Origin of the sequence: Streptomyces sp. NBC_00704, assembly GCF_036226605.1 — a bacterium.
Taxonomy (GTDB): domain Bacteria; phylum Actinomycetota; class Actinomycetes; order Streptomycetales; family Streptomycetaceae; genus Streptomyces.
Genome location: NZ_CP109000.1, coordinates 112,450 through 573,822, shown reverse-complemented (window position 1 = coordinate 573,822; position 461,373 = coordinate 112,450). Strand labels below are relative to the sequence as shown.

At 73.4% G+C, this 461,373-nt stretch carries 352 protein-coding genes and 3 pseudogenes (2 of these 355 cut by a window edge); 168 read left to right on the top strand and 187 right to left on the bottom strand.

Annotated elements, in window-relative coordinates; translation table 11 throughout:
• A protein-coding gene (locus tag OG802_RS02395) for a baeRF3 domain-containing protein (RefSeq protein WP_329406654.1) crosses the window boundary here: on the bottom strand, positions 1 to 218 show its start. It extends 877 nt beyond the left edge of the window; the window shows 218 of its 1,095 coding nt (coding positions 1-218); its start codon is at positions 216 to 218; its stop codon lies off the left edge, out of view.
• Positions 219 to 384: 166 nt separating this feature from the next.
• Between OG802_RS02395 and OG802_RS02390 the strand changes: the two genes are divergently transcribed.
• Positions 385 to 1,257, top strand: a complete 873-nt coding sequence (locus OG802_RS02390) for an alpha/beta fold hydrolase (protein WP_329406652.1) — start codon at positions 385 to 387, stop codon at positions 1,255 to 1,257.
• A gap of 85 nt (positions 1,258 to 1,342) precedes the next feature.
• On the opposite strand, the gene OG802_RS02385 is transcribed toward OG802_RS02390, so the two are convergent.
• Positions 1,343 to 2,959, bottom strand: a complete 1,617-nt coding sequence (locus OG802_RS02385) for an alpha/beta hydrolase (RefSeq protein WP_329406650.1) — start codon at positions 2,957 to 2,959, stop codon at positions 1,343 to 1,345.
• Between the two features lie 276 nt (positions 2,960 to 3,235).
• Here OG802_RS02385 and OG802_RS02380 point away from each other — a divergent pair, with 276 nt between their 5' ends.
• Together OG802_RS02380 and OG802_RS02375 are read left to right on the top strand one after the other, a co-directional pair.
• Complete coding sequence (locus tag OG802_RS02380) at positions 3,236 to 3,994, top strand: chaplin (protein ID WP_329406648.1); 759 nt, start codon at positions 3,236 to 3,238, stop codon at positions 3,992 to 3,994.
• Between the two features lie 280 nt (positions 3,995 to 4,274).
• Entirely contained in the window at positions 4,275 to 5,051 is a 777-nt protein-coding gene (locus tag OG802_RS02375; RefSeq protein WP_329406646.1) for a GNAT family N-acetyltransferase, read from the top strand.
• Positions 5,052 to 5,079: 28 nt separating this feature from the next.
• Here OG802_RS02375 and OG802_RS02370 read toward each other — a convergent pair whose 3' ends face one another.
• Together OG802_RS02370 and OG802_RS02365 are read right to left on the bottom strand one after the other, a co-directional pair.
• Positions 5,080 to 5,343: a GlsB/YeaQ/YmgE family stress response membrane protein gene (locus tag OG802_RS02370; protein ID WP_329406645.1), complete on the bottom strand. Its 264-nt coding sequence runs from the start codon at positions 5,341 to 5,343 to the stop codon at positions 5,080 to 5,082.
• Positions 5,344 to 5,548: 205 nt separating this feature from the next.
• Positions 5,549 to 6,001 (bottom strand): SPW repeat protein, encoded by a 453-nt coding sequence (locus tag OG802_RS02365; protein WP_329406643.1) that lies wholly within the window; start codon positions 5,999 to 6,001, stop codon positions 5,549 to 5,551.
• 215 nt (positions 6,002 to 6,216) lie between these two features.
• Between OG802_RS02365 and OG802_RS02360 the strand changes: the two genes are divergently transcribed.
• The gene (locus OG802_RS02360) at positions 6,217 to 7,242 is read left to right on the top strand and encodes a MerR family transcriptional regulator (RefSeq protein ID WP_329406640.1); all 1,026 of its coding nucleotides are present in this window, start codon (positions 6,217 to 6,219) and stop codon (positions 7,240 to 7,242) included.
• Between the two features lie 193 nt (positions 7,243 to 7,435).
• Here OG802_RS02360 and OG802_RS02355 read toward each other — a convergent pair whose 3' ends face one another.
• Positions 7,436 to 8,131: a type 1 glutamine amidotransferase domain-containing protein gene (locus OG802_RS02355; protein WP_329406638.1), complete on the bottom strand. Its 696-nt coding sequence runs from the start codon at positions 8,129 to 8,131 to the stop codon at positions 7,436 to 7,438.
• Between the two features lie 155 nt (positions 8,132 to 8,286).
• On the opposite strand from OG802_RS02355, the gene OG802_RS02350 reads away from it, so the two are divergent.
• Positions 8,287 to 9,216 carry a LysR family transcriptional regulator gene (locus OG802_RS02350; protein ID WP_329406636.1) on the top strand — a complete coding sequence of 310 codons (930 nt, stop codon included), beginning with the start codon at positions 8,287 to 8,289 and terminating at the stop codon, positions 9,214 to 9,216.
• Positions 9,217 to 9,421: 205 nt separating this feature from the next.
• On the opposite strand, the gene OG802_RS02345 is transcribed toward OG802_RS02350, so the two are convergent.
• A complete protein-coding gene (locus OG802_RS02345; protein WP_329406633.1) occupies positions 9,422 to 10,945 on the bottom strand; it encodes an SDR family oxidoreductase in 1,524 nt (507 codons plus the stop codon).
• 189 nt (positions 10,946 to 11,134) lie between these two features.
• Between OG802_RS02345 and OG802_RS02340 the strand changes: the two genes are divergently transcribed.
• The 5 genes from OG802_RS02340 to ssuE all read left to right on the top strand — a co-directional run bounded on the left by OG802_RS02340 (position 11,135) and on the right by ssuE (position 15,663).
• A complete protein-coding gene (locus OG802_RS02340) occupies positions 11,135 to 11,641 on the top strand; it encodes a MarR family winged helix-turn-helix transcriptional regulator (RefSeq protein ID WP_393348322.1) in 507 nt (168 codons plus the stop codon).
• A 265-nt stretch (positions 11,642 to 11,906) separates the two neighbouring features.
• The gene (locus tag OG802_RS02335) at positions 11,907 to 14,102 is read left to right on the top strand and encodes an MMPL family transporter (protein ID WP_329406630.1); all 2,196 of its coding nucleotides are present in this window, start codon (positions 11,907 to 11,909) and stop codon (positions 14,100 to 14,102) included.
• Between the two features lie 73 nt (positions 14,103 to 14,175).
• The gene (locus OG802_RS02330; protein ID WP_200729250.1) at positions 14,176 to 14,343 is read left to right on the top strand and encodes a hypothetical protein; all 168 of its coding nucleotides are present in this window, start codon (positions 14,176 to 14,178) and stop codon (positions 14,341 to 14,343) included.
• Positions 14,344 to 14,635: 292 nt separating this feature from the next.
• The gene (locus tag OG802_RS35910) at positions 14,636 to 14,719 is read left to right on the top strand and encodes a putative leader peptide (RefSeq protein WP_393349143.1); all 84 of its coding nucleotides are present in this window, start codon (positions 14,636 to 14,638) and stop codon (positions 14,717 to 14,719) included.
• A 389-nt stretch (positions 14,720 to 15,108) separates the two neighbouring features.
• Positions 15,109 to 15,663: an NADPH-dependent FMN reductase gene (ssuE, locus tag OG802_RS02325; RefSeq protein WP_329406627.1), complete on the top strand. Its 555-nt coding sequence runs from the start codon at positions 15,109 to 15,111 to the stop codon at positions 15,661 to 15,663.
• A 25-nt stretch (positions 15,664 to 15,688) separates the two neighbouring features.
• Here the strand turns inward: ssuE and OG802_RS02320 are convergent, their stop codons facing one another.
• Complete coding sequence (locus OG802_RS02320; RefSeq protein WP_329406626.1) at positions 15,689 to 16,717, bottom strand: acyl-CoA dehydrogenase family protein; 1,029 nt, start codon at positions 16,715 to 16,717, stop codon at positions 15,689 to 15,691.
• A gap of 186 nt (positions 16,718 to 16,903) precedes the next feature.
• Here OG802_RS02320 and OG802_RS02315 point away from each other — a divergent pair, with 186 nt between their 5' ends.
• From OG802_RS02315 to OG802_RS02280, 8 genes are all read left to right on the top strand, one after another.
• Positions 16,904 to 18,031: an RNA polymerase sigma factor gene (locus tag OG802_RS02315; RefSeq protein ID WP_443055433.1), complete on the top strand. Its 1,128-nt coding sequence runs from the start codon at positions 16,904 to 16,906 to the stop codon at positions 18,029 to 18,031.
• Between the two features lie 102 nt (positions 18,032 to 18,133).
• The gene (locus OG802_RS02310) at positions 18,134 to 19,459 is read left to right on the top strand and encodes an aldehyde dehydrogenase family protein (RefSeq protein WP_329406623.1); all 1,326 of its coding nucleotides are present in this window, start codon (positions 18,134 to 18,136) and stop codon (positions 19,457 to 19,459) included.
• Positions 19,460 to 19,809: 350 nt separating this feature from the next.
• Positions 19,810 to 19,974, top strand: a complete 165-nt coding sequence (locus OG802_RS02305) for a hypothetical protein (protein WP_329406621.1) — start codon at positions 19,810 to 19,812, stop codon at positions 19,972 to 19,974.
• Entirely contained in the window at positions 19,971 to 20,534 is a 564-nt protein-coding gene (locus OG802_RS02300) for a sigma-70 family RNA polymerase sigma factor (protein WP_329406620.1), read from the top strand. The genes OG802_RS02305 and OG802_RS02300 overlap by 4 nt, the downstream gene beginning before the upstream one ends.
• On the top strand, positions 20,531 to 21,397 hold the full coding sequence (locus OG802_RS02295; protein WP_329406619.1) for a hypothetical protein: 867 nt from the start codon (positions 20,531 to 20,533) through the stop codon (positions 21,395 to 21,397). Before OG802_RS02300 ends, OG802_RS02295 begins: the two co-directional genes overlap by 4 nt.
• Positions 21,398 to 21,436: 39 nt before the next feature.
• Positions 21,437 to 21,616, top strand: coding sequence for a hypothetical protein (locus tag OG802_RS02290; protein WP_443055168.1), 180 nt, complete (start codon positions 21,437 to 21,439; stop codon positions 21,614 to 21,616).
• A gap of 144 nt (positions 21,617 to 21,760) precedes the next feature.
• Positions 21,761 to 22,156 (top strand): VOC family protein, encoded by a 396-nt coding sequence (locus tag OG802_RS02285; RefSeq protein ID WP_329406618.1) that lies wholly within the window; start codon positions 21,761 to 21,763, stop codon positions 22,154 to 22,156.
• A gap of 37 nt (positions 22,157 to 22,193) precedes the next feature.
• Positions 22,194 to 23,264, top strand: a complete 1,071-nt coding sequence (locus tag OG802_RS02280) for an adenosine deaminase (protein WP_329406617.1) — start codon at positions 22,194 to 22,196, stop codon at positions 23,262 to 23,264.
• Here OG802_RS02280 and OG802_RS02275 read toward each other — a convergent pair.
• The gene (locus OG802_RS02275; RefSeq protein WP_329406615.1) at positions 23,246 to 23,761 is read right to left on the bottom strand and encodes a mycothiol transferase; all 516 of its coding nucleotides are present in this window, start codon (positions 23,759 to 23,761) and stop codon (positions 23,246 to 23,248) included. The genes OG802_RS02280 and OG802_RS02275 overlap by 19 nt on opposite strands.
• 25 nt (positions 23,762 to 23,786) lie before the next feature.
• Positions 23,787 to 24,671, bottom strand: coding sequence for a LysR family transcriptional regulator (locus OG802_RS02270; RefSeq protein WP_329406612.1), 885 nt, complete (start codon positions 24,669 to 24,671; stop codon positions 23,787 to 23,789).
• Positions 24,672 to 24,805: 134 nt separating this feature from the next.
• On the opposite strand from OG802_RS02270, the gene mgrA reads away from it, so the two are divergent.
• Entirely contained in the window at positions 24,806 to 25,798 is a 993-nt protein-coding gene (mgrA, locus tag OG802_RS02265) for an L-glyceraldehyde 3-phosphate reductase (protein ID WP_329406610.1), read from the top strand.
• A gap of 195 nt (positions 25,799 to 25,993) precedes the next feature.
• Here mgrA and OG802_RS02260 read toward each other — a convergent pair whose 3' ends face one another.
• The gene (locus OG802_RS02260; RefSeq protein WP_443055432.1) at positions 25,994 to 26,377 is read right to left on the bottom strand and encodes a nuclear transport factor 2 family protein; all 384 of its coding nucleotides are present in this window, start codon (positions 26,375 to 26,377) and stop codon (positions 25,994 to 25,996) included.
• Between the two features lie 309 nt (positions 26,378 to 26,686).
• Here OG802_RS02260 and OG802_RS02255 point away from each other — a divergent pair, with 309 nt between their 5' ends.
• Together OG802_RS02255 and OG802_RS02250 are read left to right on the top strand one after the other, a co-directional pair.
• Positions 26,687 to 27,097, top strand: coding sequence for a hypothetical protein (locus OG802_RS02255; protein WP_329406607.1), 411 nt, complete (start codon positions 26,687 to 26,689; stop codon positions 27,095 to 27,097).
• 213 nt (positions 27,098 to 27,310) lie between these two features.
• A complete protein-coding gene (locus OG802_RS02250; protein WP_329406606.1) occupies positions 27,311 to 27,772 on the top strand; it encodes an ATP-binding protein in 462 nt (153 codons plus the stop codon).
• Between the two features lie 298 nt (positions 27,773 to 28,070).
• Here the strand turns inward: OG802_RS02250 and OG802_RS02245 are convergent, their stop codons facing one another.
• The gene (locus tag OG802_RS02245; protein ID WP_329406605.1) at positions 28,071 to 28,958 is read right to left on the bottom strand and encodes an RNA polymerase sigma factor SigF; all 888 of its coding nucleotides are present in this window, start codon (positions 28,956 to 28,958) and stop codon (positions 28,071 to 28,073) included.
• Positions 28,959 to 29,257: 299 nt separating this feature from the next.
• On the opposite strand from OG802_RS02245, the gene OG802_RS02240 reads away from it, so the two are divergent.
• Complete coding sequence (locus OG802_RS02240) at positions 29,258 to 29,680, top strand: helix-turn-helix domain-containing protein (RefSeq protein ID WP_329416908.1); 423 nt, start codon at positions 29,258 to 29,260, stop codon at positions 29,678 to 29,680.
• A gap of 21 nt (positions 29,681 to 29,701) precedes the next feature.
• Here OG802_RS02240 and OG802_RS02235 read toward each other — a convergent pair whose 3' ends face one another.
• The gene (locus tag OG802_RS02235; protein ID WP_329406603.1) at positions 29,702 to 30,304 is read right to left on the bottom strand and encodes a ClpP family protease; all 603 of its coding nucleotides are present in this window, start codon (positions 30,302 to 30,304) and stop codon (positions 29,702 to 29,704) included.
• A 1-nt stretch (position 30,305) separates the two neighbouring features.
• Complete coding sequence (locus tag OG802_RS02230; RefSeq protein ID WP_329406602.1) at positions 30,306 to 30,944, bottom strand: ATP-dependent Clp protease proteolytic subunit; 639 nt, start codon at positions 30,942 to 30,944, stop codon at positions 30,306 to 30,308.
• A gap of 265 nt (positions 30,945 to 31,209) precedes the next feature.
• On the opposite strand from OG802_RS02230, the gene OG802_RS02225 reads away from it, so the two are divergent.
• The gene (locus tag OG802_RS02225) at positions 31,210 to 31,707 is read left to right on the top strand and encodes a VOC family protein (protein WP_329406601.1); all 498 of its coding nucleotides are present in this window, start codon (positions 31,210 to 31,212) and stop codon (positions 31,705 to 31,707) included.
• Here OG802_RS02225 and OG802_RS02220 read toward each other — a convergent pair.
• Positions 31,677 to 32,624: an aminoglycoside phosphotransferase family protein gene (locus OG802_RS02220; RefSeq protein WP_329406600.1), complete on the bottom strand. Its 948-nt coding sequence runs from the start codon at positions 32,622 to 32,624 to the stop codon at positions 31,677 to 31,679. The two genes, OG802_RS02225 and OG802_RS02220, sit on opposite strands and share 31 nt — an antisense overlap.
• Before the next feature lie 238 nt (positions 32,625 to 32,862).
• Here OG802_RS02220 and OG802_RS02215 point away from each other — a divergent pair, with 238 nt between their 5' ends.
• Entirely contained in the window at positions 32,863 to 33,663 is an 801-nt protein-coding gene (locus OG802_RS02215; protein ID WP_329406598.1) for a VOC family protein, read from the top strand.
• Between the two features lie 61 nt (positions 33,664 to 33,724).
• Entirely contained in the window at positions 33,725 to 34,435 is a 711-nt protein-coding gene (locus OG802_RS02210; protein ID WP_329406597.1) for a ribonuclease H family protein, read from the top strand.
• A 120-nt stretch (positions 34,436 to 34,555) separates the two neighbouring features.
• On the opposite strand, the gene melC2 is transcribed toward OG802_RS02210, so the two are convergent.
• Together melC2 and melC1 are read right to left on the bottom strand one after the other, a co-directional pair.
• Positions 34,556 to 35,413, bottom strand: a complete 858-nt coding sequence (gene melC2 / locus OG802_RS02205; RefSeq protein WP_329406596.1) for a tyrosinase MelC2 — start codon at positions 35,411 to 35,413, stop codon at positions 34,556 to 34,558.
• Positions 35,414 to 35,460: 47 nt separating this feature from the next.
• Positions 35,461 to 35,859: an apotyrosinase chaperone MelC1 gene (gene melC1 / locus OG802_RS02200; RefSeq protein WP_329406595.1), complete on the bottom strand. Its 399-nt coding sequence runs from the start codon at positions 35,857 to 35,859 to the stop codon at positions 35,461 to 35,463.
• 354 nt (positions 35,860 to 36,213) lie between these two features.
• Here melC1 and OG802_RS02195 point away from each other — a divergent pair, with 354 nt between their 5' ends.
• The 5 genes from OG802_RS02195 to OG802_RS02175 all read left to right on the top strand — a co-directional run bounded on the left by OG802_RS02195 (position 36,214) and on the right by OG802_RS02175 (position 41,389).
• Entirely contained in the window at positions 36,214 to 37,425 is a 1,212-nt protein-coding gene (locus OG802_RS02195; protein WP_329416907.1) for an FAD-dependent monooxygenase, read from the top strand.
• A gap of 195 nt (positions 37,426 to 37,620) precedes the next feature.
• Positions 37,621 to 39,105, top strand: a complete 1,485-nt coding sequence (locus OG802_RS02190) for an MFS transporter (RefSeq protein WP_329406594.1) — start codon at positions 37,621 to 37,623, stop codon at positions 39,103 to 39,105.
• Positions 39,102 to 39,740: a TetR/AcrR family transcriptional regulator gene (locus tag OG802_RS02185; RefSeq protein ID WP_329406593.1), complete on the top strand. Its 639-nt coding sequence runs from the start codon at positions 39,102 to 39,104 to the stop codon at positions 39,738 to 39,740. The genes OG802_RS02190 and OG802_RS02185 overlap by 4 nt, the downstream gene beginning before the upstream one ends.
• A 71-nt stretch (positions 39,741 to 39,811) precedes the next feature.
• On the top strand, positions 39,812 to 40,795 hold the full coding sequence (locus OG802_RS02180; RefSeq protein ID WP_329406591.1) for an aldo/keto reductase: 984 nt from the start codon (positions 39,812 to 39,814) through the stop codon (positions 40,793 to 40,795).
• A gap of 168 nt (positions 40,796 to 40,963) precedes the next feature.
• Positions 40,964 to 41,389: a DUF6328 family protein gene (locus OG802_RS02175; RefSeq protein ID WP_329416905.1), complete on the top strand. Its 426-nt coding sequence runs from the start codon at positions 40,964 to 40,966 to the stop codon at positions 41,387 to 41,389.
• Between the two features lie 76 nt (positions 41,390 to 41,465).
• Here the strand turns inward: OG802_RS02175 and OG802_RS02170 are convergent, their stop codons facing one another.
• Together OG802_RS02170 and OG802_RS02165 are read right to left on the bottom strand one after the other, a co-directional pair.
• On the bottom strand, positions 41,466 to 42,536 hold the full coding sequence (locus OG802_RS02170; RefSeq protein ID WP_443055431.1) for a hypothetical protein: 1,071 nt from the start codon (positions 42,534 to 42,536) through the stop codon (positions 41,466 to 41,468).
• Positions 42,537 to 42,734: 198 nt separating this feature from the next.
• Positions 42,735 to 43,706, bottom strand: coding sequence for an LLM class F420-dependent oxidoreductase (locus OG802_RS02165; protein ID WP_329406589.1), 972 nt, complete (start codon positions 43,704 to 43,706; stop codon positions 42,735 to 42,737).
• 94 nt (positions 43,707 to 43,800) lie between these two features.
• Between OG802_RS02165 and OG802_RS02160 the strand changes: the two genes are divergently transcribed.
• Positions 43,801 to 45,312, top strand: a complete 1,512-nt coding sequence (locus OG802_RS02160; RefSeq protein WP_329406588.1) for a serine hydrolase domain-containing protein — start codon at positions 43,801 to 43,803, stop codon at positions 45,310 to 45,312.
• On the opposite strand, the gene OG802_RS02155 is transcribed toward OG802_RS02160, so the two are convergent.
• The 9 genes from OG802_RS02155 to OG802_RS02115 form a co-directional block, all read right to left on the bottom strand.
• Positions 45,301 to 46,974 carry a serine/threonine-protein kinase gene (locus OG802_RS02155; protein WP_329406586.1) on the bottom strand — a complete coding sequence of 558 codons (1,674 nt, stop codon included), beginning with the start codon at positions 46,972 to 46,974 and terminating at the stop codon, positions 45,301 to 45,303. The two genes, OG802_RS02160 and OG802_RS02155, sit on opposite strands and share 12 nt — an antisense overlap.
• 375 nt (positions 46,975 to 47,349) lie before the next feature.
• A complete protein-coding gene (locus OG802_RS02150; protein WP_329406584.1) occupies positions 47,350 to 48,309 on the bottom strand; it encodes a pyridoxal-phosphate dependent enzyme in 960 nt (319 codons plus the stop codon).
• A 360-nt stretch (positions 48,310 to 48,669) separates the two neighbouring features.
• A complete protein-coding gene (locus OG802_RS02145) occupies positions 48,670 to 49,734 on the bottom strand; it encodes a polyprenyl synthetase family protein (protein ID WP_443055165.1) in 1,065 nt (354 codons plus the stop codon).
• Complete coding sequence (locus OG802_RS02140; RefSeq protein WP_329406582.1) at positions 49,731 to 50,831, bottom strand: tetratricopeptide repeat protein; 1,101 nt, start codon at positions 50,829 to 50,831, stop codon at positions 49,731 to 49,733. Before OG802_RS02140 ends, OG802_RS02145 begins: the two co-directional genes overlap by 4 nt.
• Positions 50,832 to 51,143: 312 nt before the next feature.
• A complete protein-coding gene (locus OG802_RS02135; protein ID WP_329406579.1) occupies positions 51,144 to 54,131 on the bottom strand; it encodes a helix-turn-helix transcriptional regulator in 2,988 nt (995 codons plus the stop codon).
• A 77-nt stretch (positions 54,132 to 54,208) separates the two neighbouring features.
• A complete protein-coding gene (locus tag OG802_RS02130) occupies positions 54,209 to 54,562 on the bottom strand; it encodes a UBP-type zinc finger domain-containing protein (protein ID WP_329406576.1) in 354 nt (117 codons plus the stop codon).
• Positions 54,559 to 56,064 (bottom strand): ATP-binding protein, encoded by a 1,506-nt coding sequence (locus OG802_RS02125; protein WP_329406574.1) that lies wholly within the window; start codon positions 56,062 to 56,064, stop codon positions 54,559 to 54,561. Before OG802_RS02125 ends, OG802_RS02130 begins: the two co-directional genes overlap by 4 nt.
• Complete coding sequence (locus OG802_RS02120) at positions 56,061 to 57,737, bottom strand: FAD-dependent oxidoreductase (RefSeq protein WP_329406572.1); 1,677 nt, start codon at positions 57,735 to 57,737, stop codon at positions 56,061 to 56,063. Before OG802_RS02120 ends, OG802_RS02125 begins: the two co-directional genes overlap by 4 nt.
• 145 nt (positions 57,738 to 57,882) lie before the next feature.
• On the bottom strand, positions 57,883 to 58,239 hold the full coding sequence (locus OG802_RS02115; protein WP_329406570.1) for a VOC family protein: 357 nt from the start codon (positions 58,237 to 58,239) through the stop codon (positions 57,883 to 57,885).
• 61 nt (positions 58,240 to 58,300) lie between these two features.
• Here OG802_RS02115 and OG802_RS02110 point away from each other — a divergent pair, with 61 nt between their 5' ends.
• A complete protein-coding gene (locus OG802_RS02110) occupies positions 58,301 to 59,173 on the top strand; it encodes a universal stress protein (protein WP_329406569.1) in 873 nt (290 codons plus the stop codon).
• A 57-nt stretch (positions 59,174 to 59,230) separates the two neighbouring features.
• Here the strand turns inward: OG802_RS02110 and OG802_RS02105 are convergent, their stop codons facing one another.
• From OG802_RS02105 to OG802_RS02095, 3 genes are all read right to left on the bottom strand, one after another.
• A complete protein-coding gene (locus OG802_RS02105) occupies positions 59,231 to 60,466 on the bottom strand; it encodes a DUF4032 domain-containing protein (protein ID WP_329406566.1) in 1,236 nt (411 codons plus the stop codon).
• A 9-nt stretch (positions 60,467 to 60,475) separates the two neighbouring features.
• Entirely contained in the window at positions 60,476 to 61,225 is a 750-nt protein-coding gene (locus tag OG802_RS02100) for an MBL fold metallo-hydrolase (protein ID WP_329406564.1), read from the bottom strand.
• 136 nt (positions 61,226 to 61,361) lie between these two features.
• Positions 61,362 to 61,991 (bottom strand): alpha-ketoglutarate-dependent dioxygenase AlkB, encoded by a 630-nt coding sequence (locus OG802_RS02095; RefSeq protein ID WP_329406561.1) that lies wholly within the window; start codon positions 61,989 to 61,991, stop codon positions 61,362 to 61,364.
• 133 nt (positions 61,992 to 62,124) lie between these two features.
• On the opposite strand from OG802_RS02095, the gene OG802_RS02090 reads away from it, so the two are divergent.
• The 6 genes from OG802_RS02090 (at position 62,125) to OG802_RS02065 (ending at position 69,464) form a co-directional block, all read left to right on the top strand.
• Positions 62,125 to 62,790 carry a TetR/AcrR family transcriptional regulator gene (locus OG802_RS02090; RefSeq protein ID WP_329406558.1) on the top strand — a complete coding sequence of 222 codons (666 nt, stop codon included), beginning with the start codon at positions 62,125 to 62,127 and terminating at the stop codon, positions 62,788 to 62,790.
• 17 nt (positions 62,791 to 62,807) lie between these two features.
• Positions 62,808 to 64,481, top strand: coding sequence for an FAD-binding dehydrogenase (locus OG802_RS02085; protein WP_329416902.1), 1,674 nt, complete (start codon positions 62,808 to 62,810; stop codon positions 64,479 to 64,481).
• Between the two features lie 205 nt (positions 64,482 to 64,686).
• The gene (locus OG802_RS02080) at positions 64,687 to 66,102 is read left to right on the top strand and encodes a M1 family metallopeptidase (RefSeq protein WP_329406556.1); all 1,416 of its coding nucleotides are present in this window, start codon (positions 64,687 to 64,689) and stop codon (positions 66,100 to 66,102) included.
• A gap of 64 nt (positions 66,103 to 66,166) precedes the next feature.
• A complete protein-coding gene (locus tag OG802_RS02075; RefSeq protein WP_329406554.1) occupies positions 66,167 to 66,910 on the top strand; it encodes a L,D-transpeptidase family protein in 744 nt (247 codons plus the stop codon).
• A 17-nt stretch (positions 66,911 to 66,927) separates the two neighbouring features.
• A complete protein-coding gene (locus OG802_RS02070; protein WP_329406552.1) occupies positions 66,928 to 67,626 on the top strand; it encodes a response regulator transcription factor in 699 nt (232 codons plus the stop codon).
• Complete coding sequence (locus tag OG802_RS02065) at positions 67,623 to 69,464, top strand: sensor histidine kinase (protein ID WP_329406550.1); 1,842 nt, start codon at positions 67,623 to 67,625, stop codon at positions 69,462 to 69,464. Before OG802_RS02070 ends, OG802_RS02065 begins: the two co-directional genes overlap by 4 nt.
• An 80-nt stretch (positions 69,465 to 69,544) precedes the next feature.
• Here the strand turns inward: OG802_RS02065 and OG802_RS02060 are convergent, their stop codons facing one another.
• Entirely contained in the window at positions 69,545 to 69,793 is a 249-nt protein-coding gene (locus OG802_RS02060; RefSeq protein WP_329406548.1) for a WhiB family transcriptional regulator, read from the bottom strand.
• A 103-nt stretch (positions 69,794 to 69,896) separates the two neighbouring features.
• A complete protein-coding gene (locus OG802_RS02055; RefSeq protein WP_329406546.1) occupies positions 69,897 to 71,114 on the bottom strand; it encodes a saccharopine dehydrogenase family protein in 1,218 nt (405 codons plus the stop codon).
• Between the two features lie 162 nt (positions 71,115 to 71,276).
• On the opposite strand from OG802_RS02055, the gene OG802_RS02050 reads away from it, so the two are divergent.
• Positions 71,277 to 71,999: a TetR/AcrR family transcriptional regulator gene (locus OG802_RS02050; RefSeq protein WP_329406544.1), complete on the top strand. Its 723-nt coding sequence runs from the start codon at positions 71,277 to 71,279 to the stop codon at positions 71,997 to 71,999.
• Here the strand turns inward: OG802_RS02050 and OG802_RS02045 are convergent.
• Positions 71,996 to 72,904: a LysR family transcriptional regulator ArgP gene (locus OG802_RS02045; protein WP_329406542.1), complete on the bottom strand. Its 909-nt coding sequence runs from the start codon at positions 72,902 to 72,904 to the stop codon at positions 71,996 to 71,998. The two genes, OG802_RS02050 and OG802_RS02045, sit on opposite strands and share 4 nt — an antisense overlap.
• Before the next feature lie 107 nt (positions 72,905 to 73,011).
• Here OG802_RS02045 and OG802_RS02040 point away from each other — a divergent pair, with 107 nt between their 5' ends.
• The gene (locus OG802_RS02040) at positions 73,012 to 73,629 is read left to right on the top strand and encodes a LysE/ArgO family amino acid transporter (protein ID WP_329406540.1); all 618 of its coding nucleotides are present in this window, start codon (positions 73,012 to 73,014) and stop codon (positions 73,627 to 73,629) included.
• Positions 73,630 to 73,729: 100 nt separating this feature from the next.
• Positions 73,730 to 75,040: an MFS transporter gene (locus tag OG802_RS02035; protein WP_443055164.1), complete on the top strand. Its 1,311-nt coding sequence runs from the start codon at positions 73,730 to 73,732 to the stop codon at positions 75,038 to 75,040.
• Between the two features lie 81 nt (positions 75,041 to 75,121).
• Here the strand turns inward: OG802_RS02035 and OG802_RS02030 are convergent, their stop codons facing one another.
• Together OG802_RS02030 and OG802_RS02025 are read right to left on the bottom strand one after the other, a co-directional pair.
• On the bottom strand, positions 75,122 to 75,577 hold the full coding sequence (locus OG802_RS02030) for a cyclic nucleotide-binding domain-containing protein (RefSeq protein ID WP_329406538.1): 456 nt from the start codon (positions 75,575 to 75,577) through the stop codon (positions 75,122 to 75,124).
• Positions 75,578 to 76,079: 502 nt separating this feature from the next.
• Positions 76,080 to 76,301 (bottom strand): hypothetical protein, encoded by a 222-nt coding sequence (locus OG802_RS02025; protein ID WP_329406536.1) that lies wholly within the window; start codon positions 76,299 to 76,301, stop codon positions 76,080 to 76,082.
• Positions 76,302 to 76,778: 477 nt separating this feature from the next.
• Between OG802_RS02025 and OG802_RS02020 the strand changes: the two genes are divergently transcribed.
• The 5 genes from OG802_RS02020 (at position 76,779) to OG802_RS02000 (ending at position 80,219) form a co-directional block, all read left to right on the top strand.
• The gene (locus OG802_RS02020) at positions 76,779 to 77,237 is read left to right on the top strand and encodes an ATP-binding protein (RefSeq protein WP_329406533.1); all 459 of its coding nucleotides are present in this window, start codon (positions 76,779 to 76,781) and stop codon (positions 77,235 to 77,237) included.
• Between the two features lie 224 nt (positions 77,238 to 77,461).
• Positions 77,462 to 78,277, top strand: coding sequence for a SigB/SigF/SigG family RNA polymerase sigma factor (locus OG802_RS02015; RefSeq protein WP_329406531.1), 816 nt, complete (start codon positions 77,462 to 77,464; stop codon positions 78,275 to 78,277).
• Positions 78,278 to 78,330: 53 nt separating this feature from the next.
• A complete protein-coding gene (locus OG802_RS02010) occupies positions 78,331 to 78,663 on the top strand; it encodes a DUF5133 domain-containing protein (protein WP_329406528.1) in 333 nt (110 codons plus the stop codon).
• Positions 78,664 to 78,922: 259 nt separating this feature from the next.
• Positions 78,923 to 79,759 carry a DUF1206 domain-containing protein gene (locus tag OG802_RS02005; protein WP_329406527.1) on the top strand — a complete coding sequence of 279 codons (837 nt, stop codon included), beginning with the start codon at positions 78,923 to 78,925 and terminating at the stop codon, positions 79,757 to 79,759.
• A 28-nt stretch (positions 79,760 to 79,787) separates the two neighbouring features.
• Positions 79,788 to 80,219 (top strand): hypothetical protein, encoded by a 432-nt coding sequence (locus OG802_RS02000; protein WP_069772077.1) that lies wholly within the window; start codon positions 79,788 to 79,790, stop codon positions 80,217 to 80,219.
• A gap of 34 nt (positions 80,220 to 80,253) precedes the next feature.
• On the opposite strand, the gene OG802_RS01995 is transcribed toward OG802_RS02000, so the two are convergent.
• The 8 genes from OG802_RS01995 to OG802_RS01960 all read right to left on the bottom strand — a co-directional run bounded on the left by OG802_RS01995 (position 80,254) and on the right by OG802_RS01960 (position 90,184).
• Positions 80,254 to 82,500, bottom strand: coding sequence for an FUSC family protein (locus tag OG802_RS01995; protein ID WP_329406522.1), 2,247 nt, complete (start codon positions 82,498 to 82,500; stop codon positions 80,254 to 80,256).
• A 46-nt stretch (positions 82,501 to 82,546) separates the two neighbouring features.
• Positions 82,547 to 83,941, bottom strand: a complete 1,395-nt coding sequence (locus tag OG802_RS01990) for an NAD(P)/FAD-dependent oxidoreductase (RefSeq protein WP_329406521.1) — start codon at positions 83,939 to 83,941, stop codon at positions 82,547 to 82,549.
• 290 nt (positions 83,942 to 84,231) lie between these two features.
• The gene (locus OG802_RS01985; RefSeq protein WP_329406518.1) at positions 84,232 to 86,037 is read right to left on the bottom strand and encodes a PP2C family protein-serine/threonine phosphatase; all 1,806 of its coding nucleotides are present in this window, start codon (positions 86,035 to 86,037) and stop codon (positions 84,232 to 84,234) included.
• Positions 86,034 to 87,137, bottom strand: coding sequence for an ATP-binding SpoIIE family protein phosphatase (locus tag OG802_RS01980; RefSeq protein WP_329406516.1), 1,104 nt, complete (start codon positions 87,135 to 87,137; stop codon positions 86,034 to 86,036). Before OG802_RS01980 ends, OG802_RS01985 begins: the two co-directional genes overlap by 4 nt.
• Entirely contained in the window at positions 87,134 to 87,583 is a 450-nt protein-coding gene (locus OG802_RS01975; RefSeq protein ID WP_329406513.1) for an anti-sigma regulatory factor, read from the bottom strand. Before OG802_RS01975 ends, OG802_RS01980 begins: the two co-directional genes overlap by 4 nt.
• Positions 87,580 to 87,984, bottom strand: a complete 405-nt coding sequence (locus OG802_RS01970) for an STAS domain-containing protein (RefSeq protein ID WP_329406510.1) — start codon at positions 87,982 to 87,984, stop codon at positions 87,580 to 87,582. The genes OG802_RS01975 and OG802_RS01970 overlap by 4 nt, the downstream gene beginning before the upstream one ends.
• Complete coding sequence (locus tag OG802_RS01965; RefSeq protein WP_443055163.1) at positions 87,981 to 88,886, bottom strand: STAS domain-containing protein; 906 nt, start codon at positions 88,884 to 88,886, stop codon at positions 87,981 to 87,983. Before OG802_RS01965 ends, OG802_RS01970 begins: the two co-directional genes overlap by 4 nt.
• Before the next feature lie 5 nt (positions 88,887 to 88,891).
• The gene (locus tag OG802_RS01960) at positions 88,892 to 90,184 is read right to left on the bottom strand and encodes a PP2C family protein-serine/threonine phosphatase (RefSeq protein ID WP_329406507.1); all 1,293 of its coding nucleotides are present in this window, start codon (positions 90,182 to 90,184) and stop codon (positions 88,892 to 88,894) included.
• Between the two features lie 126 nt (positions 90,185 to 90,310).
• On the opposite strand from OG802_RS01960, the gene OG802_RS01955 reads away from it, so the two are divergent.
• The gene (locus tag OG802_RS01955; protein WP_329406504.1) at positions 90,311 to 90,742 is read left to right on the top strand and encodes a MarR family winged helix-turn-helix transcriptional regulator; all 432 of its coding nucleotides are present in this window, start codon (positions 90,311 to 90,313) and stop codon (positions 90,740 to 90,742) included.
• Between the two features lie 254 nt (positions 90,743 to 90,996).
• On the opposite strand, the gene OG802_RS01950 is transcribed toward OG802_RS01955, so the two are convergent.
• The 3 genes from OG802_RS01950 to OG802_RS01940 all read right to left on the bottom strand — a co-directional run bounded on the left by OG802_RS01950 (position 90,997) and on the right by OG802_RS01940 (position 98,444).
• Positions 90,997 to 91,383 (bottom strand): STAS domain-containing protein, encoded by a 387-nt coding sequence (locus OG802_RS01950; protein WP_329406502.1) that lies wholly within the window; start codon positions 91,381 to 91,383, stop codon positions 90,997 to 90,999.
• A gap of 232 nt (positions 91,384 to 91,615) precedes the next feature.
• Positions 91,616 to 93,991: a SpoIIE family protein phosphatase gene (locus OG802_RS01945; protein WP_329416899.1), complete on the bottom strand. Its 2,376-nt coding sequence runs from the start codon at positions 93,989 to 93,991 to the stop codon at positions 91,616 to 91,618.
• 172 nt (positions 93,992 to 94,163) lie between these two features.
• On the bottom strand, positions 94,164 to 98,444 hold the full coding sequence (locus OG802_RS01940) for a HAMP domain-containing protein (RefSeq protein ID WP_329406500.1): 4,281 nt from the start codon (positions 98,442 to 98,444) through the stop codon (positions 94,164 to 94,166).
• Positions 98,445 to 98,970: 526 nt separating this feature from the next.
• Here OG802_RS01940 and OG802_RS01935 point away from each other — a divergent pair.
• Complete coding sequence (locus tag OG802_RS01935) at positions 98,971 to 99,342, top strand: PRC-barrel domain containing protein (protein ID WP_329406498.1); 372 nt, start codon at positions 98,971 to 98,973, stop codon at positions 99,340 to 99,342.
• A gap of 174 nt (positions 99,343 to 99,516) precedes the next feature.
• Here OG802_RS01935 and OG802_RS01930 read toward each other — a convergent pair whose 3' ends face one another.
• The 8 genes from OG802_RS01930 to OG802_RS01895 all read right to left on the bottom strand — a co-directional run bounded on the left by OG802_RS01930 (position 99,517) and on the right by OG802_RS01895 (position 111,066).
• A complete protein-coding gene (locus tag OG802_RS01930) occupies positions 99,517 to 99,963 on the bottom strand; it encodes an ATP-binding protein (protein WP_329406495.1) in 447 nt (148 codons plus the stop codon).
• A gap of 227 nt (positions 99,964 to 100,190) precedes the next feature.
• Positions 100,191 to 102,092 carry an AMP-dependent synthetase/ligase gene (locus OG802_RS01925; protein WP_329406493.1) on the bottom strand — a complete coding sequence of 634 codons (1,902 nt, stop codon included), beginning with the start codon at positions 102,090 to 102,092 and terminating at the stop codon, positions 100,191 to 100,193.
• A 144-nt stretch (positions 102,093 to 102,236) separates the two neighbouring features.
• Complete coding sequence (locus OG802_RS01920; RefSeq protein ID WP_329406491.1) at positions 102,237 to 103,325, bottom strand: glutamate--cysteine ligase 2; 1,089 nt, start codon at positions 103,323 to 103,325, stop codon at positions 102,237 to 102,239.
• A gap of 57 nt (positions 103,326 to 103,382) precedes the next feature.
• The gene (glgB, locus tag OG802_RS01915) at positions 103,383 to 105,587 is read right to left on the bottom strand and encodes a 1,4-alpha-glucan branching enzyme (protein WP_329406490.1); all 2,205 of its coding nucleotides are present in this window, start codon (positions 105,585 to 105,587) and stop codon (positions 103,383 to 103,385) included.
• A 5-nt stretch (positions 105,588 to 105,592) separates the two neighbouring features.
• Complete coding sequence (locus OG802_RS01910; RefSeq protein WP_443055162.1) at positions 105,593 to 106,954, bottom strand: maltokinase N-terminal cap-like domain-containing protein; 1,362 nt, start codon at positions 106,952 to 106,954, stop codon at positions 105,593 to 105,595.
• A gap of 28 nt (positions 106,955 to 106,982) precedes the next feature.
• Positions 106,983 to 108,701, bottom strand: a complete 1,719-nt coding sequence (gene treS / locus OG802_RS01905) for a maltose alpha-D-glucosyltransferase (RefSeq protein ID WP_329406487.1) — start codon at positions 108,699 to 108,701, stop codon at positions 106,983 to 106,985.
• 35 nt (positions 108,702 to 108,736) lie between these two features.
• On the bottom strand, positions 108,737 to 110,692 hold the full coding sequence (locus OG802_RS01900) for an alpha-1,4-glucan--maltose-1-phosphate maltosyltransferase (RefSeq protein ID WP_329406486.1): 1,956 nt from the start codon (positions 110,690 to 110,692) through the stop codon (positions 108,737 to 108,739).
• 74 nt (positions 110,693 to 110,766) lie between these two features.
• Positions 110,767 to 111,066: a DUF5133 domain-containing protein gene (locus tag OG802_RS01895; RefSeq protein WP_329406484.1), complete on the bottom strand. Its 300-nt coding sequence runs from the start codon at positions 111,064 to 111,066 to the stop codon at positions 110,767 to 110,769.
• A 294-nt stretch (positions 111,067 to 111,360) separates the two neighbouring features.
• Here OG802_RS01895 and OG802_RS01890 point away from each other — a divergent pair, with 294 nt between their 5' ends.
• Positions 111,361 to 111,870, top strand: coding sequence for a pep a2 (locus tag OG802_RS01890; protein WP_329406482.1), 510 nt, complete (start codon positions 111,361 to 111,363; stop codon positions 111,868 to 111,870).
• A 35-nt stretch (positions 111,871 to 111,905) separates the two neighbouring features.
• Positions 111,906 to 114,023 (top strand): glycogen debranching protein GlgX, encoded by a 2,118-nt coding sequence (gene glgX, locus OG802_RS01885; protein ID WP_329416897.1) that lies wholly within the window; start codon positions 111,906 to 111,908, stop codon positions 114,021 to 114,023.
• Between the two features lie 12 nt (positions 114,024 to 114,035).
• Here the strand turns inward: glgX and OG802_RS01880 are convergent, their stop codons facing one another.
• Together OG802_RS01880 and OG802_RS01875 are read right to left on the bottom strand one after the other, a co-directional pair.
• Entirely contained in the window at positions 114,036 to 114,839 is an 804-nt protein-coding gene (locus OG802_RS01880; RefSeq protein WP_329406480.1) for a VOC family protein, read from the bottom strand.
• 208 nt (positions 114,840 to 115,047) lie between these two features.
• Positions 115,048 to 115,932 carry a SigB/SigF/SigG family RNA polymerase sigma factor gene (locus tag OG802_RS01875; RefSeq protein WP_329416895.1) on the bottom strand — a complete coding sequence of 295 codons (885 nt, stop codon included), beginning with the start codon at positions 115,930 to 115,932 and terminating at the stop codon, positions 115,048 to 115,050.
• 429 nt (positions 115,933 to 116,361) lie between these two features.
• On the opposite strand from OG802_RS01875, the gene OG802_RS01870 reads away from it, so the two are divergent.
• From OG802_RS01870 to OG802_RS01855, 4 genes are all read left to right on the top strand, one after another.
• On the top strand, positions 116,362 to 116,817 hold the full coding sequence (locus OG802_RS01870; RefSeq protein WP_329416893.1) for a MarR family winged helix-turn-helix transcriptional regulator: 456 nt from the start codon (positions 116,362 to 116,364) through the stop codon (positions 116,815 to 116,817).
• On the top strand, positions 116,814 to 117,665 hold the full coding sequence (locus OG802_RS01865; RefSeq protein ID WP_329406479.1) for an ABC transporter ATP-binding protein: 852 nt from the start codon (positions 116,814 to 116,816) through the stop codon (positions 117,663 to 117,665). Before OG802_RS01870 ends, OG802_RS01865 begins: the two co-directional genes overlap by 4 nt.
• Positions 117,625 to 118,485: an ABC transporter permease gene (locus OG802_RS01860; RefSeq protein ID WP_329406477.1), complete on the top strand. Its 861-nt coding sequence runs from the start codon at positions 117,625 to 117,627 to the stop codon at positions 118,483 to 118,485. The genes OG802_RS01865 and OG802_RS01860 overlap by 41 nt, the downstream gene beginning before the upstream one ends.
• A 191-nt stretch (positions 118,486 to 118,676) precedes the next feature.
• Positions 118,677 to 119,198, top strand: coding sequence for a hypothetical protein (locus tag OG802_RS01855; protein WP_329406476.1), 522 nt, complete (start codon positions 118,677 to 118,679; stop codon positions 119,196 to 119,198).
• 82 nt (positions 119,199 to 119,280) lie between these two features.
• Here OG802_RS01855 and hemC read toward each other — a convergent pair whose 3' ends face one another.
• The 5 genes from hemC to OG802_RS01830 form a co-directional block, all read right to left on the bottom strand.
• Complete coding sequence (hemC, locus tag OG802_RS01850; protein WP_329406474.1) at positions 119,281 to 120,216, bottom strand: hydroxymethylbilane synthase; 936 nt, start codon at positions 120,214 to 120,216, stop codon at positions 119,281 to 119,283.
• 69 nt (positions 120,217 to 120,285) lie between these two features.
• The gene (locus OG802_RS01845) at positions 120,286 to 120,750 is read right to left on the bottom strand and encodes a GNAT family N-acetyltransferase (RefSeq protein WP_329406471.1); all 465 of its coding nucleotides are present in this window, start codon (positions 120,748 to 120,750) and stop codon (positions 120,286 to 120,288) included.
• Positions 120,751 to 120,923: 173 nt separating this feature from the next.
• Entirely contained in the window at positions 120,924 to 121,700 is a 777-nt protein-coding gene (locus OG802_RS01840; RefSeq protein WP_329406469.1) for an NPP1 family protein, read from the bottom strand.
• A gap of 146 nt (positions 121,701 to 121,846) precedes the next feature.
• Positions 121,847 to 122,827, bottom strand: a complete 981-nt coding sequence (gene ligD / locus OG802_RS01835) for a non-homologous end-joining DNA ligase (protein ID WP_329406468.1) — start codon at positions 122,825 to 122,827, stop codon at positions 121,847 to 121,849.
• A gap of 411 nt (positions 122,828 to 123,238) precedes the next feature.
• The gene (locus OG802_RS01830; RefSeq protein WP_329406467.1) at positions 123,239 to 123,511 is read right to left on the bottom strand and encodes a hypothetical protein; all 273 of its coding nucleotides are present in this window, start codon (positions 123,509 to 123,511) and stop codon (positions 123,239 to 123,241) included.
• A 139-nt stretch (positions 123,512 to 123,650) separates the two neighbouring features.
• On the opposite strand from OG802_RS01830, the gene OG802_RS01825 reads away from it, so the two are divergent.
• The 3 genes from OG802_RS01825 to OG802_RS01815 all read left to right on the top strand — a co-directional run bounded on the left by OG802_RS01825 (position 123,651) and on the right by OG802_RS01815 (position 126,919).
• On the top strand, positions 123,651 to 124,043 hold the full coding sequence (locus OG802_RS01825) for a DoxX family protein (protein WP_329406466.1): 393 nt from the start codon (positions 123,651 to 123,653) through the stop codon (positions 124,041 to 124,043).
• Positions 124,040 to 124,510, top strand: a complete 471-nt coding sequence (locus OG802_RS01820) for a peroxiredoxin (protein ID WP_329406465.1) — start codon at positions 124,040 to 124,042, stop codon at positions 124,508 to 124,510. Before OG802_RS01825 ends, OG802_RS01820 begins: the two co-directional genes overlap by 4 nt.
• A 66-nt stretch (positions 124,511 to 124,576) precedes the next feature.
• Positions 124,577 to 126,919, top strand: a complete 2,343-nt coding sequence (locus OG802_RS01815) for a SpoIIE family protein phosphatase (RefSeq protein ID WP_329406463.1) — start codon at positions 124,577 to 124,579, stop codon at positions 126,917 to 126,919.
• Here the strand turns inward: OG802_RS01815 and OG802_RS01810 are convergent, their stop codons facing one another.
• Together OG802_RS01810 and OG802_RS01805 are read right to left on the bottom strand one after the other, a co-directional pair.
• A complete protein-coding gene (locus tag OG802_RS01810) occupies positions 126,920 to 127,045 on the bottom strand; it encodes a hypothetical protein (RefSeq protein ID WP_329406460.1) in 126 nt (41 codons plus the stop codon).
• A 216-nt stretch (positions 127,046 to 127,261) separates the two neighbouring features.
• A complete protein-coding gene (locus OG802_RS01805; protein ID WP_329406459.1) occupies positions 127,262 to 128,092 on the bottom strand; it encodes an aldo/keto reductase in 831 nt (276 codons plus the stop codon).
• 241 nt (positions 128,093 to 128,333) lie between these two features.
• Between OG802_RS01805 and OG802_RS01800 the strand changes: the two genes are divergently transcribed.
• Positions 128,334 to 129,326 carry a TauD/TfdA dioxygenase family protein gene (locus tag OG802_RS01800; RefSeq protein WP_329406458.1) on the top strand — a complete coding sequence of 331 codons (993 nt, stop codon included), beginning with the start codon at positions 128,334 to 128,336 and terminating at the stop codon, positions 129,324 to 129,326.
• Positions 129,327 to 129,364: 38 nt separating this feature from the next.
• On the opposite strand, the gene OG802_RS01795 is transcribed toward OG802_RS01800, so the two are convergent.
• Positions 129,365 to 130,870 carry a metallophosphoesterase family protein gene (locus OG802_RS01795; RefSeq protein ID WP_329406457.1) on the bottom strand — a complete coding sequence of 502 codons (1,506 nt, stop codon included), beginning with the start codon at positions 130,868 to 130,870 and terminating at the stop codon, positions 129,365 to 129,367.
• 338 nt (positions 130,871 to 131,208) lie between these two features.
• On the opposite strand from OG802_RS01795, the gene OG802_RS01790 reads away from it, so the two are divergent.
• Positions 131,209 to 133,611, top strand: coding sequence for a M4 family metallopeptidase (locus OG802_RS01790; RefSeq protein WP_329406456.1), 2,403 nt, complete (start codon positions 131,209 to 131,211; stop codon positions 133,609 to 133,611).
• Positions 133,612 to 133,706: 95 nt separating this feature from the next.
• On the opposite strand, the gene OG802_RS01785 is transcribed toward OG802_RS01790, so the two are convergent.
• From OG802_RS01785 to OG802_RS01720, 14 genes and pseudogenes are all read right to left on the bottom strand, one after another.
• The gene (locus OG802_RS01785; RefSeq protein ID WP_329406454.1) at positions 133,707 to 134,897 is read right to left on the bottom strand and encodes a glycoside hydrolase family 64 protein; all 1,191 of its coding nucleotides are present in this window, start codon (positions 134,895 to 134,897) and stop codon (positions 133,707 to 133,709) included.
• Between the two features lie 205 nt (positions 134,898 to 135,102).
• A complete protein-coding gene (locus OG802_RS01780) occupies positions 135,103 to 135,858 on the bottom strand; it encodes a dienelactone hydrolase family protein (RefSeq protein WP_329406451.1) in 756 nt (251 codons plus the stop codon).
• A gap of 130 nt (positions 135,859 to 135,988) precedes the next feature.
• Positions 135,989 to 136,609, bottom strand: a complete 621-nt coding sequence (locus OG802_RS01775; protein ID WP_329406450.1) for an L-threonylcarbamoyladenylate synthase — start codon at positions 136,607 to 136,609, stop codon at positions 135,989 to 135,991.
• Positions 136,610 to 136,807: 198 nt separating this feature from the next.
• Positions 136,808 to 138,076, bottom strand: coding sequence for a cytochrome P450 family protein (locus OG802_RS01770; protein WP_329406449.1), 1,269 nt, complete (start codon positions 138,074 to 138,076; stop codon positions 136,808 to 136,810).
• Complete coding sequence (locus tag OG802_RS01765; protein WP_329406447.1) at positions 138,073 to 139,326, bottom strand: cytochrome P450; 1,254 nt, start codon at positions 139,324 to 139,326, stop codon at positions 138,073 to 138,075. The genes OG802_RS01770 and OG802_RS01765 overlap by 4 nt, the downstream gene beginning before the upstream one ends.
• Positions 139,323 to 139,949 carry a GTP-binding protein gene (locus OG802_RS01760; protein WP_329406444.1) on the bottom strand — a complete coding sequence of 209 codons (627 nt, stop codon included), beginning with the start codon at positions 139,947 to 139,949 and terminating at the stop codon, positions 139,323 to 139,325. Before OG802_RS01760 ends, OG802_RS01765 begins: the two co-directional genes overlap by 4 nt.
• Positions 139,918 to 140,283 carry a DUF742 domain-containing protein gene (locus OG802_RS01755; protein WP_329406443.1) on the bottom strand — a complete coding sequence of 122 codons (366 nt, stop codon included), beginning with the start codon at positions 140,281 to 140,283 and terminating at the stop codon, positions 139,918 to 139,920. Before OG802_RS01755 ends, OG802_RS01760 begins: the two co-directional genes overlap by 32 nt.
• On the bottom strand, positions 140,280 to 140,702 hold the full coding sequence (locus tag OG802_RS01750; RefSeq protein WP_256920740.1) for a roadblock/LC7 domain-containing protein: 423 nt from the start codon (positions 140,700 to 140,702) through the stop codon (positions 140,280 to 140,282). Before OG802_RS01750 ends, OG802_RS01755 begins: the two co-directional genes overlap by 4 nt.
• Positions 140,703 to 141,398: 696 nt before the next feature.
• Positions 141,399 to 141,815: pseudogene (locus tag OG802_RS01745) on the bottom strand (ATP-binding protein); the annotation flags it as partial.
• Between the two features lie 648 nt (positions 141,816 to 142,463).
• The gene (locus OG802_RS01740; RefSeq protein ID WP_329406441.1) at positions 142,464 to 142,931 is read right to left on the bottom strand and encodes a hypothetical protein; all 468 of its coding nucleotides are present in this window, start codon (positions 142,929 to 142,931) and stop codon (positions 142,464 to 142,466) included.
• A 250-nt stretch (positions 142,932 to 143,181) separates the two neighbouring features.
• Complete coding sequence (locus OG802_RS01735; protein WP_329416892.1) at positions 143,182 to 143,550, bottom strand: ArsR/SmtB family transcription factor; 369 nt, start codon at positions 143,548 to 143,550, stop codon at positions 143,182 to 143,184.
• A gap of 209 nt (positions 143,551 to 143,759) precedes the next feature.
• Positions 143,760 to 144,134 carry a hypothetical protein gene (locus OG802_RS01730; protein ID WP_329406440.1) on the bottom strand — a complete coding sequence of 125 codons (375 nt, stop codon included), beginning with the start codon at positions 144,132 to 144,134 and terminating at the stop codon, positions 143,760 to 143,762.
• Positions 144,135 to 144,349: 215 nt separating this feature from the next.
• Complete coding sequence (locus OG802_RS01725; RefSeq protein WP_329406438.1) at positions 144,350 to 145,414, bottom strand: LacI family DNA-binding transcriptional regulator; 1,065 nt, start codon at positions 145,412 to 145,414, stop codon at positions 144,350 to 144,352.
• Positions 145,415 to 145,534: 120 nt separating this feature from the next.
• Positions 145,535 to 146,134, bottom strand: coding sequence for a hypothetical protein (locus tag OG802_RS01720; protein WP_329406437.1), 600 nt, complete (start codon positions 146,132 to 146,134; stop codon positions 145,535 to 145,537).
• Between the two features lie 221 nt (positions 146,135 to 146,355).
• Between OG802_RS01720 and OG802_RS01715 the strand changes: the two genes are divergently transcribed.
• Positions 146,356 to 146,808, top strand: a complete 453-nt coding sequence (locus OG802_RS01715) for a flavodoxin family protein (RefSeq protein WP_329406435.1) — start codon at positions 146,356 to 146,358, stop codon at positions 146,806 to 146,808.
• 51 nt (positions 146,809 to 146,859) lie between these two features.
• On the opposite strand, the gene OG802_RS01710 is transcribed toward OG802_RS01715, so the two are convergent.
• The gene (locus tag OG802_RS01710) at positions 146,860 to 147,333 is read right to left on the bottom strand and encodes a hypothetical protein (RefSeq protein ID WP_443055161.1); all 474 of its coding nucleotides are present in this window, start codon (positions 147,331 to 147,333) and stop codon (positions 146,860 to 146,862) included.
• 511 nt (positions 147,334 to 147,844) lie between these two features.
• Between OG802_RS01710 and OG802_RS01705 the strand changes: the two genes are divergently transcribed.
• Positions 147,845 to 150,121 (top strand): M4 family metallopeptidase, encoded by a 2,277-nt coding sequence (locus tag OG802_RS01705; protein ID WP_329406433.1) that lies wholly within the window; start codon positions 147,845 to 147,847, stop codon positions 150,119 to 150,121.
• Between the two features lie 155 nt (positions 150,122 to 150,276).
• On the opposite strand, the gene OG802_RS01700 is transcribed toward OG802_RS01705, so the two are convergent.
• On the bottom strand, positions 150,277 to 150,981 hold the full coding sequence (locus OG802_RS01700) for a hypothetical protein (protein ID WP_329406432.1): 705 nt from the start codon (positions 150,979 to 150,981) through the stop codon (positions 150,277 to 150,279).
• A 213-nt stretch (positions 150,982 to 151,194) separates the two neighbouring features.
• On the opposite strand from OG802_RS01700, the gene OG802_RS01695 reads away from it, so the two are divergent.
• The 4 genes from OG802_RS01695 (at position 151,195) to OG802_RS01680 (ending at position 153,591) form a co-directional block, all read left to right on the top strand.
• A complete protein-coding gene (locus OG802_RS01695) occupies positions 151,195 to 151,467 on the top strand; it encodes a hypothetical protein (RefSeq protein ID WP_329406431.1) in 273 nt (90 codons plus the stop codon).
• Positions 151,468 to 151,541: 74 nt separating this feature from the next.
• Positions 151,542 to 151,874 (top strand): hypothetical protein, encoded by a 333-nt coding sequence (locus OG802_RS01690; protein WP_329406430.1) that lies wholly within the window; start codon positions 151,542 to 151,544, stop codon positions 151,872 to 151,874.
• A 200-nt stretch (positions 151,875 to 152,074) separates the two neighbouring features.
• Positions 152,075 to 152,911 (top strand): chitosanase, encoded by an 837-nt coding sequence (locus OG802_RS01685; protein ID WP_329406427.1) that lies wholly within the window; start codon positions 152,075 to 152,077, stop codon positions 152,909 to 152,911.
• A 230-nt stretch (positions 152,912 to 153,141) separates the two neighbouring features.
• Entirely contained in the window at positions 153,142 to 153,591 is a 450-nt protein-coding gene (locus OG802_RS01680) for an ATP-binding protein (protein ID WP_329406425.1), read from the top strand.
• A gap of 150 nt (positions 153,592 to 153,741) precedes the next feature.
• Here the strand turns inward: OG802_RS01680 and OG802_RS01675 are convergent, their stop codons facing one another.
• Positions 153,742 to 154,251, bottom strand: coding sequence for a molybdenum cofactor biosysynthesis protein (locus OG802_RS01675; RefSeq protein ID WP_329406423.1), 510 nt, complete (start codon positions 154,249 to 154,251; stop codon positions 153,742 to 153,744).
• Between the two features lie 123 nt (positions 154,252 to 154,374).
• Entirely contained in the window at positions 154,375 to 155,700 is a 1,326-nt protein-coding gene (locus OG802_RS01670) for an alpha/beta fold hydrolase (protein ID WP_329406422.1), read from the bottom strand.
• A gap of 339 nt (positions 155,701 to 156,039) precedes the next feature.
• On the opposite strand from OG802_RS01670, the gene OG802_RS01665 reads away from it, so the two are divergent.
• The 5 genes from OG802_RS01665 (at position 156,040) to OG802_RS01645 (ending at position 161,646) form a co-directional block, all read left to right on the top strand.
• Positions 156,040 to 156,684, top strand: coding sequence for a hypothetical protein (locus OG802_RS01665; protein WP_329406420.1), 645 nt, complete (start codon positions 156,040 to 156,042; stop codon positions 156,682 to 156,684).
• Positions 156,685 to 156,758: 74 nt separating this feature from the next.
• Positions 156,759 to 157,826 carry an AraC family transcriptional regulator gene (locus OG802_RS01660; RefSeq protein ID WP_329406417.1) on the top strand — a complete coding sequence of 356 codons (1,068 nt, stop codon included), beginning with the start codon at positions 156,759 to 156,761 and terminating at the stop codon, positions 157,824 to 157,826.
• Between the two features lie 214 nt (positions 157,827 to 158,040).
• The gene (locus tag OG802_RS01655) at positions 158,041 to 159,591 is read left to right on the top strand and encodes an MFS transporter (RefSeq protein WP_443055160.1); all 1,551 of its coding nucleotides are present in this window, start codon (positions 158,041 to 158,043) and stop codon (positions 159,589 to 159,591) included.
• Positions 159,592 to 159,792: 201 nt separating this feature from the next.
• Entirely contained in the window at positions 159,793 to 160,239 is a 447-nt protein-coding gene (locus tag OG802_RS01650) for a hypothetical protein (protein WP_329406415.1), read from the top strand.
• 363 nt (positions 160,240 to 160,602) lie between these two features.
• Positions 160,603 to 161,646 carry a YihY/virulence factor BrkB family protein gene (locus tag OG802_RS01645; RefSeq protein ID WP_329406413.1) on the top strand — a complete coding sequence of 348 codons (1,044 nt, stop codon included), beginning with the start codon at positions 160,603 to 160,605 and terminating at the stop codon, positions 161,644 to 161,646.
• A gap of 25 nt (positions 161,647 to 161,671) precedes the next feature.
• Here the strand turns inward: OG802_RS01645 and OG802_RS01640 are convergent, their stop codons facing one another.
• From OG802_RS01640 to OG802_RS01630, 3 genes are all read right to left on the bottom strand, one after another.
• Positions 161,672 to 162,457, bottom strand: coding sequence for a polysaccharide deacetylase family protein (locus OG802_RS01640; protein ID WP_329406412.1), 786 nt, complete (start codon positions 162,455 to 162,457; stop codon positions 161,672 to 161,674).
• A 226-nt stretch (positions 162,458 to 162,683) separates the two neighbouring features.
• Positions 162,684 to 163,259 carry an AMIN-like domain-containing (lipo)protein gene (locus OG802_RS01635; RefSeq protein WP_329406411.1) on the bottom strand — a complete coding sequence of 192 codons (576 nt, stop codon included), beginning with the start codon at positions 163,257 to 163,259 and terminating at the stop codon, positions 162,684 to 162,686.
• 146 nt (positions 163,260 to 163,405) lie between these two features.
• Positions 163,406 to 165,157: an RICIN domain-containing protein gene (locus OG802_RS01630; protein WP_329406409.1), complete on the bottom strand. Its 1,752-nt coding sequence runs from the start codon at positions 165,155 to 165,157 to the stop codon at positions 163,406 to 163,408.
• 306 nt (positions 165,158 to 165,463) lie between these two features.
• Here OG802_RS01630 and OG802_RS01625 point away from each other — a divergent pair, with 306 nt between their 5' ends.
• A complete protein-coding gene (locus OG802_RS01625; protein WP_329406407.1) occupies positions 165,464 to 166,483 on the top strand; it encodes a LacI family DNA-binding transcriptional regulator in 1,020 nt (339 codons plus the stop codon).
• Positions 166,484 to 166,829: 346 nt separating this feature from the next.
• On the opposite strand, the gene icmF is transcribed toward OG802_RS01625, so the two are convergent.
• The 4 genes from icmF to OG802_RS01605 all read right to left on the bottom strand — a co-directional run bounded on the left by icmF (position 166,830) and on the right by OG802_RS01605 (position 173,644).
• Positions 166,830 to 170,060: a fused isobutyryl-CoA mutase/GTPase IcmF gene (gene icmF, locus OG802_RS01620; RefSeq protein WP_329406406.1), complete on the bottom strand. Its 3,231-nt coding sequence runs from the start codon at positions 170,058 to 170,060 to the stop codon at positions 166,830 to 166,832.
• Positions 170,061 to 170,326: 266 nt separating this feature from the next.
• Positions 170,327 to 170,824, bottom strand: coding sequence for a peptidylprolyl isomerase (locus OG802_RS01615; RefSeq protein ID WP_329406404.1), 498 nt, complete (start codon positions 170,822 to 170,824; stop codon positions 170,327 to 170,329).
• A gap of 142 nt (positions 170,825 to 170,966) precedes the next feature.
• Positions 170,967 to 172,445: a glutamate--cysteine ligase gene (locus OG802_RS01610; protein ID WP_329406402.1), complete on the bottom strand. Its 1,479-nt coding sequence runs from the start codon at positions 172,443 to 172,445 to the stop codon at positions 170,967 to 170,969.
• Between the two features lie 134 nt (positions 172,446 to 172,579).
• Entirely contained in the window at positions 172,580 to 173,644 is a 1,065-nt protein-coding gene (locus OG802_RS01605) for a hypothetical protein (protein WP_329406400.1), read from the bottom strand.
• A 288-nt stretch (positions 173,645 to 173,932) separates the two neighbouring features.
• Here OG802_RS01605 and OG802_RS01600 point away from each other — a divergent pair, with 288 nt between their 5' ends.
• Positions 173,933 to 175,534 (top strand): MFS transporter, encoded by a 1,602-nt coding sequence (locus tag OG802_RS01600; protein ID WP_329416888.1) that lies wholly within the window; start codon positions 173,933 to 173,935, stop codon positions 175,532 to 175,534.
• 694 nt (positions 175,535 to 176,228) lie between these two features.
• Here the strand turns inward: OG802_RS01600 and OG802_RS01595 are convergent.
• Positions 176,229 to 177,419, bottom strand: a complete 1,191-nt coding sequence (locus OG802_RS01595; protein ID WP_329406398.1) for an MFS transporter — start codon at positions 177,417 to 177,419, stop codon at positions 176,229 to 176,231.
• Positions 177,420 to 177,827: 408 nt separating this feature from the next.
• On the opposite strand from OG802_RS01595, the gene OG802_RS01590 reads away from it, so the two are divergent.
• Complete coding sequence (locus OG802_RS01590) at positions 177,828 to 179,483, top strand: sigma-70 family RNA polymerase sigma factor (protein WP_329406396.1); 1,656 nt, start codon at positions 177,828 to 177,830, stop codon at positions 179,481 to 179,483.
• A 380-nt stretch (positions 179,484 to 179,863) separates the two neighbouring features.
• Here OG802_RS01590 and OG802_RS01585 read toward each other — a convergent pair whose 3' ends face one another.
• The gene (locus OG802_RS01585) at positions 179,864 to 180,553 is read right to left on the bottom strand and encodes a pectate lyase (protein ID WP_329406395.1); all 690 of its coding nucleotides are present in this window, start codon (positions 180,551 to 180,553) and stop codon (positions 179,864 to 179,866) included.
• 288 nt (positions 180,554 to 180,841) lie between these two features.
• Positions 180,842 to 182,059 carry a S1 family peptidase gene (locus OG802_RS01580; RefSeq protein WP_329406394.1) on the bottom strand — a complete coding sequence of 406 codons (1,218 nt, stop codon included), beginning with the start codon at positions 182,057 to 182,059 and terminating at the stop codon, positions 180,842 to 180,844.
• Between the two features lie 256 nt (positions 182,060 to 182,315).
• Here OG802_RS01580 and OG802_RS01575 point away from each other — a divergent pair, with 256 nt between their 5' ends.
• Together OG802_RS01575 and gap are read left to right on the top strand one after the other, a co-directional pair.
• Positions 182,316 to 183,272, top strand: a complete 957-nt coding sequence (locus OG802_RS01575; protein WP_329406393.1) for a GlxA family transcriptional regulator — start codon at positions 182,316 to 182,318, stop codon at positions 183,270 to 183,272.
• A 138-nt stretch (positions 183,273 to 183,410) separates the two neighbouring features.
• A complete protein-coding gene (gene gap / locus OG802_RS01570) occupies positions 183,411 to 184,409 on the top strand; it encodes a type I glyceraldehyde-3-phosphate dehydrogenase (RefSeq protein WP_329406391.1) in 999 nt (332 codons plus the stop codon).
• Positions 184,410 to 184,418: 9 nt separating this feature from the next.
• Here gap and OG802_RS01565 read toward each other — a convergent pair whose 3' ends face one another.
• Entirely contained in the window at positions 184,419 to 186,524 is a 2,106-nt protein-coding gene (locus OG802_RS01565; RefSeq protein WP_329406390.1) for an FUSC family protein, read from the bottom strand.
• 113 nt (positions 186,525 to 186,637) lie between these two features.
• Complete coding sequence (locus tag OG802_RS01560; RefSeq protein ID WP_329406389.1) at positions 186,638 to 187,597, bottom strand: helix-turn-helix transcriptional regulator; 960 nt, start codon at positions 187,595 to 187,597, stop codon at positions 186,638 to 186,640.
• Positions 187,598 to 187,848: 251 nt separating this feature from the next.
• On the opposite strand from OG802_RS01560, the gene OG802_RS01555 reads away from it, so the two are divergent.
• The 3 genes from OG802_RS01555 to OG802_RS01545 all read left to right on the top strand — a co-directional run bounded on the left by OG802_RS01555 (position 187,849) and on the right by OG802_RS01545 (position 189,531).
• Positions 187,849 to 188,265, top strand: a complete 417-nt coding sequence (locus OG802_RS01555) for an ANTAR domain-containing protein (RefSeq protein ID WP_329406387.1) — start codon at positions 187,849 to 187,851, stop codon at positions 188,263 to 188,265.
• Between the two features lie 154 nt (positions 188,266 to 188,419).
• Positions 188,420 to 189,124 (top strand): alpha/beta hydrolase, encoded by a 705-nt coding sequence (locus tag OG802_RS01550; RefSeq protein ID WP_329406385.1) that lies wholly within the window; start codon positions 188,420 to 188,422, stop codon positions 189,122 to 189,124.
• 227 nt (positions 189,125 to 189,351) lie between these two features.
• Positions 189,352 to 189,531 carry a hypothetical protein gene (locus tag OG802_RS01545; RefSeq protein WP_329406382.1) on the top strand — a complete coding sequence of 60 codons (180 nt, stop codon included), beginning with the start codon at positions 189,352 to 189,354 and terminating at the stop codon, positions 189,529 to 189,531.
• Positions 189,532 to 189,600: 69 nt separating this feature from the next.
• Here the strand turns inward: OG802_RS01545 and OG802_RS01540 are convergent, their stop codons facing one another.
• From OG802_RS01540 to OG802_RS01530, 3 genes are all read right to left on the bottom strand, one after another.
• The gene (locus tag OG802_RS01540) at positions 189,601 to 190,311 is read right to left on the bottom strand and encodes a LysE family translocator (protein ID WP_329406379.1); all 711 of its coding nucleotides are present in this window, start codon (positions 190,309 to 190,311) and stop codon (positions 189,601 to 189,603) included.
• A gap of 152 nt (positions 190,312 to 190,463) precedes the next feature.
• On the bottom strand, positions 190,464 to 191,360 hold the full coding sequence (locus OG802_RS01535) for an SDR family oxidoreductase (RefSeq protein ID WP_329406377.1): 897 nt from the start codon (positions 191,358 to 191,360) through the stop codon (positions 190,464 to 190,466).
• A 34-nt stretch (positions 191,361 to 191,394) separates the two neighbouring features.
• Positions 191,395 to 193,026 carry a phytoene desaturase family protein gene (locus OG802_RS01530; protein ID WP_329406375.1) on the bottom strand — a complete coding sequence of 544 codons (1,632 nt, stop codon included), beginning with the start codon at positions 193,024 to 193,026 and terminating at the stop codon, positions 191,395 to 191,397.
• Positions 193,027 to 193,348: 322 nt separating this feature from the next.
• Here OG802_RS01530 and OG802_RS01525 point away from each other — a divergent pair, with 322 nt between their 5' ends.
• Together OG802_RS01525 and OG802_RS01520 are read left to right on the top strand one after the other, a co-directional pair.
• Positions 193,349 to 193,867 (top strand): hypothetical protein, encoded by a 519-nt coding sequence (locus OG802_RS01525; protein ID WP_329406373.1) that lies wholly within the window; start codon positions 193,349 to 193,351, stop codon positions 193,865 to 193,867.
• A 128-nt stretch (positions 193,868 to 193,995) separates the two neighbouring features.
• A complete protein-coding gene (locus OG802_RS01520; protein WP_329406370.1) occupies positions 193,996 to 194,139 on the top strand; it encodes a hypothetical protein in 144 nt (47 codons plus the stop codon).
• A gap of 145 nt (positions 194,140 to 194,284) precedes the next feature.
• Here OG802_RS01520 and OG802_RS01515 read toward each other — a convergent pair whose 3' ends face one another.
• Positions 194,285 to 194,698 carry an ATP-binding protein gene (locus OG802_RS01515; protein WP_329406368.1) on the bottom strand — a complete coding sequence of 138 codons (414 nt, stop codon included), beginning with the start codon at positions 194,696 to 194,698 and terminating at the stop codon, positions 194,285 to 194,287.
• A 190-nt stretch (positions 194,699 to 194,888) separates the two neighbouring features.
• Between OG802_RS01515 and OG802_RS01510 the strand changes: the two genes are divergently transcribed.
• Positions 194,889 to 195,743: a DMT family transporter gene (locus OG802_RS01510; RefSeq protein WP_329406366.1), complete on the top strand. Its 855-nt coding sequence runs from the start codon at positions 194,889 to 194,891 to the stop codon at positions 195,741 to 195,743.
• 77 nt (positions 195,744 to 195,820) lie between these two features.
• Here the strand turns inward: OG802_RS01510 and OG802_RS01505 are convergent, their stop codons facing one another.
• Positions 195,821 to 196,156: a hypothetical protein gene (locus OG802_RS01505; protein WP_329406364.1), complete on the bottom strand. Its 336-nt coding sequence runs from the start codon at positions 196,154 to 196,156 to the stop codon at positions 195,821 to 195,823.
• 135 nt (positions 196,157 to 196,291) lie between these two features.
• On the opposite strand from OG802_RS01505, the gene OG802_RS01500 reads away from it, so the two are divergent.
• Positions 196,292 to 196,609, top strand: coding sequence for a hypothetical protein (locus tag OG802_RS01500; RefSeq protein WP_329406362.1), 318 nt, complete (start codon positions 196,292 to 196,294; stop codon positions 196,607 to 196,609).
• 67 nt (positions 196,610 to 196,676) lie between these two features.
• On the opposite strand, the gene OG802_RS01495 is transcribed toward OG802_RS01500, so the two are convergent.
• Positions 196,677 to 197,588, bottom strand: a complete 912-nt coding sequence (locus tag OG802_RS01495) for an SGNH/GDSL hydrolase family protein (protein WP_329406359.1) — start codon at positions 197,586 to 197,588, stop codon at positions 196,677 to 196,679.
• Positions 197,589 to 198,136: 548 nt separating this feature from the next.
• On the opposite strand from OG802_RS01495, the gene OG802_RS01490 reads away from it, so the two are divergent.
• The gene (locus tag OG802_RS01490) at positions 198,137 to 199,345 is read left to right on the top strand and encodes a GNAT family N-acetyltransferase (RefSeq protein ID WP_329416887.1); all 1,209 of its coding nucleotides are present in this window, start codon (positions 198,137 to 198,139) and stop codon (positions 199,343 to 199,345) included.
• Positions 199,346 to 199,861: 516 nt separating this feature from the next.
• Here the strand turns inward: OG802_RS01490 and OG802_RS01485 are convergent.
• Positions 199,862 to 200,815 carry an NAD(P)-dependent oxidoreductase gene (locus OG802_RS01485; protein WP_329416886.1) on the bottom strand — a complete coding sequence of 318 codons (954 nt, stop codon included), beginning with the start codon at positions 200,813 to 200,815 and terminating at the stop codon, positions 199,862 to 199,864.
• Positions 200,816 to 201,050: 235 nt separating this feature from the next.
• Here OG802_RS01485 and OG802_RS01480 point away from each other — a divergent pair, with 235 nt between their 5' ends.
• Entirely contained in the window at positions 201,051 to 201,647 is a 597-nt protein-coding gene (locus OG802_RS01480; RefSeq protein WP_329406357.1) for a TetR/AcrR family transcriptional regulator, read from the top strand.
• A 40-nt stretch (positions 201,648 to 201,687) separates the two neighbouring features.
• Here OG802_RS01480 and OG802_RS01475 read toward each other — a convergent pair whose 3' ends face one another.
• The 6 genes from OG802_RS01475 to OG802_RS01450 all read right to left on the bottom strand — a co-directional run bounded on the left by OG802_RS01475 (position 201,688) and on the right by OG802_RS01450 (position 208,646).
• Positions 201,688 to 202,872, bottom strand: a complete 1,185-nt coding sequence (locus tag OG802_RS01475; RefSeq protein WP_329406356.1) for a pyridoxal phosphate-dependent aminotransferase — start codon at positions 202,870 to 202,872, stop codon at positions 201,688 to 201,690.
• A gap of 106 nt (positions 202,873 to 202,978) precedes the next feature.
• Entirely contained in the window at positions 202,979 to 204,403 is a 1,425-nt protein-coding gene (locus OG802_RS01470; RefSeq protein WP_329406354.1) for an FAD-binding oxidoreductase, read from the bottom strand.
• A gap of 196 nt (positions 204,404 to 204,599) precedes the next feature.
• Entirely contained in the window at positions 204,600 to 205,766 is a 1,167-nt protein-coding gene (locus tag OG802_RS01465) for a sulfite oxidase (RefSeq protein WP_329406353.1), read from the bottom strand.
• A gap of 98 nt (positions 205,767 to 205,864) precedes the next feature.
• Positions 205,865 to 206,668 carry a polyphosphate kinase 2 gene (gene ppk2 / locus OG802_RS01460; protein ID WP_329406352.1) on the bottom strand — a complete coding sequence of 268 codons (804 nt, stop codon included), beginning with the start codon at positions 206,666 to 206,668 and terminating at the stop codon, positions 205,865 to 205,867.
• Between the two features lie 198 nt (positions 206,669 to 206,866).
• Positions 206,867 to 207,727: an oxygenase MpaB family protein gene (locus OG802_RS01455; protein WP_329406350.1), complete on the bottom strand. Its 861-nt coding sequence runs from the start codon at positions 207,725 to 207,727 to the stop codon at positions 206,867 to 206,869.
• Between the two features lie 211 nt (positions 207,728 to 207,938).
• Positions 207,939 to 208,646, bottom strand: a complete 708-nt coding sequence (locus OG802_RS01450; RefSeq protein WP_329406349.1) for a type III effector protein — start codon at positions 208,644 to 208,646, stop codon at positions 207,939 to 207,941.
• A 151-nt stretch (positions 208,647 to 208,797) separates the two neighbouring features.
• On the opposite strand from OG802_RS01450, the gene OG802_RS01445 reads away from it, so the two are divergent.
• Positions 208,798 to 209,232, top strand: a complete 435-nt coding sequence (locus tag OG802_RS01445; RefSeq protein WP_329406347.1) for an Hsp20/alpha crystallin family protein — start codon at positions 208,798 to 208,800, stop codon at positions 209,230 to 209,232.
• 120 nt (positions 209,233 to 209,352) lie between these two features.
• Entirely contained in the window at positions 209,353 to 209,784 is a 432-nt protein-coding gene (locus OG802_RS01440; RefSeq protein ID WP_329406344.1) for a DUF2267 domain-containing protein, read from the top strand.
• A 130-nt stretch (positions 209,785 to 209,914) separates the two neighbouring features.
• Here OG802_RS01440 and OG802_RS01435 read toward each other — a convergent pair whose 3' ends face one another.
• Together OG802_RS01435 and OG802_RS01430 are read right to left on the bottom strand one after the other, a co-directional pair.
• A complete protein-coding gene (locus OG802_RS01435) occupies positions 209,915 to 211,093 on the bottom strand; it encodes a spore photoproduct lyase family protein (protein ID WP_329406343.1) in 1,179 nt (392 codons plus the stop codon).
• A 282-nt stretch (positions 211,094 to 211,375) separates the two neighbouring features.
• Complete coding sequence (locus OG802_RS01430) at positions 211,376 to 211,858, bottom strand: SRPBCC family protein (protein ID WP_329406341.1); 483 nt, start codon at positions 211,856 to 211,858, stop codon at positions 211,376 to 211,378.
• Between the two features lie 275 nt (positions 211,859 to 212,133).
• Here OG802_RS01430 and OG802_RS01425 point away from each other — a divergent pair, with 275 nt between their 5' ends.
• Positions 212,134 to 212,559 (top strand): DUF6003 family protein, encoded by a 426-nt coding sequence (locus tag OG802_RS01425; protein WP_329406339.1) that lies wholly within the window; start codon positions 212,134 to 212,136, stop codon positions 212,557 to 212,559.
• 86 nt (positions 212,560 to 212,645) lie between these two features.
• Positions 212,646 to 212,981, top strand: a complete 336-nt coding sequence (locus tag OG802_RS01420; protein WP_329406337.1) for a YnfA family protein — start codon at positions 212,646 to 212,648, stop codon at positions 212,979 to 212,981.
• 110 nt (positions 212,982 to 213,091) lie between these two features.
• Here the strand turns inward: OG802_RS01420 and OG802_RS01415 are convergent, their stop codons facing one another.
• The 4 genes from OG802_RS01415 to OG802_RS01400 all read right to left on the bottom strand — a co-directional run bounded on the left by OG802_RS01415 (position 213,092) and on the right by OG802_RS01400 (position 218,381).
• Entirely contained in the window at positions 213,092 to 214,651 is a 1,560-nt protein-coding gene (locus OG802_RS01415) for a mucoidy inhibitor MuiA family protein (RefSeq protein ID WP_329406336.1), read from the bottom strand.
• A gap of 8 nt (positions 214,652 to 214,659) precedes the next feature.
• A complete protein-coding gene (locus OG802_RS01410; protein WP_329406334.1) occupies positions 214,660 to 216,876 on the bottom strand; it encodes a DUF4139 domain-containing protein in 2,217 nt (738 codons plus the stop codon).
• 112 nt (positions 216,877 to 216,988) lie between these two features.
• Positions 216,989 to 217,522, bottom strand: a complete 534-nt coding sequence (locus OG802_RS01405; protein WP_329416885.1) for a TetR/AcrR family transcriptional regulator — start codon at positions 217,520 to 217,522, stop codon at positions 216,989 to 216,991.
• Positions 217,523 to 217,544: 22 nt separating this feature from the next.
• Entirely contained in the window at positions 217,545 to 218,381 is an 837-nt protein-coding gene (locus tag OG802_RS01400; protein ID WP_329406332.1) for an alpha/beta fold hydrolase, read from the bottom strand.
• Between the two features lie 594 nt (positions 218,382 to 218,975).
• Between OG802_RS01400 and OG802_RS01395 the strand changes: the two genes are divergently transcribed.
• Positions 218,976 to 219,338, top strand: coding sequence for a MerR family transcriptional regulator (locus tag OG802_RS01395; RefSeq protein ID WP_329406330.1), 363 nt, complete (start codon positions 218,976 to 218,978; stop codon positions 219,336 to 219,338).
• 419 nt (positions 219,339 to 219,757) lie between these two features.
• Here OG802_RS01395 and OG802_RS01385 read toward each other — a convergent pair whose 3' ends face one another.
• The 5 genes from OG802_RS01385 to OG802_RS01365 form a co-directional block, all read right to left on the bottom strand.
• Positions 219,758 to 220,582: a methyltransferase domain-containing protein gene (locus OG802_RS01385; RefSeq protein WP_329406329.1), complete on the bottom strand. Its 825-nt coding sequence runs from the start codon at positions 220,580 to 220,582 to the stop codon at positions 219,758 to 219,760.
• Positions 220,583 to 220,937: 355 nt separating this feature from the next.
• Positions 220,938 to 222,074 carry a C40 family peptidase gene (locus OG802_RS01380; RefSeq protein WP_329406327.1) on the bottom strand — a complete coding sequence of 379 codons (1,137 nt, stop codon included), beginning with the start codon at positions 222,072 to 222,074 and terminating at the stop codon, positions 220,938 to 220,940.
• 208 nt (positions 222,075 to 222,282) lie between these two features.
• On the bottom strand, positions 222,283 to 222,765 hold the full coding sequence (locus OG802_RS01375) for an RNA polymerase sigma factor (RefSeq protein WP_443055430.1): 483 nt from the start codon (positions 222,763 to 222,765) through the stop codon (positions 222,283 to 222,285).
• 106 nt (positions 222,766 to 222,871) lie between these two features.
• Positions 222,872 to 223,543, bottom strand: a complete 672-nt coding sequence (locus OG802_RS01370) for a M15 family metallopeptidase (RefSeq protein WP_329406324.1) — start codon at positions 223,541 to 223,543, stop codon at positions 222,872 to 222,874.
• A 469-nt stretch (positions 223,544 to 224,012) separates the two neighbouring features.
• On the bottom strand, positions 224,013 to 227,135 hold the full coding sequence (locus OG802_RS01365; RefSeq protein WP_329406323.1) for an AfsR/SARP family transcriptional regulator: 3,123 nt from the start codon (positions 227,133 to 227,135) through the stop codon (positions 224,013 to 224,015).
• A gap of 582 nt (positions 227,136 to 227,717) precedes the next feature.
• Here OG802_RS01365 and OG802_RS01360 point away from each other — a divergent pair.
• From OG802_RS01360 to OG802_RS01350, 3 genes are all read left to right on the top strand, one after another.
• Positions 227,718 to 228,773, top strand: coding sequence for a hypothetical protein (locus tag OG802_RS01360; protein ID WP_329406320.1), 1,056 nt, complete (start codon positions 227,718 to 227,720; stop codon positions 228,771 to 228,773).
• 113 nt (positions 228,774 to 228,886) lie between these two features.
• The gene (locus OG802_RS01355) at positions 228,887 to 229,369 is read left to right on the top strand and encodes a hypothetical protein (protein ID WP_329406319.1); all 483 of its coding nucleotides are present in this window, start codon (positions 228,887 to 228,889) and stop codon (positions 229,367 to 229,369) included.
• 167 nt (positions 229,370 to 229,536) lie between these two features.
• Positions 229,537 to 230,004 (top strand): hypothetical protein, encoded by a 468-nt coding sequence (locus OG802_RS01350; protein ID WP_329406317.1) that lies wholly within the window; start codon positions 229,537 to 229,539, stop codon positions 230,002 to 230,004.
• Between the two features lie 106 nt (positions 230,005 to 230,110).
• On the opposite strand, the gene OG802_RS01345 is transcribed toward OG802_RS01350, so the two are convergent.
• From OG802_RS01345 to OG802_RS01315, 7 genes are all read right to left on the bottom strand, one after another.
• Entirely contained in the window at positions 230,111 to 231,529 is a 1,419-nt protein-coding gene (locus tag OG802_RS01345; protein WP_329406316.1) for a DEAD/DEAH box helicase, read from the bottom strand.
• 158 nt (positions 231,530 to 231,687) lie between these two features.
• Positions 231,688 to 232,602: a phosphatase domain-containing protein gene (locus OG802_RS01340; RefSeq protein WP_329406313.1), complete on the bottom strand. Its 915-nt coding sequence runs from the start codon at positions 232,600 to 232,602 to the stop codon at positions 231,688 to 231,690.
• A 2-nt stretch (positions 232,603 to 232,604) separates the two neighbouring features.
• Positions 232,605 to 233,813, bottom strand: coding sequence for an RNA ligase (locus tag OG802_RS01335; protein WP_329406312.1), 1,209 nt, complete (start codon positions 233,811 to 233,813; stop codon positions 232,605 to 232,607).
• A gap of 353 nt (positions 233,814 to 234,166) precedes the next feature.
• Positions 234,167 to 235,243 carry a DUF3533 domain-containing protein gene (locus OG802_RS01330; protein ID WP_329406311.1) on the bottom strand — a complete coding sequence of 359 codons (1,077 nt, stop codon included), beginning with the start codon at positions 235,241 to 235,243 and terminating at the stop codon, positions 234,167 to 234,169.
• A 177-nt stretch (positions 235,244 to 235,420) separates the two neighbouring features.
• Positions 235,421 to 235,699 (bottom strand): GlsB/YeaQ/YmgE family stress response membrane protein, encoded by a 279-nt coding sequence (locus tag OG802_RS01325; protein WP_329406309.1) that lies wholly within the window; start codon positions 235,697 to 235,699, stop codon positions 235,421 to 235,423.
• Positions 235,700 to 235,835: 136 nt separating this feature from the next.
• On the bottom strand, positions 235,836 to 236,873 hold the full coding sequence (locus OG802_RS01320; RefSeq protein WP_329406307.1) for an AI-2E family transporter: 1,038 nt from the start codon (positions 236,871 to 236,873) through the stop codon (positions 235,836 to 235,838).
• 290 nt (positions 236,874 to 237,163) lie between these two features.
• Complete coding sequence (locus tag OG802_RS01315; protein ID WP_329406306.1) at positions 237,164 to 238,156, bottom strand: ArsR/SmtB family transcription factor; 993 nt, start codon at positions 238,154 to 238,156, stop codon at positions 237,164 to 237,166.
• Between the two features lie 144 nt (positions 238,157 to 238,300).
• Between OG802_RS01315 and lxmK the strand changes: the two genes are divergently transcribed.
• The 6 genes from lxmK (at position 238,301) to OG802_RS01285 (ending at position 242,967) form a co-directional block, all read left to right on the top strand.
• On the top strand, positions 238,301 to 239,377 hold the full coding sequence (gene lxmK, locus OG802_RS01310) for a class V lanthionine synthetase subunit LxmK (protein WP_329406303.1): 1,077 nt from the start codon (positions 238,301 to 238,303) through the stop codon (positions 239,375 to 239,377).
• Positions 239,374 to 240,423, top strand: a complete 1,050-nt coding sequence (locus OG802_RS01305; protein WP_329406302.1) for a T3SS effector HopA1 family protein — start codon at positions 239,374 to 239,376, stop codon at positions 240,421 to 240,423. Before lxmK ends, OG802_RS01305 begins: the two co-directional genes overlap by 4 nt.
• Positions 240,420 to 240,584, top strand: a complete 165-nt coding sequence (locus OG802_RS01300; RefSeq protein ID WP_329406300.1) for a hypothetical protein — start codon at positions 240,420 to 240,422, stop codon at positions 240,582 to 240,584. The genes OG802_RS01305 and OG802_RS01300 overlap by 4 nt, the downstream gene beginning before the upstream one ends.
• Positions 240,585 to 240,652: 68 nt before the next feature.
• Entirely contained in the window at positions 240,653 to 241,636 is a 984-nt protein-coding gene (locus OG802_RS01295) for a hypothetical protein (protein WP_329406298.1), read from the top strand.
• Positions 241,624 to 242,364, top strand: coding sequence for an SDR family NAD(P)-dependent oxidoreductase (locus tag OG802_RS01290; protein ID WP_329406296.1), 741 nt, complete (start codon positions 241,624 to 241,626; stop codon positions 242,362 to 242,364). Before OG802_RS01295 ends, OG802_RS01290 begins: the two co-directional genes overlap by 13 nt.
• 141 nt (positions 242,365 to 242,505) lie before the next feature.
• Positions 242,506 to 242,967, top strand: coding sequence for a hypothetical protein (locus OG802_RS01285; protein ID WP_329406294.1), 462 nt, complete (start codon positions 242,506 to 242,508; stop codon positions 242,965 to 242,967).
• Positions 242,968 to 243,063: 96 nt separating this feature from the next.
• On the opposite strand, the gene OG802_RS01280 is transcribed toward OG802_RS01285, so the two are convergent.
• Positions 243,064 to 243,825, bottom strand: coding sequence for an alpha/beta fold hydrolase (locus OG802_RS01280; RefSeq protein WP_329406291.1), 762 nt, complete (start codon positions 243,823 to 243,825; stop codon positions 243,064 to 243,066).
• 63 nt (positions 243,826 to 243,888) lie between these two features.
• Here OG802_RS01280 and OG802_RS01275 point away from each other — a divergent pair, with 63 nt between their 5' ends.
• A complete protein-coding gene (locus tag OG802_RS01275) occupies positions 243,889 to 244,320 on the top strand; it encodes a MarR family winged helix-turn-helix transcriptional regulator (RefSeq protein WP_329406290.1) in 432 nt (143 codons plus the stop codon).
• Between the two features lie 126 nt (positions 244,321 to 244,446).
• Positions 244,447 to 245,670, top strand: a complete 1,224-nt coding sequence (locus OG802_RS01270; RefSeq protein ID WP_329406288.1) for a PP2C family protein-serine/threonine phosphatase — start codon at positions 244,447 to 244,449, stop codon at positions 245,668 to 245,670.
• A gap of 39 nt (positions 245,671 to 245,709) precedes the next feature.
• Here OG802_RS01270 and OG802_RS01265 read toward each other — a convergent pair whose 3' ends face one another.
• Positions 245,710 to 246,075 (bottom strand): STAS domain-containing protein, encoded by a 366-nt coding sequence (locus OG802_RS01265; protein WP_329406287.1) that lies wholly within the window; start codon positions 246,073 to 246,075, stop codon positions 245,710 to 245,712.
• A 168-nt stretch (positions 246,076 to 246,243) separates the two neighbouring features.
• Between OG802_RS01265 and OG802_RS01260 the strand changes: the two genes are divergently transcribed.
• Positions 246,244 to 246,726, top strand: a complete 483-nt coding sequence (locus OG802_RS01260) for an ATP-binding protein (RefSeq protein WP_329406285.1) — start codon at positions 246,244 to 246,246, stop codon at positions 246,724 to 246,726.
• A gap of 17 nt (positions 246,727 to 246,743) precedes the next feature.
• On the opposite strand, the gene OG802_RS01255 is transcribed toward OG802_RS01260, so the two are convergent.
• Positions 246,744 to 247,295: a phosphatase PAP2 family protein gene (locus OG802_RS01255; RefSeq protein ID WP_329406283.1), complete on the bottom strand. Its 552-nt coding sequence runs from the start codon at positions 247,293 to 247,295 to the stop codon at positions 246,744 to 246,746.
• Positions 247,296 to 247,563: 268 nt separating this feature from the next.
• Between OG802_RS01255 and OG802_RS01250 the strand changes: the two genes are divergently transcribed.
• From OG802_RS01250 to OG802_RS01210, 9 genes are all read left to right on the top strand, one after another.
• Positions 247,564 to 248,220, top strand: a complete 657-nt coding sequence (locus OG802_RS01250) for a hypothetical protein (protein ID WP_329406281.1) — start codon at positions 247,564 to 247,566, stop codon at positions 248,218 to 248,220.
• Positions 248,221 to 248,223: 3 nt separating this feature from the next.
• Positions 248,224 to 248,640, top strand: a complete 417-nt coding sequence (locus OG802_RS01245; RefSeq protein ID WP_329406279.1) for a phage holin family protein — start codon at positions 248,224 to 248,226, stop codon at positions 248,638 to 248,640.
• Entirely contained in the window at positions 248,616 to 249,293 is a 678-nt protein-coding gene (locus OG802_RS01240; RefSeq protein WP_329406278.1) for a DUF3618 domain-containing protein, read from the top strand. The genes OG802_RS01245 and OG802_RS01240 overlap by 25 nt, the downstream gene beginning before the upstream one ends.
• Before the next feature lie 221 nt (positions 249,294 to 249,514).
• The gene (locus OG802_RS01235; protein ID WP_329406277.1) at positions 249,515 to 250,333 is read left to right on the top strand and encodes a hypothetical protein; all 819 of its coding nucleotides are present in this window, start codon (positions 249,515 to 249,517) and stop codon (positions 250,331 to 250,333) included.
• Between the two features lie 306 nt (positions 250,334 to 250,639).
• Positions 250,640 to 251,287, top strand: a complete 648-nt coding sequence (locus OG802_RS01230) for a sigma-70 family RNA polymerase sigma factor (protein WP_443055157.1) — start codon at positions 250,640 to 250,642, stop codon at positions 251,285 to 251,287.
• Positions 251,288 to 251,481: 194 nt separating this feature from the next.
• Entirely contained in the window at positions 251,482 to 253,065 is a 1,584-nt protein-coding gene (locus OG802_RS01225; protein WP_329406275.1) for an FMN-binding glutamate synthase family protein, read from the top strand.
• 13 nt (positions 253,066 to 253,078) lie between these two features.
• Entirely contained in the window at positions 253,079 to 254,842 is a 1,764-nt protein-coding gene (locus OG802_RS01220; RefSeq protein WP_329406274.1) for a thiamine pyrophosphate-dependent enzyme, read from the top strand.
• 198 nt (positions 254,843 to 255,040) lie between these two features.
• Positions 255,041 to 255,883 carry an RNA polymerase sigma factor SigF gene (locus OG802_RS01215; RefSeq protein ID WP_329406272.1) on the top strand — a complete coding sequence of 281 codons (843 nt, stop codon included), beginning with the start codon at positions 255,041 to 255,043 and terminating at the stop codon, positions 255,881 to 255,883.
• 266 nt (positions 255,884 to 256,149) lie between these two features.
• A complete protein-coding gene (locus tag OG802_RS01210; RefSeq protein WP_329406271.1) occupies positions 256,150 to 256,725 on the top strand; it encodes a TerD family protein in 576 nt (191 codons plus the stop codon).
• Positions 256,726 to 256,831: 106 nt separating this feature from the next.
• Here OG802_RS01210 and OG802_RS01205 read toward each other — a convergent pair whose 3' ends face one another.
• Positions 256,832 to 258,178, bottom strand: a complete 1,347-nt coding sequence (locus tag OG802_RS01205) for a jacalin-like lectin (RefSeq protein ID WP_329406270.1) — start codon at positions 258,176 to 258,178, stop codon at positions 256,832 to 256,834.
• 267 nt (positions 258,179 to 258,445) lie between these two features.
• Positions 258,446 to 259,969, bottom strand: coding sequence for a glycoside hydrolase family 43 protein (locus tag OG802_RS01200; protein WP_329406269.1), 1,524 nt, complete (start codon positions 259,967 to 259,969; stop codon positions 258,446 to 258,448).
• A 448-nt stretch (positions 259,970 to 260,417) separates the two neighbouring features.
• On the opposite strand from OG802_RS01200, the gene yicI reads away from it, so the two are divergent.
• On the top strand, positions 260,418 to 262,748 hold the full coding sequence (yicI, locus tag OG802_RS01195) for an alpha-xylosidase (protein WP_329406268.1): 2,331 nt from the start codon (positions 260,418 to 260,420) through the stop codon (positions 262,746 to 262,748).
• 114 nt (positions 262,749 to 262,862) lie between these two features.
• Here yicI and OG802_RS01190 read toward each other — a convergent pair whose 3' ends face one another.
• A complete protein-coding gene (locus OG802_RS01190) occupies positions 262,863 to 265,637 on the bottom strand; it encodes a helix-turn-helix transcriptional regulator (RefSeq protein WP_329406267.1) in 2,775 nt (924 codons plus the stop codon).
• Between the two features lie 186 nt (positions 265,638 to 265,823).
• On the opposite strand from OG802_RS01190, the gene OG802_RS01185 reads away from it, so the two are divergent.
• Positions 265,824 to 266,114, top strand: coding sequence for a hypothetical protein (locus OG802_RS01185; protein WP_329406265.1), 291 nt, complete (start codon positions 265,824 to 265,826; stop codon positions 266,112 to 266,114).
• Positions 266,115 to 266,226: 112 nt separating this feature from the next.
• Here the strand turns inward: OG802_RS01185 and OG802_RS01180 are convergent, their stop codons facing one another.
• Together OG802_RS01180 and OG802_RS01175 are read right to left on the bottom strand one after the other, a co-directional pair.
• The gene (locus OG802_RS01180) at positions 266,227 to 267,216 is read right to left on the bottom strand and encodes an aldo/keto reductase (protein ID WP_329406262.1); all 990 of its coding nucleotides are present in this window, start codon (positions 267,214 to 267,216) and stop codon (positions 266,227 to 266,229) included.
• Between the two features lie 182 nt (positions 267,217 to 267,398).
• A pseudogene (locus OG802_RS01175) lies at positions 267,399 to 267,551 on the bottom strand (TetR family transcriptional regulator); the annotation flags it as partial.
• Between the two features lie 136 nt (positions 267,552 to 267,687).
• Here OG802_RS01175 and OG802_RS01170 point away from each other — a divergent pair.
• A complete protein-coding gene (locus OG802_RS01170) occupies positions 267,688 to 268,530 on the top strand; it encodes an endonuclease/exonuclease/phosphatase family protein (RefSeq protein WP_329406259.1) in 843 nt (280 codons plus the stop codon).
• A gap of 105 nt (positions 268,531 to 268,635) precedes the next feature.
• Here OG802_RS01170 and rph read toward each other — a convergent pair whose 3' ends face one another.
• Positions 268,636 to 271,248 carry a rifamycin-inactivating phosphotransferase gene (gene rph / locus OG802_RS01165; RefSeq protein WP_329406256.1) on the bottom strand — a complete coding sequence of 871 codons (2,613 nt, stop codon included), beginning with the start codon at positions 271,246 to 271,248 and terminating at the stop codon, positions 268,636 to 268,638.
• A 412-nt stretch (positions 271,249 to 271,660) separates the two neighbouring features.
• The gene (locus OG802_RS01160; RefSeq protein ID WP_329406254.1) at positions 271,661 to 272,512 is read right to left on the bottom strand and encodes a phosphotransferase enzyme family protein; all 852 of its coding nucleotides are present in this window, start codon (positions 272,510 to 272,512) and stop codon (positions 271,661 to 271,663) included.
• 116 nt (positions 272,513 to 272,628) lie between these two features.
• Here OG802_RS01160 and OG802_RS01155 point away from each other — a divergent pair, with 116 nt between their 5' ends.
• Positions 272,629 to 273,009 carry an antibiotic biosynthesis monooxygenase family protein gene (locus OG802_RS01155; RefSeq protein WP_329406251.1) on the top strand — a complete coding sequence of 127 codons (381 nt, stop codon included), beginning with the start codon at positions 272,629 to 272,631 and terminating at the stop codon, positions 273,007 to 273,009.
• Positions 273,010 to 273,023: 14 nt separating this feature from the next.
• On the opposite strand, the gene OG802_RS01150 is transcribed toward OG802_RS01155, so the two are convergent.
• The 7 genes from OG802_RS01150 to OG802_RS01120 all read right to left on the bottom strand — a co-directional run bounded on the left by OG802_RS01150 (position 273,024) and on the right by OG802_RS01120 (position 280,697).
• On the bottom strand, positions 273,024 to 273,377 hold the full coding sequence (locus OG802_RS01150; protein WP_329406248.1) for a hypothetical protein: 354 nt from the start codon (positions 273,375 to 273,377) through the stop codon (positions 273,024 to 273,026).
• Between the two features lie 98 nt (positions 273,378 to 273,475).
• The gene (locus OG802_RS01145; protein ID WP_329406245.1) at positions 273,476 to 274,348 is read right to left on the bottom strand and encodes a glycoside hydrolase family 16 protein; all 873 of its coding nucleotides are present in this window, start codon (positions 274,346 to 274,348) and stop codon (positions 273,476 to 273,478) included.
• Positions 274,349 to 274,479: 131 nt separating this feature from the next.
• Positions 274,480 to 275,139: a DUF5825 family protein gene (locus tag OG802_RS01140; protein WP_329406243.1), complete on the bottom strand. Its 660-nt coding sequence runs from the start codon at positions 275,137 to 275,139 to the stop codon at positions 274,480 to 274,482.
• Positions 275,140 to 275,247: 108 nt separating this feature from the next.
• Positions 275,248 to 277,242 (bottom strand): RiPP maturation radical SAM C-methyltransferase, encoded by a 1,995-nt coding sequence (locus OG802_RS01135; RefSeq protein WP_329406241.1) that lies wholly within the window; start codon positions 277,240 to 277,242, stop codon positions 275,248 to 275,250.
• A gap of 91 nt (positions 277,243 to 277,333) precedes the next feature.
• Positions 277,334 to 277,456 carry a hypothetical protein gene (locus OG802_RS01130; protein WP_329406239.1) on the bottom strand — a complete coding sequence of 41 codons (123 nt, stop codon included), beginning with the start codon at positions 277,454 to 277,456 and terminating at the stop codon, positions 277,334 to 277,336.
• 72 nt (positions 277,457 to 277,528) lie between these two features.
• On the bottom strand, positions 277,529 to 279,448 hold the full coding sequence (locus tag OG802_RS01125) for an alpha/beta hydrolase family protein (RefSeq protein WP_329406236.1): 1,920 nt from the start codon (positions 279,446 to 279,448) through the stop codon (positions 277,529 to 277,531).
• The gene (locus OG802_RS01120; RefSeq protein WP_329406233.1) at positions 279,441 to 280,697 is read right to left on the bottom strand and encodes an MFS transporter; all 1,257 of its coding nucleotides are present in this window, start codon (positions 280,695 to 280,697) and stop codon (positions 279,441 to 279,443) included. Before OG802_RS01120 ends, OG802_RS01125 begins: the two co-directional genes overlap by 8 nt.
• An 829-nt stretch (positions 280,698 to 281,526) precedes the next feature.
• Here OG802_RS01120 and OG802_RS01115 point away from each other — a divergent pair.
• From OG802_RS01115 to OG802_RS01105, 3 genes are all read left to right on the top strand, one after another.
• Positions 281,527 to 281,901 (top strand): PadR family transcriptional regulator, encoded by a 375-nt coding sequence (locus tag OG802_RS01115; RefSeq protein WP_329406230.1) that lies wholly within the window; start codon positions 281,527 to 281,529, stop codon positions 281,899 to 281,901.
• A complete protein-coding gene (locus tag OG802_RS01110) occupies positions 281,898 to 282,488 on the top strand; it encodes an HAAS signaling domain-containing protein (protein ID WP_329406228.1) in 591 nt (196 codons plus the stop codon). Before OG802_RS01115 ends, OG802_RS01110 begins: the two co-directional genes overlap by 4 nt.
• Before the next feature lie 138 nt (positions 282,489 to 282,626).
• Complete coding sequence (locus OG802_RS01105) at positions 282,627 to 283,814, top strand: N(5)-(carboxyethyl)ornithine synthase (RefSeq protein WP_329406227.1); 1,188 nt, start codon at positions 282,627 to 282,629, stop codon at positions 283,812 to 283,814.
• Positions 283,815 to 284,099: 285 nt separating this feature from the next.
• Here the strand turns inward: OG802_RS01105 and OG802_RS01100 are convergent, their stop codons facing one another.
• The 5 genes from OG802_RS01100 to OG802_RS01080 form a co-directional block, all read right to left on the bottom strand.
• A complete protein-coding gene (locus OG802_RS01100) occupies positions 284,100 to 284,549 on the bottom strand; it encodes a spore-associated protein (protein ID WP_329406225.1) in 450 nt (149 codons plus the stop codon).
• A gap of 244 nt (positions 284,550 to 284,793) precedes the next feature.
• Complete coding sequence (locus OG802_RS01095) at positions 284,794 to 285,231, bottom strand: VOC family protein (RefSeq protein ID WP_329406223.1); 438 nt, start codon at positions 285,229 to 285,231, stop codon at positions 284,794 to 284,796.
• A gap of 215 nt (positions 285,232 to 285,446) precedes the next feature.
• The gene (locus OG802_RS01090; protein WP_329406221.1) at positions 285,447 to 286,352 is read right to left on the bottom strand and encodes a GDSL-type esterase/lipase family protein; all 906 of its coding nucleotides are present in this window, start codon (positions 286,350 to 286,352) and stop codon (positions 285,447 to 285,449) included.
• 37 nt (positions 286,353 to 286,389) lie between these two features.
• Positions 286,390 to 287,481 carry a rhamnogalacturonan acetylesterase gene (locus tag OG802_RS01085; RefSeq protein ID WP_443055429.1) on the bottom strand — a complete coding sequence of 364 codons (1,092 nt, stop codon included), beginning with the start codon at positions 287,479 to 287,481 and terminating at the stop codon, positions 286,390 to 286,392.
• Between the two features lie 79 nt (positions 287,482 to 287,560).
• Positions 287,561 to 288,616 carry a glycosyl hydrolase 53 family protein gene (locus OG802_RS01080; protein ID WP_329406218.1) on the bottom strand — a complete coding sequence of 352 codons (1,056 nt, stop codon included), beginning with the start codon at positions 288,614 to 288,616 and terminating at the stop codon, positions 287,561 to 287,563.
• 767 nt (positions 288,617 to 289,383) lie between these two features.
• Between OG802_RS01080 and OG802_RS01075 the strand changes: the two genes are divergently transcribed.
• The 5 genes from OG802_RS01075 (at position 289,384) to OG802_RS01055 (ending at position 294,901) form a co-directional block, all read left to right on the top strand.
• Positions 289,384 to 291,285, top strand: a complete 1,902-nt coding sequence (locus OG802_RS01075) for a rhamnogalacturonan lyase (RefSeq protein WP_443055155.1) — start codon at positions 289,384 to 289,386, stop codon at positions 291,283 to 291,285.
• A gap of 178 nt (positions 291,286 to 291,463) precedes the next feature.
• Entirely contained in the window at positions 291,464 to 292,600 is a 1,137-nt protein-coding gene (locus OG802_RS01070; RefSeq protein ID WP_329406216.1) for a molybdopterin-dependent oxidoreductase, read from the top strand.
• Positions 292,597 to 293,001 carry a hypothetical protein gene (locus OG802_RS01065; protein WP_329406215.1) on the top strand — a complete coding sequence of 135 codons (405 nt, stop codon included), beginning with the start codon at positions 292,597 to 292,599 and terminating at the stop codon, positions 292,999 to 293,001. The genes OG802_RS01070 and OG802_RS01065 overlap by 4 nt, the downstream gene beginning before the upstream one ends.
• A 155-nt stretch (positions 293,002 to 293,156) precedes the next feature.
• Positions 293,157 to 293,795, top strand: coding sequence for a hypothetical protein (locus OG802_RS01060; RefSeq protein WP_329406213.1), 639 nt, complete (start codon positions 293,157 to 293,159; stop codon positions 293,793 to 293,795).
• Positions 293,796 to 293,848: 53 nt separating this feature from the next.
• The gene (locus OG802_RS01055; protein WP_329406212.1) at positions 293,849 to 294,901 is read left to right on the top strand and encodes an NAD-dependent epimerase/dehydratase family protein; all 1,053 of its coding nucleotides are present in this window, start codon (positions 293,849 to 293,851) and stop codon (positions 294,899 to 294,901) included.
• 78 nt (positions 294,902 to 294,979) lie between these two features.
• Here the strand turns inward: OG802_RS01055 and OG802_RS01050 are convergent, their stop codons facing one another.
• Both OG802_RS01050 and OG802_RS01045 read right to left on the bottom strand, forming a co-directional pair.
• Positions 294,980 to 296,092 (bottom strand): sensor histidine kinase, encoded by a 1,113-nt coding sequence (locus tag OG802_RS01050; RefSeq protein WP_329406210.1) that lies wholly within the window; start codon positions 296,090 to 296,092, stop codon positions 294,980 to 294,982.
• A complete protein-coding gene (locus OG802_RS01045; RefSeq protein WP_329406209.1) occupies positions 296,082 to 296,807 on the bottom strand; it encodes a response regulator transcription factor in 726 nt (241 codons plus the stop codon). Before OG802_RS01045 ends, OG802_RS01050 begins: the two co-directional genes overlap by 11 nt.
• A gap of 113 nt (positions 296,808 to 296,920) precedes the next feature.
• Here OG802_RS01045 and OG802_RS01040 point away from each other — a divergent pair, with 113 nt between their 5' ends.
• From OG802_RS01040 to OG802_RS00985, 12 genes are all read left to right on the top strand, one after another.
• Positions 296,921 to 297,676 (top strand): glycosyltransferase family 2 protein, encoded by a 756-nt coding sequence (locus OG802_RS01040; protein ID WP_329406207.1) that lies wholly within the window; start codon positions 296,921 to 296,923, stop codon positions 297,674 to 297,676.
• Positions 297,673 to 298,329 (top strand): TIGR04282 family arsenosugar biosynthesis glycosyltransferase, encoded by a 657-nt coding sequence (locus tag OG802_RS01035; protein ID WP_329406204.1) that lies wholly within the window; start codon positions 297,673 to 297,675, stop codon positions 298,327 to 298,329. Before OG802_RS01040 ends, OG802_RS01035 begins: the two co-directional genes overlap by 4 nt.
• 86 nt (positions 298,330 to 298,415) lie before the next feature.
• Entirely contained in the window at positions 298,416 to 299,189 is a 774-nt protein-coding gene (locus OG802_RS01030) for a class I SAM-dependent methyltransferase (RefSeq protein WP_443055154.1), read from the top strand.
• A complete protein-coding gene (locus OG802_RS01025; protein WP_329406201.1) occupies positions 299,186 to 300,646 on the top strand; it encodes a glycosyltransferase 87 family protein in 1,461 nt (486 codons plus the stop codon). Before OG802_RS01030 ends, OG802_RS01025 begins: the two co-directional genes overlap by 4 nt.
• 196 nt (positions 300,647 to 300,842) lie before the next feature.
• Entirely contained in the window at positions 300,843 to 301,640 is a 798-nt protein-coding gene (locus OG802_RS01020) for a maleylpyruvate isomerase family mycothiol-dependent enzyme (RefSeq protein ID WP_329406198.1), read from the top strand.
• Positions 301,641 to 301,977: 337 nt separating this feature from the next.
• Positions 301,978 to 304,410: a SpoIIE family protein phosphatase gene (locus OG802_RS01015; protein ID WP_329406196.1), complete on the top strand. Its 2,433-nt coding sequence runs from the start codon at positions 301,978 to 301,980 to the stop codon at positions 304,408 to 304,410.
• A 271-nt stretch (positions 304,411 to 304,681) separates the two neighbouring features.
• Positions 304,682 to 304,975: a hypothetical protein gene (locus OG802_RS01010; RefSeq protein ID WP_329406194.1), complete on the top strand. Its 294-nt coding sequence runs from the start codon at positions 304,682 to 304,684 to the stop codon at positions 304,973 to 304,975.
• 225 nt (positions 304,976 to 305,200) lie between these two features.
• Positions 305,201 to 307,474, top strand: coding sequence for a catalase (locus OG802_RS01005; protein WP_329406192.1), 2,274 nt, complete (start codon positions 305,201 to 305,203; stop codon positions 307,472 to 307,474).
• Between the two features lie 318 nt (positions 307,475 to 307,792).
• A complete protein-coding gene (locus OG802_RS01000; protein WP_329406191.1) occupies positions 307,793 to 309,028 on the top strand; it encodes an acyltransferase family protein in 1,236 nt (411 codons plus the stop codon).
• 309 nt (positions 309,029 to 309,337) lie between these two features.
• Positions 309,338 to 310,537 carry a hypothetical protein gene (locus tag OG802_RS00995; RefSeq protein WP_329406189.1) on the top strand — a complete coding sequence of 400 codons (1,200 nt, stop codon included), beginning with the start codon at positions 309,338 to 309,340 and terminating at the stop codon, positions 310,535 to 310,537.
• 10 nt (positions 310,538 to 310,547) lie between these two features.
• Entirely contained in the window at positions 310,548 to 311,141 is a 594-nt protein-coding gene (locus OG802_RS00990) for a hemerythrin domain-containing protein (RefSeq protein WP_329406188.1), read from the top strand.
• Between the two features lie 202 nt (positions 311,142 to 311,343).
• Complete coding sequence (locus OG802_RS00985; RefSeq protein ID WP_329416879.1) at positions 311,344 to 312,186, top strand: class I SAM-dependent methyltransferase; 843 nt, start codon at positions 311,344 to 311,346, stop codon at positions 312,184 to 312,186.
• Positions 312,187 to 312,250: 64 nt separating this feature from the next.
• On the opposite strand, the gene OG802_RS00980 is transcribed toward OG802_RS00985, so the two are convergent.
• Positions 312,251 to 312,730, bottom strand: a complete 480-nt coding sequence (locus OG802_RS00980; protein WP_329406186.1) for a DUF3618 domain-containing protein — start codon at positions 312,728 to 312,730, stop codon at positions 312,251 to 312,253.
• On the bottom strand, positions 312,727 to 313,098 hold the full coding sequence (locus OG802_RS00975; protein ID WP_329416878.1) for a phage holin family protein: 372 nt from the start codon (positions 313,096 to 313,098) through the stop codon (positions 312,727 to 312,729). Before OG802_RS00975 ends, OG802_RS00980 begins: the two co-directional genes overlap by 4 nt.
• 343 nt (positions 313,099 to 313,441) lie before the next feature.
• On the opposite strand from OG802_RS00975, the gene OG802_RS00970 reads away from it, so the two are divergent.
• Positions 313,442 to 313,843 carry an excalibur calcium-binding protein gene (locus OG802_RS00970; protein ID WP_329406185.1) on the top strand — a complete coding sequence of 134 codons (402 nt, stop codon included), beginning with the start codon at positions 313,442 to 313,444 and terminating at the stop codon, positions 313,841 to 313,843.
• A 193-nt stretch (positions 313,844 to 314,036) separates the two neighbouring features.
• Positions 314,037 to 314,294 (top strand): hypothetical protein, encoded by a 258-nt coding sequence (locus OG802_RS00965; RefSeq protein WP_329406184.1) that lies wholly within the window; start codon positions 314,037 to 314,039, stop codon positions 314,292 to 314,294.
• Positions 314,295 to 314,342: 48 nt separating this feature from the next.
• Here OG802_RS00965 and OG802_RS00960 read toward each other — a convergent pair whose 3' ends face one another.
• The 3 genes from OG802_RS00960 to OG802_RS00950 all read right to left on the bottom strand — a co-directional run bounded on the left by OG802_RS00960 (position 314,343) and on the right by OG802_RS00950 (position 318,127).
• A complete protein-coding gene (locus OG802_RS00960) occupies positions 314,343 to 316,985 on the bottom strand; it encodes a SpoIIE family protein phosphatase (protein ID WP_329406182.1) in 2,643 nt (880 codons plus the stop codon).
• A 200-nt stretch (positions 316,986 to 317,185) separates the two neighbouring features.
• Positions 317,186 to 317,506, bottom strand: coding sequence for a hypothetical protein (locus OG802_RS00955; protein ID WP_329406180.1), 321 nt, complete (start codon positions 317,504 to 317,506; stop codon positions 317,186 to 317,188).
• A gap of 87 nt (positions 317,507 to 317,593) precedes the next feature.
• Positions 317,594 to 318,127 (bottom strand): 2'-5' RNA ligase family protein, encoded by a 534-nt coding sequence (locus OG802_RS00950; RefSeq protein WP_329406178.1) that lies wholly within the window; start codon positions 318,125 to 318,127, stop codon positions 317,594 to 317,596.
• 263 nt (positions 318,128 to 318,390) lie between these two features.
• Between OG802_RS00950 and OG802_RS00945 the strand changes: the two genes are divergently transcribed.
• On the top strand, positions 318,391 to 318,996 hold the full coding sequence (locus OG802_RS00945; RefSeq protein WP_329406175.1) for a dihydrofolate reductase family protein: 606 nt from the start codon (positions 318,391 to 318,393) through the stop codon (positions 318,994 to 318,996).
• A 28-nt stretch (positions 318,997 to 319,024) separates the two neighbouring features.
• On the opposite strand, the gene OG802_RS00940 is transcribed toward OG802_RS00945, so the two are convergent.
• Positions 319,025 to 319,240 (bottom strand): e9imm peptide, encoded by a 216-nt coding sequence (locus OG802_RS00940; RefSeq protein WP_329406173.1) that lies wholly within the window; start codon positions 319,238 to 319,240, stop codon positions 319,025 to 319,027.
• Positions 319,241 to 319,484: 244 nt separating this feature from the next.
• On the opposite strand from OG802_RS00940, the gene OG802_RS00935 reads away from it, so the two are divergent.
• A complete protein-coding gene (locus OG802_RS00935) occupies positions 319,485 to 320,051 on the top strand; it encodes a winged helix-turn-helix transcriptional regulator (protein WP_329406170.1) in 567 nt (188 codons plus the stop codon).
• A 155-nt stretch (positions 320,052 to 320,206) separates the two neighbouring features.
• Here OG802_RS00935 and OG802_RS00930 read toward each other — a convergent pair whose 3' ends face one another.
• Entirely contained in the window at positions 320,207 to 320,401 is a 195-nt protein-coding gene (locus tag OG802_RS00930) for a hypothetical protein (protein ID WP_329406168.1), read from the bottom strand.
• A 130-nt stretch (positions 320,402 to 320,531) separates the two neighbouring features.
• A complete protein-coding gene (locus OG802_RS00925) occupies positions 320,532 to 322,991 on the bottom strand; it encodes a SpoIIE family protein phosphatase (protein WP_329416877.1) in 2,460 nt (819 codons plus the stop codon).
• 328 nt (positions 322,992 to 323,319) lie between these two features.
• Between OG802_RS00925 and OG802_RS00920 the strand changes: the two genes are divergently transcribed.
• Both OG802_RS00920 and OG802_RS00915 read left to right on the top strand, forming a co-directional pair.
• Positions 323,320 to 324,066, top strand: a complete 747-nt coding sequence (locus tag OG802_RS00920) for a helix-turn-helix transcriptional regulator (RefSeq protein ID WP_329406165.1) — start codon at positions 323,320 to 323,322, stop codon at positions 324,064 to 324,066.
• Positions 324,067 to 324,098: 32 nt separating this feature from the next.
• Positions 324,099 to 324,614, top strand: a complete 516-nt coding sequence (locus OG802_RS00915) for a DUF3291 domain-containing protein (protein WP_329406163.1) — start codon at positions 324,099 to 324,101, stop codon at positions 324,612 to 324,614.
• A 182-nt stretch (positions 324,615 to 324,796) separates the two neighbouring features.
• Here OG802_RS00915 and OG802_RS00910 read toward each other — a convergent pair whose 3' ends face one another.
• A complete protein-coding gene (locus OG802_RS00910) occupies positions 324,797 to 325,453 on the bottom strand; it encodes an O-methyltransferase (protein WP_329406160.1) in 657 nt (218 codons plus the stop codon).
• A gap of 417 nt (positions 325,454 to 325,870) precedes the next feature.
• Between OG802_RS00910 and OG802_RS00905 the strand changes: the two genes are divergently transcribed.
• The 8 genes and pseudogenes from OG802_RS00905 (at position 325,871) to OG802_RS00870 (ending at position 372,148) form a co-directional block, all read left to right on the top strand.
• Positions 325,871 to 326,728 carry a sugar phosphate isomerase/epimerase family protein gene (locus tag OG802_RS00905; RefSeq protein ID WP_329406158.1) on the top strand — a complete coding sequence of 286 codons (858 nt, stop codon included), beginning with the start codon at positions 325,871 to 325,873 and terminating at the stop codon, positions 326,726 to 326,728.
• A gap of 89 nt (positions 326,729 to 326,817) precedes the next feature.
• A pseudogene (locus OG802_RS00900) lies at positions 326,818 to 331,497 on the top strand (SDR family NAD(P)-dependent oxidoreductase); the annotation flags it as partial.
• A gap of 22 nt (positions 331,498 to 331,519) precedes the next feature.
• Positions 331,520 to 342,409: a type I polyketide synthase gene (locus OG802_RS00895; RefSeq protein ID WP_329406155.1), complete on the top strand. Its 10,890-nt coding sequence runs from the start codon at positions 331,520 to 331,522 to the stop codon at positions 342,407 to 342,409.
• A 7-nt stretch (positions 342,410 to 342,416) separates the two neighbouring features.
• Positions 342,417 to 353,870, top strand: coding sequence for a type I polyketide synthase (locus OG802_RS00890; protein ID WP_329406153.1), 11,454 nt, complete (start codon positions 342,417 to 342,419; stop codon positions 353,868 to 353,870).
• Positions 353,871 to 354,046: 176 nt separating this feature from the next.
• Positions 354,047 to 354,946, top strand: a complete 900-nt coding sequence (locus OG802_RS00885) for a proline iminopeptidase-family hydrolase (RefSeq protein WP_329406152.1) — start codon at positions 354,047 to 354,049, stop codon at positions 354,944 to 354,946.
• A 165-nt stretch (positions 354,947 to 355,111) separates the two neighbouring features.
• The gene (locus OG802_RS00880) at positions 355,112 to 369,757 is read left to right on the top strand and encodes an SDR family NAD(P)-dependent oxidoreductase (protein ID WP_329406150.1); all 14,646 of its coding nucleotides are present in this window, start codon (positions 355,112 to 355,114) and stop codon (positions 369,755 to 369,757) included.
• 211 nt (positions 369,758 to 369,968) lie between these two features.
• Positions 369,969 to 371,201: a cytochrome P450 gene (locus tag OG802_RS00875; RefSeq protein WP_329406147.1), complete on the top strand. Its 1,233-nt coding sequence runs from the start codon at positions 369,969 to 369,971 to the stop codon at positions 371,199 to 371,201.
• A gap of 164 nt (positions 371,202 to 371,365) precedes the next feature.
• On the top strand, positions 371,366 to 372,148 hold the full coding sequence (locus OG802_RS00870) for a thioesterase II family protein (protein WP_329406146.1): 783 nt from the start codon (positions 371,366 to 371,368) through the stop codon (positions 372,146 to 372,148).
• A gap of 144 nt (positions 372,149 to 372,292) precedes the next feature.
• Here the strand turns inward: OG802_RS00870 and OG802_RS00865 are convergent, their stop codons facing one another.
• The 5 genes from OG802_RS00865 to OG802_RS00845 form a co-directional block, all read right to left on the bottom strand.
• Positions 372,293 to 372,802, bottom strand: a complete 510-nt coding sequence (locus OG802_RS00865) for a hypothetical protein (RefSeq protein ID WP_329406144.1) — start codon at positions 372,800 to 372,802, stop codon at positions 372,293 to 372,295.
• A gap of 346 nt (positions 372,803 to 373,148) precedes the next feature.
• Positions 373,149 to 373,448 (bottom strand): hypothetical protein, encoded by a 300-nt coding sequence (locus OG802_RS00860; RefSeq protein ID WP_329406142.1) that lies wholly within the window; start codon positions 373,446 to 373,448, stop codon positions 373,149 to 373,151.
• Between the two features lie 64 nt (positions 373,449 to 373,512).
• Positions 373,513 to 374,367 carry a mycofactocin-coupled SDR family oxidoreductase gene (locus OG802_RS00855; RefSeq protein WP_329406140.1) on the bottom strand — a complete coding sequence of 285 codons (855 nt, stop codon included), beginning with the start codon at positions 374,365 to 374,367 and terminating at the stop codon, positions 373,513 to 373,515.
• Between the two features lie 282 nt (positions 374,368 to 374,649).
• Complete coding sequence (locus OG802_RS00850) at positions 374,650 to 375,039, bottom strand: cold-shock protein (protein WP_329406138.1); 390 nt, start codon at positions 375,037 to 375,039, stop codon at positions 374,650 to 374,652.
• Between the two features lie 71 nt (positions 375,040 to 375,110).
• The gene (locus tag OG802_RS00845) at positions 375,111 to 376,808 is read right to left on the bottom strand and encodes a DHA2 family efflux MFS transporter permease subunit (protein ID WP_329406136.1); all 1,698 of its coding nucleotides are present in this window, start codon (positions 376,806 to 376,808) and stop codon (positions 375,111 to 375,113) included.
• Between the two features lie 128 nt (positions 376,809 to 376,936).
• Between OG802_RS00845 and OG802_RS00840 the strand changes: the two genes are divergently transcribed.
• Positions 376,937 to 377,710, top strand: coding sequence for a TetR/AcrR family transcriptional regulator (locus tag OG802_RS00840; RefSeq protein WP_329406135.1), 774 nt, complete (start codon positions 376,937 to 376,939; stop codon positions 377,708 to 377,710).
• 91 nt (positions 377,711 to 377,801) lie between these two features.
• Here the strand turns inward: OG802_RS00840 and OG802_RS00835 are convergent, their stop codons facing one another.
• Complete coding sequence (locus OG802_RS00835; protein ID WP_329406133.1) at positions 377,802 to 379,418, bottom strand: AMP-binding protein; 1,617 nt, start codon at positions 379,416 to 379,418, stop codon at positions 377,802 to 377,804.
• An 89-nt stretch (positions 379,419 to 379,507) separates the two neighbouring features.
• On the opposite strand from OG802_RS00835, the gene OG802_RS00830 reads away from it, so the two are divergent.
• Positions 379,508 to 379,753 carry an acyl carrier protein gene (locus tag OG802_RS00830; protein ID WP_329406131.1) on the top strand — a complete coding sequence of 82 codons (246 nt, stop codon included), beginning with the start codon at positions 379,508 to 379,510 and terminating at the stop codon, positions 379,751 to 379,753.
• A gap of 38 nt (positions 379,754 to 379,791) precedes the next feature.
• Here the strand turns inward: OG802_RS00830 and OG802_RS00825 are convergent, their stop codons facing one another.
• Positions 379,792 to 380,748 (bottom strand): ACP S-malonyltransferase, encoded by a 957-nt coding sequence (locus tag OG802_RS00825; protein WP_329406129.1) that lies wholly within the window; start codon positions 380,746 to 380,748, stop codon positions 379,792 to 379,794.
• A 242-nt stretch (positions 380,749 to 380,990) separates the two neighbouring features.
• Here OG802_RS00825 and OG802_RS00820 point away from each other — a divergent pair, with 242 nt between their 5' ends.
• From OG802_RS00820 to thiO, 5 genes are all read left to right on the top strand, one after another.
• Positions 380,991 to 382,595 carry an AMP-binding protein gene (locus OG802_RS00820; RefSeq protein WP_329406126.1) on the top strand — a complete coding sequence of 535 codons (1,605 nt, stop codon included), beginning with the start codon at positions 380,991 to 380,993 and terminating at the stop codon, positions 382,593 to 382,595.
• 241 nt (positions 382,596 to 382,836) lie between these two features.
• Entirely contained in the window at positions 382,837 to 393,843 is an 11,007-nt protein-coding gene (locus tag OG802_RS00815; protein ID WP_329406121.1) for a type I polyketide synthase, read from the top strand.
• 56 nt (positions 393,844 to 393,899) lie between these two features.
• The gene (locus tag OG802_RS00810) at positions 393,900 to 394,490 is read left to right on the top strand and encodes an FcoT family thioesterase (protein WP_329406118.1); all 591 of its coding nucleotides are present in this window, start codon (positions 393,900 to 393,902) and stop codon (positions 394,488 to 394,490) included.
• A gap of 68 nt (positions 394,491 to 394,558) precedes the next feature.
• Positions 394,559 to 396,877 carry a type I polyketide synthase gene (locus OG802_RS00805; protein ID WP_329406114.1) on the top strand — a complete coding sequence of 773 codons (2,319 nt, stop codon included), beginning with the start codon at positions 394,559 to 394,561 and terminating at the stop codon, positions 396,875 to 396,877.
• 110 nt (positions 396,878 to 396,987) lie between these two features.
• Positions 396,988 to 398,115 carry a glycine oxidase ThiO gene (gene thiO / locus OG802_RS00800; RefSeq protein ID WP_329406111.1) on the top strand — a complete coding sequence of 376 codons (1,128 nt, stop codon included), beginning with the start codon at positions 396,988 to 396,990 and terminating at the stop codon, positions 398,113 to 398,115.
• 107 nt (positions 398,116 to 398,222) lie between these two features.
• Here thiO and OG802_RS00795 read toward each other — a convergent pair whose 3' ends face one another.
• From OG802_RS00795 to OG802_RS00785, 3 genes are all read right to left on the bottom strand, one after another.
• Positions 398,223 to 415,160, bottom strand: a complete 16,938-nt coding sequence (locus OG802_RS00795) for an SDR family NAD(P)-dependent oxidoreductase (protein WP_329406110.1) — start codon at positions 415,158 to 415,160, stop codon at positions 398,223 to 398,225.
• A 696-nt stretch (positions 415,161 to 415,856) separates the two neighbouring features.
• A complete protein-coding gene (locus OG802_RS00790; RefSeq protein WP_329406108.1) occupies positions 415,857 to 418,622 on the bottom strand; it encodes a helix-turn-helix transcriptional regulator in 2,766 nt (921 codons plus the stop codon).
• A 389-nt stretch (positions 418,623 to 419,011) separates the two neighbouring features.
• Entirely contained in the window at positions 419,012 to 420,241 is a 1,230-nt protein-coding gene (locus OG802_RS00785) for a flavin-containing monooxygenase (RefSeq protein WP_329406107.1), read from the bottom strand.
• A gap of 437 nt (positions 420,242 to 420,678) precedes the next feature.
• Between OG802_RS00785 and OG802_RS00780 the strand changes: the two genes are divergently transcribed.
• Both OG802_RS00780 and OG802_RS00775 read left to right on the top strand, forming a co-directional pair.
• Entirely contained in the window at positions 420,679 to 421,275 is a 597-nt protein-coding gene (locus OG802_RS00780; RefSeq protein ID WP_329406105.1) for an ABC transporter ATP-binding protein, read from the top strand.
• Complete coding sequence (locus tag OG802_RS00775; RefSeq protein WP_329406104.1) at positions 421,272 to 422,054, top strand: hypothetical protein; 783 nt, start codon at positions 421,272 to 421,274, stop codon at positions 422,052 to 422,054. Before OG802_RS00780 ends, OG802_RS00775 begins: the two co-directional genes overlap by 4 nt.
• A gap of 67 nt (positions 422,055 to 422,121) precedes the next feature.
• On the opposite strand, the gene OG802_RS00770 is transcribed toward OG802_RS00775, so the two are convergent.
• Together OG802_RS00770 and OG802_RS00765 are read right to left on the bottom strand one after the other, a co-directional pair.
• Positions 422,122 to 422,988, bottom strand: coding sequence for a PaaX family transcriptional regulator C-terminal domain-containing protein (locus OG802_RS00770; RefSeq protein ID WP_329416875.1), 867 nt, complete (start codon positions 422,986 to 422,988; stop codon positions 422,122 to 422,124).
• A 35-nt stretch (positions 422,989 to 423,023) separates the two neighbouring features.
• Positions 423,024 to 423,665 (bottom strand): GNAT family N-acetyltransferase, encoded by a 642-nt coding sequence (locus OG802_RS00765; protein ID WP_329406103.1) that lies wholly within the window; start codon positions 423,663 to 423,665, stop codon positions 423,024 to 423,026.
• Positions 423,666 to 423,900: 235 nt separating this feature from the next.
• Here OG802_RS00765 and OG802_RS00760 point away from each other — a divergent pair, with 235 nt between their 5' ends.
• A complete protein-coding gene (locus tag OG802_RS00760; protein ID WP_329406101.1) occupies positions 423,901 to 424,980 on the top strand; it encodes an alpha/beta hydrolase family protein in 1,080 nt (359 codons plus the stop codon).
• A gap of 83 nt (positions 424,981 to 425,063) precedes the next feature.
• On the top strand, positions 425,064 to 425,960 hold the full coding sequence (locus OG802_RS00755) for an aminoglycoside phosphotransferase family protein (protein ID WP_329406099.1): 897 nt from the start codon (positions 425,064 to 425,066) through the stop codon (positions 425,958 to 425,960).
• 72 nt (positions 425,961 to 426,032) lie between these two features.
• Here the strand turns inward: OG802_RS00755 and OG802_RS00750 are convergent, their stop codons facing one another.
• Positions 426,033 to 426,614: a DUF3291 domain-containing protein gene (locus OG802_RS00750; protein ID WP_329406097.1), complete on the bottom strand. Its 582-nt coding sequence runs from the start codon at positions 426,612 to 426,614 to the stop codon at positions 426,033 to 426,035.
• A 326-nt stretch (positions 426,615 to 426,940) separates the two neighbouring features.
• Positions 426,941 to 427,219 (bottom strand): hypothetical protein, encoded by a 279-nt coding sequence (locus OG802_RS00745; RefSeq protein ID WP_329406095.1) that lies wholly within the window; start codon positions 427,217 to 427,219, stop codon positions 426,941 to 426,943.
• A 191-nt stretch (positions 427,220 to 427,410) separates the two neighbouring features.
• Between OG802_RS00745 and OG802_RS00740 the strand changes: the two genes are divergently transcribed.
• From OG802_RS00740 to OG802_RS00730, 3 genes are all read left to right on the top strand, one after another.
• Positions 427,411 to 427,953, top strand: coding sequence for an MOSC domain-containing protein (locus tag OG802_RS00740; RefSeq protein WP_329406094.1), 543 nt, complete (start codon positions 427,411 to 427,413; stop codon positions 427,951 to 427,953).
• Between the two features lie 228 nt (positions 427,954 to 428,181).
• On the top strand, positions 428,182 to 430,650 hold the full coding sequence (uvrA, locus tag OG802_RS00735) for an excinuclease ABC subunit UvrA (RefSeq protein ID WP_329406092.1): 2,469 nt from the start codon (positions 428,182 to 428,184) through the stop codon (positions 430,648 to 430,650).
• 233 nt (positions 430,651 to 430,883) lie between these two features.
• Positions 430,884 to 432,470: an amidohydrolase family protein gene (locus OG802_RS00730; protein ID WP_329406091.1), complete on the top strand. Its 1,587-nt coding sequence runs from the start codon at positions 430,884 to 430,886 to the stop codon at positions 432,468 to 432,470.
• Positions 432,471 to 432,503: 33 nt separating this feature from the next.
• On the opposite strand, the gene OG802_RS00725 is transcribed toward OG802_RS00730, so the two are convergent.
• From OG802_RS00725 to OG802_RS00695, 7 genes are all read right to left on the bottom strand, one after another.
• Complete coding sequence (locus OG802_RS00725; protein WP_329416873.1) at positions 432,504 to 434,240, bottom strand: RICIN domain-containing protein; 1,737 nt, start codon at positions 434,238 to 434,240, stop codon at positions 432,504 to 432,506.
• Positions 434,241 to 434,334: 94 nt separating this feature from the next.
• Complete coding sequence (locus tag OG802_RS00720; RefSeq protein WP_329406089.1) at positions 434,335 to 436,461, bottom strand: beta-galactosidase; 2,127 nt, start codon at positions 436,459 to 436,461, stop codon at positions 434,335 to 434,337.
• An 85-nt stretch (positions 436,462 to 436,546) separates the two neighbouring features.
• Positions 436,547 to 437,485, bottom strand: coding sequence for a carbohydrate ABC transporter permease (locus tag OG802_RS00715; RefSeq protein ID WP_329406087.1), 939 nt, complete (start codon positions 437,483 to 437,485; stop codon positions 436,547 to 436,549).
• Positions 437,482 to 438,306 carry a carbohydrate ABC transporter permease gene (locus OG802_RS00710; RefSeq protein WP_329406086.1) on the bottom strand — a complete coding sequence of 275 codons (825 nt, stop codon included), beginning with the start codon at positions 438,304 to 438,306 and terminating at the stop codon, positions 437,482 to 437,484. Before OG802_RS00710 ends, OG802_RS00715 begins: the two co-directional genes overlap by 4 nt.
• A gap of 228 nt (positions 438,307 to 438,534) precedes the next feature.
• Entirely contained in the window at positions 438,535 to 439,920 is a 1,386-nt protein-coding gene (locus OG802_RS00705; RefSeq protein WP_329406085.1) for an ABC transporter substrate-binding protein, read from the bottom strand.
• 397 nt (positions 439,921 to 440,317) lie between these two features.
• Positions 440,318 to 441,466 (bottom strand): LacI family DNA-binding transcriptional regulator, encoded by a 1,149-nt coding sequence (locus OG802_RS00700; protein WP_329406084.1) that lies wholly within the window; start codon positions 441,464 to 441,466, stop codon positions 440,318 to 440,320.
• Between the two features lie 518 nt (positions 441,467 to 441,984).
• Entirely contained in the window at positions 441,985 to 442,959 is a 975-nt protein-coding gene (locus tag OG802_RS00695) for a LysR family transcriptional regulator (protein WP_329406083.1), read from the bottom strand.
• A 183-nt stretch (positions 442,960 to 443,142) separates the two neighbouring features.
• Here OG802_RS00695 and snpA point away from each other — a divergent pair, with 183 nt between their 5' ends.
• The 3 genes from snpA (at position 443,143) to OG802_RS00680 (ending at position 446,621) form a co-directional block, all read left to right on the top strand.
• A complete protein-coding gene (gene snpA, locus OG802_RS00690) occupies positions 443,143 to 443,841 on the top strand; it encodes a snapalysin (RefSeq protein WP_329406082.1) in 699 nt (232 codons plus the stop codon).
• A gap of 307 nt (positions 443,842 to 444,148) precedes the next feature.
• A complete protein-coding gene (locus OG802_RS00685; RefSeq protein WP_329406080.1) occupies positions 444,149 to 445,654 on the top strand; it encodes a helix-turn-helix domain-containing protein in 1,506 nt (501 codons plus the stop codon).
• Positions 445,655 to 446,003: 349 nt separating this feature from the next.
• The gene (locus OG802_RS00680; RefSeq protein WP_329406078.1) at positions 446,004 to 446,621 is read left to right on the top strand and encodes a hypothetical protein; all 618 of its coding nucleotides are present in this window, start codon (positions 446,004 to 446,006) and stop codon (positions 446,619 to 446,621) included.
• Positions 446,622 to 446,881: 260 nt separating this feature from the next.
• Here OG802_RS00680 and OG802_RS00675 read toward each other — a convergent pair whose 3' ends face one another.
• Positions 446,882 to 447,772 (bottom strand): SCO6745 family protein, encoded by an 891-nt coding sequence (locus OG802_RS00675; protein ID WP_329406076.1) that lies wholly within the window; start codon positions 447,770 to 447,772, stop codon positions 446,882 to 446,884.
• A 474-nt stretch (positions 447,773 to 448,246) separates the two neighbouring features.
• On the opposite strand from OG802_RS00675, the gene OG802_RS00670 reads away from it, so the two are divergent.
• Entirely contained in the window at positions 448,247 to 449,287 is a 1,041-nt protein-coding gene (locus OG802_RS00670; protein ID WP_329406074.1) for an SDR family NAD(P)-dependent oxidoreductase, read from the top strand.
• Positions 449,288 to 449,335: 48 nt separating this feature from the next.
• Positions 449,336 to 450,391: a terpene synthase family protein gene (locus tag OG802_RS00665; protein WP_329406072.1), complete on the top strand. Its 1,056-nt coding sequence runs from the start codon at positions 449,336 to 449,338 to the stop codon at positions 450,389 to 450,391.
• 209 nt (positions 450,392 to 450,600) lie between these two features.
• Here OG802_RS00665 and OG802_RS00660 read toward each other — a convergent pair whose 3' ends face one another.
• Together OG802_RS00660 and OG802_RS00655 are read right to left on the bottom strand one after the other, a co-directional pair.
• The gene (locus tag OG802_RS00660) at positions 450,601 to 451,722 is read right to left on the bottom strand and encodes a fatty acid desaturase family protein (RefSeq protein ID WP_329406071.1); all 1,122 of its coding nucleotides are present in this window, start codon (positions 451,720 to 451,722) and stop codon (positions 450,601 to 450,603) included.
• A gap of 7 nt (positions 451,723 to 451,729) precedes the next feature.
• Positions 451,730 to 452,785 carry a ferredoxin reductase gene (locus OG802_RS00655; RefSeq protein WP_329406070.1) on the bottom strand — a complete coding sequence of 352 codons (1,056 nt, stop codon included), beginning with the start codon at positions 452,783 to 452,785 and terminating at the stop codon, positions 451,730 to 451,732.
• Positions 452,786 to 452,872: 87 nt separating this feature from the next.
• Between OG802_RS00655 and OG802_RS00650 the strand changes: the two genes are divergently transcribed.
• A complete protein-coding gene (locus tag OG802_RS00650; protein WP_329406068.1) occupies positions 452,873 to 454,012 on the top strand; it encodes a PucR family transcriptional regulator in 1,140 nt (379 codons plus the stop codon).
• Between the two features lie 99 nt (positions 454,013 to 454,111).
• On the opposite strand, the gene OG802_RS00645 is transcribed toward OG802_RS00650, so the two are convergent.
• From OG802_RS00645 to OG802_RS00625, 5 genes are all read right to left on the bottom strand, one after another.
• Positions 454,112 to 455,881, bottom strand: a complete 1,770-nt coding sequence (locus tag OG802_RS00645; RefSeq protein ID WP_329406067.1) for an RICIN domain-containing protein — start codon at positions 455,879 to 455,881, stop codon at positions 454,112 to 454,114.
• A gap of 206 nt (positions 455,882 to 456,087) precedes the next feature.
• Complete coding sequence (locus tag OG802_RS00640) at positions 456,088 to 456,909, bottom strand: carbohydrate ABC transporter permease (protein WP_329406066.1); 822 nt, start codon at positions 456,907 to 456,909, stop codon at positions 456,088 to 456,090.
• Complete coding sequence (locus tag OG802_RS00635; protein ID WP_329406065.1) at positions 456,906 to 457,889, bottom strand: carbohydrate ABC transporter permease; 984 nt, start codon at positions 457,887 to 457,889, stop codon at positions 456,906 to 456,908. The genes OG802_RS00640 and OG802_RS00635 overlap by 4 nt, the downstream gene beginning before the upstream one ends.
• A 111-nt stretch (positions 457,890 to 458,000) precedes the next feature.
• Positions 458,001 to 459,257 carry a sugar ABC transporter substrate-binding protein gene (locus tag OG802_RS00630; protein ID WP_329406064.1) on the bottom strand — a complete coding sequence of 419 codons (1,257 nt, stop codon included), beginning with the start codon at positions 459,255 to 459,257 and terminating at the stop codon, positions 458,001 to 458,003.
• 112 nt (positions 459,258 to 459,369) lie between these two features.
• Positions 459,370 to 461,373, bottom strand: partial view of a glycoside hydrolase family 127 protein gene (locus tag OG802_RS00625; protein WP_329406063.1) — the 3' portion only. It continues 12 nt past the right edge of the window; 2,004 of the gene's 2,016 nt are visible here — the last part of the coding sequence; its start codon lies beyond the right edge, outside the window; it ends in the stop codon at positions 459,370 to 459,372.

Below are 461,373 nucleotides of genomic sequence, written 5' to 3'. Positions count from 1 at the left end.
CGGTCCAGCTGACCGGCGACGTCGGCCCGCCGCTCGCGGGTGACCGCCGGATCGTGCTCCAGCTGCTTCTTCGCCTCGGCCACGACATTGCGCAGCCGGACGCGGTCCTGGGCGTTCTCGGGTTCGCGCCGGTGGGTGGGCGTCAGCACGGACACCGCCGGATAGGGGCGCGGGCGGCGCAGTTCGGAGAGGGTCGCGGGGCTCAGTGCGTGCTCCATACGAGCACGATAGGGCCGATCCGCATATCAGGCATTCGGGGCAATGTCGGCGCATGCGCGCAATCCGCTTGCGCCGCGAAATGCCCGTGGCCGGACGGTGACGGCGACCCCGGCCGCCGGTTACCGTACGCGTCAGTAACCGGGACAGCACAGCACAGGAGGCACCATGCCGCAGCTCGAAGTCGACGGCGCAGCCCTGACGTACGACGACGAGGGCCCGCGCGACGGGGACGGAGTGCCCCTGGTCTTCGTGCACGGCTGGACGGCCGACCGGCACCGCTGGGACCACCAGAGCGCGCACTTCGCCGCGCGCCGCCGGGTGATCAGACTCGACCTGCGCGGGCACGGCGAGAGCGGCGGAGCGGGCGTGCGGACGGTCGCGGAACTGGCCGCCGACCTCCTCGCCCTCCTCGACCATCTCGGCGTGCGGCGGTGCGTGCTCGTCGGCCACTCGATGGGCGGCATGATCGCGCAGACCGTCGCCCTCTCCCACCCCGGACGCGTGGAGCGCCTGGTGCTCGTGAACTCCATCGCGCGGATGACCTACAGCCGGGGGCGCGGCCTGCTGATGGGCGCCTCCACGCTTGTCCCCTTCAAGATGTTCGTCGCCGCCAACATCCGGCGCGCCTTCGCCCCCGGCCACCCCAAGGACGAGATCGACGCCTACGTCGCCTCCTCCGCCGGCACCCCGCGCGAGGTGGTCATGACGCTGTACGGCGCCATGCGCGCCTTCGACGTCCTCGACCGCGTCAGGGAGATCCAGGCGCCCACCCTGATGATCCACGGCTACCACGACATCCAGCTCCCCGTGCGGCAGATGCTGCGGATGGCCATGGCCTACCCCGACGCCGTCGTCCGCATCATCGACGCCGGACACGAACTCCCGGTCGAGAGGCCCGCCGAGCTGACCGCCGCGATCGACGCCTTCGTGACCGACAGGCCCGGTGGGGCCGACAGGGCCGGCGTCGTCGAGGAGGCCGCCGCGGCGGACGGCGCCGGCGAGGCCGAAGGGGCCGGCCGAAGCGAACGGATCGTCTGACGCGCACGGCCCTTCGGCCGAAGGCGTCCGGGTCCGCCGCCTTCCGGTCCGCCTCCCACGACGACGGCGGCCGGAGCCGGTCCGCTCAGTCGGCGTCGTCGTCGGCGCCGCACGAACTGCCGCTGGGCGGGAGGGAGCCGTACAGCAGGAAGTCGTCGACCTTGCGGTGCACGCACTTGGACGTCCCGTACCCGGTGTGCCCCTCGCTCCTGTTGTCGAGCACCACGGCCGACGGCCCGAGCCGCTTCGCCGTCTCCACGGTCCAGCGGTACGGCGTCGCCGGGTCGCCGCGCGTGCCGACGAGGAGCATCCTCGGCGTGCGGAGGTCCTTCACCTCGTCGCGGATGAAGTCGGTGCCCTTCGGGCGGCCGTAGCACATCAGCACCTCCGTCAGCCGGTAGCGGCCGAACACCGGCGACGCCTTGTCGTAGGCCGCCCGCAGCCGCCGCAGGTCCGCGGTGACCTGCCGGGCGGTCGGGCGGTCGGGGTCGTCCGCGCAGTTGATCGCCATCAGCGCGGCGGGCAGGTTGTCCGGCGGGACGTCCTCGGCGTCGACGAGCGCGCCGGGCGAGGGCCCGGCGCCCGGCGACCGGAGCGGGAAGGGCAGCGGGAGCGCGATGCCGCCGCCGGCGAAACCCAGGACCCCGCTCGCGTCGCCGCCCTCGATCAACTGGGCCAGCGCCCGCTCCAGCAGCGGCCACAGCTCCCTGCTGTACAGCCCCTGGCCGATGGCCCCGACCAGGTCCTGACCGGTGAAGTCGGCGCCGAAGTCCGTCGGCAGCGGGTTCTCGTCGAGCGAGCGGACCAGCCGCACCACGCCCTCGCGGCCCATCCGCGGATCCCGCCCGAGGGGGCAGGCGATGTCCTTCACGCACCAGCCGACGAAGTCGTCCAGCGCCATCTGCTGCCCGCGCGCGCCCGCGAGGCCCTGCTCGGTGAGCGGCTCGGTCAGCGTGTCGACGCCGTCGAGGACCATCCGGCCCACCTTGCCGGGGAACTGGGCGGCGTACACCGCGCCGAGCCGGCTGCCGTAGGAGAAGCCCAGGTAGTTGAGCTTCTTGTCGCCGAGCGCCTGGCGGATCACGTCCAGGTCCCGTGCCGCGTCGACCGTGCCGATGTGCGGCAGGACGGGCCCGGAGTGCTCGGCGCAGACGGCGGCGGCCTTCTTCAGCCGGGGCAGCAGGGCCTGCGGATCGGCGAGGGCCGTGTCGTCGTCGAGCGAGGCCAGGGCGCTCTGCTGTCCGTTGCCGCAGCTCACGGGGGAGGAGCGGCCGACGCCCCGCGGGTCGAAGGCGACCACGTCGTAGCCGTCCGTGAGATCCATGAACTCCTTCCCGCTGTGGGCGAGTTCGGGGACCCCCGCGCCGCCGGGGCCGCCGAAGTCGAGCACCACGGAACCGCGCTTGTGGCCGGTGGCCCGGTAACGGGCGATCGCGAGGTCGAGCGTGGCCCTGCCGGGGTGGGCGTAGTCGAGCGGGACGGTCACCTTGGCGCACTGCAGATCCTTCGGCATGCCGTCGCCCCTGCACGCCGACCAGACGACCTTCTGGTCGTGGAACCGGGACAGGTCGAGCGGGTCGTCCGCGTCCGCCCCGCCGTGGGCGGCGAGCGACGGCAGACCCGCGCCCATCAGGGTCAGTGCGGCGGTGGCGGCGAGCGCGCAGCGTCGCAACCCGGGCCGCGTCGACAGCTTGGCCAGCATCAATGCCTCCAGGGACGCCCGCAGCGGTCCGGGACGGCGTCCTCGCTCACGATAAGCGGCGGTCCCGCGGCCCGCCTCCGGGCGGAACGGCCCGGCTCGCGCGGCTCACGGGGCCGGTGGGCCGCGGGCGTCCGGGCCGCGGGTTCGACACCAGTTCGACGGGAGTGACCTCCGAGCGGGTGAAAGAACGTCCAGGCATAACCCGGAACGTGTTGCGGCGTTCTACCCGGTGCGGGCGAGCGCCCGCGACTCATGTCTGGAAGGCAGGGACCCCCCATGAGACGGGTTACCCGAACCGGTGTGCTGGCCGTCGCAGCAGTCTCCGGCGCGATGGCCGTGACACTGCCCGCCCACGCCGACTCCGCGGCCGACGGCTCCGCGGTCGGCTCGCCCGGGCTGATCTCCGGCAACGGTGTGCAGCTGCCCGTGCACCTTCCGGTGAACCTGTGCGGAAACACGGTGAGCGTGGTGGGCGTGCTGAACCCCGCCGCGGGCAACACCTGCGCCAACACGGGCACGTCCACCGGGCACGGCGCGCATCGCGGCCCCTCCGGAGGCCCCGGCGCCGGGACGCACGGCGCGCACCACGCCTCCTCGTCCTCCTCCGGCTCCTCGTCCTCGTCCGGCCACGGCGGCGGCGCGACCGCGCTCGGCGACGCGGTGGGCTCCCCGGGCGTCGTCTCCGGCAACGGGATCAAGCTGCCGGTGGACCTCCCGGTGAACGTCAGCGGCAACAGCGTGAACGTCGTCGGCATCGCGGACCCGGCCTTCGGCAACGTGTCCGTCAACGCCTCCGACGAGGAGCCCGGCGAGCCCGCGCCGCACCCCCCGGTCCGGCACAACCCGCCGTCGCAGTCCCAGCACCCGGGTCCGCGGGCCGAGCCCCCGGCTCACGCCCCGCAGACCATGGGGCCCGTCGCCGCGCTCGCCCGCACCGGAGCCGACGCCGCCCTGCCCGCCCTCGCCGGCAGCACCGCCCTGATGCTCGGCGGAGCGCTGCTCTACCGGAGGTTCCGCCCGAGCACGGAGCGCTGAGCGGCGGACGGGCGGACGGGCGGACGAGCCGCGGGCCCCGGTGGTCGAGGGGTCGCGGCCGCGCCCGGCGGCGGGGCGGGCGCCGGGGCCCGCACCGACCTCGCAGGAGTCCGTCCGTCCCGTCCGCCCTGTCCCGTCCGTCCTGTCCCGTCGGTCCCGTGCGTGCCGGCTGTCCGGTCCGCGCGGTGTGGCGACGCAGGTCGCGGAGGTGTGCCACGGGTGCGGTCCCGGCCCGCTAATCACGTTGTGCGGGGGCGGGCACGGGTGCTGGAGTGGCGGCATGGATCATGCCGAGGTACTCGCCCTGTACGACCGGGAGATGCGCGAAGGCGCGCGCCCCGAGAGCTCCGACGCCCGGATCGAGAGGGCCGGCGGCGTGGTCCGGCACGTGGGCGGTGACGGCGGCTGGAGCGGCGTGCTGTGGTCCGGCCTAGACGCGGCCGACGCCGACGCGGCCATCGCCGAGCAGATCGCCTACTTCGGCCGTCTCGGCCACGAGTTCGAGTGGAAGCTGTACGGGCACGACCGTCCGGCCGACCTCGGGCGGCGGCTCGTGGCGGCGGGCTTCGCGGCCGATCCCGAGGAGACCCTGATGGTGAGCGGGACGAGGGAGCAACTCGTCGACGCCCCGCCGCCCGAGGGCGTGCGCATCGTCACCGTGACCGACCGGGTGGGCGTCGAGCTCATGGTCGAGGCGAACGAGCGGGCCTTCGGCCGCGACGGCTCCTGGCTGCGCGACCTCCTGCTCGCCCGCCTCGCCTCCGACCCGGGCGAACTGGTCGCCCTCGTCGCACTGGCGGGGGACGTGCCGGTGAGTTCGGCGCGGATGGAACTCGTCCCGGGCACCGGGTTCGCCGGCCTGTGGGGCGGCGGCACCGTCGACGGCTGGCGGGGCCGGGGTCTCTACCGCGCGCTGATCGCCCACCGCGCCCGCATCGCCGCCGAACGCGGCTACCCGTACCTCCAGGTCGACGCCTCCGACCAGAGCCGCCCCATCCTCGGCCGCCTCGGCTTCGCCGCGCTGACCACGACGACCCCGTACGTCTACGCGCCCTGACGTCGACCGGCGCGCCCCGCCTCCGGGGTCAGCGGCGCGACTTCGCGCGGTCCAGTGCCGCGACGCCCACCGCGGCCAGCCCGATCTGGATGAGCCACTCGATCCAGTCGACGCCCTTCGTGTCGTCCACGCCCAGGCCCGCGGCGAGCAGGGAGCCGACCAGCGCGGCCGCGATGCCGACCCCGATCGTCCACAGCACGCCGATGCGCTGCCGCCCCGGCACGACGAGCCGCCCGAGCACGCCGATGACGATGCCGATGAAGATGGCACTGATGATGCCGTCGATCTCCATCTCCGCCCCTCCGCTTCTCCGTGGGAGCCCGTTGACCGGAGCCCGCTGACCGATGTCTGCCCACGCGGGGGCGGGACAGTCCGTTCCGCTCCGCTCCGGTACGGCCGGATCGCCGTCGAGCCGTCCCGACCGCGAGGGGACGCGTGACGGCCGGGGCGACCCGGATCCTCGGGTCGGCCCGGCCGTGCTTCCGGGGCGGAGGGGACTACGGGGTGGGGGTGGGGGTGCGGGTGCTCCGCATCGCCGTGGCAATGCACATCAGGCCGAGGAGCAGGGCCAGCGCGCCGATGACGATGTTGTTGACCGCGACACCGGCGTCCGGGCTGTCGCCGACCACCCACGGCGCGACGATCATCCAGATGCCCGCCGCGCACATGGCCCAGCTCAGGCCGTACATCCGGGCGGGAGCCGCCGTGAAGCCGAGGCCCAGCAGGGCGATCGCGATGCCGACGATCAGGTTGTGGGTCACGAGGGCGGGCTGACTGGCGGTGTAGTGCAGGACCCACGGGGACACGGCGCAGTACAGACCGAGCAGGAACACCGGTCCGTCCACGAGTGCCACGTCACGACCGCCGAGCATGCGGGCGTAGCGGGCCTGCATCTCATGCACGTCGGGGTGCGTCGACATGTCGCCTCTGGTGGGCGAGACGTTGGCCATGATCTGTCTCCTTTGACTCTCAGGGCCGACCGCTTCGGTGCGGTGTGCGGTATGTGCCGCGCATGTTCATTGTGCTCTTATTAATCCTTTATGTGTAGGGTTCGCGCCGGCGGATCCGCCCTCGTCCGCCGGGTGGACCGGGCCGGGCGGGCCAGGCCGGGTGGACGGTTCGCACCGGATCCTCGTGCGTCGCCGGTGCGTCGTATCGTGGCGCCATGAGCGAGTCGCCGAGTCCGCGGGACGCCGGCCTGACCACCGGCGCGCTGGCCCACCGGCTCGGCGTCGCGCCCACCACCTTGCGTTCCTGGGACCGGCGCTACGGCATCGGGCCCGCCGTGCGCGCGGACGGCCGGCACCGGCGCTGGCGGCCGGGCGACGTGGCCGTGCTGGAGGCGATGTGCCGGCTCACCTCGTCCGGCGTGCCGCCCGCCGACGCGGCGCGCGCGGCGAAGGAGGCGGTGCAGCGGACGTCCGCCGAGCCCGCGGGCGCTGCCGTCGCGGGGGCGGACCCGGCCGGTGAGTGGGCCTCGGCGCCGGACGTTCCCGGCCCCGACGGCGGCGACGTCCGCCAGGAGTGCCGGGGCCTGGCCCGGGCCGCCGTGCGGCTGGACGCGCCGGCCGTGGGGGAGATGCTGGAAGCGGCCGTGCGACGGCACGGGCTCGCCGTCGCCTGGCAGGAGGTGATGGTCCCCACGCTGCACGCCGTGGGCCGCAAGTGGGCGTCGTCCGGCGACCGTTACGTCGAGGTGGAGCATCTGCTGTCCTGGCAGGTCTCCACCGCGCTGCGCCGTGCGCCCCACGCCGTCGTGCCGGGCGGGCCGGAGGGCGCGCCCGGGCCGGTGCTGCTGGCCTGCGTGCCGGGCGAGCAGCACAGCCTGCCCCTGGAGGCGCTTCACGCGGGCCTTCTCCAACTCGGCGTCCCGGCCAGGATGTTCGGGGCGGCCGTGCCCGTCGAGGCGCTCACCGCGGCCGTGCGGCGGCTGGGCCCGGTCGCCGTGGTGCTGTGGGCGCAGACGCGCTCCACCGCCAGCCTGCCCCTGGCCCGGCATCTCTCCGACACCCGCTGGGGCGTCACCGGGGCCCGCCGGGCTCCGACCGTGGTGCTCGGCGGCCCCGGCTGGGCCGGCCGCTCCGCCCCGGGCCTGCCCCGGCCGACGGGCCTGAGCGACGCGCTGACACTGCTGGCCGGCGTGCACGGATCGCACGGGCCGCAGGGATCGCACGGATCGCACGGGGCCTGACGGACGGCGACGATCTCACCGTCACCGGCCTGCCCACACGGGTCGCACGCGTCGCACGGGACGGTCACGGCACGGCGTCACATGCGTGCGGGGTGCCGTCCGCCGGCACCCGCAGGCCGCCGGTAGTCGCGGGCCACCGGCGCCCGGTGAGCGCCGGGCCGGGCTCGCGGGCCGGGCTCGCCGGGGCCTCGGTTCAGCTCAGCTTCTTCAGCAGTTCGTCGGCGAGCGGGGCCGAGGAGGCGGGGTTCTGGCCGGTGACGAGGTTGCGGTCGACCACGACGTGCGGCGCCCAGGGCTCGCCGACCTGTACGTCGACGCCCGCCTCGGTGAGCCGGTCCTGGAGCAGCCACTTGGCCTTGTCGGCCAGACCGGCCTGCTGCTCCTCGGCGTTGGTGAACGCGGCGATCCGGTAGCCGGCGAAGGCGTTGGCGCCGTTCTCGGTGACCGCGGCGAGCAGGGCCGCGGGGCCGTGGCAGACGACGCCCAGGGGCCTGCCCGAGGCGAGGGCGTCGGCCAGCAGGCGACCGGAGACGGCGTCGACGGCCAGGTCCTCCATCGGGCCGTGGCCGCCCGGGTAGAAGACCGCCGCGTAGTCGCCGAGGTCGACGTCCTCCAGCCGCAGCGGACGCTGAAGCTCCGTCATGCCCGCGAGCACGGCGGCGACCCGGTCGGCGCCGTCCTGCCCGCCGTTGACCTCCGCGGCCAGGCTGCCCTTGTCCACGGTGGGCACGACGCCGCCCGGCGTGGCGACGACGACCTCGTGGCCCGCCGCCCGGAACGCCTCGTAGGGCGCGGCGGCCTCCTCCGCCCAGAAGCCGGTCGGGTGCTGAGTGCCGTCGGCGAGCGTCCAGTGGTCGGCGCCGGACAGCACGAAAAGAATCTTTGCCATGACTGATCTCCGAGGGGTCGGCGTCGGCGTTCCGCTCGCGGACCGCCGACGTATGGGTTCACCAGCGAACCTAGGCGGTCGGGGCATAGGGATCCAATGCGGATTCCGATGCCCGGTATCGAGGATCCTATGGGCGGCGGAGGAATACTGGCGGGGTGGAACACAGCGACGGCCGGCCCGCCGGCCCCCTCGACCTGAATCTGCTGCGCACCTTCCTCGCGGTGTACCGCTCGGGCTCGTTCACCGGCGCGGCGCAGCTGCTGAGGGTGTCCCAGCCGACCGTGACGACGCAGATGCGGGCGCTGGAACGGCAGACCGGCCGCGAGCTGTTCGAGCGGCTCCCGCGCGGGGTCGCCCCGACCGCGGTCGCCGACGAGCTGGCGGCCCGGGTGTCCGCGCCGCTCGACGAGCTGGCCGTCGTGGCGGGCCCGGACCCCGCGGCGGGCGGGGCCCGGCCGGCCGACCCCGTGCATCTCGCCGGACCGGCCGAACTGCTGTGCACCCGCGCCCTGCCCGCCCTGGCCCCGCTGATGGCCCGGGGCGTCCGGCTGCGCGTCGCCACCGGCCTGACCGACGCCCTGCTGGAGGAACTGCGGGCCGGGCGCCACGACCTGGTCGTCGCCACCACCCGCCCCCGCGGCCGCACCCTGCACGCGGTCCCGCTGACGGACGAGGAGTTCGTCCTCGTCGCCGCCCCGGTGTGGGCCGAGCGGCTGCGGGACCCGCTGGCCGCCGACGGCCCGGCCGCCCTGCTGGGCGTCCCGCTGCTCACGTACGCCGAGGACCTGCCCATCGCCCGCCGCTACTGGCGGCACGTGTTCGGCCGGCGTCTGTCGGGCTCCGCCGCGGTGACCGTGCCCGACCTGCGCGGGGTGCTGGCCGCCGCCGTCGCGGGGGCGGGCGTCACGGTGCTGCCCCGCTACCTCTGCCTCGGCGAACTGGCCTCCGGGGCGCTCGTCGCGCTCCACGAGCCGCCGGACCCGCCGATCAACACGGCGTACCTGGTCCAGCGGCCCGGCGCCGTCGCGAACCCGGACGTGACCGCCGTGCGCGAGCTGCTGCTGAGCGCGGCCCGGCAGTGGTGAGGGACGCTCAGGGACGTTCCCGTGCCCGCCTGAACCGGGCCGGCCCGTCGGCGAGCGCCACGACCGGGTCCGGGTGGTCGAGCGCCGCGCGGTCCGCGCCGGTCAAGGGGCTCCGGGGGAGGGGTTAGTCGCATGCGGCGTGGTCGGCGGGAACGGCGGAGGCGGCCGGGCGGGACCGGCGGGGACCGCTTTCCGCCGCGGCCGGTCAGCGGGCCGGCTCGTGGGCCCGGGCCGCGGCGTCCGCGACCGCCGCCTGGGCGATGTTGCGGGCCATGCCGCCGAAGACGAGCGCGTGGAAGGGCGCCACGCTCCACCAGTAGGCGTGGCCGAGCAGTCCGCGGGGGTGGAACACCGCGCGCTGGTGGAAGCGGGCGCGGCCGTCGGCGCCGGCCTCGGCCCGCAGTTCCAGCCAGGCCAGGCCCGGCAGCCGCATCTCGGCCCGCAGCCGCAGCATCCGTCCCGGCTCGATCTCCTCGACGCGCCAGAAGTCGAGCGAGTCGCCCACCCGCAGCCGGGCGGCGTCCCGGCGGCCCCGGCGCAGTCCCACCCCGCCGGCCAGCCGGTCGAGCCGGCCGCGGACGGCCCAGGCGAGCGGGAAGGAGTACCAGCCGTTGTCGCCGCCGATGCCCTCGATGACCCGCCACAGCGACGCGGGCGGCGCGTCGACGGCGAGGTCGCGGACGTCGGTGTAGAGGCTGCCGCCGGCCCAGCCGGGGTCGGTGGGCAGCGGGTCGCTCGGGGCGCCGGGGACGGAGGCGGAGGACCAGCGGGTGGCGACCTGCGCCTCGCGCACCTTGCGCAGGGCGAGCCGGACCGCCTCGTCGAAGCCCAGGGGATGGCCCGGCGGGTCCGGCACATGGCGGGCGATGTCGTGCTCGTGGCAGACCACCTCGTGCCGCAGCGACTCGGTGAGCGGGCGGGCGATCGAGGCCGGCACGGGCGTGACCAGCCCGACCCAGTGACTGGACAGACCGGGGGTGAGCATCGGCAGCGACACGATCAGCCGGCGCGGAAGCCCGGCGATCGCCGCGTAGCGGAGCATCATCTCCCGGTACGTCAGGACGTCCGGACCGCCGATGTCGAAGGTGCGGCTGACGTCGTCCGGGAGGCGGGCGCAGCCGACCAGGGCGCGCAGCACGTCGCGCACGGCCACGGGCTGGATCCGGGTGTGCACCCAGCTGGGGGTGACCATCACCGGCAGCCGCTCGGTCAGATAGCGCAGCATCTCGAAGGAGGCGGACCCGGAGCCGATCACCACCGCGGCCCGCAGCACGGCGGCGGGCACGCCGGAGTCCAGCAGGATCCGCCCCACCTCGGCACGGGAGCGCAGGTGCGGCGACAGCTCGCGTTCGGGCACGTCGGCCGGGGTGAGGCCGCCGAGGTAGACGATGCGTCGCACGCCCGCCGCCCGGCACCGCTCCCCGAAGATCCGGGCGGCCCTGCGGTCCGTCTCCTCGAAGTCGTCGCCCGAGGCGAGCGCGTGCACCAGGTAGTAGGCGACCCCGACGCCGTCGAGGGCCGCGGCGACCGACGCGGCGTCCGTGACGTCGCCGCGCACGGTCTCGACGTCGCCGGCCCACGGGTGGTCGCGCAGCCGGTCGGGATCGCGGGCCAGACAGCGCACCCGGTGCCCGGCGGCCAGCAGTTCGGGGACGAGCCGGCCGCCTACGTATCCCGTGGCGCCGGTCACCAGGCAGAGCGCTCCGTCGTCGCGGGCCGCTGAGGTCATGGGTCCTCGGTCCTTCGTCTCGTCGGCCCGGGGGCCTGTCCGGCGGTGTCCGCCGGGGCGGGCGACGCCCCGTGGACGATTGCTTGCACATCGCCTCTGCACATCGCTTCCACCCGGGGGCGGCGGGCGGATGCACGCTGGGCTTGTGCGCACGAACGAGTGATCGCGAACGGCGACTACGCTGACCCCGTGGCCACAGCTGACGAGCGTGCGGAGCGGGTGCCGGAAGAGCCGTCCGAGGCGTCCGGCGCGCCGACCGACCTGCACGCCTTCGCCGTCCGGCTGCGGCGGATGAACGGCGAGATCAACCGGCTGGTGCACGGCTTCGCGGGCGACCAGGGACTGCACGCGACGGACGTCCAGGCGCTCGCCGCGATCCTGGACGCGGACGGGCCGATGACCCCCAAGCGGCTGCGCGAGCACCTCGGGCTCACCTCCGGCGCGGTCACCGCGTGCGTGGACCGGCTGGAGCGGGCGGGGCACATCCGCCGGGTCCGGGAGAACGCCGACCGCAGGGTGGTCCACCTGCACTACGCGGACGACGCCCGGTCGGCGGCCCGCGACTACTTCCGGCCGCTGGCCGAGGCGACCCGGGCCGCCCGCGCCCGCTTCACCGAGGAGGAACTGTCGGTGGTGGCGCGCTTCCTCGGCGCGATGGGCGAGGAACTGTCCGGGATCCACGCGCCCGGCCGCTGAGCGGGGCCCGCCCGGCCGGCGCCGGTCGGGAGCACGAGCGTCGCAACGGGGTCGTCGCCGGGCGGACGTGCATCCGGGGACCGGCCGAGGGCAGAAGAACAGGCGACGTCTACGATCGCTCGACGGATGACTTGCTCGATCATCGAGATTGTTTTCCGTCGAGCGTCACGATCGTCGAGCTGTCCGTGACCCGCTGCCCCCGCCCGTCCCGCCTTCGCCGCCCTTGCCCGACCCTCCCCGCCTGCCCCCTCGGAGCTGGAGAACGATGTCTGCCACCCCCCGACGCGCCCGCTGGCTCGTCCCGGTCCTCCTCGTCGCCGTCTGGCTCGGCGTCGGCGGCGTCCTCGGCCCCTACGCGGGGCGGCTGGGCGAGGTCGCCACCAACGACCAGGCCGCCTTCCTGCCCCGCAGCGCCGAGTCGACCGAGGTCGTCACCGCGCAGCGCGCCTTCCGGCAGAAGGAGACGCTGCCGGCGATCGTCCTGTGGACCGCGAGCGGCGAGGCCGCGTCCGGCGCCGGCGGGAAGGCGGCCGGCGGGAAGGCGGACGGCGAGAAGGCGGCCGGCGGCAAGGCGGCCGGCGGGAAGGCGGCAGACGGGGCCGTGCTCGAGGACCGGATCGCGGACGCCGGCCGGGCCCTCGCCCCGCTCGCCCGCGACCGGGACGTCTCGGGCGCGGTGTCGCCCGCACTGCTCTCCGAGGACGGCAGGGCGATCGAGGCCGTGGTGCCGCTGCGCCCCGACCTCGGCGACGATCTCGCCCCCGCCCTCGACCGGATCCGCGCCGCCGCCGAGACGGTCCCCGGCACCACGGTCCAGCTGGCCGGACCGGCCGCGACCCGGGCGGACCTGGGCGACGCGTTCGCCGGCATCGACGGACTGCTCCTCGCCGTCGCCCTCGCCGCCGTCCTCGTCATCCTGCTGCTGGTCTACCGCAGCGTGCTGCTCCCCCTGGTCATCATCTTCAGCGCGGTCCTCGCCCTCGGCCTCGCCTGCGCCGTCGTGTACGCGCTCGCCGACCACGGCCTGGTGCGCGTCGACGGGCAGGTCCAGGGCATCCTCTCCATCCTCGTGATCGGCGCGGCCACCGACTACGCGCTGCTGGTGACCGCCCGCCACCGGGAGGAACTCGCCGCGGGCGCCGACCGGTTCGCCGCCGTCACGGGCGCGCTGCGCGGCTCCTGGGGAGCGATCGTGGCCAGCGCCGCCACCGTCGCCCTCGGGCTGCTCGCACTGCTGCTCAGCGACCTCACCAACAACCGCGCGCTCGGACCGGTCGGCGCCGTCGGCATCGGCTGCGCCGTGCTCAGCGCCCTCACCTTCCTGCCCGCCGCCCTGCTCCTCCTCGGCCGGACCGCCTACTGGCCCTCCCGGGAGCCCGCGGGCAGCAAGGGGCACGGCGTGTGGCGGCGCGTCGCCGACGTCGTCGACCGGGCCCCGCGCCGGGTCTGGGCGGTCGCCCTCGCAGTCCTGCTGGCCGGGGCCGCCTTCGCCCCGGCGCTCGCCTCGCGGGGCACGCCTCTCGACGAGACCTTCGTCGACGACGCCCCCTCCGTCGCCGCGCAGCAGACGCTGAGCCGGCACTTCCCGGGAGGCTCCGGCAACCCCACCGTGATCGTCGCCGACGCCCGCCGCCTCCAGGAGGTCCTCGCCGCGTCGCGGAACACCGAGGGCGTCGCCTCGGCGGCCGCCGTCGCCGCGTCCGGACGTCCGGGCGGCGCCCCCCTGGTGGTCGACGGACGGGTGCGGATCGACGCCACCCTGACCTCCCCGGCCGACGGCGACGAGGCGCTGCGCACCGTGGCCCGCCTGCGCACCTCCCTGCACGCCGTGCCCGGCGCGCACGCCCTCGTCGGCGGCTACACCGCCCAGCGCTACGACACCCTGCGCACCGCCGAGCGCGACCGCACCCTCATCGTCCCCGTCGTCCTCGCCGTCATCTTCCTCATCCTGACGGTGCTGCTGCGCTCGCTGCTGACGCCCGTGCTGCTCGTGGCCACGGTGGCGCTGAACTTCCTCGCCACCCTCGGCGTCTCCGCGCTGGTGTTCCGGCACGTGTTCGGCTTCACCGGCACCGATCCGTCCGTGCCGCTGTACGGGTTCGTCTTCCTGGTGGCGCTGGGCGTCGACTACAACATCTTCCTCATGTCCCGGGTGCGTGAGGAGTCCCTGCGTCACGGCGTGCGCGAGGGCGTCCTGCGCGGCCTGGTCACCACCGGAGGCGTCATCACCTCCGCCGGCGTGGTGCTGGCCGCCACGTTCGCCGCGCTCGGGGTGATCCCGCTCGCCTTCCTCGCCCAGATCGCCTTCATCGTGGCCTTCGGCGTCCTGCTGGACACCCTCGTCGTGCGCTCGCTGCTGGTGCCCGCGCTGGTGCGCGACATCGGCGCCCGCGCCTGGTGGCCCGGACGGCTCGGCCGCGTCCGGGACACGGCGGACGACGCCCCGCCGGCCCGCGGCTGAACATGTTCGCGCCCAACCCGGGAAGCCGGTGTAGGGAGAAGCTGTCCGTTCGCATCGGGAGGTGTCCGCCGCTATGAGCGCGAAGGTCTTGGAGCGATTCCCCGCAGGATCCCCGCGAGGGTCGTGGCCGGCGGAGGAGTACGCGGCACGGCGGCGGGCCGAGGGGGAGCCCGCGACCGTGGTGATGGACCTGAAGTCGGACGCCTTCCTCGTCGTGGTCCCCCTCGGCGAAGAGGACTGACGACCCGTCGGACCGGGAGCCGCCCGGCGGATCCCCTCGGACGGCCCCCGGCGACGCCGGCCGGGCCCGCCCCGGACTCACCCATGGTGGCCACCGGGGCGGCGCCCGGTCGCCGACGGGGGAAGCCGGGCCCGCGCCAAGGGTGTTCGGACGGCGTTCCGGCTCCCGCCCTCGCAACTCCCGCCTCCCGGCTCCGTTACGGCTCCCGCTGGGCAAGACCGCCTGGTCCGCGATGCGAGACCGCCCGGGTTCTTCTTGACGGCCGTCCCGGGCTGCTGCCACGATCAACGACATGACGATGCGACTGGACCTCACGCGGCGACGCCACGTCGACCTCGCGCGTGTCTCCAGCGCCTCCTGTAGCGCCGCGGCCTGATCCCTCCACGCGATCCGCCCGCGCTTCTTTCTTTTCTCCGGCTTTGAGCCGGTAATCCGGTACTTCGGTTCTCCGGTCCGCGGATTCGCCGCTTCAACGGCGCCCGTCCCTCCATGCCCCGGCTCGCCGTCCGTCCGCCCGCCCCGTCCGCCCGGATCCACCGCGCCCGTCTCCCGCCGGCGTCCGCGACATCCGCGGCGCCCGCGGCGTGCGTGCGGTGTGCCCGCAACCACCCGTCCCGCACCAGGAGTTCCGCACGCCCGCCCTGGCCGGCCGGTCCGCCGTCCCCACTGGCGGACCGCCCGCAGCCGCCCGGCAGATCCGACCGCTCCCACCCCGGAGCGCCCCGCCGTGCCGCGGGCGTCCCGGGCTCCTTCGAAAGAGGACCCATGGCCACCGTCCTGTCCGTCTCCGGCAGCCCTTCCGCCTCCTCCCGCACCGGCCGCCTGCTGCGCCACCTCGACCAGCGGCTCGCCGCCCAGGGACACCGGGTGATCCCGCTCGACGTCCGCACGGTCCCAGCCGCGGCCCTGCTCGGCGCGGACTTCCGCCACCCGGCGATCGTCGAGGCGGCCGAACTGTTCGCGCGCGCCGACGGCGTCGTCGTGGCCACCCCCGTCTACAAGGCGTCCTACTCCGGCGTCCTCAAGGCGCTCCTGGACCTGCTCCCGCAGTACGCGCTGGCCGGCAAGACGGTCCTGCCGCTGGCCACCGGCGGCTCCACCGCCCACGTCCTGGCCATCGACTACGCCCTGCGCCCGGTGCTGACCTCCATGGGCGCGGCCCACATCGTGCAGGGCCGGTTCACCCTCGACCAGGACATCACCGCCCACGAGGACGGTTCCGTCACCGTCGCGCCCGCCGCCACCGAGGCCCTTGCCCAGGTCGTCGACGAGTTCTCGGCCGCGCTCGGACGCACGCCGTACCTGGCCGCGGCGAGCTGAACGCGCCGTCCCGCCGCCGGGCCGGTCACCCGGCCAGCGCGGCGAGATGCGCGGTCCGCGAGGCCTGCGTCTGGCCCTGCACCATCAGGAACAGGGCCTCCCTCGCGAGGCGTTGGGCCCGGTTCGTCAGCAGCATCGAACGGCCGCCGCCGGCCACCACCGCCGCCGTGGTGGCAGCCCCCATCAGCTCCGACGCCCGCGCCCTCAGGGCGAGCCGACGCGCACGGTGGTCGTCCGGCGCCGGGGCGTCGGCCAGCGCGTAGGCCTCGTCGCGCAGTGCGGCCAGCCGGGTGCGGAAGGGGGCCGCGGTGTCCTCGTCCAGCAGGGCGAGAGCGCTCCGGGTGACGCCGAACACCGCGGGGCTGACGTTGGCCGTCCTCGCGCGGTCCGTCGCCGCCCATAGCGCGTACGGGGTGCGCAGCGCGACCGCCTCCTCGGGCAGCCACAGGCCGTCCAGCTCCAGGGAGACCGTGCGGGCCGCGGTGAGGGCGGCCAGGCGCATCGGGGCCGACGGCCGCAGGCCGGGCTGCGGGCGGGCCTCGGCGAACGCGAACAGCGCCTCGTCCGCGTCCGTGACGCCGGCCAGCAGCATGACGTCGTTCAGGCCCCACCCCGTGTACCAGGGCACCGTTCCGTCGAAGCGCCAGCCGCCCCGCTCCCGAACGGCCCGCACCGGCGTGCGCGGGTACGCCCGCAGATGCGCGTACGCCACCCCGGACAGCAGCTCCCCGCTCGCCAGCCGGCCCAGCAGCCGCTCGCGCGCCGGGCCTCCGCTCCCGGCCAGCGTGAGCACCGGGGTGTGGTGCTGCGTCTGCACGAACCAGGTCGAGCAGCACGCCCCGGCCAGGATCTCCGCCGTCTCCCGCGCCACCGCCGGGGGCGCCGCCGAGCCCCCGTACTCCTTCGGGGCGTTCAGGCCGGGCAGACCCGAGCGCCTGATCGCGGCCAGGTGCCCGACGGGGACCTCCCCCTGGTCGACGTGTTCGGCCTGCGGGGCGAGGAGCTCGTCGGCCAGCCGCCGGGCGCGGTCGACGAGGGGGTGGGTTGCGGTCATGGGACGCGATTGTTTCCCGGATCCCGGCGCGGGGTGTCGATCCGGGACCGTGCCGTTCGTGTAGGAGATGAGACAAGGGCACGACACGGCACGACACCCCAGGAGGACGCCATGACGCACTACCTGCTCAGCGTGGTCCAGCCCGCCGGCGGCGAACCGCCCGCGGCCGAGGAACTGGCCGGCATCATGCGCCGCGTGCAGGCCTACAACGACGAGCTGCGCGCCGCCGGCGCCTGGGTACAGACGGGCGTGCCGCCCAGCCCGGCGGGGTGGATCATCACCACCGCCCGCAACCGGGCCGTGGACCGGCTGCGCCGCGAGTCCACCCGGGACGCCCGCCAGGCCGAGGCCGTCCTGCTGCACGCCGCCGTACCGCCCGTGGAGGAGGGACCCGTGCGCGACGACCGGCTCCGCCTCGTCTTCACCTGCTGTCACCCGGCGCTTGCCCCGCAGGCGCGGGTCGCCCTGACCCTGCGGCTGCTCGGCGGTCTCACCACCGCCCAGATCGCCCGCGCCTTCCTCGTGCCCGAGCCGACCATGGCGCAGCGACTGGTCCGCGCCAAGGCGAAGATCCGCGACGCCCGCATCCCCTACCGGGTGCCCCGCGACGCCGACCTGCCCGACCGGCTCGGCGCTGTGCTCGCCGTCGTCTACCTGATCTTCAACCAGGGCTGCGAGGGCGACTCCGGGCTGCGCGCGGAGGCCGTCCGCCTGGGCCGGCTGCTGACGGAGCTGATGCCGGACGAACCCGAGGCCACCGGGCTGCTGGCGCTGATGCTGCTCGTCGAGTCGCGGCGCGGCGCGCGCGAGGACGCCGACGGCACGCTCGTGCCGCTGCCCGAGCAGGACCGGGGCCGCTGGGACCGGGACCTGATCGCCGAGGGGCAGGAGCTCGTGCGGCGCTGCCTGCGCCGCGACCGCCCCGGCCCCTATCAGATCCAGGCCGCCGTGCAGGCGGTCCACAGCGACGCCCCGGCCGCCGAGGCCACCGACTGGGACCAGGTGCTGCGGCTGTACGACCAGCTCATGGCCGTCGCGCCGAGCCCGGTGGTGGCGCTGAACCGCGCGGTCGCCGTGGCCGAGACCGAGGGCCCGCGCCCGGCGCTCGACCTGGTCGACGCCCTGCGCCTGGACGGCTACCGCGTCTGGCACGCCGTCCGCGCCGACCTGCTGCGCCGTCTCGGCCGGGCCGCCGAGGCGGCGGCCGCCTACGACGCGGCCCTCGCGCTGAGCGAGAGCCCGGCGGAGCGCGCCTTCCTGGAGCGGCGACGGCGAGAACTGCCCGCCGATCCGGGAATGCATGGCGGCGACTGAAAGGTTGGCATATACATCGAGCTGACGCTCGTGTCGACACCGCAGGCCGTGAGGCCCACACGACCCAGGGCCGACAGGCCCGTGCACCCTCAGCGAGGCACCGTGACCACCGCAGCCACCATCGAACAGCCCGCCGACGTCGTCGCCCGACTGCGCGCCGCCTTCCGCACCGGCCGCACCAGGCCCGTCGCCTGGCGCACGGACCAGCTGCGCCGGCTGCGCGCCCTGCTCACGGACCAGGGCGCCGAACTCGCCGCCGCCCTCCACGCCGACCTGGGCAAGAGCTCCGCCGAGGCCTACCGCACCGAGATCGACTTCACCGTCCGCGAGATCGACCACACCCTGGAGCACCTGGACGGATGGCTGAGCCCCGAGGCCGCCCCGGTCCCGGCCCACCTCGGCCCCGACGCCCGCGCCTGGACGCTGGTCGAGCCGCTCGGCGTCGTCCTGGTCATCGCGCCCTGGAACTACCCCGCCCAGCTCCTGCTCGCCCCGCTGGTCGGCGCCCTCGCCGCCGGCAACGCGGTGGTCGTCAAGCCCAGCGAACTCGCGCCCGCCACCTCGGCCGCGCTGGCCCGGCTGCTGCCGGCGCACCTCGACACCGAGGCGGTCGCCGTCGTCGAGGGCGGCGTCCCGGAGACCACCGCCCTGCTCGCCGAGCGCTTCGACCACATCTTCTACACCGGCAACGGCGCCGTCGGCCGCGTGGTCCTGCGCGCCGCCGCCGAACACCTCACCCCGGTCACCCTCGAACTCGGCGGCAAGTCACCGGCGTTCGTCGACCACGACGTCGATCTCGCCGTCGTGGCCGACCGGTTGGCCCGCGGCAAGTTCCTCAACGCCGGGCAGACCTGCGTCGCCCCCGACTACGTCCTGACCGACCCGCGGACGGCCGCCGCCCTCGAACCCCTCCTGAAGAACGCGGTCGAGACGCTGTACGGCGCCGACCCGCAGTCCTCCGACGCCTACGGACGCATCGTCAACGAACGCCACTTCGACCGGCTCAGCGGTCTGCTCGGCTCGGGCCGGGTCGTGGTCGGCGGCGGCGGGGACCGCGCGGACAAGTACATCGCGCCGACCGTGCTCGCCGACGTCGACCCGAAGTCGCCCGTCATGCGGGAGGAGATCTTCGGCCCGATCCTGCCGATCGTCACGGTCGAGGACCTGGACGAGGCCATCGGCTTCGTCAACGACCGCGACAAGCCGCTCGCCCTCTACGTCTTCACCGAGTCCGACGACACCCGGGACCGCATCGCCGCCGAGACCTCCTCGGGCGGCCTGGGCCTCGGTCTCCCGCTGGCCCATCTCACCGTCTCCGACCTGCCGTTCGGCGGGGTCGGCGAGAGCGGCATGGGCAGCTACCACGGGCGCTACTCCATCGAGACGTTCAGCCACCGCAAGGCGGTGCTGGAGAAGCCGCTGAGCTGAACGGCGGCCGCGACGGGCGACGGTGGCCGGGGCGGGCGGTCGGCGGGAGGCGTCACGGTCGGTCACGCGGGCGGCCTCACCGGCCGTTCACGGGGCGGGTGGTGACGGTCCGTGACGGCCGACGGGCCGAAGCGGACACGAGTGGGCCGAAGTAGTCCGCCGAGGGGCAGCAACGGAACCGGACTTGGCCCGGAACGGAACGCTCCGTAGTCCGATCCGGCCAAATCCATCGGACTTTCGAATCCGGCTGCACGAAACCCCGCCGCCGGACGCCGTGGTGGCAGAAGGTGTGACCGACGCCTTCCGGGGCCCGTGGGTCCCGCACAGCCAGCGGAAGGACCGACGGGTCCGTGAACGACCAGTTCGAACAGCTCACCCGCGACTTGGCGCTCTCCCTGCTCGCCCTGCGGGTCTTCGGCCCCCAGGCCCTCTCCCTGGGACGCCGGTTCGTCGCCGCGCTCGTGAGGGTGGGCGTCCGTGAGATGGACCGCCGCCTCCCCGGGGGCGACCGGTGACCCAGGAGGAGCTGCGCCCCGCAGCGGACCCGCCCACGCCCCGGCTGTCCCTGGACTTCAGCGCCTTCCACCAGATGCACCGCCCCCTCTACGTACGCGAGGCCGAGCGCTGTCTGCGCTGCCGCGCGGACGCCGAGGAGGCGGTCGACGAGGCGTTCGTCCAGCTCGCCAGGGAGTGGTCGCGGATACTGCGCGCCGAGAACCCCGCCGCCTACGCGTGGCGCGTGATGAAGAACCGCGTCATCGACCACGCGAGGGCCCGCGGCCGGCGGGCCACGCTGATGGACACCGCCGTCTTCGAGACCGTCACCCTCCAGGGCGCCGAGGACGCCTACGAGGTGATCGAGCAGAACCTGCGGCTGTTCCACGCGATCTCCACGCTGCCCGAGCGCCAGCGCGACGTCGTCCGGCTGCGCTACTGCGAGGGCTACAGCACCGCGGACGTGGCCTTCCACCTGGGCATCACGGAGGCCGGGGTGCGCTCCCTGGAGCGCTACGCCAAGCGCCGGCTGCGGGAGATCTACACCAGGTGCGCCGAGGAGGAGGCGGAGCGGTCATGACCTTCGACACCACGGGTGACATCGACACCCTGCTGGCCCGGGCGCGGCTGACGCCCACGGCCCCCTACCGCCGCTCGGACATCGAGGCGGCCGAAGCCCGGATCGCCGCCCGCGTCGCGGCGGACGCCGCCGACGAGCACCCGGCGGGGGCGCGCCCGCGGCCCGCACCGGCCGCCCGGCGCACCCCGCGCACGCACCCCGCGGCCCGGGACCTCGCGGCGCTGTGCGAGGCGCTGCTCACCCGCACCGGAGCGCCGGACGGCCTCGGCGGCTTCCTCGGCAGCGCCCTGCCCGAACCCTCCGGGGCGCGGATCCTGGGCAGCCTGCTCTTCCTGGCCGGGTGCGAGGACGGCGCCCGCTTCTGGTGGCAGTACGGCGCGGGCGCGTCCGACACCGTCTCCTCGTACTGCCTCTACCTCCACCACCGGTCGATGGGGGAGGACGAGGAGGCCGACTGGTGGCTGAGCCACACGGAGATCACTCCCGCCACGCTGAGCCGGGAGGCCACCGAGGTCGAGATCGCCACCGCGCTGCACGTGCTCAGCGGACTGCGGCGCGGCCACCGCGGACTGCCGAAGGCGCTGCGGGCGCTGGTGGAGTACGTGCCGGCCGTGGTCGGCTTCGTCGACGACGACCTGGACCTGCCCCTCCCCGACGCGGACCTGGCCGGGATCGTGGCGGCGGCCCTGGCGCACGGCGCCGCGCCGGACGGCCAGCGACGGCGGGCCAGGGCCGTCGCACTGCCCGAACGCCGCGAACCCGCCGTGCACACGGTCACCTCGGCCACCCCCCGCGCGGGCCGGCAGTGGAGCCGAGACGTCTCGGAGGCACTGCGCCGATGCGAGGAGACAGTGGCGCACTGAGGCGCCGCCGTCGGGGCCCGCCCCCACCTCGCCGAGAACGTGGCCGCCGGGGCACTGCGCCTCACGGCGGAGGAACTGCGCCGCCTGGACGCGGCCCACCGCGCGGCCGGTGAGGCCGGGCAGACCGGGCAGACCGGGCAGACCGGTCACGACGGCGAGGTCGGTCCAGGCGCTCGCGACGACAAGGCCGGTCAGGACGGGCGTGACGGCGCGGACTGATCCCGCCGCAGCGCCGCGCGGCCGGCGGACGCCGAGCCGCGCGGGGGAGAGTGGCGCGCGGGAGGTTTTACGTATAACCTCACCCGTCAACCCCTTCCGGAGAATCACTCCGGACCGCTCCGCGCCCGCCCGTGAAAGGTCCCGATGAGCCGCATCGCCCTGGTCACCCTCGTCGTCGACGACTACGACGAGGCGATCCGCTTCTACACCGGAGCGCTCGGCTTCCGGCTCGTCGAGGACGAGCCCCGCGCCGACGGCGCCCGCTGGGTCGTCGTGCGGCCGGGGGACCGCCAGGAGGGCGTGGGGCTGCTGCTCGCCCGCGCCAAGGACGACGCCCAGCGCGCCCGCGTCGGGGACCAGACCGGCGGTCGGGTCGGCTTCTTCCTGCACACCGAGGACTTCGCCGGCGACCACGCCCGCATGCTGGCCGCCGGCGTGACCTTCCTGGAGGAGCCCCGCCACGAGCCCTACGGCTCCGTCGCCGTCTTCCAGGACCTGTACGGGAACCGCTGGGACCTGCTCCAGCCGGCCACCGCCTGAGCACCGCCCGCCGAACCACTCGCCGAGGAACACGCACATGACCGCGCCCCGCATCGACACCGACACCCTCCGCCGGCTCCCCAAGGCCGTCCTGCACGACCACCTCGACGGCGGCCTGCGCCCCGCGACCGTCGTGGAACTCGCCGAGGCGGTCGACCACACCCTGCCCACCACCGACCCCGACGAGCTGGCCGCGTGGTACTTCGAGGCCGCCAACTCGGGCGACCTGGTGCGCTACATAGCCACCTTCGAGCACACCCTCGCCGTCATGCAGACCCCGGAGGGCCTGCTGCGCACCGCCGAGGAGTACGTCCTCGACCTCGCGGCGGACGGCGTCGTCTACGGCGAGGTCCGCTACGCCCCCGAGCTGATGCTGAACGGCGGACTGACGCTCCCCGAGGTCGTCGAGACGGTCCAGGAGGGCCTCGCGGCCGGCATGGCCAAGGCGGCGGCGGCCGGGACGCCGGTCCGGGTCGGCACGCTGCTGTGCGGCATGCGGATGTTCGACCGGGTGCGCGAGGCGGCGGACCTCGCGGTGGCCTTCCGTGACGCGGGCGTCGTCGGCTTCGACATCGCCGGCGCCGAGGACGGCTTCCCGCCCGCCGACCACCTCGCCGCCTTCGAGCACCTGCGCCGCGAGAACGTGCCCTTCACCATCCACGCGGGCGAGGCCCACGGCCTGCCCAGCATCCACCAGGCGCTCCAGGCGTGCGGCGCCCAGCGCATCGGCCACGGCGTCCGCATCACCGACGACATCGTGGACGGCAAGCTCGGCCGGCTCGCGGGCTGGGTGCGCGACCGCCGCATCGCGCTGGAGATGTGCCCGACCTCCAACCTCCAGACCGGCGCCGCCGCCTCGATCGCCGAGCACCCGATCACCGCCCTGAAGGACCTCGGCTTCCGCGTCACCCTCAACACGGACAACCGTCTGGTCTCCGGCACCACGATGACCCGCGAGATGGCCCTGCTGGTCCAGCACGCGGGCTGGGGCGCCGAGGACCTGCGCACGGTCACGGTCAACGCCCTCAAGAGCGCGTTCATCCCGTTCGACGAGCGCAACGCCCTCATCGAGGACGTCGTCCTGCCGGGCTACGCGTCCGCGCTCTGAAGGATCCCGCGGACGTAGGCGGCCTGTCCGACGTGCTGAAGATCGTCGGACAGGACGCTGACCAGCCGCACGCCCAGCGTGACCGGCGGATCCCAGCGTTCGTCCACGACGCGTTCCAGGTCCGCCGCGGTGAGCGCGCGCAGCGCCGTCAGGGTCTGCGCGTGCACCGCGTCGTGGTACCCGGTCAGCAGAGCTGCGTCCGGGACCTGCACCTTCGCCACCTGCGCGCTGCTGTGGCCGTACCCGGTGTCCTCGGGCGGCAGGTCCAGGCCGAACCGCTTCTCCCAGTCCTGGGCGAGCCACACCTGGTCGAGCCCGAAGGCGCCCGCGACATGGTCGTCCTGGACCCGGGTCAGATGCCACACCAGCCAGGCGACCGAGTTGGCCCCCGGGGCGGGCCGGGCGTCGAGGACGTCGGGTCCCAGGTCCCCGGCGGCCGCGTGGACCTCTTCCCGGATGCGGTCGAAGCCGTCGATGAGGATGTCCTTGGCATGCATACGTCCACCATCGCGCAGCGCGCGCTCATCCGCCTCCCGTTTCCAGCAGCCCCATCAGCGCCCTGGCCGCGGGGCTGGTCGCCCGGACGGGCGGCAGCAGGGCGACCGTCTCGTAGGCCGCGTCGCCCGTGCCCTCGAGGGCCAGGGCGGTGAGCGCCTCGCGCTTGTGCCGGAAATGGCGCGGCACGACCGCGACGCCCAGGTTCTCGTCCACCAGGTCCAGCAGGTCGTGCACGTCGTTGACCTCCAGCGCGACCGTGCGCCGCACCCCCGCCTCGGCGAACGCGGCGTCCGTGGCGCGCCGCGGCCCCCAGTCGGGATGGAAGTCGACGAACGCCTCGCCGGCCAGGTCCTGCGGCGTCACCGCAGCCGGCGCCCCGGCGAGCCGGTGGTCGGGATGGCACAGCACGTACATCGGCTCGGCGGCCAGCGGCACGCAGCGCAGCTGATCGGTGTCGGACTGGGTGCGGTAGGCGAACGCCAGGTCCAGGCGGCCGGCCGTCACCTCCTCGCCGAGGGCGCCCGAACCCGTCTGGCGCAGCCGGATCTCCACATCGGGGTGGCGCCGCCGGAACGCCGCGAGGAGCCCCGCCACGTGCACCCCGGCGATGCACTGCTCGGTGCCCACCGAGAGGGTGCCGCGGACCACGCCCTGGACGGCGGCCACCGCCTCGTGCGCCGCCCGCACCTGCGCCAGGACGCGCTCCGCCTCGGCCAGCAGCGCCCGGCCCGCCTCCGTCAGCGTCACCCTGCGGGTGGTCCGCACGAACAGGGGCGCGCGCAGCTCACGCTCCAGCGCCCGGATCGACGCCGACAGCCCCGACTGGGAGACCATCAGACGTTCGGCGGCACGGGTGAAATGCCGGTCCTCGGCGACGGCGACGAAGTGCTGGAGGTGGCGCAGTTCCATGATTGAGAAGCCTAGCCGCTGAATCGCATCGCATTCTTCTGTTGGACCACTGCCCGCGGGCGGGGTGAGAGTGGGAGGAGGTTCGGAGAAGATCGTCCCGGACCGGATCGTCGTGCCAACCCCCTGGAGTCGCGTTGTACACCGCACACCCCGACCGTTACGCGGACATGCCCTACCGGCGCACCGGACGCAGCGGCCTGAAGCTCCCCGCGCTGTCGCTCGGCCTGTGGCACAACTTCGGCCCGGACCGCCCGGTCGAGACCCAGCGGGCGATCCTGCGCCGCGCCTTCGACCTCGGCATCACCCACTTCGACCTGGCCAACAACTACGGCCCGCCGCCCGGCGCCGCCGAGTCCGCGCTCGGCTCCTTCCTCAGGAGCGACTTCGGGGCGTACCGCGACGAGCTGGTCATCTCCACCAAGGCCGGCTATCTGATGTGGCCCGGCCCGTACGGCGAGTGGGGCTCGCGCAAGTACGTGCTGTCCTCCCTCGACCAGAGCCTGTCGCGCATGGGCCTGGACTACGTGGACGTCTTCTACTCGCACCGCCCCGACCCGGAGACTCCCCTGGAGGAGACGATGGGCGCCCTGCACTCCGCGGTGCAGCAGGGCAAGGCGCTCTACGTCGGCGTCTCCAACTACTCGGCCGAGCAGACCCGGGAGGCGGCCCGCATCCTCGGCGACCTGGGCACCCCGCTGCTCATCCACCAGCCCCGCTACTCGATGCTGGACCGCCGTCCGGAGACCGAGGGCCTGCTCGACGCCCTGGACGAGCTCCAGGTCGGCTCGATCGTGTTCTCCCCGCTGGAGCAGGGCCTGCTGACCGGCCGCTACCTCAACGGCATCCCCGAGGACTCGCGGGCGGCGAGCGACAGCCCCTTCCTCAGCTCCGACGCGGTCACCGAGGAGCTGGTCGGCAGACTGCGCGCCCTCAACGCCATCGCCGAGTCGCGCGGCCAGTCCCTCGCCCAGCTCGCCCTGGCCTGGGTGCTGCGCGGCGGCCGGGTGACCTCCGCCCTCGTGGGCGCGAGCAGCGCCCGCCAGATCGAGGACAGCGTCGGCGCGCTCGACCGGCTCGACTTCGCGGACGAGGAACTGGCCCGCATCGACGCCGTGATCAACGGTTGATCTACGGGGTTGATCAACGGTTGATTCCCGGCTGCCACGGTTGATCTGCTGGTGATCCACGGCTGTCCGGCGGGGCGTTCGTGACGTCCGCGCGGGGCGGCGGCGAATTCGGCATTCAGCGTTCCGTTCTGCGGTCCGGTCCGCCGTTCCTTCCGCCGTCCTGCCCGTTGTGACGCCGGCGGTTTCCGCAGCCGCTCACGATCTCCTCCGCTCCCGGTGATCCCTTTTCGGGTGGGCCTCCGGGAGCGGGGGAATTGTTGTTTCGGCGTCTCGGCTTTCCGCCGGCACGCGGTCCAGGAATCCGAGGACGGCCGTGATCCGGCCCCACGCGTCGAGGGTGATGACGTCGGATCCGGCCACCGGCGCCACTCTGCGGCCGAGAGGCTCCGCCGTCCCCGCCCACCAGTTCCCAGGAGAACAGGGCTCATGGCCCACGGCGTCGGCGAGAGGGTCGGTGTACCCGGCGTCAGCCGCCCACGCTGCGTCGACAGCCTTGGCCAAAGCCTCGGGACGGCGGGTGTTCCATGCCGCGAAGCAGCGGGCGACGGCGTTTTCGTGGCGTGCGGTGTCCGCGGAGATGGTGGATCAGCCTCCGTCGAGGTCGTCGTCACTGGTCGGAACCGGGATCCGGCTCTGCGTCGATCCGGTCCCCCCGGCCTTCCCCGGGTCCGACGCGCGGGTCGATTGCCCGACGGGTGATGACAGCGCTCACCGACCGGTGCCGCATTCCGGCCACGATCGAGGGGGAATATGCCAAGAGACTGGCCAAAAAGACATGGTGACAGTGTTTCAGCAGTGAACATACTCGAACGTCAGGGAACCGTTCCGTCATAGGAGCCGCACGGAAAGCGAGGCACCGCCGGCAAACGAGCACCGGGGGAGAGGGACGTGCACGACGAATTCCTGTGCCATGTCACCGCGTACGGCGTCTGCGACGGCCGCCGCATCGGCGTACCGCTCGGCACCTACCGGGCTCCGACGCTGGCTCTCGCCCTGTGGTGGCTGCGGGACCGGGCGTCCTGGATGGCCGAACGGCTCGATCCGCAGCCGGACGACGGGCACGTCCCGCGGGGCGCGCTCGTCCCGGTCGCCGACACCGTGCGCGACGTGCCCGCACTGCTGCGAGCCTGGTGCGCCGACCCGGACCGGCAGGAGCAGGTGGGCGACGAGCTGGCGGGCGGCCGGCTGGTGCGCATCGCAGTCAGCGACGACACCACCGAATACGAACTGCTCGCCGAGTCGGTCGACGCGCTGCGCATGCAGCGGACCCTGCCGGCGCTCGTCCTCCCCGTCGGCTGACCGGCCCGGCGCCGCGCCCCCGAGCCGGGCACGGGCCACCCGGGCCGACCGGGCGGCCCGAGTGGCCCGCCGCGGTCGCGGACAGGATGTGAGGCACTCCATGGTCGTTGCGTGCGGGAGGTGATAAATGAGGGGGACTGCACCACGCGACTCGGGGTACGAGCACTGGTGCACAGCAGCGTCCGGCACGTCCGGCCTCGTAGAGAGAAACGCATGATCGAGCACATCGAGCACCTGGACGGGGCAGTGATACCGATTGGTTTCGATGTACCCGTGGAACCGCTCAGGCGGGCTGCGCACTACACCGGCGAGCCTGGCTGCATAGCCGAGGCCCGCGCGTTCGCCTCCCACTTCGTGGAGCAGCTGCGGACCGAGTGGTGTGCCACGGCCGGCGACCGGGTGGTCGGCGAGGTCATGCTCGTGGTCAGCGAACTGGTCACCAACGCCGACCGGCACAGCAACGGGCCCTACATCCTGGAACTGGAGGGCACGGACTCCTCCGTCACGGTCTGCGTGTACGACAGCAGCGACGCGCTCCCCATGCGGTACCCCAAGGACCCCGAGCGGATCGGCCGGCACGGTCTGGAGATCGTGCACGCCGTGGCCGCGGAGGTCACCGCCGAGCGCGTCCCGGTCGGCAAGCGCGTCCGCGCGGTGCTGAAGCTCGAAGCCTAGTCAGGCCGGTGGGGCGGCCCCGCCCCACACCGGTCCACTCCAGCAGATCCACTCCCGCACGCCGCGCCGCGGCATGCCGACGAACCTGTGCTCGTCGCCCTCGCAGACCTGGCCCTCGCCGCCCCGGACCCCGTCGGGGCCGTTTTCGCCGAGCGGGCCCTTGTCGAGCAGGTACCGCTCGTCGAGCGGACCCCGTGCAGGTCAGGTCGGCGTCTTCCAGAAAACGGCTGATGGCGCTTCCCCGGCGCTCAGTACGGCGGTCGTGGCCGTCGGGCCGGACACGGCCGCCGTCACGCCGTCAGGCGCAGCCCATCTCGCCCAGCATGCCCTCGCGCAACCGGGCGATGATCCGCTTGATCAGGCGGGAGACGTGCATCTGGGAGCAGCCCAGCCGCTCGCCGATCTCCGCCTGGGTGGCCTCCTCCACGAACCGCATGTGGATGATCTGCCGGTCGCGCTCGCTCAGCTCGGCCATGAGGGGGGCCAGCGAGTGGTAGTCCTCGACGAGGCGCAGTCCCTCTTCCTCCACGCCGATGAAGTCGGCGAGGACCGACTCGCCGTTCTCCGGGCCGTCGCCGGTGAGCGCGGCGTCGAGGGAGGAGGAGTTGTAGCCGTTGGCGGCGATCTGGGCCTCGACGACCTGGGCCTCGGCGATGTTCATCAGCGTGGCCAGCTCGGCCACCGTGGGCTCCCGGTCGAGGCGGCTGGCCAGCTCTTCGCGCGCCTTGGCCAGCTCGACGCGCAGCTCCTGGAGCCGGCGCGGCACGTGGACCGCCCACGTCGTGTCCCGGAAGAACCGCTTGATCTCGCCGACGATGTAGGGGACCGCGAACGACGTGAACTCGACCTCGCGGGCCACCTCGAACCGGTCGATGGCCTTGATCAGGCCGATCATCCCGGTCTGGACGATGTCGTCCATGTCGTCCCCGCGGCCCCGGAAACGGCCGGCCGCGAACCGCACCAGCGACATGTTCATCTCGATGAGCGTGTTGCGCGCGTACTGGTATTCGTGCGTGCCCTCTTCGAGCACCGCGAGTCGCTGGAAGAACTGCCGGGACAGTTCGCGGGCGTCGCGCGGGGCGATGCTGCGGGGCTCCTCGATGCCCGGCAGCGGCGCGCCGTCCGTGCTCGCACCGGCGCCGCCCTCGACGACCTCTGCCTCCGACCGGTTCACGGCGGTCTGCATGGTCTCTCCCTCGACAGTCACGGTTCGACGTCTGTTGCTCTCGGTCCGTGAGCGAACACCCGTGTGCACGCCCGTTCAGGTGGCGGGTACCCGCTCCTCGCGGACCCATGCACGCGGACGGGGGCGAATTCGGGGCGGGAGACCACCCCCGTGGATCTCCCGCCCAGGCCCGGCGGACTCCCGCCCCAGGCCCGGCGGATCTCCCGCGCCGGGGCCCGGCGGATTCCACCGAGGGCGCAACACCGCACCCTTGCGGGACCCACCGGCCCTCCTAGGCTTGAGAGGTGAGCAATCAAGAGGTGAGCAGCCGCCGACCGGACCGCGCACGGGTGATCCCGTTGCGCCCGCCCTCCGCCCGGCCACACGTCCCGGCCTCCGCGCCCGCCCCCGTTCCGGCCGCCTCCCGGCCCGCCGTCCGGGAGCCCCTGTGGCGGGACCTGATCGGGGACGTCCTGCGCCGCGAGCGCCAGGCGCAGGAGCGCACGCTCAAGGACGTCGCCGACGCCGCCCGCATCTCCCTGCCCTACCTCTCGGAGGTCGAGCGCGGCCGCAAGGAAGCCTCCTCGGAGGTCCTCGCGGCCGCCGCCCAGGCCCTCGGCCTGAGCCTGGGCGACCTGCTGACCCGGGCCCAGGGCGAGCTGATCAGGCTCGCCGGCCGGCATCCCGTGCGAAGCCGCACGACGCCCGCCTCCTCGCACGACGGGCTCTGCCTGGCCGCCTGACGCGTTCCCGGGGCCGGCGTCTCACACCTTGGCGAGACGCCGGCTCACCACCTCGTCGGCGAGCCCGTAGGCCACCGCCTCCTCGGCGGTGAACACCTTGTCGCGGTCCATGTCGGCGCGCAGCGTCGTGATGTCGTGGCGGGTGTGCCGGGCCAGCACCTCCTCCACCTGGGCGCGGATGCGGACCATCTCCTTGGCCTGCAACGCCAGGTCCGACACCGTGCCCTGCCGCCCGCCGCTCGCGGGCTGCCCGAGCAGCACGCGCGCGTGCTCCAGCACGAACCGCCGGCCTGGGTCCCCGCCCGCGAGCAGCACGGCCGCCGTCGAGGCCGCCTGCCCGACGCAGAACGTCGAGATCGGGGCCTGCACGTACGTCATCGTGTCGTAGATCGCCATCAGCGAGGTGAACGAGCCGCCGGGGGAGTTGAGGTAGATCGCGATCTCGCTCTCCGGGGCCGACGACTCCAGATGGAGCAGTTGCGCGATGACGACGTTGGCGACGCCGTCGTCGATCTCCGTGCCGATGAAGATGATCCGCTCGGACAGCAGCCGGCTGAACACGTCGTAGGACCGTTCGCCCTGCGGGGTGCGCTCGACGACGTTCGGAATCGTGTAGGTCCCCATGTCACAGCCCCATCCGTCGCTTGGAGGCGGTGGGCTGGACGTCCGCGAGGGACTCCACGACCCGGTCCACCATGCCGTACTCCCTGGCCTGCTCGGCCGTGAACCAGCGGTCGCGGTCCCCGTCGCGGGAGATGGTCTCCGGGGACTGGCCGGTGTGCTCGGCGGTGATCCGCTCGATGGTCCGCTTGGTGAACTCCAGGTTCTCGGCCTGGATCTCGATGTCCGCGGTGGTGCCGCCGATCCCGGCCGACGGCTGGTGCATCATGACCCGCGCGTTGGGCAGCGCGTACCGCTTGCCGGGCGCGCCGACGCTCAGCAGGAACTGGCCCATGCTGGCCGCGAACCCCATGGCGAGGGTCGAGACGTCGTTGGGGATCAGCTGCATCGTGTCGTAGATCGCCAGCCCGGCGTGCACCGATCCGCCCGGACTGTTGATGTACAGGCTGATGTCGGTACGCGGGTCCTCGGCCGACAGGATCAGCAGCTGGGAGCAGACCCGGTTCGCGGAGACCTCGTCGACCTGGGTGCCGAGCAGGACGATGCGTCGTCCGAGCAACTGGGCGGCCAGCTGGTCGTCGAACCGGGTGGGCGCCGTGTCGCCCTCCTCGGCCCGGGGGGCGAACGTGGTGAGTGGAGTCATCGGTTCTCCTCGTCGTGGCGCGGATGCCGTCGGCTCCACTGTCGACCGGGAACCGGGCCCGGAGGCCGTTTCTCTGCCCGCGGCAGATTCGCTGCGGGCAGAGCCCCCGCCCGCGCCGCCCGCAGGCGTTGCGCCGAGGGCCGGGGAGAACGCGCCCCGGCCGTCGACCGATGAGTTTTCGGGCCTGCCGGAGTCGACACCCCAGACCGGACACCCCAGACCGGACAACCCAGACCGACCGCGTCACACGCCCAGGAGGTATTCGATGACCACCGACGGATTCACCACGTGTCTCTGGTTCGACGGCCAGGCCGAGGAAGCCGCCCACTACTACGTCTCGATCTTCAAGAACTCCTCGATCGGCAGCATCGGCCGCTACAACGAGGCCGGTCCCGGCCCGGCCGGCTCCGTGCTGGCCGTGGAGTTCACGGCCAACGGACAGAAGTTCGTCGGGATCAACGGCGGCCCGCAGTTCACCTTCAGCGAGGCGATCTCCTTCCAGATCCACTGCGCGGACCAGGAGGAGGTCGACCACTACTGGGCCAAGCTCACCGAGAACGGCGGCGAGCCCGGCCCGTGCGGCTGGCTGAAGGACCGGTACGGCCTGTCCTGGCAGGTCGTCCCGGACGGGGTGATCGAGATGATCAGCGACCCCGACCCCGAGAAGGCCGCCCGCACCACCCGGGCGATGTACGCCATGGGCAAGCTCGACGTCGCCGCCCTGCGCAGGGCCTACGAGGGCGCCGAACAGCCGGGCGCGTAGGGCGCGTCGGCCGTTCGGGCCTCGGCCAGGATCTCGCGGATCACATGCCGGGAGTTCTCCGCGAGCGCCGGGTTGGTCTCCCAGTAGTACGGCAGCTGGATGAGCGAGATCGACAGCGCCCAGCCCCGGCCGCGCGCCCACTCGGCGTCGTCCGCGCCCACGGCCGCGCGGAACGCGCCGCGCGCCGGGGCGGGCAGCAGGTTCCACGCGACGATCAGATCGACGGCCGGGTCGCCGACGCCGGCGACGCCGAAGTCGATCACCGCGCTGAGCCGCCCGTCCCGGACCAGCACGTTCCCGGGGGAGAGGTCCCCGTGGGCCCACACGGGCGGCCCCGCGTGCCCGGGCGTCCGCAGCGCCTCCTCCCACAGGGCGGTGACCGCGTCGACGTCGATCCGTCCGGTGAGCCGGGCGAGGGCGTCGCGGGTCGGCCCGTCCCGCTCGGCCAGGGGAACGCCCCGGCTGTTGGGCGGCCCGCCCCGCGCGTCGATCCCGCGCAGCGCGGTGACGAACGCCGCCAGTTCCGCCGCCAGCGTCAGCGGCCGGTCCAGGGCGCCCGCGACCGGGTTGCGGCCGTCCAGCCAGCGGTAGACCGACCACGGCCAGGCGAACCCCTCTCCCGGGCCGCCCCGCGCGAGCGGCTGCGGCGCGGCCACCGGCAGCGCGGGCCCGAGCCGGGTCAGCCACTGCTGCTCGTGTCCCACGCTCTCGACCGCGCCGGGATGGCGGGGCAGTCGCACCACCTTGTCGTCGCCCAGCCGGAACATCGCGTTCTCCGTGCCGGAGGAGGCCAGCCGCCGCACGGGCAGCCCGGCCCAGCGCGGGAACTGGGCGGCGACGAGCCGGCTCACCAGTTCGGAGTCGAGGTCGACCTCGTCCGGACGCATCTTCTTCACAGCGGCGCACACGCACCCCATTGGACGAGTCCGGCCGACCCGCCGTCCAGCGAATTCACGGCCCGGCCCCGCCCGCGCCCGCCCCCGTCGCCCGCCGGCGCCCGTCGGCGGCCCGTGTGCTCGACGCGCGGGCCGGGGGCCGGATGGCTAGCGTGAGAACCCGGACCGGCCCCGCCGCACCCCGCCGTCGGCCGCGCGGCATCCCCGTCCTGTCTCCACCGCACCGTTCCGTGTCCGTCTCATCAGGAGGGCCGTCGTGATGGCCGTACGACCAGAGGGGGCCCCTTGCTGGGCCGACGCGATGTTCAGCGACGTGGAGGGCGCCAAGAGGTTCTACGGCGACGTCCTCGGCTGGACCTTCGGCGAGGCGACGTCGGAGTACGGGAACTACACCCAGGCCTACGTCGACGGCAAGGCGGTGGCCGCCGTCGTCCCGCCGATGCCCGGTCAGGAAGGGCAGTCCCAGTGGTGCCTGTACCTCGCCTCCCCGGACGCCGCCGCGACCGCGGCCAGGATCCGTGAGCACGGCGGCGAGGTGCTGATGGAGCCGATGCAGGTCGGCGAGTTCGGCACGATGTGCCTGGGCCGCGAACCGGGCGGCGCGGTGTTCGGGGTGTGGCAGGCGGGCGTCCACGAGGGCTTCGAGGCCCCGCCCGAGCAGCCCGGCGCGTTCTGCTGGGCCGAGGTCTTCACCCGCGAGCCCGAGAAGACGGACGCGTTCCTCCCGGCCGTCTTCCCGTACAAGGCCAAGCAGATGCGGGACGACGCCGTCGACTTCCGCATGTTCGAGATCGGCGGCGACACCGTGCTCGGCCGCATGCGGATGGGGGAGGAGTTCCCGCCCGAGGTGCCGCCGTACGTCAACGTCTACTTCACCGTCGACGACTGCGACGAAGCGGTGGCGCGGGCCGCCCGGCAGGGCGGTGTGCTGCGGTTCGGCCCCATGGACACGCCGTTCGGCCGGTTCGCGGCCCTCAGCGACCCGCAGGGCGCGAACTTCTCGGTGATCGACGTGACCAGGACGGCCGGGGAGATGCCGCAGGCCGACGAGGTGCCGTGACCCCACGGCCGGCGGACCGTACACCCCGGCCGCGCGGCCGGGGCCGTCGAGGGCCCATGGCATGATCGTGCGCATGCGTGAACGAGTGGTGGCCGCGTGCGACGGGGCCTCGAAGGGGAACCCGGGTCCGGCGGCCTGGGCGTGGGTGGTCGCGGACGACGCCGAGGCGCCGGCCCGCTGGGAGGCGGGCCCGCTCGGCAGAGCCACCAACAACGTCGCCGAACTCACCGCGCTGGAACGCCTCCTGGCGGCTACCGACCCGGCCGTGCCGCTGGAGGTCCGCATGGACTCCCAGTACGCCATGAAGGCCGTCACCACCTGGCTGCCCGGCTGGAAGCGCAACGGCTGGAAGACGTCCGCGGGCAAGCCGGTCGCCAACCAGGAACTGGTGGTGCGCATCGACGGGCTGCTCGACGGGCGCTCGGTCGACTTCCGCTACGTGCCCGCCCACCAGGTCGACGGCGACCCGCTCAACGACTTCGCCGACCGCGCCGCCAGCCAGGCCGCGATCGTCCAGGAGCCGGCCGGCAGCGAGCTGGGTTCCCCCGAGCCGCCCGCCTCGCCGGACACCCCGAAGTCGTCCGGACCCAAGAACGGCCGCCCCGCCGGGAACACGTCGTCCCGGCGGAGCGGCGGTTCGTCCTCGCGCACGATCAAGGCCAAGTTCCCGGGCCGCTGTCAGTGCGGCCGCCCCTACGCGGCGGGCGAGGACATCGCCAAGAACGCGCAGGGCTGGGGACACCCGGAGTGCCGTACGGCGGACGCCGGTTGAGCGTGCGCGCGGCCGTCACCGCACTGCACTGCACCGCACCGCGCCGGCCGCCGGTCGCCGGACCGCGGTCCTCGATGAAACTCCGGACACGGTGAGCACGCCGCCGGCCGGGGGCGGCGGTCAGCGGGCGGAGGCGGGGGACGGCCGGTCCGCGTCGAGGGCGTCGAAGGTGTAGAACGCCGTGTGGTCGAGCAGGTCCGCCGGGGCGGTGTCGTTCCACGGCTTCATCGTCTCGTGCAGGTCGACGACGTCCGGCGTCGCGCCGTTCGGCACGTAGGCGGATCCCGGGTGCCGGCGCTGCCACTGGGCCCACAGCCTGTCGATGAAGGCGTGGTGCAGCCAGAACACCGGGTCGTTGGGGGAGACCCCGGTGGCCATCTGGCCGCCGACCCACACATGGACCCGGTTGTGCAGATTGACCCCGCGCCAGCCCTCCAGATGGTTGCGGAAGCCGTCGGAGGCGCTGTTCCAGGGCGCCATGTCGTACGTCGGCATCGCCAGCACCGAGTCGACCTCGGACCGGGTCGGCAGCTCGCGCACCCCCGCCCCCAGCGCGCGCCGCAGATAAGTGCGCCCGTCCACCCGCACGTTGATGGGCCAGCGGCCCGCCGAGGCGGCGAACGGACCGTCCATCACCTGCCCGTCCCGGCTGCGTCCGCTGCCGCCGAGGAAGTCGGGCGCCCACAGCGACGAGCGGGGCGAACGGTCGGTGGACCAGTCCCAGTAGGGCAGCGCCACCGACGCGTCCACGGACTGAAGCGCCCGCTCGAACTCCAGCAGGAATCTGCGGTGCCAGGGCAGGAACGACGGTGAACGGTGGCCGGTGCGCTCGCCGTTGTCGGTGTCGCCGAGGATGAACGCGTTGTGGGTGGTGACGAAGGCGTCGTAGCGGCCGTTGCGCTTGAGTTCGAGGAGGGCGTCGACGAAACGCCGCTTCTCGTCGGAGGTCAGGGACGCCTGGTTCTTGCGGACGGTCATGGTGCGGAGCTCCAAGAGTGCGGGAGAGGAGGGCGGACGGCGCCGGGTCAGCCGGCCGGGAACGGTTCGAGCCGGGCGCCCTGCAACTCGTCGACCGCGGCGCGGGCGGCGGCCCTCGGCGTGGAGACCGGGTCGTAGTGGCTGACCACGCTGATCCAGGAGCCGTCGGCGTTGCGCATCACGTGCAGCTCCACCCCGTCGACGTACACGGCGTAGCCGCCGCCGTGGTGGTGCCCGCCCCCGGTGGCGGGCCGGCCCTGTATGCGGCGGCCCCGGTAGACCTCGTCGAAGGACTCGGGGGAGCCGTGGGACCCGTGGGGGTCGTGGGAGCCGCCGTGGGAGTCGTGGTGCGGCTCGGCGGCGCGGGCGGCGGTGGCGGCGGCGAACGGGGCACCGGCGACGACGGCCGCCGCGGTGAGTGCGCGACGACGGCTGAGTTCCGGCATGCGGGACCTCCTGGAGTGCGTTCGGTTGACGACTCCGCATGCCTATCTGCGGCGTGGAGAGGCGGGGAAATCGCCTCCGGCCGGTTGGCCGCGATCCGGACAATCGATTACATGTCGTACAGTGTTGAACGAAGATGATCTTGTCCCGCGACGGTCCCGATCGCGGCGGAAGGGGCAATTCCTTCGTGCCGGGACCCCGCTTTCGGTGGACTTTCGCGCGGCCCCGCTCCGCCGGTGGTGTGGCTCACGTGCGAAAAGTGGCGCGATCGGACGCGAGGGGCGACAAGCGCCCGGCTCCCGCACTGCTACCCTGCGTCGTCAATCCACCACGAACGGTAACCCCTGGGGGTGCGCGTGAAGGTCGCCTGTGTCGGCGGCGGGCCCGCCGGCCTGTATCTCTCGATCCTGCTCAAGCTTCAGGACCCGTCCCACGACGTCACCGTCCACGAACGCGACCCGGAGGGCTCGACCTACGGCTGGGGCGTCACCTACTGGCAGGGACTGCTCGACAAACTCCGCGCCTGCGACCCGGAGTCGGCGGAGGCGATCGAGAAGCACTCCGTCCGCTGGAACGAAGGCGTCGCCCACGTACGGGACCTGGCCACCCGTCAGCCCGGCGACGAAGGGCACGGCATCGGCCGCCACCGGCTGCTGGAACTGCTCGCCGCCCGCGCCCGCGCCCTCGGCGTCCGCCTGGAGTACGAGAGCGAGATCACCGCGGACGACCTCCCGGACGCCGATCTGGTCGTGGCGGGCGACGGCGTCCACAGCGCCCTTCGCTCCCGTTACGCGCAGGACTTCGGCGCCGCCCTCACACCGGGCCGCAACCGCTACGTCTGGCTCGGCACGAGCAAGGTCTTCGACTCCTTCACGTTCGCCTTCGTCGAGACCGAGCACGGCTGGATCTGGTGCTACGGCTACCCGTTCAGTGCCGAGCAGAGCACCTGCGTCATCGAGTGCGCGCCCGAGACCCTGGCCGGACTCGGCCTCGACCGGGCGAGCGAGGCCGACAGCCTCGCCGCACTGGAGAAGCACTTCGCGCACATCCTCGACGGCCACCCCCTCGTCGGCCGCGCCGCCTCCGACGGCGGCTCCCCCTGGCTGACCTTCCGCACCCTCACCAACCGCACCTGGCGCCGGGACCGCCTCGTCCTCCTCGGCGACGCCGCCCACACCACGCACTACTCGATCGGCGCCGGCACCACCCTCGCCCTGGAGGACGCCATCGCCCTGGCCGAGGCGCTCCGCGAAAGTCCCGACCTGCCGCGCGCACTGGCCCACTACGAAGGCGAGCGCCGCTCCGCGCTGCTCTCCCCGCAGAGCGCCGCCCGCTACAGCGCGCAGTGGTACGAGAACCTGACCCGCTACATCGACCTGCCCCCGGAGCAGATGTTCGCGCTGCTCGGCCAGCGCCACTCGCCCCTGCTGCCCTATGTGCCGCCCCAGCTGTACTACCGGCTCGACCGGGCGGCCGGACGGCTGGAGACGCTGCGCCGGTTCAAGCGCTGGCTGGGGCCGAAGCTGGCACGCGGCGCGCACGCACGCGCGCTCAGCTCCCGCGAATGACCGTCCCGGCCCTCCTGGCCCTCCTGGCCGTCCCGGTCCTCGCGGACCGACGGAGCGCCCTTGGGTGAATGGGAATTCACTGCTACGGTGAATTCCCATTCACCTCGGTCACGTGTGCCCGCGGCCCCGCAGCCAAACGTTCGCGTGCTCGCGTGTGCACCGTGACCGGTCGTCGCACCGGCCGCTGGAGTGTCCATGGCGTCGCACGCTCCGATATCCGCCCCGGCCGGGGAGCCCGGCGGCCTGCGGGCCCGGCTCACCATCCCGGTCCTGGCGTACTGCGGCATCCTCATGGCGGTCATGCAGACCGTCGTCGTCCCGCTGCTTCCCGACCTGCCCCGGCTGACCGGAGCCTCCGCGGGCGCCGTCTCCTGGATGGTCACCGCCTCGCTGCTGTCCGGCGCGGTCCTCACCCCCGTCCTCGGCCGGGCCGGCGACATGTACGGCAAGCGCCGGGTGCTGCTCCTGTCGTTCGCCCTGATGACCGCCGGCTCGGTGATCTGCGCCCTCACCTCCGACATCGGCATCCTGATCGCGGCGCGCGCCCTCCAGGGCGCCGCGTCCTCCGTCGTCCCGCTGTCCATCAGCATCCTGCGCGACGAACTGCCTCCGCACCGGCGCGGCTCCGCCGTGGCCCTGATGAGCTCCACCGTCGGCATCGGCGCCGCGCTGGGGCTGCCCGCGGCCGCCGTGGTCGTGCAGTACGCGAACTGGCACGTCATGTTCTGGGTGACCGCCGCCCTGGGAGCGACCGGCGTCGCTCTGATCCGGTGGGCGGTGCCCGAGTCGCCCGTCCGCGAGCCCGGCCGGTTCGACGTCACCGGCGCGCTGGCACTGGCCGCCGGGCTGATCTGCCTCCTCCTCGCCGTGTCCCAGGGCGGCCAGTGGGGCTGGACGAGCGCCCGGGTCCTCGGCCTCTTCCTGTGCTCGGCCGTCGTCCTCGCCCTGTGGAGCCGGCAGCAGCTGCGCGCGCCGCGGCCGCTGGTCGACCTGCGCCTGGTGTCCCGGCCCAGGGTCGGCCTGTCCCACCTGGCCGCGCTCCTGACCGGCTTCGCCTTCTACGCCAACTCGCTGGTCACCGCCCAGCTCGTACAGGCCCCGAAGGCGAGCGGGTACGGACTCGGGCTGTCCATCGTCCAGACCGGGCTGTGCCTGCTGCCCGGCGGCATCACCATGCTGCTCTTCTCACCGGTCTCGGCCCGCATCTCCGAGGCCCGCGGCCCGCGCGTCACCCTCGCCCTGGGCGCCGCCGTCATCGCCTCCGGCTACGCGCTGCGCGTCGCCGACAGCCGCGAACTGTGGATGATCATGGTGGGGGCGACCGTCGTCGCCACCGGGACCACCCTCGCCTACTCGGCGCTGCCCGCGCTCATCCTGCGCGCCGTCCCGCCCGGACAGACCGCCTCGGCGAACGGCGTGAACGTCCTGATGCGCACCATCGGCCAGGCGGTCTCCAGCGCGGCCGTCGCCGCCGTGCTCGTGCACCACACCGGCCTCGTCGGCGGACGGCCCGTGCCGACGCTGCACGGCTATCTGGTGGCCTTCGCCGTGGCGGGCGCGGTGGCGCTCGCGGCCTGCGCCATGGCGCTCACCATCCCCGGCGACTCCGCCCCGGACGACCCGCCGCCCGCCCGGAGCCGCCCCCGGCCGGTGAGCGACGGGGCCACCGGGGGAGCATGAGCGCCGTGAGCACCCCACCGGACGCCCCCGGCCCCGGCGCCGCGCAGCCCCCGGGCCGGCGCGACGCCGAGGCCACCAAAGCGGCCATCCTGCACGCCGCCCGGCACCTCCTCGCCCGACAGGCGCACGCCGACCTCACCCTCAAGGCGGTCGCCGAGCGCGCCGGAGTGAGCGCACCGCTGGTGGTGAAGTACTTCGGCAACAAGGACGCCCTCTTCGCCCGCGTCATGTCCTTCGAGGAGGACGCCCGCGCCCTGCTCGACGCCCCGCCGGCCGAGCTGGGCCGGCACATGGTCCGCCACGTGCTGGTCAGTCAGCGCGAACGCGGCGCCGACCCCGTGCTGCGCATCGCCTTCGCGCCCCTGCACGGCGAGCACGGCGACGTCCTGCGCGCCAACTTCCGCGCCCAGGTCACCGAGCGGCTCGCCGCCCGCCTCACCGGCCCTGACCCGGCCGTGCGCGCGGAACTCGCCGTCGCCGCGCTGCTCGGCCTCGGCGTGATGTTCGGCATCGCACGCGGCGCCGCCCTGCGGGCGATGCCGGTCGAGGACGTCGTCGACCGGTACGGGCCCACCGTGCAGGCGCACCTCGACGGCCCCGCCCCGCGGCCCCCGTCCGAGCCGGCCGGGAAGTGAGCCGCACCCGCGGCGGCCGCGGGAGGGTGGCCGGGGCCGCGTCCCCGGGCACCGGATGACAGACTGACGCCATGGACGAGCGCGAATTCGGTAGGTCTGGTCAGCACGCATCCGTCGTCGGTCTCGGCACCTGGCAGCTGGGCGCGGACTGGGGTGACGTCGACGACAAGGAGGCACTGGCGGTCCTGGAGGCGGCGGCCGAGTCGGGAGTCACCTTCTTCGACACCGCCGACGTCTACGGCGACGGCCGCAGCGAGCAGACCATCGCCGCCTTCCTCAGCGGCCGCCCCGACCTGCACGTGCTGGTCGCCACCAAGATGGGCCGCCGGGTCGACCAGATCCCCGAGAACTACGTGCTCGACAACTTCCGCGCCTGGAACGACCGTTCCCGCCGCAACCTCGGCGTCGACCGGATCGACCTGGTCCAGCTGCACTGCCCGCCGACCCCCGTCTACTCCTCCGACGAGGTGTTCGACGCCCTCGACACGCTCGTCGAGGAGGAGCGCATCGCGCACTATGGCGTCAGCGTGGAGACCTGCGCCGAGGCCCTCACCGCGATCGCCCGGCCCGGCGTGGCGAGCGTGCAGATCATCCTCAACCCCTTCCGTCTGAAGCCCCTGTACGAGGTGCTCCCGGCGGCCCGCGCGGCCGGCGTCGGCATCATCGCCCGCGTCCCGCTCGCCTCCGGCCTGCTCTCCGGCAAGTACACGGCCGACACCGTGTTCCCGGAGAACGACCACCGCGCCTACAACCGGCACGGCGAGGCCTTCGACCAGGGCGAGACGTTCTCCGGCGTCGACTACACGACCGGCGTCGAGGCCGCCGTCGAGTTCGCGGCCCTGGCCCCCGACGGGTACACCCCGGCCCAGCTCGCCCTGCGCTGGATCGTCCAGCAGCCCGGCGTGACCACGGTGATCCCGGGCGCCCGCTCGCCGGAGCAGGCCCGCGCCAACGCGGCCGCCGCCCGACTGCCCGAACTCTCCGAGCAGACCCTCGCGGCCGTGCGCGACCTCTACGACCGGCGCATCAAGGACCAGGTCGAGGGACGCTGGTAGACGAACGCGGCGGCGACCTGCGAAAACCGCCGTTCACGGGGTACTCGCGAGGACGAGGGGGTCGAGGGACCACCCGGAATCGGGAGGACGGCAAAAGTGACGGACACGGGGACGGACGCCGAGCGGCGCACGGGGCGCAACGAGACCCAGGAGGAGAGAGCCGACCGGATGTGGGTGGAGCTCCTCCAGGAGATCCGCGTCGCCCAGACGGGCGTACAGATCCTCTTCGGCTTTCTGCTGACCGTCGTCTTCACCCCGCGCTACGCGGACCTGCAGGACGTGGACAAGGTCATCTACATCGTGACCGTGGTCCTGGGGGCGTGTGCGACCGGCGCCCTCATCGGCCCGGTGTCGCTGCACCGGCTCGTCTCGGGGCGGCGGGTCAAACCGCAGACGGTGCAGGTGGCGTCCAGGATGACCCTCGTCGGTCTGATCCTGCTGCTCGCCACCATGACCGCGTCGCTGCTGCTGATCCTGCGCGTGGCCACCCACGACGCCTTCGTGCCCTGGCTCGTCGCGGGCGTGGTCTCGTGGTACGGGCTGTGCTGGTTCGTGGTGCCCCTGTGGACCCGGCGCCGCTACACCACGAACTGAACCGGACGACGGCCCGGAGCCGGGCCGGGCTCCGGAGCGCGGCCGCGGCAGCGCACCCGGGGCCGGCCCGGGCGGGTCATCCGGTTTCGGGTGCGTCGCCGCGGGCCCCGCGCAGCGCGGCGATGCAGGTGCCGATCGCCTGCTGGAGCTCTTCCAGCCGCTGCACCATGTCGTCCTCGTAGAACTCCCGCGTGTCGACGTCGTCGAAGGTGAGCTCCTCGAAGACCCTGGTCGCCCGTTGCAGGCCGCTGTAGAACTTCGTGCGCCGTTCCTGGACGCGCAGGCCGGGATCGGCCTCGACGGTCTCCACGACCAGTGACTTCATGGTGTCGTAGGCCTCGCTCGCCCACTCGCCGGCGTCCTCGTCGTCGTCCAGTTCGTCGAGCAGGGACAGATGCCGCTCGGCCTCCTGGCGCACCTCGACGGGCGCGTCCACGGTCTGGCCCGCGGGAGTCCTGATCATGCCCGACTCGGCGATCTGCCGGACGTACCCGATCCGGTCGGCCGAGCGGCTCTCGCTCGCCACGGCCTTCTTCAGGTCGTCGGTGCGCACCACGTCCCGCGCCAGCTCCGTCTGGAGGTCCGGGTCCTCCCGCACGCGGTCCAGGAGGGCGGCGCGGGCCGCGCGGGCGGTCGAGGGGTCCGCCAGGATCGCGGCGCGCAGCGCGGTGGGGTTCTCCGCGACCTCCAGCGCCTTCGTCGGGCGGATGCCCTCGGCCTCGGCGGCCTGCGCGATCGCGGCGCCGCGCTCGGAGGCGGCGCCGGAACGCGAGACGTAGTAGCCGAGCCACACGTCGGCGTCCGGCAGCTCCACCTCCTGGCCCGGCGCCAGCTCCTCGAAGTGCGGGACCAGACCGTCGTCGGCGGCCCGGTCCCACGCCTTGTAGTAGCGCATGACGCGCTCGGGGGAGCAGCCCGCCAGTTCCGCGAACTCCCTCGCCGACACCTTGGGCGTCTCGCCGGCGCCCTGTCCGCCGGGCCGGACGCTGCGCGCCACCATCAGGCCGAAGGCCCATCCGCCGGTGCGCGCGTAGACGCCGAACTCGCGCGCGTCGCGCGCCACGAGGTCCGACAGGGGCGCGGAAAGCGGCTCGCGCGGCGTCTCGGCGGACACCTCGACGGGTGTCTCGGGCGCCTCGGGCGTCAGGGTCGTCTGGGGCAGGTCGGGCGCCAGGGTCACGGATGACTCTCCTCTGCGGGCTGCGGGCTGCGGGCTGCGGGGGACGGGCGGGCCGGCACCGTGGGAGTGCCGGCCCGCAGCCTATATGGACGCCTTGGCGACGCTTTGCCCGACCCGCCTGCCGTACGTGCGGCTCCTCGTCTGCCCGCTGCCGGCCCGTGGCCCTCAGCCGAACGCCTTGCGCAGGGCGGGCAGCAGGGTCTTCTCCGACCAGTCGAGGTAGGCCGGCTGCGAGTCGCCGCCGATCTGCACCAGGGCGATCTCCGTGAAGCCGGCCTCGGCGTAGGGGCGCACGGCCTCGACGAAGTCGTCCGGGTCGTCGCCGCAGGGGATCGACGAGGCGACGTCGTCGGGGGTCACGAACTGGGTCGCCGCGTCGAAGGAGTCGGGGTGGGGCAGTTCGGAGTTCACCTTCCACCCGCTGCCGAACCAGCGGAACTGGTCGTGCGCCCGCTTCACCGCGGCCTCCCGGTCGGCGTCGTGGCACACGGGAAGCTGGCCCACGCGCGGCTTGCCCGTGCCGCCGTGCCGGTCGAAGGACTCCAGCAGGTCCGGCTTCGGCTCGGTGGCGATCACCAGGTCGGCCAGCCGGCCGGCGAGCTTGCAGGAGCGCTCGCCGGAGACGGCGATCCCGATCGGCGGCGGCTCGTCGGGAAGGTCCCACAGCCGGGCCGAGTCCACGTCGAAGTGGGTGCCGTGCCGGGTGACATGAGCGCCCTCGAACAGGTCCCGGATGATCCCGACGGCCTCCTCGAGCATCTCGTGCCGTACGTCCACCGAGGGCCAGCCGCCGCCCACCACGTGCTCGTTGAGGTTCTCCCCGGAGCCCAGCCCCAGCCGGAACCGCCCCTCCGACAGCAGTTGCATCGTCGCGGCCTTCTGCGCCACCACCGCGGGGTGGTAGCGGAACGTCGGACACGTCACGTACGTCATCAGGGGAATGCGTGACGTGGCCTGGGCGGCGGCTCCGAGCACACTCCACGCGTAGGAGGAGTGCCCCTGGGAGCGCAGCCACGGGAAGTAGTGGTCCGACGTCACCGAGAAGTCGAAGCCCGCCTCCTCGGCCCGCACCACGTGGTCGACCAGGTCACGAGGGCCGGCCTGCTCGGTCATCATCGTGTATCCGATTCGCACCATGGGGTCCGAGTCCCCGGCCGCCGCCAGGGGAAACGGACCGTAGGGGGCCGGAAAACCCGTCGATCACCGGGCCCGGGCCGGGCAGGATGCGGACATGAGCGCCCATCCCCCGTCCCACGGCACCCGCCCCCCGTCCCCCCTGCCGTCCGGCACCCCGTCCGCCGAGGGCGTCGACGCTCTCGGCGTCCTCGCCTTCCTCGACGCCGTCGAGGCGGCCGAGGCCGTGGAGCCGCACAGCCTGATGATCCTGCGGCACGGCCGGCTCGTCGCCTCCGGCTGGTGGGAGCCGTACGCCTCCGACCGGCTGCACCTGCTGTACTCGCTCAGCAAGAGCTTCACGTCCACGGCCGCCGGCTTCGCCGTCGCGGAGGGGCTGATCGGCCTCGACGACCCGGTCGTCTCGTACTTCCCGGAGTTCGAGGCGGAGATCACCGACCCGCGCAGCCGGGCCGTGCTGGTGCGCCACGTGGCCGCGATGGCGAGCGGGCACGAGGAGGAGACGTACGACCGGGCGCACGCCCTCGACCGCGACGACCTCGTACGGGGCTTCCTGCTGCTGCCGCCCGAACGCGATCCGGGAAGCGTCTTCGCCTACAACCAGCCCGCCACCTACGCGCTCGCCGCGATCGTGCAGCGGGTGACCGGGCAGTCGCTCACCGCGTATCTGCGGCCGCGCCTGCTCGACCCGCTCGGCGTCGGCGAGGTGGCCTGGCTGACGGACCGGTCCGGGCGTGAACTCGGCTTCAGCGGACTGCACGGCACGACCGACACGATCGCCCGGCTGGGTCAGCTCTGGCTGGACGAGGGCACGTGGCAGGGGGAGCGGCTGCTGTCACGGGAGTGGGTCGTCGAGGCCACCCGCGTGCACGTGCCGACGGCTCCCGGGCTTCCGGCGGACGCGGACCGGATGGACTGGGAGCGCGGCTACGGCTTCCAGTTCTGGCGATCCCGGCACGGTTACCGGGGCGACGGCGCCTACGGACAGTTCTGCCTGGTCCTGCCCGAGCACGACGCCGTGATCGCGACCACCGCGGCGACCCGCGACATGCAGGCGCTGCTCACCCTCGTCTGGGAGCGTCTGCTGCCCGCGTTCGCGCCGGGGCCGCTGACCGGCCGCGAGGAGGCCGACGCGGCTCTCGCCGGGCGGCTGACCCGGCTCGCGCTGCCCCCGGCCGAGGGCGAGCCGGAGCCGCCGCGGGACGCGGCCGACTGGGCGGGCGCCGCGTTCGCCCCCGCCGGCGGGATCTGCGCCGACCAGCCGGGACTGACCGGCGTCACGGTCGCCGACGGGGCCGACGGCTGGACGCTGAGCCTCGCCGAGAAGCAGGGCGACCTCAGGCTGGAGCTGCCCTCCGCCGGCGGCTGGCTGGTGAGCGAGGAACCGGTGCCCACCGCGGTCGGCGGCGGATGGACGGACGCCGGCACGCTCAGCGCGCACATCGTCTTCCTGGAGACGCCGCACCGCCTGCGGGTGACCTGCTCCCTCGCCACGCGGACCTTCACCGCCCGCTGGGACACGACGCCCCTGCACGGCGGCGGCCTGCGCTCGATGCGGGCGCCGCGAGACGCGTCCCGATCGCGAGACGCGTCCCGGTCAGGCCGCTGAGCCGGGCCGGAAGGTCCTCAGGAACGTGTCGAGGGCCTGCCGGTCGGCCGTGGTGTCCCAGTCCTCGGCGGGAGTCGTCCAGCGCAGCGAGAAGCTGCGGCCCCCGCCGAGGAGGAATCCGCGGCCGAACGTCCGCTGCTGCCCGCCGTCGGCGTCGAAGACCCACTCCATGTCGGCGGCCCGGTATCCCTGGTAGGTCGTCGCCCTGATCGCGCCGATCCGCCGGAAACCGTCGGCCTTCCTCAGGTTCGGCTCGACGTCGTCGCGCCAGACGGCGACCGGGTCGGGGCCGGCGCTCTCGCTGTAGGTCACCGCGAGGGTGCGCGGATCGCCGGACGCGCCGAAGGTGACGCGGTAGGCGTGGCCGGCGCCGCGCGCGGTCTCCAGTCGCTTCCATCCCGCGGGCAGGGCGACGGAGAAGCCCTCGGGCGCCCGGTAGACCCGGAAGCCCCGGGGGAGGGCGGTCGCGGCGGCGGAGGGCGGGGCGGCCGGTGAGGCGCTCGCGGACGGCCGGACCGGCGCGGCCGGACTCGCTGCCGTCGGCGGCGGACTCGGCGGGGCGGTCGTCGGCGAGGGGGCGGGCGCGGGGGAGCCTCTGTCGCCGCCGTCGTCGTCGGGCGCCGCGGCGGACGCGGACTGCCGGGCCTGCGTCCCGCCCGCCGAGGCGTCGTCGGAGTCGGGCAGCTGGTGGGTCACGACGAGGGCGGCGACCGCCACGGTGACGACGGCCAGCGCGGTCCCGGCCGCCATGGCCCGCCCGCTCCACTGCGGGCCGACCTGCCGCGCCGCGGCGCACACGCGCCGCAGCCGCGGTGCGGGCAGGGCGACGTGCGGGTCGTCGTCCAGCACCCGGGTGAGGGACTGGCGCACGACCGTGCGGGTCAGCCGCTCCCGGGAGTCCTTGCGCAGCAGCCCCTGCACGGTCGCGGTGAGGGGGCCGGCCCGCAGGGGAGCGCGCAGCGGCAGCCGGTCGACGCCCTTCAGCGTGGCCTCGGGCCGGTCCCGGTCCCGGTACGGCGGCCTTCCCTCGACCATCGTGTAGAGGATCGCGCCCAGCGCCCACAGATCCGCCGCGGGGCCGATGCGCTCGTCGCGGGCCTGCTCGGGAGAGGCGTACGACGGCGCGGCCACGCGCGGGGCGAGCGTCGCGCCCGCCAGCCCGAACCCGGTGAGCACGAGGGGGCCCTGGCTGCGCAGGAACACCTGACCGGGGCTCAGTTCGCCGTGGGTGATGCCCTCGCCGTGCGCGGCCTCCAGGACGTCCAGCAGTTGCAGTCCGATCGCCGCCGCCCGGGCCGGGCCGAACGCGCCCTTCTGCTCCATGACCTGGCTGAGCGGCAGGCCGTCGATCCACTCGGTGACCGTCCACAGGGAGCCCGCCTCCTCGACGGCGTCGACGACCGAGGCGATCCGGCCCGGACACAGCCGTGCCATCGTCTCCGACATGCCCAGCACCCGGTCGGCCGCCTGGCGCGCCTTCTCCTCGCCCTGGTCTGCCGGCAGCCCGATCCTGGTGACCAGGCAGGGCCGGGCGGCCCCGGTCTCCTCCACGTACTCGCCGTACCAGCTGACGCGGTTCGTCTCCCGGTGGACGACGTCGAGCAGCCGGTACCTCCCGGCGACCAACTCGTGCGTGGAGACGTGCGTCTTGACCATGGTCATCCCTCGCTGAACCGCTGGTACTCACCTTGCCCAGTGGTACGCCCGGCGCGCGGGGGTGCGTTCAACGGGCGCGCAACTCCGGCTCATTCCTGTCTTTCATTCAAGAAATGCAGGTGTTCGAGCGTACGCACAAACGTGACGGCGTGCGGGAGAGGCGCGGACGTGGAGGACGGGGAACGCGCGGGACGCCGACGGCGGGCCGTTCGAACGAATCTGGGGGAACGGGCCGCCCGGCCCTGGCCGGATTTCCCCGCGCGAACCCGCGGGGGCCGATCGCCGACGCGGCGTCCGGGAACGAGCCGCCCGGTCGAGCGGACCTCGCGGGGGAGTGCCGCCGCGCCGGACCGGCGCCGCCTCCGGCGTGCCGTAGCGCCCTCAGCGCAGCGCGTACCGCTCCGTCCAGGCCGCCATGTCCGCGGTCGTCGCGTTGCCGCCGCACACGACCAGGCCCAGCCGCACGCCGGGGCCCATGCGCTCGACGACCTGCCGGGCGGCGGGCAGCAGTGCGCCCGCGGCCGGTTCGGTCCACAGCTTGGCGTGTTCGGCGAGTTCCAGACAGCCCCGCACGGCCTCCCGGTCGGAAACGCTCAGCACCTCGGTGACCAGGGCGGACACATGGTCGTACGTCAACCGGGAGACGCTCGGCGCGCTGAGCGTGGAGACGATCGACGACAGCGCCACCGGTACCGGCCCGCCCGCCGCCAGCGCCTCGGTCATCGCCTGTGCGCCCTCGGTCTCCACGCCCCAGACCCGCACCCGCGGGCGGCGGGCGCGCAGGGCGGCGGCGACACCGGCGATCAGCCCGCCGCCCCCGACGCTCACCACGACGTCCGTGACGTCGTCCGCGTCGTCGGCGAACTCCAGGCCGACCGTGCCCTGCCCGGCGACGACGAAGGGGTCGTCGAAGGGGTGCACCGGCGTGAGGCCCTCCTGCCGCAAGCGGTCCGCCAGCGAGAACGCGCCGTCCATGCTGTCGGTCAGCCGCACCGACGCGCCGGCCGTCCGCGCGATCTCGGCCGCGCGGGCGGGCGCCGAACGCGGCATGACCACCGTGGCCTTCACGTCCAGCGCGGCGGCCATGACCGCGAGCGCGATGCCGTGGTTGCCGCCGCTCACCGCGACGACCCCGGCCGCCCGCTCCTCCTCGCCCAGCGACAGCAGCTTCGCCGTCGCCCCGCGCGCCTTGAACGAGCCGGTGCGCTGGAGGAGTTCGAGCTTCGCGGTCACCGGGACGCCGAGCAGCGCCGACAGGCCGGGGCTCGGCACGGTCGGGGTGCGGACGACGTGCCCGGCGATCCGCCCGGCGGCCGCCTCGATGTCCGAGATGCCGATCACCACAGCCACCCTTCCGGCGCGGCGGGGAGGAGGTCGGCCGCGCCTTGTTCCGCCTCGCAGACTCGCCCGCCGCCGGGCCCGTGGTCAACTCGGCCCGCGGCCCGCGGCCCGCGGCCCGCGCCTGCCGCCTGCCGCCTGCCGTCCCGCGGCCCGCGGTCTGCCGCCTGCCGTCCCGCGGTCCGCGGTCTGCCGCCTGCCGTCCCGCGGTCCGCGGTCTGCCGCCTGCCGTCCCGCGGTCCGCGGTCTGCCGTCCCGCAGCGCCGCGGTCCGCCGTCCGCCGTCCGCCGTCCCGCAGTTCCGTAGTCCGCCGCCGCGGTCCCGCCGCCCAGCGTCCCGCCGCCCACCGTCCCGCAGTCCGCGTCAGAGGTCCCGGCGCACGGCGAAGTCCGCCAGGGCGCGCAGGTCGCGGACGGGACGTGAGGCCAGGGGCGCCGTGGTGAGCGCCGTCTCGGCGGCGGCGAGCTGCCGGCCCGCCTCGGCGAGCGCCGCCGCCCGTCCGCCCGCCGCCTCTACCAGCCCGGCGGCCTCGACCGGATCGCCGCCCCGCTCCAGCAGGGAGGCCAGCCGGCGGGCCGCGGGATCCGGTGAGTCGAGGGCCGCGAGCACCGGGAACGTCTTCTTGCCCTCCCGCAGATCTCCGTGGACGGGCTTGCCCGTGACGGACGGGTCGCCCCACAGCCCCAGGACGTCGTCGACGACCTGGAACGCGATCCCGAGGTGGCGGCCCGCCCGGTCCAGCGCGGCCGCCGTGGCCGTGGGCGCACCGCCGAGGACGGCCCCCAGGGCGGCCGCACAGCCCAGCAGGGCGCCGGTCTTGCCCTCGGCCATCGCCCGGTAGGCCCGCGGTCGCACCCGCTCCGGCCCGGTCCAGGGCCGGTCGGCGAACAGCAGGTCGTCGGCCTGTCCGCGGACGAGGTCGCCGAGGGCGCCCGACAGCATGCGCACGGCCTCGGCGCCGGCCGGGTGGGGCCGGCGGGCGAGCGTCTCGACGGCCAGGGCGAACAGCGCGTCCCCCGCGAGCACCGCCGCTCCGGTGCCGTACGCCTTCCACACGGTGGCGCGCCCCCGCCGGACCGGGTCCCCGTCCATGACGTCGTCGTGGAGCAGGGAGAAGGCGTGCACGAGTTCCACCGCCACCGCCGCGGGCACCCCCGCCCGCGCGGGCGCGCCGGCCGCCTCCGCGCCGAGCACCGCGAGGGCCTGGCGCAGCCCCTTGCCGTCGGAGCCGGTAGCGGGCGCCCCGCCGACCTCGCACCAGCCGAAGGAGTAGCCGGCGATCTCGGCCACCCAGGGGTGCGACCGCCCGACGGCCTCCCGCAGCGCGGGTCCCGCCAACCCGCGGCAGCGGGCGAGGACTTGGCGGGCGTCGGGTGCGGACGTGAGGGCGGTCCCGGGCTCGCGCACCGCGGAGTCGAGCGCGGTCACCGGGCGGCCTGCGTCCGCGTCCGGCCCGTCGCCCCGGCGTCGTCCGGGTCGTCCGGGACCGGTTCGAGACGCGGTTCGAGACCCAGTTCGCGCTGCGCATGGGCGACCATCTCGCGGGCGTGCCGCAGCCCGATGCGCTCCAGCACCCGCGCCAGGTCGGCCAGTTCGGCGGCCGTCTCGTCCCGGTCGCGGCCCAGGCGCGCCAGCGACTTCGCCAGGCCGAGGCGGGCCAGGGCCTCGCCGCGCGGCTCGCCCATCGCGCGGAACTCGTCCAGCGCCTGCTCGTACAGGTCACAGGCCTCGCCGTAACGGCCCGCGCGGTAGAAGACGTTGCCGCGCATCTTGTGGTTGTAGGCCAGGGCGCCGGACAGGTTCATCGCGCGGCAGGACTCCTCGGCCTCCGCGAGCAGGCGCAGGGCGCGGTCGGCGTCCCCGTCGCGGACGGAGACGATGTCGGCCAGTCCGCGCAGCGCCCAGGCGCGACCGCGCCGGTCCTCCGCCTTGGCGGCGATCTCGGCGGCCTCCTCGAACAGCGCGTACGCGGTGTCGTGGTCGCCGCGGTTGCGGTGCATCTGGGCGATGCCCTCCAGGGCCCACACCGTGTGCCGTGCCTCGCCGCGCCTGCGGGCCTCGGCCAGCAGCTGCTCGTGCAGTCTGCCGACGGCGTCGTAGTCGCCCTGGATGCGCCCGGTCTCGGCGAGCCCGGCCAGCGAGTAGCCGCGCACGACGATGTCGCCGCCGCGCTCGCCGAACTCCGCCGCCAGACCCAGGAGCCGCCGGGCCAGCGCGAACGCGCCCCGCTGCCGGGCCAGGGTGCCGCCGCTCCACAGGGCCCACGCCATCGCGGCGACGTCCCCCGCGTCGCGGGCCGCCCGGTAGCTCGCCTTCCAGGCCCGGTCGGCCTCCCGTATCTGTCCCAGCCGCCGGTGGGCCTCGGCGACCGCGAGCCCCGAGCGGGCCGCCTCGCCCTGCTCGCCGGCTTGTTCGGCCGCCCGCAGCCGGGCGGTGCCGGCGGCCAGCACGTCGTCCAGCGAGGAGTTCACGGAGAGGGTGGTGAGGGCGCCCTGGTACTCCGGGGCGAATGCCTTGCCGTACATCGGTTCCTTTCGCCGCCACCGTGCGCGCCGCGCGGCCACGGCACGGGGGGAGTGCCGGGGGTGCCGCGGCGGCTGCGCGTACGCGTATATGCACGCTGTGTATACACGATGGGTATAGTCGGTTGTGTTGCCGGGCAAGACGCTGCCGACGGGGGCGGGGTTGCCTGTGAGGTCGAGATCACCTCGTGCGGCGGCCGGAGCGAACCGCGCCGCACGGCAGGGGAGTTGACGTGCGGGAGGCCTGTATCTCGCGTCGGTGTCTGCCGTCGGCCCTCCGGACCGGGCGCGTCGGCCCGCTCGGCCGGGCCCCGGTCAGCCCGTCGCGCCCGGCTCCGGTGGGATCAGGTGCTCGCGGTAGGCGATCGCCACCGCCTCCGTGCGGCCGGACGCGCCCAGCTTGGCGAGGATGTTGGAGACGTGGACGCTCGCCGTCTTGCCGCTGATGAAGAGCTCCTCCCCGATCTGCCGGTTGCTGCGGCCGAGCGCGAGCAGTCGCAGGACGTCCCGCTCACGGGCCGTCAGGGCCGGCGAGCGGTCGCGCGCTCCCGACGGGCCCGCCGCCGGGCGGGCGGCGCGGAGCACGGCGTCCGCCCGCCCGGACAGGGGCGTGGCGCCCAGGCGCCCGGCCGCCTCCCGCACCGCGAGCGCCTGCGCCGTCGCCTCCTCGCCCCGGCCCGCCGCGAGCAGGGCCTGGGCGTACCGCAGCCGGCAGCGGGCCAGTTCGTACGGGTCGCCGTATCCGAAGGCCCGCACCGCCCCCTCCCAGGCGTCCGGGTCCGGACCGGAGACGGCCCACGCGCACTCGGCCTCCGCACGGGCCAGCCAGGCCCGCCCCTCGGGGCCCTGCGGCGCGCCGGTCTGACCGTGCAGGGTCGCCTCCCGGGCCGGCTCCAGCAGTTCGGCCGCGACGGCGGACCAGCGGCGGGCCCCGCTCCCGTCGCCCTCGCGCCGTGCCGCGGCGGCCGCCTCCGTGACCGCCGTCAGGGCCAGCGCCGTGAGCCGGACGACGACGTCCGGACGGGTCCCCGACTCGTCCGTCAACGACTCGACCGAGGACCGCAGCCGCGCCACGGCGGCCTCCGCGTCACCGCTCAGCGCCGCCGCGTCGGTCAGGACGATCCCCGCGACGAGCGCCGCCATCCAGTCGTGCCGCCCTTCGACGAGCGCCTGCGCCCGCTCGACGGCGCCGCGCTCACCGCGCGCGAGGGCGACGTACAGCGTGGGGCCGAGCGCGAAGCCCCCCGACGCCGGGACCACCGCCAGATCGTTCGCCGCCGTGCGCAGGCACTCTTCCCACCGGCCCAGGGTGTAGAGCACCAGGAGTTGCAGATAGCGCATCTCCAGCGGATACGGCGAGGACAGCAGACCCGCCCGGCGGGCCCGGTCCAGGCCCTCGGCCAGCCAGGGCAGGCACCGGCCGGGCTCCCCGGCCTCGTAGGCCCCGATCGCCAGCGAGAACAGGGCCCGCATCTCCACCGGGGCGTTGCCCCCGCGCCGCGCCAGCTCCCTCGCCTCCTCCAGCCGGGCCCGCCCCTCGGGGGAGCGGCGGCCGTCGCCCTCCAGGTTGGCCAGCGACACCAGCAGGTCGGCGCGCGCGTCCGGCAGCCCGAGCCGCTCGGCCACGCCCAGCGCCTGCCGGGCGACCCGCAGCGCGGTGTCCGTGTCACCGACCTGACGCGCCGCCAGGACATGGGTGGCGGCGGCCCACACCCACGTCGGCGACGGCGGTTCGGCCGGGATCATCGCCAGCGCCTCGCTGCTGTAGGCGAACGCGGCCGTCAGACTGTCGACGCCCATGAGGGTGCCGGCGAGCGTGTAACGCACGCGCGCGGCCAGCTCGGAGTCGGTGTCCTGGCCGACTCCGGCGAGCGCGGCCCGCGTCAGGGAGACCGCCCGGTGCGCCTCCCCGGCGTGCGCTGCCGCCGCCGAGGCGCGCAGCATCAGCGTCACCCGGTCGCCTCCCTCGCCGGACGGCAGGGCCGAGGCGGGCGCGGACTCCCACAGATCGAGGACCGCTTCCAGATGATGCAGTTCCTCGGCCGGCGCGCCGACCCGCCGCGCGTGGTCGGCGGCCTCCAGCGAGGCGGCGAGCGCCTCACCCGGGTCGTGGCTCTCGCGGTAGTGGTGGGCGCGTTCCGCGGCGGTGTCGGCGCGCCGCCCGCGGCCGGCCAGCAGAGCGGCGAACGCCCCGTGCAGACGCGACCGCTCACCGGGGAGCAGGTCGGCGTAGACCGCCTCGCGCGCGAGGGCGTGCCGGAAGGCGTACGTGCCGTCGTCCCCGGCGACCAGGAGCTGCCGGCCGACCGCCTCCCGCAGCGCCGACTCCAGCTCCTCCTCGGGCAGCCCCACCGCGTCCCGCAGCAGGTCGTGGTCCACCCGCCGGCCCGCCACGGCGGCCGTGCGCAGCACCTGCTGGGCCGTGTCGGTGAGCTGCTCGACCCGGATGAGCAGCAGATCGGCCAGGCCGCTGGGCACCCCGCCGGACTCCGCGTCCCGGGCCGCCACCAGCTCCTCCGCGTAGAAGGCGTTGCCCTCCGCGCGCTCCACGATCCGGCGCACCGTGGCCTCCGGCAGCGGACGGTCCTCCAGGGCGCGCACCAGCCGGGCCACGTCGGCGTCCGCCAGCGGCCGCAGCTCCAGCCGGTCCACGGACGGCAGCCGCACCAGCTCGGCCAGCAGCGGACGGAACGGGTGGCGGCGGTGCAGGTCGTCGGCCCGGTAGGAGGCCAGGACCGCCAGCCGGTGCCCCGGCCCCTCGCCCGCGGGCCGCTGGAGGAACCCGCGGCTGAGCAGGAAGCGCAACAGGTCGCGGGAGGACGGGTCGGCCCAGTGCAGATCCTCCAGGACGAGGAGCAGCGGGGTGACCTCGGAGAGGTCGGCGAACAGTGACGCCATGCCCTCCAGCAGCCGCAGCCGCCCGCCGCCGTCCGGGGGAGCGGCGCCGTCGTCGTCCGCCGTGCCGCGCGCGCCGGTGCCGAGCAGCCGGTCGACCACCGGGTGCGCGGCGAGGACGGAGGCGAACCGGCCGTCCGCGGCGAGCAGGCCCAGGATCTCCGTGAACGGCAGATACGGCAGGCCCACGTCGCCCAGGTCCACACAGTGCCCGGTGAGCACGGTCATGCCGGCGCGCGCGGCCCGCGCCGCCGTCTCGTCGAGCACCCGTGTCTTGCCCACGCCCGCGTCCCCGGCGACGAGCACCGCGCGGGCCTCCCCGGTCCGGGCGCGCTCCAGCACGCCGGAGAGGCGGGCGAGTTCCTCTTCCCGGCCGATGAACGGAGTGGCGAACACGGTCTGCGGCACGGCTCCATCCTGGCACGCGCCGCGCAGGACGCGGCCCGCGACCAGGAACGCGGCCCCGCCGGGAGAACCGGCAGGGCTCAGCGGCGCAGGGAGCGCGCCCAGTCCGCGGGCACCCGGCCGGCCGGCCCGGGCGTCGGCTGCTCCGCGGGATGGCTCTCGGGCGGGGCGAGGTCGGGCCCGGACTCGTACAGCTCGTCGGCGGAGTAGTCCCAGAACCACGCCTCGCCGGGCTCGTAACTGCGCACCAGGGGATGCCCGGTGGCCCTGTAGTGCGCGGTGGCGTGCTGGGCGGGGGAGGAGTCGCAGCAGCCGATGTGCCCGCAGGCGGCGCAGCGGCGCAGATGGAACCACCAGCCGCCGGACGCGTCGCAGTCCACGCAGCCCGCGCCGCTGGGCGGGACGTTCGGATCGATGGATTCCACGTCGCTCATACCGTCTCCTCGGCGTTGTCGGCGGTGGCCGTGTTCTCGGCGCTCCCGGCGTCGCCGGGGGCGTCCTCGGGGTCGGGGGCGGTCAGCGGCAGCAGCACCTGGAACCGGGTGTCGCCCGGCACGGACTCCACGTGCAGGCTGCCGTGGTGCTTGTTGACGACGATCCGCCAGGAGATGTCCAGGCCCAGGCCGGTGCCCTCGCCGACCGGCTTGGTGGTGAAGAAGGGGTCGAAGATCCGCTCGCGGATCTCCGGCGGGATGCCGGGCCCGGTGTCCCGGAACTCCACCAGCAGCCGGTCGCTCTCGCGCGCGGTGCGCACGGTCAGCGTGCCCTCCCCGCCGGCGCTGTCGACGGCGAACACGGCGTTGTCGACCAGGTTCGTCCACACCTGGTTCAGCTCGGCCGGGTAGGCCGGGACGGGCGGCAGCGTGCGGTCGTAGTCCTTGACGACCTCGATGCGCCGGCCGATCTTGCCCGACAGCATCAGCAGGGTGGAGTCGAGCAGTTCGTGCACGTCGACGATCCGGTAGGGGGCGCGGTCGAGCTGCGAGTACTGCTTGGCGGCGTCGACGAGATGCGAGATGCGGTTGGTGGAGTCGTCGATCTCGTCCATCAACAGCTCGGTCTCGACCGTGTAGTTGAGCCATCCGACCGCGCCGGGCAGGATGTCCGGCTCGACGGCGGCCGCGACCTGCTCCAGCCAGTCCACGTCGAGCCCGGCCTGGACGAACGTCGGCGCGACCCGCCAGCCCTCCTCGATGTCGTGGTCGTCGAGCCAGTCGGCGAGCGCGTCCTCCCGGTCGGACGCCTCCAGCGGGCTCAGCACCGGGGCCTTGGCGACCAGTTCGGCCGTGCGCTCCTGGATCTCGATCAGCCGGGTCAGCGCCTCCGGGTCGTACGCGCCGGACGCGATGACGGCGAGCTTGTGCCGCATCTTCGCCACCCGCTCGCGCAGCGTGGCGGTGGCCCGCACGGCCGCCGCCGCCGGGTTGTTCAGCTCGTGCGTCAGACCGGCCGACAACGAGCCCAGCGCCAGCAGCCGTTCACGCTGGCCGATGGCCCGCTGGCTGTTCTTCGAACCGAAGAACAGCCCCTCCAGCAGATGGGCCGCCATCGGGAACCACTCCCGCATGACGGCCGAGAACGACTCGGCGGGCAGCACGAAGAACCGCGTCGGCTCGGTCACCCGCATCGAGTTGTTGTAGACCTGCGGCACCCGGTCGCCCAGGTAGGCCTGCATGGCCCCGGCGTACACCCCGCGCTGGGAGGTGCGGCTGACCTCGACGTCGTCCGCGCCGACCCGGCGGTAGAGCACGACCGTGCCGTCCAGCATCACGTAGAAGCAGGTCGCCGGATCGCCCTCGGTGTACACCGGGCCCGGTTCGAACCGCTCCACGCGGCCCTCGCCGCACAGCCGCCCCAGCTGCTCCGGGGTGAGCTTCTCGAACAGGAACAGCGAGCTGATCTCGGCCGGGCTGCACGGCATCGGCGTCCCGCTCATGACTGCTCCAGGTATCGGTGGACGAGCATCACGGCCATGGCTCCCTCTCCGACGGCGGACGCGACCCGCTTGGCGGACTCCGCGCGCGCGTCGCCCGCCACGAACACCCCGGGGATGTTGGTCTCCAGGTGGTAGGGCGGCCGGTCCAGCTCCCAGGCCGCCGGCGGCCGCCCGTCCGGCGTGAGGTCGGGGCCGGCGAGGATGAATCCGCGCTCGTCGCGCAGCACCGTGCCGTCCAGCCAGTCGGTCAGCGGGGCGGCGCCGATGAACACGAACATCCACTGCGCGTCGACGAGTTCGGTCCGCCCGCTCGCCACGTCCCGCAACGTCAGCTGCTCGAGGCGGCCGTCGCCGTGCGCGGCCTCGACGACGGTTCCGGGGCGCACCGAGATGTTCGGCGCCTCCTCGATCTGCTGGATCAGGTAGTACGACATCGACGCCGTGAGCGACTCCCCGCGCACCAGCAGCGTGACCGACTTGGCGCCCCTGGCCAGGTACATCGCCGCCTGCCCGGCGGAGTTGGCGCCGCCCACGATGTACACGTCCTGGCCCTGGCAGGAGGACGCCTCGGTGAGCGCGGACCCGTAGAACACCCCGCAGCCCGTCAGGTCGTCGCAGCCCGGCGCGGCCAGCTGCCGGTAGGAGACGCCGGTCGCGAGGATCACGCTGTGCGCGGCCACCGCCGAGCCGTCGGAGAACCGCACGACGCGCGCGGAGCCGTTGACCTCCAGCCCCGTCACCTCGCGCGCGGTGAGGATCTCGGCGCCGAACTTGGCCGCCTGCCGCCGGGCCCGGTCGGTGAGCTGCGCCCCGGACACACCGTCGGGGAAACCCAGGTAGTTCTCGATGCGGGAGCTCTGACCGGCCTGTCCGCCGGTCGCCGACCGCTCCACGAGGACCGTGCGCAGCCCCTCGGACGCCCCGTACACCGCCGCGCCCAGACCGGCCGGTCCGCCGCCGATCACCACGAGGTCGTAGAAGTCGGCCGTCGGCGTGGTCGCGAGCCCCACGTGGGCGGCCAGTGCGGGCGCGTCCGGCTCGACCAGGGGCGTGCCGTCGGCGGTGACCACCAGCGGCAGCCGCTGCCCGTCCACGCCGGCCGCCGCGAGCAGCCGCCGCCCCTCCGGCTCGTCGGCGGAGTACCAGCGGTAGGGCACCTGGTTGCGGGCCAGGAACTCCCGGACCTCGGAGGAGCGGGCCGACCAGCGGTGCCCGACGACCTTCGTGGCCGGCACGGGCCGGTGGTCGCCGGTCCGCCAGGCCTCCAGCAGGTCGTCCAGGACCGGGTACAGCTTCTCCTCGGGCGGGTCCCAGGGCTTGAGCAGGTAGTGGTCGAGGTCGACGACGTTGATCGCGTCGATCGCCGCGCCGGTGTCCGCGTACGCGGTCAGCAGCACCCGCCGTGCGCCCGGGTACACGTCCAGGGCCTGTTCGAGGAACTCGATGCCGTTCATCTGCGGCATCCGGTAGTCGGCCAGGATGACGGCCACCAGGTCGCCGCGGAGCTTCAGCTCGCGCAGGGCGTCCAGCGCGGACTCGCCGGACTCGGCCCGCACGATGCGGTACGAAGCGCCGTAGCGGCGCCTGAGGTCACGGGCGACGGCCCGGGAGACCCCCGGGTCGTCGTCCACGGTCAGGATGACGGTCCGCGCGCCGTCGGCGGCCTGTGCCATGCGTCTCCCACCCCGAGAGGGTCGTTGCTCGTCGCGGCACGGCGAAGCCCCGTGCCGGCTCCGCCCATCGTATGTTCGATCGCCCCCGCCCGCTCCGGGACGCCGCCGGACCGTGCGCTCCCGGCACAGGACCGGGCACTCGCCGTCAACCCCGCCGCCGGGCTCCCAGCACGCAGAACTCGTTCCCCTCCGGGTCGGCCAGCACCACCCACGGCTGCTCGCCCTGGCCGACGTCCGCGCGGCGGGCGCCCAGGGACAGCAGGCGGTCCACCTCGGCGCGCTGGTCGTCGGGGCGGAAGTCCAGGTGGAGCCGGTTCTTCACCGTCTTGCCCTCCGGCACCGGGACGAAGACGAGTCCCGGCAGCCGGTCCGGGTGCGGGCGGATCTCGTACTCGTCGGCCGCGTCGCCGACGACCGCCCAGCCGAGGGCCGCCGCCCACCAGCGTCCCAGAGCCGCCGGGTCGGCCGCGTCGACGACCGTCTGCTCCCACTCCAAAGTCATGCCGGCAGCGTAGTGAAGACTGGGGCCGACGGATGTGAGCACGACACGAGGAGGCGACGGGATGACGGGCCCGATCACGGCGGGGATCGACGGAACGGACGAGAGCCTCGCGGCGCTCGCCTGGGCGGCCCGCGAGGCGGTACGGCGCGACCTGGCGCTGCGGGTGGTGCACGCCTGGCGGTTCCAGCCGAACGCGGCGGCCGAGGTGGCCGACCGCGACGCGCAGGAGCGATGGGTGCGCGAGGCCGTGCGGCGCGCCGTGGCCGCGGTCGCCGAGCGGCACCCGGCGCTGGGCGTCAGCGTCGACGTCGACGAGGGCGGCCCGGTGGAGTCGCTGGTCGCCGCCGCGGCCGGCGCGGAGCTGCTGGTGCTCGGCTCGCGCGGGCACGGCGCCGTCGTCGGGTTCCTGCTCGGGTCGGTGGGCCGGCAGGTGATCGCCGAGGCCGCGTGTCCCGTCGTGCTGGTGCGGGCCGGGGACCGGCCCTCCTCCGAGGTGGCCGGCCACGAGATCGTCGTCGGCCAGCAGGGCGAGCCCGAGGACAGCGCGGCCGCCCTGCGCTTCGCGTTCGAGACGGCGGCCGCGCGCGGCGCGGGCGTGCGCGTGGTGCGGGCCTGGACGCTGCCGCCGGTGTTCGCCTACAGCCCCGGCTCGCTCAGGCTGCTCGACGAGGCCGGCGGCCTGGAGCCGTACGAGAAGAAGGCGCTGGCCGAGGCGGTGCGGCCGTGGAGGGAGCGGTTCCCCGACGTGCCGGTGGTGGAGCACGTGGAGATGGGCAGCGCGGCCGAGGTGCTGCTGTCGGTCTCCGGACGGGCGCAGCTGATGGTGGTCGGCCGGCGCGCCCACCGCACGGCGGTCGGGGCGTGGATCGGTTCTGTGGCGTACGGCGTCCTGCACCACGCGGACTGCCCGGTCGCCGTCGTGCCCCACGACTGACACGCCCGGATCCGCGGCCCCCGGGGCCGCCCCGGATCCGGCCGGGCCCTCCCGGAGTCACTCCGGGAGGGTCGGCTCCAGGGTCTCGCGCGCCTTGGGCAGGATGTGGGCGACGTAGTCCTCGACGACGGTGTCGAGCCCGATGTCGTGCTGCGCGCGCTCCGACAGGTACCAGCGGTGTTCGAGCAGCTCGTGGTAGATCTCCGCCGAGTCCATGGAGCCGCGCAGGTCCAGCGGGACCGCGCGCACGGTGGGCCGGAAGACGTCCCGCACCCAGCGGTGCGCCAGCACTTCGGGGCGGGCCGCGAGCGGGTCGCCGGGGGCGTAGTCGTCCTGGGTGGCCATCCAGCTCTCCAGGTCGCTCAGCAGCCGCCGGGCCTGGTTCTCCTCGGTGTCCAGGCCCGTCAGCCGCAGCAGCTGGCGCTGGTGGTGGCCCGCGTCGACGACCTTCGGCACGAAGGTGACCGTGTCGCCGTTGGAGGAGTGCTCGATCTGCATCTCCGCGACGTCGAAGCCCAGCTCGTTGAGTCGGCGGATCCGGCGCTCGATGTAGTGGTACTTGCCCGCCGGGTAGACCGACGTGCGGGTCAGCTCCTCCCACAGCGCGCCGTAGCGGGCGCAGATCTCCATGCCGAATTCGATCGGGTCCACCGAGGGGTGCAGCGCCCCGGAGGCCTCCAGGTCGAGCAGTTCGCCGCTGATGTTGACGCGGGCGAGGTCGAGGTCGTACTCGCGCTGGCCGGTGCTCAGCTGCGGGTGCAGGTCTCCGGTCTCGGCGTCCACGAGATAGGCGGCGTAGGCGCCCGCGTCGCGCCGGAACAGCGTGTTGGACAGCGAGCAGTCGCCCCAGGCGAAACCGGCGAGGTGCAGCCGCACCAGCAGGACCGCGAGGGCGTCCATCAGCCGGTGCATGGTGGCCGGACGCATCGTCGTCTCGAACATCGAGCGGTACGGCATCGAACCGCCCAGGTGCCGTGTGACCAGCACCGGTTCGAGCGGCGCCCCGTCGTCGTCGGCGCGGCCGGTGACGACGGCCAGCGGGTCGACGGCCGGGATGCCGATCCGGTCGAGGTCGCGCAGCAGCTCGTACTCGCGCAGCGCGGGCCGCTCGGCGAGCTCCTTGACGGCGATCACCTCGTCGCCGGCGCGGGCGTAGCGCACCACGTGCCGGGAGATGCCGCGCGGTAGCGGCACCAGGACCTCTTCGGGCCACTCCTCCAGGGGCAGCTGCCAGGGCAGCTCCAGCAGGAGTGCCGGGTGCTCCGGGTTGGTGGCGCTGATCTGCAAAGCCATGGCCCGACCTTAGACGGCGCGTTCGCGGGCCTGCTCGGCCGCCGCCCGCACGGGCCCCTGGTGGAGCGGCCCGTGCCCGGGCAGCAGCAGCTCGCCGGTCAGCCCGGCGATCACGTCGAGCGAGGCGACCGCGCGGGCCTTCTCGTGGTGGAACATGTCCGGCAGCAGTTGCGGGCCGCGCAGACGCGACGTCGGGTGTCCGCTGACCAGGGCGTCGCCGGACACCAGGATCCCGCGCTCCGGGAGGTGGTAGACGGTGTGCCCGTCGGTGTGGCCCGGGGTGTGCACCGGGACCGGCCGGCCGGGCAGGTCCAGGGGGCCCTCGGCGACCGGGAACGCCTCGGGCGCGGTGACCGGGTGCTGTTCGGTGCCGCCGGAGCGCAGCGCGTGCACCATCCACGGCAGTACCCCCGGCCGCCAGGCGTTGCGCAGCACCTCCCCGACGCTCACCTGCTGGAGGAAGTCGCGGCGGGCGTGCGGCACTTCGGCCTCGTGCAGGTACACCGGGACGCCGTACGCGGTGCGCAGGTGCTCGGCGGAGCCGAGGTGGTCGTTGTGGGCGTGCGTGACGAGCACGGCCGTGACGGCCTCCGGCGAACTGCCCACGGATGCCAGGGAGTCGAGGACCAGTCCCCGGTCGCCCGGGTAGCCGGTGTCGATCAGGGTGACCGCGTCCCCGTCCGTGAGGATCACCCAGTTGGTGTTGCTGCCGTGCACCAGGTAGGTGCCGTCCGCCACTTGCCGTACGTCTGCCCGCATGACCCGTCCCGTGTCCTTCGCGAGGTGCCCGACGGGGACAGCAAAGCAGACCGCCGCGGACGGGCGGAGGGCAGGGCTCCGCCCGCGGGGCGGGAACCGTGTCCGGCCCGTGCGGGCCCGGTCGCGTCGCGCGGGCTCAGCGCACCCCGCGGGGGCGGAACTGGACGCTGATGCGCGGTCCGGCGGCGCGGGTGGACTTGGGGACGCAGTGTTCCCAGGTCCGCTGGCAGGAGCCGCCCATCACGATCAGGTCGCCGTGCCCCAGCGGGCGCCGCACGGTCTCGCCGCCGCCCGCGGGACGCAGCAGCAGGTCGCGCGGGGAGCCCACGGAGAGGATCGCGACCATCGTGTCGGTCCGGGCGCCGCGGCCGATCCGGTCGCCGTGCCAGGCGACGCTGTCCCGCCCGTCGCGGTAGTGGCACAGGCCGGCGGTGACGAACGGCTCGCCCAGCTCGTCGGCGTAGTGCGCGGACAGGGCGCGGCGGGCCTCCTCCAGCACCGGGTGCGGCAGGCTCTCGCCCGCCCCGTAGAACGCCAGCAGGCGCGGCACGTCGACGACGCTGTCGTACATGGCCCGGCGCTCGGCGTGCCACGGGACCTCGGCCGCCAGGTGCTCGAAGAGCGCGTCCGAGCCGGTGAGCCAGCCCGGCAGCACGTCGATCCAGGCGCCCGCGCCGAGCACGGTGCGGCGGATCCCGTCGAGCGGGCCGAGCCGCAGTTCGTCGGCCTGGTCGAAGAGGGAGCCCTGAAGGTGGTGCGCGGTCATACGACCAGCGTACGCCTCAATCGAAAGTGTGTTCGTGTGGAGCTGGTGGCACTCAGGTGACCGCGAGGGCGCTCCGGCTCTTTCGATACATCGGTGTATCGGATACATTCCCGTATCGAACGGAGGTTCCTCCATGGCCGAACCGCAGCCGGAACCGCAGCCCGAACCGCAGCGGGAGCCGGCGGTGCGCGTCACCCGGCGGCGGGCCCGCACCCGCGCCAACCTGCTCGACGCCGCCTTTGCCGTGTTCGCCTCCAAGGGCTTCGGACGGGTCTCCATCGAGGAGGTCTGCGACGCCGCCGGCTACAGCAGGGGCGCCTTCTACTCCAACTTCGCCAGCCTGGACGAGCTGTTCTTCGCCCTGTACCGGGAGCGCGCCGGCCTCATCGCCCGGCAGGTCGCCGACGCCCTCGCCGGCGACGGACCCGACCTCGCCGTGCCGGCCTCCGTGGACCGCGTCACCGAGGTCCTCCTCCTCGACCTCGACTGGCTGCTGGTGAAGACGGACTTCCTGGTGCACGCCGCCCGCGACGCCACGGTCGCGCAGACCCTGCTCGAGCACCGCTCCAGGCTGCGCGAGGCGATCGCCGACCGGCTGGCCCGGGCGCGCGGCCACACCCCGCTGCCCGCCGTCCTCGGCGACGCCGACTCCGCCGCCCGCGCGGTGGTCGCCGCCTACGACGGGGTCACCACCCAACTGCTGCTGGACAGGGACGTCGACCGCGCCCGCGGCTGGCTGAAGCAACTCCTCACCGCGCTGCTGACCGACGGCAGCACCCCTCCCGGATGTTCCGAATGAGAAAGGCAACCCACGCCATGGACGCGGACGTCATCGTCGTCGGAGCAGGCCTCGCGGGCCTCGTAGCGGCGCACGAACTCACCAGCAGGGGAAGACGGGTCGCCCTCGTCGACCAGGAGAACGCCGCCAACCTCGGCGGCCAGGCGTTCTGGTCCTTCGGCGGGCTCTTCCTCGTCGACTCCCCGGAGCAGCGCCGGCTCGGCGTCAAGGACTCCTTCGACCTCGCCTGGAGCGACTGGCAGGGCAGCGCGCAGTTCGACCGCACCGACGACGAGGACTCCTGGGCCGTGCGCTGGGCGCGCGCCTACGTCGAGTGGGCGGCGGGGGAGAAGCGCACCTGGCTCGCCGGGCACGGGATCTCCTTCGTGCCGACCGTCGGCTGGGCCGAGCGCGGCGACCTGCGCGCCGACGGCCACGGCAACTCCGTGCCCCGCTTCCACGTCGCCTGGGGCACCGGCACGGGCGTCGTCGAGCCGTTCGTGCGGTACGCCAAGCAGGCCGCGAAGGACGGGCTGCTGACCTTCTACCACCGGCACCGGGTGGACGGACTGGTCCTCGCGGACGGCGCCGCCCGCGGGGTGCGCGGCACCGTCCTCGCCCCCGACGACTCCGCGCGCGGCGTCGCCTCCAACCGCGACCCGATCGGCGCGTTCGAGCTGACCGCGCAGGCCGTGGTCGTCACCAGCGGCGGCATCGGCGCCGACCACGACATCGTGCGGCGCCACTGGCCCGAGCGGCTCGGCACACCGCCCGCCGAGATGGTCACCGGCGTGCCCGCCTACGTCGACGGCCGGATGCTCGACATCAGCGCGGCCGCCGGCGCCCGCCTCGTCAACCGCGACCGCATGTGGCACTACACCGAGGGCATCCGCAACTGGGACCCGATCTGGCCCGGCCACGGCATCCGCATCCTGCCCGGCCCGTCCTCCCTGTGGTTCGACGCCCTCGGCCGCCGGCTGCCCGACCCCTGCCTGCCCGGCTACGACACCCTCAACACGCTCAAGTACCTGCGCACCACCGAGGACCTCGCCGGCCACGACCACTCCTGGTTCGTCCTCACCCGCAAAATCGTCGAGAAGGAGTTCGCGCTGTCGGGCTCCGAGCAGAACCCGGACATCACCGCCAAGGACCGCAAGGCCGTGCTGCGCGACCGGCTGCTCGGCAAGGGCGCCCCGGCGCCGGTGCAGGCCTTCCTCGACCGCGGCGCCGACTTCGTGACCGCCGACACGCTGGAGAAGCTGGTCGAGAAGATGAACGGGCTGACGGACGAGCCGCTGCTCGACGCGGACACCCTGCGCCGTCAGATCCGGGCCCGCGACCTGCAGATGGCGAACCCGTACAGCAAGGACGCCCAGATCCAGGGCATCCGCAACGCCCGCCGCTACATCGGCGACCGGCTCGGCCGCGTCGCCACCCCGCACCGCGTCCTGGACCCCGAGGCCGGTCCGCTGATCGCCGTCAAGCTGCACGTGCTCACCCGCAAGACGCTCGGCGGCATCCAGACCGACCTCGACTCACGCGCCCTGGGCGCCGACGGGCAGCCGGTCGAGGGCCTGTACGCGGCCGGCGAGGTGGCCGGCTTCGGCGGCGGAGGCGTCCACGGCTACAACGCGCTCGAGGGCACCTTCCTCGGCGGCTGCCTCTTCTCCGGCCGCGCGGCCGGCCGAGCCGCGGCCAAGCAGACGGGCTGACGGGCTGACGGGCTGACGGGCCGACGGGCTGACGGGGCCGAGGGGCGAGGTGCCGACGTGGTGACGGGCCGAGGGTTTCTCCAGCCTATGCGTGCGGCGTGCGACACCCCGGCCCGGCTTGACCTGAACGAGGGGGAGAGACGGCGGGAGCGATCCCTAGGCTGAGGGGGTCGATCATCCGCCCGCCGCATTTCGAGGAGCGCACGTGACACACCCCCGCAGACGTCCCGCCCCGCTGCGCCGCGAAGCCGTCCTGGCCACCGTCCCCGTCGCCGTGGCCGCGCTGCTCACCGCGGCCGGGCCCGCGGTGGCGGCCGGCCCCGCCGGTACGGCCGGGGTCGGCGACCCCTACTTCCCGCTCGCCGGCAACGGCGGATACCACGTGAGCCACTACGACCTGACGCTGCGCTACGACCCGGCCCGCCGCCACCTCGCCGGCACAGCCGTCCTGACCGCCCGCGCCACCCAGCGGCTCACCCGCTTCGACCTCGACCTCCACGGCCTGAGGATCACCGGGCTCACCGTCGACCACGTCAAGGCCGGACACCGGCGCGACGGCCAGGAACTCGTCGTCACCCCACGGCGCGCCCTGCGCAAGGGCGAGCGGTTCCAGATCGCCGTCGCCTACAACGGAACCCCCGGCCCGGTCACCGACCCCGACGGCTCCCCCGACGGCTGGATCCCCACCGACGACGGCGCGTTCGTCGCGGGCGAACCGCAGGGCGCCATGACCTGGTTCCCGGCGAACAACCACCCCCTCGACAAGTCCTCCTACGACTTCCACCTCACCGTCCCCCAGGGCCGCACCGCCGTCGCCAACGGCGTCCTGCTCGCCCAGCGCACCGCGAAGGGCACGACCACCTTCCACTGGCGCCAGACCGAGCCCATGGCCGCCTACCTGGCCACCGCCACCGTGGGGAACTTCAAGGTCACCCGCTACACGACGCGCGACGGCGTCCAGGTCTACGACGCGGTGGATCCGCGGGAGGCCGCCGCGGCCGGGCCGGTGCTCAAGAAGCTGCCCTCGGTGCTGGAGTGGGAGAGCGGGCTGTTCGGGCCCTACCCCTACCGCGCGGCCGGCTCCCTCGTCGACCACGCCCCGGACGTCGGCTACGCGCTGGAGACCCAGACCCGGCCGGTGTACGACAGGGCCCCCGACCTCGGCACTCTCGTCCACGAGAGCGCCCACCAGTGGTTCGGCGACTCCGTCTCACTCACCTCCTGGAAGGACATCTGGCTCAACGAGGGCTTCGCCACCTACGCCGAGTGGCTCTACGCCGAGCAGCACGGCGGCGACAGCGCGCAGAAGTCCTTCGACGCCCTGTACGCGCGACCCGCCACGGACGGCCTGTGGGCGTTCCCGCCCGGCGCCCCCGGCAGCGGCGCCCACATCTTCGGCACCCCCGTCTACGCCCGGGGCGCGATGACCCTGCACGCCCTGCGCACCGCCGTCGGAGACCGCGCCTTCTTCCGCATCCTGCGCGCCTGGGCCACGCAGCACCGCTACGGCCACGGCACCACCGCCCAGTTCGAACGGCTCGCGCAGCGGCAGTCGGGCAGGAACCTCCACGCCCTGTTCACCACCTGGCTGTACACGCAGGGCAAGCCCCGCCACCCGTGATCTCCCGCTGAACGGGCATGGGGAACCTGACGAGTTCCACACATCTCTCGGCCAAGGTCACCTCATGATCACGCACCGCCCCCGTGCAGCGATGCTCGCTGCCTGCCTTCTCCTCACCGGATGCGGCGGCGCGGCCTCCGCGGGCCAAGCGCACCCCACGGCCGCGGCCGCGGCCGTGGGAGCCCCGGCGTCCCCCGCGCCCGCAAGCACCGCCGGGCCGGCGCGGGAGATACCCGGGCTGGGGCCCCGGACCCGGGCTGCGGTTCCCCGCACCGCCCGGCAGGCGGTCGTGGTGAGCGGCCGCGGCAGGAACTCGCCGCTCTCCACGGTCGTCCTGTACCGGCGCACCGGCTCCGGCTGGCAGCCCGGCGAGGCCTGGCCCGCGCACAACGCGCTGCGCGGCTGGAGCGACCGGCACAGGGGCGGCGACCTGCGCTCGCCCGTCGGCGTCTACGGCCTCACCGACGCCGGCGGGCTGCTGGCCGACCCCGGCACGCGACTGCCCTACGACCACGGCTCCGGCTTCCACTCGCCGGGCACCGGCTTCGAGGGCGAACCGCTGGAAGGATCCTTCGACTACGTGGTGGCGATCAACTACAACCGCGCGCCCGGCACTTCGCCGCTCGACTGGACCCGGCCGCTCGGCGCGGGCCGCGGCGGCGGCATCTGGTTCCACGTCGACCACGGCGGGCCCACCCACGGCTGTGTGAGCATCTCCGAGGGGCACATGAAGCAACTGCTGCGCACGCTCGACCCGGCGCTGCGTCCCGTGGTCGTCATGGGCGACCGTGCCTCCCTGGCCCGCTGAGGAAACGGAGTCGTGGCGTGTGCGCTCATGTACTGGTGGCCGAGGACGACCCGATGCAGGCCGAACTCATCCGCCGCTCGCTGATCGCCGAGGGGCACACCGCCACCGTGGTGCACGACGGCTCCGCCGCACTGGACGCGGTGCGGCGCGACCGGCCGGACCTCGTCGTCCTCGACCTGATGCTGCCGGTCATCGACGGCTTCGGCGTGTGCCGGGTGCTGCGCCGCGACGACGACCTGCCGGTGCTGATGCTCACCGCCCGCGCAGCCGAGGACGACGTGCTGCTGGGCCTGGAACTCGGCGCCGACGACTACATGACCAAGCCCTACAGCCCGCGTGAGCTGATGGCCCGCATCCGCACCGTCCTGCGGCGCAGCGGGCGCGCGGGCGCCGACCGCCGGGACGAGCGCGTCGTACGGGCCGCCGGTCTCGCCGTCGATCCCGAGCGGCACGAGGTGCGCTGCGACGGGGAGCCCGTGGACTGCACGCCCGCCGAGTTCCAGATCCTGCTGGCGATGGCCGCCGAACCCGAACGGGTCTTCTCCCGGCTCCAGTTGCTCCAGTGCACCCGGGGCTTCGACCGTTCCTCCACCGAACGGGCCGTGGACGTGCACGTCATGAACCTGCGCCGCAAGATCGAGGCCGACCCGCGCAGACCCGTACGGCTGCTGACCGTGTTCGGCGTCGGCTACAAACTCAGCGGCGGCCGCGCGTGACGCGCCGGAGCCGGGCCCGGATACCGCTGCGCAAACGGCTGTCGGTGCGGCTGCTGAGCGCCTCGGTGCTGATCGCCGTGTGCTCGGTGGCCGCCACCGCGTGGCTGGCGGTCGCCACCACGACCCGCGCGCTGCGCGAGGAGCAGGGCCAGGCGCTCTCCGACGACATGGACATCCTCGCCCGGCTCAGCGGCTACGCGGCCACCCACGCCGACTGGACGGGAGTGCGGCGCACGGTGCGCGACCTGTCCGCCAGGACCGGCCGGCGCATCGCCCTGACGAGCCCGGACCGCACCCTCCTCGCCGACTCCGCGCCGCGGGGCGCCTCGCTGCCGCCGCGCGCCGCCGCGACCGTCGACCCGCTGCGCACCGACACCTACACCGAGCGCGGAGCCCAGCTCAGCGGCACCGACCCCCGTGTCGTGGGCCCCTACCGCCTCACCCCGCCCGAACGCCAGAAGCTCGACGGCGTCGCGCGCGCCCGCCGGCGCTGCTTCTCCCGCTACGGCATCGAGACGACCGTCGCCCACACCCCGTCCGGCCGCCCGGTGCTCGCCGGGGCCGACGGCGGCACGGTGGACGAGTACGTGCCCGAGGAGTGCGCGGACGGACGCCTCGACACGCCGACGCCGACGGAGCAGAAGGCGCTGACCGTGCTCCAGGCCCACGCGGGCCCGTGTCTGGTCCGCGAGGGCCTGGATCCGGACATGCCGCTGTACTTCGGGGCGGGCGTCCCCGCTGTCGACGGCCGGGACGCCACCCCCGCGCCCGCGTTCGTCAAGGCGGGCGAGGGCAGATCCGGCCGCGCCGCCCAGGCCTGTCTCCAGGAGGCCCGCCGGGCGCAGCTCGACCCGTACGTGGCGCCGGTCGCCGAGCTGTTCCTCGGCGGCGGGGACAGCGGCGCGCCACGGTGGGACATGTCGCCGGCCAACAAGACGAAGGTGTTCGGCGCGGCGGGCCTGGTGCTGGCCGTCACCGTCGCCGTGAGCGCCGTCGTCGCGACCCGGCTGGTGCGGCCCCTGCGTGCGCTCACCGAGGCCGCGCAGCAGCCCCCGGAGCGGCACGCGCGCGTGCCCGTCACGACACGGGACGAGACCGGGATCCTGGCGGAGGCGTTCAACGACCTCGCCGAGCGCCGGGAGCGCCTGGAGGCCCAGCGCAAGGCGCTGGTCAGCGACGTCGCCCACGAACTGCGCAGCCCGCTCACCAACATCCGCGGCTGGCTGGAGGTCACGCGCGACGGACTGGTCGAGCCCGACGCCGAACTGCTCGGCGCCCTGCACGAGGAGGCCCTCGTGCTGCAACGCGTCATCGACGACCTGCGCGACCTCGCGGCCGCCGACGCGGGAACCCTGCTGCTGCGCCGCGAGCCGGTCGCCGCGGACGAACTGCTCGCCCAGGTCGCCGCCGCCCACCGGGTGGCCGCCGACGGCGCCGGGGTCGCCCTGCGGACCGAGACCGACGGCCTGCCCTGGCTGGACGCCGACCCGGTACGGCTGCGGCAGGCGCTCGGCAACCTCGTCGCCAACGCCGTGCGCCACACGCCGCCCGGCGGCACGGTCACGCTGGGCGCGCGACGGGACGGCGAGGAGGTGGTGCTGACGGTCGCCGACACCGGCACGGGCATCGCCGAGGAGGATCTGCCGCATGTCTTCGAGCGGTTCTGGCGGGCCGAGAAGTCACGCAGCCGCCGTACCGGCGGAAGCGGCCTCGGGCTGGCGATCGTGCGCCAGTTGACGGCCGCTCACGGCGGCACGGCGGAAGCGGCCGCGCGTGCCGGAGCGGGCAGTGTGTTCACTCTGCGGCTGCCCGCGTCGCCGCCGCCCGCGGACGGCTGACGGGCGCCGCCCCGAGCGGCCGCGGAGCGCAACCGGCGGCCCGGCCGGGCCGCCGGTTGCGCGAGGCCGGTTCCACCGGGTCAGGCACTGCGCCGGGCCCTGATGCGGCGCTTGAGGGCGCGCCGCTCGGTCTCGCTCGTCCCGCCCCACACCCCGAGCGTCTGATCGGTCTCCATGGCCCATTCCAGGCACGGTTCACGCACCGGGCAGCGCCGGCAGACCGCCTTCGCCTGTTCCGCCTGCATCAGTGCCGGGCCCGAGGTGCCGATCGGGAAGAAGAGGTCGGGATCCTCTGAGCGGCATTCGGCCTGCTCTCGCCAGTCGTGCATCGAAGTCACCTGCGATCGGGTCGTCTGTGCCGTTCCGGATGTGTTGCCTCCGATCGGGTCACCGGCACGGCCGCGCTGAAACAGGGCGGGCCCGCAAAGACGTTCACTGCTCCCGCAGGCCCCACGGGGAGCCGTACTCCGTCAGCAGGTCGAGGAAGGGCCGGGCGGGGAACGCCTCGGGGCCCAGCACGCCCACGCCGGACCAGGCTCCGCCGGCGAGCAACTCCAGGGCCACCACCGGGTTCAGGGCCGTCTGCCACACGACGGCCTGGCTGCCGTACTCGGCCATGGACCACTGGTTGTCGACCACGTGGTAGAGGTACACCTCGCGCGGCGCGCCGTCCTTGATGCCCCGCACCCAGGTGCCCGCGCAGGTCTTGCCGTGCATCAACTCGCCCAGCGTCGCCGGGTCGGGCAGACAGGCGGCCACCACGTCACGCGGCGAGACGGACACCGGCCCCCGCTCACCCGGCACCGTCACCGGCGCGGTGCGGTCCAGCCCCAGCCGGTGCAGCGTCTTGAGGGTCTCGACGAACTCGCCGCCCAGGCCGTACTTGAAGGTGACCCTGCGCGCCTTCACCCAGCGCGGCACGAGCAGCACCTCCTCGTGCTCGACGTTCACGCACTCCACCGGCCCGATGCCCTCGGGGAAGTCGAACACCTCGGGCTCGCTGAAGGGCTCGGTGGTGAACCAGCCGCGGTCGGCCTCGTAGACCACCGGGGGGTTCAGGCACTCCTCGATCGTGGTCCAGATGCTGAAGGAGGGCGCGAAGTCGTGGCCCTCGACGGTGAGGTTCGCCCCGTCGCGGACGCCGATCTCCTCGATCTCGTCGAAGAGTTCGTCGGCGGCGTACCGGGCGAAGACGTCCGACAGTCCCGGTTCGACGCCCATGCCGACCAGGGCGAGGGCGCCCGCCTCGGCCCACTCGTCGGCCTCGGCGAACTGCGCGTCGCCGAGCCGCACACCGCACTCCTCGTACGGGCGCTCCGGATGCGGCCGGGACAGCGACATCGCCATGTCGACATAGCGGGCCCCGCCGGCGCGCGCCGCGTGGAACAGGGGCATCACGAACCGCGGGTCGGTGGCGTTGAGCAGGACGTCGCAGCGGTGGCGGGCGAGCAGGGCGGTCACGGCCGCCTCGTCTGAGGCGTCCACGCGCTCGGCGTGGAACCGTTCGTCGCCGTCGAGCGCGGCGACGGCGGCGTCGGCGCGCGCCGGATCGTAGTCGGCGACGACCATCGCCTCGAAGAACGGACGGCGGGCGGCGATCCGGGTGATGGCGGTGCCGACACCGCCGGCGCCCACGAGCAGGACACGCATGGCGAGAACTCCCTCGGTTGAGAGTGCGAGTGCGAGACGAAAGTGTGCGAAGCAGGGCCCCGCACCCGATACAACGCCGCGCGTCCGCGTAAGGTCAATGGCGTTGGCATAAGAGCGGAGGGGGCCACCCGTCCGGCCGGACGACGAGGGAGCGTGGGGCCGATGGCGAAGCAGGTCGTCCCGGAGGAGAAGCGGCGGCGGCGCCGGCCCACCCGGAGCGGCACCGTGCTGTCGGAGACCCTGATCGTCGAGGCCGCGCTGCGGCTGCTGCGCGAGCACGGCAGCACGGGGCTCAGCGCCCGCCGTCTCGGGCTCGCCCTCGACTGCGACCCCAGCACGCTCTACCGCTACTTCCGCGGCATGGACGAGCTGACCCTCGCCATCGGGGACGCGCTGATCGGGGAGGCGTTGCGCGGCTGGCGGCCGACGGGGGAGTGGCGGGCGGACCTGCACGCCGTGGGCCTGCGCATCCACGCCGCCTACGTCGCCCATCCGCAGGCCGCCCAGCTCACCGCGAGCCGGGTCACCGGCCGGGCCAACGAACTCGCCGCCGACGAGGCCGTCCTGGACGTCCTGCGCACCGCCGGCTTCCCGCTGCCGGACACCGTGCGGATCTACCACGCGTTCATCGACCAGACCCTGGCGTTCGCCGCCCTGGACGCGGCCGCGCTGGCCCTGCCCCGCGCGGCGCAGCGCGCCGACGACGCGATCTGGCGCTCGACCTACGCCCGGCTGCCCGCGGAGACCCACCCCAGGATCGCCGAGGCGGCCTCCCTGCTCTCGGCCCGCATGGTGACCAGCGCCTATCCCACCGCGCTGGAGATGCTGCTGGAGAGCGCGCAGGCCCGCCTGGCGGCCCTTGCGGCGGACCGCCGCCGCCCTTAGGGGGTGCGGCGCAGCGACTCGGCCGCCGTCGCGGCCACCGCGTCCGCGACCGCCGCGAGGGCCGGGGAGTCGAGTTTCCACTGCTGCCAGTACAGCGGCACGTCCAGCGGCCGGCCGGGGGCCAGGGCGACCAGACGGCCGGAGCGCAGCAGGGGCTCGGCCTGCACCTCGGGCACCATGCCCCAGCCGAGCCCGGCCACGACCGAGGCGGCGAAGCCCTCCGAGGTCGGCATGGCGTGGCGCACCGGACCCGCGCCCCGGGCGCCCCGGCGCAGCCCGCGCACGAAGGCGTCCTGGAGGTCGTCGCTGCGGTCGAAGGCCATGACCGGCGCCCGCGGCAGGGTCTCGTGGAGCGGGCCGTCGGCGAGATGGCGGGCGACGAAGCCGGGGCCGGCCGTGGCCAGGTAGCGCATCGTGCCGAGGGTCCGCACCGAGCAGCCGGTCACCGGCACGGGCGACGAGGTCACCGCGGCCATCACCAGCCCCTCCCGCAGCAGTTCGGCCGTGCGGGTCTCGTCCTCGCGGTGCAGCTCGAAACAGAGCGGCGGCTCCTGCGCCACCCTGGCCAGGGCCGGCAGGAACCAGGTGGCCAGGGAGTCCGCGTTCACGGCCACCGTCACCCGGGTCGGTTCGCCCTCGCCGCTCATGCCCAGCTCGGCCCGCGTGTCGCGCTCCAGCCGGGCCAGCTGGCGGGCGAACCGCACGACGATGTCGCCCGACTCCGTGGGCCGCACCGGCTTGGTGCGCAGCAGCAGGACCCGGCCGGTGCGCTGCTCCAGCGCCTTGACGCGCTGGCTGACCGCCGAGGGCGTCACCCGCAGCGCGGCCGCCGCCGCGTCGAAGGTGCCCTCGTCGACCACGGCGAGCAGGGTGCGCACCTGGTCGAGCGGGAGGTCCGTCATCATCGCCGCGTCACCGCCGGTCGCGTCGTCACAGGAATCATCACAGCGGCTAATGATACGTTAGAATCTTTAGCTGTACCCGCAGTGATCGACTGTCTAGCGTGGACGGCATGTCCTCCGCACTCACCGCCGCGGCCGCCGGCTTCGGCACCGGTCTCTCGCTCATCGTCGCCATCGGCGCCCAGAACGCGTTCGTCCTGCGCCAGGGGATCCGCCGGGACGCCGTCCTGGCCGTCGTGGGGATCTGCGCCCTGTCCGACGCCGTGCTCATCGCGCTCGGCGTGGGCGGGGTCGGCGCGGTCGTGGTCGCCTGGCCCGACGCGCTCACCGTGGTCGGCTGGGTCGGCGGGGCGTTCCTGCTCGGGTACGGGCTGCTCGCGGCCCGCCGCGTGCTCCGCCCCGGCACGCAGGCGCTGCGCGGGGACGGCGAGGCCGCGGGTTCGCGCCGCCGGGCCGTGCTCACCTGCCTGGCGCTGACCTGGCTCAACCCGCACGTCTACCTCGACACCGTCTTCCTGCTCGGCTCGGTCGCCGCGGACCGCGGCTCGCTGCGCTGGACGTTCGGTCTCGGCGCGGCGCTGGCCAGCCTGTGCTGGTTCGCCGCGCTGGGCTTCGGCGGCCGGGCGCTGGGCCGCTTCCTGGCGCGCCCCGCGGCCTGGCGGGTGCTCGACGGTCTGGTGGCCGCCACGATGATCACGCTCGGCGTGCTGCTGATCGCCCGCGCCTGAGTCCGTGATCCGGGACGCCGGGGTCATAAGAGCGGCCGAATTCCAGGGCTGCCATAGTGACCCACGGAATCGAAAGATGTAACGAGCAACCAGGAAGTGCGTGGACACCAGCGAGAGCACCCCCGTCCCCGACCCCGAGGCCGTGGAGAGCGGGCAGGTTCCCGAGGGCCCCGGCCGGCGCGGCTGGCGCCGCTGGGCCATGGACACCCGGCCCCTGCGCCGGCCCGCCTACCGGCGGTTGTGGTCCTCCACCGTCGTCACGGCCGTGGGCAGCCAGCTCACCGCCGTCGCCGTCCCCAAGCAGATCTACGACATCACCGGCTCCTCCGCCTGGGTCGGCTACGCGAGCCTCGCCGGGCTGGTGCCGATGGTGCTGTTCGCGCTCTGGGGCGGTGCGGTCGCCGACACCGTCGACCGCCGCAAGCTGCTGCTGGTGACCAACAGCGGCATCGCCGTCACCTCGGTGCTGTTCTGGATCCAGGCGGCCTCGGGGCTCGGCTCGGTCGCCGTGCTGATGGTGCTGCTCGCCGCCCAGCAGGCGTTCTTCGGCCTCAACTCGCCCGCCCGCAACGCCTCCATCGCCCGGCTGGTCCCGGCGGACGAACTCGCCGCCGCCAACGCGCTCGGCTCCACCGTCATGCAGACGGGCCTGGTCGCGGGGCCGCTGCTCGCGGGGGCCCTGATACCCGTGATCGGGCTGCCCGAGCTGTACCTCCTCGACGCCGTCGCGCTGTGCGTGACCCTGTGGGCGGTGTTCCGGCTGCCCGCGCTGCCCCCGTCGGCGAGCGCGACCGTCCGGCGCGCCGGTCTGCGCGAGATCGCGGAGGGCTTCCGCTACATCTCCCTGCACAAGGTGCTGCTGCTGTCCTTCCTCGCCGACGTCATCGCCATGGTCTTCGGCATGCCCCGCGCCCTGTTCCCGCAGCTCGCGGCCGAGACCTACGGCTCGTACGGCGAAGGCCTCGCCCTCGGTCTGCTCTTCGCGGCGATCCCGGTCGGGGCGGTGCTGGGCGGCCTGTTCTCCGGCACGTTCTCACGGGCGCGCCGGCACGGCTGGATGGTCATCGGCGCGGTCGTCGCCTGGGGGGTGTCGATCGCCGGCTTCGGGCTGAGCGGCAGCCTGTGGCTCGCGGTGGCGTTCCTCGCCTGCGCCGGCGTCGCCGACATGGTCTCCATGGTCTTCCGGGGGGCGATCCTGCTGTCCGCTGCCACCGACGAGATGCGCGGCCGGATGCAGGGCGTCTTCACGGTGGTCGTCGCGGGCGGCCCGCGGCTGGCCGACGTCCTGCACGGCACCGCGGGCGCGGCGTTCGGGCCTCGCGCGGCCGTCGCGGGCGGAGGCCTCCTGGTCGTCGCCCTCATGCTGGCCCTTGCGGCGGCGGTGCCGGCCCTGCGCCGCTACCGCGTCTGACGCGGCGGGCCGGCCGCCGCGCCGCGGACGCCCGCGGGACCGGACCGGCCGGCGTACCGCGAGAGCCGCCGCCGTCGGGGGCTACAGCGCTCCGCGCCGGTGGGAGCCGTACTCCTCCATCAGCCGGCCCCGGGTCATCTCCAGCCGGTGCGCGAGGATCTCCGCCACGATCCGCACCAGCGACATCCCGAGCGCGGGTTCCTCCTCGCAGAGCTTGAGCACGGGCTGCGCCTCGAACTCGTAGGCGCGCACGGGGCTGAAGGCCTCGGCGCCGAAGTCCCAGCGGTACGGCGGGAACAGCCATGACCAGCCGAGCAGGTCGCCGGCGCCGAGGCCGGCGACCGTGACCCGCCGCTGGGGCGTCACCTGCTGGGTGAGCGAGACCGCGCCGGACCGGACGACCCAGAAGCGGTCGGCCGTGTCGCCCGCCTCGAAGATCCGGGCGTCCTCCGCGAAGGAGACCTCCCTGGCGAGTTCCATCAGACGTGCGCGCTGGGGCGGGGGAAGGGCGGTCAGCAGTCTGGTCGCTCTGGTCATGGCGCGGGGCTCCTCGCCGACGGTTCGGTGGGGCGTGTTCCTCCCCTTCCCATTGGAGCCGCTGCCGCCGTCCCGGGCACCTCGGCGGACGGTACTTTCCCGGTATCGGCACATCCGGCGGTCCGGACCGCCGGTCCCGCACGGTCCCGGGCGCCAGGCGTCCCGGGTTTCCGGGCACCGGTCCGGCTGATGTCCCGGGCGCCGACCCGGCGCGGACATGGAGAAGCCCTGGCTGGACGGGGGAAGCCAGCCAGGGCAGTAAAGGGTGGCGGACGGAGGAGGAGTAGCGTCGACTCCGTCCACCACGTATGGATGAACCGTAAACCATTCATGGCGGTTTTCCGCACGGGAAACCCGGTCCAGTGACCCGTTTCACTCCGCCGCCGTCGGGCGCTCCCTCCTCGCGGCGATCCTGCGCGGTCCGGCCCGCCTCCCGCGCCCCGGTCGTCGGGTGCTCGCCGAGGCGGCCCCCAACCGCGTTGCCGTGCCCGCGCGTTGGGGTTCAGTCCCCGTCGGTGGAACGGCCGGGCGTCACGATCTCGTCCAGCACTCTCACCACGGCCTCGTAGGCGAGCCCCCGCACATGGGCGTCGCGCGCCCCGTCCGGGTCGGTCTGGGAGAGGTCGGCGCTGCGGGCCCGGCAGGCGAGCAGTTCCTCCCGGGCGCAGGTGCGGGAGCGCTGGATGCGCCGCAGCAGTTCGTCGGAGTCCACGACATCGGTCATGCAGCCCGCCTACCCGGACCGGGCCGGACGTATGGCTCCCGCCGTCGCCCGATGCTTCCCGGACGATTGCTCCCGGTCCGGGAGGTTTGGCCGTCGCGGGGAAGGTCAGCCGGTCAGAGACAACAGCAGACCATGCCGACCGGCCCCGGAGCGCGCCAACGGACCGCGCCCCACCCCTCGGGCCCCCACTGGGAAGTCCCACCACCCGGCCGTCCCCACCGGCCGCCCGGTGAGCGCCGTCGCCCCGTGCCGGCGCCGGAACGGCCGCCCGTGAGCGCCGCGCGCGGCCGTGCGCCGGCGACAGGGCCGGAACGACAGCCGCGCGGCCGGTGGTCTGCTCGACCGGCGACCGCCCGGCCCGCGATCCGCTCGGCCGGTGGCCGGCCCGTCCCGCGGCCGCTTCCACATCCGGTCGATCCACATCCGGTCGACCCACAGCACAGCCGTCACAGCCGTCACAGTCAGGGGAGCGAAAGGATGCGTACGAACGACTCGACCTACCGCGCGAGGGCGCCCGAGGCCCCGCCGTTCGGTTGCGAGGGGGAGGGGCGGTGCCGGCCGGCCGACGTCCGCAGCGCCGTGAGAAAGGCGGTGAACGGCCGCTGCCGAGCCCTCGGACGCCCTTATGACGAGGAGGCCCTCTCGGACGCCCTGCTCGTCGCTACCGAACTCACCAGCAACGCCCTCCTGCACGGCGGCGGAGTCGCCGGCTTCGACGTCGGCATGGACGGGCGGGCCGTGCGCGTGTCCGTGAGCGACCGCAGCGACCGGATGCCCGTCGCCGTCGGCCCCCTCGACGAACAGGGCAGACGGCGGGTCGGCGGGCGCGGCTGGCCGATCGTCTGCCGGCTCGCCCGCGACGTCGAGGTCGCGGACCTGCCGTCAGGCGGCAAGCGCATCACCGCCGTCGTCCCCGTGTTCCGGCCGGCCTTCTGACCGGTCCTCCGGCCCGGTTCCCGGCCGCCTTCCGGACCGCGCCCGCACACTTTTTCCCCCGCGGAGTTTGCGCCTCCGGGGGCAGGGCAGACGGAGGTTCGTGCTTCGGACCGGAGGCGCGCCGACGGGAGCGGTGGGACCGCTTCGGGCGCTGCACGTGCCCCGGGTGGCAGGAGCCCTCCCGTCGTCAGTCACCTGAAACAACCGTTCAGGAGCGTTTACGCATGCTCATCGACATGTCGACAAGCCGTCCCGCCGGACCGGCCGCCGCCGCTGCGCCGCGACGCACCCACGACGACGCGCCCGACACCGCGAGCCGGTTCGCCCGGCTGGTCGCCCTGGAGGAGGGGCCCGAACGGGACGCGGTGCGCGACGAGATCGTCACCGCCTGGCTGCCCATGGCCCACCGGATCGCCGGCCGCTTCCGCGACCGGGGCGAGTCCCTCGAGGACCTGCGCCAGGTGGCGGCCCTCGGGCTGGTGAAGGCGGTGGACCGCTTCGACCCCGAACGCGGGGCCTTCGAAAGCTACGCGGTGCCCACCATCACCGGCGAGATCAAGCGGCACTTCCGCGACCGGATGTGGGCCCTCCGGGTGCCCCGCCGGGTGCAGGAACTGCGCAACAAGGTGCGCGTCGCCCGCCGTGAACTGGCCCAGAGCCCGGGCGCGCCCGAACCGTCGGTCGCCGACATCGCCGCCCACACCGGGCTGACCGAGGACGAGGTCGCCGCCGGCCTGGAGGCCCTGGAGAGCTTCAGCACCCTCTCACTGGACGCGGAGGTCCCCTCCGGCGACGACGGCTACAGCCTCGCCGACACCCTCGGGGCCGCCGACCCCTCCTTCGACGTCGTGGTCGACCGCGAGTCCGCGAAGGAGGGACTGCGCCGCCTTCCCGAACGCGAGCGCGCCATCCTCTACATGCGCTTCTTCGAGGACATGACGCAGAGCAGGATCGCCGACCGGCTCGGCATCTCCCAGATGCACGTCTCCCGGCTCATCAGCCGCAGTTGCGAGCGGGTGCGCCAGGAAGCCCTGCGCTGACAGTACGACACCGAACCCCCTTTCCCCCTCTCGACGTCAGGAGTAGCCCGCCGATGCTCATGCCCCATCCCGTCGTCCTGCGCACGCTCGTCGACGAGTACGAGGCGCTGTCCGCCGACGGCACCGCCGAGGCGCGCGCGCAGGAGCGCGACCTCGCCTACACGTTGTGCGTGTCCACCGGCACCCGCGAGGTCGACGACGCCCTGCGCACGGCCCGCCGCTGGCTGGAGGCGGCCTCCGCCGCCGACACCGCGGCGGCGCCCCGCCCGCAGACCACCGTCGTCCGCCGGCAGACGGCCTCCGGCCTTCAGCAGAAGGCCGTCCCCCGTCCGCAGACGGCCGGAGCCCGTCCGCAGAGCGACGACGGCCCCCGCGTGTACGCCTGAAGGGCGCCGGAGGCCGCGCCCGTAAGGCCGGTGCGAGGCCGTCCGGCCGGCAGGCCGCCCTGCGGTCCGCCCGGCCACCGCGCCGGCGTCCGGCCCGCCCCGCCCGGGCCCCGCACCACCCGCACGCCCCGCACCCGCGGCCGGCCGCCCCCACCAGGGGCGGCCGGCCGCAGGTGTGTGCGCACCCGTACGTGTGTGCGGCTGGAGGCGGGGCAGTCGGACTCTGCGAAATTCGGGGAGAATTCAGGGAGGGGACGCGATGAACGCGAGCGCCATGGCGCGCAACGGCCGTGCCGGAGCGGAACGGGCGGCACGCGGCTCGGTGACGAAGGGGGCCGCCAAGGCCGGGTTCGCCGCACGGGGCGTGATCTATCTGCTGGTCGGGCTGCTGGCCCTGCAGATCGCCTTCGGCGACACCAAGGAGGAGGCGGACCGCCAGGGCGCCCTGGCCGCGATCTCCGAGAAGCCCTTCGGCTCGGTGGTGCTGTGGGCGCTGGGCGTCGGCCTGGTCGGCATGGCCCTGTGGCGGCTGTCCGAGGCCGTCTTCGGCGCCGTCGGCGCCGACGGGCGCAGCGCCAAGAAGCGGCTGGTGGCGCTCGGCCGGTGCGTCTTCTACTCCTTCGTCGCCTACTCCGTCCTCGCCTTCGCCGCGGGCTCCGGCAGCGGCGGCGGATCGAGCGACGAACAGTCCCGCGACGTCACCGCGCGGGTGCTGGAGCTGTCCGGTGGACAGTGGATCGTGGGCGTCGCCGGCGTCGGGATCGTCGTCGCGGGCCTGTGGATCGCCGCCCGGGCCGTCATGCGCTCCTACCACAAGAAGCTGCGACTGGGGGAGATGTCCCCCCGCGTGCGGCGCCTGGTGGACGTCACCGGCGTGGGCGGCGGCGGCACCCGCGGCCTGGTCTTCGCCGCGGCGGGCGTCTTCGCCGTGCGGGCCGCCGTCGAGTACGAGCCGGACAAGGCCAAGGGACTGGACGACACGCTGCGCTCGTTCGCCGGCACCCCCGCCGGACCGGGCCTGCTGGCCTGCGTCGCGGCCGGGCTCATGCTCTTCGGACTGTTCTCCTTCGCCATGGCCCGCTGGCGCAAGGTCTGACGTCGGCCTCACGGGGAACACGGACGAGATGAACGATGCAGAGTTCCCGCGCGACGGACGGCCCGTGGACATGTACCTCGACCTGCTTCGCGTCCGCATGGACAGCGAGGACTACCAGCTCCTGCTGAAGGTCGTGGCGCCCGCGCTGCGCGCCCTGGACGAACAGCCCCCCGAGAGCCTCGACTTCGCCCTCGACCCCGAGGAGACCGAGGACCTGCCCCAGGAGATCCGCGACGAGGCGGCCCTCGTCATCGCCACCGCGGTCACCGGCCGGCTGGACAACCAGCTGGTCGAGATCCAGGTCGACGGAACCGGCCCGGTCCGGGTGGTCACCGACGCGGCCACCGCGTCCGACCCGGGCCGCCTCGCCGAGATCGCCGGCTGCATCCAGCAGCGCCAGCAGGACACCGAGGCGCTGCGGGGCATAGCGGCCGCGAGCGGCATGTCCACGGACTTCTGAGCGTGCGCCCGGGCCCGGCGGCCGGGGCCCGCCCTCACCGCGGCGGGGCCACCGGCGCGCCGAGCGGGCGGGCCAGGCCGACCACCGCCTCGTCCAGCCGCTGCAGATGCCGCAGCACCCGGTCGGTCACCCGGCCGTACCGCGGCGTCCCCGGCACCCCCGGCTTCAGCAGGGCCGCGATGCTGGGCCCGGTCACGACCTCGGCGGCGCCCGGCTCCCGCGCGACCCGCGCGGAGATCGCCCCGATGTTGTGCCGGATGCGCTGCCCCGCCCGCCGCAGCCGGGGATCCGCCGCTATCGACGGGTGCGTCGGCAGCAGTTCCGCGGTGGCCGCCAGCGACCGGGCGTGATAGGCGCAGGTCTCCAGGAGCGCCACGACGTACCGGGCGGTGTCCCGCCTGGTGCGCAGCGGCGTCACCGGATGCGTCAGCGGCTGGGTCGCCGCCCTCAGGTCGGCCAGCGCCTGGTCGAGATCGCGCGCCCGGTCCAGCAGATCGGCCGCGGGAGCGCCGCTCAGCTGCTCCACGGCGGCCCCGGTGACCTCGTCCAGCCGCTCCAGCACGGCCGTCAGCAGCTCGTTGGTACGCCGGTCCGTGTGCACGGGCAGCACCAGCGCCGCCGCGACGATCCCGCAGGCGGCCCCGAGCGCCGTCTCCTCCACCCGCAGCACCAGCACCGACAGGCTGTAGGTGTGCAGCAGCGTGTACAGCACGCCCAGGGCGGCCGTGACGAAGAACGACATCAGCGTGTACGACAGCGGCGCCGTGTAGAACATCGCGAACACGCACAGCAGCACCACGGCGAACGCGGTCCACGTGTGGTGCCCGACCAGCCCCGCCAGCACGATGCCGGCGACCACGCCGAGCACGGTGCCCAGCAGCCGCCGGGAGCCCTTGACCAGGATCTCCCCGGTGGAGGCGGTGTTGATGAACACGATCCAGCAGGTCAGCACCGCCCAGTACCAGCGGTGCGAGGAGAGCAGCTCACCGCCGACGATGGCCAGCGCCGAGCCGACGGCCACCTGCACGGCGGCCCGCGTCGTCGGCCGCCGCAGGCCCGTCGGCTGCTCCGCCGTCTCCTCGTCCTCCTCGGCTCCGCCGATCGCGGCGTCCTCGGCGTCCAGCTCCTCGCGCGAGCGCGCCGTCTCGGGGCTGTCGGCGGACTCGTCCTGCGGGCCGTCCAGCGCGATCCGCAGCCCCAGCACCGCCCGCGCCGCCTCGCCGACCCCCCGGAACACGTCCTGCACCGCGGGCGGCGCCTTGGGCAGGTTCTCCTCGTCCCGGTAGCCGAGCAGCCGGTTGCGCACCTGGGACAGCGCGGTCCCCGTCCCCGCGGCCGCCGGATCGCGTACCAGCAGCCGCAGGGCCAGCAGGTCGCGGCGCAGGGTCTCCAGCGCCTCGTCGCGCACCGGCAGCCGGCCGCTGTCCGGCAGGGGCGCTCCGGGCAGGTGCATGGTCAGGGTGTCGGCGCGTTCCGCGCTGCGGGCCGTGAGCAGCAGCAGGCCGAGGCGCTCGGCGGCGATCTCCGCGTCGGCGATGCGCCGCTGCACCAGCCGGGCCACCGACTCGTCCGGAGTGCCCTCGTCCAGCCGGCCCTGGATCATCATGGCCGTCTCGTGCAGCCGGGCGGTGCCCTCGCGCACCTGGGCGACGGCTTTCGCCACGTCGTCCGGCGCCGCGTCCAGCAGGTCGAGCTGGGCGTCGAGCAACTGCGCCAGCCGCGCCCGGAAGGCCTGGCGCAGCCGCCCCAGGATCCCGGCCGGCGTCTGCGGCACGAGCGCGAACCGGGCCACCGCGCTGCTCGCGAAGGCCACGGCGATCACCCCGTAGTACCCGGGCAGCGACGACGTCCCGACGCCGACGAACAGCGACATGAAGTACACCTGGAAGCCGATCAGCCCCAGCGCCGTGCCCCGGTCGCCGAACCGGCGGCCGTAGACCGCGCAGAAGATGAGCGCGACGAAGAACAGATCGCCGGCCACCGTCCGGGAACTGAGCAGCGCCGCCACCGACACCGAGGCCAGCGCGACCGGCAGGCCCACCGCCAGGGTGACGGCCTGCCGGTCCCGCTGCTTCTCCCGGACCGCGAACGTGGCGACCATCGAGGCGATCGCGCCGGCCACCAGGTGGGAGATGTCGGCGCCGAACAGCGACAGCACGGCCAGCGTCACGGTGATCGCGCCCACCGTCCGCAGTCCGGCGGCCAGCCGCAGCAGACCGGGGTCGGACGCCGCGACCCGGTCCCGCCCTCGTGTGCCGAACGCCCGTGCCGCCGCCCTCACGCCGCCGTACTCTCCCTTGCCCGTGCTGTGCCTCGCGGTGTGGGTGTCAGGCGGGATCCGGCCCGCTCGCCTCCGTCCGGCCCGCCTGCTCCACCTGCGCCCGCACCTGCTCCGCCGTCAGATAGCTGTCGGTGTACTCGAAGTCCTTCAGCTTCGCCGCCCGGCGGGCCTGGAACCCGGTACGGACGAAATCGTCGCCCGCGATCGCGTTCAGCGTCCAGTTGGTCAGGACGCGGGCCTTGGCGACGCCCGTGCGCAGCGCCGACCAGTGGTAGCCGCGGGCCACGGCCTGCGCGGGCAGTCCGCGCAGTTCCACGCCGAGCGGCTTGGACACGGCGTCCGTGCCGCCGAGGTCGACGACGAGACCGAGGTCCTTGTGCTCGTAGGGCCGCATCGGCTGCCCGCGCAGCGCGGCGATGACGTTGTCGGCGACGACCTTGCCCTGCCGCATCGCGTGCTGCGCCGTCGGCGGGCAGACGGCGCCCTCCTCGCCCTTGGCCCGGTCGGGCACGGCGGCGGCGTCGCCGAGGGCGAACACCCCGTCCTCGCCGGGCAGGTTCATCTCGGCGGACACGGCGAGCCGCCCGCGGACCGTCTCGGCTCCCAGGGTGGCGATCAGCGGGCTCGCGACGACGCCCGCCGTCCAGATGAGCGTCCGCGTCGGGATCACCCGTCCGTCGGTGAAGGTGACCTCCTGCGGGCCCGCCTTGGCGATGGACACGCCCAGCGAGATGTCGATGCCGCGCTTGCGCAGCACCTCCTGCGCGCTGCGGCCCAGCTTGTCGCCCAGCTCCGGCATCAGCTTCGGCGCGATGTCGATGAGATGCCACTTGATCAGGCCGGGGTCCAGTCGCGGATAGCGCTTGACCGCGTTGTGCGTGAGCAGTTGCAGACACGCGGCGGTCTCGGTGCCGGCGTAGCCGCCGCCGACGACCACGAACTGGAGCCGCGAGGCCTGCTCGGCGGGGTCGTTGCTGGCGTCGGCGAGGTCGAGCTGGGTGATGACGTGGTCGCGGATGTACGCGGCCTCCGCGAGGGTCTTCATCCCGAAGGCGTGGTCGGTCAGCCCCGGGATGTCGAAGGTGCGGGTGACGCTGCCGGGAGCCAGCACGATGTAGTCGTAGGGCTCGTTGACGATCTCGTCGGTGATGGTCCGGATGACGCAGACCTTCGATTTGAGGTCCACGCCGATGGCGCCGCCGGGAATGATCCGCGTGCGGTACTTCTTGCTGCGGCGCAGTGATACGGCGATCGACTGGGGCGTCAGCACGCCTGAGGCGACCTGCGGCAGCAGCGGCAGATAGAGCTGGTAGGCGAACGGCGTCACCAGAGTGACGTCGGCCTCCGCGGCGGAGAGCGCGCGTTCCAGACGCTGTACGCACCCCACTCCCGCGAAGCCCGCGCCCACTACCAGGATCCTGGGTCGTGTCACGATGTCCATCCCTTTCTGCGGCTCCAGGCGGTCTGCCCGACCTGGTGCGCGTGCCCCGCCCCCGGGCCTTCGCACCTCATCGATACCACCGCGCGCGAACCGGTGGCGCCAGTCGGACGAGGCATGCAGACGAACGTTTCTCCTGAGGCTGCCTCCGTACCCCGGGATGACCCTTTGTACGCCCTCGCCTTCGAACGGACCGGCATGCGGGACGATCACGGCCGCCGGGGAGCGGTCACGACGGGCCCTGCCGAGGGCCGGGAATCGGCCGCGCGGGCGGGCGGGTGGCTGAGCCTTCTTCAGGAACCGGTCGGCAGGTGGCCGTCGAGGCGGCTCCCGCCGAGCCGGCCGTCCCGTGCGCCCGGGAGGCCCTCGAGACCGCCGGTGAACGGGCCGCCGAGGCCGCCGCCGGGGCTGCCGTCCAGGTGGCACAGCAGCAGGCAGACGTCGTCGTCGCGTTCGGAGTCGCTCAGCATCGGCTCCAGGATGCGTTCCGCCGAGCCGTCCAGGTCCGCGTCGAGTTCGTCCGTCCGGAACGAGCCCAGCGCCGCCGACAGGCGCTCGATCCCCGGGTCTATGCCCTGCGCGCGGCGCTCGACCAGCCCGTCGGTGTACAGCGCCAGTGTCGATCCCGGCTCCAGCGGCACGGTGTGGTCGGCGATCTCCTGGTGCAGCGGGATGCCGAGCATCGCCCCCGGCTTCGCGTCCAGCGTGCGCACCCGCCCGTCGGGCCCGCGCAGCACGGGCGGCGGATGCCCCGCGGCCGCCCACGTCAGCTCGGGCTCGCCGGGCCGGAAGCGCGCGATCACGGCCGTGGCGTACAGATCGGGCTGGAGGTGGTGCAGGAAGGTGTGCAGCCGCGTCAGCAGCTCGCCCGGGGTGCCGCCGTCGACGGCGTAGGCGCGCAGCGCGGTGCGCAGCTGGCTCATCATCACCGCCGCGTGCAGCCCGTGCCCGGTCACGTCGCCGATGACGGTGATGAGGCTGCCGTCGGGCTGCCGGAAGGCGTCGTACCAGTCGCCGCCGATGTTCAGGCCGTAGGTCGCCGGCAGATAGCGCGCCGTCAGGCGCAGTCCGGGCAGGGCCGGCAGGTCGGTGAGCAGGGCGCGCTGCAAGGTCTCGGCGATGTCCCGGTTGTGCTCGAAACGCCGGGCGTTCTCCAGCGCGCCGCCCGCCCGCCTGGTGAGCTCCAGCAGCATCACGGCGTCGTCGGGGTCCCAGCGTTCTCCCGGCGGGGTCAGCGTCAGCACGCCGAGCGGCGCGCCGCGCGCCGGCAGCGGTACGCACAGCAGGGGCCGGCCGGGCAGCAGCGCCGACGGCGGCTGGTCGTCGACCCCCGGCAGGCGGCCCGGCTCGGCCGCCGCGTACTGCGGCCGCCCGGTGCGGGCCGCGAGGACGGCGGCCGCCGGACGGGGGACGGACGGGCCGTGGTCCTCCTCGGCGTCGAGGAGCCACACGTCGAGTGAGCGCGCGTACTCGGGGACCAGCAGCTCGGGGAGCCGGCGCACGATCTCCTCGTGGTTCAGGGACGCCGTCAGCGCCGCGCTCGCGTCGGCCAGGAAGGTCAGTCTGCGCCGGGCCGCCTCCGCCTCCCGGCGCGCCGCGCGCTCCGCCGCGAAGGCCTCGCGCTGGGCGCGTCCGGCGGCGTCGAGTTCGGCGTGCAGCGCGAGGACGCCCTGGTTGGTCTGGTGCAGCTCCTCGCGGTGGAAGGCGACGAGTTCCTCCTGCTCGGCCAGCCGGTCCAGCACCACGGCGGTGTCCTCGTCGGCGCCGAGCAGGGCCTCGGCGAGCACCGGGGCGTCGTCCGCGACGCAGTCGCCGACCGGCCCGGCGGCGGGTTCCGGGCAGGGGGCGTTGATCAGCCACGGGCGTTCGCCGTCGGCGGGGGAGGAGGTCAGCTCGATCAGCAGGGTCCCGTCGGCGTGTGTCAGGGCCAGCCGCCAGGCGCCGCCCTTGGCCAGGCACCGGTGCAGCCGGGCGCTGAGCGCCGCGGCCAGCCGGGCGCGCTCCAGCGGCGGCACGCCGTGCGCGGCGGCCACCCGCGCGGTCGCGATCCGCGCCCGCGCGGCGTCGGTGACGGTACTGATCTCCCAGGTGCGCGTCATGGCCGGTCCGGCGGGGTCGGGGACAGGACGGCCACGGCGGTGTCGTCACGCACCGGGCGGGCGGAACTCCCGGCGTCGCGCACCGTCACGGCGGCGACGAGCGCGGGGTCGGCGCCGAGCAGACGGGGATCGGCGGGCGGCGCCCAGCGGCTGGGCAGCCCGTCGCTGTGCAGGACCAGGAGCCGGTCCGGGCCCCAGGGGGCCTCCGTCTCGGGCAGGGTCCTGGGCCGGTGCGCGCCGACGATGCCGGGCCGCGACAGCAGATGCCGCCAGGAGTCGCCCTCGCGCAGCCGCGCCCCCACGTTGCCGACGCCGCAGAAGCGCAGCCGTCCGGCCCGGGCGTCGAGCTGGGTCACCGCGGCCGCCGCTCCCCGGGTGCCGCGCAGCGCGTCGTCGAGCCGGCGCAGCAGCTCGGCCGGCGGCAGATGACCGGAGCCGCGCACCGCCTCCACGGCCGCGGTCGAGGCGAGGGCCGCGTCGGGGCCGTGCCCCAGGCCGTCGGCCAGCATCAGCGTCAGCAGATGTCCGGCCCGCACGCAGGTCCAGGCGTCCCCGGAGTGCTCGGCGCCCCGGAAGGGGATGTTGACGCCGCCGGCCCGCACCCCGAGGGGCGCGTCCGCGGCGTCCCCGCCCGCCGGGCCGGAGCCGCTCGGGCACGCGGCCGTGTCGCGGCCGCCGCGGGAGGCCGCCGCACCGCCCATCCGGGCGATCGCGACCGTCCCGCGCCCCGGAACGCTGTGCAGGTCGAAGTCGTCCGCGAGCCGCCGGCAGGTGCCGAGGCCGGCGCCGAGCGAGCCGGCCGTGGAGAACCCGTCGCCGAGGGCCGCCGGGACGTCCGCCATGCCGGGCCCGTGGTCCACGGCGGCGATCTGGACCATGAGGCCCGCCGCCCGTCCGCCCGGCCCGCAGACGGCTTCCACCAGGAGCTGTCCGCCGTGCGCGTGCTTGAGCAGGTTCGTCGCCAGCTCCGTCGCCACCAGGGCGGCCGCGTCGGCGCGCGCCCGGTCCAGACCGGCCAGCGCCGACGCGCACTCCGCGGCCACCCGCGCGTCGCGCAGCCGCGTCGAGTCGTGCACGGGCACGTCCCACACCCGGGTCATCGCAGCTCCTCGCGCGGCCGGGGCGGACGGGCGGCCCAGGAGGTCACCGTGACGGTGGTGCCGGAGCCGGGCGCGCTGTCGATGGCGAACTCGTGCACCAGCCGGCGCGCGCCGCCCAGGCCCAGGCCCAGTCCGTCGCCCGAGGTGTAGCCGTCGCTCAGCGCCTGGTCGAGGTCGGGGATGCCGGGCCCGCGGTCGGTGAAGGTCAGCCGCAGCCCGTGCGCCGACCTCCCGTCCGACACGCGCTCGGTCGCCACCTCGCCGCCCCCGCCGTACACCAGGGTGTTGCGGGCCAGCTCGCTGGCGGCCGTGACCAGCTTGGTCTGCTCGACCAGGCCGAAGCCGACCGCGGCGGCCGCCTGGCGCACGTGCTGGCGCACCCACACCAGGTCCAGGTCGGAGCGGATCGGCAGGCGGGCGTCCACGCCCGCGGCCGTCCCGCTCACCTCGGCTCCCCGTGCGGGCCGTCCGCGGACGCCGCGAGCAGTTCCAGGGCGGCCTCCGTGCTCAGCGCGGTCCGCAGTCCCGGCAGTGTCAGCCCCAGTTCCACGAGGGTGATCGCCACCGCCGGCCGCATGCCGGCCACGACGGTCCGGGCGGCGAGCAGACGTGAGCCGGCCGCGATCTCGGCCAGCACGCGCCCCAGGTAGGAGTCGATGATCTCGACCCCGGAGATGTCGATGACGACTCCGGTCACCCGGCTGCGGACGATCGACTCGGCGATGTCGCGCTGAAGTTGCTCCGCGGTGCCGTCGTGCAGATCGCCCTGCAGCGTGATCAGCAGGACGTCGCCGAGTCTGAGCACCGGCACGGGGGCCGCGCCCGCGCGGAGGAGGTCGTCGTTCACCGGGGACCAGCACCGCCGGGCGACACGGACACGATGTCGGCGCCCAGCCGGTGCAGGGCGTACGCCAGCGCGTCGGCGAGGCTGGACCGGGTGACCACGGGCAGGTCCAGGCCGAGGTGGACGATCGTCTGCGCGATGGCGGGCCGGATGCCGGAGACGACGCACTCCGCGCCCATCAGCCGCACGGCCGCCACCGTCTTCATCAGGTGCTGCGCCACCAGCGAGTCGACCGTCGGCACCCCGGTGATGTCCAGGATCGCGAACCGCGCCTGCTGGTCGACGACCGACTCCAGCAGGGTCTCCATCACGACCTGGCTGCGGGCGCTGTCCAGCGTGCCGATCAGCGGGACGGCGACGATGCCGTCCCAGAGCCGGATCACCGGCGTGGCGACCTCCAGCAGCTGCACCTGCTGCCGGTCGATGAGGGCCTGGCCCTCCGTCAGCGAGGTCTCCATCACCACCAGCCGCAGCGTCCCCATGAGCGCGGTGAGGGTCGTCGCGCACTCTCTGACGTGCTCGGACGGGGCCTGCGGGAGGTCGGCCACGAGCAGGTCCACCGCGGGCACGCGCAGGGCGTCCACCTCGCGGGAGATCTGCGCCGAGGTCAGGCCGGCCCGGCCCCGGGAGGCCGCCATCCGGGCCAGCTGGTCGCGCACCGCCGTGAAGCCCGCGCCGTCGGTGTCCTCCACCCGGCCCGATCCGGCCACCTGGGCGAGCGCGTCGGCGACCGCGCGGCCCGCCTCCACCGCCTCGTCCCGCGAGACGGTGAACACCGCGCGGAAGAGGGGTTCGTCGGCCCACCGCTGGGCGATCTGCTCACGGCGCCGGCCGAGGAACGCGCCCACCGCCTGGGAGGGCGCCGGGTTCTCCGTGTTCCGTGCCGTCGTGTCGTGTTCCGGCAAGTGCTTCACTCCTCGTCCGCGTCCTGGTCCTCGTCGTGTCGCTGTGGTCCCGACGGTGGCGAGGGGACCGTGCTGTGCCCGTCGCCGGGCGACAGGTCCGTTCCGGGGCCGCCGGACGACGACCGGGGCCGCCGTCCGGACCAGTCGAGGCAGACGACCAGCGCGTCGTCGTCCGGCTCGGATCCGCCCCGGTGGCCGGCGAGCTCGCGCAGCACCGCCGCGGGCACGTCCGCCGCCGGCAGCAGTGCCGCCGACGTCACCGCCCGGGCGAGCGCCTGCTCGCCGTAGATCTCGCCGCCCGGCGACGCGGCGGCGTGCACCCCGTCGCTGACGAGGAGCAGCCGGTCGCCCGGGAGCAGCGTGAACTCCCGCGCCGTGTAGTCGGCCTCCCCGGCCAGGCCCAGCGGCGGTAGGGCGTCGAACGTGATCCGGGCCGGGACCCGGTCGCGCACGAGCAGCAGCTGCGCCGACCCGGCGTCGACGACCCGCATGCGTCCCGTGGCCGTGTCGAGGTCCACCAGCAGGACCGACAGATGCGCCTCGCCCCCGTAGTGGGCGTGGACGGCTCGGCCGGCGAGGGCCGCCTGCTCGGCGATCGGCGCCCCGGCCCGGCGCGCGTGGCGCAGCGCGTTGACCCCGAGTCCGGTCAGCAGCGACGCCTCGATGCCCTCGCCCATGCCGCCGGTGACGTACACCGTCAGCCGGTCGGCGGTGGCGGCCCAGTCGAAGTTGTCGCCGAACACGGCGTAGGCGGGCTCCAGTTGGGCGCCCAGCGCATAGCCGTCGCCCGTGCAGGAGCGGGCCGGGAGCAACTGCCACTGCATCTCGGCCGCCAGCGTCAGCCGCTCCGTGCGGCGCGCCTGGCGGTAGACGTCGGTGTCGCGTTCGGCGACCACGATCTCGTGCCCCAGGAGCCGCGCCAGCGCGGCGAGTTCGGCCAGTCCGCCGTCGCCGAGCCCCGCGCCGGGCAGCGTGACCGACAGCACGCCCAGCCGGTCGCCGCGCACGGTCACGGGCAGGTGCGCGAGGACGCGCCCGCCGTCCAGCTCCTCCACGAAGGGCTCCTGGGCGCCGAAGGCGCGGCCCGGCGCGCTGCCGTGCAGCGGGAGCGACCGGCGGCTGCGCGCGCCGCGCCCGTCGGGCGCCACGCTCAGCAGGGCCGTCTGCCCGTAGTCGGCCAGCCGCAGGTCGGTCCGCTCGGCCGCGTAACCGGCGCGCAGCACGGTGTGCAGCGTGCCGGGCAGCCGGTGCGGCGCCGCCGCGCGCAGGGCGCGTGCGGCGGTGGCGAGTCCGTTCACGCGGCCGGTCCCGTCGTCGCCCGGCGGCGGGGGCGGGCTGACAGCCGTCCGGAAGCCTGCGAGAGTGTCACCGTGACGTCCCCCTCCTCACGCTCCCCGCGCCCGCAGCCGCACCAGGTGGCGCGTGTGACCTCGCAGGCGTCGGAGCTGCTGGAAGTCCTCTGGGGGCGGGCCTCCACGGCGCCGGTCTCGGCCTCCCAGCTGCGGGTGCTCTTCATCCTCGAACACCACGAGGGCATCAACCTGCGCACGCTCGCCGACTCCCTCGGTTCCACTCCACCGTCCACCAGCAGGCTGTGCGACCGGCTCCAGGCCGTCGGCTTCGTGGAGCGCCGCACGTCCGCCGGCAGCCGGCGGGAGCTGGAGCTGTTCCTGAGCCGCCGGGGGAGCGCCTTCCTGGACGGCCTCAGGTCGCGCCGCGAGGCGGCGCTGGAGGACGTGCTGGAGCAGATGCCGGCGGCGCAGCGCGCCGCCCTGCTGACGGGCCTGGAGGCGTTCTGCGCGACCGCGGCCGCGCAGATCCACGAGTCCGACGCCGCTGACGCCCGGACCGCCTGACGCCGTTCCCGGGTGATCGGGTCCGCCCACCGGCGCATCCGTGATCCCTCCCGCATCTGTCCCGCTCACTCTGTTGCCTGCCCGGCACAGTTGTCAAATGACAACTGTCGGGCAGCGTTCATCGGCATTCATGGGCATTCATGGCGCATTCATCGGCATTGGCCGGCACTGGTCAGCATGGGTCGGCGTTCATGGGTGTCCGCGACGTTCCCGGGCGGGCCGGCGCCGGAGCCCCGCGGGCGGCCCGCCGCCGCTCAGCTCCCGGCGGACCCTGCGGCCTGCTGGTCGATCAGCTCCAGGGCCTGCTCCGGCTTGTCCGATATCGGCACGGTGATGCTGACCCCGGTGAGGTCCAGGACGCGGCGCACGGCCGGCGTCGGATTGATCACGTGCACGCTGCCGGGCAGAGCCCGCGCCTCCTGGTACACCCGCAGGATGATGTTCATCCCGGACGAGTCCATGAACGGGACCTCGGAGAGGTCGATGAGGAAGTGCCGTCGTCCGTGATGCAGCTGGTTCGCCAGATGGGCCTGGAACTCGGTCGCGGTGTCGAGATCGAGATGGCCCGCGACCGTGACCAGGGCGACGTCCTCACGAGGCAGGGTGACCTCGACGGACAGGGGGTTCTGGGCGATGGACACGTGTTCCTCCGGAAAACTGGCGGTCGGGGGCTCTGCCCCGGCGGGCGGCAGCGACACGCCGGGACGGCGGACGGGGACGAAGGACGGCGCGGAGACGTTCCCCATGGTCCGGTCCAGCCCCTTTCCGCCCGTCGATCCCCGGCCTGTCGGTGCGCCCAGCGGATACCCCCGAATCGTCAGGACATGCATCAGGGCAGTGCCCCGCCGGCCGGTCCCGGGCGGCCGCCGTGCCCTACCGCAGCCTGATGCCCACGATGCAGGTGTCGTCGTCCGTGTCGGACCTGCTGTAGGTGAGCAGCCGGTCCAGCTGCTGGTCCAGCGTCGGCGGCACCGTGCGGGCCTGCACCAGCAACTGCGTCAGCGACTCCTCCACGGACCGGTCGCGCCGCTCGATCAGCCCGTCCGTGTACATGAGCAGGGTGTCGTCCGCGGCGAGCTGGACCTCCTCCTCCTCGTACTCCGTGTCCGGCACCGCGCCCAGCAGCATCCCCCTCAGCAGGGGCAGCGGGGCCGCCTGGGTGTCCCGCACCAGCACCGGCGGCAGATGCCCCGCGCGGGCCCAGCGCAGGGTGTGCCGGGACGGGTCGTACAGACCGCACACCGCCGTGGCCGTGATGGAGCCCGTCAGATGGTGGGCGACGATGTTGAGCCACGACAGCAGCTGCCCCGGCCCCGCCCCGGTCACCGCCAGCCCGCGCAGCGCGTTGCGCAGCACCACCATGCTGGTGGCCGCCTCGATGCCGTGCCCGGCGACGTCGCCCACGCACAGCATCACCAGCCCGGAGGGCAGCACGACGGCGTCGTACCAGTCCCCTCCCACCAGGTGCTCCTCCTCGGCCGGCCGATAGCGGACGGCCACCTGCAGACCGGGCGCCTCCAGCGGGGCCCGGGTGGGCGGCATGATGGCGTGCTGGAGTTGCAGCGCCAGCCGGCTGCGCTCACTGGCCTGCTGCTCGGTCTGCGCCAGCTGGTCGCGGGTGGCGGCCAGCGCCACCTCCGTCCAGTGCTGGGAGGAGATGTCCTGGTAGGCCCCGCGCACGGCGACCAGCCGCCCGTCGGTGTCCAGCACCGGCTCGGCCACGATCCGCATGTGCCGGGTCACCCCGTCCGGCCGTTGCAGCCGGAAGGCGGCCGAGGCGGGCCTGCGGTGGTGCAGCAGGGTGCGCAGCAGGCGCCCCACGACGACCGCGTCGTCGGGGTGGGTGTGCTCCGACAGCTCCTCCAGGCGGACCGGAGGGCTCGACAGCGGCCGCCCGTACAGGGCGAACAGCTGCCCGTTCCACGTCGTCTCGCCGGTGAGGAGGTCCTCCTCGAAACCGCCGATGCGTCCGAGCCGCTGCGCGTTCTGCAACAGGCTCGCCAGCCGCGCCGCCTCGTCCTCGATCCGCCAGATCAGCAGCACGCAGGTGCCGTGCCGGCTGATGCTGAGATCGGCCACCGCCGCCAGCGGCACCTCGCCGACCAGCGCGGTCAGACTCATCCGGCGGGCCCGGAACGGCTCGCCCGTGGCGTGGACGCGCTCGATGCGCTGGAACAGGTCGCTCCCGCCCGCCGCCATCGGATAGGCCTCCAGCAGCAGAGCGCCGTTGATCACCGCCCGTGGCCGGCCCGCCGGGTCCAGGAAGCGGTCGTTGACGTGCTGGATGCGGAAGTCCAGGAGCTTGCCCGCCCCGTCGACGTGCGGCACGAGCACCAGGGCGGGATCGTGCAGACCGTCCGTGAGGTCCATCAGCTCCGACGCGTCCGGCAGCACGACCGGCTGCTGATCGGTCCCGCGCACGTACGCGTACGACTGGAGGGTGTGCGCGCACAGCTCCGCGAGCGCCTCCACCTGGCGCGCCACCTGCGGAGGCTGCGGGGCCAGCGGCGCCGGCCAGGCGATCTCCAGGATCCCCTGGACGCGTCCGGCGGTCGCGGCGGGCACGGCGACCCGCCCGCCGTCGGGGTGCAGCTGACGTCCCACCGTGGGCAGCCCGGTCCGCTCGAGCGAACCGATCCACTGCGCCGTCCCCTCGGTGAGCGCGTTGCGCGCCACCGTGGCCACGTCCGGCGGCACGTACCGCCAGCGCTCCGCCTCGCCGGGGGAGAAGCCCGCGCTCCCGGCCAGCGTCAGCGAGCCGTCCGAGCCCACCGCCCAGATCGCCACGGCGACCGCGCCCAGCGGGCCCAGCGCGTGCTGGAGCAGCGAGTCGGCGACCGCCTGCGTGTCGTGCGCGGCCGCCAGCGCCGCGCTCTCGGCGGTCCGCAGCCGCACCGCCGTCGACGCCTGCCCCGGATCCTCCGCCTCGCGCACGGCGGCGAGGAACGCCTCGGCCACCTCCGAGACGCGGTCCTTGGCCGCCTGGTTGATGACGTCCACCGCGAACTCCAGCGCGGTGGTGCCGGCCTGCTCGGCGAGCGCCGTCAACTGCTGCGCCGCCTCGGCCGGCCCGCACCCCAGGCGCTCCACGAGGATGCCCTTGGCCAGCTCGACCAGGGCCCGCCCGTCGGCCTCGGCCTGGGCCGCCCGCACCTCCCGGCGCAGCCGGTCCACCGTCGCGGCGAGCCGGCCCACCGGGGAGGTCCCGGCGTCCGCCTCCGACAGGTCCGCCTCCTGCGCGGACACCACCTCGTGCCCGGCCGGCGCGGTCGGGCCCGCCGTGGCGGTCGCGGCCCCGGCGGCGCCGACCGGAGCCGGCAGCGAGCGGGCGTCGCCGGATTCTGTGGGCTGGGCGGGAATGGTCACGGTGTGCGGTCTCCTCGGCTGGGGACGCCTGGGGCGCGGGGCGGGCAGGACGTCCTCAGGCGGTCAGCCAGCGTCGTACGCAGGCCATGAGGTCGTGGGTGTCCACCGGCTTGGTGACGTAGTCGCTGGCCCCTGAGGCGAGGCTCTTCTCCCGGTCGCCGGGCATCGCCTTGGCGGTCACCGCGACGATGGGCAGCTCGGCGTACTCGGGCATGCGGCGGATCTCGGCCGTGGCCGTGTACCCGTCCATCTCGGGCATCATCACGTCCATCAGCACCATCGCGATGTCCGGGTTGTTGCGCAGGGTGTCGATCCCCTCGCGCCCGTTCTCCGCGTGCAGCACCCGCACGCCGTGCAGCTCCAGGATGCCGCTGAGCGCGAAGAGGTTGCGCGCGTCGTCGTCGACCACGAGGACCGTGCGGCCCACCACGGCGTCGTCGACCGGCGGCGGCCCCTCGGGCCGCTGCGGCTCCTCCGGCCGCACCAGCGCCAGCACGTCGCCCGGCTGCTCGGCCGACAGGTGCAGCGTGATGCGCTCGCGCAGCTCGTCCAGGCTGGAGAGGAACTCCATCGGCTTGCCCGCGGCACGCGACTGCAGACTCCGCTCCTGGGCGAGGTCCGCCCGGTGCCCGCTGTGCACGAGCACCGGCACCCCGGTCAGCGCCGAGTCGTTGTGCAGGGCCTCCAGGAAGCGCGAGGCCTCGGCGTCGGGCATGCCCAGTTCCAGGACGACGCAGTGGCACGGCTCCGCGGCCAGCGCCCCCGCCGCCTCGTGCGCCCCGACCGCGGTGACGATGTCGACGGGGGCCGCCGACGTGCCGTCCTCGCGGCCGCGCGCCATGTCCGCGACGACGCTCTCGGCCACCAGCGTCAGCAGACCGCGGGGCCGCTCCTCCACCACCAGCAGTCTGCGCGGGCGCCGGGCCGCCGGACCGGCCGCGAGCGGCACGCCCTGGACGCCGGCCGGGATCGCCGCGGGCGGTTCGCCCACGACCCGCTCCACCGGCCGGCCGCCGTCGATGACCTCCTGGAAGTCCCGCCGCGCCACCGGCAGATAGAGCGTGAACGTGCTGCCGCGCCCCGGCGTGCTGTCCACCGTCACCGCGCCGCCCAGCAGATGTGCGATCTCACGGGTGATGGACAGCCCGAGTCCCGTGCCGCCGTACTTGCGGCTGGTGGTGCCGTCCGCCTGCTGGAAGGCGCCGAAGATGGTCTCCAGCTGCTGCTCGGGGATGCCGATGCCGGTGTCCTTCACCCGGAACGCCACGATCGTGCCGCCGCGCACCACACCGCCGGGCACCTCCTCGTCGGAGGCCGGCTCGATGCGCAGCTCCACGCGGCCCTGCTCGGTGAACTTCACCGCGTTCGACAGCAGGTTGCGCAGCACCTGACGCAGCCGTGAGTCGTCGGTGAGCAGGTCCGCCGGGGCGCCGGCGGCCGTGTCGACGGTGAACTCCAGGCTCTTCTGCGACGTCATCGGCCGGAACGTGGCCTCGACGTACTCGATGAGCTGCCGCAGCGAGACCCGCTCCGGCGAGACGTCCATCTTGCCGGCCTCGACCTTCGACAGGTCCAGGATGTCGTTGATCAGTTGCAGCAGGTCCGAGCCGGCCGAGTGGATGATGCCCGCGTACTCGACCTGCTTCGGGGTGAGGTTGCGCGAGGGGTTCTGCGCCAGCAACTGGGCCAGGATGAGCAGGCTGTTGAGCGGGGTGCGCAGCTCGTGGCTCATGTTCGCCAGGAACTCCGACTTGTACTTCGACGCCAGCGACAACTGCTGCGCGCGCGCCTCCAGTTCCTGCCGTGCCTGCTCGATCTGGAGGTTCTTCGCCTCGATGTCGCGGTTCTGCGCCACCAGCAGCGAGGCCTTCTCCTCCAGTTCGGCGTTGGAGTGCTGGAGTTCCTCCTGCTGTGACTGCAACTCGGCCGAACGGGCCTGGAGTTCGGCGGTCAGCCGCTGCGACTCGTCGAGCAGCTCGTCGGTGCGCGCGTTCGCGACGATGGTGTTGACGTTGACGCCGATGGTCACCCGCAGCTGCTCCAGGAAGTCCACGTGCGTCTGGGTGAAGGCGGTGACCGACGCCAGCTCGATCACGCCGAGCACCTGGCCCTCGAAGACGATGGGCAGCAGGAGCAGGGCGCTGGGCTCGACCTCGCCCAGGCCCGAGGAGACGGTGACGTAGCCGGGCGGCAGCTCGTCGACGGTGATCGTACGGCGGCTGCGCGCGGCCTGGCCGACGAGGGAGCGGCCGAAGGGGATGCGGGTGGGGCGGGTGTCGTCGGCGGGGTAGCCGTAGGCGCCCACGAGCCGCAGCTCGGGGCCGTCGGGCCCGTCCTCGGCGAGGTGGAAGGCGCCGAACTGGGCCGACACCAGCGGCACCAGCTCGTCCATGATCAGCTCGGCGACCACCGGCAGGTCGCGGTGGCCCTGCATGAGACCCGAGATGCGCGCCAGGTTGGTCTTGAGCCAGTCCTGTTCCTGGTTGGCCCGGGTGGTCTCGCGCAGGGACTCCACCATGGAGTTGATGTTGTCCTTGAGGTCGGCGACCTCGCCGGACGCCACCACGGTGATCGACCGGGTGAGGTCGCCCTCCGCGACGGCGCTGGTGACCTCGGCGATCGCGCGGACCTGCCGGGTCAGGTTCCCGGCCAGTTCGTTCACGTTCTCCGTGAGGCGCTTCCAGGTGCCGGAGACGCCCTCCACCTCGGCCTGGCCGCCGAGGCGTCCCTCGGTGCCGACCTCGCGGGCGACGCGGGTGACCTCGTCGGCGAAGGCGGAGAGCTGGTCGACCATCGTGTTGATGGTCGTCTTCAGTTCGAGGATCTCGCCGCGGGCGTCGACGTCGATCTTCTTCGAGAGGTCGCCGCGGGCCACGGCCGTGGTCACCAGCGCGATGTTGCGCACCTGGCCGGTGAGGTTGTTGGCCATCGAGTTGACGTTGTCGGTGAGGTCCTTCCAGGTGCCGGCCACGTTCGGGACCTGTGCCTGGCCGCCGAGGCGTCCCTCGGTGCCGACCTCGCGGGCGACGCGGGTGACCTCGTCGGCGAACGCGGACAGCGTGTCCACCATGGTGTTGATCACATCGGCCAGCGCGGCGACCTCGCCCTTGGCCTCGACGGTGATCTTCTGCGACAGGTCGCCGCGGGCCACGGCGGTGGCCACCTGGGCGATGGAGCGCACCTGGCCCGTCAGGTTCGACGCCATCACGTTGACGTTGTCGGTGAGGTCCTTCCACGTGCCCGACACCCCGCGGACCGTGGCCTGACCGCCCAGGTTGCCGGCCGTGCCGACCTCGCGGGCGACGCGGGTGACCTCGTCGGCGAAGGCGGAGAGCTGGTCGACCATCGTGTTGATGGTGTTCTTGAGTTCCAGGATCTCGCCGCGGGCGTCGACGGTGATCTTCTGGGAGAGGTCGCCCTTGGCCACCGCGGTCGCCACCTGGGCGACGTTGCGGACCTGGTTGGTCAGGTTCCCGGCCATGAAGTTCACGGAGTCGGTGAGGTCCCGCCAGGTGCCCTTGACGCCCTTGACGTCCGCCTGGCCGCCGAGGCGTCCTTCGGTGCCGACCTCGCGGGCGACGCGGGTGACCTCGTCGGCGAAGGCGGAGAGCTGGTCGACCATCGTGTTGATGGTGTTCTTGAGTTCCAGGATCTCGCCGCGGGCGTCGACGGTGATCTTCTGGGAGAGGTCGCCCTTGGCCACCGCCGTCGTCACCTGGGCGACGTTGCGGACCTGGTTGGTCAGGTTCCCGGCCATGAAGTTGACCGAATCGGTGAGGTCGCGCCACACGCCGGCCACGCCCGGCACCTGCGCCTGGCCGCCGAGGCGTCCTTCGGTGCCCACCTCGCGCGCGACGCGGGTGACCTCGTCGGCGAACGCGGACAGCTGGTCGACCATCGTGTTGACGGTCTCCTTCAGCTGGAGGATCTCGCCACGGGCCGGCACGTCGATCTTCTGGGAGAGGTCGCCCTTGGCCACCGCCGTCGCCACCTGCGCGATGTCGCGCACCTGCGTGGTCAGGTTGCCGGCCATGGCGTTCACGGAGTCCGTGAGGTCCGCCCAGGTCCCGGACACCCCGGGCACCTCGGCCTGGCCCCCCAGCGTGCCCTCGGTACCCACCTCCCGGGCCACCCGGGTGACCTCCGACGTGAAGACCGACAGCTGGTCGACCATGCCGTTGAAGACCGTGGCGATGTCGCCCATGAGACCGTCGCCGTCGGTGGGCAGGCGGGTGCCGAAGTCCCCGTCCCGGACGGCCGTCAGGCCGGCCAGGAGCTGGCGGAGCTCGTGGTCGCCGGGAACCGTGTCCAACGGCTCGGTCGCGTTGCTGGTCATGCGTACCCTCGTTCCGCTCCCCAGGAGCCCCCGGTCGGGGACTCGGAACCGGGCCGTCCGGGTGGGCGGCCCCGCATGTCGCGCCAGTGTTTCCGCAGTTCACGGAAGTGTGCGATGAGAGAAATCCGCCGCAGGCTAACCCACCGGAGCGCACGGAAACAAAGCCGGACGTCACTTCGTCCACACAGGAATTCCAGACCGCGCACACCATGCATGCCTGGCCGGATACGGGGTACCCAAACACGTTTCTGACCCGCGTCGGCGGCCTGCGCCGGTCCGGGAGCCAAGGTGAGGAGAGGCGGTGCGGCCCCGGTCCCGGTCCCGCGGACACGGGTCAGCCCGGCCCCCAGGGGCCCCTCTGCGCCCCCCGCACCCGCGACCCGCGCGGGTGTCGCCGCCGGCTCTCCGTGTGCGGCGCGCGCGGGCGTCCTGCCCGTCCGCGGGACGTCCGGAACGGGCCGACACGCCCCGAATGCGGCTGCGCCGACAGGGTAGTTGGAGCTGTGGAACGCGAGAAGGGAGCAGCGTGACCATCAACGGAATCTGGTCGTACGCGCCGGGCAGCGGTCATGTCGAGGGACAGGACCTCACCGGCTACGCCGTCGTGACGGCCGACGGGACCCTCGGGCATGTGGAACGCGAGGCCGGCCCGCAGGGAATGCGGCACCTCGTCGTCGACACCGGCGTCTGGGTGTTCGGCAGGAGCGCCGTCGTCCCGGTCGGCGTGGTGAAGGGCGTCGACCACGAGGCCCGCGAGGTCTCCTTGGCCTGCACCGCGGACGAGGTGAAGGAGGCGCCCCGCTTCCGCACCGACAGCGAGACGAGCGACCCGGCCTACCTCACCGCCGTCGGCGAGCACTACGGCCGGCCGGCCCCGCGGGGGACGTCGTCGCCGTGAGGGAGCGGGAGTCCGCGACCGTGCGGACGCCCGCGAGCCGGCCGGTCCGCCGCCGTGCCGCACGGGAAGACGATCAGCGTGTTCCCGCCGGTCCGCGAGGCCGGCCGGCCGCTACGAGGAGCGCGCACGGCACACCCGTCGTCCCGTGCTCCCGCCGTGCTTGCGCCGTGCGGCTCACCAGGGCAGGAAGACGTGGACGTCCTTGCCCGGCTCCTGGCCCTCGTCCGCCGTCACCACGCTGACCTGGCTGCACAGCGTGTGCACCAGGTACCAGCCGATGCCCCCGCCACCGCTGTCGGGGTGGAAGGGACGCGGGGTCGGCGGGGTGCTGTTGGTGTCGTGCACCGTGACGTGCACCCCGTCGAACGTGCGCCGCAGCTGCAACTCGAACGGCCCCGGAGCGTACTGGACGGCGTTGGCGGCCAGTTCCGTGACGATCAGCACGATGTCGTGCCAGCACTCCGGCGCCGTCGGCGGCGACGCCCGCGCCAGGTCGTGGAGGAACTCCTCGGTGGTCAGTCGTGCACCCGTCACGTCATGCGGTTCACCCGCAAAACGGGCCGTTCGGCTCGGAATCGCCCAGGAGGACAATGCTTCGTTACCCCGCGGCTCGGTTGCCATGTCAGTGTGCGGTCCCGCCTCGGCCGGACCGTCGTCCTTTCTCGTGCGACTCGCTCTGGCTTCGCCCCTTGCTGGGTTCCCGGGGCTGCCCAGGCTACGCGTCCGTCTCGCCGCAGCCTGCGCCCCGGCCGGGCCGCGGGCGACGGCCCTCGCGGACGCGCCGCGCCGATCCGGACCGTCCGTGACCGGACGGCCACCGCGCGTCCGTGCGAGCTGCCCGACCCGGCTCAGCGGAACACGTCGTCCGCGTCGTCCCAGCTGAGGACCTCCTCCTGGGGCCCCTGCCGGGGCAGCCGCGCACGGGCCTGGTACATCGCCTCGATCTCCGCCGCGTAGTGCGTCACGATCGAGTCGCGGCGCAGCTTCATCGAGGGGGTGAGCAGTCCGTTGGCCTGGTCGAAGGGCTGCGGCAGGATGCGGAACGCCCGGATCGACTCGGAACGGGACACCGCGCTGTTGGCGGCGGCCACCGCCCGCCCGATCTCCTCCCGCAGCGCGTTCTCCTCCCGCGCCTCCCGGCTCTGCTTGTCGCCGTGCAGCGTCAGGCTGCCGCGCCAGTGCGCCAGGAAGTCGGGGTCCAGGGTGATCAGCGCCCCCACGCAGGGCCGGTTGTCGCCCACCACCACCGCCTGGTGGACGAGCGGATGCATCCTCAGCCGCTGTTCCAGCGCGGTCGGCGCCACGCTCTTGCCGCCGCTGGTGATGATGACGTCCTTCTTGCGGCCGGTGATGGTGAGGTAGCCGTCGGAGTCCAGGTAGCCGAGGTCGCCCGTGGCCAGCCAGCCCCCCGACAGGGCCGCCCGCGTCGCCGCCTCGTCGTTGACATAGCCCTGGAAGACCGACGGGCCGCGCACCAGGATCTCCCCGTCGCTCGCCACCCGCACCTCCGTGCCCGGCAGGGGCTGCCCGACGGTGCCCGACTTCTCCCGGCCGAGCGGCTGCATCGTGATCCCGCCGCCGGTCTCGGTCAGGCCGTACCCGTCGTGCACGTAGATGCCGATGCCCTCGTAGAAGAGGGACAGGTCGCGGTGGAGGGGCGAGCCGCCCGACGTCGCGCGGTGAACCCGGCCGCCGAGCGCGGCCCGGAGCCTGCGGTACACCGTCCGCTCGAACACGGCGTGCTGCAACCGCAGATCGAGCCCCGGACCCGAGCCGCGGCCCAGACGCTGCCGCTCGACGGCCGCCGCGAAGACCCGGGCCGTCTCCGCCGCCCGCTCGAACAGCGCGCCGCGGCCCGCCTCCTGGGCCACCCGCAGGAAGTTCTTGTAGATCTTCTCGAACACCGAGGGGACCGCGTAGAGATACGTGGGACGGAAGGTGCGCAGCGACTCCGTGAGCGACTCTGCGGCGAGGTCCGGCTCGTGGCCCATCAGGATGCCCCCGCGCAGGCACAGGCCCTGGATCATCAGCCCGTAGACATGGGAGAACGGCAGGAAGGCGAGGACGCTCGCCTGCTCGCCCTCGGGCGCCGCCGTGTGCCCCCAGCCGGCCAGGAGCGTGTCGCACGGACTGGCCAGGCTGCGGTGGCTCAGCGCACAGCCCAGCTGCCGCCCGGAGGTGCCGGACGTGTAGGCGATCACCGCCGTGGAGTCCGGCAGCACGATCCGGCGCAGCGAGTTCACCGTGGTCAGCGCGACCGACTCGCCGCGCTGCGTGAGCTGTTCGAGCGCCCCCGCGTCCAACTGCCATACGTGCCGCAGCGCCGGCAGGGCCGCGCACACCGATCCCACGGTCATGACGCTCTGTTCGTCCTCGACGACCACCCCGACGCAGCGGGCGTCGCGCAGGATCCACTCGACCTGCTCGCGCGAGGACGTCGGGTACACGGGCACCACCTCCGCGCCCACCGCCCACAGCGCGTGACACAGCACCGTCCACTCGTACCGGGTGCGCGCCATGACGGCGACGCGGTGCCCCGGCGAGATGCCGGACGCCACGAACCCCTTGGCGAGATCGACGACTTCGTCGCGCAGCTCGACGGCGGTGACCTCTTCCCAGCCGCCCGCCCCTGCCGCGCGCCGGGCGAGCACCGGCAGCGCGGGGGTGCGGGCGGCTGTCTCGAAAACGCTGTCGGCGAGCCCTCCGGTCAGGGGCGAGGCGGCTGGGGGAGCGAGGGCGAAGTCGCGCATGCGCTGCTCCTGACGTGTACGGGCTGTGACTCCGCCGACGAGGACTGTCATCGGCGGTGGTCGAATGTAGCCCAGGTAAGACCACTTGTGGCCAGGAACGAATAAGTAATCCGCCTTGATGATCTCGCCCCGAGGCCGCCCGCCTCAGGCCTGGGTGTGCTCGACGCAGGCGGCCACGACCTCGCGCAGACTGCCGGTCCGCTCCCACACCTCGCGCTGGATCCGGGCCCCGCTGCCGTGCCGCAGCAGGTCGGCGCACGACGTCCGGGCCCGCTCCAGGTCACCGCTGTCCGACAGCGCGCCCTCCACGTGTTCCAGCAGGGCCCGCACGACCGCCTCGGCGGGCGCGCGCCGCATGGTCACGGGGTGCAGCAGGTCGCCGCCGAGCCCGGTACGGGCCGCCTGCCAGTTGGCCAGCCGCAGCAGGCTCACACTGTGGTCGAGGGGATCGCGCCCCGAACGCCACTCCCGGGCGGCCGTCTCGACGAGCCCGCGCACCAGCGTGGCGACCAGCACCGCGGTGTCCGCGTGCAGGCAGACGTCCGCCACCCGCACCTCCACCGTCGGATAGCGCGCCGAGAGCCGGGCGTCGAAGTAGACCATGCCCTCGTCGAGGATCGTGCCCGTGTCCACCATGTCCGCCACCCGCCGGCGGTAGCGCTCGGCCGAGCCGAACAGCTCGGTCGGCCCCGCCGACGGCCAGCGCTGCCACACCCGGCTGCGGTAACTGGCGTAGTCGGTCTCCCGCCCCTGCCAGAAGGGCGAGTTGCCGCTCAGCGCGATCAGCACCGGCAGCCACGGCCGGATGCGGTCGACCACGGCCACGCCCTCGTCGTCCGACTCCACGGACACATGCACATGGCAGCCGCACACCATCTGCTCACGCGTGGCGATCCCGTACTGCTCCGCCATCCACTGGTATCGCCGGTTCATGCTGATGGCGGGACGCACCGGAAGCGGCGAGGCGGCGAGCGCGGCGACGGCGCACCCGGCCTCCCGGGCGTGCGGCGCCGCCTCCCCGCGGATGCGCACGATCTCCGCGCCCAGCTCGTCCATGCCGGACTGCGGATGGGTGCCGAACTCGAGCATCTGGCTGTGCAGTTCCTTCTCGAAGACGTCGTCCTCAGCCTCGCACCGGGAGGCGCGGGCGAGGACGGCGGCGGACAGGGACTGCGGCTCCCCGGTCTCGGGGTCGACCAGGAGGAGCTCCTCCTCCACTCCGACGGTGCGCACGCGAGGTGACCTTCCTGTGGTGGGTGGTACGCATCCGACTGCCCCGTCCGCCGGTGTTCAAGCGGACGAGGGGACCAGCCACACCGTGGCCAGCGGCGGCAGCGTCAGCCCGAGCCCGCCCTCGACGGCCGCCACCGGACCGGTTTCGCCGACACCGCTGCCGCCGTACCGTGCGGCGTCGGTGTTGAGCACCTCGCGCCAGGCCGGGACGTCACCGGGGACGGCCAGCCGGTAGTCGTGCCGCACGACCGGCGAGAAGTTGCTGACGGCGAGCAGCGGCCCGCCCCGGGCGTCGTGGCGCAGGAACGCGAAGACGTTGTCGTCCGCCGCGTCGCCCAGCACCCAGCGGAACCCGGCCGGGTCCGTGTCCCGCTCCCACAGCGCCGGGGTCGCCCGGTAGACGGCGTTCAGATCCCGCACCAGGTCCTGCACACCCCGGTGATCGCCCGCCGAGGCGTAACCCGGGTCCAGCAGCCACCACTCCGGCCCGTGCTCCTCCGACCACTCCGCGCCCTGCGCGAACTCCTGCCCCATGAACAGGAGCTGCTTGCCGGGGTGGGCCCACATGAAGCCCAGGTAGGCGCGGTGGTTGGCGCGCCGCTGCCACCAGTCGCCGGGCATCTTGGAGACCAGCGCCTGCTTGCCGTGGACGACCTCGTCGTGGGAGATGGGCAGCACGTAGTTCTCGCTGTACGCGTACACCATCGAGAACGTCATCTCGTTGTGGTGGTACTTGCGGTGCACCGGCTCCTTGGCGATGTACTGCAACGAGTCGTGCATCCAGCCCATGTTCCACTTCAGCCCGAACCCCAGCCCGCCGCTGTCGGTCGGCCGGGTGACGCCCTCCCAGGCGGTCGACTCCTCCGCGATGGTGACGACGCCCGGACTGCGGCGGTACACCGTCGCGTTCATCTCCTGGAGGAACGCCATCGCGTCCAGGTCCTCCCGGCCGCCGAACACGTTCGGCGCCCACTGACCGGAGTCCCGCGAGTAGTCGAGGTAGAGCATCGAGGCGACGGCGTCCACCCGCAGCCCGTCGACATGGAACTCCTCGCACCAGTAAGCGGCGTTCGCCACCAGGAAGTTGCGCACCTCCACGCGCCCGAAGTCGAACTCGAAGGTGCCCCAGTCCGGGTGCTCGGCCCGCCGGGAGTCACCGGGTTCGTACAGCGGGTCCCCGTCGAAGCGCCCCAGCGCCCAGTCGTCCTTGGGGAAGTGCGCCGGCACCCAGTCCACGATCACGCCGATGCCCGCCCGGTGCAGCGCGTCCACCAGGTACTTGAAGTCGTCCGGCGTGCCGAGCCGGGAGGCCGGCGCGTAGAACCCGGTGACCTGGTAGCCCCAGGAGCCGGAGAACGGGTGCTGCGCGACCGGCATGAACTCCACATGGGTGAACCCGAGGTCGCCGACGTACGCGGGAAGCTCCTCGGCCAACTGGCGGTACGTCAGCCCCGGTCGCCAGGAGGGCAGATGGACCTCGTAGACCGAGAACGGCGCCACGTGCACGGGGACGTCGCCCCGGTGCGCCATCCACTCCTCGTCCGCCCACTCGTAGTGCGAGGCGTGCACGATCGACGCGGTGTCCGGCGGCACCTCGCAGCGCCGGGCCATCGGGTCCGCCTTGAGGAAGCGGTGCCCGTGCCGGGAGGTGATCTCGAACTTGTAGCGGGCGCCCTCGCCGATCCCGGGCAGGAACAGCTCCCACACCCCGCTGGCGCCCAGCGAGCGCATCGGGAAGGCGGTCCCGTCCCAGAAGCAGAAGTCCCCCGCGACCCGCACCCCCTGCGCGTTCGGCGCCCACACCGTGAACCGGGTGCCGGCCACCCCCTGGTGCGCCATCGGCTCCGCGCCGAGCGCCTTCCACAGCTCCTCGTGCCGGCCCTCGCGGATCAGATGCAGGTCGAGGTCGCCGAGGGCGGGCAGAAAGCGGTACGGGTCGTCCACCTTGTGCTCGACGCCGTCGTACGACACCAGCAGCGTGTACGCGGGCGTCCCGGCCAGGGGCAGCACGGCGGCGAACAGACCGTCGCCCTCGGAGGCCAGCGGCGTGGCGACGCCGTCGATCACCACGCTCACGGCGTCCGCGAAGGGACGCAGGGCCCGGAACAGCACGCCGCCCGGCACCGGGTGTGCGCCCAGCAGCGCGTGCGGATCGTGATGGGCGCCCGACAGCAGACGGCCGCGATCGGCCGGACCGAGCGCGGGCGCCGTGCGCGGGCGGGGGCCGGCCGACTCGGGCGGAGAAGTGTCACGCAGGGCCACGGGGGTCAGCCTCCTCGGACGGCGAGTCGTTCGATCGCCGCCATGGGTACGGGCAGCCAGTCGGGACGGTTACGGGCCTCGTACAGCACTTCGTACACGGCTCGGTCGGTCTCGTAGGCACGCAACAGGGCATGTTTCTTCCGGGGGTCCCAGCCCGCGCGGGCCGCGTAGCCCGCGCAGTAGGCCTCCCGGCAACGCCGTGCCCACTCCGGCCGCCACGGGCGGCGCTGGCGGGCGGCGTAGTCGAAGGAGCGCAGCATTCCGGCGATGTCGCGGACCGGGGAGTGGGCGCTGCGCCGCTCGGCCAGCGGACGCGACGGCTCGCCCTCGAAGTCGATGACGAACCAGTCGCGCCCGGCGCGCAGGACCTGGCCGAGATGCAGGTCGCCGTGGATGCGCTGGGCGGGCGGACCGGAGTCGCACACCGCGAGCGCGCCGAAGGCGGTGGTCAGCCCCGGAACGAACGGCCGCAGCGCCGGCACATGGTGCGCGGCCGCCTCCAGCCGCTCGGTCATCGCCGCGGCGGTGCGTCCGTCCTCGGCGTCCGGCCCGGCCGGCAGCGCCGCGGCCAGCGCCAGGTGGACGTCCGCGGTGGCCCGGCCCAGTTCCTCGGCCTCGGCCGTGAAGTCCTCGCCCCGGGCCAGGGCCCGCAACGCCAGCGTCCAGCCGTCCGAGGCGTCGGGCAGGAACGGCTGGAGCACGCCGAGGGTGGCCTCCTGCGGATGCGTCGTGCGGAACCAGGCGACGGGTGCGGGCACCCGCCCGCACCCCTGCCCGGCCAGCGCGACCGGCACCTCCAGATCGGGGTTCACCCCGGGCTGGACGCGCCGGAAGATCTTCAGGATGAACGCGTCCCCGTACACCAGCGAGGTGTTGGACTGCTCGGCCTCCAGCAGACGCGGCGCGAGCCCGGGGGGCAGCGACACGGACGGGTCCGACTCGAAGCACAGCGGACCCAGGACGCCGGGATGACGCATCCGCTCCAGCAGCAGCTGAGCCGACCGGGGGTCCTGCAACGCGTCGTGGACCGTCAGCCCCGCCAGCGGCCCTTCCTCGACCCTGCCGATCAGCGCGCGCCCCAGCCGCGGCGACAGATGCTCCTGAACGCCCAGCAGCAACTGGTAGCAGTCGCCGGCCGGGGGAGTGCCGCCGGGGGTCGGGACCCCCGACTGGTCGGCGTGCACGAGCAGGTGCAGACAGCCCGGATACAGCTCCGTCATCGACAGCATGCGCAGATCGGTGAGCGGCCGGTCCTTGCCGGCGAACCAGCGCTGCCGGGGCAGCCACTCGCACAGCAGCGCGGCGAGCGGTCCGGCGGTGCGGACGGCGTTCGCGCTGCCCGGTCGCAGGGGTGCGGTCCTCGTCACGGTGACCCATCCTTTCCGCGGCGCACGCTCACTGGCGGCGACCGAGCCGGGACGCGGCTCTGGTGAGCCGGAACCAGTAGAAGCCGTGGCCCGCGAGGGTGAGCAGGTAGGGCAGTTCACCGATGGCGGGAAAGCGCACTCCGCCGAACAGCTCGACGGGGTGGCGGCCGTCGTAGCGGCTGAGGTCGAGTTCGGTGGGCTGTGCGAAGCGTGAGAAGTTGTGCACGCACAGCACCAGGTCGTCCTCGTGTTCGCGCAGGAAGGCGAGGACGGCGGGGTTGGAGGAGGGCAGTTCGGTGTAGGTGCCCAGGCCGAAGGCGTGGTTCTGCTTGCGGATCTCGATCATGCGGCGGGTCCAGTGCAGCAGCGAGGAGGGCGACGACATGGACGCCTCGACGTTGGTGACCTGGTAGCCGTAGACGGGGTCCATGATGGTGGGCAGGGAGAGGCGGCCGGGGTCGCAGGAGGAGAAGCCGGCGTTGCGGTCGGGGGTCCACTGCATGGGGGTGCGCACGGCGTCGCGGTCGCCGAGCCAGATGTTGTCGCCCATGCCGATCTCGTCGCCGTAGTAGAGGATCGGGGAGCCGGGCAGGGACAGCAGCAGTGCGGTGAACAGCTCGATCTGGTTGCGGTCGTTGTCGAGGAGGGGCGCGAGGCGGCGGCGGATGCCGATGTTGGCGCGCATACGCGGGTCTTTGGCGTATTCGGCGTACATGTAGTCGCGCTCTTCGTCGGTGACCATCTCGAGGGTCAGCTCGTCGTGGTTGCGCAGGAAGATGCCCCACTGGCAGTTCGCGGGGATGGCGGGGGTCTTGGCGAGGATCTCGGAGACGGGGTAGCGCGACTCGCGGCGCACGGCCATGAAGATGCGCGGCATGACGGGGAAGTGGAAGGCCATGTGGCATTCGTCGCCGCCGGAGGCGTAGTCGCCGAAGTAGTCCACGACGTCCTCGGGCCACTGGTTGGCCTCCGCCAGGATCACCGTGTCGGGGTAGTGCGCGTCGATGTCACGACGCACCCGCTTCAGGAAGGCGTGCGTGGCGGGGAGGTTCTCGCAGTTGGTGCCCTCGGCCGCGTAGAGATACGGGACCGCGTCGAGGCGGAAGCCGTCGATCCCGAGGTCCAGCCAGAACCGCAGCGCCGCCAGGATCTCCTCCTGGACGGCCGGGTTCTCGTAGTTGAGGTCGGGCTGGTGGGAGAAGAAGCGGTGGAAGAAGTACTGCTTGCGGACGGGGTCGAAGGTCCAGTTGGACACTTCGGTGTCGACGAAGATGATGCGGGCGTCGCCGTACTGCTTGTCGTCGTCGGCCCACATGTAGTAGTCGCCGTAGGGGCCGTCGGGGTCCTTGCGCGACTCCTGGAACCACGGGTGCTGGTCGCTGGTGTGGTTCATGACGAAGTCGATGATGACGCGCATGCCGCGCTGGTGGGCGGCGTCGACGAACTCGACGAAGTCGGCGAGGTCGCCGAACTCGGGCAGGACGGCGGTGTAGTCGGAGACGTCGTAGCCGCCGTCGCGCAGGGGTGACTTGAAGAAGGGCGGCAGCCAGAGGCAGTCGACGCCGAGCCATTGCAGGTAGTCGAGTTTGGCGGTGATGCCCTTGAGGTCGCCGACGCCGTCGCCGTTGCTGTCCTGGAACGAGCGGACGAGGACTTCGTAGAAGACGGCGCGCTTGAACCACTCGGGGTCGCGGTCCTTGGCGGGAGTGTCCTCGAAGGTGTCCGGGACAGGGGAGTTGACGGTCATGGCTGTCTGGAGCCTCCGTTCGGCGGTGATGCGGATCACCGGACGTGGAACACGTGGGCGGGCGTCCGGCCGGGCTCCAGGCGCACGTAGTTCGTCCTGCTCCAGGCGTAGGTCTCGCCCGTCAGTTCGTCGTGCACGGACAGCGTCGCGCCGTCGTCCAGGCCGAGTCGCGGCATGTCCAACGACACCGTCGCCTCCTGGGTGTGGTGGGGGTCGAGGTTGACGACCACCAGAACCGTGTTCGAACCCGTCCGCTTGCTGTACGCGATGACGGAGGGGTTGTCCGTGCCGTGGAAGCGGAGATTGCGCAGCCAGTGCAGGGCCGGGTGGGCCCGCCGGATCTCGTTGAGCCTCGTGATCAGCGGGGCCAGGCTGCGGCCCTCGCGCTCGGCCGCCTCCCAGTCACGCGGCCTGAGCTGGTACTTCTCCGAGTCCAGATACTCCTCACCGCCCTCCCGCAACGGCGCGTTCTCGCACAGCTCGTAGCCGCTGTAGAGGCCCCAGGTCGGGGAGAGGGTCGCGGCCAGCACGGCCCGGATCTCGAACGCGGGCCGGCCGCCGTGCTGCAGATAGGCGTGCAGGATGTCCGGCGTGTTGGCGAAGAAGTTGGGCCGCATGTAGGAGGCGGCCGGGCCCGACAGCTCGGTGAGGTAGTCGGTGAGCTCTTCCTTGGTGTTGCGCCAGGTGAAGTAGGTGTAGGACTGCTGGAAACCGATCTGGGCGAGGGTGTGCATCATCGCCGGGCGGGTGAAGGCCTCGGCGAGGAAGATCACGTCCGGGTCGGTGCGGTTGATCTCCGCGATGACGCGCTCCCAGAACACGACCGGCTTGGTGTGCGGGTTGTCCACCCGGAAGATCCGCACCCCGTACGACATCCAGTGCCGCAGCACCCGCAGGGTCTCCGCCACCAGGCCCTTCATGTCCGCGTCGAACGCCAGGGGGTAGATGTCCTGGTACTTCTTCGGCGGGTTCTCGGCGTAGGCGATCGTCCCGTCCGGGCGGTGGTGGAACCACTCGGAGTGCTTGTGGACCCAGGGGTGGTCGGGGGAGCACTGAAGGGCGAAGTCGAGGGCGATCTCCAGCCCCAGCTCGCGGGCCCGCTCCACGAACGCGGCGAAGTCCTCCAGGGTGCCCAGGTCGGGGTGGACGGCGTCGTGGCCGCCCTCCGGCGAGCCGATCGCCCACGGCACGCCCACGTCGTCCGGCCCGGCGTCCAACGTGTTGTTGGGGCCCTTGCGGAAGGTCGTGCCGATGGGGTGGATGGGCGGGAGGTAGACGACGTCGAAGCCCATCCTCGCGATGGCCGGCAGCCGGCGGGCGGCGGTGCGGAACGTGCCGTGCGGGCGCTCCGGGGTGCCCTCCGAGCGCGGGAAGAACTCGTACCAGGACCCGTACAGGGCCCGCTCCCGCTCCACCAGCAGCGGCAGCGGCTCCGAGGCCGTCACCAGCTCCCGCAGCGGCCGCCGCTCCAGGAGTGCCGTCACCTCCGGCGTCAGCGCCGCCGCGTACCGGTCCGCCACCGGGGCCGAGTCGTCGAGCAGCTTCTTCGCCGCGTCCCGCAGCAGGGTGCGCTCGGGCCCGCGCGGGGCGCGGGCCGCCGCCCGTTCGTAGAGCCGGCCCCCTTCCTCCAGGACCAGACCGAGGTCGATGCCCGCAGGGATCTTCACGTCCGCGTGGCGGCGCCAGGTGGCGATCGGATCGCTCCACGCCTCCACGGTGTAGGTCCAGCGGCCCATGGCGTCCAGCGTCACGTCCACCCCCCAGCGGTCCGTGCCGGGGGCCAGCTCGCGCATCGGCGTCCAGGGCCCGCGGTCGCCGTCCGGGTTCTTGAGGACCACGTTGGCGCCGATGGCGTCGTGGCCCTCACGGAACACCGTGGCGGAGATCCGCACCGTCTCCCCGATCACGGCTTTCGCCGGCCGCCGCCCGCACTCCACACGCGGTTCGACGTCCCGGACCGGGATACGGCCGATCGCCCTGGTGGACTTCACCTTTGCACCTCCGCTGGCTGAAAATGGCTTTGACCGCCCCGGGTTGGGCGACCGACCCGCGCTCGCGCGGGGTGCTACGTCTCCGCGGGCAGGCGGGGAAGGGACGACGTCACCGAGAGCCGCGCGACGCCGCTCCTGCGGCCGGCGCCCCTGCGCTCGCGCAGCCGGCCGTCGGCGGTGGCCCGCAGATACTGCTCGGCGGCGTCCGCCGCCTCCCGTGCGCAGCGCTTGCCCATGAGCACGCACAGGGTGTACCCGCAGTCCTCGAAGGCGGCCCGTGCCGAGCGGTCGCCGGGGTGCGCGAGCATGGCGCGCTCCCAGGCCCGGTAACCGCGCAAGGTCCTGGCGACTTCGGTCTTCGCTGGTTGCAGCATCGCGCTGTTCACCTTTCGGGAGTTCACGAGGTACGCCGCTCGAGACGAGCGGATCGGCCCTTTCCGCAGAGGTGCGAAAACGTCCAACCTCCCGAGGCCTTCACTTATGGTGCACGGCGCATCACCCAACGTCCTGTTGGATCTTGGTTGTGGTGCGCTCGTGTTGCACGAATGGCGTAGCAGCCCCACTGTGGTTGTGACTCTGAAGCGATTACCGCTCACGCTTCGTGTCGGGGACCCCGGCCCGTCGGGCCGGGGAGGAGTGTGAGCCTCGCCGGTGAGGAGCGAACGACGATGAAGACCGCAGTCCCCTGCTACTACCACCTCGACGTGGACGTCAGCGCGGAACGCGTCGGACAGGTCAGGCGGATTCTGGCCGCCCACCTGACGTACTGGGACCTGGAGACGCTCGTCGAGCCCGTGTGCCGCGGGGCCGAGATGCTGCTGAAGGCCATCGACGAACACGCGAAGGACAAGCACACCTCTATCGAGATGTGGTGGAACGGCCAGCATCTGATCACCGCCATCGGCGGCGACGACCGCCATCTGCGCCCCGACCTCGACCTGCGCGCCTGCCTGGAGCGCATCGCCGCCATGAGCGACGGCTGGGGCTGCTGCACCACCGGCACCGGCAGCAAGGTCATCTGGTTCTCCCAGCGGGCCCGCGCCGGCGAGCGCGTGCCCCGTGTCCCCACCGCGCCGTCCCCCAGCCTGCGGGAGGGGCTTCCGGTGCCGCGCGCTCTCGTGATCGCCGACGTGGCCGCCCGGGCCGACGACGAGCGCGTCCTGGAGGCCGCCCGGTGAGCTCGCGCACCGACCGGACGCGCCGCGGCGCAGGGGTGCCCGCCTGGAGCGGGCGCCCCTATCCGCTGGGCGCGGACTTCGACGGCCAGGGAACCAACTTCGCGCTGTTCAGCGAGGTCGCCGAGCGCGTCGAACTCGTCCTCGTGGACGACGGCGGCGCCGCCCGGACCGTCCCGCTGACCGAGGTCGACGGCTTCGTCTGGCACGCCTACCTGCCCGGCGTCGGACCCGGGCAGCGCTACGGCTTCCGGGTGCACGGACCGTGGAACCCCTCCTCGGGCGACCGGTGCAATCCGGCGAAACTGCTCCTGGACCCCTACGCCCGGGCCGTCGACGGCCAGATCGACAACCACGACTCCCTCTTCGAGCGGGCCGGGGACCGGCCCGACCCGGCGGACAGCGCCGGGCACACCCTGCTCGGCGTGGTCACCGACCCCGCCTTCGACTGGGGCGACGACGAGCCCCTGCGTCGCCCCTACGCCGACACCGTCGTCTACGAGGCCCATGTGCGCGGCCTGACCCGCACCCACCCGGACGTCCCGCCCGAACTGCGCGGGACCTACGCCGGGCTCGCCCATCCCGCGGTGACCGGACACCTCACCTCGCTGGGCGTCACGGCGGTCGAGCTGATGCCCGTGCACCAGTACGTCCAGGACGGCGTCCTGACCGACCGGGGCCTGTCCAACTACTGGGGCTACAACACCATCGGCTTCTTCGCCCCGCACAACGCCTACGCCGCACAGGGCACCCGCGGTGAACAGGTGAGCGAGTTCAAGGCGATGGTGAAGGCGCTGCACGCCGCCGGCCTGGAAGTGATCCTCGACGTGGTCTACAACCACACCGCCGAGGGCAACGAGAAGGGCCCGACCCTGTCCTTCCGCGGCATCGACAACGCCTCCTACTACCGGCTCGTGGACGGCGACTGGGCGCACTACTACGACACCACCGGCACCGGCAACAGCCTGCTGATGCGCCATCCCCATGTGCTCCAGCTCATCATGGACTCGCTGCGGTACTGGGTGACCGAGATGCACGTCGACGGCTTCCGCTTCGACCTCGCGGCCACCCTGGCCCGGCAGTTCCACGAGGTGGACCGGCTGTCCGCGTTCTTCGACCTCATCCAGCAGGACCCGGTGATCAGCCGCGTCAAGCTGATCGCCGAGCCGTGGGACGTCGGAGAGGGCGGCTACCAGGTGGGCAACTTCCCACCGCTGTGGTCGGAGTGGAACGGCCGCTACCGCGACGCCGTGCGCGACTTCTGGCGCGCGGAGCCCGGCTCGCTCGGCGAGTTCGCCTCCCGGCTGACCGGCTCCTCCGACCTGTACGCGCACAGCAGGCGCCGCCCCCGCGCCAGCGTCAACTTCGTCACCGCCCACGACGGCTTCACCCTGCGCGACCTCGTGTCGTACAACGACAAGCACAACGAGGCCAACGGGGAGGACAACCGGGACGGCGAGAGCGACAACCGGTCGTGGAACTGCGGAGCCGAGGGCCCCACCGAGCGCCCCGCGGTCCTCGCGCTGCGGGCCCGGCAGCAGCGCAACCTGCTCGCCACCCTGCTGCTGTCCCAGGGCATCCCCATGCTCTCGCACGGTGACGAACTCGGACGCACCCAGCGCGGCAACAACAACGCCTACTGCCAGGACAACGAAGTCTCCTGGATCGACTGGCGGTTGACCGACGAGCAGCGGGCCCTCACCGACTTCTGCCGCCGCCTCCTCGCCCTGCGCGCCGCCCACCCCGTGCTGCGCCGCCGCCGGTTCTTCCGGGGCGAGACCGTCACCCGCGCCGGCCAGCCGCTGCCCGACCTGGTCTGGCTGCGGCCGGACGGGCGGCAGATGAAGGCCCGCGACTGGCAGCGCGCCGACGCGCACAGCGTGGGCGTCTTCCTCAACGGCGACGCCATCGCCGAACCGGATCCGCGCGGCCGGCCCGTCGTCGACGACTCGTTCCTGCTGCTGTTCAACGGCTTCTGGGAGCCGGTCGGCTTCCGCCTGCCGGACGCGCGCCACGGGGAGCGCTGGACCGTGTGCGTCGACACGACGGAGGCGGACGGCGGCCCCGACGAGAGCGAGTACAAGGCGGGCGCGGAGGTGACTTTGGACGCCCGGAGCGTCCTGGTGCTCTCCCGGCCCCCGCTCGGCCGGCGGTGAGGAGGGCGGCGCTCAGCGCTCCCGGTGCGACGTCACCGTGAACTGGGCGCCGTCCGGGTCCCGCAGCACCGCCTCCCGGGCGCCCTCCGCGAGCACGCTGCCACCGTGCTTCTCCGCCGCACGCACACACGCGGTGACGTCCGCCACGGCGAAGTGGACCTGCCAGTGCGGCCGGATCGTCGGGTCGGGCGCGGCTTCCAGCGCGCCCGACACGATCCGGGCCACCACGTCGCCCCTGCTGCGCAGCACGACCTCGCCGCCCTCGTAGTGGACCTCGCAGGCCCCGGGACGGTCGGTCGCCCAGTCGAGGATCTCGCCGTAGAAGATCGCCGAGTCGAAGGCGTCGCGGGTGTGCAGCCTGACGAACGCGGGCGCCGCCTGCCGCCAGGCCTCCCAGTTGCCCAGCAGCTCGCCCTCCCAGATCCCGAAGGTCGCGCCGTCCCGGTCGGCCAGCAGGGCCGCCCGGCCCGGCGGCAGGGAGATGGGGCCCACGGCCACGGTGCCGCCGCGCTCCCGCGTACGGGACGCCGCCTCGTCCGCGGCGGGCACCGCGAAGTACGGCGTCCAGGCGACCGCCATCTGCCACATCGAGGCCACGGCGGCGATCCCCGCGACCGGCACACCGCCCACCAGGGCCGTGCGGAAGTGGTCGCCGAGCGCGCCCCTGAGCCACTTCCAGCCCAGCACCGCCTGGTAGAAGTCCTGCGTGGCCTCGAGATCCCGGCTGGTCAGGCTCACCCAGCAGGGAGCGCCGAAGACGGAGTGCGTGGAGACCGCTCCCCGGGCGCCGTGGGCGGATGTCGATTGCTGGTTCATGGCACTCGCGTTCCTGGTCTGTCGGCCGGGTGGGCGGGGGAGAGGGACTTCCCCAGTGTCCGGCCGCACCGGCCCCGGCCGCCTGCCGGGAACCGGGCCGTTCGATGGAGGGGCGGCACGAGTACCGCGCGAAAGCGCAGCCGAAACGGCCCGGGGCGACCGGGCCGTTCGGGTGAGGACGTTTCCGGAGGGTGAGATGCCAGGGGGCTCAGCCGGTCGCCGCCCCGGACCCGGAGGCGGAAGCCGTCGCGGCTGCCGCCCGCGCTCCGGCTCCGGCTCCGGCTCCTCCGGCAGGGCACTCGGCTTCCGTCTCGGCCGTGATCTCCTCCCGCAGCCGCGCGAAGCAGCCGCTCAGGAGGCGGGACACGTGCATCTGCGAGATGCCCAGCTGCTCGGCGATCCGGCTCTGCGTCATGCCCGCGAAGAACCGCAGGTAGAGGATGGTCCGCTCGCGCTCCGGCAGGGCCCGCAGACACGGGGTCACGGCCACCCGGTCGACGACGGTGTCGTAGCCGGGGTCGCACTGCCCGAGGGCGTCCTCGAGGGCGTAGCCGTCCGTGCCGGGCAGCTCGGCCTCCAGCGACAGGGCGGTGAAGCACTCCAGCGCCTCCGCGCCGGTGCGCACCTCGTCCTCGGTGAGCTGCGCGTACGCGGCGATCTCGGCGATCGTCGGGGCCCGGCCCGGAGTCGTCTGGGACAGGTCCTTCGCCGCGTGACGCACCCGGTTGCGCAGGTCCTGCACGCGGCGCGGCACGTGCAGCGTCCACATGTGGTCGCGGAAGTGCCGCTTGATCTCCCCGGTGATCGTGGGGACCGCGTACGCCTCGAAGGCGCGGCCGCGTTCGGGGTCGTAGTGGTCGACGGCCTTGACCAGGCCCAGCGCGGCGACCTGGTAGAGGTCCTCCAGCGCTTCGCCGCGTCCCCGGAAGCGGACCGCGATCCGCTCCGCCATGGGCAGCCACAGCCGGACCAGTTCGTCCTTGAGCGCCTGGCGCTCGGGACCCGGTGGCAGCCCGGCGAGACGCACGAAGCACTCGGTCGTGTCCGGGGCGTCGTCATGGGGGTGCTGCTTCGTTCGGACGGTGGTACGCATCACGCGCGCCTCCCTCAGGAGGGTTGGCGATGAACGGGGGACACCGTGGGAAAGGCACACTCGGAGGGACTCGGGCGACACCCGGGGCAGGCCGGCCGCCAGGTCCCACGGACGTGCCTCCTGTCCGAAGCACTTCCCTGCCGATGCCCGCGAAAGGGTGCCACGAAACAGTTTCACCCGATTTGTCGCTCACCGCCCCCCGCGTCCCGAGCGCCTCCCTCCTTGACCCGCCCTTGGCTCCGTTACCTCTGACACAGAGGTAACGTCGCCGGTATGGACGCGACCACGGACGGCGAGGACGCTCGGGACGCCACGGATGCCGTGGCCGCCACGGATGCCGTGGCCGGTACGGATCCCGCGCACGACACGAGTCCCGCGCACGACACGGATCCCGCGCTCGGCACGGACACCATCGACGGGGTGGACGCAGTGGCGCAGGACGCGTTGGCCGAGGACCTCGCCGACGCCGTCGTCGGCCTTCAGCGGTTGCTCCGGCGGCGGCTGCGGGCCGGTCTGACCGAGCCGCGGCTGCGCGGCGCCGAGGTCGAACTGCTGCGCCTGGTCGAGGCGCGGCCCGGCGTCGGCGTCTCGGACGCGGCCAAGGAGCTGCACCTCGCGGGCAACTCGGTGTCGACGCTGGTCAACAGGCTGGCCAAGGACGGATACCTGGTCCGGGAGACCGACCCCGTCGACCGGCGCGCCGCCCGGCTGCTGCTCACCGGGCGGGCCGAGACCCGGCTGCGGGCCTGGCGGGAACGGCGATCCGCGCTCCTCGCCCGGCAGGTCGCCCGTCTGGACGACGCCGACCGCCGGGCCCTGCACGCGGCGCTGCCCGCCCTGCGCGCGCTCGCCGTCACCCTGCGCGAGGAGGCCGGGAAGCCATGACGACCGACACCGCGCCGCCCGCCGTCGTGTGCAGCGGGCTCACCCACGCCTTCGGGGACACCAGGGCCGTCGACGGGCTCGAACTGACCGTCCGGGAAGGCGAGGTGTTCGGCCTCCTCGGACCCAACGGGGCAGGCAAGACGACCGCCATCCGCTGCATCACCACCCTGCTGCCGGTCCCCTCCGGCAGGGTGCGCGTCTTCGGCCACGACGCCGCCGGGGACCGCATGGCCGTACGGCGGCTGCTCGGCTACGTCCCGCAGCAGCTGTCCGCCGACTCGGGGCTCACCGGCCGCGAGAACGTCTCCCTGTTCGCCCGCGTCTTCGACGTGCCCAGGCGCGAGCGTGCCGCACGCGTGGCCCAGGCACTGGGCGCCGTCGGCCTCGCCGACGCCGCCGACCGGCTGGCCGGCACCTACTCCGGCGGCATGGTGCGCCGCCTCGAACTCGCCCAGGCGCTGGTGAGCGCGCCCCGGTTGCTGATCCTGGACGAGCCGACCATCGGCCTCGACCCGATCGCCCGAACGGGGGTCTGGGAGCACATCGCCGCCGTGCGCGAGGCCACCGGCATGACGGTCCTGGTGACCACGCACTACATGGACGAGGCCGACCGCCACTGCGACCGGGTCGGCCTGATGCACCGTGGCCGGATCCGCGCCCTCGGCGCCCCGCTTCGGCTCCGTGCGGACCTGGGCCGGCGCCGACGGGACGCCGGGGCGCCGGACACCGACCTGCTGCCCACGCTGGAGGACGTCTTCCGGGACGTCGCCGGCAGCGGCCTCGACGAGCAGGCAGGAGATTTCCGCGATGTCCGAAGCACCCGCCGCACCGCCCGCCGCGTCGGCTGACCGCGTCCCCGCCCAGAGCATCGACCTGCTGCTGACCCCGCCGCCGCCCCGCGCCGGGTGGCGTCTGCTGCCCGCCCGCGTCGCCGCACTGTGCGCCGTCGAACTGCAGAAACTGCGCCACGACCGCACCGAGCTGTACACCCGTGCCGTCCAGCCCGCGCTGTGGCTGCTGATCTTCGGCCAGACCTTCACCCGGATCAAGGCCATCCCCACCGGAGGCATCCCCTACCTCGACTACCTGGCGCCCGGGATCATCGCCCAGTCCGCGATGTTCATCGCCATCTTCTACGGCATCCAGATCATCTGGGAACGGGACGCCGGGGTGCTCACCAAGCTCCTCGTCACCCCCACCCCGCGCTCCGCGCTCGTCACCGGCAAGGCCTTCGCGGCCGGGGTGAAGTCGGTGATCCAGGCGGTCGTCGTGGTCGTCATCGCCGCCCTGCTCGGCGTCTCCCTGACCTGGAACCCGCTCCGACTGCTCGGAGTCGCCGCCGTCGTGGTCCTCGGCTCGGCGTTCTTCTCCTGCCTGTCCATGACCATCGCGGGCGTCGTCCTCAGCCGCGACCGCCTGATGGGCATCGGCCAGGCCATCACCATGCCGCTGTTCTTCGGCTCCAACGCCCTCTATCCGGTCGCGGTCATGCCCGGCTGGCTCCAGGCCGTCAGCCGGGTCAACCCGCTCAGCTACGAGGTGGACGCGCTGCGCGGACTGCTCCTCGGCACGCCCGCGCGACTCGGGACCGACTTCGGGGTGCTCGCCGTGTCCGCCGCGCTCGGCGTCGCCGCGGCCTCCTCGCTCCTGGGCCGGCCGGCCCGTTGACGCGGCGCGGGGACGTGATGTGCGGCACGCCCCGGGCAAGCCCTTGCGGGGCCCGTCGGACGATTGTCCCTGCGCACGGCTTGATCAGCGATCAAACGGGGTGAATTCCCTGGCCACAGCGCATTCTGCTCATTTGACAGTGCGATCGGCGCACGGATAGGAAGCAGCCGGTAGAAGTCGAGAGGTGGACTGTGCACGAGCCGAACGTGGTCGGGGACTGGCTGGAGTACGACGAGTACGCCGGTCTGCGGGTCCGCGTCCACCGACTGGAACAGAGCGAGCCGCCGCGCGGGCGTGACGACGCCGCGGAGGGGCTGACCTACTTCTGTCTGCGGGTGACCGTGGAGAACCGGGGCCCCCTGCACTCCACGATCCACCTGGAGGACGGCCAGATCGACGTGCGGCTCGGGTCCGACGGCGAGAGCGCGTTCATCGACTGGCGCAACTCGCAGTTCATCGAGGGTTTCGACGTCTACCCGCTGCGCCGGGCGACCGCCGTGCTCTACGCGGCGGGCCCGGAGGCCTCTCTCGGCCAGGTCGACGTCCAGATCCAGCTGCGGGTGGACGACGACTGGGCCGACCGCCGGCTGTGGAGCGGCGGCATCGGACTGCACGAGGGCTCCGGCGGCGCCCAGACCGGCGCGGGACGCGACAGCCTGGCCCGCCAGGTCAGCAACTTCCTGCGCGACCAGGCCGAAGAGGGCACCGCCTGACGGACGGGGCGGACGCCGGCTGAGGGACGAAAAGGGTGCGCCGTCCGGCAGGCCGGGCGCCCCTCGCGGGTGCGGCGGACGGTCAGTGCGGAATGCCGTCGATGATCTCGCGCGCGCCCTGCCGCAGCAGCGCCACCGCCACCGACGTGCCGAGCGTCGCCGGATCGAGGCGGCCCGCCCACTCGTGGGCGTTGAGCCGGGTCTTGCCGTCCGGCGTGAACACGCAGGCCCGCAGGGACAGTTCGCCGCTGCGGTCCACCCGTGCGAAGCCCGCGATCGGGCTGTTGCAGTGGCCCTGGAGCACATGCAGGAACATGCGTTCCGCCGTCGCCTCGCGATGGGTCGCCGGATCACCGAGCCCGCTGACGGCGTCGATGAGGTCGGCGTCGCCCTCGCGGCACTGAAGGGCGAGGATGCCCGCGCCGATCGGCGGCATCATCGTCTCCGGCGACAGCACCTCGGTGATCACGTCCCGCCGGTCGATGCGCTCGAGCCCCGCCACCGCGAGGAGCAGCGCGTCCGCCTCGCCGGCCGCGAGCTTCTCCAGCCGCCGGTTGGCGTTCCCGCGGAACGGCACGCACTGCACCTGCGGGTGGGTGGCGGCGAGCTGGGCGATCCGCCGGACCGAGGAGGTGCCGATGCGCGTCCCGGCCGGCAGCTCGTCCAGGGTGCGGCCACCCGGGTGGATCAGCGCGTCACGGACGTCGTCGCGCCGCAGGAACGCCGCGAACACCGTCCCGGCGGGCAGCGGCCGGTCGGCGGGGACGTCCTTGACGCAGTGCACCGCGAGATCGGCCTCGCCGGCCAGCAGCGCCGCGTCGACCTCCTTGGTGAACGCGCCCTTGCCCTCGACCAGGGAGAGATCCCCCATCCACTTGTCGCCGGTCGTCCTCACGGGGACGACCTCGGTGCGCACACCGGGATGCAGGGCGGTCAACTCCGCCCGCACCCGCTCCACTTGGGCCAGGGCCATGGGCGAGTCGCGGGAGACGATGCGGATGAGTTCCGGAACGGACATGCGGGACACGATAGACCCTCGCGGCCCGCGGCCCGCACGGCTCACGGGTTTCCGCCACCGCTCAGCGGCTCACGGGTCCACCCGCATGCTGAAGCGCCGCTTGTCCGCTCCGAGGGCGCCGCGCCGGGCGTAGAAGCGGATCGCGCCCTCGTTCCAGACCGGGGTCTGCCACTGCACCTCGGCCAGCCCCAGACTGCGGGCCCGGCCCTCGACCGCGTCCATGAGCAGGGCGCCCAGCCCCCGGCCGCGGTGGTCCGGGGCGAGGAACAGGCAGTCCATGTGGAGGTACTCGCGGCCCTCCCAGGTGGAGAGCGCGGGCGAGCAGGTGGCGTAGCCGACGACCTCGCCGTCGGGCAGTTCGGCGACCAGGCACCCGAGGAGCGGCGCGGGCACGTCGAACAGGAGCCGCGCCAGGCGTTCGGCGAGGTCCGGCACGGGCGGGTCGGCGCGCTCGTACCGCGCGTGCTGCGCGGCCAGTTCCGCGACGCGCGGGAGATCGGACCGCTCGGCGGGCCGCACCCGGGCGGCGCTCACCGGACCTCGCTCCCGGCAGGGACAGGGACGCGGACATGCGCCGTCCCCGTGGTCACGGGCGGGAGTTCTCGAAGAAGATCCATCCGCTCATCATGCCCCGCAGACGGCCCCGGACGCCGGTTTCCGGGGCCGAACTCCGTTGCGGGGCCCATGGGTCGGGCCCTGCCGAACGCCTACGCGGCGGGGTCGAACGAGATGCCGGACGGCTTGGCCGACGACAGGTTCCCGGCGAAGGAGGCGTCCTTCAGGCCGAAGTTGGCGCTGCCGAAGTCGTAGCTGCTCAGCTTGTCCCGCAGGCCGGGCGGGTAACCGTTCCAGCCGACCAGCGGCGGGTACTGCCAGGTGTGCTTGTGGTTCTCCGGCGGCTCGTCGTTGGAGTTGGCGATCCTGAAGCAGTGCGTGCGGATGCCGTCCTTGTGGTAGACGGCCTTCGCGTGGGTCCCCTCGAAGCGCACCGTCGACGCGGGGTGCACGGTGAACCCGCCGTGGTTGGACGTCGACACGTACTGGACCTGGTCGTTCTGCACCCAGACCACGACGTGCTCCCAGTCGTTGCGGTGGCCGCCGATGCCGCTGCCGGGCAGCGCCTGGTCCTTCTCGAAGTAGAGGCTGTACATGTACGCGCACCAGCCGTTGTTGCACTTGTAGCGCGAGTAGCTGTTGGTGTTGTCCAGGTCGGAGGCGTCGTGGCAGCTTCCGTTCAGCGCGCCGGTCGGCTTCAGACCGCCGTTGACCGTGCCGTCGGGGCCGATGGCGGGCGACGAGTAGCAGCCGTCCGTGTCGTAGTCGAAAGCGGGCTGGTACGTCAGCTCCGCCGCCTCGGCGTTCTGCGCGAGCGCCTGGGGAGGGGCGGCGAAGGCGACCGAGGGCACGGCGACGACCGGCACGGCGGCGCCGGCGAGACCGGTGAGCCATCTCCTGCGGTGGACCTTGAACCTGGCTGAGGACACGGGGAGTTCTCCTGGGGATGCGGGCGCAGCCGGAACGGCTGTGGGGGAAAAGGGAGTTCAGCTTCCATGCTTTTCCCTGCCGCGCCAAGAGGTCGTAGCCGTCGTGGTGATGAAGGACAGCCGAACAGGCGGCCGCCGTCGCCGACTCAGGCGGAAGTGTCCGGAAGGTCGGCCGCGGACTCCTCGGGAGTGAGGTCCCGTCGCAGCCGCAGCCACGACGGCTGGCGCAGCAGGCCCGCCCGGGTGCGGGTGCTGTAGCGGACCTCGCCGACCAGCCGGGGCGTCACCCAGTGCGCGCCCGGCGACCGCGGCACGGCGTCGAAGGGGCACGCCCCGGTCGCGTCGGCCCGCAGCAGCGCCGCGAGTTCGGCGCGCTCGGCCTCGCTCCAGCCGGTGCCCACGCTGCCCACGTAGCGCAGCCCGGTCGTGGCGCGCTGCCCCACGAGGACGGCGCCGGGCAGTCCGGTCAGCCGCCCCTTGCCGGGCAGCCAGCCGCCGACCAGGACGTCCGCGACCCGCATGTTGCGGATCTTGATCCAGGCGCGGGAACGGACGCCGGGCTCGTACACCGAGTCCAGCCGCTTGCACACGAGCCCCTCCAGTCCGTGCGCCCGGGTCGCCTCCAGGGCCTCCCGGCCGTGCCCCACCAGGGCGCCCGGCGTCGACCAGGACGGACCCTCCAGCGCCAGCGACTCCAGGCGGGTCCTGCGCCGGGTGTAGGGCAGGGCGAGGAGGGAGCGTCCGGCCAGGTGCATCACGTCGAACAGGACCAGGTGCACGGGGGTCGTCGCGGCGAGCCGGGCGGCCTTGCCGGGGGCCTGCACCAGTCCCATGCGCGACTGGAGCAGCTGGAAGTCGGCGCGGCCCTCGCGGTCCAGGGCGAGCACCTCCCCGTCCAGCACCGCGGGCGTGCCGCCGAGCGCCGTGCCGAGCGGCCGCAGTTCCGGGTAGGCGGCGGTGATGTCCTCGCCCGAGCGGGCACGCAGGGTGACCGTGCCGTCGCCGGGGAGGTACACCACGGCGCGCTGCCCGTCCTGCTTGGTCTCGTAGGCCCAGCGCGCGTCCTGGCCCGCGGGGGGAAGGGAGCCGGGGGTGGCGAGCATGGGGGCGACGAGGGGGAGGGACATGGGTCAGTTGTCGACACGGCGGCGCGTCGCCACGCGCGCGGGGCGGCCGTTTCCCCTGAACGGTGCAGGGGCTGCCCGCGGGAGCGGAGGCGGGCCCGTTCCCGTGTGCACGCCGGGCGACGGAGGGAGCCGGGTCGCGAGCCGGCCCGCCGACCCGAGGACAGCGCGGGTTCCCGGCGGCTTTTCGGTGGACCCCGGCGGGCGGTGCGGGCGTGCCGGGGCCCCGCCGCCGGGCCGACGGCCTGACGGCATACCGCTCAGTATGGGCCGCCGCGCGCCATCCGGGTACCGGTCGAGCGCCGCTCGTCCGCCGACCCCTGGAGGGAGGCCCTGCCGAAGCCGAAGCCGAAGCCGAAGCCGACGGGGGCGGGGGCGTGGGCGGTCGCGGCCCTCGGGGGGAGGATGGTCCGCTCACGTGCGCACGTAGCCGCCGGTCCACTCGTCCTCGTCGACCGTGTACGCGTCGATGACGAAGCAGTCCGGCTCCTCGGCGAACCCCGGCACGAGCAGGGCGCGGAGTCTGCGCTCCTCGGCCTTCGCGCGCGTCGAGCAGACGCCGAGCAGCTTGACGTCGTCGCCGTCCTGCTCGTCGATGTGCACCGTCTCCCCGTCGAGGTGCAGCGCCGTGCCGTTCCCGCCCGCCTCGTTGTGGTGGGCCACGTGCCACAGCAGATGAACGATCATCGTCGCAGGCTACCCGTGCGCGGCCCGCAACCCCGTTTGCGAGGGCGCGGGTTGGGGCGCGAGCGCCTCCGGGACCCCGCCCGGCGGCCGGCGACTACCCTCCAGTAGTGTCGGGCGCCCGGTCGTCTGAGGAGGAACCGTGCCCCGGTCCGAACGCTCACCCCTGCTGCTGGCGGTCCTGCTGGCCGCCGCGGGCGCGGCCCACTTCGCCGTGCCGCGTCCGTTCGACGCGATCGTCCCGCGCGCCCTGCCCGGCTCGCCCCGGCACTGGACGTACGCCAGCGGAGTGGCCGAACTGGCGCTCGCCGCCGGAGTGGCCCTGCCCCGGACGAGGAAGCCGGCCGCCCTGGCCGCCGCCGCGCTCTTCGTCGGCGTCTTCCCCGCCAACGTCAAGATGGCGTGGGACTGGCGCCACCGCCCCGCCCCGCTGAGGGCCGCCGCGATCGGCCGGCTGCCCCTTCAGGCGCCCCTGGTGCTGTGGGCCCGCAGCGTCGCCGCGGGCGCCGCCGGGACGACGGAGGGACGGTCATGACCAAGGCTCCCGAGGTCGGCGACCTCGTCGAGGACTTCGCCGCGCCCGACGAGACGGGCGCCGTGCGCACGCTGACGGGCCTGCTCGCCGACGGGCCGGTGGTCCTGTTCTTCTACCCGGCCGCCCTCAGTCCGGGCTGCACCGCCGAGGCCTGCCACTTCCGCGACCTGGCCGCGGAGTTCGCCGCCGTCGGCGCCCGGCCCGTCGGCGTCAGCGGGGACTCCGTCGACCGCCAGCAGGAGTTCGCCGGCCGGCACTCGCTCGGCATGCCCCTGCTGTCCGACGAGGACGGTTCGCTGCGGGAGCGGTTCGGCGTGAAGCGCGGCTTCTCCCTCGCCCCCACCAAGCGGGTCACCTACGTCATCGGGCGTGACCGCACCGTGCTGGAGGTCGTGCGCAGCGAGCTGCGCATGAACGCCCACGCCGACCGCGCCCTGGCCGCGCTGCGCGCCGCCCCTCGTCCCTGACGGGCCGCGCGGCCCGGCCGGGCCGTCGCGGTTGATGCGCCGGGCCCGAGGGACCATTCTGGACGAATGGAGCAAGTCGTCGCTGCGGCGGTCATCGATGCGCACGGCATCGTGACGGGCTGGAGCGAGGGCGCCCGGCAGCTCACCGGGCATTCGGCCGAGGAAGCCGTGGGACGCACGGCGGCCGACCTGCTCGCGCAGGACCCGCCGCGCCGCGGGGGCGGCGAGTGGACCGCTCCCGTCGTCGTCCGTCACCGCGACGGCCGGCCCGTCACGCTCGTCGTGACGGCCTGCCCGGTGCTCGGCCCCGACGGGCGGCGCACCGGGTACACGCTCAGCGCCCGGCGACCCGCGGACGGCGAGCCGACCCTGGCCGGGCGGGCCTTCCAGCAGGCCTCCATGTCCATGTCCGTCTTCGACCCCCAGCAGCACTATCTGCGGCTGAACGAGGTCGCCTGCAAGGTCATGGGCGTCTCCGAGGACGTCCTGCTCGGCCGCCACTTCCCGGACACCGTCGAGGAGGCCGTGCACAGCCGCGGCTTCAACTGGCACCTGCGCCAGGTCGCCGAGACCGGCCGCCCGATCCGCTACGAGAGCTTCACCGGCGCCCCCTCCCTCAACCGCGAGCACGCCTGGACCACGGAGATGTGGCCCGTGCGCGACGACTCCGGCGAGATCACCGGGGTCGCCCTGGCCGCGTTCGACAGCACCGAGCAGTACCTGGCCCGCCAGCGGCTGACCCTGCTGAACGAGGCCGCGGCCTCCATCGGGACCACCCTCGACGTGGTGCGTACCACCGAGGAGGTCGTCGCGCTCCTCGTCCCGCGGTTCGCCGACTTCGTCAGCGTCGACCTCCTGGACTGGGTGCTCGGCGCCGACGAACCGCCGCCCGTCCCGACCGGCGAGGTCGTGCTGCGCCGGGTCGCGCACGGCTCCGCCCACGAGGGCACCCCCGAGGCGGCCGTCCGCCTCGGCGAGACCGACGTCCATCCGCCCTTCAGCCCGCCCGCCCGCGCCCTGCGGGAGGGCCGGGCCGTCCGCATCCAGGCCGGCGAGCCCGACTTCATGCGCTGGCTCGCCGAACGCAACGCGCGCGCCCCCGAGGGCCACCGCTACCGCAGCGGCGTCCACTCGGTGATCTCGGTGCCGCTGAAGGCCCGCGGCACCACCCTGGGCGTCCTGGTCGGCGTGCGCATCGCCCACCCCGACGACTACGAGAGCGACGACGCCGTCTTCGCCGAGGAACTCGCCAGCCGGGCCGCCGTCTGCATCGACAACGCCCGCCGCTTCGCCCGCGAACGCACCACCGCCCTCGCCCTCCAGAACAGCCTGCTGCCGCGCGGACTGTCCGGTCAGGCGGCCGTCGAGGTGGCCCACCGCTATCTGCCCAGCGTCTCCACGGCGGGGATCGGCGGCGACTGGTTCGACGTCATCCCGCTGTCCGGCGGCCGCGTCGCCCTGGTCGTCGGCGACGTCGTCGGACACGGCATCCCCTCCTCGGCGACCATGGGACGCCTGTGCATGGCCGTGCGCACCCTCGCCGACGTCGACCTGCCGCCGGACGAACTCCTCACCCACCTGGACGACCTCGTCACCCACCTGGCGGCCTACGACGAGGGCGGTGAGGACGCCGCCGAACTCGGCGCCACCTGCCTCTACGCCGTCTACGACCCCGTCGGCCGGCGGCTGACCGCCGCCTCGGCCGGCCACCCCGCACCGGCCCTGGTCCGGCCAGACGGCACCGCGCAGCTGATCGGCATGACCCCCGGGCCCCCGCTCGGCGTGGGAGGGCTGCCCTTCGAGGCCGTCGAGCTGGAACTGCCCGAGGGATCGGTCCTCGCCCTGTTCACGGACGGCCTGGTCGAGGACCGTGACCGCGACGTCGACCGCGCCGTCGGCGAACTGTGCGACGCCCTCACCGCGCCCGCCGCCTCGCTCGACGCCCTCTGCGACAGCGTCGTCAAGGCGGTCCTGCCGGAGGAGCCGGGAGACGACGTCGCGCTCCTGCTCGCCCGCACCCGCGCACTGGGCGCGGACCGGGTCGCCACCTGGGACGTCGCCCCCGACCCCGCGCTCGTGGCCGCCACCCGGCAGGCCGCCACCGAACAGCTCGCGGCATGGGGCCTGGAAGAGGCAGCGTTCGTGACCGAACTCGTCGTCAGCGAACTCGTCACCAACGCCATCCGCTACGGCGCGCCGCCCATCCAACTGCGCCTGATCCGCGATCGCACCCTCATCTGCGAGGTCTCCGACGGCAGCTCCACCTCTCCCCATCTGCGCCGCGCCCACGCCTTCGACGAGGGAGGGCGCGGCCTGCTGCTCGTCGCCCAGCTCACCCGGCGCTGGGGGAGCCGGCAGACGGGCCGCGGAAAGACGATCTGGGCGGAGCAGCCGCTCGACCCCGGGTGATCACTCGGAGGAGCAGCCGGGGTTCGGCGCGTCCCCGGAGAACGGCGCGCCGTGCGGGAGCACGTCCAGCACGTACAGCGGGTCCAGGACGACCGGTGTCGCCCAGGTCGCGCCCGATGTGCACATTTCCCGGACCGGCCGGCCCGCGAAGGACGCTGGGCGGCGGGGTGGACGCCGTCGGAGGCGCAGTCCGACGCGAAGTGGCTGAACACGCCCGCCCTCGACGACCGCGTACAGCGGCCCTTCGTGGCGCGGCCGGCCGGCGGTCCGGCCGGGCGGCGGTCCCGGCGCGGCCGCCGCACGGCTCACGGCCGCCCCCGGCGGCGACCCCGCTCGCGGCGGTCAGAACTCCTCGTGCACCTCGGGGTCGCCGCCCAGGCGCCGGTGCGTCCGGTCCGCGATCGCCGCCATCTGCGCCGGGCCGAGTGCGAAGCCGAAGACGTCGAGATTGGCGCGCCGGCGTTGCGGACTGGACGACTTGGGGATGGGGACCGCGCCGAGCTGGACGTGCCAGCGCAGCACGACCTGGCCGGGGGTCACCCCCAGCGCCTCCGCGACCGACACGACGGCGGGGTCCGTCAGGATCGCCGACCCGCGCCCCAGCGGACTCCAGCTCTCCGTGCGGACGCCCTTGGCCTCGTGGTGGGCGCGCAGTTCCTCCTGCGGGAGGAGCGGGTGCAGTTCGACCTGGTTGACGGACGGCAGGACGCCGGTCTCCTTCTCCAGCCGGTCCAGGTGCCCGGCGGTGAAGTTGGAGACCCCGATCGACCGGACGGCGCCGTCCTCGCGGAGTTTGATCATGGCCCGCCACGAGTCGACGAACTTGTCGACGCGGGGGAGCGGCCAGTGCACGAGGTACAGGTCCACGTAGTCGACGCCGAGCCGCCGGCGGGACTCCTCGAAGGAGGCGAGGGTCTCCTCGTACCCGTGGTGGCGGCCGGGCAGCTTCGTGGTCAGCAGGATCTCCTCGCGCGGCACTCCGGACCGGGCCATCCCGCGGCCGACCCCGGTCTCGTTGCGGTAGTTGGCGGCCGTGTCGACCAGCCGGTAGCCCTGGCCGAGGGCCTCCGCCACCGCCTCCTCCGCCTCCGCGTCGTCCATCGGCCAGGTGCCCAGGCCCAGGGCGGGGAGCTTCGTTCCGTCGTTCAGAGTGTGCTGCGGGATGTCGATCACGATGGAGCCTTCCTCTGCGGTGTCGTCCTCTTCCAGCCTCGCGGACGAGCGGCGGATCGACCGTACGGACACTCGGGCGGGGCCCGGAAGGGCGAAGGGGAAAGGGGGTTGTGGGCGAGCGGGAACGCGGGTGGGAAGCAGGAGGCGGGACGCGGTGTCGCCAGGACGGCCGTCCGCTGTCACGATCTTCCCGTCGGACAGCGACGGACAGCGACGGACAGTGCGGACGAGCGGAGAGCGCATGACGACGGACAGCCGGCCCGCGGCCGGGCCCGAGGACGCGGCGGCCGAGGAGGCCGCGCGGGCGGCCGGGATGCGGGTGATGCCGGTCGCCGGGCACATCGGCGCGGAGATCGACGGCGTCGATCTGGCGGCCGGCCTCGACGACGCCCAGGTCGCCGTGGTCCGCGGCGCGGTGCGGCGCTGGAAGGTGGTGTTCTTCCGCGGCCAGCGCCTCGACCACGCGGGACACGTGGCGTTCGCGCGGCTGTTCGGCGAACCCGTCGTCCTGCGGAGCCGCGGCGGCGCCTCGCCGCCGGACGTCCCCGAGATCGAGACGACGGCCGACCGGCTGGAACTGGGCGGGAGGTTCGGCATGGAGCACGAGGAGTGGCTGCGCCGGCGCCGTCACACGCTGCTGCGCGGCTGGCACTGCGACCACGGCGCCCGCGTCGACCCGCCCGCCGCGACGATCCTGCGCGCCGAGACCGTGCCGCCCTACGGCGGTGACACGACCTGGTCCAACCTGGCCGCGGCCTGCGCCGGACTCTCCGCGCCGGTGCGGGAGTTCGTGTCGGGGCTGCGCGCCGAGCACCGCCTGGGCGTGGGCTACCAGCCCCGCGCCGGGGACGACGCCTACGTCCGCCACCTCCTCGACCGCCAGGTCGCCTCGGTGCACCCCCTGGTGCGCGTCCACCCCGAGACGGGCGAGCATCTGCTGTTCGTCAACGGCTACTACGTCGAGCAGATCACCGGTCTCTCGCGGGCGGAGAGCCGGGCCGTCCTGGACATGCTGCTCGACGAGGCGACCCGCACCGAGTACACGGTCCGCTTCCGCTGGGAACCGGGCAGCGTGGCCTTCTGGGACAACCGCGCCACCATCCATCTCGCGCCCGGCGACAACGCCCATCTGGGCTTCCCGCGCGTCATGCACCGGGTGATGCTCGCCGGCGAGGTCCCCGTCGGCGTGGACGGCAGGCCGTCCGAGGCGGTGACGGGGACGGGCCGCTGGTGAGACGCCCCGCCGCCCTTCGGCCGCAGGTGCGCGGGCGTTCACACCAGCGGGATGACGACCTCGTCCTCCACCGGCGGGTTCAGCTCCTGGGCGAGGTTGCCGGTGGCCGCGTGGCAGCGCAGCCGGACCGACTCCGGTGAGACGTCCAGGCGCAGGAAGCACTTGAAGAAGGGCGGGCTGTAGGTGGCGGAGCCCGGCGAGAAGAGCTGCGTGTAGATCTTGCGCACGGGCAGCCGGAGGCGTGCGCGGCGCTCCGGGCGGCTGCCGGTTCCGAGCAGGGAGGCGACCAGCCGGATCCGTCGCGTCACGCGCACCCGGGGGCCCGGTGCGCGGGTGGGCGGGATGCCCAGCCGCTCGACGACGACCGCCTGTGCCTCCTCCTCGGTGAGGGCGAAGAAGCGGCGCATCCGCAGCCGGCGCCCGTAGAGCCGGCTGTAGAAGGCCAGTGAGTCGCCGCGCAGCGGGTAGCAGCGGAAGTCGCCCTCCGTGACGCCGGCGACGGACACGCGGGGGATGGTGTGCGTGGCGTGCATGAAGGCGCCGCCGCCGCCCGCGACGACGTACTGGAGCGTCCGGCCGTCCGCGAGGCGCACCGGGTAGCGCTGGTAGTTGTGGATGTCGCCGCCTATCGCCGCGACGTAGCGGTGGGCGGGGTCGCGGACGATGTCGTCGACGGTGCCGCCGCCCTCGACGGGACACGGACGGCGTTCCCCGTCGACGACCAGGGGTGAGCCGGTGACCAGGATCTTCGGGCGCGGCCCCTGCGACACCTCGCGCAGCCACGCGCCCTGTTCGGCGTCCAGGACGCCGAGGAGCCCGGTGTCGATCCCGATGACGCGCAGGGGGCCGGCGTCGACGGCCCAGTACGGTCCGGGCTGTACGGCCTGCTGACCCGGAGCGCCGCGCAACGCCCGTGCCCGCGCGAGGAGCCGGCCGTCGTCCGGGCGCGGCCGGTGCCACAGCAGCGAGCGCAGCCAGGCACGGGTCAGGGGGTGCGGCGCGGGCTCGGCGGGCAGGGGAGGTGCGTCGCCGCAGAAGACGCGCATGAACGCGCCGAGGTCCTCGTACCAGTCGTGGTTGCCCGGTATCGCGTAGACGGGGGCCCGGTAGTCGCGGTACGGGCGGAAGAACTTCGCCTCGTAGTCGTCGGCGCTGCCGACCGGGTAGATGACGTCACTCGCCAGGACGGTGAACGACGTTCCCTGACTCACCCTCAGGAAGCCCGGCACCACGGCGTATTGGGGGTCGTCCCCCTCTCCCGTGTCGCCGATCACCATGAAGGAGAACTCGTCCGGGTCGTCACGCCGGACGACCTTGTCGGCCGGTGCGCCGGCGGCCGCCCGCTGCGCCACCAGACGGCTGCGGGTGCGTCCCGTGGGGTCGCCGAACCAGGAGGCGAGCACTCCGTTGCGGGCGGCCCACAGGAGCCGGGGGTTCAGCCACGAGATCTTCTCGACCCCGCCCGGCATGAGGTGGCGGTAGGTGCCGCGGTCGGCGTCGCCCCAGCCGGCGCCCGCGGCGGTATCGCGTGAGGAGTCAGACACCGGTGCACCGTAGCAACGACCGCGCCGGGGGCGGCGCCGGGCCTGCGCCCGCGACCGCCGGACAGGGAACGCCGACAGGGAACGCACAGGCAGCTCACAGCACTGCCGGGCGCGGCGGCGCCGGACCCGTCCGCAACCGAGGGATAACCCTTGAAGCGTCCCGGTCGGGCTGACATGTCATCGACAAGCCTGTCATTCTCCCACCCAACTGCCGCACACGAGCGGCATGGTGCCCCCACCTGCACACGGTCCCGCACCGCTCAGCTCGTCCGGACAGCACACCCGTCTGCCCGGTCTGTCACCGGCCGATCCCACCGGCCGCAGCAGTAGGAGTACGAGTGAGACCCAACCCCCGCAAGCGGTCCGCCGTCGGAGCGGCCCTGCTCTCCACCGCCGCCCTTCTGGCTCTCGGCGTCCAGTCGGTTCCGGCGACCGCGGCGCCCGCGGCCCCCCACCCCGCCCCCCTGCGCACCGGCGGCCTGCCCGCCGACCTCACGCCCGCCCAGCACACGGCACTCATCCGCGGAGCCGAGGCGAAGACGGCGCAGACAGCGCAGACCCTGGGCCTGGGCGCCCAGGAGAAGCTGCTCGTCAAGGACGTCGTGAAGGACAACGACGGCACCGTGCACACGCGTTACGAGCGCACGTACGCCGGACTGCCCGTCCTCGGCGGCGACCTCGTCGTGCACACGCCCCCGGCCTCGCTCGCCGCCGGCACGGTGAGCGCGACCTTCAACAACAACCGCCGCACCGTCTCCGTCCGGTCCACGACCGCCTCGTACGGCAAGGCGGCCGCCGAGACCAAGGCGCTCAAGGCCGCGCGCGCCCTCGACGCGAAGGACCCGGCCGCCGGGAGCGCCCGCAAGGTGATCTGGGCCGGCTCGGGCGCCCCGAAGCTCGCCTGGGAGACCGTGGTCGGCGGACTCCAGGACGACGGCACGCCGAGCAAGCTGCACGTCGTCACCGACGCCACCACCGGCGCCGAACTCGCCCGGTACGAAGGCGTCGAGACCGGCACCGGCAACACCCAGTACAGCGGCGCGGTCAGCCTGTCCACCACGCTGTCCGGGTCGACGTACCAGCTGTACGACACCACGCGCGGCGGTCACAAGACGTACAGCCTCAACAAGGCCACCTCGGGCACCGGCACCCTGATGACCGACGCCGACGACGTCTGGGGGACCGGCGCGGGGTCCGACACGCAGACCGCCGGCGCGGACGCGGCCTACGGCGCCCAGGAGACCTGGGACTTCTACAAGAACACCTTCGGCCGCAGCGGCATCAAGAACGACGGCGCGGCGGCCTACTCCCGGGTCCACTACAGCAGCGGCTACGTCAACGCCTTCTGGGACGACGACTGCTTCTGCATGACGTACGGCGACGGCAGCGGCAACACCCACGCGCTGACCTCGCTGGACGTGGCCGGCCACGAGATGAGCCACGGCGTCACCTCGAACACCGCGGGCCTGAACTACACCGGTGAGTCCGGCGGTCTGAACGAGGCCACCTCGGACATCTTCGGCACCGGAGTCGAGTTCTACGCCGGCAACTCCTCCGACGTGGGCGACTACCTCATCGGCGAGAAGATCGACATCAACGGCGACGGCTCCCCGCTGCGCTACATGGACAAGCCCAGCAAGGACGGCGGCTCCGCCGACAGCTGGTACTCCGGCGTCGGCAACCTCGACGTGCACTACTCCTCGGGCCCGGCGAACCACATGTTCTACCTGCTCTCCGAGGGCAGCGGCAGCAAGACCATCAACGGCGTCACCTACAACAGCACGACGTCCGACGGCGTGGCCGTCGCGGGCATCGGCCGGGCCGCCGCGCTGCAGATCTGGTACAAGGCCCTGACCACGTACATGACGTCCAGCACCAACTACGCGGGCGCCCGCACCGCGGCCCTGAACGCGGCCGCCGCGCTCTACGGCTCCGGTTCCGCGCAGTACGCGGGAGTGGGCAACGCGTTCGCCGGCATCAACGTCGGCGGTCACATCACGGTCCCGTCGACCGGTGTCACGGTCACCAACCCGGGCAGCCAGACCGCCAAGGTCGGCACCGCGGTGAGCCTGCAGATCTCGGCGAGCAGCACCAACGGCGGCTCGCTGACGTACGCGGCGACCGGTCTGCCCGCCGGCCTGTCGATCAACTCCTCGACCGGTCTGATCTCCGGCACGCCGACCACGGCCGGCTCGTCCGGCACCACCGTGACGGTGACCGACTCGACCGGCGCGACCGGCACCGCGGCCTTCACCTGGACGGTCAACGCCTCCGGCGGAGGCTCCTGCACGGCCACGCAGCTCCTGGGCAACGCGGGCTTCGAGTCGGGCAACACGACCTGGACCGCCTCCAGCGGCGTCATCACCACCTCCAGCGGCGAGGCGGCCCGCACCGGCTCCTACAAGGCCTGGCTCGACGGCTACGGCTCGACCCACACCGACACGCTCTCGCAGCCGGTGACGATCCCGAGCGGCTGCACCAACACCACGTTCACCTTCTACCTGCACGTCGACACGGCCGAGACCACCTCCAGCACCCAGTACGACAAGCTGACGGTGACCGCCGGGTCGACCACCCTGGCCACGTACTCCAACCTCAACGCGGCCTCCGGCTACGTGCAGAAGTCCTTCAGCCTCGGGTCGTTCGCGGGCTCCACCGTGACCCTGAAGTTCTCCGGCGCCGAGGACTCCTCCCTGCAGACCAGCTTCGTCGTGGACGACACCGCCGTCACCACCGGCTGATCGCTCAGGCGACGACGACGTCCCGCCCACGGGCTCCCTCCGTGGGCGGGACGCCGCCTGTCCGCCTGTCCGCTCGGCTCGACGGGCCGGTCCGGTCAGCTCAGCGGGTCGAGCGTCAGGTACGCCTGGCGCGGTGAGCCGTCGTGGACGAGCGACTCCTGGTGGCCGACGTCGTCGAAGGCGAACGCGTACGCCTTGCCGTCGGCCATCTGCGCGTGGATCTTGCGCGCGTAGTGGTTGGTCACGGCGTCCTGGTAGGAGTTCGCCGCCGTCGTGTCCGGCTGGTTCGGGTTGACCAGCAGCGTGGAGCGGTTGAAGCCCGCGCACAGGGTCCGCGAGATCGGCCCGCGCACCGCGTCGTTGGGGGCGTCCAGCAGCCGGTGACAGCCGAAGACGCTGGAAGCGTCCGGCTTCTGGAAACTGGTGACGACGGCCCCGGAGGCGTTGGTGAAGTTCATGACCCCGCCCGAGACGCGGCCGTAGTACTTCGTGCCCGGCTGGTCGGCGAACGGCGTCACGGTCAGCGTCGTCGTCGCGTACTTCTGCCACACGCGGTTGACGTAGTCGTCCATGACGCCCGCCGGCAACGCCCCGGTCTCCACCCCGTACAGGGGGGAGAGGGCGCGCAGCACGGTGCCGTCGGAGCGGGTCTGGATCAGGTTCGCCCAGCCGCCGGGCTGGCCGCGCAGGGCGTTGAAGAAGCCGGTGTAACCGCCCGGCTTGAGATGCCCGGTGCTGACGGTGCTCCCGTCGGAGCGCTGCACCCCGACCGCGTACGGCGCGGAGAACATGTCCACCTGGGTGCTGTTGAGCCACAGTCCCGAGTCGTCGAGCGTGTACTCCGACCAGTTGAACAGGATGGAGCGGTTGGGGTCGCTCGGGTTCTGCACGGCCGGCTGCACCAGTCCGCCGGTGGTCAGCCGGAAGTCGAGCTTGCGCCCGTACGAGAAGTAGATCCGGCCGGAGAACTTGGGCACCCGGATCGTGGCCGACTGCCCGGGGCCGGGTCCTGCGATCGACGCGTCGGGGGCGGGGGTCGGCGGGTTGCCGCCGGCCGGCCAGGGGTGGAAGCCGCCGTTCGCGTCCGCCCAGCCCTGGCGGCCCGACGACAGCTGGGTGCCGAGGTTGTACACGTAGACGGACTCGCCGCGGCCCGAGTTGTTGGTGATCTTCAGCGGGATGGTGTCCGGGACGGCGGCCCCGGCGACCTGCGGTGGCCCGAGGGTGAGCAGTGCGCCGACGAGGGCGCCCGCTCCCAGCAGCCTGAGGGTGATCTTTCTGAGCACTCTCCACCTCCGTGGGGGATAGGCATGTGGGGTGGTCCGTGGAACGTCCGTGGGGGGCGGAGTTGGTCCGGACCAGTGTGAGAGCGCTCTCAACGTCGCATCGGGCCGTGCGCATGTCAACGACTTCAACAAAAGAGAACGCCCACGACCCTTCAGGGCCGTGGGCGTCCGTGCCGGCTGCCGGTCCGGTTCAGAAAGGGTCCGGTCAGAAGGTCCGCTTCAGCAGGTCGAGCAGCGCGGTCCAGTGCCGCTCGTCGGCGGCCTCGTCGTACGCGGAGGTGTCGGCCTGCGTGTAACCGTGCTCGGCGCCGGTGTACACCTCGCAGGTGTGCCGGACGCCGGCCGCGGTGAGGGCCTCGTCGAACCGCGCGATCTGCTCCGGAGGCAGGCCGTGGTCGTTGTCCGCGTGGCCGAAGTACACCTCGCACGTGATGTGCTCGGCGGCGAGGTGCGGGCTGTCCGGCGCGTCGGTGACGAGGCGGCTCCCGTGGAAGCCGGCCACCGCCGCGACCTGGTCCGGGTACGCCCCGGCCGTGGGCAGGGTGAGCCGGGCTCCCATGCAGTATCCGGTCACCGCGACCGGCCCGTCAGCGACCGCCGGGCTCTCCCGCATCCACCGCAGATACGCGTCGGCGTCCCGGACGATGAGCTCCGGGGTGAGCGCCAGCACGAACGGGTACAGCGTCTCGAAGATCTCCGGCCGCGCGGCCGGGTCGATGAACTCCGGCAACTCCATCAGGGGGGCGCGGCCGTGGCGGTAGAACAGGTTGGGCACCAGCACCGCGTAACCGGCGCCGGCCAGCCGGTCGGCCATCGCCCGCAGCTGCGGACGGAGCCCGAAGGCGTCCTGGTAGAGCAGCACGCCCGGGCGGGGCGCCCCGTCGCCGGGGTGGGCGAGATAGGCGTCGGCGACGCCGTCCCCGGTGCGGATGTCCACTGCTGTTCCCTGTACGGAGGTCATGGGGGAGCCTCTCTGCGCGGTGCACGGCGACGAGCGGTCGCCCGGGCCCGGCCGGACCGGGCGGACGACACGACGTCATCGTTGCACGCACCATTCATCCGGCCGTGAGGGCCCCCGGCGCCCGGCGGTGCTACTCGAAGCGCGAGGTGTCGCCCGCGCCGTGCCGCACGATCTGCGCCTCGCCCTCCGAGAAGTCGATCACCGTGGTCGGCTCCGTCCCGCACTCCCCGGAGTCGAGCACGCCGTCCACCACGTGATCCAGGGTGTCCTTGATCTCCCAGCCCTGGGTCATCGGCTCGTCCTCGCCCGGCAGCAGCAGGGTGCTGGACAGCAGCGGCTCGCCCAGCTCGGTCAGCAGGGCCTGGGTGACGACGTGGTCCGGGATGCGCACGCCCACCGTCTTCTTCTTGGGATGCTGGAGCATGCGCGGCACCTCCTTCGTCGCCGGGAGGATGAAGGTGTAACTGCCGGGAGTCGACGCCTTGATCGCGCGGAACACGTCCTTGTCCACCCGGACGAACTGGCCGAGCTGCGCGAAGTCCTGGCAGACCAGCGTGAAGTGGTGCCGGTCGTCGAGGTTGCGGATGGCCCGGATGCGGTCGATGCCGTTCTTGCTGCCCAGCTTGCAGCCGAGGGCGTAGCAGGAATCCGTCGGATACGCGATCAGCGCGTCCGCCCGGATGGCCGCCGCGACCTGGGAGATGGTGCGCGGCTGGGGGTTGTCGGGGTGCACGTCGTAGTACTTCGCCATTGACCGAGCTTATGCCGTGCCGGGCGGTGGCACCGTCCCGGAACGTCCGGCCCGCCCCGCGCGGGCCGGAGCCGGGCGGCGCGGCGCCGGACCCGACGGCGGCGGGAGGCGGCCCCCGCGCGCGGTGCCGCCCCCGCCGACCGGTTCCCCGGTCGGTCCTCCGCGCGCCGCCGGGGGCCGTCCCCCGCCGCGCGGCCGTCAGTCGCGCAGCCGGACCGGGATCTCCTGCCAGCCGCTCGCGATGAACGAGGGCACCTGCCGCAGTTCCCCGGCCGCGATGTCCAGTCGCAGCCCGGGGAACCGCTCGAACAGCGCGGGCAGGGCGGTGAGCGCCTCCATGCGGGCCAGGGGCGCCCCGATGCACCGGTGCACGCCGAGCCCGAAGGCCAGATGGTCCTCCGCCCCGCGGGCCGCGTCGAACTCCTGCGCGTCCGGCCCGTAGTGCGCCGGGTCCGCGTTCGCCGCCGCGTAGGTCGTGATGATGGCGTCGCCGGCCGGGATCGTCACGTCGCCGACCTTCAGGTCGCTGACGGCGAAACGCAGCGGCAGCGTGGCGATCGACGGGTACAGCCGCAGCGTCTCGTCCACGACGGCGTCCCAGCCGATCTCACCGCGCCGCACGGCCGCGAGCTGCTCGGGCCGGCGCAGCAGCGCCACCACCGCGTTCCCGACGAGGTTGACGGTCGTCTCGAACCCGGCCCCGATGACCAGCAGCAACGTGTACAGCAGCTCCTCGTCGCTCAGCCGGTCGCCCTCCTCGTCGCGCACCCGGATCAGCTCGGTCGTCAGGTCGTCGCCGGGCTGTTCGCTCTTGTGGGCGATGAGCGAGCCCAGCACCGCGCCGATCTGCTCCTGCACGAACGCGGCGTGCTCCGGAGTCGGATCGGAGGTGTCCATGATCGCCGCTATGAGCCGCCCGGTGGCGGGCCTCAACTCCTCGGGTACGCCGAAGAGTTCGCAGATGATCCGCATCGGCAGCGGGTGGGCGAAAGCGGCCTTGAGATCCACCGGCGCCCCGCCGCCACCCACGCCGTCGCCGTCGCCCTCGCCGTCGCGGGCAGCGTCGTGGTCGAGGGCGTCGAGCAGTTCGGTGGTGATCGCCTCCACGCGCCCGCGCAGCGCCTCGGTGCGCCGGTGGGTGAAGCTCGGCGCCACCAGTCGCCGCAGCCGTGCGTGGTCGGGGCCGTACGTGGAGAGCATGTTGACCACGCCGACCCAGCCCAGGATCCAGCCCCAGGAGGGGTGTCGGCCGATCTCCGGCCAGAGCCGCCAGTGCCGCCGGGGATCCTTGCTGACCCGCGGGTCCAGGATCAGCGTCTTGAGGGTGTCGTAGCCGGTGGGCGCCCAGGCCGGGATGCCGCCGGGCAGCTCGACGGGCACGATCGGGCCGAGGGCGCGCAGCCGGGCGCTCTCGGCGTGCACGTCGGCGCCGAACGGGTCGAGGGCGATGCGGTCGGTCACGGTCACGTACGGACTCCTTGCGAGGTGGAGGAGGCGGGCGAGGGGGAGCGGGGGCTGAAGCGGACGGGCAGCGCGCTCAGCGAGCGGTGGAACGGGCCCGGCCGCCAGGTCAGCCGGTCGCGCGGCACCACGGGGTCCAGGTCGGGCAGCCACTGGGTGAGCTGTTCGATCGCCTCGGTGACGAGCAGCAGTGTGTGCTGCTTGACGGGGCAGGCGTGCGCCCCCGCGCCCCACGACAGGTGCGAGGCGTCGGCGGGATGCCGGCCGGCGTCGCCCTCCCGCTCGGCGAACCGCCCGAGCGCCCCGTAAGAGACCACCACCGGCACCGCCTCGCGCAGCCGGACCCCGTGGAACGAGACGGGCCTGCGGGCGTAGTACACGCCGTAGTTGGCCAACGGCGTCTCGTGGTGCAGCACCTCCACCACCGCGTCCATGACCGGACGGGCGCCGCTGGTGAGCGTGGAGTAGTACACCGGGTTGCCCAGGATCCGGGACAGGGTGTTCGACACGAGGTTGGCGGTCGGCTCGTACCCGGCGCCCAGTGTGAGGAACACCTGCCAGGTGACCTCCTCGCGGGTCAGTCCGGCCGGGTGGTCCAGCAGATGACTGGGCAGGTCGTCGCCGCGCCGCCCGGCCTTCGCCGCGATGAGCTCCAGCACGTACTGGGCGTACTGGGCCTCGCCCTCGGCGGCCTGCGCACCGCCCTCCATCATCTTGCCGAGGCCCTCGTTGAGCCGGTCTCCCTGGCTGTCGGGCAGCCCGAACAGGTCGTTGAGCACCAGGGCCATCAGCGGCCGCGCGAAGTCCGCGACCAGGTCGGCCTCGCCGCGCGGACCGATGCGGCCCGCGAGCAGCCGCACCGCCCGGTGCACGCGCCCGCGCAGGTCGTGCGGTTCGACCAGGTCGAAGACGTCGATGAGGGTGGTGCGGTAGCGCAGGTGCTCCGCGCCGTCGGCGAACAGCGCGTTGGGCCGCCACCGCATCATGCCCAGCACCGGCGAGTCGACGGGCACGGTGGCCTCCCAGGCCCGCGGATCGTGCGAGAAGGCCTGCGTGTCGTGCAGGACGTCCAGCGCGGCCCGCCGGCCGGTGACCACGTACGCGGGCACGCCGGGCGCCAACTCGGCCCACCCGACGTCCCCTTGGGAGCGCAGGGCGGCGTAGTAGCGGTGCGGGTCCGAGGCGAAGCCGTCCTCCCACAGCCGGACCGGCGCGGCGCGGTCGACGTCGCGCCGGCCGGCGGGGAGGGCGTTCACCGGGCCTCCGCCGGGAAGCGGCCGACGAGATGGTCGACCAGCGCGAGCAGCGCGTCGACCGAGGAGTTCGCGTCGCGGGCGTCGCAGGTCACCATCGGCGTCCCCGGCTCCAGGTCCAGCGCCCGGCGCAGCCGTTCCTCGCCGTAGTGACGCGGTGCGTCGGGGAAGGCGTTGAACGCCACCGCGTACGGCAGCCCGCTCTCCTCGACCAGCCCCAGCACGTCGAACGACGCGTCGAGGCGGCGGCTGTCGACCAGGACGAGCGCCCCCAGCGCCCCGTGGGCGATGTCGTCCCACAGGCTCCGGAAGCGCTCCTGTCCGGGTGTGCCGAACAGGTACAGCACGACGTCGCCGGGCAGGCTGATGCGGCCGAAGTCGATGGCGACGGTGGTGGTGGACTTCTCCCGCACTCCGGCCAGGTCGTCGACCCCGGCGGACGCCTCCGACAGGGGCTCCTCGGTGTGCAGCGGCCGGATCTCCGACACCGAGTCGATGAGGGTCGTCTTGCCCACCCCGAACGGTCCCGCGACGAGGATCTTCACCAGGTCGCGGTCGGTGTCGGGCACGTGGACGGCGCCGGTCGCACCGGCGCTACGAGCGAAGCTTGAGGGCGCGGAGGCCATCGGCCACTCTTTTCAGCAGGTCGGGGTCGTACCGTTCGGCGGGCGGAATCGGCGCGCGGGCGAGGACCAGGTCCCGGTCGAGGAGGTCGGCCGCCAGCACCCGTACGGCGGAGACCGGGAGCCGCAGCAGCGCCGCGGCCTCCACCACGGCCAGCGAGCCGTCCTCCAGGCTGTCCAGCAGGGCGAGTTCGGCGGCGGGGAGACCGGCGGGCGGCGGCTCGCCGCTGCGGGCGAGCACCGAGAGCCGCTCCAGGTGCGGACGGCTGGGCCGGGTCACGCCGCCGGTCGACAGGTACGCGGGGACCAGGGGCCGGCCGGCCGGGCGGTCGGTCATGCCGCAGGGTCGTCGTCGGCTCCTCGGGGCGCGGCCGCCATGGCCTTCTCGCCCAGTCGCGCCACCTGCGAGTGGAGCCGGTGCGCCAGCAGGTCCAGCCGCACCTCCGCGTCGCCGTACGCGGCCACGCAGGTGCCGTGGTCGGTCGGCACGATGAGCACGTACCCGTGGTCGGACTCGATGACGATCTGCCGCACCTCGGCGCGCTCCCGGTCGGCGAACGCGGCCGCCGCCGTCCGGCAGGCGCCCTGCACGGTGCTGGTGATGGCGGCCACCCGCTCGGCCGAGGGCTGGGACAGGGCGTCGGTGTAGCCCGTCACTAGACCGTCCCGGGTCAGCATGACGGCGGCCAGCACGTGCGGCACCTGCAGGATCGGCTCCAGCACCCATGCCGTGTCGCCCGTGTTGCGGCTGGTCATCTGGCCGCGCCCCCTTCGTCGTCGCTCTGGTCGGTGTCGTCGTTCAGGCCGTGCAGGTCGTGCGGGTCGTGCGGGTCGTTCAGGTCGGTGCGATCGCGTCGCTCGGTGCGCTCGTCCGAGGCGGGCGGACCGGTGCGCTCGCCGGGGCCCGCGGCCGCGGCGCGTGCCGCCGCGGTGCCGGACTGCAGTGCGCCGAGGGCGGCCGCGGCCTCCTCCGCACGGCGCGCGGGGCTGCGCCGGGGGTGCGGTCCTGCTGCGGCGGCGGCGCTGCGGCAGACCGTCGGCGTCCGGGAGTTCGTGGTGCCCGGGCGGCGGGTCCGCGGCGGCGGCCTCCGAGCCGTAGGCGTGGGCGGGACCGGCCGGTGCGGCAGCGGAGGCCGGCCGGTCGGGCGCCGTCCTGCGCGTGGTGCGGGTCGTGCGCGGGGCGCTCGCGGCCGGCGGCCGGTCGGCCGGGTCGAGGTGGCTGAGGAGGTGGCTGTCCACCCGCAGCACGGCCCGCACGCCTCCGTAGGGCGAGGCCGAGGAGACGTCGACGCCGAGGTCGAACTGCCGGGTCAGCCGGCCGATCGCGGCGAGGCCCATGCGCGGCGGGTCGCCGAGGTCGGTGAGCAGGATGGGATCGTCGCCGGCCACCAGCCGCTGGGCGCGCTCCCGTTCGTCGAGGGTCATGCCCAGGCCCGCGTCGTCGACGGTGACGCACACCCCGTGATGGACGTGCTCCAGGCTGACCACGACCTCGGTGTCGGGGGCGGAGTGCCGCAGCGCGTTGTCGAGCAGTTCGGCGACGATGACGGCCACCGGCTCGACGGCGTGCGACACCAGGGCCGTTCCGGGTTCGAGGTGGTTGTGGACCTGTACCCGGTGGTATCCCGCGAGCCGCGCCTGGCCGCCGGTCACCGCGTCCACCAGGTGCGATTCCTCGCGCGCCAGCCCGACCCAGGCGCCGCACACCACGGCCGCGACCTGGGCGCGGCGCAGCGACTGCTCGTTCTCGTGGTCCAGCCGGAACAGCGTCTGCGCCAACTCCGGGTCGTCGTAGCGCTGCTGGAGCCCGCGCAGGGCGTCCTGCAGCCGGTACAGGGCCGCCTGGATCTCCCGGACGGCGCCCCGCATGCCGGCCTGTGCCGCGGCGTCGACGCGGGTGCGCTGGGCTGCGGCCTCGGTCTGCACGGCCAGCAGCACGTCCTCCAGGGCGACGCCCAGCGGGGTCCCGGCGGTGAGCGGCTGGAGGGGCCCCGGCACGGACAGGTGCGGGTGCGCCACCCGGCGGGCGGCGGCGGGCACGCGCCGCGTCGCCAGATGCTCGACCTCGGCCGTGAACGCCCGTGCGGTGCCGTCGAGCCGGGTGCGCAGCGCGGCGATCTCCGCGAGCTGCCGGTGGTGCCGCCGCCTGCCACGCACGAGTCCGCCGCCGAGGGCGAACGCGGACAGTGTGCCGGCGGCCAGGGCGCCGGCCACGAGGTCCGGTAATTCGATCATGGATGCGGTCCAGTGAGGGTCGGGCGGTTTCGCGGCGTTCAGGGCAGGCCGGGTCCGACGGGCTCGGACCGGGCACTCGCAGCACAGTACACACCGTCATCGATCGATCCCGCACGGTCGAGCGGGACTTCGCTCCGAAAGTGCCCGGCATCTGTTCACTTCTGCGCCGACTGTCGGAATTGCCTTACGCCGCAAGCGAATTGGACGACACCCACGCACGCGGACCAGGTCGTCCACCCCGGTCAGGTCACCGGTCCCCGGCGCCGGCCGACGCGGACCCGGTCACACCCCGAGAGCCGGCGAGAGCACGGCCAGCGTGCCGTTGGCCTGTCGCAGCGCGAGTTCCAGCGTGCCGGGCGGGTGCAGCGCGCCCGTGCCGTCCGGCGGCACCAGCCACTCCACGAAACGGGCCGCCCGGTAGGGGGGAGGCACCGCCACCCACGATCCCCGGCCCGCGCGCCGCAGTCCCGCCCCGATCCACCGGCTGCCGGGATCGGGCGGCAGGAAGAAGCCCACGCGGTGCGCCGCGGTGTCGACGAGCGTCGGCCCTGGCACGGGACGCGAGGTCTGCCACAGCAGGTCCAGGGTGAGCAGTCCCAGGCGGTCCGGCACGCTGAGCACGTCCCAGTAGCGGCCCGCCTCCAGCAGCGCCACCCCGTCGCCGTGGTCCCACTCCCGCTTGCACAGCCGCGGGTCCGTCGCGGCGGCCGAGAGCCACTCCACGCCGCGCATCCACCTCGCATCGCTCATGTCGGCTCCGTGTGACGTCCGCCGGCGGCCGCCTGCCGACCGGGCATATGCATGCTGGTGGATCTTTGCCCGTGGCGGAAGGGGTGGCGAACCCTGGCGTTTCGGTCTGTTTCGTTCGACGTCCGCGCCGCTGTTCGACTCCGTTCGCAGCACGAAGGGCCCGGTCGGAAACCGCCGGGCCCTTCGTGTTCCGTTCGACGTCCCCGCGCGCCCGCCGGGGCGAGGCCTCACTCCGGCGGGCGCGGCCGGGTCAGCTCCGCCCCGCGCCCCGCTGCGGTACCGGCAGCGGCGGTTCGGCCTGACGCAGTTCGGCCAGCAACTCGTTCTGCCCCGCGAGCAGTTCGGTGAGGATGCGACGCGCGGCACGCAGCAGCTCCGCCACGTCACCGCCCGCCAGCGCGTAGCTCACCGTCGAGCCCTCCCGGATCGAGACGACGATCCCCGAGCGCCTGAGCACCGCCAACTGCTGGGACAGGCTGGAGGGTTCGATCTCGATCTCGGTGAGCAGGTCCCGCACGGCGACGGGGCCGCCCTGCAGCAGTTCGAGGACCCGGATGCGCACCGGGTGCCCGAGCATGCGGAAGAACTCGGCCTTGGCCTGGTAGAGGGGAACCTGCATGGTCAATCGCTCGCTCCCTGCCGCGTTCGGTACGTGGTCCTCGCCGGCACGGCGGCCCGTCCCGCCGGTCGTACACCGCCGCGCGCGTGCTTCGTCCCGATCCTGACGGCTGCCGGCTCCGCACACCCGTGTGATGCGCTGATCTGGATGTGTCGAGATGAAGAATTCTTCATATCCAGGGCGTGCGAAGTCCGGGACCGCGGGCGTCCCTACACCTCGAGTTCGGACTCGATCCGCTTCAGCTGGTGGCGGGCCATGGCCAGGTTGGACCGGCTGCGGTCCAGCACCAGATAGAGGAACAGCCCGCTGCCGGTGCGTCCCTTGAGCAGCCGGATCAGGTGGTACTGCGTCGCGAGCGTGATCAGGATGTCCTCGATCTCGCCCTTGAGGCCGAGGTGTTCCATGGTGCGGACCTTGGCGCGGATCACGTCGGTGTTGCCCGCCGCGGCGACGTTCAGGTCGAGGTCCTTGCCGCCGCCGAGCGTGCCGAGTGCCATCCCGCTGGTGTAGTCCACGACGGCGACTCCCAGTGCCCCCTCCACCGCGGTCATCGTCTCTTTCATGGAGATCTCCACATTGGCCATGGCGCTGCTCCCGCCGGTTGCACGGGTCCGGTCTCCTCCGGCCCCGCTGGTCCCCCGACCGTACGGAGACTGTCCCCCGGGAGGGTGACGTCTTCCGGGACTGGCGCAAGGACCTCCGGAACGCGCATGTTCCGGCTCCCTTTTGATCACACGCGTCCGCGATCCGACCGGATCACGAGCAGGCACGGAGCCGCGGGAGCGGACGAGGCGCTCCCTCACCGAACCCGGGGCGTCCGGTCCGGCGGAGGCGCGGTCGAGGCGCGGACGACGAGGTCGACCGGTGGCTCGCTCGCCGGCAACGGGACCGCGTCCGGGTTCTCGATGGCGTGCACGAGACGCCTGATGCCGTCCCGCGCCACGGCGTCGAACCGTTGCGGCACCGTGGTCAGCGGAGGGATCACATAGGCGGCGACCGGTATGTCGTCGAAACCGACGACGCTGACGTCGTGCGGCACCCGGAGCCCTGCCTCCGTCAGCGCGCGCACGAGACCGATCGCCATGTCGTCGTTGGCGGCGAACACCGCGGTGACGTCGCCGTCCGCGGCCAGTTCACGGCCGGCCGCATAGCCGGACGCGGCCGACCAGTCGCCCTGGACGACGGGCGGCGCCTTCCTGCCGTGGGCGGTCAGCGCCGTCCGCCAGCCCTCCAGCCGGTAGCGGGCGGCGTACCAGGCCTGCGGCCCCGCGAGGTGATGGACCGTCGTGTGGCCCAGGCCCAGCAGGTGTTCGGTCGCCGCCCGGGCCATCGCGTCGGCTCCGCCGCCCGCTGTCAGCACGGTGGGCGCGACGACGGGGGAGGGGGCGCCGAGGACCAGGATGGGGACGTCGACGCGCAGGGCGCCGTCGCCGCCGCCCGCCTGCTCGTCGATCGGCTCCGAGATGACGATGCCGTCCACGCCCTGGTCAAGGAGCGAGTCCACGGCCCCCGCGACGCCCCCGGGATCGCCCTCGACCGTGTTGACCACGCGCAGCGCGTATCCCGTGCCGCGGACGACGCGCTCGACGCCCATGAGCAGGGAGGCGGGACCGTACAGGGCGGTGCCGAGCGTCACCACGCCGATGGATCGCGTGCGCCCGGACGCCAGGGCGCGGGCGGCGTTGTTGCGCCGGTATCCGAGCCGCTCGGCGGCTTCGAGGACACGTCGGCGCACGTCGGCGGAGACGTACTGCTCGTCGTTGAAGACGCGCGACACCGTCTTCTGGGAGACGCCGGCCAGCTGGGCCACGTCCGCGCTGCGGGGCGCCGGGGAGGATCCGCTCCGCCCTGTTCCTCGCGTCATGGTGTCTCCCGGTGGCCGCCGTGTGTCCCCATGATGGTGCCAGACGCCCATGTCGGACGTCCGCGCCGGGCGTCCGCGCCGGGCACCGCCGGACTCGCGGCGGGCGGGCCGGACCGCAGGTCAAGTGCCCGGCAGCCACTTCTCCAGGGCGTCGATGAGGCGCTCCAGCGCGGGCTCGTCCCCGGTCCGGTCCGTCGTGACGGTGCGCCCGTCGAACTGGAGCGTGTACCGGAACCTGTCCGCGGCGCCCCCGTCCAGCGAGAACGCGGGGACGTCGTCGAGCGCGGGGTCCGCGAGCAGGGTGCGCAGCCTCGTGAACTGGGCGGACGTCGCGCGGCGGACCCCGGACGCGCCGCGGTCGGCGGTGCGCACGGTGCCGTCGCCCCGCACGATCACCTCGCGGTTCACCCCGGCGAAGCCCCCGGTGACCGTCATCGTGACCAGCTTCCGGCCCTGGCCGGTGCCGGACGGCGGCGGAGTCGCCCCCGCCGGATCCGAGGCGCCTGGGGAGGCCGATGCGGTGGGCCCGGAAGGAGCGGCGGAAGGGGCGGCAGAGGAAGGGGCGGCCGGGGCGGACGGCGACGGGGTGCCGGAGAGCGACACGGAGACGCTCGCGTCGTCCGCCGGCTCCGCGGGCTTCCCGTCGTCCCCGGCGGAGCAGCCGGCCAGTGCCAGCGCCACCGCCGTCGCGCACACGAGAGCCGAGCTGCGAGCGGCCACATCGTCCTCCTCGAGGGTCGTGAGCCACTGAGTACCCGTCAAGCCGTGGCGCCATGCCCCCGGTCGGCGGCGGCGGCGCCGGCGGACGGCGGTCCGGTCCGCGAGCGGTCACCGGTCCCGGGCCGGTGGGCGGACCGGGATGCGGGCCGGGCCGGTCCGCTCCGCGGGGGGACGGCGGCGTCGCTTGCGGCCGGTCCGGTGAGCGGGCAGGGTTCCGTGCCGTGGCCACCTTGCTGATCATTCATCACACCCCCTCGCCCCACTGCCAGGCCCTCTTCGAAGCGGTCGTCTCGGGCGCGACCGCGCCGGAGATCGAGGGCGTCCGTGTCGAGCGCCGCGCGGCCCTCGCCGCCACCGCCTCCGACGTGCTGGCCGCCGACGCCTGTGTGCTGGGCACCCCGGCCAACCTCGGATACATGTCCGGCGCGCTCAAGCACTTCTTCGACCAGATCTACTACCCGTGCCTCGACGCCACGCGCGGCCGGGCCTTCGGCTACTACGTGCACGGCGGCAACGACGTCACGGGGGCGGTCCGCTCGGTCGAGACCGTCACCACCGGGCTGGGCTGGCGGCGCGCGGCCGAGCCGGTGACCGTCACCGGGGAACCGGGCAGAGGCGATCTGGAGGCCTGCTGGGAACTGGGGGCGACCCTCGCGGCCGGTCTCATGCGGTGACCCGCGCTGTGCCGCGCCGGTGACCTTCCGCGCGGGGGCGGTCGGCCGGGATCAGTTCCAGAGCGAGTACGTCACGACGCGTGCGACGTGCGCCGGCCTGTCCTTCGGATAGAAGAGCGTGATCCGGCTGTAGTGCCGGACATGGGCGCGCTTCTTCCACGGCTCCGGGCGGTCGAGCTTCACCACGACCGCGTAGCGGTGGAAGCGGCCGGCGGCGCAGTAGGGAACGCAGTCGTTGACGACGTTGACCCCGTTCGCCCGCGCCGAGCGCGCGCCCCAGCTGTACCAGTGCAGCGACACCAGACGGCTGTTGCCGTCGCCGCAGGCCAGGATGAAGCGGGCGGGGCGCACCTTGGCGTGCCCGAAGCAGTCGACCAGGACCGGCGGCGCCTGCCGCACCACCGCCGGACGTGCCGCGGGAGGCGACGAGGCCGGTGCGGCCGCCGCCGAGCCGACGGTCGCCGTCAGTCCCAGCGCCGCGCAGATCGTGACCGCTGTCCGCGTCGTGTGTCGCATGTGTCGCATGTCCGCTCCCGCCCGCCCGGACAGTGGCGCGCCGTTGTGCCGCGCCCCGCCGGGGTCCTCTACCGACGCTACGGCCACGAGCGGAAGGCGACCACTCGAACGGCCCAGGGCCGCGAGGCGGCGCGTGCGTCTTCGGGCCGGGCCGTCCGCCGCGATGACGCTGCGGCCGTAGTGCCCCGACACACCGTGCGGGCGGCGGCATTCACGCTTTCGGGGAGACGGTTCCGGGGGGCGCGGCCGAAAACGCACGCTGAACAGGCGGAATCCCCAGCGCCGCATGGTCATTTCCAGCCGATGTTTTGACATTCGCATGACAAATCGTGGCACCGAGTGCCACCCTGCTGCGGAGTTCACCATTCCTCCACACCGCGTCACGCGGCCTACGACCAGCCACCCCCCACCTCCTTCCACCCGCCTGTCGTGCAGCGCTCCGGGCCCGGCCCCTGTCCCGCCGGCCCCGCCCTACCCCGGTCCCCCTCACGGGCCGACCGTCGCACAGAAGGAGACCCCGTTGCCCCGGCGACTCAGCCCCACCCCCCGGCGCAGACGCGCCACCGCCACCGCCCTCGCCCTCACGACCGCCGGCGCCCTGCTGGCGCTGGGCGCCCCCACCGGCGCCGCGACCGCGGCCGCCGCCGACCCGGCGCCCTCGCCGATCACCGCCACGCCGCGCGCGGGCGCCGCCCCGACGCCCTTGTCGGCGGCCCGCCGCGCCTCACTGATCAAGGCGGCCGGCACCGCCGCCGCCGACACGGCCCGGCGGCTCGGCCTGGGCGCGCGGGAGAAACTGCTCGTCAGGGACGTCGTCCAGGACGCGGACGGCGCCACCCACACGCGTTACGAGCGCAGCTACGCCGGACTCCCGGTGCTCGGCGGGGACCTGGTCGTCCACTCCGCCCACGGCCGGACCACCGTGTCCCGGGCGACCGGGGCCGCCGTCACGGTCCCGTCCCTCACCCCGCAGCTCTCGGCCGCGAGCGCCGCCGGGACGGCGCTCGCCGCGGCGAAGAGCGCCGACGTCACCGGAGCGTCGGCGGGGCGCGCACCGCGCCTCGTCGTCTGGGCCGCGGCGGGCAGGCCCGTCCTCGCCTGGGAGACCGTCGTCGGCGGAGTCCAGGACGACGGCACGCCCAGCGAGCTCCAGGTGGTCACCGACGCGACCACGGGCAAGCGGATCCTCGCCGCCGAGAAGGTCCACACCGGCACGGGCACCGGCCAGTTCGTCGGCACCGTCCCCGTCGGCAGCGTCCTGTCGGGGTCCACGTACCAGCTCACCGACCCCGACCGGGCCGGCCACAAGACCTACGACCTGAAGCAGGGCACGTCGGGCACCGGGACCCTCTTCACGGACGACAACGATGTCTGGGGCAACGGTCTGCCCTCCGACCGCCAGACCGCCGGCGTCGACGTGGCCTTCGGCGCCGCCGCCACCTGGGACTACTACAAGGACGAGTTCGGCCGCAACGGCATCCGAAACGACGGAGTCGCCGCCTACAGCCGCGCCCACTACGGCAACAACTACGTCAACGCCTTCTGGCAGGACAGCTGCTTCTGCATGACGTACGGCGACGGCTCGGGCAACACCCACCCGCTGACCGCGCTCGACGTCGCCGCCCACGAGATGAGCCACGGCGTCACCGCCGCCACCGCGGGCCTCAACTACAGCGGGGAGTCCGGCGGCCTCAACGAGGCGACCTCCGACATCTTCGCCGCCGCCGTCGAGTTCCACGCGAACCTCGCCGCCGACCCCGGCGACTACCTCGTCGGCGAGAAGATCGACATCAACGGCGACGGCACCCCGCTGCGTTACATGGACAAGCCCTCCAAGGACGGCTCCTCCCGCGACAGCTGGAGTTCCTCCCTCGGCGGGCTCGACGTCCACTACTCCTCCGGCCCCGCCAACCACTTCTTCTACCTGCTCTCCGAAGGCAGCGGCGCCAAGACCGTCAACGGCGTCTCCTACGACAGCCCGACGTCCGACGGCCGGCCCGTCACCGGCATCGGCATCGAGAACGCCGCCGCCGTCTGGTACCGGGCGCTCACCACCTACATGACGTCGACGACCGACTACGCCGGCGCGCGCACCGCCACGCTCCAGGCGGCCGGCGACCTGTTCGGCACGTACAGCCCCGCCTACCTCGCCGTCGCCGACGCGTGGGCCGCCATCAACGTGGGCAACCGCATAGCCCTCGGCGTCAACCTCGCCCCGATCGCCGACCGGACCAGCGGGATCGGCCAGGCGGTGAGCTTCCAGGTCGACGCCTACACCACCAACTCCGGCGCGGGCCTGACCTACGAGGCGACCGGACTGCCCGACGGACTGAGCATCAGCCCGAGCGGACTGATCTCCGGAACGCCGGACGCCCTCGGCGACAGCGACGTCTCCGTCACGGTCACCGACAGCGCCGGCGCGTCCGCCACGGACACGTTCACCTGGCGGATCGCGTACATCTACGCCGGCAGCGCCCGCGTCGACATCCCCGACAACGGCCCCGCCGTGGAAAGCCCGGTCACCATCACGGGCCGCGACGGCAACGCCTCCGCCGCCACGTCCGTCCACGTCGACATCGTCCACACCTACCGCGGTGACCTGACCGTCGACCTCGTCGGACCCAACGGCACCGTCTACTCCCTGCTCAACCGCAGCGGCGGCTCCGCCGACGACGTCGACCAGACCTTCACCATCGACGCCTCCGCGCAGCCTCTCGACGGCACCTGGAAACTGCGGGTGCAGGACCGCGCCTCGATCGACGTCGGGTACATCAGGGGCTGGCAGCTCACCCCCTGACCCGGAACGCCCCACACCGCCGCCCGGGTCCCGTGCGACCCGGGCGGCCGTGCGCTCCCGGTTACGCCCCCGACGGCATACGGGTTTCGGCCTTCCCCCGCGCGGTCGTCGTGCCCTGCGCGGTCGCCGCGCCCTGCCGCCCGGCACCGGCCGACTCACGGGCTGCGGCGGGGCGCGGGGACGGCGCCGGCCACGAGCTGGGCCAGCGGCGTGCCGAGCGCCCACAGCCGCAGCCGCGGACCGTCGATCAGATACGTGTGGCCCTCTCGCGCCGCCCAGACCTCGTCCCGGTGCGTGAACGCGCCCCGGTGCACGACCAGGCGCAGCGGCGGACCGGCCGGCCCCCGTGACCGCCGCCGCGTCCGGCAGGAGCAGGCCTCCTCGCCGGGCAGCGGTTCGGCGACCGGACGGAACACCACGTCGAGCAGCCGCCCCCGGTCGTCGCGGGCGGCCAGGTGGAGGGCGTCGTGCCGGGCGGGCGACGACACCCGCCAGCCGTCCCGCCGCAGCATCCGGGCCACCGCGATCACCAGCGCGGGCGTGTCCAGTTCCGCCAGTTCGCAGGCCGTGTAGTACCCGCGCCGCAGCCGGGCCGGCCGGCGGGAGCGACGGCGCACGACGACGACCACCACGGCGAGCGCCGCCGGCGCCAGCACGCCGGCGGGCCAGCCGAACGCGCGGCAGAGCAGCGCCAGTCCCGCCAGGCACGCGCCCGCGAGCGCCAGCAGAGCGCACAGGGCGGGCAGCACCTCGCGCAGCCGGGGCCCGTCACGGCCCGACGCACGCAGCTCGCGCACCGCGCGCCGCCGCCGCGCACACGCCGACTCACCGGCCCGCGCCCGCTTCCGTCCACGTGCCATCAGGGTCGGCCCCCCACCCCACACACAACGGCGTGTACGCGGTGCATACCCGGCCCATCGGGGGATTGCGCCCGAACGTCATCTTTCCGCCACGCCTTGGCCGAAGAGCGGCCGGCGTCACCCGCCGTCGCGCGCCACCGACACCGTTCCCCGCGGCCCCTTCGGCCCCCGGACGACGGGCCGTTGTCAGTGGCGGGTGACAAGCTGCCGGTCATGGACGAGGTTGAGTTCCTGCGGGGCCGGGTCTACGGAGCGGACCACGAGGACGCGGGCCCCCGCCCGGAACGCGTGTACGCGCATCTGGTGGGCGGCCCGCTGGACGGACTGCTGCTGGACGTCACCGACCGCTCGGAGCAGGAACTGCGGGAGGTGGCGCTGACCACGGAGATAGGCCGCTACGGGCCCGGTGGCCGCGCCCTGTACGCGCGGCGCGAGAACGACGGCCGCCGTCTCGACTGGCGAGGCGACGCCCCGGGCGTCCTCTGAGGAGGGAGCCGCCCCAGGTGGCCCGCGGCACCGGAAGGATGGCTTCCGTCGTGCGGGGATGATCAAATGTGCGCATGTCCACAGGATCCGCCTCGGCCCCGCTCGCGGCCGCCGCGCCGAAGACCCGCCACGGCTGGCACAAACTGCTCATCGCGCTCGTCCTGCTCGGCCGTGTGACGCGCGTCCCGGCGGCCGTCGACGCCCCCACGGGCTCCACCCCGTCGAGCTGGTGGCTCGTCGTGTGGGAGGTGCTCGCCCTGGTGCTGGCGGCCTTCGCCGTGAGCGAGTGGGAGATCCTCTCGGCGGCCTCCTGGCGCATGTCGGTCTCGCAGTGGATCTGGCTGGTCCTCTTCCATGTCGGCCTCCTCGGGTTCCTCGGATCAGTGCTGTTCCAACTGCTCCGGTAGGGCGCCGGCGCCTCTCGGCTCTGCTCGGTCCCTCGGTTTCCGGGCCGCTCGGGTGCTTCTGTCACCCGGGCGGCTCATTTGTTCGATCGTACGAACATGGCTTCGGCAGGGTTACTTCTGCGCGCGGCGCTTGATAGGAAACTTTCCTGTCAGTCGCAACACGGAAACACCCCACCCCCCACTCCTCACCTGGAGCCACTGTGGTGCACATATCCCGGCCGTCCGACACCCCGGCCCCCGCCTCCCGCCGCCTCTTCCTGGCCCTCGCCGGCGCGGTGGCGGCCGCTCCCCTCCTCGGCGCCGCGCAGGCGACGGCGGCCCCCGCCGCGAAGGGCCTCGACGACCCGGCGAAGAAGGAGATCGCCATGAAGCTGGTGTCGAGCGCGGAGAACTCCTCGCTCGACTGGAAGGCCCAGTACAAGTACATCGAGGACATCGGCGACGGACGCGGCTACACCGCCGGCATCATCGGCTTCTGCTCGGGCACCGGCGACATGCTCGACCTCGTGGAGCTGTACGCCGACCGCAAGCCGGGCAACGTCCTCGCGAAGTACCTGCCCGCCCTGCGCTCCGTCGACGGCACCGACTCGCACGCCGGCCTCGACCCGGACTTCCCGAAGGACTGGCGCAGGGCCGCCCAGGACACCGCGTTCCAGCAGGCCCAGAACGACGAACGCGACCGGGTGTACTTCGACCCGGCGGTCCGCCAGGGCAGGACCGACGGACTGCGCGCGCTGGGACAGTTCGCCTACTACGACGCCATCGTCATGCACGGCGACGGCGGCGACCCCACCAGCTTCCGCAACATCCGCAGGCGCGCCCTCGCCAAGGCCAAGCCGCCGGCCCAGGGCGGCGACGAGACGGCGTACCTCAAAGCCTTCCTCGACGCCCGGGTATGGGCCATGAAGCAGGAGGAGGCGCACAGCGACACCAGCCGCGTCGACACCGCCCAGCGGGTCTTCCTGCGCAAGGGGAACCTGGACCTGGAACCGCCGCTGGACTGGAAGGTGTACGGCGACAGCTACCACATCGGCTGACGCGAGCGGCGGAGCGGAAACCTTCGGCCCCGCCCCCGCCCCCGCCCCCGCCCCGCCCCTGACCGCCGCCCCGGCCGGGCCGCGCACCCGCTGCGCCGGTCCGGCCGGGCGGCACCGCGGCACGGCGGGTGCGGGGCCGAAGGGCGCGTGAGTGAGGCGGCTGGGGCGTAGGTGGTGGCTCAGCGGGTAGCCGCGCGGATATGAACGGGGTAGCAGCGAAGGCGGTCCGGATGGCACCTGTCCCGCCCGACCAGGGATTTTCCTCGACCGAGGGGGCCCCCGCCGAGACCACGGTGGCCCTGGACGGCAAAGACGGCTGCATCGCCAGGGCGCGGCAGCTGACGGGTGAGTTCCTCACCCGTGTCCAGCGCCGGGAAGGCCTGGCCGTGTCCGCCCGGGCCATGGACCTCTCCCAGCTCGTGGTCAGCGAGCTGGTGACCAACGCCCTCAGATACGCGCCGGGCCCGGTCCTGCTGCAGTTGCGCATCGCCGGCGCCGCCGTGGAGATCGTCGTCTGGGACAGCGACCCCGCGCTGCCGACCCCGCACGCGCCCGACCCGACGCGGGTCGGCCAGCACGGCCTGGAGATCGTCCGGGCCGTGGCCGAGGCCTTCGCCGTGACGAGGGAGCCGATCGGCAAGCGCGTCGTCGCCCGCCTGGGCCTGGCCGATCAGCGCTGACCCGGAGCGGATCCGCCGTCGTGCCTGCCCGGCCGGGCAGGCCGAGTGCGCCGGCGGAGCTGTCGACGAAGGGAGGCGCGCTGGGCGGCACCCGCCTTCCGCCCTCGCCGGTCGTGCCGTCGCACGCCCTCCGGCGCGAGCGGGGCGGGCTCAGTCCTGAGGCGGAGACGCGTCGAGCACGCTGAACCGCGTCGGGCCCAGGACGAGCACCCCGTCGGACAGCGGCGTGCAGCGCACGCCCCCCTTTCCGCGCAGGGCTCGCTGCGCACCGGGTCCCACGGTGACGTCCATCCAGGCGCAGGGGCGCGCCGGGCGGTTCACGGCGAAGGCGACCGGGCCCGACGGGCCGTCGAGCACGATCGTCGAGCCGACGAAGGCGTCGATGTCCACGCCGCGCAGCAGGACGTTGCGGCGGGTGTGCCGCAGACCGACGGCCGGATCGATGTGCCGGGGCAGATGCTCCGCGGCCATGAAGGTCACCGAGGCGTCCTTGTGCGCCGGGCGGGCGTAGTACCGGTCGCCGACCAGTCCGAGGCCCCGGCGCACCTGGACGGCCGTCACCGACTCGTCCCGCGGACCGTCGGCCGGACCGTCCGCGGGTCGTCCCGCGAGCCGGTGCGACGCCGAGACCAGCAGCTCCACGATCTCGATCCCGGTCATGGAGGCACTGTAGTCCCGGCGCCGGCCGTCACCGCGTGACGTGTGGCCGTTGCACGCGTCCGTCACACGCGTCCGTCACACGCGTCCGTCACACGCGTCCGTCACGCGTGTGCGTGACTCGTGTCAGGGCCGCAGCGCGAGCGTCGAGCAGTTGGACGAGGCGGGTCTGCCGTCGAGCCGGTCGGCCAGCCAGGAGATCGCCGCGCCCTGGTCCACGAGCAGCGGCGTGAAGTGGTTGATCAGCGCCCGGCCCACGCCGGGCAGGATCACCGGCTTGTACGTGACGTCGGCGCCCTTGGCGCACCAGGCGACGGCCAGGGCCCGTGCCTGTGCGTGCGGCACCAGGTCGTCTGCGGTGCCGGTCGCGACGCGCACCGGCGAGGCCGGCTCGCGGGTCCCGATCCGCTGGTCGGCCAGGAACGCCTTGAGTGCCGGCTCCGAGGCCACGACGTCGCTGATGGACCGGCCGTCCGTGGTCCAGGCCGTGCTGCGGGCCGAGTTGTAGGCGAGCAGGGCGTCGCCCACGCACATCGTCGACAGGTCCTTGAGCGCGGCCCGGCCGGCCGCGTTGAGGTGGGCCTCGGCGATGGGGCGGAGCGCGGGGTCGGACTCCAGGAAGCCGTTCACCGACCAGCCCAGCGCGCCGGCCAGGTCGCTGCCGTCGATGGCCTTGGTGACGGCGGCCAGGTCGGCGGGCGGCGCTCCGGCGTAGGTGCCGGCGAGCACCACGTCGGGAGCGTAGGACGGTTGCAGCTCGGCGGCGGCCGCGGTGGCCCCGCCGCCCTGGCTGTAGCCGAACAGCGCCACCCGCGAGCCGGCGGTGAGCGAGGTGCCGTCGAGGGAACGGGCCGCGCGGACGGCGTCCAGGACGGCATGGGCCTCGTCGACCCGGTTGACGTAGGTGTGCAGCCGGTCGGTCGAGCCGAGGCCCGTGTAGTCGGTGACCACGACGGCGACGCCCCGGGCGAGGAGGCGGTAGATCGCCAGGTCCTCGTAACCGACGGACAGGGTCTGCCCGTTGACGACGAGCGGCCGTTCGAGACCGAGGGAGGCGGCGCACTGGTCGCCCTGGCCCATCGTGCCGGGGGCCACGGCCACCAGCGGTCGCGGGCCGCGGCCCGTCCAGCGGGCCGAGGGTTCGATGTAGGCGCCGGTCACGGCCATGGGCCGGCCGGCGGAGTCGGTGGACTTGTACATCAGGCGGGTCGCGGTGCCGGGCAGCGGTCCTTCGACGCCCGGCAGGCTCAGCGCGAGAGGGAGCGGTTCGAAGCGCACGAGGGCGCCGTCGGCCGCGGGCAGTGCGGCGGGCGGGTCGTAGAACGCGGGGATGGTGACGCCGCGCGAGACCACTGCGTCCGAGGACGGCGACGCGTGGGCGGGCACGGCGGTGACGCCGAGGCAGGCGGCAGCGGTGACGGCTGCGGCCAGCAGGCGGGTGGGGGCGGGCATGGCGGGCCTCCGGGGAGGGGAGGGCCGAGCCTTCGTCTGCGGCTCGGGCGGCGGACGGCCCGGTGGGGTGCGGGCCGTGACGACCGAGCGGTACGGGCGGCGGTCGCCCACCGCCGCCCGCACCGCTCTTAGACGAACTGTCAGGACCGTAGCGAGCGCCGGGTTACCCGGGGTAGCGGTCGGTAGGTTACGGTTGGGTAATATGACTGACCGGTAGCGTGTCGGAACTCTTCGCCGCGGCGGTCACACCTGACGTCCGGCGCGTTCAGAAGCGGGCCATCGGCGGCAGTTCCCGCCAAAACCAGCCCTGGTGGTCGCCTGTCGCTAGCGTCCCGAGCCATGAACACGGACCGCACGCGCGGCGCGCGACTCGGCGACCCCGCCCCACCGAACCACCCCCACGTGCCGCCGCCCGGCACGCACCACTCGCCGACCCAGACGGTGACCGCGGGCGACAACAACACGATCACGCAGAAGAACACCTCGCTGAAGTTCTCCGTCCCGGTCGTCGGGCCGCTGCTCAGCCTGGCGTACACCCATCCGCTGATGGCCGGCCTCCTGGCCGTCGTGCTGGTCGGGGGCGGCGGTGCCGCGGTGGGCGCGGCGCTGCCCGACTCCACGCCCTCGCCGTCGACCTCGCTCGTGCGCGGCTTCGTCATGCAGCGCTCGGACGGCGGGAAGGGCGCCGTCGGCTACGACTTCACCCCCTCGCCGCCCGTCGTCGCCGGCGCCGGCACCGACGCCCTCTACGTCCAGAACGGCTACCTCATGTCCACCAACGGCAAGCTGGCGTCGTGGAGTTCGTCCGAGGTGCCGACGGCCGCGGGCTGCCGCAAGGCCGTCGCGGAGCACCCGACGCGCCAGACCGCCGTGTCCGTCACCTACGCGATGTGCTACCTCGACCGCAACGGCGACCCCGGCTACATCTCCGTCACCGGAACCGACGACACCTCCGTCACGATCGACACCGCCCACCTGGGCTGATCCGCTCCCCAGGGCCGGTCCACCGGCCGGGACCTCCCCACCGGCACGGCAGCGCGGTGTGGTTGACTGCCTGCGTGCTGCACGAGTCGGTCTTCCGCACCACGGACCTGCCGGAGAGCGCCCGGTTCGAGGCGTGGACGGAGCGCATGGGCCGAACCCATGCCCCCATGCACCTCGACAGCGAACGCACGGCGGACTACCGGGGCCGGCAACGCGTGATCGGACTCGGCGACGTGACGCTGTGGCCCGCCACCTTCGACCAACTCGTCTTCCGCCGCACGCCCAAGCTCATCCGCCGCTCGGACCCCGAGACCTACCACCTGTCCCTCCTGCTGAAGGGCGAAGGGGCCGCCGACTGGGGCCGGCAGCGCAGCGCCTACCGCGTCCACGACTTCCACACCAACTCCTCGTCCCGGCCCGGCGAGATATTCACCGGCGCCGACCCCGTCACCATCGTGGGCGTCGAGGTGCCGCGCGCCCTCGTGGCCGTGCCCGACCGCCACGCGGACCGTGTACTCGGCAGCCTCATCTCGGGACGGGAGGGAGTCGGCGCCCTGCTGGCGCAGTTCCTGCTCCAACTCGTCTCGGACACCTCCGTCTACGAGCCCGCCGACGCGCCCCGGCTGGGCACCGTCGTCACGGACCTCGTCACCACCGCGTTCGCGCACGCCGCCGACGCCGACCTGCGCCTGCCGCCGGAGACGCACAGTCGCACCCTCGTCCTGCGCGTCAAGACGTTCATCCGACGGCACCTCGACGACCCCGGCCTGACGCCCGCCACGATCGCCGCGGCGCACCACATCTCCCGCAGCTACCTCTACCGCCTGTTCCAGGCCGAGGGCCTCACCGTCGCCTCCTACATCCGCGACCAGCGACTGGACAACGCCCGCCGGGAACTCCTCGACCCGCGGCTGCGCGCCCTGCCCGTCCACGCGGTGGCCGCCCGCTGGGGATTCCCGCGCGCCGCCGAGTTCACCCGGGCCTTCCGGACCGCCTACGGACTGCCCCCCAGCGAACTGCGCGAACGGGCCCTCACCGTCCCGCACGCCGCCCACCCGCACGGCGACGTGGTGGACACCGTGCCAAGCGTTCGTGGACGCTCCGCCAACGACACCCCGGGCGTCTCTCCCGCATCATGGTGAACACCGCGGCGCTGGTCCGCGCCGTTCCCGGCCGTGCCAGGACAACAGGGGAGTCCTGGCACGGCGGGGCGGAGCGCCCGGTCCCGCACCGGGCCCCGGATGATCGAGTGGTGACGCTCCGGGGGCGGGCGTACCGTCGAACGGTGGACACGACCGCGGACGACACCGTCCGCCGAACTCTCCCCAGGGCCCGCCCCCGTGCGGGCGACACGTCATGAGCAGCGCTCCGCAGCCCACCTCCGCGCCCCGCACCACCGACCGACAGGACGGTGGGGGACACGCGATGGCGCTGCTGGTCATCGCCTCGTGCCAGCTGATGGTGGTCCTGGACATCACCATCGTGAACATCGCCCTGCCGGACATCCAGCGCTCCCTGGACTTCTCCACCACGAGCCTGGCCTGGGTGGTCAACGCCTACACGCTCACCTTCGGCGGGCTGCTGCTCCTCGGCGGCCGCACCGGCGACATCCTCGGCCGACGGCGCATGTTCGTCTGCGGAGTGCTGCTCTTCGTGCTCGCCTCCCTGCTCGGCGGACTCGCCCAGAACGAGGCCCAACTCCTGTCCGCGCGCGCCTTGCAGGGCGTCGGCGGCGCCATCGCGTCCCCGACCGCGCTCTCCCTGGTCAGCACCACCTTCCGTGAAGGCCCCGAACGCAACCGGGCCTTCGGCGTGTTCGCCGCGGTCTCGGCGGGCGGCGGTGCGATCGGCCTGCTCGCGGGCGGCATCCTCGTCGAGTACCTGAACTGGCGCTGGGTGCTGTTCGTCAACGTCCCCATCGGGCTGCTGATCGCGCTGGCCACACCGCGCTGGATCAAGGAGTCCGAACGCCACCCCGGCCACTTCGACGTCGCCGGCGCGCTCACCTCCACCGTGGGCATGGTGCTGCTGGTGTACGGGTTCATCAGAGCGGCGCAGGAGGGCTGGCGCGACCCCTTCACGCTCGCCTCGTTCGCCGCGGCCGTCGTCGTCCTCGCCCTGTTCATCCTGGTCGAACGGCGTTCACGGCAGCCGATCACACCACTGCACATGTTCGCCGACCGCAACCGGGCGGGCACGTACGGCATCATGCTGTGCCTCGCCGCCGCGATCTTCGGCATGTTCTTCTTCCTCACGCTCTTCGTGCAGAACGTGCTCGGCTTCAGCCCGCTCGCGGCCGGGTTCGCCTTCCTGCCGGTCAGCGCCGTGATCGCGGTGGGCGCCGGGCTGGCCTCACGGTTCCTGCCGAAGTTCGGCCCCAAGCCCTTCATGGTGGCCGGCGCGGTGCTGGCGGCCGCGGGCCTGTCCTGGCTGACCCTGACGGACGTGCACTCCACGTACGCGGGCAGCGTCCTCGGGCCGATGCTCGTCTTCAGCCTCGGCATGGGCATGGAGTTCGTCTCCCTCACGCTGATGGCGCTGTCCAACGTCTCCCCGCGGGAGACCGGCGCGGCCTCCGGGCTGCTCAACGCCACCCAGCAGGTGGGCGGTTCGCTCGGCCTGTCCATTCTCGTCACCATGTACGGCACGGCCAGCCGCAACGAGGCCGACAAACAGATCCCCGACTTCCTGGCGCAGGCGACCCCGGCCGAGCGGCTGCGCTTCCGGCGCACCGGCGTGGTCCCCTCGCCCTGGTCCGACGAGATCCTCACGGCGGGCGTCACCGCGGCCTTCGTGATGGCGGCCATCTTCACGCTGCTGGCCGCGCTCGTCGCGGTCGTGGTGATCCAGGTCCGCCCCTCGGACCTGGAGCGCCTGAAGGGCGGCGCGACCCCCGGCGGCGTCTGACCCCAGCCACGCAGGACCGCCCCCTTCGTCCGCCGCTGCACCGCCCCTCGCCTGCCGACACCTGCGTCCGCCCGCGTTCGTCTGCGTCTGTCGCGTTCGTCCGACCCCACGATCACCCCTCGTCCCGCCCGCCGTTCGCCGTCGCGTTCGCGGGTTCCCGCGCCGCGGCCGGGGTTTGCCGTCGGAGTGAGGGGCAACGCGATGTCCATGACTGAACCGAACAGGAAGACGAACCAGGAGTCCGGCACCAAGGGGGCGACGGCCGCCAAGGCCCGCAACTCCGCCGCAAAGGCCACCGCTCCGGCCTCCCAGGCCGCGCAGAGCGCCGCGAGCAAGACGTCCGGCGCCGCTTCCGCCGCCAAGAACGGCGTCGAGCGTTCGGCCGAGGCGACCACCGGCGCCGTGCAGAGCGCGGCCCAGGGCGCGGCGCGGGGCGTCGAGGCGAGCCGCCAGGCGATCGTGACGACGACCGGCCATGTCGCCGCGACCGCCAAGACGGCGTGGACGGTCATCGCCCACCGGAAGCTGGTCGCCGCCGGAGCGGCCGCCGGTCTCTCCGCGCTGACCGCCGCCTCGTACGCCGTCGGCCGCCGCTCCGGCCGGCACACGCACGGCCCGATCACCCGGCTCACCGGCGGCCGGATCTGACCCACCGGTCGCCTCGGCAGAACGGCCCCCGGCGCACCCCGGGGACGCTGTTGGAACCGACCAACAGCGTCCACCCCGTGCCGGGGGCCGGGGCGTGCCGGAGGCCGGGGCGCGTCAGTCCGGGTGGGGCCTGTCCTGACGTTCCCTCATGAACCCTTGTGCTGCGTTCGTGTGACGCATGGTCGGGCGACCGTTCCGCTCCCGGAGCCGGCACCGTCGGCGCACCGACCGACCGGCGGTACCGCAGCGCCGCCTGGCAGACTCCCGGTCGAACCGGTGGCCGGAACCCCTTCGTGTCCCGCCGGGCCGAGGCGACCGTGCCGTCGCGCGCATGGTGCGGCCTTCAGCGGTTACTCCGGTGACATGGCAGCGAGAGCGAATTCCCACGACGGCCGCGCCCAGGCTCCGGCGTCCGGCCGGGAGCAGACGGCGGGTCCGGACGACCGGGTGGAACGCAACCAGCCGGACGAACCGGCGCAGTTGCCGAAGCGGTCCTGGTGGGCCGTGCTGAAGGGCACCGTGCGGGAGTTCCAGGACGACGAACTCACGGACCGGGCCGCGGCGCTCACGTACTACGGCGTCCTGTCGCTGTTCCCGGCCCTGCTGGTCCTCGTGTCGCTCCTGGGAGTGGCGGGGAAGTCGGCGACCGACGAGGTGCTGGACAACCTCCGCAAGGTGACGCCGGGTTCCGCCCGGGACGTCATCAGCGACGCCGTGCAGCAGTTGGAGGGCCGGGGCGGCGTCGGCTCCGTCATGGCGGTCGTCGGACTCGTGCTCGCGGTGTGGTCGGCCTCCGGCTACACCGCCGCGTTCATCCGCAGCGCCAACGCGGTGTACGACATGCCCGAAGGGCGGCCGGTGTGGAAGGTGCTGCCGATCCGGGTGGGCGTGACGGTGGTGCTGCTGGTGCTCGCCGTGGTCAGCGCGCTGATCGTGGTGTTCACGGGCGGCCTGGCCCGTCAGGCGGGCGCAGCGCTCGGCGTCGGCGACACGGCGCTGACGGTGTGGTCCATCGCCAAGTGGCCGGTCCTGGTCGTCCTGGTCACCGTCATGGTGGGGATCCTGTACTGGGCGGCGCCGAACGTACGCGGCCGGGGCTTCCGGTGGATCACCCCCGGCAGCGTCGTGGCCCTGCTCATCTGGCTGGTCGCGTCCGCCGGGTTCGCGTTCTACGTGGCCAACTTCGCCTCGTACAACAAGACTTACGGCACGGTCGCCGGTGTGATCGTGTTCCTGGTGTGGCTGTGGATCAGCAACATCGCGATCCTGCTGGGCCTGGAGTTCGACGCCGAACTCGCCCGTCAGCGTGCCGAGGCGGGCGGTCTGCCGGAGGGCGAGGAACCCTACGTCCGGCCACGGGACACCCGCGCGTGGAGCGAGGAGGACAAGCGCCGGGCGCAGGAGTGACGCGCCCGGGCGCGGGCGGCGGCGCTCAGCGCACCGGGAAGCCGAAGGAGTAGCCCTGCTGCTTCAGCCACGGAAGGACCTCGCGCAGGGCGGCCACGGTCTCCGACCGGTCGCCGCCCGCGTCGTGGAAGAGGATCGTCGGGCCGTTGGAGACCTCGCTCTTGACGGTCGCCACGATGGCGGCCGAGCCCGGCTTCTCGAAGTCCTTGGTGTCGACGTTCCAGCCCAGCGGCCGCATTCCGTGCGAGGCGGCGAGGTTGCGGCTGTACGGGGTGAACGCGCCGCCCGGAGCCCGGTAGTACAGGGGCCGGACGCCGCCCGACGCCTCGGTGATCATGCGTTCGGCGTCCAGGATCTGCTGCGACTGGTAGCTCTCGGACTTCTTGTCCATCGTGGTGTCGTGCGACACGGTGTGGTCGCAGAGCCGGTGCCCCTCCGCCACGACCGCCTTGACCATGTCCGGGTAGGCCTTGGCCTGCGTGCCCACCATGCAGAAGGTCGCCTTGACGCCGTTCTCCCGCAGCACCTCGAGCACTTGCGGGGTCCAGTTCGGGTCCGGCCCGTCGTCCACGGTGATGTTGACGCCGTGGGCGCCGTGGTCGGAGGCGTGGGCGATGTCCACCGACACCTTCGCCGGGACCGAGCCGGGACTGCCCGGGGACGGGCTCGCCGACACGCCCGCGTCCGCGTGCGCGCCGGAGGCGGGACCGGCCTGCGCGGTCCACACCGAGGTGACGGCCGCAACTGTCGTGACCCCGATCGCCGCCGCGAATACCCGGCCGTACCAACCCCGCCCGCCATGCCGCGCCATGTCTGCCCTGTCCTCGTCGTGTCCGTGTGTCCCGTGCAGTTGTCAGGACGGCGAAACGACGCGGCAGGATCCGCCTGTTACCGATTGCGGACACTTCCGCGGGAGTTCGGGGACGAACGAGAGGACGAACGAGGGCCGTACGGCGGTGCGGCGGCGCTCGTCGTCGCCCTTGACGGGCCCGACGCCGGGGTGCGAACGCGCCGCCGCATCCGGGGATCCGGTGAGGTCACCAGGTGTGCGCGACGTCCACCACGAGGTGGTCGGCCTGGCGCAGCACCCGGAACGGCAGGCGGGCCCGCACGCCGAGTCCGAACTGCGTGACGCCCTCGAAGCTCCCGCCGTAGCGGGTGTCCCGGAAGGTGCGGTACCCGGCGAGGTCGACGCCGGGCAGGGGCTGGGCGACCCGGCCCGGATAGGTGGAGGCGCCGGTCTGGACGTCGTACGCGGGCGCGTCGACCCGGATCTCCAGGATGGCCCCGCCGCCGACGGGGATGGGGCGGCCCGAGCCGTCCTGGTAGAGCTGGTCGACGTATCCGACGGAGAAGCCGAGGCGGTCGGCGCTCGCGCCGGGCACGTCGACGACGAACCGGTCGTAGCAGTCGTGGCGGCCGGTGCGCACGTTCGTCACCGACGTGGTGGCGGAGGCGAGGTACGTCTTGCCGAGACTGCCCCAGCCGGTGGGACAGACGACGGCGGCGGCGGGCGCCGCGGTGGCGGGCGCTGCCACGGCGGGAGCCATGGACGCGCCGAGCGTGACGGTGAGAAGGGCGGTGGTGGCCCAGACGGTTCTGCTTCGCATCATGGTCTCCCCCGAGGGATGTGCGTGTCGGACATCTACTGAGACAACCGGAACGCCCCTGGGGTTGCACCCTTTTCCGTCTCGGTGGGCCCGAACGTGTCCGTGCCCCCGGCCGCCGACATCGGCCGGGGACACGGACGGACGGGCGGTCAGCGCGAGGTCAGCCTCCAGAGGTGGTCCGCCGTGCCGTTGTCGGTCCACTGCAGGACCCGCGCGCCCGAAGACGTGCTCATGCCGTCGACGCCGAGCAGCCGGCCGCTGTTGTAGTTGGCGATCTTGTAGTAGCCGTCACGGGCCGGGATGACCTGCCAGAGGTGGTCGGCGGTGCCGTTGTCGCCCCAGATGAGCGCGGTGCCGCCGTCAGCGGTGCCCGCGTTGGTGATGCCGAGCAGCAGGCCGCTCTTCTGGTTGACGATCTTGTACAGGCCCGAACCGGCGGCGGTCAGGGTCCAGTTCTGGTCGGTGGCGGTGGTGGACGTGGACTGCACGACGGCGGTGCCCTGTGCGGTGCCCGCACCGCTGGTGTCCAGGGCGAGTCCGCTGTTCTTGTTGGTGATCTGGTAGCGCCCGGCCAGCGAGGTGTTCGTGCCGCTCGGGGTGATCACCAGGTGGTAGCCGTCGGCGGCGTTCATGGTGACGGGCACGGTGATCGAGCCGCCCGAGACGGTGTAGTTCGCCTCGGAGACGGTGATAGGACCGGGGGAGGCGGTGAGACGGCCGGTGTTCGGGCTGTACTCCAGCTTCACGTGGACGGTGCCGCCGAACGCCGGAAGCGAGGAGAGGCCCTTCACCGTCACGGCGCAGGAGCCGCTGCACCCGCCGGCGACGACGCCGATCTGGTTGCCCGCGCCGTTGAGGGAGGCGATGCCGTCGATGCCGGTCTGGGCGGGAGGCGTGGTGACCAGCATGTTGCCGGACATGTCGCCGTACCACTTGTAGGTCCAGTACGAGCCGTTGGGCGAGCCGCCGGTGTCGGTGAGGGTGTCGCCGAGGGTGCCGTAGTGGTTCCAGAAGGCGAGTTCCGCGTCGCGCACTCCGGCCCGCTCGAACTTGGCGGCGTAGCCGATGAGCGCGCCGCTGTCGCCCATCTCGTCGGGGGTGCCGTACTCCTCGATGTCGATGGGGCGCGGGCTGATGCCGAGGCTCGACTCCAGCGAGCGGTAGGCGGCGACATGGGCGGCGATGCCGGAGCTGCCCTGGAGTTCGTGCCAGGCGATGACGTCGGGGACCGTGCCGCTCGCCTTGGCGTCGGTGAGGAACGAGGTCATCCAGGACTGGTTCCAGGCAGAGTGGCTGGGTCCCTGGATGGGCGTCCTGGCGTCCTTGGCGCGGACCTCCCTGAAGGTGCGTGCCCACCCGTCGTCGAACGCGCCGGCCTTCGCGGTGTCCCAGGTCCAGTCGGGCTCGTTCCACAGTTCGTAGGCGCTGATGTTCGTCGCGCCCGAGGACTGCACGGAGGCGACCTGCTTGTCGACGGCGGACAGCCAGTCCGCCCAGCTCACCCACCGGTAGGGGAAGTTCGGGTACCAGTCCGGCATCCGTACGACGACCTTGGCGCCGGCGCGGGCCGCCTTCGGCGCGACGACCAGGGCGTCGCCGGCCGGCCGGGGCTCGCCGTTGGGCAGCTGGGAGCCGCCCGGCGCCATCTGCACGAACGTGTTCGGCTTCAGCGCCTGGACCAGGCTGTCGGTGGGGGTGGCGTTGTCCGCGAGGCCGTAGAGGCTGCCCGTGGCGACATGGGTGACCGGACGCAGGGTCCGGCCGGCGTCGACGACCAGCGTGGTGGCGGAGGTGGGCGCCGCGTCGGCCGGCGCCGCGGTGGCCAGGGCGGCGGCCGACAGCGCGGCCACGGCGACGCCGGCGCCGAGGCGTACGGGCAGGGGTGATCTGGTGCGGCTCATGAAGGGTGTTCTCCTCATGGAGGGAGAGGGGAGAGGGGAGAGGGGGAGGGAGTGGGAAGGACGGGCTTCAGGGCAGGGGCAGCCGGACGTGCGTACCGCCGCCCTCGCGGCCGGCCCGGGAGCAGTGGGGAGCGGCGGTGAGGTCCCGCTTGAGAAACCGTTTTCTCGTCGTGAAAGTAGAGGGCAGCGGGCCTATCCGGTCAAGAGTCGGGGCAGGGAATTTTTGTTTTCCCCCATGGACTGGCAAAACGCGCCGTCACCTGCCACCATGTCGGGCGACCGCACAGCTCAGGAAAAGGTTTGCTCGTGACCTCTGCTCCAGGCTCTCCCCCCGAAGGCCGGGCCCGGCTGACCGATGTCGCCGCCCTCGCCGGCGTCAGCGTCGGCACGGCGTCGAAGGCCCTGAACGGCGGGGGGCGGATGCGTCCCGAGACGCGTCAGCGCGTGATGGACGCGGTGGCGGAGCTGGGGTTCAGGCCGAACCAGCACGCGCAGAGCCTGCACAGCGGACGCAGCTGGACGGTCGGTCTGATGACGACGGACGGCATCGGCCGCTTCAGCACGCCGGTGCTGCTGGGCGCCGAGGACGCACTGGGAGCGGGGAAGATCTCCGTGCTGCTGTGCGACACCCGGGGCGACGCCATCCGCGAGCAGCACCACTTGCGCAATCTCATGGACCGCCGGGTGGACGGCATCATCGTCGCCGGACGCCGTACCGACCCGCGGCCGCCGCTGCCCGGTGTGGAGTCCGTTCCCGTCGTCTACGCGCTCTCCCCGTCCACCGATCCGTCGGACGCCTCCGTCGTCACCGACGACCGCGGGGGCGTGCGGCTGGCGATCGAGCACCTGGTGTCCACCGGACGCACCCGCATCGCGCACGTCACCGGTCCCGAGCACCACGCGGCCGCCCGGGAACGGGCGCGGTTCGCGGTCGAGGAACTGGCGGGCGCCTCACTGGAGCCGTCGACGGGACGCATCCACTACGGCGAGTGGAGCGAGGCGTGGGGCCGCCGCGCCGCCGACGCGGTGCTGCGCACGGCCCCCGACACGGACGCCTTCTTCTGCGGCAACGACCAGATCGCCCGGGGGGTGGCGGACGCCCTGCGCGAGCGCGGGGTGACGGTGCCGGCGGACGTCGCCGTCGTCGGCTACGACAACTGGGACACCATGGCCCTGGCCAGCCGCCCGCCCCTCACCACCGTCGACACCAACCTCGCCGAGATCGGGCGGATCGCCGCCCTGGAGCTGCTGCGCGCCATCGACGCCGAGCCGCGCCCCGGCGTGCACACCGTGCCGTGCCGGCTGGTCGTCCGCGAGTCCAGCTGAGCCTCGCCGACGGCTCGGGCCCGGCCGCGGGCCCTGCCGGACTCGGGTGGTTCCGGGGCCGGACTCGGGTGGTTCCGGGACGCCGGCCCCTTTGACACCGCCTCGGAGCTTGTGCTCAGCGCACCGACGCTTCGGTACGGTCGCCCTTGACGCCTTGACGCCTTGACGCCTTGACGCCTTGACGCCTTGACGCCTTGACGCCCCGGTACCGGTAGCCGCCGTCGCGGGTGCGGCGTGCAGCGGGAAGGCCCCGGCCGCGCCGCGGCCCCTTCCGTGCTCTCCGCGTCGGGACGCGGTGATCGGGAAGGGACACGCGGCGCGGCCGGGGCCGTCGCACGGATTGCGCTCAGACGTTGCGGCGGTACTGGCCGCCCACCTCGAAGAAGGCGTCGGTGATCTGCTGGAGGGAGCAGACCCGGGCGGCGTCCATGAGGACGGCGAAGACGTTGCGGTCGTTCACCGCCGCGTCCTTGAGGGCGGTCAGCGCCTCGTGCGCCTCGTCACGGTGCCCGGCCTGGAAGGCGCGCACCCGCTCCAGCTGCGAGACCTTCTCCTCCTCGGTCGCGCGGGCCAGTTCGATGACGCCGGGCTCGGCGGTCTCGGCGTGCGGGTTGCGGAACGTGTTGACGCCGATGATGGGCAGGGTGCCGTCGTGCTTGCGCTGCTCGTAGAGCATCGACTCGTCCTGGATGCGGCCGCGCTGGTAGCCGGTCTCCATCGCGCCGAGCACGCCGCCGCGCTCGCTGATCCGGTCGAACTCCTGGAGCACCGCCTCCTCCACCAGATCGGTGAGCTCGTCGATGACGAACGACCCCTGCAAGGGGTTCTCGTTCATCGCCAGGCCCCATTCCCGGTTGATGATCAGCTGGATGGCCAGGGCCCGGCGCACCGACTCCTCGGTCGGCGTGGTGACGGCCTCGTCGTAGGCGTTGGTGTGCAGGCTGTTGCAGTTGTCGTAGATCGCGATCAGCGCCTGAAGGCTGGTGCGGATGTCGTTGAAGTCCATCTCCTGGGCGTGCAGGGAGCGTCCCGAGGTCTGGACGTGGTACTTCAGCTTCTGGCTGCGCTCGTTCGCGCCGTACTTCTCCTTCATGGCGACGGCCCAGATGCGGCGGGCGACCCGGCCGAGGACGGAGTACTCCGGGTCCATGCCGTTGGAGAAGAAGAACGACAGGTTCGGCGCGAAGTCGTCGATGTGCATGCCCCGGGCGAGGTAGGCCTCCACGTAGGTGAAGCCGTTGGCCAGGGTGAAGGCGAGCTGGCTGATGGGGTTCGCGCCGGCCTCGGCGATGTGGTAGCCGGAGATCGACACCGAGTAGAAGTTGCGGACCTTCTGCGCGATGAACCACTCCTGGATGTCGGCCATCATCCGCAGACTGAACTCGGTCGAGAACAGGCAGGTGTTCTGGCCCTGGTCCTCCTTGAGGATGTCGGCCTGGACGGTGCCGCGCACGCTCGCCAGCGCGCGCGCCCGCAGTTCGGCCGCCTCCTCCGCGGTGGGTTCGCGGCCCTCGGCGGCGCGAAAGGCGTCCAGTTGCTGGTCGACGGCGGTGTTCAGGAAGAACGCCAGCACCGTCGGCGCGGGGCCGTTGATCGTCATGGAGACGGAGGTGGTGGGCGCGACGAGGTCGAAGCCGTCGTACAGCGCCTTCATGTCGTCCAGGGTGGCCACCGACACGCCGGAGGTGCCGACCTTGCCGTAGATGTCGGGCCGTTCGTCGGGGTCGCGGCCGTAGAGGGTGACCGAGTCGAACGCGGTGGACAGCCGGGTGGCGGGCTGGCCCTCGGAGAGCAGTTTGAAGCGCCGGTTCGTGCGGAACGGGTCGCCCTCGCCCGCGAACATGCGCGCCGGGTCCTCGCCGTCGCGCTTGAACGGGAACACCCCGGCGGTGAAGGGGAAGCGGCCGGGCAGGTTCTCCCGGCGCCAGAACCGCACCAGTTCGCCGTGGTCGGTGAAGCGGGGGAGCGCGACGCGCGGGATCTTGTTGCCCGACAGGGACTCGCGGGTCAGCTTGGTGCGGATCTCCTTGTCGCGGATCCGCACCACCTGCTCGTCCCCGGAGTAGGCGGCCACGACGGCCGGCCACTCGCGGAGCTGCTCGGCGACCGGGCGCGGAAGGTCGCCGCGGGCGGTGTCGAGGAGCGCGTGCACGTTCGCCGCGTCCGCGCCGGCCTCGGCGAGTTCGCCGCTGACCGTCTCCAGCCGCTGCACCCGGCGCGCCGCCTCGGCCAGCCGCTCGGTCTCGGCGTGATAGGCGCGGACGCTCTCGGTGATCTCGGCGAGGTAGCGCACGCGGTCCGCGGGGACCACCTGCCGGATGCCGGAGGAGTGGCGCACGTCCACGGGCGCGAGCCGGCCCTCCGAGAGCGGCAAACCCTTCTCCGCGAGAGCGGCCTTGAGGTACTGGTGCAGGGCGGTGACGCCGTCGTCGTTGAAGGTGGCCGCCGAGGTGCCGAAGACCGGCATGTCCTCCGGCCGCTTGCCGAACGCCTCGCGGTTGCGCACCAGTTGACGCCCCACGTCACGCATCGCGTCCTTCGCGCCGCGCCGTTCGAACTTGTTGATCGCCACGACGTCGGCGAAGTCGAGCATGTCGATCTTCTCGAGCTGCGAGGCGGCGCCGAACTCCGGCGTCATCACGTACAGCGAGGTGTCGACGAACGGCACGATCGCCGCGTCGCCCTGGCCGATGCCCGGTGTCTCCACGATGACCAGGTCGAACCCGGCCGCCTTGACCACGTCGATCACGTCGGACAGGTGCTCCGGCAGCTCATGGCTGCCGCGGGTGGCCAGGCTGCGGAAGAACACCCGGTTGCCGTCGAGCGAGTTCATCCGGATCCGGTCGCCGAGCAGCGCGCCGCCGCCCCGCCGCCGGGTCGGGTCGACGGCGATCACCGCGATCCGCAGCTTGTCCTGCTGGTCCACCCGGAACCTGCGCACCAGTTCGTCGGTCAGCGACGACTTGCCCGAGCCGCCGGTGCCGGTGATGCCCAGCACCGGGGTGGTGCGCCCGGCCGCCGTGGCCCGCACCTGGTCCGTGAAGTCTTCCGGCAGCTTGCCGAGTTCCGCGCCGGTGATCGCGCGGGCGACGGCGAACCGGTCGCCGGCGAGCACCCCGGCCGCGTCGGCCGGCTTGGCGTCCCACAGGTCGAAGTCGCAGTCGCGGACGACGGAGTTGACCATGCCGGCCAGGCCCATCCGCTGCCCGTCCTCCGGGGAGAAGATCGTCACCCCCCGCGCGCGCAGCCGGGCGATCTCCTCGGGGACGATGACGCCGCCTCCGCCGCCCACGACACGGACGTGCTCCGCCCCGCGCGCGTGCAGCGACTCGACGAGGTACTCGAAGTACTCCACGTGTCCGCCCTGGTAGGAGGAGACGGCCACGCCGTGCGCGTCCTCCTCCAGCGCCGCGTCGACGACCTCCTGGACCGAGCGGTTGTGGCCGAGGTGGATCACCTCCGCGCCCTGGGACTGGAAGATCCGCCGCATGATGTTGATCGATGCGTCATGCCCGTCGAACAGGGCCGAAGCCGTGACCAGACGGACGGGGTGCACGGGCCGGTGCAGATCGCTCATGGGGCCTTCCCAGACAGGTCACGGTGACGCCTACTGAGAAAATAGTAGGACGTCCTAGTAAATAGGGCGAGCGGTGTGACCAGAAGCACAGACCGTGCGCCGGGGAGGGGGAGCCGGAGGAAGGGGGGAGCCGAGCGGTGGGGACGGCGGGGAAAGCCGGGAAGCGCGCCGCGGGGCCGGCCCGGGGGCGGCCGGACGGCGCCCCCGGCTCCGGCCTCGGCCGGCCGGGGCGACCGCCCCGCCGGCCGGACGGCCCGCCGCTCGGATCAGAGCTGGCCGGACGCCGAGATCGTGATCTTCGCCGAGGTGCCGCCGCCACGGGAGCCGAGCCCCTCGATCTTCTTCACGAGGGCCATGCTGTCCTCGTCGGCGACCTCGCCGAACACCACGTGCTTGCCGTCGAGCCAGTCGGTCACCACCGTGGTGACGAAGAACTGCGAGCCGTTGGAGTTCGGGCCCGCGTTGGCCATGGACAGCAGGCCGGGACGGTCGTGCTTGAGCTGGAAGTTCTCGTCGGCGAACTTCTCGCCGTAGATGCTCTTGCCGCCGGTGCCGTCGCCCCGGGTGAAGTCGCCGCCCTGGAGCATGAACGCCGGGATGACCCGGTGGAAGGAGGAGCCGGCGTAGCCGAAGCCCTTCTCGCCGGTGGCCAGCGCGCGGAAGTTCTCCGCCGTCTTCGGCACGACGTCCTCGAAGAGGTTGAAGTTGATGCGGCCCGCGGGCTGGTCGTTGATGGTGATGTCGAAGTAAACCTTGATCGTCATACCTCTATCCTGCACGGTCCCCTCCGTGCTGTCGCACCGCGGGGTCCCGTGTCGCCCCGCCCCCGCCCGCGCGGGCGCCCCCGCCCACCGCCGCCCGGCGCACCGCACACCGCGCTGATCTGCGCAGACGCCGATCCCGGAATCAGTCGACCGGCCAGGTGTGCGCCGGGGCGTTGAGATGCATGTAGTCGATGTACTGCCGCGTCATCCGCCGCAGCGCCTCGTGGCGGCCCGCGTGGGCGGCCGCCGTGATGCGACGGAACGTCTCCTTCTGCCACACCGCCCCGTTGCGGCCGGTGACACAGCGCTGCTCGATGATGCCGAGCAGCGGCTCCCGCCACGCGGCGTCCATGCCGGAGTGCTCCAGGCCCCGGTGGGCCAGCGGCAGCAGACGGCGCAGGACGAGCTCGGGCACCGGCACCTCGCCCATCCCCGGCCAGTACAGCCGCGCCTCGATCCCGTGCCGGGCCGCCGCGTGCAGGTTGTCCTCGGCGGCCTGGAACGACATGCGCGACCACACCGGCCGCTCCTCCTCCACCAGAGCGCGGGTGATCCCGTAGTAGAAGGCGCCGTTGGCGAGGGTGTCGGCGACCGTCGGGCCGGCCGGCAGACAGCGGTTCTCCACCCGGACGTGCGGCTGGTCGTTCGCGACGGCGTACACCGGCCGGTTCCAGCGGTAGATCGTCCCGTTGTGCAGGGTCAGCTCGGCGAGTTCGGGGACGTCCCCGGCGGCCAGCGTCTCGCGCGGATCCTGCTCGTCGCACAGCGGAAGCAGCGCCGGGAAGTAGCGCAGGTTCTCCTCGAAGAGGTCGAAGACGCTGGTGATCCAGCGCTCTCCGAACCAGACCCGCGGGCGCACGCCCTGCACCTTGATCTCCTGCGGGCGGGTGTCGGTGGCCTGCTCGAACAGGGGGATCCGGGTCTCGTGCCACAGCTCCCGGCCGAACAGGAACGGCGAGTTCGCCGCCAGCCCCACCTGCACGCCGGCGACCGCCTGCGCCGCGTTCCAGTAGGGGGCGAACTCGTCGGGGGAGACCTGGAGGTGGAACTGGGTGCTGGTGCAGGCGGCCTCGGGCGTGATCGTGTCCGCGTACGTGCGCAAGCGGTCCACGCCGTCCAGCTCGATGCGCAGATCCTCGCCCCGCGCGGCGAAGACCTGGTCGTTGAGCAGCCGGTAGCGGGCGTTCTCCGACAGCGCCCCCTCGCCGACGTCCTGCTGCCGCAGGGTCGGCAGGATCCCGACCATGATCAGATGAGTGCCGACCGACGCGGCGCGCTCCTCGGCGTGATTGAGCGCGGCACGGATCTCGGACTCCCAGGCGTCCGGACCGCCCTGGGTCAGACGGCGCGGCGGGACGTTGATCTCCAGGTTGAAGCGGCCCAGCTCGGTGGACCAGGCCGGATCCGCGATCGCCTCCAGGACGTCGTTGTTGCGCATCGCCGGCTCGGCCTCGTCGTCGACGAGGTTCAGTTCGATCTCCAGACCCACCTGCGGCCGCTCCGACTCGAACCGCGACTCGCGCAGCATCTGCGCGAACACGTCGAGGTTCTCCTGCATCTTGATCCGGTACCGGCGGCGGTCCTCGCGGGTGAAGACCAGCGCCGGGACATCTCGTCCCATCGGCCCTCCCGGCTCGCCCGGCGGCGGACGCCTCGTGCCTCCAGCGTCGCACCGCGGGCCGCCCCGCACCACGCGGGACGACGGGCACCGCCGGCGGGCCGGCCCGGCCCGCCGCAGCGTCCCGGCCGGACGCCTCAGCCGGGACCGGACTGCGGCCCGGTGAGGCGTCGCAGCTTCCGTTCGGCGTCCCTGGCCTCCCGCCCGGCCGCGGTCACGGCGTCCGCCGCCGCCCGGCGCCGCTCGTCGGCCGTCCGGCGCTCCTGCTCCGCGCCGTGCAGGTCCTGTTCGGCCTGCCGCATCTCCCGCTCGGCCCGCCGCAGGTCCCGCTCCGCGTCGTGCAGCCGCTGTCCGGCGTCGGCGTGCTGCCGGCGTGCCCGGTCCTGGCGGTCCTGAGCGCGGTGCAGCTCGTCCTCGGCCCCGGCCAGCGCCGCCCGCAGGTCGCCGAGGCGGCGATCGGCGGCCTCGGACGCCCGGCGTGCCTCGGCCTCCTGCTCCCGGCGGCGCCGGCGCCGTTCGGCCAGTTCGTCCTGTCTCCGGGACGACTGCGAACGCTGCGACCGCTGCGACGACTGTGAGGACCGGGACGAACGGGGGGATCGGGGCGAGGGTTCGGGCGGGTCCGACCGGGACGAGCCCGGCGGCCGCTTCGCGGATCCCGCCCGGGCCGGTCCGCCGGTCGCCGCGCCGGTGACGGAGGGGAACTCCGACGGCGGGGTGAGGGCGCTCTCCAGTCGGCCCGCCGCCCACCGGTCCGCCGCGTCCTGGTCGGCGAGCACGGCCCGCAGCGTCGCCTCGACGTCCTGCCGGGCCGCGTCCGAGAGCCGGTGCCCGGCCTCGGCCGCCAGCTCGGCGGCCTGCCGGGACAGGGCGGAGACGACGCTCCGGCGCTGCTCGGACAGCTCCCTGATCCCCTGGGCGTCCAGATTCCCGTAGGCCTCGCGCAGTGCCCGCCCCAACTCCAGGAACCGCCGGCTCTCCTGTTCCCGCGCACGCAGCAGCAGGTTCGCCGCCCAGGCCGCGAGGGTCGGACGGCGGGCGGCATGCAGGCGGCGGGCGTCCTGCGGACGTCCGCCGGTCCTCGCCGCGAGGGCCAGTCGCTCGCGCAGGGGGACGAACTCGGACGGCGGAGCGGCGTAGAGCTCGTCGAGGGCCGCCTCCACGTCCTGCGTCTCACTGGGCCGCGCGCTCTTGCGCACCATGATCGCCAGCTTCCCCCCGCCGGGCCGCTCACGCATGTCGGCCGGACGCCGGGCTCCCCGGAAGACGCCCGACACGGCCACGGCGTTCCCGCGCCGCCCCGGACCGGGCGGACTCGCCGACGTTCCGTCAGACCGGAAGCGCCACGCGGGACGCGGGTCGTGGCCGCGCGTCCGGGCGCTGGAGGTGTTCGCCGCCGTCGGAGGGCAGGCCTTACCGCGGGGGCCGTGGTCCGCCGCTCACCGCATGCGTCGTCACCCGAGCCGGAGCAGACTGAGGGAATGACTGGCATGTACACCAAGCAGCAGGCGGGCGGCGCGCCCGTGGGCCGGGGTGCTCCTTCGCAGTCAGTGGCGCTCGCGGCCATGATGTTCGCGGTGGCGATGACGTTCATCGACCAGACCATCGTGGCGATCGCGACGCCGGACATCGTCGACGAACTCGGACTGTCCGCGTCCGGGATGCAGTGGGTCGTCAACGCCTACCTGCTGTCCCTGGCCGCGTTCTTCGCGCTCGGCGGACGACTGGCCGACCTGTTCGGCCCCCGGCGCATCGTCGTGGTGGGCACCGTCGTGTTCGTGGTCTCGTCCGTGCTGTGCGGCTGCGTCCCCCGGGGCGACTTCGCCCTGAGCTGGCTCATCGTCTTCCGCGCGACCCAGGGGCTCGGCGCGGCCCTGCTCTTCCCCGCCGCGCTGGCGGTGGTCGTCGCGGTGTTCCCGGTGGAGCGGCGCGGCCGCGCGCTCGCCCTGTTCTTCGGCGTCACCGGGGCCCTGACGGCCGTCGGTCCGCTGCTCGGCGGCTGGCTCACCGACTGGACCTGGCGGGCCATCTTCTGGGTCAACGTGCCCGTGGCCGTCGTCGCGCTGGTCCTCACCGCGCTCGCCCACGTGTCCGACCGCCGCCGCGACGAGCGCCTCGACGTGCCCGGCGCCGTGCTCGTCGCTCTCGGCATGGGCGCCAGCGTGCTGGGCTTCCAGCAGGCGTCGGCGTGGGGATGGGACAGCGCGTACACCTGGATCTGCATCGTGGGCGGCCTCGGTGTGCTGTGGCTGTTCTGCCGCTACGAACTGCGCACGGCCCATCCGCTGGTCAAGCTCGCGGTCTTCCGCGACCGGGCGTTCGTGGTCGACGGGCTCGTGCTGTTCTTCGCCATGCTCGCCTTCGTCCCGCTGTTCTTCTTCGCCTCCGTGTACGCCCAGGTCTCCCTGAGCGCGTCGCCCAACCAGGCCGCCCTGTACCTGCTGTACTTCTTCGTCGGTTTCGCGCTCGCCTCGCAGTGGGGCGGGCGGATCCTCGACAAACGCGGCGCGAGGCCGACGATGAAACTGGGCTGCGTGGTCGGCGCCGTCGGCTTCGCCCTCTGGGCCGGGAAGCTGACCGACCTGTCCATGCACGACCAGTGGCCCTACGCGGGCCTCGCGGGGGCCGGTATCGGCTTCATCCTCGCGCCCGCCTCCACGGACGCCGTCAACCGGGCGATCGACGCCTCGTACGGCGAGGTCACCGGCATCACCCAGACCATCCGCAACTACGCGGCGAGCGTCGGACTGGCCCTGTTCGGCACGCTGCTGACCCACGCCATGACCGACAACGTCAGGGACACGCTGGAATCGCACGGAGTGCCGTCGTCGGCGGCGGGGGACGCGGCGAGGAACGTCGCGGAATCGGTGACCGGCAGCGGCGACGACCGCCCGCTGAGCGGCGGCGGCGCGGTCGCGCAGACGGTGCGGGAGCAGATGGCCGCGATCCGCATGGACTTCGCCGAGGCCAACCAGTACGTGTTCTACGGAATGGCCGTCGCGCTGGGCGTCGGCTACCTGTGCGCGCTGCGGCACCCCGGCGGCAGGGGGACCGACGAAGAGGCGACGAAGGAGGGTGCCGCTCGCGGCTGAGGGCACGGGCCCGGCGGGTCGGCCGCACGGCCGGGGAAGCGGACGGTCCGCGGCCCCGGCCCGTGCGTCAGCGGCTGCGCAGTGCGCTGGTGGTGAAGAATCCCGTGGCTGCGGCGCTGACCAGAGCGCAGACGGCCAGGAGAGCGGTACGTCGCATGGAGGGGCCTTTCCGGTGATGACGGCTGGGTTCTGCCCAACGCGGGCCGGCCCCCCGTCGGTTCGCCGGTGGAGCGAAGCCACTCGTACGGACGCGCCCAGGCGTGTTCGGCCCGCTCCGGACGGGAGGCACGGCTCGCCCCGGACGGGAAGCATGGTTCGCCGCGCACGGGAGGCACGGCTCGCCCCGGACGTGAAGCACGGCCCGCCCCGGACGGGAAGCATGGCCCGCCCCGCACGGGAGGCATGGCCCGCCCCGCACGGGAGGCACGGCTCGCCGCGGACGCGAAGCACGGCCCGCCTCGGACGGTAAGCATGGCCCGCCCCGGACGTGAAACACGGCTCGCCGCGGACGGGAAGCATGGCTCGCCCCGCACGGGAGGCACGGCTCGCCGCGGGATCGGCGCATCATCGCCGGTGCGCAGACCCTGGCCGGCGGTCCCACCGCACCCGACGGCCGCCGCCGCCCACCCCATGAGCGGCGCCGCGCCTGCCGGCGGACCGGAACGTGGGCCTCCGGTCGGACGGTTCGTCGGGCTCACGTCCTCGCCGGCAGCGGTCGCCGGAACAGGTAGGCGGCCGCGGTCGTCACGAGGACGGCCATGCACGCGATGAACACCAGCCCGGCGCCCTCCAGACCGAGCGGGTCCGTCAGCAGGCCCACGCCGATCACCGGCACCGAGATCCCCGTGTACGCCACGACGAAGAGCGTCGAGATCACCGCCGCCCGCTGCTCCGGCGGGGACGCCTCGGCCACCGCCGACAGCGCCGCGCGGAACGCCAGCCCCTGCCCCGCGCCGCCCACGAGCGCGCTCAGCACCACCAGCGCCGGCGACTCCCAGCGCAACGCGCCCGCGAGCAGCGCGAGACCGGCCAGCAGCGCGGCGCAGCCCAGGGGCAGCGCCCGCCGCACGCCGACCCGGCCGACGGCCGACTGCCCGCCCGTCGACGCGAAGAACGCCAGCGCCACGACCAGTCCGCTGACGGCGTGGTCGGTCACGTCGAGGGACTCGGCCAGGAACGCGGGACTGACCGAGGTGAACACGCCGAACAGGGCGAACCCCGCGAACGACGCGGTCGCCGCCGGCCCGAACACCGCCCGCACCTGCGCCGGCAGGGCCGGTCGCCGCGGCCGCACGCTGCTCACGGGCCTGCGCTCGGGCACCGTCTCCGGAAGCCGCGCCACCACGACGGCCGAGCCGGCCACGAGGACCAGATGCACGAGGAACGGCAGGTACAGCGGCCAGGGGGCGTACTGCGCGAGCAGTCCGGCGAGCAGCGGACCGCAGCCCAGGCCGCCCATGTTGGCGGCCGTCGCCACAAGGGTGGCCCGGGAGGCCCCGCCCCGGGGGGCCAGGTCCATGACGTAGGCCGTCGCCGCCCCGGTGAACAGTCCGGCCGACAGCCCCGACAGCAGCCGCCCCGCGTAGAGCCAGCCCAGTCCGGTGGCGCACAGGAAGCAGACCGCGCTCGCCGCCGCGCAGCCCAGGCCCCACAGCAGCACCGTCCGCCGGCCCACCGTGTCCGAGGCGTTGCCCGCCAGCAGCAGCACGCCGATGACGCCGAAGGCGTACACGGCGTACACGACGGTGACCGTCAGCTCGGAGAAGCCGAACTTGTCCTGGTACAGGCCGTAAAGGGGGGTCGGCAGCGTGGTGCCGGCCATGCAGACGGCGAACACCGTGCCGCCGAGCAGACAGGGGAGCCATCGTCGGCCATCACGGTCCATGCCGGCGACAGTAGTACCGCGACCGCCGCGACCGCCGCGATCCGGGCCCGCTCGGACGGCGAGTCGTCACGCCGGGCCCGGCACCCGCGGCCGGGGACCGGCGGACGGCGCCGCCGCGCGTGAGCGGGACCACGCAACCGGCCGCCCGCACGCCCGCGCACGCCCCAAGAGTGCCCGAAACCGCCCGAGATCGTTCGGTACCGCCCGAGATGGCCCGAGATCGCACGGAGTTCGCTTACGGAATCTGCACGGGGGCGTCCGGATGTGACCGCCTCCATTGCACCGGGGGGCGTACGGCGACAGTGTCTGTCCTCGCACGTTTTTCCGAAGAACTGTTATCCGTCGCCCCCGAGGAGATCCCCGATGCGACGGACAGCACCGTTCGGAATCGACGACAGGGAAGCTGCAATGAGTGAACGGCACACGGTGGAGACGACGGCGCTGGTGACCGCCGCGCGAGCGGGAGACCAGGCGGCCCAGGAGGCGCTCGTCGGCGAGTACCTCCCGCTCGTCTACAACATCGTGGGCCGGGCGCTGAACGGCTCGGTGGACGTGGACGACGTCGTGCAGGACACCATGCTGCGCGCCCTGGACTCGCTCGGCGCGCTGCGCGACCCGGAGAGCTTCCGCTCCTGGCTGGTGGCGATCGCGATGAACCAGGTCCGGGCGCACTGGAACCGGCAGCAGCCGACCCGGACCGCCATGGAGGAGGCCGACGAAGTGGCCGACCCGGGCGCCGACTTCGTCGATCTGACCATCGTCCGGCTGCAGTTGTCCGGCCAGCGCCAGGAGACCGCTCTGGCCACGCGCTGGCTGGAGCCGGACGACCGGGGGCTGCTGTCCCTGTGGTGGCTGGAGTGCGCCGGTGAACTCACCCGGGCCGAGATAGCCGAGGCCCTCGCCCTTTCGCCGCAGCACACCGCGGTCCGCGTCCAGCGGATGAAGGCGCAGCTGGAGGCTGCCCGTGTGGTCGTGCGGGCCCTGGAGGCCCAGCCGCCGTGCCCGGAACTGCGCGGTGAGCTGGCCGCGTGGGACGGCCGGCCCTCGACGCTGTGGCGCAAGCGCATAGCCCGCCACGCGCGCGGGTGCGTCCAGTGCTCCGGTCTGTGGAGCGGACTGGTGCCCGCGGAAGGGCTGCTGGCCGGTCTCGCGCTGGTCGCCGCGTCCTCCGCGCTGCTCGCGCGGACGCGCGCCGCCGCCGACACGGTCGCCCTGGCGGGTTCGGCGTCCTCCCTCCCCGAGGGCGGACCGGACGTCACCGTCCGGTCCGGCTCACGGCACTCGACGGCCGGCCGCTCGGCGTCCCGCACCGCGACCCGGCGCAGGCGGCGCACCCGGCGACGCGCGGTGGGCGGCGCGGTCGTGGCGGCGTGCGTGGCGGGCGGCGGCTTCCTCTACTTCGGCCTGCGGCCGGACGGCGGCGCCCAGGACAGCACCGCAGTACGGCCCGTGGACGACGCGCTGATCTCCGGCCGTCCCACCCCCGACGCCGGTGCCGCGACCTCGCCGTCGCCGTCCGCCTCCCCGACGGCGTCCGCGTCGCCGTCACCGTCGTCGTCGCCGAGCGCGAGCGCCTCGCCGCGCCCCCGCAAGAGCGCCACCGCGTCGGCGGCTCCCGCGGCGAAGCCGGCCGGCTCGCGTCCGCCGGCATCCCGCAGGCCGACGGTGCGGTCCGGGTCGTCGGACCGCTCGTCCCAGGTGATCGCGCTCGTCAACGAGGAGCGGGCGAAGGCCGGTTGCGGACCCCTCACCGAGGACCCCCTGCTGCGCAACTCCGCACAGGGGCACTCCGACGACATGGCCGCCCGCGGCTTCTTCGACCACACCAACCCGGACGGCGCCGACCCCGGGAAACGCATCACGGCCGCGGGCTACCGCTGGTCCACCTACGGGGAGAACATCGCCATGGGGCAGCAGACCGCCCAGTCGGTGATGACGTCCTGGATGAACAGCCCCGGCCACCGCGCCAACATCCTCAACTGCTCCTTCAAGAACATCGGCGTCGGGATCCACGACGGATCGGGCGGCCCGTGGTGGACGCAGAACTTCGGCGCCAAGCTCTGACCGCGAGGCCGCCGGGCCGCCCGCCAGGCGTTTTCCCGTCCGGCCTGCCCGCCAGGCGCTTTCCAGTCCGGCCTGCCCGCCCGGCGGTTTCCCCTCCGGCCCCTCCGGCCCCTCCGGTCCGTCGTGAACGCCCGCCGTGCGGGCCGGGCGTCCTGCCGGGCCCGCACGTGCCCCCCGCAGGGGCACCGCCGTCCGGCCGGAGGCGGGGGTCGGGTGTGGCGAGCAGGTGCCGTCCGGCCGGTCCCTCCCGGATGCCGGGTCACCCGCCCCTCCGGGCGATGCGCGAAGCGTTCGACTTGCCTGCACCGGCCGTCGGGAGCACCTTCGCGCGGGGCAGGGCACGACCTCGCGGCCGAGGTCGTCCAGGACGGTGCCGCCGGTCAGCCGGACGGTGTCGCCGAGGTCGGAGTCGACCCGGCCAGGTCGCCGCCGAGGGCGGTGGCCGTGACGTCCTCCAGCACCACATGACGCCGGAACCGCTTCGCGCAGTCGCCGCAGGAGCGGACCAGCTCGCCGAAGCCGACCGCCTCGAAGTTCCGCACGGTCAGCGTGCCCGCGCCGTCGAACCGGAACACCGTGTCCGCCGCCCCGGCCGCGCCGCCGCCGCTGACGACGTAGGCGGCGTCGGGGGACTCGCCGAGGAAGGCCGCGGCGTCCTCGCCGACGTCCTCCCAGTACACGTTCTCCAGGGTGCAGCTGCCCAGACAGCGGACGCCGTCGGAGGCGGGGGCGCCGAGGATCACGTTCTTCAGGACGGCGCCGTCGGCGAGTTCGAACAGCGGGTCCCGGCCACCGACCCTCTGCCCCTTCGGGGACGGCGTCGCCGCCGCCGTGAACCTGGTCAGCTCCCCGTCGAAGACGCCGGTGATCCGCCGTGTCGCGGTGAGCCGCTCCTCGCCGGCCGCCCGCGGCACCGCGAGCGCACGCACACCGGCCGTGCCCTCGCTCCCGGTCGCGAGAGCGGCCTGCGCGGCGATCGCGAGGCCGAGCACGCCCGCCGCGACCGCGGCGATCAGCGGGGTCCTGTTCTGCGGCCTGCGGTGCCCGGAGTGGGGAGAGCGAGCCGTCACGTGATCACCGCGCCTTTCCGAAAGCAGTCGGGACTGCATACGGGCCCGGCGCCACGGGTGTTCAGGGGACGGGGCGAGGGCGAGGAAGGGCGGAGGGGCGGGCGGGCGAGTGGCCGGGTGGGGGTGGCCGCGCCTGACATGCGGCCACCCCCGCCCTTCGGTGCCGGGAGCCCCGGGCCCCGAGGGTGTCCTCGGGGAGGAGGGCCGGGGCGTCCCGGGCCTGTGCGCCGCCGGGCCGTGTGCGCCGGGTCGCGGTGGACGCGCACGGCGCGGGGCGGCGGCAGGCGGTCAGTAGGTGTGCAGGGTGAGTCCGTAGCGACCGAGGATCTCGTTGACGGGCTGGAACCAGGTCTCGCCGCCGGAGGAGCAGTTGCCCCAGCCGCCGGAGGTGACGCCCTGTGCCTGGTCCCCGCTGATGAACGAGCCGCCGGAGTCGCCGCCTTCGGCGCAGACGCTCGTCTTCGTCATCTGGTGCACCGCGCCCTGGCTGTAGTTGACCGTTTCGTTCCTGGCCAGCACCGTCCCGCAGTGCCAGTGGGTGGTCGACCCGGAGCGGCAGACGGAGGAGCCCACGGGCGCCTCGGCGGACCCGCGCACCAGCTGGTCGGGGACCGTGCCCCAGCCGAGCACGACCGGCACCGTCCACCAGCCGCTGCCCACGCTGACCCACGCGTAGTCGTTGTCGGGGAACGAGGAGCCCCGGAACTCGCCGACGTAGGAGCCGTCCCAGCCCCGGACGCCCGCACCGGCGGTGCCGCAGTGGCCGGCGGTGACGAAGCCTCCGTGGACCGAGAAGCCGATGGAGCAGCGGACGTTGCCCGTGTAGTAGGGGTCGCCGCCGACCGTGCCGGCCGCGAAGGTGCGCGGCGCCGCGGCGACGGTCTCCACCGTGACGGGCGCGGCGGCGCGGGCCTGTGCGAGGAAGCGCCGGACATCGTTGTCCGCGCGCCGGTCGCGGACGACCGTGACCACCACGCCGTTCGCGGCCGGGTCGACGTGCCAGCCCGCCACGCCGGCGGGGGCGGAGAGCCGGTCGATGCGCGACTTGGCCGCGTCCAGCGAACTCGCGCTGTGCTCGACGACGCGGACCACCGCTCCCGCGGAGCCGATCGCCGTGCGCGTGGCCTGCGACGCCCGCGAGGTGACCGCCACCGTCAGACGGCCGTCGGCGGCGTCGAACCAGGACCCCGCGTACGCGGAGCCCGCCGTGCGGCGCACCCTCGGTTCGAGGGCGGCGGCGGCCCGCTCCGCCCGCAGCCGGGCGCTCGCCTCGCGCTCGGTGAGGCCGAACTGCCGGCGCATGGCCCGCAGCAGTCCCGCGGAGGCGCGGGCGGAGTCGCCGCCGGTGGAAGCGGCGGCGGGCCGGGAGGCGTGGGAGCCGGGGCCGGCGGCGGGTGGCGCCGGGGCCTGGCCGCTCGCCGCCGCGGGGGAGATACCCGCGCCGACGAGCCCGCCCAGGGTCAACAGCGCCGCCAGACAGAGGGGGCCGAGCCGTGTGCGTCTCATGGGAGTTGCCCTTCGTCGTTCCAGGAGTGGGGGTGGAACAGGGGCGGAACAAGGGTGGAACAGGTGGGTGAGAGCGCTCTCAGGTGGGGCGGAGCCTAATGGGTGACGGGTGGCAGGTCTATGCCAATGGCAGGGCGGATTTCGGGCACGGTCCGCCGGGGGCGTCCCGCCGCGTCGACGGACGAAGACATCGGCGGACCGACGTCGGAGCACAGACGTCGGCGGAGGCGCCGCGGCAGCGCCGTACCCTTTCCGGGTGCCGTCCTCCCGTCTGCAACGTGTCGCCGTCCTCGTGCTCGAAGGAGCGAAGCCGCTCGACGTCGGCATCCCGGCGCAGGTGTTCACGACCCGCGCGAGCATGCCCTACGAGGTGCGGGTGTGCGGCGCCACGCCCGGCCTCGTCACGGGCGGCGACGGACTGTCGTACCACGTCGCGCACGGGCTGGAGGCGCTCGGCTGGGCGGACGTCGTCTTCATCCCCGGCTACCGCCACCCCGACCGCGACGACCCCCCGCGCGCGGTCGTCGACGCGCTGCGCGCCGCCCATGAGCGGGGGGCACGGCTGGCCGCCATCTCGACCGGCGCCTTCGCCCTCGCCGCGACGGGTCTGCTCGACGGCAGACGCGCCACCACCCACTGGCACTACACCCGGGCCCTCGCCGCCAGGCACCCGCACGTGCGCGTCGACGAGAACGTCCTGTTCGTCGACGAGGGCAGCGTGCTGACGTCGGCGGGCGCCGCCTCCGGCATCGACCTGTGCCTGCACGTCCTGCGCCGCGACCTCGGCGTGGCCGCCTCCAACCACGCGGCCCGGCGGCTGGTCGCGGCCCCCTACCGCAGCGGCGGCCAGGCCCAGTACGTGCCGCGCAGCGTGCCGGAGCCGCTCGGCGAGCGCTTCGCCGCCACCCGCGAATGGGCGCTGCACCACCTCGGCGAGCCCCTCACCCTGGAGACCCTGGCCCGGCACGCGGCCGTCTCCGAGCGGACCCTGTCGCGGCGCTTCGTCGAGGACACCGGATACACGCCCATGGAGTGGGTGATGCGCGCCCGCATCGACCGGGCGCGCGAACTGCTGGAGCGCTCCGGGCGCGGCGTCGAGCAGATCGCGGGGGACGTCGGGCTCGGCACCGGCGCGAACCTGCGGCTGCACTTCCAGCAGATCCTCGGGACCACGCCGAGCGAGTACCGGCGCACCTTCACCCGGGGCGAGTGACCGGGGCGAGTCACCGGGCCGGGACCGGCGGGGGGAAGATCACCGGTTGGCGAGATCCTTGCGAACCATGGCGCTCACGCCCGGGCCGTGCGCGGGCGCGGCGCGCGAGGCTGGTGGAGAACCGAAGGGACATCACTCATGACTCGCATCGCCGTCAATGGATTCGGCCGCATCGGACGCAACGTGCTGCGCGCACTCCTGGAGCGCGACAGCGACCTGGAGATCGTCGCCGTCAACGACCTCACCGAGCCGACCGCCCTGGCCCGGCTGCTCGCCTTCGACTCGACGTCCGGCCGGCTGGGCCGCCCGGTCACCGTCGAGGGCGACGTCCTCGTCGTCGACGGCCGCCGTATCAAGGTCCTCGCCGAGCGCGAGCCGGCGCAGCTGCCCTGGGCGGCGCTCGAGGTCGACATCGTGCTGGAGGCCACCGGCCGGTTCACCTCGGCGAAGGCCGCCCGCGCCCACCTCGACGCGGGTGCGCGCAAGGTGCTCGTCAGCGCGCCCTCGGACGGCGCCGACGTCACCCTCGCGTACGGCGTCAACACCGACGCCTACGACCCCGAGCTGCACACGATCGTCTCGAACGCGTCCTGCACCACCAACGCGCTCGCCCCCCTCGCCGCCGTCCTGGACGACCTCGCCGGCATCGAGCACGGCTTCATGACGACCGTGCACGCCTACACGCAGGAGCAGAACCTCCAGGACGGCCCGCACCGCGACCCGCGCCGCGCCCGTGCCGCCGGCGTCAACATCGTGCCGACCACGACCGGCGCCGCCAAGGCCATCGGCCACGTGCTGCCCGCCCTCGACGGCAAGCTGTCCGGCGACTCGATCCGGGTGCCGGTCCCGGTGGGCTCCATCGTGGAGCTGAACACGACCGTCGCCCGCGACGTCACCCGCGAGGACGTGCTGGCGGCGTACCGCGCGGCCGCCGAGGGCCCGCTGGCCGGCGTCCTCGAGTACTCGGAGGACCCGCTGGTGTCGTCCGACATCACCGGCAACCCGGCGTCGTCGATCTTCGACTCGGAGCTGACCCGGGTCGAGGGCCGTCATGTCAAGGTCGTCGCCTGGTACGACAACGAGTGGGGCTTCTCCAACCGGGTGATCGACACGCTCGAACTGCTCGCCGCCCGCTGACCCGCCGCTTCACCGGGGCCGGCCGCCCGTCGCGGCGCCGGCCCGCAGGTCCGCCGCGAGGGCGTCCAGCCACACCTCCATGTCGCTCAGGAGGGACAGCGCGCCCGGCGGGCAGTCGGGCGCGAGGTCCGGCGGCGGCGCCGGCCGGATCCGGACGCCGCCCGCGGGGAAGCCGGCCGCCCGCACGCCGGCCGCCTCCACCTCCCCGGCGGCCTCCCGCAGCCAGCGCCGGGCGACGCCGGGCAGCTCGCGCACCCGGTCCGTGCGGGGCAGCCAGTGGGATCCCACCAGGACCCGGGCGCCGAAGTTGAGAGCGGCCAGGTAGTCGGGCTCCGTCCCGGACTCCGACGAGGGCTCGGTGCGGTACTGCGCGTACGCCGCCTCCGCGATCCGGAGCCGGTGCCGGGTCAGCCGGACGGCCCGGTCGGCCTCCTCGCCGCCCGGACCGCCGTCGTCGCCGTCGCCGGTCGTGGCGGCGGCGGTGGACGTCACCAGGGGCCCGGCCGCGCACAGCAGCGCCGCCATGCTGCGCCGCGCCTCGGCGCGGGCGCCGAACGGCCACGCGAGGACGCCGCACAGCAGCCCCACCGCGCTCCCGGTCAGCACGTCGACGACCCGCATCTCCGCGAGCCGCCAGGTCACGGGCGCGATCTGCGCGAACGCCACCGACACGACCAGGGTGAACAGCCCCTGCGCCCAGGCCGGCCCCTCCAGCGGGCCCACCGTGAAGGCCACCAGCATCATCGGCACGAGCAGCCACGCGTACACCTCGGTGGCGCCGCCCGCCTCGACCAGCAGCAGCCCGGCCGCCAGCGCTCCGGCCAGCGTGCCGACGACGGCCGCGCGCACCGTCGACCACGTCGCGCCCGCCGTGGTGCGCCCCAACGTCAGCACGGCCAGCAGCACCCAGAAGCCGTGCGAGAGGTCCAGCGAACCCGCCACCAGCCGGGCGGCACAGAGCCCCAGAGCGGTGCGCATCGCGTTCTGGAAGACGACGGAACGTCGCGTCAGATTGCCCGACAGGCGCACCGAGAACAGGCGGACCGCCGGCAGCCCGGCGTACCAGAACTGCTCCCGGGGCAGCCCGTGCAGGGGCCGCCGGCCGCCGTACGCCAGCGCGACCGCGGTGCGCACGGTCACCGCCGAGACGGCGATCGTCAGCACCGCCGACTGCCGGCGCAGCAGCTCGCGCGGACGGGCGCCGCGCCCGGCCGGGGTCGTCTCGCGGGAGACGAGGAACGCGGCGATCATCTCCTCGATCAGCTCGGGACCGGCCGCGGGGCGCCGGTCGCGCAGGGAACGGGCCGCCCCGCCGCAGCCGTCGGCGACACCCCGGAGGAGCTGCTGCGAGGCGGTGTCCGCGGCGGCGCGCGGCATCTCGCACAGTGCCGCCAGCTGGTCCACGAGACGCCGGGTCGCGGAGCCCGCCTGGGCCAGCGCGCGGTCCCGGCGACCCGCGCCGGTCGGGCGCGCCCCGGCCGGGAGCCGGGAGAAACGCAGCTCGCGGCCGGCCGCCCGCAGCCGCCCGCCCGCCCCGTGCCCCGCGCCCCCGGTGCGGGTCAGCGCCACGGCCGTGTGCTCGGCGAGGTCCAGGACGTCGGCGATCCGGCCGCGGTACGAGGGCTGCGGCGGGTCGGGGAGCACCGTCCGTTCGCACAGCGCGAGCAACAGTCCGCCGATGGCGACGCCCGCCAGCCGCTGCGGCAGGGTCTGCGGGGCGAAGGGCGGGAAACAGGCGAGGATGTAGAACAGCAGCAGCCCGGGCGCGGTCCCGGCCGGGCGGGGGCCGCACACCGCGCCGAAGGCCAGCCCGAACCCCACGAGCAGCATGCCCGCCACGGCCGCCCAGGTCGTCACGGCGAGGGCGGTGCCCAGGGCGGCGAGAGCGGCGGCGGCCGGCAGCGCCCACAGCACGGTGGCGGCGCGTCCGCGCCCGGAGCCCGGCAGCGGTGACAGGACGCCCAGTGCGATGGGTGTGAACAGCGCGTACACCGCGGTCACGGGCTGGTCGACGAGGTAGGCGGCCGGATAGAACCCGGCGGCCGCGGAGGCCGTCACCCGGACCGCCCGGCGGCCGGCCCCGACGGACTCGGCGAGCGAGGGCCGCTTGGGCATCGGGCGTTCCTCTCCGCGCGCCACCCGAGGTCGTCAGCACTCCCAGTGTCGCGCGGCTCCCCCGCCGGCGCAGGGGCAGCCGCCCGTCGCCGGGCGCGGGGCGGGCGTCCGGGTCAGTCGCCGAGCAGGGTCCGGCCGGGCGGCCGCCGGTAGACCTCGCGGTAGAGCGCGGCGAAGCGGCCCGGGTGGAAGAAGCCCCAGCGGGCCGCGACCTCGGTGACCGTCGTCCCGCCGTCGGGGGCCGCGGCCCGGAGCTCCCGGTGGGCGTGGGAGAGCCGCACCTGGCGCAGGTGGGCGAGCGGCGTGGTGTCCAGGTGCCGTCGGAAGGCGTACTGCAGCGCGCGGACGGTGACGTGGGATGCCGCCGCGATGTCGGCGACGGTGATCGCCCGGTCGGCGTGGTCGTCGATGTAGGCCAGCGCCCGGCGCAGGGCGTCGGGATGCCCGTCGCGGCGGTCGGCCGGCGTGGGGTCCGTCAGTGCCGTGTTGGGGAAGGCGTTCAGCACGGTGGCGGCCAGGTGCTGGGCGGCCGTCGACACCACCAGCGGCTGCTCCGTCATGGCCGGTTCGGTCAGCACGTGGTCGCGGACGTAGGTGATCGTCTGCCGCAACTGCTCGGCCGCGGCGGGGGAGTGCGGCCGGTGTCCGGTCAGCCGGACCGGGCCGGTCGCGGCCGGGGCCGCGGTGGCGGCGACCTGGTCGAGCAGGGCCGGCTCCAGCAAGGTGACGTTGTAGCGGGCGCGGCAGACCCGCCCCGCGTAGGACAGCGTCGGCGGCGCGAAGGACACGACGTCCCCGGGGCCGAACGAGTCCTCCACCCCCTGGTAGACGTGGTCCCGGATGGTGCCCTCGTGGACCACGCACAGGCAGATCCGGTTCAGCGGGGTGACGGCGTAGCTCATGTCGAAGTCGAGGTCGATCTCGTCCACGGTGACCGGTCCGAGACCGTTGCGGCTGATCCGCGCCCGGCCGGCGTCCGGTGTGCTGCTGCCGATCCGCATCTTCGCGTAGGCGCGGCTGAGGAAGTCCTCGGTCCGGTCCAGGTCGTCGCTGTCGAACGTCAGCGTGTGCATGGCCCCCGGATCTCCTCGCCCTGGAACGGTGTACGGTCCTTCGGGGCGCGTCTGCCCCATATTTCCTTCACGAAGCCCGCGCGGCCGGCGCACGACCGGATCTTCTTTCGTTGTGGGGACGGTCTTCCCCGGTTCTCTTCGTTTGCCGGATCGCGGCGAGGCGCCGGGCCGCGCAGAGTGGAGCAGAACTGCGTCGTGCGCGTCCCTGTGCACCGGCGCTCCCGGGGCGTGAGGAGGAGAAGCGACCTCGTATGCCGGACCATGACGAACTCGTACAGAAGGTCGCCGCCCTCGAGCAAGAGGTGGACCAGCTGCGCCAGGCCCTGGCCTCGCGCGCCGACATCGACCAGGCGCTGGGCGTGGTGGCGGCGGTGTGCCGGCTGAGCCCCGAGAACAGCTGGGACGTGCTCCGGCAGGTCTCCCAGCACACCAACATCAAGCTGCGCGACGTCGCCCAGCACGTCATGCGCTGGGTGATGAGCGGACGGCTGCCCGAGGAGATCCGTCCCGCGATGCGCGCCGCGGTCCTCAGGACCCGGCACCGGGCACGGCACGGTGCGGCGGGCGGCCCAGGCAGCCCCGGCGCCGGACTGCTCGACCGGGACGCCGGCGACGAGCGGGACCACGGCCGCCGGGCCGCCCGGCCGTCCGCCTCCCAGGACGCGTGAGCCCGCGCCCGCGACCGCCCGCCCCGCCGGGGCCCGGTCGTGCGCGACGGCCGGTCTCTGACATCCTCGACGTCTCGACCGGGACCGGCGGTCCGGCCGTCCGCGACGGGCCGGCCCGGTGCGGCGGCACAGCGCGCAGAGCGGGGGAGCAGCAGTGGCGGAACGAGAGGCCCTGACCGCGGCCGGAACCGCGCTGGTGGTGCGGCGCCGGCCGCCCACACCGCCGGGAGCCGCGGTCCTGGTCCTGCACGGCGGCCGCGAACACGGCCGTGAGCGCTCCCGGCCCTGGCACCCGGCGTCGCTGCGGATGCGTCCCGTCGTGCGGGCGGCGCTGGCCGCGACGGACCGGCGCGACGTGCTGGTCGGCGAGGTCCGCTACCGCTTCCGGGGCTGGAACGACACGGCCGACCCCGTTGCCGACACCGTGCGCGCCCTCGACGAACTGCGCGCGGGCGCGGGCGAAGTGCCGGTGATCCTGGTGGGCCACTCGATGGGCGGCCGGGCGGCGCTGCGGGCGGCCGCCGATCCCTCGGTGCACGCGGTGCTGGCTCTGGCGCCGTGGTGTCCGCCCGGCGAGCCGGCGGGCCATCTCGCCGGGACGAGCGTGGTCGTCCTGCACGGCGACCGCGACCGGGTGACCGACCCCGGCGAGTCCGCCCGCTACGTGCGCCGCGCCCGGGAGGCAGGCGCGCGTGCGGGCCTCGTCCTCGTCCGGGGCGGCGACCACGCGATGCTGCGCCGGGCCGGCGACTGGCATCGCGCCACCGCTTCGGTCGTCGCCCAACTGCTGGAGTCCGACCAGGGTTTGACGGGCCTGGCCGGTGAAGCCTGCGCGGCCGAGGGCCCTTTGCCGTGGTGACGCGGGGCCGTGTCCGGCCGCGCCGCGCGCCGTTCGCAGGACCTCGGTGTCGGCGTTCGCCGTTTCGTCGGGGACAATACGATGATGTCGTCGCCCGTGGCCGGCTTGCCGAGCCGTCAGGCGGCGTCCCGTCAACGCCGGTTCGCCCCGTCGGATCGTCGGCCGTGTCCCCTGTCCGTCCTGCCGCGTCGGCCCGCCCGACCGCCCACGAAAGCAGAGCCTCTCCGGTGATTTCCGCCTTCGACGACACTCCCATCTACCACCGACTCGTCACCGAACGCGGCGACGTGCCCGCCGACGTCCGCGGCGAGGCCGAGCGCATCAAGCGCGACCTCGACCGCGTGATGAGCGCCCCCTCCTCCTTCGCCCAGGGCAGCCTCCCCGCGCAGCGGTCGTTCTTCTCCTGAGGACCCGGCCGGTTCCTCCCGGGAGCGCCGCCGACTTCCTCCGGGTCCACGTCCGAACGTCCGTGCCGCTCACTGCGCGGTGGCGACGCCCACGCCCACGGCGATGAACAGCCAGCCCGTCGTGCGTTCCCAGCGACGCCGCCAGGCGGGCCGCGCCGGCAGTGACCGCAGCCGCGCGGCGACCCGCACCAGCAGCAGCCAGTAGACGACGCCGACGGCGATGTCGAGTCCGCCGAGCAGGAGGACCTCCCGGGCGGGCGCGCCGCCGTGGGGGGTGAACTGGGGCAGGACGCTGAGGAAGAACAGCGCCGCCTTGGGGTTGAGCACGTTCGTCAGGAACCCCTGGACGAAGCTGTCGCGCCGGCCGCCCGGGACGTTCGCCGACGTCCCGGTGCCCGAACCGGTTCCCGCCCCGTCCCGCCGGACGTGCCCCGAGCCGGGCGCCGCGCCGCGCCGGACGCGGGTCTCCGGAGCCGCGCCCTCGCGGCCGCCGGGCGTACGCCGGTCCCCGAGCAGCACCCGTACGCCCAGATACGTGAGATAGGCCGCCCCCGCCAGCCTGACGGCGGTGAAGGCGAACGCCGATCCCGCGGCGAGCGCCGACAGACCCAGGGCCGCCGCGCACATGTGCACGCACAGCCCGGTCTGAGCGCCCAGCGCGGCCGCCCGTCCCAGAGCGGCACGCCGCGCCGCCGCCCTGACGATCACCAGGAAGTCGGGCCCGGGAACCAGATAGGCCAGCAGCACCACACCCAGGAAACCCGCCAGATCGACCGACACCGGCCTGCTCCGTCCCGTGCGCCCCCGCGGACACACCACCGGCCTACCGGGTTCCGCACCGGCCCCGAGTCATGCCCGCGGACCCGTTCCGTCGAGCAAGAGAGTTCCGCACCGGCCCGAGTCATGCCCGCGGATCCGTCCCCGTGCGCGGCTCACCGCCCGCCGGGCCCCCCGTGCGGGCGGGCCGTCCCGCCGTCGGCTCGGCCGCCCGCGCCGAGGAGTCCGGTGGGGCGGAACGGCTCGGCGGCCTCCAGCCGCGGCAGTTCGTGCCGGGCCACGCGCAGGACCAGCGGCGGCAGCACGGCGCGCGTCCCCTGCACCAGGCGCAGCCAGGCGGGGACGTAGACGGCGGTGCGCCGGCGTTCGACGGCCACGGCGAGCCGCCGTGCGACGAACTCCGGCGGATACACGCGCCGGGCGGGCGGCGGCATGTGCGCGCGCAGCTCGCGCAGCACCGCATGGCGGTCGGCGTCCCGGATCATGTCGGTGTCGGCCCAGTTCAGGTAGGCGACCCCGACGGCCACGCCGTGCTGCGCCACCTCGGCCCGCAGCGAGTGCGCGAACGACTCCACCGCCGCCTTCGAGGCGCAGTAGGCGCTCATCAGGGGAGCGGCGCCCATCGAGGCCAGGGAGGCGATCTGCAGGTAGTAGCCGGCCGTGTCCATCAGGTCCGGCAGGAACGTGCGCGCCGTCAGCGCGCTGCCCACCACGTTGACGTCGATGACGCGCCGCCACGAGACCATGTCCGCGTCGGCGAACGGCCCGCCCTCGGCGACGCCCGCGTTGGCGACGACCACGGACGGCGGCCCCAGCCGCGCCCGCACGGCAGCCGCGGCCCGGCCGAGGGCCTCCGCGTCGGTGACGTCGGCCTCCACGGCCAGCGCGGGGCCGGGCAGGGACGCGGCCAGCTTCCGCAACGCCGCCCCCTCGTGCCCGATCAGCGCCAGCCGGGCTCCGCGCCCGGCCAGTTCCCGCGCCTGCGCCGCGCCCAGGCCGCGCGCGGCTCCCGTGATCACGACGGTGCGCTCCTGCAACGGACTCTCGTGCACGGCCTGCTCCGTTCCTCGACGACGGTGGAACCGGTCAGCCGGTGGGGGGCTTCCTCGCACCCGTGCGGTCACGGCGGGCCAGGATCCGCTGGACTTGACTGCGGCCCGGCGGGACACGGCGGCGCAACGCCGCGCGAGCCGCGTTCGCGCCCGGCGCTCCATGGACGCCGCCGCCCGGGTGGGCTCCTGCGGAGGCCAGGTACAGGCCGCGCACGGCGGTCTCGGGGCGGCCGCTGCCGGCCAGCGGCCGGAAGAAGAGCTGCTGGTGGAGCGCGGTCGTGCCGCCGTTGATCGCGCCGCCGTGCAGATTGGCGTCGAGGGACTGCAACGTGGGCGGAGCCAGGACCCGCCGGGCCCGGATAAGGGACCGGAAGCCGGGGGCGAACCGTTCCACCTGCCGTTCGACCCGGTCGGCCATCAGCTCCTGCTCCTTCGCGTCCCAGACGCCCGTCAGCCCCTCGTCCCCGGCGTCGCCCGCGACCTCCTGCGGCACGTGCGTGTAGGCCCAGGCGGACTCGGTGCCGGCGGGGGAGCGCACGGGGTCGGTCGTGGTCATCTGGCCGAACAGCGCGAAGGGGCGGTCGGGGACCCGGTGCATGGCGATCTGGGCGGCGAAGCGGGTCAGCTCGTCGAGCCCGTCCGCCAGGTGCACGGTCCCGGCCCGGTGGGCCGCCTCGGCCTGCCAGGGCACGGGCCCGCCCAGCGCCCAGTCGACCTTGAAGGTCGCGAAGTCCCACTGGAACCGTTCCAGGTCGGCCGACACCTGGGCCGGCAGGTGCTCCGGCTCCAGGAGCGACCCGTACAGCGCCGGGACCGACACGTCGGCCAGCACGGCTCGCCGCGCGGCGAGCGGCTCGCCGTCCGCGGTGCGCACCCCGACCGCGCGCCCGTCGCGGACGACGATCCGGTCCACCCGCTGTCCGCAGCGCAGGACGCCGCCGCGGGAGCGCAGCCGCCGGACCAGGGCCGCCGTCAGCGCGCCGGAGCCGCCGACCGGAGCGGGAAAGCCGTAGCTCTGGCCGAGCATCGACATCAGCCAGCCGAAACCGCCGCTGCCCGCCGCCTCCGGAGCGAGGTCGGCGTGCAGCGCGTTGCCTGCGAGCAGCAGCCGTCCGCCCTCGCCCCCGAACTCCTCCTCGCCCATCCGGCGCACCGGCAGGATGAGCGTGCGGGCCATGCGCAGTCCGCCGGCCGCACGGAGTCGGGCCGCCAGCCGGGCCGTCGCCCGCACCGGCGGGAACGGCGTGAACAGCGCGTCGAGGATGTCCGGCCGCAGTTGCTCCCAGACCTCGTGCAGCCGGCGCCAGGCGTCCCCGTCGCCGGGCCGGAAGGCGTCCAGCGAGTCGGCCGTGACGGCGATCCTGCGGTCCAGGAGCGCGCAGCGCCCGTCGGTGAGGGGGTGGGCCAGGACGCTGGGCGCATGACTCCAGCGCAGGCCGTGCTCGTGCAGGCGCAGAGCGGACAGAACGGGGGAGGACACCGCCAGCGGATAGAACGAGCTGAAGAGATCGTTCACGAACTCCGGGTCCACGGACCGGTCGTGCCGCACCGCGCCCCCGGGCTCGGGCTGCTCCTCCAGGACCTCCACGCTCCAGCCGGCGTCCACCAGGAGGTTGGCCGCGACCAGTCCGTTCGGTCCGGCGCCGATCACCACCGCGTCAGCCATCGCCGCCTCCCCGGGCGAACGGGAGCGCCGTGCCCTTCGGGGACGCTCCGGCCGGTCGGCGCCGGGCCGGCCGACGCGGTAGGTGCGGTCGGTGCGCAACAGCCACCGTGCCTCCTGCGATCGCTGCGGACGAGGTGCGCCGAGTGCCCATATCGGCAGCCGTGAACCCTTTCGCGGTGTAAGGGGCCCGCACCGGGGCACCAGTGGATCTTGAAGGCGGGCTCGTTGTCAGTGCCTTGATGAAGGATGCCCCCAGGTGAGATCAACTCCGGCTCAGCCGGGTAGGCGGTCTCATGTCCCCGTCCAGGAAAGGTCACCGACGATGCCGCTCACCGCCGACCAGCCGCACATCCTCGACGTACGCTCCGCCGCGCGCCGCCCGATGCGCGAGGAGTGGCCGGCCCCCGTCGCCCCGGGACCCGTCGTCGCGGTCGTGGCCGGTGTGCCCCGCCCCCGCGAGGCGCCGCGTCCGGCCCGGCGCACGGCCGCGCCGCTTCCCGCCGCCGCGCCGCGCCGCGCCGGGACCGACGTGCTGCGCATCGTCTCCGACCCGCGTACGCCCGTGTTCGTCACCGAGCACGCCAACGGACGCCGGGTGTACGGCTACTGGCGGCCGCTGGACGCCGAGGGCGGGCGTGGCGGCTGCTACGTGGCGCTGTCGGCCGCCGAATGCGACGAGCTGTACGCGGCCGGCCGGATCACGCTCGGCGAGCCGGTCACGGACCCCGCCAAGACGACCTACCGGGTGCTGCTCGCACGCACCGCGGGCGCGGCGGCCCGCCCCGCGCCCGCTCCCGTCGCGCCGGCCGGAGTGCGGCGGCGCCCGGCGCGAGCGGCCTGATCGGCGCTTCGCGGGGTAGCCGCAGCCCCAGAAGCGGTCGCCCGCCGACGGCGCCGCACACAGACGGCACGGACCGGCCGCGCAGAGCCGCGTACCCGGACCGCGCGCACCGACCAGGGGAGGACCACATGAGCGTCATCCAGCGCATCAAGGAATTCAGCAGGAGCCCTGAGGGGCGGCGCACGATCGAGCAGGTGCGCCGTACCGCGGCCGACCCGCAGCGCCGGGCCCAGGCACGGGGCCTGCTGGCACGACTGCGCACCCGCCGCTGACCGCTTGCGGGGCGACACCGACGAATCCGCCCGCCGTCGTCATGACGGCGGGCGGACTGCTGTCTGCGCGGACCGCTCTCTGCGGGGCGAGTCCGCCCGGTCCGGTTCCGGCGGCGGGCGGACTGCTGCGCGGGGTGTCTGCCGGTCAGGCACCCGTGTGCTGCGGGCTGAAACAGGCCGTGACGGTCTTGCCGTGCGGGCACGGGTGCGCCTCCCAGCTGTCGGCCAGCGCGTCGACGAGGAACATGCCCCGTCCCCCGGCGCGGTCGGTGCTGGGGTCGCGGGGGGCGGGCAGCTCGGCCGACGCGTCGTGGACCGCGATGTGCAGACAGCGGCTGTCCCAGGTCATCACGAGCTGCGCGTCGCTGTGCGCGTGCCGGTGGGCGTTGGTCACCAGTTCGGACACGGTCAGCAGCACGGCGTCGACGGTGTCCGGAGCGGAGGTGGCCCAGCCCAGGGTGTCGAGGTGATGCCGGGCCCAGTCGCGGGCCGTCTTGACCGTGCACTCCAGGGGCAGGGAGCGGGCCCATCCGACTGCCCGCAGCGCTGATCGGTCCATTCCTTGATCCCTCCGAGATAGCGTCCACCGGACCTCCGTCTACCCCGGGACGCCCGCGTGACGCCGCGCCGGACCCGGTCCACCGGCGCAGACGAGACCCCGGACGTCTCCGATGCGTCCGACGCGTCCCATGCGCCCGGCGCGCCCGGGGCGGCTGTCCGGCCGCCGGTTTCCCGGGCAAGGTGGAGACATGACCGTGCTCGCGCTGTTCTTCGCCGTCCTCGGGGCCGCCAGCAACGCGGTGGGCACGGCGTTCCAGCGCAAGGCCGCCTCCACCGTTCCCGAGGGCGGCGGTCTGCGGCTGCTGCGTGCCCTCGTGCGGCGTCCCGCCTGGTCACTCGGCATCGCCGGCGTCATCGGCGCCGCGGTGTTCCAGGCGCTCGCCCTCGTCAACGGGCCCATGGCCCTCGTGCAGCCCGTGTTCATCCTGGAACTGCCGTTCGCCCTGCTGGTGGCCGCGCCCCTGATGCACCGCCGGCTGTCGCCCGAGGCCTGGCGGGCGGTCGCGGCGGCGGTGGCGGGGCTCGCCCTGCTGCTGGCCTCGGCCGCCCCGCACGGCACACGGCAGCAGGCGGCCATGGAGCGGTGGGTCCCGGTCCTGGCGCTCACCCTGGGCGCGATGGCCGCGGCGGTCGCCCTCACCCGGTCCTCCGGGCCGCTCCTGCGGGCCGCCGCGCTCGGCTCGGCCGCGGCGATCGGCAACGCGCTGACCGCCGCCCTCATGAAGTCGTCCACCGGACGCCTCGCCGACGACGGGCTGCCCGCCTTCCTCACCGCCTGGCAGACCTACGGGTTCGCCCTCACCGGCGTGGCGGCGCTCCTGCTGCTGGAGAACGCTCTCCAGGCCGGTCCCCTCACCGCCTCGCAGCCGGCGCTGACCATCGGCGACGCCACGGTCAGCCTCCTGCTGGGCGTCGTCCTGTTCGAGGAGGAGATCCGCTCGGGCTGGTGGCTGCTGCCCGAGGCGCTCGGCGTGCTCCTCATCCTGTGGGGCGTGCTGCGGCTGACCCGCGTGGTGCCCCACCTGTCCGACGTCGTCCGCTGAGCGCGGCCACGGAGCGCGGCCGCGACGCACGTCGCCGGGAGCGTCCACCGGGCACGGCGGCGCGCACCCGGCCGCCGTCACGCCGGATGCGCCACGGCGTCCTTCTGCAGCTCCACCGCCGCCAGCAGGCTCAGCCTCTTCTCCGCCTGGCGCAGCGCCTTCACGGCCGCGATCGAGGCCACGTCCCCCGTGAAGCCGACGGCGGCCAGCCGGGAGCGCACCCAGTCGGCGCGCAGCCGCGCCTCGGTGGCCGCCGCGGTGGCTTCCACCAGGGCGACGGCGCGCTCCAGTCCCGGGCGCTCCTCGGGGGAAGCCCCGGCCAGGGCCTCGCGCAGTGCCGCCGCGACCACGTCCGCGTCCCGGACGACCAGCACGGCGTCCTGCTTCTTGCCGAATCCCGTGAATCCTGTCATGTCGATCATGCTCGGATCCCGGAGTCGTCCCTGCCAAGCGACTTGAGGAGCTTCAGAGCCTTCGTCCCGCGCCGGGAGGCGAGCCGGGCGTGCGGCGGGGTAGGCGGGAGGGAGCAGACCGACGAAGGGATCGTCATGACGACCTATGTGATCACCGTGCCCGGCACCTTCACCGCGGGGATCGAGGACGAGGCGCGCACCCGGCTGAACCGGGCCCTGCGCCCCGGCGACCCGCATCACACGCGCATGGGCGACGCGGAGGACCTCGACGCCCTCACCGTGAACGAGGACGACACGTTCACCATCCGGCTCGCCGTCGAGGCCGACAGCGTTCCCCACGCGGAGGAGGACGCCCGCAGGCTCGCGGACTCCGCCCTGCGGGCGGCGGGCCTCGACGGGAGCGACGCGCCGCTCGGACCGGCGGTGATCACCGGCATCGACTCCGAGATGTGAGCCGTCCGCGCGCTCCCGCCCGCCGACCCCAACGTGCTCGCGTGCAGGTGCAGTTGTGGACCGCCCCTCAGCGACCGCCTCGCCCGTGGGTCAGGCGCTGCCACACCGCGTCCGCCATCGCCGCCTCGCCCTTGGCGTTGGGGTGCGCGGGGGCGGCGGGGGAGGCGGGCTGAAGCGGCTCGATCCACCGGACCGCGGGAGACGTGCACATGTCGTGGCCGACGGTGGGGCCGTAGGTGTCGACGTACTCCGCGCGGTTCAGCAGGGCCACCAGACGGAGCATCAGGTTGAGGTGCTTGCCGGTGTCGCGCAGGTAGGGGAAGTCGCGCGCCGCGAACGGCACCGACGGCGCGCAGCCGCTGCCGTCGTCCGGCAGCAGGTCCGGGTAGCCGACCAGGACGACCCGGGCCCGGGGGGCGCGCTCGTGCACGGCCCGCAGGACCCGCGCGATCTTCGGCGCGGTCTTCGCGATCGTCACGCTGAGCTGGTCGACGCCCGAGACGCTGTAGTGACGACGGCACGGATCCCCGGCCGGGTCCTGCGCGGCCACCTGCGCGCAGGTGGCGATGATGGAGCCGAAGCCGATGTCGTTCCCGCCGATCTGCACCGTGACCAGGTCGCTGCGGCGGTTCACCGCGTCCAGTTGGGGCCCGTTGGCGCCCTGCGGCTTCCACATGTTCTCGGTGGTCGCCCCGCCGCAGCTGACGTCCTTGAACGTGGTGGCGCGAAGCCGGGCGGCCACGAGGGAAGGGTAGTTGTGGTCGGACCGGGCGCAACCTACGTCCACCTGGCGGGGGATGAAGGGGCCGGAGGTGTAGGAGTCCCCGAGTGCCGTGTAGCGCGCCCCGCCGCCCGGCCCGTGCGCGGCGACCGGCGTCGCCGAGGCGGCCACGAGGGCGCAACCCCCCAGCGCTGCCAGCAAGGTGACGCCGTGCCGGCGACGGACCGCCGGTCTTCCCGTTCCTGTTCCGCGTTGCATCGGGTCTCTCCCCCTCGCAGCCCGTGGCCCGCCCGCGACGCCGCCGGTACGGCGGCCGCGACGGTTCGACCGGGCATGTATACCGCCCGGTCGGTCGACGGTGCCAGACTCGGGAGCCAACCCGTTCAGCTCGTCGCAGGGGAACCGGCATGCCCGAGGGATGGCGGTGGGGCAGGACCTTGTTCGCCGGCGGCGCCGCCCACCACGTGCACGGTCGCCCTCCGTACGCTCCGGGCTTCGCCGACGCGCTCGGCACGGACGGCCGGGGCCGGCTCCCCGACGTGGGCTGCGGCCCGGGCGTCGTCCTGCTGCCCATGGCGCGCTTCTTCGACGAGGCGGTAGGCGTCGACCCCGACGAGGCGACGAGGCGACGAGGCGACGAGGACATGCTCGCCGAGACGGTGTCCCCGCTGCTTCCCGCCGGTGCGACCGGGCGCGGGTGGCGACGGCCCGGCCGTAATCCGCTTGACCCGGTCGTGGCGCGACGCTGCACTGTGCGGGGCGCACGAGCCGTGGCGTCCGTGTGTTCCGGGGAGGCGCCGCCAGCCATGGAGATACGTTCCACGACCGACCAGGACCTCGACGTCTTCGTCGACACGCTCCATGCCGCGTTCGGGCGGTTCCCGGAGACCCCGACCGGTGACGGCGGGCTCTGGTGGTCGGCGATCGAGATGGACCGCGGGCTGCTCGCCCTCACCGGGGACGGCCGCCCCGTGGGCACCGCCTGCGCGTACACCTTCGAACTCACCCTCCCCGGCGAGACCCTCGCCCCCTGCGCCGGGGTGAGCGCCGTGGGCGTCCTGCCCACGCACCGTCGCCGTGGCGTGCTCAGCGCCATGATGCGCCATCAGCTCGCCGAGCTGCGGGCGCGCGGGGAGTTCCTCTCCGTGCTGCTGGCCTCCGAGGCCCTGATCTACCGCAGGTTCGGCTACGGCCCGGCGACCTACACCCAGCGGCTGACGGTGCCGCGCCGGCAGGGCGCCCTCGCCGTACCGCCGGTGGGCCGGGCGGACGGCGGCGCCGTCGAACTGATGCGGCGGTCCGCGTGCGTCGACGTCCTGGAAGACGTCTACGACCGGTACCGCCGCGCCCAGCCCGGCGCGCTGTCCCGGCCGCACCGCTGGTGGGCCGTGGGCGCGGGGCAGCCGCCGGTCTCCCCGGCGGCGCGCCACGTCGCCGTCCACCGCGACGCCGACGGCGTCCCCGACGGGTACGCCTCCTACGCGCTCGACGACTCCGAGACCCTCACCGTCGACGAGACCGTCGCCCTCGACGACGCCGTGTTCACCGAGCTGGTCCGGTTCGTCCTCGGGCACGACCTGGTCACCGAGGTGGTGCTCAAGCACTTTCCGCCCGGTCATCCGCTGCGCTGGCAGTTCGCGGACTTCCGTGCGGGCCGGGTGAGCGGCGACACCGACTGGCTCTGGGTGCGGCTGCTGGACGTCCCGCGCGCGCTGACCGCGCGCGGCTGGTTCGCGGACGGCGAACTGGTTCTCGACGTCGACGACCCGTTCCTGGGCGAGCGCGGCCGTTACCTGCTGACGGTCCGCGACGGCAAGGCCGAGTGCGTCCCCACCGACCGCGACCCCGACCTGTCGCTCGATGTGAGCGACCTGGGCTCGGTCTACCTCGGCGGCACCGCCCCGGGCACGCTCGTGCGCGCCGGGCGGATCCGGGCCCACCGCCCGGGCGCGGCCGCCCTCGCCGACGCCCTGTTCCGCTCCGACCGCTCCCCGCACTGTCTGCACTGGTTCTGACGGCGACCAGGGCCGTCCCGGCGGCGGCCCCGGCCGCGGCTCAGGCAGCAGCGGCCGGCGGCGCCGATGACGACCGCGGAACCCAGGGCCGTCCGGGCACCGGGCCCGTCCCGTGCCGGACCACACCCCTCGCGCTGCCGGTTTCCCCGTCACGCGTTCCGGTCCTGTCCCGCCCTGCCTGCTCACGGCCTCGCCGCTTCCGGCCGTCGGCCCTTTCACGGTCTCGCCGCCTCCGGCCGCCGGCCCTTCACGGTCTCGCGCCCTCGGCCGTCCGGACGCCGGGCCCGTCCCGTGCCGGACGGCGCCCCTCCCGCTGCCGGTCCCCGCTCACGCTTTCCGGTCCCGTCCCGCCCGTTCACGGCCTCGCCGCCCCCGGTCGGCTGCCCCTTCACGTCCCCCCGTCGCCGGGACCGCCGGTCCGCTTATGGTCTCGCTGGCCCGGTCGCTTGCCCGGTCGCCGGCTCGCCCCGGCCGCCTGCCCGGTCACGGTCTCGCCGCTTCCGGCCGTCGGCCCGTTCACGGCCTCGCCGTCCCGGCTGTCGGCCCCGGCGGCGGGGAGGGTGTCGTGACCGCGCCGGGCGGGTGTGCGGACGGGTGGGCGGTTTCGGTCCGGGACTCCAGGGCGTGCAGGACGGCGGCCATGTCCTCGCCCCCGTGGCCCTGGGCGACCGTCTCGCCGTACAGGGCGTGGCAGACGTCGAGGAGCGGCGACGCGAGGCCGGCCTCGCGGGCGGCCGCCGCGATCAGCCGGTTGTTCTTCAGGACGTCCGCGGCGGCGGCCTGCACGCTGAAGTCGCGTTCCACGAGCTTAGGACTCTTGATCCGGGACACGGCGCTGGCCATCGGGCCCGCGTCCAGCACGTCGCTCAGCAGCCGCCGGTCGAGCCCGTGCCGTTCGGCGAAGTGGAACGCCTCGGCCAGCCCGGTGACCTGGGTGATCAGGAACAGGTTCACCGAGAACTTCATCAGCAGCGCGCCCGGGACCTGGCCGCAGTCGAACGTCTCCCGGCACAGGGGGGCGAGCAGGGGCCGAACGGCCGCGACGGCGTCGGCGTCGCCCGCGAGCATCCCGACCAGTTCACCGCGTTCGGCCGGGACGCGGGATCCGGAGACCGGGGCCTCGACGTAGCGGCCGCCCGCCGCCCCGATGTCGGTACGCAGGCCGGCCGAGTACTCGGCGGACGTGGTGCCCATGTGGACGACGGTGTGTCCGGCGACGCGGGAGGCGAAGGCGGGGGTGCCGCGTCCGAGGACGTCGTCCACCGCCGTCTCGTCCGCCAGCATCAGGATGACGGTGCCGGCCCGGTCGAAGACCTCGGCGGGGCTCGCCGCGACCTCGGCGCCCAGCGCGCGCAGCGGATCGCACCGGCCGGGCGTGCGGTTCGCCACGACGAGCGGCGTCCCGGCGCGGGCGAGGTTGGCGGCCATGGGCAGGCCCATGACCCCGAGCCCGATGAATCCGACGTGCACGACGCACCGCCCTTCCCGGCTCACGCCCCTCCTCCCGGCTTTCCCGGCTGGTACGGCCGTCCGGTTCGGGGGACTGTCCGGCTCGCGCGCCGTCCGGCCGCGCCCGGCCCGGCGGGCCGTCACGGACGTCGGCGGGCACCGACTATGACAGCGGTCATAGTAGTGCCCTCTATGACCGCAGTCATAGAGTGAGCCGGGTACGAAGCGGTGACGCGACGGTCGGTGGAGGTCGGCGATGGCGGTGTCCGAGCGGGGACCGCGCGAGCGGATGGTGTTCAGCGCCGCCCAGCTGATCCGGCGCGAGGGGGTCGGCGCCACCGGCATGCGCGAGGTCGCCGCCCACGCGGGCGCGCCGCGCGGCTCGCTCCAGCACTACTTCCCCGGCGGCAAGGAACAGCTGGTCAACGAGGCGGTCGGCTGGGCGGGCCGGTACGCGGGCAACCGCGTGGCCCGCTTCCTCGCCGCACTGCCGGAGCCCACGCCGGCCGCGCTGTTCGCGCAGATGGTGCGGCAGTGGACCGACGAGTACGAGTCGGCCGGCTTCGCGGGCGGCTGCCCAGTCGCCGCCGCCGCGGTGGACTGCGCGCAGTCCACCGACTCCACCCGGGAGGCGACGGCCGCCGCGTTCGCCGCCTGGACCGCGCCGGTGGCCCGTGCGCTGACCGGCCTGGGGGTGCCCGAGGAACGGTCCGGCGCGCTCGCCACGCTCATGATCAGCGCCCTGGAGGGGGCGATCCTGATCGCCCGCGCCGAGCGCGACGTCCGCGCCCTGACGACGGTGGCCGCGGAACTGGGCCCTCTCCTGGACGCCGCGGTGCGCGAGCGCCCCTGACACCCGCGCGCGGCGACGGACCGGTCCGGCGCCGGGTGCGCTACCGGAGTCCGGCCACGAACTCCCCCAGCCGGGCGAGCCCTTCGCGCAGGTCGTCCGCCGACGCCGCGTACGACAGGCGGACGTGCGTCTGCGCCGAGTGCACGCCGAAATCCCGGCCCGGGGTCAGGGCGACATGCGCCTCCTGAAGGGCCCGCTCGCAGAACTCCCACGAGGTGAGCCCGGTGCCGGCGACGTCGAAGTAGACGTAGAAGGCGCCGTCGGGCGGGACGGGAACCGGCAGGCCGATCCGCGCCAGGCCGTCCAGGACGAGCGCCCTGCGCTGTGCGAACTCGGCGCGGCGGGCCTCGCACACCGCCAGGGACTCCGCGGTGAAACAGGCCAGAGCGGCATGCTGGGCGGGCGCGGACGCGCAGAGGAAGTAGTTCTGCGCCAGCCGCTCCATCACCGGCACGAGCGCCTCGGGGACGACGCACCAGCCCAGCCGCCAGCCCGTCATGCCGAAGTACTTCGAGAAGCTGTTGACGACGACGGCGTCCGGGTCCGTCGACAGGGCGCTGCGCGGCGGCCGGCCCGCGGCGTCGTGGTCGGCGAGGTCCAGGTAGATCTCGTCGACGAGGCGCCAGGCGTCGCGCTCCCGGGCGATGTCGCAGATCGCGGCGAGTTCACCGGCCGGAACCGAGGTGCCCGTGGGGTTGGACGGGGTGGCGACCATGACGCCGCGCGTGTGCTCCGTCCAGCTCGCCCGCACCGAGGCGGCGTCCAGCTGGAACCGGCTCCCGGCGGTCGCGGGCACCAGGGTGACGCGGGCGCCGAAGCTCTCCATGATCTGCCGGTTGCACGGGTACGACGGATCACCGATGAGCACCTCGTCGCCGGGATCGACCAGCGCGGCGGCGGTCAGCACCAGCGCGGCCGACGCCCCCGCCGTCACGACGATCCGGGCCGGATCGACCTCGACCCCGTGCCGCCCCCCGTAGAACCCGGAGATCGCCCGGCGCAGCGCGGGCAGCCCGAGGGCCTCGGTGTAGGCCATGGGCCGTCCGTCCATGGCCTCGCGCATCGCGCTCAGCACGGCCGGCGGCGCGCCGAAGTCGGGCTCGCCGAGGCTGAGTCTGACGACGTCGTGCCCCCGCGCCCGCAGAGCGGCGGCCTGCTTGCCGAACTCCATGGCGTAGAACGGGGCGACGGCCCGGGCCCGTCGGGAGATCCGTGGAGTGCTCATGCCGCGGCCTCCGGCCCTGTTCCCTGCTGCGTCCGCTCTCGCACGGTTCTCCTTCGGCTCGGGCCTGTGGCTCAGCCGATTATCGGCCGCGCGGACGCGCCGCCCGTCACCAGGCCCCGCTCGCCCCCTCGCTCCCGGGCGCGGCGGGCGGGATGTTCTGGTTCGCGCGGAAGAAGTTGTCCGGGTCGTAGGCGTGTTTGACCTCGGCCAGCCGGTCGTAGTGCCCCCGGTAGGTGGTCCGCACCCGCTCCGGGCTCTCCTGCGCGCCCAGGAAGTTGACGTAGGAGCCGCCCATGGAATGCCCGTGCAGGTCGGCCCAGTAGTCGACGCACCACTGCCGGACCAGGTCGGCGTTGGCCGGGTCGGGGTCGATGCCCCCGATCACACAGGACCACACGGCGTCCCGGTAGGCCCAGGCCGTGTCGTCGCGCCCGACCCGGTGCGCGGCCCCGTCCACCGGGTACAGGTGCATCGTCGACAGGTCGGTGGGCAGGCCCTCGCCGTACCGTCCGTGCACCTCGATCGCCCCGTCGGAGATCGAGTCGAAGAAGTCCCCGCGCCAGTACCACTGCAACCCCGCGGGGATCACCTCGTCGAACATGCTCTGGAGCGCCGGGTACGGCATCGGCGCGGTGAAGTGGAAGGCCGGGGGCGCGGGGTCGTTCACCACGGCGAGCGTCTCCTCCAGCCGCCCGTCCGCCAGGTCGCCCGTGCAGCACCACACGACGGCGCACATCTTGTGCCCGTGGATCGGCTCCGGGAACGGCGGCCCGGGAGGCACCGCCAGCACGGCGAAGAAGCCGCTCACCTCGTCGGGCGCGGCGGGCAGGAACTCCCGGTACCAGCGGAGCACCTCCGCGGTGCGGTCGACCGGCCACAGCGTCACCCCGGCGCCCACCGTGTCCACGGGGTGCAGCCGGAACGTGAACGCCGTGACCACGCCGAAGTTGCCGCCGCCGCCCCGCAGCGCCCAGAACAGGTCGGGGTGCTCCTTCTCGGAGGCGGTGACGAACGAGCCGTCGGCCAGGACGACGTCGGCCGACAGCAGGCTGTCGACGGTCAGTCCGTGCCGGCGGGTCAGATGCCCGTGGCCGCCGCCCAGCGTCAGCCCGCCCACCCCGGTGGTCGACATGATGCCCGCCGGCACGCCGAGGCCGAAGGCGTGCGCCGCGTGGTCGAGGTCGCCCAGCCGGGTGCCGCCGCCCACCTGCGCGGTCCTGGCCTCCGGGTCGACGCGCACCCAGCGCATCGGCGACAGGTCCAGCGTCAGCCCGTCCTCGATCACGCACAGGCCCGGTCCGCTGTGCCCGCCGCCGCGCACCGCGAGGTCCGTGCCGGTCTCCTGCGCGTAGGCCAGCGTCGCGCGCACGTCCCCGACGTCCACGCACCGGGCCACGGCGGCCGGACGCCGGTCGATCATGGCGTTGTAGACGATGCGGGCGTCGTCGTACCCCGCGTCCCCGGGCGCGAGGACCGGCCCCCGCAGCTTCTCCCGCAGACCTTCCAGCGCCGCTCCGTTGTCGCCGCCCATGCCGAACACCCCTGTGACGATGGCGGTGGCGGACGCACGCGCGCGCGATGTCCGGGAGGGTCTCGGTGAGCGGCGCGGCGTCCATGCGCACCTCGGACTGTTGCCGACGGCCGAGGCCGGGGCCTTCGCCGCCAGTCCCAGTGTCCGTCCGGCGGGCGGCGCCCGCACATCGGTCGGCGGCCCGCGGCACGACCCGTCAGAGGGCGCCGGCCCGACCGCCGCCGGGATCGTCGCCGGGTTCCAGGCACAGCACCGGCACGCGCTGGACCGCGTTGTTGGCGAACCCGCCCCGGTTCCAGGCCTGTTCGAGCGGTTGCGTGTTTCCCGCCCCGTCGCGGGCACGGGCGCTCAGCACGTGGGCGCCGGGGACGGCCGACCACGCGTAGGTCCACCGGCGCCAGGCCCAGCGCCGGCCGTGGTCCGGTTCGAGTGCGGCCGCGTCCCACGTCCGCCCGCCGTCCGTGCTCACCTCGACGGACGTCACCGGCGCCCGTCCCGACCAGGCACGGCCCGCCAGCGGGACCGGCCCCGCGCGCACCACGCGGGTGCGGGACATGAAGTCGGGGCAGCCCGGCGGGATCAGCAGCGCCCGGGGAGCGATCAGGGTGACGGGCGCGCCCGGCTCGGCGGGCGTCCGCCTGATCCGGTAGGCGACGGACTGCTGGAAACCGGCGAAGGGAGAGTCGCTCACCTCGACGTCCCGCAGCCACTTCACCTGCGCCATGCCGTACCAGCCCGGCACCACCAGCCGCAGCGGGCTCCCGTGCTGCGGCGGCAGCGGCGCGCCGTTCATCGCGTACGCCACCAGGACCTCCGGAGCGTCGCCCATGGCCACGTCGAGCGGAAGAGCGCGCCGGTAGTCCTGCTCGACGCCGCGCTCCACCCCGTGGTCCGCGCCCGTGAACACGACGTCGACCGCGTCGGACGCGACCCCGGCCTCGTCGAGGAGGAGCCGCAGCGGCACCCCCGTCCAGTCCGCGGTGCCCACGGCCTCCACCAGCCACGGCTGGCTCACCGGGCGGGGCGACAGCAGGGCCCTGCCGTTGCCCGCGCACTCCATCGTCGTACGGACGACGACCGCGGGACGGGCACGCAGCTGCTCGGGGGAGAGGCTGAGGGCGCGGCGCACCCGGCCGCCCACCGTCAGCCGCCAGGCGTCGTCGTCCGGCGCGGCGGGAATGCCGGCGGGGATGTCGTAGTGCGTGAGCACGTAGTGCAGGCCGGGCGGTGTGACGTCGTAGCGCAGGGCCTCCAGCGGCAGGCCGTGGTTGCGCGCGGCCAGCGCCAGCTCGTCCAGCCCGAGGGCCTCGCCCGGCGCGGCCAGCCGGGCGGGCCCGCTCACGTCGGCGAGTCGACGCCTCATGCCCCGATTCTGCTCCCGTCCGGGGACCGGCGCACGCGGCGACCGTCAGGCTGCGTCGACGATGAGGGCGCTGCGCGGCGGCCGCGGCGAAGCGTGCGTCACAGGCTCGCCGCGTGGTCGGGGACGTACGTCCGCAGGTCCCTGGGCGGCCGCTCGTAGCCGGTCGACGCCGGGCGCTCCGGCAGTTCCAGCACCGGCGGCGGCACCTCGCGGTACGGCACGGACGACAGCAGATGGGCGATCATGTTCAGCCGCGCCCGCCGCTTGTCGTCGCTCTCCACGACGTACCAGGGCGCCTCGGAGATGTCGGTGTGCACCATCATCTCGTCCTTGGCCCGGGAGTACGCCTCCCAGTGCGTGATCGACTCCAGGTCCATCGGCGAGAGCTTCCAGCGCCGCAGCGGGTCCTCCAGCCTGCGCCGGAAGCGGTCCTGCTGCTCGGTGTCGCTCACCGAGAACCAGTACTTGCGCAGCAGCACCCCGTCCTCGACCAGCATCCGTTCGAAGAGGGGGCACTGGCGCAGGAAGAGCTGGTGCTCCTCCTTCGTGCAGAAGCCCATCACGTGCTCGACGCCGGCCCGGTTGTACCAGGACCGGTCGAAGAGCACGATCTCACCGGCCGCGGGCAGATGCTCGACGTACCGCTGGAAGTACCACTGGGTGCGCTCGCGTTCGGTCGGCTTCGGCAGCGCCGCGATGCGCGCCACGCGGGGGTTGAGGTGTTCGGCCACCCGCTTGATGGTGCCGCCCTTGCCGGCCGCGTCCCGTCCCTCGAACACGATCACCAGCCGGGTGCCCGACGCCCGCACCCACTCCTGAAGCTTCACCAACTCCGTCTGGAGCCGCAGCAGTTCCTTCTCGTACCGCTTGCGCGGCAGTGTCGCCGCCTTCTTGCCGGCCATGCCGCCTCCACCGTCCGATGACCCTCGGGCCCGCCGACTCCGCAGTTCCCGCCCTGCCCGGACCCGAACACCCGGGCCCGACCACCGGGACGCGAACACCGGGACGCCGAACTCCGGGACGCCACCGTACTGACCGCCGGCGGGCCGCGCATCCTCGCGCGCACGTGATCCGGCCCCGGCCGCGGTGCGCCGTCCGGTTCACGAGGGACGGGCGCGGCCGGGCGGGGTCATGACCCAGCGGATGGCGCGGGTCAGGACCTGCCCGGCCGGGCGCACGGCCAGGCCTTCGACGAGCGGCACGCGGGGCAGCCACAGCATGCCCCGGGCCCAGGGCGGCAGCAGGGCGACGGCGTTCGCGGCCAGGCCGCCGTAGAGGGGCCGTACGGCCAGCGGCACCGGGGGCCGCAGCAGCAGGAACCGTGCCGTGGAGCGGGCCTCGGGGGTGGCGCGCAGCTCCGGCCGGTAGGCGCTCAGACGCTCGGCCAGCTCATGGCGGTCGCGCGGCGGATCGGTCACTCCCAGCGCCTCGGCGACCCGCGCGGTGTCGGCGACGTAGGCGTCGTAGCCGTCGGCGTCCAGGGGAGCGGCTCCGAAGCGTTCGTGGGCGCGCAGGAAGCTGTCCGTCTCGGCGGCGTGCACCCAGCCCAGCAGCCGGGGGTCGGCGGCGTGGTAGGGCACGCCCTCGGCGGTCGTCCCGCGGATCCGCTCGTGGATGCCCCGGACGTGGTCGACCGCGCGCTGGGCGTCCTCGGCGGTGCCGTACGTCGTCACGGCCAGGAAGGTGCTGGTGCGCTGGAGCCGCCCCCACGGGTCGCCCCGGAAACCGGAGTGGCCGGCGACCGCCGCCATGGCGAGCGGGTGCAGGGACTGCAGCAGCAGGGCGCTCAGGCCGCCGATGAACATCGAGGCGTCGCCGTGGACGACGCGGACGGGCCGGTCCGGTCCGAACCACCGCGGGCCCGGGGTGTCGTGGATGCGGGCGCGGTTCGCGGGTCCGTCGGGTCCGGCGACGCGCTGGAACAGGGCCTGCCCCAACTGGTCACGGACGGTGGTCAGCACGGTCGGCCTCCCCTCGGCTGTCTCCTGCGGTCCGGTCTTCCTGCTGTCCGGTGGCGCGATCTTCCGGGGCCGGTCGTCCTGCTGTCCGGGCTCCCGCGCTGCCGTCCCTCCCGCGTTCTGGTCTCCTCCTGTCCAGTGTCCGCGATGCCTGCCCGTATGCGGGCTGCCCGCGGGGCCCCGGCCCCGGACCCGGATCGGGGCGGCCGGACGTTCAGGAGGAGGCTTGCGGCCGGGGGCCCCGGCGCTGGTCGCCGCTGTGGCGGCGGAGCGCCTCGGTGTGCCGGGCGACGTCGTCGACGCGGGCCGCGAGGTCGGGGTGGCCGGACGCCAGATACGCGCGCGTGCCCTGCAACGGGCCGACCAGGGCGGCGGCGTCGTCGGCCGCGAGGGCCGTGCTCAGCTCGCCCAGCGGGGTCCGCGCGGCGGCGGGCAGGTCGGCGAGCGCGGTGATCTGCCCGGCGAGCCGGCGCAGGTCGGCCGCGTTGGCGCGGGCCCACGCCGTGACGGTGCGGTCGGCGGCGCGGCGGTCACGCGTGGCCTGGACCCGCTGTTCGCTCGTGGACCCGGGGTTCCCCGGGCGCACCCGCAGATAGCGGCGTTCGGCGGCCTGCCGGCTGGAGACGCCCAACGGCCGGGCGAGATCCGCCCAGCTGGCCCCGGCGTCGCGGGCCTCCTCGATCAGCCCCGGCTCCCACGCGGCCAACTGGTCGCGCACCTCGCGCAGCATCAGCAGCGCGGCGAGCGCCTGCTCCGAGCCGGTCCCGTCCCCGCCTGGCCGTTCCCCGTCCGGCCGCCCGTCGTCCGGCGTCGTCCGGGCGGTGTGCAGGGCCTCGTGGATCGTGCGGAGCGCCGCGGCGGCCAGGAAGGACGCCGGAGTGACGTCGCGGGCGCGGGCGACGGGCTGATCGTCGGTGGTCATGGGGCCTCCAGCTGTCGTCGCGTCGGCGGGTGTCCGGCGTCATCGTGCCGACGACATTCCGCTTGTCATCACTTCGATGACATGTTACAACGATGGCAGGTGAACCGCATTGGCAGCTACGTGCCTGATCCGAACACTGGAGGTGTCTCCGATGCTTATGCGCACCGACCCGTTCCGTGAGCTCGACCGACTCACCCAGCAGCTCCTGCACACGCCCGGCACCTGGTCGCGGCCGTCGCCGATGCCGATGGACGCCTACCGCGAGGGCGAGGAGTACGTCATCGCCCTGGACCTGCCGGGCGTCTCGCCGGACGCGATCGACGTCGACGTCGAACGGAACATGCTGACCGTCAAGGCCGAACGGCGGCCCGCCGCCCAGGCGGACGGCGTGCAGATGGAGCTGTCCGAGCGGCCCCTGGGCGTGTTCTCCCGCCAGGTGGTGCTGGCAGACACCCTGGACACCGAACACATCAAGGCCGACTACGAGGCGGGTGTGCTCACCCTGCGCATCCCGATCGCCGAGCGCGCCAAGCCCCGCAAGGTCGCCGTCGGCGGCGGCTCCGCGCGCAAGGAGATCAGCGGCTGAGCGGCCCCGCCGACGGCACCGCACCACCCCCTCCCCGACCGTGAGCGACGTCGGCGGCCGACGGGCGAGCCCCGGCCGCCGACGCGCGCACCGCAGACGAGAAAGGCACCCGCGTCACCGATGTCTTCGCTCCAGGAACGCCCGTCCGCCGTCGGCATGACGTTCGAGCAGATGCTGGAAAGAGTGCGGTACGAAGGCGCGTACCCGACCCGCGCCCGGGCCGAGGAGTCCCTGCGCGCCGTACTGGCCGCCCTCGGCCGTCAGATCACCGGCGACGAACGCGTGGAACTCGCCGCCCGGCTCCCGCACCAGGCCGCGCGCCTCTTCACCGCCGAGATCCCCGCCACGGAGAACCTCACCGGCTGGGGCTTCGTCAAGGACCTGGCGTCCCGCACCGGCGGCACGCCCGCCACCACCCGGTGGGACGCCGGCACCGTCCTGCGCGTCGTGGCCCAGCTCGCCGGAGAGGACCTGCTCAGCCGGATCCTCACCCGGCTCCCTGCCGGCTACGCCCTGCTGTTCGGCTGCGCCGAACTGGTCCAGGCGGCCTGAACGGAAGGCAGGGGCCAAGAGCAGGGGCCGAGAGCGGAGGCGGAGTGCAGGGGCGGAGAGCAGGGGCCGAGAGCGCAGGCGACGGGCCTCGAGCGCGACGGCCCTCGTGTGAGGGCGGCGGCGCCCGGACTCAGAACGCGTACCGGATGCGCAGCCAGGGGGCCCGTGCGGCGACCAGCGCACGGAGCCGCTCCACCGCCCGCGCCTTGTCGCCGCCCGCGTAGCGGACGTTCAGCGCGCCGTTCTCCGAGCGTTTGGTCTCCTGGAGGTCCGGCCGCCACAGGACCTCCTCGGCCCGCGGATGCCAGCCCAGGTTGACCTCGTGCAGTTCCCGGTTGTGCGTCAGCATGATCACCTCGGCGGCGGCCTGCCGCTTCACCCGGTCGGGCAGGACGTCGTCGAGATGGCCGAGGAGCTCCGCCCACGCTTCCTCCCAGCCCGGACGCACGACGACGGGGGAGAGGTTGAAGTGCACCTCGTACCCCGCGTCCAGGAAGTCGGCGGCGGCGGCGATCCGGTCGGCGACCGGTGAGGTCCGCAGGTCCAGCAGCCGGGAGTCCTCCGGGGGCATGACGGAGAAGCGGACGCGGGTGCGGCCGCGCGGGTCGAGGGCCAGCAGGTCGGGATTGACGAACTTGGTCGCGAAGGACGCCTTCGCGGTCGGCCACTGACGGAAGGCGTGCACGAGATCCGCGGTGTTGTCGCAGATCAGCGCGTCCACCGAGCAGTCGCCGTTCTCGCCGACGTCGTACACCCAGGCCTGCGGGTCGCACTGGTTGGGCTCGGTCTTGGGGCCCTGCCGGGCGATGTGCCGGCCGATGTGGGCGATGATCCGGTCGATGTTGGTGAAGACGGTGACGGGGTTGGCGTACCCCTTGCGGCGCGGCACGTAGCAGTAGGCGCAGGCCATGGCGCAGCCGTTGGAGGCCCCCGGCGCGATCCAGTCCGCCGACCGGCCGTTGGGACGGGTGCGCGGTGACTTGCGTTCGCCGAGGACGAGCGTCTCGCCCTTGACGCGCACCCACCGCGCGACGTTGCCCTCGTTGCCGTGCAGCCCGGGGATGCCCCAGTGCGACTCGACCTCGATCACCCGCGCCCCGGGGAACCGGGCGATGATCTGCCGGCCGCGCGGGGACGCCGCTGCCGCCGGTTCGGCGTGGATCTCCCGCACGGGCAGCAGACGGCGCGCGGCGTCGGAGTCGCGGAAGGACGGCCCGGCGGGGGTGCGGGCCGCGGGCTCGGAACCCAGGGCGTCGAGCCCGAACAGGGCGTCGGGATCGCGGTCCGGGCCGGTGGACGGGCGTCGCATGAACGTTCCGATGGGTCGCAGGGGGTCTGACCGGGCCGAAGGCGGATGAACCGCCCTTTCACTGTACGGGCCCGCCGCTCCTCGGGAGGGCGGGGACGGCGGACCGCCCCGCCTCCGCGGACGCGTGCCGCCCGACGCCCGAGCCCTCTGCGGTGGAGCGGCCGGGCTTCCAGGAGGCCGCCGGGACCGCCGGGACCGACGGCCGTCCCCGTGCGGACGCGTCGGGGCGCGTCCGGACCGTCGCGTGCGCGTTCCGGACGGGTCGGCGGGCGGCAGGACGGGTCAGTGGGCGGCCGCGCTGTGCTGCCGGGAGCGGTCCGGCCGCGCGGAGCGGTCCTGCTTCCGGCAGACGTCGTCCAGCCGGGCCAGCATCGCACGGTGCCGCAGCTGGATCAGGGCCTCGGTGCCCGCGTTGTGGAACCGCCCGCCCGCGCCCTGCAACGGATGTTCGTCGACGATGACCAGGCAGTGATCGCCCCAGGGCCGCAGCTCGACGGCGATTCGCGCCGTGCCCAGCGCGCCCGCGTGCGCCTCCAGCTCCAGCTCCGAACCCTCCACGCAGTGCCGGACGACGGTCTCGTTCGTCAGCCGGAGCGGGCCGAGGCGCACCTCGAAGCCGATCGCCGCACCGACCTGCGGCCACTGTCCCCGCACGGGCTCGGAGGACGCCGTCCCCACCACCCACTCCGCATAGAGGTTGCCGTCCGAGAGGACGTCCCACACGGTCTGCGGACTCACCTTGATCAGACGATGCCGTACCGCCACGCCACACCTCCAGGACAGGTAAACGGTCCACTGCCAAGTGCCCGGACCGGCGAAGACCAACCAGGACACAGCGGACCTGTCCCTCTCCCGGGCGAAAACCCGCGAAAGGGCACGGTGGCGCCGGCCCCCTGGCGCTGACGGCGGCCGCCGCCCCGGCCTCCGCCTCCGCCCGGCCCGCTGCTTCCCGCCGGCACGGTGATTCCGCCGCGGCGGGGTAAAGGGACGTCGAGCGGCCGCCCCCCGACGCGGCCGCTCTCCCCGCAGAAGGAGTGAGCATGACCGACGACGCCTACCTGTTCCTGCTCGACGACGCGACCACGGCGCTCGGCGTCTCTCCGGCCGCCGTCGGCGACCTCGCCTGCATGGACACCCCCGCCGTGCGGGCCTGGCTCGCCGCGCAGGGCAGCTCGGCGACCTCCCCGCTCCTGCGGCTGCTTCCGCCGGAGGAGCGGGGGGCCGTCCCCGAGGGTGCGGAGCGCCTGCCGGTCCCGCTGAGCGAGGAGGAGCTGTCCCGGGTGCGCCGTCAGGGGGCCCCGGCGGCGCTCGCGGAGGTGGAGGAGGAACTCCTCGCCTACCGGGACTGCGCCGACGGCAGGGACGGCCTGATCGGGCGGGCGCTGGCCGCGGGCGTGCCGCCGCACCGCGTGGTGGAGCTGACCGGAGTGGATCCCACGACGGTGACGGCGGCCACCGGCCGGTGACACCGGCCCGGCGGCGACGCCGGCACCGCGGTGTCACGTGACCCGGTCCGGTTCGCCGCCCGCCGCCGCCGGTAGCCTCGGCCACCATGACCGTCGTGCGTTCCGTGTCCCTGTTCGTCGTCGCCGCCCTGTTCGAGATCGGCGGCGCCTGGATGATGTGGCAGGGCATCCGCGAGCACAGGGGCTGGGCGTGGGTCGGCGCCGGCGTGGTCGCCCTGGGTCTGTACGGCGCCGTCGCCACCCTGCAGTCCGACGACCACTTCGGACGCATCCTCGCCGCCTACGGCGGGATCTTCGTCGCGGGCTCGATCGCCTGGGGCATGATCGCCGACGGCTACCGCCCGGACCGCTGGGACGTGACCGGGGCGCTGGTCTGCCTCGCCGGCATGGCCGTCATCATGTACGCGCCCCGCGGCCGCTGACGCTCAGCCGGTGGCCGCGGATGAACGTCCGGCCAGTCGGCCGCCGAGGGCACCGCCGCGCTCGATGGGGGACGCCTGGGAGTGCGCGGGCGGTCACCGGCCCGACGGGATCAGAGCCCGGTGACCTTGGCGCTCGCCGACAGCTCGTACACCAGCGTGACCGTGCGCCGGCCGCCCGGTGGCAGGACGACGTTCCAGCGGGCGATGCCGTCGGCGTCGACCTCGTCGGGAACCGGTGAACAGGCGTCCTCCCGAACCCGCGTCTGCACCGCCGAGACCTCCGACACCGGGATCCGCTCGCGCAGGACGACCGTCTGGTCGCCGTGCTCGCCGGGGGTGGAGAACCGGGACAGATGCAGCCGCACCGTGCGGGTGACGAGGGTCCGCTGGGTGATCGTCGAGGTGTCGCGGATCTCCTCGGTCCGCCGGACGACCCGGTGGTCGTCGCGACTGCCGAAGGCGAGTTCCGCGGCCGCCCCCGGGGCGGTGAACTCCAGCGCGCCGCGGCCGCTGTACCCGCTGCGGAGGACCAGGTCGACGGGCCCGGCGAGGAGCGCGTGGCCCGACCGGTTGTCGAACCGCACCACCTGGGTGACCAGCGGGGACAGCTCGGGCGCGCAGGCGTACTCGGTGCCCGCGGTCGTGGTGAAGGCCGACAGCGGCACCCGGTGGGCGCGTCCGTCGGCCGGCACCGAGACCGGCGCGGGGGCGTGCAGCACCCGGACCTCGCCGCCGTCGTCCACCCCCGGCAGGCCGAGCACCGGGGCCGGGCCCAGGTCCGCGACGTCCTCCTCGCGCACTTCCACGTCGACCGTGCGGCGTTCCGCCGAGGAGCGGTCCTGGAGCGTCAGGCGGTCCTCGCCGAGCCGGGGCGGCTCGGCCGCCAGCGCGGAGCGCGCCGTCGACAGCGTCAGCCGGACGTCCGACCAGTCCTCGCCGGTGCGTTGCCACACCATCGCGTCGGTCTCCAGCGTGAGGGCGTCGCCGTCGAGCACGGCCCGGTACGCGGGCCGCCACAGCGCGCACGGAGTGAGGTGGCTGAGCCGCAGCCCGGCCGGACCGGCGGCCGCGGCCTCGACGGTCAGCTCGACGTGGCCGATCAGCTCGGCCGGCTCCTCCCCGGCGAGGTCCACGGCCCGCTGGAGCTCGCCCAGTTCGGCCTGCACGGTCGCCGACTCGGCCTCCACGGCGCGCAGTCGCTCACCATGGGAGTCGCGTTCGGCGTCCACCCGGTCGAGTTCGCGATGCCAGCGGGGACCCTCGCTCTCCCCGGAGCCCGCGCCCTCGCCGATCTCCCGCAGCAGGTCCGCGGCGAGACGGCCGAGCACGTCCAGACGCGTCCGCAGCCGGTCGCGCCGCCGGCTCAGGGCCTCCAGCTCCGCTTCGAGGAACCTCATCCGGCGGTGCGGCGCGGAGTCCTCGTCGGTCGGCAGGGGGCCGCGCGGCTGCCACGTGCGCACGATCCGCACGTCGAGCACGGTCGCCGCGCCGGACGCGGTCAGTTCGGCGTGCAGCGTTCGGTCGACGGCCAGTGCGCTGACCGGCCCCAGACGCAGGCGCTGGACCCCGGCCTCCAGGACGAGCCGGGCGGTGCGTTCGACGTGGGCGCGGTCCTCCAGGCAGGTGACGGCGGTGACGGGGAGCGGGATCGGCTGCGGTGCCGTGGACATGGGTGGTGTCAGCTCCTGCGGTTGCCGCCGGCCAGAGCCTTGGCGGTCGGGATGCGGATCTCGTAGCCGCCGTCGAGGACGGTGGTGCCGCCGGCGGGCAGCTCCACCCGCCAGACGCGGGTGCCGGGGGCGTGCTGCTCCGTGCCGGCGTCGTCGCGGGGCGCCGACCAGTCGGCGTGCTCCTCGACGCGCACGTCCGCGTCGGACGTCACGGGGACGCGCTCACGGACCTCCACGGTGACCGGTCCGGCGAGGCGGTTGGCCAGTTCCACGTGGACGCGGTGATCGAGCACCGTGGTGGAGTTGCGCAGTCCCGACGTCGACTCGTGCATCGTGGTGCGCCGGGTGACCCTGATGCCCTCCGCCGGGCCGAGCCCCACCCGGCAGACACCGCCGGGGGCGAGCGTGGGCAGCGCGGCGGTCAGCGCGAAGTCGTCGCCGACGACGACCTCCACCGGTCCGGCCAGCAGCGCCTGGCCGGTGGCGTGCGACAGCACCAGCGTGCCGTACACCGTCTGCTCCACGGACGGCACGCAGACGTACTCGGTGCGCAGGCCGACGGGGATCTCGCCGACGGTGACGGTGTGCCAGGCGCCGTCCGAGGGGATGTCGGCGCGGGCGACGGCGTCGAAGCGGTGGTCGAAGGACCCGGCGGACACGCGGGGCGGCACCGCGTGACCGGGCAGCGGCAGCGCGGCCACCGCCTCGGCACGGCGGCGGTACTCGGCCGCCACCGGGTCGTACGGGACGTCGGGGAACAGCCGGCCCCGCCGGCCGCCCTGCTCGTCGGGGCCGCTCAGGACGAGCGCCGGGTAGTCCAGCTCGGCGCCGCTCGGCCGCGGCGGACCGACCGCCGGCGAAGGCGCGGTCGGCGGCGGCGTCGAACCGGGCGCGGCGGCCGCGGGGGACCGCGGCGTCATCGGGCGGGCCGAGGCCATGGGGGCCATGGCGACGGTGGGCGGCGGCATCATGCCGGCGGACCGCTGACGCGCCCCGCCGGCCGGCCCGGAAGCGGCCGGGGCGGGGGGAGCGGAGCCGTAGGCCTGCGGCTGGACGCCGCCGGGAAACGGCGGGGGCGGCGGAGCGCCGTGAGCCGCGGCCTGCCCGTGACCTCCGGCCACCCCGTAACCCCCGGTCTCTCCGTGACCGGTGGTCTCGCCGTAGCCGCCCGAGTCCTCGGCGGGGCCCGCGCCGACCGCCAGGGGTCGGCCCTTGGCCATCCCCCCGACGGCCCTGGGGGCACCGGCGCCGTAGGGGCGGGGGCCGGTCGCGTCGTATCCGGCGAACAGGTCGGCCAGGCCGGTCGGCGGCTCGCGCCAGCCGGACGGCGCGGGGGAGGGCTGACGGCGTCCGATCCGCATCGAGCGCAGCCGGGGAAGATCGGTGCGGCGCCGCAGGTCCGCGGTGGCCAGGGCGATGCGCACGCCCGTCCAGTCCTCGCCGGTGCGCTGCGCGACGGAGGCCCGCAGCACCAGACGGCCGCCGTCCTCGCCGTGGCGGTGGGTGAGCCGGTAGGCCGGAGCCCACACGGCGCCCGGCACCGCGTACTCGATCTCCACCTCCACCTCGCCGCCTTCCCGGGCCGCCGACGGCTCCGCCGTCTCCGCGGTGGCCGGTCCGGCCAAGACGTCGAAGGTCAGGACCGCCGAGACCGTCGTCAGCACAGGCGAGGACGGTGCGTCGGTGGACGCGCGGTCGAGCCGGTCGGAGGCGACCATGAACGCGTGCTCGGCGACCTCGAGGTCCCGCTCCAGTTCGACGAGACGGGTGTGCAGCGCGGTCAGCCGCTCGTCGACGAAGTCGGCGAGGCCCAGCCACGCGTCCACGGGGGTGCGGCGGTGCGGGTCCTCCCGTCGGCGGGCGGGGGGTACCGGACGCACGGCGCCGATCTCCTTGATCAGACCCAGTTGCCGGTCCCGGCGGCCCTGGGCCGCCGCCCACTCGTCGCGCCGCCGCTCCACCTCGCGTCGCAGCGCGTCGGACGCCGCCTCGTCGAGGGGCTCGGCCTCGACCTCCACGCGTGCCTCGACGACGCGTGCCGCGCGGGCCCCGGTGACACGGGCCCGCAGCGATCCCGGGTCCATCGTGCGCGGCAGTCCCGTCACCCGCACCCGGCCGTCCGGCGGCACGCTGCCGCGGGCCAGCCGCCGGCAGAGCGCCCCCTGCGCGTACACCACGACCTCGTCGAGGGCCGACCCCCACCGCTGTGCCGTCTCCGCCGTCATGTGCTCCGTCCCCCGTCAAGCCGGTTGGAGGTGAAGCCTACTTGCGGCCCGTCCGCCGTGCGCGGGTGGAACCCCGTGGGGCGCGGCCCGCGACGCGGCGACGGGGCGGGGCTCAGCCGGCGCGCAGACCCCGGTCGGCGAAGGCGATGAGCCATTCGAAGCTCTCGTCCACGTCGGCCTTCCACTGGAAGCCGCCCGCCGCCTGCAAGGTGGCGAAGCCGTGGAAGAGGCTGCGCAGCATGCGCAGGGCGTGGTCCACGTCGGATTCCGCGACCTCGTAGCCGCGCAGGACGGCCGTGAACGCGTCCAGCAGCCGCGCGCCCCCGGCGGCCAGCGGGTCGTCCGGCCCGGACGGTTCCATGCCGATGGTGGCGGCGTACCGGCCGGGGTGCTCCACGACGAAGGCGCGGAAGGCGCGGGCCGCGGCCGCGAGCGCGTCACGGCCCGCGCGTCCCTGGACCGCGACGCCGACGGCGTCCGCGGCCTGACCCAGCGCCAGGGCCGCGATGCGGCGGTTGAGGTCCTCCTGACCGCCGACGTGCTTGTACAGGGAGGGGGTGCGCACGCCGAGCCGTTCGGCCAGCAGGCCCATCGTCAGCCGGTCGAAGCCCGTCTCGTCGGCCAGGTCCGCGCCGGCCGCGACCACGGCGGCCGGGTCCAGGCCCGCCCTAGGCACGGGCGGCCTCCGACCGCAGGAAGGCGAGCACCAGGGAGGCCACCCGGTCGGGGAACTGGTCGTGCGGGTAGTGCCCCGCGCCCTCGATCATCTTGAGGCGGCCGAGGCCCGACGGCAGCGCGTCGACGACCGCCGCGCCCTCGGCGTGCGGGTCGGCCCAGTCCGGGTCGAGCGTGCCCATCACGACCAGTACCGGGGAGCGGACGTCGCCGAGCCGGGCGCCGGCGTCGGTGGGAGCGCTGCGGCCCATGGCCTGCATGGCCTTCATCCGGCCCGGCTCGCGCAGCCGGGACTCGATGAGGCCGAGCCGCTCGGTCCAGTCGGCCGGCCGGACGCCGGGGTAGGCCAGGCCGAGGTACGAGCGCCACAGCGGCACGCTGCCGAGGAGGCCCGCGCCGACCAGCCGCAGCATGCCCTGCCGGAAGCGCCTGACCCGCAGATCGTCCAGGCGCGGCGACTGCTTGCGGGTGAAGGGCGCCAGCTCGACGACTCCGGTGATCAGGGAGGGCTCCATCGCCGCGGCGATGGTGGCGGCGCCGCCGGACACCGAGTGGCCGACGAGGACGGCCGGGCCGCCCAGCCGGCGGACGACGGCGAGCAGATCGCCCGCGATGGCGGTGCGGCTCCAGTCCGGCCAGTCGACGCTCGACTCGCCGCAGCCGCGCAGGTCGACGGCGGCGACCCGGTAGCCCGCCGCGACGAGCGCGGGGACGACGGCACGGTAGGCGGCGCGGCTGTCGCCCATGCCGTGGGCGAGCACGACGAGCGGTCCGGACCCCGCCACCTCGTACGCGATGGTGCCGCCGTCGACGGCCAGGTACTCGGTCATGGCTTCCCCAGTTGTTCGGCTAATGTTGTTAGCCAAAAGCTAATTGCATTAGCCGCTTGGGTCAACGGCGGGGTTCCCGCCGGGTGTCGGCCGGGTCCCCGCGGGGCGGCGGGCGGACCTCGGTAGGGTGGCGCCCGAGCCTCGGGCGGTCGGTCCTCCCGGAGAAAATCTGTAGTGGCCGGAGTAGACATGGGCTCGCTGCAGGGCTAGAGTTTCTGACGTACCAGAAAAGTCGAAGAAAGACGGCGCGACGGGCACGAGGCCGCCGCGCGGGAAGTTCCAGCAGAACGCGGTCCCTCGCGGGCCGTGAGCAGTACCCGCGGTATCCAGCAGTGCAACCGAGTAACCGAAGGTAAGGAGCGCACGCCATCAGGATCGCCCGGGCGAGGAAGCAGTCCGCCCGGGTACCGCAGGCCCCGATTGGAAGGTGGTCCCCGGTCACGCATCCGCGATCCCCGCAGCCGCACCTCTCCGGGTGCACCCTGCGGAACAGAATTCCGGCGCAGTCAGCCGGCAGATGGTGTTGAAGGCTCGGGGCCCGGGTGCCGGCATGGCGCCCGGGCCCCCCGACGCGTCTTGTGGAAGAAGAGGTCTATGCCCCCTCGCAGTACCCCCTCCGTCGCCCCTCTCGATGACGACGACTATCCCGCCTACACCATGGGCCGGGCCGCCGAGATGCTCGGCACCACCCCCGCCTTCCTCCGCGCCCTCGGCGAACACCGGCTGATCACCCCCCTGCGCTCCGAAGGCGGCCACCGCCGCTACTCCCGCTACCAGTTGCGGGTGGCGGGCCGCGCCCGCGAACTCGTCGACCAGGGCACCCCGATCGAGGCCGCCTGCCGCATCGTCATCCTCGAGGACCAGCTCGAAGAGGCCCAGCGCATCAACGACGAACTGCGCGCCCAGGACGGCGACCCGAGCCCGACGGGCTCGACCGTGTCCACCTCCTCTCCCTGATCGGCCGGCGGGCGCGGCTCCCGCCTCCGGCCGCGGGCTCCCGCACGGGCACCCGCCGCCGGGGCCGATGCGGGGGCGTAGGGAGCATCCCGGCCCGACATTGCACGGGGCCCACGGATGAGGGATTCGCCGACCGGCCGAACCCTCCGCGACCTGCGCTCCGTGCACCCCGTGCGGCTCCCGCCGTCGGCGGCGGCTCCTTGCTGTGCACCAGCTGGATCAGGGTGCCGCAGGTGTCGTCCAGCACCGCGCTGGTGACCGGGCCCGTCCCCAGCGGCTCCTGGGCGAAGCGCACCTGCCTATCAGCCGACGCCAGACGCCCGACGCCCCACGCACAGGTGACGGGGCGCGGCGCGCCCGGCCCGCGGGCTCACCCCGCGGTCACGGGCTCGCCGCCCTCACGGGAGCCCGCACGGCTCTCACGGGCTCTCGTCCGGCCTGCGGCCCCAGGCGGTGAGCATGCCGGCCGACAGCGCCGCGCAGTCCGCGGAGTCCAGGTACCGGATCGCCGCGTCGACGCCGGCGTCGTCGACCACCCCCGTGGAGGTCATCGCCGTCCTGCCGCGCTCCCAGGTGTCCGCCCAGAAGCGGCTGAGGGGACTGCCCGGCGTCAGCGGCGGCACGTGGATCTCGGCGGCGACGGAGACCAGCCCCGCTCCCCGCAGCAGCCGCGGGTACGACGGCACCCGGGAGACGTCGGTGCCGATGGTGGCCCGCAGCCCCTGCCACATCGCCCGCATGGCCGTGCTGTACGGCGTGCCCGGCGTCAGGTCGCTCGTCAGGTCGACGGCGTCGCTGAGCACCAACAGGCCTCCGGGCGCCACGAGTTCGGCCAGCGTGCCGAGCAGACGGTCGCGTGCGGGCAGGTGCATCAGCACGAAGCGGGCGTGGACGAGGGAGAACCGGCCCGGCACGGACTCCGGTTCGGTGATGTCGGCTTCCAGCACGTCGAGACCGGGCGTCGGCCGGGCGTCGAGGAAGCGCGTGTCGCGGTCGACGGCGAGCACGCTCGCCACCCCCGCCTCCTCCAGCAGCCGACGGGAGACCGTGCCGGTGCCCGCGCCCACGTCCAGGCAGCGCCAGCCCGGGCCGGCCCCGAGCGCCCGCAGCCGCCCCATGGTGATGTCGTCGTAGGCGAGCGCGCCGAAGTCGATGCGCTCGCCCTCGCCCGCCTGCTCCGGACGGAAGACGGCCTCGCCGTACCGGCCGCCGCCCGGCGGGTCCCCGCGCCGGCCGGCGCTCACGACGCGGCCCGCGGGCCGCGGCCGTCCCCGGCGCGCCCGCCGGACCGTCCCCCCGGGGACGCCGACGGCGGGTCGCCGGGCAGGCGACCGGCGAAGGAGTCGTCGGGAGGCGGAGTGTCGACGGGCGGTGCGTCGACGGGCGGGGCGGCGGAAGGCGGGGCGGCGGACACTCGCATGGCGGACCTCTTCACGCGGTCGGGCGGTACCGGGGCGGGGCCCCTCCCGGGCCGCCGCCCCGGCGATCCTTCACGAGCGGTCGCCCGGACGTCCGAGGCGCGCCGCGCCTGGGCCGATCGGCCCTGCGGCCTTCCGGCCCGCGGCGCGGCGCCGGGCGTCCGCCGCGGGGCGCGCGACGTCAGCAGGTGGGGACGTCGGAGAGCCAGGCCGGGCCCTTGATGTAGATGTTCGTCAGCCAGGAACCGTCGGTCAGCTTCGACCAGGCGTCGTTGGTGTAGCCCTCAGCCGTCACCTCCTGGGCGTGCCGCTGGCACACCACGTTGACCGTCGTCGGCTGCGCGAAGTAGTCGACGACCGCGGCGTTGACGTTCGGCTCGCCGTGGGTGCGCACCCCGGTGCCCCAGGTCTGGTGCGCCTTGCTGCCACCGGACGGCGGCGGGGTGCTGCTGCCGCCGCAGTCCGGGACGCCGGGCAGCTCGGCCGGGCCCTTGATGTAGATGTTCGTCAGCCACGAGCCGTCGGCCAGCTTCGACCAGATGTCGTTGGTGTAGCCCTCGGCGGACACCGTCTCCGCGTGCTCCTGGCACTGCACCGACACCTGGGTCGGACCGGCGAAGGTGTCCACCACCGAGGAGCGCACACTCGGCGTGGAGTGGGTGCGCACCCCCGTGCCCCATGTCTCGAAGGTCGTGCCGCCGTCCGCGGGCGGCGGGGTCGGCGTGCCCGAGCCGTTGATCCGGACGGCGCCGGCGTAGTCGTCGCCCGTGCGGACCGGCGCGACGCGGATGTGCGTGCCCGACTCGTACGCCTCGACCATCTGCCCGCCGCCCAGGTACATGGCGACGTGGTGGATGTGCCCGGCGCCCCAGAACATCAGGTCGCCCGGCAGCAGCGGCGCGGTCCCCTGGGCGGCGGAGAACCGGGCCGAGGCCTGCGAGCTGTGGAACTGGTCGTTCGACGTGCCGTTGAGCAGGTCCTTGCCGGTCGCCCGGTAGTAGGCGTATCGCATCAGACCGGAGCAGTCGAAGCCCTTGCGCTCGTTGTCGTGCGCGCTGTCGGGGTCGGAGCCGTCGTAGTAGCCGTAGGTGGCGCCCGGAGTGGCGCCGTGGCCGCCGCCCCAGCTGTACCAGACGCCGATCTGGGAGCAGGCCGCGGTCACGGCGGCCTGCGCGGTGGCCGTCGCCCCCGGCGCGAGGACGGCGCAGGAGGCGGCGGGCGCGGCGTGCGCCGGGGCGGAGAGGAACGCGGAGAGGGCCAGGACCGAGGCGCCCAGGATCGCGCCGCCGGCCCGGCGGCGCGTGCTGGTGATCTTCAAGGGACTCTTCCTTCGTCGACGTGACGTCACCGGTGAGGGCGGTGACGGCAAAGAGGAACGGGCGTGCCGCACCCACCCCCGTGGGATGCGGCACACGGCCCGAGGACGATCGATGCCCGTGGACAACGACGCCGGTGGACAAGGACGTTGGTGGACAACGACGCCGGTGGATGTACGGCGTGAGCGGATGGGTGCGGTGGGGGCGCGGTCAGCGGACGAGCGCCGCGCGCATCTTGGCGAGGCCGCGCATGCGGTTGCGCTGCACCGTGCCGCGGTGCGCGCCGAGCCGCTGCGCGGCGGTGTCGTGGCTGAGGCCCTCCAGATCCACCAGGATCACCGCGGCGGCCTCCTTCTCGGACAGCACGCTCAACAGCGAGAGCGCCGTCACGGAGGCCTCGTAGACGCCGAGCCCGCCGTCCCAGCCGGACTCGGGCAGCCGGTCGGTGGTGTGTTCACGCCGGGAGGGCCGGGTCCACGAGTCGCGCAGCAGGTTGGCCGCGACGGCGCAGGTGTAGGCGTACGGATGCTGCTGCTGGGTCAGGCTCTGGGCGCGGGCCCGCCGGGAGAGCCGCAGATACGTCTCCTGGAGCAGGTCGTCGGCGTCGTGCGGATTGCCCGTCAGCGCCAGGAGCCGCCTGCGCAGCCTCGGCATGTCGGCCGTGAAGGAGGCGTCGAACTCGCCCGGGCTCATCCCGTCGTCGTCCGCGCGCGGTGGCGGCGGACAGGACGCGTTGCTGATCTCCACTTCTTCTCCCCGTCGTTCAGATGTGGTCGGTGCTGCGCCGTGCCCGCGGTGGTCAGGCCGTCGGGCGGGGCGGGGCGGCCGGTCCGTAGCGGGCGGCCGGGGCGTCGACGAGCAGCGCCCAGTACCGGTCGCCGTAGGACCAGTGCCACCATTCGGTGGGGTAGTTGACGAACCCGGACGACGTCAGCGCCCGGGCCATCAACGACCGGTTGGCACGCGCCTCGGCGGTGATGCCGGGCGCTGCGGTGCGACAGGCTCCCGCGCTCTCCTCCGGGGTCGCGTTGACCTCCGTGCCCAGCGGCAGTTCACGGCCGTCCCGGTCGCACAGCGTCAGGTCGACCGCTCCGCCGCTGACGTGCGGTGCGACCTCCGGAGGGGAGATGTAGGCGCTCGCCAGCTCCCGTATCCGCTCGGGCGACGCGCCGGGATGCGTCCGTCGCATCGTCGCCGCGTACTGCTCGAAGTAGCGCCGCTGGAGCTCCGGCGGCCGGTATCCCTCGACCACCAGGAACCGCACCCCGGCCGGCAGCAGCCGCTGGGCCCGCACGAGCCGCCGCAGCACGCCCGACCGCAGATGGGCGTAACTGCCCTGGTCGTCGGCCTGGCGTCGGTCGAGCCGCAGGCCGGCGCCGGCGCTGCCGCGCAGGTCGACGAGCGGCTCACCGCACTCGTCCTGTGCGACCCCGGCGACCCGCGGGTCCGAGAGCGTGATGATGTCTGTCACGGGAGAAGAGTCCCGCGGGCCGCTGCAAATGCTCTGCAGGTTGCCTGCAAGCAGCCGACCAGGCCTTTTGCAGCGCGGCCGGGCCGACGCCCGGACCGGTGCCGTGCCCCCGACCCAGCTGGCGGCCCCGCCCCGGCCCGCACCGCCGACCGATTCCCGCCGGCGCCTCGACCGGCGCATGCCCGCGCCTCGGCCCCCGTCACCGGGCCGCTCGCGCGCCGCGCCACCGACCCGCTCACGCCGTTCCTCCGGGCCTCGTCGCCGGATCGCTCGCGCGCCGCGCCTCGGCCGGCTCCCACGCCGTTCGCCCGGGTCTGCGTCACCGGACCGTTCACGCGTCGCGTCTCGGCGGGCTCGCGCCGTTCGTCCTGGTCGTCTCCACCGGACCGTTCACGCGCCTCGCCACCGACCCGCTCACGCCGTTTCCCCCGGTGCCCGTCGCCGGATCGCTCGCGCGTCGCGCCGCGCCTCAGTCCGGGGCGGGGGTCCGTTCGTGCGCTTCGCGGCAGTCCAGTTCGCGGAAGACCGTGAGCGCCTCGGCCCGTGCGGCTCGCGCGCGGTCCTCGTCGCCGTCCGCCGTCCACACCCGCGCCAGGTCCCAGGCCGTGCGCGCCCGCCACAGCGGCAGCCGCAGTGCCTCCCAGCCCGCGAGCGCGCGCTCCAACGGCTCCCGGGCGCGCTCGGGTTCACCCGCCGCCAGGTGCCGTTCCCCCAAGGTGCGCAGCACCAGCGCCTCGCCGAACCGGTCCTGCCGCTCGCGCGCCACCTCCAGGCACCGCCCCAGCCGCTCCGCCGCCTCCGCCAGCCGGCCCTGTCGCAGTTCCACCTTGGCCAGCGACTGTTCCGCGTACATCACGCCGAACGTGTCGCGCAGCTCGGTGAAGATCGCCAGCGCGTCGTGCAGCAGCCGTTCGGCCCGCTCCAGCTCGCCCTCCGCCCGGAGGCACAGGGCGAGCGAGCGCAGGGTGAGCGCCTCGCCGTGCCGGTCCGCCTGCGCGCGGTACAGCTCCAGCGCCCGGGTCAGCGACTCCCAGGCCCGGGGGCCGTGGCCCTGCTCCCGGTGCACGTACCCGATGCCGTACAGCACCCGGGCCCGTGCGCCGCGCTCGGCGTCCGGGCCGTACCGGTCGAGGGCCGCGTCGAGCAGTTCGAGCGCCTCGGTGTACCGGGCCTGCTCGCGCCGGGCCGTGCCCATCCCCGCCAGCGCCACCGCGGCGCCCTGCGACGGTCCGCCGCGCTCCTCGAACAGCCGCAGGGCTTCGCTGAACCGGGCGTACGAGTCCTCGAACTCGTCCTGTTCGTAGCAGAGTTGTCCGAGGCCGTTGAGGAGCCAGGCCTCGCCCTCGCCGTCCTCGCTGCGGCGCACCGCCGCGATGGCCGCGGCGTGCGAGCGCGACCAGGCGTCGAACTGGTTGTAGAGCGCGGCCGAACTGGCGATCAGCGCCCCGGCCAGGTCCCGGGCGGGCCGGTCCAGCCGGTGGCCGGCGCAGTACTCCACCGCCGCCAGCAGCGAGGCCTGCTCGGCGGCGAACCAGGCCGCGGGCCGCTCCAGCAGCGACTCCTCGGTGTCCGGGTCCAGGGGGTGCACGGCCGCGGGCCGCGGGAAGTACCTGACGGCGCCGCCCGGTCCGCGCGCCGCCGCCTTCCTGGCGAGCCCCAGCCAGCAGCCCACGAGCCGCAGCACCGCCGCCTCGCGCTGCTCCGCGCTCTCCTCGGACAGGCAGCGCTCGCGGGCGTGTTCGCGGGCCAGGTCGTGGATGCGGTAGCGGTTGCGGCCCGTGTCGTCCACGCCGATGACGTCGATGAAGTGGCAGTCCACGAGCCGTTCCACCGCCTCCTCGGCGTCCTCGGTGCCGATGTCCAGCAGGGGAGCGGCGATCCAGCCCGCGAAGTCGGGCAGGTCGAGCAGGGCGAGACGGCGCAGGGCCCGGCGCTCCTGCGGGTCGAGGTCGGCGTAGCCCAGCTCCAGGCTGGTGCGCAACTCCAGGTCTCCGGCGCGCAGTTCGTTGAGCCGGCGCCGTTCGTCGCGCAGCCGCCCGGCCAGCTGCCCCGGCGCCCAGTGCGGGCGGGCGGCCAGCCGGGCGCCGGCGATGCGCACGGCCAGCGGCAGCCGGCCGCACAGCGCGACGATCTCGGCAGCCCGCTCCGGTTGCGCGCCGGTCCGCTCCCGGCCCGCGACCCGCCGCAAAAGTTCCAGCGCCTCCTCGTCGTCCGGCACGGTCAGGTCCAGATGGGCCGCGCCCTCCAGGGCCACCAGGCGGCGGCGGCTGGTCACGAGCACCGCCGAGCCGGGGCCCGGCGGCAGCAGCGGCCGCACGTGCGCCTCGCCGGCAGCGTTGTCGAGGATGAGCAGGATGCGCCGGTGCCCGACATGCGTGCGGTACAGGCCCGTCAGCTCCTCGATGGAGCCGGGCAGCGTCTTGGGGTCGGCGCCCATGGCCCGCAGCAGCCGGGCGAGGGCGTCGGCCGGCTGGAGCGGAGCGGCGTCGGCGGCCCGGAGGTCTATGAACAGCCGCCCGTCGGGGAAGAGTTCGGCGGTGCGGTGGCCCACGTGCACGGCCAGCGCGGTCTTGCCGGTGCCGGAGCGTCCGGAGATCACGCCGATCGGCGGCGCGGTGCGCTCGGCGTCGTCGACACCGCGCAACAGCGCCCCGGCCCACCGGATCTGCCCCGTACGGCCGACGAAGTCCGCGATGTCGGGCGGGAGATGGGAGGGAGCGGGCGCGGGAGGGGCCGGGCGCACGGTCCGCCCGGACGCCGGGGCCTCGTCGCCGGCCTCCCGCGCTCGCGGGATCCCGGCGGCGGGCCGCGGGACGGAGGACGGGCCGGCGTCCGCGCCCAGCAGGGCGGTGTCGTTGGTCAGCACCGCCTGGTGCAGGGCCCGCAGCTCCGGCCCGGCGTCGATGCCCAGTTCGTCGCGCAGGGCCTCGCGGCCCTCCTGGTACGTGCGCAGCGCGTCGGAGACGCGGCCCGTGCGGAACAGCGCCGTCATCAACTGGCCCCGCGGCCCCTCCCGCAGGGGGTGGGCGGCGACGTGTGCCAGAAGCGGTGCGATCGTCCGGTCCGCCCGTCCGAGCTTCAACTGAAGGCCGAACGACTCCTCCTGCGCGACCAGGCGCAGTTCCGCCAGCCGTGCCGCCTCGATCCTCGCGAACGACTGGCCGAGGCCTTCGAGGGCCTCCTGCCCCCGCCACAGGCCCAGCGCGGAGGCCAGCAGCTCGGCGGCCTCCTCCGGGCGGCCGCCCGCGGCCGACGCCCGGCCCGCGGTGAGGAGCCGTTCGAACCGGCGGGCGTCGACCTGGGACGGGTCGAGTTCGGCGAGATAGCCGGGCGGCCTGGTCCGGATCGTGTCGGCCGCGCCGATGCGGGCCAGCGCACGGCGGACTGCGGAGACGTGGGTGGCGACCAGGGCGGCGGCGGTCGCGGGAGCCTGCTCGTCCCAGACGAAGTCCACGAGCCGTTCGGTGGAGAGCACCTGACCGAGGTGGACGACGAGCGCGGACAGCACGGCCAGCGGCCGGATCCCGCCGAGCGGCGCCCGCCGGTCCCCCGCCCACACCTCGACCGGACCGAGTAGACGAACCTCGAGCATGAGTCCCCGATCGCTGTACCGTTCCCGCACCGCGGAGCGCGCCAACGATATCGGCGGGCGTCGGGGGCAGGACGCCGGCCACGGGGCCGCCTGGCCGGATCCGGCCGGTGCGACGAGGCGGACACGCCCGCGCGCGGGCCGGGCGTCGGGGCGAACACGGTGGCCCAGGCGTTCTCGCGCGGGCGGCACTTGGCCGGATCAGGGTGGTCCGAGTCGGGGGGCTCGTCCGAGAGACGGCCCGCGCGAGACGTTCGTATGAGTCCGACGGCCCGGAAAACGGTTCGGTTCCGGCGTCATACGAACGCACCGTCCAAGGCGTCAACGGCTCGAAAGCACCCTCTCCGCTCGACCGGCCCACGCTCCACCGGCTTCCGCTTCTCTCGTTGCGCGCGGCCGGTGCGTGTTCGACCGGTCCGTCTTCGCCCGTTCCGCGAGCGCGGAGCGCACGTTCCGCCTCCGGCCGATCGCCGTCCGGCCGATCGCCGTCCAGTCGTCGCCGTCCGCCCTGTCCCTGCTCGCCCTGTCTCCATTCGATCCGTTGAATCCGTTCGATCCGTTCGATCCGTCTCCGGGAGGGAGCCGATGAAGCGCACCGACGTCGCCCGCCGGCCGGCCGTGAACACCGTCGCCGGCGCCACCGCGACCGCACCGCCCCAGGCCGCACGACCGGGAGCACCCGCGCGTCCGCCGTGGCGGCCCGCCCATCGCGTGACCGCCACGATGTGCGCGGTCGCGGCCGTCGCCTCCCTCGCCCTGACGGCCTGCACGGCGGACGGCGGCACGTCCGCCCGCACCGCCCGCGCATCCGTCGCCGGGGCCGCCGCGGCGCGGCCGGAACTCGGCTGGGCCGAGGACCTGCGGATCTCCGACGCTGAGCAGCACCTCATCACGCAATGCATGAAGGCGCACGGATTCCGCTTCTGGGACGAGCGACGGCCGAGCCTGGCCGAAAGCCGCCCCCTCGGCTACGTCCAGGACGACGTGCGGTGGGCGCGCACCTACGGCTACGGCAGCCGGATCCTGGCCGCGGAGGACCGGGCCCGCCTCGGCAACCCCAACCTCGTCTACCGCAGGACCCTCTCCGCCGACCGGCAGAAGGCCTACGACCTCGCGATGGACGGCGGCCGCGAGGCCAGGGTCCTGAGCACCGAGGCGCCCATGGGCGGCAGGGTCACCAAGCAGTCCGGCGGTTGCGCGGGCGACGCCGAGAAGGCGCTGTACGGCGATCCGGCGGCCTGGTTCGCGGCCGACACCACCGTCAGCAACCTCCGTCCCCTGTACGTCGGCAGGCTGCTGAAGGACGGTCAGTTCACCCGCGCGGTGCGTGCGTGGGCGCGCTGCATGCGGGACGCCGGCCGGCCCTACGCCGATCCGGCCGCGGCGCGCCAGGCGACCCGGGAGCACAGCGCACAGCAGAGCCCGGCCGAGGAGGCGCGCACCTTCGCGGCCGAGACCCGCGTCGCGGTCGCCGACGCGACCTGCGCCCGCACCACCTCCCTCCGGTCGGTCGGGCAGCGGCGCGAGGCCCACTACGTCGCCGCACTCACCGGCGGGTACGGAAAGGCCCTCGACGCCTACGCGCGGATGAAGCGGCTCGCGTTCACCCGCGCCGAGCGCATCGTCCCCGCCCGCACCTGATCCGGGCCCCGGCCGACCGCCCGCACCCGGCCCGGCCGTCCACGCCACCTGACCCCCTTCCGGCCGGCGTCCCGCCGTCCTCACCCGCCCGACCGGGCAGACAGGAATCCCGTATGCGCACCCCGACCGCCTCCCTCGCCGCGCTCGGTCTGACGACCCTCGCCCTCACCGCGCTGGGCGTCGCCCTGCCCGCGACCGCCCGGGCGAGCGCCCCCTGCGACGCCGACTGGAACAGCCACGGCCGCGACGGCAACGTACGGGCCTGGCGGGACGTCGACTGCCGGGGCGAGCTGCTGGGCACGACCCCCGGCAGCGACCCCGACTGGTGGGACACGAAGGGCCCCTTCCAGGGCGGCGACGGCGACGCGGCCTCCTCCGTCATGAACAGCGGCTTCGTCGGCGGCAAGGACGTCGTCGCCTTCTACTTCCGCCTCAACTACCTCGACACGGCCTACGGCTGCCTCAAGCCGGGCGAGAAGTACGTGGACGACCTCACCCGCAACCGGTTCACCAACGGCCACACCATGAACGACAGCATCGTGTCGCACACCTGGGTGACGGCGAGCGCCTGCGCGCCGGGCTCCTTCATCAGCTGAGGCGCGCGGGCCGACGCCCCGCCTCCCCGAGATTCCGGGCCCCCGAGCCACGGATCACGCCCCGCGACGAACCTCGCGGCGTACCACCCTCATCACCGCCATCACCCACTCCTGGTCACCACCGTGACCGTCACACGCCTTCTCCGAGGCAGAACAGGACATCCGTCATGCGCAAACTGACCATCTCCGTCGCCACGCTCGGTCTCGCCGCGTTCGGGATCGCCCTCCCGGCGACCGCCCACGCGGGCGCCGGCTGCAACGCCGACTGGAACAGCCACGGCCGCGACGGCAACGTCCGCGCCTGGGACGGCACCGACTGCGGCGGGGCGCTCCTCGGCGTCACCCCCGGCAACGACCCCGAGTGGGGTGACGCCGCCGGCCCCTTCCAGGGCAGCGACCTGAACCGCGCGTCTTCGGTCATGAACAGCGGTTTCGTCGGCGGCAAGGACGTCGTGGCCTTCTACTACCTCGCCCAGTACAACGACACGGCCTACGGCTGCCTCAAGCCGGGCGAGAAGTACGTGGACGACCTCAGCCGGGACCGCTACACCAACGGCGCGTTCATGAACAACACCATCGAGTCGCACGCCTGGGTGACGGCGAGCGCCTGCGCGCCGGGTTCCTTCATCAGCTGACCCGCGGACGGGCAGCGCCCGCCGGCCTCGCGCCGGCGGGCCGCCGCCCGCGGCCGCTCGGGGGAGCGGCGTACGGGCGGTACGTGCGGGGCCGCCGGTCCGGTGCTCAGCGGCTCTTGCGCACCCGCGCCGCGGCCCGGGCCTCCGCCGCCTTGCGGGCCTCGGCGGCCTTGCGGGACTCCTTGGCGGGGCGGCCCGGACGGGTGCCGAGGCCGCGGAAGGGAGCGTTGCCGCCGGCGGCCTTCGCGCCGGACGGCGGGTGCTTCGCCCCGGTGATGGCGGTCAGCTTCTCCTCGCCTGAGCGCACCTGCGTGACGGTGGGCCGGATCCCGGCCTCGGACATCATCCGGTTCACGTCGCGCCGCTGGCCGGGGGTGACGAGGGTGACCACCCGCCCGGACTCCCCGGCGCGCGCCGTGCGCCCGCCGCGGTGCAGATAGTCCTTGGCGTCGGCCGGCGGGTCGACGTTGACGACGAGGTCGAGCGCCTCGATGTGGATGCCCCGCGCCGCGACGTTCGTGGCCACCAGCACCGTGATCTCGCCCTCCTTGAACCGGGCGAGGGTGTGCGTGCGCTGCGGCTGCGACTTCCCGCTGTGCAGGGCGGCGGCGCGGACGCCGGCCGCCCGCAGCTGGCGGGTGAACTGGTCCACGCCGGCCTTGGTGTCCAGGAACATCAGCACCCTGCCGTCGCGCGCGGCGATCTCGGTGGCGGTGGCGTACTTGTCGGCGGCGTGGACGTTCAGGACGTGGTGGTCCATCGTGGCGACCGAGCCCGCGATCCGGTCGACCGACACGACCACCGGGTCGTGCAGGTGCTCGTGCACCAGTTGGTCGACGTTGCGGTCGAGCGTCGCCGAGAACAGCAGCCGCTGCCCGTCGGCGGGGATCTGCTCCAGCAGCTCCGAGACCTGCGGCAGGAACCCCAGGTCGCACATCTGGTCCGCCTCGTCCAGGACCGTGATCCGCACCTGGTTCAGCAGGCAGTCGCGGCGGGAGACCAGGTCGGTCAGCCGCCCCGGGGTGGCGATGAGCACCTCGACGCCGGCCCGCAGCTCGGCCTGCTGCCGGTTGATGGACAGACCGCCGACCACCGTCGCCGTCCGCACCTTCAGCGTCTGCGCGTACGGCGCCAGCGCCTCGCCGACCTGCTGGGCGAGCTCCCGGGTCGGCACCAGGACCACCGCGAGGGGACGCTTGGCCTCCGCGCGCAGGCCGGCCGTCCGCGCGAGCAGCGCCAGACCGAAGGCGAGCGTCTTGCCCGAGCCGGTCCGCGCCCGCCCCAGGACGTCACGGCCGGCCAGCGCGTTCGGCAGGGTCGCCGCCTGGACGGGGAAGGGCTCCGTCACTCCCAGGCCGGTCATCGTCTCCACCAGCGCCGCGGGCAGCCCGAGCGCGTCGAAGGACGCGGCGGGCGGCAGGCCGGGGGACACCGCGTCCTGCGTGGACGGATCGTCGTCCCGGGCCGTCGTCCGCCGGACCCGGCCGGTCTGCGGGAGTCCGGGTTCCGGCAGCTGCGCGTTCATGGGGAGCCTTCCTGGTCTGACGCCCGGAACACGCCGGGGCCCGTACCCCTCGGTACGGGCCCCGGCGGTGTCGAAGCGTGCCCCCAGTTTACCAGCGGCCTGCGCGCGGCCGGCCGACGAGCCGCGGCCCCTGCGCCCGCCGCGCCGGCACGGTCCCGTCAGAAGTTGCCGTAGTTGACCTGCCAGGTCGGCAGGCCCATCCGGCGCCACACGGCGACGACGCGGTCGCGGTCGTCGAGGGAGACCCGCACGGCGAAGCGGTGGCGCACATGGCGGTCGAACAGCTCGGCCTTCACCACGTCGTCGCGGCGGCCGTCGCCGGCGGCACGCATCCACAGCTCGTCGTAGGGGACGTCGTGCGCCGCCAGCCACGCCTCCGTGCGGCCCCGGTGCTCCTCACCGCGACCGGAGAGCAGCACGACGACGTCGCCGTCCGCGTTGCGGAAGGAGCGCAGCGCCCCGCGCACGGACTCGTTGAGCAGGTCCTCCTCGCAACGGGTGAAGTCGAACGGGCCGCGGGCGCCCCGCAGGGCGAGCGTGCCGTCGATGTCGCACATGACGGCCGACGGGAGCGCCGGGTCGGGCGTGTACGGCTCGACGGCGGGCTCGTCGTTGAACCACTCCGCGGTGAGCCGCCAGCCGCCCCGCCGGGACGCGGCGTGCTTGTCGGCGAGGATGCGGATGATCTCCTCGCCGACCGGGCGCTCCCGCTCGGCGTCCCGCCGGACGCACTCCTCCACGGGTACGTCGGTGAAGTCGTGCACGACGAAGACGGCGTGTCCCGCCACCGCCGCCTTCAGCCGCTTCGGGATGTGCGGCGTCATGTGCGTGTTGTCGACCACGACGTCGAACCCGCCGTCGACGGCCGCCCGCACCGCCGCGTCCTGGATCGCCAGCACGGTCTGCTCGTGCGCGTACGAGCGCCCTCCCTCGGCGGTGGGGACGTCCAGCATCGCCCGCAGGTCGTCGAGGTTGACGCGGCGCATCCGCCCCCCGGCCTCGGCCTGCATCCTGCGCGCCTCGGTCGTCTTCCCCGAGGCCGGCAGGCCGGTCATGACGTGTACTACGGGCACTTTCAGTTCTCCTCGTCGGTCTGGAACGGGTCGGACGCCTCCGGCCGCACCGAACGGTAGGTCACCAGTTCGGTCGGGCGTCCGTCCAGGCGCAGGAACATGGCGGGGCGCAGCGCCGGATCGGGCAGCGCCCGCACGGCGCGCGCGAACGCCCCCCGGTCGCCGGCGAACGGCGCCAGGGACCGGAACGCGTCGTCGATCGCCCGCTCCCGGTCCGCCACCTGCTTCTCGATGCCCGCGACGACGGCGCGCACCCACGCGTCGAACTCGTCGGGCACCTGCTCCAGCAGCGCGTCCAGGGGCCGCCCCCCGGACGCCTCGATGTCGTCGGCCGAGCAGCCGAGCGCCTGGGCCACCTGCTTGGCGGGCAGCTCAGAGAACCGCTGCACGCCGTGACCGCGCCAGACGTCCCGCTCGCTCACACCGGTGAGGACCTTGTGCAGCCGGACGTACTCCGCCAGCTTCGCCTTGGCGCGCACCCCCGAGGCGAACCGCAGCACGAAGCCCTCGGCCTCGGTGCCGGTGGCCGCCCGGCCACCGGGCAGCCGGTTGGCCTCGGCCAGCGCCAGCAGTTCCGCCAGCGGCATGGCGGGCCACACCGTGACGACCGACCCGATGCCCCGCCAGTGCGGCACGGCGTCGGCCAGGGCGACTTCCGCGCCGTCCGCGGCGAACGCCGCCAGCAGCACCAGATCACGACGCTCGCCGTAGTCGACGACGATCCGGTTCTGCGGGTACACGATCTCGGCCAGGTAGGTGACGCCGGGCACGAGGGCGGAGGTGTCCTTGCCGTCGAGCAGCCGCTGCGCCCAGGCGGCCTGGGCGCTGACGAACGATCCCTTGGACGCGACGCGCCACCGGCCGGCGTAGTGGAAGACCACGGCCAGGCTGCCGTCGACCTTGTCGTACACCTCGAACGGCTCGTCGGGCAGGCCGGGCGCGTAGGGCCGGCCGGCCTCGTGCTCACCGACGTTGAAGAACTTCGGCAGCGGCAGCGCGACGATCTCCCCCGTGGCGTCGTCGGCCACCAGACCGCGGCAACGGGTGGTCACCCGGTTCCACACCTGCTCGTACTGGCACGTCCGCGTGTACGTGTAGATGGACAGCGGCAGTTCCGGGTGCGCCTTGCGCGTGACGTGCCCCGCGTCGAGCGCCGCCGCCAACTCCTGCCGCGGCAGCAGCTCGTGAAGAGTCAGGTGGTCCTGGCTCATGGTGTTCCTCCCCTTGCCGGTCCCTGATTCTCACCTGCCAGGACATGGCGAGGACAATGAATTACCGTGCGGCGCCGGGAGAGAGGCGCAGGTCACGGCGGTGCTCCTACACCTCGGCACCGCCGTCCCGGCCCAACTCCACGGCGGGCGGGACGGATTCAGCGGGCGGCGGCGCACGGCAGCCGGCGCGCCGAGCTGCTGACGCCCGGGCCCGGACGGGGCGGTCCCTACGTCGGCCGTACCGCGCTGAGAGCCGTCGCGCCCCGCCGGGGAAGCGCAGCCGCCCACCGCCCGCACATGCGGCGGGCGGCGGCTTCGTGACCGGTGTGCCGCGCCGGGAGGATTTGTCGCCGTCAGCCCGTCGGCCGGGCCTCCGGCGGGGTGCCGGTCGGGGTGGCGGGCCCGCCACGGCGTTCGTTGCGCCAGGACGCCGCCCAGGCGAGCAGCGCACCGCCCACGGCGTAGGCGCCGAGCACCCAGAGCGCGGGCGTGACGGCGTGAGCGGAGAAGTAGACCGTGTTGCGGACCAGGGTCGTCCCGGCCCCCGGCGGGAGGAGCTGCCCGACGGCGCTCCAGAACGACGGGAGCAGCGGGGCCGGATAGACGCCGCCCGAACTCGGGTTGCCGAGCACCACGAACAGCAGGATGACCAGGCCGGTGCCCAGCAGGCCCAGCAGGGTCTGGAGGGCGAGCGCGGTCGCCGCCGAGGCGAGGACGACCAGGGCGCCGATGCCGCTCAGGGCCCAGAAGTGGCCGTCGAGCGCGTCGAAGACCGGTCCCACGACGGCCGCTCCGGCGAGTCCCGAGACGAGCGCGTACAGCGCGAGGACAGCCAGGCGGATCAGGGTGCGCTGACGGTTGGCGGGACGGGAACCGGCCGCCATGCCCATGATCGTCGCGGTCAGATAGCCGCCGATCACCCAGCCCAGCACGAGGTAGAAGGAGGTCATGCCGCGTCCGTCGCCCGGGTTCGGGGGCCGGATGTCGGTGACGTGGATCTGCCGCTTCTGAGCGGTTTCGATGTTCTGCGCGATCTGGGTGGCGGTCTGCGACACCGACGGCCCGCCCGCCGAGGCGACCAGGAGGGTGTCCTCGGCGCCGCTCGCGTCGAAGAGGAACGCGGCGTCCGCCTTCCTCGTGAGGACCCACTGCCGGGCGGTCGCCGCGTCCGGCGCCGCCGTCGCGTCGACCGGGTCGGCGGCGAGGCCGTCGAGCTGGGCGACGATCTTCGCGGACGCCTGCTGGGGAGCGACGACCGCGACGGGTATCCGGTGGGGTGTGGGGGAGTGGAAGGCGCCGACGTAGGACACGACGAAGGCGAGCTGCACGAGCAGGCCCCCTAGCACGAGCCCGAAGGCCCGCAGCGTGACCGCGTCCTTGAACTCGGCCGCGAAACCGGGCGACTTGGCGCTGCTCTCGACTGAAGACACGCCCGGAGACGGGCTGGAGGGTGCGTTCACGGGGCGAATGATCGCACAGACAGGTGAATCCGGCCCTCCGCTTCGCCCGCCGGCCGCCGGGCGCGCAGGGCCGTTCATGGCGGCGGCTCCCGCCCTGCGAGCAGGGGGGAGCCGTCCGGATGACCGACTGCGTGCGACGTCAGTGCGTCACGCGTGGCGGTGCGAGTGCCGGTTGCCCGTGACGAGGCGGTAGATGGCGAGCAGGATGAACGATCCGACGATCGCGGCGATCCAGGTCGAGATGTCGAAGAAGCCGTCGATGGAGTCGACGCCGAAGATCACCTTGCCGAGCCAGCCGCCGAGGAGACCGCCCGCGATGCCGATGAGCATGGTGACGATGATGCCGCCGGGGTCCTTGCCCGGCATCAAGGCCTTGGCGATGGCGCCGGCGAGCAGGCCGATGAGGATCCACGCGATGATGCCCATGATTGCGTCTCCGCTTCGTCTTGTAAGAACGGTGTTAGCTCTCGTGTGCACCGTCCGCGCCCGTACAAACGTCTCTTTTGTTGAGTCCTTGACCGGAGGGCGGAATTTCTTCGGGACGGCGCGCGGTGGACGGCGGTCACCGGGGGGCGTCGGTGAGAGCGCGCAACGCCTGGTGGACGGACCAGGTCACGGCCACCAGCGGCACGGCGACGACGGCGCCGATGACCCCGGCCGCGACCGCTCCGCCGACGACGGCCAGCGCGACCACCACCGGGTGCAGCCGTACCGCCCAGCTCATCACGAGGGGGTGCAGCAGATGGCCCTCGATCTGGCCGATGACCACGATCAGGAGCACGACCAGCAGGGCGATGAAGAGCCCCTTCGACGCGAGGGCGACCACGGTCGCGACGGCCAGGGCGATCGGCGAGCCGATCAGGGGGACGAACGCGGCGAGGAACTCCAGCAGCGCCAACGGCACGGCGAGCGGCACCCCGAGGGCGAACAGCGCGATGCCCACGAGGACGGCGTTGGTCGCCGCGACGAGCAGGATGCCGCGCGTGTACCCGGTGAAGGTCCGCCAGGCGGCCTGTCCGGCCACCATGAAGTGCCGCCGGCCGCCGGCCGGGAGCTGGTCGCACAGCCACCGCCACTGCCGGTCCCCGGAGTGCGTGAAGAACACCGAGCAGAACACGGCCAGGGCGAGCACGGTCAGCACCTCCACCAGCCGGCTCGCACCGCTGAGCGCCGTGCTGAAGAGGGCGGACCGGTGGCTGGACAGGAGGTCGCCGATGCGGGACCGCAGGTCGTCGAAGGCGTGCGAGGGGAGCCGGAAGGGGGGCGCTTCGAGCTGACGCTCGATCCGGTCGACGCCCGTCACGAACTCCTTTTGCAGTCCGCTGCGCTGGCCCGCCGCGGACTCGCCCACCAGGGTCAGCACGCCGAGGATCAGGACGACGCACCCGACGAGCGCCGCGGCCACCGCGAGCGGGCGGGGCACGAACCGGGCCAGCAGGTCGGCCACGGGGCGCAGCACCGCGGTGATGACCAGACCGAGGAACACGGCGACGGCGATCTGGTGGAACTCCCCGAGCACGGAGAACACGGCGCGGGCGACGACGCCGACGGCGATGAGCCGCCAGGCGTACGCGGCCGCCGTCCGCAGCAGCCCCGGCACACGCGGATCCCGGCCGCTTCGGCGTCCGGGCGGCGAGGCGGGCTGATCCGGGGGTGTGGACACCCCATGCCCGTACCACCCGCCGGCCCGCCGATCGCGGCCCCGGCCCGGAGTTCCCCCGAAGGCGCTACCGGCCGGGCGAACGGGGGCGGGGAGAGGACCAGGGGTGGGGGCGAGGGCGGGCCCGGCTCGGCAGGGGCCGGGCCGGACCCGCCCGCCGGGAGGTCCGGCAGGCCCCGCCCCCCGACGTTCCCCCCTCGGCGTTCGTCCTCGGCGTTCGCCCCCGGACGTCAGTGGGTGAGCACGTCGAGAAGGTCGCTGCCGCGCTGCGTGCGGCGGACCATGACGTGCTGGCCCTGTCGGCGGCGGTGGATGAGACCCGCGTCCTCGAGCCGGGAGCAGTGGTGGGACAGCGTCGCGGGCGCGTAGCCGAGGGCGGACGAGAGGCTTCCCATGTGCGTGCTCGCGCCGGTCGCCCGGAGGATGGCGGCTCTCGCGTCGCCCAGGACGAGCTGCGCGGGATCCTGACGGCTCGTCCGGTGCTCGGGCCGGCGCCCGGCCCAGAGCGCGTCGAGGCCGGGCAGCGGATAGCCCACCCAGACGCTGTCGGGCCGGTCGAACGCGAACAGCGAGGCGTCGCTGCCGGAGGCCACGGGCACCAGCAGCAGCCGGCGTCCGACGAGGTCGAAGTCCTCGGGGTGTTCGTCCGGGAGCCGGAGCACCGTGCCGTCCAGGCGGTAGCGCGGGCTGAGCGAGGACAGCGCCAGTTCGGGACGGCCGCACACCAGGGAGCCGCCCACCCGCTCCGCCTCACGGTCCAGCGTCCTGCCCGCCGCCGTCCACACCGGCCGCACGGTCTTCCACGCGCACCGCATCACCTGGGCGTAGGCGTCCAGCCACCGCTTCGGGCGCTCGATCACATGACGCCACTGCGGCGGGACGTCACCGCCGAAGTCGGCCTCCAGATCCGCCAGCAGCATGTCACTGGACACGTCGTGCAACTGCTCGAGGTGGCGGGCCGCCCCCTCGTGGGACATGGTGCCCGTCGGCGTCAGGCAGTCCGGGATCGCCGGGTGTTCGGGCGCGAAGAGCGGGCGGAGCGTGGCATGGGCATGCGCCGGTGTGTCGGCGAGGACGGCCCGGCGCGCCGAGTGCGGGACGGCGTGCCGTCGCCGCCCGAACGCGTCCGCGACGAGCGAGAGCAGGCTCGCTCCCGGATGCGGCACGACCTGGACGCGGAGATCGGAAGGATTTCCCAGCTGAAGCTTCGAATAGGTGGTCATTTCTGTCCCCCGGTTCTCGCCGCGCATCCCCGTCGAGCGCGGCTGTTCCGAGCTTACGCCTTGTCATCCGGCATGTAGCCAAACCCTTTTCGACGATCGTCAAAATGCTTGATCCGGTACCTCGCCGGCCCGCAGAGTCGAGTCATGCCGGATGCGGAGATAGCAGAATTCATTCGTGGGGCGGGATACGGCGAGTTCCTGCCCGAGACCGTCGTCACCTTCCCCGGACGCAACCAGAACGTCGCCGGGACGACGACCGCCGGGGTGGACCTGTTCGCCAAGCGAATACGGCTCGCGGACCAGCTCGGAGGCGGTCTGCGACGAGCCGGACTCTTCGAGCGGCTGGCCTCGGGGCAGCCCTTGCGGCATCTGCGCCGGCCGGCTCCGCTCGGCGGCGACCCGCGTCGCGGCATTCATGTCACACGTTGGCTGAAAAACTGTCATACGGCAGCCGAAGGGCTCGCCCGGGAAACTTTCGGGCCCGAGTCGGCCCGCGAACTCGGTCGTGCGATCGGTGAACTGCATTCGCTGGACGTGCCGCCGGAATTGCTGCCGCGCGAGCCATTGCCGCTGCCGAATCACCGGATGCTGATCACGCTGTCCGTGAACCAGTATGTGGAGAGCAGTGCGGGCTTGATCGCCTTGTGGCGCATCGTTCAGCGCGACGCCGCGATCGCGGAGTCCGTGCGGCTTCTGAGGGAGGCGGAGGACGCCGCCCCGGCCGTGCCGATCCACGCCGACCTGAGGCTGGACCAGGTCCTCGTCGACGGGGGCGGGTTGCTGGTCTGCGACTGGGAGGAGTTCCGCCGTGGCGACGCGGCGCGCGACGTCGGCGCCGTGGTCGGCGAGTTCCTCTTCCGCAGTGTGGTGGGCATCGCCGACGACGAATTCCCCCCTGCGGACGCCGGGGCCGATGACCTGTCGGCTCCGGGGCGGGCCCACGCGGAGGTCATGAGCAGGGGGGTCGGGAGGCTGGAGGCGGCGCGGCCCGCGCTGACGGCCTTCGCGGAGGGCTACCGGTCCCTGCGCACCGCCTCCGACCAGGGGCTCGCCGTGCGTGCGGTCGCCTTCGCCGGATGGCACCTCTTCGACCGCGTCTTGGCCGCCGCCGCGTTCCGCTCCGACCTCTCACCGGTGCACCGGGCCGCGGCCGGAGTGGGCCGCACCGCCCTTGCCGCGCCGGACGCGTTCGTCGCCGTCCTCGGTCTGGAGGCGGTATGACCCCCGGACTGGCCGAGATCGCCGCGGTGACCACGGTCCACGCGGAGAGCCTGACGGCACGGGTCGCGGACGCGGAGTTCCGCGCCGGCAGCCTGCGAGCCCTGCGTGAACGCCTCGCGGACACCCTCTACCGCACGCTGCACCAGGGCGCGGCCGGCACGGCGGCCCACCCGCGCGACCTGTCCGACGACGCCTTCGTCGCCGATCTGAGGAGCGCGGTCCCGCACGCCGTGTGCCGGGTGCCGGCCCGGCACACGGAGGCCGCCGGCGTGCGCGGCGACGAGGTGACCGTCGTCCTGAACGGGGTACGGGTCGCCGTCCCCCGAGCGCTGGTGCGTCCCGCCTCGCCCGGGAACACGGCGCCAGGAGACGACGACGTCACCGTGGAACTGCCGCCGTGCCGCCCCGCGCTCTCGCCGGGCTTCCTGGCCGTGCTCGGCTCGCGGCAGCCGCCCGCCGGGACCGCCCCGGTGCTGCGGGTCTACCTGCACATCGCCCGCGCCGAGGCGGCCCGCACCGTCTGGGGCCGGACGCTGCGTGTCCTCGAAGATCTCCGGATCCCCTACCAGGCGAAGGCGCTCGCGCATCCGTCCCGGTATCCCCGCAAGGACGCGATGGTCGTCTATCTGAGCGGTCGCACCGACATCGCGCTGCGCGCCCTCGCCGACACGGCCGCGAACGCCCCGGGCGGCGACCTGGCCGACGCCGTCTCCCCGTTCGCCCGCCGGATCGCCCCCGGCGTGTCGATCGCCTGGGAGCCCCACCCGGAGCCCGGGGCCGTCCGGCGGCCGAGCTTCGGTCAGCACCGCGCCCGCGCCTACGCGGACGGCCTCGTCGACCACTCCCTGCACGGGACGCCGCTCACGGAATCCGTCGCCCGGGCCCTGCGCGCCGCGGGGGCCGACCCCGACCGTCCCTACCGCAATCGCGACAGCCCGTCCGTCGCCCCCATGACTCTCCGCCCCGCCGACGCCGGTCACGGCCGACGGGACGGAGGAACCAGAGAAACCGAAGAAACCGCAATCCGCACACAGGAGGAACGATGAAGATCGAGAACCCCGCAGAGGCCCTGGTCGCCGGCTACCGCACCTACACCGACGGAGACCAGGTGGCCCAGGTGGCCGGCGCCGAGGGCCCGGATGCCACGGCCTCCATCTCGACCGCGACGCCGGTCATCACCACCACCACCCTGATCTTCGACTGCTGATCCGGTCGAAGCGCCGCCCCGGAAGGCCCGTCACAGGGCCTTCCGGGGCCTCACCGAAAGGCCGCGAGGTGACACCCCCGACACCCGAGCCCGCCGTCGTCTCCTACGGCACGCGCGCGTCGACGACCCACGTCGTGCGCCGGGGCCCGCATCTCTTCCACTGGCACCGGACACCGGGCGTGACCACGGTCAAGGCGGCCGGGCCGCCCCCGTCGCCCGTGCTGCGGCACCTCACGGGACAACCCGCCGAGAGCGCCGTCCGCTTCGCCGTCCCCCGCGCGGCGGAGCCGCCGTCGCGGGATCCGGCGCAGCCCCGGCAGGAGCCGCCCGACGTCGTCTACGAACTGCCCGACAGCGTCAGCATCGGATGGCACATGCTGGCGGGCGACGCCGTTCCGCGGCAGTACACCGACGTCGTGTCGCGGGTGGGCCGAGCGGTCCGAACGCTCCATCAGAACCCGGCGCCCCTGGCGCCGCACCGGCCCGTTCCCTGGCTCGGCGGGCTGTGCGACTGGCTGTCGCGCCGGCCCGACACGCTGTCCGAGCGGCTCGTGCGCCGTCTCGGCGCCGGCCGTTGCGCACGTCTCGCCCGGTGGGCGGAGGAAGCGGCGGCCGTCGCGGACACGGTCGTGCTGGGCACGCTGTCGCCCGGCGTGATCGTGGTGGACGCACGCGATCGCACCGCCCACGTCCTGGTCGGCGCGGAGGCGGGGCACGGGGCGCCCGCACTCGACGTCGGCGCCTTCGCGGAGGCGCTGTCCACCTCCGTCGACGTCGCCCTGGCCGGCGCCCACCACAGTCCCGAGCAGCTCGACTACCCGTCCCTGTGGCAGGCCTTCGCCTCCGGCTACGGACCGGGCCGCCCCGGTGACGCGGCCGTGCGGCGCGCGGCACTGCTCAGACGGGTCCACCGGCTGCGCGCCATGAGCGGCCACATCGGCGACAACGCCTTCCTCCAGGTCCAGATCGACCGGCTGCCCGCGCTCGTCGAGCAGGAGGGCGGCCCTCTCATCCCCGCACACAGAGACGGAGCCGGCGCATGGGAACGCTGAACGGCCGGACGGCCATGGTCACCGGAGGCTCCCGGGGCATCGGACGTGCCGTGGTCCGGCGGCTGGCAGCCGAGGGAGCGGCCGTGGTGTTCGGATACCACCGGGACGAGGCCGCCGCCGGCTCCTGCGCGGCGGAGGTCCGCGAGGCGGGCGGAACGGCCCACGCCGTCAGGGCCGACCTCGCCGACCTCGGCGAGGTCCGGCGCCTCGTCGACACCGCGGACGGCCTGCTGCGCGGGCTGGACATCGTCGTCAACAACGCCGCCGAGCCCGAGCAACTCGGCATCGCCGATGCCACGCCCGAACACTACGAGCGGCTGATGGCGGTCAACGCAAGGGCGCCGTTCTTCGTCATGCGGTACGCCCTTGACGCGCTGCGCGACGGCGGCCGCATCGTGAACGTCTCCAGCATCGCGGCCTCCATGGCCGCTCCCGGCGCCGCGGTGTACGCGGGCGGCAAGGCCGCCCTGGAACGGTTCACCACGACCGCTGCCCAGGAGTTCGGCCCTCGTGGCATCACCGTCAACGCCGTCGCCCCCGGCACGGTGGACACCGACATGCTCCGCGATCTGCACGACGAACGGTCGCGGCGGACGCTCGCGGCGGTGACGCCGCTGCGGCGCCTGGGACGCGGATCCGACGTCGCCGGTGTGGTGGCCTTCCTGGCCGGCCCCGACGCCGCGTTCGTCACCGGGCAGATCATCCCGGTCAACGGCGGCCTGCGCTGAGCCCGAGCCGGAGCCGCCCGACTGTCACATCTGCGTGAAGGCCTGGTCACAGGCGCTCGCCGAACACCCACCACCCCGCGCCCGGCTCCGGCCGCCATGGCAGCATGCTCCCTCGAACACCACGTCCAGGGGGGACACACCATGCGTACGCGCGCCACCGTCGTCACCGCGGCTCTGCTCCTCGCCGCGCTCACCGCCTGCTCCTCGTCGTCCGGGTCCGACGACGCCGCGGCCCCGGCCGCCAACGACTCGGGCACGCCCGTGGCCGAACCCACCGTCAGCGTGCCCGCCGCGCATCAGGGCGACGACCTCAAGGCGGCCGTCGCCGTCTACACCGCCTCCTACTTCGCCGGGGACGCGGACACCGCGTACAGCATGCTGTCGGCGCGCTGCGCGAAGAAGATCGCCAAGGACTCGTACGCCGACGTCGTCAAGCAGGCGGCGGCCGACTACGGCGCCGACCACGCGGTCGGCGACGTACGGGCGGAGGTGTCGGGCTCGATGGGCCGCGCCACCTACAAGGTGACGGGACTGCCCAAGTTCGACCAGCAGTCGCAGCCGTGGGCGCTGGAGGGCGACGCCTGGAAGTACGACGCGTGCTGACCGGCTGAGGCGCGTGCCGAAGCGGGTCCGGGCCGCCTGGCCGCCCGGCGCCTGACCGCCCGGCGTCGGCGGGGGCGGGTCTCAGCGGCGGGGGTCTCAGCGGCGGGCGGTCTGCGCGGCGAACGCGTCGAGCAGGGCGAAGGTCCGCTCCGGTTGCTCGAGATGGGGCAGGTGCCCCGCTTCCTGGACGACGGCGAAGCGGGCGTCGGGGAACGCCGCCGCGTACTGCCTGCCGTAGGCCGGGGTCACGATGCCGTCGCTCTCGCCCCACACGACGAGGGTCGGGACGGTGACGGCCGCGAGGCGGGGCCGCAGGCCGGGGTCGCTCATGGCGGGGCCGCCGGACAGGACGCGCAGGGCCGCCATGTTGTCCCGCATGACGGCGAGCCGTTCCGCCGGGACGGTCGCCGGGTCGACGTAGAAGCGCTCGGAGTCGTGATAGGCGTGCTCGGCGACGCCGCGCGCGTCGAGCGCGAAGAAGTCGCGCACCGGCTCGCCGTCGGCCTCGATGCCGACGGCGTTCACCAGGACGAGCCCGCTGATCAGGCCCTCGGTGTCGGCCGCGGCCATCTCGGCCCCGATCCAGCCGCCGAGGGAGGAACCGACCACCAGCACGTCGGACAGGCCGCGTTCGCGCAGCAGGCGGAGGTAGGCGGCGGCGAGGCCGCCGACGGTCGAGAGGCCGTCGGGGCGGGGAGTGCCGTTCCAGCCCGGATGGGTGGGCAGCAGGGCGCGTGCGCCGGCGGCGAAGTGCGCGGCGACGGGGGCGACGGTGAGAGGGCCTCCGCCGCCGTGCAGGACGAGGACGGGACGGCCGGTCGCCGGACCGGATGCGGTGAGCGTCGGTTGCGAAGTCATGACCGGACCATAACTAAACATATTTAGCTAAGCAAGCTTAGTCATGGTGGTAGCCTGCTCGGCATGGCTGTCGAACTGCAGATCCTCGGAAGGGCCGTGAAGGCCGCCCAGTACCGCCAGCACCGCACGCTCGACAGCCGTCTCGCGTCGATCGGCAGCACGCTCGCCCAGTGGGACGCCCTCAGGGCGATCGCCCGCACGCCCGGGGCCAGCGCGCGCCGGCTGGCGGCGGCGACGTTCCAGAGCGAGCAGGCGTTCGGCACGCTCGCGGGACGGCTGGTGGCGCAGAACCTGGTGGAGCGGCGCCCCGGACACGGCCGGAGCATCGAGCACCACCTCACCGCCGAGGGCGAGCGCATCCTCCGGGCGGGCCACAAGGTGGCGGACTCGGTGCTGAGGGAGTGCTTCGAGGGCCTGACCGAGCCGGAGCGGGAGACCCTCCTGCGTCTGCTGTTGAAGGTCGAGGACGCGCGCCCCGAAGCCGGGACCGGCTGACCGCCCTGAGGGACCCGGGCTGACGGACAGCGCCCCGCCGCACGCCGTCGACCAGCCGGAACGGCCGGATCAGGTGACGTTGCGGAGATCTGGGGAAGAAGGTGCGGCAGCCGATAGGAGGTTGCCGTGGAGGGTGCAGATCTGGAACTGGGCGAACTGCTGGCCGCCGCGGAGGCGGCCCCGCCCGGTGAATCCGTGGACGTGGTGGCGCACGACCTGCAGAAGCGGTTCGGCGCCGAACGTGTGTCGTTTCTCTTCGTCGATCTCGTCGGCCGTCGGCTGGTACGCCTCGCCGCGACCGGTGACGACGCCGTCGGCGACACGGAACCCATCGATCTGCAAGGCAGCGTCTACGACGAGGTCCTGCGCAGCCAGCGCCAGCATGTCGAGGCCGACGGACAGGGCGGGCAGCGCGTCATCACGCCGGTCACCAACCGCGGCGACTGCCTCGGCGTGCTGGAGGTGACCCTGCAGTCCGTGCACGACACCGTGCTGCGGCAGGTCCGCGACGCGGCCCACGCGCTGGCCTACATCATCGTCACCGACCGCCGCTTCACCGACCTGTACCACCTGGGCCGCCGCACCACCGAGACCAGCCTGGCCGCGGAGATCCAGCACCAGCTGCTGCCCTCGGCCTCCTGCTGCGAGGCCGACGAGTTCACGCTAGCCGCCGGGCTGATCCCGGCCGACGACATCGGCGGCGACACCTACGACTACACCCTCGACCGCGACACGCTGCATCTGTCCATCACGGACGCCATGGGCCACGACACGAACTCGGCGCTGCTGGCCACCCTGCTGGTCGGCGCACTGCGGCGGTCCCGCCGCAGCGGCTGCGACGCGCTCAAGCAGGCCGAGCACGCCCACCAGGCCCTGCTGAGCCACAGCCGCGGCCTGGCCACCGGTCAGTTGTTCTGCGTCGATCTCGACACCGGCCTGTGCAACCTGGTCAACGCCGGCCACCCCTGGCCGATGCGGGTGCGCGACGGCGCCGTCGAGGAGGTCAGACTCGCCGTGAACCTGCCGTTCGGCGTGGCGGCGCCCACCTCGTTCCTCGTGCAGGAACTGCAACTGCTCCCCGGCGACCGCCTGATCCTGCTCACCGACGGCATGCAGGAGCGCGGCGCCGCCGCCGCCGACCTGGCCTCGGTCGCCCACGAGACCCGCGCCCTGCACCCGCGCGAAGCCGTCCAAAGCCTGACCGCCGCCGTGATCGAGGCCTGCCACGGCAGCCTCAGGGACGACGCCACGGTCCTGATGCTGGACTGGCACGGCAACCGGCGCCGGCCGGACGGAACAGGACCGGCCGGAACCAGACGGGCCGGAACGAGACCGGACCGACGGCTGTGACCGCGAGCGCTCCGGACCGCGCGGGTCCGGCGCGCACCCTCACTCGCGCAGCGCCTGCTCGACCGTGGCACGGCAGGGAATGAGCACGTCGATGCCGACCAGGTGCAGCACACGCGCCACCGGCGCCCGCGCGCCCGCGATGCGCAGCCATCCCCCGGCGTCGCTCGCCCGCTGATGGGCGGCGACCAGGACGTTGATCCCGCTGGAGTCCATGAAGGTCACCCCGCTGAGGTCGGCCACGATCCGGGGCAGGGCGGACCCGTCCCCGGACGTCAGCGCCCGGCCGAGGACGTCCGTCACGTCATGGTCGATCTCGCCGCGCACCCGCACGACACGGACGCCGTCGACGTCTTCGGGCCGGACGGAGAGGCGCTGCGGCCGGTCCGTTCGCTGGTTGTCGGTCACTGGCTCCTCGACTGCGCCTAGGCTGGCTCCCGGAAAACGGGCGTGCGCGGAATTCTGCCCGGATGCCACGGCGGCATGCACCCCGGCGGCCGCGCCGAGAACACCCCTGGCATGAACGGCTCCGTTGTGGGTACCGGCGCACGTGAACGGGGGAGTGAGGGCTAACGCGTGGAATCCCATGCCGACGATGACGGCTGTACCAGCCCGGGTGAGTACCTGATGCGGGCCGGCTATGCGCTGGGAGCGGACGACGGCTGTATCGCCGACGCCCGCCACCACGCCGTGGCCTTCCTGGACCGGGCCCACGTCGAACTTCGCCGCCCGCTGCCCGACCGGGTGAGGGACCTCACCCAGCTGGTGGTCAGCGAGCTGGTCACCAACGCCCGCAAGTACGCCCCCGGGCCCGTCCTGATGGAACTGCGCATCACCGCGTGCTGTGTGGACGTCGTCGTGTGGGACAGCGACCCCACGGTGCCGGCGGCGCGGGCGGCCAACCCCGGACGCATCGGCCAGCACGGCCTGGAGATCGTCAAAGCCGTCACCGAGGACCTCTTCGTCGAGCAGGAAGAGGTCGGCAAGCGCATCACGGCACGCATCGCCCTGGCCGAGACGCCCGGCAGCGGCACTCCCGCGGCCCGCACCCTGACCTGACGCGGCCGCCCGCCCGGCTACGACGCCCAGAGCCTGGCCGCCGACCGCGGCGCGTTGCGCGTCAGCCAGGCGCTGCCCAGCCCGATCACGGCGCCCGCGACGACGTCGCTCGGATAGTGGGCGCCGCTCTGCACGCGCTCGACGGCGATCAGCGCCGCCGGGACCGCGCACAACGCGCCGGCCGCCGGCACGGTGGGCGCGACGGCCGCGGTGAAGGCGACGGCCGCGGCCGTGTGCCCGGAGGGGAAGGAGGACGAGTCGGGACGGTCCTCCACCTCGTCGTGCGGGATCAGCTCCTTCGGCGGCCGGGGCCGGTCGGCGAGCTGCTTGCACACACCGTTGGCGGCGAGCTGCGCGACGGCGAGCGCCGTCAGCCCCGCCGCGGCGGCCAGCCGTCCCCGCCGCCCGCCGCACGCCGCCATCACGACGGCGGCGCAGCACCACAGCTTCGAACTCTCCGCGCACTCCTCGACGGCCGACAGCACCTTGCCGCAGCCGGCCGGAACACGGGAGGCGGTCCGCCCGGTCAGCCGCCGGTCCGTTTCCCGCAAGGTCCTCGTCACGCTCATGATCTGCAGGTATCCCCGATGGCGGGCGGTCACACCGGGACAGGGTCCGGCGCCGTTCCCCTCGCTCCCCGGCCGACGCGCGCCCGCTGCCGGGCGGTTGACGGTCGTTCCGGTCGACGCGTGCGTTGCGGGCCTCCGGTGGGGCAGGACGGGTCCGCCCGCGCCTCCTGACAATTGCCGTTCCATAAGGGGTGTAGGTCGGATCAAATCAGTCACTCGTGTACATATCCGCAGAAAAGCCGTATGGATGTGCGAGGAGGCGTGGCTGATGAGTGAGGCAGTGCAGGGCGACACCACCAGATTGCAGCAGACCGGTGAGACGGCGCGGGCCGAGGCGTCGGCCACGGCCGGCCAGGCCCAGCAGGCCGCGGGCCAGGTCGCGGGTACCGCCGTGGACCAGGCGAAGGCCGTGGCGGGGGAGGCACGGCAACAGGCCGGCGCCGTGGCCGTCGATCTGCGTCACCGCGCGATGGACGAGGCCGAGGGACAGACCCGGCGGGCGGCCGGGACGCTGCACGGCTGGGCGGACGACCTGGCGGGACTGGCCGAGAACGCCCCGAGCGATTCGCCCGCCCGAAGCCTCGCCGCCCAGGCGGCGGACGGCGGGCACCGGGCGGCCGACTATCTGGAGAAGCAGGGCGTCGAAGGCGTCCTCTCCGACGTGCAGGGCTTCGCCCGCCGCCGCCCCGCGGCGTTCCTGGGCGGCGCGCTGCTGGCCGGGCTGGTCGTGGGGCGCGTGATGAAGGCGGCGTCCAAGGCCGACACCCCGTCCGGCGCTTCACCGGGTGACGGGGCCTTCGGGGCGCAGAGGCAGGCGGCCGTCGCCGCATCCGAGCAGGCGGCGCTGAACGAGCCGAGGCCGGCCGCCCTCCCGACCGCCTCCGCGACGGGCGCCGCGCCCGGCCGTCCGGTTCCGGGGGTGTGAGAGATGTCCTCCCTTTCCTCCCGCCCGGCGGCCGTGTCCTCCGACGACCGCACGGTGGGCGAGTTGCTGTCCGTCGTGACGTCGGACGTCCAGACCCTGTTCCGCCAGGAGGTCGAACTGGCCAAGGCCGAGGTCACGCAGGAGGCGACCAAGGCCGGCAAGGCCGCAGGCATGTACGGCGGCGCGGGGTTCGCCGGCTACATGGTCCTGCTGTTCCTGTCGCTGGCCGCCGTGCTCGGCCTGGCCAACGTGATCGACGGCGGCTGGGCCGCCCTGATCGTCGCCGCCGTCTGGGGCGTGATCGGAGCCGTCCTGTACCAGCGGGGCAGGACCCGCATGCGCACGGTGGCACCCAAGCCGGAACGCACAGTCGAGACCATGAAGGAGAATGCGCAATGGGCACGTCACCCGACCGGATGAGGGCCGAGATCGACGCCACTCGGGGCCGGCTGTCCGCCGACGTGGACCGGCTCGCGGACAGGGCCAGTCCGCGAAGGGTGGTCCGCCGCCGTACGCGGATCATGCGCGGCGCCGTCTCCGGCATGCGTGAGCGGGTCATGGGAACGGCGTCGGACACCGCCCATGGCGCCGCCGACGGCGCCCAGTCGGCGGCCGGTTCGCTGCAGGACGGCACCCAGCAGGCGGCCGGCGCGGCGCGCGAGGCGGCCGACCAGGCGGGCGAGGCGATACGCCAGGCGCCCGACCAGGCGATACGCCGGACCCAGGGCAACCCGCTGGCCGCCGGCCTGATCGCGTTCGGCACCGGACTGCTGGCCTCCTCGCTGCTGCCCGCCTCGGAGACTGAGCAGCAGAAGGCGGCGGACCTGATGGCCCGCGGCGGCGAGGCGCTGGAACCGGTCAAGGAGGCGGCGCTCGAATCGGCGCAGCATCTCAAGGAGGGCGCCGTGGAAGCCGCGCAGGGCGCCGCCCAGGAGGTCAAGGGCACCGCCGCCGAAGCCGCCCGCGTCACACAGGACGAGGCCCGCGAGCAGGCCGGGCAGGTGACCGACCAGGCGCGCGAGTCCGGCAGGCAGGTGGCCGGCGAAGCCCGCAACCAGCCCGGATCCGGCTGACCGGGAACGGCTCGTGCGTCCGACCTGTAAGGGCCTTCGCCGTCGTCCGCGGCCGCTCTGCGGGAACCCGGTCGCAGTAGTCCGGTCGGCAGGGACCGGGGCGTCGTCTCCATCACGATGGGCTCTGTGACCTGTATCACTCACCTCGGCGTGAGTGGCGGGACCGGGTCCCGTGCGTACCACCCGTGAGGACGGTGGCCGAATGCGAGGATGAGGCGGTCATGACTGCTGGGTGGGGTGCGCGCACGGTGCGGGCCGCGGTGTTCGCCGCCGCCTGTGTGCTGCTCGCCGCCCTGGGCCACACCCTGATGTCGGGATCTCCCGTCCCGTGGTGGACGGTGTCCGCGGGCTTCGCCGCCACGAGCGCCGTCGGCTGGGCGCTGGCCGACCGTGAACGCGGGCCCGCGACGGTGGTGTCCGTCGTGGTCGTCGCCCAGGGGGCGCTGCACTCGGCCTTCTCCTGGGCCCTGCCGACGGCATCGCGCCCTGGCCCGGACCTCGCGGCGCACGGCATGAACCGCATGAGCGGCATGGCGCCCATGGATGGCATGTCCATGGACCGCATGTCCATGGGCGGCATGCCCGTCGACGCGATGGACCCGGGCTCCCCAGGGTCCTCGGCATCCACCGGCTCCCCGGGTTCCTTGCACTCCATGGCGGCCGGGGGCCCGACGGACATGGCGGACATGGCGGTCTTGGGGAACATGGGGGAGGCGGCGCACTCCGCGTACGCGGGGCATCTCGGCCACATGGCCCACGGTGAGGGCATGTCGTCGCTGGGCATGCTCGCCGCCCACACCGTGGCCGCCCTGCTGACCGGTCTGTGGCTGGCGTACGGCGAGCGGGCCGCGTTCCGTCTCCTGCGGGCCGTCGCCGCCCGGCTGGCCGCACCGCTGCGGCTGCCCCTCGCGGCCTTGCCCGTTCCGGCGCGCAGGCCCGTGCTGCGCCCGACGCGCGAACGAGCCGAACCGCTCCCGCGGCTGACGCTCCCGCACACGATCATCTCCCGGGGGCCTCCGGCCGCGACCGCTGTCGTCTGAGACAGCCGGCTTCCCGAGGCCGTCGCGTCACCGCATCGTCGGCAGCGCGGCGCCCTCGGGCGCGGGCGTGCCCGGCGCACGCCCGTCCCACTCCTCCCGTTCCGGAACCCCCGCAGCGACGCGTCCCCTCGCGTGCGCGCAGCATCCGCACCGCGTGCACCACGCGCGCCGCCTGCACCGCGCGCCCGGCCTCCCCGGCCTCTTCGGCGCGCCCGGTGCGACGGCGTGACGTGCCCGGTGTCCCGGGTGCTCGCGTGCGTGGCGTGCCGCGCGGACCGGTCCCGGACCACTTGAGAAGGACATCAGGTGATCACTCCTGTCCTCGCCCTGCCGTCGGAGCAGCGCGACGCCGCCCGCGTGACGGCGGACCGGACCGCCGCGACGAAGCCGGCCGGCGACCCTGCGACCCGCTGGGCCCTCGCCGCCCGCGCCGGCGATCCCGACGCCGTCGAACGCTTCGTGCGCGCCCTGCGTCCGGACGTCGTCCGCTACGTCACCCGTCTGTGCGCCGACCGTCAACTGGCCGACGACCTCGCCCAGGACACCTTTCTGCGGGCGCTGGGCAGCCTGCATCGGTTCGAGGGGCGTTCGTCGGCCCGCACCTGGCTGCTGTCGATCGCGCGCCGCACCGTCGTCGACAGCCTGCGGCGCGCCGCCGCCCGGCCGCGCTCGGCCGACGTGGACGACTGGACGGCCTGCGCCGACCGCGCCCAGCCCGGCGGTCTGCCCGGATTCGACGACGGCGTCGCCCTGCTCGACCTGCTGGACGCGTTGCCTGCCGAGCGGCGGGAGGCGTTCGTCCTGACCCAGCTGCGGGGGCTGCCCTACGAGGCGGCCGCCGAGGCGAGCGGCTGCCCGGTCGGCACGATCCGCTCACGGGTCGCGCGGGCCCGCGCGACCCTCGTGCTGCTGCTCGACGAGGCCGAGAACCCCGGTTCCGCGGCCGCCGCCTGACGCGACGAGCGCCGGCGTCCTCCCGAGCGGGGACGCCGGCGCGGGCGGGGCGACGGCGCGCGGGCCGGGGCGCACGGCCCGCGCGCCACCTGTCGCTTTCCGGTGCCACGGCACGCTCGTTCCTTGACCGTTTCATGAGCCGTTCGGGCGGCGGCGACACGCATGGGAAACGCCTGGCGGGCAAGGTGCGAGAGGTGACACGCGTCGGAATCGTTCTTGTGACCCTGCTCGCCGCCCTCGCGGCCGTGGCGGCGTCGGCCGGGCTCTCGCTCCTCTGGCTCTTCGCCGCCGTCCCGCTGCTGTCGCTGGGGCTCCTGGGCGCCTGGGACCTGATGCAGCGCCGCCACTCGGTGCTGCGCAACTACCCCGTCCTCGGACACGTCCGCTACCTCATGGAGCGGATCAGGCCCGAGCTCCAGCAGTACTTCATCGAGCGGAACTACGACGGGCGCCCCTTCGACCGGGATGTGCGCAGCATCGTCTACGAGCGGGCGAAGGGCACCGCCGCCGAGGAGCCGTACGGCACCGAACGCGACGTGTACCTGCCCGGCTACGAGTTCCTGGTGCCGTCGATGGCTCCCCGCGAGGCGCCGAAGACACCCCCGCGTGTGCACATCGGCGGCCCCGACTGCACCCGTCCCTACGACATGGCGCTGCTCAACGTGTCGGCCATGAGCTTCGGATCGCTGTCGGCCAACGCGATCCTCGCCCTCAACGGCGGCGCCGCGGCCGGAGGCTTCGCCCACGACACCGGAGAGGGCGGACTGTCGGAGTACCACCTGCGGCCCGGCGGCGACATCGTCTGGGAGATCGGCACCGGCTACTTCGGCTGCCGCACCGGCGACGGCGACTTCGACCCGTCCGAGTTCGCCGACAAGGCCGCACACGACCACGTCAAGTGCGTGTCGCTGAAACTGTCGCAAGGAGCCAAGCCGGGCATCGGAGGGGTCCTGCCCGGAGCCAAGGTCGACGCCGAGATCGCCAAGGTCCGGGACGTCCCCCAGGGGCGGACGGTCGTCTCGCCGCCGTATCACCGGGTCTTCTCCACCCCGCGCGAACTCGTGCGCTTCATCGCCCGCATGCGGGAACTGGCCGACGGCAAACCGACCGGGTTCAAGCTCTGCGTGGGATCGCGCCGGCAGTTCCTCGCCGTGTGCAAGGCCATGCTGGAGGAGGGCGTCACGCCGGACTTCGTCATCGTGGACGGCGCCGAGGGCGGCACCGGCGCGGCGCCGCTGGAGTTCGCCGACCACGTCGGCGCCCCGCTCACCGAGGGACTCCTCACGGTGCACAACGCCCTGGTCGGCACCGGTCTGCGGGACGTCGTCAAGGTCGGCGCGAGCGGCAAGATCGCCACCGGCGCCGATCTCGTCAAACGCATGGTCCAGGGCGCCGACTACGGCAACGCCGCACGGGCCATGATGTTCGCCGTCGGCTGCATCCAGGCCCAGCGCTGCCACACCAACACCTGCCCCACCGGCGTCACGACCCAGGACCCCCGCCGCGCCCGCGCCCTCGACGTCCGCGACAAGACGCCCCGCGTCCAGCGCTTCCAGGAGGCCACCGTGGCCGGCGCCCTCCAGATCATGGCGTCCATGGGCGTCACCGATCCCGCGCAGCTGCGCCCCCACATGCTGCGGCGACGCATCGACCCCTGCACCGAGCGTTCCTACGCGGAACTGTACGAGTGGCTGGAGCCGGGGCAGCTGCTCGCGGAGCCCCCGCTGTCCTGGGCGGCCGACTGGAAGGCCGCCGACCCTGACCGTTTCACCGTCTGAACTGGAGTGCCAAGTGGCCCGTACCGTTGCCCGTGTCATCGTGGACGCACTGAGCGAACTCGGCGTGCGCCAGGTCTTCGGCGTCGTGGGAGACGCGCTCAACCCCGTGACCGACGCGATCCGCGCCACCGAGGGCCTGGAGTGGGTGGGCTGCCGGCACGAGGAGGCCGCGGCGTTCGCCGCGAGCGCCCAGTCGCAGCTCGGCGACACGCTGGGCGTCTGCATGGGTACCGTCGGCCCCGGCTCCGTCCACCTCCTCAACGGGCTGTACGACGCGGCGAAGAGCCGTACCCCGGTGCTGGCGATCGCCGGTCAGGTGCCGCTCGCGGAACTGGGCAGCGACTACTTCCAGGAGGTCGACAACGACGCCCTCTTCAGCGACGTGGCCGTCTTCCGCGCCACCGTCACCTCGCCCGACCAACTGCCGCAGATGCTGGAGACGGCGGTGCGCAACGCCCTGGGCCGCAAGGGGGTCGCGGTGCTGACCGTCCCCGGCGACCTGGGGGAGCGGGAGCTGACCGCCGACCGTCCGACGCGGTTCTCCCTGAACCCGCCCCTGAGCCGCCCCGACGAGTGCGCCGTGGACCGGGCCGTGGAACTCCTCGACCGCGCCGAACGCGTCACGCTGCTCGTCGGACAGGGCGCGCGCGGCGCACGCGCGGACGTGCTGGCCCTCGCCGACCGGCTCGCCGCGCCGATGGTGCTGACCCTGAAGGCGAAGGCCGGATTCGAGGGAGACGCCAACCCCTTCCAGGTCGGACAGACGGGCCTGATCGGCAACCCGGCGGCCGCGTCGGCCCTCCAGGACGCGGACACGCTCCTGATGCTCGGCACCGACTTCCCCTACCGGGACTGGTATCCCGAGGGCCGGACCGTCATCCAGGTGGACACCGAGGCCGCCCACATCGGGCGCCGGGTGCCCGTCGAGGTCGGGCTCGTCGGCGACACCGGCGCCACCGTGCGCGACCTCCTGGCCCGGCTCGCCGCCCCGCCCGCCGGGACCGGGGGCGCGCGCGACCGCTCGCACCTGGAGAAGGCCCGCGAACGCTTCGACAAGTGGCGCGCCGGACAGGCCCGGCTGGCCGACCCGTCGCACGACAAGGGCCTGGTGGGCCGCGTCCGCTCGGCTCTGGACAACCGCGGCCACGACATCCGTCCGGAGGCGCTGGCCGCGCTCGTGGACCGGATCGCCGCCGACGACGCCGTCTTCACCTCCGACACCGGCATGGCCACGGTGTGGCTCTCCCGCTTCGTCGAGATGCGCGGCGAGCGGCGGCTGATCGGCTCCTACAACCTCGGCTCCATGGCCAACGCGATGCCCCAGGCCCTCGGCGCCCAGTGCCTGGACCGCGACCGCCAGGTGGTGGCGTTCTGCGGCGACGGCGGGCTCAGCATGCTCCTCGGCGACCTCATGACGCTCAAGACGCACCGTCTGCCCGTCAAGCTCGTCGTCTTCGACAACCGGCGGCTCGGCATGGTGAAACTGGAGCAGGAGCAGGCGGGCCTCCCCGAGTTCGGCACCGTGCTGGACAACCCGGACTTCGCGGCCGTCGCCGAGGCCATGGGCATCACCGGCATCCGCGTCACCGACCCGGCCGACCTGGAGGGCGCCGTGCGCCGCGCCTTCGAGGCCCCCGGCCCCGTGCTGCTGGACGTCCTCACCAACCCCGACGAGATCGCCGTCCCCGCCAAGCCGACCGTGGAGCAGGGCTGGGGCTTCGCCGTGGCCAAGGTGAAGGAGATCGTCCGCAGCGAGGGAGACACCGACGACGACTGACGAGAGCACCGGAGGGCCGTGGCACGGAGGGCCGGGGGAGCGGAACGGCTGAGGAGGGAGGGGACCGGAGGCCGCCTGGCCCGGTCCCGGAAAAAAGGCGGGCAAGAAGCAGGCATGCCCGCCGGGAGCCGGGGTACGCGCGTCCTTGCCGGAGCAGGGACCGGCGAGCACGAGCTGAGCGACAGGGAGGGGCACATCATGTTGACGACGACCGCGGCGACTGCCGGGCGGACCGTGGAGGTTCCGGAGATCGCGGACCCGTCCAAGGTGGCGCCGAAGGACGCGCGGGAGTTGTCGAAGGTGTTCTTCGACCAGCTCACGGTGCTGGAGGAGGGGACCCCCGAGTACCAGTACGCCCGTAACACGCTGATCGAGATGAACATGTCCCTCGTCCGCTACGCGGCCGGCCGGTTCCGCAGCCGCGGACCGGAGGAGATGGAGGACATCGTCCAGGTCGGCATGATCGGGCTGATCAAGGCGATCGACCGGTTCGAGCTCACCCGCGAGGTCGAGTTCACCTCCTTCGCGGTGCCGTACATCGTGGGCGAGATCAAGCGCTTCTTCCGCGACACCTCCTGGGCCGTGCACGTGCCGCGGCGACTCCAGGAGGCGCGCGTCCAGCTGGCCCGCGCCAACGAGGAACTGCGCAGCCGCCTGGGCCGGACGCCCACCACCCGGGAACTCTCCGAGCTGATGAGCCTGCCCGAGGAGGAGGTCGTCGACGCGCAGCTCGCCTCCAACGGCTACCGGTCCGCCTCGCTGGACGCCGCGATCAGCGGCAACGAGGACGGCGAGGCCGCGCTCGCGGACTTCATCGGCGACGAGGACGCCGCTCTCGGCCTGGTCGAGGACTTCCACGCCCTCGCGCCCATGATCGCCGAACTCGACGACCGGGACCGCCAGATCATCCACTGGCGCTTCGTGGAGGAGCTGACCCAGAAGGAGATCGGCGAGCGTCTGGGCGTCTCCCAGATGCACGTCTCCCGTCTGATCACCCGCATGCTGACCCGCCTGCGGGAAGGAATGCTCACCACCCAGTGACGGACCGCGGCGCCACGCGCTCCCCCGCGCGGCGCCCGCTCCGAGGACTTCCGCACACCGGACGACCGCCCTCACCCCGCCGCCGACGGACCGACCGTCGGCCGGCGGGGTTCGTCGTGCGCTGGGCCGGGTGGACGGCGAGGGCGGCGGTCCGGTCGGGACAACCGGCCTGCCCCGGACGGCCGTTCATCGATTTCTACAGTGATGTAGATTTCAGGTGCGGGCCGTGACGGTCCGGACCTGTCGCAGCGACGAAGGAGTTCACCGTGGGAGTTTCCCTTTCCAAGGGCGGCAACGTCTCGCTCAACAAGGAGGCGCCGGGCCTGACGGCGGTCCTCGTCGGCCTCGGCTGGGACGTGCGCACCACGACGGGCACCGACTACGACCTGGACGCCTCCGCCCTGCTGCTGGACGCGTCCGGCAAGGTCCTGTCCGACCGGCACTTCGTCTTCTACAACAACCTGACCAGCCCCGACGGTTCGGTCGAGCACACCGGCGACAACCTGACCGGCGAGGGCGAGGGCGACGACGAGTCGGTCAAGGTGAACCTCGCGGCCGTGCCCGCCGAGGTCGACAAGATCGTCTTCCCGGTGTCCATCCACGACGCCGAGAGCCGGGGCCAGAGCTTCGGCCAGGTCCGCAACGCCTTCATCCGGGTCGTCAACCAGGCCGGCGGAGCCGAGATCGCCCGCTACGACCTGTCCGAGGACGCGTCGACCGAGACGGCCATGGTGTTCGGCGAGCTGTACCGCAACGGCGCCGAGTGGAAGTTCCGCGCCGTCGGCCAGGGCTACGCCTCCGGCCTCGCGGGCATCGCCGCGGACTTCGGCGTCAACGTCTGACCGGGGAGCGCCCCGCCCCGGAGCGTCTCACCCCGAAGCGTCCGGGCCCCGGTGCGGCGACGGTCCTCGGGCCGTCGCCGCGCTTTCCGGCGGGGGAGCTTCGGGGTCAGCGCTCGGTGTAGAGGAAGCCGACCTTGTCCAGCTCGTCGGCGGCGCGGCCGTGGAATCCGGCGAGCTGCCAGCCCGCGGGCGCGGTGCGGGTCACGCAGTCGGAGGTGGCGGTGCCGCCGGCCAGGCTCCGCCCGAGGCTCGTGGTGAACTTCGCGTAGAAGATCCGGGTCAGGCCGCTCTTCTGGCCCTGGCAGAGCTGGGCGGAGGTGACGTACTCCCCGCTGCCGAGCGTCAGCGTGGACACCGTCCCGCCGGTGCCGCCGTGGCTGAGGACCCGGCCGTTGCCGAGCGTCACGCCGACGCCGTCGACGCGGGTCCCGCTGCGCAGCGAGAGGCTGACCGGGGCCGCGCCCGCGGGGACGGCGTCGATGTCCGTGAAGTAGTCGCCGTGGGGGCCGCCGAACTGGTCGCTGAGCCGGTAGGCGGGGTTGCGGGTCCAGGTGAAGCCGGCGCTGACCGGGTCGTGGTCGGAGAGCATGAGCCCGGTGTCGGTGAGGAACTCGGCGTGCTTGTTGGCGTAGGCGGTGGCCCGCAGGGAGAGCGCCGCGCTGCCGCGGTAGAGGATCTTGTCGACGACTTCGCAGGTGTCGGGGACGGTGGGCCCGCTCTGGTCGCAGACGAGGGCGTCGGAGCCCTTCGCGGGCGGGGTGCCGCCGCGCACGAGCTGGACCCAGGCGTCGGTGAGGCGGTTGGCGGCGGCGAACTCGGCGATGGTGTCGCCGCTGCGGGTGTAGCGGGTGTTGGTGTCGCCCATGACGACGACGGCGTTGCCCGCGGAGTGGGTCGTGATGAAGGCGGTGAGCTGGTTGAGGTTGTCGGCGCGCGAGGCGAGGTCGCCGGGGTTGGTGCCGGCGTTGGTGTGCAGGTTGTAGAAGTCGACGTAGACGCCTTCGGCGAGGCGGTGGCGCAGGAAGGTGAACCCCTTGGGGGTGAGGCAGTCGCCGGAGTCGACCTGGCAGGAGTTCCAGCGGACGCGCTCGAAGTCGTCGGCGTCGTAAGGGAGTTTGGACAGGGTGTTGAGTCCGCTGCCGATGCCCGCGCCGCCGCTGGTGGGTGTGCGGTAGGGGTGTGCGGTGTCGCCGGCGTAGAGGTAGGAGTGGTAGTTGAAGTCCTCCTCGACGTGCACGATGTCGTAGGGGGCGATGCGCCGGCCGATGGCCGTGGTGCTGGTGTCGCGGGGCGTCGAGGCGCTGGAGATGATCTCGGGCAGGCCCGCGACGTTGTAGGTGAGGGTGCTGAAGGACCCTGCGGCCGGGTCCGCCGCGACGGCGGGAGAGGCGGTCGTGAGGAATCCGGTGCAGGCCGCGGCCGCCGCCGCGAGACAGGTGAGAAGACGGCGCATGAAGGGGAGCTCCTGTGAAGTGGGGGAGGGCCAGCGGGAACGTACCGCCGGTAACCCCCTCCTGTCGCCGGCTGTGTCGAGGGAGATCAAGATGTGACCGCGTGGTCTGATCCAGCGGGCCCGAAGGGGGTTGCCGGACGGTGTCCGCGGGGTGAACCCCTGGCGCGGTGCGCCGCCGACCCCCGGCCGGCGACGCGCGTCTTCGGACGGCGACTGCGGCGGCTGCGGCGTCGGGCGGCGTCGCGGCGGCCGTGCGCCGCGTGCGGTTCAGGCGGGGAGCGGCTCGTAGTCGAACCAGTCGAAGTGGACGTCGCCGGACGCGGCGTACAGGCCGATGACCCGGCCGGTGAAGCCGCCGGCCACCTCGGTCGACAGGTAGCGGCCGTCGAGGGCGGCGAGCGCGGTGAACGTGCCCCGCGGATCCTCGACGCCCAGCGTGAGGACGTCGGGCCCGCTGCGGGAGTCCTCCTGCGGCGCGCCGGTGACGCGCACGGCCAGGGTCACGGGCCCGGCGGGCACGGACCGGGAGGCCGCGACGGTGCGCAGCGGTCCCACGCGGCTGAGCACGCGCACCTCCCCGTCGCGGGCCTCGATTTCGTAGTGGTGGCGCTCGTCCAGACGGACCGCGAGGCCGCCGCGCCCCTGTGCCGGGTCGACGCGGGTGCGCGCCAGGCAGGCGAGATGCTGCTGGCGGCGGCCGACGAACACGACGTCCGGGTCGTCCAGGGAGGCGCCCCGGGCGCGCAGGGTGAGCCAGCCCGGCCGCTCCTCGGTGGTGCAATGCTCGGCCGGGCGGTCGCGCAGCGAGATCCACTGCGGCCGCAGTCCGCTCCCGTCGAAGTCGTCCCGGACGGGTTCGACGGGCCCGGGGACCAACGGCCAGGGCGGCGCGGGCAGTTCGGACCCCACCCCGGCGACGACCGGCCAGCCGTCCGCCCAGGCGACGGGCGCGAGGAAGGTCTCGCGGCCCAGCACGTGCCAGCCCGGTGTCCCGCCGCGCGGCCGCACGCCGAGCACCACCATCCACCAGGAGCCGTCGGGCCCCTGGACCAGGTCCGCGTGACCGGTGTTCTGGACGGGGTGGTCGGTGCCGCGGTGCGTGAGGATCGGGTTGGCCGGACACGGCTCGAACGGGCCGCCCGGCGTGCGCCCGCGGGCGACGGACACACCGTGGCAGCGCTCGGTGCCGCCCTCGGCGATGAGCAGGTACCAGTAGTCGCCGATCCGGTACAGGTGCGGCGCCTCCGGGGCCTTGGCGTCGGGCGCGCCCGACCAGAGCCGGCGCGGCGTGCCGAGCGTCTCGCCGGTGTACGGGTCGATGCGCACCTGGGACACCCCGGCGACGGTGCACCAGCAGGCGCCGTCCTCGTCCCAGGCGAGGTCCGGGTCGATGCCGTGGACGCCGGGCAGCCGGACCGGGTCGGACCAGGGCCCGGCGGGGTCGGAGGCGGTGAACAGCATGTTGCCGCCGTCGGACACCTGGGTGACGATCAGCCAGAAGCGGCCGTCGTGGTGGCGCAGGGTGGGGGCGTAGATGCCGCCGGAGGACGGCGCGTCGGCGGTCAGCCGCAGCTGGTCCGGCCGGTCGAGGGCGTTGCCGATCTGCGTCCAGTGGATCAGGTCGCGGCTGTGGAACACGGGGATGCCGGGGAAGTACTCGAAGCTGGAGCAGACGACGTAGTAGTCGTCGCCCACGCGGCACACGCTGGGGTCGGGGTGGAATCCGGGGATCACCGGGTTGGCGAACGTGGCGGGGCGAACGGCGGCGGCCGTCTGCGACTCGTCTGACACGCGGGCGATTCCTTCGTCTCGTGCGGTTGCGTCACGTGCGGTGGCCGGGTGCCGGCCCGGCGTCCCGCCGACGTCACCGGGGGCGGCGGTCGGCTGCCGGTGGCGGGTCCGGACGGTGGTTCTCCCCGTCATGTCGAAGCGCTTCACCTGGCCGCCCCACGCTAATGACAGGTCTCTGAGGAGACAAGAGGGCGCGGAAAGCGGAACTTCCCTCCGGCCTGGTCATTGACAGGCCCGCTCGGCCGATGGGAGCGTCGAAGCGCTTCAACACCTTCGCATCCTCCCGGTTAGGGGTGAGCCTCGTGGCCCTTCCGTCCCCGTCCGCCGCCGGTCCGCGTGCGCGGCTCGCCGACCACCGCACGAGGCCGGCCCGCACCCGCGCGGACACGCGCCTTTGGCGCCGGAGGCCGCTCACCGCGCGCCGTGTGCGAACGGGGGAGCCCGCCCGATGAAGTTCACGGACGGCCGCTGGCTGATGCGCCCGGGCCGCACGCCGGGCTTCGCCGCCGAGGTGGCGGACGCGCACGTGGGCACGGACCGCCTGACCCTGTACGCCCCGGTCCGGCGCATCACCGGCCGCGGGGGCACGCTCAACAGCCCGCTGCTGACCGTGGAGTGCTGGTCTCCGGCCGAGGGCGTCATCGGGGTGCGCGCCACCCACCACGCCGGCTCCGTGCGCCGGGGACCCGAGTTCGCGCTGTCCGGGTCCCGGTTCGCCGACGAGGGCGTCGGCAAGGTCCGCCGCGACGGGCCGCTGCTGGAGCTGACCTCCGGTGAACTGACCCTGCGCGTCGACTCCTCGCAGCCGTGGCGGCTGGAATTCGTCGCGGACGGCAGGGTGCTGACCTCCTCGGGCGAGCGGGGCACCGGGTTCGTCACCGACGCCGACGGCCGCCACCACATGGTCGGCCGGCTCTCCCTGGGCGTCGGCGAGTCGGTGTACGGCCTGGGCGAGCGGTTCACCCCCTTCGTCAGGAACGGCCAGAGCGTGGACGTCTGGCAGGCCGACGGCGGGACGAGCAGCGAACAGGCCTACAAGAACGTCCCCTTCCACCTGACGAACCGCGGCTACGGCGTCTTCGTCAACCACCCGGGACGGGTGAGCTACGAAGTCGGCTCGGAGGCGGTCGGCGAGGTCCAGTTCAGCGTGGAGGACCAGTCGCTGGAGTACTTCGTCGTCCACGGCCCGAGCCCCAAGGAGATCCTGGAGCGCTACACCGCGCTCACCGGCCGCCCGGCCCTGCCGCCGGCCTGGGCGCTCGGCCTGTGGCTGACCACGTCCTTCACCACCGACTACGACGAGGCCACCGTGAACGGCTTCGTCGACGGCATGGCCGAGCGCGGCATCCCGCTGAGCGTCTTCCACTTCGACTGCTTCTGGATGCGCGGCCACCAGTGGTGCGACTTCGACTGGGACCCCGGCACCTTCCCCGACCCGGCGGGCATGGTGGCCCGGCTCAAGGAACGCGGTCTCAGGGTCTCCGTCTGGATCAACCCCTACATCGCCCAGAAGTCGCCGCTGTTCGAGGAGGGCCGGCGCGCGGGCCACCTCGTGCGCCGGCCGGACGGCAGCGTGTGGCAGTGGGACATGTGGCAGCCCGGCATGGCCCTGGTCGACTTCACCGACCCCGCCGCACGCGCCTGGTACACCGGCAAGCTGCGGGCCCTGCTCGCGCAGGGCGTCGACTGCTTCAAGACCGACTTCGGCGAGCGCGTCCCCACCGACGTCGTCTGGCACGACGGCTCCGACCCGCAACGGATGCACAACTACTACACCCACCTCTACAACCAGGCGGTTTTCGAACTGCTGCGCGAGGAGCGCGGCGAGGGCGAGGCGCTGCTCTTCGCCCGCTCCGCCACCGCGGGCGGCCAGCAGTACCCCGTGCACTGGGGCGGCGACTGCGACTCGCACTTCGGCGCCATGGCCGAGTCGCTGCGCGGCGGCCTCTCCCTCGGCCTGTCCGGCTTCGGCTTCTGGAGCCACGACATCGGCGGCTTCGAGGGCACTCCCACCCCGACCGTCTTCAAGCGCTGGACGCAGTTCGGCCTGCTCTCCTCGCACAGCCGTCTGCACGGCAGCTCGTCGTACCGCGTCCCCTGGGACTACGGCGAGGAAGCCGTCGACGTCACCCGTGAGTTCACCCGGCTCAAGCACCGCCTCGCCCCCTACCTCCAGCGCGCCGCGCAGCAGGCGCACGCCACCGGCGTCCCGGTCATGCGCGCCATGCTGCTGGAGTTCCCCGACGACCCCACCGCCGCCCTGCTCGACCGGCAGTACATGCTCGGCGACGACCTGCTCGTCGCCCCCGTCTTCACCGACGACGGCACGGTCGAGTACCACGTGCCCGAGGGCGTGTGGACGAACGTCCTGACCGGCGCCCGCGTCACCGGCCCGGCCTGGGTGCGCGAGCGGCACGACTTCCACACGCTGCCGCTGCTGGCCCGCCCCGACTCGGTGATCGCGCTGGCCGCCGACGACCGGCGTCCGGTCTCCGCCTGGGCCGAGGACGTCGAACTGCGCGTACACGCCTTCGCCGACGGCGCCCGGCGCACGCTCGTGATCCCCCGGCCGGACGGGCCGGGGGAGACGGCCCGCTTCCAGGTGCGCCGCGACGGTGACCTGATCCGGGTGACGACCGACAGCCCGCACCCTTGGCGACTGCGTCTCGGCGGCCCGGACGGCGCCCTGCACCTCGCGGCCGCGGGGACCGGGACGGCGGAGTTCCCCTGCGAGGCACTGCCCGGCGCTGCCACAGCCCCGCACGGGAGACCGTCCTGACGCCCGGCCGTCGGCTGCGCACGCAGGGGACGCGGGGCCGCTCCCCCCGTCTCTCCCCGTCTCCCGGCCCTCACGCCCCGCGACGGTCGACGGCGGGCAGCGCCCTGGTACCGCTCAACGGCCGTGCCGCGTCCGGGACTCCGGGACCGGCCCGCCGCCGGGGGCGGCGCCGTTCATCAGCATGCGGGCGAGGCTGGTGCGGTTCGACACGCCGAGCTTGCGATACACCTGCCCGAGGTGGGTCTCCACCGTCCGCACGCTGAGGAAGAGGCTCTCGGCGATCCGGATGTTGGTCATGCCGGTGCTCACGAGACTCGCGATCTCCCGTTCGCGGGCGGTCAGGGCCGACAGCGCGGGCAGCACACGCGGTGCGTCCGCCGCGTCGGCGCACGCGGCGAGCCGGGCCCGCCACCGGATGACCTCGCCCCGCAGCCGCGCCGAGCCGCACTGGTCGGCGAGGACCCCGGCGCCGTCCAGCCATGCGGCGACTCCGTCGGTGCGATCCGCGTCCAGGGACAGCTCGGCCGCCGCGAGCAGAGTGACGCAGGCCTCGACGCGCTCGCCGCCGAGCGAGAAGTCGGAGGCCGCCTCCAGCGCCCGCTCCAGCGCCTGCCCCGTCCGCCCGGCCGCCGCGTGGGCGCGCATCCGGGCGCGCAGGGCGAACCCCCGGCGGCCGGGCGACGGGAGCTGTTCGAGGCACTGCTCGGCCAGCTCGGCCCACTCTCCGACAGCCGCCCGGTCGCCCACCGCGAGCGACGCCTGCGCCAGGGCGTCGCACCAGCGGGGCTTGCGCCAGACGGTGAGCCGGGGCAGCCCGGCGCCGCCCGCCGCGTCCAGCAGCAGCCAGCGGGAGCGCGCCGGGTCGCCGGTGCGCTGCACCCACTCGGCGTGGAAGCAGCGGACGGTGACCGCCCACGCGGTCGGCGAGGCGCCGGCCACGGCGAGGGCGCGCGCGGCGGACTCCTGTGCCCGCGCCTGGTCGCCCGGACCGTCACGCCACGACAGCGCCTCGGCCCGCACCATCGAGCTGACGGCCTCCTCCGCCGGACCGGCCCCTTTCGCGGTGTGGTGGCCGACCTCGTCGAGAGCGGCCAGCGCGTCGTCCAGATTCCCGCGCCGCAGATGGGTGTTGGCCAGGACCGTGAGGATGTGCGGCTGGACGTACGTCTGGCCGGTGCGCCGGGACAGGGCCGCCGCGCGCGTGAGGTGCCGTTCGGCGTCGACCAGCCGGCCGAGCATCCCTTCGGTCATGCCCGTCTGGAGCGAGGCGTTCAGGTTGGTGAGCAGGGCGCTGTCGGGCGCGGCGTCGATCAGCGCGGCCGCGGTGGTCGTCCGCTCCTGCGCGGTGGCCAGGTCGCCGGTGAACAGATGGCCGAGGGCGCTCTGCGCCAGCGCCTGCGCCTCGCCGACCCGGTCGTGGTGCTGCCGTGCGATGACGGCGGCCGTCTCGGCGTGATGCCGGGACCTCACGTACTCCTGGAGGTCGTAGGCGTGGTCGGCCAGTTCGGTGTGGAGGGCGGCCGCGATCGCCGCGTCCTCGCCGGCCAGCGTGGCGAGCCCGGAACGGGCCAGGGCGCCGGCCTCGGCGTACCGGCCCAGGGTCCGCTCGATCCGGCTGGAGTCGGCGAGCGCGCCCGCCTCGCCCGACCGGTCGGGCATGGCCGACCGCAGGGCGTCGAGCAGTTCACGGCTCTCGGCCGCGTCCCCGGTCAGCAACCGGGCCCGCGCCAGGAGCACTTGGGCCTCGTGCCGGTGCGGCTCGCCCGGGCGCAGGATCGGCAGCGCCGCCTCCAGGTGACCGGCGGCCACGGCGGGGGAGCGGTACAACAGCTCGCGTGCGGCGGCGATCAGGGTGAGCGCGTGCTCCGGGCGGTCCGGGTCGGCGGCGCGGGCCACGTGGTGGGCGCGCCTGGCGATGGGTGCGCCCTGTTCGGCCAGCGCGGATTCGGCTCGCCGGTGCAGGATGACGCGGCGGCTGGGTGCGAGCCGCTCGTACACGACGTCGCCGACCGCCCGGTGGCGCAGCGCGAGCCGCGGGGCGGGCTCGGCGGGCCGGACGAGGTCCACGCGGGTGAGCGTGTCCAGGGCCCGGACAGCGGCGGCGACGTCCAAACCGACGACGGCGGCGGGCAGTTCGGGCCGGAACGGCTCTCCGAGAACCGCCGCCGCCTCCAGGACCGCCACGGAGTCGGCGTCGAGTCCCGCCAGTTCGCCGAGGACGGCCGTCGAGGCGGCCGCCGCGTCCTGACCGCGGCTGCCGAGCACCTTGAGGTACTGCGGGTTGCCCTGGGCCTCGCGGTGGATCTCCTCGGCGTCCGGGTGGTCCCCGAGCAGTTCACCGGCCTCCTCGCGGGACAGCGGGCCGATGTCCCACACCTCCAGTGAGCCCGCGGACCCGGCACGCGAGAGCAGTTCGGCGTGCCAGGGCGCCAACTGGCGCTGCCGGCAGGCGATGAGGCACAGCACGGGACCGGTGGACGCTGCCCTCAGCAGCCGTTCCACGTCGAGCCGGCTGCCGGACGGAAGGAGGTGGAAGTCCTCCACCACCGCGAGCAGGGGCCCGCCCTCCGCCGCGCGTGCCGCGACCTCGCGCACCCCGGTCAGGCACGGTTCCCCGGCGCCGGCGGACGCTTCCGCGGTCCTCCCGCGTGCGGTCCGGACGGGTATGCCGACGGCTCGGGCCTCGGCCGCCGCCGCCCACGTCAACGCGCTCTTGCCGATGCCCGGTTCCCCGACGAGCGCGACGGACCTCCCCGCTCCCGTCCCGGCGAGATCGGCCAAGGCGCGTGCCAGCGCCCCGACTTCCGCCTCACGGCCCGCCAACGGACGTGCGTCGCCCTGTGCGCGGCGGACGGGAGTGGGCGCTTCGCCCCGCGGATCATCGGACATGACACGGCACGATAGTGGCTGCCGATCACAACCAGGCAAAGGGGACGTATTCCGCGCCCCGGCCGGGGGAGCCGCCGTCGGCGTCCACCCGCCCCACCCGGACGTCACCGGGCCCGCGAAAGCCTTCCCGCAGCAGGCGAGTTGGCGATTTCACGGGTGTGCGCCCGACTGATTATGATCTTGCTCATGTCTGTGCAGAGTGCCGAACGAGCCCTTTCCCGCAAGCAGCGACTCCAGGAGAAGCAGCGCCGTCAGCTGGCGGTGGTGGACACCGTGGACAAGGCCGAGGCGAAGGTCCGCAAGGCGGAGGTCGAACTGGCCATGGCGGTCGCCGAGGCGGTGCAGGTGTTCGGCGACGAGGAGTCCGCCTCCGAGGGCCTCGACATGCGGGTCGAGACCATCCGGCGCTTCCTCGGCATCGCGCGCGACGAGGCCGCCGGCGCGCAGGACGCGGCCGAAGCCGCCGACGGGTCCTGAACCCCCGGCCGCCGCGCCGAGGACGGCACGCGACGACCGGCTCGCAGGACAGGGGGCGGCCGAGGCGACCGGCGCCCGCAGGCGACGGCACGGCCACCGGTCGACGGCACGGCTACCGGTCCACGGAGCGCATCCCCGCCTCGTCGTAGCGCTCGCCCGCGACCTCGGGAAGTTCCGCGTCGATACGGGCCAGGTCGTCCTTGGTCAGCTCGACGTCGACGGCGCCGGCGTTCTGCTCCAGGTAGGTGCGGCGCTTGGTGCCCGGGATCGGCACCAGGTCATCGCCCTGCGCCAGCACCCACGCGATGGCCAGCTGCGCCGGAAGGACGTCCTTCTCGGCGGCGATCTCCTTCACCTTCGCGGCCAGCCGCAGGTTCGCCTCCAGGTTGGCGTCCTGGAAGCGGGGGTTCTGCCGGCGCCAGTCGTTCGCGTCCAGCTCGTCCGGCGAGCTGAAGCGCCCGGCGAGGAAACCCCGCCCGAGCGGCGAGTACGGCACGAAGCCGATGCCCAGCTCACGGCAGACGGGCAGCACCTCGGCCTCCACGTCCCGCGACCACAGCGAGTACTCGCTCTGCACCGCGGTCACCGGATGCACGGCGTGGGCGCGCCGGATGGTCTGGGCACTCGCCTCGCTCAGGCCGATGCCGCGCACCTTGCCCTCGGCGACGAGCTCGCCCAGCGCGCCGACCGTCTCCTCGATGGGGACGTTCGGGTCGACCCGGTGCTGGTAGTACAGGTCGATGTGGTCGGTGCCCAGGCGCTTCAGGGAGCCGTGCACCGAGCTGCGCACATGCTCCGCCGAACCGTCCTGCGCGCCGACCGTCGTGATGTCGCCGGGTACGGCGTCGTCCATCCGGTAGTTGAACTTCGTCGCGATCACGTATTCGTCGCGATGCCCGCGCACCGCCTCGCCGACGAGCGACTCGTTGGTGAGGGGGCCGTACATCTGTGCGGTGTCGAGGAAGTTCACCCCGACGTCGAGGGCCCGCCGGATGGTGGCGACGCCCTCCTCCTGATCGGCGGTTCCGTAGAAGGCGGACATCCCCATGCACCCCAGGCCGATCGCCGACACCTGGAGGTCCCGCAGACTGCGCTTCTGCATGCCGTGTTCCAGCCTTTCCTGCCACTCGTACGGTGTGCGGACGCCACGAAGCCCCGTCGTCCATTGGGCGACGCTTTCCCGCGCCCGGCAATTCCGGAAGGGGGACCGGGTGACACGGGCCTCGAGCGCCGCGATGTCCGCAACGCTACGACCTGGAGCGCACTCCAGCGCAAGCGGCCGGGTCAGCCGGTCCGGCGCAGGCCCGCCACAGGGAGGGCGACCAGTCGGCGCGCGTCGTAGCGGGGGTCGCTGCCGGCGCCGATGCAGAGGTCTCCGATGCCCCGCATGAATGGGCAGGCGTCCAGACCGGCGCGGATCTCACCGGAGGCGGCGGCCCGCGGCCGCCCCCACCTCAGACCCGTCCCGCGGCGCGGGCGCCGGACCGGGGCGTGTGTCGCCGACGGAGGGATTCGCATAGCCTCGTCCACGGGTGTGGCGGACGCGGCCCGCGTCCGCGGGGAGGAGGCTGCGGTGCTCAATACGGGCGCGCGATGGCTCGCGGGCGTGGTGACCGTCCTGTGCGTGGTGCTCGTCGGCCCGAGCGTGCCGGCCGACGCGCCCGCCACGCGGACCCTGCCCGCCGGCGCCGCCCGCGACGTCGTGGCCAACAGGGTCATGACCTGGAACATCTGCAACCCCTGCGACGAGAGCAACGTCGACCGGGCGGCCGCGATCGCCGCGTTCGCCCCCCAGGTCGTCGGCCTCCAGGAAGCGTGCACGCGGGACGTCGACCGGATCCGGGACGACCTGGAGAGCCGCTACGGGCTCGTCTACCACGTCGAGTACGGCATGGTCCTGCGCAGTTGGGCGCGGTGCGGGGGAGTGCCGTGGAACCCGGGAGGCTACGGGGAGGCGATCCTGTCGGCGGCGCCGATGACGGACCGCGTCCACGCGGAATACCCCGACGGCGGCTCCGAGGACCGTGGGTACGTCGCGGTGACCACCGTGGTCGACGGCCGACCGGTGCGGGTCTTCAACACCCACCTCGCCGAACGCCGCCAGGAGGAGGTCCGCGCGGACCAGGCCCGTGTGCTCGCCGCGAAGGTCGCCCCCTACGAACACGCCGTCGTCCTGGGCGACTTCAACGCCCGTGCGGACGCCGCGGAGCTGGCCCCGCTGTGGTCGCTGGCCGCGGACGCGGACCCCCGGTGCCGGCCCACCGACGCGGACGCCTGTGAGCCGACCACCGACTGGTACAGCAGATTCGACTACGTCTTCCTGCGGGGCGTCACCGCGCTCACACACGGGGTGCGCCCCACCCCGGTCTCGGACCACCACCTGCTCCACGCCGACCTCGACCTGGACCGCGCCTGAGGCCCTGCACGCGTCCCGGGTGAAAGTCCGGGGCCGGGCCGGCCGTGACTCGTCGGCGCCGCCACCCCGGCGCCCGCGCGCTCGCGGGGCGGCGGCGCCGGGCGCTCACGCCGGAGGCTGCCCGTCGGTCAGGATCTCGACGTACCCCTCGGTCCCGTGCACGCGGATCCGCTGCCCGTCCCGGATCAGCCGGGTGGCCCCCTCCACGCCCACGACGGCCGGCAGGCCGTACTCGCGGGCGATCACGGCGCCATGGGTCATCAGGCCGCCCACCTCCGTCACCAGGCCCGCGATGCCGACGAACAGGGGCGACCAGCTGGGGTCCGTGAACGCCGTGACGAGGATGTCACCCGCCTCCAGGTCCGCGTCGGCCATGTCGAGCACGACCCGGGCCCTGCCCTCGACCGTCCCGGCCGACACCGCGAGACCGGCCAGGGCGCCGGCCGGCACGTCGTCGCGCCGGTACGACCCGCTCACCGCCTCACCCTCGGACGTGAGCACCCGCGGCGGGGTGAGCGCCTCGTACGAGCGGAACGCCTCCTTGCGCCGCCGGACGAGACCCTCGTCCACCCGCCGCGAGCGCACGGCCTCGTGGAACTCCTGGAAGGTGAGGTAGAAGACGTCCTCCGCCCCGGCCAGCACACCGTCGCGCGCCAGGCTCCCGGCCTCGCGCATCAGGGCCTGCTTGTAGACGAAATAACGGCTGATGATGCCGTACTTCGGGTACTCCCGGTAGCCGATGAACGTGCGCAGCCGGTCGATCATCCGCTCGGCCTCGGCCGCCTTCGCCTCCCCGTCGGGCAGGGCCCGCAGCCGCGACAGCACCTCCTGCTCCTTCCGCGAGGCCTTCTGCCGGCCGCGCTCGAAGCGCTGCGCGGCCGCACCCGGCCCGAAGTTGCGGACGTGGTCGAGGACGACGGGCAGCAGCGTGGTGGGGCGCTCGCTCCACCGCGGCCTGGTGATGTCGATCTCGCCGACGCAGCGCATGCCGTACCGGTCGAGATAGCCCTCGATGGCGTCGCGCGCTTCCGCCCCGCCCTCCAGCTTCCCCAGCCGGTCGAGAAAGTCCTCGTCCTCGACGCCCTGGAGGAACGCCACGACCTCCGGATGCGGGCGGATCACGTCAGCGACGTCGAGCAGCGCCAGCCCCATCTCCGAGGTGATGTTGCCGGGGGCGGACAGCGTGAGCGTGTCGGCCGCGTTCGTCTCGCCGAGCCACTCCTCGAGGGTGTCGTTGAGCCACCAGGTGGCCTCCATGCCGGCCATGATCGCCTGCATGCTCCGCCGGTCGCCCAGGACCCGCTTGTGCTCCTGGAAGGCCTCCAGCAGGAACTCGAACAGCGCCGGTCCCGTCTTCGTCCGGATGTCGCGTTTCAGGGCGGCGACGTCGGCCCGGTTGCGGTCGACGAGTTCGGCGACGACGGCCGGATCGGCCGGGATCGGCGCGGGCGCGCCGCCGGGCGGCGGCCCGGCGGGAGCCGCGTCGGGGCGCGTCGGGACGAAGCCACGGTCGAGGACCGTCTCCAGCGCGTCCCTGATCACCGGATCGCCCTTGCCGATGAGGTCGAGGAGCGCGGCCCGGCTCGCGGGCGCGGCCAGGCGCGGCGTGGCGTCGACGAACAGCCTGCCGCCCGCCTCGTACATGGGCGCCATGGCCGTCAGCAGCCACACCGACAGCCCCAGCGGCTTCATCGGGTCGGTCATCATCTGCTGGTGGCCGACGGAGATGTAGACGCGAGGGTCGTCGTCGTCCCGCTCGGGCACGGGGAACAACGTCGTGATCGGCCGGCTCTGGACGATCCGGAAGCCGCCGTCGACCAGGCACCACTCGATGTCCTGCGGCCGGCCGAAGTGCGCCTCGATCCGCCGTCCGAGCCGCACGAGCCGCACGACCTGATCATCCGTCAGGGCCGGCTCGCGCTGCCGCTCCGGGGCGATCACGACGTCCTGTGTGCCGCCTTCGGGCCGGGCGTGGACGGCCCGCTGTTTCGCGGCGATCGCCCTGTCGACGATCTCACCGTCGCGCACCTTGTACACGTCGGGGTTGACGAGGCCGGAGACCAGGGCCTCGCCGAGTCCGAAGCCGGCGTCCACGGTGGCGACCTTCCGGTTGCCCGTGACGGGGTCGGCGGTGAACAGGATGCCGGAGGCCTCGGGGAAGACCATCCGCTGCACCACCACGGCCATGTGGACCGTGCGGTGGTCGATGCCGTTGCGCTGACGGTAGGTCACCGCCCGCTCGGTGAACAGCGAGGCCCAGCACCGGCTGACGTGCCGCAGGACCGCCGCCGGCCCCACCACGTTCAGGTACGTGTCCTGCTGGCCGGCGAAGGAGGCCGTCGGCAGGTCCTCCGCCGTCGCGCTGGAGCGCACGGCGTACGCGGACCGCTCACCGGTCCGGGCGAGCGCGCCGGTGATCGCCGCGGCGATGTCGCCGGGAACGGGGATCTCCTCGATGGTCTCGCGCACCAGCGCGCTGAGCTCCCGCACCGCCTCCCGGTCGTCCGCCGCCACCCGCGCCAGCCGGCCGAGCAGATCGTCCAGCGACGGCGCCTCGGCCCTCATCCGCCGGAAGGCGTCCGTCGTCACGCAGAAACCGTCCGGCACCAGGACGCCGTCGATCCGCGACAGTGCGCCCAACTGCGCGCCCTTGCCGCCGACGTCCGCGATCCGCCCGGCGTCGACGTCCCCGAGTGCCAGCACGTACGGCCCGTTCATCGCGCCACCCCCGCGCCCGCCGCGCCCGTCCGCCGCACCCGCACCGCGTCGCCCGCCCGTGTCACCGGCGCGCTGCCGGGCGCCTGTCCTCCTCCGGTCGGTCCCGCCGTCGGTCCGACGTCACCGCGTCCCCCGTACGTCGACAACAACACAAGCACGTAGCGCCCTCATTTCCGCAGGTTGTGGCCTCGGCCGACGATTGTGCGCCCCGACGGGGGCCTTGCGGCAAGCCCCCTGGCGCGCTATAACTTAGGAGAGGCAAGGAGAGGTTTCTCCTTGCCTTCGCTGTTTCCGGGGCTGTTTTCCGGTTGGTTCGTGCCGGGTTCCGGGTGCCGGGTGCCGGGTGCCGGGTGCCGGGTGCCGGGTGCCGCGGGGCGCGCGTCGGCGAGGCGGCCGTGAGCCGCGCCCCGTCTCAGCCGCGCAGGTCGAAGCCGCCGCGACCGAGCGCGGACCGGATCCGGCCGAGCCCCTCCACGCCCATCCTGCGCCCGCCGGGAAACCGGTCGTCCCGGTCCCAGCGCCACGCGGTGACCATGGCCGTCACGAGGAGCCGGCACGCGCGCAGCACATCCGCGTCGATCCCTTCGCAGTGCCTGCCGACCGCCTCCGGGGCGTGGGCGACATCGAACTCGACCGGCCCACGGCAGCACGTCTCGAAGTCGATGAACAGCGGCCCGCGGGCGGTGGCGAGCAGATTGCCCGGGTGCGGCTCGCCGTGCAGCAACTGCTCGCCGCCACCGTGCCCGGCGACGAGGCGCCCGAGGTCGCGCAAGGCTTCTGCGAGCAACGCACGGTCCGGGCCGCCGAGTTCAGGCGTACGGTCATGGTCAGCGACGAGTCGCCGGGCCTGTTCGACGCGAGCGGTGAAGTGCGGCACCGGGATGTCGACCCGCCGCATGCCGGCGTGCAACCGCTCCAGCGCCCGGGCGTAGTCGCGGGGCGGCACCTCGTAGGGCGGCACGGGTGCGTGGAAGGTCCACAGCGTGACGACGAAGCCGTCCCGCTCATGGACGCGGGGCTCCACCCGGGGGTCGAGCCGGGCCACCGGGCACCCGGAAGCGGCGAGCCGCCGGGCGAGGTCGACCTCGAACCGGGCGACCTGGTGCCCGGCGGGAGCCACCCGGGCCACGACGTCACAGGGCAGCAGACGCACGGTGATCTTGTTCGAGTCATGCAGAACCGTCACGTCGTCGGCCGCCAGACCGAGGGACACGGCGATCGACCGCGCCGCCGCCACCGCACGCACCGCCTCTGCCGCCCGCATCGCGCCCCGCCCCCTTCTCCGTGCGGCGCCGACGGCGAGAAGCCGGGCCCCGCCTCCGGAGCCCCGACCCCGGAACTCGCTGGATCACCGGTAGCCTCCCACCCTACGGTGGCGCCATGAGCGATCAACCGGAAGTGCCCGTCACGCCCGTCGAGGCCTACGAACCGCCCTACTACGTCGCCGTGTTCACCACCGTGCGCACCGACGACCAGAGCGGCTACGGCGAGACCAGCGCCCGCATGGAAGACCTCGTGAAGGACGTCCCCGGATTCCTCGGGATGGACCATGCGCAGACTCCGGGAGGGCTGGGCATCACCGTCGGCTACTTCCGCGACGCCGACGCCCTCACGCAGTGGCGGAACAACGCCGAGCACCGCGCGGCCCAGGAGCGCGGACGGGCCGACTGGTACCGGAGCTACACGCTCCACGTGGCGAAGGTGGAGCGCAGTCACGGCTTCGTGCGGGAACGGACCCCGCGGAGCCCCGCGGTGGGCTGACCCGCGCGCACGTGTCAGGAGCGGACGACGGCGACTCCGCCGATCAGGCCCCACGCGTCGATCCGGACCCTCGGCCCGCCCGGGCGGCTCGGGCCGTCGTCCCTCACTCCGCCCAGACGCAGTCCGCGGACTTCCACCCGGACGTCGTCGCGGACCTTGAGACGGACACCGCCGATCAGGCTCAGCTTGGTGATGCGCAGTTCGGCGCCGTCGGGGATGTCGACGTCCGTCAGATCGACGTCGGCGCCGCCGATGAGGGACGCGGTGAGCGTCCGCTCGTGGAGTGTGGCGCCCGCCAGGCGGTGACCGCCGATCAGGCTCACCCTGACGTCGGTCTTCCCGGACTTCTCGCCGCTGCTCTTCGTCATGAGAAGTACCCTACGGGCGGCCGCGCTTGAGCCGCAGTGGCGGTCGTCCGGGGTTGCGCATGACAAGTGTCACGCCCAGGGGCCGCGCGCGGCTCCCGTCATGCGCGGCCGGTGCCGTAGAACCGCACGTAGTCGACGGTCATCGTCGCGGGGGACGGCGTCGAGGCGTCGGGGGGCCCGGGCCAGTCGCCCCCGACGGCGACGTTGAGCAGCAGGTGCATGTCCTGCTCGAAGACCCAGTCGCGCGGCGCGGGCAGCTTCGAGGGAGTCAGGGTGAAGTACGGTTTGCCGTCCACGGACCAGGTGACGCGCCGCGGTCGCTTGTCCACGGCGTACGTGTGGAACGTCGTCGAGGCGTCGGCAGGCAGGGTGACGGAGCCGCCGACGCCGTTCTCGTTGAAGTAGGTCGGCCCGTGCGCGGTGCCGTGGACGGTGCGCGGTTCTCCGCCGACCACCTCGCAGATGTCCAGCTCACCCTGTGCGGGCCACTCGGCCCCGTTGTCGCCGAGCATCCAGATCGCCGGCAGCAGACCCGTCCCCGTAGGGAGCTTCGCACGGACCTCCACGCGCCCGTGGCGGAGGGCGGCCTTCCCCTCGGTGGTCAGCCGGGCCGACGTCCACGGACAGAACTCCCGCGTATAGCACGGCAGTCGGGATCCCGCAGGGGCCGGGCGTGCCGAGATCAGCAGATCCCCCTCGCCGTCGAGGCCGGAGTTGGCCGCGTCGTCCGTGTAGAACTGCAACTCGTTGTTGCCCCACCCCTCGGCGTCCCGGTTGCCCGTCTCGGTGTTCCAGGACGTCGCCGACGGGCGGGCGCCCTCCTCGCCGTCGAACTCCGCCTGCCAGAAGGGCCGTTCCGCGTCGGCGGACGAGGGTGCCTCATCCTGGGGGCCCGAGCCCGAGCCCGAGCCGCATCCGCAGAGCAGGCCGCTCAGCGCCAGGACGAGGGCCAGGGCGGTGCGTCGGTTCATGTGCGCTGCTCCCCGAGGTCGTGCCCAAGACGATACCTGGACCGGTGGAGCGGCCGCCCGGGCACGCCGACGGCCTCACCGACGCGGACTTCTCCTGAGCGGTCCGAGCCGAGGAGCCGGTGGCGTCCGGTTCAGACGGCCATGGCTTCCTGGAGCCAGCGGGCCACCCGGTAGGGCAGCCACCACGCCAGGTCGCCGACGCGCAGCACCAGGTGCTCGGCCGTGAACTCCTCGAGTATGTCGGCGGGCACGCCGGCGTGGTGGACGCCCGGCGCGAGCCGGGCGACGGCCTCGCGGTAGCGGGGCTCCTCGGCGGTGAAGCGGCGCAGGTCGCCCCAGCGGCGGTCCCGGATCTGCACGAAGCCCGGACCCTGGCGCCAGACGAGTTTGCACAGGTAGTGCCGGGTCCGCCAGGCGTGCAGGGCCTCGTCGGCGGCTTCGAGGCCGGTGACGGTGCGGGGCGGCTGGAGGTGGGACAGCACCTTCCACCGGTGGGCGGAGTCGTGCGGGGACAGGCGGAGGTCCCAGTCGACGGAGACGGCGCGGGCGGTGAGGTCGCGCACCAGGCACAGCCGGTCGACGGCCCTTCGGTGGGATGCGGGATCGTCGCCGGTCAGGTCGACGGCCGTGTCCAGTTCGGCATGGCGCACGCCCAGGTCCCACAACCGGTCGACCTGCCGTGGCTGTGCGGTCACCTGGAGGGTTCCCAGCGACATGCCCGGCAGGTCACGGGCCTGTGGATCGAGGTCGCGCCACGCTCGGACGGTGACGCTCGCTGCGGTGGCTGTCATGTGCGGTCCTTCGTCGGGGCGCGGGGCCGGGGAACGGGGGGCGGGGGAAGGGGGGACGGGGAGGAGGGATGGGTGAAGGGGAAGGCGGAAGGGGCAAGTGGCCGGTGCTCAGGACGGGACCGGCGCGGGCACTGCGGTGGCGTCGGCGTCGGTGACGGTGGTGCTCCCGGCGGCGGTGGCCGGCCCGTTCGCGGTGGTGGTCTCGTCGCGGGTGTGGGCGTGCCGCATGTAGTCCAGACGCAGCAGGTCCTGGTTCACGGCGGCCGGGGCGATGTGCACGTACTGGCCCGCGTCCGTGAAGACGATGCCCTGCGTGACCCACTCCTTGAGAAGCGCCTCCACCTCGTGCGGTGTGCACGGCGCGCCGTCGGGCGAGCCGGCGGCCGAGGTCAGCTTGCGGTGCAGCGCGACGACGGTGTGCGGCTGGTCGAGGAGGCGGAAGAGCGCGGTCTCCAGCGGGTCGGCGAGTTGCAGGGTCCGCCATGCGAAGGACGGACGCCGGCTGACCAGGACGATCCGGTCGCCCAGGTCGGTGTGGGTGAGGCGCGCGTCGGCGTGGTGCTTCTTCCAGGCGGCGATGCCGTCGTTGAGCAGCGTGACCGTGGGCTCGGTGATGCCGCGCTCCGGCGCCTGGAACACATAGGCCAGGTCGTGGAGTTCCGCCTCGGGCAGGTCGTACGTGAACAGGTAGTGCTCCTCCGGACGCAGTCCGGTGAAGCCCAGTTCGGGGCGGTTGAAGTAGGGGCTGAACCGTTCGATGGCGATGCGGGCGGACAGGTCGACCGGCGGGTTGAGATGCTCCAGGGCGGGGAGCTGCCGGATGACGGGTTCGTAGTCGTCCGCGGTCTCGCCGGGGAAGCCGTGCAGGTAGTTCCAGGACACCGACAGCCCGGTCTCCGCCGCGTCGCGGAGCATGCGCACGTTCTGGCAGCCGCTGACGCCCTTGTCCATGAGGTCGAGGACCCGGCTGTTGAGGCTCTCGATGCCCGGCTGGACGTAGATGAGCCCGGCGTCGGCCAGGACCTGCAACTGGGGGCGCCGCATGTTGGCCTTGATCTCGATGTGCATGCGCAGGTCGTAGCCGCTGTCGATGACGCGGGGCAGCACGGTGGACAGGTAGCGCATGTCCAGGATGTTGTCGACCACGTACATGTCCAGCACCCGGTGCCGCTCCGCCAGGTCCATGATCTCCTGGTAGAACGTGTCGGGGCTCTTGCTGCGGAACTGCATGAAGGAGCCGTTGAGGCCGCAGAAGGTGCAGTGGTGCTTCTCGCCCCACCAGCAGCCCCGCGCGCCCTCGACGACCAGTTTCGGCTCCACCCAGTTGCGCGCCACGGACGCGGCGAGACGTTCGAAGTAGCCGCTGTAGTCGGGCGGCAGGATCGCCGCGGGCGGCAACGGCCCGGTGGGCATGGGGTTGACGGTGTGCCCCGACTCGGGCGTGCGGTGGCACAGCCCCGGGATCGAGGCCGCGGCGGACCGGTCGCCGTCGCGCAGCGCGGTCAGCAGCCGGGGGAAGGCGTCCTCGCCCTCGCCGCGCACCACGTAGTCCACGAACGGGAAGTTGCGGTGGACGGCGGCGCCCTGCTCGGCGTCGCAGTTGGCTCCGCCCATGACGGTGACGACGTGCGGGGCGAGCCGCTTGATATGGCGGGCGGCCGCCAGCGCGGCCGTGTTCTGCTGGAACGTGGAGGTGAACCCGACCACGTCGGGCTCCAGCGCGACGACGCGCTCGGCCACCTCGGCGACGAACTCCGGCACGAGGCGGTGCAGTTCGCGCGTCATGCGCATCCGGGACCGGCGCAGCTTGGGCGTCATGGCGTCGACGAACTCCGACTCCCGCCATTCCGGGTCGTCGTAGAGCGCCGAGGAGAACACCCAGTCCCCGCAGCCGAGGAAGTAGGAGGAGAGGGCGTAGTAGTCGTAGTCCTCGGCCGTGAACTCGGTGCGGCCGGTGATCCAGTCGGTGAACTCCAGATTGGCGTGCAGCACCTCGCACGTGGCGTCCTGGACGTGTTCGTCGACGCTTCGTTTCAGGATGCCGAGCGCCAGTGAGGGCAGGTCCATCGGGGACCAGGGCATGTTGACGAGAAGAACGCGCACGGTGGGCTCCTCGGAGCGCGAGCGGCTGGCGGGACGGGAACGGGAGGGTGCCCGGCCGGCCCGGGTCGGACCGGGCCGGCCGGGCCGCGGGTCACTCCTCGTCGTCGCTCTCGGCGGCGTTGCGGAACGGGATCGTGATGGTGATGCCGATGCCCGGCTTCCGGTTCTCCTCGTCGCCGTCGAGCGGGTCGTTGTGGATGATGTCCTTCTGCATGGTCGTCCTCCTTCTCGGGTTCATGGAGTGTTCTTCGGGCGGTGGTGCCGTGCGCCCGGTCCCGCTGTGTCCTCAGCGGGGCCGGGGTCCTCCGGACGGTGCCGGAGGACGTGAGGGGGTGTCCGCCGCCGGTGCGGGCAGGCACGTGTGCAGGAACGTCAGGGAGCGGCGCAGGACGGCGACGTGTGCCGCGCCGTCGTAGCCGTCGTGTCCGGTGTCGAGCCACAGCTGCTCGTGGGCCACGCCCGCGGCGGTCAGGGCGGCGGTATAGCTGCGGATCTGCTCGGGCGGGCACTTGACGTCCTTCTCCGCGCCGACGAGGAGCAACGGCGCACGGACCGCTGACGCGTAGGTGAGGGGAGAACTGCGGGAGTAACGTTCCGGCACCTCTTCCGGCGTCCCCCCGAACCAGCGGACGTCCAGGGCGCGCAGCGCCGGGGTGGTCAGCCGGTGGGCGCTCACCCAGTCGGCGACGGGCTTCACCGCGATGCCGGCCTGCCATGTCCGCGGGCGGCTGCCGAGCGCGAGGAGCACCAGGTACGCCCCCCAGGAGACCCCCCACAGGGCGGTCGCGCGGTCGTCGGCGAGTCCGCGGCGGACGAGATCGGCCCGTACGGCGGCCAGGTCGTCCACCTGGGCGTGGCCGACGTCCGCCCCGAACGCCCGCCGCCAGCGGGGACCGTAGCCGGTCGAGCCGCGGTAGTTGACCCGGGCGACGGCGTATCCGGAGGCCACGAGCGAGTGCACGGTGGCGTCGTAGGCGTCCCGGTCGTGGTCCGCGGGACCGCCGTGCACGAGGAACACGGTCGGCCACGGACCGCCGACGGCGCCGTCGGCGTACGCGTCGCTGTCGCCGGAGGCGGGATGTCCGGCGCCGGGGGCGCTTCCGCCCGCCGTCTCGCCCGGCAGGCTGAGGAACGTGTGGACGGGGCCGTGGGGCGTCGGGGTCCACAGATCGGTGTGACGGCCGGGCACGTGGGGGAGGGGGCCGGGTTCCGGCAGCGCGATGCCGTCGGTCGAGCGCGGGACAGGCGGGTGCGCGGCGTCGGTCCACAGGTAGTGCAGCCCCCCGCCGGGCCGCGGGGCGGCGTCGAGCAGGCTGCCCGCGGGGGTGGGGACGACGCGGCGGGCGCGGTCGCGCAGCGACACCCGGTGCAGCAGCGACCGTCCATGGCGCTCCTGGCGCACCAGCACCTCGTCGGTGTCCGGGTACCAGGACGCGGTGATCTCCGTGTCGAAGCGGCACCACGCGTGAACGGCCAGTCCGTGGTGCGGCGTCCACGTCGCCAACTGATAGCGGTCCTCAAGCTCGTGCACCAGCAGCAGTTCTCTGCGGCCCCGCAGGGGCGAGAAGCCCCGGCACCAGAACCTGCCGCCAGGCCCGCCGCGTTTGCCGGGTTCGCCGGGGTGCGCGGCTTCATCGGGTCCGTCGGCGCTGTCGAAGCGGGGCAGGGCGGCGAGCACCCGGCCCGAGGGGGTCACGACGACGACGGTCGCGTCGCCGTCGGACGCCGTCGCGAGGGCCACGAGATCGCCTTCCGGCGTGATGCCCCCCAGCCGGGCCGGACCGGCCGTGCGGAGCACCTCGCGCGGTACCCGGCCACGCCGTCCCACCAGCAGACTCGTGCCGCCCTGCCGGGTCGCGACCGCCGCGGCGACCGTACCGTCGGCCGTCACCGCGAGCCCGCGCGGCGACCCGGCCGGCGCCCCCGGCAGACCGGGCAGCCGGCAGCCGCCGTCGAACGGCTCGAACCACCAGCGCCCCACGCCGTCGGCGTCCTCGTCGAACCACCACACGTAGGCGTCCGCGTCGACGGCGTGATGCACCGTGCCCCCGGGCCGGTCGGTGACCTGGCGGGCGGTGCGGGTCGAGGCGTCCCACGTGAAGACCTCGCAGCGGCCCCCGGCGTCGGCCGTCAGCACCATGCGCCCGGCGTCGCGCGGGCACACCTCCGGGAGCGCGCCGACGAAGACCCTGAAGGCGTCACCCACGGCCGTCCCCCGTCGTCCCCTCGGCAGACGCGGCGGACGCGGCGGACGAGCGCAGCAGTCCCGGAACCCTCACCTGCGTGTGGACGGCCAGCGCGCCGAACAGCACGGTGCACAGCAGCACCGGAGTGCGCGCGGTCCCCACGGTGACCAGGAACGCGGCGAGCGCCGGGGCGCCGGCCGCGGCGAGGGCGGAGAGCGAACCGAAGACGCCCGCGGTCCGCGACTGCAACGCCACCGGAGTGCACGCGACGGCGACGCTGGACAGGACCACCGTGATCAACGGCACCAGCAGCGAGATCCCGGCGAACGCCGCTCCCCAGCCGACCGCGTCGTCCGCCCACACCAGTGAGCCGCACGGCACCGGCAGCAGCCAGGCGGCCAGGGTAAGCAGCCGTCCCGCACCGAGGCGGCGTACCGCGGGCGCCGCGACCAGCGCGCCCAGAAGCCCGGCCGCCCCGGAAGCCGCGAGCACCGCGCCGACGGCCGCTCCGTCGCTGTGGCCGTGACCGTCGGAGCCGAGCCGGAAGAGCGCGGTGTAGAAGAGCAGCGTCAGTGTTCCTCCGGCGGTCGACGTCCAGATCAGGACGAGTCGCAGGACGGGGGACCGGGCCACCGTCACCACGCCCGCTGTCACGGCGCCCAACCGCCCCGACCACGTTCCCCGCCCGCCGCGGTCGTCCGTCTCCCGTGGACGGGCGGGCGTGTCCGGCGTATGGGCCGGCGGGTCGAGAGGCGTGCGGATGGACCGGACGCCGAGCGCGGCCGCCGCGTAGGAGAGCGCGTCCGCGAAGAAGGGCAGGGGCCGGGCGAGCTGGAAGAGGACTCCGCCGAGCACCGGACCCACGACGAGCGAGATCTGGTCGCCCACCTGCATCCCGGCGGCCGCCCGGGGCAGTTCGTCGGTCGCGGCCAGATTGACGAGGGCTCCGCGCGACGCGGCCTCGTAGACCACCGCGCACAGCCGCTCGGCCAGCGCGAGCGCCATCACGGCCCATAACGCGGGCCGGCCCAGGCAGGTCAGAGCCAGCACGCCCGTGCACAGGGCCGCGAGCGCCGCCGACCCCGTCATGAGGAGCTGCCGCCGTCCCCGGTCCGCCGGCACCGCGACGACCGGCCCGAGGACGACCCCGCTCAGCGCGGCGGCGGTGGCCAGCGAACCGGCGGTGCCCGGGCTGTGGCCGAGGTCCAGCAGCAGCAACGGCAGGACGAGTCCGGAGGCCTGGCTGCCGAGGCCGTCGACGGCGTTCACCCACCACAGGGTCCTGAGGTCGCCGCGCGCCGGAGCGGCCGCACCGGCCCCCGGTCTCCGCCGTCGCGCCCGAGGTGGCCGTTCGGCGGCGGGGTGCGCGTCATACGGTGGTACGGGACGGCCCGAAGGCCGGCGAACCGGTGACCCGTCGACGTTCCCCACCCCCCGTACGCCTGGGGGCCCGCGCCGCAGGGCCGGTCCCCGTGTGCCGTGCGTAGAAAATGTGCGCGAAACGTGAAAGCGAGCGGGAGCCTAGCCAGGGCGCGACGGCGGCGACAAGTACCGAACAGTGCGCCGTCTCCGCCCAATAAGCCGATATGGCCGAAGATCTACTGGCCGATGTCCCACGCCCATGGGTGGCGGGCGAGCGCGCGGATCCGAGGGCCTCGCGGGGGTGCCGTCCCGGCGCGGAGCGTTCCGCTTCACAGGCGCACAGCGGCCTGTCCGCCGTGCCTGCCCGAACTCGCGACCGGGGAGCGGTCTCCGCGGCGCGGCATGCGTCGCCGCTCCGTCCGCGGGCCGCGGCGGCCGGTGCGAGGCGCACGGTCCGAGCAACGTTGCTCAGCCGAACTCCATTGCCGACGAAGGCAACTGATGGCCCCTCACATGCCGCCGGGTCGGCCTGTCGCGCCTCTCGCCGGTGTCCCCGCGCCCGCCGCGACCGCGGGAGGCATTGGCCGACAATCCACCCTGCGCGGCGGTGGATGTCGGCCAGATGGCCACATGTGAGGCCTGACGCCCGTGCAGGCATGGGCCGTGGCCCCCGCCGAGATGCGGAAGGGCATCCGCCCTTTTACAAGTGCTTGCTCTGCCGGGTACCTTGTCTCGCATGGAACCAGGTGATTCGACCAAGCAGGCACGGGCCGCCGCCCAGCTGCGCAAGGGCGTCCTGGAGTACTGCGTCCTCGCCCTGATGCGGGACCGCCCCCGCTACGGCGTGGAACTGCTCCACGCCCTGGAGGAATCCGGCGCCCTCGCCACCAGCCAGGGCACCGTCTACCCGCTGCTCTCCCGGCTCCGCCGCGACGACCTGGTCACCACCACCTGGCAGGAATCCGCCTCCGGACCACCGCGCCGGTACTACGCGCTCACCGACAGCGGCCGGGCGGCGCTCGACGAGTTCACCCGCGTCTGGCCCGGCTTCCGCGACGCCGTCGACGCCTTCCTGACCGCCCCGCACCCACCCACCGGAGACTCCGCATGAAGACCTCAGCCGACCCCGTACGCGACTACCTCTCCGCCGCCGGACGGGAGAGCGCAGCCCTTCCCGCCGACCGCCGTCAGGAGCTGCTCGCCGACCTCGCCGAGCACATCGAGGTGACGCGTGCCGAACGTCCCGAGGCCCCGATCGGCAGGATACTGGCCGAGTTGGGCGACCCCCGCACGATTGCGGCGACCGCGCTGGCCGAGGCAGGGAACGCGGCGGCCGGAGCCCGGACCCGGACCGGTGTCGACGCCCCCGCGCGGCGAGGCAGGGTGCACCCCCTGGTCCCCCTCCTGATGCTCACCCTCTCGCTGCCCTTCATCATGATCTTCCCCGACCTCCCCGGGCCGGTGTTCGGCGTCCTCTTCCGCGTCGCGGGCGCCGTCCTGCTGTGCACCTCGGTGCACTGGACCACCGTCCAGAAGACCACCGGCGTACTGGTGACCGCCGTCCTGCCGACCGTCGTCATCGCCACGTGGAACCTCTCGGGCGCCCCGGCCGGCACCCCGTCGCTGGTGGCCAACCTGGTCACGCTCGCCCTGCTGACCGGCGCCGCGGCATGGCTGTGGCGGGTCCGCCGCGCCTGAGCACGGTCTTCGGGCGGCACGGGAGCGGAGTACGGTGGCGGTACCGAGCGCACCTCGCACGCCGTCACCGTTTCGGCGTCGCCCTCGGGGAACGGCAATCCCGGAGCGCATCGCGTCCGGCCGGAAATGAGCCGCCCCATGAGTCCGATGAGCCTCGGAGTACTCGCCTCCTCGCACAAGGAGAACGAGTTCCGGCTGCCCCTGCACCCCAGCCACCTCGAACGGATCCCCGCGGACCTGCGCCGGAGAATCTTCCTCGAACAGGGTTACGGCCGGCGGTTCGGCGTCGCCGACGACGCGCTGCGACCACTCGTGGCGGGCCTGCGCACCCGTGCGGACCTCCTCGCCGAGTGCGACATCCTGCTGCTGCCCAAGCCGACCCACGACGACGTCGCCGAACTGCGCGAGGGCCAGATCCTGTGGGGGTGGCCGCACTGTGTGCAGGACGAGAAGATGACCCAGCTGGCCATCGACCGGCGGCTGACGCTGATCGCCTGGGAGGCCATGAACCACTGGACCTCCACCGGCGCCTTCAGCGTCCATGTGTTCCACAAGAACAACGAGCTGGCCGGCTACTGCTCGGTGCTGCACGCCCTTCAGCTCGCCGGGCTGACCGGCAGTTACGGCCGCCGTCTGCGGGCCGTGGTGATCAGCTTCGGCGCCACCGCCCGCGGAGCGGTCACCGGTCTGGGCGCCATGGGGATCTCCGACGTCACCGTCCTCACCCAGCGTGCCGCCGCGGCCGTCGCCTCGCCGATGCCGTCGGTCGTGATGGGCCACTTCAAGGAGGACGACGACGATCCCTCGCGCCTGTGCGCCGAGACCGGCTCCGGCACGGTGCCGCTGGCGGAGTACCTGGCCGGGTTCGACGTCGTCGTCAACTGCGTCCTCCAGGACACCGACGCTCCCCTGACGTTCGTGACCGACGACGAACTCGCCCTGTTCCGGCCCGGGACCCTGTTCGTCGACGTCTCCTGCGACGAGGGCATGGGCTTCGGGTGGGCGCGTCCGACCACCTTCGGCGAGCCCATGCTCGACACGGGGCCGGGCTGCCACTACTACGCCGTGGATCACAGCCCGTCGCATCTGTGGAACTCCGCCACCTGGGAGATCAGCGAGGCGCTGCTTCCCTATCTGCGCAAGGTCATGAGCGGCCCGGCGGCATGGGACGCCGACGTGACGGTCGAGAAGGCCATCGAGATCCGCGACGGCGTCGTCCAGAACCCGAAGATCCTCTCCTTCCAGCACCGGCAGGCCGCATACCCCCATGCCCCCGCCGCCCCGGCGGCCGTGCCGCACCCGGAGCCACGGACATCGTCCGTCTGACCCGCCGCCCCGACCGCACCGGCGCTCCCCGGCGGGCGGGGCGACCGGCGGCGCCGGCGGTGCCGGGTCACGCACGCGGCCGGGCCGGCGCCTGAACGGCTTCGGCCGGGACGCGGTGGTCGACGCGTGCACGCCCCGGCGGAGCCGGGTGGGCCGCGCCGGGGCGTGACGGACGGCTGACGGCATGCCGGGAGTTCCGCGCCGCCGCACCCCCGGCCGAGGGGGCCGACCGGCCGACGGGCCGACGGCCCGACCAGTCGAGCGGTCGGCGCGCGGCTCGGACGGTCAGCGGGTGGAGGTGGTCCGGTGCTCCTTCAGGGAGGCGCAGTTGGAGCCGGTCACCTGGACCGTGGTGTTGGCGATGCCGCCGCCCCAGTCCACGCAGTGGCCCTTGCCGATGACGTACGACGGACCCGCGTACGACGTGTAGCGCCCGTAGTCGTCGTCGCCCTCGTTCGTGTCGGGCACGTAGATCCAGGCCGACATGTCCACGGCGTTGCCGGGGTTGTTGCGGATGGTGACGACGCAGTTGTTCCCGTTGGCGGCGTTGTAGGTGAGGTAGACGGTGCCCAACGAGCCGATGGCGGCGGAGTTCACGGTCTTGTAGCCACTGCCGCAGACCTTCTGCGGAGTGGTGTTCGGCGTGGCGGACGCGGGTGCCGCCAGCGCGGTCGTGGCCCCCACCGACACCGCGGCCAGCGTCGCGGCGCCCAACATGGCGTGAGTGAAGCGCATATTTCCCCCTTGTGTACTTAGGAGTTGGTTGCTCCTGCCATAAGTGACGGGCGAGCCGTTCGGATGGTTGTGCCGGATTTACCACCGTTTTCGGCCACAACTGACGCCCCGTTTGGCCGAGTTGAAGCACAACCGAAAAGCCCCCGCCCTACACGCCAGGTGGCGGCCGTCGGGCGGGGGAGCGGGGTGGGCCGGTCGAGCCGGCCGGGTCGGGTGCGGCCGGCTCGTCGGGGCGTCAGGGACGTCAGTCCAGGCAGAATTCGTTGCCCTCGACGTCCTGCATCACGATGCACGACTCGTTCTCCTCGTCGGCGACGAGGACTTGCACGCAGGTCGCGCCGAGGGCGAGCAGGCGGTCGCGCTCGGCCGTGAGGGTGGCCAGCCGCTCCTCGCCCACGAGGCCGGTGCCGACCCGCACGTCGAGATGGACCCGGTTCTTGACGACCTTGCCCTCGGGGACGCGCTGGAAGTACAGCCGCGGTCCCACGCCCGAGGGATCGCTGCACGCGAACCACGCCCCGCGCTCCTCGGGGGGCAGGGTGCCGTTGAACTCGTCCCAGGTGTCGAATCCCTGGGGTGGCGTCGGCGCCTCGTACCCCAGCACCTCGCACCAGAAGCGGGCCACCCGCTCGGGGTCCCCACAGTCGAAGGTGACCTGGAACGTCCTGATCGTCGTCGTCATCGGATCACCGTAACAGGGACGCCCTCCCGCTCAACTCCCGTTTCCGCGGGGGTGATGGAGGGGCCGGGCAGGCCTCCGGGACCACGGCCGACTGCCCGTTCGCGCGATGAGCAAGGGCTGGAAGAAGCCGGTCGGCCCGCACGACCGGGTTCCGTGGAACCGGTCGTGCGGGCGCCCCCCGGCCCCCGTTCCCGTGCCACCGGAGGTATGCGGCGCTACCGGAGGTATGCCGCGAGCGGCAGGTTCTGCCGGCGTACGTCACCGGCGACGAGACGGGCGATCTGTTGGGCGCCGTACGTCTCGAAGTGGGTGTGGTCGTTGCAGAAGAAGGCGCCGAGGGGTCCGGACCCGTAGTCGCCGTTGTTCGGGCAGAACCGGACGCTGTTGTAGAGCGACACGCTCAGCGTCTGGAGGTCGATGACGGGCGACCCGGTGGCCGTTCCCGCGGCGAGGGTCTGGGCGATGAAACCGCGGTTCTTGGTCGCCGTGCTGCCGGAACAGGTGATGGCGGCCACGGAGGTGAGGACGACCGGGTGCGCCCCCCGGGCCTGGGCCGCCCGTGCCATGGTGGTCAGCAGTTGCTGGAAGCGGGCCGTGCCCACGTGCTTGGGGCAGGCCGAGGTCGAGTCGTTGATGCCGAACTGGATGAAGAGGTAGTCCCCGGCCTTCATCCCGGTGCTCGCGCTCAGCATCGCCTGCCAGCGTGCCGAGTAGGCGGACGAGGTGAGTCGGCATTCGCCGTCCGAGCCCTTGGCTCCGCTCACGTTCCCCTCGTACATCCAGGTCTGGATGCTGCGGCCGCTCACCGCCTGGTTCCTGACGGTCACGTCGCCGTTGAACAGCGCGTCGAACTGGCTTCCCCAGCCGACCGGGCAGCGCCCGGACCCCGGGTTCGCCATCGTGGAGTCGCCGGCCAGCCACACGGTCACCGGCGCGGCCGCCGCTCGTGTCGCGGCCGCCGTGCCTCCCGCGGCCGGGGTGCGTGCCGCGTCCGGCGCGGCGTGGTGCGTGGAGCCGGCGCAGTTCGCCGTCGTGCTCCCGGCCGCCGAGGCGGCGCGCACGCCGAGGCTCGACAATGCCAGGACCAGTACGGTCGTGACGAGTATCCGTAACTTCTTCATCGGGTCCCTCCCGGGGACGGGCGCGGCCGCGAGGCGGTCAGTGCAGGTACGCGGCCAGGGGCAGGTTCTGTTCCCGGATGCTCTGGAGCAGCAGCCCGCCGATCCGGGTCGCGCCGTACTGCGAGAAGTGGGTGTTGTCCGTGACGCCGTCGACGGAGGAGCGCAGGAAGAGCTGCGCGGAGGCGGACGGCCCGAGGGACTCGACCAGCGCCTTGCTCCTGGCCGTCAGATCGATCACCGGCACCCGCTGCGCCGAGGCGACCGCGCGCATCTCCGCCGGCAGGTTCACGCCCACGCCGTTGACGTGCAGGGCCGTCGGCGTGAGCCGGGCGCCGTCGAACAGCCGGCGGACCGGTGGCGTCACGAGGACCGGAACACCGCCCTTGGCGCGGATCCGCGTGATCATGGCGGTGAGGTTGCCGCGGTAGGCGGACGCGGTGGTCTGCTTGTCGTTGTGCCCGAGCTGGATGAAGACCGGATCGTTCGCGCCGACCTTCGACAGCATCGCCGGGAACAGCGCCGAGTTGCCGAGGAAGCTTCCCGAACTCTCGCCCGAGTCGGCGTAGTTGGCGATGGACGCCCCGGCGCGCACCGCGGTGGTGATCATCTGGCCCCAGCCCGTGTAGGGGGCCGACGGCTGGTCGCACACGGTCGAGTCGCCGGCCAGGTAGGCGACCAGCGGCCGGGTCGCCGGTTTCACCGAGACGGCGGTGACCCGCGGGGCGGACCCCGTGAACCGGATGTCCAGACCGGGGTTCCCGGTCCCGCCCTGGCCGGTGGGCTGCCCCTCCGGCTGGCGTACGTCGACGGTGAACGAGTACGCGGCGACGGCGCCGGCGGCCGTCGTCGTCGCAGGAAGCATCAGACGCCGGGCCTCGACCCACATCTCGGTCTGCCCGGCGGTCGCCCCGCCGAGGGAGACCGTGACGTCGTATTCGCCCGGTGCGACGGCGTAGTGGCAGGTGAGGGGGGAGGTGCCGGTGCAACCCGCGGGCGCGGCGGCGGAACCGGGTCCGGTCGTGGCCCCGGCGCGGGCGGCGCCCGCGCCGGCCAGGGCGGCCACGGTCAGGAGGCCCGCAGCCGCCAGCCGCGCGCCCTGCCCGCCCCGGCCTCGTGGAGCCGTGCTCATTGCTGACATGTGTCTCGTCCTTGTCGACGAAGAGGTGTTGATCGAGGAAGGGTGGAAGCGAGGGTTCACGGGGCTTCGTTCAGGCCTGGGTGAAGCCGTTCATGATGACGGTGGGCCGCTTGGTGGCGGAGTCCCAGGCGCCCATGGTGTAGCCGGTGAACGGGGACATGCCCTCCGGCTCCCAGTAGAAGATGCCCTGTCCGCCGGTCGCCCTCAGCGCCTTGATGTAGGCGACGAGCGAGGCCTGCGTGGCGGACGCCCGGTCCACCCGGCCGCCGAACTCGCTCTGCAGGAACGGCTTGCCGTAGGCGGCGGAGATCTTCTGCATGTTCGCCACGATGCCGGGCGCGAGGTCCGCGCTGCCGTAGGAGGAGAACACCGACATGTCCCACTTGCCGCCGTTGGCCGCGTAGCGGCTGAAGAACGTCGTCATGGAGTCGTACTTCTGCGGCTGGGCCAGGTGAATGCAGACCGTGGAGTTCGGCGACACCGCCTTCACCTGCGTGTACGCCGCGTTGAGCAGCCCGGTCAGCTGGGCCGCGTTGGAGACGCTGCCGACCGGGCGGCAGATGCCGCTGTTGATCTCGTTGCCGATCTGCACCCAGGTCGGCAGCACGTCGTTGTTCCTCATGACCGTCATGGTCTGGTTCACGTACGTGCCCATCGCGGAGCGCATCTGGCTGTAGCTCATGTTCCGCCAGGCGGCGGGCGGGTTCTGCACGCCGACGGAGTTCCACGTGTCGCCGAACATGTAGTCGAGCATGATCGACATGCCGGCGGCCTTGATCCGCTTGGCGAACGCGGCGACCTCGTTGATGCCGCAGTGTCCGTTGGCAGGGTCGCCGGACGGGTTGACGAACGTGCGCAGCCGGACGGCCGTGATGCCGTATCCCTTGAGGATGGTGAGCAGATCCTGCGTCTGCCCGCTCGCGTTCTTCCAGGAGTACCCGCGGGCCTCCATCTGCGGCGCCCAGCTGATGTCGACGCCCTTGACGAACCCTGCCGCGGCATCGGCCGGCGTCTCGAGTTCCGCGAACGCGGCAGCGGTGGCGATCGCTCCGGCCGTGGCGGTGGTGGCCTTGAGCAGTGTCCTTCGGCTGATCCGTCCGGGACCGGACGCATGGGTGGGGGACATGGTCTCTCCTCCCTGCCCGTCGGCCGCACCTGGAGCGTCGCGGCGGTCGGGCAGTCGGTCGTGGGGGGTGGTGGAGGCGGTGAGGGGTGGTGGGGATGGTGAGGGACGCGCAGTGCGTCAAGTGCCTTGGGTGCGGCAGGTGGAGCCGGTGCCGGGGACCAGGTACGGCGAGGCCGGCGGCGACCGGGTGGGGGCCCGGACGTCGTACCCCCCACGGGATGCGGGGGCGGGAGGCGGGGTGCGGGGTGCGGGCGGTCGGTTCATCGGGCCCGGGACCCGCGCCCGCCGACCCGTGGAGTTCTGTGAGCGATCCCAGATATGCAGCGAGTTGACGCACGAGGCTTCTCGCGAGGCCCCATCCGTCAACGGATCCACGGCGCTTGACGACTGTGTTCGTTCACATGAAGCACGAGATGCATCACGCAGTTTCCCGGTCGGGCCCATGGCTGTCAATCGTCTGTGCCGCCCCAACTCACGGACCCGAACAGGGTCGAACATCGAGTCGGACAGAATCCTTGACGACTCATCACCTCCTCCTTACGCTCCCCCTCTGTGGGAGCGTTCCCACGCCCCGCAGACCGTCCGACTGAAAGACCCGCCGACAGACCGAATGAGAGAACGACCGGCTGAACGACCGGCTGATCGACCGGCCGGTCGGCAGGGCGACGGCGACCGACCGAGCGCACCGTCGCCCTCGCGCCCACCCCCTGGGCCGTGCTCCCTCATCCCCCACACACCACACCCCCACATCCACACCGGAGGTCACCGTGGCCGACTCCGCCGGGCGCCCCCACGCGCCGTGGTCCGAGCGACGTGGAGGCCGGTCACCGGGCCGGCTGATCAGCGGTATCGCCGCCGCCACCGCGCTGGCGGCCGCCGCCCTCACCGGACTGTCCCCGACCGCCGACGCCGCCACCGCACGGCAGGTCGAACGTCTCGACCGGGGACTGACCAGCACCCACTCCAGCAGCGGAAACCTGGTGTCGTGGCGTTGGCTCGCCACCGACCCCGGTGACGTGGCGTTCAACGTCTACCGGGGTGGCGTCAGGCTCAACTCCTCGCCGATCGGCACGTCGACGAACTACTTCGACGCGGGCGCCCCGGACTCGGCCGGGTACACCGTGCGCGCCGTGGTCGCCGGAACCGAACAGGCCCCCTCGGAGCCCGCGTTGCAGCTCCGGCCGGGGTATCTGAACGTGCCGCTCTCACCGCCGGCCGGCGGCACCACACCCGACGGCGTCGCCTACACCTACGAGGCCAACGACGCCTCGGTCGGCGACCTGGACGGCGACGGCCGTCTCGACCTGGTCCTGAAGTGGTATCCCACCAACGCGAAGGACAACTCGCAGTCCGGCTACACCGGGAACACGATCATCGACGGGCTGAAGCTCGACGGCACCCGGCTGTGGCGGATCGACCTGGGCCGCAACATCCGCTCGGGCGCCCACTACACGCAGTTCCAGGTGTACGACTACGACGGCGACGGCAAGGCCGAGGTCGCGATGAAGACCGCCGACGGCGCGCGGGACGGCGCCGGCACGGTGATCGGCAGCTCGTCCGCCGACTACCGCAACTCGTCCGGTTACGTGCTGTCCGGACCCGAGTACCTGACCATGTTCAACGGTCAGAGCGGCAGGGCGATGCAGAGCGTCGACTACGTCCCGGCCCGCGGCACCGTCTCGTCCTGGGGCGACTCCTACGGCAACCGCGTCGACCGCTTCCTCGCGGGAACCGCGTATCTCGACGGCTCCCGTCCCTCGCTGGTCATGGCGCGCGGCTACTACACCCGGACGGTGATCGCCGCCTGGGACTGGCGGAACGGGCAGTTCACGCGCCGCTGGACCTTCGACACGAACTCCTCCTCCAACAGCGGCAAGGGCTACGACGGCCAGGGCAACCACAGCCTGTCCGTCGCCGATGTCGACGACGACGGCAAGGACGAGATCGTCTACGGCGCCATGACCGTCGACGACAACGGATCCGGTCTGTGGACCACGCGCATGGGCCACGGCGACGCCATGCACGTCGGGGACCTCGACCCCGCACGGGCGGGCCTGGAGGAGTTCAAGGTGTCCGAGGAGTCCGGCAAGCCCGGCTCGTGGATGGCCGACGCGCGCACCGGACGGATCCTCTGGCAGACGGTGGGCGGATCCGACAACGGCCGGGGCGTCGCCGCCGACGTCTATGCCGGCAGTCCGGGCGCCGAGGCCTGGTCCGCCTCCGACACCACGCTGCGCTCGGCGACCGGAGCCTCCCTCGGCCGGGAGCCCTCCAGCGTCAACTTCCTGTCGTGGTGGGACGGCGACACCGTGCGCGAACTGCTCGACGGCACCCACATCGACAAGTACGGCACCTCCGGCGACACCCGTCTCCTGACGGCCTCGGGCGTCCACGCCAACAACGGCACGAAGTCGACGCCGTCGCTGTCCGGGGACATCCTCGGCGACTGGCGGGAGGAGGTCGTCTGGCCCACCGGCGACAACCGCGCCCTGCGGATCTACAGCACGCCGTACCAGACGAGCACCCGCATCACCACGCTGCTCCACGACACCCAGTACCGCACCGCGCTCGCCTGGCAGAACACCGCCTACAACCAGCCGCCGCACCCGAGCTTCTTCATCGGCGCCGGCATGCCCACCGCGCCCCGCCCGGCCGTCTACACACCCTGACCGGAACGGGCGGACGGCAGGGGTCCCGGAACCTGCTCCGTCGCCGAGCCGATGCGTCCCGTCGTCCGGCCGTCCCGTCGTCCGGTCGTGTCGTCGGTCGGTCGTGTCGTCGGGACGTCCCTGTTCCGTAAGGGTTTCATGGTTCCGAACCGGCCGTGTGCGCAGGTGGGATGGGACCATGAAACTGCACGTGTCTCCGCCGGCGTTCCGGGGCCGGCTGCACGATCCCCGCACGGCGACCTCGATCGGCCGCTGGCTCGGGGCGGCGTTCGCGGTGTGCTTCGTCACCGGTCTGATCAGTCACTTCATGCAGCACCCGCCCGGCTGGTTGGCCGACGGCATCCCGAGCCGCCCGGTCTGGGGCTACCGGTTCACGCAGGGCCTGCACGTCGCCTCCGGCACCGCGGCGATCCCGCTGCTGCTCGCCAAGCTGTGGACGGTGTATCCGCGGCTGTTCGCCTGGCCGCCGCTGAGGTCGGTCAGGCACGCCCTGGAGCGGCTGTCGGTGGCGGTGCTGGTCGCCGGGTCCGTCTTCCAGGTGTCGACCGGCCTGCTGAACACGGCCCAGTGGTACCCGTGGCCCTTCTCGTTCGTGCCGGTGCACTACGCGGTGGCGTGGCTCGTCGTCGGGGCGCTGGCGCTGCACGTGGCGGTGAAGGCGCCGGAGATCCGGGCGCACTGGACCCGCCGGTCGCCGGGGACGCTCGCCCTGCCCGTGCAGGACGGACCGGACCGGCGTTCCCTGCTGGCCGCGGTGGGCGCGGCGGTCGGGGCCGTCACGCTCACCACCGTGGGCCAGTCGTTCACCCCGCTGAAGGACTTCCTGCTGTTCGCGCCCCGGGACCCGGACAAGGGGCCCCAGTCGCTGCCGGTGAACCGGACCGCCGCGGCGGCCGGTGTCGGCCGGGTCGCCGAGGAGGCCTACCGGCTGGTGGTCGCCGGTCCGCGGCCCTGCACCCTCACCCTGGACGAGCTGCGCGCCATGCCGCAGCACGAGGTGGAACTGCCGATCGCGTGTGTGGAGGGGTGGAGCAAGTCGGCGCGCTGGAGCGGTGTGCGCGTCGTCGATCTGCTGGACCGCGCGGGGACGCCGGCCCATGCGCGGGTACGGGTGGTCTCCTTGCAACTGCGCGGCGGCTACCGGGTGTCGGAGATGGGCCATGAGCACGCCCGGGACCCGCTGACGCTGCTCGCCCTGCGGCTGAACGGCGAGGAACTCGACCCCGACCACGGATACCCGGCGCGGCTCATCGCCCCGAACCGGCCGGGTGTGCTCCAGACCAAATGGGTGGGCCGGCTGGAGGTGGCGGGATGAAGGCGCTGCGGGTGCTGCTGGGCGCGGTGGGCGTGGCGCTCATGGGCGTCGGCGCGTTCCAGCTGACGGACGTGCGTGATCCGGTCGGTGTGCTGGTCTGGCTGGGAGGGGCGGTCCTCCTGCACGACGCGGTGATCGCCCCCCTGCTGCTGCTCGTCGGGTTCGTGCTGGTGCGCCGCCGCGCCCGGGGGCCCGTGCGGGGCGCGCTGCTCGTCGCGGGCGCGCTCACGGCGGTGGCACTGCCCGTGCTGCTGCGACCGGGCAGGACGGCCAACCCGTCGGTGCTGCCCCTCGACTATCCGCGCAACTGGCTGATCGCCATGGTGGCCGTGGCGACGACGGCGGCACTGTGGGCGGCCGGGCGCGGGCTCGTGCGCCGACGGCGGCGGCCCGACCGGTGACCTTCCGGCCCGGCCGCCGCCGCACGCGCCGCCGTGCACGCGGTCGCATACACACACGCGCGCCCGTACGTGACGCGGGGCGCGACGCCTTACAGGTGTCTTACGCCCGCCGGGCGGCCGGCGTATCGGCACCGCCGCGCCCCTAGCGTGAGCGGATGCGATCTCTGCGTACTGCGCGCGTCACGGCGCTGGTCACCGCCCCTCCGCTGCTGCTGGCCGCCGCGGGCCTGGTGCATCCCCGGCATCTCACGCCGGTGACGGCGGGCGACTGGGCCGGGCTGCACATCGTCCTGCTGCCCGTCTTCCCCCTCCTCGTCCTCGGTCTGGTGGTCCCGCTGTGGGGGAGGCCGCGCCGGGACATGGACGGGGCGCTGACGCTGCTCGCCTGGGCCGGATGCCTCTGCTTCGCCGCCTACTACTCCGGGCTGGACGCGGTGGCGGGCATCTCCGCCGGGACGATGGTCGAGCACGGCGTGCACGGGGCGGCCGGGCGGCTGTTCGCCACCGGCGACGAACTGGGTCTGACCGGGGTCTACGGGCTGGCCGTGGCCTCGCTGGCCTGCTGCGCGGTGCTGTGGCGGCGGCACGGCGTCCGGGTCCTGCCGGGCGCGGCCGTCCTGCTCGCCGCCTGCTGGTCGTTCGCCGACAGCCACATCTTCTGGCCGCGGGGCGTGTTCACCATGCTGGGCTTCGCCGCGGCCTTCGCGCTGCTGACGGTGACGGCGGCCCGGCCGGCCGGGCCGCCGCGGGAGCCGCGGGAGTCGCGGGAGCCGGAAAGGCTTACGAACCCCTGACGTCCGCGGGTGGCACGGCCCGCGACCGGGCCGCAAGCCCTACGGTCGGTGACATGTTGATCCTGGTCACCGGAGGCGCGGGCTTCATCGGCTCGCACATCGTCACCGCTCTCCTCGGCGCGGGGCACGAGGTGCGCGTCCTCGACGCGCTGCTGCCCGCCGCACACCGCACCGCGCCCGACATCCCCGACGGGACGGACTGGCGGCACGCCGACGTCCGCGACAGGCAGGCCGTGGCCGACGCGCTGCGGGGCGTGGACGCCGTCTGCCACCAGGCCGCGATGGTCGGCCTCGGCAAGGACTTCGCCGACGCCCCGGACTACGTCGGCTGCAACGACCTCGGCACCGCCGTGCTCCTGGCCGCGATGGCGGAGACGGGCCCGCGCCGCCTGGTGCTGGCGAGTTCGATGGTGGTCTACGGCGAGGGACGCTACGAGTGCTCCCGGCACGGCGTCGTACGGCCCGGACCGCGCCGGGTGGCCGACCTGGAGGCGGGCCGCTTCGAGCCGCCCTGTCCGCGCTGCGGGCAGCCGCTGGCCGCCGGCCTGGTGGACGAGGACGCCCCGGCCGATCCGCGCAACGTGTACGCGGCCACCAAACTGGCCCAGGAACACCTGGCCGCCGCCTGGGCACGGGCGACCGGCGGGCGGGTCGCCGCCCTGCGCTACCACAACGTGTACGGCCCGGGCATGCCCAGGGACACCCCGTACGCGGGCGTCGCCTCCCTGTTCCGGTCCGCCCTCTCGCGCGGCGAGGCCCCGCGCGTCTTCGAGGACGGCGGCCAACGCCGCGACTTCGTGCACGTCCGGGACGTCGCGGGCGCCAACCTCGCGTCCCTGGACGGCTTGGAGGGCGCCCCGGACGGCGGCCTGCGGGCCTACAACGTGGGCAGCGGGGAGCCGCACACGGTGGGCGAGATGGCCGGTGCGCTGGCAGCGGCGTACGGCGGACCGACGCCGATGGTCACGGGGGAGTACCGGCTCGGCGACGTCCGCCACATCACCGCCGACTCCCGGCGGCTGCGCGAGGAGTCGGGCTGGAAGCCGGGGGTCCCCTTCGCGGAGGGGATGGCGGAGTTCGCGACATCGCCGCTGCGCGCCGGGTAAGGTCCTCCGCCCTCCGCCCTCCGCCCTCCGCCCTCCGCCCTCCGCGTCCGCGTCCGTGCCGGTGTCCGGTGGTCGCCGTCAGACCACCGCCGGCAGGTGCACCTCGAACCGGCAGCCGCCCGGCACGTTGCACACCGCCGCGCGTCCCTGGTGGGCCTCGACGATGCCCCGCACGATGGCCAGGCCGAGGCCCGCGCCGGCCGGGGGAGTGCGGGCGTCGGTGCCGCGCCAGCCGGTGTCGAAGACGCGGGGCAGGTCCTCCGGGGCGATGCCGCCGCAGCCGTCGGTCACCGAGAGCACGACGCGGTCGGCCTCGCGGTGCGCCGCGACGGCGACCGTGCCGTCCGCGGGCGTGCGGCGGATCGCGTTGACGAGCAGGTTCGCCAGGACGCGGGACATCTCGCGGCCGTCGACCTCCACCGGCACGGCGTCGACCCCGTGGCCGACGAGCCGCACCCCGTGTTCCCTGGCCAGCGCGTCGACTCCGGCGATGGCGTCGCCGACGAGGTCGTAGACGGACATCCGGGTGGGGGAGAGGGCGAGCACCCCGGCCTGGATGCGCGACAGTTCGAACAGGTCGGCGACCATGGCGCTCATCCGGCCCACCTCCCCGCGGATGCGGCTGAGGTATATCCGGGGGTCGTCGACCATGCCGTCCTCGAGGGCCTCGGTCATCGCCTGCAGACCGGCCAGCGGGGTGCGCAGGTCGTGCGAGATCCAGGCGACCAGTTCGCGCCGGGAGGCCTCAAGGGTGCGCTCCCGTTCCCGGGAGGCGGCGAGCTTGTCGCTGGTCGCGGCCAACTGGCGGCTGAGCTGCGCGAGTTCCGCGGTCGGCGCGGCGGCGGGCGGAGTGAAGCTGCCGTCCTCCCCGAGGGCGCGCGTGGCCTCGGCCAGCTCCCGGCTGCCCCTGACGACGCTGCGGCCCAACAGCAGCGCCACGACGAGCGAGACGACCGCCGCCATCGAGCACACCATCGTCACGACCCACAGGTCGTGCTCGGAGAGGAACATCGCCCACGACACCAGCATGGTCCCGGCCAGCATCGCCGCCACGGTGACGGCGGCGACCACGGCCAGCGACACGGAGACGGAACGGTGCCGCAGGCCCCGCAGGGCCGCCGCGCCCGCCAGTCCGGCGGCCGCCGCGCCGATCGCCGCGTAGAGCGCGATGAGGAGCGTGTCACCGACCATCGCCGACCTCGCCCTCCGCGCCGCCGGGAGGGTCGAAGCGGTAGCCGACGCCCCACACGGTGCTGATCAGACGGGGGCGGGCCGGGTCGTCCTCGACCTTCTCGCGCAGTCGCCGCACGTGCACGGTGACCGTCGACAGATCGCCGAACTCCCAGCCCCAGACCCGCTGCATCAGCTGCTCCCGGCTCGTCGCCCGGCCGGGGTTCCGGATGAAGAACTCCAGCAGGTCGAACTCCCGGATGGTGAGGGCCAGTTCGGCGCCGTCGCGGGTGGCGCGCCGGGCGGCCGGGTCCAGGGCGAGCGGTCCGGCGCGCAGCCAGGTCCCCGACGCCCCGGTCCGGGCGGCGGTCGGCGCGCCGGACCGGCGCAGCACGGACTCCACCCGCAGGACCAGCTCCCGGGGGCTGAAGGGCTTGGTGACGTAGTCGTCCGCGCCGACCTCCAGGCCGAGGATGCGGTCCTCCTCGTCGCCGCGCGCGGTCAGCATGATCACCGGGAGGGGCGCGGTCGCGCGGATGCGGCGGCAGACCTCGAGCCCGTCCATGCCGGGGAGCATCAGGTCCAGCACGACCAGGTCGGGGGTGCGCAGGGCGGCCTGGGCGACGGCGGCCGGGCCGTCGGCGGCCACGTCCACGGCGAAGCCCGCCCGGTCGAGGTATCCGGCGACGACCTCGGAGACGGTGGGGTCGTCATCGACGACGAGTACGCGTTTCACACCACCGAGTCTCACACCGGGACCGCGCGGCGGGCGGCCAGGGCGGCCGACGTCAGGGTTCCGTAAGAACACGAAATCCTTTATGCCGCATTTGCGTCCGTACAGTGAGTGAGGTGATCAACACAACCCCCCCTTCCGTGGACGTCGTGCTGCCCTGCCTCGACGAGGCCGAGGCCCTGCCGTGGGTGCTGGAGCGGATCCCGCCCGGCTGGCGCGCGATCGTCGTCGACAACGGGTCCACCGACGGGTCCCCCGGCATCGCCCGCGAGCTGGGCGCCCGGGTGGTCCACGAACCGCGGCGCGGCTTCGGCGCCGCCTGCCACGCGGGCCTCACCGCGGCGACGGCCGACGTGGTCTGCTTCTGCGACTGCGACGCCTCCCTCGACCCCGCGCTGCTGCCGGCCGTCGCCGGTCCCGTCCTCGACGGCGCCGCCGACCTGGTCCTGGGCCGGCGCCGGCCCACCTCCCTCGGCGCCTGGCCCCCGCACGCCCGGTTCGCCAACCTCGAACTGGCCCGCCTCGTGCGCAGGCGCACCGGGCTGCGCCTGCACGACCTGGGGCCCATGCGCGCCGCCCGGCGCGAAGCGCTGCTGGCGCTGGACCTGACCGACCGGCGCTCCGGCTACCCGCTGCAGATGGTGGTGCGCGCCGCCGACGCGGGCTGGCGGGTCACGGAGACCGACGTCCCCTACCGTCCGCGCACCGGCCGCTCCAAGGTCACCGGCACCTGGCGTGGCGCCTGGCAGGCCGTACGCGACATGCGCGCCGTCCTCGCCGAGCCGCCGGCCGCCACACCCACCGCCACACCCGCCGCCGCGCCCGCCGCCGCGCCGGATCGCGCAGCCGGCGTTGCGGGAGGCGTCCGGTGAGCCCGCGCCGCACCGCCCCCGCCACGCCCACCCTGCTGGTCATCGCGAAGGAACCGCTGCCCGGCCGGGTCAAGACCCGTCTGACCCCGCCCTACACGCCGCAGGAGGCCGCGGCCCTGGCCGAGGCCGCCCTGACCGACACACTGCACGCCCTGCTCCGGACCCCCGCCCGGCGCCGCGTGCTCGTTCTCGACGGGAGCCCCGGCGCCTGGCTCCCTTCCGGTTACGAGGTCGCGCCCCAGGCGGCCGGCGGCCTCGACGAGCGCATCGCCGCCGCCTTCGGGCTCTGCGACGACGGCCCGGCGCTCCTGGTCGGCATGGACACCCCGCAGCTCACCCCCGGCCTGCTGGCCGGGGTCGGCCGCGACGGGCACGACGCCTGGTTCGGACCCGCCGCCGACGGCGGCTTCTGGGCCCTGGGCCTCGCCGAACCCGCCCGCGCCGGGGCCCTCGTCACCGGCGTGGAGATGTCCACCGACCGCACCGGAGCCGTCCAGCGCCGACGGCTCGCCGACGCGGGCCTGAGCGTCGCGACGCTGCCGACGCTGCGCGACGTCGACACCGCGGCCGACGCCGCCGCCGTCGCCGCGTCCTGTCCGCCCGGCTCCCGCTTCGCCGCCGCCATGGCCGCGCTCGCCCAGGCCGTCCGTTGAGCGGCCTCGCGCAGGACGCGCGCACCGCCGTCACCACGACGACCGACACCGGCCGACGGCCACCGCCCGAAAAGGACCACCTCCACGTGACGCTGTCCATCCCGATCCCGGCGAGCGGGCCACGCGCCGACCGGCGTGCGCCCGCCGAGCCGGGGGAGCCCTGGACCGACGACCCCTACGGGCGCGCCGTGCGACGCGGCCGCGGCCCCCTCTACCTGCGCCGCATGACGACGCCGCCCCCGGGGACCCCCGACCTGCTGCCCCTGGACGTGGAGCGCTACTGCGCCGCGCCCGACACCGCCGACACCGCCGTCCTGCACCGCTGCGCCGGACCCGTCCTGGACGTGGGCTGCGGCCCCGGACGCCTGGTCGCCGCACTGTCCGCCCGGGGCATGACCGCGCTCGGCGTGGACGTCAGCCCCGCCGCCGTCGCCCTCACCCGGAAACGCGGCGCAAGCGCCCTGCGGCGCTCCGTCTTCGACCCCCTCCCCAGGGAGGGGCGCTGGGGCACGGTGCTGCTGATGGACGGCAACGTCGGCATCGGCGGCGACCCTACGGTGCTGCTGACCCGCCTGCGCGGACTGCTCAGGCCCGGCGGGCGCCTGCTGGTCGAGGCCGCCCCGCACGACGTCGACGAACGGCTCACCGTCCGCGTCGAGGACGCCGACGGCCGCCACGGACGCCCCTTCGCCTGGGCCCGGGTCGGCGCCACCGCCCTGCTGCGCGCCGCCGACGCGACCGGCTGGATCCTCACCGGCCGCTGGACGAGCGACGGCCGGGTCTTCGTCGAACTGCACCGCCCCACCGCGCGGTTCGACGCCGTCCCTCCTCAGCGCGCGGAAGGACCGGACCGCCCATGACCGTCGTCGGCCCGCACCCGCGGGACACCGCCCAGCCCGGCCCGCCGCCGACGGGCCCCGCCGCCCCGGCCCCCACGCGGGCCGGCCGCGCCCGCGTCGCGGCGACCGCGGCGCTCGTGGCCGCCGTCGCCGCCGCCGTCGCGGGCACCCTCCACCAGGGCGACCACGAGAGCGTCCCCGGCCGCCTGCTCGCCGGATACGGCCTCGCCTGGACGCTGTTCGCCGCCGCCGTGTGGAGCGTGCGCAAGGTCCCGGCCCGTGCCGCGACCGTCCTCGTCCTCGCCGGCGCGGCCGCGATCGCCGTGGCCGGGCTCACCGCCCAGCCCCGCACCAGCAACGACATGTACCGCTACGCCTGGGACGGCCGGGTCCAGGCGGCCGGCGTCTCCCCCTACGCCCACCCGCCGGCCGCCCCGGAACTCGCCCCCCTGCGCGACGCCTGGCTGTTCCCCGACCGGGCCACCTGCGAGGGCTGGGGACTGACCCACACGGCCGCGGGCCTCTGCGTCCGCATCAACCGGCCCACCGTCCCCACGATCTACCCGCCTGTGGCCGAGGGCTGGTTCTTCGCGGTGCACGAACTCTCCCCGGCCGACAGCCGCCACAAGCCGCTCCAGGTGGGCGGAGCGGTCCTGGCCTTCGCCACGACCGTCGCCCTGCTGGTCGTCCTGCGCCGCCGCGGCGACCCGCGGCAGGCTCCCGCGAGGGCCGCACTGTGGGGCTGGTGCCCGGCGGTCTCCCTGGAAGCGGTGAACAACGCCCACATCGACACCCTGGGCGTGCTGTTCGTGGTGCTCGCCCTCGGCACCGCGAGCGCCGGAACCCGCCGGGGCGCCCTGCTGGGCGCCGCCGTCGCCGTCAAGCTGCTGCCCGTCCTCGTCCTGCCCGGAGCCCTGTCGGGCCAGCGCGGGCCGACGCGCGTCCTGCGCGTGGTCGCGGCGGCCGTCGCCGCGGTGGCACTCGCCTATCTGCCCCATGTCGTGAGCTCCGGCGCCGGCGTTCTGGGCTACCTCCCCGGCTACCTCCACGAGGAGGGCTACGAACCGGGCCACGTACGCCGGTTCGCCCTGCTGAGGCTCCTGCTGCCCGACACGGCCGCGGGCCCGGCCGCCGCCCTGCTGATCGCCCTGGCGGCGCTGTACGTGTGGCGGCGCGGGGACCCCGCCCGCCCCTGGCGCGGCGCCCTCCTGGTCACCGGCACGGCCCTGCTCCTGTTCTCGCCCAGCTACCCCTGGTACTCCCTGCTGGTGGTCGCCCTCGTCGCCCTGGACGGCCGCTGGGAATGGCTGACCGTCACCCTCGCCGGCACCGTCCTCTACCTCGCGGGCCGCCTGCTGCCCGGATTCCCCCTCCAGGCCTGGGCCTACGGCAGCGCGGCCGCCGTGATCGCCGTCGCGGCGTGGCTGCGCTCGGGCGGGGCCCGCCGCCTCCCGCGACGCCGCTCGGACGCGGCCTGACGCGGCGGACCCGGGACCGTCGGGCCGTCGTGGTGCGGCCCCGCTCCCGGCGCACCACGGGGTGCGGGAGGACCGCCGCCCCGTGCGGCAAGCCCGGTGCGTGCCGGCGCCGGCTTCCGGGGATCGCTCTCCCGGGAGCCGGGGTCCCGGCGAAACCCGCTGTCCGGACGACGGAGTCCGGTGATAGAAACACGCAGTGCAAGACACCTGGGAATTCACCGACTTGCTGCGCCTGATCGACGATCGGTCGCATGCCTTCCGCGCCGCGATATCCGCCGCCCCGAGCCTCGACGTGCGGGTGCCGACCTGCCCCGAGTGGACGCTGTACGACCTCGTGAAGCACCTGGGCGAGGGCCGCCGCGTGTGGGCCGCGACCGTCGCCGCGGGCCCCGACGCCACGGGCAAGGCCGTCCCGCAGGGCGACTGGACCGCGCCCCGCGAGCGCGAGGACCTGCCGGCCTGGCTGGCCGCCTCCACACAGCTTCTGTTGGACGCGCTCCGGGAAGCCGGCCCCGACCGCCGGTGCTGGACGTTCTGGGGCAGGTCGCAGTCGCCGCTGACCGCCACCGGCGTCGCCCGGCGCCAGCTCCACGAGATCGCCGTGCACACCTACGACGCCCAGCTCACCGTCGGCGCCGCGCAACCGGTGCCGGAAGAGGTGGCGCTCGACGGCGTGGAGGAGTTCCTGTCCACGTTCGGCACCACCGACGTCGCATGGCCGCACGAGCCCGCCGTGGTTGACTACCACGCCACCGAGGGCCGCTCCTGGCGCAGCCGGCTCTCCGACGACGGCTCACGGCTCGCCCGTCTGCCCGCGCCCGGCGCACAGCCCGCCCCCGACGGGACGCCGGCCGTCGCCGCCGACGCCTCCATGGCGGGCACGGCCAGCGAACTGGTCCTGGCGCTCCACGGCCGCATTCCGCAGGACTCCCTGAAGCTCGACGGCGACCTGCGCCTCTTCGAGCAGCTCATGGAGTGGGACCCCGAGCGGTAGCACGAAGGGGCAGCACGGGAGGGCGCGCCGCCTCCGCACCGCAGGCGGAAGGGCGCGCCCGGCCCCTGCGACGCGTTCCGCCGCCGATCCCGGTGCGGCTACTGGGGGCAAGCAGGGCCCCGGGCTTCCCGACCGCCGTCTCGCCCGGTCCGCCGAGGACCGGCGGACGGTCTTCGGCGCCACCGCCACACGCCGCGCGCGCCGCAGTCCCTCCCCGCGTCCCCCGCCTCCGGGCGGTTGAGCGGGGTGTGCCGTGGCAGGATGCTGGAGGCAGCGCCGGTGACGGTCGACGCGGCGCCGCGCCGGGCGCGACAGGAACGACGTCGGGATGGCTCCCATGGACCACCAAGCCGAGACGACCTCAGGAGCGCGAGCCACGGGAGCTCCCGAGGACTTCGCCGTCGTCATCGACGCCCGCGGCGCGGTCACGGCCTGGAGCGCCGGCGCGGAGCGGCTGCTCGGCCACCGGTCCGAGAACGTCCTCGGCCGGCCCGCCGCCCGCCTGCTCGCCGCCAGGCTGCCCACTGCGATGCGCCGCCACCTCGCCGCCGGTGAGCCCTGGACCAGCGACATCGCACTGCGCCGGAGCGACGGCGACCGGGTCGAGGCACAGCTGCGCGGCACACCGCTGACGGACTCCGGCGGCGCGATCCCGTGGGTCGTCACGCCGGCGGCCACGACGTATCCGGCCGGTCCGACCGACGCGGCGGCAGCGGAGCTGTGGGACCTCGCGCTCGCCCAGCTCCCGCTGCCCGTGGCCGTCTACGACCGCGACGCCCGGTTCGTGGCGTGCAACCAGGTGATGAGCCGTGCCATGGGACTCACCCAGGAGGAGATGAGAGGCCTCACGCTGTGGGAGATCCACCCTGTCCCGCCCCTCGACGAGATCGACCGCTTGCAGCGGCAGGTCGTGCGCACCGGAGAGACGATCTTCCGTGAGGAGCAGCCCTTCCGGGCCCCCGGCGAGGTCGGCGATCATGCCTGGTCGGCCTACCTGTCCCCGCTGAAGGACCGGGCGGGCGCGGTCCTCGGGGTGTCGGCCCTGGTCATCGACATCACCGAGCAGTACTTGGCCCGTCGCCGCCTGGCCGTGCTGAACGACGCCGGGGCCCGCATCGGCAGCACCCTGGACGTCACCCGCACGACCGAGGAACTGGTGGAGGTGGCGGTGAGCGGGTTCGCCGACTTCGCCACCGTGGACCTGCTGGAATCCGTCGTCCAGGGACACGAACCGCAGCCGATCCCGCCTGACACGCCGGTGCAGTGCCGCCGCACCGCGCAACGCTCGGTCCTGTCCGGATGCCCCGAATCCGTGGTCCGGGCGGGCGACGTCGACGTCTACCCGCCCGGCTCGCCGCCGGCCCGGGTGCTGATCAGCGGCCGGGGCGCGCACTACCGCGCGGGCGATCCGCGGCTCGTCGCGTGGTCCACGTCCTCCCCGGCCCGCGCCGAGAGCATCAGACGGTTCCGGATCCACTCCGTGATGATGGTGCCGCTGCGCGCCCGGGGCATCACCCTCGGCGTGATGCACCTGCTGCGCCACCGCACCGCGGACGCCTTCGGCGAGGACGACCTGCTGCTCGCCGAGGAGATCGCCGCGAGGGCGGCGGTGAGCATCGACAACGCCCGCCGCTACACGCGCGAGCGCCGGACCGCGCTCACCCTCCAGCGCAGTCTGCTGCCCGAGCGGCTGCCCCTGGCGCAGGCGGTCGACCTCGCCCACCGCTACCTGCCCGCCGGCGCCGGGGAGGAGATCGGCGGGGACTGGTTCGACGTCATCGCCCTGTCCGGGGGACGGGTGGCGCTGGTGGTGGGCGACGTCGTGGGCCACGGCGTGCGCGCCTCGGCGACGATGGGCCGCCTGCGCACCGCGGTGCGGACCCTCGCCGACGCCGACTTCGCGCCCGACGAACTGCTCACCCGCCTCGACGACCTGGTCATCCGCCTCGACCGGGAGGAGGGCCCCGACGCCCGAAGGCAGGCGGAGGAGGCCTCGGCGGAGGTGGGGGCCACCTGCCTCTACGCCGTCTACGACCCCGTCGCGGGCCTGTGCGACCTGGCACGGGCCGGCCATCCGCCGCCCGTCCTGATGACCTCCGACGGCGAAGTCCGGGTCCTCGACCTGCCCGCCGGGCCGCCGCTGGGCCTGGGCGGCCTGCCCTTCGAATCCGCCCGGATCACCATGGACAAGGGCAGTCTCCTCGCCCTGTACACCGACGGTCTGATCGAGACCCCCGGCCGCGACATCGACGTCGGACTGGACCTGCTCACCGAGGCGCTGCGCGGCCCGGCCGCCGGCCTGGAGGAAGTCTGCGACGAGGTGATGCGCAAGGTACGGGCCGACCCGCCCGGCGACGACATCGTCCTGCTGCTGGCCCGGGCGTCCGGTCTCGGAGCCGACCAGGTGCGCACCTGGCGGCTGCCCGCGGACCCGGCGGCCGTCGCCGGGGCCCGCCGGACGGCGAGCGAGCAACTGGCCGCCTGGGATCTGAACGACCTCGAGTTCGCCACCGAGCTGATCGTCAGCGAACTGGTCACCAACTCCATCCGGTACGGCGCCGGCCCCATCGAGCTGCGGCTCATCCTCGCCGACGTGTTGATCTGCGAAGTCTCCGACGGCAGCAGCGCCGCCCCGCACCTGCGGCGGGCCCGTGTCTTCGACGAGGGCGGGCGCGGGCTCCTGCTGGTCGCCCAGGTGGCCGAGCGCTGGGGCAGCCGCCACACCGCCACCGGCAAGACCATCTGGGCCGAACAACCCCTGCCGCGCTGACCGCACGGCGAGCGGCGCCCCGGCGGGACGCGGCGAAGGCCCGGGCGCCTCCGCTCCCCGCCCCCTGATTCCCGTCCACCGCTCCCCGCCCCTCGCTCGCCGCCCCGTTCCCCCGAGGGCCCCAGGGCTCCGGGACCCCCAGCATCGCCCGTCGGCCTCCGGCGCCGCCGCGTCATGCATGCGGACGGACCCGCTCCGGTGGCAGCCCGCCTCCCGTGCTGGTCAGCTCGGAGCAGGAAGCAACGGCCATCGAGCGAGAGCGGATCCCACCTTGACGATCATCATCACGTTCGACTTCCCGGGCGCGACCCAGGCCCAGTACGACCAGCTCACCGACAGGATGACCGGCGGACGCGGTCTCGAGAAGGCGTCGGACTGGCCCGTGCCGGGCCTGATCTCCCACGCGACGGGACCCAGCCCGACCGGCTGGTTCGTCACCGACGTCTGGGAGTCCGAGGACGCCTTCCGGCAGTTCGGCGAGAAACTCGCCCCGATGCTGAGGGAAGCCGGCATCCCCGAGACGCAGCCGACGATCTACCCGGCCTACAAGGTGGTCACCGGCTAGGCGTTCCGCCTGTCCGGGGAGGTCGTGTCCGCGGCCCCGGACCGTCGTGACCGATTCACCGACGTCCGGCGCATACGCAGGGGTTGTCCGCCGCTGTCCGGGTACACGGCTGGTCGGCCCGGCGTCGGACGTCTGCGGCAACCCTCCGGGGGCGCGGTGCCGACAGGCGTTCCCACCGGTTCGTCCCCTCCGTATCCCCACCGTTCAGAAGCAAGGAATGTGACGATGAGCGAGGCCAACCCCCTCCAGCGAGCAGCCCGGAAGGTCACGGACACGCTGCACGGCGACGACGGGACCCCCGAGGACGGCATCCCCGGGAAGCCGGGTTCCGAGTCGCCGTCCGTCGCGGAACCCACCGAGCCCCGGGACCCGCTGCCGCCGAAGGCGGACCAGAGCGGGCCCGACACCGCGTCGCCGACCGGCCAGCCCACCGGCGCCGACCAGGCCCGCATGGCGCAGTCCGGCAGCTTCCTGACGACCGCGCAGGGGACGCGGCTGCACGACACCGACCACTCGCTCAAGGCCGGACCGCGCGGCCCCGTGCTGCTCCAGGACCACCACCTGCGCGAGAAGGTCATGCACTTCGACCACGAGCGCATCCCGGAGCGCGTGGTCCACGCCCGCGGCGCGGCGGCGCACGGCGTGTTCCGCAGCTACGGCACCGCCGCCAACGTCACCAAGGCCGCGTTCCTCGCCACGGACGAGGAGACCCCGGTCTTCGTGCGCTTCTCCACCGTCCTGGGATCGCGCGGCTCCTCCGACACGGTGCGCGACACCCGGGGCTTCGCGACGAAGTTCTACACGAGCGAAGGCGTCTTCGACCTGGTCGGCAACAACATGCCGGTGTTCTTCATCCAGGACGCCATCAAGTTCCCCGACATCATCCACGCCGGAAAGCCGCACCCGGACCGCGAGATCCCGCAGGCGCAGAGCGCGCACGACACGTTCTGGGACTTCGTCACCCTGCACACCGAGGCGGCCCACCACACCCTGTGGAACATGTCCGACCGGGGCATCCCGCGCTCCTACCGGATGATGGAGGGCTTCGGCGTCCACACCTTCCGCCTCGTCGACGCCCAGGGCGCCACCACCCTCGTCAAGTTCCACTGGAAGCCGAAGCTCGGAGTGCACTCCCTCGTGTGGGAGGAGGCGCAGATCACCAACGGCGTCGACCCCGACTTCCACCGCCGCGACCTCGCCGACGCCATCGAGGCGGGCGCGCACCCGCAGTGGGAGCTGGGCATCCAGACCTTCCCCGACACCCCCGACCAGACCTTCGAGGGCATCGACCTCCTGGACCCGACGAACCTCGTCCCCGAGGAGCTCGCCCCCGTGCAGCCGGTAGGTCTGCTGACCCTGAACCGGAACCCGTCCAACTTCTTCGCCGAGACCGAGCAGGTCGCCTTCCACGTGGGCCACCTCGTGCCCGGCATCGACGTCACCGACGACCCGCTGCTCGCCGGACGTCTGTTCTCCTACCTCGACACCCAGATCACCCGTCTGGGCGGCCCGAACTTCCCCCAGCTGCCCATCAACCGGCCGCACGCGCCCGTCAACGACATGCTGCGGGACGGCATGCACCAGACGGCCGTGCACCGGGGCGTCGCCCCGTACCGGCCCAACTCCCTGGACGGCGGCTGCCCCTTCACCGCAGGGGCCGACACCGGGGCGTTCGTCGAGGCGCCGGTGCGCGTCCCGGAGGCGGCCAAGGTGCGCGAGGCGCCCGAGTCCTTCGCCGACCACTTCAGCCAGCCCCGCCGGTTCTGGCTCAGCATGAGCCCGGTCGAGCGCGAGCACATCATCGGCGCGTACACCTTCGAACTGGGCAAGTGCTACGAACAGGCCATCAAGGAGCGGGCCCTCCAGGTCCTCGCCAACATCGACACGGAACTGTGCGCCCAGGTCGCCGCGGGCCTCGGACTGCCGGCCCCCGCCCCCACCGTGCCGCACGCCGACGTCGAGCCGAGTCCGGCGCTGTCCCAGCTGGGCCGTACCTGGCCCACCGACGGCCGCGTCATCGGGATCGTCGCCGCCGGGAACGGCGACCTGGACGAGGTCCGCGCCGTACGCGAGTCGGTGCTCGCGAGCGGCATGGTGCCCCTGATCGTCGCCCCGGTCGGCGGCACGCTGGGCGAGGGCGGCAGCGGACCGACGGTCCAGCGGACGTACGCGACGGCGCGTTCCGTCGAGTTCGACGCCGTCCTGCTCGCGGGAACCCCCGCGGTCGGCGACGACACCTTCGGCGCCCGTGACGCGAAGGCCACTCCCGCGGGAGCGCCGGCCGGTGTCGATCCGCGCGTGGCACTGCTGCTGGCGGAGGCGTTCCGGCACGGCAAGGCCATCGGCGCCTGGTCGGCGGACGCGGACGTGCTGGCGGCGGCCGGCGTCCCCGCGCACGCGCCCGGCGTCGTCCTGGGCGACTCCGGCTCCGCCGTTCTGGAGCGGATCACCGAGCTGCTGGGCTCCCACCGGGTCTGGGAGCGGTTCTCCGGAGTCTGATCAGTCGCGACGCACCGGCGCCGAAGGTACGCACAGCGCCGAAGGTCGGACGGGCGCCGAAGGCCGGACGGGAGCGCTCCCGCCCGGCCTTCGGCGTCGCCCGCCTCGGATCAACACCGCAGGCTTCCTGTACTTCTTGACTTCCTGGCTTCCTGTTGAACCGCCCGGCCGCACGCGACGTACCAGTCACGACGAACGTGCGTGGCAGCGCCCCGCGAACCGGCCCGGACACGGCCGTGGGCGGGAGGCCGTCGGGCACGCGCCGGCAGCAGGTGGTTCTTCGGGCACTTCGTGTCCAGGGAAGGGTTGAGGATTTCAGTGGATTCGAGCCGTCCGGCGGCCAGCGCCGTGGCCCTGGCCGCCCCACCGCCGCAGGCGGAGAGGGCGAGCGGGACGCCCGCCCGCCGGCAGGTGCCGGGCCTGGACGGCCTGCGGGGCCTGGCGGCGCTCTACGTCGTGCTGTTCCACTGCTGGCTGTACACCTTCCCGGGATATCCCGACAGTTCAGCTCCCGCCTGGCTGGACGTGCTGATGTTCGGCCGTCTCGCGGTCGTCTTCTTCCTGGTGCTGTCCGGGTTCTCGCTGGCGATCTCCCCGGCCTTCCACGACTGGCGGTCGGGCGGCGTCGCCCGGTTCCTGCGCCGACGCGCCTGGCGCATCCTGCCTCCCTACTGGGCGGCCCTCGCCATCAGCCTGGTCATCTCCTGGGCCCTGGTGCCCGCCTCCCACTTCGGACCGCCCACCGGCGCGTCGGTCCTGGTCTACGGTCTCGTCGCCCAGGACATGGTCCACGCCCCGACACCGAACGGCGCGTTCTGGTCGATCGGCGTCGAGGCCGAGCTGTACGTCCTCTTCCCCCTGCTGCTGCTCGTGCGCAGACGGTTCGGCGCGGTCGCCCTGGCCGCCAGCGTGACGCTTCCCGTAGTGGCGCTCGGGCTGGCGGCCGCCCACGCGAACCCCGTCGAGGGCGAGAACTGGCTCGCCCCGCATCTCGCTCCCGTCTTCGTCGCGGGAGTGGCCGGCGCCGCCGTCGTCGCCGCGTCGGAGCGCGTGCGGCGCCTGCCGTGGGCATGGCTCGCCGTCCTGGCCGCCGCACCGGTCGTCCTCATCGGATACACGCGCGGTTCCGTCTGGACGGTCCATCACTACTTCTGGGTGGACCTCGCCGTCGCGCCCGCCATGACGATGCTCATCGCCGCGGTCGCCACCGGCCAACCCGCGGTCCTCGTCCGGCTCCTGAGCACGCGCCCCGTGCGCGCCCTCGGCGACTTCTCGTACAGCCTCTACCTGATCCACCTGCCGCTCGTCATGGTCGTCATCCGCCGGGTCGCGCCCCGGTTCGTGGCCCCCGGCATGCCCACCTTCTGCTTCACGCTCGCCCTGGCCCTGCCGGTGTCCGTTCTCGCCGCCTGGCTGTTCTCCCGCGTCTTCGAGATGCCCTTCAAGCGCAACAGATCGTGGAAATCCATGGTCGCGGACGGCCGTTCCCGCTGGAGCGCGCGGGGCGCGCGAGACGGCGGACGTCTGCCCGAGCCGCAAGCCGCCGAGAACTGACGCCGCGGACGACGCCGAGGCCCCACCGGCCGCCACAGCCGACCGCCGCTGTGCGAGGAGCAGCCCCAGAAGGCCGTCCGGGGCCTGCTCGACCCGCACGGCCACCCCCTTCTGCGAACGGACCTCGGCCCGCCGGACCTCTCCGGCGGGCCGACGTACGCCCGGACGGCGAAAGCGCAGGGCCGTCCGGGTGCCTCGGGGTGCCGCCGCCTCGGGACGGAGGAAACCTGGCCGGGTCGTGCCGCCGCGCACATGCAGTACGGCCTCGGGGGTACTTCGCCCTCCTCGCGACCCACACAGGAGTTCCCCATGACCTTCAATCCGCTGGAGCAACGAGGCATCCCGCTGGACCGTCAGACCAGGAACTGGCGCGAGCTGAACGTCGCCCCCATCGACCCCGACCACTGCGACCCGTACACCCGCTGCCGGATCATCACGATGAACGGCATCGAGGTCGAGGCGATCATGTTCAGCCACCAGCTGGCCCGCAACACCGTCGACCCCGAGGTGAAACGGCAGCTCGCCCGCACCCGCTACATCGAGGCGCAGCAGCAGAAGGTGGTGAACTGGCTGCTGCCGGGAGTGTCGTCCGTCCTGGAGACGACGATCGCCTACGAGCAGGTCGCGGTGGACCTGACGGCGTGGGTGGCGCGGATGGAACCCGATCCGTACCTGAAGCAGGCGTACCAGTTCGGCGTCCTGGAGGACTTCGACCACCTGTACCGGTACGCGAACCTGTACGAGATGATCGAGCACCGCAAGGCGGAGTCGATCGTCGAGGGCCTCACGGAGGTCATGCCCGGACGGCCCACGAAGTACCACCACCGCGACCCGTACGACAACGTGCGCGACCCCTACGCCAAGGACGAGACGAACCCGCTGTCCAAACTGCACGCCCTGACCATCATGTCGGCGGAGCAGCAGACCATGAACTTCTACATGAACACCGGCCCCACCTACATGGAGCCGATCGCCCGCCGCCTCTACCAGGAGATCGGGCTGATCGAGGAGGAGCACGTCACGCACTACGAGTCGCTGGTCGACCCGGGCGAGACCTGGTGGGAGCAACTCGTCAACCACGAGTACAACGAGTGCTACCTCTACCACTCCTTCATGGAGCAGGAGAGCGATCCCCGGGTGAAGGCGATCTGGGAGCTCCACCTGAACATGGAGCTGGAGCACCTGCACATCGCCTGCGACCTGATGCGCCGCTACGACGGCCGCGACCCGGAGTCCGTGCTCGCCCCCGAGCTGCCGAACGTGCTGACCTTCGAGCCCAACAAGGCCTACCTGCGTGAACTGCTCGACACCCAGATGGACCTGACCACGCTCGGCGCCGGATACGTGCGCGACCAGCACGAACGGTTCGAGAAGATGCAGGAGCAGATCCACGGCGGCGAGGAACCGCCCAGCGAGCAGGTCATGACCGAGCACGACGACATGTTCGGCCGCGAGTACCGCATCCAGTCCGAGGGCGAGCACCCCGACCCCGCCATGCGCGAGAAGTGAGGCGAGCCCGATGAGCGATCTCGACACCCCGCGGGCAGGCGACGACCTGTCCCGCGACGACGACGTGGTGGCCCTGCTCATGCGCCAGCACGGCGACATCCGCAACCTCTTCGACGAGGTCGAGGCGACCACCGGCGACGAGCGGCGCGACGCATTTCGCCGCCTCGTGCGCCTGCTGGCCGTGCACGAGACGGCCGAGGAGGAGGTCGTCCACCCGTTCGCCCGACGCTCCCTGCCCGGCGGCGAGCAGGTCGTCGAGGACCGGCTCGCCGAGGAGCGCGCCGCCAAGGAGACCCTCTCGGCGCTCGACGACCTCGACCCGGACGACTCCACGTTCATGCCCCAGCTGATGAAGCTGCGCAAGGACGTCCAGGCCCACGCGCGAGCCGAGGAACGCTACGAGTTCACCCACATCCGCCGCAGCGGCGACTCCGCCGCCCTGGCCGCCATGGCCAAGGCCGTCAAGGCGGCCGAGGCCATGGCGCCCACGCGCCCGCACCCGGGCGTCGAGTCGGGTGCGGCGAACATGATGCTCGGGCCGGTCGCCGCGCTCATGGACCGCACCAAGGACGCGGTGCGCAAGGCCATGAGCAAGGACGGCTGACGAAGACGGCTGACGGCCGGCGCCGGTCGCCGCCGCGTGGCAGCGCGGGCCCGATCCGGCGCCCGGTCCCGGTCCGACCACGGGACGCGTCCCGCGTTTCCGGCGGGGGAGATGCCGGGAGCAGGAACCAGGGTCCGTGCGGCCGCCGTTCGTCTATGGTGACGCGGTGACTGATGAGCAGGAGCGGGTGCGGCCGTCGGGAGTGTGGGCCACGGCGGTGGGCGTGGCCAGGGTGCGCGCGCTGGAGAGCGAGCGCGAGAACGCCCTGTTCCACGACCCACTGGCACGGGCCTTCGCCGCCGCCGGCGGACTGTGGCCCTCGTCGCCGACCCCCTCCTCGCCGATCGCCTCCCCGCCTCCGCCCGACGACGAGGCCGCGCGACGCCGCCGCGCGGCCCTGGCGTTCTCCATCGTCATCAGGACGAAGTTCCTCGACGACCTGCTGCGGCAGGCCTCCGCGTCCGGAGTCCGGCAGGTCGTCCTGCTCGGCGCCGGCATGGACAGCCGCGCCTTCCGGATGGACTGGCCCGGGCAGACCCGGCTGTTCGAGGTCGACACCGCAGCGCCCCTGGACTTCAAGGCCGCGGTGCTGCGCAGGGAGCGGGCCGTCGCACGCTGCGAGCGGATCGCCGTCCCCGTGGATCTGCGCGAGGACTGGCCGGGCGCGCTGGCCGCCGCGGGACACGACCCGGAAGCGCCCACCGTGTGGATCGCCGAAGGACTGCTGATCTATCTGCCCGAGGACGCGGTGGAAGAGCTGCTCTCCCGGATCGGCGCGCGGTCGGCGCCGGGCAGCCGGATGGGGCTGACGCTGGGCTCACGCGGCGTGATCGAGCGCTTCGGCGCGGACGCGGCGCCCGGATCGGCGGCGTCCCTGTGGCTCTCGGAGATGCCCGACGACCCGGTCGGCTGGCTGGCCGGGCACGGCTGGGAGGCCGACTGCCACACCCTGCGCGACCGAGCGGCCGCCTACGGGCGTCCGTTCGGCACCCCGCCGCGGCACGAGGAGCGGCCCGGCGGACTGATCTCGGCGGTCCGCCGGTAGCACGCCCCCGGTTCACCGGACGACCGGACCGACGCCTTCATCGGCCCGGTCGTCCGTCACCGGCTCACCCCTTCCGGCGGCGGCAGGCCAGCCACACGGCGGCCGCCGCCGCGGCGGCCAGCAGCAGCCTGCGGTTGTCCCGGGCCAGCCGTGCCGCCCGCGCCGTCTTCTGCCGCACCGGCTCGGGGGCCGTGTCCTGCCACACCTGTCCGGCCTGTGCGGCCTTGGCCCGGGCCTGCCCGGCGGCCTGGGCCGCCTTGTCCCTGACCGGGTCGGGCAGCTTGTCGTGCGCCTGCTGGGCCAGCCCGGCGGCCTTCTCCTTCAACTCCCCGGCCTTGGCCGCGGCCTGGTCCTTGACCTCGGCGGCCTTGGCCGCGGCCTGGTCCTTGACCTCGGCGGCCTTCTCCTGGGCGCGTGCCTTGACGTCGGTCTTGGCCGCGAGCGCCTCGACCGTCTGCCCGAGCTCCTCCCTGGTCTGCTCGACCTGCTCGCGCAGCTCCTCGGGGCCGGACGCGGTGGGCTCGTCGTGGGGCGGCTGGGTCATCGCTGGGCACTCTCCTTGATCTCGGCCACATCGGCCTTGACGTTCTCGACGGTCTGCTCGGGCGCGGGTGGCGCGGCGCGGTCCATCTCCTTCTTTCCCCTCATGGCCAGCACCGCGGCGATCACACCCAGCACCGCGGTGACGATCAGTGCCGCCGCCCACACCGGCAACGGCACCGCGAGCGCGGCGATCACCGTGACGACGAGCGCCTCCAAGGTCAGGAAGCCGACCACGCCGGCGCCGCCGAACAGGCCGCCGCCCTTTCCGTAGTGCCTGCCCTTCTCCTTCATCTCCGCCTGGGCCAGCCTCAGTTCGCCCCGCACCAGCTCGGTCAGCTGCTGTGAGGCTCGCTGCACCAGCTCGCCCACCGGTTCCTGGTGCGACTGCGTGCTCGACACCGCGGTCCCTCCCGTCCGTTCCGGTCTGTGTGGCACGTCGGGCCGCACCGTGTGCGCACCCGACCGTCCGATGCGCGGGCGAGTACCCCGGACAGGCGAGTCAGGCGACACGGATCACGGAACCGCCGGGCCCCCTACCGCTGCGCCGACGCCGTGGCCGACCCCACGGGAACGGCGCGCGCCGTCACCGGCCGGCGCCGGCGGCTGCACGGGACACCCGCTCACCTGCATGGCCCATGTGCCCGCGCCGATGCGCCGGACGTCTCCTAGCGTCGGAGCAACGGAACCCCACAGGGACCGGGAGGAGACGTCCATGTCGCACCGTGCTCCCCTCGCAGGCATAGCCGCCGCGATCATCTGCATCAGCCCACTGGCCGGGACCGCACAGGCCCAGGACCTCGACTGCCGTGACTTCGCCTTCCAGGAGGACGCCCAGGCGGTGTTCGACCAGGACCCCTCCGACCCCGACCGGCTCGACGAGGACCAGGGACCGGACGACGGGATCGCCTGCGAGGCCCTGCCCCACCGCTCCTCCGTCGGCGTTGCGACGGCCGTGCCCCGGCCCGTCGTCACACCCACGCGCGGCGTTCAGGGCGGACTCGGCGGAGCGACCGGCACGGGCCCCTCCGGCAGGGACGTCGGCCTCGGGCTCGGCCTCACCGCCGGCGGGCTGACGGCCGTCGGATACATGGTCCTGCGCCGCAGACGAAGCTGAACCGAAACCGACGAGCCGGCACCGCGCTCCTGTGTGCTGCGGGCGAGCCGGTCGACAGGCGCGCAGCGGCGCTTGACGTCCACCGGGCGCACGAGGCGCTGTAGGTCAGGCGTACTGTTCCGTCTCGCGCGGGACGGTCCGGTGGGGGCCGACGAGGGACGGGGGCGCCCGGGTGGGCGCTGGACGGAGAGGCATGGCGTTCGGTTCGCTGCTGCTGCTCGCGTGGGGACTGGCCCTCCTCGCCTCCGTGGGCGTGGGCTCGCTGGGCGTCTACGCGTTCACCCGCAACCGTGTGCCGGGCCGGCCGCTGCGACGGCTGGTGCGCAACCCCCGGCTGTGGGGGCTGGGGCTCCTGCTGCAGGTCGCGAGCCTGCTCACCTACTCGTGGACGCTTCTTGCGCTGGGCCTGGTCTGCACCGTCTGCGGTCACGCCCTCAAGCCGACCGGCTGAGACGGGCGGGGGCGGGGCCGTCGTACCGTGCGCCGGGCGCAGGACGGGTCAGTGGTCCGGCAGTGCCTGCTCGGCCCAGATGACCTTGCCCTGGGGCGTGTAGCGGGTTCCCCAGCGTTCGGTCAGCTGCGACACCAGGAAAAGGCCCCGGCCGCCTTCGTCGGTCGTCGCCGCGTACCGCAGATGGGGCGAGGTGCTGCTGCCGTCGGTGACCTCGCAGATCAGGGTGCGGTCGTGGACGAGCCGCAGATGTATGGGCCCGCAGCCGTAGCGGACGGCGTTGGTGACCAGCTCGCTCAGCACCAGTTCCGTGCTGAAGGCGAGTTCGGACAGGCCCCACTCGTCGAGCTTGCCGCTCGCGGTGGCGCGCACCGAGGCGACGGCGGCGGGATCCGGCGGCACGTCCCACTCGGCGATCCGGTCCGGCGGCAGCGCATGGGTGCGGGCGATGAGCAGAGCCACGTCGTCGGTGGGGTTCTCGGGCAGCAGGGAGCCCAGGACGGCCCGGCAGCTGTCCTCCGGGGCGCGCCCGGGGTGTCCCGCCAGGGCCTTGCGCAGGAGTTCCATCCCTTCGTCCAGGTCGCGGGTGCGGTCCTCGACGAGACCGTCGGTGTAGAGCGCGAGCTGGGAGCCCTCGGCGAGGTCCAGCTCGGCGGTCTGGAAGGGCATGCCGCCCAGCCCCAGCGGCGGACCCGGCGGCAGGTCGGGGAAGGTGACGTTGCCGTCGGGATCGGCCACCGCCGGAGCCAGATGCCCGGCCCGCGCCATCGTGCAGCGCAGCGTCGTCGGGTCGTAGATCGCGTAGAGGCAGGTGGCGCCCACGACGGCGGCGGGTTCGTCCGTGCACGCCTCGTCCTGGTCGATGCGCCCGACCAGGTCGTCCAGGTGACTCAGCAGTTCGTCCGGCGGCAGGTCGAGCGTGGAGAAGTTGTGCACGGCGGTGCGCAGCCGCCCCATGGTCGCGGCGGCGTGCAGTCCGTGGCCGACCACGTCGCCGACGACCAGCGCCACGCGACTGCCCGGCAGGGGGATCACGTCGAACCAGTCCCCGCTCACGCCCGACTGCGCCGGCAGGTAGCGGTAGCCGACGTCGAGGGCGCTCTGCTCGGGCAGGCCCCGCGGCAGCAGGCTGCGCTGGAGGGTGACCGCCAGGGCGTGCTCGCGCGTGTACCGGCGGGCGTTGTCGATGCTGACCGCGGCGCGGGCCACGAGTTCCTCCGCGAGGGACAGCTCGTCCTGTTCGAAGGGCTTGTGCTCGCCGGAGCGCCAGAAGTTGACCATGCCCAGCATGACCCCGCGGGCCTGGATCGGCACCGCGATGAGGGAGTGGATGCCGTAGTCCACGATCTGTTCGGTGCGTGCGGGGTCCTGCAGATGCCAGCCCGTCGCGGTGGACAGGTCGGCCACCAACTCGGTGCGGCCGGTGCCGTAGCCGCGCGCCTGGGGCGTGGAGGGCAGGAAGTCGATCAGCCGGTCCTTCTCGTAGAGGGGGTGATCGTCGCGGATGCCGCAGACGGCGACCCGCCTCATGCCCTTCGCCGTGGCGGCCGGCTCCTCGCCGTGCAGCACGGCGTCGGCCAGGTCCACGGTGACGAAGTCGGCGAAGCGGGGGACGGCGATCCGGGCGAGTTCGTCGGCCGTCTGCACGACGTCGAGGGTGGTGCCGATGCCCAGTCCGGCGTCGTAGAGCAGCTTCAGCCGTTCACCGGTGATCTCGGCCCTGCCGGACACCGCCTGCAGTTCGGTCGAGTCGCGCAGGGTGACCACGGTGCCCTTGGGGCCCGCACCGCGCCCCGTGGACCTCTGGTTGACCACAAGCAGCCGCGCCCCGGACGGGTGCACCTCGTCGTTGGCCTCGCGGCCGGAGCTGAGCAGGGCCATGATCTCCGGTTCGAGGTACGACATCCGGGACACGAGCTGGCCCTCCGCGTCCGGGGGCAGTTCCAGCAGCCGCTCGGCCTCGTCATTGGCGAGAAGCAGTCGCCCCTCGTCGTTGACGATGAGGACCCCTTCGCGCACGGAGTGCAGCACCGCGTCGTGGTGCTCGTACATGCGGGTCATCTCGTTCGGCCCGAGGCTGTGCGTCTGGCGCCGCAGCCGCCGGCTCACCAGCACCGTGGCGGCGGTGGCCGCCGCGAGGGCGCACGCTCCGGCCGTCAGGATGATCGGTATCTGCCGCTCGACGAGGCCGGTCACGTTCTTGACCTTCAGCCCGGCGGAGACGAGGGCGACCACCTGGCCGCGGTCGTCGCGGATGGGAACGGTGGCCTGGACCTCCTCGCCGAGGGGACCGTGCACGCTCTCGGTGTAGACCTGTCCCCGCAGCGCGGGCTCGATCTTTCCCACGAACCGCTTCCCGATCCGGTCCGGCAGGGGATGGGTGTACCGGATCCCCTTCGTGTTCATGACGACGACGAAGTCGACGCCCGCCGACTTGCGGCCGGCCTCCGTCCGGGGCTGGAGGACCTTCGTCGGATCGGGCGAGCGCAGGGCGGACAGCACGCCGGGGGAGTGCGCGAAGGTCTGGGCGACGGCTATGGATCTCCGTTTGGCCTCGGCGTTGGTGTGCCGCTCCGACTGGAGGACGAGCGCGAAGACGGCGAACGCCACGAGCAGCACCACCAGTGTCACCTGCATCAGGAACATCTGGCCCGCGACGGTGCGCGTGCCCTTGCGGGCCGGCGAACTCATCCGCGGTATGTGCCGAAGCCGGGCAAAACGGTCTCCCATCCGGCCTTTCTAGCATCCCGGCCCCGCTTAGTCACGGGTCCGTCCGCGCTCCCCGCGCCCCGGACCCCGATCGATCACCGCCGCAGGCCCGCCGGCCGCGGGCCTGTGCGACGCCTCGGCGGCCCCATAAGCCCCACGGGTACCGCCCGCCTCCCGCCCCCTCACTCCGCGTCCGCGTCGAGTCCCGCAAGCCCCTCCTCCCAGCGCCGGCGGCGGTCGTCGTCGGTCTGCTCCCACCAGGCGGCGCCCCGTTCCCCCAGCGCGACCTTCGCCCGCTGCACGCGGGCGCGCGCTTCCCGCTCGGCCCGTGCGTCCTTGCCCGTCGTCGCCGTGCGGACCGCGCGACGGGCGGACATGAGGTGACGCCGACGACGGGCGGCGATCTCCTCGGGGACGGCCGGATCGGTCGCCCGCCATTTCCGTCCCTCGATGACGACGAAGTGGCCGTCGGAGGTCTTCTCCGGTGCCCGGTCTGCCTCCACGCGAGCATTGTCCCTCCGGAGAATCGGCCCGCGCGCGGTGCGGCCGCGACCGCGGCTGCCGACGTGAGACCGCCGTCGGCCGGCGGCTCAGGGACGGGGCCGGAGGACTTCCAGGGCGCCCGTCTCGGTGTCGTAGCTGCGCAAGGTGATGAGCCGGACCGACAGGGGCGGCGCGGGCAGCAGCCCCGGGATCCGCCGGTCGGCGAAGGCTCCCGCCCGCCGGGTCCGGCCGAGCGTGACGTGCGGGCTCCAGCGCCCCGGCTCGTGGAAGGGGTTGAGGGTCTGCGGCCCGCCGTCCGAGGTGACCGCCTCCCACACGCGGCGGTGCAGGGCCGCCAGCGGGGCGTCCAGGTCCAGCGCCCAGGCCAGGACCGAGGTGGGCCGCTCGAATCTGACCGCCCCGGTGAACCGCACCGCCAGCGGCAACGAGGCGGCCACGTCCGCGAGTTCCCAGCGGATCGGGGCGGTCAGCTCCCGGCACGCGGCCAGGGTGAGATGCGGACTGTTGGTGGGGGAGCGGTGGCGCGCCTGGCTGGGCAGACCCGCTTCCGCGAGCCGCCGCCAGGCTTCCCGGACAGCCGCGTCCGCCGTCTCGTCCAGCAGAACCTCGACCGTGCGCACGAGCGCAGCCTACCGGCGGCCGCCGGAGCCGCCGAACGCTGCGGCCCACGGGGAACACACGGCCAGGACGCCGGCGACGCACCACCCCGCCGGCCCGCCACTCCGACGGGCCTGCGCGGTTCGCGGGCGCCGCGCCGGGCCCGGACCATAAGGGGCGAGCCCAGGATCCGGCGGCCGGGCGCGGCGCGGCCGTGCACGGCAGGAAGCGCGCCGATGAGTTTCCGGCGACCGCGTGGTCTACCTGGTGACGAAAGGAGCGCACCATGCGCAAGATCATCGTTTGCACGTTCCTGACGCTGGACGGCGTCATGCAGGCCCCCGGCGGTCCCGACGAGGACCCCGAGAGCGGCTTCACGCACGGGGGCTGGCAGAAGCCGGTGGACGACGACGAGGTCGGCGCGGCCATCGCCGGCTGGTACGAGCAGTCCGACGCGATGCTGCTCGGACGCAAGACGTACGAGATCTTCGCGTCCTACTGGCCGACCGCCGACCCGGGCAACCCGTTCACCGCGCGGATGAACGGCATGGACAAGTACGTGGCGTCCCGGACCCTGACGTCCGTCGAATGGGAGAACTCCACACTGCTCGAGGGCGACGTCGTCGAAGCGGTCCGCAGGCTCAAGGCGTCCGACGGGGGCGACGTCAACGTCGTCGGCAGCGGCGACCTCGCCCAGACCCTCATGCGCAACGGTCTCGTCGACGAGTTCCGGATCACCATCCACCCGGTGATCATCGGCACCGGCAAGCGGCTGTTCGCCGACGGGGCGATCCCCACGGCGCTGGAGCCGGTCAGCGTCTCCACGACGAAGGGCGGCACCGTCGTCGGCGTGTACCGGACCAACGGTGAACCGAGCTACGACAGTTATTAGACCGACCGGCCGCGGCCCCGCGTCCCGGTCACCGGGCGATCGGCCGATACGCGAGGGCCTGATCGACCACCTCACCGGCGGACAGTTCGCCCTCCGGAGGCCAGAAGACCAAGTCGGCGACATGACCGGACGGGCACGCCAGACCCCTGTCGGGCCTGTCCAGCCAGTCGGCCGCCTCGCCGTCCGAGGCGTATTCCCCTCGCATGATCCGCCGCACGAGCGCGACCGCGTCCGCGCGCGTCATCTCCACAGCACTCATCACGCCGCGCCCCCTCCCGGCCGTCCTGACTCCTGATCGCACATCCTGTCAGGCCCTTCGGCGAGGCGACGTCGGCGGTGGACGGGCGGGTCGTCCCGTAACAGCGCGCTCCTCGTGTTGCACCGGATACCGCACGGTGTGCCTGTGCACCCATTCCGCCTGGCTTCGGGAAACCGTAACCAGACGGAAGGCGGCGGATAGACTCGGGCAACGCACCGGAGAGGGACACGTGAGCGACGAAGCCGAAGCAGCGACGGCAGGCCATCCGCAGCGGTGGCAGCGGGACGCGTGGGACATCGAGCCCGACTCGATCAACCTCGCCCTGCGCTCCCTCAGCCCGCGGACCACCGGTGTGATCATCCGGGAGGCCTTCTACGGCACCCGCCGCTTCGACGACTTCGAGCGCCACTGCGGCATCAGCCCGAGCGTGCTGTCCGCCCGCCTGCGGGACCTCGTCGCCGACGGCATCCTGGAGAAGACCCGCTACCGGGCACCCGGCGCGCGCGGACGGGACGAGTACCGGCTCACCGACAAGGGGCGCAGTCTGCTGCCCGTCCTGATCGCCCTCAACGACTGGGCCGAGCGCTGGATCGTCCCGGACGGCGCCGCCACGACCTCCCTGCTCCACCAGGAGTGCGGCAGCCCGGTCCGCACGGCGGTGACCTGCACCTCCGGGCACGAGATCACCGCGCCGGGCCAGGTCGTGGCGACCCCGGGTCCGGGAGCGAGACCCGCGCCGGCGCCCAGGCCCCCGTCCGCCTCCGTGTCCGCGACCGGGTCCGAGTCCGAGTCGTAGAACTGGCCCGGTCCGCGTTCCCGTCCGACGGATCGTCACGACCGATCGTCAGGCGGGCGAGGGTGGGGCATCCGGCGGGGGCCGGTGAGGCGTCCGCCTGTCCGTCGTCGAGGCGGTGGGCGGCGTCGGACGGCGGGTGCACGGGTGGGGCGGGCTCAGACCGCCTTGGCCGTGACGAGCTGGGCGAAGGAAGCCATGCACGGGGGACAGTGACGTGCCTGCTCATCCTCCGCGGTGTCCGCACGGTCGGCGAGCTTCTGCCCGCACAGGGCGATGGCTGCCTGCTTGGCGGTGACGTGCCAGACCACGGCGGTGCCTGGCTGGTCGGGTCCCGGACGCATCTCGTACATGACTGGCCTCCTTGGCGGGATGCCGTTCTCCTCCCAGGAGACCCCGTCCGGGCGACCTGCGCCGACCGGGCGGGGGCCGTTCGGGTGACAGCCCTGCCGAACGGGCCCGCCGGCGCCTGCCGCCCTCCGCTCACCCGTCAGTGGCGTCCCGGCCCTGGGGGAGGGCCTGCGCGCACCAGATGGTCTTGCCGTCGGCGGTGTGCCGGGCGCCCCATCCCTGGGTGAGCTGCGCGACGAGCAGCAGGCCCCGGCCCCCCTCGTCGAAGGCGCGGGCCCGGCGCAGGTGCGGGGCGGTGCTGCTGGAGTCGGAGACCTCGCAGATCAGGGAACTGTCGCGAATCAGCCGCAGCCTGATCGGCGGCTCGCCGTAGCGGATGGCGTTGGTGACCAGCTCGCTGACGACCAGTTCGGTGACGAACGCCGCCTCCTCCAGACCCCAGGCGTCCACCTGCTCGACGGCGAACTTCCGGGCGAGCGGCACCTGTCCGGGGTCCGGCGACACCTCCCAGTCGGCGACGTGGTGACGAGCCAGCGCGTGGGTGCGCGCGAGCAGCAGGGCCGCGTCGTCGGTGCGGCGCTCGGGAAGCATGACGTCGATCACCGTGTCGCACAGGGCCTCCAGCGAGGTGGCCGAGTGGTCCAGGACGCGCCGCAGTTCGGCGACGCGCTCGTCGACGTCGCGCTCACGGCTCTCCAGCAGCCCGTCGGTGTAGAGGGCGAGGAGGCTGCCCTCGGGCAGTTCCAGCTCGGCCGACTCGAACGGCAGCCCGCCGATGCCGAGCGGCGGTCCCGGATGGACCGGTACCGGGGTGGCGGTGCCGTCCGGGGCGATGACCAGGGGGAGCGGATGCCCGGCGCTCGCCACGGTGAGCCGGCGGGAGACGGGGTCGTAGACGGCGTACAGGCAGGTGGCGCCGGACTCGCCGGTCGGCTGGAAGTGGCCGTCGGGCCGCAGGTCGCCGCCGAGGTGGAGGACCAGGTCGTCCAGATGCGTCAGCAGCTCGTCCGGCGGCAGGTCGACGTCGGCGAGGGTGCGCACCGCCGTGCGCAGCCGGCCCATGCCGGCCGAGGCGTGCAGACCGTGCCCGACGACATCGCCGACGACCAGAGCCACGCGTGCGCCGGACAGCGGAATGACGTCGAACCAGTCGCCGCCCACTTCCGCCCCGGCCCCGCCGGGCAGGTAGCGGAACGCCACGTCGACGGCCTCCTGGTTCGGCAACCCCTGCGGCAGCAGGCTGCGTTGCAGGGTGAGCGCGGTCGTGCGCTCGTGCGAGTACCGCCGCGCGTTGTCGATGGCGACGGCCGCCTTGGCGGTCAGCTCCTCGGCGAGGATCAGATCGTCGGCGGTGAACGCCTCGGGCCGTCGGCTGCGGGAGAACGTGACGACGCCGAGCAGCGCGCCGCGCGCCCGGAGCGGCACGGTGATCCGGCCGGTCAGCCCTTCCGCGGCGAGGGACTCGTCGATCACCGGATTGCCCGGCGGCCAGTGGGCGGGATCGGCCGCGAGCCCGGGGCCGAAGGCCCACTCGCCGCCCTCGCCCGGCTCGGCGGCGAGCTCGACCGCAGACCTGCCGGTGATCACGCAGCGGGCGGCGACGGAACCGGCCGGGTGCGTGACCCGCGCCGTGGGACCGGGAGGCGGGCCGGTGTCGTCCCCCACGCTCGCCTGGGCGGCGCGGCTGAGCCCGATCGCTTCGCCCGGGGCGAACGCGGACACGGAGGGCGGTTCCTCGCCGCGCATCACCTCGTCGAAGAGATCCACGCCGACGTGGTCGACGAACCTCGGCACCGAGGTCGCGGCCAGCTCCCGGGCAGTGTCGATCACGTCGAGCGTGCGGCCGATGCCGCCGCCGGCCTCGTTCAGGATGAGCAGGCGCTGCCGAGCCCAGTACTCGGCGCTCATGTCGAAGCCCCAGTTGGCGACGGCGCGGACGCGGCCCTCGGCATCCCGCACGGGCCAGATGCTGGTGGCCCAGGCGGTGGCGTAGTTGCTGCCGCGAGGCCGGAACACGGTCATGAGGCGCGCGGGCTCGCCCGTCCGCGCCACTTCGGACAGCTTGTCGGTGTACGGCTTGTCGTCCCGCTCCGGAAACAGCGTGCGGTCCACCTCGGGAAGCACCTCGCGATACCTCTTGCCGAGCAACTGCTCCTCGGAGTGCGCGATCACCCGGCCCGAGGACGCGTTGATCCAGAGGAATCGCAGGTCAGGGTCGTAGACGCCCAGAGCGAAGGGGCACTGCTCGAAGGCCAGATCGGCGATCACCGGGCGACGCCCCCAGCGCTGGACGGTCACCGCGTGGCCGAGCGCCCCGTCGGAGCCGGTCAACGGGTGGGCCGTCACCAGGACCTCCACCCGGGAACCGTCCAGGTGACGCAGGGCGACGACCCCGGAGGCGTCGGAGCCGGCGCCGTAGCCGCCGGGGAAGCCGGACGGCGGAGGATCGACCGTGAGGTCGGCCAGGGGGCGGCCGACCGTGTCGTGCGCCGTCCAGCCGAGCAGCAGCCGGGCCTCCTCGCTCCAGCCGCTCACCAAGCCGTCCGGGTCCACCACGACGACGGCAGTGGGCACGTCCCGCTCGGCTGCCATCTCCACGCACCACGCCTCCGTCCGGACGGCCACGTCCGCCGAGGCCGGTTTCCCGCACTGTTTCCAGCCTAGATCGGCCCGAGCGCCACTGCGCTCCGGCGACGCCGCCTTCGGGTGCCGAGCGCCGAACCCCGCGCGCCGGCCGTCGAAGACGGGGAGCCGAGCCCTGCGTGTCGGGCGTCGAAGACCGGGAGCCGAGCCCCGGGCGTCGGGCGTCGAATCCCGGACGCCGGGAGTCCGGCCGCGCGCTCCCGGCGTCGCGTGCGTCCCGGCTCGCGTGCGTAGTCGGCCTTCTATCTCCGACCGGTGTTGTTCATAGAATGGGCGAGTGGAGGACATCGAAGCGATCGCGGCGTTGCAGGATCCGGTCCGGCGTCGCCTGTACGAGTACGTGTCGGGGCAGGGCCGCGAGGTCGGCCGCAACGAGGCCGCCGAGGCGACCGGCATCGCGCGCACGCTCGCCGCACACCATCTCGACAGGCTGACGGAGGCGGGACTGCTGGAGAGCGGCAGCCGCCGCCTGACGGGCCGCTCGGGTCCGGGGGCGGGCCGTCCGGCCAAGGTGTACACGCGGTCGCGGCGCGAGCGGACGGTGTCGCTGCCCGCCCGCGACTACCGCACCGCCGCCGAACTGCTGGCCGAGGCCGCCGAGCAGGCCGGGCTGGACGACGGACTGCGGGCGGCCGCACGCCGCCGCGGCGAGTCGCTGCGGGGCTCGGCCGCGCCGTGCGACGGTCTCGAAGACGCCCTGGAACTGCTGGCCGCTCGCGGCTACGAACCGCACCTGGAAGCTGCCGACGCCCCGAACATCAGGGCCCAAGAGGGCTGCGAGGGCCACGGAGAGGGCGAGGCCGGCGAGGGGCCGCGGCCGTCGGAAGCGGCCGAGCGGGTCGTCCGCATGCGCAACTGCCCCTTCCACGCCGTCGCCGAACGCTTCCCGCCCCTGGTCTGCGGCATGAATCTCGCGCTGCTGGAAGGGCTGCTCGGCACGGACGGAGCAGTCCGGGCCCGTATGGACGCCAGGCCGGGCGAGTGCTGCGTGGTGATCGAGGCTTCTAAAAGCGATATCGATTGACATAGAAAAGGCGGCCATGCTGGGATGACGTCATGACCGCATCCACGCATGCCGCCCACCTCGCCCAACTCAACGTCGCCACGCTGCGCCACCCGCTCGACGACCCGCGCACCGCGCCGTTCGTCGAGATGCTCGACCCGGTCAACGCCGCGGCCGACCAGGCGTCCGGCTTCGTGTGGCGGTTCACGGGAGAGGGCGCGAACGACGCCACCGGCGTGCGTCCGGCGGGCGAGAACGTCATCGTCAACCTGACGGTGTGGCAGACCCAGGAAGCCCTGTGGGACTTCACCTACCGCAGCGGACACCTGGAGGCGATGCGGCGGCGCCGCGAATGGTTCGAGCGGCACGTCGAGGCGCATCTGGTGCTCTGGTGGGTCACGCCCGGTCATCTCCCCACGGTCGACGAGGCGTTGGAGCGCCTGGCGGACCTGCGGGCGCACGGGCCGTCTCCCCGCGCCTTCACCTTCGCCTCCCCCCACACCGCGGCCGAGGCCGAAGCCGCCGAGCACGTCCGGACGACGAGGCCCGCGTCCGCGGAAGCCCGCTGACGCCGGCCTCATCACGGACGTCCACGAGTCCCCGGACCGTGCACCCCGACGCGATCGGCCGGGTTCCCCGGTCAGGGGGAAGCCTCGGCGCCGTTGGCTCCCCGCCGTCACCGGCGTGCCGACGGGGAATCAACGAGCGGCACTGGCGGCACGGGTGGCAGGCCCGTACCGGCTCAGGACCTTCAGGACAGACGCGTGGACAGCACCAGGCCGTCACCGATGGGCAGTTCGACGGTGGCGTACTCGGGGCCGTTGACGTGCTCCAGGTACGGCTGCCACAGCCAGCGCGCGAGGTTCACGTCGTCGCCCAGCACCAGGGCGTTCGGGGCCAGGACCGGCTCCAGCATCTTCAGGACGGTGAGGTTGTCGTCCTTCCACGCGTCCAGCAGCAGCAGGTCGATCGGGCCCTCGAGGTCCGCCAGCGTCTTCAGCGCGTCGCCCTCGCGGATCTCGACGTACTCGGTGAGACCGGCCTCCGCGAGGTTGCGGTCGGCGACCTCGATCTTGGACGGCATCACCTCGGTGCCGATCACCTTGCCGCCGCCGTTGTCCTTCACACCGGCAGCCAGGTAGATCGTCGACACCGCGAACGAGGTGCCGAACTCCACCACCGTACGCACGTTGCGCGTCCGGCACAGCACGTACATCAGGTTGCCGATGTCCCGGTGCACCGGCAGGTAGGCGTCCTCGAACATCTCGTTGAGGGCCTCGTGGCCGATCTCCTCCGGCGGCCGCCCGTCGGCGATCAGCTTCTGGATGGGGTCCGCGTCCTTGACCTTCTCGTCCTCGTAGAGGCGGTCGAGCAGTGCGCTGACCTTCTCGTTCTGCAGTGTCGTCATGCCACGCCTTCCGGGCGTCGAGGGAGCTGGCCGGCGTGGCCAGTCCGAGCGGAGATCGAATCGGGAAGAGCCCGTCCGGGCCCGAACCGTCTGGATCGCATCAGCGTCGGGACATCCGGCTGAGCACCGGGTTCGGCGACGAGGCTAGGGCCCCGCCGGAGCCGACAGGACCCCGGCCGGGGTCTGTTAGGGGGGCCGATTCCCGTGATCTGGGGTCCGGTCCGCTGGCGCCCCCGATCGGCCGGGTGGCTGAATGACCGAGGCCGGGACAGGTCCCCGCGCCCCGCGATCCGGCGCCGGACCCGACCGGCGCCACAGCCCCTCAGCCGACGATTGGACGAGCGAGTGGACGAGCGAACGGACGAGCGAGCAATCGAGCGAGCCGACGAGCGAGGGAATGAACGGCAGGACTCGCACGTGGCCCTTCTGCGCGGAAGCCGTCTCTTCTTCGCCCACCACCATCTGACCGGAGCGGCCTGGGGGCAGCACGCCCTCCACCCCTTCCCCGAACGGGCCGCCGCCGTGGCCGCCGTCGGCTCCACCGGCATCGGCTTCGACGCGCAAGAACTCACCCAGCTGGTCGGCGCCCACTCCGCCGGCTGGGTCCGCGACGTACTCGACGGCCACGGCCTGCACATCGGCGAACTCGAGGTGCTGACCTGGTGGTGGGGCACCCGGGACGACGCCGACGCCTCCCGGCCGATGGCGGAGGCGATGTTCGCGCTGGCCGACGAGTTCGGCATCGGCCGCCTCAAGGCGTCCGCGGTGTTCCTGCAACTGTCCGACCGGCCCCCGCTGGAGACGCTCGCCGAGCGGTTCGCCACCCTCTGCGACCGGGCGGCCGAGCACGGACTGCGCATCGCCCTCGAACCGGTCGCCGCCTTCCCGCACTTCGGCTACGCGGACGCGGCACAGATCGTCCTGGACGCCGACCGGCCCAACGGCGGCGTGGAGATCGACGCCTGGCACTTCTTCCGGGACCCGACCGGCTTCGCCGCCCTGGACCGGCTGGACGGACGGCACATCACCGGACTCGAACTCTGCGACGGCGTCGCCGAACCGCGGGTGTCCCTCATGGAGGACTCCGCGGACGGCCGGCTCCTGCCCGGCGCCGGCAGCTTCGACCTGCCCCGGCTGCTCGGCGAGATCGACCGCAAGCGACCCGACGTCGACCTGTCGGTGGAGGTTCTCTCCGCACCGATGCGGACCCTTTCCCCGGCCGAGAACACCAAGCAGACGGTGGAGGCGGTCGACGCCTTGCTCGACCGGCGCTGAACGGCACCCTGGCCCGCTCACCAGCATCGAGTCATTCAGTCAGGACGGCTTCCATGACCCAAGCATCCCAGCCCCAGCAGGATGACAGGCTTCGTGACTACCTGAAGCGGGCGACCGCGGAACTGCAGAACACGCGGCGGCAGTTGACCAGACTGAAGGACGCGGCACGCGAACCGATCGCCATCGTCGGCATGTCCTGCCGATTCCCCGGCGGCGTCGCGTCCCCGCAGGAGTTGTGGAACCTCGTCGCCGAGGGCCGCGACGCCGTCTCCGCCTTCCCCACCAACCGCGGCTGGGACGTCGACGCCCTGTACGACCCCGAGCCGGGCGCCGAGGGCAAGACCTACACCCGGGCCGGGGGTTTCCTCCACGACGCCGACCACTTCGACGCCGACTTCTTCTCCCTCAGCCCCCGCGACGCCGTCGAGTCCGACGTCCAGCAGCGCATCCTCCTCGAACTCGCCTGGGAGGCCTTCGAGTCGGCGGGCATCGACCCCACCCTCGCCCGCGGCAGCCGCACCGGAGTCTTCGCCGGACTCGTCTACCACGACTACCCCGGCAACGCGAACATGGGCTCCATCGTCTCGGGCCGGATCTCCTACACCCTCGGCCTGGAGGGGCCGGCGGTGACGGTGGACACGGCGTGCTCGTCGTCGCTCGTGGCCCTGCACCTCGCGGCCCAGGCGCTCCGCTCGGGCGAGTGCACGCTCGCCCTCGCCGGCGGCGTGAACGTCATGTCCGCGCCCGACGCCTTCGTGGAGTTCAGCCGGCAACGGGGACTGTCACCGGACGGTCGGTGCAAGGCGTTCGCCGAGGCCGCGGACGGTACGGGCTGGGGTGAGGGCGCGGGTCTGCTGCTGGTGGAGCGGCTGTCGGACGCGCGCAGGCTGGGGCATCCGGTGCTGGCCGTGGTGCGGGGTTCGGCGGTCAACCAGGACGGTGCGTCCAACGGCCTGACGGCGCCCAACGGTCCGGCGCAGCAACGGGTGATCCGGGCCGCGCTCGCCAACGCGGGCTTGAACGCGGCCGATGTGGACCTGGTCGAGGCGCACGGCACCGGAACCCGGCTGGGGGATCCGATCGAGGCGCAGGCCTTGCTCGCCACGTACGGACAGGGACGAGAGGGTCAAGAGCCCCTGTACCTGGGGTCGTTGAAGTCGAACCTGGGACACACGCAGGCGGCGGCGGGCGTCGGCGGCGTCATCAAGCTGGTGGAGGCGATGCGGCACGGCGTGATGCCGCGGACGCTGCACATCGACGCGCCGTCGTCGCAGGTGGACTGGTCGGCGGGAGCGGTCGAACTGCTGACGGAGGCGCGAGCCTGGCCCGTGGGAGAGGACCGCCCGAGGCGGGCGGCGGTGTCGTCGTTCGGCGTCAGCGGCACCAACGCGCACGTCGTCATCGAACAGGCCGACGTCGAGGAGCAGTTGACGTCGCGCGAGACCGGCCAGGTCGGTGACGGCCCGGTGGCGCTGGCTCTGTCGGCCCGCTCGCCGGAGGCGCTGACGGCATCGGCTGCGCGCCTGACGTCCTGGTGGTCCCAGCGTCACGACGTCGAAGTCGGCGCGCTGGCTTCGGCGTTGACGCATGGGCGCGCCCTCCTGGAGCACCGGGCGGTGATCGTCGCCGCCGACCGCGAGGAGGCGCTGACGCAGCTGGCCGCGTTCGCTTCGGAGGGTGTCGGGACAGCCGTCACGGGGCGGGTGTCGGGGGGCCGGACGGGGTGGTTGTTCACGGGGCAGGGGTCGCAGTGGCTGGGGATGGGTCGCGACTTGTACGCGGCCGAGCCGGTGTTCGCGGCTGCCTTCGATGAGGCGTGCGATGCCCTGGACGCGCACTTGCCGGGGCCGCTTCGTGAGGTGGTGTGGGGTGAGGATGCGTCGTCGATGGATGCGACGGTGTTCGCTCAGGCGGGCTTGTTCGCCGTGCAGGCGGGTTTGGTGGCCGTCCTGCGGCACTGGGGTGTGAGTCCGGATGTGCTGCTGGGGCATTCGGTCGGGGAGATCTCTGCCGCGTATGCGGCGGGGGTGTTCGGGCTGGAGGATGCGGCGCGTCTGGTGGCGGCGCGTGGGTCGTTGATGCAGGCCCTGCCGGACGGTGGAGGCATGCTGGCGCTGGCCGCCGGCCTGGAGGGTGTCGGGGAGCTGATCGACGGAATCGCCGTGGACGTTGCGGCCGTCAACGCGCCGAGGGCCGTCGTGGTGTCCGGTCCGGTCGCGGACCTGGAGCAGGTGGCGGCCCGTGCTGCTGAGGCGGGAGTGCGGGCGACGCGGTTGTCGGTCTCGCACGCGTTCCACTCCCGGTTGATGGATCCGATGCTGAAGGAGTTCGCCCAGGTCGCCGCGACGGTGACCTATCGCGAGCCGACCACGGCGGTGGTCTCGAACATGACGGGACAGGTGGCCTCCGCGGAGCTGACCGACCCGGCCCACTGGGTGCGGCATGTGCGGGAGGCGGTCCGTTTCGCGGACGGCCTGGCCACGGCGCGGGAGCTGGGTGTGACGCGGTTCGTGGAGGTCGGTCCGGAGGCAGTCCTGACCGCGCTCACCCGCCAATCCCTCCTCGAAGCCGACAATGTGACCTTCGCCCCGCTGATGCGCCGCCCCAAAGAGGGCACCTCGGCGCAGGCCACGTTGCTGAACGCGGCCGCCGCCCTCCACGTGTCCGGCGCATCCGTCGACTGGCACCTGCCCGTCCCGGCCCGTCACCTCGACCTCCCCACCTACCCCTTCCAGCGCAGCCGCTACTGGGCCGACGCGCCGACGACCGCCCGGCGCCCGGAGGACCGGGCGCGGCAACTGCTCGACCAGTGGCGTTACGAGGTCGGCTGGGAGGAGCTGGACGGCCGTGGGCCCGCGGAGCTGACCGGGGACTGGTGGCTGCTCGTACCGGCCGGGAGCGACGACGTCGACGGTTGCCGTGTGTTCTGCGGCCTGGCCCGCAGAGGAGCCCGGCTGACCGTCATCGACGTACCCGAAGCGGACCGCGAGGACATCGCGGGCCTGCTGCGCGCCAGGCTGGCCGAGGAGCCCGCCCCGACGGGGATCGTCTCCCTGCTCGGTGGTGAGCGGCGCCCCGGGGACCCGCCCGCCGCGCCGCACGGTCTGCTCGTCAGCGTCGCCACCGTGCAGGCCGTCGTGGACGTCGGGCTCGCCACGCGGCTGTGGTGCCTGACCACCGGAGCCGTCGCCGTCGCCGGCCCCGGGGAACTGGGCGCGCTCGACCAGGCATCCCTGTGGGGCGTCGCCGTCGGCACCGCGCTCGACCACCCCGACGTCTGGGGAGGGATCGTCGACCTGCCCGTCGCGTTCAGCGAGGCCGACGTCGACGCGCTCTGCGGCGTGCTGGCCGACGGCACCGAGGACCAGGTCGCGGTGCGGGGCGGGACGCCGTACGGCCGACGGCTGCGGCACGCCCCGGCGCCGGATCCGATCACGGCCACCTGGCGGCCGCGCGGAACCGTACTGGTGACCGGAGGAACCGGAGGCGTGGGCGGCCAGGTCGCCCGCTGGCTCGCCGCGCACGGCGCCGAGCACATCGTCCTGGCCGGACGTCGCGGTGGCGCCTCACCCGAGGCCGCCGCGCTGGCCGGCGAACTCACCGCCGCCGGCACTCCGGTGACGCTCGCCGCGTGCGACGCCACCGACACCGATGGCCTGCGACGCCTCGTCGACGGCGTCCCCGCCGACCGGCCGCTCACCGCCGTGGTGCACGCAGCCGGCCAGTCACAGCGGTTGGCCCCACTGACCGAGCTGTCCGCCGAGGAGTTCGTCGACGTGATCCGGGCCAAGGCGGCCGGCGCGCTGGCGCTCGACGAGGCGGTCGGCGACCGTCCCCTGGACGCCTTCGTCGTGTTCTCGTCCGGCGCGGCGGTGTGGGGCAGCGTCAACCAGACCGCTTACAGCACCGCAAACGCCTTCCTGGACGGCTTCGTCCAGGACCGGCGCCGACGCGGCAGGCCCGCGACGGCCATGGCCTGGGGACCGCTCGACACCGGCATGCTCGACGCCGAGGCGGCGGACTACATGCGGCGCATCGGAGCGCCCCCGATGGCGACGGCGACCGCCCTGACGGCGCTCGGCCACGCCGGTGAGAGCGCTCCGGCGCACCAGGTGGTGGCCGCCTTCGACTGGGAGAAGTTCGCGCCCACCTTCACCCTCGCCCGTCCACGACCGCTGCTCGACACCCTGCCCGAGGTGCGCGCCGCGCTCGGCGGCGGCCGGGCCGAGGGAGAGGGCGGTACCACCGAACTCACGCGAAGGCTGGCCTCGCTGCCGCCCGCCGGTCAGCTCAACGCGGTCCTGGACGCCGTCCGCGCCCAGGTGGCGGCCGTCCTCGCCTACGCGGACCCTTCGGCGCTCAGCCTCGACCGTCCCTTCGTCGACCTCGGCTTCGACTCGCTCGCGGCGGTCGAGCTGCGCGGCGGCCTCGGCAAGGCCACGGGACTCGCACTGCCCAGCACGCTCGCCTTCGACTTCGCCACCCCCGCCACCCTGGCCGAGCACATCCTCTCGCGGCTCTGCCCCGACCCGGCGGAACAGGCGGCCGCACTGCTCGGCGAGCACCTGGCCGGTCTGGAACGGGCGATCGAGTCGATGACACCGGCCGGCCTGGAGGCGTCCGGCGCGACCGCGAGGCTGCGCTCACTGCTCACCTCGCTCGACCAGCCCGCCGACGGCGGCGAACTCACCGACCGGCTCGAGTCCGCCAGCGCGGACGACGTCTTCGACTACATCGACAGCGAGCTCGGTCTCGGCGCGAGCAACTGACCCGAAGGAAGCGGCGGAACCGATGTCCTCTGACGGCAAGCTCCTCGACTACCTCAAGCGGGTCACGGCCGACCTCGCACGGACCCGGCAGCGTCTCGCCGAAGCCGAGTCCCGGGATCAGGAGCCCATCGCCATCGTCGCGATGAGCTGCCGCTACCCCGGCTCGGTGACCTCGGCCGACGACCTGTGGCGCCTGGTCCGCGACGGCGTCGACGCGACGTCGGACTTCCCCGCCGACCGCGGCTGGCGGACCGCGGCGGCACCGCACGCGGCCGGGGCGGATCCCGCCGGCCCCGCCCGCCCTCCCGCGCGATCCGGCCCTGCTGACCCCGCGGACCCGAACGCTCCCCACGGCCCGGCCTCGCCCGACCGCATGGGACCCGACGGCGTGGGCGACGAGGCGGGGACGGGCGCGGTGGCCCGGGGCGGGTTCGTCACCGACGCCGCACTGTTCGAGCCGGGCTTCTTCGACATCTCGCCGCGCGAGGCGGTCGCGATGGACCCGCAGCAGCGACTGGTGCTCGAAACGGCCTGGGAGGCCTTCGAACTCGCCGGGATCGACGCCCACACGCTGAAGGGCATGCCGGTCGGCACCTTCATCGGCTCCGGCCTCCAGGACTACGGCTACCTGCTCGAAGGCGCACCCGAACTCGCGCAGACCTACCAGGCGACGTCCACGGCGGCATCCGTGCTCGCCGGCCGAGTCGCCTACACCTTCGGCTTCGAAGGGCCGACGGTGACCGTGGACACCGCGTGCTCGTCGTCGCTGGTGGCGCTGCACCTCGCGGCACGGGCCCTGCGCGCCGGTGAATGCTCCATGGCCCTGGCCGGCGGAGTCATGATCATGTCGACCGCCGGGGCCTTCGTCGGGTTCAGCAAACAGGGCGGGCTCGCGGCCGACGGCCGCTGCAAGCCGTTCGCGGACGCGGCGGACGGGACCGCGTGGGGCGAAGGCGCCGGACTGCTCCTCGTCGAGAAATTGTCGGATGCGCGCAGGCTGGGGCATCCGGTGCTGGCCGTGATGCGGGGGTCGGCGGTCAACCAGGACGGTGCGTCCAACGGCCTGACGGCGCCCAACGGCCCGGCGCAGCAACGGGTGATCCGGGCCGCTCTCGCCAACGCCGGTCTGACACCTGCCGATGTGGACCTGGTGGAAGGGCACGGCACCGGGACCCGGCTGGGTGATCCGATCGAGGCGCAGGCATTGCTCGCCACGTACGGGCAGGGGCGGGAGGGCCGGGAGCCGCTGTATCTGGGGTCGTTGAAGTCGAACCTGGGACACACGCAGGCGGCCGCGGGCGTCGGCGGCGTCATCAAGCTGGTGGAGGCGATGCGGCACGGCGTGATGCCGCGGACGCTGCACGTGGACGCGCCGTCGTCACAGGTGGACTGGTCGGCGGGCGCGGTGGAGCTGCTGGCCGAGGCACGGGCCTGGTCGACGGAGGGAGATCGTCCGCGGCGGGCGGCGGTGTCGTCGTTCGGCATCAGCGGCACCAACGCGCACGTGATCCTGGAGCAGGCACCCGCGCCGGATGAGCCGGCTGAGCTGGACGAGTCGAACAGGCCCGATGAGTCGGTTGGGTTGACGGAGACGGTGGGCGCTCCGAGCTGCGACGGTCCGGTGCCGTTGACTCTGTCGGCACGGTCGCCGGAGGCGTTGACGGCTTCCGCTCGTCGGCTGGTGTCGTGGTGGTCCGAGCATGACGATATCGAAGTCGGGGCGGTGGCTGCGGCGTTGGCGCGTGGGCGCGCTTCGCTGGAGCACCGGGCGGTGGTCGTCGCCGCCGACCGCGAGGAGGCGCTGACACGCTTGGCCTCGTTCGCTTCGGAGGGGATCGGGGCGATCAGCGGGCGGGTGTTTTCCGGCCGGACGGGGTGGTTGTTCACGGGGCAGGGCTCGCAGTGGCTGGGGATGGGCCGGGAGTTGTGTGCGGCCGAGCCGGTGTTCGCGACTGCTTTCGACGAGGCGTGCGAGGCGCTCGACCGGCATCTGGCGAGGCCGGTTCGTGAGGTGGTGTGGGGTGAGGATGCGTCGCTGGTGGACGCGACGCAGTTCACCCAGGCGAGCTTGTTCGCTGTGCAGGCTGGTCTGGTGGCCGTCCTGCGGCACTGGGGTGTGAGCCCGGATGTGCTGCTGGGCCATTCGGTCGGGGAGATCTCGGCTGCGTACGCGGCGGGGGTGTTCGGACTCGACGATGCGGCGCGCTTGGTGGCGGCGCGTGGGTCGTTGATGCAGGCGCTGCCGGAAGGTGGGGGCATGCTGGCGCTGGCTGGCGACCCGGCGCAGACAGGGGCGCTGATCTCGGGTACGGCCGTGGATTTTGCGGCCGTCAACGGGCCTGGGGCGGTGGTGGTGTCCGGCGCGATCACGGACCTGGAGCAGGTGGCGGCCCGTGCTGCTGAGGCGGGTGTGCGGGCGACGCGGTTGTCGGTCTCGCACGCGTTCCACTCCCGGTTGATGGAGCCGATGCTGGAGGAGTTCGCTCAGGTCGCCGCGACGGTGACGTATCGAGAGCCGGGCGTGCCGGTGGTCTCGAACGTGACCGGTCAGGTGGTGTCGGCGGAGCTGACCGACCCCGGCTACTGGGTGCGGCATGTACGGGAGGCGGTCCGTTTCGCGGACGGTCTGGCCACGGCACGTGGGCTGGGTGTGTCCCGCTTCGTGGAGGTGGGCCCGGAGGCCGTCCTGACCGCGATGGCCCGCCAAAGCGTGGACAGCCCTGACGAGTTGACCTTCGCCCCGCTGATGCGCCGCCCGAAGGAAGGCATCACGGCCCAGGCGACGTTGCTGAACGCGGCCGCCGCCCTCCATGTGTCCGGCGTGTCCGTCAATTGGCACCTGCCCGCCCTCACGCGCCACCTCGACCTGCCCACCTACCCCTTCCAGCGCAGCCGCTACTGGGTCGAGCCCACCGAGTCGGTCGCCGATGTCGGTGCGGCCGGACTCGACGCCGCTGAGCATCCGTTGCTCGGGGCGGCCGTCAGCGTCGCCGACACCGGAGGTGCTCTGCTCACGGGCCGGCTGTCCGTCGAGACGCAGCCGTGGCTCGCGGACCATCGCGTCGGAGACGAGGTGTTCTTCCCCGGTACCGGGATGCTGGAGCTCGCCGTGCGGGCAGGTGACCAGGTCGGCTGCCGCCGGGTCGAGGAACTGACACTGCACGCACCGCTGGTGCTGCCCGAGGCGGGCGCCGTGCAGGTCCAGGTGACGGTCGGACCGGCCGACGAGCAGGGTCTGCACCCGGTCGCCGTGCACGCGCGTCCCGCCGGGGCGGACACCGCCGGGCAGTGGACGCGGCACGCCTCGGGAGCGCTGTCCGCCGCCGCGTCGTCCACCTCGTCCGCGGCGGAAGCGCTGGCCGCCGAATGGCCGCCCGCCGGGGCGCAGCCCATCGACGTCGAGGCCCTGTACCCCGACCTCGCCGAGGCAGGGCTGCGCTACGGCCCCGTGTTCCAGGGGCTGCGCCGGGCCTGGCGGCTCGACGACGAGGTCTTCGCCGACGTCGCCCTCGCGGACGTGCGGGACGGGGCCGGGTTCGGCCTGCACCCCGCCGTACTCGACGCCGCCCTGCACGCGGTCGTCCTCTCCTCGGCGAACGAAGGCGCGGCGGCACTGCCCTTCAGCTGGTCAGGCTTCGAACTGCACGGCAGCGGGGCCGGCGCGCTCCGGGTGCGGATCCGGCCCCTCGCCGTCAACGAGGTCGCCCTGACCGTCGCCGACCAGGCGGGCCACGCGGTGGCCACGGCGGACGCCCTCTCGCTGCGCCCGCTCACGGGCATGGAACAGCGGTCCGACGCGACGCCGCCGCTCTACCAGCAGAGTTGGGTTCCCGTCGCGACGCCGGTGGAGCCGGTCGCCGTCCAGGAGTGGGAGAAGCTCGGCCCGGCGGACGCGCCCACCGGGGTGGTGGTGCTGCGGACGATGCGAGCGCGCGACCGGGACGTCGTAGCGGAGGTCCATGCGCGCACCGCCGACGTCCTCGCCGTGCTGCAACGGCTCCTCTCGGAGCCGCGACTGGCCGAGGCGACCCTTGCCGTGGTCACCGAAGGGGCTGTCAGCGCCGCCGGGGAGCCGGTCGCCGACCTGCCGGGGGCCGCCGTCTGGGGGCTGGTCCGCTCGGCGCAGTCCGAGAACCCGGACCGCTTCGTCCTGATCGACGCAGACCCCGATCTCGGCGTCGACGGTGAGGTCGAGGGCTACAAAGAGGCCGGGCGCGGCGGAGAGGCGGGCGGCGGTGCCGCCGGGATGAGGGCCCTGGGCCTGGCGTTGGCCACCGCTGAGCCCCAACTCGCCCTGCGGGGGACTCGTTTGCTGGCCGCGCGACTGACGCCGCTGTCCGTCCCGGCCGAAAGGCCTCCCGTCTTCGCCGGGGAGGGCACGACGTTGGTCACCGGCGGCCTCGGCGCCCTCGGCGGACGCGTCGCCCGGCATCTGGTGACCGCACACGGTGTACGTCGCCTCCTGCTCGTCGGCCGTCGCGGCGCGGACACCCCGGGAGCGGCCGAACTATTGGACGAAATAAGCGAGTTGGGTGCGGAAGTCACCGCCGCTGCCTGCGACCTGTCGGATCGCGGCGCGGTCGAGTCCCTCCTCGCGACGGTCTCGGCCGACGCACCGCTGACCGCGGTCGTCCACGCCGCCGGCGTGCTCGACGACGGCGCGATCGCCTCACTGACACCGGAGCGACTGGACGTCGTCCTCGCCGCCAAAACCGACGCGGCACTCCATCTGCATGAACTCACCCGCCACGCCCCCCTGTCGGCGTTCGTGATGTTCTCCTCCGCCTCAGGCCTGCTCGGCGCCCCCGGACAGGGCAACTACGCGGCGGCGAACACCCTCCTCGACGCGCTCGCCGAGACCCGGCGCGCTCAAGGGCTGCCCGGCCTCTCCCTCGCCTGGGGCATGTGGGCGGTGGCCGACGGCATGGCCGGCACCGACGAAGCGGCAGGGTCCGGTGCGCTCCTCGGCCACACCGCGGAGCAGGGACTCGCCATGCTCGACGCGTCCCTGCACTGCGCCCCGGCCCTCGTCGTACCGATCCGCCTCGACCTCGCGGAACTCCGCCGCGACCCGGAGTCGCTGCCCGCGATGTTCCGCACCCTGGCGCCGGTCCGCCGCCGACGGGCCGGGAGCGCACGGGCCGGCGACACGTCCCGCCTGCGCCGCCTGCTCCAGGACGTTCCCGAGGCCGAGTGGGAGCAGACGCTGCTGGCCCTGGTCCAGCGCGAGGCCGCGGCCGTCCTCGCGTATCCGGACCCCGCCGCCATCGAGGCGACCAAGGCCTTCCGGGACATGGGTTTCGACTCGCTGGCCGGTGTGGAACTGCGCAACCGCATCAACACCGCCACCGGCCTGCGACTGCCCGCCACGCTGGTCTTCGACCAACCCGAGCCCGCCGTGCTGGCCCGGCTCCTCCGGGAGGAAGCCGCGGGCCCGGCCGCCGTAGCCGCGGCGCCGGTACGCCGCACACCCGCCCTCCAGGACGACGAACCGATCGTCATCGTGTCCATGGCCTGCCGCTACCCCGGCGGCGTCACCTCCCCGGAGGACCTGTGGCGACTGGTCGCCGAGGGCCGCGACGCCGTCTCGCCGTTCCCGACCGACCGCGGCTGGGACCTCGCCCGGCTGGTGGATCCGAGCCGTACGGCGCCGGACACCTCGTACGTCGACAGCGGCGGCTTCCTCCACGACGCCCACCTCTTCGACGGCGACTTCTTCGGTATCAGCCCCAACGAGGCGCTGATCATGGACCCGCAGCAGCGCCTGCTCCTGGAGACCTCCTGGGAGGTCCTCGAACGCGCCGGCATCGACCCGGGCACCCTGAAGGGCAGCGACACCGGCGTCTTCACGGGCATGATGTACCACGACTACCCCCACAACACGGTCACCGGCGCCATCGCATCCGGCCGGGTGTCGTACGCCTTCGGCTTCGAAGGCCCGTCGATGACCATCGACACGGCGTGCTCGTCCTCGCTCGTCGCCCTGCACCTTGCGGGCCAGGCCCTGCGGTCGGGTGAGTGCTCCCTGGCCCTGGTCGGCGGCGTCACGGTGATGTCGACGCCGGAGACCTTCGTGGAGTTCAGCCGCCAGCGAGGTCTCGCCGCGGACGGCCGGTGCAAGGCCTTCGCCGACGCGGCCGACGGGACCGGGTGGTCGGAAGGCGTCGGACTGCTGCTGGTCGAGAAGCTGTCGGACGCGCGCAGGCTGGGGCATCCGGTGCTGGCGGTGGTGCGGGGTTCGGCGGTCAACCAGGACGGTGCGTCCAACGGTCTGACGGCACCGAACGGGCCGTCCCAGCAGCGGGTGATCCGTGCCGCTCTCGCCGACGCGGGCTTGTCCGTGGCGGATGTGGACCTGGTCGAGGGACACGGCACCGGGACCCGGCTGGGTGACCCGATCGAGGCGCAGGCCTTGCTCGCGACCTACGGGCAGGGGCGGGACGGCCGGGAACCGCTGTATCTGGGCTCGTTGAAGTCGAACCTGGGGCACGCCCAGGCGGCCGCGGGGGTCGGCGGCGTCATCAAGCTGGTGGAGGCGATGCGGCACGGGGTCATGCCGCCGACGCTGCACGTGGACGTTCCCTCGTCACAGGTGGACTGGTCGGCGGGTGCGGTGGAGCTGCTGACGGAGGCGCGGGACTGGCCTGTTGTCGGTGATCGTCCGCGGCGGGCGGCCGTGTCGTCGTTCGGCATCAGCGGCACCAACACACACGTGATCATCGAGCAGGCGCCGCCGCCGACGCCGGCCGAGGCCGACGACACCCGCGTCACGAGTGAAACCACTATGGCCCTCGCCTTCTCGGCACGGTCACCGGAGGCGCTGAGGGCTTCGGCTGCCCGTCTGGCCTCGTGGTGGTCCCGGCGTGAGGATGTCGAAGTCGGGGCGGTGGCTGTGGCGTTGGCGGGTGGGCGCGCCTTGCTGGAGCATCGGGCGGTGGTCGTCGCCGCCGACCGCGAGGAGGCGCTGGCGCACCTGGCTTCGTTCGCTTCGGAGGGGATCGGGGCGATCAGCGGGCGGGTGTCTTCCGGTCGGACGGGGTGGTTGTTCACGGGGCAGGGGTCGCAGTGGCTGGGGATGGGCCGGGAGTTGTGTGCGGCCGAGCCGGTGTTCGCGACTGCTTTCGACGAGGCGTGCGGCGCGCTTGACCGGCATATGCCGGGGCCGGTTCGTGAGGTGGTGTGGGGGGAGGATGCGTCGTTGGTGGATGCGACGGTGTTCACGCAGGCGGGTCTGTTCGCCGTGCAGGCGGGTTTGGTGGCCGTTCTGCGGCATTGGGGTGTGAGTCCGGATGTGCTGCTGGGGCATTCGGTCGGGGAGATCTCGGCTGCGTATGCGGCTGGGGTGTTCGGGTTGGAGGATGCGGCGCGGCTGGTGGCGGCGCGTGGGTCGTTGATGCAGGCCTTGCCGGAGGGCGGGGGGATGCTGGCGCTGGCTGCGAACCCTGAAAAGGTGGAGGAGTTGGTCGCCGGACTCGGCGTGGATGCTGCGGCCGTCAACGGGCCTGCGGCGGTGGTGGTGTCCGGTGCGGTCGGGGATCTGGAGCGGGTGGCCGAGCGGGCTGAGGCGCACGGGGTGCGGGCGACGCGGTTGTCGGTCTCGCACGCTTTCCACTCCCGGTTGATGGATCCGATGCTGGCGGAGTTCGCTCAGGTCGCGGCGAGCGTGACGTATCGCGAGCCGACGACTGCGGTGGTCTCGAACGTGACCGGTCAGGCGGTGTCGGCGGAGCTGACCGACCCCGGCTACTGGGTGCGGCACGTGCGCGAGGCCGTCCGGTTCTCCGACGGCCTGGTAACGGCACGTGGGCTGGGTGTGACCCGGTTCGTGGAGGTGGGCCCGGAGGCAGTGCTGACCGCGCTCGCCCGGCAAACCCTCGACGGCGCCGACGAGTTGACCTTCGCCTCGCTGATGCGCCGCCCGAAGCCGCAGGCCCCCACGGCGCACACCCTCCTCCTCACGGCAGCCGCCACGCTCCACGTGTCCGGTGTGTCCGTGGACTGGCATCTGCCCGCCCCTGTCCGCCACCTCGACCTGCCCACCTACCCCTTCCAGCGCAGTCGCTACTGGTTGTCGGAGCCTGTTTCCGGGTCGGGTGCCGGGCGGGTGTCCGTCGGAGTGGGTGCGGCCGGTCTGCGGGAGTGCGGGCATGGTCTGCTGGCGGCGTCGGTGACGACGGCTGATGGTGTGTCGACGGTGCTGACGGGCCGGATCGGTGTGGGCAGTCACCCGTGGCTGGCCGATCACGCGGTGGCCGGTGTCGCCCTCGTGCCGGGCACAGCCCTGCTGGACATGGCGCTGCACGCCGCCGAGGTCACCGACTACACCGAGGTCAGTGAACTGATCATCGCCCAGCCCCTGATCCTGCCCGCGCACGGTCACGTGGACGTTCAGGTCCAGGTCACCACCGCCGGTGAGCAGGCCGAAGTCAGCATCCACTCCCGCCCCGCCGACGACGCCGACACACCCTGGACCACCCACGCCACCGGAACCCTCACCAGAGCAACAACTCCACCCCTCGCGACCGCCGGGCTGGACACCTGGCCCCCCACCGGCGCCGCCCCCATCGACGTGTCCGACGCATACGCGGAGCTGCACGATCTGGGGTTGCAGTACGGGCCGGCGTTCCGGGGGCTGCGTGCGGCCTGGCGGCGTGGTGACGACGTGTACGCGGAGGTCGTGCTGCCGGAGGAGATCGACGTCTCCGGACACACGGTCCATCCGGCCCTGCTCGATGCCGCCCTGCACGCTGTAGCCCTGCTCGGCGGCGGCGGGGGCGATGACGTCGACGGCGGAGGGGCGACCGTACGGCTGCCGTTCGCATGGTCAGGGGTCGCCCTGCTGGCGGTACGACCGACCCAACTGCGGGTCCGTCTCACCCTCGACGGGACCGTCGTACGGCTTCAGGCATGTGACCCGACCGGACAGCCGGTGCTCTCCGTCGATTCCTTGGCCCTGCGCGAGCTGTCACCCCAGTCCCTGGAAACTGTCGCGCCGGCCGGGGACGGGCTGTACGAGGTGAGGTGGGTCTCGCGCGGGCGGCTCGCGTCGCCCGCCGGGACGGCGACCCGTCGTCCCGCGGTCGATCTCGCCGAGCTGCCTGCGGCCGGCGAGGTGCCGGATCACGTCGTCCTGCGCACCGGAGGCGGAGAGCCCAGCGCGGCTGTGCACGCTGCACTCGCGGCCTTGCAGGACTGGTTCGCCGACCCGCGGACGTCCGGATCGACGCTCGTCGTTCTCACACGCGGCGCCGTCGCCGTCGCGGGCGAGGAGGTGCCGGATCTGGCAGGGGCCGCCGTCCGTGGACTGGTCCGCTCGGCACAGGCGGAGAACCCGGGCAGGATCGTCCTCGTCGACACCGACACCGACACCGACACCGACACCGACACCGACACCGACACCGGCGTCAGCACTGGCAAGGACATCGGCGGGCTCCCGTTCGACATGCTGATCGGCCTGGACGAATCCCAGCTGGCCCTCCGAGACGGGGAGATCTTCGCCGCTCGGCTGCTGCGCGCCACGACCACCCCGGCGCCCTCCGCTCCGGACACGACACCCCCGGTCGCTGCCGGATTCGGCGACGGCACCGTGCTCGTCACCGGCGCGACGGGCAACCTGGGCCGGCTCTTCTCCCGGCATCTCGTCGCCGAACGAGGCGTACGGAACCTGATGCTGGTGGGACGCAGGGGGGCGGACGCGCCGGGGATGGCGGAGTTCGTGGAAGAGCTGACCGCGCTGGGCGCCGATGTCAGGGTGGCCGCGTGCGACGTCGGCGATCGTGCGGCGCTCGCCGACGTCCTGGCCGGCGTCCCCGAGGACGCTCCGCTCAGCGCGGTCGTCCACTCGGCCGGCGTGCTCGACGACGGCGTGCTCGCGTCGCTGACGCCCGAGCGGGTCGACACGGTCTTCCGGCCGAAGGCCGACGCCGCGTTGCACCTGCACGAGCTGACCCGGGACCTGGATCTGTCGGCCTTCGTCCTCTTCTCCTCGGCCGCGGGCGTGCTCGGCGCGCCGGGGCAGGGAAACTACGCCGCCGCCAACGCACTGCTCGACGCCCTCGCCGCGCACCGCCGCGCCACCGGCCTGCCCGCCCAGTCGCTGGCCTGGGGACTGTGGTCGCTCGACGGCGGCATGGCGGGCGAACTCGGTGACGCGGAACTCCAGCGCCTGCGCAGAGCAGGCATCGAGCCGCTCTCCGAGAAACAGGGCGCAGAACTCTTCGAACGGGCCACCGGATCCGGCGGACCCCTGCTCGTGCCCATGCTGCTCGACACCTCAGCGTCCGGCGAGGGCGAGGTACCCGACCTGCTGCGCGGCCTGATCCGTGCGCCGGGACGCCGCCAGGCCGCCACCGCCGACCGCGGAGCCGCGCTGCGCGACCGCCTGGCCGTCCTCGCTCCCGCCGAGCGGCTCGGCCGCATCTCCGAACTGGTCCGCGGACACGCGGCAACGCTGCTCGGCTACCCGGGCCCCGAGGCGATCGACGAGCAACGCCCTTTCAGCGACATGGGATTCGACTCGCTGGTGGCCGTCGAGTTCCGCAACGCGCTCAGCACGGCGACCGGTCTGCGGCTGCCCGCGACGCTCAGCTTCGACTACCCGGCCACCGCGAGCCTGGCCGCCCACCTCGCCGAACAGCTCTTCCCCGAGGGGCAGTCCGACGACACCGCGGAACACGACGTGCTCTCCGCCCTGCAGAGCATCCCCCTCGCCCGGCTGCGCGACGCCGGGCTGCTCGACACCCTGCTCCAACTCGCCGGTCGCTCCGGACCCGACACCACCGCCACCTCCGCCGGCGCACCAACCGACGGCGCCGGTCCCGGCGCTGTGGACGTCGACGCCATGGACGCGGACGCCCTGATCAACCTGGCGCTCGAAGGCGCCGACTTCGACGACGTCGCCGAGGATGCGTGAGACTGTCATGACAGGAACCGACGAGAAGCTGGTCACCGCGCTGCGCGCCTCCGTCAAGGAGACCGAGCGGCTGCGGGGCCGACTGCGGCAGGTCACCGCGGACAGCCGCGAACCCATCGCCATCGTCTCGATGGCCTGCCGCTACCCGGGTGGCGTCACGTCGCCGGAGGACCTGTGGCGACTGGTCGCCGAGGGCCGCGACGCGGTCTCGCCGTTCCCCACCGACCGCGGCTGGGGCGACGGCGGTCCCTTGGCCCCCGAGGGGGGCGCTGAAGGGGAGTCCTACTGCCGTGAGGGCGGCTTCCTCCACGACGCGGGATCGTTCGATCCGGCGTTCTTCAGCATCAGCCCCAACGAAGCCCACATCATGGATCCGCAGCAGCGCCTGCTGCTGGAGACGTCCTGGGAGGCGTTCGAACGCGCGGGCATCGATCCGATCGCCCTTAAGGGCAGCCGCACGGGTGTCTTCGCGGGCGTCATGTACCACGACTATCCGTACAACGCCGCGACCGGCGCCATCGCCTCCGGCCGCATCTCCTACGTCTTCGGCCTGGAGGGGCCGGCGGTGACGGTGGACACGGCGTGTTCGTCGTCGCTCGTGGCCCTGCACCTGGCGGTGCAGGCGCTGCGGTCGGGGGAGTGCTCCCTGGCCCTGGTCGGCGGAGTGACGGTGATGGCGACCCCGGACACCTTCGTCGAGTTCAGCCGGCAGCGCGGACTCGCCGCCGACGGCCGGTGCAAGTCGTACGCGGAGGCGGCGGACGGCACCGGCTGGTCCGAGGGCGTCGGTCTGCTGCTCGTCGAGAAGCTGTCGGACGCGCGCAGGCTGGGGCATCCGGTGCTGGCGGTGGTGCGGGGTTCGGCCGTGAACCAGGACGGTGCGTCGAACGGCTTGACGGCGCCGAACGGGCCGTCGCAGCAGCGGGTGATCCGGGCCGCGCTCGCCAACGCCCGCATCGGCGCGGACCAGGTCGACCTCGTGGAGGGGCACGGCACCGGGACCCGGCTCGGCGATCCGATCGAGGCGCAGGCCTTGCTGGCGACGTACGGGCAGGGGAGGGAGGATCAAATTCCCCTGTACCTGGGGTCGTTGAAGTCCAATCTGGGGCATACGCAGGCGGCGGCGGGTGTCGCTGGTGTGATCAAGCTGGTGGAGGCGATGCGGCACGGTGTGATGCCGCGGACGTTGCATGTGGACGCCCCGTCGTCGCAGGTGGACTGGTCGGCGGGTGCGGTGGAGCTGCTGACGGAGGCGCGGGACTGGCCTGTTGTCGGTGATCGTCCGCGGCGGGCGGCGGTGTCGTCGTTCGGCATCAGCGGCACCAACGCCCACGTGATCATCGAACAGGTCCCCGAGGAAGAGGCGGTCTCCGTTCCGGGGACCGGACGACCGGTGGCGCTGACCTGGTCGGCTCGAACCCCGCAGGCCTTGACGGCGTCCGCCGTCCGTCTGTCGACGTGGTGGTCCGGGCGCGAGGACGTGGAGGTGGACGAGGCTGCCTCGGCGCTGACGCACGGACGCGCCGCGCTGGAACACCGGGCGGTCGTCCTCGCTTCGTCTCGCGCGGAAGCGCTGGCCTGCCTTGAGTCGTTCCCATCGGATGCGGAAGGTGCCGGGGCCGCCGTCACGGGGCGGGTGTCGGGGGGCCGGACGGGGTGGTTGTTCACGGGGCAGGGGTCGCAGTGGCTGGGGATGGGCCGCGACTTGTACGCGGCCGAGCCGGTGTTCGCGGCTGCTTTCGATGGGGTGTGCGATGCCCTGGACGCGCACTTGCCGGGGCCGCTTCGTGAGGTGGTGTGGGGGGAGGATGCGTCGTCGGTGGATGCGACGGTGTTCACGCAGGCGGGCTTGTTCGCTGTGCAGGCGGGTTTGGTGGCCGTTCTGCGGCATTGGGGTGTGAGTCCGGATGTGCTGCTGGGGCATTCGGTCGGGGAGGTCTCTGCCGCGTATGCGGCGGGTGTGTTCGGGTTGGAGGATGCGGCGCGTCTGGTGGCGGCGCGTGGGTCGTTGATGCAGGCCCTGCCGGAAGGCGGAGGCATGTTGGCGCTGGCCGCCGGCCTGGAGGGTGTTGGGGAGCTGATCGACGGAATCGCCGTGGACGTTGCGGCCGTCAACGCGCCGAGGGCTGTCGTGGTGTCCGGTGCGGTCGGGGATCTGGAGCAGGTGGCGACCCGTGCTGCTGAGGCGGGCGTGCGGGCGACGCGGTTGTCGGTCTCGCACGCGTTCCACTCCCGGTTGATGGATCCGATGCTGGAGGAGTTTGCTCAGGTCGCCGCGACGGTGACCTATCGCGAGCCGACCACGGCGGTGGTCTCGAACGTGACGGGGCAAGTCGTGTCGGTGGAGCTGACCGACCCCGGCTACTGGGTGCGGCATGTGCGGGAGGCGGTCCGTTTCGCGGACGGTCTGGCCACGGCACGTGGGCTGGGTGTGACGCGGTTCGTGGAGGTGGGCCCGGAGGCGGTCCTGACCGCGCTCGCCCGCCAAACCCTCGACGAAGCCGACGAGTTGGCCTTCGTCCCGCTGATGCGCCGCCCGAAGCCGGAGGCTCCCACGGCGCACGCCCTCCTTCTCACGGCAGCCGCCGCCCTCTACGTGTCCGGTGTGTCCGTCGACTGGCACCTGCCCGTCCCGGCCCGCCACCTCGACCTGCCCACGTACCCCTTCCAGCACCGCCGTTTCTGGCAGGAGCCGAACGTCGCCGGCGCCGATCCACGGCAGGTGGGTCAAACGCCGACCGGCCACCCGTTGTTGGGGGCGGCGGTCGCGGTCGCCGGGACGGGGAGCGTCGTGCTCACCGGACGGCTCTCGGCCGAGGCTCAGCTGTGGCTCGCCGACCACGACATCAACGGGACGATCATCTTTCCGGGAACCGGCTTCGTGGAACTGGCCGTCCGGGCGGGCGACGAGGTCGGATGCACCACCCTGGAGGAGCTGACGCTGCGGACCCCGCTCGTCATTCCCGCGTCGGGTGGCGTCCGGATACAGGTGAGCGTCGCCGCGGCGGACGGTTCGGGACGGCGCGCCGTGGGCGTGTACTCGCGGACCGACGACGGCGGGGACATCGGGCACAGTGGGCACGGCGGGGACAGCGGGGACGGCGGGGGCGGCGGCGGGTGGACCTGCCATGCGGAGGCGGTGCTGTCGACGGCCGACATCCCGGCCGCGTTCGATCTCGCGGCCTGGCCGCCTCCCGGCGCCCGGCCCATCCCGGTCGAGGGAGGTTATGAACGGCTGGCCGAACGCGGCTACCGCTACGGTCCCACGTTCCGGAACCTCCGCGCCGCCTGGCGTCGTGGCACCGACGTCTTCGCCGAGGTCGTCCTGCCCGATTCCGCCGACGCCGACGGCTACGGCCTGCACCCGGCACTGCTCGACTCCGCCCTGCACATCGACCTGATCGCCGGGGACGAGGAGGCGGAGGGGCAGACCTTCCTGCCCTTCACCTGGACCGACGTCGCACTGCACGCGTCCGGCTCGCGGGCCCTGCGGGTACGCATCGAGCGCAGTGAAGGGCGGCCCGCCTCCGCGGTGTTCGTCGCCGACGAGAGCGGACAGCCGGTGGCCACCATCGGTTCGGTGGCCTCGTTGCCGCTGGCGGCCGACCACTTCTCGTCCGCCGCTCCCGCCCCGGTCGCCGACGCGCTCTTCGGCGTGGTCTGGAAACCGGTCACGGTGGGCACGCGGGAGAGTTCCGGACCGGTCCATGCCGTCACCCCGGACGGCCTGGCGGCCGCTGACGGGCCGATCGTGGTGTGCGATTGCACGCCGCGTGACGGCGACGACGTCCCCGCGGTCACCGCCGCCGCGACCGGAGCCGCGCTCGACGCTGTACAGAGCTGGCTCGCCGACGGGCGGCGGACGGACGGCACCCTGGTGGTGCTCACCCGGGGCGGCATGGGGCCGGACGGTCCGCACAATCCCGCGGCAGGCGCCGTGTGGGGCCTGGTGCGGGCGGCACAGGCGGAGAACCCCGGACGCTTCGTCCTGGCGGACGTCGACAGCCCCGAAGACCTCGACTCCGCGGCGTGGCAGGCCGTCGTGGCCTCCGGGGAGACCGAACTGGCCCACCGCATGGGCGCCTGGCTCGTACCGCGCATGGAGAAGGCGACCCCCGGGCGTGGTGTGGTGTGGGGTGGGGGGACGGTGTTGGTGACGGGTGGTACGGGTGGGTTGGGTGCGTTGGTGGCACGGCATTTGGTGGCGTGTGGGGTGGGGTCGTTGGTGTTGGTGAGTCGTCGGGGTGAGGGTGCTCCGGGGGCGGGGGAGTTGGTGGGGGAGTTGTTGGGTGCGGGGGCGGTGCGGGTGCGGGTGGTGGCGTGTGATGTGTCGGATCGGGGGGCGTTGGCTGGTGTGGTGGATGGGATCGGGGATTTGACGGGGGTGGTGCATGCGGCTGGTGTGGCGGACAACGGCATGGTGTCGGGGATGTCGGGGGACCGGTTGGCCGGGGTGTTGGGGGCGAAGGCGGATGCGGCGTGGTATTTGCATGAGTTGACGGCGTCGTTGTCGTTGTCGGCGTTCGTGTTGTTCTCGTCGGTGGGTGGGTCGTTGCTGGCGGGTGGGCAGTCGGCGTATGCGGCGGCGAACGTGTTCCTGGATGCTCTGGCCGCGCATCGGCATGCGCGGGGCCTGCCCGCCACCTCCATCGGCTACGGGCTGTGGCTGAACGAGGGCATGGGCGGCGCGCTCGGCGAGCCGGACGTCCAGCGGCTCCGGCGCCTCGGACTGCCCCCGCTCGACCCGGACACCGGCCTCGCGCTGTTCGACGCCGCGCTCGGCTGCGACCGGCCCCACGTCCTGGCCACGCCCGTCGACCGGACCGCGCTGCGTGCCCGCACCGACGAGATCCCCGCGCTCCTGCGCGGCCTCGTGCCCCCCGTCCGCCGCAAGGCCTCCCACTCCGCTGCCGCCGCCGCCCCCGAACTCGCGGCCGAACTGGCCGGGTTGGAGCCCGAAGACAGGGTCCGACGCCTGCTGGCTCTCGTGCGGGGCCACGTCGCCACCCTGCTCGGGCACGCCGGCGCGGACGACATCGAGCCGGGCCGGCCCTTCTCGGAGCTGGGCTTCGACTCGCTGGCCGCCGTGGAGCTGCGCAACCTGCTGACCTCCGCCACCGGCCTGCGCCTCCCGGCCACCCTCGTCTTCGACCACCCGAACGCGTCCGCCGTCGCCGCCCTCCTGGATGAGCTGCTCGCGGGGCCCGCCGACGAGGAGACCGCCGCAGCCGCCGTCCGCACCACCGCCCCCACCGTGGACCAGGACGACCCGATCGTGATCGTCTCCATGGCCTGCCGCTACCCGGGCGGCGTGACCTCGCCCGAGGACCTGTGGCGACTGGTCGCCGACGGCGTCGACGCCGTCGGAGCCTTTCCCACCAACCGAGGCTGGAACCTGGACGACCTCTTCCACCCTGAGCCCGGCCTGGACGGCAAGAGTTACACCGACCGCGGCTCCTTCCTGTACGACGCCGACCAGTTCGACCCCGTGTTCTTCGGCATCAGCCCCAACGAAGCCCAGATCATGGATCCGCAGCAGCGGATCTTCCTGGAGGCCGCCTGGGAGTCCTTCGAACGCGCCGGCATCGCACCCGCCTCCCTCAAGGGCAGCCGCACGGGCGTCTTCGCGGGCGTCATGTACCACGACTACGGCGACCTCAGCAGCGGCGGCAGCGTGGTGTCCGGCCGGGTGTCGTACTCGTTCGGCTTCGAAGGTCCGGCGGTGACGGTGGACACGGCGTGCTCGTCGTCGCTCGTGGCCCTGCACCTGGCGGTGCAGGCGCTGCGGTCGGGAGAGTGCACACTGGCCCTCGCGGGTGGCGTCACCGTGATGGCGACTCCGGCGATGTTCGTGGAGTTCAGCCGCCAGCGCGGCCTGTCGGCCGACGGCCGCTGCCGCTCGTTCGCCGAGTCGGCGGACGGCACGGGCTGGTCCGAGGGCGTCGGCCTGCTGCTGCTGGAGCGGCTGTCGGACGCCCGCAGGCAGGGGCATCCGGTGCTGGCCGTGGTGCGGGGTTCGGCGGTCAACCAGGACGGTGCGTCCAACGGCCTGACGGCGCCGAACGGGCCGTCCCAGCAGCGGGTGATCCGGGCCGCGCTCGCCAACGCCCGACTCGCCGGGGACGACGTCGACCTGGTCGAAGGCCACGGCACGGGGACGCGCCTCGGGGATCCGATCGAGGCCCAGGCGTTGCTGGCCACCTACGGACAGCGCCGGGACGGTCAAGAGCCCCTGTACCTGGGCTCGTTGAAGTCGAACCTGGGACACGCCCAGGCGGCCGCGGGCGTCGGCGGCGTCATCAAACTGGTGGAGGCGATACGGCACGGGGTCATGCCGCGGACGCTGCACGTGGACGCCCCCTCGGCGCAGGTCGATTGGCAGGACGGAGCCGTTCAGCTGCTCACCGAGGCCCGTGCCTGGCCCGAGCTGGATCGTCCGCGGCGGGCGGCGGTGTCGTCGTTCGGCATCAGCGGCACCAACGCCCACGTGATCGTCGAGCAGGCTCCCGAGCCGGTACGGGCGGGGGACGCCCCACAGGCCGAGGGTCCGGTGGCGGTGACCCTGTCGGCACGGTCACCGGAGGCGCTGAGGGCTTCGGCTGCGCGGCTGGCCTCGTGGTGGTCGCGGCGTGAGGATGTCGAAGTCGGTGCGGTGGCTGCGGCGTTGGCGGGTGGGCGCGCCTTGCTGGAGCATCGGGCGGTGGTAGTCGCCGCCGACCGTGAGGAGGCGCTGGCGCACCTGGCCTCGTTCGCTTCGGAGGAGATCGGGGCGATCAGCGGGCGGGTGTCTTCCGGCCGGACGGGTTGGTTGTTCACGGGGCAGGGGTCGCAGTGGCTGGGGATGGGCCGCGAACTGCATGACGCCGAGCCGGTGTTCGCGGCCGCTTTTGATGAGGCGTGTGATGCCTTGGATGCGTATCTGCCGGGGCCGCTTCGTGAGGTGGTGTGGGGGGAGGATGCGTCGTTGGTGGATGCGACGGTGTTCGCTCAGGCGGGCTTGTTCGCTGTGCAGGCGGGTTTGGTGGCCGTCCTGCGGCATTGGGGTGTGAGTCCGGATGTGCTGCTGGGGCATTCGATTGGGGAGATCTCGGCTGCGTATGCGGCGGGGGTGTTCGGGCTGGAGGACGCGGCGCGTCTGGTGGCGGCGCGTGGGTCGTTGATGCAGGCCCTGCCGGAAGGCGGAGGCATGCTGGCCTTGGCAGCCGGCCTTGAAGGCGTTGGGGAGCTGATCTCCGGCATTGCCGTGGATATCGCGGCCGTCAACGCACCGGGCGCCGTAGTGGTGTCCGGTGCGGTCGCGGATCTGGAGCGGGTGGCCGAGAGGGCTGCTGAGGCGGGTGTGCGGGCGACGCGGTTGTCGGTCTCGCACGCGTTCCACTCCCGGTTGATGGAGCCGATGCTGGAGGAGTTCGCTCAGGTCGCCGCGAGCGTGACGTATCGCGAGCCGACGACTGCGGTGGTCTCGAACGTGACCGGACAGGTGGTGTCGGCGGAGCTGACCGACCCCGGCTACTGGGTGCGGCACGTGCGGGAGGCGGTCCGTTTCGCGGACGGCCTGTCAACGGCACGTCGGCTGGGTGTGACCCGGTTCGTGGAGGTCGGCCCGGAGGCAGTCCTGACCGCGCTCGCCCGCCAAATCCTCGACGACGCCGACGAGTTGACCTTCGTCCCGCTGATGCGCCGGCCGAAGGAAGGCATCTCGGCGCAGGCCACCTTGCTGAACGCGGCCGCCGTCCTCCACGTGTCCGGTGTTTCCGTGGACTGGCACCTGCCCGCCCCTGTCCGCCACCTCGACCTGCCCACCTACCCCTTCCAGCGCAGCCGCTACTGGTTGTCGGAGCCCGTTTCCGGGTCGGGGGCCGGGCGGGTGTCGGCTGGAGTGGGTGCGGCCGGTCTGCGGGAGTCTGGTCATGGTCTGCTGGCGGCGTCGGTGACGACGGCTGATGGTGTGTCGACGGTGCTGACGGGCCGGATCGGTGTGGGCAGTCACCCGTGGCTGGCCGATCACGCGGTGGCCGGGGTTGCCTTGGTGCCGGGGACGGCTCTGCTGGACATGGCGCTGCACGCGGCCGAGGTCACCGACTACACCGAGGTCGGTGAACTGATCATCGCCCAGCCACTGATCCTGCCCGCGCACGGTCACGTGGACGTTCAGGTCCAGGTCACCACCGCCGGTGAGCAGGCGGAACTCGCCATCCACTCCCGCCCCGCCGACGACACCGACACACCCTGGACCACCCACGCCACCGGAACCCTCACCAGAGCAACCACTCCACCCCTCCCGCCCGCCGCGACCGAACCGGAGCCCTGGCCGCCCGCCGACGCGACGCCGCTCGAAAGCGACGACCTGTACGTCGAACTGCTCGACCAGGGCTACGCGTACGGGCCGGCGTTCCAGGGGCTGCGTGCGGCCTGGCGGCGCGGTGACGACGTGTACGCGGAGATCGCGCTGCCGGAGGACGTGACCGCCGACCGGCACCCGATCCACCCGGCCCTGTTGGACGCGGCTCTGCACGGGCTCCGCTTCGGCGTGCACGGCGACCGGGCGCCGGGTTCTCGTCCGGTGCTGCCGTTCGCCTGGCAGGGTGTGCGGTTGTTCCGTACGGGCGCGCGTGACCTGCGGGTGCGGCTCTCTGCCCGTGGTGCGGAGGCGGTGCACGTGGAGTTCTCCGACGAGGCCGGGCGGCCGGTCGGTGTGGTCGACTCGCTCGTATTGCGCGAGGCCCCGGCTGCGGTCGCCAGGGTCTCGGACACGCTGTTCGAGGTGACGTGGGCGCCGGCCACGGTGGCGCCCCTGGCGGGAGCCGATCCGGTGCCGGTGGTCTCGCCGGCCGAACTCGACGGCGTGCACCACCCAGTCGTCGTCGCCGACTGCGTACCCGGCGCCGGTCCCGTCCCGGAGGCCGCACTGGAGCTGGCCGTCACGGCGCTGGGCGCGGTGCAACGCTGGCTGGACGATCCGGCACGCGCGGGCGGCACCCTGATCCTGGTGACCCGGGGCGCGGCCGGTCCGGAGGGCGACGCGCCGCGCGAGGTGGCTGCCGCGCCGGTCTGGGGCCTGGTGCGGGCCGCACAGTCCGAGCATCCGGGCCGCTTCGTACTGGTGGACGCCGACGAGCCCCGTACGGTCGCCGCCGACGTCTGGCGTCGTGTCGCCTCGTCCGGCGAGCCCGAATGGGCGCTCCGCGACGGCCTGTGGTACCAGGCGAGGATCGGCCGCCTCGCGGTACCCGTACCCACTTCCCGGTCCGCGGCCGACCGCGCATCTGCGGACGACCGCGCACCCGCGCCGACGTCCGCTCCCGCCCTCGTACTTGCATCCACGCCTGCGCCTGCGCCCGCACCCGACTCCGCGTCCGGATCCGACTCCGGGCGTGGTGTGGTGTGGGGTGGGGGGACGGTGTTGGTGACGGGTGGTACGGGTGGGTTGGGTGCGTTGGTGGCGCGGCATTTGGTGGCGTGTGGGGTGGGGTCGTTGGTGTTGGTGAGTCGTCGGGGTGAGGGTGCTCCGGGGGCGGGGGAGTTGGTGGGGGAGTTGTTGGGTGCGGGGGCGGTTCGGGTGCGGGTGGTGGCGTGTGATGTGTCGGATCGGGGGGCGTTGGCTGGTGTGGTGGGTGGGATCGGGGATTTGACGGGGGTGGTGCATGCGGCTGGTGTGGCGGACAACGGCATGGTGTCGGGGATGTCGGGGGACCGGTTGGCCGGGGTGTTGGGGGCGAAGGCGGATGGGGCGTGGTTTTTGCATGAGTTGACGGCGTCGTTGTCGTTGTCGGCGTTCGTGTTGTTCTCGTCGGTGGGTGGGTCGTTGCTGGCGGGTGGGCAGTCGGCGTATGCGGCGGCGAACGTGTTCCTGGATGCTCTGGCCGCGCATCGGCATGCGCGGGGCCTCCCCGCCACCTCCATCGCCTACGCGCTCTGGCAGACCGAGACCGGGCTCAGCCAGTGGCTCACCGATGTCGACCTGCAACGCATGCGCCGCACGGGCATGCCACCGCTGACGGAGCAGGAGGGCCTCGCGGACCTCGACGCCGCCGTGGCGGCGGGCCGGCCGGCGGTGCTGTCCATGCACCTGGATCTCCCGGCGCTGCGCCGGCTGCCCGAGCTCCCGCATCCGATGCTCCGCGCCCTCGTACCGGCGCCCAGGGCAGCCCGGCAGGGCGGCGGCCCGGTCCGGGACGCAGCGCTGCGCCGACGGCTGCGCGAGTCGTCCGGAGCTGAGCAACTGGCCGAGCTGCGCCGCCTCGTCGTCGCGACGGTCGCCACGGTGCTCGGCTTCGACGACGAAGCGGACGTCGATCCCCGACGCGGCTTCCTGGAGTCCGGGTTCGACTCGCTGGCCGCGATCGACCTCCGCAATCAGCTCAACAAGGCGCTCGGGCTGCAACTCCCGGCCATGGCCGTCTTCGACGGGCAGAACCCGGAGCAGCTCGCCGCTCTCGTCCAGGCCGAACTGGCAGCCGGCACCGCTGCCACCGCCACCGCTGGTTCCGGCACCGCTGTCACCGGCGTCGTCGGCGACGACGGTGAAGGCGGCTTCGGCGCCGAGTCCGGGCCCCGGGACGGCGCACGGACCGGCAAGACCCCCGAGGCGGGTGCGGGAACGGCCGGCGGCCCCGAGCCCGCGGGCGACGCCGACTCGCTCAGCGGCCTCTTCCGTGAGGCGGTACTGGCGGGCAAGGTCGGCAAGGCGTTCAGTCTCCTGCGCTCCGTGGCCGAACTGCGCGACAGCTTCGACTCCGAGGGCATGACGACCCCTCTCGCGTCGGCCCGGCTGGGCGACGGCCCGGGAGATCCGCGGATCGTGTGCGTCTCGACACCGATGGCGGGCGGCGGCCTCCACCAGCACGCCAGACTGGCGTCGCACCTGCGAGGTGCCCGGCCCGTCTCGGCCCTGGCCCTGCCCGGGTTCGCCACCGGCGAGCCCTTGCCGGCCTCGGCGGAGGCGGTCGTCCGGGCCATGGCGGACAACGTGCTCGACTCCGCGCAGGGCCGGCCGTTCGTCCTGCTCGGGTACTCCTCCGGCGGGCTGATCGCCTACGCCACCGCACACCACCTGGAGCAGGTGCACGGAGTGGCGCCGGCGGGCGTGGTCCTCCTGGACAGCTACCGGGTGCAGGACGAGGCCATGGTGGTCGGGATGGAGCGGCTCGCGCGAAGCCTGCTGGAGGTCGAGCGGACCGTCGGCCGCTACGACAGCACCCGGCTGTCCGCGATGAGCCGCTACTTCGACATCCTGCCGGACTTCAAACTCGACGCCGTGTCCGCGCCGGTGCTGTTCGTCAGCGCGACCGGCGACTTCCTGGACCGTGCCCAGTACGAGGGCGACCCGGGCGACCTCAGCGCCCGCCCGTGGGACCCGGACCACGAACTGCGTGCCGCGCCGGGCAGCCACTTCACCCTCATCCAGGACGACGCCGAGACCACGGCCGGCGTCGTCGAGGACTGGGTCGGACAGCTGTAGGGGGAGCGACGTCCCCTACAGGGGGCCGCAGCGGGTCCGTCGGCCCCGCCCCCGTCACTACCGTCGCAACCGAGGCAGGACCTGACCTGCCGACCGTGCGCGCCGCGCCGCGCCCGTCGGCCGCCGACGGACACGGCGCGTCCGCGCGCCGCATCCGGCGTGAAAGGAGAAGTCGTATGGCGCTGCCACCGAGTGCCCGGGGAACCGTCCCCTTCGGGCCTCACCGGACCTGGTACCGGGTCACCGGGGACCGTACCGTCGACCGGCCGACCGTGGTGCTGGTGCACGGCGGTCCGGGCAGTACCCACGACTACCTCCTGGGTCTCGCCGCGCTGGCCGAGCACGGCTGGCCGGTCGTGCACTACGACCAGATCGGCAACGGCGGTTCGACGCATCTGCCGCAGGCCGGCGCGGACTTCTGGACGGTCGACCTGTTCCTGGAGGAGCTGGACAACCTCGTCCACGCGCTCGGCGTCGCGGACGACTTCGTGCTCCTCGGCCAGTCCTGGGGCGGCATGCTCTCCTCCGCCTACGCGGCACGGCGGCCGAAGGGCCTGCGCGGCCTCGTCGTCGCCGACTCGCCGGCCTCATACCCGGCGTGGAAGGAGGAACTCACCGCCCTGCGCGCCCAGTTGCCGCCCGGCGTCAACGAGACCCTGCTCGCCCACGAGGCGGCGGGCACGACGGACAGTCCCGCCTACCTGGAGGCGATGAACGTCTTCTACGACCGTCATGTCTGCCGGCTGCCGGACAAGCCGACCGAGCTGACCGCCTCGCTGATGGAGATCGCCAACGATCCCACCGTGTACTTCACGATGAACGGGCCGAGCGAGTTCCACGTCGTCGGCACCCTGCGGGACTGGTCGGTCATCGACCTGCTGCCGCGCATCGAGGTTCCCACCCTCCTCGTCTCCGGACGCCACGACGAGGTCACCGTCGGCGCGGTGCAGCCCTACTTCGACCTGATCCCCGACGTGCGCTGGGAGATCTTCGAGGAGTCGAGCCACGGCCCGCACCTCGAAGAACCGGAGCTGTTCATGAAGGTGCTCGTCGAGTACCTGCGTTCGCTGGACTGAGTCACAACCGGTCGCGCACCCGGCCGGGCACACGGTCGCGCACCCGGCCGGGCACACGCCGGGCACGGGACTCAGGTCGAGCACAGGGCCCGTCCAGCACAGGGCCAGGTCCAGCCGACCCGGCCGCGCACAGCGTCGAGCACACCGAGCAGAACACGAGGACTCGTGGACACCCAGGTTGACCAGCTGGTCGAGGCACTTCGCAACTCCCTCATCGAGAACGAGAAGCTGCGCGAAGCCCATGACGCGCACCTCGCCGCCGCGCGGGAGCCGATCGCGATCGTGTCGGCGGCCTGCCGGTTTCCGGGCGGCGTCGCCACTCCCGGGCAACTGTGGCGGTTGATCGTCGAGGGCCGCGACGCGGTCTCGCCGTTCCCCACGAACCGCGGCTGGGACCTCGACGGCCTGTACGACCCCGAGCCCGGCGCCGACGGGAAGTGCTACACGCGCGAAGGCGGCTTCCTGCACGACGCCGACCGCTTCGACCCCGGCTTCTTCAACATCAGCCCGAGCGAAGCCCTGATCATGGACCCGCAGCAGCGCGTGCTGCTGGAGGTGGCCCACGAGGCCTTCGAACGCGCCGGCATCCCGCACAACAGTCTCAAGGGCAGCCGTACGGGAGTCTTCGCGGGCGTCATGTATCACGACTACGGCCTCGGCGACGACGACGGCAGCACCAGCGGCGGCAGCGTCGTCTCCGGCAGAGTCGCCTACACCTTCGGTCTGGAGGGGCCGGCGGTGACGGTGGACACGGCGTGTTCGTCGTCGCTGGTGGCGTTGCATCTGGCGGCTCAGGCGTTGCGTTCGGGGGAGTGTGCGCTGGCGTTGGCCGGTGGGGTGACGGTGATGTCGACGCCGGAGACGTTCGTGGAGTTCAGTCAGCAGCGGGGTTTGTCGGTGGACGGGCGGTGCAAGGCGTTCGCGGAGGCTGCGGACGGTACGGGGTGGGGTGAGGGTGCGGGTCTGCTGTTGCTGGAGCGGTTGTCGGACGCGCGCAGGCTGGGGCATCCGGTGCTGGCGGTGGTGCGGGGTTCGGCGGTGAACCAGGACGGTGCGTCGAACGGCTTGACGGCGCCGAACGGGCCGTCCCAGCAGCGGGTGATCCGGGCTGCACTCGCCAACGCGCAGCTGACCGCGGCCGATGTCGACCTGGTCGAAGCCCACGGGACCGGGACCCGGCTCGGCGATCCGATCGAGGCGCAGGCCCTGCTGGCGACGTACGGCCGGGACCGGGACGGCGGGGATCCGCTGTATCTGGGATCTGTGAAGTCCAACTTGGGGCATACGCAGGCGGCGGCGGGTGTCGCTGGTGTGATCAAGCTGGTGGAGGCGATGCGGCATCGGGTGATGCCGCGGACGTTGCATGTGGATGCTCCGTCGTCGCAGGTGGACTGGTCGGCGGGAGCGGTGGAGCTGCTGACGGAGGCGCGGGACTGGCCTGTTGTCGGTGATCGTCCGCGGCGGGCGGCGGTGTCGTCGTTCGGCATCAGCGGCACCAACGCCCACATCATCATCGAACAGCCCGCTGAAGAAGGTGAGTCGACCGAGTCCCAAGCCCGCTCGCACGGCCCGGTGGCGGTCGCTCTGTCGGCCCGGTCACCGGAGGCGTTGACGGCATCGGCCGCCGCTCTGACCTCGTGGTGGACCGAGCGGGACGACGCCGAAGTCGCCGAGGTGGCAGCGGCGTTGAGGCATGGGCGTGCCGTGCTGGAGCACCGGGCGGTGGTCGTCGCTTCCTCGCGCGAGGAGGCGCTGGCCGGGCTGGGGTCGTTCCCATCGGACGCGGAGGGTGTCGGAACAGCCGTCACGGGGCGGGTGTCGGGGGGCCGGACGGGGTGGTTGTTCACGGGGCAGGGGTCGCAGTGGCTGGGGATGGGCCGCGAACTGTATGACGCCGAGCCGGTGTTCGCGGCCGCTTTTGATGAGGCGTGCGGCGCGCTCGACCCGCATCTTCCGGGGCCGCTTCGTGAGGTGGTTTGGGGTGAGGATGCGTCGTCGGTGGATGCGACGGTGTTCACGCAGGCGGGCTTGTTCGCTGTGCAGGCGGGTTTGGTGGCCGTTCTGCGGCATTGGGGTGTGAGTCCGGATGTGCTGCTGGGGCATTCGGTCGGGGAGATTTCGGCTGCGTATGCGGCGGGTGTGTTCGGGTTGGAGGATGCGGCGCGTCTGGTGGCGGCGCGTGGGTCGTTGATGCAGGCGCTGCCGGAGGGCGGGGGCATGCTGGCGCTGGCAGATAGTCGTGAGCGGGTCGAGGAGTTGGTTGCCGGACTCGGCGTCGACATTGCGGCCGTCAACGGGCCTGCGGCGGTGGTGGTGTCCGGTGCGGTCGCGGATCTGGAGCAGGTGGCGGCCCGTGCTGCTGAGGCGGGGGTGCGGGCGACGCGGTTGTCGGTCTCGCACGCCTTCCACTCCCGGTTGATGGAGCCGATGCTGGAGGAGTTCGCTCAGGTCGCCGCGACGGTGACGTATCGAGAGCCGGGCGTTCCGGTGGTCTCGAACGTGACCGGTCAGGCGGTGTCGGCGGAGCTGACCGACCCCGGCTACTGGGTGCGGCACGTGCGTGAGGCCGTCCGGTTCTCCGATGGTCTGGCCACGGCCCGTGGGCTGGGTGTGACGCGGTTCGTGGAGGTGGGCCCGGAGGCCGTCCTGACCGCGCTCGCCCGCCAAACCCTCGACGATGTCGACGAGTTGACCTTCGCCCCGCTGATGCGCCGTCCCAAGGAAGGCATCTCGGCCCAGACCACGTTGCTGAGAGCATCCGCCACGCTTCACGTGTCCGGTGTTTCCGTGGACTGGCACCTGCCGGCCCCCGCCCGCCACCTCGACCTGCCGACCTACCCCTTCCAGCGCAGCCGTTACTGGCTGCCCGCGGCCGAGCGGGGCATGGACGCCGGCAGCCGTGGCCTCGTCGCTGTGATCCATCCTCTTTTGGGGGCGGCGGTATCGGTCGCGGACACCGGCGGGACGATCCTCACCGGACGCCTCTCGATCGAGGCCGAGCCTTGGCTCGCCGATCATGCGGTGAACGGCACCGTTCTTCTTCCGGGTACGGCGTTCGTCGAACTCGCCCTGCGGGCCGGTGACGAGGTGGGCTGTGACCGGGTCGAGGAGGTCACCTTGGTCGCCCCGCTGGTGCTGCCCGAGCGGGGCGGCGTCCAGATCCAGGTCGTGGTCGGCGGGGCCGACGACGAGGGACGGCGCGAGCTGACCGTGCACTCCCGTCACGACGGTGCGGAGTGGGTGTGCCACGCGCAGGGCACCATCGCGGCCGGGGACGACCGCCCCGCGGACTTCGACCTGGCTGTCTGGCCGCCCGCCGGGGCGGAAGGGGTCGTGACGGGCGATCCGTACGCCGCTCTCGCCGCCGACGGCTACGAGTACGGGCCGACGTTCCAGGGACTACGGGAAGTGTGGCGGCGCGGCGACGACGTGTTCGTGGACGTCGCGCTGCCCGAGGACGCCGACGCGCAGGCGTTCGGACTGCACCCGGCCCTGCTCGACGCGGCCCTGCACGGGGTCCACCTCGGTCGCCCCGACCCTGAAGGCGGGCCCGCTCTGCCGTTCTCCTGGCACGGCGTCACCCTCTGGACGGCGGGTGCGTCCCGGCTGCGGGTCGCCGTGGACGCCGGTGGCCGGATGAGGCTCGCGGACGAGGACGGACGTCCGGTCGGCGAGGTGGACGAGCTTGTGGTGCGTCCCGTCACGGCGGCCGACCTCGCCGGTGCCGCGGGCCGTTCCGACGTACTGCACCGGATCACCTGGACACCGGCCCGTCTGCCGGAACCCGGAGAACGGCTGCCGGTGCCCGTGGTCGCGGCGGATGCCCTGGCCGCTGCGCGTGGTGCCGTGGTCGTGCTCCGCGCCGGAGGCGACGAACCCGTCGTGCGGGTCACCACGGCACTCCAGGAGTGGCTGGCTGACGAGGACCGGCGCGACGCCGTCCTGATCGTCGCCGCCGACCGCGCCACGTCCGACGGACCGATGCGGGCCGGTGTGGCGGGCCTGGTCAGGGCGGCGCAGGCCGAGCACCCGGAGCGCTTCGTCCTCGCCGACGTGGACGATGCCGACGCGCTCGCGCCCTCGGTGTGGCACGCCGTCGCCGTCTCCGGAGAACCCGAGTGGAGGCTGAGGGGCGGCGACTGGTCCGTGCCACGCCTCACCCGTGCGACACCTGCGACCCCCGCGACCACCGCGATCATCGCGAACCCCGCGGCCCCGGCGAGCCCCGACGCGGCCACGACCCCGGTCGCTTCGTCTGCCGCCGTCGCCCCGCCCGCCTGGGGTGCGGGCGCCGTGCTCGTCACCGGCGGCACGGGCGGGGTCGGGGCCGCGATCGCCCGGCACCTGGTCGTCGAGCACGGGGTCGCTGAGGTCGTGCTGCTGTCCCGTTCCGGCCCCGACGCCTCCGGGGCCGCCGGGCTCGTGGCGGAGCTGACCGCTGCGGGAGCCCGGGTGCGGGCCGTCGCCTGCGACGTCGGCGACCGGGCCGGCCTTGCCGCCGTCCTGGACACCGTCCCGGACCTCGCAGCCGTGGTGCACGCCGCGGGCGTCCTCGACGACGCCGTGCTGACCGAACTGACACCACAGCGGCACGAGCGGGTCTGGCGTCCCAAGGCGACGGCAGCCGACCACCTGGCCGAACTCACACGCGAACGCGACCTGTCCGCCTTCGTCCTGGTGTCCTCGATCTCCGGCGTGCTCGGCGCGGCGGGCCAGGCCAACTACGCGGCGGCCAACGCCTACCTCGACGGCCTGGCCGCACGCCTCCGGGACGAAGGCCGCCGGGCCACGTCGATCGCCTTCGGCCTGTGGGGCGAGGTCGGCATGGGCGCCGCGCTCGACGCGACGGAACTGCGCCGCACCGAGCAGGCCGGACTCCCGGCTCTGACCACTGCCGAGGCCCTGGCGGCCTTCGACCGGGCGATGGAGGGCGGGGACGACGTCGTCGTGGCCGCCAGGCTGCTGCCCCAGCTGGCACAGCACGCCGGACAACGCGGGCCCCTGCTGGCCGAGTTGTTCCGCGGCACCGGGAGCGGGACCGGGCGCCGGTCCGCACGGGCGACGGTGGGCGACTCGCGCGCACTGGCCCGGAAGCTCGCCGGGGTCGACCCCGACGACCGCCTCGGCACGGTCCTCGAACTCGTCCGAACCCAGGCCGCGGCTCTCCTCGGATACGACGACGCCGCCGCGGTCGACCCGCAACGCCCCTTCTCCGAGCTGGGATTCGACTCCCTCAGCACGATCGAGATGCGCAACCGGCTCGCCGCCGCGACCGAGGTCCGCCTGCCCGCCACGCTGCTCTTCGACTACCCCACCGCCCACGTACTGAGCCGGCACCTCCTGGACGAAATCGAAGGGCGGGCGGCTCCCCAGATCGGCACGGCCCCCGCGACCACCGTCCTGGACGACGACCCGATCGCGATCGTGTCCATGGCCTGCCGCTACCCGGGCGGGGTCGCTACCCCGGAGGAGCTGTGGCGGCTGATCGCCGAGGGGCGTGACACGGTCTCGGCGTTCCCGGCCGACCGCGGCTGGGACCTCGACGCCCTCTACGACCCCGAGCCGGGCGTCGAGGGCAGGACCTACTCCCGGCACGGAGCGTTTCTGCACGACGCCGACCAGTTCGACCCGGCCTTCTTCAACATCAGCCCGACCGAGGCCGTGACCATGGACCCGCAGCAGCGCCTGCTGCTGGAGACGTCCTGGGAGGCCTTCGAGCGCGCGGGCATCGATCCGATCGCCCTCAAGGGCAGCCGCACAGGCGTCTTCGCGGGCGTCATGTACCACGACTACGGGCCGGGCACGAGCAGCGGCGCGATCGTCTCCGGACGCGTGTCGTACGTCTTCGGTCTGGAGGGTCCGGCGGTGACGGTGGACACGGCGTGTTCGTCGTCGCTGGTGGCGTTGCATCTGGCGGCTCAGGCGTTGCGTTCGGGGGAGTGTGCGCTGGCGTTGGCCGGTGGGGTGACGGTGATGTCGACGCCGGAGACGTTCGTGGAGTTCAGTCAGCAGCGGGGTCTGTCGGTGGACGGTCGGTGCAAGGCGTTCGCGGAGGCTGCGGACGGTACGGGGTGGGGTGAGGGTGCGGGTCTGCTGTTGCTGGAGCGGTTGTCGGACGCGCGCAGGCTGGGGCATCCGGTGCTGGCGGTGGTGCGGGGTTCGGCGGTGAACCAGGACGGTGCGTCCAACGGCTTGACGGCGCCGAACGGGCCGTCGCAGCAGCGGGTGATCCGGGCCGCGCTGGCCAACGCGCAGCTGACCGCGGCCGATGTCGACCTGGTCGAAGCCCACGGGACCGGGACCCGGCTCGGCGATCCGATCGAGGCGCAGGCCTTGCTGGCGACGTACGGGCAGGGGAGGGAGGATCAACGTCCCCTGTACCTGGGGTCGTTGAAGTCGAATCTGGGGCATACGCAGGCGGCGGCGGGTGTCGCTGGTGTGATCAAGCTGGTGGAGGCGATGCGGCACGGTGTGATGCCGCGGACGTTGCATGTGGACGCTCCGTCGTCGCAGGTGGACTGGTCGGCGGGTGCGGTGGAGCTGCTGACGGAGGCGCGGGACTGGCCTGCTGCTGGTGATCGTCCGCGGCGGGCGGCGGTGTCGTCGTTCGGCATCAGCGGCACCAACGCCCACGTGATCATCGAACAGGCCCCGGAGCAGCTGGAGTCGCCCGCGCCGGGGGATTCGTCTGACGGAACAGTGGCGGTCGCTCTGTCGGCGCGGTCGCCGGAGGCGCTCACGGCATCGGCTGCTCGTCTGGCGTCGTGGTGGTCCGAGCGGGACGACGTCGAAGTCACCGCGGTGGCCTCGGCGTTGACGGACGGGCGTGCCGCACTGGAACACCGGGCGGTCGTCCTCGCCTCGTCGCGTGAGGAGGCGCTCGCATCGCTGACCTCGTTCGCGGCAGGCACGCCCGATGCCGTGGTCGGCCGGGTGTCCGCCGGGCGGACGGGATGGCTGTTCACGGGGCAGGGGTCCCAGTGGCTGGGGATGGGCCGGGAGTTGTGTGCGGCCGAGCCGGTGTTCGCGACTGCTTTCGACGAGGCGTGCGAGGCGCTTGACCGGCATATGCCGGGGCCGGTTCGTGAGGTGGTGTGGGGGGAGGATGCGTCGTTGGTGAACGCGACGGTGTTCACGCAGGCGGGCTTGTTCGCCGTGCAGGCGGGTCTGGTGGCCGTCCTGCGGCACTGGGGTGTGAGTCCGGATGTGCTGCTGGGCCATTCGGTCGGGGAGATCTCGGCTGCGTATGCGGCGGGTGTGTTCGGGCTGGAGGATGCGGCGCGTCTGGTGGCGGCGCGTGGGTCGTTGATGCAGGCGCTGCCGGAGGGCGGGGGCATGCTGGCGCTGGCCGCCGGCCGTGAGCGGGCCGAGGAGTTGATCTCGGGACTTGCCGTGGACATCGCCGCCGTCAACGGGCCTGCGGCGGTGGTGGTGTCCGGTGCGGTCGCGGATCTGGAGCAGGTGGTCGAGCGGGCTGACGAGCACAGGGTGCGGGCGACGCGGTTGTCGGTCTCGCACGCCTTCCACTCCCGGCTGATGGAGCCGATGCTGGAGGACTTCGCCGACGTCGCGGCCACGGTGACCTACCGCGAACCCGCGACCACGGTGGTCTCGAACGTGACCGGTCAGGCGGTGTCGGCGGAGCTGACCGACCCCGGCTACTGGGTGCGGCACGTGCGTGAGGCCGTCCGGTTCTCCGACGGCCTGGCCACGGCCGGAGCGCTGGGCGTGACCCGGTTCGTGGAGGTGGGTCCCGAGGCGGTACTGACCGCCCTCGCTCGCCAAGGTCTCGAGAACAGCGACGAGTTGACGTTCGCCCCGCTGATGCGCCGCCCCAAGGAGGGCACCTCGGCGCAGGCCACCTTGCTGAACGCGGCCGCCGTCCTCCACGTGTCCGGTGTGGCCGTGGACTGGCACCTGCCTGCCCCCGCCCGCCACCTCGACCTGCCCACCTACCCCTTCCAGCGCAGCCGCTACTGGCAGGATTCGGTGCCCGCGGACGCTGACCCCCGGCGGACGGGGCAGTCGCCGACGGGGCACCCGTTGCTGGGTGCGGCAGTGACGGTCGCCGAGACGGGGGGCGCGGTCCTCACCGGACGTCTCTCCGTCGAGAGCCATCCCTGGCTCGCCGACCACGACGTGAACGGCGTCTCGGTCCTGCCGCCTTCGGTGCTCGTGGACTTCGCGCTTCGGGCCGCCCTGGAGGTGGACTGTGCGACCGTGGAGGAGCTGGACCTCGGTGCGCCCGTCGTCCTGTCGGAGAGCGCAGCCACATTCGTGCAGGTGAGCGTGGGGGCGGCCGATGACTCGGGCCGCCGGGGCCTCGGCGTGTACGTCCGGAGCGGAGAGCGAGCCGAGTGGGTCCGCTGCGCCTCCGGCACGCTGGCCCCCGAGAGCCCGACGGCCGCCCCCACGGAGTGGCTCGCGCCGGGAGCCGAACCGCTGGACCCCGACACGATCTACGAAGCGCTCGCCCGTCGGGGGCACGCATACGGACCGGCGTTCCGGACGGTGCGGGCCGCATGGCGGGACGGGGCCGATCTCTACGTCGAGTCGGTGCTTCCCGAGACGCCCGACGCCAGATCGGACGCGTCCTCGTTCGTTCTCCATCCCGCCCTGCTGGACGGCGTCTGCCAGGTTGTCACGGCGCTGGACGGAACGGCGCTGGACGGAACGATGCTGGACGGTGCTGCGCTGGAAGAGTCGTCGTCCACGTCGGCCGATTCCGCGATGGTGGCCGCGTCCTGGCGCGGCATCACGGTCGCGGCGGGCAGCGGTACGGGGACGCTGCGGGTTTCGTTCCGCGATGGCCGGCTGTCGCTGCTCGACGAGGACGGGGCGGCGGTGGGCGCGGTGGCAGCGCTGGAGCTGCGGCCGGTGAGCCGCGCCGAGTTGACCGCCGTCAGCATGGCGACGTCCACAACGGATGCTCTGTACCAGCTGCGTTGGACGGCGACCCTGCTCCCCGAGCCCGAGCCCGAGCCCGAGCGCGATCCCGGAGCGGTCGGCCCGGTCGCGGTCGTCGGACCGGACGAAGTGGCGGACGCGGCAGGAGATGTCGTCGTCTGCGTCTGCCCGCTCCCGAGGACTTCCGACGCGGCGACGGCCCGTTCGCTGACGGGTGCCGTGCTCGCCGCGCTGCGAGGGTGGGTCGCCGACCCGGCCAGGGACAGCAGCACGCTCGTGATCGCCACCGTCTGCGACGACGACGCTCCCGGCGCCTCAGCGCCCGCCGCCTCCGCAGTGGCCGGACTGGTACGCGCCGCGCAGATGGAACACCCGGGGCGTTTCGTCCTGGTGGGCCTTGACGTGGCTGACGACGCGTCGCTCCTCGACGACCGGACCTGGCGGACGCTGGCCACTGCGGTGGAGCCGGAGTGGCGGCGGCCGGTGGACGGGACCTGGCACGTGGCCCGGTTGCGGCGGCGGTCCCCGGCCGGAGACGGCCCGGACTGGGGCGAAGGCACGGTGCTGGTCACCGGTGGCACGGGAAGCCTGGGCGCGCTCGTCGCCCGCAGACTGGTGACCGGGCACGGGGTACGCAAGCTGGTCCTCGCGTCCCGGCGCGGCCCGGCGGCCCCGGGCGCGGCGGAACTCCTCGCCGAACTGCGGGACGCGGGAGCCGACGTCCGGGCCGTCGCCTGCGACGTCGCCGACCGCGAAGCCCTCGCCGGACTGCTGTCGACCGTCGGCGATCTGACCGGCGTCGTGCACACGGCCGGTGTGCTGCACGACGGCGTGCTGAGCGAGCAGACGGAGGACGGGCTCGACGCCGCGTGGGCGCCGAAGGCTGCCGCGGCCTGGACCCTGCACGACCTCACCAGGAATCTGCCGCTGCGGGCGTTCGTGATGTTCTCCTCGGTCGCCGCGGTGCTCGGCTCGGGCGGCCAGACGAACTACGCCGCCGCCAACGGCTTCCTCGACGGCCTTGCCGAACACCGCCGCCGGCTGGGCCTGCCCGCGGTCTCGATCGCGTACGGGCTCTGGGAGGGCGGCGGCATGGGCGCGGCCCTCGACCCGGCGGAACAGGAGCGCGGCGCGCGCGTCGGCCTGCCCGCCCTCACCGTCGCTCAAGGTCTCGCCCTGTTCGACGTCGCGGTCGCGCTGGGGGAACCGTCGGTCGTCGCGACCCCGCTGCTGCCGGCCGTGGTGGACCACGCGGGGCAGCGGGCGCCGCTGCTGAACGGGCTGTTCCGCGCCGCGACCGCCCGGGCCGCCGCCCGGCGTGCGGCAGGCGGACGACTCGCCCGTCAGCTCACCGCCGCACCGGCGGCGGCACGGCTCGACATCGCCCTCCGCGCCGTCCAGGAACAGGCGGCCAAGGTGCTGGGCCACCCGGAGGGGACGGCCCTGGAACCCGATCGCCCCTTCTCGGAGTTCGGCTTCGATTCCCTCACGACGATCGAGATGCGCAACCGGCTCGGCGCGGCGACCGGTCTGCGCCTGCCGGCCGGCCTGCTCTTCGACCATCCGACGCTGCGCGCGCTCGCACGCCACCTGGTCGCCGAGGTGTCCGGCACCGCTCCCGCGGCGACCGCCGCCCTCCGCGGGACCGCTTCGGCGGCCGCCGCCGACGAACCGATCGCGATCGTGTCGATGGCATGCCGCTTCCCCGGCGGAGTGACCTCGCCGGAAGACCTGTGGCGCCTGGTCGCCGACGGCGTCGACGCGGTCTCCGACTTCCCGGCCGACCGCGGCTGGGACCTGGCACGCCTCTACGACCCCGAACCGGGCAAGCCCGGCCACACCTACACCCGCAGCGGAGCGTTCCTCTCCGGCGTCGACCGGTTCGACCCGGCCTTCTTCAACATCAGCCCGGTCGAGGCACTGGCCATGGACCCGCAGCAGCGCCTCTTCCTGGAGACGACCTGGGAGGCCCTCGAACGGGCCGGCATCGACCCCGCCACCCTGGTCGGCAGCGACACGGGCGTGTTCACGGGCACCTCCTACCAGGACTACGGCTCCAGGATGCGACAGATCCCCGACGAGGTGGCCGGTTACGTCGGCAACGGCACGCTCGGCAGCGTCCTCTCCGGCCGCGTGTCGTACGTCTTCGGCTTCGAAGGCCCGGCCGTCACGGTGGACACCGCCTGCTCCTCGTCGCTCGTCGCCCTGCACCTCGCGGCCCAGGCCCTGCGGTCCGGCGAATGCTCCCTGGCGCTGGCCGGCGGCGCCACGGTGATGTCGACGCCGGAGACCTTCGTCGAGTTCAGCCGCCAGCGCGGTCTGTCGGTGGACGGACGCTGCAAGGCGTTCGCCGAGGCGGCGGACGGGACCGGATGGGGGGAAGGCGTCGGACTGCTGCTGGTCGAGAAGCTGTCGGACGCCCGCAGGCTGGGGCATCCGGTTCTCGCGGTGGTGCGCGGTTCGGCGGTCAACCAGGACGGTGCGTCCAACGGTCTGACGGCGCCGAACGGGCCGTCGCAGCAGCGGGTGATCCGGACCGCGCTCGCGAACGCCGGTCTGTCCGCCGCGGACGTCGACCTCGTTGAAGCACACGGCACGGGGACCCGCCTCGGGGATCCCATCGAGGCACAGGCGCTGCTGGACACCTACGGGACGGACCGGGACGGCGCGCAGCCGCTGTACCTCGGGTCGGTGAAGTCGAACCTCGGGCATACACAGGCGGCAGCCGGTGTGGCCGGTGTGATCAAGCTGGTGGAGGCGATGCGGCACGGTGTGATGCCACGGACGCTGCACGTGGACGCGCCGTCATCGCAGGTGGACTGGTCGGCCGGAGCGGTGGAACTGCTGACGGAGGTCCGGTCCTGGCAGGTTCCGGGTGATCGCCCGCGGCGGGCGGCGGTGTCGTCCTTCGGCATCAGCGGCACCAACGCCCACGTGGTCCTCGAACATGCGGCGACTGACGAGCAGTTCACCGTGCCGAAGACCGAGGGACCGGTGACGGTGGCCCTGTCGGCACGGTCGCCGGAGGCGCTGAGGGCTTCGGCTGCCCGCCTGGCCTCGTGGTGGTCCCGGCGTGAGGATGTCGAAGTCGGTGCGGTGGCTGTGGCGTTGGCGGGTGGCCGGGCCCTGCTGGAGCATCGGGCGGTGGTCGTCGCCGCCGACCGCGAGGAGGCGCTGGCGCACCTGGCTTCGTTCGCTTCGGAGGGGATCGGGGCGATCAGCGGGCGGGTGTCTTCCGGTCGGACGGGGTGGTTGTTGACGGGGCAGGGGTCGCAGTGGCTGGGGATGGGCCGCGAACTGTATGACGCCGAGCCGACGTTCGCGGCTGCCTTCGATGAGGCGTGCGGCGCGCTTGACCGGCATCTGCCGGGGCCGCTTCGTGAGGTGGTGTGGGGCGAGGATCCGTTGCTGGTGGATGCGACGGTGTTCACGCAGTCGGGCTTGTTCGCCGTGCAGGCGGGTCTGGTGGCCGTCCTGCGGCACTGGGGTGTGAGTCCGGATGTGTTGCTGGGGCATTCGGTCGGGGAGATATCGGCAGCGTATGCGGCGGGGGTGTTCGGGCTGGAGGATGCGGCGCGTCTGGTGGCGGCGCGTGGGTCGTTGATGCAGGCGCTGCCGGAGGGCGGGGGGATGCTGGCGCTGGCCGCGGACCCTGAACTGGTCGAGGAGTTGGTTGCCGGACTCGGCGTCGACATTGCGGCCGTCAACGGGCCTGCGGCGGTGGTGGTGTCCGGTGCGGTCGCGGATCTGGAGCGGGTGGCCGAGCGGGCTGACGAGCACGGGGTGCGGGCGACGCGGCTGTCGGTCTCGCACGCTTTCCACTCCCGGTTGATGGATCCGATGCTGGAGGAGTTCGCTCAGGTCGCCGCGAGCGTGACGTATCGCGAGCCGACGACGGCGGTGGTCTCGAACGTGACCGGTCAGGTGGTGTCGGCGGAGCTGACCGACCCCGGCTACTGGGTGCGGCATGTGCGGGAAGCAGTCCGTTTCGCGGACGGTCTGGCCACGGCACGTGGGCTGGGTGTGACCCGGTTCGTGGAGGTGGGCCCGGAGGCAGTGCTGACCGCGCTCGCCCGGCAAACCCTCGACGACGCCGACGAGTTGACCTTCGCCCCGCTGATGCGCCGCCCGAAGCCGCAGGCCCCCACGGCGCACACCCTCCTCCTCACGGCAGCCGCCACGCTCCACGTGTCCGGTGTGTCCGTGGACTGGCATCTGCCCGCCCCTGTCCGCCACCTCGACCTGCCCACCTACCCCTTCCAGCGCAGCCGCTACTGGTTGTCGGAGCCCGTGTCCGGGTCGGGGGCCGGGCGGGTGTCGGCTGGAGTGGGTGCGGCCGGTCTGCGGGAGTCTGGTCATGGTCTGCTGGCGGCGTCGGTGACGACGGCTGATGGTGTGTCGACGGTGCTGACGGGCCGGATCGGTGTGGGCAGTCACCCGTGGCTGGCCGATCACGCGGTGGCCGGGGTTGCCTTGGTGCCGGGGACGGCTCTGCTGGACATGGCGCTGCACGCCGCCGAGGTCACCGACTACACCGAGGTCGGTGAACTGATCATCGCCCAGCCACTGATCCTGCCCGCGCACGGTCACGTGGACGTTCAGGTCCAGGTCACCACCGCCGGTGAGCAGGCCGAAGTCAGCATCCACTCCCGCCCCGCCGACGACACCGACACACCCTGGACCACCCACGCCACCGGAACCCTCACCAGAACCGCCACCCTCACCACGACGACCGCCGCATCCCTCCCGCCCGCCGCGACCGAACCCGAGCCCTGGCCCCCCACCCTCACGACGAATCTCGACGTCGACGACCTGTACCGCCGTCTTGCCGTCCGGGGATTTCGTCTGGGGCCGCAGTTCCGGAGTGTGCAGGCGGCCTGGCAGGGCGAGACCGGGTTGTACGTGGAGGTGGCGCTGCCGGAGGACGTCGACACGAGCGGTCACCGGATCCATCCGGCGCTGCTCGACGGGCTCTGCCAACTGCTGGCCGTCGACGCCGACGCGGACCTGGACGTGGACTCAGCCCCGGACCCGGACCCGGACCCGGACCCGGACCCGGACCCGACCTCGACCCCTGCCCCTGCCCCGGACAGCGTGCCGCTCGGTTCGACCTGGCGTGGTGTGCGGTGGGAGCCCGGGGACGGATTGCTGTCGGCCTCATCCGCCCTGCGCCTGGCGTTCACCGGTACCGGCCTGGCCGTGACGACGCCCTCCGGGACGCCCGTGGCGTCGGCCGCGTCGGTGGACCTGCACGCCGTGCCCCTCCCGGACGGGGCGTACGCGGGGGAATCGGTCCCGGACGAAGACGCGGTGGACACCGGACAGGCGCCGACCACGACCGCGCGAGGAGGGCCCGGTCGGCGGGCCGACCCGGAGCGGTTCGTGCGCGAGCTGGGCGAGCAGGACGACGAGACCCGCGCGCGGTCGTTGCTGCGTCTGGTGCGTGAGCAGGTGGCGCAGGTGCTCGGGCACGTGGACGCCGAGTCCGTGGACGCGGACACGGCCTTCTTGGAGCTGGGCTTCGACTCGATGGCCGCCGTCGAGGTCCGCAACCGGTTGAGCCGGCACACCGGACTGTCACTGCCCAGCACACTGGTCTTCGACCGTCCCACCGCCCGGCTCACCGCGGTCTGGCTCGACGCGGAGCTGCGGCCGCGGGCCGAGGACAGCGCCGACGCGCTGCTGGGCCGGATGAGCACCCTCGACGCGCTGCTGACGAGCGCGTCCCCCTCTCCCGAGGAGCGGGACGCGATCCTGACCGGGCTCGAATCCCTGCTGCGACGCTGGCGGTCGCGGACCACGGGGACCGAGGCCGAACGTGCGGAACAGGAGGCGGTGGTGCTCGACGACGCGAGCGACGACGAACTGTTCGCGGTCCTCGACGGGGAACTCAGCGGCGGTTGAGCGGTGCCGCTGGGCGGCCGCTTGCGGCGAAAGGCCACTTCCCGTGCCGGAGGCGCGGCACCGGCACGGGGAGTGGTCCCGACTCAGGGGGACGATAGGGGTACTTCGGCATCGGACCCCCGCCCTAGCGTGGGCTCGCCCGCGCGCAACCGCGCACCTGCCCATGACGCGCGCCTCCTGCATCGCGCCGACCTGCCCCGGGAGATCCACGATGACGACCGAGCTGAACACCGTGACGCCGGACGACGCGGTGATCGAACTGTTCAGTCCGCCGCAGCCCGCGGACCCGTTCCCCCTCTACGACGTGCTGATGGAGACCAACCGCGTGTACCGCAGCCCGTCGCTCGGCCTGTGGGCCGTGACCGGCTACGCCGAGTCCGCCGCGATCCTGCGCGCCAACACGACCCGCAACGGCCCGCGTGCGGCCAGCACGATGCGTCCGGACTGGGCGGAGCACGAGGCGCTGCGCATGTACCTCAACGCCCTGATCACGCTCGACCCCCCGGACCACAGCCGTGTGCGCGGGCTCGCGGGCAGGGTGTTCACCCCGGCCGCGGTGCGCGCCCTGGGGCCCAGCATCGAGCGCCTGATGCGCCGTCACCTCGACGACATGGTCGAACTGGCCCACGGTGGCGCCCCGGTGGACCTCATCACGTCGCTGGCCAGCCCGTTCCCGGTGGCCGTCATCAGCGAGATGCTGGGCGTCCCGGACCAGGACGGCATGCACTTCTACCACGTGGCCAACAACTGGTCGCGGGTCTGGGCGGGCGGCTACTACTCCGAGGAGGATCTGACGCGCGCCGACGCCGCGGCGCTCGAACTGCGCGAGTACTTCGACGGCATCCTCGACGAGCGCCGCAGAAGCCCGCGCGAGGACCTGCTCTCGACGCTGGTCCGCGAGGGCGACAACGCCCGGCTCTCTCCGGAGGAGACGATGTCGCTGGCGACGTTCCTCTTCGTCGCGGGCTTCGAGACCACCACGTCCCTCATCAGCGCGGGACTGATCTCGCTGCTGGACCACCCGGACCAGCTGGAACTGTGGCGTCGCGACGCGTCCGTCACGCCGACGGCGGTCGAGGAGCTGCTGCGCTTCAACACGCCGATCACGGCCGCCAGTCGGGTGATGAAGGAGGACACCGCGCTGGGCGACCAGATCGTCCCGGCGGGCAACCTCGTCGTCGCGCTGCTGGCCGCGGCCAACCGCGACCCGCGCCAGTTCACCGACCCGGGCAGGCTGGACCTGACCCGCAGTGAGGGCGCCAACCTCGCCTTCAGCGCGGGCCCGCACTTCTGCATGGGCGGGAACCTGGCCCGGCTGGAGGCCTCGGTGCTGTTCCCGGCCTTCCTGGAGCGCTTCAGCCGTATCGAGGTGGTGGGCGCCCCGACGCGCCGGGACGCCATCGGACTCAACGGATACGAAGAGCTCCAGGTCGTCCTGGCCTGAGCCGGCCGGCATGAGGCGGTCCGCCGGGGCGCCGGTGTCCGGGCAGTCCGCCCGCGGCGTCGGCGTTCCCCGGCAGTCGGTCCGGCCTCAAGCCGCGGCCCTTACGAAGTCGCTCGCAGCCGTCGACCCCGAAAGCCGTTCCGGAAAGGGACAGAGAACCCCAGATGTCATCCACAGACCCCGCAGTGTGGCTGCGGCGCTATCACCCCGTCGACGACAACGCGCCGCGGCTCATCTGCTTCCCGCACGCCGGCGGGTCGGCCAGTTACTACTTCCCGTTCTCCCGCGCGGTCGCCGACACCGGTGCCGCCGAAGTGAGCGTGGTGCAGTACCCGGGACGCCAGGACCGGCACCGGGAGGCGTGCCTGACGGATCTGAGGCAGCTGGCGCGGTGCGTCGTCGACGCCGTGCTGGCCTGCGACGACGGCCGTCCGGTGTCGCTGTTCGGCCACAGCATGGGCGCGCTGCTCGCCTTTGAAGTGGCGCTGCAACTCCAGGAGGGGGCCGGGCTGCGGGCGGACCGCCTGTTCGTCTCCGGCCGGCGTTCGCCCAGCCGTGCCACGAGCGAGAAGGTGCACCTGCGGGACGAGCAGGGCCTGATGCGCGAGGTGCGTGCGCTCGACGGCACCGGCTCGTCGATGCTGGACGACCCCGACATACGGGCGATGATCCTGCCCCCGCTCCGGGCGGACTACGAGGCTCTGGAGACCTACCGCTACAGTCCGGCGCGCCGCCTGACGATCCCGGTCGACGCGTTCGTCGGCGACAGCGACCCGCGTACCCCGGTCGAAGACGCCGGGCAGTGGGGCGCGGTCACGAGCGGGGATTTCGAGTTGTGCGTGCTGCCCGGCGGGCACTTCTACCTCGTGGAGCAGTGGACGACACTGGCCGCCCACCTGGGCGGCCGGCTCGCCGGCATCGGGGAACCCACGAGTCGGCGGCTGTGAACACGGCCGGCGGGGACAGCGGCCGACCCTGAAGCGGCCGGCCGGGAAGACGTCCGGCCGTCCGGCCGGTCCGGCCCCCGTCGGACCGGGCCGGGCGGAGACCGGACGGGGTGAAGGAACAGGGGGCCTTCTCGCCTCAGGACGCTATTCACCTCGTCCCGACGGCAGTTGGCCCCCGCCGTGTCCCGTCCCGCCCTCTCCCGTCCCGCGCCGTCCCGTTCCGCCCCGTCCCGTTCCGCCCCACTCCGCCCCGGCCCGGCCCGAGAGGCGGAACGCCGTGAGGTTCAGTACCTCCTGCGTCAGCCCCGCGGCCGAGCGGAGGGCGCCGGAGTCGAGGGGTCGGCGGGGCCCCGAGACGCTCGCGACGAGGCGGCGGCACTGCTCCGGGATCGACTCGGCGAGGGTGGTCGCGGGTCCCGGCTGGAGTACGGCGGGGGTGGCGCGCTGGCGCCGGGCGACGCCCGCGGCGATCACGTCGGCGAAGAGTGCGCCGGGCCCGAGGCCGAGCACGGCGCGGACGCCGAGGCCCGCGGCGGCCACGTCGTCGAGCCAGGGCGCGACATGGCGGTCGAGGTCCAGCCCGTGGGGGCGGTAGCCGGGAGGGCGTCCCAGGGCCTGCCACACGGTGTGCTCGGTGTCCAACAGCGGTGCCACGGCACGGAGATCGGCGCCCGGCGGTCCGAGAAGGGGACGTCCGACCACGAGGATCAGTTCGCTCGACTGTCCGCGGAGCAGTTCCTCCCAGCAGCCGAGAGGGCGCCCGCGCCGGCCTTCTGCCACATGCATGGTCGCCTCGCATGCGTACGCCGCTCGTCGGGGACGAGCGGGCGGGGAGCGGAGCGGTGCGGGACAGGGGACGCGGAAACCGTGCGCCCGCCCCCGACGGGGGATGGAGAGGGCGAGTCGCACGGTTTCCACGGGCCCGGTGGGCGCCTCGGGCGGGCCTGCCGGCCCGGTGGCGCCTTCGGCGGACCTGCGGGTCGGGCCGATGGACGTCGGGTCAGACGCGCTGCCCGGTCACCGTCATCCGGCCGAAGCTCCCCGCGATGGTCGCGCCCGTCAGGTTGTCCTCGGCGACGATCAGGTCGAAGTCCATCTTCATGGGCATCGGGCGCGTCATGTTGATGGTGAACTGGGCGCGGTCGCCCTCCAGCCGCCCGTTCTCGATGCCCACCGTGCTGCCCATCGCCGTCGCGGTGCCGGTGAGCGCCCCGCCGTTGCGCGTGACGTCGATGCTGCCCTCCTGGGGGCCGATGGGGGAGGCGATGGTGATGGACCACTTGCCGTCGATGGCGCTCATGAGTTCTCCATACTGGGTTGGTGGCCGGGATGGCCGGGTGGGGCGACGGACCTTCTCCGGAGGTTCAGCGTTCGATCTGCCGCTGCGCCAGGGCGCCGGCGTCGATCTTCAGCTGTACGCCGGTGAGGTACCGCGATTCGTCCGAGGCCAGGTAGACCACGGCGTGGGAGATGTCGGTCGGGTCCAGCAGCGGAACACCCATCGCGTGGAAGTTCCGGAACAGGATCTCCGCGTCGGCCTCGGTGGGATGCTCGAGGTCGGGGCGGTAGGTGCGGTACGTGGACTCGTTCTGCACCATGCGGGTCGCGACGTTGCCCGGGTGGACCGCGTTGACGCGGGTGCCCTTCGGGGCGAGCTGCACGGCGAGCCAGTTGACGTACTCGACGAGGGTCTTCTTGGCGAAGCTGTAGCCGTACCCGCCGGGCCCGGCGACGGCGTTGCCCGCCAGCTCCGGTGCCAGGCCGGCGACCGAGCCCATCACGATGACCGACGCGCCGTCGGCGAGATGGGGGAGCGCGGCGTGCACGGTGGAGATGGTGCCGAGCAGGTTGACGTCGACGGTGTCGGTGAACGCGTTGAGCGGCCGGTCCATGCCGACGGGGCTGATGCCGGCGTTGGCGACGACCGCGTCGAGCCGGCCGAGCTCCTCGACCGTCTCGGCGAACGCCCGGTCGAGTGCCGCACGGTCGCGGATGTCGACCTGCCGGACCGCGGCGCGCCGTCCGCACTTCCTGACCAGGTCGGCCGTCTCGTCGAGTTCCGAACCCGTCGACATGCCGTAGTCGGCGACGGGGATGTCCCGGCAGATGTCGAACGCGATGATGTCCGCCCCCTCCTCGGCCAGGCGCAGCGCGTGGCTGCGGCCCTGTCCGCGGGCGGCGCCGGTGATTGCGACGACCTTGCCATCGACCCGGCCCATGATTCGCCTCCGTAGGCACTGGAAGTGGTTGCGTGTGCGCGGTGGTGCGGCGGCACGGTGGTGCGGTGTCACGGTGGTGCGGCGGCCCGCTCGGCGTGCCGGCGAGGTGCCGTTCGCCGCGCCCCCGGGCCTCTTTATAGCCACGTGCGCCGAGGGCGGACGACCCCTAGGTTGCCGATCACCGCAGACCTAGGGGTCGTCAGGTCGGCGGATTCGCCCGGTGGTCGCGCCGGCGGCCCTCGCGTGGCCGTTCCGGCGGTCCCGGCGCGGTGGTCGCGACGGTCAGTCGGGCACCCAGCCGTGACCGCGGGCCACGCGCAGCAGCCGCTCGCGCAGCCGGGCGATCTGGGCTGCCGTCACCGACGGGGCGCAGAAGATGATCGCGTCGGTGAACTCCTGGAGGAGTTCGGCGGACGTGACGCGCCGGTCGGCGGCTGCGGACGTCGTCCCGGCGGTTCCGGCGGACGGCTCCTGGGGGAGGGGCCGTACGTTGAAGGCCCGCAGACCCCGCTCGCTCTCGGTCTCCTCGAACTGGACGGGCACCCCGGGGGTGATGAGGTGCCGATCGCAGAGGATGTCGTTCGCGTGCATGAAGGCGTCCTCACCCGATGGTCGGCTGACGAAGCCGTAGCCGTGCACGCTGTCGAAGCTCACTACTCGACCTTCAGGCATGGGTTCCGCCATTCTGTGAGGGGGATCGGCACGCCGCGGGCTCGTCGGGGACGATGTCCGTGCGGCCCTGATCAGCTGCCCGTGCTCCGGTCGGGGCTGGAGGGCACCTCTCCCGGACGGCCCGCGGGGGCCGGCACCGTCGGGCTGTCGCCGCCGCCCAGGGCTGCTGCCTCCTCCGGATGGTGGGCGAGGTAGTCGCCCAGGCCGGGGAACTCCTCCTCGAAGTCCTCCGGGTACTCGGCCGGCGCGTTCCGCAGGGTGATCAGCGCCGTGACCGCGACGAGGCCGAGGATCACCACGTTGAGCAGGACGGCGCTGTGCAGACCCCGCATGAAGGCGGCGTCGGCCGCGTCGATGATGGCGGAGGCCGTCTTCTCGGGCAGCGTGGCGGTGGCCTGGAGGGCGCCGCCGAGGGAGTCCTTCGCCGCTTCGGCCACCTGCGCGGGGGTGTTGTCGGGCAGCTTCAGGGTGTGGGTGTAGCGGTTGTTCAGGATGGTGCCGAGGACCGCCATGCCCAGCGCGCCGCCCAGTTCGGCGGCCGTGGTGGCCAGGGCGGCCGCGGCGCCGGAGCGCTCCTTGGGCGCGCTGTTGACGATGGTGTCCGAGGTGACGGTGAAGGTGGACACGGCGCCGATCGCCTGGAGGACGACCGGGATGATGACGATGCCGTAGCTGGTGTCGACCTTCAGGGTGCCGTAGAAGGCCATCGCCCCGGCGCCGACCGCGAGACCGAACGCGCACAGCTTGGCCCGCCCGATCTTCGGCACCAGCATGGCGATCATCGGGGCCACGATGATGGCCACGCCGGCGGGCGGCAGCATCGCGAGGCCCGACTTCAGCGGCGACCACCCGTGCACCAGCTGGAAGTACTGGCTGAGCAGCAGGGTCGTGCCGATGAAGGCGAACAGGGCGAAGGTGTTGGAGGCGACGGCGCCGGAGAACGCCATGCTCTTGAAGAGCTTGACGTCGATCAGCGGATGCTCCATGCGCACCTGTTTCAGCCCGAAGGCCACGAGGCCGGCGACGCCGATCGCCGCGGCGATCAGCACCCGCTTGTCGCCGAAGCCGTCGTGCACGGACTCCTGGATGGCGTAGACGATGCCGACGATGCTGACGATCGACAGGACGACGCTGACCGGATCGATCCGGCCGGGCAGCGGGCTGCGGGACTCCGGGACCACCACGACCGCCACCGAGAACAGCAGGACCATGATGGGGACGTTGATCAGGAAGACCGATCCCCACCAGAAGTTGTTGAGCAGCGGGCCGGCGATGACCGGTCCGATCGCCATGCCGCCGCTGATCATGGCGGCCCAGACGCCGACCGCGGTGGTGCGCTCCTTCGGGTCCGTGAAGATGTTGCGGATGATGGAGAGCGTGGTCGGGTAGACCGTCGCGCCGGCGACGCCGAGCAGCGCCCGCCCCCCGATCAGCCACGCCGGCGAGTCCGCGTAGGCGCAGAGCACGGACGCCGCGGCGAAGGCGAAGGAGCCGGCGAGCAGCAGCTTCTTGCGGCCGATCCGGTCGCCGAGGTTACCCATGGTCACCAGCAGGCCGGACAGGGCGAGACCGTAGATGTCCGCGATCCAGAGAACCTCGGTGGACGTAGGCTGCAGGTCCTTGATGAGTGAGGGGATGGCGAGCTGCAGGACGGTAAGGTCAACGCTCAACAACAGTGCGGCCATGCAGATCACGACAAGCGCCACCCAGCGGCGACCACCGAGTTCAGGCGGCGGGGCCAGGCGGGGAGCGGTTGGAGAGGTAACCATCGGAGTCTCCGGCTTCTACGCGGGAATTCGACGAGCACGGTAACTGTGTATGCCGTACTCGCTTGTGTAAGCTATACGCAGAAGTGTGGAGCGGTCAATCGCTCGGCACTGGATGAGCTGGAGTGTCTGTGTCGAAACAAGACAGCGATGACTTCTCTCGGACCCTTGAGCTGCTGTGGGGCGGGCGAGGGGCGTCGGCGCGCGGGCCCAAGCCGGCGCTGACCGTCGAAGGCATCGTCGAGTGCGCCATCGGGATCGCCGACCGGGAGGGCTTCTCCGCCGTCTCGATGCAGCGGGTGGCCAAGGAGCTGGGCCGCAGCACGATGTCGCTGTACCGCTACCTCCCGGGGAAGAACGACCTGGTCAGCCTCATGATCGACGCCGCGCTCGGCGAACCGCCGATCCTGGACGACGCCATCGGCGACTGGCGCGCCAAACTCGAGGTGTGGGCCCACTGCTACCTGGTGGTCCTCAACGACCACCCCTGGGCCGTGACCGCGGCGACCTTGGGCCGGGCCATGGGCCCCAACGAACTCGGATGGCTCGAATCCGGCGTCTCCGCTCTCGCCGGGACGGCCCTGAGCGGCAGCGAGAAGACCGACGCGGTCGTCGCCGTCAACAGTCACGTCCGGAGCTGGGTGCAGTACGTGGGCAACACGCCCGCCGACCCGGAGGCCGACCTCTCGAACGAGTCCTGGGGCACCGCCATCGCCGGCCTGGTCCGTGATCACAGCGAGCGCTACCCCGCGCTGCTCGAGGCCATGGAGTCCGGCGCCTTCGACCCGGCGGACGACGGCGGCCCGGCGTTCGGCCTGCGCGTCGTGCTCGACGGCATCGGCGTACGGATCGCCGAACGCGACACGACGAAGAGCCGCCCCCGCCGCACCGCCCGCCAGCCCTGACTCACCCGCGGCACGGCCCTGACCCGCCGCGGCCGGCACGCCCCGGCCCCCGGCCGGCCCGGCCCCCCGGGGTCAGCCCGCCCCCGTCCGGTCACCCCCGCGCAGGTTGCTTCCGTCCGGATCCCGGCCCGCCCGCCCCGGCCCGCGAAGGACTCCTGTCCGCGCCGTCCGGCCGGACGAGAGCCTGCGCGGCGAGCGCCTTGCGGTCGGTCTTCCTGTTCGAGTTGAGCGGGAACTCCGCCAGGCGCCGGAACTCACGCGGCAGCGCGCCGCCGGGCAGCAGCGGCCTGAGATGCCGCAGGAAGGCGGCCGGCGCGACCGGCTCCCCGGTGTAGAAGACCACCAGCTCGAGGGAGTCGTCCGCCGGACGGGCCACCGCCACCGCGTCGCTCACCCCCGGACACGTGCGCGCCGCGTCGTCGACCTCCGCCAGCTCCACCCGGAGACCCTTGATCTGCACCTGCGAGTCGAGCCGCCCCACATAGGCGAACTCGCCGGCCGTGCGCACCACCCGGTCACCCGTGCGGTACCAGGTGCGCCCGTCCGCGACGAAGAACCGCCCCGCACCGTCCTGCGCGTCCAGATACCCCGGCGTCAACTGCGCCCCGCTGACGCAGAGTTCACCGCCCTCGTCACTCTCCTCGCCGTCGGCGTCCAGCATCCGCGCCCGCAGCCCCCCGTGCAGGGCGCCGATCGGCACGATCCCGTTGACCGCGAGCCCGGGGGAGGTCCGCGCCGACCAGCGGTGGACGCTCACCGTGATCGTCAGCTCGGTCGGACCGTAGAGGTTCTCCACCACGCCGCGGCCCACCGCCCGCTGCCAGTCCGCCGCGTCGGCGCACTTCAGCGCCTCACCCGCGAAGAAACTCCACCGCAGCCCCGGCATCGAGCCCGGCGTGAGCCCGCCGGTGCGCCGCACCAGGGCGATGGCGCTGGGCGTGGAGAACCACACCGTGATGCCCCGCTCCCGGACGAACCCCGGCAGGTCGAGATAGGCGGTCGGCGGGACCGGGTGCACACAGGAGCCCGCACCCCAGGCGCAGAACAGGTCGAAGATCGCGCAGTCGAAGTTCAGCTCGACCGTCTGGGCGAAGGCGTCGCCGGCGCCGAAGTCGTAGCGCGCGTCGACCTGCGCGAAGTAGTGCAGGAAATTGGCGTGCGTCAGCGGCACCCCCTTGGGCCGGCCGGTGGAGCCCGAGGTGAACAGCACGTAGGCGATGTCGTCGGGGGCGACCGCGCTCGGCTCCGGCAGGGCGTCGCCCGGCTCCTCCCGCACCAGGCCGGCGGCCGCCCCGGCGCCGCCGGACAGGTCCGGGCACAGCACGGGCAGGTCGAGACCCGCCTCCCGCACCGTGACCAGGCCGTCCGGGTCGGCGATCACCGCCTCGACCTCCGCCGCCCGCAGCATCTGCCCGATCTGCCCGGCCGGCCACCGCACATGCAGCGGCACCGCGGCCGCCCCGCAGTAGAGCGCGGCGAGCACCCCCGCGTAACCGGTACGGTTCTTGTCCGCGAGCACCGCCACCCGCCGCGGACGCCGCCCGAGCCGGCGAACGAGCGCACCCGCCCAGCGCAGCGCGACGTCGTGCAGCTCGCGGTACGAGTACTGCTCCGCCGCACCCAGCCACAGCGCGGGACGGTCGGGGGCCGCGCGCAGACCGCCGAGGAAACGATGGTGCAGCCCGGCGTCCGGTACCGGCTCGGTCATCGTCGTCTCCAGCCGCAATTAGGGGTTGTTGCCCGATCGGGGGCGCCCGTAGGTTGGCGCCGAATTCGCCGAGCCAGAAGGGCCCGACCATGTGGGATTCCGAGTTCGAGCAGCTGCTGCGACGGCACACCCCGTTCATCGGGCCGGACGAGCCGCTCACCGAAGACCTGCCCCTGAAGGACCTGGGGCTCGACTCCATGGCCACCGTCGAGCTGCTCGCCGAACTCGAGGCGGCCTACGGCGTGCGCTTCAGCAACGACGCCATGAGCATGGAACGCTTCGCCACCCCCGGAAAGCTGTGGCAGACCCTCACCGAGGTGCAGGCCCCGGCCTGAGGCACGCGCCGGCGGTCCGACCGCCGGCGCCCGCCCGCTCACGTCCTGCCCGCCGGCAGCCGGCGGACGGGCGGCACCAGAGCACGCCGGGCGGTGAGCGTGGTCACCGTGAAGTTGTCGGTGCTCGCGCGCACCCGGCCCCACAGGCTGTCCTGGCCGGCGACGACCAGCTCGCTCACCCCGCGGGCCCGCAGCGCCGCCACCACACGGAGCCAGCGCACCGGCGCCACGATGCCGTCCAGCACCATGTCCCGCACCTGCCCCGCCGTACGGACCTCGCCGCCGTCGTGGTCGTCGACCAGCGGCAGCACCGGGTCGGTGAACACCAGTCGCGAGAACACCTCGCGGTCCACCTCCTCGCGCAGCGCGGCGAACGACGGCGAGTGCATGGGCGGACGCATCGTGGCGAGCGGCAGACCGCCACACGCCCGCATCCGCTCCACCAGCCACGGCAGCCGCGCCTCACGCACCGACACGATCGCGAAGTCCGAGTCGACGTAGCAGGCCACGTCATGCCACTCGTCCCGCGCCCGCAGCTCGCCGAGCACCGCCTCCAGCTCCGCCGCCGGGAGCCGCGCGCAGGACTGCGACACCGTGTCCGTGTGGTGCTCGGCGAAATACCGCTCGACGCACGCACTCCATCCCGCCGTCATCCGCACCGCGTCGGCCACACCCACCGCGCCCGCGTACACCGCGGCCGGCATCCCGCCGAAGCTCGGCCCGACGACGACGTCCGGCCGCAGCCCGGAGCGCAGCTCCGCGTCCCGGGCCAGCGCCAGGCAGCTCACCAGGAACGACACCCGGGAACTCTCCGTGAACCGCCCGTCCTCGTCCCTGTACCGGTCCAGCAGGTGGTATCCGAGCGTGTCGCTCGCCTCGGCGACCAGCGCTCTGGCCGATCTGCCGAGCATCAGGAACTTCGCGAGGTCGGCATACGGCGTGACGCTGATTCCGGGGAAGACGATCGCCGTACCGGTCGCTCTTGCGTTGTCCACGCACCCTCCAGTTCGGCCGGTCAACGGCGGGCCGGCGCTTCGTCCAGCCGCCCGCACGCCTCGTCGTGCCGAGTTTCCAGACGCCCGCAACCGCACAGAACCCCTAGCGTCCCCTAAGCCCCGGAAGGCCGCTGCGAACGAGCTGCCGGGCCGACGCGCATTCACTACATTCGGCGCCCGGAACGTGCCGCGCACTTCCCCGCGCGACACACCGCCGACCCCGTCCGCCGACAGGAGAACCCGTGACGCCGCAGCCCCCGCCCTCGGTCCGCTTCGCCTGCGCCACCGACGAGAACGACAACCTGCGCGGCTATCTGCTGGCCGCGGCAGCCACCACCCCCGACGCCCCCGCCCTGGTGGAACGCGCGCCCGACGGCGGCCTGCGCACCTTCACCTACGCCCAACTGGAAAGCCTCGTCGACGCATACGCGGACGGCCTGGACCGCCTCGGACTGGACGTCGGCGAGCGCGTCGTCGTGCAGTCCCACCACTGCTCGTCCGCCGTGGCCGTGCTGCTGGCCTGCGCGACGCTGGGGCTGCCGTTCGTCCCCGTCGCCCCGGACCTGCCCGACGAGCGCCTCGCCCTCATCGTCGACAGCGCACGGCCGGCCCTGTTCCTGCAGTTCGGCGACGACGTCCGCGGCCGACTGCCCGACACCCTCGGCACCGGCCGCTTCGGGGACGGCGGCCTGCGCATCGACCGGTCGCCGCGCCCCGGCCCACGGGTGCGCAACGGCGTGACGCCCACCGACCCCGTCTACATCATCTTCACCTCCGGCACCACCGGCCGCCCCAAGGGCGTGGTGATGACCCACCGGGGCGTGCTGGCGTTCCTGCGCGGCGTGCGGCGGCTCGGCTTCGTCGCCCCCGGAGACCGGGTCGCGACCACGTCCCCCCTTCAGTTCGACTTCTCGCTCGTCGACACCGGCATGGCCCTGGGCTGCGGCGCCACCATCGTCCCCGTGCCGCGCGACGAACTCGGCTGGCCCCGCCGCTTCCTGGACTTCCTGACCGAGGCCGACGTCAGCCAGGTGCACGGGGTCCCGTCCATCTGGCGGCCCGTGCTGCGCACCGCGCCGGCCGAACTGGGCGCGATGAGGTCGCTGCGGCGGATCGTCTACTCCGGTGAGGAGTTCCCCCTGCCGGAGATGCGCCGCCTGTCCGAGCTGCTGCCGCGGGCGCAGATCGTCAACGGCTACGGCGCCACCGAGTCGATGGCCGCCTCCCTCACCGCCGTGCCCACCCCCCTGCCCGACACCCTGGAACGTCCCTCCATCGGCTGGGCGCACCCCGGCGCGGAGATGACCCTGGTCGACGCGGCCGGCCGGGCGGTCACCGAACCCGGACGCACCGGCGAGATCTACCTGCGCAGCCCGGCCCTGTTCAGCGGCTACTGGAACGACCCCGAGGCCACCGCCGCCGCGCTCGTGCCCGACCCCTTCCAGCCCGCCTCCGGCCAGATCGTCTTCCGCACCGGCGACCTCGCCTACCGCGGCCCGCAGGGCGAGCTGTACTTCTGCGGCCGCGTCGACTCCCAGGTCCAGGTGCGGGGCAACCGGGTGGAACTCGGCGAGATCGAACGCCGGTTGCAGCAGCACGAGGGCGTCGCCTCGGCCGTCGTCGTCCTCGACGAACGAGACGACGCCGAGCCGGTGTTGAGCGCCTTCCTGGTGCGCGCCGACAGCGCGGCCGGCCAGGCGGCGACGGCGGCCGCCGTCCGCGCCTTCTGCGCCGCCACCCTGCCCTCCTACATGCTTCCGCACGGCGTCCACTTCGTCGGCGACATCCCGCTGACCGTCAACGGCAAGGCCGACCGCCGCGCCCTGCTGGCCGGCGTCCCGCGCTGACACGCCCCGCTCGCCCCGCTCGGCCCACGCGGGGAACGGTTCCGGCCGCGGGCCGGGGCGGGCCGGCCGACGCGCCGGCGGCGGGAGTCGCACCGCGGCGGGCGGGCGACCACCGGCGCGGGCGGCATAGGGGGAGTCCTCCCAATCGCAGGGGTGGGGCGGATTCTCGCCGAAAGCTACCGTCGAGCGGCGAGACGCGCCGCCCCTCCCGTCGGAACCCGAGTGTCGAGGTGACAGCCCAGTGATCCCCGCCGATGACGCCGGCTCCCACGTGGAGCACGGTGCCACCACTCCTCAGCCGACCGCCCCGACGAACACCGCCCCGACGAACACCGCCGGGGCGAGCAACACCGTGGCGAGCGCCGTCGCGACGAGCGCGGAACTGACCCGGCTGCTGCGCGAGCAGCTGCACGAGATCCGGCTGCGCACCGACCCGCGGGCCGACGGCGAGATCGACCCCGAACTCCCGTTCCGCGACCTCGGCATCGACTCCCTCGGCCTGGTCGAACTGCACGCCCGGCTGGTCGCCCGCACCGGGCTCGACCTGCCCGTCACCGTCGGCTTCGAGTACCCGCGGCCCGCCCTGCTGGTGCGCTACCTGCGCTCCCGGCTCCTCGGCACGCCCGACGAGGCGCCCGAGCCGGAGCCGCACCGGGGCGGCGCCGACGACCCGATCGCCATCGTCGGCATCGGCTGCCGCTACCCCGGCGGGATCGGCTCGCCCGACGACCTGTGGCACGTCGTCGCCGGCGGCGAGCACGTCGTCGGCGACTTCCCCGACGACCGCGGCTGGGACCTCGACGCCCTCTTCGACCCCGACCCCGACGCACCCCGCACCAGCTACGTCCGCAAGGGCGGATTCCTGCCCGGCGCGGGCGACTTCGACGCGGAGTTCTTCGGCATCGGGCCGAAGGAGGCCGTCGCCATGGACCCCCAGCAGCGTCTGGTCCTGGAGACCGCCTGGGAGGCGCTGGAACACGCGCGCATCGACCCGACCACGCTGCGCGGCAGCCGCTCCGGCGTGTTCGTCGGCGTCGAGCCGCACGAGTACGGCCCCCGCACCCACGAGGCCCCCGACGGCGTCGACGCCCACCTCCTCCTCGGCAACCTGCCCAGCGTCGTCTCCGGGCGCGTCGCCTACACCCTCGGCCTGGAAGGGCCGACCCTGACCGTCGACACCGCCTGCTCCGGCTCCCTCACCGCCCTGCACCTCGCCGTGCAGGCACTGCGCCGCGGCGAATGCGGCCTGGCCCTGGCCGGCGGCGTCGCCGTCATCTCCAGCCCCGGCACGTTCACCACCTTCAGCAGACAGCGCGGCCTGGCCGCCGACGGCCGCTGCAAGGCCTTCGCCGCCGAGGCCGACGGCACGGCCTTCGCCGAGGGCTCCGGCATGCTCGTACTCGAACGGCTCGACGACGCCGTCAAGGCCGGGCACCCCGTCCTCGCCGTGGTGCGCGGCACCGCCATCAACCAGGACGGCGCGAGCAACGGTCTCACCGCCCCCCGGGGCGAGGCCCAGAAGAAGGTCATCCGCCAGGCCCTCGCCGACGCCGGCCTCACCGGCGACCAGGTCGACGCCGTCGAGGCGCACGGCACCGGCACCCGGCTCGGCGACCCCATCGAGGCCCGCGCGATCCTCGACACCTACGGCCGCGACCACTCGGCCGGGGACCCGCTGTGGCTCGGCTCGGTGAAGTCGAACATCGGGCACACCGGCGCGGCCGCGGGCGTCGCGGGCGTCATCAAGGCGGCGATGGCGATGCGGCACGGCGTGCTGCCCGCCACCCTGCACGCCGAGAACCCGACCCCGCACGTGGACTGGTCGGCCGGCACCGTACGGCTCGCCACCACCTCCCGGCCGTGGGAGCCGCGCGAGGACCGCCCGCGCCGCGCCGCGGTGTCCTCCTTCGGCGCGAGCGGCACCAACGCGCACGTCGTCCTGGAGGAACCGCCCGCCCGCCCCGCCCCGACCCCGCAGCCCGACGCCCAGGGGCCCGTCCCGCTGCTGCTCAGCGCCCGCAGCGAGGCCGCGCTGCGCGCACAGGCCGCACGCCTCGCCGAGCGGCTCACCGGACAGCCCGCCGAGGACACCGACCTGCGCGACGTGGGCTACTCCCTCACCGCCACCCGCGCCGCCCACGACCACCGGGCCGTCGTCCTCGCCGACGACGCGGACCAGGCCCGCACGGCGCTCGCCGCGCTCGCCGCGGGGGAGCGGCCCACCGGCCGCGCCGACCGGGGCGCGCTCGCCGTCCTGTTCACCGGCCAGGGCTCCCAGCGCCTGGGCATGGGCCGACGGCTGCACGAACGCCACCCCCTGTTCGCCCACCACTTCGACGTCGTCGCCGACCACATGGACCTGCTCCTCGACCGGCCGCTCGCCGACGTCGTGTTCGCCGCCGAGGGCAGCCCGGCGGCGCAGCTCCTCGACCGCACCGAATACGCCCAACCCGCCCTGTTCGCCCTGGAGGTGGCCCTCTACCGCCTCCTCGAATCGTGGGGACTGCGCCCCGACTTCGTCGCCGGGCACTCCGTCGGCGAACTCGCCGCCGCCCACGTGGCCGGGGCGCTCTCGCTGCCCGACGCCGCGATGCTGGCCGTCGCGCGCGGCCGGCTGATGCAGGAACTCCCGCCAGGCGGAGCCATGGCCGCGCTGACCGCGAGCGAGGACGAGGTGCTGCCGCTGCTCGGCGACACCGTGTCCGTCGCCGCCGTCAACGGCCCCACGTCCGTCGTCGTCTCCGGCGCCGAGGCCGAAGTCGCCCGCATCGAGGCCCACTTCGCCGGCCTGGGCCGCCGCACCCGGCGGCTGCGCGTGTCGCACGCCTTCCACTCGCCGCTGATGGAGCCGATGCTCGACGAGTTCCGGCGCCTCGCCGAGGCCATGACCCACACCGCCCCGGGCATCCCGGTCGTCTCCACCCTGACCGGCGAACCGGCCGTCCCCGACGCCGGCCACTGGGTACGGCACATCCGCGGCACCGTGCGCTTCGCCGACGCCGTACGCCACCTGTACGACGCCGGAGTCACCACCTTCCTGGAGGTCGGCCCCGACGCCGTCCTCACGGCCCTGACCCCCGCCTGTCTGCCCGACACCGCGGACGACGTCGCCGCCCTGGCCACCCTGCGCGCCGGCCGCGACGAGGAGAGCGACCTGCTCGACGCGGTCGGCGCGGCCTGGGTGCGCGGCGCGACCGCCGACGGCGCCGGACTGTTCCCCGACGCCCGCGCCGTGCCCCTGCCCACCTACGCCTTCCAGCACCGCCGCTACTGGCTCGACCTCCCGGCCGCATCCGGAACCGGCGGCGCCGGCCTCACGCGCTTGAACCACCCCCTGCTCACCGGCGAGATCACCCTCGCCGACGGCGAGGGCACCCTCCTGACGGGCCTGCTGTCGGCGCGCGCCCAGCCCTGGCTGCGCGACCACGTCATCGCCGGGGACCGGATCCTGCCGAGCACCGGCTGGCTGGAGCTGGTGCTGCGGGCCGGCCTCGCCGTGGACTGCCCGCGCGTCGACGAACTCCTCGTCCTGACGCCCCTCACGCTGAGCGGCGACGCGTCCGTCCCCGTGCAGATCCGCGTCGCCGCCCCCGGCCCCGACGGGCGCCGACAGATCCGCGTCTCGTGCCTGGACGCCGCGACCGAGAGCTGGGTCACCCACGCCCGCGCCACCGTCACCGCCGCCGAACGGCCCGGGACCGGTGATGCGTCCGCACCGGGCGACGACGCTCCCGAGGCGTGGCCGCCGCCTGGCGCCGAACCTCTCGACCTCGGCGCCTTCTACGCCGACCGCGCCGACGCCGGCTACGCCTTCGGTCCCGCGTTCCGCAACCTGCGGGCCGCCTGGCGGCTGGGCGAGCAGGTCCTCGCGGAGGTGGGCCTCGACGACACCGCGCGCACCGGGGCCGAACGCTTCCTCGTCCACCCCGCCCTGCTGGACTCGGCCTTCCACGCCGCCGACTTCCTGCCCGCCCCCGACACGGGCGGCACCCGCATCCCCTTCTCCCTCGACGGCGTCACCGTCCACGCCCCCGGCGCCACCTCGCTGCGCGTCCGGCTCGCGCGCGACGCCACCGGACTGCGCGCCGAACTGAGCGACGCCGCCGGCGGACCCGTCGCCACCGTCGAGACCGTCGTCGAACGCCCCCTGGGCGACGCCCGCCCCCACCGGCCCCTCTACGAAGTGCGGTGGGAGCCGACACCGGCCGGCACCGGAACGCCCCGGCTGGCCCTGGTCGGCGCCCCGGCCGTACCGCTGCCCGGTGAGACCTACCCCGATCTCGCCGCCCTGCGGACCGCGCTCGCCGACCGGGCCGAAGCGCCCGACGCCGCCGTGGTGTTCGTCCGCACCGGCGAGGACTCCACCCCGGCCGCCGCCCGCTCCGCAGCCCTGCGTACCCTCGCCCTGCTCCAGGAGGCGCTCGACTCCGGCCTCGGCACGCTGCGGCTCGTCCTCGTCACCGAGAACGCCGTCGCGACCGGAGCCGCCGCCCTCGACGGACTGGCCGCCGCCCCCGTCTGGGGCATGGTCCGCGCGGCCCAGGCCGAACACCCCGGACGGTTCGTCCTCCTCGACGCCGAACCCGGCTGCACACCGCAGCAGTTGCTCGCCGCGCTCACCGCCGCCCTCGACCCCGCCCGGGGCGAGGACCAGCTGGCCGTCCGCGACGGCGCACCGCACGCGGCCCGCCTGACACGCATGCCCGAAGCCGACCGCGACGGTAACGGCGACACCCCCGCGCCCTGGACCGACGGCACCGTCCTCGTCACCGGCGGCACCGGCGGCCTCGGCCGCCACGTGGCCCGCCACCTGGTCGCCCGGCACGGCGCCCGCTCCCTGATCCTGACCAGCCGCTCCGGCGAACGCGCCCCCGGAGCGGCCGAGTTCGCCGAGGAACTGCGCGCCGCCGGCGCCCGCGTCCGCGTCGAGGCATGCGACGTCGGCGACCGCGAGGCCGTGAACCGCCTCCTCGCCGGCGTCGACCCCGACCGGCCGCTGACCGGCGTCGTGCACGCGGCCGGCGTCGTCGCCGACGGCGCCGTCACCACCCTCGGCCCCGCCCAGGTGGACAGCGTCTTCACCGCCAAGGTCGACGGCGCCTGGCACCTGCACGAACTCACCCGCGACGCCGGCCTCGGCGCCTTCGTCCTGTTCTCCTCGGCCGCCGCCACCATGGACGCGGCCGGCCAGTCCAACTACGCCGCCGCCAACGCCTTCCTCGACCGGCTGGCCGAGCACCGCCGGGCCCTCGGCCGGCCCGCCACCTCCCTGGCCTGGGCCCTGTGGGCCGGCGACGAGGGCATGGGCGGCCGGCTCGACGAGGTCACCCTCCGCCGCACCCAGCGCTCCGGCGTGATCGCGCTGACCGCAGAACAGAGCCTCGCCCTGTTCGACGACGCCCTCACCCGCGACACCCCGGTGATGCTGCCCCTGCGGCTCGACCTGCCCGCCCTGCGGGCCCGCACCGGCCCCCTCCCCTCCGTGCTCGCCGCCCTCGTCCCCCGCAGACCGCGCCCCACGACCTTGGCCGGCCCCGCCGGCGGCGAACTCGCCCGCCGCCTCGCCGCCCTCACCGAACGCGACCGCCGCCCGCTCGTCCTGGACCTCGTCACCCGCCACGCCGCCGCCGTCCTCGGACACGAGCACGCCGACGCCGTCGACCCACGCCGCCCGTTCAGCGAGGTGGGCTTCGACTCCCTCGGAGCCATCGAACTGCGCAACGCCCTCGGCGCGGCCACCGCACTGCGGCTGCCGTCCTCCCTGATCTTCGACTACCCGACCCCGTCGGCCCTCGCCGACCACGTGCTCGCCCTGCTCGCCCCGGAGCCCGCCGAGGACACCGCACAGGAGACGGCAGCCCCCTCCGACGACGACCCCATCGCCGTCGTCGGCATGGCCTGCCGCTACCCCGGCGGCGTCTCCACCCCCGAAGAGCTGTGGCAGCTCGTCGCCCACGGCGTCGACGCCGTCTCGCCGTTCCCCGTCAACCGCGGCTGGAACACCGCCGAACTCTTCGACCCCGAGATCGGCCGCACCGGCAGGACCTACGTCCGCGAAGGCGGCTTCCTCCACGACGCCGCCGACTTCGACGCCGACTTCTTCGGGATCAGCCCCCGCGAGGCCGTCGCCACCGACCCGCAGCAGCGGCTGCTCCTGGAGACCTCCTGGGAGGCCGTGGAACGCGCCGGCATCGACCCCGGCAGCCTGCACGGCAGCCGCACCGGCGTCTTCGCCGGCGTCATGTACCACGACTGGGCCAGCCGCCTGCGGGACGTCCCCGACGACCTCGCCCCCTACCTCACCAACGGAAGCTCGGCCAGCGTCGCCTCCGGACGCGTCGCCTACGTCCTCGGCCTCGAAGGACCCGCCGTCTCCGTCGACACCGCCTGCTCCTCCTCCCTGGTCGCCATGCACTGGGCGATGCAGGCACTGCGCCGGGGCGAGTGCACTCTCGCCCTGGCCGGCGGCGTCACCGTGATGGCCACCCCCGAGACCTTCACCGACTTCAGCCTCCAGCGCGGCCTGGCCGTCGACGGCCGCTGCAAGTCCTTCGCCGACGCCGCCGACGGCACCGGCTGGGGCGAGGGCGCCGGCATGCTGCTCCTCGAACGCCTCTCCGACGCCCGCCGCAACAACCACCCCGTCCTCGCCGTCGTCCGCGGCTCCGCCGTCAACCAGGACGGCGCCTCCAACGGCCTGACCGCCCCCAACGGCCCCTCCCAGCAACGCGTCATCCAGCAGGCCCTGGCCGCCGCCGGCCTCGGCCCCGCCGACGTCGACGCCGTCGAGGGACACGGCACCGGCACCCGGCTCGGCGACCCCATCGAAGCCCAGGCCCTGCTCGCCACCTACGGCCGGGACCGCCCCGGCGACCCGCTCTACCTCGGCTCCATCAAGTCCAACATCGGCCACGCCCAGGCGGCGGCGGGCGTCGCCGGCGTCATGAAGATGATCCTGGCCATGCGCGCCGGCGTCCTGCCCGCCACCCTGCACGTCGACGCCCCCTCCACCCAGGTCGACTGGAGCGACGGCCGCGTCGAACTGCTCACCCGCTCACGCGGCTGGCCGCGCGCCGGCCGCCCGCGCCGCGCCGCCGTGTCGTCCTTCGGCGTCAGCGGCACCAACGCCCACGTGATCCTGGAGGCCGTCGAACCGCCGCCCGCGCGCACCGCCCGCACCCCGGCGGGACCGGTCTGCTGGCCGCTGTCCGGACACAGCGAACAGGCCCTGCGCGACCAGGCCGCCCGCCTGCACACCGCACTCCGGGACGACGACACGATCGCCGTGGGCGCGGTCGCCCGCAGACTCGCCCTCGGCCGCGCCGCCCTGCCCCACCGGGCCGTGGCCGTCGGCGCCCGACCGGCCGAACTCCTCGCCGCACTGGCCGAGATCGCGGCCGGGCGGGCCGCCGTGACCGGCCGCGCGAGGCCCGGCCGGGTCGGCTGGCTGTTCACCGGACAGGGCTCCCAGTGGGCCGGCATGGGCCGGGGCCTGCACACCCACTGCCCGCCCTTCCGCGACGCCTTCGACGCCGCCTGCGCCGCCCTCGACCGGCACCTCGCCTCCCCGCTGCGCGACGTCCTGTGGGACACCGGCGGCAGCGGCGACCTGGACCGCACCCAGTGGACCCAGCCCGCCCTGTTCGCCGTGCAGGCCGGCCTCGCCGGCGCGCTGCGGCACTGGGGGCTGCGCCCCGACGCCGTCCTCGGCCACTCCATCGGCGCCCTGTGCGCCGCCCACACCGCCGGAGTCCTCGACCTCGACTCCGCGGCCCGCCTGGTCGCCGCCCGCGGCCGCCTCATGCAGGCCCTGCCCGGCGGCGCCATGCTCGCCCTCAACACCACCGAGGAGCACGCCGCCCGGCTGACCAAGGACCTCGCCCTGGACCTCGCCGCCGTCAACACGCCCGGCTCCGTCGTCGTCTCCGGCCCCGAACACGCCGTCCGACAGGCCGCCGAACGGGCCGCCGCGGACGGCGTACGACACAAGCGGCTCGCCGTCTCCCACGCCTTCCACTCCCGGATGACCGAGCCGATGCTCGCCGACTTCGCCGAGGTCGCCGCGAGCGTCGACTACCGCGAACCCGAACTCACCGTCGTCTCCGACGTCACCGGCCGCCCGGCCGGCCCCGGCGAACTCACCGACCCCGCCTACTGGGTCGAGCACGTCCGCCGCACCGTCCGCTTCGCCGACGGCGTCACCGCCCTCCACGACGGCGGCGTGACCCGCTTCGTCGAGATCGGCCCCGACGCCACCCTCACCGCCCTGGCCCGCGAGACCCTCGCCGACACCGAGGGAACGGCCTTCGTGCACCTCCAGCGCGCCGGCCGCGACGAGGCCACCGAACTGGCCACCGGCCTGGCCACCGCCTTCACCGCGGGCCTGGAGCCCGACTGGGCCGCGGTCCTCGCCGACACACCCGACGACCCCGGACTCGTCCTGCCCACCTACGCCTTCCAGCGCCGCCGGTTCTGGATCGACGCCGGCGCCCCGCCCCTCGACGCCGGCGCCGCCGGCCTGGACGCCCTCACCCACCCGCTCCTCACCACCGCCGTGCCCGACCCCGGCACCGGCCGCACGGTCCTCACCGGACGCGTCGACGCCGGAAAACACCCCTGGCTCGCCGACCACGCCGTCCACGGCGTCACCCTCCTGCCCGGCACCGGCTTCGTCGAACTCGCCCTCGCGGCGGGCGAGAAGTGCGGGGCGCCCGCCGTCGAGGAACTGACCCTGGCGGCCCCGCTCGTCGTGCCCGCCGACGGCTCCGTCACCGTCCACGTCGCCGTCGGCGAACCCGACGCCGCCGGCTCGCGCACCGTCACCGTCCACTCCCGAGCCGACGGGCGCACGGACTGGACCCGGCACGCCGGCGGCTCGCTCGGACCCGCGCCCGAGACCCCGCCCGCCGCCCCGGCGGCCTGGCCCCCGCCGCACGCCACGGCCCTCGACGTCACCGACGCCTACGCCCGGCTCGCCGACCAGGGCTACCACTACGGCCCGCTCTTCCAGGGCCTGCGCGCCGCCTGGGCCGACGGCGAGAACCTGTACGCCGACGTCGCGCTGCCCGACACGGCCGACGCCGGACGCCACCGGCTGCACCCCGCCCTCCTCGACGCGGCCCTGCACGTCGAGTCGCTCGGCGGTCCGCATTCCGGCGAGACCCTCATCCCCTTCGCCTGGCAGGGCGTCCACGTGCACCGACCGGGCAGCGCCGCCGTCCGCGTCCACCTGCACCGGGCCACCGGCGCCGAACACAGCTCCCTGCACCTGTACGACACCGACGGCGCACCCGTCGCCACGGTGCGCTCCGTGCACGGCCGCCCGGTCAGCGAACAGCAGCTCGCCGACGCCCGGCGCAGCCCCCTGCACCGCGTCGAATGGAAGCACCTCGACGTCCCCGCCGACGATGGCAGCCCCACCACGGCCGGCCCGCCCGGAGCCTGCTTCGGACTCACCCCCGCCGCCCCCGACATCGCCTCGCTCGCCGCCCTGCCCGGCACCCCGCCCCCACTGGTGCTGCTCGCCTGCCCGGCGCACGACACCGACCTGCCGGCAAGCCTCCACACCGTCACCGCCCACGTCCTGGGCGAGGTCCAGCGATTCCTCGCCGCGCCCGCCCTCAACGGGAGCCGGCTGGTCGTCGTCACCGGCGGTCTCGCCGCGGGCGCGGTCGCCGGACTGGTCCGCGCGGCCGAGGCCGAACACCCCGGACGCTTCGGCCTGATCGACGTCGACACCGAACCGGCCTCGCACGCCGCCGTTCCCGCGGCCGCCGCCCGCGGCGCCTTCGAGGTCCGCGTCCGCGACGGCCACTGCTCCGTACCCCGCTTGGCCCCGGTGACCGGCCCCGCACCCGACCCGCGGCCCCTCGACCCCGAGGGCACCGTCCTCGTCACCGGCGGGACCGGCGGTCTCGGCGCGATGCTCGCCCGCCACCTCGTCACCCGGCACGGCGCACGCCACCTGCTCCTGGCCAGCCGCCGCGGCCCCGCCGCCGACGGCGCCGACCGCCTCACCGCCGACCTCCAGGCCCTCGGCGCCACCGTCCGCATCATCGCGGCCGACCTCGCCGACCGCGACGCCACCGCCGACCTGCTCGACGGCATCGACCCCCACCACCCCCTCACCGCCGTCTTCCACCTCGCCGGCACCCTCGACGACGCCCTCCTCACCGACCTCACCCCCGACCGCACCCACCCCGTCCTGCGCGCCAAAGCCGACGCCGCCTGGCACCTCCACGACCTCACCCGCCACCACCCCCTCACCCACTTCGTCCTCTACTCCTCCGCCAGCGGACTGGTGTCCGGAGCGGGCCAGGCCAACTACGCCGCCGCCAACACCTTCCTCGACGCGCTCGCCGCCCACCGGCAGGAGACCGGACTGCCCGGCCAGTCCCTCGCCTGGGGACTGTGGGCCGAGGCCGACGGCATGGGCGGCACACTGTCCGCCGCCGACCTCACCCGACTCGAACTCGCCGGCAGCGCCGCCCTGTCCACCGCCGAGGGCCTGGCCATGCTCGACGAGGCACTGACCCGCCCGGACGCCCTGCTCGTCCCGCTCACCCTCAACCCCGCGGCTCTGCGGGCCGGCTACGACCAGCTGCCCGCCGTGCTCAAGGACCTCGTCGCCCCGCCGGCCCGGCAGTCCGACACCACCGGCGACGCCCCCGTCCCGGCCGCCGCCGACGAACCCCTCACCCGGCGGCTCGCCGCCCTCGACCCCGACCAGCGGCCCGCCCTCGTCCTCAACCTCGTACGGCAGCACGTCGCCCACGTCCGGCACGACGACCCGGCCGCCATCGATCCCGAGACGCCGTTCACCGCCTTCGGCATGGACTCGCTCGCCGCGATCGAACTGCGCAACGGCCTCAGCGCCGCCATCGGAACCCGGCTGCCCGCCACCATGACCTTCGACTACCCGACCCCGGCCGACCTCGCCGGATTCCTGCTCGCCGAACTCGCCCCGGACGTCGACGCCCTGGCCGCCGAGCACGCCGACGACGAGCTGCGCGCCAGGATCGCGGCCATCCCGCTGTCCGCCCTGCGCACCGCCGGACTCCTCGACGCCCTCCTGGAACTCGGGGACCCCGACCCCGCCGGGACAACCGCCGCGACGATGCCCGACACCACGACGCCCGACACCACGCCGGACGACCCCGCCGAAGAACCCCCCACCCCCGCCACCGCGCTGCGCGACATGAGCGTCGAGGAACTGCTGCTCGCCGCCCGCCGCAACCACAGCAGCTGACCGGACCCCGATCCCGAAGCCCCGCACCGCCCCCGGACGAGCTGGAGACACGAGCCATGACGACATCCCCGGCGCGACCCGCGCAGCGCGCCGACAGCCCCACCGCCCGCCGCCTGCCCACCGACGAACCGCTGCTGCACCGGGTGCTCACCCCCTACCGCGCCAAGCGGTGCGAATACCTCAAGACCGCCGACGTCATCGTCGACGGCAACCCGAACGACGGCGGACGGCTCGCCGCCGAATGCACCTTCGAGATCCCCGAGTCGTGCTACATCGACGACACCGGCCACTTCAACTCCGTCGAGTTCAACATCTGCTACAACCAGATGGCCTACTACCTCATCGCCAAGTCCGTCCAGGACGCGCTCACCGAGCCGTTCAACCAGTGGGGCATGGACGACTTCTGGCACCGCCAGCTCGGCGACATCCTCATCACCGACTTCTCCAGCTCCTTCCGCGTGCCCATGCGCGGCCGCTTCTTCGAAGGGTCCATGGAGATCGTCGACATCGTCGCCTGGGACGCCAACGACATCCGCGACGCCCTCGTCGTCGTCAAGACCTCCTGCCGCTACCACGACGAACACGGCGGCGACTCCAAGGGCGACGTCACCGCGGCCATCACCAACCCGCCGCCCCTGAAGGGCTGACGCCAGGCACCGCTCCGGCACCGACTCGCACGGCACCCCCGGGTCCCCCTCTGCCACGAAGGAAGCCCATGACCGTCCCCGCTCTCCGCCCTGGCGAGACCCTCCACGGCGCCACCCACTCCACCGTCACCCCCACCACCGTCACGCCCTCCGCCGGCCACCGGTGCGCACACAGCGGGCACGGCACCGGACCCGCCGCCGCCCCGGCCGCCGCACCCCGCGCCTGGCCGCCCGCCGGCAGCGAACCCGTCGACATCCCCGACCTCTACGACCGGCTCACCGCCCGCGGCATGGACTACGGCCCCGCCTTCCGCCTCCTCCACGCCGCCTGGCGCCACGGCCCCGAGGTCTACGCCGAAGTCCCGCTCGCCAGCCCCGCCCCGCCCGCCACCGGCCTGCTCATGCACCCCGCCCTGCTCGACGCCGCACTCCACGCCGCGAGCATCCCCTTCCTCGACCGCAACGACGACGCCACCTACCTCCCCTTCGCCTGGCAGGGCGTCCGCGTGCACCGCCCCGGAGCCACCGCCCTGCGCATCCGCATCACCCCCACCGACGGCGACAACCTCACCCTGACCGCCACCGACACCGACGACCGGCCGGTCCTGTGCGCCCGCTCCCTCATGGTGCGCCCCGTCAGCCTCGAACAACTGCGCGGCACCGGCGCCTCCGGCGCACTCCTGCGCCCCGACTGGCAACCCCTCGCCGAAGTACCGGCACGCCCCGCGGCCGACGAGCCCTGGGCCTTCCTCGGCACCGACCACCTCGGCATCACCGGCGAACTCAAGGCCACCGGCAAATCCTTCGAGAACTACAGCTCCTTCCCCGCCCTCGACACCGCCCTGCGCCGAGGCGCCCCCGTCCCCTCCGTCGTCCTCGTCAGCTGCGCCGACGGCGGCGACGACGCCGACGAAGCACGAGCGCAGGCCCAGCGCTGCCTCGTCCTCGTCCAGGAATGGCTCACCGACGACCGCCTCGCCGACGCCCGCCTCGTCTTCGTCACCCAGCAGGCCCAGTCCTGCGAACCGGGCGAAAGCATCACCAGCCTCGCCGCCTCCGTCGTCTGGGGACTCGTCCGCAGCGGCCAGACCGAACAGCCCGGCCGCTTCGCACTCGTCGACATCGACGAGGCCGACGGCTCACGCCGCGCCCTCGTCTCCGCGGTCTCCGCCCTCACCGGCCCCGACGCCGTCCACGCCCAGCTCGCCGTCCGCCGCGGCAGCCTGCTGCGCCTGCGCCTGCAGCGCTCCCGCCCCGACGCCACCACCCGGCCACGCCGTGCCGAACGGGCCCACGGCACCGTCGTCCTGACCGGCGGCACCGGAGCCCTCGGCAGCGTCCTCGCCCGCCACCTCGCCGAACGCCACCGCGTGAGCCGCCTGCTGCTGCTCAGCCGCTCAGGACCGGACACCCCCGCCGCCCGCCGCCTCGTCACGGAACTGCTCGAACTCGGCGCCCACGCCACCGTCACCGCCTGCGACGTCGCCGACCCCGACGCGCTCGGCCGAGCCCTCGCCGACCTGCCCCCCGAGCACCCGCCCACCACGCTCATCCACGCCGCCGGCGTCACCGACGACGGCGCCGTCGGCACCATGACCCCCCGGCGCCTCGCCCGCGTCATGCGCCCCAAGATCGACGCCGCGCTCGCCCTGCACCAGGTCTCCCAGACTCTGCCCGGCGACTGTGAACTCGTCCTCTTCTCCTCCGTGAGCGGCATCGTCGGCGGCGCCGGCCAGGCCAACTACGCCGCCGCCAACACGTTCGTCGACGCCCTCGCCCAGCACCGCCGCTCCCACGGCCGGCACGCCGTCTCCCTCGCCTGGGGACTATGGGACGAAGCCGGCATGGGCGAACGGCTCGCCGCCGCCGACCTCAGACGCATGGAACGCGCCGGCCTCTCCGCCCTGCGGGTGTCCGACGGGCTCGCCCTCTTCGACGCCGCCCTCGGCCGCGACGACGCCGTCCTCGTCCCCGTCCAGCTGCACGAGCCCGCCCTGCGCGCCCACTCCCCGCAGATCCCCGACGTCCTGCGCGACCTGTGCCCCCCGAAACGCCACGACCCCGCACGCCCCGCCCGCCAGGCCGCCCCCGCCGACGCCGGCGAACTGCGCCGCACCCTCGCCGAACTGCCCGAGGCCGACCGCACCCACGCCCTCCAGCAGCTCATCCGCACCGAGGTCGCCGAAGTCCTCGCCTGCACAGGCCCCGACGACGTCGCACCCGACGCCGAATTCTCCGCCATCGGCTTCGACTCACTCACCACCGTCGACCTCAACCGCCGCCTGGCCGCCCTGACCGGACTGCGGCTGCCCGCCACGCTCCTGTTCGACTACCGCACCCCGGCCGCCCTGGCCGTCCACCTGCTGCGGCTCACCCAGCAGGACTGAGCGCTCCGCCCCGCGGAGCAGACCGAGCGTTCCGCCACGTGGTGCAGGGGCCCTTCGCACCTCCCTCCGCCCCGGCCCCCCGCCCCCGTCGCGGAGCGGAGGAGGAACCCATGCGCGTCATCATCGTCGGCGGCGGCGTCATCGGACTGGCGACCGCCTGGCGCTGCGCCCAACGCGGCGCCGACGTCACCGTCATCGACCCGGAACCCGGCGGCAAGGCCTCCCACGTCGCCGCCGGACTGCTCCCGCCCTCCGGCGACATGCTCATCGGCCAACCCGACTTCGCCCGCTTCGTCCTGCACTCCCGCGCCCTGTACCCCTCGTTCGCCGCCGAGGTCGCCCAGGCCGCCGGAACCCCGGTCGGCTTCCTGCGCAACGGCATCCTCGACGTCGCGTACGACGCCCGGGCCGCCGAAGGCCTGGACCGGCTGCGGCAGATGGCCGACGACTTCGGCGTCCGGTACCGGATGCTCACCCCGGACGACTGCCACCGCCTCGAACCCCACCTCGCCGCCGAGGCGCACACCGGCATGCTGTCGCCCGACGACGGCTCCATCGACCCCCGCGCCCTCACCCGCGGCCTCACCGCGGCACTCCGGCACGCCGGCGGACACCTCGTGAGGGAACGCGCCGCACGGCTCCTCCTCGACACCGACACCCCGGCCGTGCGGCTCAGCGGCGGCGCCCTCCTGCACGCCGACCGGCTCGTCCTCGCCGCCGGCCCGTGGACCCACCTGCTGCCGGGCCTGCCGGACGGACTCGTCCCCGAGATCAAGCCCTACAAGGGCCAGGTGATCCGCCTGCACGGCGACACGAGCGTCCACCACACCGTCCGCTGCGGCTACGAGGACCGCGCCGTCTACATCGCGCCGCGGACCGACGGCGAACTCGCCGTCGGCGCCACCTACGAGGACACCGGATACGACGAGCACGTCCGCGCCGAAGGAGTCGCGGACCTCCTCGAACGCGTACGCCGCGTCCTTCCGGCGGCCTCCCGCATGCGCTTCGCCGGCGCCGACGCCGGCCTGCGCCCCGGCTCCCCGGACGGCCGGCCGATCCTCGGACCGACGTCCCGCGACGACGTCCTGCTGGCCACCGGCCACCACCGCGTCGGCGTCCAGCTGACCCCCGCCACCGCCGAAGCGATGGCCGAGGCCGTCGTCACGGGCCGACTGCCGCAGATCGCGCGCCCCTTCGGCGCGGACAGGTTCGCGTCCACCGTGCCCACCCCGGCCTGACCCACCCGTCCTTCGTCCCACGGCCCGGTCACCGGGCGCACGGCAGAGGCCCGGACCCCCCCCACGGCGGTTGCTGGGGGTCCGGGCCTCTGCCTTCGTCACAGACGTCAGACGGCGGCCAGGGTGCCGGTGGCGTTCCGGGTCCAGCCCTCGTCGTCGGCGTCCCGGCTGTAGATCGTGATCGGACGGCGGCCGCAGTCGTCGACCGGACCCGCCAGGAGATGCAGCACCCTCTCCCGATCACCGGAGAGAGCCACCGGAGCCTGGAACAACAACTCCTCGACCTCCTCACACCCCGTCCGCAGCCCGGCGTGCAGAGCGAGCTCCAGCAGTGCGGTGCCGGGCAGGAGGGTGGTGCCGGCGATGGTGTGGTCGGCGAGCCAGGGGTGGGTGTGGGTGGTGAGGGTGGTGGTGAAGAGGTGGGTGCCGTCGGGGAGTTCGGTGGCGGTGGCGAGGAGTGGGTGTTCGGCGGAGTCGAGGCCGAGGTGTTGGGCGGTGGTCTGAGGTTGGGGGGTGAGCCAGTAGTGGGTGCGGGTGAAGGGGTAGGTCGGGAGGGGGATGGGGGGTGTGTCGGTGGTGGGCCAGGTGAGGCCGTGGGGGGTGGTGTTGTGGAGGGCGGCGAGGGCGTCGGTGAACGTGTCGTTGTGGTCGGTGCGGGGGTTCTGCGTGGGGATGCAGACGGTGGCGTCGACGCTGTCGTTGGTGTCGAGGGTGGTTCGGGCGAGGTGGGTCAGGGTGGTGTCGGGTCCGATTTCGAGGTAGGTGGTGACGCCCAAATCGGCCAGGGTGGTGATGCCTTGGTGGTAGTGGACGGCGCTGCGGGCTTGGGTGGCCCAGTGGGCGGGGTCGGTGAGTTGTCCGGTGGCGGCGACCTGCCCCGTGGTGTTGGTGATGACGGGGATCGTGGGTGCGTGATGGGTCAGCTGGCGGGCGGCTTCGGTGAGACGGGGCAGCAGCGGGTCGAGGTGGCGTGAGTGGAAGGCCCCGGACACGGTCAGGGTGCGGTGGGTGATGCCGGCGGTGTCCAGGTCTTCGGTGAGTGCGGTGAGTGCGTCGTGGGTGCCGGCGAGGGTGGTGTGGTGGGGGGAGTTGTGTCCCGCGACGTCGATCTCGGCATGGCGGTCGAGGATGTGGTGGAGCTGCTCGATCCCTGCGCCTGCGCTGATCATGGTGGTGTGGGTGGGGAGTTGTTGCATGAGGTGGGCGCGGGTGGCGACGAGGGTGACGGCGTCGTCGAGGGTGAGGACGCCCGCGGCGTGGGCGGCGGTGAGTTCGCCGATGGAGTGGCCCATGAGGTAGTCGGGGGTCAGGCCGTGTTCGGTGAGGTAGGTGAACAGTGCGGCCTCGAACGCGAACAGTGCGGGCTGCGTGTAGTGGGTGTGGTCGAGGAGTGCGGCCAGTTCGCTGCCGGGTTCGGCCCACATGACGTCCAGGAGCGGCTGGTCGAGGTGGGTGTCGAAGCGTGCCGCGATGTCGGTGAGGAGTTCGGCGAAGCGGGGGTGTGTTTCGGCGAGCGTGCGTCCCATGCCGGGGTGTTGGGCTCCTTGGCCGGTGAAGAGGACGGCGAGTTTGCCGGTCTGTGGGGTTCCGGTGGTGATGCCGGGGTGGGTGTGTCCGGTGGCGAGGGCGCGGGTCTGGCTGAGGAGTTCGTCGCGGGTGTGGGCGTGCAGGACGGCGCGGTGGGTGTGGTGGTGGCGGCGGGCGAGGGCGTCGCCGATGGCGTTCGCGGTGAGTTCGGGGTGAGCGGCGGCATGGTCGGCCAGACGCTCGGCCGAGCGTAGGAGTTCGTCCTCCGTCCGCGCCGACAGGAGCCACGTGGTGCGCTCGGGCTCGGGCCGGTCGGCGGTGTGGCGGGCGGGAGCCGTGGGGGGTTCTTCGATGATGACGTGGGCGTTGGTGCCGCTGATGCCGAAAGAGGAGATGGCGGCGCGGCGGGGAGTGCCGGTGCTGGGCCAGGGCCGCGCTTCGGTGAGGAGGGTGAGGGGGGTGTCGTTCCAGTCGATGTGGGGGGTGGGGTCGTCGGCGTGGAGGGTGGCGGGCAGTTGCCGGTGGTGCAGTGCCTGGACCATTTTGATGATCCCGCCGACGCCGGCGGCGGCCTGGGTGTGTCCGATGTTGCTCTTGAGGCTGCCGAGCCAGAGGGGCCGTTCGGCGGGGCGTTCGGTGCCGTAGGCCTGGTGGAGGGCTTGGACTTCGATGGGGTCGCCGAGGGTGGTGCCGGTGCCGTGGGCTTCGACGATGTCGATGTCGGTGGGGTTGAGTCGGGCGTTGGTGAGGGCTTGTTGGATGACGCGTTGTTGGGCGGGGCCGTTGGGTGCGGTGAGGCCGTTGGAGGCGCCGTCTTGGTTGATGGCGGAGCCGCGGATGATGGCGAGGATGGGGTGGTTGTTGCGTTGGGCGTCGGAGAGGCGTTCGAGGAGGAGGAGTCCTGCTCCTTCGGCCCAGCCGGTGCCGTCGGCGTGGGCGGAGAAGGCTTTGCAGCGGCCGTCGGGGGCGAGGGCGCGTTGGCGGCTGAATTCGATGAAGGTGGAGGGGGTGGCCATGATGGTGGCGCCGCCGGTGAGGACGAGGTCGGTTTCGTGGGTGTGGAGGGCGTGGGTTGCTTGGTGGAGGGCGACCAGTGATGAGGAGCAGGCGGTGTCGATGGTGATGGCGGGGCCTTGGAGGCCGAAGGTGTAGGCGATGCGGCCGGAGGCGATGGAGGGCATGGAGCCGTTGGTGATGTAGCCCTCGTAGCCGGTGGGTGCGGGGTGGAGTCGGGCGCCGTAGTCGTCGTACATGATGCCGGTGTAGACGCCGGTGTTGGTGCCGTTGAGGGTGTGGGGGTTGATGCCGGCGCGTTCGAGGGTTTCGAGGGTGAGTTCGAGGAGGAGGCGTTGTTGGGGGTCGATGGTGAGGGCTTCGCGGGGGCTGATGCCGAAGTGGGCGGGGTCGAAGTGGGCTGCGGTGTGGAGGAAGCCGCCGTGGCGGGTGGTGGAGGTTCCGGTGTGGTCGGGGTCGGGGTGGTAGAGGTGGTCGAGGTTCCAGCCGCGGTCGGTGGGGAAGCCGGTGATGGCGTCGGTGTGGTGGGTGATGAGTTGCCAGAGTTCTTCGGGTGTGGTGATGCCGCCGGGGTAGCGGCAGGCCATGGAGATGATGGCGATGGGGTCGTCTTGGGTGTTGCGGTCGTGCCGGGGTGTGGGTGTGGTGGCGGGTGTGGTGGTGGGGGTGGTCGGCGTTTGGGGTGGGGTGAGGTGGGTGGTGATGTGGGTGGCGAGGGCGTGGGGGGTGGGGTGGTCGAAGATGAGGGTGGAGGGCAGGCGTAGTCCGGTTTCGTGGTTGAGGCGGTTGCGTAGTTCGACGGCGGTGAGGGAGTCGAAGCCGAGTTGTTTGAAGGCTTGGTCGGTGGCGAGGTGTTCGGGTTGGGTGTGCAGGACGGCGGCGCAGACGCGGGTGACGAGGTCGCGGACTGCGGCCGCCCGCTCCACCTCCGACAGACCAGCCGTCTGTTCCTGCCAGGTGGCGCCGGATGTCGTCCCGGAACGGCGTCGGGGAGCGGGGGCCATGCGTCGGAGAAGTGCGGGGAGTTCGTTCCGTTCGGCGAGCGTGGTCAGTGTGGTGCGGTCCCAGCGCACGGGTGCGAGCAGCGGGGTGTCGAGGGCGAGTGCGGCATCGAGGAGGGCGGTGCCCTCGGCGTTCGTCAGGGCGGTCATGCCGGCGGTGGTCCAGCGGGCGGTCTCGCTGCTGCTGAGAGTCGATCCCATTCCCTCGGCCCACAGTCCCCAGGCGAGTGAGGTGGCCGGGAGCCCTCGGGCGTGCCGGTACTCGGCCAGCGCGTCCAGGAAGGTGTTGGCGGCGGCGTAGTTCGCCTGGCCCGAGGAGCCGAGCAGCCCCGTGACCGACGAGTAGAGGACGAAGGCCGCCAACGGCTGGTCCAGGGTCGCCCGGTGGAGGTTCCAGGCCGCGTCGACCTTGGCGGTCAGCACCGGAGTGAGCTGGTCGGGCCGCAGACTGGCGAGCGTCGCGTCGGACACCGTGCCCGCGGAGTGGACGACACCGGTGAGGGGACCGGTGGCCGTGATCTCGTCGATCAGTTCACGTACGGCGTCGAAGTCGCTGACGTCGCAGGCGACCACGCTCGTGGGAGTCCCCGCGGCCGCGAGCTCCTCGGTCAGTTCCCGGGTGCCCGGCGCGTCCGCACCCCGTCGCGACACCAGCACCAGACGGCCCACGTCCGGCCGGGCCGCCAGGTAACGGGCGGTGACGGCGCCCAGCGCCCCCGTCCCGCCGGTGATGAGGATGGTGCCGTGGGTGAAGTCGGTGGTGTGGTGGGTGGGTTGGGGGGTGGTGGGGGTGAGTTGGGGGGTGAGGAGGGTGTTGTTGTGGAGGGTGAATTGGGGGGTGTGGGTGGTGATGGCGTGGGTGAGGTGGTGGGTCTGGGTGGGGGTGAGGTGGGTGTGGGGGAGGTCTCCGTGGGTGATGGTGTGGGGGTTTTCGGTGTGTGCGGTGCGCAGGAGGCCGGTGAGGGCGGTGTGGGGGAGGTGGGTGTGTGGGTGGTGGGGGGTGGTGGCGGTGGTGGTGAGGACGGTGAGGCGGGTGTCGGTGAGGGCGGGTGTGGTGAGCCAGGTCTGGAGGTCGGTCAGGACGGTGGTGGTGATCCGGTGGGTGGCTGCGACGACGTCCGCGTCGTCCCCGCTTCCCCCTTCGTCGGCGGTCGGGACCCGGTAGAGGACTGTGCTGGGAGTGGGGGCGCCGTTGGCGAGGGCGCTGAGCAGCGCGTCGAGGTCGGGGTGATGGGTGGCGATGCCCGGCAGCGGGTTCTCACCGCCGATCTGCACCCAGTCCGACGGCACGTCGCTCGACGGCACCTCTGATACCGCGAGCGAAATCCACTCCACCCCTGGTACCGCTGTTGGTGGTGTGAGGGTGTGGGGGTCTGCGGTGGCGAGGGTGAGGTGGGTGATGGTGAGGGCGGGGGTGCCGTCGGGGGTGTAGGCGTGGAGGGTGTAGGTGTTCGGTTTGGTGGGGTGGGGGGTGGTGTGGATGTGGAGTGTGGTGGGGGGTTGGTGGGTGGGGTGGGTGGTGACGTCGGTGAAGGTGTAGGGGAGGCGGAGGGGGGTGTCGGTGTGGGGTGTGGTGGGGGCGATGAGGGGGTGGAGCGCGGCGTCGAGGAGGGCGGGGTGGATGTGGTGGCCGTCTGGGTTGGTGTGGGTGGTGGGGAGGGTGACGTGGCTCCAGCCGGTGGTGGGCCAGTGGGCGGTGAGGCCTTGGAAGGTGGGGCCGTAGTGGTAGCCGTGGTCGGTGAGGGTGGGGTAGAAGGCGGTGAGGTCGGCGGGTTGGCCGAGGTGTTCGGTGGGTGGGGGTGTGTGGGGCGTGGGGGTGGTTGTGGGTGTGGGGGGTGTGGTGGTGAGGGTGCCGGTGGCGCGGAGGGCCCAGGCCTGATCGGTGGGGCTGGAAGTGATGTCGGAGGTGCGGGTGTGGATGGTGAGGTGGCGTTGGTCGTCGGTGGGGGTGTCGATGGTGAGTTGGAGTTGGGCGGGGAGGGTGATGGGTGAGTGGAGGGTGAGTTCGCTGAGGTGGGGGTGGCCGAGTTGGTCGCCTGCGTGGAGTGCGATGTCGAGGAGTGCGGTGCCGGGCAGGAGGGTGGTGCCGGCGATGGTGTGGTCGGCGAGCCAGGGGTGGGCGTGGGTGGTGAGGGTGGTGGTGAAGAGGTGGGTGCCGTCGGGTTGTTCGCTGGCTGCGGCGAGGAGCGGGTGGTCGGCCGGGCCGAGGCCGATCTGTGTGGCGTCGGTGCGAGGTTGCGCGGCGAGCCAGTAGTGGGTGCGGGTGAAGGGGTAGGTGGGCAGGAGGGCGGGGGGTGTGTCGGTGGTGGACCAGGTGAGGCCGTGGGGGGTGGTGGTGTGGAGGGCGGCGAGGGCCTCGGCGAAGACCTGGCTCTGGTCGGTGCGGGGGTTCTGCGTGGGGATGCAGACGGTGGCGTCGGCGCTGTCGTTGGTGTCGAGGGTGGTTCGGGTGAGGTGGGTGAGGGTGGTGTCGGGTCCGATTTCGAGGTAGGTGGTGACGCCCAGGTGGGTGAGGGTGGTGATGCCGTGGTGGTAGTGGACGGCGGTGCGGGCTTGGGTGGCCCAGTGGGCGGGGTCGGTGAGTTGTCCGGTGGCGGCGACCTGCCCCGTGGTGTTGGTGATGACGGGGATCGTGGGTGTGTGGTGGGTCAGCTGGCGGGCGGCTTCGGTGAGACGGGGCAGCAGCGGGTCGAGGTGGCGTGAGTGGAAGGCCCCGGACACGGTCAGGGTGCGGTGAGAGATCCCGGCCGCATCCAGATCCTCGGCCAGTGCGGTGAGTGCGTCGTGGGTGCCGGCGAGGGTGGTGTGGTGGGGGGAGTTGTGTCCGGCGACGTCGATCTCGGCATGGCGGCCGAGGATGTGGTGGAGCTGCTCGACCCCTACGTTGGCGCTGATCATGGTGGTGTGGGTGGGGAGTTGTTGCATGAGGTGGGCGCGGGTGGCGACGAGGGTGACGGCGTCGTCGAGGGTGAGGACGCCGGCGGCGTGGGCGGCGGTGAGTTCGCCGATGGAGTGGCCCATGAGGTAGTCGGGGGTCAGGCCGTGTTCGGTGAGGTAGGTGAACAGTGCGGTCTCGAACGCGAACAGTGCGGGCTGCGTGTAGTGGGTGTGGTCGAGGAGTGCGGCCAGTTCACTGCCGGGTTCGGCCCACATGACGTCCAACAGTGGTTGGTCGAGGTGGGTGTCGAAGCGTGCCGCGATGTCGGTGAGGAGGTGAGCGAACCGCGGATGTGCCTCGGCGAGGGTGCGTCCCATGCCCGCGTACTGCGAGCCCTGGCCGGTGAACAGCACCGCCACCTTGCCGGTCTGGGGCGTGCCCGTGGTGAGGCCGGGGTGGGTGTGTCCGGCGGCCAGGGCGCGGGTCTGGATGAGGAAGTCCTCGCGGGTGTGGGCGTGCAGGACGGCGCGGTGGGTGTGGTGGTGGCGGCGGGCGAGGGCGTCGCCGATGGCGCGCGCGGTGAGTTCGGGGTGAGCGGCGGCATGGTCGGCCAGACGCTCGGCCGCACGCGCCAGCTCCTCTTCCGTCCGCCCCGACAGCACCCAGGCCACACGCTCGGCATCGGGATCGTCGGTGACGATCGTCGGCTTCTCGCTCCGGGCCGGGGGTTCTTCGATGATGACGTGGGCGTTGGTGCCGCTGATGCCGAAGGAGGAGACTGCGGCGCGGCGCGGGGCACCGGTGCTGGGCCAGGGGCGCGCCTCTGTGAGCAGGCTGATGGCTCCCGTCGTCCAGTCGATGTGGGGGGTGGGGTCGTCGGCGTGGAGGGTGGCGGGCAGTTGCTGGTGGTGCAGTGCCTGGACCATTTTGATGATCCCGCCGACGCCGGCGGCGGCCTGGGTGTGTCCGATGTTTGATTTCAGGGAGCCCAGGTAGAGGGGTCGGTCGGCATCGCGTTGCGATCCGTAGGCGGCCATGAGGGCTTGGACTTCGATGGGGTCGCCGAGGGTGGTGCCGGTGCCGTGGGCTTCGACGATGTCGATGTCGGTGGGGTTGAGTCGGGCGTTGGTGAGGGCTTGTTGGATGACGCGTTGTTGGGCGGGGCCGTTGGGTGCGGTGAGGCCGTTGGAGGCGCCGTCTTGGTTGATGGCGGAGCCGCGGATGATGGCGAGGATGGGGTGGTTGTTGCGTTGGGCGTCGGAGAGGCGTTCGAGGAGGAGGAGTCCTGCTCCTTCGGCCCAGCCGGTGCCGTCGGCGTGGGCGGAGAAGGCTTTGCAGCGGCCGTCGGGGGCGAGGGCGCGTTGGCGGCTGAATTCGATGAAGGTGGAGGGGGTGGCCATGATGGTGGCGCCGCCGGTGAGGACGAGGTCGGTTTCGTGGGTGTGGAGGGCGTGGGTTGCTTGGTGGAGGGCGACCAGTGATGAGGAGCAGGCGGTGTCGATGGTGATGGCGGGGCCTTGGAGGCCGAAGGTGTAGGCGATGCGGCCGGAGGCGATGGAGGGCATGGAGCCGTTGGTGATGTAGCCCTCGTAGCCGGTGGGTGCGGGGTGGAGTCGGGCGCCGTAGTCGTCGTACATGATGCCGGTGTAGACGCCGGTGTTGGTGCCGTTGAGGGTGTGGGGGTTGATGCCGGCGCGTTCGAGGGTTTCGAGGGTGAGTTCGAGGAGGAGGCGTTGTTGGGGGTCGATGGTGAGGGCTTCGCGGGGGCTGATGCCGAAGTGGGCGGGGTCGAAGTGGGCTGCGGTGTGGAGGAAGCCGCCGTGGCGGGTGGTGGAGGTTCCGGTGTGGTCGGGGTCGGGGTGGTAGAGGTGGTCGAGGTTCCAGCCGCGGTCGGTGGGGAAGCCGGTGATGGCGTCGGTGTGGTGGGTGATGAGTTGCCAGAGTTCTTCGGGTGTGGTGATGCCGCCGGGGTAGCGGCAGGCCATGGAGATGATGGCGATGGGGTCGTCTTGGGTGTCGCGGTCAGGCCGGGGTGTGGGTGTGGTGGCGGGTGTGGTGGTGGGGGTGGTCGGCGTTTGGGGTGGGGTGAGGTGGGTGGTGATGTGGGTGGCGAGGGCGTGGGGGGTGGGGTGGTCGAAGATGAGGGTGGAGGGCAGGCGTAGTCCGGTTTCGTGGTTGAGGCGGTTGCGTAGTTCGACGGCGGTGAGGGAGTCGAAGCCGAGTTGTTTGAAGGCCTGGTCGGTGGCGAGGTGTTCGGGTTGGGTGTGCAGGACGGCGGCGCAGACGCGGGTGACGAGGTCGCGGACTGCGGCCGCCCGCTCCACCTCCGACAGACCAGCCATCTCCTGTTGCCACCCGGACGCCGTGCTGCCGGCACCGGTGCCGACGCGGGTCTTGACCGTCGGACGTCGTCGACGTGTGACCGCCAGACGCTCAAGGAGCGGCGGGAGTTCGTCCCGTTCGGCGAGTGCGGTGAGCGTGGTGCGGTCCCAGCGGACAGGCGCAAGGAGCGGGGCGTCCAGGCCGAGGGCGGCGTCCAGCAGCGCCGCACTGGCCGCGTCGGTGAGGGGGGTCATGCCGGCGGTGGTCCAGCGGGCGGTCTCGCTGCTGCTGAGGGTCGATCCCATTCCCTCGGCCCACAGTCCCCAGGCGAGTGAGGTGGCCGGGAGCCCTCGGGCGTGCCGGTACTCGGCCAGCGCGTCCAGGAAGGTGTTGGCGGCGGCGTAGTTCGCCTGACCGGCCCAGCCCAGCAGTCCGGCGACGGAGGAGTAGAGGACGAAGTGGGTGAGGGGGTGGTGGCGGGTGAGGTCGTGGAGGTGCCAGGCGGCGTCGGCTTTGGCGCGCAGGACGGGGTGGGTGCGGTCGGGGGTGAGGTCGGTGAGGAGGGCGTCGTCGAGGGTGCCGGCGAGGTGGAAGACGGCGGTGAGGGGGTGGTGGGGGTCGATGCCGTCGAGCAGGTCGGCGGTGGCGTCGCGGTCGGCGAGGTCGGCTGAGGTGATGCGGACGGTGGCGCCGAGGGCCTGGAGGTCGGCGGTGAGGCGGTCGGCGCCGTCGGCGGCGGGGCCGCGGCGGCTGGCCAGGAGCAGGTGGCGTGCGCCGTGCCGGGTGACGAGGTGGCGGGCGAGCATCGCGCCCAGACCGCCGGTCCCGCCGGTGACGAGGACGGTGCCGTGGGTGAAGTCGGTGGTGTGGTGGGTGGGTTGGGGGGTGGTGGGGGTGAGTTGGGGGGTGAGGAGGGTGTTGTTGTGGAGGGTGAATTGGGGGGTGTGGGTGGTGATGGCGTGGGTGAGGTGGTGGGTCTGGGTGGGGGTGAGGGGGGTGTGGGGGAGGTCTCCGTGGGTGATGGTGTGGGGGTTTTCGGTGTGTGCGGTGCGCAGGAGGCCGGTGAGGGCGGTGTGGGGGAGGTGGGTGTGTGGGTGGTGGGGGGTGGTGGCGGTGGTGGTGAGGACGGTGAGGCGGGTGTCGGTGAGGGCGGGTGTGGTGAGCCAGGTCTGGAGGTCGGTCAGCACGGTGGTGGTGATCCGGTGGAGGGCTCCGATGACGTCCGCGTCGCCCTCATGGTCGTCCATGTCTGCGGTCGGCACTCGGTAGAGGGCCACGGCCGGAACGGGCGCGCCGTCCGCCAGGGCGTCGAGGAGTGCGCCGAGATCCGCATAGTGGGCGCTGACCCGCAGCAGTCGTTCGGCACCGCCGATCTGCACCCAGTCCGAGTGCACGCCGACGGCGTCGCTGTCCCCCTCTTCCTCCGCGGGAACGACGGGCGTGCCCGTGTCGACCGGCAGCCATTCCATTGACGACACCGCTATTGGTGGTGTGAGGGTGTGGGGGTCTGCGGTGGCGAGGGTGAGGTGGGTGATGGTGAGGGCGGGGGTGCCGTCGGGGGTGTAGGCGTGGAGGGTGTAGGTGTTCGGTTTGGTGGGGTGGGGGGTGGTGTGGATGTGGAGTGTGGTGGGGGGTTGGTGGGTGGGGTGGGTGGTGACGTCGGTGAAGGTGTAGGGGAGGCGGAGGGGGGTGTCGGTGTGGGGTGTGGTGGGGGCGATGAGGGGGTGGAGCGCGGCGTCGAGGAGGGCGGGGTGGATGTGGTGGCCGTCTGGGCTGGTGTGGGTGGTGGGGAGGGTGACGTGGCTCCAGCCGGTGGTGGGCCAGTGGGCGGTGAGGCCTTGGAAGGTGGGGCCGTAGTGGTAGCCGTGGTCGGTGAGGGTGGGGTAGAAGGCGGTGAGGTCGGCGGGTTGGCCGAGGTGTTCGGTGGGTGGGGGTGTGTGGGGCGTGGGGGTGGTTGTGGGTGTGGGGGGTGTGGTGGTGAGGGTGCCGGTGGCGCGGAGGGCCCAGGCCTGATCGGTGGGGCTGGAAGTGATGTCGGAGGTGCGGGTGTGGATGGTGAGGTGGCGTTGGTCGTCGGTGGGGGTGTCGATGGTGAGTTGGAGTTGGGCGGGGAGGGTGATGGGTGAGTGGAGGGTGAGTTCGCTGAGGTGGGGGTGGCCGAGTTGGTCGCCTGCGTGGAGTGCGATGTCGAGGAGTGCGGTGCCGGGCAGGAGGGTGGTGCCGGCGATGGTGTGGTCGGCGAGCCAGGGGTGGGTGTGGGTGGTGAGGGTGGTGGTGAAGAGGTGGGTGCCGTCGGGGAGTTCGGTGGCGGTGGCGAGGAGTGGGTGTTCGGCGGAGTCGAGGCCGATCTGTGTGGCGTCGGTGCGAAGTTGCGCGGCAAGCCAGTAGTGGGTGCGGGTGAAGGGGTAGGTCGGGAGGAGGGCGGGGGGTGTGTCGGTGGTGGGCCAGGTGAGGCCGTGGGGGGTGGTGGTGTGGAGGGCGGCGAGGGCCTCGGCGAAGACCTGGCTCTGGTCGGTGCGGGGGTTCTGCGTGGGGATGCAGACGGTGGCGTCGGTGCTGTCGTTGGTGTCGAGGGTGGTTCGGGTGAGGTGGGTGAGGGTGGTGTCGGGTCCGATTTCGAGGTAGGTGGTGACGCCCAAGTGGGTGAGGGTGGTGATGCCTTGGTGGTAGTGGACGGCGGTGCGGGCTTGGGTGGCCCAGTGGGCGGGGTCGGTGAGTTGTCCGGTGGCGGCGGCCTGCCCCGTGGTGTTGGTGATGACGGGGATCGTGGGTGTGTGGTGGGTCAGCTGTTGGGCGGCTTCGGTGAGGTGGGGGAGGAGTGGGTCGAGGTGGCGTGAGTGGAAGGCGCCGGACACGGTCAGGGTGCGGTGGGTGATGCCGGCGGCGTCCAGGTCTTCGGTGAGTGCGGTGAGTGCGTCGCGGGTGCCGGCGAGGGTGGTGTGGCGCGGCGAGTTGTGTCCGGCGACGTCGATGTCGGGGTGGCGGCCGAGGATGTCGTGGAGCTGCTCGATCCCTGCGCCTGCGCTGATCATGGTGGTGTGGGTGGGGAGTTGTTGCATGAGGTGGGCGCGGGTGGCGACGAGGGTGACGGCGTCGTCGAGGGTGAGGACGCCCGCAACGTGGGCGGCGGTGAGTTCGCCGATGGAGTGGCCCATGAGGTAGTCGGGGGTCAGGCCGTGTTCGGTGAGGTAGGTGAACAGTGCGGTCTCGAACGCGAACAGTGCAGGCTGCGTGTAGTGGGTGTGGTCGAGGAGTGCGGCCAGTTCACTGCCGGGTTCGGCCCACATGACGTCCAACAGTGGTTGGTCGAGGTGGGTGTCGAAGCGTGCCGCGATGTCGGTGAGGAGGTGAGCGAACCGCGGATGTGCCTCGGCGAGGGTGCGTCCCATGCCCGCGTACTGCGAGCCCTGGCCGGTGAACAGCACCGCCACCTTGCCGGTCTGGGGCGTGCCCGTGGTGAGGCCGGGGTGGGTGTGCCCGGCGGCCAGGGCGCGGGTCTGGATGAGGAAGTCCTCGCGGGTGTGGGCGTGCAGGACGGCGCGGTGGGTGTGGTGGTGGCGGCGGGCGAGGGCGTCGCCGATGGCGCGCGCGGTGAGTTCGGGGTGAGCGGCGGCATGGTCGGCCAGACGCTCGGCCGCACGCGCCAGCTCCTCTTCCGTCCGCCCCGACAGCACCCAGGTGATCGGCACCGGAGAACGTCCGATGAGAGCGAGAGCGCCGACGAAGGCGTCGTTCTGGTCGGTGCGAGGGTTCTGCGTGGGGATGCAGGTGACGGAGTCGGTGTGGTCAGCGTCGTCGGTGCGGGTGTCGAGGGTGGTTCGGGTGAGGTGGGTGAGGGTGGTGTCGGGTCCGATTTCGAGGTAGGTGGTGACGCCCAACTCGGCCAGGGTGGTGATGCCTTGGTGGTAGTGGACGGCGGTGCGGGCTTGGGTGGCCCAGTGGGCGGGGTCGGTGAGTTGTCCGGTGGCGGCGACCTGCCCCGTGGTGTTGGTGATGACGGGGATGGTCGGTGTGTGGTGGGTGAGGTGTTGGGCGGCTTCGGTGAGGTGGGGGAGGAGTGGGTCGAGGTGGCGTGAGTGGAAGGCGCCGGACACGGTCAGGGTGCGGTGGGTGATGCCGGCGGCGTCCAGGTCTTCGGTGAGTGCGGTGAGTGCGTCGCGGGTGCCGGCGAGGGTGGTGTGGTGGGGGGAGTTGTGTCCGGCGACGTCGATGTCGGGGTGGCGGTCGAGGATGTGGTGGAGCTGCTCGATTCCTGCGCCTGCGCTGATCATGGTGGTGTGGGTGGGGAGTTGTTGCATGAGGTGGGCGCGGGTGGCGACGAGGGTGACGGCGTCGTCGAGGGTGAGGACGCCGGCGGCGTGGGCGGCGGTGAGTTCGCCGATGGAGTGGCCCATGAGGTAGTCGGGGGTCAGGCCGTGTTCGGTGAGGTAGGCGAACAGTGCGGCCTCGAACGCGAACAGTGCGGGCTGCGTGTACTGGGTGTGGTCGAGGAGTGCGGCGAGGTCGCTGCCGGGTTCGGCCCACATGACGTCCAACAGTGGTTCGTCGAGGTGGGTGTCGAAGCGTGCCGCGATGTCGGTGAGGAGTTCGGCGAACCGAGGATGTGCCTCGGCGAGGGTGCGTCCCATGCCCGCGTACTGCGAGCCCTGGCCGGTGAACAGCACCGCCAACTTGCCGCTCCGGGCCGGGGGTTCCTCGATGATGACGTGGGCGTTGGTGCCGCTGATGCCGAAGGAGGAGACGGCGGCGCGGCGGGCGTCCTCGCCGCGAGGCCAAGGCCGCGCTTCGGTGAGGAGGGTGAGGGGGGTGCCGTCCCAGTCGATGTGGGGCGTGGGGTCGTCCGCGTGGAGGGTGGCGGGCAGTTGCCGGTGGTGCAGTGCCTGGACCATTTTGATGATCCCGCCGACGCCGGCGGCGGCCTGGGTGTGTCCGATGTTGCTCTTGAGGCTGCCGAGCCAGAGGGGCCGTTCGGCGGGGCGCTCGGTGCCGTAGGCCTGGTGGAGAGCCTGGACTTCGATGGGGTCGCCGAGGGTGGTGCCGGTGCCGTGGGCTTCGATGGCGTCGACGTCGGCGGGGGTGAGTCGGGCGGCGGCCAGTGCCTGCCTGATGACGCGTTGCTGGGCGGGGCCGTTGGGTGCGGTGAGGCCGTTGGAGGCCCCGTCCTGATTGACGGCGGAGCCGCGGACGACGGCCAGAACCGGGTGGTTGTTGCGTTGGGCGTCGGAGAGGCGTTCGAGGAGGAGGAGTCCGGCTCCTTCGGCCCAGCCGGTGCCGTCGGCGTGGGCGGAGAAGGCCTTGCAGCGGCCGTCGGCGGAAAGGCCTTGCTGGCGGCTGAACTCCACGAACATGCCGGGCGACGACATGACGGTGACACCGCCTGCCAGGACCATGCCGCACTCGCCCGAACGCAGAGCCTGAACCGCCTGGTGCAGGGCGACCAGGGACGAGGAGCAGGCCGTGTCGACCGTCACCGCCGGCCCTGACAGACCGAACGTGTAGGCCATGCGCCCCGATATGACGCTCGGGGTGACGCCCGTCAGGAGATGCCCGGCCGTGTCCGAGGAGGCGTCCGCGAGCCGCGGCCCGTAGTCGAGACCGGTGGCTCCCACGAACACGCCGGTGTCGCTGCCCTGGAGGGCCGCCGGGGCGATGCCCGCGCGCTCGAACGCCTCGACGGCCAACTCCAGCATCACCCGCTGCTGGGGGTCCATCGACAGGGCCTCGCGGGGGCTGATGCCGAAGTGGGCGGGGTCGAACTCGGCCGCGGAGTGCAGGAAGCCGCCGTGACGGGTGGTCGAGGTGCCGGTGTGTTCGAAGTCGGGATGGTAGAGCCGGTCGAGGTCCCAGCCGCGATCCGTCGGGAAGTCGCCGATGGCGTCCGTGCCGTCCGCGACCAGCCGCCACAGTTCGTCGGGCGAGGTGACGCCGCCGGGGTAACGGCAGGCCATCGACACCACCACGACCGGATCGTCCTCAAGGGCGGAGGGGACGGATCCCGCCTTGCGAACTTCGGCATGGTCCCGGGCCCGGGCCGCCGACGGCGAGGATCCGCTGCGCCTCTCGGCCAGGTGCCGGGCGAGTGCGTTCGGTGTGGGATGGTCGAAGAGCACGGTGCTGGGCAGCACGATGCCGGTCTCGGCCTGTACGGCGTCGCGCAGCTCCACCGCTCCGGTCGAGTCGAGTCCGAGGTCCCGGAAGGTGAGGTCCGGCCCGACGTCCGTGGCGGCGGGGTGGCCGAGGACGTCCGCCGCGGCGCGACGTACGACCTCCAGCAGCTCGCCGGGTCCTACAGCTACGCGCGCCCCGGCCCCCTCCACGCCCGGCCGGCTTTCGACGCCCGCGCCTGCGCCTGTGCCCGTGCCTCCGCCCCCGGCCACCGGCCCGGTCTCCATCGTGCCGCCGCCTTGGCCCCCGGAGGCGGTCTCCACGGTGTCCGGGGTGCCCACGTCGCCCAGGGTGCCCATGTCGCCTGCGTCCTCCGCGCGGGTGGGCGTGCCCTTTGGAACCACCTCCCCGTCGGGCTCCGGCCAGTAGCGGGCCCGGTCGAACACATACCCCGGAAGCGTCACTCGGGCCGGACTGATACCCGCGAACACCGTCGCCCAGCTGACGGCTTCGCCCGACTCGTAGCGGTCGACCAGTCGGCGTACGTCCGGGGGAACCGGCGGGTGGGCCGTTCGCAGGCCCCGCGCCAGAGCGTCCAGGCCAGCATTCAGCGACTCACGGTCGGCGGCGAGGACGACGGCGCGGTGTGCGAAGTCCTCGCGCGTGGTCGCCAGCGAGAAGGCCACGTCCACCAGGTCGAGTTCTTCGGCCTCCAGACCCGGTTCCAGTGCTGCGTGCAGACGTTCGGCCTGGGCGCGCAGCGCGGTCTCCGTACGCGCCGACAGCGGGAAGGGAAGCGCCGACGCGAGTGTCCTGGGCGTAGGCGCAGGCGCAGGCGCGAGCGTGGACGGCAGTGGTACGGCGGTGGACGCCTGCGCACGGGAGGCCGAGGCCGGGGCCTCGCTCACCACCAGGTGGCAGTTGGTGCCGCCCATGCCGAACGAGCTCACGCCGGCGACGAGCGGGCCGTCCGGATCCGGCCAGGACGTGAAGGAGCGCTGCACGCGCAGGCCGAGGGCCTCCAGGTCGATGGCCGGGTTCGGCGTGTCGAAGTTCAGGCTGGCCGGAAGGCGCCGGTGGCGGATGCTCAGCACGGTCTTGATGAGCCCGGCGATCCCGGACGCGGCCTCCAGGTGGCCGATGTTGGTCTTGACCGAGCCGACGTGCAGGGGCGTTTCGCGGATGCCCGCCCCGAAGGCAGCGCCCAGCGCGGCCGCCTCGACGGGGTCGCCGACCCGGGTGCCCGTGCCGTGGAGTTCGACGTACTGCACCTCGGTCGCGGAGACGGCGGCGCAGGCGTGGGCGCGCCGCAGCACGGCGGCCTGCGCGTCAGGACTGGGGACCGTCAGGCCCTCCGTCGCGCCGTCGTTGTTGACCGCGCCGCCGCGGATCACGGCGTGGACGCGGTCGCCGTCGGCCATCGCGTCGGCGAGGCGCTTGAGCAGGACGACACCGCCGCCCTCACCCCGGACGAACCCGTTGGCACGCGCGTCGAAGGTGTAGCACCGTCCGTCCGGAGACAGCCCGCCGAAGCTCTCGACGACGGTGGTGGCGGCCGGGTCGAGCAGCAGGTTCACACCGCCCGCGAGGGCCAGCCCGGCCGCGCCGGCGCGCAGGCTGTCGCAGGCCAGCTGGACCGCCACGAGGGACGAGGCCTGAGCCGCGTCGACGACCATGCTCGGGCCCTGTAGACCGAGGGCGTACGAGACGCGGTTGGCGATGAGGCCCCGCCGGGTGCCGGCGAGGGTGTGCCGGGTGACGGAGCCGGGGGCGACACGGTGCATGACGGCGCCGAAGTCGTCGGCGAACGAGCCGACGAAGACCCCGGTCGCGGTGTCCCGCAGGTCGGTCGGACGGATGGCCGCGTCCTCGAGGACCTGCCAGCTGAGTTCGAGGACGAGCCGCTGCTGGGGGTCCATCGTGACGGCTTCTCGGGGGGATATGCCGAAGAAGGCCGGGTCGAAGGTGTCGATGGATTCCAGGAAGCCGCCGTGACGCGACGGGCCGTCCTCGGCCGGCGGCGTGATTCCGGCCAGCTCGGCACGGCCGGTCGGCAGCGTGGCGACGGCGTCGGCGCCGGTGCGGAGGAGCCTCCAGAAGGAGGCCAGGTCGGGAGCGCCCGGGAAGCGGCACGCCATGCCGATGATGGCGATGTCGACCGGTGCGGACTGCGTGGCGTAGGTGTGCTGTGGCTCCATGGCGCCTGGGCGGCCTTCCTGCGCGGAATCCGGCCGGCTGGACCTGGCGCCTGCGGATCACGGCGCTCTCGGACTGCCCTGCCCGATGGACGAGTGTCGTGCCGAGTTCAGGGCCGATCCTGGCCGATGGCCTGCCGGGTCACCACCCGTAGGCACCCCTAGGCCCACGGCCCCGAGCCTGAGGCCTGAGGCTTGAGGTCCGGGGCCTGAGTTCCGGGCCTGAGGCTGAGGTCCGCCAGGCGATGCCGGGCCGGCGGGCGGGGACGTGCGCGCGGGCGGTCGTTCGCGCGCACGGTCTTTCGCGCGGTGACGGCCGTGCAGGCGGAAGCTCGTCGCGCATGACGGCCCTGCGCACGTGGGCTCCGTCGCGCATGACGGCCCTGCGCACGGGGGCTCCGTCGCGCATGACAGCCGTGTGCGCGGGGGCTCCGTCGCACGATGACGGCCGTGCGCGCGGAAGCTCCGCCGCAAACGACGGCGGGCGGGCGCGCGGAGGCTCCTCGGCGTGGTGCCGACCGTGCTCGCGGGAGGCTCGTTCGCGCGGTACCCCTGCCGCGCGCGCGTGTCCGCCGTGCGCTCACCGCCCCCTCGTACAGGGGAACGCACCGCGGGCACGGACCGGACGAGTTCACCGGGCCGGACCGGCTCGGCGGACCGTCGGGTCCGTGACCGTGGTGCGACGCGCGTAGCGCTGGTTCAGGCTGCCGTGGCCCGCAGTTTGACGGGCAGGTCCTCACGGCTTCGGACCTTCATCTTCTTGTACACGCGGGTCAGATGCTGCTCGACGGTGCTCACGGTCACGAACAGCTCCTGGGCGATCTCCCGGTTGGTGAGACCGCGTGCGGCCAGCGTGGCGACGCGCTGCTCCGACTTGCTCAGTTTGTCGAAGTCGTGCTCGATCTTCACCGGCCATTCGGCGGTCGGCTCCAGCGCCGGGGCGGCCACCATCAGGGCCTCGGGCACCGTGTCGGCGTTGCACACCTTCGCCATCCGGCGTGCCCGCAGACCGGCGGTGCGGGCCTTGTCCTTGTCGCCGATGGCCCGGTGCGCCGAGCTGAGATCGGCGAGGCAGCGCACCAACTCGTAGCGGTCGCCGCCGGCCTGGAGGAGTTGCATGGACTTGTCGAGGATCGTCAGACGTTCCTTGAAGTCGCGGGTGGCGGCCAGTGCGCGCAGCGCCATGCCGCGGGAGCGCGTGCTGCCGAATCCGCGCATGGCCAGCTGCGCCTCGAGGAGGCCGGCCGCCTTCTCCTTCTGGTCCAGCGACAGCCAGGCCTCGGCCGCGCCGACCCGCCACGGCACGAGCACGGGTGTGTCCATGTCCCACTGCTGCGCCTGCTTGCCGCAGGTCAGGAAGTCGGCGAGGGCCGCGTACGGGCGACCGCCCGCCAGGTGGTGCCGGCCGCGGGCGTAGAGGTAGTGCAGCCCGGAACGAGTCTGGAAGAGCGCGGGCGCGGCCGCGGTCGCGAAGCACTGCGCGGCCATGTCGTGGTTGCCGATCGACGTGTGCGCCTCGGCGAGGGTGGCCAGCGCCAGCCAGCCGTGGGTGTCCAGGGACCGGTTCCTCGCGGGGGCCAGTGCCGCCGTGCTGTGCTCGACCGCGACGTCGAGTTCGCCGCGGCGCAGCGCGATCATGGCGAGCAGACCCCGCAGTACGGCGGTCCAGCCGGGGAGTTCGCTCTCCGCCGCGCTCGTGAGAAAACGATTCGCTGTCCGCTGGGCGGAGTCCAGCGACGAGGAGTAGATGAGCGTGAGTACGGCGGGCACGACGCAGGCCCGGACGGACGCGTCGAACAGGCTCCCCGTCTGCAGCGACTGCTCGGCCTGGGCCGCGATGTAGGCGTCGCCGTTGCCGGTCAGCACGGAGAGCAGGGACTGGTGGGCCTGGAGCCTGGCGCGGACGGCGGGCGACGCGTCGGCGGTGAGGGCCGCGGCCGCCGGCCGTGACCTGGCGGCCGCCGAGGCGCCGGCAGGGCGCTGCACCCCGGGGAAGCTGGACGCGATCTGCAGTTCGGTCACCTGCATCTCGACGCAGATGTCGGGCCGGTCGACGTCGGCACGCCGCACGATGCTGTCGATGACCTCGACGGCGTCGTGCACCTGGGCGTTCCAGAGCATGGCCTGGGCGACCGGGAGGGCGGTGTCCGGGGCCATCAGGCCGGTGAGGATCGAGGTCTTGAGCGACTGGTAGCGCGCGAGCGCCCCGCCGAGCTCGACCATCGCGCAGATCTCCGCCAGTTGGGCCTTGATCTCGTACCGCGTCCTGTCGTCGGTGCAGGAGGCGTCGGCCAGCTTCAGACAGCGGATGCCGAGGTCCATCTGACCGGCGGCGAGCGCGTGGCGTGCCGCGTCGCGCAGCACGGGCAGACCCCAGGTGTCCTTGACGGGGCCGGCCGCGAGGAGATGGAAGGCGATCGCCTCGGGTGGCGCGCCGTGGGCGTGCAGCAGCCGGGCGGCACGGTGGTGCATCTCGATCACGGTGGCGCTCGGGATGGTGCTCAGCACGATCTCCCGGACCCGCTTGTGCCGGAACGCGCCCCCGACCAGCAGCCCGCTGGCCTGGAGCCGGCGCAGCGCGGTGCGTATCAGGCCGAGGGGCGCCTCGCACAACTCGCTCAGCTGGTATTCGTCGCAATTCTCCCCGAGGAGCGCGACTCCCTGCGCGACAAGGCGGGCCAGAGCGCCCATACGGTGCAGGCAAACCTGAACGGCCCTCTGGAAGGCGTCACCCGCGAACGGGCCGCAATCGGAACCCGGAAGTTCGTTATCTTTTACGGCGGCCTTTACCTGGCTGTCCTCCACGAGCGCGGATACCAGCAAGGGATTTCCACCGCTGAGTGCGTGGTAGTGACTCGCCATTTCCACCGCGATCGGATCCGGGTTCCTCGCGGCGATCATCCGGGCCACCGCGTCAGAATTCAGGAGTGCCAGGGAAACGCTGCAGACGTGGGTCTCGTAGAGCATCTCCTGGAGAATGGGAGAGGTGGCCTCCACGGTCGCGTCCCATGAGACGAATACCGAGAGGGGGAGGGCGAGCGGCGCGAAGCGCGCCGTGAGGAGGCGCAGGCAGCGGATGGAGAGCGGGTCGGCGTGGTGGATGTCGTCGACGACCAGGACGACGGGACCGGGCTTCGTGAGGGCGGCGACGGCGGACTGCGCCAGCTGCGCGACGAACGACCAGACCGAGGTGTGGCCCGAAGTACCATGCCCGTTCAGAGGGGTTTCGGGGTTTGTCTGCGCTAAGAGTTGCTGTACGACGGAGAAGGGCTCGTTGCGCTCCTCCGGCAGCGCGCAGGTGCTGAACACCGTTGCGCCTGCGGCGCGACTTCGGTCGGCCAGGGCCCGCAGCAGGGTGCTCTTGCCGACACCGGTGGGCCCGTTCACCACGGCCAGGGTGCCCACACCTTTGGCGACCCGTTCCAGCAGGAGATCGATCTCTGTTCTCGCATTGCTGTGACCCAACAGGTTTATCACGAAACCTCGCTTTCACGTAGTGGCGCGGACCCTTGACGAAGGGGGTCCGGCGCACACTCGGCCTGCCGCTCACGTTTTCCCAGATACCGCGGGATTTGCCAGTGGATCTACCGCGTGACTACCGCGTATCCTGTACGCAGCTACATAGCGTGGTCAACAACTTTCTCGAACGTTTGCCCAATCTTGGGGCCTGGGGCCGACGCGAAACCGTCCTCGGGGGACGGATGGAGGGCGCGAGGGAGCGCAAGGTGGCCTGCGGCGACGGCAGTACGTGGCCCTTGCATCGCATGCGATGGACAAGGCGACTCGTAATCGAATCCGCGACGGCTCCGTGTCCATTCACTGGACAGACCCGCGCTCCGGCCTCCGAAGCTCCGTCAGCTCCTGGCGGGACCCCGGCCGAGCGCGCCGGGGGTTCGGTCGCCGGGCAGGGGGTCGCGAGAGGCCGCCCGGGACTTCTCATTTCGCAACGCGCGGGCGATGGCGCGCGCCTCGATCCCCGCCTGGCGGAGGACTCCCGTGAGGGGATTGGTGTATCCGGTGAAGTAGAGGCGCGAGGCCGCGGAATGCCTCTGCTCCCCCACGGCGGGGGGCTGCCCGGCCTCGTCGAGCACGCCCAGGGAGCCGACCAGGTCGCGCAGGTCGGACCGGTACCCGGTGGCGGCGATGACCGTGTCGGGGCGCAGCCGGGTGCCGTCGGCCAGGACGACGTCGGGGCCGTCGAACGCCTCGACGGCCGCTACCGGCTCGACCCGGCCGGACCGGACGGCGTCCACGAAGCCGTGGTCGAGCACCGGGTTGACCCCTTCGCGGGCGTTGCGCGTGTACAGGCCGGTGCGGGGGCGGGGCAGTCCACGGGAGGTCAGGTCGGGCACCGCGAGGCGCTGCGTGAGCAGGGAGGTGCGGTCGCGCCATGCGAGGGGGAGAGCGTCCGTCAGTCTGCCGACCGCGGCCCATCGGGCGCTGGAGCGGGGCAGGATGTTGGGCGGGGTACGGACCGCGATCCGTACCCGCGCGGCTCCGGCCCCGGCAAGGACGCTCGCGATCTCCGTGCCGCTGTTGCCGGTGCCGACCACCAGGACGTCCCGCCCGCGGTAGGGAGCCGCAGAGCGGTAGTGGGCCGAGTGCAGCAGAGTACCGGTGAACGTCGAACGCCCCGGCCAGTGGGGGAGGTTCGGGGTGTGGCAGCGGCCGGTGGCCACCACGACCGCACCAGCAGGCACCGGGCCGTCGGGGGTGCGGAGCAGCCATCGTGCCCCCGAGCCCGGCCCGCCCCGTTCGACGCTCCGCACCGGTGTGGCCGTCCGGACGTCGAGTCGGTGATGGGCGGCGTAGCGCTCCAGGTAGCGCACGTAGTCGTCCCGGCTCACCCACGGGCCCGCCTGGCGCGGCACCGAGAGGCCGGGGAGCTTCGACGTGCCGGGAGTGGTGTGCAGGCGCAGATGGTCATAGCGCCCCGCCCAGCTCGCTCCCACGCGGTCCGACCGTTCCAGGATCACGGTCGGCTCTCCGGAACGGGTCAGCAGTGCGGCGGCCGCCAGGCCGTGCGGGCCGGCTCCGATCACGATCGTGGGAGCGCTGGAGTCTCGCTGTGGTGTCGAGGGCATCGCCTCCTTCAACGGCGGACCGCCGCGCACGTCACGGCCCACCGGCGCGTCCGGCAGGCGGACGACCGCCGTTACACGCGCGACACGGACTCGTTGGGCACCGGGCAGCAGACGTTGCGCGGGAGATCGCCCCCCAGGGGCGGGCCCCTCCGACCCTCCGGACCGCCCGGACCGCCCGGACGTCCGGGCCGGGCGCGGGCGGCCGGTCGAGGCAGGTTCACGCCGGTCGGCACGGGCCTGCCCGGCCCGGCCCTTGCGGTAGGGCTTTTCCCCATGTCCGCTCGCCGCAACGTTCGATCGTTCGAGGGGCTCATGTGCAAGAAGTGACGACACGCGACCGCCCAGGACCAGGACCAGGGCCAGGGCCAGGGCCAGGACCAGGGCCAGGGCCAGGGCCAGGGCCGGAGACGGGGCCGAAGCCGGGTCCGCGGTTGCGGATGAGCGGAGTCCGCAAGGCGTACGGCGGGCGGCCGGTCCTGCACGACGTGGATCTCGACGTGTCCGCCGGGACGCTGGTGGGGGTCGTCGGCGAGAACGGCGCGGGGAAGAGCACGCTGCTGAAGATCGCCGTGGGACACCTCGCGCCCGACCGCGGAACGGTGACACGGGCCGGAGCGGTGGGGTACTGCCCGCAACAGGCGGTGCTGAACGACGCGTTCACCGTCGGACAGCATCTGCGGGTGTTTCAGATGGCCTACCGCCTGCCGACTCTGGAACGGGCCCGCGAGCTGATGGAGCTGCTCGCGCTGACCGGCTGCGGACGGCAGCGGGCCGGCGAACTCAGCGGCGGGACGCGGCAGAAGCTGAACCTGCTGATCGCCCTCATGCACGATCCGCAGCTGCTGGTCCTGGACGAGCCCTACCAGGGTTTCGACTGGGACACCCACCAGCGGTTCTGGAACCTGGCCGTCGGCCTGCGAGATCAGGGCCGGTCGATCATCGTCGTCTCTCATCTGCTGCACGACCGGCACCACTTCGACGCGATCGCCCACCTGCGCGAGGGCCGTCTGCACTTCGAGGAGCCGGGCCGTTGAGACTCACCCGGACGGCCTTCACCGAACTCCTGCGCTGCACGCTGCTGGGTCATCTGCGCAACCGGCTGGCCCTGGTACTGGCGGTCGCGTTCATCCCCCTCTGGATCGCCGTGGCACGCCTGTGCACGTCCGACCGCGTGGTGAGCGTCCGGCTGGACGCCCTCAGCGCCCCCGTCTCGGCGCCGGCCAGCCAGTTGGGCCAGGTGGCGAGCGCGCTGGGCGCCGTCACCATGGTCTGCGGCTTCATCGCCTTCACCGAGACCTTCCAGTCCCGGCGGCTGGACCGCCGTCTGCTGCTGGCCGGCTACCCCCGGCTGCCGATGCTGCTGGCCAAACTCGCCGCCATCGCTCTCACCGCCGCCGCGCTGGCCCTCTACACCACGGTCCTGCTGTGGATCTCCCTGCCCGTGCGCCACGCAGGCCCCCTGGGGCTGGCCCTCGCCGGCGCCGGCCTCGTCTACGGCGGCATCGGGCTCCTGCTCGGCTCCCTCGTCCGCGGTGAGCTGGAAGGCTTCTTCCTCATCATCATGCTCAGCCTGGTCGACACCGGGCTGCAGAATCCCGTCTTCAACACGCTCATGGACGTGGCAGGCGTCTGCGCGCTTCCTCTCTACGGGGTGAACCAGCTCGCCCTGGGCTCGGCCCTCACCCCCCAGACGCCCTGGTCCCCGGGACTGCTCTCCCTCACCTGGTCCGCGGCGACCGGCGCCCTGGCGCTGCTGGTCCTCCACCACCACCGCCCTCCCCGTCCCTCTCGCCCGTCCCCAGGCGTGCGGTGAACGCCCGCTTTCCCGCCGCGACTACGTGACCCATGCGGCTACGCGGACACGCGACGGCGTCAGAGGGCTACTGGCCTGCCGGTCGTCTTTCCGGACCCCACCGGTGCGCCGCTTCGCGGGCGATGTCGGTGTAGGCCCGGAAGAGGGTCGGGCCGGCTTCGCCGGGGTCGCGTTCGTGCAGGGCCGCCCAGCACCGGGCGACGAGTTCCCGGGCCTCGGCACCGGGCCAGGGCTGGGGCAGAAGCTCGGGCGGCAGCAGCGGGTCGGGCGTCATGGCCCGGGTGAGCTCGGCGGCCAGCTCGACCGCGATGGTGAGGAGCGCGGCCGGGGACAGCTCGGCCGGACCCGTGAGCCGGTCGAGCCGGGTCCGGGCGACGCGGCCGAGCCGGTGGTAGCGGTCGGCCGTCTCCTCCAGGGGCCACAGGTCGCGGGCGAGTTCCGCGGGTTCTCGGACGTCGCCCCGGCGCAGGTCCGTCGTGGTGAGGAGGGTGAGCACGCCGTGGGCGCCGACGCGGTGGGCGGCGTCCTCGACATGCGGCTCCCATGCGTTGGCGCAGACGTACAGCCCGCCCTGGAGCGGGGCGCCGCCGAGGTGGACGAGCGTCTCGCGCAACGCGTCGCGAGCGGTGCGCGCGGACTCGGGCACCGCGAAGGCCGCCAGGTGCCAGACGCCGTCCCAGGGGGCGAGTCCGGCGTCCTGGCGGAACGCGTGCCGCAGGAATTCCGGATGGGCGGCCAAGGCGTGCGCGGTCTCCTCGGTGGCGTGCAGCAGTGCTTTGCGGCCGCGGCCTTCATGGGTGAACCGGCCTTCGGCGACGAGGCGTTTGACGCACAGCCGCACCTGCTGGTCGCTCATGCCCAGGGATCCCGCGACGGCGTACAGCTCGTCGGCGCCGACCGTGCCGTCCTCGCGGATCAGTGCGTGGACGAGCATGCGGGTGGGGACCTCGACGGGCTCCGTCGCGGCGCTCACCGTGCTCCCGTGCCTTTCGCCCCGACGGGGCGGCGCATGGTGGTCACGGCACCGAATCCCATCAGTCCGCGCAGGTAGGGAGTGTGCTCGGTGCGCACGGCGGCGAATCCGCGTCGCTCGTAGAGGGCCCTGGCGCGCGGATTGGCGTCGATCACGTCCAGTCTGATCTCCCGGCAGTCCTGCTCCGCCGCGACGGCGGCCACCTCATCGAGGAGCAGGCTCCCGACGCCGCGGCCGCGCAGGTCCGCGTGCACGGCGATGCCGTCCATGACGAGCTGCCCGGGAGCGGGGCGGCGTTCGAACAGGGCGAGGAGCAGGAGCCGGTGCAGTCCCCGCAGGCGTCCGTACGCGCGCAGCACGGCAGAGGCCGTACCGCCCGTGAGGCCCCGGCCGCCGAGCTGATAGCCGGCGAGCCCGACCAGCCGCCCGTCGAGGAGTGCGCACACCGCTCGGTCGGCGTTCAGGTGGGCGGCGATGAAGGGCACCGCCTTGTCCGGCGGGTTCAGGGCGGGGCCCAGTTTGCGGCCGAAGGCGGCCCAGTACAGCTCGGCCGCCTGCCGCTCGGCGCCGGCCGGGACGCCCCGCCGGACCACCACCCGTCCCGCGCCGGTACCCGTCATGTCCAGCCCCAGCCCCATCCGTGCCCCCTCGTCGCTGTCTCTGTCGCCGTCGCTGTTGCCTCAACAGCCTCGACCTGAAAACTATCATCATCTCGACGGCCGTTGCTGTAATGATAGTTTTCAAGCTCCGTGACCACCGGATCCGCGATCCCGCAACCACCGGGTTCACGGCACCGCAGTCCCGCAGACAGCCGACACCCGACACCCGACACCCGCAGTCCCGCAGACACCCGAACAGAGGCGTTCAGATCCCATGTGTCCCAAGAACCGGTTCCGAAGGCGCGGGCTCGGCGTCGTCGTGTGGTCACTCGTCACCGTCCTGGTCGTGGCCGCCGGGCTGGTAGGGGTGGTGCTGTGGCAGAACTCCTACGACATGAACGAGCAGCGAGTCACGATCCGCCACGGCGGCCACACCCTCAACGGGGTACTGGCCACTCCCCGGGACGGGCGTGATCGCCACGGCCTGATCGTGTACGTCCATGGCGACGGCCCCGTCGACGCCACCCACGACGACGGCTACAAACCCCTGTGGGAGGCGAACGCCGAGGCCGGATACGCCTCCTTGTCCTGGGACAAGCCCGGCGTCGCGGGCGCACCCGGCGACTGGCTCGACCAGTCCATGGACGACCGGGCCGACGAGGCGGCCGCCGCCATCGCCTGGGCGCGCACCCGCCCGGACATCGACGGCGACCGGATCGGACTCTGGGGCGCCAGCCAAGCGGGCTGGGTCCTGCCGAAGATCGCCGCCAGGACGCCGGTGAGCTTCGTCGTCGCGGTCTCACCCGCGGTCAACTGGCTCCGGCAGGGCCGCTACAACCTCCTCGCCGAACTGCGCGCCGAGGGGGCGTCGGCGGCCCGCATCAAGGCCGAGGTGGCCAAGAGCGACACCACCCGCCAACTCCTGGACCGTCACGCGACGTTCGAGGAGTACGTCAAGGCCGTGCGCGGCGACACGGACGGAATGACCGCCGACCGCTGGGGCTTCATCTCCAGGAACTACACCGCGGACGCCACGCGAGACCTGCGCGCGCTGCGCGGCGTGCCGGTGCTCCTGGCCCTCGCGGGCCATGACGTCAACGTGGACACCGCCGACACGGAACGCACCTACCGCAGCGTGCTGGACGCAGGCGGCGAACTGAGAGTCAGGCACTACCCGGAGGCGACGCACTCGCTGCTCAAGCAGTCCGTCGAGCGGTCGGACCTGAAGATCACGCTCACCGCGCTCTTCGCCCCGCGCTCGCTCTTCGCGGACGGATTCCTTGACGACCAACGCCGGTTCCTCGACGGTCTCGACCGGGCCGGCACGGTCGCCTCGCCGCGACCGGGCCGGTGACGTCGGCGTCATCGCAGGAGACGTCCCGGAGAGCGAAGCCGCACGGCCCGCCCCCGTCGGGGCCACGAGTAGGGTCACGTCGCATGACCGACGCCGAGATCGTGATCACCGCAGACCTGGTCCGCAGTTTGCTCCGTGAGCAGCATCCAGATCTTGCGGGGGCGCCCGTCCGTGAGGTGGCGGGCGGCTGGGGCAACCAGATGTGGCGTCTCGGGGACGAGTTGGCCGTACGCATGCAGCGCATGGACCCCACCCCGGAACTCCAGCTCAAGGAACGGCGGTGGCTGCCCGTGCTGGCTCCGCGTCTTCCGCTCCCGGTGCCGCTGCCGGTGCGGTGCGGGGAACCGTCCGAGCGCTTCCCCAAGCACTGGACCGTGATGACGTGGGTTCACGGTGAGCCGCTCGATCACGCGTCGATCAGCCGCGGCGACCACGCGGCCGACGCGCTGGCGGGCTTCCTCCGGGCCCTGCACGAGGAGGCGCCCGCCGAGGCGCCGACGGCTACGGACCGCGGTGGCCGTCCCAAGGACTGCACGGACGGCTTCGAGACGTTCCTCCGGGCCGTCGCCCCCGAAGACGTCGCCGCCGACGTCCGGGCCGTCTGGGACGACGCCGTCGCGGCCGGCGAGTGGGAGGGCCCGCCCGTCTGGGTGCATGGCGATCTCCATCCCGCGAACGTCGTCGTCACGGACGGAACGCTTTCGGGAATCGTCGACTTCGGCGCCCTGTTCGCCGGCGATCCGGCGTGGGACCTCGCCGCTGCCTGGCTGCTGCTGCCTCCGGGGACGGCGTCACGGTTCTTCGACCGGTACGAGCGGGCAGACGACGCGACGATCCGCCGCGCCCGCGGGCTGGCCGCGATGAAGAGCCTCTTCCTGATGCTCATGGGCCAGAACGGAGACCGAGGCCTTCCGGGCGGCAAGCCGAACTGGGGACCCGTAGGCCGGGCCGCGCTCGACCGCGTACTGAACGGCGTCTGACACACGTCCCCTTGGCTCCGATCGGCCCCGGGGCACCGGACGGCGCCGCCCTGCTGCCCGAGCGAGGTGATCTCAGGCGGGCAGGCGTCCGCCCCCGGTCTCCGACGTCGGCGGCCGGTCGCCGGTGTCCTTGATCCTGGTCGGAGTTCCGTCCGGGGCGAACGAGTGGCGGAAGGTGAAGGCGTCCGGTGCGGAGCCGTGCCGGTGGAGATGCTCCAGCCGGGCGACCGCGTCCCGCCAGGTGGGCGTCACGCCGTCGGTGACCCACCAGAACACGTAAGCAGGGCGCCCTGTTCTCTCGAACCAGTCGTGCCGCCTGTTCAGCGCCTCACGGTGCGGGCCGCTGTAGAGGGCGTCGAAGGCGGGTCGCACGTCGGTCCACAGGGAGAGGGTGGCGGCCAGGGCGGTGGTTTGCGCGGTGCGCCCCTTGTCGTACCAGGCGGGTACGGCGAACTCTCCCCATGCGCCCCAGTCCGCGTCGAAGAGCGTGCCCCGGTCGCCCTCCGCCGCTTCGGCGTGAGCGAGGTATCCGGGATGCCGGGCGATCTGCTCGTAGACGGCCGCGCCCACCTCGTAGAACTCGTGCGTGAGGGGGGAGGGATCGGCGAGCGGTGCCTTCAGGACGCCGAAGGTGTACAGCGCAAGACGGGGCATGAGTCTCTTCCTGGTCGGGGCGCCCGGCGCGGAACCGGTGCGGTGGCGGCGCGCCGGGGCGGGGGACGGTGACAGCGCGGCGCGCGAGGGGCGGTGGGCGTGACGGGCGCGTCACTTCGGTGTGGCGCAGGCTGGAGCAACTCGGCCGCGGTCGTGGGCGATGGGCGAGGACCAGGTGAAGGTAGCTGGTCGTGCGGACGGTGTCGAAGTTGCGTTATTCCCGTTCAAGTGGCCTTGCCCAGGGCGGCGTTCAGCGGCCGGTGCGCGGGACCGTGCCGGGGCCCGCCGGCCTCCGCCACGCGCGCCGGACCCCGCGTCAGGGCCGGTCAGTCGTCGAGCGCGAGGTAGCCGGGGGACGGATGCGCCAGTTCGGGACGGTCGACGGTGTACTGAGCGCCGTGGATCGACAGCATCGCCCAGTGCCATGCCTCGTCGTGGAAGACCAGCCCGCGAAACGACGTCTCGGCCGGTTCGTACGGGTAGTGCTCCAGAGCAGCCTCGCTCGCCTCCTGCGGGCTCAGCCCGCCGTGATGCTCCATCACCCACGCGTAGGCACGCCGTTCGGATTGCAGATAGTCGACATACTCGGCTTCGTCCCAGGTCACGGCTGAAGGGTAGACGGCTCGCCGGAGGGACGGTGTGCCGTCACAGCGTGACCCCTTTTTTCCGGCCGCCGCTGTGACGCAGGCGGCTTCCGCGGTGCTTCAAGAGCCTCACGGTTTTTCGGTCAGCGGGGTACGGTCGTGGTTGTCATGATCAGGAAAGCGTCATGGTCAGGGAAGAGGGTGTCCGACGTATGAGCGGGACGGTGACGGCGGTCAGCAGCAACCGGGAGTACTCGTTCACCAAGCCGAACCGGGACAGCGTCAGACTGCTCGCCGGCCTCGGCGTGGAGGGGGACGTGCACGCCGGTGTGACGGTCAAGCACCGCTCGCGCGTGGCGCAGGACCCGACCCAGCCGAACCTGCGCCAGGTCCACGTCATTCACGAGGAACTCTTCGCCGAGGTCGGCGAGGAAGGGTTCACCGTGGCGCCCGGCGAACTCGGGGAGAACATCACCACGCGCGGCATCGATCTGCTCGGCCTGCCGGTCGGCACACTGCTGCGCATCGGCGACTCCGCCGTCCTGGAAGTCACCGGCCTGCGCAACCCCTGCCTGCAGATCGACACCTTCCGGGACGGATTGCTGAACCAGGTCGTCGGCCGGGACGAGGCCGGCAACGTCGTGCGCAAGGCCGGAATCATGAGCGTCGTGAGGGAAGGCGGCGTGGTGCGCCCCGGTGACACCATCGCAACGGAACTTCCCGAGGGTCCGCACCGCCCCCTGGACCGCGTCTGACCGGGTCCTTCCCGGCCACGGCAGGGGTCCGCCCGGTGCGGGACAGGTCGCCGGGGCGGCGCCCGGACGGCACAGCGTCCGCAGGCAGCTCGACCGCCCCCGCGCCGCCCGCCGGCCCGCCCGTGGCCGCGACGCGGGTCCGGGCCCGCACCCGTGTGCGTTCGCGCAGTGGGCGGGACGGGACCCGCCTGTCGCGCGGATTCCGTCGCGATCGGGTACCCAGGAACGGTGAACAAGGATGCGAGCGACTCCTTCGTGCATGTCCGGGGCGCGGGCGAGAACAACCTGCGCAACGTCGACGTCGACGTTCCGCGTGACGCGATGGTCGCCTTCACCGGCGTCTCCGGTTCGGGCAAGTCCTCGCTCGCGTTCGGCACGCTGTACGCGGAGGCCCAGCGCCGCTACTTCGAGTCCGTGGCCCCGTACGCCCGCAGGCTGCTGCAACAGGTCGGCGCACCGCACGTGCGGGAGATCACCGGACTGCCGCCCGCCGTGGCCCTGCAGCAGCGACGCGGGTCGCCCAGCACGCGCTCGACGGTCGGCACCCTCACCACACTGTCCAATCTGCTGCGCATGCTGTACTCCCGCGCCGGCACGTACCCGCCGCGGGCCGCACGGCTGGAGGCCGAGTCGTTCTCGCCCAACACCGCGGCCGGCGCCTGCCCCGGGTGTCACGGACTGGGCGCCGTGCACGACGTCGCCGAGGACCTGCTCGTCCCGGACCCCTCGCTGAGCATCCGCGAGGGAGCGATCGCCGCCTGGCCGGGCGCCTGGCAGGGCGCCAACCTGCGCAGCGTCGTGAACGGCCTGGGGATCGACATCGACCGACCGTGGCGCAGGCTGAGGAAGAAGGACCGGGACTGGCTGCTGTACACCGACGAGCAGCCCTCCGTGTACATCGAGCCGGAGGAGGACCGCGTCGACTACGGCTACCAGGGCACGTTCTGGAGCGCCCGCAAACACGTCATGCACGTGCTCGCCGACTCCAAGAGCGAGAGGATGCGCGAACGGGCGCTCCGGTTCGTCAGGAGCGTGCCCTGCCCCGAGTGCCACGGCAGCGGACTGCGGCCCGAGGCGCTCGCCGTGACCTTCGCGGAACGCTCCATCGCCGAGGTCAACGCGATGCCGCTCACCGACGTCGTGGCACTCCTGCGGCCCGTCGCGGGGCGGCCCGAGGCCGACGCCGCCACATCGAGCGCCCGCTCCGGGGAGACGACCGAGGTCGCCGTCCGGATCTGCGCCGACCTGGTCGCCCGGATCGACGTCCTGCTCGACCTGGGCCTCGGATATCTCAGCCTCGGACGCCGCTCGACGACCCTGTCGCCCGGCGAGGCGCAACGCCTCAGGATCGCCACCCAGCTGCGCTCGGGACTGTTCGGCGTCGTCTACGTCCTCGACGAACCCTCCGCCGGCCTGCACCCGGCCGACGCGAAGCCGCTGCTGGACGTGCTGGAGCGGCTCAAGGCCGCCGGCAACTCGCTGTTCGTCGTCGAGCACGACATGGACGTCGTCCGGCGGGCGGACTGGGTGGTCGACATCGGGCCCGGCGCGGGCGAGGGCGGCGGACGCGTGCTGTACAGCGGCCCGGTCGCCGGACTGGAACGGGTCGGTGACTCGGACACGAGCCGGTACCTGTTCGGGCGCGCCCAGCCCCTCGACCACAGCCCGCGCACACCGCACGGCTGGCTGCGCCTGCGCGGCGTCACCCGCCACAACCTGCACGACGTCTCCGTCGACGTGCCGCTGTGCGTGCTGACGGCGGTCACGGGCGTGTCCGGTTCCGGAAAGTCGACACTGGTGACGCAGGTGCTCGCCGAGGTCGTCCGCGGCCACCTCGGGCTCGTGCCCGAGGAGCCCGACGAGGCGCACCTGGAGGTCGACGTCCGGGACGCGTCGGGGGTCGAGTCGTTCGACCGGCTGGTCCGGGTCGACCAGCGGCCCATCGGCCGCACCCCCCGGTCCAACCTGGCCACGTACACGGGCATGTTCGACGCGGTCCGCAAGCTGTACGCGGCGACGGACGAAGCCCGCAAGCGCGGCTACCCGGCCGGGCGGTTCTCCTTCAACGTGCCCGAAGGGCGGTGCGAGACCTGCCAGGGCGAGGGATTCGTCGCGGTGGAACTGCTGTTCCTGCCCGGCACGTATGCGCCGTGCCCGACCTGCGAAGGCGCCCGGTACAACGCCGAGACGCTGGAGGTCACCCACCGCGGCAAGACCATCGCGGACGTGCTGGCGCTGTCCGTCGACGCCGCCGCCGAGTTCCTGTCGGACGTCCCGGCCGCCTCCCGCAGCCTGGAGACCCTGCGCGAGGTGGGCCTGGGATACCTGCGGCTGGGCCGGCCCGCGACGGAACTCAGCGGCGGGGAGGCGCAACGCATCAAACTGGCCACCGAACTGCAGCGGGCCCGCCGCGGGCACGCCCTCTACCTGCTCGACGAGCCGACGGCGGGACTGCACCCCGCGGACATCGCGCTGCTGCTGCGACAACTGCACCGGCTCGTCGACGCCGGCAACACCGTCGTCCTCGTGGAGCACGACCTGGACACGATCGCCACCGCCGACTGGGTCATCGACCTCGGCCCCGGCGGCGGCGACGCGGGCGGGCGGGTGATCGCCACGGGCCCGCCGGCCGAGGTGGCGAAGGCCCGCCGCAGCGCCACCGCGCCCTACCTCGCCCCCCGCCTCGCGCGCTCCTGACGACGGCGCGACGAGGCGACGGCACCGTCGTCCGCACCGCACGGCGTGACACCGCGCCCGTACGCCTGCGCGGCTGCCCCGGCCACGCGGAGGCGCGCGCCGGCGGCCCGGTGGTCCCAGCACCACCCCCACGCACACCGTCTGGCCGCACTGTCCTTTCCCGGCGCGTGCGCCAGAGTCGTGAGGGCCGGCGGGGCACCGCCGGCGGACGCGGCAGCAGGAGGGGGAGCAGCATGTCCGAAGCACCAGGCGGGGCACGTCGCGGCATGGTCCGCAGGGGGTTCCTGACCGGGGCCGCCGCCGTGACGGGCGCGGCGCTTACGGGCACGGCTCCCGCCGGCCCGGCGCACGCGGCCGCGGCGACGCCCGCGAACAGTGCCGGCAGCGGCCCGCTGGCGTTCACCCACGTCACCGTGATCGACGGATCGGGAGCACCCCCGGCCCCCGGCATGACGGTCGTCGTCGAGGGCGGCCGCATCACCGCAGTCGCCCCGAGCGCACGCACGCGGCTGCGCCCGGGCACCCGCACGGTCGACCTGACCGGCAAGTACCTGATCCCGGGACTGATCGAGGCGCACACCCACAGCGACGGCCCGGAGACGGTGGTCCCGCCCCTGTACGCCCTCGCCGGCGTCACCACGGTCCGGGAGATGAGGGGCGAGCCGGTCCACCACGAGTGGCGCGAGAAGATCCGCAGGGGAGCACTGCTCGGCCCCCGCTGGGTGGTCGGCAGCCCCATCGTCGACGGCGCGCCCTCCCTGTGGGCGGCCGACGTGGGCCCCACCGTCGAGGTACGCGACGCGGCCGAGGCCCGGCGCGCCGTACGGCGGGTCAAGCGCGAGGGCGCGGACTTCGTCAAGGTGTACTCCCGGCTGTCCCGCGAGGCCTACTTCGCCATCGCGGACGAGGCCCGGCGCCAGGGCATCCCCCACCTCGGGCACTGCCCGGACACCGTCCGGATCGCCGAGGCGAGCGCCTGCGGCCACCGCACCGTCGAGCACCTGCACGCACTGCTCCTGGCGACCTCGCGCCACGAGGAGGAGATACGGCGCGGCCTGGCCGCCGTGCGCATCGACCCGCGCGACCCGAGCAGCCTGTCCCGCTACCACAGCTGGTTCCAGCAGGTGCACCCCCTCGAATGGCGGGCGGTGCAGGGCTACGACCGGGACCGTGCGGACGCCCTGCTCCGGAGTCTGGCCGCCCACGGGACCGCCGTCGTCCCCACGCTCAGCGTGCACCGCACACTCGAACTCCCCGACGCCGTGCCGTCCCGGGCCGAGGAGTGGAAGTACCTTCCCGCCTGGCAGGTGGAGAGCTGGCCCGACCAGCTCACGGCCCTGACCGGCGGACGCACCCCCGAGCAGGAAGAGCGGATCCGCCGGATCTTCGCCCACCGGCTGCGGCTGGTCGGCGAGTTGCACAGCGCCGGTGTGCGGCTGGCCACGGGCACCGACACCGGCACGGGCTACCTCGTCCCGGGCTTCGCCCTCCACGACGAGCTGGCCCTGCTCGTGGCGGCCGGCCTCACCCCGGCCGAGGCCCTGCGCGCGGCCACGCGGGACGCGGCCCGCACCCTCGGGCTGCCCGCCGTCGGCACCGTGGCCCGCGGACACGCCGCCGATCTGCTCGTCCTCGACGCCGACCCGCTGCACGACATCCGCAACACCCGCCGCATCCACGGCATCGTCGTCGACGGCAGGTGGATCCCGCCCCGGGAACGCCGCCTGCTGCTCGCGGCCGTGGAAGCGGCAGCCGCACAGACCCCGCCGCCCGAGGCGGGGGCGAGCCTGCGGGGCTGCGGCTGCGGCGGACACCCCTGACGCCCCCGGCCCCCGGCCCCCCGGGGGCACGGGCTACCGGACGAGCTTCCAGTCCTGCGAGCCGTCCGTGGCCGCGCTCTGCAAGGTGAGCGGCGCCCCCGCGGTCGCGCCGGTCAGATACAGGCCCGTGTTCTTGACCGACTGGAGCCTGTAGTAGCCGTCGGAGCCCTTGATCAGGGTCCAGCTGCCCGTCGCGCTGTCGTCGACCCACTGGCCGATGCGCTGCCCGGCCGTGGCGGCGCCCGTCCAGATCGCGGCGGCGCGCCCGCCCGACCTGTTCAGCAGGGTCGTCCCCCCGTCGGGCTCGGTCACCACGTGCCACTGCTGGGTGTCGGGGTCGGCCGCCGCACCGGCGTCCTCCAGGACCACGTCCGGCGTGTTCCCGTTGCCGAGGTTGGCGTCGTTGCTCTTGTTGCCGGTGCCGATCACCTGGCCGGTCCTGCGGTTGACCAGCCGGTAGTAGTCGCCGGCCGAGTCGCCGAGGTCGACCTCCGCGAAGGCGATCGTGGACGTGCCCTCGTTGTTGAGGATCGCGACGCGGCCGGTGCCGTCGACGTACTGGAGGTTGCGGCTGTAGCCGGCCGGGGACGTCGTCTGGTACTCCGCCCACACACCGTCGCCGCGCCCGCTGTCGTTCACCCAGACGCTGCCGCTGTTGGCCGCGTTGTAGACCAGGCGCCCGTCGGGCAGCGCGATCAGCACCGGACTGCCGCCGCCCGCGAGCGGACGGGACCCGGCGACGACCGGCAGCGATCCGACCGACATGCCCGTCTGGCTGCCCTTGAAGAACGTCAGCGGGTCGTCGGCGACGACATAGCGGGTGTTGGCCCCGCCGCCCCAGTACTCGAAGGTGAGCATCCACCTGCCGTCGGCCGTGCGGACGACGTTGGTCATGCCCGGCCGGCCGCCGCCGATCTCGGTCCTGCCGCCGCCCATGTCCTGGACGGACCCGGAGACGTCGACGACGGGATCGCTCCAGCCGCCGCTCCTGCCGTCCCAGGTCCGGTGCACGAGGATCTGGCCGTGCGAGTCGGCGGCCGTGTCGTTGGCGGGGTCCTTCCTGGGCACGCCGGTGGCCGGGTCGAAGCCGGCGTAGTCGTTCTCGTCGGAGTAGTAGCAGACCAGCTTGCCCTTGTAGACCATCAGGTACGGCTCCCAGAGGGGGTCCACCTGACGGTTCTTGTTGGCGGCGGCGATGTTCTGCCCGACCGCGCCCGCACTGCCGCCCTGCCAGCCGCCGGTCGCCACGACGTTGACGACCTTCCAGCTCCGGCCGTCGTCCGTGCTGGAGTACAGGGCGATGGCCAAATCGCTGCGGTCCCCGTCGTTGGACGGGGTCCAGTTCGGGTCGGCGGCCTTGTGCTCCTTGTAGTAGGCGTCGTCACCGGAGACGACACTCGCCAGCAGCAGCGTGCCGGCCTTCAGGCCGCCGACCTTCTGCGGCAGGACGTACAGGTACGGGTTGGTCCAGTTGCTCGTGTACGTGGCGTACCTGGGGTCCTTGGAGAGGTAGGCCGGCGCCTTGACCTCCGACAGCGGCTGCCAGCTCGTCCCGTCGTCGTCGCTCTTGTGGACGGGGAGGGTCTGCCCGGCCGCGCTGCCCGACGACGTGACGACCGTCGACTTCTCGAACGCCGCGACCAGCCGCCCGCTGGGGAGCTGGGCCGACTTCGGATAGACCGCGCAGTTGCCGCGCCCCTTCAGGCACGGTTCACCGCCCAGCCGGTAGACGGTTCCGCCCGTGGGGTTGTACGCCTGCGCGCCGGCCATGGAACCGGCCAGCAGGGCCGCTGCCGCGAGGGAACTGCCCAGCGCCCTCGCTGTGGTACTTCTCTTCACTGCCCCTCCTTCGGGGAAAGGGAAATCACGGTGTTGCGGTGATCAGCACGCGGACGTCCCAGGGACCGAGGTCCAGCGGTGAACCGGCGGGAACGGACGCGCCGTCCAGAACGTCGGAGAGATCGGCCGGCACGCGCACGCGTGCGGACTCCCAGCTCCAGTTGTGAACGATGTGGACCCGACGGCCGTCGGGAGAGGCGCCGGTCGTCGCGGTGACCGGCTCGGGAAGGTCCTGCCAGCCGTGGGACGCGGCGGGTGCCAGCCACTCGGCGAGCGCCCGGGCCAGGTCGCGGCCCGGCGCCGTGCCGACGGTGGTGACCCGGCCCGCGCCGTGCCGGCGCGTGGTGACGGCCGGCCAGCGGCCGAAGTGCGGGTGGTCGTACCCGGCGAGCACCTCGGCGTCGGCGACGTTCAGGCACTCGATCCAGTGGGTCGCCGCGGCGGTGGCCGGCAGCCGCAGCGGACCGCCGGGCACGCCGTGCACGGGGACCTCCTGGTGGAGGTTGCTGAACTCGTCGTACGCGACCCCCGCGGCGTCGGCGAGCCGGCCGGGGGCCGGGGTGAGCCGGGCCCGCGCCTCGTGGTCGGCGTAACCGGTGCGGGGTCCGAGGACGAGATGGCCGCCCGCGTGGGCGTAGGCCGCCAGCCGGTCGAGGGTGACGTCGTCGACGACGTACAGGGCCGGGGCGACGAGGACGGGGTGGCGCCGCACGGCCTCCTCGGGGGTCATGTCCCCGAGCTGCCGCGCATGGACGATCCGCACCTGGCGGCGCGCGTCGAAGGCGCCGCGGTAGAAGGGGTCGAAGAGGCGGTGGTAGGCGGCGGCGTCCGGTTCGCCGTGGGGGGTCGCGAGCGGCGGGTACTTCTGCATCAGCCACTTGCTCGGCGTCGAGTACACCATCGTGATGTCGGCATCCGGTTCGAGACCGGCGACCAGGGCGCCCGCCTTCTCGAACTCCGCGCCCAGGCGGGCCACTTCGGCGTACGTACGGCCCGGCTGTCCGCTGTGCGGGAGGACACCGCCCCAGTAGGTCTCCGCGCCGAAGCGCAGGGTCTGCCACTGCCAGTACTCGATCATCCGCGCGCCGCGCGCCACGTGCGCCCAGGCGGCCTGACGCCACTGGCCGTCGTAGCCGGGCCGGTTGTCCCACGGGAAGCCGATGCTCTGGGCGTTGGTCTCGGTGACGAGGAAGGGCTCCTGGCGGGAGGAGAACATCCAGTCGGCGGTCTGGTACATCGACCACACCCCGGTGGTCTTCCACTTCTGCTCGTGGGCGTCGGGGGTGGGGTCGGGGAGCAGGAGACCGTCCTGCATGTCGTAGTACGGGTTGCCGGAGGCGATGTCGAGCGGGGCGGCCAGCTCGTCGTCGGCCACCCCCTGGCGGGTGTACGAGATGCAGGTGGTGACGAACTGCCCGTCGCGCGCGTACTCGCGGACGATGTCCGCCTGCCGGCCGATGAACTCGGTGACCTGACGGGCCTGGAACTCCCGCCAGGCGACGTCGTACTGGGGCTGCTCGTTGCCGTCGGGCGTCCACAGCTCGGACCAGTCGGACAGCCGGTGCGACCAGTAGACCAGCCCCCACTCGCGGTTGAGGGTCTCGACGTCGCCGTACTTCTCGCGCAGATGGTCCACGAACCGCTGGAAGACGCCGCGGTTGTGGAGGAGGTGCAGGCCCGGTTCGTTGTCGACCTGCCAGCCGATGACCGCCGGGTGGCCGGCGTAGCGTGCCGCGATCTTCCGGATCACCCGCTCGGCGTGGAACCGGAACGCGGGGTGGGTGAAGTCGATCTCCTGCCGCGCGCCCCAGCCCATCCGCCGGCCGGTGGCACGCTCGGCGGTGATCTCCGGGTACTGCCGGGCCAGCCAGGGCGGAGCCGCGTACGTCGGGGTGCCGAGGATGACGGAGATGCCGCGTTCGTGGGCGCCGTCGAGGACGGGCTGGAGCCAGTCTAGGTCGAAGCGGCCGTTCTCCGGCTCCCAGGTCGACCAGACCGACTCGCCGACCCGGATGACGGTGAACTTCGCCTCGGCCATCAGGTCCAGGTCGGTCTTCAGCCGTTCGTCCGGCCGGAGTTCGGGATCGTAGGCCGGCGTGTACTCGTGGTAGTACGCGGCGCCGAACAGGACACGGGCAGGCAGAGCCGCCATGGGAGCAAACCTCCGGGAACACGTGGAGTGGGATGTGGCGTGGGGTGTGGGGCGTGGGATGTGGGGCGTGGGGTGAGGGTGCGGGTTACTGCTTGACGCCGCCGGAGGCGAGGCCGCTCTGCCAGTACCGCTGGAGCAGCAGGAACGCCACGACGAGCGGGACGACCGAGATCAGCGAGCCGGTCACCACGAGCGCGAGCATGTCGCTGCTGGCGCCGGAACCGCCGTTCTGGGCCTGCGCGGCCCACGAGGAGAGGCCCACGGTCACCGGGTACAGATCCGGGTCGTTCAGCATGATCAGCGGAAGGAAGTAGTTGTTCCAGGTCGCCACCAGCGTGAACAGCAGGACGGTCACCAGGCCCGGGCCGAGCAGCCGGAGCACGATGCGGAAGAAGATCCGGGCCTCGCCGGCGCCGTCGATGCGGGCGGCCTCCAGGATGCTGTCCGGGACGGCGTCCTCGGCGTAGACGCGCATCAGGTAGAGGCCGAAGGGGTTGACGAGGGAGGGCAGGATGATCGCCCACGGGGTGTTGACCAGGCCCGCCTTCGCGAACAGCAGGTAGGTCGGGATGGCGAGCGCCGTGGTCGGCACCATGACCGCGCCGAGCACCAGGTTGAAGGCGGTGCGGTCGCCGCGGAAGCGGAACTTGGAGAAGCCGTAGCCGCCGGCGGCGGCCAGGAGGGCGGCGCCGACCGCGCTGACGCCCGCGTACACGACCGTGTTGAGCAGCCAGCGCACGAAGACGCCGTCGTCCTGGGTGAAGGTGTCGGCGAGGTTCGTCAGCAGTTGCGGAGCGTGCGAGAACCACAGGCCGAAGCTGTTGAACAGGTCCTGTGTGCTCTTGGTCGAGGCGATCAGCAGCCAGAGCAGCGGGAGGAGGAAGTAGGCGAGGGCGGCCAGCATCGCGATGGTCAGCGGGGTGCTGCGGCGGCGGCCCGGCGACCGGCGTCGCTTGCCGTGGTCCGCGCCGGGGCCGCGTTCGGCGGTGGGTGCGACGGTGGCCGGGGGCGTGAGGGCGGTCACGGGGTCCTCCTGCGGTTCGCGGTGAGCAGGACGGCGTAGGAGGCGATCACGATGACGAGGCCGAGGAGGAAGGAGACCGTCGCCGCGTAGTTGACCTGCTGGCCGGTGAAGGCGAGCGTGTACGCGTAGAGGTTCGCGGTGTAGGAGCTCGAGATGACGTCCGGGGCGATGCTCATCAGCAGTTTGGGCTCGTTGAACAGCTGGAAGCTGCCGATGACGGAGAACAGCAGGGTGAGCAGGAGCGCCGGGCGCAGCGCGGGGATCTTGATCGACCAGGCGGTCCGCCAGGCGCCGGCGCCGTCCATGGACGCGGCCTCGTACAGCTCGGTGGGGATCGTGCGCAGCGCGGCGTACAGGATGATCATGTTGTAGCCGACGAACTCCCAGGTCACGATGTTGGCCAGGCTGCCGAGCATCCAGCCGTCGCTGAGGAAGTCGGGGACGGGCAGACTCATTTTGCGGGCGATCTGGGCGAACGGGCCGAAGTCCGGGCCGTACAGATAGCCCCACATGAGCGAGGCCACCACGCTCGGCACGGCGTACGGCACGAAGATGCCGAGCCGGATCACCGCGGCGAGCCGCAGCAGTCCGCTGTCGAGGGCGAGCGCGAACAGCAGCGCCAGCAGCAGCATCAGCGGCACCTGGATCACGAAGAACAGGGCCACGCGGCCGACGCCGTGGAGGAACTGCGGATCGGTGAGGGCCTGGGTGTAGTTGTCGAGGCCGACGAACGCCGTGCCGCCGATCAGACGCTCCTGGAAGAGGCTGAGGTAGGCGGCGTAACCGAGCGGCGCGAGGAAGAGCAGCAGGAACAGCACCATGAACGGTGCGACGAACAGCGGTCCTGCCGACCGGCGCCGGCTCGCGCCGCCGCGCCCGCGGCCTGCGGGGCGTGCGGGGCGTCCCGGCCCGTCTCGGCGCCGGCCCTTGGGAGAGGCCGTGGTTGTGGCGGTCATCATCGGCCCTTTCTGAGGAGGAGGGGATGGGGGTGGTGGGGGGAGGGCGGGGAAACGGGGCGGGCCCGCCCGTGGAGCGGGCCCGGCGGACCGTCAGGCGTGGACGGTGAAACCCTGCTTCCTGGCGTACGTGGTGAGCCTCGACTGCCAGGCTCCGAGCGCGCGGGCGGTGTCGGCGCCGTCGGCCAGGGACTTGCCGACGGTCTCGGTCCAGTCGGTCGCCGCCTGGTCGAGGAACGGCGGCCACTGGAAGGGGGAGCCGACCGTGGAGCTGATGTCGGCGAAGACCTGGTTCACCTTCTGGCCGCCGTAGAAGGCCGGCGCGTCGCCCACGAACGAGGCGTCGGTGAGCAGGGCCTTGGTCGCGGGGAAGAAGAACTGCTCGGTGGCGAACATCTTCGCGCCGGCCGGGTCGCTGTTGAGGAACTGCGCGAACTGCGCTGCCGCGATGGGGTTCTCGGTGGACCGGGTGACCGCGGTGGTCGAACCGCCCCAGTTGCCCGAGCTCGGCTTCGACGCGTCCCACTGCGGCAGCGGGGCCGCGCGCCACTTGCCCGCGGTGGCCTTGGCGGAGCCGGAGAGGAACACCGGACCCCAGGCCGCGGTGATCCACGTGGCGTACTTGCCCTTGTTCAGCGCGGCGTACCAGGAGTCGGTGAAGTCGGGTTCGACGCCGATGACCCGTTCCTTCGCCAGGCCGCCCCAGAAGGCGCCGAGCTTCTGCGAGACGGCGTCGTCGACGCTGATGGTGATGTCGCTCCTGCCGGAGGTGACGTACGGCTTGGCGCCCGCCTGCCACAGCAGTCCGTGCCAGGCGGCGACCTGGTTGGCGGCGAGGTTGGTGAGGTAGACGTCGGGGTCGGCCTTGTGGAGCTTGCGTGCGGCGGCGGCGAACTCGTCCCAGGTGGCGGGGACTTCGATGCCGTGCTTGTCGAAGATGTCCTGCCGGTAGAGCATTCCCATCGGGCCGGTGTCCTGCGGGATCGCCCACACCTCGCCGTTCGCGCCGCTGACCTGGCCCCAGGTCCAGTCGACGAACGTGTCCTTCAGCGCGGCGGCGCCGTAGGGCCGCAGGTCCAGCAGGCTGTCGGTGATCGTGAACGTCGGGATCGCCTGGTACTCGATCTGGACCATGTCGGGGGCGCCGCTGCCGGCTTTCAGCGCCGTGCGCAGCTTGGTGTACTGCGGGGTGCCCTGACCGGCGTTGACGACCTTGACCTTGATGGCCGGGTACTTCTGCTGGAAAAGCGCGACCTCCTTGTCGATGTTCGGGACCCAGGTCCAGAACGTCAGCTCGGTGGGCGTCTTCATGGCCTTGTCGATGTCGGCCTGGCTGACCGCCTTGCCGGAGGAGCCGCCGGAGCCGCTGTCACCGCCGCAAGCGGAGAGGGCGCTCGCGAGCGTCAGGGCTCCGGTCGCGGCGAGGAAGCCGCGGCGGTTCAGGGGCGCCGGGGAGGCGGCTGAGAGGAATGTCGACATGGTGGACTCCGCGGAGGGCGTAGGAAATCGGCGTACGGGGCGACGGGAGGCTGTCGGGTCGTGCGGGGCCGGGTCCGACGGGCGGGACTGCGGGGGCCGGCGGGGTGTGGGGTTCCTCGCGGGACCGGGCGCGGCACACTCGTCGGCCGGAAGGGAGGGCGGGCTCCCGCCCCGGAGGCGGGGGAGGGGCATGCGCCCGGACGGGCGGCTTCGGAAGCGGTGTCCGGACCGTCCGCGCCGGCGCGTGGGTGCGGCGACGACCGGATACGGCCGGGCGGCCCACGCACTCGGGGTTCGGGGTGCGGGGCGCGGGTGGGGAGGCGGTCGGGCGGGCCGCGCCGTGGGCGGGCCGGTCTCCCGTCGTGGTCGGGAAACCCGCTGCCCGGCGCGTGACGGGTCAGACGGCGGTCCGCCTGGGAGCGGGCCGGGGGGCGGGGGCCGTCCGGGTGGGCACGGTCGTGCGGTTCGGCGCGGCCGTCGGGGCGGGTACGGCCGTGCGGTCGGGCGGCGGGGCCGTCGAGGAGCGGATCACGAGGTTGACGGGCGGGTCGTCCGCCGGGATCGGCTCCGAGTCCGGGTTCTCGATGGCGTGCACCAGACGCTTCAGGCCGTCCCGCGCCGTCGCGTCGAACGGCTGCCGCACCGTCGTCAGGGGCGGGGTCACGTAGGCGGCCACCGGTATGTCGTCCAGACCGACGACGCTGATGTCCTCCGGTACCCGCCGGCCGGCTTCCAGCAGGGCCCGGATCAGGCCGATCGCCATGTCGTCGTTGGCGGCGAACACCCCCGTGACCTCGCGGTCCCCGGCCAGTTCGCGTCCCGCGCGGTATCCGGAGGCGGCAGACCAGTCGCCCACGAGCACCGGCGGTTCGCGCCTGCCGTGCGCGGCCAGCGTCGCCCGCCAGCCCTCCATCCGGTCCCTGGCGGCGTACCAGCGCCGCGGACCGGCGAGATGGTGGACGGTCGGGTGCCCGAGGTCCAGCAGATGCTCGGTGACCGCCTGGGCCAGTCGGTGGGCGACGAGCCCGGCGGTCACCACCCGGCGCACGGTGAACGGCGGCGGCGCCCCGAGGATCAGGAACGGCACGTCGGCACGGATCGCGAGGTCGGCGTCCCCCTCCTCGTCGATCGGCTCGGAGACGACGATGCCGTCCACGCCCTGGTCCAGGAGCGAGTCGACGGCGCCGGCGATGCCCGCGGCGTCGCCCTCCACCGTGTTGACGACGCGGAGCGTGTATCCGGTGTCCCGGACGGCCCGCTCCAGGCCCATCAGCAGGGAAGCGGGCCCGTAGAGCGCGGTGCCGAGCGTCACCACGCCGATGGACCGGGTCCGGCCCGAGGCCAGCGCCCGTGCGGCGTGGTTCAGGCGGTAGCCGAGGGTCTCAGCGGCTTCCAGAACACGCCGGCGCACTTCGTCGGAGACGTACTGCTCACCGTTCATGACCCTGGACACGGTCTTCTGCGAGACGCCGGCCAGCCGCGCCACGTCGATGCTGCGCGGTGGTGCGGTGCCGGCGCCGGTGCTGCGGCCAGTCGGTCGTGCCATGGGCCTCTCCTGATCTCCGGCAGTCGCGCGACGCGGTCCGTTCCGTATGACTGCGCTGACATGACTGCGCAGACATATCTACGCAGCCGGAGAGGGCGCGTCAAGGGTTCGCGCGAAATCGCCTTCGCCCGGAAGGAATCCCGAGCGCTTCGAGGGCCGTCGCCGGGCACCCGGCCGGACCGCCGCGGGGCGCCGCTGACCTGCGGACGGGACTAACGCCCCTCGTGCTGTGCGGCCCCGCCGAGGCCGTCGATCGGGTCGATCGGGTCGATCGGCTCAGCCGACCGGATCGTGGGGACGGCAGCCGCCGTAGGAGCGGCCGCCGGGCGCGGGACGGGCGACCCGGACCAGCGCGCTGCGGCCTTCGACGTGCTCGGTGTACCCGGCGCGACCGGCGCGACCGGCGCGACCGGCGCGACCGGCGCGACCGGCGCGACCGGTGCGCCCGGCGTGATCGGTGTGCACGGCGCGACCCGTGCGACCGGTGTGCCCGGCGCCGCGGGCTCCACGCGGGTTCCTCAGCGGGCGCCCACGGTGCGCAGGGCGTGGGCGGGACGGCCGGCGGCTCTGCGCGTCAGCCACTCCTGGTAGACGGGCGCCTGCCGGGCCGCCTCCCAGTAGGCCCACTCCAACGACGGGAACCCGGTGTCGAGTTCGTCGGCCGTCCGGGCCACCAGGAGCAGCCGCACCCCGATCGGGTCACCGTGCAGGGGCCGGATGACGAGGTCGGACCGGGGCGGGAGCGCCGTCGGCTGGCTGACGGTGACGACCTCGCCGATGGCGGCCTGGAAGTAGGCGGTGAGGTAGTCGCCGTGCAGCACGTCCGGCTCGATGCCGGCGGCACGCAGCACCCGGTACACCCCGTCCCATTCGCCGTCGACGGTGGCGTCCACCATCCAGCGGTCCTGCGCGAGATCCGCGAGCCGCACCTCGCGGCGTGCGGCCGCGGGGTGGTCGGCGGCCATGGTCACGAACTGCGGCTCGCGCTGCATGAGGATCCGCACGCACAGCCCGCTGGGCACGGACAGCGGGCTGCCCTCGACCTCGTGCACGAACGCCAGGTCGAGTCTGCCTTCGGCCACCTGGCGCAGCAGGGCGTTCGCGGATGCGGCCATCTGCAGGCTGGGTTCGACCGAGGGCATGCGGGCGCGCAGCCGTCTCAGCCAGCCGGGGACCGCCCGGCTGGCCGTGGCGCCGATGCGCAGCCGTGGACCGCCGGCCGCGCGGGCGGCCGCGGCCCGGGTCTGGGTCACGATCGCGGCGAGTTCGGCGACGAGGGGGCGGGCACGGCTCACCACGACGTGGCCCAGGGGTGTGGGGCGGCTGCCGGTGCCGTCGCGGATGAAGAGCCGGCAGTCCAGCAGTTGCTCGATGCGGCGCAGCTGCGTGCTCAACGAGGGCTGGCTCATGCCCAGTTCACGAGCAGCCTTGTGCAGGCTGCCGGTGTCGGCGATGGCGCACAGCACACGGAGGTGCCTCACCTCGAGCTCCATGCGCGGAGCGTAAGGGCTTGGCCTGATAGCGCGCCAGATGTTCAAACGCGAATGAAACAACACGAGTTGCCCGATAGCCGTGGGCTATCGCCTGTTGCCATCATCCGCCGGGCCGCGTCACTGTCCCACACTCGGGTCGACCCACCGTTCACCACCCCACACGAACGAGTAGGAGCCCCCCACATGACGTCCACCCCTGCGTCCCCGAAGACCGCGAAGACGTCCAGAAGGCTGCTGGCCATCGGCCTGGGCGTGACGTTCGCGGCGCTCGGCAGCGCGGTTCCGGCGAGCGCCCACACCACCGCCCCCGCCGCCTCCGTCTCCTCCTCCGCCATCGGTGCCGGCTACACCGGTTCGGCGCGGGAGGCGGCCGACAACAAGGCGTTCTTCGAGGCCGTGCTCGCCTCGGTCGCGAAGAAGCAGGCGGCCGACCCCGGCCTGCGGTCGGTGACCGTGTACTACAACGCCTCCCAGGCCCCGTCCTTCCGCTCCCAGATATCGAGCGCCGCCTCGGTCTGGAACAGCTCCGTGAGCAACGTGAAGCTGCAGTCCACCACGGGCGGCGCGGACTTCTCCTACTACGAGGGCAACGACTCCCGCGGATCGTACGCCTCGACCAACGGGCACGGCCGCGGCTACATCTTCCTCGACTACGCCCAGAACCGGCAGTACGACTCCGTCCGCGTCGCGGCGCACGAGACCGGCCACGTGCTGGGACTGCCCGACCACTACAGCGGTCCCTGCAGCGAGCTGATGTCCGGCGGCGGCCCCGGAACGTCCTGCACGAACCGCTACCCCAACTCGACCGAGCGGGCGCGCGTGAACCAGCTGTGGGCCAACGGTCTCGCCAAGGCCCTCGACAAGCTGAACAAGGTCCGCTGACGGGCTGAGCACCCGAGGACTCCCGTCCCGCGCCGGAGCGGGCCGTGCCACCGACGGCACGGCCCGCTCCGGCGCGTCCGGATCCATGGCGTTTCGAATCCACCCGCGCTCCGCCGGACGGCCGACACCTCACGCCTGACACGTCAGGAACCGCCCGACCCACATCGGCGTGCAGGTAGGGGAGCGCCCCGGACCTCGTGTCGCCATGCCATGCCGCGCCGCGCCACCGCCATGGCATGTCATGACATGACATGGCGGATGCAGACGGGGCCGCAGCGGCCGATGGACGGATGTGAGTACGGACCACATGGATGAACACCAGGACGACGTAGTGGAGTTCGCGCTCCTGCTGACGCGTCTGAAGAAGCGCACGAACCGCAGCTATGCGGTGCTGGCGCGCAGTCTGGGCATCACTGCCTCGACGTTGCACCGCTACTGCACCGGGGAGGCGGTCCCCCCGGACTTCACCGGGATCGGCCGGTTCGCCGTGCTCTGCCGGGCCACCCCCGGCGAACGCGCCGAGCTGCACCGCCGGTGGATCCTCGCGACCGCCGCACGGCAGCGTTCACGACCGTCCGGCGCCCGGCGGACACCGGCGCCCGGAGGCGACCCGCGCTCCGCGACCGCGGTGGCATCCTCGATTCGGAGCGCTCCGGCGGACGAGGTACGCGAACCGGGCAGAAGCCCCGTGACCACGGCGAGACCGCCGTCCACTCCGTGCCTGGAGCCGGCCTCGCCCGGCGGTCCGTGCCCGGAGCCGGCCTCGCCCGGCGGTCCGTGCCCGGAGCCGGCCTCGCCGGGCGGTCCGGGCCCGCGCTTCGGACGCCGTCGGCGACGGCCCGGGCGAGCCATGGCACTGGCGTTGTCGCTCGCCGTCGCCCTCGGCTGCCTCACGGCGTCCGCCGCCGCCCCCGCTTCCGACGGCGCCGAGCCGTCCGCTTCCGCCCGCGTCGCCCTGCCGGAGACCTCGGCGCCGCTCACGCGGAGCGGCGGCGGCCGGGGGGAGGAGAGCGGTGGCGGCCGGCCGGAGGGCCCGGCGACCGCCGGTCCGGTCCCGCCGCCGTCCGCCCGCCTCACCGCGCCGGAACCCTCCGCGCCGGTCACCCACGACGCCGACGGCGTGCAGGGGAAGGGGAAGCGCGCCGGGGCGACCGCGCCGTCGCCCCCGCTCACCTGGACCGCCGACTCCCACATCTGGGGTGAACTCGAGTGCGACCACGACTACGTGATCGCCAAGCCGCCGCAGCAGGTTCCGCCGCCGCCGCACCCGGCGGACGCCGGGCCGTGGGCCGCCTCCCAGGGCGCCGTGCACGGGCGTGACACCAATGTGCGGATCACGGTGCAGGGACGCGGCTCCGCCGCGGTCGTCCTGGAGGCGCTGCGGGTGCGCGTGGTCGAGCGGACCGTCCCCGCCGGCCGGCCCGGAACCGCCGCCTATTCCACGGCCGACGGCTGCGGCGCCACCCTTCAGCCCCGCTACTTCTCCGTCGACCTCGACGCGCACAGCCCTCTGCCCCGTGCCATGCCCGCGGGCCGCCCGGACTCACCGAGCTTCGCGGTCGACTTCCCCTACCGCGTCTCCTTGCAGGAGCCGGAAGTTCTGCTGGTCCTCGCGGACGCCGAGTCGTGCACGTGCGACTGGTACCTCGAACTCGACTGGTCCTCGCAGGGCCGCAGCGGCACGGTGCGCATCGACGACCACGGTCGCCCGTTTCGCACCACCACCATCAAGGGCCTGCCTCACTACGCGTATCGCAGACCCGGCGGCTGGGTCTCCATGACCACGGCCGACGACGCGGGGACGGACGACTGACGCGTGACGTGACGTGGGCCGCGTCCGGCGGCCGGGAGATGCGGCGCCGGCGGTCCACGCGTCCCGGGACGGCATCCCAGGGACATCCGTTTCCGCAGGTCAACAGGGGTGGGATGATCCCGCCGTCCCGGCCTCGGCGGCAACTGTGGCCGGGGGCGCCGCGGTCCTGGAGTCTGTGGATGTCGCACCGGTCCAGTCGGCACGACCGCCGGGCCGGCGGGGCGGAGCAAACCCTGCGCCGGTTCACCGGGACAACGCCGCCATAGGGCCGTGTCCGGCGCCTCGCACCACGCTCCGTCCCGCGGCGCAGGGTTCACCCGAGTTCGTCTTCAGACAAGGAAGTCACCACATGAACAGCAGCACTCCCGCACGCCGTCGTCCGGGCCGCCGCCTGGCCGTCGCCGCCGGTCTCGTCCTGGCCCTCGGACTGGGCGCGGCGGCTCAGGCCTCGGCCGCCGCACCGAAGACCGTCGGCGCCGAGGCCCGCGTCTCTTCCCCGTCCACCGCGTTCTCGGACTCGGACGCGTCGCTGTCGGGCCGGCAGATGATCCGGGTGCTGAAGTCCCTGCTGCCCAAGGGCGCGAAGATCTCCGACCAGCAGAGCCAGGAAGGCTACGGCGCGCTGGTCTGGGACGACGGCCGCGGCAAGAGCCTGATCGGGGTGAACGCCCAGGAGGACATGGGCGACGTCCTCGAAGGACGGATGGGCTGTGACACCGGCCAGTACATCGAGTGCCAGGCCCTGACCCTGGCCGACGGCACGCAGGTGAAGCGGGCCAAGCGGGCATCGGAGAAGGGCGGTTCCGCCGTGGTGTGGCTGGTCGACACCCTCCACCCCGACGGCCGCCGGGTCATCGTCCAGGAGGTGAACTCCTACGCGGAAAGCGGTCCGGTGACGCGTCCGCAGCCGCCGCTCACGCTCAACCGCCTCCAGGCCATCGCCCTCGACCCCCGCTGGGCGGGCTGAGCCGACCGCGGTTCGGAGGCGACGGTCCAGGCAGGCCGGACCTCTGACCGCCGCGCCGTCTTCGGACGGTCGCGGCGGTCCACGGCGGCGCAGGCGTGTGGCCGGCCGGGGATCCGGCCGGCCGCACGCTTCGCGGCGGCTCTCGGCCAACGGCTCCCGGCTCCCGGCGGTCGGATCGACGACCGCTGCCCGTCCCCGAAGGACGGACGGCTCCGAGATCCGCCTCCGGGCGCTCGCCCGGCCGGATCGCGGAGCCGTCCTCAATCGCTCGCCGCGCCGCCCAGGCGGGCGACTGCCCAGGGCAGGAGCTCCTTGGCCACGGCAAGGCTGAACGGCCGTGCCAGCGAGCACAGTTCGGCGCAGGCCGCAGGACCGAGCGTGAGGTAGGGGAGGGCGGCCAGCCGGTCGGTGGTGTGCTCGATCTCCGCCCTGCGCCGCGCACCGTCCTCGGACAGCGCCAAGTGCGGGCCGGCGTCGAGCCATCCACCCTCACGCAGGCGCCGCACGGCCTCGTCCCACTGCCGCGGCGACCATGCCCGCGAGTCGCGCAGCACCCCCGCGTCGACGTCGCCCGCGGCGGCATGCGTGACGAGGGCTTCGATCCCGCTCAGTCCGGCGGTCAGGAGCGCCCCCACGTGACCGTCGCCACGGAACTCCCGCAGGAGAGTCTGCGCGTGCCAGAGCACGAGGTGGGGCGCCGTCGGCCACGGAAGTGCGGCGTGCGCGGCGAAGAGGGGGCGCCCCTGCGGGTGACCCACGGCTGATTCGGCGGCGGCGCGGGCGAGTTCCGCCGCGCGGGCCATCTCCGGTGAGGCGACCTCCGGGCCGAGGACGCGGCGGAGCGTGGCATCGATCCCGGCGAGCCGGGCGGCGGCGAACCGCTGCGGCGTGGCGGCCTCCCATGCCGCGGGTACGGCCCGGCGCACCAGTTGCGGATTGAAGTTGTAGAACGTGGCGATCACCAGGTCCGCCGAAGCGGCGCCGAGCGCGGCCGAACGTGACGCGAAGTAACCCGTCCTGGCGTCCACGCCCAACTCGGCGTACCGGGCGGCGGCTTCGGGCGAGAAGTAGACGGCGCCGTGGTAGGGCTCGAGGGTTCTCCAGGTCTCGCGCGCGAAGGCGAGGCTGTCGCGGTTCGTGCCGTGCGTCATGAGCGGCTCTCCGTCCAGTGGCGGATGAAACGACGTTCTCCAGCGGGCAGTTCATCGAGCAGTTCACTGAGCACTTCACCGAGGAGTTCATCGAGCAATGAAGCGCGGGACGGTGCATCGACCACACCAGTCGTACCGTCTGGTCGGTACGCTACCGGAGAGCGGCTTCGGCGACTACGGCGCAGTCGCGCCGTTCGCGGCAGTCGCAACGATCCGGTGGAGGGCCCGGTGCCGGAGCGTGCGGGTGGGGAGCATCCGCAAGCCCTCGGTGCCGCCCGTGCCGACAAGCGAGTTCCGGCGTGTGCCGGAGCGTGGGAGGGCGCACGCAGCGTACGGAAGCACGTGGGGTGCGTACGGTTGCGTCCGCTCGGTCCGCGCGCTCCCTGCCCCGAGGCGGGCAGCCGGGGCAGGGTGGGCGGACGCCGGGGGAGAGCCGCCGTCCCGGTACACCGTCTGAAGGGGTGGGTGCGCCGGGTGGACGAAAGCCGCGACGAGGGCTGCGACGAAGGCCGCGACGAGAGCGGCGACGAAGCCCATGACGAGGGCCGTGGCGAGATCCGGTTCGACGGCCGCGTGGTCGTGGTGACCGGCGGGGGCCGGGGACTGGGCCGGGCGTACGCGCTGCTCCTCGCGGCGCGCGGCGCGCAGGTCCTGGTCAACGACGTGGGGACCGCGACCGACGGACGCGGGGCGTCGCCCGCGCCCGCGAGGGCCGTCGTCGAGGAGATCCGGGCGGCGGGCGGGCAGGCGCTGGCGGACGGGCACGACGTCGCCACCGCGGCCGGCGCCCGGGCCCTCGTGACCGCCGCGCTGGAGCGCTGGGGGCGGCTGGACGCCCTGGTCAACAACGCGGGCATCTCGATCCTGCGCCCGCTGGACGAGCTCACCGACGACGAATGCCGACGGGTGCTGGACACCCACGCGGGCGGCACGCTCCACATGCTGCGGGCCGTTTGGCCGCACATGACCGCCGCCGGGTACGGACGGATCGTCAACACGTGCTCCGACGCCCTGTTCGGCGACACCGGGCTCAGCGCGTACGCCGCGGGCAAGGGCGCCGTGCTGGGGCTGACCACCTCCGCGGCGGCGGAAGGCGCCGCACACGGCGTCAAGGTCAACGCGGTCGTGCCCGTCGCCGCGACCCGCATGTCCCTGGAGGCGGTCCGGGACGACGAGCGCACGACCGCGCTGCTCACCGACCTGTTCCCCGCCCGGCACGTCGCCCCAGTGGTGGCGTTGCTCGCCCACGAGAGCGCCCCCTGCACCGGCCGGCTCCTCCACGCGGCCGGCCGGCGCACGGCCCGGATCTTCCTGGGCGCCACCGAAGGCGTCGTGTGGACGGGGGACCCCGCACCGGAGCTGGTCCGGGACGCCTTCCCGCGGATCTGCGACACCGGAGCGTTCCGCACCCCGGGGAGCGTCAGCGAGTCCATGGGCTTCTCCCTCGCCCGGCTGGGCGCCGGGGCGGCCGGGCCGCCGGTCCTCGACCTCACGTCCCCGGCCGCCCGCGAATGACGTGCGCACACCTGCCCCGAGCCGCCCGCTACGGCTCCGGGAGGACCCGTGCCACAGGACATGGACTTCGCTCTCCCCGCCGCCACGGAGATCAGCCCGGCCCTCGAAGACGCCCGCCGGCACAACCTGGACTGGGTGCGCCGCACCGGCCTGACAGCTGACGACCGGTCCCTGGCCTGGTACGTCTCCTGGGACATGCCGCGCCTGGCCGCGCTGGGCTTCCCACACGCCCGTGGCCCCGCCCTGGACCTGCTGGCGGACGCGATGGGGTTCTTCTTCGTCTTCGACGACCAGCTCGACGGCCCCCTCGGCCGCGACCCGGCCGGGACCGCTCGCGTCTGCCAGGCGCTGATCGACATCGCGCACGGCGCCCCGCCGCCGCCCGGCGCCGACCCCTGCACGACGGCGTTCGCCGACATCCGGGCCCGCGGCACCGACGGCGCCCACCCGGCCTGGACGGCCCGCACCGCACACGAATGGGAGTACTACTTCGCCGCGCAGGCCCACGAGGCGCGTGGCCGTCTCCGCGGCGCCCCGGCCGGTCTCGACGCCTATCTCCAGGTCCGGCGCGGCATCGCGGGCACCGACCTGCCCCTCTCGCTCGGGGAACGCGCGGCGGGCCTCACCGTTCCCGCGTCCGCCTTCCACAGTCCCGAGCTGCGGATCATGCGCCGGGACGCCATCGACGTCACCCTGATGTGCAACGACGTGTACTCCCTGGAGAAGGAGGAGGCCCGCGGCGACATGGACAACCTCGTCCTCGTCCTCGAACGGGCCCGGCGCCTCACCCGCGGCCAGGCGCTCGCCGCGGCCCGCGACGAGGTGGACCGGCGCGTCCGGCGCTTCCAGGACCTGGCCGGCCAGGTGCCCGCCGTCTGCGCGCAGCTCGGCCTCCGCGAGCGGGAGCGGGCCGACGTCGCGGGCTACGTCGACGTCATGACCGCGTGGATGAGCGGCTACCACGCCTGGCAGACCGGCACCCGCCGCTACCGCGACGCACCCCGCGTCGTGCCGCCCTCGGGTCCCGGCCACCTCGGCCAGGTCCTGCACACCGGCGCCGCCCGGCCGCCGCGTCCCGGGCCGAGATCATTCCCGGCCCGGTGAGGGGCCCACTCCCGTCGTTCCCGTTGCCTGCCGCCGACGACCCTGCCGCCGTCGACCTCCGCCGAAGGCTTCGCGCTTTCGCGCCTTCGCGACGCGCTCCCGCCCGCCGTCCGCGAACCGTGACCGCTCCCACCGGAACCGGCCGGCGGAGCCACAGCGGGGCCGCCGGTTCGGCGGTTCGGCCGGGGGAGACGGTCCCGTGCCGGGGATCAGGCGGCGAGCAGCTCCGGTTCCCGTTCCGGCGTCCTGGCCTCGGACTTCCTGTTCGGCAGCGAGAGCCGGAAGACCTTGCTCCACGCGGAGAGGACCTGCTTGGGCAGCGGCCCGCTGACGTACTCCAGCTCGTACTTCTCGAACAGTGCCCGCACCTTCACCGCGACCTCGGCGTAGCGGTTGCTCGGCAGGTCCGGGAAGAGGTGGTGCTCGATCTGGTGCGAGAGGTTGCCGGTCATGAAGTGCATGGCCTTGCTGCCGCTGATGTTCGCCGAGCCCATCATCTGGCGCAGGTACCACTGGCCGCGCGTCTCGCCCTTGATCGACCGGCGCTCGAAGACCTGGACGCCCTCGGGGAAGTGCCCGCACATGATCACCGAGTGGGACCAGATGTTGCGCACCAGGTTCGCGGTGAAGGTGGCGCCGAGCGTGGTGAGGAACGACGGGCCCGACAGCAGCGGGTGGATCACGTAGTCCTTGAGCACCTGCTTGCGGATCTTGCGGCCCACGGCCCTGGCCCGCTCGCGGAACTCCGGGTTCTTGCGGCGGCGCTCGCTCGACAGGTTCTTGCCCAGCTCCAGGTCGTACGCCGCGATGCCGTACTCGAAGAAGCAGGCGTTGAGGAAGTTCCACAGCGGCTGGCCGAGGTGGAACGGGTGCCACTTCTGGTCCTCGTCGACGCGCATGATGCCGTAGCCGAGGTCGTTGTCCTTGCCGATCACGTTGGTGTACGTGTGGTGCAGCTCGTTGTGCGAGTGCTTCCACTGCTCGGCCGGCGAGACGTGGTCCCACTCCCAGGTGGTGGAGTGGATCTTCGGGTCCCGCATCCAGTCCCACTGGCCGTGCAGGATGTTGTGCCCGATCTCCATGTTGTCCATGATCTTCGCCACGGACAGACCGGCGGTGCCGATCAGCCACGCGGGCGGGAAGATCGAGAACAGCAGCACACCCCTGCTCACCAGCTCCAGCTTGCGCTGCGCCGAGATGACCTTGCGGATGTAGGCGGCGTCCTTCTCTCCGCGGCCGGCGATCACCTCGTCACGGATCGCGTCCAGCTCGCGGCCGAGCTCCTCGATCTGCTCCGCGGTCAGGTGGGCGGTGGGGTCGATGGCGGTCAAGATGCTCCTACCGTTCGATGTCACAGGGGCCCGCGGCGGCGGACACGCAGGTCTGGATGAGGACGCCCGGCTCGGCCTCGGTGATCTCGCCGGTGCGCAGGTCGCGGACGGCGCCCGCCTTGAGCGGCGTGAGGCAGCCGAAGCAGATGCCCATGCGGCACCCGGAGGGCATGAGCACGCCGGCCTGCTCGCCGACGTCCAGCAGCGGCGTGGCGCCGCCCGCGTCGGCGGTCCTGCCGGTGACGCTGAAGGTGACCTCGCCGCCGTCGCCGGCGACGACGACGCCGGGGCGGAAGCGCTCGGTGTGCAGGCGCTCCGGTACGCCGTGCTCGCTCCAGTGCTTCTCGGCGGCGTCGAGCAGGCCCGCGGGCCCGCAGGCCCAGGTCTCGCGCTCGGCCCAGTCGGGCACGAGTTCTTCGAGGCGGGTGACGTCGAGCATGCCGTCCGTGTCGCTGTGCACCTCGGTGAGCCGCAACTTTCCGTCCGCGACCATGCGGTGCAGTTCGTCGCGGAAGATCACGTCCTGCGGCCGCGGCGCGCTGTGGACCAGGACGACGTCGTCGAGCCCGCTGTCGCGCAGCATGCCCATCACGGGCGTGATGCCGCTGCCGGCCGTCAGGTAGAGCACCTTGGCGGGCCTGGCCCGCGGCAGCACGAAGTCACCGGTCGCCTGGTCGAGGTGGATCAGCGTCCCCGGCGTCGCCCTGCGGACCAGGTGGTTGCTGACCTTGCCGTCCGGGATCGCCTTCACGGTGATCGTGACGCGTCCGTCCCGCCGGTCCGTCGGCGACGTGAGGGAGTAGGCGCGCCACAGGCGCACCCCGTCGACGTCGACGCCGATCCGCACGTACTGGCCCGCCGTGTGACCGCGCCAGCCCCGCCCCGGCCGGATCACGACGGTCGCGGCGTCGGCCGTCTCGGGGCGCACGGCCTCGATACGGCCGCGCAGGTCGGCGCCGGCACGCAGCGGGCTGACCAGGTCCAGGTAGTCCGACGGCAGGAGCGGCGTCGTGACCATCTCCAGCAGTTTCCACGCCCTGCTGCGGAGGGCTGTACTCGTCATGATTCCAGCTTGCTGTGCCTCAGGGCGTAAAGTCCTGACCGCAGGACGTGAATCTGGTCTGCCGAATTGTTCGCAGGGAACAAAAACGTGAGTCATGCAATCCGGAGGGCCAGCGAGCTGGCTCTCGACGAGACGACGGTGACCGCACTGCGGTCCGCGCTGGGCAGCACCGCCGACGAGATCGTCCAGGCGATCATCGACGAGGTCCCCTCCTACGCCAACGCCCTTTCGGGCAGCATGGGCGGCACCATCCGCCGGGCCGTGCGCACCGCTCTGGGGCACTACCTGGACCTCGCGAGCGGGAACGCCACGGGCGGCGACGGCGGTGACGCGGCTTACGAGCTGGGCCGCGGCGAGGTGCGCGACGGCCGCTCGATGGACGCCCTGCTCAGCGCCTACCGCGTGGGCGCGCGCGTGGCGTGGCGGTGCCTGGCGGCGGGGGCGGTGCCGGCGGGTCTGCCCGCCGCCGAGGTCGCCAAGTTCGCCGAGCTGACCTTCGCCTACATCGACGAGCTGTCCGCCGCGAGCGCCGCGGGCCACGCCGACGAACTGGCCGCCCGGGGCCGGGCCCAGGAGCGCCATCTGGAACACCTGGCCCGCGACCTCCTCGCCGGCGCGAGCCCGGACGTGCTGCTGGCCTCGGCCCAGCGGGCCGGGTGGCAGCCCCCCGTCTCGCTGACCGCGGTCCTGCTGCCCGCCGCCCAGGCGCGGCCCGCCTACCGGGCGCTCGACCCGAGCACCCTCGTCCTCGACGACCTGCCGGACGCCACCGGTGTGCTGTTCGTCCCCGATGCCGACCGCTCACACCTGCTGCGGCAGCTGACCGACCGCACCGCCGTGGCCGGCCCGGCCCGGCCGTGGACCCGCGCGTCCGCCTCCTACGCACGAGCGCTGCGCGCGCGTTCCCTCTCCTCGGGGATCCGCGACACCGAGGACCATCTGCCCGAGCTGGTGCTGAGCGCCGACATGGACGCCTTCGCGGACCTGCGTGCCCGGGCTCTCGCACCGCTGCGGACCGTGCCCGCCGCGACCGCGGCGCGGCTGGAGGAGACGCTGCGGGCGTGGCTGCTGCACCAGGGCAGACGGGACGAGGTGGCGGCGGCGCTGTTCGTCCACCCGCAGACCGTCCGGTACCGGATGTCGCAGCTGCGGGAGCTCTTCCCGGATCTCGCGTCGCCGCACCGGGTCCTCGAACTGACGCTGGCGGTCGGCCTCCGGCCCGGCTGACACGTACGTCGACAGTCCCCGTCGACGACCAAAGGCGCGGCAACCCGAAGGTCCCGCGTCCGCCCTGGCGAGGCGGGCGCGGGGCCGTCGGGAGTGGGCTCAGCGGGAGGTGAGCTTCCAGAGGTGGTCGGCGGTGCCGTTGTCGCTCCACTGGATGACCTGGGCGCCGGAGGACGTGCTCATCCCCGTCACGCCGAGCAGCCGGCCGCTGTTGTAGTTGGCGATCTTGTAGTAGCCGTCACGGGCCGGGATGACCTGCCAGAGGTGGTCGGCGGTGCCGTTGTCGCCCCAGATGAGCGCGGTGCCGCCGTCAGCGGTGCCCGCGTTGGTGATGCCGAGCAGCAGGCCGCTCTTCTGGTTGACGATCTTGTAGAGGCCCGAACCGGCGGCGGTCAGGGTCCAGTTCTGGTCGGTGGCGGTGGTGGACGTGGACTGCACGACGGCGGTGCCCTGTGCGGTGCCCGCCCCGCTGGTGTCCAGGGCGAGTCCGCTGTTCTTGTTGGTGATCTGGTAGCGCCCGGCCAGCGAGGTGTTCGTGCCGCTCGGGGTGATCACCAGGTGGTAGCCGTCGGCGGCGTTCATGGTGACGGGCACGGTGATCGAGCCGCCCGAGACGGTGTAGTTCGCCTCGGAGACGGTGATCGGGCCGGGGGAGGCGGTGAGGCGGCCGGTGTTCGGGCTGTACTCCAGCTTCACGTGCACCGTGGACCCGAAGGCCGACAGGGACGTCAGGCCGTTGACGGTCACGGCGCAGGAGCCGCTGCACCCGCCGGCGACGACGCTGATCTGGTTGCCCGCGCCGTTGAGGGAGGCGATGCCGTCGATGCCGGTCTGGGCGGGAGGCGTGGTGACCAGCATGTTGCCGGACATGTCGCCGTACCACTTGTAGGTCCAGTACGAGCCGTTGGGGGAGCCGCCGGTGTCGGTGAGGGTGTCGCCGAGGGTGCCGTAGTGGTTCCAGAAGGCGAGTTCCGCGTCGCGCACTCCGGCCCGCTCGAACTTGGCGGCGTAGCCGATGAGCGCGCCGCTGTTGCCCATCTCGTCGGGGGTGCCGTACTCCTCGATGTCGATGGGGCGCGGGCTGATGCCGAGGCTCGACTCCAGGGCGCGGTAGTCGGCGATGTGGACGGCGATGTTCGCGCTGGTCTGGAGCTCGTGCCAGGCGACGACGTCGGGCACGGCGTTGTTGGCGATGGCGTCCTGGAGGAACGTCTGCATCTTGGCGTGGGTGTAGGAGCTGAAGCTGGGGCCCTGGATGGGGGTGGTGGAGTCCTTGGAGCGGATCTCCTTGTACGTCAGGTTCCAGGCGGTGTCGAAGGGGCCGGCGTGGGCGGTGTCCCAGTTCAGGTCGGGTTCGTTCCAGATGGCCCAGGCGGAGATGTTCGTGGCGCTGGAGGCCTTCACGGCCGCGATCTGCTGGTCCACGGCGGACAGCCAGTCGCTCATGCTGACCCACTTGTAGGGGAAGTCCGGGTACCAGTCCGGCATCCGGGCGACCACCTTCGCGCCGGCGCGGGCCGCCTTCGGCGCGACGACCAGGGCGTCGCCGGCCGGCCGGGGCTCGCCGTTGGGCAACTGGGAGCCGCCGGGCGCCATCTGCACGAACGTGTTCGGCTTCAGCGCCTGGACCAGGCTGTCCGGGGGGGTGGTGTCGTCGGCGAGGCCGTAGAGGCTGCCCGTGCCGACGTGCGTGACCGGGCGCAGAGTCTGGTTGGCGTTGACGACCAGGGTGGTGGAGGAGGTGGGGGCGGCCTGGGCGGAGGCGCCCGTCAGGGCGACGGCGGTTGCGGCCAGGGTCGTCGCGAGCGCGGCGGCCGTGGCGCGGCCGAGGACTGCTCTGCGGTGGTGCTGGGGGCTCAGGTACGACATCAGCGGCTCTCCTGAGAGCGGACGGGGACTTGCCGGTGGCGCGGACGCCGGGGTCGGCTCGGGGCCGGCCGGCCGACTGGTGCAGGGGACGGAGGCCGTCGCGACGGGTGACCACCCTGCGTGAGGTGGCAGTGGGGCGGGGCGGGCGGCGTGGGCGGTGCGCGGCACCGGCCGGTCGCCGGGCCGGTGACGGCGGGCATCGCGGATCAGTCCTTGACCGCGCCCGCCGTCACGCCCGCGGCCACATAGCGCTGGGCGAGGACGAGCAGCACGGCCGCGGGCAGGGACGCGACGACGGCGGTCGCCATGATCGCGTTCCACTCCTGGTTGTTGTTGCCGATGTAGTGGTAGATGCCGAGGGTGATCGGCCGCCATTCGCCGCCGCCGTCGAGGGTGTTGGCGAAGACGAAGTCGGACCAGGCCCACAGGAAGCTGAAGAGCGAGACGGTGACGATCGCGTTGCGGCTCACCGGCAGGACGATTGACCGGAAGGTGCGCCAGGTGCCCGCTCCGTCGATGCGGGCCGCGGCGATGAGTTCGCCGGGGATGCCCGACATGAACGCCGTGAAGATCATGACGCCGAACGGCACCGCGATCGTCGAGTCGGCGATGATCAGGCCCCACCAGGAGTTGAGCAGACCGAGGTCCAGGAAGACGCCGTAGAAGCCCATCGCCATGACGATGCCGGGGATCATCTGGGCGATCAGCAGCACCAGACCCAGGATCCCCCCGCCGAAGGGCCGGAGCTTGGCCAGGGCGAAGCCGGCCGGCGCGGCGAGGACCAGAGTGAGGGCCACCGTGCCCAGACCGATCAGCAGGCTGGTGCCGAGGTAGGGCATCTGGTCGTCGACGACGGCGCGGTAGCCCTCGAACGTGGGGTGCAGCGGCAGCAGGTCGGGTGGACTCTTGCGCATGTCCTGCTGCGGCGTGAGGGACACGTTGATCATCCAGTACACCGGGAACAGCATCAGCGCGGTGAGGACGATCCCGATGACGGTGTAACGGCGGGAACCCTTGCGGACGGTCATGCTTCCTGCCTCCTCTGGACACGGACGTACAGCAGACCGAAGACGAGGGCGATGAGGATGAGGATGTTGCCGACCGCCGCACCCGGCCCGAACTTGGGCAGCAACGTGCCGAAACCGAGCTGGTACGACCAGGTCGCCAGGGTCGACGAGGCGTCTCCCGGTCCGCCCTTGGTCATGATCCAGATCAGGTCGAAGACCTTCAGCGTGTAGACGAGCCCCAGCAGCAGGGTGATCGCCGACACCGGCCGCAGCAGCGGGAAGGTGATGCGCCGGAACTGCTGCCAGGCGCTCGCCCCGTCCAGCGAGGCCGCCTCGTACAGCTCGCCGGGGATGTTCTGCAACCCGCTGTAGAGGATGACCAGGTTGAACGGGATGCCGATCCAGATGTTCGCGATGATGACCGAACTCAGCGCCCAGTCGGGCGAGTTCAGCCAGTCGACCGGGGCCACGCCCACGAGGTGCAGGGCGTAGTCGAGGACACCGGACTCGCTGTTGAACATCCACGACCAGGTCGACGCCGACACGATCAACGGCAGCAGCCACGGGATCAGGAACAGCGCCCTGAGGGTGCCGGCCAGCCGGAAGTGGCGGTTGAAGAACACCGCCAGGGCGAGCCCGGCCACGTACTGGAAGGCGATCGACACGAACGTGAAGACCATCGTGTGACGCAGCGCCGGACCGAACGTGGGATCGTCCAGGACGGTCCGGAAGTTGTCCAGCCCCGAGAAGGGCGCGTCACCCGCGACGAACGACCGGACCGTGTAGTCGCGCAGGCTCAGATCGAGGTTGCGGTACAGGGGATAGACGTAGAACGCGGCGAGGTAGACGGCCAGCGGCGCGAGGAACGCCAGTGCGGTCAGCCGGCTTCCGCGCCGCTGGCGGCGCCGGAGTGCCGATGCGTCCGTCGGGTCGGCTGCGCCGGTCGCCCCGGATGTGACCGGGCGCCGCTGCGAGCGGCGGTCGACGCGGGCGATGGTCATGCGAACTCCTGTGTGCGGGTGGCCTGTCCGGGGTGGCGGTGCCCGGACGGTTTCGGGTGTCCCGCGGTCCGGCCGGAGGATGCCCCCGGCGTGCCGCGAAGACGTCGCATGTCAGCCGTTGCCCTTGTCGGCGGCCTTCTGTGCGGCGTCGAGCGCGGCCTGCGGGCTCTGACCGCCGGACAGCGCGGCCTGGACGGCGGTCCACAGCGGCTGCGAGATGGTCGGGTACCGGGTGCCCAGACCGTCGCTGGTGCGACCGCGCGCGGCGGCCACCGCGGCCACCCACGGCTTCAGCTTCGGGTCGGCCTTGACCTGCTGGGCCTGCACCGCGGTGACGGGGGCGACGTAGGCGAGGGTCGTGTCGGTGGGCAGCAGGTTCGCGTCGCTGGTGAGACAGGTGACGATCTTCTTGGTGACGTCGTAGCGCGAGGTGTCCTTCTGCACCGGGACGGTGACGAACTCACCGCCGGTGGGCACCGGAGCCGCGCCGCCGTCCTGCCCGGGGATGCTGACGACGCCGTAGTCGAATCCGGTCTTCTCGGCGTTGCCGAGCTGCCAGGTGCCGTTCTCGCCGAACGCGTACTCGCCGGTGGCGAACTCCTGCCAGCTGGTGGTCTGAGTGTTCTGCAGGACGTCCTTGGGCGCGTAGCCCTCGTCGACCCACTGCTTCCACAGGGACAGCGCGGCGACGCCCTTGTCGGAGTCGAGCTTCGTGAGGTCGGCGCCCGAGCCCCAGAACCAGGGCAGGAACTGGAAGCTGCCCTCCTCGGTGTTGATCGCCGAGAAGGTGATGCCCTTCTTCCCGGCGGCCTTGACCTTCTTCAACGCCTCCGACAGCGCAGCCCAGTTGGTGAGTGAGGCGGGGTCGACGTGGGCGGCGGACAGGACCTTCTTGTTGTAGTAGAGGGCGAGGGTGTTGGCGCCGATCGGCACACCGTACGGATAGCCGTGCAGGGTGCCGGCCCCGATGATGTTCTTCTGGATCGACGTGGTGGCGATGCCCAGGTCGTCCATCTTGTTGAGGATCCCCGCCTCCACCAGCGTGGACACGACCGGGTTGTCGACGAGCATCACGTCGGGGGCGTTGCCCTGCTGGGCGGCGAGCAGCGCCTTGTTGCCCAGGTCCGAGGTGTCCATGCCGGTCCGCTTGATCGTGACCCCGGCGTCGCTGCCGCACTTGGTGACGAGCTTGCCCCAGTCGGAGGAGGCGTCGAACTGCGGGTACGGGTCCCAGAAGGTGTACGTCCCGCCGGCGGCCTTGCCGGACCCGGAGGCCGAGGAGTCGGAACCGTTGCCGCAGGCGGCGAGTGCGGTGAGCGCGCCGACGGCGGCGACGGCGGTGATGAGGGTACGGCGGTGGTTTCTCACGGTGACCTCGTTGTCTTGTGGTGCGGCTCGCGGGGAGCAGTCGGAAGAAGCAGGGAAGACCGAAGGGGGACGGGACGGGGAGGGTGCGGGGAGTCTGCGGGGAAGGGAGTGCTCAGGAGGTGGGCAGCCAGATGCGCATGCTGCCGTCCTGGCGGTTGGCCCAGGCGTAGTAAGGGACGGCGGTCAGCCGGAGGGACGCGTCGGCCGGTGCGGCGTCGGTGGGCGGCCCGTCGGTGGGCGGGCCGCCGGCCGGCCCGGCGGCCCGGTACGGCCACCAGCCGGCGTCGGGGATGTCCCGGCGGCGCCCCTCGGCGACGACGGTGGTGACCCCGCCGAGCAGGTCGGGGCGGTGCTCCACCGTGAGGGGACGGGTGGGGTCGAGGACGATGTCGTCCAGGCCGCCGCCGGGGTGGTCGACTCCTTCCAGGCAGTACACCAGCGGTCCGCGCTCGATCGCCACACAGCCGCGCACGGCGTCCACCCGGGGGTCGGCGGCCGTGAGACGGGGCTCCAGGGCGAGTTCGAGCACGACCCGGTCACCGGGCGCCCAGACGCGCTCCAGCCGCAGCCAGCCGTCGGTGACGGGCGCGTCGCTCTGGTCGTACGCCGTCTCCCCGCAGCGGACCCGGAAGGCGCGGCACCACTGCGGGACACGCAGCGAGAGGGTCCAGGGACGGTCGGCGGGGGTCTCCTCGACAGTCAGGGCGATCACGCCCTGCCAGGGGTAGTCGGTCTCGGCGCTCACCGAGAGGGGGGTCCCGCCGAGGTCGCTGGTGTAGCGGCCGGTGGCGTACTGGTGGATCTGCAGGCCGCCGTCGTCGCTGGTGGCGAGGTAGTGCTCCAGGGAGGCGAGGAGGCGCATGACGTTGGGCGGGCAGCAGGCGCAGCGGAACCAGCGCGTGCGGCGGGCCGACTGGTCGCCGCCGGGGTCGGTGTGACCGTCGCGGACTTGGAGCGGGTTGACGTACAGCCAGTGCTCGCCGTCCAGGGAGACTCCGGCCAGGAAGCCGTTGAACAGGGTGCGTTCGACGAGGTCGGAGTAGCGGGCCCCACCGGTGAGCAGGGCCATGCGCCAGCTCCACTGGATCGAGGCGATGGCCGCGCAGGTCTCGCAGTAGGCGCGCTCGTTGGGCAACTCGTAGGGGTCGCCGAAGTCCTCCTCGTCGTGGTGCGCGCCCAGCCCGCCGGTCACATGCGTCTTGGTGGCGGTCATCGCGGCCCACAGCCGTTCCGCGGCGGCGCGCAGTTCCGCGTCCTGCGTTTCGGTCGCCAGGTCGGTGGCGGCGGCCAGCAGGTACAGCTGGCGTACGGCGTGTCCTTCCACCGTGGTGGCCTGGCGCAGCGGGACGCGGTCCTGGCAGTAGGCCTCGCCGCCGAGCAGCCCGTGGCCGTAGCGGTCGACGAAGTAGCCGGCCAGGTCGAGGTAGCGGCGCTCGCCGGTCTCCCGGTACAGCTCGACCAGAGCGGTCTCCACCTCGGGGTGCCCGTCGACGCCGTCGACGGGCCTGCCGCTGCCCGGCAGACCGAAGACCGAGTCGATGTGGTCGGCGAACTTCACCGCCACATCGAGGAGTTCGGGCCGTCCGGTGGCCCGGTGGTGCGCCACCGCGGCCTGGATCAGATGCCCCGCGCAGTACAGCTCGTGCCCCCAGCGCAGGTCCTGGTACCGCTCGCCGCCCTTGAGCAGCTGGAACCAGGTGTTGAGGTAGCCGTCGGGCTGCTGGGCGCCGGCGACCAGGGAGACGATCCGCTCCACGTCGGCGGCGAGAGGGCTGTCGTCCCCGGCCGTCTGCCGGGCGAGCTGCCAGGAGGCGGCCTCCAGCCACTTGTAGACGTCCGAGTCCACGAACGGGTAGGCGCCCTGGAACTCACCCTCGGCGACGCCCGCGACGATCCGCAGGTTGCGCAGGTTGCCCGCCGACTCCAGCAGCCCCGGACCCTGCGGGATGGAGGTGTGCGCGTTCACCTCGCGCCGGGTGTCCCAGAAACCGGCACGCACCACGGCGGTGGCGGGGACCAGCGCGGCCTTGGCGCCCGGACCGAGGCGGACCGGACCCGTGGGGCCTCTGCCCGCGTCGGCCGAGGCCGAGGACGGGAAGGAGGGCACAGCTGAACG

Excerpts from the sequence above, each read along its gene's own strand:
- OG802_RS01495 (WP_329406359.1), bottom strand. The coding sequence starts at position 197,588 with ATGCAACGCGGAACAGGAACGGGAAGACCGGCGGTCCGTCGCCGGCAC.
- OG802_RS00945 (WP_329406175.1), top strand. The coding sequence starts at position 318,391 with ATGCGCAAGATCATCGTTTGCACGTTCCTGACGCTGGACGGCGTCATG.
- OG802_RS00755 (WP_329406099.1), top strand. The coding sequence starts at position 425,064 with ATGACCGACGCCGAGATCGTGATCACCGCAGACCTGGTCCGCAGTTTG.
- OG802_RS01730 (WP_329406440.1), bottom strand. The coding sequence starts at position 144,134 with ATGGCCAATGTGGAGATCTCCATGAAAGAGACGATGACCGCGGTGGAG.
- OG802_RS01280 (WP_329406291.1), bottom strand. The coding sequence starts at position 243,825 with ATGACTTCGCAACCGACGCTCACCGCATCCGGTCCGGCGACCGGCCGT.
- OG802_RS01650 (WP_329406415.1), top strand. The coding sequence starts at position 159,793 with ATGTCCATGACTGAACCGAACAGGAAGACGAACCAGGAGTCCGGCACC.
- OG802_RS01160 (WP_329406254.1), bottom strand. The coding sequence starts at position 272,512 with ATGCGGGCGGCAGAGGCGGTGCGTGCGGTGGCGGCGGCGCGGTCGATC.
- OG802_RS00740 (WP_329406094.1), top strand. The coding sequence starts at position 427,411 with ATGAGCGGGACGGTGACGGCGGTCAGCAGCAACCGGGAGTACTCGTTC.
- OG802_RS01350 (WP_329406317.1), top strand. The coding sequence starts at position 229,537 with ATGCGCAAACTGACCATCTCCGTCGCCACGCTCGGTCTCGCCGCGTTC.
- OG802_RS01830 (WP_329406467.1), bottom strand. The coding sequence starts at position 123,511 with ATGATCGTTCATCTGCTGTGGCACGTGGCCCACCACAACGAGGCGGGC.
- OG802_RS00780 (WP_329406105.1), top strand. The coding sequence starts at position 420,679 with ATGAGCGGAGTCCGCAAGGCGTACGGCGGGCGGCCGGTCCTGCACGAC.
- OG802_RS02090 (WP_329406558.1), top strand. The coding sequence starts at position 62,125 with ATGGCCGAACCGCAGCCGGAACCGCAGCCCGAACCGCAGCGGGAGCCG.
- snpA (WP_329406082.1), top strand. The coding sequence starts at position 443,143 with ATGACGTCCACCCCTGCGTCCCCGAAGACCGCGAAGACGTCCAGAAGG.
- OG802_RS02045 (WP_329406542.1), bottom strand. The coding sequence starts at position 72,904 with ATGATGACGGACCTCCCGCTCGACCAGGTGCGCACCCTGCTCGCCGTG.
- OG802_RS02385 (WP_329406650.1), bottom strand. The coding sequence starts at position 2,959 with ATGCTGGCCAAGCTGTCGACGCGGCCCGGGTTGCGACGCTGCGCGCTC.
- OG802_RS00910 (WP_329406160.1), bottom strand. The coding sequence starts at position 325,453 with ATGACGACACTGCAGAACGAGAAGGTCAGCGCACTGCTCGACCGCCTC.
- OG802_RS01470 (WP_329406354.1), bottom strand. The coding sequence starts at position 204,403 with ATGGGCGGCGACAACGGAGCGGCGCTGGAAGGTCTGCGGGAGAAGCTG.
- OG802_RS02355 (WP_329406638.1), bottom strand. The coding sequence starts at position 8,131 with ATGGCAAAGATTCTTTTCGTGCTGTCCGGCGCCGACCACTGGACGCTC.
- OG802_RS01490 (WP_329416887.1), top strand. The coding sequence starts at position 198,137 with ATGGAGATACGTTCCACGACCGACCAGGACCTCGACGTCTTCGTCGAC.
- OG802_RS01640 (WP_329406412.1), bottom strand. The coding sequence starts at position 162,457 with ATGGCGCGGCATGGCGGGCGGGGTTGGTACGGCCGGGTATTCGCGGCG.
- OG802_RS00705 (WP_329406085.1), bottom strand. The coding sequence starts at position 439,920 with ATGTCGACATTCCTCTCAGCCGCCTCCCCGGCGCCCCTGAACCGCCGC.
- OG802_RS01090 (WP_329406221.1), bottom strand. The coding sequence starts at position 286,352 with ATGAAGAAGTTACGGATACTCGTCACGACCGTACTGGTCCTGGCATTG.
- OG802_RS02130 (WP_329406576.1), bottom strand. The coding sequence starts at position 54,562 with ATGAGCGACGTGGAATCCATCGATCCGAACGTCCCGCCCAGCGGCGCG.
- OG802_RS01155 (WP_329406251.1), top strand. The coding sequence starts at position 272,629 with ATGAGCGATCAACCGGAAGTGCCCGTCACGCCCGTCGAGGCCTACGAA.
- OG802_RS01085 (WP_443055429.1), bottom strand. The coding sequence starts at position 287,481 with ATGAGCACGGCTCCACGAGGCCGGGGCGGGCAGGGCGCGCGGCTGGCG.
- OG802_RS01560 (WP_329406389.1), bottom strand. The coding sequence starts at position 187,597 with ATGCACACGCTGACGTTCGACAGCGACGACCTGGACCGGACCGAGGAC.
- OG802_RS02225 (WP_329406601.1), top strand. The coding sequence starts at position 31,210 with ATGACCACCGACGGATTCACCACGTGTCTCTGGTTCGACGGCCAGGCC.
- OG802_RS02185 (WP_329406593.1), top strand. The coding sequence starts at position 39,102 with ATGAGCGCCGTGAGCACCCCACCGGACGCCCCCGGCCCCGGCGCCGCG.
- OG802_RS01140 (WP_329406243.1), bottom strand. The coding sequence starts at position 275,139 with ATGACAGCCACCGCAGCGAGCGTCACCGTCCGAGCGTGGCGCGACCTC.
- OG802_RS01025 (WP_329406201.1), top strand. The coding sequence starts at position 299,186 with ATGACCGTCGTCGGCCCGCACCCGCGGGACACCGCCCAGCCCGGCCCG.
- OG802_RS01940 (WP_329406500.1), bottom strand. The coding sequence starts at position 98,444 with ATGACCAGCAACGCGACCGAGCCGTTGGACACGGTTCCCGGCGACCAC.
- OG802_RS01725 (WP_329406438.1), bottom strand. The coding sequence starts at position 145,414 with ATGACGCGAGGAACAGGGCGGAGCGGATCCTCCCCGGCGCCCCGCAGC.
- OG802_RS02215 (WP_329406598.1), top strand. The coding sequence starts at position 32,863 with ATGGCCGTACGACCAGAGGGGGCCCCTTGCTGGGCCGACGCGATGTTC.
- icmF (WP_329406406.1), bottom strand. The coding sequence starts at position 170,060 with ATGAGCGATCTGCACCGGCCCGTGCACCCCGTCCGTCTGGTCACGGCT.
- OG802_RS01095 (WP_329406223.1), bottom strand. The coding sequence starts at position 285,231 with ATGACGACGACGATCAGGACGTTCCAGGTCACCTTCGACTGTGGGGAC.
- OG802_RS00765 (WP_329406103.1), bottom strand. The coding sequence starts at position 423,665 with ATGGGGCTGGGGCTGGACATGACGGGTACCGGCGCGGGACGGGTGGTG.
- OG802_RS01480 (WP_329406357.1), top strand. The coding sequence starts at position 201,051 with ATGGCGGTGTCCGAGCGGGGACCGCGCGAGCGGATGGTGTTCAGCGCC.
- OG802_RS35910 (WP_393349143.1), top strand. The coding sequence starts at position 14,636 with ATGACGATGCGACTGGACCTCACGCGGCGACGCCACGTCGACCTCGCG.
- OG802_RS01115 (WP_329406230.1), top strand. The coding sequence starts at position 281,527 with ATGGAACCAGGTGATTCGACCAAGCAGGCACGGGCCGCCGCCCAGCTG.
- OG802_RS01555 (WP_329406387.1), top strand. The coding sequence starts at position 187,849 with ATGCCGGACCATGACGAACTCGTACAGAAGGTCGCCGCCCTCGAGCAA.
- OG802_RS01285 (WP_329406294.1), top strand. The coding sequence starts at position 242,506 with ATGCGTACGCGCGCCACCGTCGTCACCGCGGCTCTGCTCCTCGCCGCG.
- OG802_RS01100 (WP_329406225.1), bottom strand. The coding sequence starts at position 284,549 with ATGCGCTTCACTCACGCCATGTTGGGCGCCGCGACGCTGGCCGCGGTG.
- OG802_RS01440 (WP_329406344.1), top strand. The coding sequence starts at position 209,353 with ATGTCTTCGCTCCAGGAACGCCCGTCCGCCGTCGGCATGACGTTCGAG.
- OG802_RS02335 (WP_329406630.1), top strand. The coding sequence starts at position 11,907 with ATGTCTGCCACCCCCCGACGCGCCCGCTGGCTCGTCCCGGTCCTCCTC.
- OG802_RS00980 (WP_329406186.1), bottom strand. The coding sequence starts at position 312,730 with ATGACCCAGCCGCCCCACGACGAGCCCACCGCGTCCGGCCCCGAGGAG.
- OG802_RS01395 (WP_329406330.1), top strand. The coding sequence starts at position 218,976 with ATGCCCCCTCGCAGTACCCCCTCCGTCGCCCCTCTCGATGACGACGAC.
- OG802_RS01600 (WP_329416888.1), top strand. The coding sequence starts at position 173,933 with ATGTACACCAAGCAGCAGGCGGGCGGCGCGCCCGTGGGCCGGGGTGCT.
- OG802_RS02375 (WP_329406646.1), top strand. The coding sequence starts at position 4,275 with ATGGATCATGCCGAGGTACTCGCCCTGTACGACCGGGAGATGCGCGAA.
- OG802_RS01050 (WP_329406210.1), bottom strand. The coding sequence starts at position 296,092 with ATGGTCGGTGACACGCTCCTCATCGCGCTCTACGCGGCGATCGGCGCG.
- OG802_RS00965 (WP_329406184.1), top strand. The coding sequence starts at position 314,037 with ATGGCGTTCGGTTCGCTGCTGCTGCTCGCGTGGGGACTGGCCCTCCTC.
- OG802_RS00700 (WP_329406084.1), bottom strand. The coding sequence starts at position 441,466 with ATGGCACGACCGACTGGCCGCAGCACCGGCGCCGGCACCGCACCACCG.
- OG802_RS01325 (WP_329406309.1), bottom strand. The coding sequence starts at position 235,699 with ATGGGCATCATCGCGTGGATCCTCATCGGCCTGCTCGCCGGCGCCATC.
- OG802_RS01445 (WP_329406347.1), top strand. The coding sequence starts at position 208,798 with ATGCTTATGCGCACCGACCCGTTCCGTGAGCTCGACCGACTCACCCAG.
- OG802_RS01800 (WP_329406458.1), top strand. The coding sequence starts at position 128,334 with ATGACGACGGACAGCCGGCCCGCGGCCGGGCCCGAGGACGCGGCGGCC.
- gap (WP_329406391.1), top strand. The coding sequence starts at position 183,411 with ATGACTCGCATCGCCGTCAATGGATTCGGCCGCATCGGACGCAACGTG.
- OG802_RS00750 (WP_329406097.1), bottom strand. The coding sequence starts at position 426,614 with ATGCCCCGTCTTGCGCTGTACACCTTCGGCGTCCTGAAGGCACCGCTC.
- OG802_RS02020 (WP_329406533.1), top strand. The coding sequence starts at position 76,779 with ATGCGTACGAACGACTCGACCTACCGCGCGAGGGCGCCCGAGGCCCCG.
- OG802_RS01670 (WP_329406422.1), bottom strand. The coding sequence starts at position 155,700 with ATGCCCGCCCCCACCCGCCTGCTGGCCGCAGCCGTCACCGCTGCCGCC.
- OG802_RS01005 (WP_329406192.1), top strand. The coding sequence starts at position 305,201 with ATGAGCGAGGCCAACCCCCTCCAGCGAGCAGCCCGGAAGGTCACGGAC.
- OG802_RS01275 (WP_329406290.1), top strand. The coding sequence starts at position 243,889 with ATGGCTGTCGAACTGCAGATCCTCGGAAGGGCCGTGAAGGCCGCCCAG.
- OG802_RS01675 (WP_329406423.1), bottom strand. The coding sequence starts at position 154,251 with ATGACCGGGATCGAGATCGTGGAGCTGCTGGTCTCGGCGTCGCACCGG.
- OG802_RS01415 (WP_329406336.1), bottom strand. The coding sequence starts at position 214,651 with ATGTCCACGGCACCGCAGCCGATCCCGCTCCCCGTCACCGCCGTCACC.
- OG802_RS01250 (WP_329406281.1), top strand. The coding sequence starts at position 247,564 with ATGAGTGAGGCAGTGCAGGGCGACACCACCAGATTGCAGCAGACCGGT.
- OG802_RS00770 (WP_329416875.1), bottom strand. The coding sequence starts at position 422,988 with ATGCTCGTCCACGCACTGATCCGCGAGGACGGCACGGTCGGCGCCGAC.
- OG802_RS02235 (WP_329406603.1), bottom strand. The coding sequence starts at position 30,304 with ATGGGGACCTACACGATTCCGAACGTCGTCGAGCGCACCCCGCAGGGC.
- ligD (WP_329406468.1), bottom strand. The coding sequence starts at position 122,827 with ATGTCCCTCCCCCTCGTCGCCCCCATGCTCGCCACCCCCGGCTCCCTT.
- OG802_RS02360 (WP_329406640.1), top strand. The coding sequence starts at position 6,217 with ATGAGCGAGTCGCCGAGTCCGCGGGACGCCGGCCTGACCACCGGCGCG.
- OG802_RS02270 (WP_329406612.1), bottom strand. The coding sequence starts at position 24,671 with ATGGAACTGCGCCACCTCCAGCACTTCGTCGCCGTCGCCGAGGACCGG.
- OG802_RS01055 (WP_329406212.1), top strand. The coding sequence starts at position 293,849 with ATGTTGATCCTGGTCACCGGAGGCGCGGGCTTCATCGGCTCGCACATC.
- OG802_RS00810 (WP_329406118.1), top strand. The coding sequence starts at position 393,900 with ATGACGACATCCCCGGCGCGACCCGCGCAGCGCGCCGACAGCCCCACC.
- OG802_RS02230 (WP_329406602.1), bottom strand. The coding sequence starts at position 30,944 with ATGACTCCACTCACCACGTTCGCCCCCCGGGCCGAGGAGGGCGACACG.
- OG802_RS01190 (WP_329406267.1), bottom strand. The coding sequence starts at position 265,637 with ATGTCCGATGATCCGCGGGGCGAAGCGCCCACTCCCGTCCGCCGCGCA.
- OG802_RS02245 (WP_329406605.1), bottom strand. The coding sequence starts at position 28,958 with ATGCAGACCGCCGTGAACCGGTCGGAGGCAGAGGTCGTCGAGGGCGGC.
- melC2 (WP_329406596.1), bottom strand. The coding sequence starts at position 35,413 with ATGACCGTCCGCAAGAACCAGGCGTCCCTGACCTCCGACGAGAAGCGG.
- OG802_RS02140 (WP_329406582.1), bottom strand. The coding sequence starts at position 50,831 with ATGTACGGCAAGGCATTCGCCCCGGAGTACCAGGGCGCCCTCACCACC.
- OG802_RS00875 (WP_329406147.1), top strand. The coding sequence starts at position 369,969 with ATGACGACCGAGCTGAACACCGTGACGCCGGACGACGCGGTGATCGAA.
- OG802_RS02390 (WP_329406652.1), top strand. The coding sequence starts at position 385 with ATGCCGCAGCTCGAAGTCGACGGCGCAGCCCTGACGTACGACGACGAG.
- melC1 (WP_329406595.1), bottom strand. The coding sequence starts at position 35,859 with ATGCCGGAACTCAGCCGTCGTCGCGCACTCACCGCGGCGGCCGTCGTC.
- OG802_RS01755 (WP_329406443.1), bottom strand. The coding sequence starts at position 140,283 with ATGACCGACCGCCCGGCCGGCCGGCCCCTGGTCCCCGCGTACCTGTCG.
- OG802_RS00960 (WP_329406182.1), bottom strand. The coding sequence starts at position 316,985 with ATGAGTTCGCCGGCCCGCAAGGGCACGCGCACCGTCGCGGGCCAGATG.
- OG802_RS00830 (WP_329406131.1), top strand. The coding sequence starts at position 379,508 with ATGTGGGATTCCGAGTTCGAGCAGCTGCTGCGACGGCACACCCCGTTC.
- OG802_RS01520 (WP_329406370.1), top strand. The coding sequence starts at position 193,996 with ATGAGCGTCATCCAGCGCATCAAGGAATTCAGCAGGAGCCCTGAGGGG.
- OG802_RS02160 (WP_329406588.1), top strand. The coding sequence starts at position 43,801 with ATGAGCGCCCATCCCCCGTCCCACGGCACCCGCCCCCCGTCCCCCCTG.
- OG802_RS01590 (WP_329406396.1), top strand. The coding sequence starts at position 177,828 with ATGAGTGAACGGCACACGGTGGAGACGACGGCGCTGGTGACCGCCGCG.
- OG802_RS01580 (WP_329406394.1), bottom strand. The coding sequence starts at position 182,059 with ATGAGACGCACACGGCTCGGCCCCCTCTGTCTGGCGGCGCTGTTGACC.
- OG802_RS01510 (WP_329406366.1), top strand. The coding sequence starts at position 194,889 with ATGACCGTGCTCGCGCTGTTCTTCGCCGTCCTCGGGGCCGCCAGCAAC.
- OG802_RS01880 (WP_329406480.1), bottom strand. The coding sequence starts at position 114,839 with ATGAACCAGCAATCGACATCCGCCCACGGCGCCCGGGGAGCGGTCTCC.
- OG802_RS01680 (WP_329406425.1), top strand. The coding sequence starts at position 153,142 with ATGGCACCTGTCCCGCCCGACCAGGGATTTTCCTCGACCGAGGGGGCC.
- OG802_RS01875 (WP_329416895.1), bottom strand. The coding sequence starts at position 115,932 with ATGCGTACCACCGTCCGAACGAAGCAGCACCCCCATGACGACGCCCCG.
- OG802_RS01630 (WP_329406409.1), bottom strand. The coding sequence starts at position 165,157 with ATGAGCCGCACCAGATCACCCCTGCCCGTACGCCTCGGCGCCGGCGTC.
- OG802_RS02100 (WP_329406564.1), bottom strand. The coding sequence starts at position 61,225 with ATGCGGGCAGACGTACGGCAAGTGGCGGACGGCACCTACCTGGTGCAC.
- OG802_RS02115 (WP_329406570.1), bottom strand. The coding sequence starts at position 58,239 with ATGACTTTGGAGTGGGAGCAGACGGTCGTCGACGCGGCCGACCCGGCG.
- OG802_RS01450 (WP_329406349.1), bottom strand. The coding sequence starts at position 208,646 with ATGACCACCGACGATCAGCCCGTCGCCCGCGCCCGCGACGTCACTCCG.
- OG802_RS01130 (WP_329406239.1), bottom strand. The coding sequence starts at position 277,456 with ATGCAGAAGGACATCATCCACAACGACCCGCTCGACGGCGACGAGGAG.
- OG802_RS00680 (WP_329406078.1), top strand. The coding sequence starts at position 446,004 with ATGAACAGCAGCACTCCCGCACGCCGTCGTCCGGGCCGCCGCCTGGCC.
- OG802_RS02060 (WP_329406548.1), bottom strand. The coding sequence starts at position 69,793 with ATGCACGACTGGCGAGAGCAGGCCGAATGCCGCTCAGAGGATCCCGAC.
- OG802_RS00655 (WP_329406070.1), bottom strand. The coding sequence starts at position 452,785 with ATGACGAGTACAGCCCTCCGCAGCAGGGCGTGGAAACTGCTGGAGATG.
- OG802_RS01895 (WP_329406484.1), bottom strand. The coding sequence starts at position 111,066 with ATGCTGCAACCAGCGAAGACCGAAGTCGCCAGGACCTTGCGCGGTTAC.
- OG802_RS00885 (WP_329406152.1), top strand. The coding sequence starts at position 354,047 with ATGGCGCTGCCACCGAGTGCCCGGGGAACCGTCCCCTTCGGGCCTCAC.
- lxmK (WP_329406303.1), top strand. The coding sequence starts at position 238,301 with ATGCCGGATGCGGAGATAGCAGAATTCATTCGTGGGGCGGGATACGGC.
- OG802_RS01780 (WP_329406451.1), bottom strand. The coding sequence starts at position 135,858 with ATGACCTCCGTACAGGGAACAGCAGTGGACATCCGCACCGGGGACGGC.
- OG802_RS01980 (WP_329406516.1), bottom strand. The coding sequence starts at position 87,137 with ATGACCCGGGTGTGGGACGTGCCCGTGCACGACTCGACGCGGCTGCGC.
- OG802_RS02285 (WP_329406618.1), top strand. The coding sequence starts at position 21,761 with ATGAGCCGCATCGCCCTGGTCACCCTCGTCGTCGACGACTACGACGAG.
- OG802_RS01500 (WP_329406362.1), top strand. The coding sequence starts at position 196,292 with ATGACGACCTATGTGATCACCGTGCCCGGCACCTTCACCGCGGGGATC.
- OG802_RS00895 (WP_329406155.1), top strand. The coding sequence starts at position 331,520 with ATGTCCTCTGACGGCAAGCTCCTCGACTACCTCAAGCGGGTCACGGCC.
- OG802_RS01305 (WP_329406302.1), top strand. The coding sequence starts at position 239,374 with ATGACCCCCGGACTGGCCGAGATCGCCGCGGTGACCACGGTCCACGCG.
- OG802_RS01425 (WP_329406339.1), top strand. The coding sequence starts at position 212,134 with ATGACCGACGACGCCTACCTGTTCCTGCTCGACGACGCGACCACGGCG.
- ppk2 (WP_329406352.1), bottom strand. The coding sequence starts at position 206,668 with ATGGCCGGCAAGAAGGCGGCGACACTGCCGCGCAAGCGGTACGAGAAG.
- OG802_RS01400 (WP_329406332.1), bottom strand. The coding sequence starts at position 218,381 with ATGACCGAGTACCTGGCCGTCGACGGCGGCACCATCGCGTACGAGGTG.
- OG802_RS02315 (WP_443055433.1), top strand. The coding sequence starts at position 16,904 with ATGCGCCGCGTGCAGGCCTACAACGACGAGCTGCGCGCCGCCGGCGCC.
- OG802_RS01760 (WP_329406444.1), bottom strand. The coding sequence starts at position 139,949 with ATGGCCTCCGCGCCCTCAAGCTTCGCTCGTAGCGCCGGTGCGACCGGC.
- OG802_RS02085 (WP_329416902.1), top strand. The coding sequence starts at position 62,808 with ATGGACGCGGACGTCATCGTCGTCGGAGCAGGCCTCGCGGGCCTCGTA.
- OG802_RS02275 (WP_329406615.1), bottom strand. The coding sequence starts at position 23,761 with ATGCATGCCAAGGACATCCTCATCGACGGCTTCGACCGCATCCGGGAA.
- OG802_RS01815 (WP_329406463.1), top strand. The coding sequence starts at position 124,577 with ATGGAGCAAGTCGTCGCTGCGGCGGTCATCGATGCGCACGGCATCGTG.
- OG802_RS01315 (WP_329406306.1), bottom strand. The coding sequence starts at position 238,156 with ATGACCACCTATTCGAAGCTTCAGCTGGGAAATCCTTCCGATCTCCGC.
- OG802_RS00725 (WP_329416873.1), bottom strand. The coding sequence starts at position 434,240 with ATGGCCGGCGCGCAGGCGTACAACCCCACGGGCGGAACCGTCTACCGG.
- OG802_RS01465 (WP_329406353.1), bottom strand. The coding sequence starts at position 205,766 with ATGAGGCGTCGACTCGCCGACGTGAGCGGGCCCGCCCGGCTGGCCGCG.
- OG802_RS02120 (WP_329406572.1), bottom strand. The coding sequence starts at position 57,737 with ATGGCACAGGCCGCCGACGGCGCGCGGACCGTCATCCTGACCGTGGAC.
- OG802_RS00850 (WP_329406138.1), bottom strand. The coding sequence starts at position 375,039 with ATGCCTGAAGGTCGAGTAGTGAGCTTCGACAGCGTGCACGGCTACGGC.
- OG802_RS02345 (WP_329406633.1), bottom strand. The coding sequence starts at position 10,945 with ATGACCTCAGCGGCCCGCGACGACGGAGCGCTCTGCCTGGTGACCGGC.
- OG802_RS02055 (WP_329406546.1), bottom strand. The coding sequence starts at position 71,114 with ATGCGTGTCCTGCTCGTGGGCGCCGGCGGTGTCGGCACCGCCATCACC.
- OG802_RS01180 (WP_329406262.1), bottom strand. The coding sequence starts at position 267,216 with ATGCAGAAGCGCAGTCTGCGGGACCTCCAGGTGTCGGCGATCGGCCTG.
- OG802_RS00970 (WP_329406185.1), top strand. The coding sequence starts at position 313,442 with ATGTCGCACCGTGCTCCCCTCGCAGGCATAGCCGCCGCGATCATCTGC.
- OG802_RS00940 (WP_329406173.1), bottom strand. The coding sequence starts at position 319,240 with ATGACGCGCGCGGACGCGGTCGCGCTCGTGCGGCGGATCATGCGAGGG.
- OG802_RS00915 (WP_329406163.1), top strand. The coding sequence starts at position 324,099 with ATGACCGCATCCACGCATGCCGCCCACCTCGCCCAACTCAACGTCGCC.
- OG802_RS01300 (WP_329406300.1), top strand. The coding sequence starts at position 240,420 with ATGAAGATCGAGAACCCCGCAGAGGCCCTGGTCGCCGGCTACCGCACC.
- OG802_RS02050 (WP_329406544.1), top strand. The coding sequence starts at position 71,277 with ATGGCGAAGCAGGTCGTCCCGGAGGAGAAGCGGCGGCGGCGCCGGCCC.
- ssuE (WP_329406627.1), top strand. The coding sequence starts at position 15,109 with ATGGCCACCGTCCTGTCCGTCTCCGGCAGCCCTTCCGCCTCCTCCCGC.
- OG802_RS01700 (WP_329406432.1), bottom strand. The coding sequence starts at position 150,981 with ATGGCACGTGGACGGAAGCGGGCGCGGGCCGGTGAGTCGGCGTGTGCG.
- OG802_RS01110 (WP_329406228.1), top strand. The coding sequence starts at position 281,898 with ATGAAGACCTCAGCCGACCCCGTACGCGACTACCTCTCCGCCGCCGGA.
- thiO (WP_329406111.1), top strand. The coding sequence starts at position 396,988 with ATGCGCGTCATCATCGTCGGCGGCGGCGTCATCGGACTGGCGACCGCC.
- OG802_RS02320 (WP_329406626.1), bottom strand. The coding sequence starts at position 16,717 with ATGACCGCAACCCACCCCCTCGTCGACCGCGCCCGGCGGCTGGCCGAC.
- OG802_RS01515 (WP_329406368.1), bottom strand. The coding sequence starts at position 194,698 with ATGGACCGATCAGCGCTGCGGGCAGTCGGATGGGCCCGCTCCCTGCCC.
- hemC (WP_329406474.1), bottom strand. The coding sequence starts at position 120,216 with ATGTCCGTTCCGGAACTCATCCGCATCGTCTCCCGCGACTCGCCCATG.
- OG802_RS02220 (WP_329406600.1), bottom strand. The coding sequence starts at position 32,624 with ATGGGGTGCGTGTGCGCCGCTGTGAAGAAGATGCGTCCGGACGAGGTC.
- OG802_RS00990 (WP_329406188.1), top strand. The coding sequence starts at position 310,548 with ATGAGCGATCTCGACACCCCGCGGGCAGGCGACGACCTGTCCCGCGAC.
- OG802_RS01810 (WP_329406460.1), bottom strand. The coding sequence starts at position 127,045 with ATGTGCACATCGGGCGCGACCTGGGCGACACCGGTCGTCCTGGACCCG.
- OG802_RS00685 (WP_329406080.1), top strand. The coding sequence starts at position 444,149 with ATGGATGAACACCAGGACGACGTAGTGGAGTTCGCGCTCCTGCTGACG.
- yicI (WP_329406268.1), top strand. The coding sequence starts at position 260,418 with ATGAAGTTCACGGACGGCCGCTGGCTGATGCGCCCGGGCCGCACGCCG.
- OG802_RS02370 (WP_329406645.1), bottom strand. The coding sequence starts at position 5,343 with ATGGAGATCGACGGCATCATCAGTGCCATCTTCATCGGCATCGTCATC.
- OG802_RS01355 (WP_329406319.1), top strand. The coding sequence starts at position 228,887 with ATGCGCACCCCGACCGCCTCCCTCGCCGCGCTCGGTCTGACGACCCTC.
- OG802_RS02025 (WP_329406536.1), bottom strand. The coding sequence starts at position 76,301 with ATGACCGATGTCGTGGACTCCGACGAACTGCTGCGGCGCATCCAGCGC.
- OG802_RS02180 (WP_329406591.1), top strand. The coding sequence starts at position 39,812 with ATGGACGAGCGCGAATTCGGTAGGTCTGGTCAGCACGCATCCGTCGTC.
- OG802_RS00635 (WP_329406065.1), bottom strand. The coding sequence starts at position 457,889 with ATGACCATCGCCCGCGTCGACCGCCGCTCGCAGCGGCGCCCGGTCACA.
- OG802_RS01185 (WP_329406265.1), top strand. The coding sequence starts at position 265,824 with ATGTCTGTGCAGAGTGCCGAACGAGCCCTTTCCCGCAAGCAGCGACTC.
- OG802_RS02250 (WP_329406606.1), top strand. The coding sequence starts at position 27,311 with ATGATCGAGCACATCGAGCACCTGGACGGGGCAGTGATACCGATTGGT.
- OG802_RS00785 (WP_329406107.1), bottom strand. The coding sequence starts at position 420,241 with ATGCCCTCGACACCACAGCGAGACTCCAGCGCTCCCACGATCGTGATC.
- OG802_RS00760 (WP_329406101.1), top strand. The coding sequence starts at position 423,901 with ATGTGTCCCAAGAACCGGTTCCGAAGGCGCGGGCTCGGCGTCGTCGTG.
- OG802_RS01820 (WP_329406465.1), top strand. The coding sequence starts at position 124,040 with ATGACCAAGGCTCCCGAGGTCGGCGACCTCGTCGAGGACTTCGCCGCG.
- OG802_RS02030 (WP_329406538.1), bottom strand. The coding sequence starts at position 75,577 with ATGACCAGAGCGACCAGACTGCTGACCGCCCTTCCCCCGCCCCAGCGC.
- OG802_RS00710 (WP_329406086.1), bottom strand. The coding sequence starts at position 438,306 with ATGGTGCTGTTCCTGCTGCTCTTCCTCGCGCCGCTCGGTTACGCCGCC.
- OG802_RS02295 (WP_329406619.1), top strand. The coding sequence starts at position 20,531 with ATGACCTTCGACACCACGGGTGACATCGACACCCTGCTGGCCCGGGCG.
- OG802_RS01710 (WP_443055161.1), bottom strand. The coding sequence starts at position 147,333 with ATGCGACACATGCGACACACGACGCGGACAGCGGTCACGATCTGCGCG.
- OG802_RS00795 (WP_329406110.1), bottom strand. The coding sequence starts at position 415,160 with ATGGAGCCACAGCACACCTACGCCACGCAGTCCGCACCGGTCGACATC.
- OG802_RS02175 (WP_329416905.1), top strand. The coding sequence starts at position 40,964 with ATGTGGGTGGAGCTCCTCCAGGAGATCCGCGTCGCCCAGACGGGCGTA.
- OG802_RS00925 (WP_329416877.1), bottom strand. The coding sequence starts at position 322,991 with ATGGCAGCCGAGCGGGACGTGCCCACTGCCGTCGTCGTGGTGGACCCG.
- OG802_RS01925 (WP_329406493.1), bottom strand. The coding sequence starts at position 102,092 with ATGCGCGACTTCGCCCTCGCTCCCCCAGCCGCCTCGCCCCTGACCGGA.
- OG802_RS02125 (WP_329406574.1), bottom strand. The coding sequence starts at position 56,064 with ATGAGCGGGACGCCGATGCCGTGCAGCCCGGCCGAGATCAGCTCGCTG.
- OG802_RS01205 (WP_329406270.1), bottom strand. The coding sequence starts at position 258,178 with ATGCGCCGTCTTCTCACCTGTCTCGCGGCGGCGGCCGCGGCCTGCACC.
- OG802_RS00645 (WP_329406067.1), bottom strand. The coding sequence starts at position 455,881 with ATGTCGTACCTGAGCCCCCAGCACCACCGCAGAGCAGTCCTCGGCCGC.
- OG802_RS00720 (WP_329406089.1), bottom strand. The coding sequence starts at position 436,461 with ATGGCGGCTCTGCCTGCCCGTGTCCTGTTCGGCGCCGCGTACTACCAC.
- OG802_RS01690 (WP_329406430.1), top strand. The coding sequence starts at position 151,542 with ATGTCCACAGGATCCGCCTCGGCCCCGCTCGCGGCCGCCGCGCCGAAG.
- OG802_RS01435 (WP_329406343.1), bottom strand. The coding sequence starts at position 211,093 with ATGCGACGCCCGTCCACCGGCCCGGACCGCGATCCCGACGCCCTGTTC.
- OG802_RS01240 (WP_329406278.1), top strand. The coding sequence starts at position 248,616 with ATGGGCACGTCACCCGACCGGATGAGGGCCGAGATCGACGCCACTCGG.
- OG802_RS01930 (WP_329406495.1), bottom strand. The coding sequence starts at position 99,963 with ATGGCAACCGAGCCGCGGGGTAACGAAGCATTGTCCTCCTGGGCGATT.
- OG802_RS00675 (WP_329406076.1), bottom strand. The coding sequence starts at position 447,772 with ATGACGCACGGCACGAACCGCGACAGCCTCGCCTTCGCGCGCGAGACC.
- OG802_RS00930 (WP_329406168.1), bottom strand. The coding sequence starts at position 320,401 with ATGTACGAGATGCGTCCGGGACCCGACCAGCCAGGCACCGCCGTGGTC.
- OG802_RS01595 (WP_329406398.1), bottom strand. The coding sequence starts at position 177,419 with ATGGACCGTGATGGCCGACGATGGCTCCCCTGTCTGCTCGGCGGCACG.
- OG802_RS01775 (WP_329406450.1), bottom strand. The coding sequence starts at position 136,609 with ATGGCGAAGTACTACGACGTGCACCCCGACAACCCCCAGCCGCGCACC.
- OG802_RS01410 (WP_329406334.1), bottom strand. The coding sequence starts at position 216,876 with ATGACGGCGGAGACGGCACAGCGGTGGGGGTCGGCCCTCGACGAGGTC.
- OG802_RS01015 (WP_329406196.1), top strand. The coding sequence starts at position 301,978 with ATGGACCACCAAGCCGAGACGACCTCAGGAGCGCGAGCCACGGGAGCT.
- OG802_RS00995 (WP_329406189.1), top strand. The coding sequence starts at position 309,338 with ATGACCTTCAATCCGCTGGAGCAACGAGGCATCCCGCTGGACCGTCAG.
- treS (WP_329406487.1), bottom strand. The coding sequence starts at position 108,701 with ATGACCGTCAACTCCCCTGTCCCGGACACCTTCGAGGACACTCCCGCC.
- OG802_RS01070 (WP_329406216.1), top strand. The coding sequence starts at position 291,464 with ATGAAACTGCACGTGTCTCCGCCGGCGTTCCGGGGCCGGCTGCACGAT.
- OG802_RS02000 (WP_069772077.1), top strand. The coding sequence starts at position 79,788 with ATGAACGATGCAGAGTTCCCGCGCGACGGACGGCCCGTGGACATGTAC.
- OG802_RS00855 (WP_329406140.1), bottom strand. The coding sequence starts at position 374,367 with ATGGGCCGGGTCGATGGCAAGGTCGTCGCAATCACCGGCGCCGCCCGC.
- OG802_RS01610 (WP_329406402.1), bottom strand. The coding sequence starts at position 172,445 with ATGGGACGAGATGTCCCGGCGCTGGTCTTCACCCGCGAGGACCGCCGC.
- OG802_RS02095 (WP_329406561.1), bottom strand. The coding sequence starts at position 61,991 with ATGACCGCGCACCACCTTCAGGGCTCCCTCTTCGACCAGGCCGACGAA.
- OG802_RS00695 (WP_329406083.1), bottom strand. The coding sequence starts at position 442,959 with ATGGAGCTCGAGGTGAGGCACCTCCGTGTGCTGTGCGCCATCGCCGAC.
- OG802_RS01890 (WP_329406482.1), top strand. The coding sequence starts at position 111,361 with ATGAAGACCGCAGTCCCCTGCTACTACCACCTCGACGTGGACGTCAGC.
- OG802_RS02010 (WP_329406528.1), top strand. The coding sequence starts at position 78,331 with ATGCTCATGCCCCATCCCGTCGTCCTGCGCACGCTCGTCGACGAGTAC.
- OG802_RS02330 (WP_200729250.1), top strand. The coding sequence starts at position 14,176 with ATGAGCGCGAAGGTCTTGGAGCGATTCCCCGCAGGATCCCCGCGAGGG.
- OG802_RS02040 (WP_329406540.1), top strand. The coding sequence starts at position 73,012 with ATGTCCTCCGCACTCACCGCCGCGGCCGCCGGCTTCGGCACCGGTCTC.
- OG802_RS01360 (WP_329406320.1), top strand. The coding sequence starts at position 227,718 with ATGAAGCGCACCGACGTCGCCCGCCGGCCGGCCGTGAACACCGTCGCC.
- OG802_RS01530 (WP_329406375.1), bottom strand. The coding sequence starts at position 193,026 with ATGGCTGACGCGGTGGTGATCGGCGCCGGACCGAACGGACTGGTCGCG.
- OG802_RS01345 (WP_329406316.1), bottom strand. The coding sequence starts at position 231,529 with ATGAACGCGCAGCTGCCGGAACCCGGACTCCCGCAGACCGGCCGGGTC.
- OG802_RS01145 (WP_329406245.1), bottom strand. The coding sequence starts at position 274,348 with ATGAACCGACGCACCGCCCTGGCCCTCGTCCTGGCGCTGAGCGGCCTG.
- OG802_RS02165 (WP_329406589.1), bottom strand. The coding sequence starts at position 43,706 with ATGGTGCGAATCGGATACACGATGATGACCGAGCAGGCCGGCCCTCGT.
- OG802_RS00845 (WP_329406136.1), bottom strand. The coding sequence starts at position 376,808 with ATGGTTACCTCTCCAACCGCTCCCCGCCTGGCCCCGCCGCCTGAACTC.
- OG802_RS01985 (WP_329406518.1), bottom strand. The coding sequence starts at position 86,037 with ATGACGCGCACCTGGGAGATCAGTACCGTCACCGACGCCGCGCGGGCG.
- OG802_RS00835 (WP_329406133.1), bottom strand. The coding sequence starts at position 379,418 with ATGACCGAGCCGGTACCGGACGCCGGGCTGCACCATCGTTTCCTCGGC.
- OG802_RS02190 (WP_329406594.1), top strand. The coding sequence starts at position 37,621 with ATGGCGTCGCACGCTCCGATATCCGCCCCGGCCGGGGAGCCCGGCGGC.
- OG802_RS00640 (WP_329406066.1), bottom strand. The coding sequence starts at position 456,909 with ATGACCGTCCGCAAGGGTTCCCGCCGTTACACCGTCATCGGGATCGTC.
- OG802_RS01750 (WP_256920740.1), bottom strand. The coding sequence starts at position 140,702 with ATGACCAGCCGCAACACGGGCGACACGGCATGGGTGCTGGAGCCGATC.
- OG802_RS01735 (WP_329416892.1), bottom strand. The coding sequence starts at position 143,550 with ATGCAGGTTCCCCTCTACCAGGCCAAGGCCGAGTTCTTCCGCATGCTC.
- OG802_RS01865 (WP_329406479.1), top strand. The coding sequence starts at position 116,814 with ATGACGACCGACACCGCGCCGCCCGCCGTCGTGTGCAGCGGGCTCACC.
- OG802_RS01080 (WP_329406218.1), bottom strand. The coding sequence starts at position 288,616 with ATGTCCCCCACCCATGCGTCCGGTCCCGGACGGATCAGCCGAAGGACA.
- OG802_RS01505 (WP_329406364.1), bottom strand. The coding sequence starts at position 196,156 with ATGACAGGATTCACGGGATTCGGCAAGAAGCAGGACGCCGTGCTGGTC.
- OG802_RS01565 (WP_329406390.1), bottom strand. The coding sequence starts at position 186,524 with ATGCCCAAGCGGCCCTCGCTCGCCGAGTCCGTCGGGGCCGGCCGCCGG.
- OG802_RS01740 (WP_329406441.1), bottom strand. The coding sequence starts at position 142,931 with ATGAGCGATGCGAGGTGGATGCGCGGCGTGGAGTGGCTCTCGGCCGCC.
- OG802_RS01245 (WP_329406279.1), top strand. The coding sequence starts at position 248,224 with ATGTCCTCCCTTTCCTCCCGCCCGGCGGCCGTGTCCTCCGACGACCGC.
- OG802_RS02005 (WP_329406527.1), top strand. The coding sequence starts at position 78,923 with ATGAACGCGAGCGCCATGGCGCGCAACGGCCGTGCCGGAGCGGAACGG.
- OG802_RS02015 (WP_329406531.1), top strand. The coding sequence starts at position 77,462 with ATGCTCATCGACATGTCGACAAGCCGTCCCGCCGGACCGGCCGCCGCC.
- OG802_RS00860 (WP_329406142.1), bottom strand. The coding sequence starts at position 373,448 with ATGAGCGCCATCGACGGCAAGTGGTCCATCACCATCGCCTCCCCCATC.
- OG802_RS02210 (WP_329406597.1), top strand. The coding sequence starts at position 33,725 with ATGATCGTGCGCATGCGTGAACGAGTGGTGGCCGCGTGCGACGGGGCC.
- OG802_RS01605 (WP_329406400.1), bottom strand. The coding sequence starts at position 173,644 with ATGGTGCGCAAGAGCGCGCGGCCCAGTGAGACGCAGGACGTGGAGGCG.
- OG802_RS00890 (WP_329406153.1), top strand. The coding sequence starts at position 342,417 with ATGACAGGAACCGACGAGAAGCTGGTCACCGCGCTGCGCGCCTCCGTC.
- OG802_RS01420 (WP_329406337.1), top strand. The coding sequence starts at position 212,646 with ATGACCGTCGTGCGTTCCGTGTCCCTGTTCGTCGTCGCCGCCCTGTTC.
- OG802_RS01645 (WP_329406413.1), top strand. The coding sequence starts at position 160,603 with ATGGCAGCGAGAGCGAATTCCCACGACGGCCGCGCCCAGGCTCCGGCG.
- OG802_RS01860 (WP_329406477.1), top strand. The coding sequence starts at position 117,625 with ATGTCCGAAGCACCCGCCGCACCGCCCGCCGCGTCGGCTGACCGCGTC.
- rph (WP_329406256.1), bottom strand. The coding sequence starts at position 271,248 with ATGAACGGGCCGTACGTGCTGGCACTCGGGGACGTCGACGCCGGGCGG.
- OG802_RS01990 (WP_329406521.1), bottom strand. The coding sequence starts at position 83,941 with ATGGACATCGTGACACGACCCAGGATCCTGGTAGTGGGCGCGGGCTTC.
- OG802_RS01105 (WP_329406227.1), top strand. The coding sequence starts at position 282,627 with ATGAGTCCGATGAGCCTCGGAGTACTCGCCTCCTCGCACAAGGAGAAC.
- OG802_RS02380 (WP_329406648.1), top strand. The coding sequence starts at position 3,236 with ATGAGACGGGTTACCCGAACCGGTGTGCTGGCCGTCGCAGCAGTCTCC.
- OG802_RS01150 (WP_329406248.1), bottom strand. The coding sequence starts at position 273,377 with ATGACGAAGAGCAGCGGCGAGAAGTCCGGGAAGACCGACGTCAGGGTG.
- OG802_RS01235 (WP_329406277.1), top strand. The coding sequence starts at position 249,515 with ATGACTGCTGGGTGGGGTGCGCGCACGGTGCGGGCCGCGGTGTTCGCC.
- OG802_RS01655 (WP_443055160.1), top strand. The coding sequence starts at position 158,041 with ATGAGCAGCGCTCCGCAGCCCACCTCCGCGCCCCGCACCACCGACCGA.
- OG802_RS02365 (WP_329406643.1), bottom strand. The coding sequence starts at position 6,001 with ATGGCCAACGTCTCGCCCACCAGAGGCGACATGTCGACGCACCCCGAC.
- OG802_RS01290 (WP_329406296.1), top strand. The coding sequence starts at position 241,624 with ATGGGAACGCTGAACGGCCGGACGGCCATGGTCACCGGAGGCTCCCGG.
- OG802_RS00730 (WP_329406091.1), top strand. The coding sequence starts at position 430,884 with ATGTCCGAAGCACCAGGCGGGGCACGTCGCGGCATGGTCCGCAGGGGG.
- OG802_RS01255 (WP_329406283.1), bottom strand. The coding sequence starts at position 247,295 with ATGAGCGTGACGAGGACCTTGCGGGAAACGGACCGGCGGCTGACCGGG.
- OG802_RS01065 (WP_329406215.1), top strand. The coding sequence starts at position 292,597 with ATGAAGGCGCTGCGGGTGCTGCTGGGCGCGGTGGGCGTGGCGCTCATG.
- OG802_RS02155 (WP_329406586.1), bottom strand. The coding sequence starts at position 46,974 with ATGACCATGGTCAAGACGCACGTCTCCACGCACGAGTTGGTCGCCGGG.
- OG802_RS01335 (WP_329406312.1), bottom strand. The coding sequence starts at position 233,813 with ATGAGCCAGGACCACCTGACTCTTCACGAGCTGCTGCCGCGGCAGGAG.
- OG802_RS01060 (WP_329406213.1), top strand. The coding sequence starts at position 293,157 with ATGCGATCTCTGCGTACTGCGCGCGTCACGGCGCTGGTCACCGCCCCT.
- OG802_RS01695 (WP_329406431.1), top strand. The coding sequence starts at position 151,195 with ATGGACGAGGTTGAGTTCCTGCGGGGCCGGGTCTACGGAGCGGACCAC.
- OG802_RS02075 (WP_329406554.1), top strand. The coding sequence starts at position 66,167 with ATGATCACGCACCGCCCCCGTGCAGCGATGCTCGCTGCCTGCCTTCTC.
- OG802_RS01525 (WP_329406373.1), top strand. The coding sequence starts at position 193,349 with ATGCCGCTCACCGCCGACCAGCCGCACATCCTCGACGTACGCTCCGCC.
- OG802_RS01635 (WP_329406411.1), bottom strand. The coding sequence starts at position 163,259 with ATGATGCGAAGCAGAACCGTCTGGGCCACCACCGCCCTTCTCACCGTC.
- OG802_RS01615 (WP_329406404.1), bottom strand. The coding sequence starts at position 170,824 with ATGACGATCAAGGTTTACTTCGACATCACCATCAACGACCAGCCCGCG.
- OG802_RS01475 (WP_329406356.1), bottom strand. The coding sequence starts at position 202,872 with ATGAGCACTCCACGGATCTCCCGACGGGCCCGGGCCGTCGCCCCGTTC.
- OG802_RS02280 (WP_329406617.1), top strand. The coding sequence starts at position 22,194 with ATGACCGCGCCCCGCATCGACACCGACACCCTCCGCCGGCTCCCCAAG.
- OG802_RS01365 (WP_329406323.1), bottom strand. The coding sequence starts at position 227,135 with ATGCTCGAGGTTCGTCTACTCGGTCCGGTCGAGGTGTGGGCGGGGGAC.
- OG802_RS00805 (WP_329406114.1), top strand. The coding sequence starts at position 394,559 with ATGACCGTCCCCGCTCTCCGCCCTGGCGAGACCCTCCACGGCGCCACC.
- OG802_RS00870 (WP_329406146.1), top strand. The coding sequence starts at position 371,366 with ATGTCATCCACAGACCCCGCAGTGTGGCTGCGGCGCTATCACCCCGTC.
- OG802_RS02110 (WP_329406569.1), top strand. The coding sequence starts at position 58,301 with ATGACGGGCCCGATCACGGCGGGGATCGACGGAACGGACGAGAGCCTC.
- OG802_RS02105 (WP_329406566.1), bottom strand. The coding sequence starts at position 60,466 with ATGGCTTTGCAGATCAGCGCCACCAACCCGGAGCACCCGGCACTCCTG.
- OG802_RS01665 (WP_329406420.1), top strand. The coding sequence starts at position 156,040 with ATGAACACGGACCGCACGCGCGGCGCGCGACTCGGCGACCCCGCCCCA.
- OG802_RS01215 (WP_329406272.1), top strand. The coding sequence starts at position 255,041 with ATGTTGACGACGACCGCGGCGACTGCCGGGCGGACCGTGGAGGTTCCG.
- OG802_RS01375 (WP_443055430.1), bottom strand. The coding sequence starts at position 222,765 with ATGAGCCCGGGCGAGTTCGACGCCTCCTTCACGGCCGACATGCCGAGG.